Raw genomic sequence first — 461,373 nt, forward strand, 5'->3', positions numbered from 1 at the left:
CCTTACCATCGGTGGATTGCCCCTAGCACTGCATTATTTGGGAGAAGGGCATACCAAAGACAATATCGTGGTTTACGACTTCACAGACCGCGTTTTGTTCGGTGGTTGTTTGGTCAAATCGGTCGGGGCTTCCAAAGGGTATTTGGGCGATGCCAATGTAGCTGAATGGCCCGCTACCGTAAAGATTGTCAAAGAGACCTTTATTGAGGCCGAAATTATCGTTCCCGGTCATGGATCGACGGGGGGTATGGAATTGTTGGATTATACCATTGCTCTATTCGAAGAATAAAAAAAGGCACCTTCTTAGGTGCCTTTACTTGATTACCAGCCCAAGGCCAGTTTAAATTTCGGTTTCTTTTCTTTTTTCGTTTCGCTACGTTCGGGTTGCGGTGAACGCGCTTCCTTTTCGGCATGGGCATATAACTCCATGGAGAAGGGATAACTGACCCATACGTTCGGGTAATACTTTAACTTCTTCATACTACTGTTTTTTGAGAATTTTTTTGATGCATTCCTTACCCTCGTGCAAGACGGGGTTTTTGACGTGTCGGGCGGTTGATGAATTTGCCCCAAATCCTTTTGAGGTACTTTACCGCTGAGAAGGGTACCAAATCGAACCAAAACTTGATTTCAGGTTGGGTGTTTCCATCCAATTCCAATCCGTTTGCGATATCGAATTCCAAAACTTCCGGACAATCGATCCTTTCAAATCGGCCATCTTCGAAGGCAAACCCTTGCTTTTTCCCTTCCACATAAAATCGGAGCTTGTGGTATCGTCCTTCAGGTAGGTTGACCGTGTTCTTCGATTTCAGGAAATGCCCTGTGGCCCGCCCTTTGATCGGAAGCACGGCCGGTTTTGAAAATCGCATCAACGTTTGTTCTTTATCAGCGGCATCCATTAGGGAAACCTTATTGATGTGGAGATCCAGTTCCGAAATCCTTCCTTGGGTCAATTGATCGTTCTTGAGTACGATTTCCCGAATCGGGTTTCCACTCAAATCCCATTGTCCCGCTACACCCGATGGACTCACCATCGTTTGCCATACTGTTGGATAAAATCGTGTCTTTTCCATAATCGTATCGTTTAAAATACAATGCAAAATTCCGTCGGAATCGGGATATGGAAATCTATAGAATTATCCTATTTCTATGCTATTTTACCCCAATTGCCATAAATTAACATTGTCTTAAGGTAAAATGAAACAAATACGAAGAAACTATTGGAAATGATCGGTTTAGGATGCAGAGCATTGCCCCATCGTGCTCCAAGGGCACGTCTTGTAGCATTCAATCGTAGTTGGTGCCGATTTGATCTAGTACGGTCAAAAAGGTCTTAAAATCCCCTTCATCCAAATCCTTGACCGCCCGTTTGCGCAGCGCTACCGCATGGGGCAATACCCGGTCTACAATTTCGGCACCCGCGGTGGTCAAGGCTAGCTTGAATCGTTTTTGATCTCCTTCAAACCGCGACTTGGCCAACCATCCTTTTCGTTCCAACCCCGCGATCACCCGCGATATGGTCGCCCGATTGCGGAAATTGGATTGCACGATATCGCGTTGCGAAGCTGCATCACCCAATTCCAGTACTTGATGGAGGATCACCCATTGCTCAATGGTCATATCGATCCCCAAGGCCTCAAATTGCTTGAGGTAGGCCAACTGTACTTTTCGCAATACCGAATCAAGGTGAAGACCGATTCCTGAAATCTTATCGATTTGATGCAACATAATAACGGGTATAGGGCGATGAAAATATTTTAAAAAAATAGCATTCGCATTCCAAAATTACGTATTTTTGTTGCATCAACAACAATTTTAAGGAAAATCTAAAATATAATCCCTATGGAAACTACCACCTTACCTAAAATCCATGAAGGTGCCAAAGACTTCATGCCGATCAACGGCACCGACTATGTCGAACTCTATGTGGGCAATTCGAAACAGGCCGCCCACTTCTACAAAACCGCCTTCGGTTTCCAATCGTTTGCCTATGCAGGCTTACAGACCGGTTTGAAGGACCGTGAGAGTTATGTGGTCATTCAAGACAAGATCCGTTTGGTCTTGACCTCACCCTTGAAAAGCGGAACCGATATCGGGCGTCATATCGACCAACATGGTGATGGGGTCAAGGTCGTCGCCCTTTGGGTCGATGACGCCACCTATGCCTACGAAACGGCGATCGCCAAAGGTGCCAAATCCTATATGGAACCCGTTACCGAAAAAGACGCTGACGGAAAGGTCGTCCGCGCGGGTATTTATACCTATGGAGAAACAGTCCACATTTTTGTTGAGCGCAAAGATTATGAGGGAGTCTTTCTTCCTGGTTTCGTGGCTTGGGAAACCCCATTTTACAATCCAGAACCGGTCGGTTTGAAATTCGTTGACCATATGGTCGGTAATGTCGGGTGGAACAAAATGAACCATTGGGTCGATTTTTACGAAAACGTCATGGGCTTCCAAAACATCCTATCTTTCGATGACAACGACATTTCAACGGAATACACGGCCTTAATGAGCAAGGTGATGAGCAACGGCAATGGCCGCATCAAGTTTCCGATCAATGAACCGGCCGAAGGCAAGAAAAAATCACAGGTAGAAGAATATCTTGATTTTTACGAAGGTGAAGGGGTACAACATATCGCGGTGGCCACTGACGATATCATCAAGACCGTGAAAGCCTTGCGCAGCCGTGGTGTAGAGTTCCTACGTGTACCCGACACCTATTATGAGGTAGTTACCGATCGCGTCGGTAAAATCGATGAAGACATCGCACCTTTGCAAGAATTGGGCATTTTGGTCGATCGTGACGATGAAGGCTATCTGTTGCAGATTTTTACGAAACCGGTCGAGCCTAGGCCAACGATGTTTTTTGAAATCATCCAACGAAAAGGGGCACAATCGTTCGGAAAAGGTAACTTTAAGGCATTGTTCGAGGCTATAGAACGCGAACAAGAGCTTAGAGGTACCCTGCACTAAAACCAAGCATTATGCCGATTTATCACAAACTGGGCCAACTGCCACCGAAACGTCATACACAATTCGAGAAGCCCGACGGTGCACTTTACTATGAGCAATTGTTCGGCACCATTGGTTTCGACGGTATGTCTTCGTTGCTGTATCACGTGCATCGCCCCACACAGGTCAAAACGGTCGGCGAGGCATTGGACGTCAGTCCGAAAATCGCCGTAGCGAAGAACATCACGTCGCGAAAATTGATCGGTTTCGATGTTGCACCGAAAGATGATTTTTTGGAAGCTCGTGAACCGCTCTTGGTCAACAGTGATGTACATGTCGGTCTAGCGGCGCCCCGAAAGTCGTTGACCACTTATTTTTATAAAAATGCCGATGCCGATGAAATGTTGTTCATCCATCGGGGAAGTGGAACGTTGCGAACGTTTTTGGGGAACATTCCTTTCGAATACGGCGATTATTTGATCATTCCGAGGGGGATGATCTACCAAATCGATTTCGACACCGAAGACAATAGGATCTTATACGCCGAATCGTTCCATCCGATCTACACGCCCAAACGCTATCGCAATTGGTTCGGGCAACTATTGGAGCATTCCCCTTTTTGTGAACGTGACTACAAATTGCCCCAAGACCTGAAGGCCCACGATGAGATCGGTGAATTTACCATGAAAATCAAAAAGCAGGGCATGTTGCACGAATTGGTCTATGCCAGTCATCCATTCGATGTGGTCGGATGGGATGGGTATAACTACCCTTACGGCTTTTCGATACACAATTTCGAGCCCATTACAGGGCGCGTGCACCAGCCACCGCCGGTGCACCAGACCTTTGAGACCGGGGCGTTCGTGATCTGTTCCTTCTGTCCAAGACTTTACGATTATCATCCGAAGGCCATTCCGGCCCCCTATAACCATAGCAATATCGATTCTGATGAGGTATTGTACTATGTAGACGGTGATTTCATGAGCCGCACGGGAATCGGCCCTGGGTACATCTCCTTGCATCCGGCCGGTATTCCGCATGGGCCGCATCCGGGCACCTATGAGGCCAGTATCGGAAAAAAAGGAACCGAAGAACTCGCCGTGATGATCGACACCTTCAAACCGCTCATGGTGACCGAAAACGCAATGAAAATAGACGATGGAACGTATTACGGGTCTTGGGTCGATTGACCCTGGGCAGTACCCTTCCATCCGACCAAAAACAACAACGCATTACCGCATTCTATGATTATCGATATACCAACTGATTCCGATTTTTCAATCCACAATATCCCTTTCGGCATCTTCTCTACGGAAGACCGCAGTCCGCGTGCCGGAGTGGCCGTCGGCGAACACATCTTAGACTTGTCAGCCGTGGCCGAGTTGGACGTTTTTGATTTCAACACCGCAGTCTTTGAAAAAGATGTGCTGAACGATTTTATTTCCTTAGGCAAGGAAATCACCAACAAGGTACGACGAGACATCCAAACCTGGTTACAGGATGATGCCTCCGTCTTGGCCGGCAACCCAGGGTTATTCGTCAAACAAAGTGAGGCGCAAATGCACCTCCCGGTGTATGTCGGTGATTATACCGACTTCTATTCCAGTATTGAACACGCAACCAATGTCGGAGTGATGTTCCGAGGAAAGGAAAACGCCTTAATGCCGAACTGGAAGCACATTCCGGTGGGCTATCATGGCCGTGCCAGCTCCATTGTGGTCAGCGGAGAACCCATGCATCGCCCTAAAGGCCAAACCTTACCACAAGGGGCCGACAAACCGGTGTACGGACCTTCACAACGGCTTGATTTCGAATTGGAAATGGCTTTCGTGACAGGCAGGGAAACCGCTTTGGGTGACAGCATCGAAACGGCAAAAGCCGAAGACTACATTTTCGGTATGGTCTTGTTCAACGATTGGTCGGCACGAGACATCCAAAAATGGGAGTATGTTCCTTTAGGCCCCTTTCTTGGCAAGAACTTCGCATCGCACATTTCCCCATGGATCGTTACCCTGGAAGCCTTGGATGCCTTTCGGGTCGATGGCCCCGTGCAAGAACCCGAAGTCTTGGATTACCTCAAGTTCGAAGGAATGAAAAACTTCGATATCGCCTTGGAGGTGGGTATTACCCCGGAAGGTAGTGAAGAACAGGTGGTATCACGTTCGAATTTCAAGTATATGTATTGGAACATGGCCCAACAATTGGCCCATCACACCGTGAACGGTTGTAATATCAATATTGGCGATCTTTATGGCTCGGGAACCATCTCAGGAAAAAGCGAGGATGCGTATGGATCTATGCTCGAATTGGCCTGGATGGGCACCAAACCGATACCCATGAAAGACGGTACCGAAAGAAAGTTCATCAATGACGGCGACACGGTGACCCTAAGGGGCTATGCCCAACGCGATGGAAAACGTGTCGGTTTTGGCGAAGTCTCCACCAAAGTATTACCAGCGAAATGATCAAAACCTTAGACCCCAACCGGATTTCGCAGCCCGAGCTGCACGGCATTCTCTTAACCGCGGTCGCACCCCGGCCGATTTGCTTCGCGAGTACGGTCAATGCCCAAGGTCAAGTGAACCTGAGTCCCTTCAGTTATTTCAACGTGTTTAGTTCAAACCCGCCCGTCATGATCTTTTCACCGGCCCGTAGCGGACGTGATAATAGCCTGAAACACTCTCATGAAAACGTCAAGGAGGTGCCCGAAGTGGTCATCAACATCGTAAACCACGACATCGTTGAACAAATGTCATTGTCGAGTACGGCCTACGACAAAGGCGTTGATGAATTCGTCAAGGCAGGCCTGACCGCGGTGCCCAGTGAAAAAGTAAGGCCCCCAAGAGTCGGCGAAGCCCCGGTAGCCTTTGAATGTTCGGTGACCGAGGTGATCGAATTGGCCGATACACCGGGAGCCGGAAACCTCATCCTGGCCAAGGTCGAACTCATACACATCAACGAACGCTACTTGACCGAAGGCACGTTGGATACCGAAAAATTGGACCTGGTCGGCCGTATGGGAGGCAGCTGGTATATCAGGGCCAAGGAACAAGCCCTCTTTGAAATCCCGAAACCGATACGCACCAAAGGAATGGGTGTCGATGCCTTGCCTAAAGGCATTCGGGAAAGTACGGTCTTGACGGGGAACAATCTAGGTCGATTGGGCAATCTCGAAGCCCTACCAAGTCAAGAAGCCGTTGCTTTGGTCGGCACTAAAGACGAATTGCGCATGTTGGCCAAAAAGGTCGGGGCAGATCGCATAGCACATCAAAGACAATTGCATTGGATCGCCCAGCGCATCTTGGAGACCGGGGAGGCCGAACAGGCACTCGCCGTATTGTTGTATGCCGAAAACCTGCCGTAATGAGCGCTGATATCACCTCCATTTTCAAATCCTTTTTGAAACCCAAAGAAGTCTATAAGGGGGGAAAGAACATTCCGACTACCCACGGAAAGGTCTACAAACTGTCTTCAAACGAGAATCCGCTAGGGGCATCACCCAAAGCGGTCGAAGCCGCAAAAAAAGCGATGGACAAGGTCGACATCTACCCGGATCAGACCGACATCAGATTGCGGGAAGCCTTGGTCAAGGATGTTGAACCAAGCTTAAGCAGTGATCAATTTCTAACGGGCAATAGCGGTTCTGAAATCATCGATATGCTGTTACGCGCTTTCGTTTCTGAAGGAGATGAGGTTATTTTTTCGAATCCTTGCTTTTTGCCCTATGCCGTATTTTCAAGATGGTACGGTGCCCGACAGATCGATGTGCCGCTCATGGCCCCGGATTATGCTTTTGATGCGAAAGGGGTGCTCGATGCCATTAGCGATCGCACCAAGGTCATTTTCCTGACCAGCCCCAACAATCCGACAGGCACCTACATCCCCCAGGGGATGCTCGATGATTTTATGGCGAAGGTTCCGAAGCACATCTTGGTAGTCTTTGATGAGGTCTACCGCCATTTTGCCGATGCCCCTGATTATTGTACCGCCCTGCGTTATGTGAAACAGGGGTACGCCGTACTCGGATTGAACAGTTTTTCGAAAACCTATGGTTTGGCAGGGATGCGCATCGGCTATGCCTACACGACCAAGACAATTGCGAATTATGTGCGTTTGATCCATAAGCCTTTTTTACTTCCCCTTCCTTCTTTAGAAGCGGCCATTGGCGCCTTGAACGATGGGGCGTTCATCGAACGTACGGTAAAGACCGTTGCCTCGGGGCGAGTGTTTTTGGCCGAGGCATTCGATACCTTGGGTATTCGCTATTGGCCCAGTCAGGCCAATTTTTTCTTGATCGACCCTCCGCTTCCGGAATTCGAATTCACCGATGCCCTAATGGAACAGGGCATTATGGTCAGGCCTGTCTCACAATTCGGCGCGCCAGGAAAGGTACGCATCACCATTGGTGATCCCGAGGCCAATGAGGCTTTGGTCAAGGCCCTACAAAACATAAAAACCCGCGATTAGCGGGTTTTTACTTTTATCAAATGGGCAGGTCTTATTCCTCAACACGAATGAAGACCGCTTCTCCGCCATCATAGTTGTTTTCATCAACAGCGCTCCCGTCGATGATAAAGGTGTTTTCATCTTCGAAAACGATCGTCAGGGTTTCTTCTTCCTCCCCTTCATCGATAAAGGTCAGCTGATCTCCATCCAGGGACCATAGAGACGTGAACACGTCGCTTTCTTCGGGACAGGGAATATCAAGCCCTGTCGGTCCTGCATTGATTTCGAGGTAATTGCCCTTGCTTTCGGAAGTGACCATACCATTATCCATAAAATCAAAAGTGACCAAGTAACATTCCTGGGCGATCAAGAATTCGATGATCTCTTTCGCAAATTCGAGGTCATCATTATCCAAGGTTTCGTCGAAACGGATATCGGACAAGGTCCATAATCCGACCAAATCACCGGTCGTGCCCGAAGTATCGTCGGAAGTATCGTCCATACCATCTTCTGCAGTGGTATCATCATCCTGCATGGCAGTGTCTTCATCGGCGCCTTCATCCATGTTATCGGTCGAACAACCGATCATGAAAATGGCGACCAAGCCTAGTAGAAGCAGATTTCTTTTCATCTTTAGTTTTTTTGGTACACCAAGAAAAACGCAAAAAAGGACCGATTAGTACACTTTCTCGATGAGTAACCTATAAGACGAAGCGATAGGTCGCTTTGAGTAAAAAGATATTCTGGGGCTTTTGACCGAAGATATTATCCCCTAAGCTCGTGAACAGGCCTTCTGAGGGATCTCCTGATTGCGAAACGTCTTGCGACCATACCAAAAAGATCTCTGAACCGGGAATATACTCCCAACGGATGACCAGGTTCGAGCGAAATTGGACGAAAGAGAAATCAGGGTTTCCAAAACTGAAATCGGTATCCCCATCAAGGTCGTCGTCCACATTATAGGTGCCATCGACCAATGAAATCCGATCGTCACCATACTGCATGAACCGATCTTCGAAACGTCTGGCCAAAGGATCGGTAATACTTTTGAAATTGGAATAGCGACCCCGTGAGATAAAGGGTTGCCCCCAATATTGGATGGTCAGGTTGGGATTGATGGTATAATTCAAGCGAAACGACATGCTCAATGTACGTTGCTCGATCTCGCCGTTCAAATACACCGGATTCCCATTGGCCTCAAGATTGCTTACGTATTGCAGTTTGTCATTATTGATATTGAATGACGGAAAGGCCGAGACCCGAATGGCATTGACGGGTTGATAGGTCACCCCAGCCCGTATGAAGTATGAATTGAACGAATTGTCGAGGGCCCTTCTCCCGTTATGGAAAATGTTAAAACGCACTTTCTTTCTATTGTCGGTATTGATCCCGTTCCAGAAACTCATCCAGGGCGATTGACGCAGTCTTGGCCCGCCCCTTAGTGCAAAGTTCGAATACTGGATCGGGGCGATATTGACCCCTAGGTTGGTGAACCAGTTATTCGCCCAGTTCTGCCAGCTATTGGTATTGAATTGCAGGTAGTTGTGGTTGCCACCGAAGTCCCAAGCGCTCCAATGGTTGTAATTGATACCGACCCGGCGAAAGGTACTATCGGGTTTCAAGGTTTGGTAACCGACCCAGGTATAGTGCCGAATATCATCGGCCTGCCGCTGAAACCCAATATCATTCAATTCCAGTTCCGGTGATCGCCAGGTCGCGCCCGATTCGAAACGCCAATGCCCATTACCGATTTTCCCGATTTGAAGGTTGCCCCCGGTTCCGGTCAGTTCGGTGCGATCGGCATCAACATCGACATGGTCGGCATCGACGCGTTGGAACAGGTGGGTAATCGATTCTTGGGTGTTTTGAATGGCCGACTCACTCCCCTTGACATGGCTCATGATGATGTTACCCCCGAAATACCAATCGCGGTTGTTCCATTGGTGCTTGAAGTCAAGACCACCTGTAAAAGCCGACCGATGCAAAAAATCAAGGTTCTCGGTCAGGTTATCGCGATTCGTCGCGGTGAACACCCCTCCGATATACGAATTGCGATCGTTGAAATCCTTTTGCAATCGCCCTACGAAATAATTGGTCAAGGGTTCGACCATTTCACGTCTTCTTCCCCCCTCGGGGTCGACAATGGTCGCATACCGTTTGGCGGTGACACTTTCGAGCACCCCGATAGCCCATCCGTCTTGGGTCTTACCACTGAATTTCGCGGCCCCGATGATCGGGGTATTATCGGGTTGATCGACGAATTCACCGTCTGCCGTATTGGGAAAGCCTTGCGGACTGCGTCCGATCCGTCGTGAATAAAACACATTGTCTTGGCCGAAGGTATTGCCCGCTTCCGACTGCGAGACCCTAAAATCGAAGATGTTCTTGTTTTCTACGAAAAAGGGACGCTGTTCCCTGAAAAAGATTTGAAAACCATCCAACGCGATGGCGGATGGATCAGCCTCTACCTGTCCGAAATCAGGGTTCACCGTAAGATCCAAGGTCAGGTCGTTGGTAATGCCGATTTTCGCATCCAATCCGAAGGTAATATCGCTTTCATTGCCGTCACGAAAGGGGTTTCCGGCCTCGGCCTCATAGGTTTCGCCACTGGTGACCGTATAGGGTTGGATCTCCAATTGCTTTTGGGGTTCGATATTCTTCAAGCCGTGCAACTCACCGAATTCACTGACCCAACCGGGTTGATCGATCGGTTTCCGCTGCCAAAGGGAGCGCTCTTCGGCCCTGAAAAACCGACGGGTCGACTGCAGCCCCCAAACTTGGTTGTCAGAACCGGCGAACTTGAGCTGACTTAACGGAATACGGATTTCGGCGGTCCATCCCTCCCCATCGATATTGGTTTTGGTATACCAAATCGGGTTCCAACTTCCGTCCCAATTGTTGCCATTGTTCGAGATGAACTCGTCACCCTTGACCCCGGCCGCGGTGACCGTAAAGGAAAAGGCCGACCTTTTATCATGATAACTATCGATGTTGAATTCGACCCAATCGCCATCGAAACCGTCCCTGCGCGACAATCGTCTGACGATTTCATCGGGCTCCGCATCATAACAGCGCACTCCTATATATAGGTTCTTGCTGTCGTAAACGATCTTAAACTTGGTCTGATAACTTGGTGGGGTATTCTCATCGGGCTGGAATTCGATGTAGTCGCCGGTCCAGTCCACGATATTCCAAACCGCATCATCGAGCAAGCCGTCGATTGCCGGTGGTTTTTCCATGCCAATGGCCTTGGTCAAATAGATTCGTTTCGGAATGACCTCGGTCGTATCTTGCACCGCCGATTCGGATTCGGTTTCTTGGGCAAGGGTCATTAATGGCAAACAAAAGAGTAGGGCAAACAGGATGGTCGGCGTTCTCACTGGAGGTTGTTTTTGATTGATGTGACTTAAAGACTTGCCCTTTTTCGAACAGTTACACCAAAGCGGGGTTTTTATTGGTTTTTTAACATCTTTTAAGAAGACAAGGGGCCAAAGTGAAAAGCAATTAAAATTTCAAAAAATATTCGAGGCCAGTGATTTGTAATTCAATGTAATAATTGTACATTTGCACCCCGTTTATCGGGAATGGATTGAAAACTAAACAATTTCAAGAAGTGGACACATTAAGTTATAAAACGATTTCAGCCAATAAGGCCACTGTTGACAAACAATGGGTGTTGGTCGATGCAGAAGGACAGACATTGGGTAGATTGGCTTCCAAAGTAGCGAAGATCCTACGTGGAAAATACAAGCCTAGTTATACCCCCCATGTCGATTGTGGTGATAACGTCATCATAATCAATGCGGAAAAAATCGAGCTCAGCGGAAACAAGTGGAACGACAAAACCTATTTGCGTTACACCGGTTACCCTGGAGGACAGCGATCCACTTCGGCAACCGAGTTGTTGAACAAGCATCCGGAAAGGATCATTGAAAAGTCGGTCAAGGGTATGTTGCCAAAGAACCGATTGGGTGCCGATCTATTCCGAAACCTTAAGGTATACACTGGAAACGAACATGGCCATGAAGCCCAAAAACCAAAGGCCATTAACCTAAACGATTACAAATAATGGAGGTGGTTCACAAAATTGGACGTAGAAAGACCGCAGTAGCCCGAGTATATGTTACTGAAGGAAAAGGTTACATTACCGTCAACAAAAGAAAACTAGAAGAGTATTTCACTACGGCTACTTTGCAGTACAAGGTGAAGCAACCTTTTACATTGACAGAGACCGATGGTAATTACGATGTGAACATCAATGTATACGGTGGCGGAATCACCGGGCAGGCCGAGGCAGTCCGTTTGGCATTGTCACGAGCCATGTGTGAGATCAACGAGGAAAACCGCACGGTATTGAAACCTGAAGGCCTGTTGACCCGTGACCCCCGTATGGTGGAGCGTAAGAAATTCGGTCAGAAGAAAGCCCGTAAGAAGTTCCAGTTCTCGAAACGTTAAGGATTACCCGCGGTTTACCGCGATTATTCATACAAGTTCATTGAAAGGGCCCTTAAAAATATCAGGGCCCAAAATTTTAACCATGTTGTCGTTGTTCCGAAAAAAGGAAATCGACTTTTTTTGGAAACTAGTTTAGCATCTAAATGGACCGGGCGATGCCCAAAGCAGACCACCGCTCCATTGCTATACCAACGGAACGTAAACTAAGTACAAAAAATGGCAAACAACATTGAAGTAAAAAACTTATTGGACGCAGGTGTGCATTTCGGCCACCTCACTAGAAAGTGGAATCCGAACATGGCCCCATACATCTACATGGAGCGCAATGGGATCCACGTCATCAACCTTTACAAAACCGTAGCGAAATTGGAAGAGGCCAACGAGGCCCTTAAGAAAATCGCTGCTTCTGGACGAAAAATCCTTTTCGTTGCCACCAAGAAACAAGCCAAGGACATCGTTGCCGAAAAGGTAGCCAATGTCAATATGCCCTACATCACTGAAAGGTGGCCCGGTGGTATGTTGACCAATTTCGTGACCATCCGTAAAGCGGTCAAGAAAATGGCTTCCATCGATCGCATGAAAAAAGACGGAACGTTCAACACCCTTTCCAAAAAGGAGCGTTTGCAAGTGGACCGTCTACGTGCCAAATTGGAAAAGAACCTCGGTTCGATTTCCGACATGACCCGATTGCCAGGTGCGATCTTTATCGTCGATACGATGCGTGAGCATATCGCCGTCAAAGAAGCACAAAAATTGAACATCCCGATTTTCGCGATGGTCGATACCAATTCGGATCCAAGACCGATCGATTACGTAATCCCATCAAACGATGATGCCGGAAAATCAATCGATGCCATCATGACGTCGGTTACTGCTGCCGTTGCCGAAGGACTTGCCGATCGCAAAGCCGATAAGCAAGCTGATAAAGGCGAAGCTTCCAAAGAAGAGGCACCAAAAGCCGAGGCTCCTGCTAAAAAGGAAACCAAAGCCGAAGCCCCTGCACCAGCTGAAGCAGCCCCGGCCCCGGCCCCAGCTGCTCCTGAAAAGGCCGATGACTTGACCAAAATCGAAGGTGTCGGACCCAAAGCTTCAGAAGCCTTGGTTGCCGCCGGTATCGCAACGTTTGACGCGATGGCCAAAGCGGATGCCGATAAGGTCAAAGCCATCCTAACCGAAGCAAGCCCAAGATTGGCCCATTTGGATCCCACTAGTTGGGCCAAACAAGCCCAAATGGCCGCAGAAGGCAAATGGGATGAGTTGAAAGCTTGGCAAGATAGTGTCAAGGGGGGTATAGAAGACTCGGAAGAGTAATTGAACAACGATTCAAAACAAAACACGCATCGTGATTGGGTGTTTTACTTTATATAAATTTTAAATTTTATACAATGGCTAAGATTACTGCCGCAGAAGTAAACAAGTTGAGAAAGACCACCGGAGCTGGAATGATGGACTGCAAGAATGCTTTGGTTGAAGCTGATGGTGATTTTGACAAAGCAATTGAGATCTTAAGGAAAAAAGGTCAAAAAGTCGCTGCTAAAAGAGCGGACCGAGATTCATCGGAAGGTGCTGCTATCGCTAAGGTGAATGGTGAAAGCTCGGCCGGTGTGATCATTTCATTGAACTGTGAGACCGATTTCGTGGCCAAAAACGAATCTTTCGTGACTTTGGCCAATGAGTTGGCCGATTTGGCATTGGGCTTCGATTCGAAAGACGATTTTCTTTCCGCTGCTTTCAATGGCATGACGGTCGCTGAGAAGCTTACGGAACAAACCGGTGTCATCGGTGAAAAAATCGAAATCGGGAGTTTTGAAAAATTGAGTGCCCCTTTCGTAGGATCATACATCCACGCTGGAAATAAAATCGCGACTTTGGTCGGATTGTCTGCCAATGTCGATGGCGCGGCTACCGCAGCCAAAGATGTGGCCATGCAAGCTGCCGCCATGAACCCGGTCGCCTTGAACGAAGAAGGTGTCGATCAATCGGTCATCGATAAGGAAATCGAAATCGCCAAAGATCAACTCCGTCAAGAAGGAAAGCCAGAAGCCATGTTGGACAATATCGCCAAAGGAAAGCTAAAGCGTTTCTTCAAAGACAACACCTTGGTCAACCAGGCGTTTATCAAAGACAGCAAACAAAGTGTTTCCCAATATGTGAAATCAGTAGCTTCCGATTTGGAAGTGACTGGATTTTCAAGGGTTGCCTTGGGTTAATCATACCCCATACAATTAAAAAAGCCCCAACCTGCGTTGGGGCTTTTTTTTGGAAGGTACTTTCCTATCATTTCGATTTGATCAGGATATTGCCGTTCAAGGTCTTGAATAGGATTTCAGGGCCTCCCCCATTGATCTCTCCCAAGACCCACTTGTTCACCTTTACCTTATACACGCCTCTCGAATCCCTTTTTTGATCGACCTGGGCACTGGTACGTTGATCCATTTCAAAATCGGTAAAGATATCGCCGTTCTCCGTACGGGCCTTGATATTGGCCGCAAAGTCAGCCGGAAAGGTAATATCAAGGTCACCGTTCAAACTGGTAAAGGCCATGGGTGCATTCCGATCGACTTTTGAAAAAGTGACCACGACATCCCGGTTCAAAGCATCGGCGATGACTGATCCACTGACGTTCTCTAAGGTTATGGCGCCATTGGTATTGCTGATCTCCATATCACCATTGACCCCGTTCACGAAAATGTTCCCGTTGTTTACGGCATTCAACTTCAGTGAAAAGTTCTTGGGAACGGTGATAAAGAAGTCCATCTTTTTATTGGTCCCTCCTGACTTCACGGTGACTTGGTTGTTGTATTCCTCGACCGAGTAACCGCCGCCACCGCCGCCGATCTTGCGCAAGCCGTTCTTATTGACAGAAGCTTGTTTTTGTTTGCTTTTGGTCTCAATGATCACTTCGTTACCGGAATGGGTGTTCACCGTTATCGATCCATATAATACACCGACTTTTAGGTGACCTGGTTTTCCAGGTTCACTCAGGGGAACCTCCAATTTCTGCGTGTTCTGCCCACTTAGCGATACCGGAAGTACTGCCGTACAAAGGAGTAAGAATAACTGTACTGTAATTTTTTTCATCGTTCTATTTTTTTACGAATGCATCGCCGTTCAACAAATTAAAATCCAATTGCACGCCGCCTTTTCCGATTCGGAAAGACTCGTTCGAATCGACCTTGTATTTGACCCCTTTCCTTCTCCCGACTTCCTTTTGCGAGATTTTGGTCTGTGTCATAGAAACGTCATAGTTGGTATACAGGTCCCCGTTCATGCTTTTAAAGCTCACATCGGCATTGAGGTCATCTTTAAAGACGACATTGATATCGCCGTTCAAGGAGTGGTAGCTGCAATCTTCCGTTGGATTGCGATAATAACTGATATCGATATTCCTGTTCAGGGCATTCACATCGGTTTTTCCAGCGATATTCTCCAAAGTTATCGCGCCATTGAGATTATTGACACGCATTAAATGACCTTGAACGTCTTTGATATGGATGTCACCATCGTTCATCGTTCCTACCTGGAGGCCGACGTTTTTGGGCACCTTGATCGTGAAATCGAGATGGTAACGGTACTTGGGGCGATCGTTGTAATTGTAGTTCTCTCGATGTGAAAACCGACCCTTGTCTAGGTCGAAATAGGTCCAAGGGGAGTCGAGAAAGACGAAGAGTTCGCCCGCTTTACGTTCAATGGCCACTCCGATTTCCTCTTTACCAAGGGCGACCATGTCTCGACTGCGGGCCCAAATCTTCTTTTTGACCTCTACCTTTATGGTCGTACCATTGTATCCTTCGATATCGATGGATCCATTGACGTTTTGCACATGCAACAGGTTCTTGGCCGAATTGGAGTCGAACCGTAGTTCATGGGTGATCGTCTCTTCGGAATCTTGTGCGGCCCCTATTTGGAAGAAAGCACAAGCGACAAAGAGCACTGTGGGTTTTACAAATTTCATGACTGTTCGTTTTTTAGATTAATGAATTATATGATTTGATCGATCGATGCCCTGATTTTCTTGCTGACGGTCGAATCGAGATTCGGTTTGTCAAGCAATTGCTCCATAGACCGAATGGATTCCTTTTCTTGAAGGGTGACCATAAGGTCGGCCAGTGCGATTTGTACGATGGGTGAATCTTGATTGACGATGGAGGCAATGAGGCCCATACGTACTTCCGGATTCTCCACATAGCGCGATAAGGATTCGATGGCCGCTAAGCGGACGTTTACGTTGGAGTCATTGTTCAAGGTCAGAAAAAGGGCTTCGGTAACACTTTTCGTAGCCCGTTCCATTTTGGTCACCTCATTGACCCCTTGTAGGCGTTTGTTGGCCGAGTTCTGTTCTAAAAGGGTCAAGACCAACTTTTCCCTGACCGCTTCGGTTTCCGAAGTGGAAGCTACTTCTACTTGACCTATGTTCTCTTTGGCATCGGTTCGCAGCAAATAACCGATGGCCAAGCCCGCTGTCAATAGCAACAGGCCATATGCCAATTGTGGTCTCCACAAGGTTGCCATAAGGTCGCCGAAGGCGGTAAAGCCGGTTCGCTCTTTCCGCTGTTCTTTTTCGATGGTGGCACCAAGGGTTTGGAAGAACCGTTGGTCCATCCCTGCCGAGGGTTCCGGAAATGGCGTAGTATTCCATTCATCCCAAACCAATTTGAGTGCATCGAACTCGTTTTGATACCTCGGATTGTCGTTAAGAAAGATGCTGAATTCTTTCATTCCGTCCGCATCGAGCTCTCCTTTTAAAAAAGCCATTGCCTGTTCTTCAAATACCGTTTCCTTCATCACTATTGGATTTCCATTTGCATAAATACGTGCTTCAATTCCTTTAAAGCGCGATGCGCTTTTACTTTGGCCGCCCCTTCAGAGCAACCCAAGACCTCCCCGATTTCGCTGAACTTCATTTCCTTGAACTTGCTCAAGATCAAAATCTCACGCTTCTCTTTTGGAAGTTTTAGCAGCGCCCGGTTCAAAATCGAGATCGCATCCTTACGATCGTTCATCGATTCCTGATCATCCGTATCCTTCACCTTATACTCGACGGCCCCTATTTCGTAGGTCGATCGATGTTTGTTGTTCTTTTTGAAATGATCATGCTGAACGTTGCGTGCCGTGCTGAACATCCAGGCCAAAAATTGCCCTTGACCGGTAAACGTATGTCGGTATTTCATCATGCGCACAAATACGTTCTGTACCAAATCCTCACTTAGGGAGGCGTTCGAATTCATGTTATAAAAGAACCCGAACAACTTCTTTTTATGGCGTTCATACAACAAACCCATCTTTTCCAGATCTCCGGATTTTACTTTCAACATCAATGCGTTATCGGTTAGCTCAAACATTTCCGTGGTGTTGTCAAAGGGTATACTGCCCTTTCATCAAAAGGTTACAAAATGTACTGCTTTTTATTTCAAATGAATTCCAATTGGTCCATTTCAAAGCGGGTTGGTCAAAAATTATTTTGATTATTTTTGTCCGAAATCGACTCCACCTATGCAATACAAAAGAATCCTGCTCAAACTCAGTGGTGAAGCCTTAATGGGAGAACAACAATACGGCATCGATGCCAATCGACTCACTGAATATGCGGAAGATATCAAAGCTGTCACTGAAAAAGGGGTCGAATTGGCCATTGTAATCGGCGGTGGTAACATCTTTAGGGGACTTTCGGGCGCCAGCCAAGGCATGGATCGTGTTCAGGGCGACCATATGGGGATGTTGGCCACGGTCATCAACGGACTGGCCCTTCAAAGCGCCCTCGAATTACAACACGTGGAAACCCGATTGCAATCGGCGATCAAGATCAATGAAGTGGCCGAACCTTTCATCAGAAGAAGGGCCATTCGGCATCTGGAAAAAGGAAGGGTCGTTATTTTCGGTGGGGGTACCGGAAATCCCTACTTCACGACCGATTCGGCAGCCGTACTGCGTGCAATCGAAATCAAAGCCGACGTCATTTTGAAAGGCACCCGTGTGGATGGAATTTACTCCGCTGACCCGGAAAAAGATAAGAACGCGACCAAGTTCGACACTATTTCGTTCAAGGATGTCTTGCAGAAAGGCCTGAAAGTGATGGACAGCACGGCCTTTACCCTCAGTCAAGAAAACGAATTGCCCATTGTGGTCTTTGACATGAATACCCGTGGCAACCTGATGCGTATCGTTTCGGGCGAAAATATCGGAACCATTGTCAATATCTAACTTGGCATAGCTTTTGCCAAGCCTTTAAAAAAGGATACCATGAACGAAGAAATCACATTCATTCTAGAAACGACCAAAGAAAGCATGGACGGATCCATGGCCCACTTGGAAAAAGCATTGGTGAAAATCCGGGCCGGAAAAGCAAGTCCGGCAATGCTGGCTTCGGTAAAGGTCGATTATTATGGTTCCCAGACCCCGCTCTCGCAAGTAGCCAATATCAACACCCCTGACGCCCGTACCATTTCGGTACAACCTTGGGAAAAAACCATGATCCCCGAAATCGAAAAGGCCATCATCAATTCGAATCTTGGGTTCAACCCTATGAACAATGGTGAAAGTGTGATCATCAACGTACCGCCATTGACCGAGGAACGACGCCGTGACCTGGTCAAACAAGCCAAATCGGAGGCCGAAGAAGCCCGGGTGAGTGTTCGAAGTGCCCGTCAAGAAGCCAATAAGGAATTGAAGAAATTGGATATTTCGGAAGACTTGTTGTCCAATGCCGAAATCGACGTTCAGGAGTTGACCGACAACTACACCAAAAAAGTCGAAACCATCTTAGAGCTAAAAGAGGCCGAAATCATGAAGGTATAGGCATTGTAAGCCTGCTTTCTTTAGGTAGCCCGCCGATCATTTTCTACCTTTGCCACCAATTTTGAATACTGATGGTAAAAGCAATCGCACAAGGTTTTTGGCCCACGGTCGCCCGACTGATCCTAAGGAATAGGGTCCTTATCCTGCTGTTGATCGCAGCCACTACCGTTTTCTTTGGATTGCAATGGGACAAAATGCGCTTTTCAAATACGGAAGCGAACGTTTTGCCCGATGACCATCCTGAAACCCTGCAATACAACGCCTTCGTCAGTTTGTTCGGCCAAGAGGACAACGCCATCGTCTTGGCGGTTCGCGATACGGCCCTTTTCGCCCCCGATAAATTCAATCGTTGGAATAAGCTGAGCAAGCAGTTCGAAGCCGTTCCTGAAATCGACTTCGTCATTTCGACGGATAACCTTCAAGAATTGGTCAAGGATACCGTCAAGCAAGAATTTGTGTTGCGACAACTCGTTACGGGCGAATTGGAGACATCCGAAGAGGTCCAGGCCATCAAAACCCGTCTTTTCGAAGAGATGCCCTTCTACGAAAACCTGATCTTCAATAAAGGCAGTGGTTCGGTCAGGACCGTCATCTATCTCGACAAGGACATCCTCAACACCTCTGTACGAAGTGAATTCATATTGAACGACCTGGAAACACTGGTCGCCAATTTCGAAGAAGAAACCGAATTGGATGTCAGGGTGTCGGGCATGCCGTATATCAAAACCTGGAATTCGAAGATCATTATCGATGAAATCGGGAACTTCATTCTTGCCGCCCTATTGGTGACCTCGGTTATCTTTTTCTTTTTCTTTCGCAGTTTTCGGGCCACCTTTATTTCAATGTGTGTGGTCATCATCGGGGTGATGTGGGCTTTTGGCGTACTAGGCCTATTCGAATATGAAATCACCATATTGACCGCCTTGATCCCGCCTTTGATCATTGTCATAGGCATACCGAACTGCATCTTTTTGATCAACAAATACCAGCAAGAGGTCAAAAAACATGGCAACCAGGCACTTTCACTGCAACGGGTCATTTCAAAAGTCGGTAATGCGACCTTGATGACCAATGTGACCACCGCCTTGGGTTTCGCCACCTTTATCATTCTCGATAGTGATCTGCTCAAAGAATTCGGCATCGTAGCCAGTATCAATATCCTGAGCATTTTCTTGTTGTCGTTGCTCATCATCCCTATCGTATACAGTTTCATGGGCATTCCGAAATACAAGCATTTGAAGCACTTGAACAAGAAGTGGATCGATGTCTTTGTGAACTGGATGGAACGCGTGGTGCGAAACCATCGCATCGCGGTCTATTTGGTCTCGGTAACCGTATTGGTGCTGAGTATCATCGGTATTTATCAAATCAAGATTACCGGAAGCCGTATCGAAGATTTACCCAAAGACGCCAAATTCTTTAAGGATATCCGATTTTTCGAAGAGGAATTCGATGGGATCATGCCGGTTGAAGTCGTCGTAGATACCAAAAAAAAGAACGGCATCCTGAAATTAGCGACCCTTCGTCGCATGGATCGTCTCGCCGCCGAAATCGACGAAACCCCCGAACTTTCCAAATCGGTCTCGGTCGTTAATTTGGTCAAATACTCAAAGCAGGCTTTTTACAGCGGAATCCCGAAATACTATCAATTGCCCTCTTCCCAAGAGAACACCTTCATCATGGATGTGGCCCGAAAATCATCGGAAAACGGCAATCTACTGGAAAGCTTCGTCGACAGCACCGGGCAAACCGCCCGTATGACCACCTTCATGCGCGATGTCAAGACGGATCGCATGGAAGAAATCGAAAACGATTTGATCGCCTCGATCGAAAAAATCTTTCCGGCCGAACGGTATTCGGTGTATATGACCGGTAAGGCGCTGCTGTTTTTGAAAGGTACCAAATACTTGATCAAGAACCTGTTGCTATCATTGACTTTGGCCATTGTATTGATTTCGATTTTCATGGCGTACCTTTTCCGGTCCTTTCGAATGATCATGATCTCACTGGTGCCCAATTTATTGCCCTTGGTCATCACGGCCGGTTTAATGGGGTTTCTGGGCGTACCGATCAAACCAAGTACCATTTTGGTCTTTAGTATCGCTTTTGGTATTTCAGTCGATGACACCATCCACTTCCTGGCCAAATACCGGCAAGAACTGATCGCCAACAAATGGCAGATCAAGAAGTCGGTGTACAATGCCTTACGGGAGACCGGGGTGAGCATGTTCTACACCTCGATCGTGCTGTTCTTTGGCTTCTCGGTGTTCGTTATATCCAGTTTTGGGGGTACCCAGGCCTTGGGCGGACTAGTTTCGGCCACCCTGATGTTCGCCATGCTATCGAACCTGATCCTCCTACCCTCTTTGCTTTTGTCATTGGAACGTAGCATCGCCAACAAAACGGTTTTGAAAAAGCCGCAAATCGACATCTTGCCGAAAGGAGACGAAAAAGGCGGCACGAAATAGCGGTTTCATAGCCATCTTTTTTAGCAAAAACCTATCTTTGGGGCTTAATTTTACGCCATTTTACCATGAAAAAGACTTCGGTAAAAAAACTCTTGAAAACAAGCCCCACTTCCCAAAAAGTGGCAATCGATGGATGGGTAAAGACCTTTAGGAGCAATCGCTTTATCGCTTTGAACGATGGGTCGACCGTGAACAACATCCAATGCGTGGTCGATTTCGAGAATTTCGATGAAAACGTGATCAAATCCGTTTCATCAGGAGCTGCGGTCCATGTCGAAGGCCTACTGGTAGAAAGTCAGGGCCGAGGACAGGATGTAGAGATCCAAGTCACTGAATTGGCGATCCATGGAGAGGCAGACCCGGAAAGCTATCCGATACAGCCCAAGAAACATTCGTTGGAGTTTCTACGTGAAAAAGCGCATCTTCGGGTACGGACCAATACCTTTGCCGCCGTCATGCGGATGCGATCTGCCTTGGCGTTCGCCATTCACCGCTATTTTCAAGAAAACGGGTTTTACTATATGCACCCCCCGATCATTACCGGATCGGATGCGGAAGGTGCCGGGGAAATGTTCAGGGTCACGACTTTGGACCCAAAATCACCTCCACTCGACGACCAAGGTCAGGTAGATTATAAGCAGGACTTCTTTGCCAAAGAGACCAATTTAACGGTATCAGGGCAGTTGGAAGCCGAAGCATACGCCATGGGGCTTGGGAAAGTCTATACCTTCGGGCCGACTTTTCGAGCTGAAAACTCCAACACCTCAAGACATTTGGCCGAGTTTTGGATGATCGAACCCGAAATGGCCTTTTTCGATCTTAATGACAATATGGACCTCGCCGAGGATTTCATCAAATCGGTCTTGCGCTATGTGCTCGAACACTGTGCCGAAGACCTGCAATTTTTGGAGAAACGCTTGATCGACGAAGAAAAATCAAAACCCCAAGCCGAACGCAGTGACATGCCGCTGATCGAGAAATTGCGTTTTGTGACCGATAACGAATTCAAACGGGTTTCGTATACCGAAGCCATTGCTATCCTGAGGAATAGCAAACCGAACAAGAAAAAGAAATTCCAGTTTCCCATTGATGCCTGGGGTGCCGATCTTCAAAGCGAACACGAACGCTTTTTGGTCGAAAAACACTTTAAATGCCCGGTCATCCTTTTTGATTATCCGGCCGATATCAAAGCCTTTTATATGCGCTTGAACGAGGATGAAAAGACCGTTCGTGCCATGGATGTGCTTTTTCCCGGAATCGGTGAAATCGCCGGAGGTTCACAACGTGAGGAACGCTTGGAGGTTTTAAAGGAAAAAATGCGCGTCTTGGGTATCGAAGAAGAGGAACTTTGGTGGTATCTGGATCTTCGACGCTTCGGCACGGCCGTTCATAGTGGTTTCGGTCTGGGCTTCGAACGTCTGGTACAGTTCGCCACGGGAATGGGCAACATCCGAGATGTAATCCCTTTTCCAAGAACCCCCCAGAACGCCGCGTTTTAATAGGATTGCTTAAATTTAAAGGAAGGAAGCCTCCGCCACTATGCTCAAACAACACTTACAGTTCAAGCTTTCGCAAAAACTCTCTCCTCAGCAGATCCAGCTGATGAAGTTGATACAATTGCCTACCCAAGCTTTTGAACAACGTTTGAAGCAGGAACTGGAGGAAAATCCGGCCTTGGAAAGTGGTAAAGCCGAATCGGACAGCCTTGACGATGCTTATGGTGACGCTTTTGACGAAAGTGGGGATAGCGAGTCGATCGCCGCCGATGACATCAATATCGACGATTATCTCAGTGACGACGAAATTCCCGATTATCGTACGCGTACCAGCAACTATAGCAGCGATGACGATGAAAAGAGCATACCGTATGCGGCAGGCACCTCGTTCAACCAACATTTGATCAATCAATTAAGCACTGTCTCCTTAGATGATCAAGAGTGGGGTATTGCCGAGTTCTTGGTCGGTAGTGTCGATGAAAGTGGGTACATCCGTCGCCCCTTGGCCGATATTATGGACGACCTTGCTTTTACACAGAACATTTATACGGACGAAGCCACTATTGAACAAGTGCTGAAGACCGTTCAAACCTTGGACCCCCCAGGTGTTGGCGCGCGTTCACTTGATGAATGCCTGGTCATTCAACTAAAACGGAAAACACCAACTGCATCGATCGATTTGGCCATCGCCCTTTTGGAACGCTCGTTCGATCAGTTCACCAAAAAACATTATGACAAGCTCTTGTCAAAATACGATGTAACCGAAACGGAGCTTAAGGAGGCCATTGGTGAGATCGAAAAACTGAATCCGAAACCCGGGGGATCTTATGCCGGCAATAACCGGATCATCGAACATGTGGTACCCGATTTTTCGATACGTATCGTCGAAGGGGAATTGGAATTATCACTTAATGGTCGCAACGCCCCCGAATTGCATGTATCGAAGGAATATAGCAACATGCTTCAAGGCTATCGCGATACCAAGGAGAAATCCAAATCCCAAAAAGACACCATTCTTTTCATCAAGCAAAAGTTAGACGCGGCAAAATGGTTCATCGATGCCATCAAGCAGCGGCAACAGACCCTTTTCGTCACCATGAGTACCATCATGGAATACCAACGGGAATACTTTATGACTGGGGATGAGCGCAAACTGCGCCCGATGATCCTAAAAGATATCGCCGACAAGATCGATATGGACGTATCGACCGTTTCACGGGTCGCCAATAGCAAATATGTCGATACTCCCTACGGCACCAAATTGATCAAGGAATTCTTCTCTGAGGCCATGAAAAACGAGCAGGGAGAAGACGTTTCGACCCGTGAGATCAAGAAGATCTTGGAAACGGTCATCCGCGACGAGGAAAAGAAGAAACCGCTTACCGATGACAAATTGGCCAAATTGCTGAAGGAGAAAGGCTACCCTATTGCCAGGAGGACCGTGGCCAAATACCGGGAGCAATTGGGCATACCCGTAGCCCGTCTTAGAAAAAAGATCTGATGCGGTTTTTTCTAAAAAGCATCTCGTACATTTTCCATCCCTTGTTCATCCCGTTCGCGGGTACCGTTTCGTACTTTCTAATCTCACCCAAGGTCAGTTCACTTGAATTGCAAAGCGGCAATATCCTGCCCATTTTCATCCTTACGGTAATCATCCCGATCATCGCCTTTTTCATCTTGAAAAACCTCGGGCTTACCCATTCGGTTTTCGCCCCATCGATACCCGAACGAAAGTACCCTTTGGCCATAAGTATCTTGATCTATTTAATGATTTTGTACAAGGTCATCCCCCAAAATTACGTGCATGAACTCTACTTCTTTTTTGTTGGCTTATTGATCGCATCCTGCACCCTGTATATCCTTTTGTTCCTAAAGATAAAGGCGAGCATCCATCTGCTCGGAATGGGCAGTTTGTTGATGTTCCTCTCCGGATTGAGCATCCACTTCGAAATGAACATCACCTTCGCCATCGCTATGCTCACCCTATTGACCGGCATCGTGGCCAGTTCGCGACTTTATCTCCGGGCCCACTCGAAAGTCGAGTTGTTGATCGGTTTTTTGGTCGGCGTATTCGCCCAATTGTTTACTTTGAAATACTGGTTATAGGATGTAAAAGATGACCCCGATCCTTAAGGGGCGCATGTCAATAGCCTCGTCACCCAACAGGATACCGTCTTCGAAAAGACCGGCCAGGGCATAATAGATATGGACATTCCAGGTATTGTAACCGAAATTCATCATAACGCCGTACTGCCAGGCTCGAATGTCATCGTTTTGAAAACTCGAACGCGATTGATCCGAGACGATCTTTGAAGTTCGGGAAAATAGGTAACTCGCCTTGATCCCCCCGTACACCCTCCAGAATTTATAATCTGTTGCATTCGAGGTTCGCCATCGCAATTCGAAAGGAAATTCAACAGCATGGGTTTCGATCTTACTTCGATTGAAATCGACCTCAAGTCCTTCTGGAACCTGATAGGTGATGACCCCTTCGGTCTCGGTTGCCAAGAGGCTCGAATAATACGAGTTGGTAGCATAGCCGACGCCAAGGGCTAGCCCGAAATTCCGGGTTTTGTTGAGTGGAATGTCCTTCAGAAATCCGAGTTGGAGGTTGTAAGAGAGGTTCCGCTGTATGACACTGCCAGGACGATCGAGCAGAAAATTATACGAGAGCCCGGCATAAAATTGATCCTCGAGATATCGGGTATCGATTCTATCGTTCGCTACCCCGTCTTGAGCGACGACAGCCTGAACGAAGGCCAAAAACAGAACCACAACGAATCGATGACGCCTCATGCTGTACAAGATAAAAACAAAATACTTCCCGTCAGGAGTATGGGAAGTATTTTGATGTTCGTACGCTATCGGTATTCCAAGGGATCTCCTTCGTTGGTGATGTATACGATCTTTCGGATGTTCGCCTCTTGCAACTCTTTTTTCAAATCTTCAACAATACCCATTCCTACCGCCTTATCGACTTTTAGACAGACCAGCGCCCTACGCTTTGCAGCTTCTGACATCGTTGCTAGTTCTTCCAAAATAAAAGGCCTGACCTCATGCAGTCCGGCAAACTTTTTCCCAAGTTGGATGCGCGGTTCGTGTCCGTACCGCTCGCTATAGATAGGTCGCGGTTTACCAATGAATATTTCGATGGTATGCTCCTTTTTATCCAAGGATTCGATCTGATCAGCCAGTGGCGGGGTTTGGTCGACCAACAGGTTCTTGTCATCGATAATGGTCACCGACATGAAAAAGAACAGTAAAATGAACACGATGTCGGGTAAGGAAGCGGTAGATATCTGAGGCAGGTCTGAAGTGGTGGTTTTAAAATTTCTCATGACGTTTAGGATTTGGATAGTAATGCTTCTACGATTTTCTTGGGAAAGCGTTCTCTAAGTGTGGCCAGTTGCGCCTTGAAAATCCCTTTCTGCGCTTCTGGGGTACTGACATCCTTCAAGCCCAATACCATCGCTTTCAGCCCGCTATCGAACAAGCGCCTTGCTTCGCGATCGCGAAGGATTTCATATGCGGACAACACCTCGTTTTGAACGGCAATAAAATCACTGTAAGCCGTCTCCCTATGGGTGGTAATCGAGATGATGGCCTTTTGCGGATTGTCAGAAGCATCTTTAGACGCCATACCCTGACAATACCCACAATGACCTTCGACACCTTTGGGAATGCCTCCGTTGTCTAGAAAGGCTATGGCGTTGGCTTGCACTTCGGCAATAGGTGTTACGACTTCATCGATTAGGATATCGCCTTGGGCGTTCAGCTGTATCCGTAGCAGGTTTCGCTCTGCGATATCGACGATCTCATCGGAACTTCGAGGTACTTTTTTAAGGATTCCCGCATCGGAATCGATGCTCGTAGTGACCAAGAAAAAGATCAAAAGCAGGAAGGCAATGTCGGCCATGGATCCCGCATTTACGGTCGGAAGTGGTTTTCGTTGATTCATATCATTTTTGGTTATATGCCCAAAGGGCGGTTAGACCAGATATGATCCACAAGCATTATTCCATAAAACAGGGTGATAGACTGCAGGGAACATCATTTTGACGACTTCCCTAAATGAAAACGGCCCCTGACGAAGTCAAGGGCCGTTCTCACTAAATTAAAGTGGAATCTTTTGAACCTTATTGCAGGTTGTTGAAGGCGTTACCTTCATAGGTCGTGTAGTTGACCTTTAGGGCATTTACCTTGCGTAATTCTTGCTTGATATCCGCAATCAGACCCATATTCGCTTCTTTGTCGACTTTCAATGCGGTCGTCAATACATTTTGAAGCTCTTGGGGCTTTTTGGCCCGCTCTGCCAAAATATACGATCCGACTTCGTCAACACTGGCGAATTTGTCGTTCAATTGGATTTTAGGTTCGGTTCCGTATACACTTTGGTACTCCCTTGTGGGTTTCCCAACGTAGATATAAATAACACGATCTTTCTTTTCCAGCTTCTTGATCTCAGTTGCATTCGGTAAGGTATTCTGTACCAAAAGCGAGCTGTCTTTCATGGTTGTTACCGTCATAAAGAAGAACAGCAACATGAAAACGATATCTGGAAGCGAGGCGGTTGAAACCGCTGGCAAATCACCGTCTTTTTTCTTAGCAAATTTAGCCATCTGTCAGTTTTAGTTAGTTATTGGAGGTTTCTGCCTCAGATAGTTTTTGTGGGAACAGGTCTTGGATCGTTTTCACCTTGTCTTTTAGGTCATCCCTTAGACTGGAAGGTGTCTCCGGATTCAAGTACTCAGCTTCCATATCGGTAAAATCACGACCGTATAGACGCTGGGCCTCCCTATTCCTCAAATCGTTATAGGCACCTACCAGTTCGTTCTGAACCGTAATGTAGGTGGCATATTTGGTTTCCCTATCGTTCTTCAAGGAAATAATGGCCTTGCCCGGGTTGTCGGATGAACCGGCATCCCGTTTCCCTTTGCAGTAGTTGCAGTAATCAGGGCTACCCGAAGGCGCTCCCCCGTTATCCAAAAACGCGATAGCGGCATCCCGCAAATCCTCAAGATCCATTAATTGTTCCTCAACCAACAACTGACCGTTCTTGTTGATCCCAACAGTAAAAATATTCTTCTGTTTGATGACAACATCCGTGTCAGGCGGTTCAATTGGAGGTAACATTCGATCTAGACCGGCATCTGTTTCAATGGTGGTAGTCACCAAGAAAAAGATCAATAGCAAGAAAGCAATGTCAGCCATAGAACCGGCATTAACCTCAGGTGCTCCTTTTCTTCTAGGCATAACGTTCTGTTTTTATCTTCCTATTAGTTTCTTGATTCCAGGCCAGATCATCAATAGAACGGCCACTAACACCATACCAAAGAAAACGTTCAATAACATTCCGATGGTCTTTACGGTACTTGCCTCAGGCTGGATGTCCTTACCTGCGAAGGTATCGACAACTGCTTGGGCCTCATCCCCACTTGAAAGGGCATAACCGATGATGAACAATACGGCCAGACCACCCAGTGAAAAGAGGGCTTTTTTGAGACCCCCTGGGGTTGTCATCATCTTTTTCAAGCCGAAGAACAGTGCCAGTACGGTGGCAACGATCAAAAGCAACCACATCAATAAGAACATGATGCTTATTCCTGAACTATCGATCGCATTGGGGTCGTCCGCATCGGGCATCATGAAGAACGCAACCACAGCGGCGAGGACGCCAATCGCAATCAATACATATTTTATAATCTTTTGCATAATCCGATAGTTTATTGGGTTAAGATTTATTTTTTATGGGCCGACAACATATCGATCAAAGAGATCGAAGAGTCTTCCATATCGTTAACGATACTATCGATTTTAGCAATAATGTAGTTGTAGAAAATTTGAAGGATAATCGCTGTGATCAGACCGAATACCGTAGTCAATAACGCCACCTGGATGTCACCGGCTATCAACGAGGCACTCAAGTTACCTACTGCGGCGATTTTCTGGAAGGCCGCGATCATACCGATTACCGTACCCATGAACCCTAGCATGGGAGCGATCGCGATGAACAACGACAACCATGATACGTTTTTCTCCAATTGGCCCATTTGAACACCACCGTAGGCCACAACGGCTTTTTCAGCTGATTCAAGACCTTCGCCCATACGATCCAATCCTTGGTAGAAAATGGAAGCAACAGGTCCTTTGGTGTTTCGGCATACTTCTTTGGCAGCTTCAACGCCACCGGAAGCCAATGCATCCTCAACTTGTTGTTTCAACTTCGCGGAATTGGTACTTGCCATGTTCAAGTAAATGATACGCTCGATGGCAACGGCCAAACCTAAAATCAAACATAAAAGTACGATACCCATGAAAACCGGCCCACCTTGGATGAACTGCTCTTTCAATACTTGGGTAAACCCTTTGCTAGCCTCAGCCCCGTCTTGTAGCATTGCCGCAGAAGCCGTGGTAGTACCTAAAATAAACATTCCGGCGGTCGCCAGAGAAACGGATATTTTTTTCATCGTGTTCAAACTTAAATTTAGTTAGTTAATAATGTTAAAGATATAAAAATTTCGCAATTAAAAAATTCAATAAAACCTAGCAGAGAGGAAGGGATTCGAACCCTCGATACACTTTTGGTGTATACACACTTTCCAGGCGTGCGCCTTCGACCACTCGGCCACCTCTCTAATTTTAGAGTTAGGCCGACCAATAAACAAAAAAATAATTAGTTACAGAAATTTGGTGCGTTAATTTAACTCATTTCACCACGCAGCGAAGTTTCGAAATTTTTCTTGAAAGATGGGCCTTCGATTTGGCTTCCAATCAGATACATTGCCTTGGCTATCGCAGCCTCCGTAGTGATGTCTTTTCCGTCGATGATTTGCAGTGCTTCCAATTGCTTGCTGGTCTCGTAATGCCCCATGGTGACACTGCCCCCTGCACACTGGGTGACGTTGATGATGAAGCGCCCTTTCTTTATGGCATCAGCCAACAACTCAAGAAACCAGGTATCTGTAGGGGCATTACCTGCCCCATAGGTCTCAAGGATCAACACCTTTAAATCCGGGGAGTCGATGATCGCCTCGACCAAGGGTTTGCCGATGCCCGGAAACAACTTCAAGACGGCCACTCCTTCGGCCATCTTTCGGTGCACTATGAGCTCCCCTTGTTCAACTGCCCGATCGAGCAGATAGGGATGGTTCACTTTTAGATGTACCCCTGATTCGACCAAAGGCGGGTAATCGGGTGATTCAAAGGCTTCGAAATGCTCGGCATTGATTTTGGTGGTTCGATTGCCACGATACAATTTGTACTCAAAATACAAACCTACTTCACGGATCACGGGTCGCCCCTGTTCTTGTAAAGAAGCGATTTGAATGGAGGTGATCAGGTTCTCTTTGGCATCGGTTCGCAAATCACCAATGGGAAGTTGCGATCCGGTAAAGATCACCGGCTTGGCCAAGTTCTCCAACATAAAACTCAGCGCCGAGGCCGAATAGCTCATCGTATCGCTACCGTGTAACACCACGAACCCATCATAACGATCGTAGTGTGAAGCGATGATTTCGGCAAGCTGTTCCCAGTACGTGGGGTTCATATTGGACGAATCGATCGGATTCTTGAAAGACACCCCATAGATGCCGCAATCCAATTGGTTCAATTCAGGAATGTTTTTTAACAACTCCTCAAAATCAAAGGCCTTCAACGCACCGGTCTCATAGTCTTTGACCATTCCGATGGTACCCCCGGTGTAAATCAGCAAAATCTTAACCATGCCCTAAAGGTATCAAATACCGAAAATACGTTTTGAGTTTTCGGTGGTGCTATTGGCGATTTCAGTTTCGGGCAAACGATAAATCGTGGCCAACTTCTCCAAAACGTTCACGATATAAGCACTCTCATTCCGTTTGCCTCGATAAGGTACCGGGGCCAAATAAGGCGCATCGGTCTCCAATACGATATGCTTGAGGTCGATTTGGTCCAGAAAACGATCGATCTTCCCGTTCTTGAAGGTAGCCACCCCACCGATACCCAATGCCATATTACAGGCGATGGCCCGCTTGGCATCTTCATACGTACCGGTAAAACAGTGGAAGATTCCGTATAACGAATCGTCCTTTTCCTGCTCCAAGATCTCGAAAACCGCTTCAAAAGCCTCGCGGCAGTGAATGACGATCGGCAAGCCGTACCGTTTCGCCAGGTGGATCTGGTCAACAAAGGCTTTTTGCTGTAAGGCCAAGGTCGAAGTATCCCAATACAAATCGATTCCGATCTCTCCGACAGCATAGAATTTCCGCGCGGCGAGCTGTGTTTCCACATGCTGTAATTCTTCGGCAACATTGGCCTTGACATGGGTGGGGTGCAACCCCATCATGAGGAACACGTTTTCAGGATAGGCCGCCTCTAGGGCATACATGCCTTCGGTATAGGTCGAATCGATGGCCGGAACGAAGAAACGTCGCACCCCTACATCAAGGGCGCGTTGCATCATGGCATCACGATCCGCTTCAAAGGCCTCGCTGTACAAATGGGTATGGGTGTCGGTAATGATCATCACGCAAAAATAAATCTATCTTTAAGAAAATTTACGAATGAGGGCACTGAAAAAATTTCTGAAATCAAAGGGGTATGTCAGCGTCTCCTTGACCTTGACCGCTACCGATCATTTCGAAGTGATGGCAGAAATCAACGGCATTGAAGGACGCTTTATTTTGGATACCGGAGCATCGAACACTTGTATCGGCACCGAACGCATTGCTTTTTTCGAACTGCGGCCAGAACCCTCTGAAATCAAAGCTGCCGGAGCCGGAGCCACCGCCATGGAAACCTTTGTGGCAGCCAAGAACCGCATCACCATCGGAAATTGGGAACGCAAAAAACAGAAATTGGTGCTCTTCGATTTGGTTCATGTCAATGAGGCCCTGGTGAACCACAAGGCACAACCGGTCGATGGCATTATCGGGGCCGACATCCTTAAAAAAGGTAAGGCCGTGATCGATTACGACAAAAAGCGGCTCTTTCTTAAAATGCGATAAAAGTGAGCGGATCAGGTTTATGAAAAGGAACGTTGTTAAAATATTCGGGCGGGGTAAGCGTTTGTTTAGGAACAACCTTAACCCCATCAAACCTGATGAAGACCAACCGATTCCTTATCTATGGCTGCACCTTATGGTTCCTCTTTAGTTGCCAAAAAGACGATGGCGTTGAACCCAATGACACCACTTCGGCAGAAAACGAGCTTAGCGAGACCATCGTTTCGCTCTTTGGTTCTTTAGAAGCACTGACCTTACCGAATAGTTCGGACTATCTCGATATTCCGAGTGATGCGAACAACCCGATTACGGCTGAAAAAGTCGCCCTGGGCCAATTCCTTTTCCATGAAACCGAACTCGGGATCGTTCCTCGTTCGGACATTGGAACCACCACCTACGCTTGCGCCAGTTGTCATCATGCCAAAGCCGGATTTCAAAGCGGTATGCTACAGGGTATTGGAGAAGGTGGTGTCGGATTCGGAATTCTAGGGGAGGCGCGTACCGCCGATCCCGCTTATAACCAAGCCGACATCGATGTACAGCCCATACGATCACCGACCATACTGAACACCGCCTATCAAGATGTGATGCTTTGGAACGGACAGTTCGGAGCGACGGGAACCAACTCGGGTACGGAAGCCAATTGGACTCCGGGTACTCCCAAAGAGCGGAATAACCTTGGTTTTCAAGGTGTCGAAATCCAAGCGATCGCGGGCATGGGGGTCCATCGTTTGGATGTCAGCCCCGATTTGGTCGAAAATGGACCCTATCGTGAGCTTTTCGATGCGGCCTTCCCCAATGTTCCCGAAGCCAACCGCTATAGTTTGATCAATGCCGGTTTGGCGATTGCCGCATTCGAACGCACTGTATTGGCCAATGAAGCTCCGTTCCAATTGTTCCTAAAAGGACAATCGGGCCAATTGGATACCGATGAACTTGCAGGTGGCCTATTGTTTTTCGGTAAAGGCAAGTGTTTTGAGTGTCATTCCGGACCGGGTCTGAACGGCATGTCGTTCCATGCCTTGGGGATGGATGATTTTCCTGAAGGTTCGATTATAGGCACCGTAGATGACGCTACCCGTCGTGGACGCGGCGGATTTACCGACAATCCAGAAGACGACTATGCATTCAAGACCCCGACATTATATAATTTAAGGGAATTGGAATTCTTCGGACATGGGGGAAGCTTCAATGGGGTTCGTGAGGTCATTGCGTACAAGAATCTTGCAGAACGCCAAAACAACTCGGTACCGGTCGAACGACTTGCTGCACAATTCGTGCCTCTTGAACTCACGGATACCGAAATCGACCAACTCACAAAGTTTGTCGAAAATGCCCTTTTCGACCCCAATCTACAGCGGTATCAACCAACGGCAACACCCATGGGAACTAGCTGTTTTCCAAATGCGGACAGTCAGTCAATACTAGATCAAGATTGTGATTAAGACCCTTTGGTGCTATAACTCCAAGGCCTTGGTCACGTCACCGTCCATCAAATGTTCTTGAGGATTTTCAAGGGCTTCCTTAACGGCCACTAAAAAGCCGACGGATTCTTTACCGTCAATGATGCGGTGGTCGTACGAAAGCGCCACATACATGATCGGCGCGATCGCGACTTCCCCATTTTTGACCACAGGGCGTTCTACGATATTGTGCATCCCGAGGATCGCACTTTGCGGCGGATTGATAATCGGCGTCGACAACATGGAACCGAATACCCCTCCATTCGAAATGGTAAAGGTTCCCCCGGTCATTTCATCAACGGTGATCTCTCCGTCACGGGCCCGAATGGCCAAACGTTTTACTTCGGCCTCAACCCCCCTAAAGGTTAGGTTTTCAGCATTTCGGATAACAGGGACCATGAGGCCTTTGGGGCCGGATACGGCAATGCTGATATCGCAGAAATCGTAAGAGATCATCTCTTTTCCATCAATCATCGAGTTGACCGCCGGGTACATTTGAAGGGCTCGTATACAAGCTTTTGTGAAGAACGACATAAAGCCAAGGCTGACCCCATGCTTCTCTTTAAAAGCCTCTTTGTATTGCTTGCGCAATTCAAAAATCGGAGCCATATCGACCTCATTGAAAGTGGTCAACATGGCCGTTTCGTTTTTCGCTGAAACCAAGCGTTCGGCTACTTTTCGACGCAACATGGATAATTTCGAACGCGACTCGCCGCGATTACCACCGGTAGGTGAGCCCATGGAGGCTTTGGCATTCACCGCATCGTCTTTGGTGATGCGGCCATCACGGCCAGTACCTGAAACCTCAGCCGGGGCAATCCCTTTTTCATCCAAGATCTTTTTCGCGGCTGGCGAAGGCGTACCCGTGGCATAGGAGGTCTTTTCATCCTTGACCGGCTTTGCCGATTCTTTTGGAGCTTCCGCAGGGGCTTCCGCTGCTTTGGAATCGGCTGCTCCACCTTCAGGTTTTTCGGCGCTGGTATCGATGAGACAGACTACCTCACCCACGGCAACCGCGTCACCTTCTTCCGCTTTTAAGGTTATGGTCCCACTTTCTTCAGCGGGCAATTCCAAGGTCGCCTTGTCCGAATCCACCTCGGCAATGGCTTGGTCTTTTTCAACGTAATCCCCATCTTGTACCAACCACTCCGCAATTTCGACTTCGGTGATGGACTCTCCCGGAGATGGGACTTTCATTTCTAGAATCATCGTTTCTTTTTTATTTCGAGTTCTTTATTTTCTTACCATATTGTCTTTGGTCTTGTCAAAGACGTATTCAATGACCTGGGCATGGCGTCGTTGCGAACGGACCGCACTACCTGCCGCCGGGGCCCCATAAAATCTTCTTGAGGCGACCCTGAAGGTTTTGGCCTTGTCATAATGCATCAACATATGACCCCAAGCCCCCATGTTTCGTGGTTCTTCTTGGGCCCATACCAAATCATCGGCGTTTTTATATTTGGTAATGGTTTTTTCCATTTGTTCAATCGGTAGTGGGAATAATTGTTCTACCCTAACCAAGGCCACGTCATCACGTTTCAATTCTTCTTTCTTGGCCAAGAGGTCGTAATAGAATTTACCGGTACAAAAGACCAACGACTTTACTTTGGTTGCATTGGCATCGGGGTCATCGATCAGTTCTTGGAACTGCCCCTTCGCCATTTCTTCTTTGGTCGACACCACCTTAGGGTGTCGCAACAAGCTCTTTGGGGTAAAGACCACCAAAGGTTTCCTAAAAGAGGCCTTCATCTGTCTTCGCAACAGATGGAACATATTCGCCGGGGTGGTCACATCGGCCACGTACATATTGTCTTTGGCACATAGTTGCAAGTATCGCTCCATGCGAGCCGAAGAGTGTTCCGCACCTTGGCCTTCATACCCATGGGGCAATAACAAGACCAGACCGTTTTGCAATTTCCATTTGTCTTCAGCAGAGGATAGGTATTGATCGATAACGATCTGTGCCCCGTTGCTGAAATCACCGAACTGGGCTTCCCAAATGGTCAAGGTACCCGGACTCGCCATAGCATAACCATAATCAAAGCCCATGACCGCATACTCCGACAAAAGCGAGTTATAGATATAGAACCGGCCTTTCTGATCGGCCCCCATTTCGTTCAACAAAACCACTTCTTCTTCATGCATCTCGGTCTTGATAACGGCATGACGGTGCGAAAAGGTTCCACGTTCGACATCTTGACCAGTCATCCGAACGTCATAGCCTTCTGCGATCAACGAACCATAAGCCAACAATTCCCCCATGGCCCAGTCGAGTTTGTTGTCTTCGAAATACATTTTGCGTCGGCCATCGACCAAGCGCTCCAGCTTACGCAAGAATTTCTTGTCTTTCGGCAACTGGGTGATCGCCTTGGCAACTGCATCCAACCGATTGACCTCGTAAGTCGTTTCGATCCTTTTGAGCATGGCATCTTCGGTCACCTGACCAAAGCCGTCCCATTCGTCTTGCATGAATGGGGTAATCTTTGTTTTTTCCTGTTTTCGGGAATCCAAAAGATCCTCTTCCAAGCTTTCTTTATATTCTTTCTCAAGCCGTTTTACGTAGCCCTCGTCGATGATCCCCTCCGCCAGCAATTTAGCCGCGTAAATATCCCTTGGGTTCTGGTGTTTCGAAATGGACTTGTACAACAAAGGTTGGGTGAACTTCGGTTCGTCACCCTCGTTATGGCCATATTTCCGATATCCCAAGAGATCCAAGAATACATCGCGTTTGTATCGCATGCGGTACTCCAGGGCAAAGGTCGCCGCATGTACCACAGCTTCCGCATCATCGGCGTTGATATGCAGCACCGGGGATAAGGTGACCTTACCGACGTCGGTACAATAGGTCGATGATCGCCCGTCGAGATAATTCGTGGTGAATCCGATTTGGTTGTTGACCACGATATGGATCGTACCTCCGGTATGGTAACCGTCCAATTTGGCCATCTGAATGACCTCATAAACGACTCCCTGTCCGGCGAATGCGGCATCACCATGCACCAAAATAGGCAACACCTCTGAAATGTTGTCTTGGTGCGAACTGTCTTGTTTCGCCCTCGCGATCCCTTGTACGATCCCATTGACCGTTTCCAAATGCGATGGGTTCGGGGCGATGTTCATGTTCACCATCTTGCCTGAATCGGTCTCCCGCTTCGAGGTCCATCCCAAATGGTATTTGACATCCCCGTCAAAAATGGTTTCCTCATAGTCCTTGCCATCGAATTCGCTGAAAATATCTTTGGGTGATTTGCCGAAAATATTGGTCAAGACGTTTAGGCGACCCCGGTGGGCCATACCCATTACGAATTGCTTGACCCCGGCATCAGCGGCCTTTTCGATGATCGCGTCAAGAGCGGGAATCAATGACTCACCCCCTTCAAGGGAGAAACGCTTCTGCCCTACGTATTTGGTATGCAAAAAGCCTTCGAAGGAAACCGCTTCATTGAGTTTCCTGAGGATGTTTTTCTTTTGTTCTGGGGAAAACTTGGGATGGTTGTCATTGACGTTCAACCAATCCTGTATCCACTGGATGCGTTCCGGGGTACGGATGTACATGTACTCGACACCAATGGCATCGCAGTAGATCCGCTCTAGATGTTCGATGATCTTGGACAAGGTGCTCGGGCCGATCCCGATCACATTACCCGCATCGAAAACCACCGAAAGGTCTTCTTGGGCCAATCCGAAATTCTCAAGATCTAAAGAAGGATCGTATTTGCGTCGCTCTCGAACCGGATTGGTCTGGGTGAACAAGTGCCCCCTAGACCGGTAGCCATCGATCAATTTGACGACCTGGAATTCTTTTTGAAGTGATTGGGGCATGGCCACCGTTTGGCCATTAGCCTGGAGTTGGGTGCCGTTTTGTCCTTCGAACAACTCCAGCTCATCCAAAGAGCTCTCCAATCCGAAGTCGAAACCTTGAAAAAAGGCCCGCCAACTTGGTTCGATACTGTCGGGACTTTTGATATAGCGCTCGTACTGCTCCGCAAAGAAGGAGGTATGGGCCGCGTTTAAGAAGGAATATTTATCCATGGGACATTTCGTCGAAAAAATTCGCAAAATTTAACCAAAAATACAACAAATCGGCTATCTGGATTGTATCTCGCAAGGTTTTTCGCCCTAGGCCATCGATTCCCATAAATCGCCTTAATTTTTATTGGCATGTAGGTGTCTGATCCATACTTTTTGCCAAGTTCGTTTGAGCATGACCAAAACAGTCTGCCCGATCATCTCGGATCGGTTCGAACCCTTGATATCCTTCATCGTCTTTTCCGGGATATCAATAAGGTATACCAAATTCTGAAACGCAGAAAAACGGGTCTGCAAAATACCGTCGACTCTTGCGTTCAAACGAGCTACGAAAGCTTCGGGCCCAACATCTTCAGCGGTTTCAAAGGAGAGATTGGCCCGTTGGAAGTCCTTTGACAATTGATCTGTCAGGGAGGTGAACAGGCCTTCGTTTTGGGCGAATCGGACCAGTTCGATACTGTTTGCAAAATCGGTTACCACCCTTTATTTACGGATTTCCCGGGTCTTGGGATTACAATTGCTTGTGAATTTTGCCGTCTTTCATGACGAATACCACTTGTTCAAGGGTATGCACGTCTTCGTACGGATTGGCATCGACTGCGATGATATCGGCAATATAGCCGTTCTTGATTTGCCCCAATTGATCCTGCATGCCCAACAATTCCGCATTGACCATGGTCGCCTGACGCAACGAAGCCGTTACGGGTACGCCCGCTTCAAGCAGGTATCCGAACTCGATGGCATTCATCCCATGTGGGAAAACCCCGGCGTCGGTTCCAAAACCCATGGGCACCCCTTTTTTATAGGCTTTCGCGATGGTACTCTGATGCAAAGGTCCGATCTCAAGTGCCTTTTTAGCCACCACCTTGGGAAAGAATCCCGGAATTTTCGCTTTTTCGGCCACTTGCTTGCCCGCACTGATCGTTGGGATCAGGTAGCATTGCTTTTCGATCATCAATTGCATGGTGCGATCGCTCATCAAGGTACCGTGCTCGATGCTATTGACCCCACCTTTGACGGCGCGGTACATGCCTTCATCACCATGGGCATGGGCGGTGACCGAAAATCCATAATCTTTTGCCGCGGCACATATCGCTTCGACTTCTTCAACGGTAAATTGTGGGTTTTCACCGCTTTTGGCCACACTCAACACCCCACCGGTAGCGGTGATCTTAATGACATCGGCCCCATTTTTATAGCGTTGGCGAACCGCCTTCTTGGCATCCTCGATCGAATTGACCACGCCATCTTTCGGACCTGGGTCTTTCATCAGTTCCTTTTTGACCCCGTTGGTAGGGTCGGCGTGCCCTCCGGTGGTTGCCAGTGCCTTTTCAGCGGTAAAAATACGTGGCCCTTCGACCAGGCCGTTGTTGATGGCGTTTCGCAGGGCAACATTCACTCCGCTACCCCCTAGGTCACGTACCGTGGTAAAACCGGCCATCAATGTGCGTTTGGCATATACGGTAGATTCCAAGGCCACATCGGCCTCGTTGTCGGTGAAGCGTTTGATGTAGGTTCTTGGGCCGAATTCCCCTTCAATGTGCACGTGCATATCGATAAGTCCGGGTAGTACCACTTTGTCTTTTAAATCGATGGCATTGGGATCTGCCACATAGCCGGCTTCGACTGATTCGATCTTACCGTCAACCACTACGATCGTACGTTCGGTTAGGATTTTCCCCGTGGCCACATCGACCATTTGGCCGCAATGGAGATGGGTCTTTTGGGCAAGCAAGCAGGTGGTCATGAGCAAACTTACCAGAAAGGCGTACTTTTTCAACATGTCGTTTTTGGTTTGCCGAAAAGATACATAAAAAAAGGAGGGTGTCTAACCCTCCTATATTGTTATCGGAACCATTTGTGCTATCAAACGGATTCTTTTTCAGCGATATTCCGGATTTTGCGTTCCCAATCCCAGGCCGAGCGTATGGCATCATCAAGGGTCGAATTCGCTTTCCATCCCAAAACCTGATTGGCTTTGGTCGTATCGGCATAGGCTTGGATCACATCACCCGCCCTTCTTGGGGCGATACGGTAATTCAAGGTATCACCGGACACTTTCTCAAAGCTTTGGATGACCTCGAGCACGGAACTTCCCGTACCGGTACCTAAATTGAACACCTCATAATTGCCTTGATGTTTACCGTCTAACAACCGCTGTAAGGCAACCACATGGGCGCGGGCCACATCCACCACATGGATGTAATCACGGATGCAAGTACCGTCGTTGGTCGGATAATCATCCCCGAAAACCGAAAGTTGCTCACGCAAACCGGCAGCGGTCTGGGTGATGAACGGGACTAGGTTTTGTGGAACACCCAAAGGCAATTCCCCGATCTCTGCACTCGGGTGTGCTCCGATCGGATTAAAATACCGCAACGCGATGGCCGAAAGTTGTGGGTTGACCTTGCAAGTGTCTTGAATGATCTCTTCCCCGACCTGTTTGGTATTGCCATATGGCGATTCGGCAGGTTTTACCGGGGCGTCTTCTGTAATCGGCATTACATCGGCCTGACCGTAAACCGTACAGGAAGAACTGAAGATGAAATTGGCGTTGCCTTTTTTGGTCAGTTCCTGCAGGATATAGACCAATACGCCGAGGTTATTCTCATAATAAAGTAACGGATTGCCGACACTCTCGCCTACCGCTTTGGAAGCGGCAAAGTGGATGACCCCGTCCAAATCGCTATGGCGGGTAAAGAAATCCTGCACTGCGGGTTTATCGCGCAAGTCCAATTTTTCAAAAATCGGTCGAATTCCGGAAATCGCCTCGATGCCATCAAGGACATCTTCCGAAGAATTCGAAAGGTTATCGATAGCGACTACCTCGAAACCCTCTTTTTGTAATTCGACTACGGTATGGGATCCTATGAACCCCAAACCACCTGTTACCAATACTTTTTGCATGACTATCCATTTACAAAGTCTAAAACCAATTTGGTAATGAAGCCGATCTGCTCGTCATCAAGCTCAGTATGCATGGGCAATGAGATGACTTCCTCGACCAATTGGTTGGTCACCGGAAAGTCGGCTTCATCGTAGCGCTCATCCACATAAGCCTTCTGTTTATGAAGGGGAATAGGATAATACACTCCACATGGAACGCCGTTTTCATTCAAATGTTGCACTAATTTGTCTCTTTTTTCCTTCAAAATACGAAGTGTATATTGATGGAACACATGACAATCACAGCTTGCGCAGATCCCATCGCAGCCGTTTACGGTTTTGGGCACGGTGATGTTCGGCTGCCCCGCAAAGGCTTCGCTGTATTTTCGGGCCGCTTCTCGCCGTTTGGCATTATAGGCATCCAAATGGGGTAGTTTGGCCCGTAAGACCGCTGCTTGTAACGAATCCAACCGGGAGTTCACCCCGACCACATCGTGGTGATAGCGTTTATACATACCATGGTTGACCATACCCCGTATCGTATGCGCCAAATCATCATCATTCGTAAAGATGGCCCCACCATCACCATAGCATCCCAAGTTTTTCGAAGGGAAGAACGAAGTGGAGGCCACATGCCCTATGGTACCCGATTTCTGTTTTCGTCCATCGGCGAAGGTATGGGTCGCCCCAATGCCCTGGGCATTGTCCTCAATAACGTATAGCCCGTGTTTATCGGCCAAGGCCATAATCGCATCCATGTTCGCGCACTGCCCAAATAGATGCACCGGCACAATGGCTTTGGTCTTCGGGGTTATGGCCCGTTCAATAGCCTTGGGATCGATATTGAAGGTATCGGGTTCGACATCGACCAAAACCGGGGTCAATCGCAGCAGGCCGATAACCTCAACGGTGGCGGCAAAGGTGAAATCAGCGGTAATGACCTCATCCCCGGGTTCCAATCCTAGACCCATCATACAGATTTGAAGGGCATCGGTGCCATTGGCACAGGGAATCACATGTTTGACCCCCAAGTAGTCTTCCAACTCTTTTTGAAAGGCATGTACGACCGGCCCGTTGATAAAGGCCGAAGATTCCAATATTTCGGAAAACGATCGGTTAACCTCTTCTCGGATCCCTTCGTATTGACCTTTGAGGTCGACCATTTGTATTTTTCTCATACTCACGTCTTGTATGACAAAATTAACAATAAGCGGGCGTACGCTCCACAATACTTGAAAGAAATGTAATTTAGCGCCGATTCCGAAACATGCACACGATATATTCCATTTTGACCCGAATCGCATCCTTGGCCTTAAGGGTAAGTGCGTGGTTCAGTCCGAAAATGAAATTGTTTACCAAAGGCAGAAGGACGGTATGGTCTTATTTGGAACAAGAACGTGACCCCAATGCCCCGCTGCTCTGGATGCATGTTGCTTCCTTAGGCGAATACGAACAGGGCCTTCCCATACTGAAAGGATTGCGGGCGACATACCCGGAACACCAGATCCTCTTGACCTTCTTCTCGCCTTCCGGCTATGAGGTCAGAAAGAATTCCCCTTTTGCTGACCTGGTCTGCTACCTTCCCCTTGACACCTTGGGCAACGCAAAAAAATTCATCAAGCTGACCCGACCGAAACTGGCCCTTTTCGTCAAATATGAACTATGGCCCAATTATTTACGGTATCTGGAACAGCAGCAAGTACCGATATTGCTGGTCTCGGCGATCTTCTCGAAGCGCCAAGTATACTTTAAACCTTGGGGTCGGTTCATGCGAAATGCCCTTCGCCGCATTGACCATATTTTCGTCCAGGACGAAGGTTCGGCCCACTTACTCCAAGAGCTCGGCTTGAAAGAAGTCAGCATTAGCGGGGATACCCGCTTCGATCGGGTGGCTGAAATCGCAAAGGAAGCCCTTGAACTCGATTTCATGGCTTCATTTACAAACGGACATGCTTGTGTCGTTGCAGGAAGCACTTGGCCCGAAGACGAACAGTTGCTAGTGCCTTACATCAATAACAGTTCAAAAACGGTCAAATTCGTTATCGCCCCGCACAACATCAAAACTGCGCATATCGATACTTTGGTCACCGCTTTGGGGAAAAAGGTAGTGCGCTATTCCCAATTGGAAGACGAATCCATCGACGCTTATGAGGTACTCATAGTCGACACCATCGGGTTGCTCACACAGATTTACCGATATGCTGACATGGCCTATGTCGGTGGTGGATTCGCCACCGGACTGCACAATACCTTGGAACCTGCCGTTTTCGGAATTCCGGTGCTTATCGGTCCGCAATTCAAAGGATTTAAGGAAGCCGAAGACTTGGTCGCCAAAAAAGGGCTACTGGTCGTTACCGATGCCAAGGAATTCGAAACCACCTTGGATCACTGCCTTGATGACGCCCATTTTGCGCGAATGACCGGCAATATCAATGCCGAATACGTAGGGCAACGTCAGGGCGCTACCAAAAAGGTACTAGCGTATGTGAAAGGGCTTTTGTGATTTTTCGCTAGCTTTAGCCTCATACACCGACCTTATGGACAAACGCATTTTCAGAATTTCATTGACCGCCGCCTTGGCCGGCTTCTTATTCGGTTTCGATACCGTCGTCATCAGTGGGGCTAACCAACCGATAAAAGAACTTTGGGGTACGAATTGGTTTTTAGGGGATTCCCTGTTTACTTTCCATGGTATATTCATCATGTCAATGGCCTTATGGGGTACGGTGATCGGATCCTTGTTCGGCGGCATTCCCTGTGATCGTTTCGGGCGAAAAAAAACACTGTTCTGGATCGGGGTGTTGTATTTCTTATCTGCCGTGGGGTCGGCGGTCGCGGTCGAGCCCTATAGCTTTTCGTTCTTCCGATTTATCGGCGGGGTCGGGGTCGGGGCCTCATCAGTAGCTGCCCCCATTTATATTTCCGAAATTTCGAATCCGGATAACCGCGGACGATTAACGGCCATGTACCAGTTCAATATCGTCTTCGGGATCTTGATCGCCTTTATATCGAACTACCTGATAGGCCTCTTCTTTTCGGCCGATACGGCTTGGCGTTGGATGCTGGGCATCGAAGGGTTACCAGCATTGATCTATACGATCATGGTGTTGAAGATTCCGAACAGCCCACGTTGGTTATTGATGAAACAGCGTCCGGAGGCTTCTATTTTACAGGCCCTGGAGCAGCTGGGGTTAGCTCCGGAAGCGGCCAACGAAAAATTCAAGGAAATCAAGGAGGCGCTGGCAAAGAGTGCTGCCGATAAAAAAGAAAAACTCTTTTCGGGCAAGTACAACAAACCTATTGTGCTCGCCTTTTTATTGGCATTCTTCAATCAGTTATCCGGCATCAACTTCGTACTCTACTATGCCCCTGAAATTTTGGAACGCGCTGGTTTGGCTTCAGGCGAATCATTATTCAGTTCGATAGGGATCGGTGTGGTGAACTTGATTTTTACTTTCGTCGGCATTGCCTTGATCGATCGTTTGGGGAGAAAGCAACTCATGTATTTGGGATCTATAGGCTATATCGTAAGCCTTGCTATGGTGGGTTGGTGCTTTTATAGTGGGGCCAGTGCCATGTTGCTGTTGATTTTCGTATTGGTCTTCATTGCCTCGCATGCCGTGGGCCAAGGGGCGGTGATCTGGGTGTTCATTTCAGAAATCTTTCCGAACAAAGTACGGGCTTATGGACAATCGTGGGGTACGGGCACCCATTGGGTCTTCGCAGCCTTGATTACGCTGTTGACACCGACTTTTTTAGATAGTGAGATCGGTATTTTCAAAGACAATCCGTGGCCGATCTTCCTGTTCTTTTCAGGAATGATGGTCTTGCAGTTTTTATGGGTGTTGTTCAGCATGCCCGAAACCAAGGGAGTCTCTTTGGAAACCCTGGCGAAAAAAATGACCAAATCCAAGGAGTAGGTTTTGCCAATTCTTGCGAAACCCCTGAAAAAGAGCGCCATTCATCGAACAAATGCCCCGGTTTTATGGGAAATCTGCCCATAATTACCTACATTGAAAGAAATAATCCTAATCATGGCAAATGAATCTTCAATGGGAATGGGCATGTTGGAAGGCTTTTTACGCCTGATGATCTTTGCCCTTGTCGCGATTTTGATCGCGATTCCCGTATGTGTAGTTTTAGACCTTTTGGGTATATTTTAAAACACTATGATCACGTAAGACAAAACCTCCCCCACGGGAGGTTTTTTTTTGCAGTATTTCAAGCATCCCCATAGCTACATTATGGATCCCCAAACCCATGACCTGGGGTTGGGCGTCACCCAAGTTCAATCCACGTATACTTAATTAAATGGGAATCCCCTTTCCTTATCACGAGGGTTAAAAGCAAAATATCGTCCAGTATTTTTTTTTTGGACGGATGCAGCACCAAGGCAAGGCCAGTTGGTCGGAAATCTTTTTAGCATTGTATCAAAAACAAGGGGATTGGCCGTGGCGCGGGATACCGGACAAATCCGATGTTCCATCAAACCGACCAACTACCCATCAATCAAAAAATCCATATTCCAATGAAGTCCAACATCCTTTTGATCTGGCTTGCATTGCTTCTTAGTAGCTGCAACCCGGTTTTCGGTCAAGTCGAACGGCTGGCCCTACAATTTGAATACAATGACGTCACTTATAACGGAAGCGTTGAAATCCCTGCCGGCAAAACGAAGGGATTGATCGTTCTAATTCCGGGTCACGGGCCCACTGATTTCATAGCCGGTTCCGAGTATGGCGGTTTACGCGATTACTTTACCCAAATCGGGTATGCGGTAGCCTTTTGGGACAAGGCCGGTTGCGGAAAAAGCGGTGGCACGTACAACCATCAGCAATCCATCGATAGTAGTGCGGAAGAGGCCTTGGCGGCAATGGGAAAAATCAGGAGCATGCGGGTCAAGGGATCGGATCGCATCGGACTCTGGGGTATCAGTAGGGCAGGTTGGATCTGCCCGGTATTGCTCGCCAAAGACCCTTCACTCGCTTTTTGGATATCGGTCAGCGGTACCGATCAATTTGAAAATTCCCGATATATGTTGCAAGCCAACCTGAAAATTGAGGGAAGGACCGAACCGGAAGTCGCCCAACTGATGAAGGAATGGGACCACTATCAAAAAGTCTTGGTGAACGGAGGGGAGTCGTTGGATGTCTTTTTGGATGCGATTCCGAACCTGATGGAAGACCCCTACTTCAATGCGGACGGGTTTGCGTTTACCGAAGCATCGTTTAAGGCGGTCCAAGGGTTCTATCAAAACGGGGATACCCAATACCACCCCACGACCCATTTGGCGATCATGGTCGAGGATTTTGATTCCCTTTTGCGCAAAATCGATCTTCCTGTCTTGGCTATCTGTGGGGAAAAGGATTCCCAAATCGACTGGCGTAGCACCCTGGCATTGTATCGCCAAACCATCGGCATCAACCCAAAAGCCGATTTAAGCATTAAGACTTTTGCTAACGGAAACCACACTATGCAACAATGCGAAACCGGTGGCATCAATGAAGACCTTTCAAAGTTCGATTATGCCCAATGCAAAGGGTATTACCAAGCTATGGGCCAATGGTTGGAGGCACTCGTCGAATAGACGAAAACGGTGAGTGATGCTTCACTGATGCTGAAACGGAACATCCGTGTCTTGGTTCAATTGCAATCGGGAAGCTGGAGAAGCGTTGGAACAAAAAAGCCTGGCCGTTTGATTGACCAGGCTTTTCATTTGTGCGGGTGAAGGGAGTCGAACCCCCACGCCTTGCGGCACTAGATCCTAAGTCTAGCGTGTCTACCAATTCCACCACACCCGCGGATTTCGTTGAAATCGGGTTGCAAATATACTTGAATTTTTCAATTGTCACCCGGGCCCGTTCCAAAAACTTCTTTTTAGTACTTTTAGTCTTCCAGTTTATCACAACATGCAAGAAATCAACGACTACATCAACGCAAACAAAGATCGGTTCGTCAATGAATTGATCGATTTACTCAAATTACCCTCGATCAGTGCCGATACGGCCTATTCGCAAGACGTTATCAACACGGCCGAAGCCGTTAAACGCGCACTTGACGAAGCAGGCTGTGAGCATACCGAAATCTGTGAGACCAAAGGATATCCCGTGGTATACGGCGACAAAATCATCGATCCGGCATTACCGACCATTCTGGTCTATGGCCACTATGACGTGCAACCTCCCGATCCGATGGACCTTTGGGAATCACCGCCATTCGAACCGGTTATCAAAAAGACCGAATTGCACCCTGATGGGGCCATTTTCGCAAGAGGGGCCTGTGATGACAAAGGGCAAATGTACATGCACGTCAAGGCCGTCGAATACATGATCAAAAACGATCACCTTCCCTGCAACGTGAAATTCATGATCGAAGGGGAAGAAGAAGTTGGCAGTGATAGCCTTGCCGATTTTTTGGAGGACCATAAGGAGAAGTTGGCCAATGATATCATCTTGATTTCCGATACCGGGATGATCGCCAACGACATCCCGTCCATTACTACCGGACTTCGCGGACTAAGTTATGTGGAAGTCGAGGTTACGGGGCCCAATCGTGACCTGCACTCCGGAATCTATGGGGGTGCGGTACCGAACCCGATCAACATCCTTTCGAAAATGATCGCCTCCCTCCATGATGAAAACAACCACATCACTATACCCGGATTTTATGACAAGGTCGAAGAACTGACCGATGCAGACCGGGCCCATATGGCTGAAGCTCCCTTCAACTTAGAAAATTACAAGGCGGCTTTGGATATCGGCGATGTCTATGGTGAAGCGGGGTACTCGACCGCAGAGCGCTATTCGATACGTCCGACACTCGATGTGAACGGTATTTGGGGCGGGTATACGGGCGAAGGGGCCAAAACGGTCATCGCCAGTAAAGCCTATGCCAAGATTTCGATGCGCTTGGTACCGGATCAGGATCCCGATGAGATCACCAAGCTGTTCGCCGACCATTTCGAAGCCATTGCCCCAGCCGGGGTCAAAGTCAAGGTGACCCCGCACCATGGTGGTTTGCCGTATGTAACGCCGACCACCAGCGTGGGATATAAAGCGGCCGCCATGGCTTACGAAAAAACCTTCGGAAAAGTCCCGGTTCCTGAACGAACAGGAGGTAGTATCCCGATCGTTGCCCTTTTTGAGCAGGTCTTGAACAGCAAAACGATATTAATGGGCTTCGGCCTTGATAGCGATGCCATTCACTCGCCGAACGAACATTTCGGGGTATGGAACTTCTTGAAAGGGATCGAGACCATTCCGTATTTCTACCAGTATTATACGGAACTGAACCGCTAAAACCGTTTTTTCAAAAAATTTTCACTCTACACTTGTAGAGTTTAAATATTTATTCTATGTTTGTAGAGTTAATTCTAGAAATGTAGAATATGCAGTTGTCAAAATCAGAAGAAGAGTTGATGAATTTTTTATGGAGGCAGAAAAAAGCCTTTATGAAAGATCTATTGGAAGCTTATGACGACCCTAAACCGGCCACTACCACCGTTGCTACCCTGTTGAAACGGATGGCCGACAAAGGATTCGTCGCTTATACGAGCTACGGCCGTTCGCGGCAGTATTACCCGCTGGTCAAAAAGAAAGACTATTTCGCCAAGCACGTGAACGGGCTTATCAAGAACTTCTTTAACGACAGTGCCAGTCAGTTCGCATCGTTTTTCACCAAGGAAACCGACTTGAGCAAAGCTGAGCTGGAAGAGCTGAAACAACTGATCGACGAACAAATCAAAAACAAATAAGATGTTGGAGTACTTGCTGAAATCATCGGCCTGTATGGCCGCCTTTTTGATCTTTTACCAGTTCTTATTGGAAAAGGAAAACCTACATCATTTCAAACGCTTTTTCCTGCTTGGGGCTTTGGTGGCCTCTTTGACCATCCCTGCCATCGTGTTCACCGAATATGTCGAAGTGACGCCTACCGAAACGACCGTCTCAGAGACGGCACCGATACTTGAACCCGAGGTTTCGCAAGTCGGTGAGGTCGCCACTGATATGGATGTAATCGATTGGCCTCTTTTGCTGGGCACCTTATACGCTTTGGGATTGGTGGTCTTCGGTTTCCGGTTCGTCAAACACCTTTGGCAGATCCTTTCCCGGATACGAAACAACCCGAAAGCGAGACAGCATGCCATCATCAGGGTGCTTTTGCGTGAACAATTACCGCCCCACACCTTTTTCAAGTATATCTTTTTGAACCAGAAAGCCGTTGAAAAAAAGGAGATTCCCAAAGCGGTCATCATCCATGAAGAAACACACGCCAAACAGTTGCATAGTATCGACGTGTTGTTCATAGAAATCATACACTTGCTCTTTTGGTTCAACCCCTTGTTCTATCTCTTCAAAAAGAACATCAAACTCAACCATGAGTTCTTGGCCGACAATGCCGTGCTCAATCAGCGCATACCGACCAAAACCTATCAAAATACCTTGCTTTCCTTTTTATCGGAAACCAGCGAAAAAAAATATCAGTCAATTACAATGGCGAACGCCATTACTTATTCATCAATCAAAAAACGTTTAACAGTCATGAGAAAACAGACCTCTAAAAAATCGATGTACTTAAGGTGCCTGCTTGCGGTACCCTTTGTTTTGGCCCTACTTTACGGGTTCAGTGGTTCCAAAATCGAAACCCGGGTGACCTCCGATCCCGAACCGACATCAAGCCTTTCCGAAATGGATCGGACCCTCTTACCGACAGTTGGGGAACGGACCATGGAATTTGCAGGATTGATCTTGGATACGGAGACTTTCGAACCCTTGGAAAATGCCGGTATTTACGATCAAACCGGCGCCCTATTGGGTACCACGGATGCCCATGGGTATTTCAAGGCCGATATGCCTATTGCGAAAGAAGGGGATATCCGGTTCGAATTCGAGATAAGAAAGGAAGATTACCGATCCCTGGTACAACGTGAACACTGGGGTCCACTGCCGGGTACGTTACAGTCAACCTACTATTTCGGACTACGAAAAACGCAGTCGGAGCAAGCCCAGTTCAGCCATTTGCTCTCGACCAATCGCAACTTGGATTATGCCCTGCTCCTTGAAAGTTTTCAGCCGCTTAAGACCCGATTGGAATCGAACAGACGCCTAGAAGCGGCCAAAAAAGGCAATCTAGCCGTTTTTATTGAAATCGATGGCAGCCCTTACCTCGTGAACGAAGATGGGGCCCTCAAACTCAATAGCAGGGAGGATCTCGTTTCAATCAATGGTGCCATAACGATACCGGCCTTTAAAATCAATGGGCTACTGCAACGCCATGAAGTCACTGGAATGACCCCCGTAACCGGGCAAGCGGCTCGCTTCGAAGTTAAGACCAATGCCAAAGTGTTCAAAAAGCCGACCCAAGAAGGGGCTACCCGCGAACAAATGAAAACGTACAACGCCTTAGCCAAAAAATACAACAGCATGTCGCGCGACCATATGCGCATTTCGATGCAAGAGGTCAAAATGATGACTTCGATCTACGGGTTGATGACCGATAAGCAAAAGGCCGACGCGGAACCTTTTCCGGATTTACCCGAACCACCACCACCGCCACCGCCGACTCCCAATACCGGAACGGACTTGGATCCCCCTCCACCGCCGCCTACAAGCACCAAAGCCCCGGCTGACGGAAAAAGGGTACCTCCACCTCCACCACCACCTGCCCCCTTGGCCCCATTAGATCACATCGTGGCCATGGCTAAAAAAGGCGCTTCCTTTTACTACGGGGGAAAGGAAATCTCATCGGATCAGGCCATTGAGCTGCTTAAAAAGAACAAGAATTTGAATGTAGAAACGACGGGGGCCAGTTCGAAACGGCCGGTGGTCAAAATCACTAGCGAACCAATCCGGGTCAAATCATAGGTTGCTCCCTAGTCCCCTTAAAAAACCAATAAAGCCTTCATTTTGAAGGCTTTTTTGTAACAAATCCCAAAATACCGCGTTCTAATAGCGTTATCCTATCATCATCCCACGTATTGCTTAAGGCCAACACCAACCTTCCATGGCCTTTCCAATACCGATAGGCACGCATTGAATCAAAATCAAATCCTAAACGAACACTATTATGTTGCAACGCTTTTTTATTTTTTGTTCCGGGGCCGACACCCAGATTCTTGAATCCTGTTCCAACGGCGAACGAAATAAGTATGCCGGTATCGGGGCCACCGTATTCTTTACCGCGGTCATGGCCTTTATTGCAAGCGGGTATGCCCTGTACACCGTTTTCGACAATGTCTATACCGCAATTTTCTTCGGTTTTATATGGGGATTACTGATCTTTAATTTGGACCGGTATATCGTCTCGACCATCAAGAAAAAGGATTCGTTCAAAAGTGAACTCCTGCAGGCCGCCCCGCGTATCGTACTGGCGATCATCATTGCCATTGTCATTTCGAAACCATTGGAGATGAAGATATTCGAGAAGGAAATCAATCAAGTCCTATTGGAAGAAAAAAACGCGATGACCTTGGCCAATCAGAACCAATTGGCCCTGCAATACACCCCCAAAGTGGATGCCTTGAATGAGGAAATCGCTGGTCTCAAACGGGAGATCATCAGAAAGGAGGCCGAGACCAATGCCCTGTACGATGTGTACATCTCCGAAGCGGAAGGTACCGCTGGTACCGGGCTTTTGGGAAAAGGACCTGTCTATGCCGAAAAACGCGAAAAACACGATGCCTATTTGGCCGAATTACAATCACTGAAACAAACCAACGGGGACAAAATCGCCGCCAAGGAGGCGGAGATCGCCGCGCTCAACGCCGATTACGAAGCCGCAGTCAATGCCTCGCAACCGGTCATTGATGGCTTTGACGGACTCATGGCCCGAATCAATGCATTGGGGAAATTACCATGGTTTCCTTCGTTCTTTATCTTTTTGTTGTTCCTTGCTATCGAAACGGCACCGATCATCGCCAAACTCTTAGCCCCGAAAGGGGAATACGACTACCGCTTAGAAGAGGGCGAAAGTGTGGTTGCCACATGGGTTACTCAGAAAGTGGAACAACGTAAATTATTGCTATCGACCGATGCGGCCATCAACGAAGACATCTATGCCGATATCAAATCGGAAGAGGCCTTGTACCGGTATAAGAAGGAAAAAGCCGAAGAACTTTTACGGCTACAGGCAGACGCATTCCACGATGTTCAGGTCAAAGGGCTTTAGACCTGTAGTTTGGCATGTGCCTTTAAAGCCACGGCCAGACTATCTCGCCAATGCGGGATGTACAGATTGAAGGTGTTCTTGATTTTTTCCTTATCCAGAACACTGAACTTGGGACGTTCGGCTGGCGTTGGAAATGCCTCGGATCGTATAGGCTTCAAATCGACCTCGATGCCTTGACCATCAAAAATGGCTTTGGCGAAATCATACCAGCTGGCCACCCCTTCGTTACTGTAGTTGTAGACCCCATAGTCGATGCTATGCGCCTTGATAATGTACAGTAAAACGTTGGCTAGGTCATGGGCATAAGTCGGCGTGCCCACCTGATCATAGACCACGGAGAGCTCATCGCGTTCTTGGCCCAATCGGATCATGGTCTTCATGAAATTGTGTCCGTGTTCGGAATACAACCAAGATGTTCGAATGATGAAATGTTCTTCAAGGTTATTGATGATGGCTCGTTCGCCTTTATACTTCGTATCGCCATAAAAACCAATGGGCCTCGCGATATCTTCTTCTTTATACGGGACGTTCAAGTAACCGTCGAAAACGAAATCGGTAGAAATATGGATCAATACCGTGCTGGTCTCGTTACAGTTCATGGCCAGGTTACGTGCCCCGGTCACATTGACTTTTTGGGCAAGTTCCGTATCACTTTCGGCTTGATCGACACCGGTAAAGGCAGCACAATTGATGCAATACGCGTAATGCTTGGCCGTCAGGGCCTCATGTACCGCATCGAAATCGGTGATGTCGAGATCGGAAGATGACATAAAGACGAAATTCAACCCCTTATCGGCATCGGCCGCCAAGGTTTTGATCGTGCTTCCTAATTGGCCCGAAGACCCCGTAACAAGAATATTCATAGCTGGTATTTAAAAATTAGGAACGGCCTCCGCAAAGGTAGGCAGCACCTTATCCTTTGCCGAAATGATCAGTTCTTTGTCTTCCAAGATCCAATCAATGCCGAACGCCGGATCGTTATATATAATGCCCCCTTCCGCCATTTTATTATAGAAGTTGTCGCATTTATAGAAAAAAATGGCACTCTCACTCAAAGTCACGAAGCCATGTGCACAACCTCGTGGCACGAACATCTGATTTTTATTCTCTGATGAAAGGCGCGTACTTACTACGGCACCGTAACTTTTAGAATTTGGACGAACATCTATGGCCACATCCAATACTTCACCTTCAAGAACCCTGACCAATTTTGCTTGTGCGTGTTTCCCATGTTGGTAATGCAATCCCCGCAGTACTCCTCTTGATGATTTTGATTGGTTATCTTGAACGAAAAAGGGTTGCATACCCGTTTCTTTCTCAAACTGCTTTTGGTTGTAGCTTTCAAAAAAATAGCCTCGTTCGTCCTCAAAAACCGTGGGTTCCAAAATAAAACAACCTTGTATGTCGGTTTCCCTTATTTTCATATTTACAATACTTCAAGCAATCGCTTACTATACCCACTTTTAATAAAAGGTTCCGTGAGTTTCTTGAATTGGTTTTTCGTGATATACCCCATTTTATATGCCGATGATTCAATCGCCCCGATCTTGAGTCCCTGTCGTTCCTCAATGACCTGAACGAATTGCGCGGCCTGCATCAATGAGGCGAAAGTACCTGTATCCAACCAGGCCGTTCCTCGGTCCATGATACTGACTTTTAGCTTACCTCGTCTAAGGTATTCCCGATTGATATCGGTAATTTCAAGTTCGCCACGGGCACTGGGTTCAATATTCCTAGCTATATCGACGACTTCATTGTCGTAAAAATAAATACCAGGAACGGCGAAATTGGATTTCGGGTTTCGAGGCTTTTCCTCAATTGAAATCGCCTGGCCCTTTTCATCGAACTCAACTACCCCATAACGCTCGGGATCATGCACATGATAGGCATAGATAATTCCCCCGTCGGGGTCGTTGTTCGATTGCAATAGGTTCTCCAATCCGGTTCCATAGAAAATATTATCCCCCAAAATCAAAGCGACCTTATCCTTTCCGATAAAATCGGCACCGATGATAAACGCCTCTGCCAAGCCATTAGGTTCAGCTTGAACCGCATACTCAAAGCGACAACCGTATTTTCTACCGTCGCCCAATAACTTTTGAAAGAGTGGAAGATCATGTGGGGTAGAGATTATCAATATTTCCCAAATACCCGATTCCAACAACGTTGACAAGGGGTAATAAATCATCGGTTTGTCATAAACCGGCATCAATTGCTTGCTTACCGCCAAAGTCAACGGATGTAAACGCGTGCCGGAACCACCGGCCAATATTATTCCTTTCATATTTTTCTTGAAGTAATTCTTTTAAGCCTTAAGCTAATTCCGATCCGGAATCATTTACATAACGTAGTAAGTACCATTCAATGGTTTTTTCAATACCCGTTTCAAAATTCTCATCGGCCTTCCATCCCAATTCATCTTCTATTTTTGAGGCATCGATGGCATATCGAAAATCATGCCCTGCGCGATCCTTGACATAGGTGATCAATGCTTGGTAGGATTGGCCATCGGAACGCGGATTTTTCGCATCCAGCAAATCACAGACCTTCTTGGCAATATATAGGTTGTTCCTTTCATTTCTGCCACCGATATTGTAAGTCTCTCCAGACTTACCATTTTCATAAGCAAGTGCAATTCCTTTACAATGATCCAAAACGTAGAGCCAATCCCGAATGTTCGAACCATCGCCGTAAATAGGAATCGGTTCAAGGGCCAGGGCCTTTCGAATGATGGTCGGTATCAGCTTTTCGTCGTGTTGTTTCGGACCGTAGTTGTTTGAACAATTGGTCGTGACGACATTCATACCGTAAGTGTGGTGATAACTCCTGACGATGAAATCGGAAGAAGCTTTCGAAGCACTGTACGGACTGTTAGGTGCATATGGGGTCGTTTCCATAAACAAACCTTCATCTCCCAAGGTACCGTAAACCTCATCAGTAGAGACATGATGGAATCTTGAATTCCTGTAAGCCTCCTTGTAGATACCCGGGCCAACCATCCAATATTTTTTAGCTACATCGATCAGGTTGAACGTACCGAAGATATTCGTTTGCATAAATGCATCCGGGTTGGTTATCGAATTGTCAACATGCGATTCAGCCGCAAAATGGATTACCCCCTTTATGTCGTAGGTCTTGAAAATCTTTTCTACCAGTTCACGATCACATATGTCTCCTTCTATGAAGGTATATCTGCTATGACCATCAACCTCTTTTAGATTACCAAGATTTCCTGCATACGTCAGGGCATCGATATTAACTAAATGAGTATTTGAATTGGACTCTAAGAAATAGGGCACGAAGTTGCTGCCAATAAATCCTGCGCCCCCAGTAACCAAAATATGTGTCATTCCCCGAATTTAAATTTAGAAATTCATTTTTGTAAATATAATCCTACTTTTATAGCTGCATCAATTTATGTTGTGAAAGACTGGTTTTTGTTGGTAGATAACATAATATAAGCTATTACGATCAATTATGATAGCGTTACCATATTTTGCAACGATATAAAAGAATACCCTTATTCTCCTTGAAATGTTTTTCTTACTTTAGTATTGGACAAGCTTACCTAAATGACAAAAAAGAACAGTTCGGCTCCTTACATCCTTGCTGTCGATGATGAGCAACTCAATCTCGAACTAATTCGCTTTATCCTTGAACGTAATGAATTTGAATTCAAAGGTACGAGTGATGACGAAAAGTTTTTCAAATACTTGGAAGAAAAAAAACCCGATTTGATTCTTCTCGATGTGATTATGCCCCGAATCGAAGGTTTTGAGCTCTGTCAAAAGCTTAAATCGTATAAGGAATACGAAGATATACCCGTAATTTTCCTAACCGGAAAGGTCGGAGTGAAAGACAAGGTCAAGGGTTTCGAAGTCGGGGGCGTTGATTACGTTACCAAACCCTTCAATGAGCAAGAGTTGATCGCCCGCATCGAGGCCCATGTCGAGTTACGGCGGGCCAAATACAAAATCGAACGTCAGGCCGAGAACCTTCGGCAGTCGAATGCCTTGAAAGATCGTATGTTCTCGATCATCGGGCACGACCTTCGATCTCCCTTGAGTGCCGCGAAATTGAAAATGGATTTCATCATGCGAGGGATCATCGACCCTAAGGCCGATAACTTTGTGGATGAAACGGTCTACGAATTGCTCAAAACGATGGATGAGGCTCTGAACCTGCTGCAGAACCTATTGGGCTGGGCCAAAGCGGAAAGTGGCCAAATACAAGTCATTCCTGAAAACCTTGATTTGAACGATATCGTCGAACAGACTTTTCGCTTATTGAAATTGGGTAGTGAACACAAGAAAATCATTTTGATCAACGAGGTTCCCGAACATACCTTTGTCCATGCCGACCTGAATACGGTCAAGACGGTGCTTCGAAATTTGGTTTCCAACGCCATCAAATTCACGCCGGTCGACGGTAGAATATGCATCAAGGCATCGGAATCAAACGAGCGAATGGTGGTCGAAGTAGAGGACAATGGGGAAGGGATCCCGAAAGAAGACATACCGAAGATCTTGAATCCTAACGAACACTTCAGCAAATTGGGAACCGAAAAAGAACCGGGCACGGGTCTCGGACTCGTACTTTGCCAAAATTTCGTCAATAAGAACGGGGGGCAACTAAAAATCAAAAGCACGGTGGGAAAAGGAAGCACCTTCTATTTCGACCTTCCGGTGGGTGAAAAGGTTTCAGCCTAAACCACAGCCTCGGTCGGGGCTTCGCTACGTTTGGCCCGCTCCCAATTCACTGATTGGTTACCTTTCAAATACCGGCCGAATCCTAAAAATACCGAGAGGTTCATGATGAAAAAGTAATACGGAATGAACAAGACCTTCAGCCGTATCGATCGGTTTTCCAAAAACCAACCGGTCAAAGCCGCAGTGTAAAACAACACTTGGCCCCAGAACAACAGACTAAAAATCCCGAAAGAAAAAAGCCCTTCATCCAAAGCCAAAATCAAATTGGCCGGAATGATCAATAACAACAGTAAGGGGGTCAATGTCCACCGTAACACCCGATGCGAAACGTATTGAAACGATAGTGTACCATATTTGAACGGATTCAACAATGGCGCCAACCGTACCACCGATTGGATACCTCCAGCTGAAATTCGGATTTTTCGTTTTAGTTCTTCCTTCACGTTCGCCGAGGCGTTCTCGATGGCATAGGCATCTGGGTTATATTGGATGGTAAACCCTTGCATGGCAACCCGTAAGGATACCATGAAATCATCGAGTAAGGTATCTTTTTCGACTTCTTGCCACAAGTCGGTGCGAATGGCGAAGAGCTCACCGGCTGCCCCGACCACCGAATACAGTTCGGCATCCCATTTTTTCAATTGTGACTCATAGCGCCAATACATGCCTTCACCGGCACCGGCCGCACTATCGGCCTCTTTGGAATAGATCCTCTTTTCGCCTGAAACGCAACCTACTTTCGGGTTGCGGAAAAGTTTAACGATTTCTTGTATCGATTCGGCACCCAAATCCGTATTGCCATCAGAGAAAATGACGATGGGCGTCTTTACGAAGCGCATGCCCCGGTTCATGGCCGCGATCTTTCCGTTTCGAGCCGGCTCGTGCAATACCTCGACGTCTTCATAGGTCTTGAGGAGTTCAGGGGTGCCGTCATCGGAACCATCGGTGACCCAAAGTTGGGTTACCTTGTCTTTTGGATATCTTAGGCTGCGTGAGTTATCGATCTTCGCTTTCAAATAGTCTTTTTCGTTATAGGCGGCGACGAATAAAGTCACCTCGGGTTCATAATCCTCATTCCCTTCAAAGGGTTTACCCAAACCTAAGGCCCTTCTGATCTTGATGATCGCGAAAAGCAACAAGCCATATCCGAGATAGGAATAGAAAATTAGGAACAATGCTATCCAAAAAAATACCTGTAATGCCTTCATAATCCTTTCTTTAAACCGTTACCGCTTTTTTCGTAGCTACACGCTCCCACTCCCCGGTGTGATGGTTGAACTGTTTGATCACCCTAGCCGGATTACCCACTGCTATGGAGAAGGGCGGAATGTCTTTGGTGACCACACTACCCGCACCGATCTGACACCTTTTCCCGATGGTCACTCCGGCCAAAACCACGCAGTTGGCCCCGATATGGGCTTCTTCTTCAATCACGGTAGGCCGTATATCCAACGGTTGTTCACTCGAATTCTTGCTGCCGTCGGCATAGCCATGATTGAATCCGGAGACGAACACGTGTTGCCCCAGTCCGGATCCGTGCCCCATGGTCACCGGTCCGATGATTACACTACCGATACCGACCCTGACCCGGTCGCCGAGCAATACGTCACCGGACCCGTTATTGACCGTACAAAAACTCTCAATAGTGGTCAATGAGCCGATTTCAAACCGTTTCCACGGGAAAACATCGATCCTGCTTCGACGGCGTACGACCGCCCCTTTGCCTTTCTTGTGTTTCAATGGATTCAAAAACCAACGTACCCACAACCGTGGTCGGGGGTTCCGTTTAGGTGCAATGGCCAAAAGGGCCCATTGCTTCAATTTTGGATTCGATTTGATCTTAGCGACTATTCCCATAACCAATGTTTTAGGCCGAAGCGGGGGTTACCCGGTTGATGCAGTTATAGATTTCATTCACATTGTTCTCCCAACTGTGCGACAGTCCAAAGGCTTTTCGATGCTTTTGCAGTGTAGTTGAGTCCTCTTTTAAGGCCTTATCGATCAACAAGACATAATCTTCGGGGGTTCTACCGAGATAGGTATGGGCCTCGAAATATTCCATGGCCTTGGTCGCCGAAGCTACCGTAGGCTTTCCCATGGCCAAGTACTCGTCGATTTTTCTGGGGTAATTCCCCATCGTGGCATCGTTGATCAGTTGCGGATTGATCGCCACATCGAAGCCTTTGATATAATTCGGAAGTTCGGAAGCATCACGGCTTCCTAAAAAGTAAACGTTGTCGATTTCATGCAGCTCCGAAGTATTGAAGGCGTCGTCTTCAGGGCCGACTAGAACGATGCTCCAGTCAGCACGTGCTTTGGCGATATGGACCAAGATGTCAATACTCAAACGACGGCTGCTCAAAAAGCCGACATAACCAATAATCGGCCCTGGGATTTTTTCCAGATCGGCAGGAATCCCGATGTCACGTAGCTCATCATTGAACAAGGTCGTATCACAACCTTGACCGACCATGTACGAATGCTCGGTAAACTGTTTGCCATATTCCGTATACAAGGTTGAATTGTTCACCACACAGTCGGCATCTTGAATCAATCTAGGCTCTAACCGCACTCCGTTTTTTCGCCAATAGGGGTTCTTTGTCAAATAATCACGCATGTAATAAACGTAGCATGAAGGGCGGAGCAAATCGCGGATGTGTTGGCCTAGGAACATCGAACTGTCATTGAATACAATATAGTCCGTAAAGCCCAATCGTTCGATGGCCGAGCGAATATCCTTGGTGAAACGCTTAGCGTTGACATAATTAAAAAAATCGAATACCGCTTTGTTCTTGATGAAATTGATCGACTCGGTTATGGTTTTCGGATACAGGTTCCAAAACGTTTCACCCAATTCGACCAAATCATCCGACCGACCTTTTTTGATCGCCAATCGCCTCTTGATCTTTTCCGTATGCCGTTCTCTATACCTCGAAACCCGATCCATAGGTGGATTCACGTAGAGTACCCGATTGTGTTTCGCCATTTGGGTGGCGATGTTCTTACAATTGCTACCGATTTCGATATCCCAGGCTTGTATGCCCATTACAATGATGTCACGACCCTGTATCATGATGTTTCCAGAATTTCGTTATAGACCGATTCATAGAGTTCGAGAACATTGGTGGCCATCGCCTGCCAAGAAAATTCCTTGGCCCGCTCGATGCCCTTTTCGACCAGCAAATCGGCCAACATCTTGTCTTCGATCAAATCACACATGGCCTGGGTAATTGCCTTGGGGTCGAAAGGATCCACGATCAAAGCGGTCCCCTCGCCGGCTACTTCAGGCATTGAAGAAGTGTTCGATGTGATGACCGGCACCCCACACGCCATCCCTTCCAGAATCGGAATTCCAAAGCTCTCACGGAGTGATGGATAGAGGAATACCTCGGATTGGCTGATGATCGCCGGTAGTTTTTCGTTCGGCACATAACCGGTCAAATGGATCGAATCACGCAATTGCGGCGCACCGATCCCAGCGAGCAATTTGGCCAATTCCGATTCATCGTAATCCAACATCACCAATTGATACTTACCGGGATAGCGTGTATCGAAATCGGCAAAGGCTTGCAACACCCCTTTGGTATTCTTTTTAGGGTCGGTATTCCCCAAAAAGAAAAAGAAACGTTCGGGCAGGTTGAATTCTTTTTTTATCGCTGCCAAGGTCGCAGCATGGGTGACTTTCTCAAAATGAGCACCCACCCCATTGTAAATGGCAGTCAGACGGTCGTCTTGAAAACCGAAATACTTGTTGATCCGGTGTTTTTCATAGTTGGAGACCGTAATGACCTTTTTACTTTTCTTGATGACCGGGGGCACGAAATAGCGCCGGTACATATTACCCAGTTTCTGGTACCAGGTTCCGGCTTTTTTGAAAATACTGATGCTTTCAAGATAAATGATATCGTGCAGGGTGGTCACTAAAGGCACCTTACAAAAAAGCGGACCGGTATTACTCGTACAGTGCAACACATCACATTTTTCCCGATAGGCGGCTTTGGGAAGCTCGATCTGTTCCCAGCCGGGATACCCAAATTTGGAAGTCAGTTCGACCACCTTGAAATTCGGTGCTTCGGGGATGCAAGTATCGTCTTCATCAGGTTTGACGAAAACCACATATTCGTTATGATGGTCAATGCGTTGTAGATTCTTGATCAGCTCTAGGGCGACCATGTCCATACCATGCTTCTTTTTCCTAAAAAGCCGTTGTCCTTCGATTCCGATTCTCATGTTCGTTCAGGTGTTTACGGTTCCGTGTTGGGTGTGGATGAATTTTTTATTGGCCCCTTTCAATTTGAACAATGAAAAGAACATCAGGGCGAATGCTTTGGGAAGGCTTGCTACGGCATTCACGGTTTTAAGGCTGTAGAAAGAACGTGGAACGGCGAAGATAAACGCCAACACGACCAAGGCCCAAGTACCGTACCATAAGGATGCAGGAACGGCAGTAACCATACTGGGAAACAACAAGTCGAACATCGCGTATACCGCGGCAATCAGCGTTGTCAAACCAAGCAGGAGTACCCGTGGCGGTGAAACCATTTGATACACCTTGTCTGCAAAATCAACATTTCCCCGCAGGAGCAATTCGCGTAATCCGGAAGCAGCGAAACGCTTGAAATAAATGAATTGGGCAGACAGCCATCGTTTTCTTTGGTTGGCGAAAACTTCCGATTTCTGCACTTTTTCGTCCAATACCAAGGCATCATGTAAATACGCAATGGTATTGCCTTCACGAAGTAATTTCAATTCGAGTTCCTTATCGAAACCACCTACGGCATTGACCTTAGCCATGGTCGATTTGAAAAAATGGTAATCAAAGGCCATTCCAGACCCGATTAAGGCCGATGATAGCCCGAGCGCACGATGCCCTTTTCTAAAAATGTGGTTGTTGATCTCTTCACTGATGGCATCCAAAATCGCCATAGGGGTATTCAGGTTCTTGGCCATACGATGCCCTTGAACGACCTTATACCCTTGATTGAACGCGCCGTTGATACGCTCGATGAAATCAAACTCCATGACATTGTCAGCATCTAAAACAAGGGCTACATGGTATTCATCGCCGATGACTTCCATGGCCTTGTTCAATGCTTTTGATTTCGTACTTTTTTCAAAAGCTACCTCGACCAATCGAATGGGTAACTTCCGTAATTTGTGTAAAGTGAGTTCCTGAAACGAATCGGCGATAATGACCACTTCGAAGAGGTCTTCGGGATAGCTTTGTTCCAAAGCCCGTCGCGCTACTTCGACGATCACGTTGTCTTCTTTATATCCTGGAATCAACACCGCGAAACGGCGTTGCTTGTGTAAGATCTCCTTTTTCTTCTTCGGTTTGAAGATTCCGGCAAAGGAAAAAAGAAAGACGTAGATGGACGCAAAGCCAAAATACCCTATGATGATGTATTCGAAACTATTCAGCACAATCTGTAAAACGTCCATCCGAAGTCTTTTTTAAAAATGAAATTACACGTTGATCAATTCTTTTATTGACTGGTCTTTCAACATCCCATCGAAGTAGTTGATCGTTCTGGTCAACCCTTCACGAAGGTCTATTGAAGGCTCCCAATCTTTTAGTTTTTCTTTTGCCAAATCGATATTCGGCTGTCGTTGCATCGGATCGTCCGAGGGTAAGGGCAGGTGGATGATCTTGGATTTCGAACCGGTGATATCGATGATATTCTGGGCCAATTCAAGCATGGTGAACTCCCCTGGGTTCCCGATATTTATCGGTCCGATGAACTCGTCTTCGGTATCCATCATTTTGATCATGCCATCGACAAGGTCGCTCACGTACTGAAAACTACGGGTCTGTGTACCATCGCCGAAAATCGTGATGTCTTGTCCTTGAAGGGCCTGCATGATAAAATTCGAAACGACACGGCCATCGTCAGGTTCCATCCTCGGTCCATAGGTATTGAAGATCCTGATGATCTTGACCAAGACGTTGTTGAATTGGTGGTAATTCACGAACAAGGATTCGGCACAACGTTTGCCTTCATCGTAACAGGAACGTATCCCGATCGGATTGACATGGCCCCAATAATCCTCTGGTTGTGGATGCACCTCAGGGTCGCCATAGACCTCACTGGTAGAAGCCTGTAAGACTTTGGCGTTGATCCTTTTGGCCAAACCGAGCATGTTGATCGCCCCTAAAACGGAGGTCTTGATCGTTTTGATCGGATTGTATTGGTAATGTACAGGAGAGGCCGGACATGCCAAATTGTAAATCTCGTCTACCTCAATGAAGTAAGGTAACGTTACATCATGCCTTATTAATTCAAAATACGGGTTGTCCATCAAATGGACGATCTTGCTTTTCCGTCCCGTAAAATAATTATCCATACAAACCACCTCATTCCCCTCATTTAGAAGTCGTTCACACAAGTGCGATCCAACAAAGCCGGCACCGCCTGTAACCAATATTCGTTTCATCTATTTTTTGTTATGCGTTATGCACCTACCGATGCGTTTTGTTCGCTCTTGATGACCTCCCTACCGATACTGTAGTAGTTGAAGCCGTTTTCTTCCATATCGTCTGGATCATAAATGTTCCTTCCGTCGAAAATGGTCTTTTCGTTCATCAGTTTATCAAGGATCCTGAAGTTCGGCATCCTGAATTCAGACCACTCTGTTACTACGATCAAGGCATCTGCATCGATGATGGCATCGTATTCGTCTTTGGCATATTCGATACCATCACCTAAAATGCGTTCTGCCTCTTCCATGGCCACGGGATCATAGGCACGGACATTGGCGCCCATCGCCTTCAACTTTTCGATAATCACCAAAGAAGGTGCCTCACGCATATCATCGGTTTTCGGTTTGAAGGCCAAGCCCCATAGACCGAATTGTTTTCCTTTGAGATTTTCACCGAAATGGCTTTTGATCTTATCGACAAGGGTGGTTTTCTGTCTGTAGTTCACCGCTTCTACCGCTTTCAATACTTCCAAAGAATGACCGTATTCATCGGCAGTGCGCACTAGGGCCTGCACGTCTTTGGGGAAGCAGCTTCCTCCATAGCCGGTACCCGGGTAAATGAACTTGTTTCCGATCCTGGTATCGGAACCGATACCTTTACGGACCAAGTCGACATTGGCACCGACCAATTCACAGAGGTTGGCAATGTCGTTCATAAAACTGATTTTCGTGGCCAACATCGAATTGGCCGCATATTTCGTCATCTCCGAAGAGAAGATGTCCATGATCAACAAAGGGTGCCCATTCATCAAGAAAGGCTTGTACAAGCGGTTCATGACCTTTTCGGCACGTTTGCTTTCGATGCCTACCACGATCCGATCGGGTTTCAAGAAATCATCGACAGCGCTTCCTTCCTTCAAAAATTCAGGGTTAGAAGCCACGTCGAACGGAATCCTTACTTCACGCTTTTTCAATTCTTCCTCTACGGCACTCTTCACCTTATAGGAGGTACCGACGGGTACCGTACTTTTGGTGATAATGACCTTGTAGTCTTGCATGTGCTGGCCGATTTCACGGGCCACGCCCAATACGTATTTCAGATCTGCACTACCGTCTTCATCCGGTGGGGTACCCACGGCGATAAAGACCGCATCGGCATCCTTGATCCCTTTCTCAAGACTGGTCGTAAAGGAAATCCTTCCTTTATCGATGTTACGTTCGAGGAGAACGTCAAGTCCGGGTTCGTAAATCGGCACGCCCCCATTGCGCAACATTTCAACTTTCTTTTGGTCGATATCCACACAGACGACATTGACGCCCGCTTCTGCAAAACAAGTTCCGGTGACCAAACCGACATAACCTGTACCTACTACTGCAATATTCATTTTTAAAGTTTTTTCGTTATCTATTTGTAAATATTATCCTACTTTTTTAGTGCAAGAAACTATTGTTGTGAAATGGTCCCAATTCGTTGTCAATGAGCGATTCCACCTTGCTACCTACTGTTGGTACCAGTCCAAATCCTGGGTTCCTCCTGAATTTGCCCAGTTTACGAACCTGGGGTATTGCAGGGTAATCGGAATGCTCTCAGGTGGAGTTTGAAAGCCTTCGTATATGTTCAAAGCCCATGGTAAATTGGTATCGGTCTTGTAATACCTACCGGAAGCGGGATCGCTGAAATCATCAGCCGTGCCCAAATAATCGGCCTTGCTTGTTGGTGGCAAATCGGGAAGATGCACTTCCTTGGCCCGATCTTGATTGGCGATCAAAAATGTATTGAAGGGCACATCACCCAAAGCATTCGGGTCTATGGGGGTAGTAAAATCAATGGTCAGCGACAACGTTTGCCCTTCGAGGTCAAAACAATCGCCAGCGACGATAATGACGGTCTCATCAGTATTCGTGCCTGTTTCTGTCCCATTGGCCGCTACGGATTCGTAAGTGCCGTTTAAAACCTGCCCTTCGATGCCGTCGATCAAGCTGGGGTCAATGGGCAAGACGAAAGCGAAACCATTATGTAAGGACCCCCCGATGTTCTCAATGGTAAAAGTCGCATCCAAAGAGGTGACGAGATTATCCCCATTGGCTATGAGATTGAAGCTATAATCCAAGGCCAAATCATTGAAATCGTAATCCCCTTGGCTGGGCCAAAGATCCTCGTAAACCAGTTTTCCGGTTGAATTCACTGAGGGTTGAAAATTATTGAACGCCTTATTCGGGTCGAACGGAAAATCGTCCAACTCATCGTTGATTCCATCCCCATCCGCATCATTGGACACTTCGATTTCGGCAAAATTGCCAACTTGTATGGCATCCGGTGGGTTCGCCCGAGCATAAAATACCGCATCGTTGAAATCATCATCGGTAGCCACATCCCTTCGCAGATCCTCAAATCCCAAAATGGTGAGCTCACGTACCTCATCATACAACAACACCATATGGGTACGGGTCGATTCTGTGGATTCCGGATTGAAATCAGGATTGGAATAATACACCCCATTGCCATCACTGACACCACTTCCGAACCATCCATTGGCAGCCAGGAACCAGGAGATCACGGTATTGGCCGGAAAACGGCCCAAATACACGCGGTCGCCGGAAATCAAGCCCCCTCCGGATCCCAAGAAGGACACATTGGGGAAGATTACCCGATGTTCGGTGATATCATCTACGGTAGCCGGCTCATTGCCTAGGGTATAGGTATAGTACCCCAATACATTGCGGTAGCCCGCACCTTCGGAAACGAAGGTGACCCATACATCGGCTTCCTCGGTCGTGATCAAACTGGTCTCTTTACCGGCCAGGAAATCCGGGTTCGACACCGGTATCCCCCCTGGTACGTTCTCCGGTAAGGAGGCATTGATATCATCCAACAGGTTTTGTTGGATGACATCCGAGAATGCCAAATTATCAGGAACACCCAATCCATCAAAGGAATCAATAAACGTATAGTCTACATTGGCACTCTGTGAAAATGAAATACGTTTGGGTCTCTCGGAACCTTTGCCCGAACTGCCATCGCGCTCATAGAACTGGCCATAATCGAAGACCACCCCATCGTTGGTTATCGGTAACCTAACGTTGTCGATCAATCCGATATAATTGGTGTAGATCAAGACACTGTCCATACGGGCCGCAACGGTGAGTTTTTTCTCAAAATGCCCGTTTGAATCAAAGGTACCTTTACCGATCGAGAGACTGTCTTGGGTTCCGATCTTTCCATAAATCGAGAAGGTCGCCCCTTTTAAGAAATCGGGCGCATCCAAAATCAAATCGACGTTTTTACTGGTAGGATACCCAAAGCTTGCCGCTACATCCAATGCGGATAAGGGCCCTTCGACCCCACCATCATCGTCTGTGATGACGATTTCATCATCGCCTGCAGGGGGATCAAGATCTTTTTCACTCACACAGGCGGTAAAAGCAAATAGTGCGAATATTCCAGGTAATTTGATTGTCTTTTTCATGGGTTGTTTTTTAGGTATGAATGCTTTTGTGGTGGGACAAATTCCATAATATGGCGCGCCAAAAGGCACGCAAATGCTCGAATTGTCGCTTGACCAAAAATGTCAAGGTGTTCTTTGGGATTGATACGAAAGCCTGGAAAAGCAAGCTGACCATCAATTGAAAAGGTTTGAAATTGCGCCGGGCGAAAACGATTCGATTACGGGCAATGTAATAGGTCTTCAAGGGGCTGAACTTTCCAGTCGAAAGGGATTCTTTATGAAGGATATAAGAGGCTGGCTGGTAATAGACTTTGTACCCTGCCCTTTTGATCATTTCGGCCCAATCGTGCTCTTCGTAATACAAAAAGTAGATCTCGGTCATCATGCCGACCTCATCGACCACACGTTTTGGAACCATCATGGCCGCACCGTGTATGGATTCCGTCTCTCCAGCCTGATCATACCCCCCTTCGTCTTTTTGATGATACCCGATCGAGTTATTTCGAATGGTATATTGGTTCATCGGGGTATAACCCGCGTACTGTATCAAAGAAGCATCCCAATGGAATTTGATCTTGGGGCTGACCATTCCGATTCCCTGATCTTTCTCCAAGGTTTCCACCAAAGGCTCGATAAATCCCGGGGGTACGATGGTATCGTTGTTGATGAACAATAAATAGGCGCCCTTCGCGGCTTTGACCCCGAGGTTGTTGCCCCCGGCGAAACCCAAATTAATTTCGCTTTTGATCAAATTGACCTGTGGAAACTCCAGTTTGATCCGGTCGGGATCGTCATTCGGAGAGGCGTTGTCAACAACGATGACCTCTATATTTCGATAGGTCAGTTCTTCAAGAGACCGCAACATGTCCAAGGTGACCTCCGACTCGTTATAATTGATCGTGATGATCGATACCAATGCTTGTGTATTCATGGTGTAGCTGTTTCGTTTTCCAATAAAATTCCTTTCTTTTTCATTAGTTCCCGGTCCATCCGCGGAGCGATGAACATAAAGACCATGCCCGTGTACATCAGGATACAGGTCGGAAATTGGCCGAACACCCCATTGCCGTATGAAGCCCCCATTATGCCGAACATGCCGCATACCAAGGCGGCGATTTGACCGCGCAGCCAATCGTCACGTACTTTGAACATCACATTGTAAGCCCCCGTAATCAACACGAAGAAGAGGATGAACAGGTGTAAATAGAGTCCGACCACACCGGTATCGGCCCAAATGGCCACAAACCAACTATCGGTCGCGGTATTGGCCAAAAAGGTATGGGGCGAGAAACGCTGGCCCCAATTTCCGGTCGAACCGATACCCCCGCCGAAAGGGCGTGATGCCAAATAATTACTCAATTTCCGTTGGTTGGCGAGCCTTACTTGCAAGGAGGCGTCGTTAGGATCGAAGGCCGTTCGCATTCTTCGAATCTGGGCGTTGTTGTTCATGATCGTGGTATACTTGAAAAACACGAATACCCCGATACCCATGATCGCACCGGCCACCAAAATCGGAATGTTCTTCCTGAGGATCAAGAACATGATACCCCCAGCTGCAGGTACCGCAATGGCTCCACGGGTACCCGAGATCAACATCCCGTACAAGCCTGCCAAGGCCACCACGATACAGAAAATGCGGAACTTTTTGCTTTTGGTAAAAAGGGCCAAGACCCCGAATACCACCCCGGCATGACCTTGCGAGGCCCCGAATTGACCGGCGTCTGAATAGAACGAAAAGATGCGTAGCTTTCCGAAAAGTACATGGGTCAACGACCCCCCATTGTCCAACCATTTTTGTTCAAAGGGATCGACCCCGAAAAAGAGCTGTTGGCAGCCTTTGAGCGTACCCAGAAATGACATGAGCCCCCATATGATGAAGAACAACTTCAGGTCTTTGGGTTTATCGAATAGGATAAACAGCAACGGCACGATCATCCATTGGTAGAGTGCCAGGCCACGCATGGCGTAGAACCAAGCTGCAAAACTGACCGCTTCCGGATTGACCGCCTGAAACAGGGCATAGCCGAACCAAACGGAAACCAAGATCGTCAATTGTGATTTGGCCTTGCTCCAGGGTACTTTGATTTTGAAGGCCTTAAAGAAAAGGGCCAAGTACATCAAGAACATCAAGCCGTCGATCAACAAACCCCATGTCATGGGCACATAGCGACCAAGGCCCAAGATCAAAAAGTTCAAAACGAAAATGGTCAACAAACCCAATTTCGGCCGTTGGAACAATACCCCCATATAGACGATACCGATCGGCAAAATCACCATGCCGATTCCGGCTACAAGGCCTTTGGTTGCTGTGAGATGGGCGGTCAAAACCGCGACCGACAACAAAATGGCGACCGGCAAGGGTTGCTTTAGGTGATCCGTTCCATATGTGCGTTCGAACGGGTTCATGAGCCGATATAGGTTTTGATATTTTTAAAGAAGAACAGGCCTTCGGGTAAAATCTGCCTCGAACTGATCTGGATTTCCTTGCGTAAAAAATAGAAGCCCAAAACGATGCCCAACAAGGTGAAGAACACGGTGCCAACGGCCACGGCCACCAAACTTTCGAAGACAAAGACGGCAACGATGTCGATGACGATATTCGATAAGGTCATGAAAATGACCTTGTAGAGATTCAATTTGGGGCGGTTAATACTATCCAACAATACCCCGGTAAACCGATCGACCGGTAATAACAACGTATAAACCGTAAAGACCCTGAATACCAAAGTCAATAGTGGCAAGGATTCACGGTATTCATCGCCTCCTAAAAAGAGTATCAGGTATTCGGCGAAAACAAAACACCCAATGGCCACCGGAACGAATAGCAGGGTCACGGCCCCAGAGTAGGTATAGAATAGTTTTCGTACCCCTTCAAAATCGCCGGCCAAGCTTTTTCTTGACATCCGCGGATACGCGGTCATGGTAAAACTTCGCAGGGGAATTCCCAATAGGTCGGTCAATTTAAGCGGGATGGCGTACATGGCGATCCCAGCTGACCCCAAGACAGGGCTCAGTCCGATGATCAGGGTATCGGCGCTTTTTAGCAGGCTCGAACCGATCAGGGTGCCCATGGAGAATTTACCGAAGTTGATCAGTTCTTTTTCCGTGGCGCTTTCCGCAAACTTCAAATAGGAAAGTCCATCCCATTTCTTAAGTGAACACCAGCAACTGGAAATCAGGTTTACCCCCAAATTGACCCAAACGATTTCCAACAAACCCAATTTGAAGAACAAACCGTTCGCTATTAAGAAAACGACGAACAGGCCTACATTCGCCAAACGTACCAACATCATGCGATGGAAGTTCTGTTCGGCCTGGAACAAGGCGGAAGCGGTGTTCCATCCTAAATTGAACAAGGCCAAAACCGGATACCACCTAAAGAACAATAAGTATCCGTTGTTCATCTCGATACCCAAGCCGTATTGCATACCCGCCACCGACCAACAGACCAATACGATCAAAGCCAACAACAACAGGTTGATCTTATAACTCGACCCTAGAAAACGTTTGAACGACTCATCATCGGCACCTGCCAACAAGCGTACTACCGAAGTTCGGGTCAGCCCGAAGCGTAAGAGATCCACAAAAGTGGCCAAGGTGATGAACAGCACCCAATCACCGAATTGCTCTTTGGGCAATTGCCGTGTCAACAACATGAAACTGACCAATCCCAAAAAGGCAATGACCATATTCGTCAATAGGGAGGATACGTTTTTTTCCTTACCGATATTTTTGATTTTCTGCCACATTACGCCACGGTCTTTTTGGTGAAGAATCGGAATTGAACGACTTTCTTGACCCAACGACGGATCAGGGATCGTTTCTTCGGCAGGTCACCTAATACGGTTTCCATTTCCAACACCTTGACCCCATTGAGTATGATCGTCGGTTCAGGTCCGGTGGTGGCCTCATTGAAAAGTGCTAGGGCATTTTTATCGGCTTCGCTCCATGCCCGATTGGCCCGGGTGACCAAGAAGGTATAGTCCATGGTCGAAGCCAATTTTACCGGAAAGGGGTTCTTGATGATACTCGGAATCTCGAGGATGACGAAATCAAACCGGTTGAAATCATCGATTTCCTTCGCGACATCGAACTCCTGAACTGATGAAATCTTATAAAGTTGATCACTGACCGGATACAGGATCTTATGATAGCAATCGTTACTCAACCCGAAATCGAAGGCATCATAGGTGATATGCAAGACCTGGTAGTCAAGTTCACACAATTTGGCCACCAAATGGCTGCATACATAGGTCTTACCCTCTCCTTCTTGGGTAGAGAAGAACAGGTTGACGACAGGTTCATTTGCTTCTTCCTTCTTGAATTGGTTCAACAGGACGTTACGTGAGATCGCATTGACCGCCTTGTTCTGAAGATAAGCGTAATCTATTTTTTTCTTTTTGGAACTGATGACCGGAAAAATGGACGAAACCGTAAGTCCGATTTTGTCCTCGGCCCGGGGCGCGGTGTTCAAGTTGCCGTCCAAAAATTCCAAGACCAAGATGGTAAAGGCCACCAAGATGAATCCGGCCATACCGGCTACGATGACCAACATCATTCGTTTACTAGGTTTCGGACTGATCGGGAAAAACGGCACCTCGATCAGTTTCAAATTCGATTTGAGTTCGACATTCTGTTGCCTCAGTTTCGCCAATCCCAAACTGTGCAAGAGACTGAGGTATTCACGTTCCGCAATATCGATTTTCCGTTCGAGCCGTTTCATGGTCGCCCCCAGTGGGGAAAATACCTGATAGAGTTTTTCAAATTCCAACCGTTTTTGATCCATCACCCGCAATTGGGCCTTGGTGCCCTCAAAGTCTATGGTATTGGTCAACCAATCGGTTAGGATACTGGTTGTGGCCAAACTCTTTTCATCATAATCGGTAGTGTAGAGTTGGTTGACCTGACCTTGCAAATCTGACTTTAAGCCGATCGCTTTCTTGGTCAGAACGACCACCTCTTGGGCATTTTTCTCACGGGTAATCGAATCGGTCTCAACCCCAAGGGACTTCATAGCGATTTCGAAATTCACATCGGCCAGATCGTTGCGCAATTTCATGATCTGTTCGCTTGATAAGCGTTTCATCTCATGGGTCGCAAGTTTTGATTCAAGGGTCTGTAATACCGCCTTGGCCGCATGGTGTTTGATGTAAACTTTCTGGTATTCGAGCTCGAAATGCTCTTTCTCAGAAGCGATGTGTTTGGTCTGTTCGTAATAGTTGATGATGTTGTGGGTGCGGTTGAAGGCGAGCAATTCATCTTCGGCTCCCCTTAGGTCACCCGTAGACTCTTGTAATTGCCCTTCAAAATACTTGACCACCGCATCGGATTGGTTCACCTTGATATCGGCATTCAGTTTTACGAAGACCTCACAAAGGATCAATAGCGTATTTTGGCAAATGGCCGGGTCATCGGCCTCGAATTCGATATCGACGAAATCACTACTTAGAATTCGACGCACCCCAATGCGACCGACGATTTTCTCGATACTGTAATCCGGGTGTTTTAGATTGATCAACTCATAGATGAAATTCGTATGGTCTGATTCTTTGAGTTTCTTAAAGTTATCGAAGGTGGCCGCTACATCGCCTTTGACCACAAGGGCCTTGACGTCTTCGGGCACCATTTCCATCAAGGCATCATACTTGGCCTTTGAAATGACCTTGGTATCAGCGCTATCGAGCGACATATGTTGCGCGAACAATTTCAACGCGACCGTTTCGATGGTCGTTCGGGCTTTGATCAAGTTCAATAAATTATCATAGGCCGTATTCGTAGCCCTAAAGTCAAGTTTGGTATTGTCCAGCTCGATAGTCGAACCCGAAGCGATACCGGTGTAGACCCTAGCCTTTGAATTGAACACCTTGGGTTCGTTCTTGGTCAATTGAAAAACCAAAACCGCCAAGATGACGGGTACCAAAACCAAAAGCCCCACATGGCGGAGCAAAAGGCGGATGAAAAAAAGTAGGTTGAATTTCTTCATGCTATATTTCGATCTGGATACCGACCGTTCCTTCCAAGGATTTCAAGGCGATCAAGAACTCGGCTCGCTGTGATTCATACGAACTGATGGCCTGGTTCAACATTTGCTGCAACCGGGTATATTCGGTCACATTGATGATGCCGTTCGCGAAATCCTTTTCGGCTCGGATCGATTGTACTTTATAGGTTTCGACAATGGAGTTCGAAATGAAGAAGAGGCGGTGCGCCCGAATGAGGTCATTGTACTGCCTTACGATCAGCTGTTCCAACTCCCAAATGGCGAACTCTTTGTTGTATTTGGATTTATCGGCCTCGGCTTTGGCATTTTTGATTTCGCGGTTTCGATTGAAAATCGAAGACAAGGGTAATTTTATCGAAGCGCCCAGGGTATAGCGGCTCTGTTCGGTTGAAAACAAGGTTTGACTGCCTGGATCCCCAGCGATTTGTTGATTGCTCAAATTATCGAAAATACCGTAGCCATAAGCGGCTTCGAGATTGATGTTACGCAGCCAAGCCTTTTTGGTCAAGGTTACCTGACCGTCCCAATACTCGTAATCGGCGTCGAAGAACTTTAATCTCGGAGAGTTGTTTTTGGCAATGGTAATGAGGCTGTCCAGTGCCGGAAGCCGCTGCGAAATATCATTGGCTTCCAATCCTTTTTTTACAAAATCATTGATGGATTGACCATACGAAAGGTTCGCAATCAGTACAATTGCCCATAGTGCCCCAAATCTTTTCCCCATTACTACACATTTTCTTTTTGGAATACGGCTTTGAACGTTCGTAGAATGATCCACATATCGATCATGAAGGCATATTTGCTGTTCGCATATTTGACATACTTGACATCCAATTGCTTGCGCTCCTCAGGCGACATTTTAGAACTTCTACCACGAGCCTCGACTTGCCATAATCCGGTAATTCCGGCTGGTCCATTGAAGCGTTCGGTCCATTCGTCAGTGGTCAACATTTCAGCTTCGTACAAGGGTAATGGCCGGTTGCCAACGATCGACATATCGCCCTTCAACACATTGATCAATTGGGGCAATTCGTCGATACTCAACTTTCTGATGATCTTGCCGACCTTGGTGATCCTGGGGTCGTTGTCGAACTTGACGAAAGCACTGTCAGCACTTTGCTTTTTCTTTTGGTTGTGGAAATTTTCATCCACCTCGGTATCATCACCGATCAATACCGTGCCTTTCTCAAAAGGTTGCTGGGTTCCGGAACCCGATTCATCCGACCCTTCATCATCGTGTACATACTGATTCAAATGTTCGAATTCTTTCAAACGTTTATCGGCATCAGGATACATGGAACGCAACTTCAAGAAATTGAAAATGCGATAGCCGGTACCCACCCGTCTCGAGATGTAATAGACCTTGCCTTTTGATTCCAATCGAATGGCAAGGATGACCAACAACAAAAAGGGGGAAGCGAGCAATAACACCCCCCCGGAAAGGAAGATGTCGAAACTGCGTTTCCAGAAACCGATCTTATACTTTTTGGTCTGCGGAATCGAAGACGTGATTTCCTGTTTTCGCAGGTTGGATTTCAACTCCTTGAGAAACCCGATCCGCTCTAAAATGGTATCGAAGCTTATCGGATGGTTGAAGAAATCGTCGAAGCCGTTCTCAAGGGCCATGAGCTTGTCTTCACGACTGACTTGTGTACCCAACAAAACAAACGGGATTTTTTTTGAGGGATCGAAAGTCTTTTCGATGTAGGACTTCAACAACTTCAAATCCTCCTCACTATTCAGGTTTTCACAAAGGATCGCATCGACCACTTTGTGGACGTTGACCCATTTGTTGTTCTCAAAATCGGTATTGTTATGCAACCATTTCAAGGCACTGACCACGTTTTCGGCCACACTGACCGAAACGTTTTCGGCCAAGCGGTGAAACTCTTGGGCAAACCTTTGATTGGCACCGATATAGAGAATCGATGTTTGTTGTTGGGTAATTACTTCCATGGGGTTTAGTGTCGGATTAACAACTTGTCAACGCGGATCAATAGCTCTTCCGGATTAAAGGGTTTCACCATATAATCATCAGCGCCGAGGCGTAAGCATTCGATACGATCGCTGCTGCTATCACGGCAGCTCAAGACGATGATCGGGATGTCTGAGAACAGCCCGGTTTCCTTGACCCTTTTGATCAATTCGAAGCCATCCATTTCAGGCATTTCAAGATCGGTAATAACCAAGTCGGGCATGTTGCCCTCTTGCAGCCAAGAAAGTGCCGCCAAACCATTCTCGACTGTAGTCACATTATAGGACTGCCCTAAGAACTGGGCGACCAATTCGCTAAGGGACTGTTTGTCGTCAACAACCAATATTTTCATAATATTTCTTTTTTGTAGTACTTATTTAAACGAAATGTAGGATTATTAGTACGTTTATAGAATTCAATGTTGTAAAAGCAAGCCGAACTGTTGCCAGTTCCGCCATGCTGTATGTTAGCTCTTTTGGTAAGCCATCATCAAAAGGGCATTCCTAGATATCAAAAGAACGGGGGGTGTTGGAAGAATTTGGATCCTTTCGGTGTATCACCGGTTAGTAAAGACCAATGACAGGAAACCATCGGTGGGTATATCCAAAAAAAAAGCAGGCCAAGCCCGCTTTTTTTTAAAATGATCATATGGTATTGTATTATACCCGATCGGAACTAAGAATGTAATCGGTATTGGTCATATCCATAATTTGGGCGATGTCTCGGTTTTGTTTGCCCACAATCGAAACCACTTTGTTCCTTTGGGCGCCATTTTTATAAAGTTGCTCAAAAAACAAAGCCCCGCTCGCATCCATTTCCGTTACCCCTTCAAGGCTGACGACCATATGGTCGTTGGCCTCCAAGACCGTTTCGAAATAAATGTTCAATGCGCCAAGGTTTTGTGAGGATACATTGCCCAATACTTCGAACAAACCTCTACTTTCTCTAATTTCCAATGCCATTTTATCTATTTTAATTAATCTAATTTAAGGTCATAGCAGGTTCAAACGTTGCATCAAACCTGGTCGGTTCGACCTGCTGATCGGTATGACGTTTCGCTCGATCAGAACGCTATTGTCTTGTATATCTATGATTTTCGTAAAGTTGATGATGAAAGATCTGTGGATTTGGAGAAACAGCGATTCGGGTAATTTTTCCCTTATTTTTTTTAAGGTAGAATGCACCCTAAAAAACGAATCGGTCGTCTTGATCTCGATATAATCCCCTTTGGCCTCAATCATTAAGATCTCCCTGAATTTCAATTTGATCAACCGTCTATCGATGTTGATGTACAAATCTTCTTCGGCCAATGGTTCGATGGTCTGAGCCATCTGCTGTTGCGTTGTTTCAGCCAACATGGGTTGCTGCTGCGGTGCATTGCAAAGCTTATCGATCGTTTTCTGAAACCGGGAACAGCTGATAGGCTTCACGAGATAATCCACAATGAAATCATATTCGTATGCTTCGGTCGCAAAATTCTTGTCGGAAGTCGTCAAAACGATTTTCGGAGGTTGCTTCAAGGTCTGGATGAAATCAAATCCGGTCAACATCGGCATATGGATATCCAAAAAAATCACGTCAATGGGATTTTGATTGACATATTTCAAGGCTTCCACTGCATTGGGAAATTGCGCTACCACCTCCAGTTTGGGAGTCACTCGGCATAACTCCGCGACAATTTCACGAGCCATGACCTCATCATCTACAATGATACACTTCACTTTACTCGATTTTTAAAATAAACTCCTCGACCAGCTCCAATACCGACATGAACTCTTCTTTAAGCTTCACATCGCCGTACTTCAGATCTTCTTCATATTTGATGGCCAGTTTATAGCCATCGTTCAGGCCCAAAATGCCAAGCTTGTGCTTGATTTTATGGACCACCTTGGCACTCTCTTCCAGCTCTTCGTTCGCCAAGTTCTGCAGGTAGTCTTCTTTCTCTTTAGGGAACTCTGCCTGTATGATCGACAAGAATTTCTTCTCGAACTCTTCATTGCCCCCAGCGATTTCCTTGATATAATTCAGGTTGGGTACCTCTGTCATCATATTTTGGTTTTAATGGTAAAATAAAAGGTGGTTCCCTTGCCCTCGTCCGAGGTCAACCAAATGTCACCTTTGTAGTAATTGATTATTTTCTTGACCAAGGCCAAACCGATACCGGTGGCATTGGCATCGTTCTCCAACTTCTTGAACATGTCGAAGATCCCGGTCTGTAGGTGTTGTGGTATGCCCTTTCCATTATCACTAATGGCGAACAACCATTTGTCTTCCTTTTCTTTGGCCTGTACGATAACCCGGCCGTTCGGGTTCGCCTCCGTAGCCGAAACCGCATTGGTCAACAAGTTTTTGAACAGCTGTTCGATGCGGTACTTCCCGGTATGCAATACGGGCAAAGCTCCTTCGATTTCGACACTGACATTGTCAGGGACATATATGGTCCTTTCGATTTCATCGATCAACAGATTGATATCGACATCGGTCAACTTCTCTTCTAAGGAATCAATGGTGGCATGCCGAAGGATCCCGTCGATCAAGCTATCCATCTTGGCCAGGTTTTGGAAAATGAGTTCGAAACTTTGCTTGCTTTGATCTTTAAAATCATCGTGGCAGTCTTCGAAAACCCAACTGACCAATGAATGGATATTACGTATTGGGGATTTCAAATCATGCGAGACCATGTGGGCGTAATTGTTCAATGACTCGTTCTGTTGTTCGAGATTACGCATCAGATGGTCCTTCTCAGCAGTGATTTCAACGATTTTGGTGGTTTGGTTTTCGATGTTTTCAACCAATCGTTGCGGATCGAAACCGAGTTCCCCATTCTTCGAGATCTCGGTTTTGCTCTCCATTAATGCTACGGCCTTACTCAGCGCCTCAAGTACTTTTCGTTGACTTTCAGTCTCACGGTTCAATCGTCTATTGGCCTCATAAAGCTCCGTAGAACTCAAGGAGGTCGCACGTTGAATCATCGAAAGCTTTTCCTCATAATCGGAATAAGACTTCCCTATGGATTCAAAAAACTGATCCAGTCCCGAATCTTCCTTTAAGGCTTCGGGCAAGTACTTCTTTATTTGTCGCTTCAGCAGGCTGTGCATCTTACTCGCTCATTAAGGTTAGCGTCATGGTTTGGTTATGCAATTGGCATTCGTTCTTTCCGGCAAATGGCGCCATCTCCCCATAGGAATAAAAACCGGTGATTTTGGCGCTGCCTCCAATAACATCCATGACCTCTTCGATTTCTTCCTCGGTCCGTTGGGCCAGTACCAGTTTTCGACCGACACAACTGACCAAAATGGCCAATTCCGGTTCGCTTTTTCGGTTCTCCATGGCAAATTCAGCCGCATTTGAAGCCCCTTCGGCGATATCGTCCATGGTCGACATCATCAACTGCACTTTCGATCCTACGGGTACATCGCCTGCTAAAATCATCGAGTTGGCCTCTTCATCTATGTTCAAAATCGTTCGTACCAAAGGTTCCGCATCCTCATGCTGCTGCACGGTCAAAGGATAGAGCAAGGCTGCCTGTGGCAATTCCTTCGCTTTTTCACCCAAATAGGTTTTATAGAGATCCAAGGCAGGTTGCCCATCGATCTCATAGAGTATATTGTCGGTGGACTTGGTAATGGTACGTTCCGGACCGAAAGCCGTCCATCCCCCATAATTGGCATAGGATACTTCTAAGGATTCCCCATAAAATCCGATGGCCACCACTTCCCCCTGCTTGGGATCTTCGTTGTATGAGGTCAGGGTTTTCTCGAATCGGGCGCCATCGCCACAGAGGCCTCCGGTAATCGAAGCGGCAAAACCATCGGCCGACTCCAAGCCTTCGATCAACCCACTACCGTTGACAAAACTACCATCGGAGACGATGAACAAGTGCCTCAAATCCCCCTGGTCGAATTTTTCAGCGAGGGCCTTTCCCATTTTCTCGATATCGACGAAGTCTTTAACATTTGCACTAACGATTTGAAATCGGGTCTTTTCAAATTCAATGGCCGTCAAAGTGATGGTCTCTTCGAACACATTGGTCTCCATGATCTCGCCCGAGGTCGAACCGAAAACCAATTCCCCATCCGGGTAAAGATCGCGAAGCTCTTGATAAATCCCCTCCTGTTCAAGGATGAAACGATCCCCAAAGACCAATACCAAAGGTTGGTTCAATGGTTCGTTGTTATTGAATTCCCATTTTCCTGTTTTCGTTCTCCTGGCTTGATTGATTTTCATGACATTACTTTTTAGGATTGCTGTTTATTTTTTGATGGTAAAATAAAAGGTGGTTCCGACCCCGATTTCACTATCGAGCCATACCTTGCCTTCATATCGATCGATGATCTTCTTCACAATCGATAATCCGATACCCGTAGAGCGTTCGTTGTTACCAATCGATTGGAAAATCTTGAATATTTTCTCATGGTATTCTTTGGGGATGCCCACCCCATTGTCTTTGATACTGAATTGCCAGTGGGTCTTGGTCTCTTCACTAGCGATTTCAACCAAACCGACTTCCTTATCAATGTTGACCACCGCATTGCTCAAAAAGTTCTGGAACAGTTGATGGATCTTCGTCTGATCTGCTTGAATGATGGGCAGTTGATTCACCACCTTGATGCTCACATGATCCGGCATGTAGATGATCTCTTCGATTTCCTTGATGACTTGGTTCACATCGACATCGGTATCTTCCAAAGTATCGCTGTTGACCGTTGAATACTTCAAGATCCCGTCGATGAGCTTATCCATCCCCTCTACCTTTTCGAGCATCATTTGCAGGTTATATCGGCCGTTCTCATCCAATTTGTCTTTGTAATCATCGTACAACCAGCTTGCCAAAGCGCTAACGGAACGCAAAGGGGATTTCAAATCGTGCGATACCACATGGGCGTATTCTTGTAGCCCTTTGTTACTGGCCTCCAACTCGTTCAATAATTTTTGTTTTTGAAGTTCAAGCAGCTTTTGCGAGGTGATATCCAAATGCACTCCGATCGAGCCGATGACTTTACCACTATCATCATAACGTGGTGCGGCACTGATCAACCAATGCTTGGTCTTACCCGATCGTAGGGTAACCTCGACCTCATAAGAATCGGACTTGCCTTTTCTCCTTTTCTCGAATTGTGATTTGATGTGCTTGGTGTTGGTATCGTCCAAATTCATGACTTGAAGGACGTTCTTACCGATCAAACTGTCATCTGGCAACTCGATCATCTCGGCATAGCGGTTGTTCACCATTAAAATCTCTTCGTCGGCATTGATCTCGACCAAGCCCAAATTCATATTATTGATAATGCTGCTGTACTTTTCTTTTTGGATTTCCAGATTGCGACGATAGTTCTTTCTAAAGGTGACGTCGTTATAGCTCCATAAATGGCCTTTGTAGACATCGTCGACGAACAGGGGGATGTAGTCCCTTTCAAAGGTGCGGCCATCGGCAAGCTCCAACTCATCCGATAAGACCAATTCCTTTTTACGCAAAATGTGATCGATGCGCTTTATCAGATGATCTGGGTTTTCGAAATGGTCTTTGTATTTCAACAATTGCTTTTGACAATTGACCCCTTTTAGTTTTTGTGGTTGGATCGGAATATGGAAGAGGTCACAGAACTTTTGGTTGGTCAAGACCATTTTACGGTTCTCATCTTCCAGTAGGATTCCCGTCTGCAGGTTGCTGATCAAGGTGGCCAGTCGTTCTTCGGAAGCCCTAAGCCGCTCTTCCGATATCTTATCGCTGGTGATGTCTTCGATCATGGCGACCTTGTAATCGATTTCCCCTTTCTTGTTCCGTACCGTGCTGACCGAGGTCTTGCCGTACAGGGTTTCTTTACTTTTCTTTTGGAACTTTCGGACCAAGGCGAATTTATCGGCCTCCCCGCGTTCGTTCTCCTCGATCATATCTTGGTAAAGCGAGATGTCTTCAATGGTCGAAATATCATTGATCGAAAGTTTTTTCAGTTCGCTTTCCGAATACCCTAGCAGCTCGGTAAAGGTTTTGTTTGCCTTGACGATCTTGTCTTTAACGATCAAAAGAATCCCTAAAGACGAATTTTCAACAATGATGTCTTGTTGCTGTTTTTGATCTTCGAGCAGTTGCTTGATCTCGATTTCACGGGTCACGTCGCGAATCACGCCTTGCGCCGCTATGGGCGACCCACTCTCATTATAAATCAGACTAGCGTTGATATTGACATAGCGTTCCCCATGGTTTTTGGTCCTGATTTTGGCCAGGTAGTTTTTCAACACCCCAATCTGTAACAGGGTCTTAAAAGACTCTGCTGTGTATTCAAGATAATCTTCGTGGACCAGATTCGATAAAACGAGTTCTTCCTTGGTATTGTCATACCCCAAAAACTCTTTGGCGCTCGCATTCATATTGACCACTTTGGTGGTCATGTCCATCACCACATAAGGGTCGATGATATTGACGAATGCCCCATCGATACGAGAGCCCTCTTTGGTCAACAAGGACTCCAAACGCCCGTTGGCCTCTTTGAGGTGCAACGAAGCATCGTATAGCTCTTTCGACTTGCTTTCCAAAAGGCGTTCTGCAGCTTGGCGGGCCCGTTTCTCTCGAACAAGGGCCCGTTGCAACAGCTCGATCTCGGTTTTATCAGCCTTGGACAACGGTGAATTTGACTTCGGTTCCTTGCTCATTCAATAGTTCGTAAACGACTTCCACTTTTTCCTTAAAATGTTCAAATGTTTTTTCGATCAATCCATGCGCCAAGGCATAAAGACCCCTGGTCGAGGTGTAGATCATGACCAGGCGATCATTGGTTTTCTCCAAGATCTTAAATGTCGGTAATTCGGCGTCGGGATAGAGTTTCTTTACATGGATGTGGATGTGGTCTTCAATGGAATATAACAACCCAAGTGGGTTCGTATAGCTTTCGACCACTTCAGGATGCGATTTCAACAACCCACCAAAGAGATAGTTCCCAAAGGAGAACAACAAATCATTGGCTTCCAATTGGGTCTCCTTGCTCAAATTGGTGAGCAATTGCACCATTTCATTAAAGTCATAGGTTCCTACGGCCGTATAAGCACCTTCTGAAGGAAGGTCGGCTTTTTCAATTATGGTGTCTACCATTGCAAGTCCGAAGGTGGACTCGACCATATCCAGAAACTCAGTAAATACAATTCCTTTCATAATAAGAATATTACGATTTAAAAGTAGGAATTGTACTACTTTACTTAAAAAATATGTTGTGAAATCGCCTTTTTCGTTAGGCTCTGATGAGTTCGCTGATTTCCCAATATTCGAAAACACGTTTTAATTTGTTTTCGTAATCCTCATATTTTAAGGGCTTTATGATATACCCAGCGATTCCGATTTCAAAACATTTAAGTAAATCGGCACGATTTTCAGATGTGGTCAAAATAATCGTAGGCAGGTATTTCAATTTTGGATCCCCCTTTAATACGGTCAGAAATTCGATACCACTCATACGGGGCATGTTCAAATCCAAAAGGATAATATCGGGCAGCTTACCACCTTTCAAAATCGATAAGGCCTCTTCCCCATTTTTGGCTTCGATAATTTTGTGTTTTGATTGAAACTTCGAAATCGCACGTTGCAATTTCATTGATTCGATCATATCATCCTCTATAAACAATACATCCACGACTAGACATTTATTTCATTATACAAAAGTCCGTCAAAGTGACGACATAAAACCGTGCGGGGGGACGAATGGTCATTTACCTTCGGTGAACGGTAAAAAGATATCGATGAAATTAGCAATTTTTTTCTTACAATTGTAGCTTACCCTGGATTTTCCCCTTCGAGTTTCAAACGCTCTTTCTTTGGAAGTTTCGAAACCACCAACTCATAGGAATGATCGATCAGTTCGCAGATCATTCGTGGCTCGAGCTGTTCTAACATAATCGTATTCCAATGCTTTTTGCTCATGTGATAGCCTGGTATGACGGTTCCATCGTATTCCTCCCTTAATTCCAACGCCCGCTCGGGGTCACACTTCAAATTGGCTTGGGGGGGCATACGCTCAAGGGCTACCAAGGCGAACATCTTGTTCATGACTTTAAAGACCAAGGTATGCTCATCGAAAGGAAACGATTCGGTCACAGCCTGTTTCCGCAAACAATAGTCCCTGAATTCCTCAACGTTCATCGCTCGGTCCCGATAGCGTCATAAACGATGACCTTGGTCCAAAGATGCTGGCTCTCTTCAATGAACTTCAAATGGGCCGCCTCTTTTTGGTAGCCTTCTTGGTCGGCTGCCGAAGCAAAGGTGACGATCAGGTTGTAGGTAAAGGATCCGTCGACCACCTCACGCGTCGCTTTGGGCGGTGTGCCTATAAAATCGGTTTTCGCGAATTCCGAGTTATCAAGAAACGTTCGCAATGATTTTTCGAAAGCGGCTCGATCCGCTTTGCTATCGGGGTGCTTCAGCCAGAAATAGACCGAATGCACGAAAGAGGCATCGAATTCAGATGCCGGGTCGGTTTGGGCCATGGCACTCGTCATTAATAATAAGGTGAAAATTGAAGTACAAAGTAATCTCATGTTCATTGGTTTAAAAACTGTTGGTCCGTCTCAGAAATCTCGATGGCCGAATAATCCAATTGCCACCCGATGGTCTCTACGATCTTCTCGATCAAAAGTACGGCTTGTAAGGCTTCTTTCTTAGCCGTTTCCATCAATCCACTTTCCGGGATCATCTGCTTGATATGCTCGATCGAGTTTTGGTTCAATTGGGTGAGGTCATCAGGCGAAAACGAGTTGAACCAACCGTTCTTGATATCGTAGAATTGTAGGTCGGGCTCAATCGATAGGATCTCGGGATCCGGAAAATCGGTAAGTATGATCCGCTTGCCGGCTTCATCGGCTTGTAACTTCACTTTTTTAAGGTCATATCCGATTTGGGCCTTGGCCTTGATGACCACCAAGGCTTTTTTGGTACTGTTCCATAATTGTAAGAAGCCTTCCTTATTGTCTTCATACCGATAGATTTCGGCGAAATCACCCTCGACCGATACCAGTTTGCATACGCTTCGAATACGGTCTAGCAAGACTTGGGATTGGTGCTTGGTGCGCGCCTTGCCCCTTTTCTTCCGAAATAGGCCAATGGTCCAATACGTCACTATGGCCCCGAGTATAATTCCCAAAAATGCTTCGACCAAACTATCCATGTCCTTTGCCTATTTTCCCAAGGTGGGTGAAGGTAAACCCTTTTTCGTATTTGAGTCCGTATCCAAAGATACGATCCATAGCGGCATGTGAGAATAGGATAATACCGATAACCTCAAACACCTCAACCTGCAACAGATACTTCCCGACAATATAAAGGAGTATGGCAAGCCCCCTATGGTGGAACACATTGTAACAAAAGGCACCAGCTTTGTTGCCCGCTACATACCCCAGCATGCCGATATCAGGCGTTAAGAGCAACACCAAAAACCACCACCAGTCCAAATCGGTATCCAAAAACAGTACAAAGCCCAGCGCCAACAGCATGAGTTCTTCTAAACGGATCAAGGTTTTCATAAGTGCAGTGGTTTGTACAATATGGGGCGCGAGGGGGTCGCATCGTTCTCAAAAGGAGCCGTCTGTAAGTTCAATACATAGGTGCCGTCTTCGATGGCATTGTCGGCAAAGATGAATTCGGTGATGGTCGCGTTTGTTCGGGCGGTACCTTCCGTATTCCAGAACGCCTTATGGGCCAATAGGGCGCCACCGTCCTTTTCCTTGTCTACCGAAGGCAAATCGACCAATAAGTGTTCGACCCCTTTTTCACGCAACCAAACTGCGGCATCTTTTAAAAGGTAGGGCGGATTGCTATGTGCGTATTGCCTGGTTTTCTTATCGGGAAGATTGGGGATGGTACGGATAATGACCGCCTCCCTTTTCCTATTCCCTAAAGCATATTGTAGTTGTTTCTTCGAAATCACGAAATCAGATGCTTGTTTCTCAGGGGCCACCGTAATCAATTCGGCCAACCAGAAATAGCGCTGCAAGCCGGTATTGATCGAATGGAACCCTTCAGTGATATGACCCAAACACTCGGTATGGGTCACATGGGCATGTGGATTAAAGCGGATGTCGTTGAAATTGGTACTACTGCCCTGTGAAACGCTACCGATGAAATCCCCGTTGCGATGGGGTTCGATACTTGGGGCGTCGACGTACCAAGCGTTCACGTTTTCAGACCCGTGCCGCATCGGAATCGATATATCCAAAGGGTTATTCAGGTCGATGGTATACTTCTTCGAACGGTATGTGATGGAGGCCTGCAATAAAACGGTCTTATTCTTCGTGAAAATTTACTCAATATTATCGAAACTAATTCAACTTAAACAGGTCGCTTGCGAGACCATCGGCCAAGAACTTCCCTTTTTTGGTCACATGCAACACATCACCATCCCAAAAAAGGAGTCCTTCGGCAATATGACGTTTTGCGGTGACTTCGAGGTGTTGTGCGTAGCTCTGTCCGAAACGTGATATTACCATATCGCTTGAAACCCCCCATATGGTACGAAGACCGGTCATCACATATTCGTTGTAGCGGTCCGCTGTAGAGAGGGTTTCATAGGTCAATGGCAGTTCCCCTGCTTGAATTTTTTTGACGTATGTCGGATTATTGCGAAGGTTCCATGCCCTTCGTTGGCCGTCAAAAGAATGGGCCGAAGGACCAATACCCAAATACGGTTTGCCTTGCCAATAGGCCGAGTTGTTCTTTGAGAAAAAACCCGGTTTGCCAAAGTTCGACAACTCATAATGGACATAGCCTTCTTTTTCAAGACGGTCGACCATCAAATGGAACTGACGATGGGCCTGTTCATCATCGACATCGGGTACCACCCCTTTGTCAATGAATGTTTTGAGGGCGGTCTTGGGTTCAACGGTCAAGGCATAACTGGAGATATGGGGCATTCCGAAAGCCAGGGCCATTTCGATATTGTCAAGCCATTGGGCATCATCCGCCCCGGGAATCCCATAAATCAGATCGATCGAGTTGTTCTCGAAAAAGCGACTGACCTGCTCCAAACAGGTTTTGGCCTCATTGGCATTATGGGCGCGATGCATCAATTTCAGATCGGTATCGAAAAAAGACTGGATGCCGATACTCAACCGATTGATCGGACTATCGGCCAATTGCTCGATCTTTCCTAAGTCGAGATCATCAGGATTGGCCTCTAGGGTGATTTCAGCCCCAGGAGCAAGAGGGTGGTATTCGTTGACCTTGGCCAACAGGCGTTCGATCTCCTCTGTACTGAGTATGGAAGGGGTGCCCCCTCCAAAATACACCGTTTCGACTGCTGCTTGGTCGAGTTCGTCTCTTCGCATGGCGATTTCCTGCTCCATGGCCGTCAACAAGTCCTGCTTTTTCTTCAGGTTGGTCGAGAAATGAAAGTCACAGTAATGGCATGCCTGCTTGCAGAACGGGATGTGGAGGTAGATACCGGCCATCTTACCCGATCTTTTTTGGATTTTGTTTGACGAAAGCTTCCCAGCCCGAATAGCTGGTTCCGACATCGATCCTGCCCGCATTGTAGAAATGGCATACGGCAGCGGCCAAGCCATCGGTACTATCCAGGTTTTTGGGCAGCGTCTTTAAATTGAGTACTCCTTGTAGCATTTTGGCCACTTGTTCTTTGCTTGCATTACCGTTTCCGGTAATCGCCATTTTGATTTTTTTAGGGAGGTATTCGGTGATGGGCACTTGCCGCGAGAGGGCGGCGGCCATGGCCACGCCTTGGGCCCGCCCCAGCTTCAACATCGATTGCACGTTCTTACCGAAAAAGGGTGCTTCGATGGCCATTTCGTCCGGATGGAAGGTATCGATAAGTTCGACCGTACGATCGAAGATCAATTTCAATTTGGTATAAGGGTCTTCGTATTTCTTGAGGTGCAATTCGTTCATCTGCACGAAATGCATCTTTTTATTGACCACTTTGATCAATCCGAAACCCATGATGGTCGTTCCGGGGTCGACGCCGAGTATGATTTTTTCAGTAGCCAATTGCTTACTGGGTATTTAAAATTATTGGAAGGCTCAGGCGTATTTTCACATCCGTCCCACCCTTATGCGCGGGTATTACGGTAGAATCCCTGAACTTCGTCCTAACATCTTCCGAAAAGCCTGGAATCAATGCTTCAATGTGCTTGTTTTCACTGATCTGCTGGACGAAGATAAACCCATCTTCATCTACCATGATGCTTACAAGTAAAGTATCATTGATCGGGGCATCCACTTCGTAAACTTTTTTATGGATGATGGCCTGCAGTCTTTTATGAAGTTGTGTCGCAAAACATTCGCGCTGTTCGATTTTCGGGGCACTTGGTTCGCATTCTTCGAATAAGGGATAACCGTCGATATCATTCCAGTCCACCCCGTCTAATACGGCATTTACATTCTTTGCGATTTGATCTTCTTTAGATTGGAACAAGCCGCAAGACGCCAAGGATATCATTAGGAACAAGAGCATGATCTGCCGCATAACCACCCATTGTATGGGCTGAAATTACGACATTTTACCATTTCCATAGCGAGTTAGGGCGGCATTGTAACAAACCCTTAGTAATTTAGTCCTATTGGTAAATCACGATTATGGACATCGCCCTACTCTTTATCGGTTTTCTCCTTATGCTGATCGGCATGCTGGGAAGTTTCCTTCCCGTACTGCCAGGGCCACCCCTGAGCTGGGTGGGACTCCTCCTTCTTCATTTGACCGAGCCGGTGGCCGAAAACTGGTGGTTCTTGGGCATCACCTTGGTATTGGCATTGGCCGTTACCGTTTTGGACTATGTCATACCCGCGGCAGGCACCAAGAAATTCGGCGGCAGCAAAGCTGGGATGTGGGGCAGTATCATCGGTCTTTTGGTTGCAATTTTCTTTCCGATTCTAGGACCCTTCGGCATCATCATCTGGCCTTTTGTCGGGGCTTTGGTCGGCGAACTCTCGAACAACGCTACGGATCAGAAAAGGGCATGGAAAGCAGCCTTCGGGTCTTTTCTGGGCTTTTTGACCGGAACCTTCCTGAAGTTCTTGATCACCCTGATCTATGCCGGATTGTTTTTGTGGAAGGCGATTGAAAAGCTTCCTGAATTTTTCACCTTTTCTTAATCGAACCAAGCCACCTTATCGGCTATGGGGCGTCTTTCGGCTTCCGTCAGCGGACTGTCATAATACCCTAGGTACAGGAACCCTAGACAGCGTTCCCCATCAGCCATATCGAAGAATTCATCCATGTATTTCACGAGTCCCGGTGAACTCCAATAGCAGCCCAAGTCCATTTCAGCACAAGACAACCACATGTTTTGTACGGCCATTGCCGTTGCCGCGATTTCTTCCCATTCGGGGAGGCTTTCATTCGGGTCGCGTTGCATGCAGATCGCGATGATCGCCCCGGCCTTTCTTGGGTTCTCTTTGAGTTTGTTGACCTTGATTTGTTTGGGTTTCGGATCGTTGGATTCATATTTCGCCGATAGAAAATCGCCCAAACGCCCTTTGGCATCGCCAGTCAACACCTTGAAACGCCAAGGTTCCGTCTTTTTATGGTTGGGGGCCCAATTGGCCGCTTCCAATAGGGTTTCAATAGTAGTTTTTTCAATGGGGGTATCGTTGTATTGAACGGGAAAAACGGAGCGCCGTTTTTTGATCAAATCCGCAATCATATGGTGTTTTTTTTCAAAGTTACGCTTTCCGTCGCTTTGCTGCATCTTCCAAGGATCGTAAGGCGTGTTGCAATACCGGGTTGCGGTTGTCTTCCTTCCAGATCATCGATAAGACCGCGCGCTGCGGAATCGTATCCAGATCGATGAATTTGACGTCCATCTGAAAACCGAACTGCAAAGCGGAAGGAACGATGGCAATGCCCAATTTGTTCGCTACCAATTTGAAGATGGTCTGTGCATGCACCGATTGATGCGAAACCCTGGGTGCGAAGCCCGCATCTTGACAGATACTGATGACGGTATCGTAGTATAGGGGGCTGTAATCTTGGGAGAACAAAATGAAGTCTTCTTCGGCCACTTCCTGCATGCCCTTGAATCGGGATGCGGAACAGTGATGATCGGCAGGCAAGACCAAAGAAAAAGTATCCTCGAAAACGGGTTGGATCCGCAAGCCTTTGGGTACGGTGGTCAGGCGAACGAAACCCAAATCCAAACGGTCGTTGGCTATGCCATCGACCTGGGCCCGGTTCGACAGCTCGTCCAATGAGGTATGGATGCCCTGATGCCTGTTCTGCAGGTCCAACAACAATTCAGGAACCACTTGCTGCATGGCCGATCCCAAAAATCCGATACGGAGTTCGCCCTGATCGCCGGCCTCGATGAGTTTTAATTGCCGCATGGTCTGGTTGAGATGGTTGACCACGAATTCCGCTTCCTTTTTCAGGTGCTCCCCTGCTGGGGTCATTCGCACCTTCTTCTTGTCACGAACGAAGAGTCTCACACCGATGGTCTCTTCCAACTGGCGGATCTGTGTACTCAATCCGGGTTGGGAAATGAACAATTTTTCAGCCGCTTTTCGAAAGTGCAAAAGCTCGGCCACGGCCAAAAAATAGCGCAAGTGACGGAGTTCTATTTGATAATCCATTATTATTGATTCATACAAAAATAAGTATTGGTGATTATTAAATTGCTAAAGTACCTTTACGTATTCCCAAAAAAGAAAGACATGGAACAGCTATCGGACAGCTTTTGGTTCGGGGAAGGCCGTTTAACAGCTAGTATTGCGCTAGCCATTGCACGAGGGGGCATCACCGGAATACTATCGCCAGACACCCGGGATCGTATCAATCGGAGTGCGGCCATCGTCGAAAAGATCGTCGAAAAAGGGGATACGGTCTACGGTATCAACACCGGGTTCGGCCCTTTGTGCAATACGAAAATTTCGTCTGAAGAGACCGAAATCCTCCAATCGAACATCCTTCAAAGTCACAGTGTCGGGGTGGGTACACCCATTAGCACCGAATTGGCGAAAGTCATGTTGGTCTTGAAAATACATGCCTTGGCCAAAGGGCATTCAGGTATTCGCTTGGCCACTTTGGAGCGCATGCTATGGCATTTGGAACAAGATATCGTTCCTGTCGTACCCTCTCAAGGTTCGGTTGGGGCTTCCGGTGATCTCGCGCCTTTGTCACACCTCTTTTTACCCCTGTTGGGGATGGGTAAGGTCGCAATTGGCGACACGATCTCGCCGACCCAGGAAGTCTTGGAACGGCACGGTAAAAAAGCGGTGCAACTAGGACCAAAAGAAGGCTTGGCCTTGATTAACGGCACCCAGTTCATCGCGGCCCATGCCGTTCTGGTCGTCGAAAAATTGCAACACTGCCTGCGGCATGCCGACATCGTTGGGGCCATGATGCTCGAAGGGCTACAGGGCTCTATAAAACCCTTTTACACCGAACTACACGAACTCAGACCGTTTAAAGGCAACCAACATGTCGCATCCCGGATCCGCACCCTGCTACGGGAATCCGAAATTTTGGAAGACCATATCGATTGCGATCGGGTGCAGGATCCGTACAGCTTGCGCTGCATGCCGCAAGTACACGGCGCCTCGAGAAACGCTTGGCTCCATTTAAAGGAACTAGTGGAAATCGAGCTGAACTCGGTGACCGACAACCCCGTGATCATCGATGAGACCTTGACCATCAGTGGGGGTAGCTTTCATGGCCAACCCTTGGCCATGGCATTGGATTATGCCACCTTGGCGGCTTCCGAATTAGGAAGCATCTCAGACCGCCGCATCTATTTGGCCCTCGAAGGCAATAGCCCCGGGGTACCTAAACTGTTGATGGAAGATACCGGGATCAACTCCGGTTATATGATCCTGCAATACACCTCGGCGGCCCTGGCCAGTGAGAATAAAAGCCTCTGCTTTCCGGCAAGTGCCGATAGCATCCCGACCTCCTTAGGCCAAGAAGACCATGTCAGCATGGGATCGATCAGCGGTCGAAAGGCGCTTCAGGTCATCGACAATGTCGAAAAGATATTGGCCATTGAATTGCTAACTGCCGCCCAAGCCTTTGAATTCAGGAAACCATTGAAATCAGGGGTCTTACTGGATGAGATCCACAAGCATGTTCGCAGCAAGGTTGCCTTCGCCGAAAAAGATCGGATCTTCGCTACTGACATTGAGCAAAGTATCACCATGATCAAAAAGTGCGAGATCATTGATCTGGTCACCGAACAGATGGATCGTCGCAACATGGAATGGAACGCCCCATTTGAACAAGAATTTGAAACCTTTTGATATGCACGCACCGAAACTCATTGGCCCGTTTAGCCAATTACTCACTTTTCGGAACCTTCCGATAAAAGGGGCGCTCCAAGATGGACAACTGGAGATCATTCCCCAGGGAGGCATCTTGGTCGCCGAGGACAAGATCCTTGCCGTTGACACCTTCGAATCCTTGAAGTCGAAAGCAACTTCCTTAGAACATATCGAAGGCGATACCACCTGTATTCCAGGTTTCGTCGACGCCCACACCCATATTTGTTTTGCGGGATCACGTGCGCAAGACTATGCCATGCGCAATGCGGGTAAAACCTATTTGGAAATCGCGAAGGCCGGTGGCGGTATTTGGGACACGGTCACCAAGACCCGGGCCGCGAGCGAATCCGAATTGGTCAAGGATATGCTTGCCCGTTGCAATAGGCATCTGCAGCATGGAGTGACCACCCTAGAGGTGAAAAGCGGCTACGGATTGCAGCTTGAAGAGGAATTGAAAATGCTGCGTGCCATCGAAAAGGCGGCCACCAAAGCGGTCCAAGACATTGTACCGACCTGTCTGGCTGCCCACATGGTCCCACGCGACTGGCCGGATTCGCCGGCCGCATACCTCAGCCTAATGGCCGACCAACTATTTCCCCTTTTGAAAGACGGCGGTTTGACCAACCGTATCGATGCCTTTATCGAAGAAAGTGCCTTTTCCCCAGAACAGATCGCCCCGTATTTCGAGGCGGCCCAGCGGCAAGGATTCGACCTTACGGTACATGCCGATCAGTTCAGCAGCGGGGGTAGTGCGGTAGCCGTACGATACGGAGCCGTAAGTGCCGATCATTTGGAGGCCAGCAGCACCAAGGAAATCGAACTTTTGGCAAAAAGCGATGTCATCTCCGTGGCCTTGCCCGGGGCAAGCCTAGGGCTAGGTTGCGATTTCACACCAGCTCGTGCGATTCTCGATCAAGGAGGGGCCCTGGCAATTGCCAGTGACCATAATCCAGGGTCGGCGCCCATGGGGGATCTCTTGACCCAGGCCAGTCTTTTGGGCACCTTTCAAAAGCTATCGAATGCAGAGGTTTTAGCAGGGGTGACCTTTCGGGCGGCCGCAGCCTTGAAACTCGATGATCGTGGGGTACTCGATGTCGGCAAACAAGCCGACTTCGCCACCTTTCCGACCAATGACTATCGTGAGATTACCTACCACCAAGGACAAGTACAACCCCAATCCGTTTGGAAAAACGGCAACAAAGCAGTGTAACATGGACAGCAACGAATTCAAAGCGGCGATACGACAAGGGATACCCTCGACCCTACCCCCCGCTCCAGCAACTAGCAAAGGGGGCAACCCCGCTCCAAAGCGAAAAGCCATCTTATCGGAGGAAGAAAAAAAGCTGGCGGTTCGCAATGCGCTGCGCTATTTTCCTGAAGCCTGGCATGGCGAATTGGCCCCTGAATTCGCGCAAGAACTGAACGAGTTGGGTCGCATCTACATGCATCGATTCAAACCGCGATACGCCATGTACGCCCGGCCCATATCGGACTACCCGGCCCAAAGCCAACAGGCGGCGGCGATCATGTTGATGATCCAAAACAACTTGGATCCGGCCGTGGCCCAGCATCCGAACGAGTTGATCACCTATGGGGGCAATGGGGCGGTTTTCCAGAACTGGGCGCAATACCTACTGACCATGAAATATTTGGCCGAAATGACCGACACCCAGACCCTGCATGTCTATTCCGGACATCCTATGGGGCTTTTCCCGTCTTCCGAAAACGCACCAAGGGTGGTAGTGACCAATGGCATGATGATCCCGAACCACTCCAGACCCGACGACTGGGAACGCTACAATGCATTAGGGGTGACCCAATACGGACAGATGACGGCCGGTTCCTATATGTACATCGGCCCCCAAGGTATCGTACACGGAACGACAATCACCGTAATGAACGCTTTTCGAAAAGTTTTGAAGACCGGGGAGACCCCTCAAGGCAAAATTTTCTTGACTGCCGGTCTTGGCGGCATGAGCGGGGCCCAGCCCAAAGCAGGTACGATTGCCAAATGCATTACGATCTGTGCTGAAGTCAATCCCAATGCGGCCAAAAAACGCCATGAACAAGGATGGGTCGATGAGTTGATTACCGACATCGACACCCTGGTCGAGCGGACCCGCTTGGCGGTTGCGAACAAGGAAGTGGTTTCCTTGGCGTATATCGGCAACGTCATTGAAGTTTGGGAAGCCTTGTATGAAGGGGGTATCTACGTGCATCTTGGCTCAGACCAAACCTCGCTGCATAACCCATGGGCCGGGGGGTATTATCCTGCCGGTTTGACCTATGCCGAAGCCAACACCTTAATGGTAGAGGATCCCGATCGTTTTAAGGAAGCGGTACAACACTCCTTACGCCGTCAGGTTGCCATCATCAACAAACATGTGGCCAAAGGCACCTACTTTTTTGATTACGGCAATGCGTTTCTTTTGGAAGCGTCACGGGCCGGAGCTGAGATCATGGCTGAAAACGGAGCGGATTTCAGGTATCCTTCGTATGTACAGGATATTTTAGGGCCCATGTGCTTCGATTATGGTTTCGGCCCGTTTCGCTGGGTCTGCACCTCGGGCAAGGCTGATGACCTCAGCAAGACCGATCAGATCGCCCTGAAAACTATGGAAGCGATCAAAAAAGAAGCACCGGCAGAGATCGAACAGCAGATGCAAGACAACATCACCTGGATCGAAGATGCCGAGCAAAACAAATTGGTGGTCGGTTCACAAGCCCGAATCCTTTATGCCGATGCCGAAGGTCGGTGCAAGATCGCCTTGGCCTTCAATAAGGCCGTCGCAAGTGGTACGATCAGTGCCCCGATCGTGTTGGGGCGCGACCATCATGATGTCAGCGGAACCGATTCCCCCTACCGCGAAACCAGCAACATCTACGATGGCAGTCGGTTCACGGCCGATATGGCCATCCAAAATGTTATCGGCGACAGTTTCAGGGGAGCGACCTGGGTATCGATCCACAACGGCGGTGGCGTGGGCTGGGGCGAGGTCATCAATGGCGGGTTCGGTATGGTATTGGACGGTTCCAAAGCCGCCGAAGACAAACTCCGTAACATGTTGTTTTTCGATGTGAACAATGGTATTGCCCGACGTAGTTGGGCCAGAAACAGCGAGGCGCGCTTTGCGATAGCCCGCGAAATGGGCCGAACACCACAACTTCAGGTCACTTTACCACATTTAGTGGATGATGCCGTTTTGGATATGCTATTTTAGTCGCATGCCAAGTTATCGATCCCCCGCTAAGAAACATTGGTCAGGCCGACAATCGGATGCGCAGTTGTACCTGCACGAGAAAGTCGAAACCCTGGCTATAGACGAATTGAGACCTGCGACCCGTCAATTCGGGTTGTTGGGGTATGCCTGCGATGAAGGCGTTCATTTGAACCAAGGGCGTATCGGAGCGAACGAAGGTCCGGAGGCCATCCGGCGGATGTTGGGCAAAATGCCCAACCATCTGAGTGAAAACCAGCGATTGATCGATTTGGGTTCCGTGGTATGCGACGACCATGATTTGGACGGCACCCAAGAGCTCCTTGCTGAAAAAGTGGCCCTGATACTTGAAAACAATACCTTCCCCATCCTTTTGGGCGGAGGGCATGATCTGGCTTATGGCCATTACAATGGCATCAAGAACTATTTACTTGCCAAAAACAAGCGGCCCTCCATCGGCATTATCAATTTCGATGCCCACTTCGATTTGCGCAATGATAAAGACGGTCCGACCTCGGGCACACCTTTCTTTCAAATCGCCAACGAAAACGAACCTTTTGAATACCTATGCCTTGGTATCCGTAAAGATGCGAACGACCGAGACCTTTTTGAAACGGCCCACGACCTGAACGTGACCTATGTGCTAAAAAACACCTTTCGGATCGAATTCGTCAAAGAGATCAACACTTGGATTCGGGCTTTTATGGACAAGGTCGACCATGTGTACGTAACCATCGATCTTGACGGTTTCGCTTCGGCCTATGCCCCTGGGGTCAGTGCCCCCTCACCTATGGGGTTCTCGCCCGATGTGGTCCTTGAAAGTTTGGAAACGATAACCGCTTCCGGAAAATTGATCAGTCTCGATATCGCCGAGATGAATCCGAATTATGATGTAGATGGTATGACGGCCCGGCTTGCCGCCGCATTGATCCACCATATCGTGCATGCCGAATTCCCCTAACAAAAAAAGCCTCCCATAAGGAAAGCCTTTCATTGGTATCCATCTTTCGATGGGACAACCGGATCTCAACCCATCGGATTGAAATCCAACACAACGCCACAAAGATATAGCTTATTCGCGAAACGCAAACTTTTTGGCCAAATTCGATGTCCTTAACGAGCGACCACGACCCTTCCCGAATTGCAAATGACCCGTGTTCGCACAGGTACGGACCCCTTTCTACGAAAAATTTACGCAAACGTTTTCGAAAAACATTTCGAACAAGAGTAAAATAATTTCAACTTATTGTTTTTCAAATATTTATAGGAGTTTTTCAATGCAACGAACTACGCCCGGCAAGGTGAGCCCAAAATGAGCTTCCGTTGTTAAAAAATTCAAAATCCCATCTTTTCAAAAATACCTTTAGCTCCACGGCAGCGGGATTAACTGACCCCTGTCCAACTGAATAATTAACGACTAAACTTTTAACTATGACAAGCAACTTGATCAGAAGTATCGCTGTGCTTTTCTTTGTGTTGTACAGCACCGTATCGAGTGCACAGACCATCACGGGAAATGTCGCTGACAATACCGGCCCTTTGGCTGGTGCGACCGTCGTTGAGAAGGGGACTTCCAACGGCACACAGACCGATTTTGACGGCAATTTTTCCATTGACGTTTCCAATCCGAATGCCATTTTAGTGGTCAGCTATATCGGTTTTGCCTCTCAAGAAGTCGAAGCGAACGGTCAAAGCCCGCTTCGGGTAATCTTGGTCGAAGATGCCCAAGCATTGGAGGAAATCGTGGTCATCGGATACGGCCAGACCCAAAACAAACGAACGGTATCACAAGCCATAAACACCGTGTCTTCAGAGCGTATAGCGTCCCTTCCAGTGGCACGACCCGAAGCCGCATTACAAGGTACCGCTCCCGGAATCGTGGTGGTGCAGAATTCAGGTGCCCCTGGGGCGCCGTTGACCATAAGGCTTCGGGGTACGGCAACCCCGGGCAATTCACAACCTTTGTTTCTGGTGGACGGAATCCAAGTACCCAACATCGATTTCGTGAATCCCTATGACATCCAATCGATCTCAACCCTAAAAGACGCCGCCGCTTCGGCGATATACGGAGCCCGTGCCGCGAATGGCGTGCTCTTGGTGGAAACCAAAAAAGGCCGTCGCAATACGGATAAGATATCGATATCCATCGATGGATACACCGGCTTTCAAGATCGGGTCAATACACCGAACTTGATGAACACCGCACAGTACGTCGAGTATTACAACCAATATCAGACCCGCGTCGGTGGCAATACCATTGCCGCATCCGACATCCCAAACTTACCGAACACCGATTGGTATGACGTGCTGTACGATTCCAGTGCCCCGAAAAGCCTGTTGAGCGTCTCCCTTGCCGGAGGAGGTGAAAAATCGAACTTCTCCGTTTCGGGCAGTCTTTTCGATCAGCAAGGATTGATCGGCGGGGATGCCGGAAAATCAGGATTTGATCGCAAAACCTTGAACTTGAATTTCAGTACGGAGGTGGTGAAAAACGTCAATCTGAACATCGGCGCCAATCTCATTCAAAATACCAGGCAACGGTTGCCCGGTGAGAACGACGATACGGTGAGCGCCGGAAACCCGTTCAACCAATTGGCGTCATTACTCCCGTTGTTCCCGGTTTTCGATGAAGCGGGAAATCCGTTTGACGTTAGTGCCCAAAACGGCCCTTCGGAAGTCAACGGCATCTCCATCCCGAAAATCAACGGCCCATTCAATCCGATCATTCCGATCGAGTTTTCAACGATTGAAGATGTCGCCGATATAAAACTTTTCAACATCGGAGCTTCTTGGGACATCCAAAGTGATTTGACCTTCAACCTCGGTACCAGCTATTATGAAAATCGTACCCGAACCAAAAGTTTTCAAGAAGCTTATGATTTCAGGGGAGGCAGTGTACCCAATGGTTTGGCATCCTTAGGGACCGGAACCAACCAACTCGATGAGACCTTGGCCAACAGCAGATGGTCACAGATCGATGCCACCTTGAATTACGGTTTTGACGCGCTACCTGAAGACCACAATCTAGAAGTGATCGTCGGTACTTCATTTTACGAGCGAAAGTTCGAAACCTCATCGCGACAAGCCCAGGGCCTATTGGTGAACAATTTCGGGGATGCGAATTTCGCGCAGGTCGGAGATCAGACCAATATCATCACTCCTTTTCCCGATTTCAGCAATACCGAACGATTGATGGCATACTTTGGTAGGGCCTTGTACAACTACAAGGAGAAATACCTGTTCTCGGCATCGCTCAGAGCCGATGCCTCCAGCAAGTTCGGACCGGGTAACAGAACCGGATACTTCCCATCGTTCTCAGGAGGTTGGGTGCTATCGGAAGAAGATTGGTTCGGTGATTCCCCGTTTGACCTATTCAAAGTACGGGCCAGTTGGGGTATCAGTGGTGTCGATAACATTGCCGACGATCAATATCGAGCGACCTTCTCCGCGAATTCGGGGAGCATCATCAACAACCAGTTCATCGTGGGGCTCAATCAAAATGTATTGCCCAATCAAGATATCAAATGGGAAGAGACCACCCAGGCGAACATTGGGTTGGATGCCAATTTATTCGATAATACCTTGGGCATTACCCTCGATTATTACACCAACACGACCAACGACATCCTCTTGAATGTCGGAGGCTCGACGGCTATCGGAATTCCTTTGGCCGCCCAGAATGTCGGTGAAGTCAAGAACAGTGGTTTCGAAGCTTTGGTTTCCTATCGCAAGCGGTATGCCAACGGGTTCCGATGGAATGCGGATTTCAACATTGCCTTCAATGACAATGAGGTAAAGGATCTAGGTGGATTAAGCGCCTTGACTTCAGGAAACACCTTGGTCTTCGCCAGCCCGATTTCAGCGACATTCGAAGGGGAGTCGATTGGCGGCTTCTTTGGCTTCAAATCAACGGGTACTGATGCTGACGGTGAATTGATCTTTGAAGATCTAAACGGTGATGGTTCGATTACTACTGACGACCGACAGATCATTGGCAACCCGCTACCCGATTTCACATACGGATTCAATCTTGGGGCCAATTTCAAAGGGTTCGATTTCAGCACCTTCTTTTATGGCTCACAAGGCAATGATATCTACGATGCCACCGTTAGGAACGATTTCGCCTTTTCGAATAGACCGGCCTCTTATTTGGACAACGGGATCATCAACGTGCTCGGAAACGTGAATGAAAGCAGCACCCTGGGTGAGGTATCGAGTTTTTATGTCAAAGACGGTTCCTTTTTGAAAATGCGTACCATCACCTTAGGCTATAGCCTTCCCGAAAAGGTATTGCAACAAATCGGCCTGCAACGGGCACGATTCTACCTGACCGGTGAAAATTTGTTGGTCTTTACCGACTACGATGGCGCCGATCCTGAAATAGGGCAACAAAACGCCGCGAACACCTTGGACATTGGAATCGACCGAGGATTCTACCCCGCCCCGAAAAGCGTGTTGTTAGGATTTAACCTTCAATTTTAAAAAAACAAGCAATGAAAAATAATAGTTTCATCACATCGATAATATGCAGTGCCGCTTTAAGTCTATTCTTGGTTTCCTGCGATCAAGATGACCTTTTGGATGTTGGATCCGAAACGGTACTGCGTGAAGACGGCCTGACCGAAGAAGCTGCCGAAGCCTTCATCGCAGCGGCATATGACCCTATGCAATGGCAAAACCTTGGCATCAATGAAGGGAATGCAAAACACATCTTTCCCGTCATGTGGCAAGGCATCCGAGCCGATGATATGGTTTCGCAATGGGCGACTTTTTGGCAACCCGGATTGCTTCTCGATGACCTCAACCTCATGCAATCGAACAATACCAATGTGGCCGCACTTTGGCAAAAGTGGTTTACCGGGGTTTCAAGGGCCAACAACGTCATTCAAAGTTTGGAAACTTCCGAAGCCGGAAACAAAGATCTGATCATTGCCGAAGCGAAATTCCTGCGAGCGTTCTATTATTTCGAATTGGTCAGGAGTTTTGGTGGTGTTCCGTTGATCACGCAAAATCCGACCGATGTCAGTGAAGTAGAACTTACCGGACGGGCAACGGCAGCAGAAATCTATGCACAGGTCAAACAAGACCTTGGCGAGGCCATTTCTAATTTACCCGCACGTGCCGACACTCCAGAGGGTCGGGCCACCGCCGGTGCCGCTAGAACCTTGCTGGCCAAGGTGCATTTGATGCTAGGCGAATACGCCCAGGTTTTGGAACAGACCAACGCGGTGATCGCTTCTGGCGAATATGCTTTGGAAACTTCCTTTGCCAATAATTTTACGGTCGACAACGAATATGGCGTGGAATCGATTTTTGAAATCGGTTACCTATCCGGTGTCAACAACGGGTTTTTCGAAGCGGTAGGGACAGCGGCAGAAGGTTCATCTTCCTACCAAATGTTCGGCTACATCTTCAACAACAACGGTGCTTTCGGCAACAGTGTACCAAGGCCTGAATTGATCGCCCTTTATGAAGATGAAGACAGCCGAAAAGATGCCACCTTCATCACGCCTGAATCCATTCTTGAAAACGGTCCGCAAAGCTGTGGTTGTTTGGTTTTCAATCCTGACGGCACGGTCGTGTTCGGTGATGACGGCAATGAAAGTCAATGGATCGGCACGGACATTTACAACTTCTTTTGGCTGGTCAATGACAACTCATGGGTCTCTCGGGCCAGCATGCGTAAATACAATATCGGTCAAAACGTGAACATTCCGACCATTAGCCAAGATGACCTCAACGAAAAGGTCTTCCGCTATGCCGAAGTATTGCTCATGCATGCCGAAGCCAATCTTTTTGCATCAGGTGCTACCGCCATGACCGGTCAAGGGGCATTCGATATGGTTCGCAACAGGGCGTATAACGGGGCCGCACCTGCAGTAACGCTTACTTTGGAAAGTTTGAAACTCGAACGAAGAAAGGAATTGGCTACCGAAGGCTGGAACCGTTTCTCGGACCTAATCCGTTGGAATGACGCGGCCACGGCTTTGGCCTTTAAGAATTTTACCCCCGGCAGGGATGAGCTTTTACCGATTCCACTATCTGAAATCGAAGCCAACCCCCTGTTAGAACAAAATCCAGGGTACTAAATCCGTTACCCCATTTTTTGGATTAGTTGATTAAGTTTGAGTTTTTCGGTAAAAGGGGTGCCCTTCGCACCCCTTTTTTTCCGTTTTCTTTTTGGTTTGGAAAGTGGTTTCGAAAATTTTACGAAAAGCTTTTCGAAAACTTTTCGTAATCTTATTTTTAAGATTCAAATTATTGACTAACAAATACTTATATAAAAATAGGATTGAATTTATAACGGCCGCTTCTCACGGAATTCCGCGAATTCCAATGCCTGATTTCCTGCGAATGCCGGCTTAGCCCCTATATTTGGTAAAGACCTGATCCCAATAATGTACTATTTAGGAATTGACATAGGAAGTTCTTCGGTCAAACTGGCCCTGATCGATGCCGACACCGGAAAGAGTATCGGTGTCGTGCAAGAACCGGAAAAGGAAATGACCATTCGATCGCCCAAGAAAGGGTGGGCCGAACAAGCTCCGGAAGATTGGTGGTCGAACGTTTGTAAGGGCATCGAACGCTTGAAACACCAAACCGAAGTGCATGCCGATGCCATACGAGGAATCGGCATCGCCTATCAAATGCACGGCTTGGTCGTAGTTGACCAATCGGGAAATTCACTGCGAAACAGCATCATTTGGTGTGACAGTCGGGCCGTAAAAATCGGCAATGAGGCTTTCGAAGCCCTTGGCACGTCCCATTGCGAAAGCCATCTATTGAATTCCCCAGGGAATTTCACCGCTTCCAAACTGGCTTGGGTAAAAAGCAATGAGCCCGAGCTGTATGACCAGATCCATAAGTTCATGCTGCCCGGCGACTATGTGGCCTATCGTTTTTCCGATAGCATAAACACCACCATATCCGGTCTATCGGAAGGGATTTTTTGGGATTTTGAAAAAGACTCCCTATCCGAAGCGATATTGGCACATTTTGGTTTCTCCAAAGAGCTGGTCCCTGACCTCGTCCCTACATTTGGGATACAGGCAACCGTTTCGGCCAAAGGAAGCAAAGAAAGCGGGTTGAAGGAAGGGACTCCGATTTTATACCGGGCCGGGGACCAACCGAACAATGCCCTATCGCTCAATGTACTGCGACCCGGTGAGGTCGCCGCCACCGGGGGTACCTCAGGGGTAATGTATACGGTCACCGATTCGACCTCGGTGAGCGAATGCGCCAAAGTCAACAATTTCGCGCACGTAAATTATGCTATCGGACAGCAACGCCGTATTGGAAAGTTACTGTGCATCAATGGTGCAGGAATCCAATACCGCTGGTTATTGGATAACCTGGATATCGATTCCTACGACCAAATGAATGCGCTGGCTTCGACAATAGATGTCGGTTCGGACGGACTCATCCTCATCCCCTTTGGCAATGGGGCCGAACGCATGCTTTTGAACCAAGAGGTCGGCACCCGCTTGCTCAATCTCGACCTGAACAGGCACCAAAAGGGCCACGTCTGCAGGGCGGCCCTTGAAGGTATTGCTTTTGCCTTCGTTTACGGCTTCGAAATCATGCAGAAAGACGGGGTTGATCCCAAGGTGATCCGTGCCGGGAACGACAACCTCTTCCGGTCTGCGATTTTCGCCAACACCGTGGCCACCATGCTTGACAAAGAAATTGAAATCTACGACACCACAGGGGCCGTCGGGGCGGCTCGTGCCTGCATCCTTCAAAATGGGGACTACGATGCCTTTACCGCGGTCATGGGCAACGACCATGTGATGACCTTCATGCCCCTTGATGACAAGGAGCCCTATCGTGAAGCGTACCGGAAATGGAAAGAAGAATTGAAACTGATCTTAACATAAACACATAATAATGATACTTTTAGGAGACAACGAATACTTTAAGGGCATCGGAAAAATCGAGTTCGAAGGCAAAACATCCGACAACCCTTTTGCGTATAAATACTACAATCCCGATCAATTGGTCGCGGGCAAGACCATGCGGGAGCATTTTAAATTCGCCATGGCGTATTGGCATACGCTCTGCGGTACCGGGGGCGACCCTTTTGGTCCGGGTACGAAAGCGTTTCCTTGGAGTACGGATAGCGACCCGATAACGGCCGCGAAGCACAAAGCGGATGCCGCCTTTGAATTCATCACCAAAATGGGCTTTGACTATTTCTGTTTTCACGACTATGACTTGGTCGATGAAGGCCCAACATTGGCTGAATCGGAAAAAAGGATCCATGCCGTTACCGACTACCTCAAAGAAAAAATGGAAGCCGCTAACGTAAAACTGCTTTGGGGAACCGCCAACCTCTTCTCGCACCCACGGTATATGAACGGTGCGGCCTCCAATCCGAATTTCGACGTCGTCGCCCGAGCAGGGGCCCAATTAAAAATCGCCATAGATGCCACGGTGGCCTTGAATGGGGAAAACTATGTGTTCTGGGGTGGCCGCGAAGGGTACATGTCCTTATTGAACACCGACATGAAATTGGAGCAGGACAATATCGGACGCTTTATGCGAATGGCCAGGGATTATGCCCGAAAGCAAGGCTTTAAAGGTAATTTCTTCATCGAACCCAAACCGATGGAACCGACCAAACACCAATACGACTTCGATGCCGCCACCTCGATCAACTTTATCAGGGAACAAGGGTTGGCCGACGATTTCAAATTGAACATAGAAGTGAACCATGCGACCTTGGCACAGCATACCTTTCAACATGAGTTGCAGGTTTCGGCCAATGCAGGCATGCTCGGTAGTATCGATGCCAATCGTGGTGATTACCAAAACGGATGGGATACCGACCAATTCCCGAACAATATCCAAGAGACCGCCGAGGCCATGATGGTCTTTTTAAAGGCCGGTGGCCTGCAAGGAGGCGGGGTGAATTTCGATGCCAAAACACGCCGAAATTCCACCGACCTCGAAGATATTTTCTTGGCCCATATCGGAGGGGCTGACACCTTCGCCCGAGGCTTGTTGGTAGCCGATGCCGTACTCAATAACCCGCGATATGAAGGCCTTTTAAGTGGCCGCTACGACTCCTTCACCAAGGGGAAAGGCCTTGACTACGTCAACGGAAAACTCAAGTTGACCGACCTTTTCGACCTTGCGAAATCAGCTGGTGAACCCCAGCAATTAAGTGGCAAGCAGGAATTGTACGAGAACCTGTTGAACCAACACATCTAAACCTATGGAATCGCTATTGGAAACCGCGGATTGGTGGGTTTTGGCCCTCTACTTACTGGCACTTATCGGAGTGGCGGTGTGGGTGGTCTTACAAAAGAACAAAAACACCGAAGATTACTTTCTCGCAGGTCGCAATGTGGGCTGGTTCGTCATCGGTGCCTCCATCTTCGCTTCCAATATCGGTTCGGAACACGTGGTAGGCCTCGCTGGTACGGGTGCCGAATCCGGTATGCCCATGGCGCATTACGAACTGCACGCCTGGATCGTGCTCTTACTGGGTTGGTTGTTCCTTCCTTTTTATTTCAGGAGCAAGGCCTTTACTATGCCCGAATTCTTAGAGAAACGTTTCGATGCCCGTTCGCGCTGGTTCCTTTCCGTATTTTCCTTGGTCGGTTACGTCATCACCAAGGTTTCGGTGACCATTTATGCCGGAGGTATCGTGGTTTCAGAACTATTGGGCATTCCTTTTTGGTATGGGGCCATCGGCATCGTATTGTTTACCGGGGCCTATACGATCATAGGGGGAATGAAAGCGGTGATTTACACCGAAACGCTACAGACCGTTATTCTAATCGCCGGTTCCCTGATCATTACCGTACTCGGATTACAGGAAGTCGGAGGCTGGGAAGCCTTACGGGAGACCGCGGGCAGCGACCATTTCAACATGTGGCGCCCGATTTCGGACCCGGATTTTCCATGGACCGGTATGCTGATCGGCGGCACGATCGTCGGGATCTGGTATTGGTGTACCGATCAATACATCGTACAACGGACCTTGGCTGCCAACAATATCAAAATCGGACGACGCGGGGCCATATTCGGCGCCTATCTCAAATTGCTGCCGATTTTTATTTTCCTGATCCCAGGGATCATCGCCTTCGCCCTGGCCGAACAAGGGGTGCTTACCTATGAGCGCAGTGACCAGGTATTCCCGGTCTTGGTGAAGACGCTCTTACCGGCCGGAATCAAAGGGCTGGTCGCGGGTGGTTTGATGGCGGCCCTGATGAGTTCCTTGGCTTCGGTATTCAACTCCTGCTCTACGATATTCACCATAGACATTTATAAAAAGCTAAGACCGAAAACCGCCGAAAAACGGTTGTTGGGTATCGGCAAGCTGGCTACCACCATCGTGGTCGTACTGGGCATCATCTGGATTCCGATCATGGAAAAAATCGGAGGTGGGGTGTTGTATCAATACCTCCAGAGCGTGCAATCCTATATTGCCCCTCCTAGTGCGGCGGTCTTCCTATTGGGCATCCTTTGGAAACGGGTAAACGCTACCGCTGCGATCACCACCCTTACCTCCGGGCTCGTGGTTGCTGCGCTGCGCATCGCGGCCGAAATCTACCAAGAGAGCCTTAGTGGGGCCCTATTGGCTTTCGCAACGATCAACTTCGCCCACATGGCTATTTTTATGTTCCTGTTATCGGTGGTCATCTGTATTTCGGTGAGCCTGGCGACCGACCCGCCCAAGTATGCCGCCATCAGCGGCCTCGCCTTCGGCACCTTGAGCGCGGAAGACCGTAAGGCCTCAAAAGCCGACCTTTCGACCATCGATGTGGTCCTATCCATACTTCTTTTAGTTGTAGTAGTCTCCGTATTAACCTATTTTACAGGTTAAATCAAACAACTCGATATGGAAACTACAACAAGAAGAACCTGGTTCATTGCATTCGTCGTCTCTTTGGGCGGCTTTCTCTTCGGTTTTGATGCCGGCATCATCTCTGGTGTTATGGCCTATGCCGGCCCTGAATTCAACCTAAACGACATTCAAACCGGATGGGTGGTCAGCTCCCCTTCGTTTTCGGCCATGTTGGCGATGCTCATATCCGGGCGGTTGAGTGACTTTTTCGGAAGGAAAAAAATACTGATCGTGGTGGCATTCCTCTATGCCCTGTCAGCCTTGTTATCTGCTTACGCGACCAGCTATGACATGCTGTGGATCGCCCGAATGCTCGGAGGTATCGCGTTTGGGGCGGCGCTGATCTTGGCCCCGACCTACATTGCCGAAATATCCAGTGCCGAAAACAGGGGCAAACTGGTTTCCATGCAACAATTGAATATCGTTTTGGGTTTTTTCGCCGCCTTTTTATGCAACTACTACCTCAACGAAATGAATACCTCGGGCGAAAGCTTTTTGACCGATGAAACCGTTTGGCGATGGATGCTCGGGCTCGAAATGATCCCGGCCGTTTTGTATTTCGTCCTCATGTTCTTCGTTCCGCGCAGCCCCAGATGGCTCCTCCTAAAACAGCAAGCGAAAGAGGCATTGCACATCTTGAAACAATTGCATGGGTCGAAAAGGGCCGATGAAGAAGCCAAGACCATTACGGAAAGCATTGCCAAAAGCAGCAACAAAGAAAAAGTACAGCTCAACGAACTGGTCAAACCCGCCTTGCGCTTTATCTTTTTGGTTGGATTGACCATTGGGATCCTGCAACAAGTTACCGGCATCAACGCCATCTATTTTTATGCCACATCCATTTTCAAACAGACCGGAATCGGCACTAACGCGGCATTCGCCTCCGGGGTTTTATTGAGTATGACCACCGTGGTATTTACCATTGTGGCCATGTTGTTGATCGACCGTATGGGTCGTCGCCCCTTGTTGCTCATCGGTATTGCCGGAATCGCCTTGAGCATGATCCTTTGTGGATACGGTTTCAAACAGGCTACGTATCGGATATCAAGTGATGCCATCAGCAATCTAGATCAAGCCTTGGTAGACAAACTAGAAGTGTTCGACGGACGGACGTTCGACGACGACGTCGCCTTCAAAAACGAAATGAAAGCGGCCTTGGGATCCCAGACCTATGCAAAGAACGAAGGTGCTATTTTAGAAGTGGCCACCGAAATGAACAGCACCCTGATCTTGGTGGGCATTTTGGTATTCATTGCCTGTTTTGGGTTTTCCCTCGGACCGGTGATGTGGGTCATGCTGTCTGAAATGTATCCGAACAAATACCGCGGTCTGGCCATTGGGGTCATCGGATTCGTCAACTCCTTCGCGAGTTGGCTCGTACAACAAGTCTTCCCTTGGGAATTGTCGAACCTGGGCAATGCCACCACCTTTTTCATATTCGGTTTTATCGCTTTGGGCGGATTCTTCTTGTTTATGAGGATTTTGCCTGAAACCAAAGGGAAGTCATTGGAAGAACTGGAACAACAACTAACGGGCTAATGCAACTAGAGAACCCCATATTACGCGGATTCAATCCGGACCCATCCATCATAAGGGTCAACGACGATTACTATATCGCCACATCGACCTTCGAGTGGTTTCCTGGGGTTCAAATCTACCATTCGAAAGACCTGAAGCATTGGCAACTGATCGCCCGACCCTTGTCACGACCCTCACAGCTCGACATGCACGGGGTACCGGATTCCTGTGGGGTATGGGCGCCTTGCCTGAGTTATGACAATGGGGTTTTCTATTTGGTCTACAGCAACGTCAAATCGTTCGACGGGGTATGGAAAGACACCCCGAACTTTCTGGTGACCACTACCGATATCCATGGGGAATGGAGTGAACCGATCTACCTTTCTTCCCGAGGGTTCGATGGGTCCTTGTTCCACGCGTCCGATGGTAAGAAATGGTTCTTGAATATGCTGATCGACCACCGTGCCGGTAAATTTTTCGGGGGTATCGAAATGCAAGAATACGATCCAGACGGTAAAAAACTGGTCGGCCCAGTACACTACCTGACCGAAGGATCGGCATTGGGCATTTCAGAAGGACCCCATTTGCTCGAAAAAGACGGTTGGTGCTACCTCATCTTGGCCGAAGGGGGTACGGAATATGGGCATGCCCTCAGCGTGGCCCGAAGTAAATCCATTACCGGCCCTTATGTCTTCCACCCTGAAAACCCGATAATCAGCGCTGCCCAACATCCAGCGAATTACCTTCAAAAAACCGGGCATGGTGATTTCGTCAACACGCCTGATGGCGAATGGTATGCCGTCTTTCTGTGTGGCCGCCCCCTGACTCCCCTTGGCAAATGCCCCTTAGGCCGTGAGACCGCTATGGAAGAACTGGTATGGCAAGACGGGTGGCCAAAGCTGAAACACGGGCGTGTTGCCCGAAAAACGATCGAAGGACCCCAACTTGCGGAAGTTCCGATTCCCCAAAATCCGGCTCGAAGGAATTTTGAATCGACATCCTTACCCTTGGAGTTCCAATCGCTACGCGTCCCCATAACCGACGACTGGTGTTCGCTGCAAGAGCGCCCCGGGTATTTGCGGTTGTTCGGAAAAGAAAGCCTGAGTTCGACCCACCGACAAAGTCTGTTGGCCCGAAGGGTGCAAGCCTTCCATATCGAGGCGGCCACGGCCATTTCGTTCGAACCCCAACATTTACAACATATGGCTGGCCTGGTATTTTACTACAACACAGGGCACTACCATTACGCCTATATCACCGCCGACTATGAAGGAAAGCAAAGTTACTTGTCGGTGGCCACGGCCGATAATTTCGAAATGGGATTCCAAGACGAATTGATCCCGATACCGAAGGAAGCAACCGTGGTCCTTAAAGGGGTTATGGACCATGATCGATTGCAATTCAGCTATTCGATCGATGGAACGACCTTCCACCCCTTGGGCCAACCGCTCGATGCCAGTATTCTGTCTGATGACCATGTGCGCGAAGGGGGCCAAAAATACCGTGCGGCCTTTACAGGATGCTTTGTCGGCATCTGTTGCCAAGACCTGGCAATGAACAGCCATCATGCCGATTTCAAATGGTTTGAATACATCGAAAAATAAAACGAACTTGATTTATGAAACATACATTTTGTACTACCATCGCTATTTGCGTCATGCTATCCAACACTTGGGGCGTAGCCCAAGAACAACAAGGTGCTCCGGAAAAGGACTCCTCCAGAACTTTGGCCAAATTCGAACCTTCGGATGGTGTCTTGCTTTTCGTAGGACAGGAACTGGAAGCCGTAGGTGGACTCAAGGAATACAACGATGGGTATTTGGACCATTTCCCGAGACCGGCAGGATGGACCAGCTATACCAACATCAATCCTGGTGAGGGATCTTTCGGACGCATTCAGGAAGGTTTGGACGGACTATGGGAAACCGCCGATTGGGGGGATAATGACTACAATGCCCATTTACAGCACAAAGATCCCGATTACGGGCAAATGGCCTTGGCCATTGGACTCCAATTCGTCAACCACGAAGAGAAAGTCGCCGATGGCACCCATGACAAATACATCGATAGGCTTGCTAATTTTTTGTTGTCTTTAGATGACCGGCCTGTTTTCTTGCGGATCGCCTATGAGTTTGATGGCGACCCTTGGAACCATTACGATCGTGAAACGACCGTGAAGGCCTACCAACGGATCGTTGACAAACTGCGGGCCCGCGGCGTGACGAATACCGCCTATGTCTGGCAGTCGACCGGCTTTATCTCAGGCCAGGAACATTTGGAAGGCTGGTACCCTGGTGATGACTATGTCGATTGGTGCGGGGTTTCCTTTTTTAACCGATGGAAGGAAATCGAAATGTTCGAATTCGCCCGAAAAAAAGGCAAACCGGTATTTATAGCGGAAGCCACCCCGACCATTTCCGACTATGGTGGCAAATTGTACGGACTCACCAAAGAAACCCAGTTGAGTGACCCGGTACAGGCCGAAGAAGCCTGGGAAAAATGGTTCGTCCCGTTTTTCGATGCCATCGAAGCGAATGCCGATGTGGTCAAGGCCGTGCATTACATCAACTGCCATTGGGATGCACACCCGATGTGGAAAGACAACCCCACCTTCAAAGGAATCGATGCGCGTTTGCATTTGAGTGAATCGATCAGCGAACGGTGGCTTGAGAGGACCTCGAAGGCCCCATTTATACTGTCTTCACCCGATTTATATGACACCTTATACCAAAACCGATAACAGCATGGATCACGAAAAAATCGCATCGGAATTCTGGGAGAAAGGATACGTCATCTTTGAGGGCTTTTTTGAGGCCGGTCTCATGGACGATTACAACGACACCATCTTACATCACTATGGGCTAAACCCAGAGTGGGAACATACCAACGAGTTCATCTCGAAATCGGCCGTAGAGGTCATTCCTTGGTTTCCGTACCGTGAAGGCGAAGGTGGATTCGATGGAATCGACAAAGACCCCGAATTCAACAAGATTACCGATGCCATTCTCAAAGAAGGTTGGGACAACCTGTATTGTATGATGATGTTCTCGAAAGGGGGGAGCAAAGGACAGGCCTGGCACCAAGACTGCCCGCCCGATGACCCTAAAAAATACAATTTGAACAGGCTGGTGTACACCCATGATATCACCGAACGTACCGGAGGCGAGATCGTCATCATGCCCGAAGCCCACAAGGCCGGTATCTTACCGGTCGGTAAACCGCATGAGGATATTGAAGGCCAACTGGTCTTTCGGCCCAAAAAAGGGACGGTGATTTTTTTACACGGACATTGCTTCCACCGGGTAATGCCGGTGAAATCGGATCGTATTTCAACCAATTTCAGGGCCGTTCCCAAAGGAACCCCCGAAGATATTACCGATATCTGTGTCTATCGGAACATGATGTATAAATTCTCTACCTCCGAAGTCTTGGTAGAACGTAGCTGATCGCCTATGCCAGAACGTATCGACATCAAAAAATTCGGGATCGCCTATGGCACCGATATCCAATTGATCTCCTTGAAAAACGAACAGGGAACGGAATTCCAATGCCTTGATTTTGGGGCTACATGGCATGCCATGAAGATCAAGGGGAAAAAAAAGAAGGTCGATGTCGTCGTAGCCCCAAAGACTGCCGAAGGTTATCATGCACAGTTCGGGGGATCCCCCTACCACTTCGGTTCTTGTGTCGGCCGTTTTGCCGGAAGGATCGGCAAAGGTTCCTTTAGCGTGGCGGGTCAAAACTACCCCATCGCCCATACCAACGGTGTCCATCTCCACGGGGGCAACACGGGCATCAGCAAAAAAATATGGAATATCGACAAGCTTTCCGAAGGCCCTGACCCTAGCGTGACCCTAAGCTGTACCAGTCCCCATTTGGAAGATGGCTATCCGGGTAACCTTGACATCGAGGTCACTTATACCTTGACCGAAAACAATGCGGTCACCATAGCATTCAGTGCGGTTTCAGACGAAGACACCATCCTTAACTTGACCAACCACGTCTACCTCAATCTCGGTGGCGAGAGCATTTTGGAACATGAACTTCAGGTCGATGCACAAGAGATTTTACAAATCGACCGATCCCATCTTCCTACCGGCACCCTATTGCCCATTGCCAATACCGGTTATGACTTCAGTGCATTGTCGAACATGAGGAAAATCGGGGCGATAAACGGTTTGGACGACACCTATGTATTGAACGGTGCACTAGGGGATCACCAAGCGGTATTGCGTTCGAAGGAAAGCGGTTTGCAACTATGCGTGGCGACCGATCAACCTGCGATCGTCATCTTCGCCCCCCCGAAATTGGATTTCGTTAAAGCACCGAAAGAACCGCATTACGCTAGCTTGGACTATCCGGCGATCTGTTTCGAAGCCCAGAACTTTCCGGATGCACCGAACCACGACCACTTTCCTTCCGCCGTTTTGAAAAAGGAAGCACGATACCACAACACCACCACCTTTGCATTCAGTCTATGGAAATGAACTCGAAACACACCATCAAATGGGGCATCATCGGCCTGGGCAATATCGCCCGGCTTTTTGCCGAAGATCTAAAACTGGTCGAAGACGCCGAACTGGTAGCGGTCGCCTCGTCGAATTTGGAGCGGGCCACTGCCTTCGCCCAAGAATTCGATGCCAACAAGGCCTATGGTTCCTATGTTGAGCTATTTGCCGATCCCGAGGTCGATATCGTTTATATCGCCACCTACCACCACACCCATTGTACCTTTAGTGTGCAGGCCATGAACCATGGCAAACATGTGCTGTGTGAAAAACCGATCGCTATCGACAAGATGGAGGCCATGCAGATGATCGAAGCGGCCCAACGCAACAAGGTATTCTTTATGGAGGCTTTTTGGTCACGGTTCAACCCGAGTATCGCCAAAGTCAAGCAACTGGTCGATGCCGGTGAGATCGGGGCCTTGCGCTACCTCAATGCAGAGTTTACCTTTCATGTGCTCGACAGCGATCCCAAAAGCCGGATGCTCAATACCGAATTGGCCGGGGGCTCGCTCCTCGACATGGGAGTCTATCCGATCTTTTTGAGTTATCTGCTGTTTGGAAAACCCAAAGAAATACTGGCACGGTCGCAGTTCCATGACACCGGCGCCGAGATCCAGACCAGCATGTTGTTCCAATACGATCATGCCCAAGCGGTACTCTATTCGGGTTTTGCCAACAATACCGATATGCGGGCCAAGATCGGTGGCGAAGCAGGGGAAATCTTCATCGAACCGATATGGCATGAAGCCCAAGGGTTCACTGTCCGAAAGAATTGGGAAGACCAAGAATTCCCCATGCCCACCTTGGGTCGGGGGTATGCCCATGAGGTCATCGAATGCCACCAATGCGTCAGGGCCGGCAAGATCGAAAGTGCGAAATGGTCGCACAACGATTCCTTTGAATTGATTTCCATCGTCGATACGGTCCGGGAGCGGGCCGGAATCCGATTCCCATTTGAATCCGAAACATGAAAAAAATCACCCTAAAAGACATCGCCAGCACCTTTGGGGTATCCATTTCTACGGTTTCCAAAGCGATCAACGACAGCCATGAGATCAGCAGTGAGCTCAAGGCCAAGATCCAACAATTCGCCAAAGACCATCATTACCGCCCCAACCGGCTCGCACTCAATTTGTTGAAAAAAAGCACCAAGACCATAGGCGTCATCGTCCCTAATATCTTGAATTACTTTTTCACCCAGGTCTTTTACGGTATTGAGCAAATGGCGAATAAACGGGGGTACAACATCATCAGTTGCACTACCAATGAATCGTACTTGAAAGAAATCAAGACGGTCGAACTCTTCAGTGCGGGCACGGTCGACGGCATGATCCTCTCATTGGCCGAAGAGACCCAGGCCAGAGACGATGTCGAACACTTGAAGGAATTCATGGGTGCCCGGATCCCCATGGTGATGTTCGACAGGGTCTCCGACAAGATCGAATGCGATAAGGTCATCGTCGATGACTTCGAAGCCGCCTATAAAACCACGGGGCATTTGATCAAAACGGGCTGTAGGAAGATCGCGGTCGTTTCGACCATTTTCAATTCAAGTGTCGGAAAGCTCCGCATTGACGGGTATAAAAAAGCCCTTGAAGAACATGGTATTGCCTTTGAAGAACGTTTGAACGTACGGGTGGATAAAGACGACGATCTCGAATTGTTGCTGTCCTTTTTGTTGGATGATGATCCGGTCGATGCCATCATGGCCTTGGATGAAATGACGGCCGTCGATGTGTTGAATATCGTAAAGCTAAAAAACAAGGCGGTTCCTGAAGAAGTGTCGATCGTCGGTTTCACCAACGGAAGATTATCGAAATACGTCTCCCCTGCCCTGACCATGGTCAGCCAACACGGTAAGTACATCGGCGAAATGGCCGCGAACATGCTCATCGACCGTATTGAAAACGAAGGGGACGACCTGCCCTTTTCGACCAAATTGATCAAAACCAGCCTCATCGAGCGGGCATCGACAAAATCATGTTAATTAATTGGATTAATTCCTTTTTTTTGGAATTAATCCATATTTTTACTGTCCTTTTTTCGGATAGTGAGCAAGACCATTCTACATATGGACCTCGACACCTTTTACGTGTCGGTCGAACGCCTGATCAACCCTGAGCTGAAGCACAAGCCGTTATTGGTCGGGGGCACCAGTGATCGCGGGGTGGTCGCGGCATGCAGCTATGAGACCCGGGGCTATGGCATCCATTCGGGAATGCCCATGAAAATGGCCAAGGAGCTCTGCCCCGAGGCCAAGGTCATTCGGGGCAATGCCGGCACCTACAGCAAACACTCCGATACGGTTACCGAGATCATCAAGGAATGGGTACCGCTTTTCGAAAAATCGAGCATCGATGAGTTTTATGCCGACCTCTCCGGAATGGATCGTTTCTTCGGTTGCTACCGCTATGCTTCCGAATTGCGGCAAAAGATCATCAAAGAGACCGGGCTGCCGATTTCCTTTGGGCTTTCGGTCAACAAAGTAGTCTCGAAAGTCGCTACCAACGAGGCAAAGCCCAACAACCAACTGAAGATCGATCTCGGCCTTGAAAAGCCTTTCTTGGCCCCGTTGTCGATCAAGAAAATCCCCATGGTGGGCGATAAGACCTATCAGACCCTCAGGAATTTGGGGATCCGTCAGGTAAAGACCGTCCAAAAAATGCCTATGGACATCATGCAACGCGTCTTGGGCGCCAACGGCAGCTTGATCTGGAAACGGGCCAACGGTATCGACAATACCCCCGTCATCCCGTTCCATGACCGAAAGTCGATCTCAACCGAGCGTACCTTCGACAAAGACACCATCGATGTGATCAAGCTGAAGGGTATCTTGATGGCGATGACCGAAAACTTGGCCTATCAGCTGCGCAGGGGCAACAAATTGACGGCCTGCATCACGGTAAAGATCCGCTATTCCGATTTCAACACCTATTCGAAACAACTCCGTATTCCGTACACCAGTGCCGACCACATCCTGATTCCGAAGATCATGGCGCTGTTCAGTACCTTGTACAACAAACGGATGCTGGTGCGTCTGGTGGGCATCCGTTTCAGCCATCTGGTCTCGGGCAACTACCAGATCAACCTCTTCGACGACACCGAAGCGGCCCTGAACCTCTATAAGGCGATGGACCATGTACGCAACCGCTTTGGCGACCGCAGCGTATTCAGGGCTTCGGCCATGGGCGCCAAGACCATAGGAAGAATGCACAACCCCTTCAATGGGGAACCCCCGGTCGTCTTGGCCCATAGAAAACAGTAATGTACCTGAATTGCCACACCTATTACAGCCTGCGCTACGGCACCTTCTCTGAGCAAGCCTTACTCGAACTGGCCCAGCAGAACCAGGTGAAGCAAATCGTACTCACCGACATCAACAATACCTCGGCCTGCCTGAACTTCGTAAGGGAGGCCCCGAAGTATGGCATACGTCCGATATTGGGCATCGACTTCAGGAACGGGGCCGAACCCTGTTTTATCGGGATCGCCAAAAACAATGCGGGCTACCAAGAACTCAACCGCTTTCTATCGCAGCATCTGGGCCAGCAGCTTGCCATTCCCCAACGGGCCCCGTTGTTCGAAAATGCGGTGGTGGTCTATCCTTTTGAAAACGTTCTCTTGAACGAACAGCAGGAGTTCCTACCCCATGAGTACATCGGCATTTCGATACGCAACCTGCGCAAGCTCCCCTTTTCGAGAATCAAGCGGCATCGCGATCGCTTGGTGGTGCAACAGCCGGTGACCTTTCGCAACAAAAGGGATTTCAACGCCCACCGCCTGCTCAGGGCCATCGACAACAACGTCTTGCTCAGCCGCCTTGACGAAAGCGAGGTCGGCGATGAAGAAGAGAAAATGTACCCGATCGAAACCCTGGTCGAAGCCTTCGCCGAGCACCGGCATATTCTCGAAAACACCCAAGACTTATTGGATCGGTGCGGCATCCAATTCGATTTTTCAAACCAAAGAAAACCCCAAAACCTCAAGACCTATACCGCCAGTCAAGAAGAAGACGGTGCCTTGTTGGAGGCCCTATGCATGAAGGGGCTCCCCAAGCGCTATGAGCGCATTACCGAAACCATTACCGAACGCTTGGCGAAAGAACTCCGCATCATCAAGGAGATGGGCTTCGTTTCCTATTTCCTGATCAATTGGGACATCGTTTCGGAAGCCCGAAAACGGGGGTTTTTCTACGTTGGTCGTGGCAGTGGGGCCAATAGCATCGTCGCCTACCTCTTATACATTACCGATGTCGACCCCATAGACCTCGACCTCTACTTCGAACGCTTTATCAACCTGTATCGGGTCAACCCTCCCGATTTCGACATTGATTTCTCGTGGCGCGACCGTCAAGAAATGACCCAATACATCTTTGACCGCTTCGCCCATGTGGCCTTGGTGGGCACCTATGTGACCTTTAAGGACAAGGGGGTCATTCGCGAATTGGGCAAGGTGTTCGGCCTCCCCAAAGCCGAGATCGATCTGCTCAGCAGTGGGCAGATCCCAAATAAACTGGACCATATCTCGCGCCTCGTCATCAGTTATGGCAAGTTGATCCGCGGCATGCCCAATTACGTGAGCGTACACGCCAGTGGCATCTTGATCAGTGAGAAACCCCTTCACTGGTTTTCAAGCACCTTTTTACCCCCCAAAGGCTTTGAGACCGTTCACTTCGATATGGTCATCGCCGAGGATGTCGGACTATACAAATTCGATATCCTTGCCCAAAGGGGATTGGGAAAAATCAAAGACGCCATCGCCATCGTCGGGTACAACCAACCTGAAAAATCGGGTTTCGACATTCACGACGTCAAGCGCTTTTACCAAGATCCCATCATCAATAACCTGGTCAAGACGGCGCAGTGTATGGGGTGTTTTTATGTGGAATCGCCGGCCATGCGGATGCTGTTGCTGAAACTGCAGGTCGATAACTACCTGGGGCTGGTGGCGGCCAGTTCGATCATCCGTCCGGGGGTTTCGAAAAGTGGGATGATGCGCGAATACATCCTAAGGCACCGCCATCCGGGAAGGACGGAAGAAAAGGGCCATCCGGTCATGCTCGACATCATGCCCGAAACCTATGGCATTATGGTGTATCAAGAAGATGTGATCAAGGTCGCCCATCATTTCGCGGGTCTCGACCTGGGTGAGGCCGACGTCTTGCGACGGGGCATGAGCGGTAAGTTCCGTTCGCGGGCCGAATTCGAAAAGGTAAAGACGAAATTCCGGACCAACTGCCTCCAAAAAGGCTATCCCGAAAGTCTGGTCGACGAAGTATGGGAGCAGGTCGCCAGTTTTGCCGGTTACGCCTTTGCCAAGGGGCACTCGGCCTCCTATGCCGTCGAAAGCTATCAAAGCCTCTTCTTACGGGCCTATTTTCCGTTGGAATATATGGTGGCCGTACTCAACAATGGCGGCGGGTTCTATCGGGCCGAATTCTACGTACACGAGGCCCGCATGCTGGGGGCCAGCATACACCCGCCCTGCGTAAACCGAAGCGATGCCCTCAACGTCATCTACGGCACCCACCTCTACCTCGGGTTCATGTACCTGCGCGAGCTCGAAGAGCGGGTGATGAAGCGGATCGTCATCGAACGGCATGCCCACGGAAAATTCCATTCCCTGGAAGACTTCATCGACCGGGTCCCCATCGCCATGGAACAGTTGGCCATCTTGATCCGTATCGACGCTTTCCGCTTTACCGGGATCAATAAACACCGCCTCCTCTGGAAAGCGCACCTGACCAGCTCGGGAAACAAGCGGATGGAACACCCCAAACTCTTTCCGCCCAAGCACCGAAAATTCAAGATCCCCCAGCTCTCGACCACCGAGCTCGAGACCGCTTTCGAACAATGGGAACTATTGGGTTTCGCGCTCTGTAGCCCCTTCACCTTGTTGACCAAACCGCCCGAAAACAGCAACGGGCAGCGCGATCTGAAACGCTACCTCAACAAGCGGATCGATATTTACGGCTATCTGGTTACCGTCAAGAACACCAGTACCCATACCGGCAAGCGGATGTACTTCGCTACCCTGATCGATCAGCGGGGCGAGGTCTTCGACACCGTGCTGTTTCCACCCGTCGCGGCGGCCTATCCGTTTCGGGGCCGGGGCATTTACCGTTTTTATGGTAAAGTGGTGAGTGAATTCGGTTTCTTGAGCATCGAGACCATTAAAATGCAGAAGCAAGACTACATCCAAGACCCCAGATATGCCGAAGTGAAAGCCAGCACCAAGGTCTGGGATGCCAAAAAAGCCAAGGCCCGGAAAAAGGAACGCAACGAAGAGTCCGACCCCCCGATTCCCTAGGCAAGGGTTTGAAAAATTCGCTTACTTTTAAGTATGGCCAAAACCAAACGAAACGTGTCGGCGACCGGACCCGACGACTTGACCGACCTGCGCTTGAAAACACCGACCCCCTATGCCGCGGGCGGGCCGGGCATCCAACAGGCTTTGAAACACAGCTTTAAGGAAATGGGGGTGGTGCGCTCCATGCAGGGCCTACTCAAAATGAACCAAAAGGAGGGCTTCGACTGCCCCAGTTGTGCCTGGCCCGATCCGGAAACCCCTTCCCGTGTGGCCGAATATTGCGAAAACGGGGCCAAGGCCTTGGCCGATGAGGCCACCACCAAACGAATCGATGCCGAATTCTTTAAAACGCATTCGGTCGAAGCCCTGTCGCTCCTTACCGATTACGAGATCAACAGCTTCGGAAGGTTGACCGAACCCATGGTGTTGTTGCCCGAACATACCCACTACCAACCCATTTCGTGGTCCGATGCCTTTCAATGCATCGCCGATACCCTCCACGGACTGCAGCGACCCGACGAGGCCATTTTTTACACCTCGGGCCGATCGAGTAATGAGGCGGCCTTTCTGTACGGCATGTTCGCCCGGGCCTTGGGTACCAACAACCTCCCCGACTGTTCGAATATGTGCCATGAATCAAGTGGCGTCGCCCTGGGGAACACCTTGGGCATCGGCAAGGGGTCCGTCACCTTGGATGACCTCTATGGCGCCGAAGTGGTCATCGTGGCCGGACAAAACCCGGGCACCAACCACCCCCGCATGCTCAGCGCCCTTGAAAAGTGCAAGGAAAACGGGGGCAGCATCATCAGCATCAACCCCCTGCGCGAATCGGGCTTGGTCCATTTCAAGGACCCCAAATCGTTCAAAGGCCTGCTAGGGTCGGGGCAAAATCTGGCCGACATCCACCTTCCGGTCAAGATCAACCAAGACATTCCCTTGGTCAAACTCCTCCTCAAAAAACTACGGGCTCTGGATCTCGAGACCGGGGCCGTGTTCGACCACGCCTTTATCGAAACCTATACCCATGGCTACGATGCCCTCATGGCCGACCTTGACCGCTATTCGGAAGCCGACCTCATAGCACGTTGTGGAATATCCCAAGAAGCCATCGACCGTACCGTCGAACTCTTGGCCTCCAAGAGCAAGATCGTGGTTTGCTGGGCCATGGGCCTTACCCAACATGCCAACGGGGTGGCCAACATCCAAGAATTCGTCAACCTCCTCTTATTGAAAGGCGCCCTCGGCAAACCGCATGCCGGCACCTGCCCTGTTCGTGGGCACAGCAATGTGCAGGGCGATCGCAGTGTGGGTATTGTCCATACCGTAGACCCGACATTGAACGCACGCATTGAAAAACACTTGGGGTTCAGCCCGCCGACCGAAGACGGTTATGACACCGTGGCGGCGATTTCGGCCATGCACCAAAAAAAGGCCTCCTTCTTTATGGCCCTGGGGGGCAATTTCTTAATGGCGGCCCCAGACACCGAATACACCGCCGAGGCCCTACGCCAATGTCGCTTGACGGTACAGGTCAGTACCAAGTTGAACCGCAGCCATTTGGTCACCGGCCAGACCGCTTTGATCTTGCCCACCATCGGGCGTTCGGAAAAGGACCATAAAAAGGGGAAGGAACAATTCGTTACCGTTGAGAACAGCATGGGCAAGGTGCACCGATCCAAAGGCTTGTTCAAACCCGCCTCGGATGCCTTAAAGAGTGAGATCGACATCATCGCCTCCATCGCCGATGCCTATTTCAAAGACGGGCACCCCATGGATTGGTCGGCGATGCGCAACGATTACGAACGCATCCGAACCAAGATCGATGTCGTGGCCAAAGGCTTTGAAGACACCCAAAACCGATCGGTAGGGTCGGGTTATTACCTGCCCAATAACGTCCGCGAACGTGATTTTTCAAAGCTCCCGGGCGGAAGAGCGCAGTTCACCCTAAACGAACCGCCCGAACATGATTTGGCCGAAGACGGATTCCTACTGATGACGATTCGATCACACGACCAGTTCAATACCACGATTTACGGCCTTCATGATCGGTACCGCGGCGTTTTTAATGAGCGCAGGGTCTTGTTCATGCATGAAGCGGATATGGAACTTTTAGGGGTGCGCACCAAAGACAAGGTACATCTGATCAGCAACTACGACGGTGTCGAACGGGTGGCCAAAAACTTTTTGGTCATCCCATACGCCATCCCGAAGCGTAACTTGGCGGCTTATTTTCCAGAAACCAATGTGTTGGTACCCCACAACCGATTCGCGGCCAAAAGCAGGACCCCGATCAGCAAATCGATCCAGGTCAAGGTCGTTTCGGCTACTTAAAGGCCGGCATGCCCGTGATATCGGCACCGGTAATCAAAAGGTGGATGTCGTGGGTGCCTTCGTAGGTAATGACACTTTCCAAGTTCATCATGTGACGCATGATGCTGTACTCGCCGGTGATCCCCATGCCGCCCAATACTTGACGTGCTTCACGGGCGATCTTAATGGCCATATCGACATTGTTCCGTTTCGCCATCGAAATCTGAGCGGTAGTCGCCCGACCCTCGTTTTTGAGTTGCCCCAAACGGAAGGCCAACAATTGGGCCTTGGTGATCTCGGTGATCATTTCGGCCAATTTCTTTTGCTGCAATTGGGTGGCCGCGATGGGCTTCCCGAATTGGATGCGTTCTTTGGCGTAACGCAGGGCGGTATCGTAGCAATCCATGGCCGCCCCAATGGCGCCCCATGCGATGCCGTAGCGTGCTGAATCCAGACAACCCAGGGGTGCCCCAAGACCGGTTTTCCCGGTTAAGAGATTTTCTTTGGGTACCTTGACATTATCGAAAATGAGCTCTCCGGTAGCCGAAGCGCGCAACGACCATTTGTTGTGGGTCTCAGGGGTCGAAAACCCTTCCATTCCACGCTCCACGATCAAACCATGGATCCGGCCTTCCTCATTCTTGGCCCAAACGACCGCGATATCGGCGAAAGGCGAGTTCGAAATCCACAATTTGGCCCCGTTCAAGAGGTAGTGGTCACCCATATCCTTATACTTGGTTTCCATCCCACCCGGATTGGACCCGTGGTTGGGTTCGGTCAGTCCGAAACAGCCCATCCATTCGCCGGTAGCCAATTTGGGCAGGTATTTTTGGCGTTGTTCCTCATTGCCATAGGCATAGATCGGGTACATGACCAAAGACGATTGCACGGAAGCGGTAGACCGCACCCCGCTATCGCCGCGTTCGATTTCTTGCATGATCAATCCGTAGCTGATCTGATCTAGTCCCGCACCACCGTATTCCTCAGGAATATAAGGTCCGAAAGCACCGATTTCAGCCAAGCCCCCAAGGATCTCTTTGGGGAATTCGGCTTTTTGGGCGTAGTCTTCGATGATGGGTGAGACATCGCGTTTTACCCATTGTCGGGCCGCATCGCGCACCAATAGGTGTTCTTCAGACAAGAGGTCATCCAGGTTGTAATAATCGGGAGCTTCGAACAAATCCGGTTTCATGCCAAAAAATTTTCCCAAAGGTACTACGAAACCTAACAATTCACCCGCCGATTGTTACATTTTTAAATAAAAGTCGCGGGTCAATGTGGTATAGGCTTCGGTATAGCGATGCCGTTCGGTTTCGATGATCAATTCCGCCGGTTCCAAAGGCATTTTAGTACGGGAAAATTGAAGCAAACTTCGCTTGAAAGGCACATCCGGGTTTCCCTTGACATGGGTAACGCGATTCGGATAAAGTTTCACGGCTTCCGCAAGTGCGACGAAGTTTTCGTATTCCGAATAAGGTACCACCACCGCGAAGCTTCCCTGCGGAGCAAGCAATTGGGCAGCGCCGTTGATCAAGACGTCGAATGGGAGAAAGTCGTTTTGTCGTGCTTGATCCCGTTGGGTATCGCCACTCATCATCCCTTCCGAATAAAAAGGCGGATTCGATACGATCAAATCGAACGAATCATCGATTTCCCCCACGAATTCTTGTAGTGCCGCATGGTAACAGAAGAGGCGGTCACCCCATGTGGAGGCCTCGAAGTTTTCAACGCATTGCTCAAAAGCGTCGGCGTCGATTTCAAGGGCATCAATGGTCTCGGCCGTTGATCGCTGCGCCAGCATGAGCGCAATAAGACCGGTACCCGCACCGATGTCCAAAATGGAGTCGGCTTCACTGATATCCGTCCAGGCTCCGAGCAATACCCCATCGGTGCCCACCTTCATGGCGGTTCGATCTTGGGCGACCTGAAATTGTTTGAATCGGAACGGCCGGTGCATTCAGCTGAGATAGAGATCGACCAAACCTTCGGGGGTCTTGACATGCACCCTTTTGTTTTCACGATCGACGTTTTCGATGATATCGTCATTGACGGGAATGAGCAATTCCTTATCCCCTTTCTTGACCTCGAACAGTACCTGGGCGGCGCTGTCGTTGACCGATTCGATGCGTCCGATCGGTCCGTGAACGGCATCGATCATTTCAAAGCCGATGACCTCGTGGTAGTAAAACTTGTTGCCCGAAAGTTTGGGCAACAACGATAAGGGCAGGTACAACTTGGCCCCGATAAGCCCGTTGGCCGTGGCTTCATCGTCGATATCTTCAAATCGGATCCGTAGCAACTGGGATTTATGGAGCTGGCAGCGCTCCAAAAAAAATGGAACCAGGTTTTGCCCGATTTCGACAAACACTGATTCCATTCCGATGTAATCTTCGGGATCATCGGTATCGATTTTGACCAATACCTCTCCCTTAAAACTGTATTTCGAGACGACTTTACCGAGGTAGAAACACTCTTCCTGGGTCATCGTTCCGTCTTTTTACTCTTCTTCTTTCGAAGCAGCCTCTTCAGTGGCTTCGGCAGCAGGAGCTTCTTCAGCGGCTTCGGCAGCTGGGGCTTCCTCGGTAGCCTCGGCAGTGGCCTCAACGGCTTCTTCGGCAGCTTCGGCGGCAACTTCTTCGACAGCCTCTTCTACTTCTTCGACTTCAGGAAGGGCGGCAGCTGCACGTTTGTCACTGAATTCCTTTTCAGCTTCCAAAGCTTTAGCCTTGGCATCTTCCTTGGCTTTGTCCAAACCGTCTTTCTTCGATTGGATTCCTTTTTCTTTTTCTTCCAACCAAGCGTTGAATTTCTTTTCGGCTTCTTCAGCGGAGAACGCCCCTTTGGCAACACCACCTAGCAGGTGTTTTTTCAACATCACGCCTTTGTAGCTCAAAATCGCACGGGCGGTATCGGTCGGCTGGGCGCCGTTTTGCAACCACTTTACGGAATTGTCTACATTGAGGTTGATGGCAGCAGGGTTGGTATTGGGGTTATACGTACCCAATTTTTCCAAAAACTTTCCATCTCTTTTTGAACGGGAATCCGCGGCAACGATCCAATAGAATGGTTTTCCTTTTTTACCGTGGCGTTGCAATCTAATCTTTACTGGCATATCACATTAATTTGTAGGGTGCCCGACCCAGGTTATTAATTCTTTTTATTCGCTTTATCGTAAAAGCGGATGCAAAAATACACTAATTGTCATAATTACCAATGAATTGGCTAAAATTTTGAGGTTGATAAGTCTTTACAACTCCATTTTTCGGGCAGGGGTGTTTTCCCTAATTTTAGCCATTCACCCAATACTAGACGCAACGGTTCTATGTACCTGATTTTCGATACCGAAACCACAGGCTTGCCCAAACGATGGGATGCCCCGATCACCGACACCGACAACTGGCCACGATGCGTGCAGCTGGCTTGGCAGTTGCATGATGATATGGGCCGACTCATTGCCCATCACGATGCCTTGATCCGACCTGACGGATACAATATTCCCTATGAGTCGGAGCAGATCCACGGTATTTCCACGGCCCTGGCCGAGGCGGAAGGACGCGAATTGCAGGAGGTCTTACAGCAGTTCCAGGGCGACTTGGAGCGTGCGACCTTCGTGGTCGGCCAAAACGTCGATTTCGATATCAATATCATTGGTTGCGAATTCCACCGAATGGGCATGGCCAACCGCATGGCCGAAATGCCCGTGTTGGATACCTGTACGGAGGCCACGGCCGAATTGTGCCGCATTCCCGGTGGACGTGGTGGCAAGTTCAAACTGCCCACCCTGACCGAATTGCACGAATACTTGTTCGGTGAACCTTTTGCCGAAGCGCACAACGCCACTGCGGATGTCGAAGCCACCACCCGGTGTTTCTTGGAACTGGTGCGCAAGCGACATTACTCGCTTGACGAGCTACACGCCACCGTGGGTTATTTCGAAAATTTCGAGGAGCACAACCCTGAAACCATAGCCCTGGTCGGTCTCACCCATACCAATTTAAAGGCGGCCTCGAAAAAATTGGCCGATGCCCTTTGGGAGAACGCTACCGGCGATTCGGATGCGGACACGGATGGCGCGGAGGCGCAGGACCTGACGGAGCTCGATTTCGTGCACCTGCACAACCACACCCAGTTCTCGGTCTTGCAATCGACCATGAGTACCAAAGAATTGGTGAGCAAGGCCGCTGCCGCAAAGATGCCGGCCGTGGCGATTACCGACCACGCCAATATGATGGGCGCCTTTCACTTCGTTAAGGAAGTCAAAGCCCATAACAAGGCGGTTCGCGAACAACAAGAACAAGAAAACGAATCGGAAAACGGCGATGTCGAATTACAAGAACTCACCCCCATCATCGGTTGCGAGTTCTACGTTTGTGAAGACCACACCAATAAGAACGTCAAAGACTACGGCTACCAGATCGTGCTGTTGGCCAAGAACAAAAACGGCTACCACAACCTGGCCAAGATGTCGTCGATCGCCTATACCGATGGGTTCTATTACGTACCCCGAATCGATAAGGAGGTCATCAAAAAATACAAGGAGGATGTCATCGTACTGTCGGGCAACCTCTATGGGGAAATCCCCGCCAAGATCCTGAACGTTGGCGAACGCCAGGCCGAGGAGGCTTTGCTCTGGTGGAAGGAGGCCTTCGGGGCCGATTTCTATTTGGAAACCATGCGACATGGCCAAGAGGATGAAAACCGGGTCAACCAAGTATTGCGTGAATTCGCCAAGAAACACCAAGTCAAACTGGTGGCCACCAACAATACCTATTACGGGTCGAAAGACGATGCGGAGGCCCATGACATCCTGCTTTGTGTCAAGGACGGTGAGAAAGTCACCACGCCCATAGGTCGTGGTCGCGGCTACCGCTACGGCCTGCCGAACCAAGAATACTACTTCAAGTCGTCTGACGAAATGAAGGAGCTCTTCAAGGACCAGCCCGAAGCCATCGCCAACCTACAGGAAATCGTAGAGAAAATCGAACCCTACGACCTGGCGCGCGAGGTGTTGCTGCCGAAATTCGACATTCCCGAAAGCTTCAAGGTCGAAGCTGACGAGGCCGACGGCGGCAAACGGGGTGAAAACGCCTACCTCCGCCATATTTCGTATGAGGGGGCCAAAAAACGTTATGGCGAGATCACCGATGCCATCACCGAACGGATCGATTTCGAATTGGCGACCATTGAAAACTCGGGCTACCCAGGGTATTTCCTCATTGTCGAGGATTTTATCCGTGAGGCCCGCAATATGGGGGTTTCGGTCGGACCGGGCCGGGGATCTGCCGCAGGGTCGGTAGTGGCCTATTGTCTGGGCATCACCAACATTGATCCCCTGAAGTACGACCTGCTCTTCGAGCGGTTTTTGAATCCCGACCGGGTATCCATGCCCGATATCGATATTGATTTCGATGACGAGGGTCGTGGTAAGGTGATGGACTATGTGATCAACAAATACGGCGCCAACCAGGTGGCCCAGATCATCACCTACGGTACTATGGCGGCCAAGTCCTCCATCCGGGATACGGCACGGGTATTGGATCTGCCCTTGAACGATGCCGATCGCATCGCGAAGCTCATCCCGAATATGAGCAAGCTGGCCAAGATCTTTGGGGCCGAAGAGCAGAAATTGAAAAAAATGTTCCGGGCCGATGAGCTGGAAAAGGTCAACGAACTCCTTAATATATCGGAAAGTGAAGATCTTGAAGGACGCACGGTCAATATGGCCCGGGTACTCGAAGGCTCGTTGCGGAATACCGGCATCCATGCCTGTGGGGTGATCATCACCCCCGACGACATCACGAATTTCGTTCCGGTGGCCACCGCCAAAGACTCCGACCTCTACGTCACCCAATTCGATAACTCGGTGGTCGAAAGTGCCGGCTTGCTGAAGATGGACTTCTTGGGCTTGAAGACCTTGACCTTGATCAAGGATACGGTGAAAATCGTCAAGGCCCGAACCGGTACCGAACTGGTGCCCGACGACTTTCCGCTCGACGACGAAAAGACCTATGAGTTGTTCCAACGTGGGGATACGGTGGGGATATTCCAATACGAATCCCCTGGCATGCAAAAGCACCTCAAAAACCTCAAACCCACGGTTTTTGATGACCTCATCGCCATGAACGCGCTCTACCGCCCTGGACCTATGGAATACATCCCCAGCTTTATCGCCCGAAAACATGGGGAGGAAGAGATCACCTATGACCTTCCGGAGATGGAAGAATACCTGAAGGACACCTATGGGATCACCGTCTATCAAGAGCAGGTGATGCGCTTGTCACAGAAACTGGCGAACTTTTCGAAGGGTGATGCCGATGGACTGCGGAAAGCGATGGGGAAAAAAATCTTCGCCCTCTTGCAGAAGTACCGGCCCCAATTCTTGGAAGGCGGTGAAAAGAACGGCCATCCGAAAGAGGTACTTGAAAAAATCTGGAAAGACTGGGAAGCCTTCGCCTCCTACGCCTTCAACAAGAGCCACTCGACCTGTTATGCCTACATCGCCTATCAGACGGCCTACCTCAAGGCCCACTACCCTGCCGAATACATGGCCGCGGTGCTGTCGAACAATATGAACGACATCAAGCAGGTCACCTTCTTTATGGAAGAGTGTCGCCGCATGGGGCTCGAAGTGCTCGGTCCCGATGTCAATGAATCCTATTACAAATTCGCGGTCAATAAAGACAATGCGGTCCGCTTTGGCATGGGTGCCATCAAAGGGGTCGGTCGATCGGCCGTTCAGGCCATTGTCGAAGACCGTAAGGAAAACGGGGGCTTTCGCTCCGTTTTCGATATGGCGAAACGCGTCGATTTACGGGCGGCCAATAAAAAGGCCTTTGAAAACCTCGCCTTAGCCGGTGGTTTCGATTCCTTCGGAGGTACGCATCGCGCCCAATACTTCCATGATGAGGGCGATGGGGTGACCTTTTTGGAAAAGGTGATCAAATACGGCGCCAAGTACCAGGAAAACGAGAATTCAAGCCAGGTCAGCCTCTTTGGCGAGGCCAGTGAAGTACAGATCCCCGAGCCTACGGTACCGCCCTGTGAGACCTGGGGCACCATGGAAAAGTTGCGGCGTGAAAAGGAAGTCGTGGGCATTTACATTTCGGGCCACCCGCTCGATGATTTCAAAAAAGAGATTACCGCCTTTTGTAACGCCAACGTATCGATCTTCAATGACGAACTGCATCCGTATGTCAACCGGGAACTTTCTTTTGCCGGGGTGATCACCGATGTGCAGCACCGGATTTCAAAGAATGGCAAAGGTTGGGGCCTGTTTACCTTAGAAGACTATACCGATACCCATGAATTCCGGATTTTCGGGGAAGAATACCTCAAGTTCCGGCATTTCTTTATGATCAATTCCTTCGTCTATTGTAAGGTGTACGTCCGTGAAGGCTGGGTCAACCGTGATACCGGTAAGAAAGGGGACCCCCGTTTGCAGTACAACGACTTCAAACAACTTCAGGATGTCATGGACTCCTATGCCAAAAAACTGACCATCAAACTCGATATCGCGGCCCTGCAGGAAAAACGGATCAAGGCCTTGAAAGACACCTTGATCTCGCATAAAGGCAAGCACCCCTTGAACTTCGTGGTTTATGAAATGCAGGAAGAAATCAAACTGAACCTATCGAGCCGAAAACAGAAGGTGAACATCAGTAGCGAACTCTTGTCGACCTTGGAGGAACAGGAGGTACACTACAAACTGAATTAGTATAACGATTTCCAATAGGTTGATAATCAAAACGAATGCAGGTCGGGTAAGGAATCGTATCGATATTTGACTAACTTTGCGAAATATTAAACAAGATACAATGGCACTAGAAATAACAGATGCAACTTTTGACGATGTCGTATTGAAAAGTGATAAACCCGTAATGGTTGATTTTTGGGCAGCTTGGTGTGGTCCCTGTAGAATGGTGGGTCCGATCATCGAGGAAGTAAGCCAAGAATATGATGGTAAGGCCGTCGTCGGTAAGGTCGATGTTGATGCAAATCAGCAATTCGCCGCCAAGTACGGTGTTCGCAATATCCCAACGGTACTCGTTTTCCAAAACGGTGAGATCGTCAACCGCCAAGTAGGGGTTTCCCCGAAAAAGGTGTACACCGACGCTATCGACGCTTTGTTGTAAGCGTAATACCTACGAAAACTTTAAAAAAGGTTTGGCAGATGCCAAGCCTTTTTTCGTTTACTTTAGTGGCAATGGATATCAAGTCGGAATTACAGGAAGGCAAGTTGTTCCAAAACCTCGAGCTCATGGCGGGGCAAGTGGTGGAGGGATTCATGACCGGCATCCATAAGAGTCCCTTCCATGGGTTTTCGGCCGAGTTCGCCGAGCATAAAATCTACAACAGTGGGGAAAGTACCAAGTACATCGACTGGAAGCTTTTCGCCCGTACCGACAAGCTCTACACCAAAAGGTACGAAGAGGAGACCAACCTCCGCTGCCATATGATCTTGGACGACTCCGCCTCCATGTACTACCCCGAAGTCGGGGCCTTATCGATCCAAAACCTCAACAAGATCGGTTTTGGGGTCTTGGCCATCGCGGCGGTGATGCACCTTTTGAAAAAGCAACGTGATGCCGTGGGCTTGAGCATCTATTCAGACGCTTATAACTTCTATATCAACGAAAAAAGCAGCGAGCGCCACCACCAGATGCTGCTGAACAAATTAAACGGCCTGGTCGGTGCGAAGACCACGGGCAAAGGCACCCGCACCTACCGCTACCTGCACCAGATCGCCGAAAAGATCAAACGACGTAGCCTGGTCTTTTTGTTTTCCGATATGCTGCAGACCGAAGTCGATGAAGCCGAACTCTTCGAGGCGCTGCGCCATTTGAAATACAACAAACACGAAGTGGTGCTCTTCCATTTGATGGACCGCAGTACCGAATTGGACTTCGATTTCGGCAACGCCCCCAAGCGCTTTATCGACGTTGAGACCGGCGAGCATTTGGACCTCTATGCCGATAGCATCAAAGACGGCTATGCCGAAAAAGTGAAGGCCTATGTCGATGCCTTGAAATTGAAATGTGCCCAATACCAGATCAAATACGTACAGGCCGATGTCGGTGCTGATTTCTCGCAGGTATTGAACACCTTTATGGTCGAGCGTCAAAAGTTCGTTTAGACCTTAAAATAATTTTGTTGAAATCGAAAAGGGAATGTATATTTGCCCTCGCTTTACCACAAGCGCTGTTACAAGATTTGAATCCCGCTGTTGCAGGAGTCTTTATAAGATAAAATCCTTGGTCTGGTAGTTCAGTTGGTTAGAATACCTGCCTGTCACGCAGGGGGTCGCGGGTTCGAGTCCCGTCCAGACCGCAAGGTTCAAAACCCTTCACTTAGGTGAGGGGTTTTTTGGTTTTATGGCCCAGCAGCTTGATGTTGTGGTAGTAAAACCAAAAAATCCGACCAACGCAGTTGGTGGGGGTTTTGAACCTTGTAGGCCCAACCCCTTGGGCCGCCACCGAGATAAAACGAGGTGGCAATCCCTTTTGAATTTTGGAATAGGTTTTATGCCCCAAGCGCTTGATGTTGCGGTAGTAAAACCAAAAAATCCGACCAACGCAGTTGGTGGGGGTTTTGAACCTTGCAGGCCCACCCCTTGGGCCGCCACCGAGGAAGGCGAGGTGGCAATCCCGTTTAAAGGGATTTGCAAACAGTGAAGCAAAGTGATTACGGGATTCTGTAATTGTTCCGGGGTAATATGGTTACCTTGGGTTAGCCAAAAACACGAGTCCAAATGTCAAAAAGAAAAACGCTCGTTCTTCTCTTAGTGCTATGCAGTTCCATTATTTTTTCCCAAAAAAATGAAATCAGTTTGGTTTCATGGAATATCAAAGACTTTGGAAAAACAAAAAATGCAGAAGAACTAAATCGAATCGCTGAAATTGTCAAGGAGGCTGATATAATAGCCATTCAAGAGGTCGTAGCCGGATTTGGAGGAGCACAAGCCGTTGCCAAACTGAGTGATATTTTAAATCGGAAAGGTGCTCAATGGGATTATGCGATTAGCGATCCTACCATAAGCCCAAAATACACCACAGAACGCTACGCTTTTATATGGAAGACCCATCGCATAAAAATTAAAGACCGAGGTTGGCTGGTTACCGAATTGGATAGCGCTATTGACAGGGAACCCTTCTTGTTGAATTTTTACATTGGAAACGAAAAATTGACCATTCTCAATTTTCATTCACGGCCGTACAACAAGGACCCTGAGAATGAAATCAAAGCACTTTCAAACTTTATTATCGAATCCTTAAGCACCCGTTTTATCATTGCTGGTGATTTCAACATGGATGAAAAAGAACCCATTTTTGATCTGTTAAAAAGCAAAGGCTACCAAGCAACTATTACCAATCAAAAGACCACACTAAAAAGAACTTGTAAACGTGGGGAGTACCTGAATTATCCAATAGATAACATTTTTTATTCAATCGAGGTGAAGAAAATTGATGGCGGGGTTATTGATTTTGTAAAACTCTGTAATCGGATAGAACAGGCCAGAAAAATTTCGGATCATATACCAGTTTTCTTAAGATTCAAGATTGAATAATTCGTTTACTAAAAGTATACCAACCGATAACTCTCGTCCACAAGCATATCATTTTTAGGGGAAAGAATTGATGTATTCTCTTTATCGATTACCCCCAACAATGTTTTGTTCGTTTCTAAAAGGAGTAATTTAATCTCTTTAACAAGAATTGTTTGCGGAAGGTTAAGCTCGGAAAGTCTAGTACTCTTGACTCGAACCCCATCATCACCAAAAAGTTGATAAAACATTGGGGATATGTTGGGATTCCCAATACAGGTCGTGATTAATTTGGCATCGATCATTTCTTTGAATAGAATCTCATCGCCCTTTATCTTATCCTTAATTATTTCAGCATTCATTTCATCATTGATTTCAGCAATGGTATGGATATGAGGTGCCTCTTTTTCAATGTGGAAAATGGTCATTACGGTACGCAAATCCACATCGCGAACAGTATCCCTCTCATGAAACTCAGCGAAGACAATGGCGAACTTAGCATGTTTGATCTTTACCAATTTTAGTGTGTTGTAATCGGTATAATCTGCATTTACATAAATAAGACCATCTCTGTCTTGAACCGGTTTTTTGGTAACCAAAACAATTTTATTGCAGTGTTTCCTTTCCCTTAAAAGGTCTTCAATTACTTTTTCAGAGGATTTGGAATACCCACAAATGACAATATGGTTTTTAATGTTCAATCGAGTAATTTTTCCTGAAGTGATAGCGTCCATAACTTGAGTTATTTTATTGAGTATGATGGAAATGAAAAATCCAAAAATGGCCATATTGAATATCAGTAGTAGTACGGAGAGGAGCTTTCCAAAAATAGTTTTTGGGGTAGTATCGGCCAGTTCTATAAGTTCCAGGGAATACCAGAAAGAATTGGGAAAGGTGGAGAAATCTCCTTCGTTTACCTTGTGTTCCACACTATACAACCCAAAACTCAATACCAATAGAATAAAAAAGGTCGTGACAAAAAAGATGGAGAACAACCTATTGTGTTCTTTCATCCCCTGAAGAATGATGTTGAGTTTATCAATTTCACGGAATGTTTTAAATGCTTTTACCAACCGAATCAATCTCAAAAATCGAAGAAACCGTAATGTTCTAAACGCCCTGAAAAAGGTGAGGGAAGGCAAAATGGCCAATAAATCTATCATTGAGGATGGCTTGGCCATCCACACCAGTTTTTGCCTAACGGAAAAAGCCAATCCTTTTGTGCGGTAGTCTTTTCTAAAGTCAGAATAGATATAAAAGCGAATACAATATTCAACTATAAAAAAGAACAGTACTGCGGCATCTAGATATTCCAAGTTTTTTGTTAGATAGCCCTGTTCATTCTGAAAAAAGATGAGTACGATGGACAGGATGATCATCAAAGCGATAAAAACATCCAATAGATATCTCTTAGGGTTTTCCTCGTCCTGAAACCAATATTTTAGGAATTCTTTCAAACCCTCCGATTTTATTGGTTGAGATTGGCTGTTTTCATAAAAAATGAAACTATTACTCTGCAAGAGCATTTATAACATTCCAACGAAATTCTGCAACATCATCGGAAACATTAACCTCTTTTCTAATGATTCTAGATTGACCAGGTTGAATAAATTCGTAAACAGTAAATTCGATATCACCAATTTCTGATTTCGTCTTCGACAGAAATATAACTTTTACCTCAATGTCTTTTGCTTTAGCTAGCAATGAACTATTTCTAACTTCAGCGATGAAATACTGGACCTCTTTTCTATTAAAAATCCCCCCCTCCTTCTTTGTTTCAATTCTTGCTTTTCCTTTTAGCAAGGAAGAAATCAATTCCATTTCTTTTTCCTTTAAATCGGATTTAATGGATTCTATTCCTTTTAGATTTTGATATTTTTCGGCTTCATTGTATCCTGACTTCCAGCCAATGAAATAACCTATTGATCCCACAATTATACCGACAATTAATAGCTGTATAATATTTTTCATTTACTAGCTTTGAATAAAATCAAAAATTACTTTTTCCATATTCTTAGGGATGTCGGCGCTCTTTATTTTTATATTTGATTCCTGAATTCCCATCTCCAAAAACCATTTATGCCAATATGCTTCAATAACATCTTGGGCATAGGGGTTTTCATTTTCACTATCTATTCCAATGACCAAAACTTCTAACTGTTGTAAATCCGTTGCAGCAGGAATAAAGCCTAAGTTTTTCTTTTCTATTTCTTCCTTCCAACCTGGTTTGTGCAATCGTAATCCATCAAGGCGTTTGGGAGTTAAATAAGATGTTCTGCTTCCATCTTCCATAATAGTTTTATAATGGTACAAATAGCCATCGGTAAGAATGACCAAGATATTTCTATGGCAATCATCAATACAATAATCCCTTACATCATGCTCAAAAAAACGCCAGATGTCAGACCCAGGATACCCCCCATTAATTTCAGCATCCGCTTTGGCTAAATGGTACAACTCCGTAGGCAGTTCATTATAAAGTTTTTGGGTTGCTTCTATTAAGTCTTTGCTCGTATTCTTGGTAAATACTATGTTCAATTTTTCAGCAATTTCATTTATTTTCCGATTTGAAGGTTCTGGATTAAAGAATAGCTGAAGCCTATCTTCCAGTAACAACAGCTTTTTTGTTTTGACATGATTTAGAAATGCTTTTGTCAAGCTTGACAAATAGGCAGAATCCTTTTTCATTTGATTGCCTTTTTCAATTCGATTTGAAAGGTCCAATAAGATGCTTATGTTGAGATTTTGCTCCTTATTTTGAAGGATATATTTTGGACAAACACTGTTACTAGATTCAGGTAAGACCCCAGCTTCTTGTGTTTCGGTTTTCTTCGTTTCTTCGGCACAGCTACCCACAATCATCGAAAGAGCAATTAATACCGTTTTTTGTAAGGCTGTTTTCATGGCTATAATGTTTTTGTATATACCTTGTTTTGATAATCATCTGTATCCAATTCTAGATTTTTTATGTGCTTGTCATAAACACTTCTGCAAGTAAGTTGTAAGGCGTTCTTTTCATTTACACCCAATGGCAACTCTGCCGCGATATATTTTTGCCATCCTTTTAAGTATTGGGCTGATAGTAATTTGTAATTACGTATGGGAAGAATGAATCCATCAATGATATTCTGGAGCTCTGCTATTCGTTTGTCTAATTCGGAAATTTCTTTTTGAAGCACTTTGACGCCGCCTTTAAGTTTTAAGATATGCTGTTCCTTATTGACTATTTCTTCAAGACGGTCATTAATAAAACACTGTATTTTGTCTCGGTCGGAATGCTCTTTCATCACAAAATCAAAAACTAGCCCCCAGACCATATACGAGACAAATCCTGCAAAAATGATGAGCCAAAACCCCACACTCTGAAGAGCTATAGGAATATTGAATTTTGAGCTTTGAAAGGTTTTATTAAGATTATATAGCTTTTCATCAATCAGATAGGCCAAGATGGCATCGAATAAGAAAGTAATTATGAAAAGGGCCGCTATCTTCAATATATTCACAAAGCCCTTTTTTGTCTGGAACATGTGAATCAAATATCCCAAAGCAAAAAACACGAAGGGGATAAAGAGCACAAAGCCAAGCTCTAACAGCCCATCTTCATAGGCTTGGGACAGTGCTTTTGGATAAAACATTCCTTGAAATAGACCATCGCTAGGATTAAATGTTCTAAAGAAAGCAGAGTACGATGTAGAAAAGTAAAAAATGAGAATATACGCCGTCAATGGCAATATAAAACTAAGTCCTATCCAAAATTTGGCCGTTGACCTTTTATCTATATTTAACCCATAATCCATGGGATTTCTGCGTACGTTAATTGTGTCTTGTCGGAGTTTGGCAATCTCTTTTTCGTACTCCTTAATTTCATTTTCATGTTTTTCCTTTTCTTCATTTTTATTGAGCAATGCCGTAGTTTTCCCTTTTAACTCAGTAGTATAAGGTTGTTTTAACCGTTCTTGGTTTGCAATATCTATTTTGGAATCATTTTCAAACTTTTGATAGATTGTTTCTAAAGACGTTTTCAAAGTGTGCTCTCTTCCTTGACATGATTTTGAGGTTTCGTATCCTTCGTTAGTATAGTCCAAAGTTCTATTGGGCTCTATTTTTTTTAGAGGACTTTTTTCAGTTTCTCCATTGGGCCTCAACGCGGCCAATTTTTTTAAAATTCCCATGATTTTTTTTATTCGTTGAGTTCAGCAAGGATGTCTTGCTTTGTTTTTTCTTGTTGGGCACTCTCAAGAAGATAGTCGCAGAGTTCGTCAACATTTTCATCTAAAAAATCGAACTTTTGAATGTACTTTTTTAATGTGTTCATTTCGTCGGGCGTTATTTTTTTATCCGCCCAAATCATTAGAGCCAAATCGTAGAGATAGGCGATTCGTTTCTCAAGACTTTCAGGTATGGTAACTTCTCCAACAGAGTCGGTCAATATTTTGTCCAATTCCAATTTTGAAATTTCACGTTCCTCGGCAAACCTGTAGAGGAGTTGCATCTCTGCAGGACTAAAATCTTCATCGGAAAGTGCAATTTGATAAAGCCTTAAAAAGTGCCCCTTCAGCTCAGCAGTAATGAATATCCTCTCCATATTTTGTTTGATTTATTGCTAGTATATCTTATCACGTTCATATTTTTTGAGCCCTTTTTTGACTGGAGTCGGTTTTAACTTTTTAGGTCGATTCAAAATGATTTCAATCAAGAACAACAGTCCAGTTACAATATCTATGGGCATCCATAAAATCTTTTTGTAGAGATAAATAGGAAATATGGGATTGAACAACACCAGTATTACCCCAAATAGAACAATCCAATGAGGTTTACTGAAGTTTTGCAGTATTACCAATACAGCCCCCAAGGAGACCACAGTCCGTAACACCCAATAATAATCCCTTGGCGCTGGCAATACGGCTACAAATAAGAGTATGGCACAGCAAACAGAAATAATGCGAACAACGTTGGCGAATAATTTTTTGTTCATTTTGAAACAGGAATCTTAATGACTTGTCTAATTGTTGTGTTTGGATGTTTTTTAGCATATGCTGCTGTAACTATCTTACCAGTTATTGCACTACGATATAGTATTCTTGTCTTATACTTTTTCATATTTCAGATTGTTTGGTCTTTAATTTCTGCTTCAGGCGCATCTCTTTTTACAGCCGCAATGCCTTTTTTAAATGATAGTTTTGTGTAGTACGTCTCGCTGGTGGCAATGACTTCTCCATTGCCCATGGACCTTAGATTAAAATAGAATTTGTTGTTGCTACTTTTTTTGATTTCGAACCTTGGAAATGCCATGTTTTCTAGTTTCTATTTTGTTTATCCAAACCTAAAGGCATTCAAAAACAATTCCTTACAGATATCTGTAAAGAGGGGGGGGTACTTTTCTATTTTTTGTTGCTGAGGATAGGGTTTTAGATGAAACGGAGGAATTCAGGGGACTTTTATTTATCCCTTCCATCACGCCCCTTAGGAGGATGTCACCTTCACTTGATTACCGAAAGCTATCAGGAAGGAAGAAGTTTTTAAGTGTCGGTTTCGAGGTAAATTAATCTTCCCATCCACAAAGCGTACGGCCCATGGCTTGGGCTTTTTCCAACGTTACGGTATTTAGGGTTGTAGAACAACGTGACAACCCACGGCAGTCCATATCGTAATGGTAGCGTTTACTTCCTTTTCCCATACAGATATAGACTTTGGTTTCAATAGTCGGAGAAAAATTGAAACTACTAAAAAGGAAGAAAAGCAATGGTGGTAAAATAGTTTTAGTCCTCCTCATAATAACCAACGGTTTTAAGGAGTTCGGTTTCAAAACCATAAATGTCCTCTAAGGTTTCCAATACTTCACGTTGTTCATTTTTGCTTGCATCAATTAGCCCAATGTATTTGGTGTTCCCATTAAAATGAAGTCGGCAAAGGGGTTTTCGGTTGTTGTCATCGAGTAAAATGCCAAAATAGGATTGCGTATCACGGTGAACGATACGTTCTACAGCTACTTTTCGTCGTAAAATGGCCACTACAATCCGAAAACCTTCTAGTTCCTCTTCTGTGGTAATAACTTTACTGACTTCCTGGGGTTCTTTGGTTTCTTCTAGTTGTTTTTCTGATTCCTTGTTCAAGGCAGCATTTAGGCGGTCGTTCACTTTTTCGCTAATGGTTTGAGTGAAGGCCAGACCTACCAATTCGGTAAACTCCCCCATTACCTTTTCGGTAAGCCGACCCGAATACACTTCACTGGCAAAAAGCCGAACAAAATGATAGGAAGGTGATTGCAACTCCTCTATAATCAACTTTTTAATTTCCTTGGTATATTTTAAGGAGCTGGCATTGTCTACAATTTGTTCCACATCAAAATTGGACTTGTGGAACTTGGCTATCTCATTGATGTTATGCTCTTTTAGTTTGGTGATGTCAAACTCCAAAAAGGGTTTTTCATCCATTTTGTTCTTGGCATCCAAATCAGTGTAAAAGCGATATTGAATACCATTGGTCAAAAGGGCAAATCGGGTTTTTGAAGCATGAAAATATCGGAACAATTGCGAGTTATGGGCATCCAAGTTTTCGTTCCAATTTTTACATTCGACAATGATGATGGGTTCACCATTCTGAAAAATGGCATAGTCCACCTTTTCTCCCTTTTTCAACCCAATGTCCGCTGTAAATTCAGGGACAACCTCAGTTGGATTAAAGGTGTCGTAACCTAATAAATTGATAAACGGCAGTACAAAGGCATGTTTGGTGGATTCTTCGGTAGTTATCTGCTCTTTTAGCTTGCCGATTTTTTCAGCCAGTGCTTTAAGTTGGGATTGGAGTTGCATTGTAATATAATTTTTTCAGCTATTTCTTCTTCATCTATAATCTTGTTATTTGGCAAAATCATTTGAAGTTGATTTGTTATAGGGTTAGTGAAAATTTCAATATTCGACTTGTAGTTTCTAAATCGAAATAATAGTGCTTTTGCTCCCTGATAAAACCCTTCTTCACACGTAATCCTAAACACAAGATTTGAACATGATTCACGGAAGATGCATTTTTTCCTTTTTGATTTTGGAATAGTTTTCCAATAGATCAAAATCATTCCTAAGAGAAAAAAACGCATTTATCTTTTTTTAAAAACAACCATTTGTTTTGCAGAAATATAACCCGGTGTTGATCCGATACCGAAACAACCAGAATCACCAGACACATAAGTGGATATACTTTCAACCCTGACATATTCCCACCCCTGTTTCGAATAATGTTGGATAAATCGTTCTAAATAATCTGCCCCGTCGTTTGATGTTGATGTAGCTGTCTTAACGGTGAATGTTGGATCCAGAGGTACGACTTTATATTCCATTGCTTAACTCTTATACCCATGCCTTTTTGCATTATCAACACAGTCAGACTTATTTACATACCCCTGTGTTGATGCTCCTACTATCCTACCGTTTAGAGCCGTTCTTCTCCATCTCCACTCATTTGAGGCATCTTGATAAAACTCCCATTTGTCCATAGTTTTTATTTTAGTTTGCTCAAACCTAAACCCATTAAATAACAATCCCTTACGCTAATCTGTAAGGGATTGCTATTTATTTTTAGAAGACCTTTTTAGAGAAGTAGTCAGATTTAAATTTTTCCCAGCTTGATTAATTTGGCAATAAGATGGTTGGTGTTCTTGGCCTCAAATTCATCAAAAAGACGGCTTACTTTTTTGTCTATAGTACTTTCGCTATTGGGAGAAATGTTCTGCTTTTTGAGTTTTTCAGAGATTTCCTTTTTGGTAAGGCCGTTGGCCAAATCTTTGAGAATATCCAAATCAAAGGCATCCAATTCAAAGACATTTTCATTGGCATTCAAATTAATTTTTGGTGAGAAATAAGTGCGGTTATGAAACACTTCTTGAACCGCCTTTATCAATTCATTGAGGCTATGTCGTCCCTTGCACACATAGGCATTGATTTGTTGCTCTTTAAACAGGGTGTCTATGTTAACTGGATTGTCCTCAACTGAATATACAACGACCTTTAAATCGGGTTGCAACGCACGAGCTACAGCTATCAGTTCATAGCCTGAAGTGACATTACGGTCGGTATGGTCTGGCACAAAGTTAAGGTCGGTAATCAGGAGTTCGTAAGGCGCACCTTCTTTTAGGGCCACTTTTAGACGTGTATGGGCCTTGTCACAGTAGTATTCTTCCTGTAAAGCTCCTATCTTTAACTTATCACGAAGTTGTTCAACGATTCCGTGATTCTCCCCCTGAAAATCTTCGGCTAATAATACTTTTTTGAACATGGTGCATATTATTGGGGAATGCGGATGGTAGCCTTAAAACCATTTCCTTCTTCCGAATCAAAAGTAATGCTTCCACCAATGGCCTGAATACGCTTTTCTGTATTCCGAAGTCCGTTCTTTTTGGATAAGGCTTCTTTTGAAGCACCTTTTCCATCATCAATATACTCCACCACCAGGTTCTTTCTGGCTAAATTAAATTTCAAGACCACAGCAGTTGCCTCACTGTGCCTACCCATATTGATCATTAGTTCTTGCAGCACTTTAAAAAGTGTAGTTTTCGTCAAGGCTGGTATAGTGGACCAATTGAGTTTATCTAAACCGGTGGTAAAAAGTTTGACCTCTGATGTATTTCTGGAACCCAACATAGCCAACAATTCATCTTTGTAGTTTGCTTCTGTGTTCACATCGTTGATCACACGAGAAAAATCACGACTCTGTTCGTAAGCATCTTCCAATACATCCAGCACTTTAGAGGGATCATCTTTGCTTTGCAGCATTCCCATCGCGGTATTGAGTTTGCTTCCAAAATCATCATGCAGTTTTCTCGACAGTTCTTCCTCAGTTTTATAAGATGCTTCCAAGACGGCGGTTTCTTTTTCTTTAGACAGGCGTTTGTTGCGTTGAACCAATAGAACGATTCCAAAACAAGAAATTGCTAAAAACAAACCTCCCATAGCTATGGACATTAATTTCTGGTTTTCTTGCCGACTTGCTTCCAGATCTTTTTCAGCATTATCTTTTTCAAGTCTTAAAATATCTGCTTGTTTTTGCTCATCATCGTACTTCATTTTAGCAAATTGGGTTTTAACTTTTTGCTCTTGCTGGTCTAAGCTATCATCTAGAACAATAAAGCGGTTTCTTATGGCCACGTTCTTGGGCTCTATTTGCATTAAAAAACTTAGGGCATCACCCTCTGCTCTTGGAATCTTCAGTTTTTTTGAAAGTTGGATGACCGTATCAAGATATTGTTTGGCCTTTAATGGAGCACCTTTAGCATAAAATTCTCCAAGATGGGTAAAGCTGGCTATCTGACCCCGTAAATCATTATTTTCCTTTTTTTGTTTCAAAGGAACTAGGAAAAGAGTGGCATCAATATTTTCACCTGATATCCATCGGGCATAAGCCAAATTATCCAATGCCCTTGGTCTTTCTTTTACATTAATTGATAAGAGGGAATCTTCAAGAACTGATTCAAGAATTGAAATGGCACTCTTATATTTTTCAAAACCTATAAAACAGGCAGCCATATTGTTCTGAAAAATGAATTTGTCAATATTGGAGTCTGTGGTCTCCATCGCTTTTTTATAATATAAAATGGCATCTTCAAAGTTTCCTAATTTCCTGTGATTGGTGGCCAGGGTGGCATAGCAGGAGGAAATGTAGCGTAAATCCGATTGAGGTCGCAAAAATTGTAAAGCCTCCGTAATGGTTTCCTTACTTCCAAAGAAATCATTCCGGTCTTTTTGAATTATTCCCATATTCGACAAGTTGCGACCCGTCCAGCTGCTATCCCCAATCTTTTCGAAGTAGTTTTTTGATCTATTATAATTCGAAAAGGCCGAATCAAGATTTTTATCAACGGTATCGAAATAATATCCCATTAAATAGTACTGCTGTGCTAGGTAATATGGTTCAATTTGATCTAGGGAGTCAAGAAACAGCTTTTTATGATAGTATTCTAAACTATCATACTGACCCAGTGAGTAGTGTATCCAATTTTTATTATGTGATAATTGTCCGTAAATGTTATTGTACGGTGTTTTATCATAAATATTCAATGCTTGATTAATGGATAATAATCGATCAGACAATGAAGCATCCTGTTTTTGAGATTTTAGGAAGTAATAGTTTAAACTATCCTTGGCAACCTCTGATTCCATATTACCGTCTTTCTTATTATAACAAGAAGCGATTAGTAATATCGTGATATATGTAAATAGTTTTTTCAAAGGCATAAAAAAGCTGTGCCAAAAGTTTGACACAGCATAAATTAAAAAAATAATTAAACTTAATTAGATCCGCCGGGAGGTGGTGGAGGTGGTGGTGGAACATTGCCATCATCACCTTCGGTAGCATGATTGTCAAATAATCGATGAGTATCCGTTACGCTTTCCGTTTCACAAGAAAACAAGAACATATTAAAAACTAGGGCCAATATGGCCAAAAAAACCTTTTTCATTTTTAAAGTATTTATGATTAAACAATGGGGTGGCTGTCTAGGATTTTCCCAGATTTTTGTTGTTCACCAGCCACCCTTGAGTGTTGGAGTACTCCTTGTTTTTGTGGAAAGTGAAATCAGTAAGCAGTTGGTTGGGCTACTTTCCGATCGGGCAAACCAATCGCTTTACAGATTTCCGTATTAACCGGTTTTGTACATTTGTTATGTTCGCAAGGCATAACAAGAACCAGCTTGCGATTACAAACTTACCCCCGGTTTAGCGCAGCGTTTATACGGGATTCCAGTAATTCCGATAGTTCCTTAGAATTCCTAGAAAATTCCAGAAATACCATTCATATCATGGAACCCAAGACCAGCAAAAGTTATCAGGAAGCAGTTTTAGAAAAGTATAAAAGGGAGAAAGGTGGACAGATGCGCGGCTATCTAGCAGAACCCACCAGAAGTCAAATTCGAGATGCCTGTGTTTATCTATTCCATAAAAGAAATGAAAAAGGGGATGAATATATTTTGAATCGCTTTTTTGAATTTAAAAATGAGGATAATAAACTTTGGGAGGTTCAAAACTTTGGGGAAGGAAAGTTTAGGGCAATCGAGAATTTTTTAAAGGGGGAGGCAAAAAATACGAGTATAAAAAACATCAACTTAATAAGTTGGCTCATTGATTTTAAACCAAGACCTTATGAAGAATATCTAAAATCAGATGTGACTGTTTTAGAAGAACCAAAAGAGTCCGAACCAGACGATAGTGGGATTGCAAATGGTGGAAAAACTACCCAAAAAAAAAGGAAGCTTATCATAACTATTAGTATTGCTTTTGGTGCAGTATTGATGACAAGATTACTATTAGACCCATTAATTCCTGGAGACAACCACTCACAACCAAATCGAAATGATACAACGATTTCCGACAACCCTAGTGGTTCCACTTCTAAAGGTGAGGAACTCAACTGCATTACTTGGGCAGACACAGTATATGTCATGGTTTCTTGTAACTCCAGTATTTCAAAATATGGCAACCCTATAGAACCTATTGACAAAAAGAAATTGGAAAGCATGAAAAAGGTAAAAGTGACAGCAGCTTCCAATTTTTTTGCAGATAACGGTAAGCCCTTAATTTGGTACCATAAAAACAGTAACGGGGAAATTGAGTATTATACAGCACCGGGATTGCATCCGTTAAATGGTAGGACATTAAAAAAAATAACGCCGTACATTATTGAAAAATATGTGCCCTTGTATTCTGATTAGAGAAGGGGGTTTCTTAAATAGATATCTTTGTCAAAAAGGTGATTCGCACGATTCGCCTTAAAAACGAACCTTTGTTCACAGTACTAACCCTGCAGCCCACCCACTTTCAAAACCATCCCATCAAAATCCCCCCAAAATTCGTGTCAAATCGTCATTTGGAGCGTTTGCTAGGGCCTTTGCCCCTAGATTTGTCCAAAATCCGAAATGATGATTACACCGATGCGGTTCCTATGCTTTTGTTTGCTCTTCAGCAGCATCCTTTATTCCCAATCCCAAACAGAGTTTCCTAAAGCACGCCTTACCGAACTCTTGGCCTCCTATGTATCCGACGACGATCCCGGACTAGCCGTAGGCATCATCAAAGAAGGCGAGATCGTGTTTGCATATTGCGCCGGCCTGGCCAACCTTTCCCATCAGATCGCCGTGACCCCCGACACCCGCTTTAACATCGCCTCTACCGCCAAACAGTTCACCGCCCTCATGGTGTTGGACCTCGCCCTAAAGGGGAAGCTGGATCTGGAAGACGATATGCGCAAGTATCTGAAGGAGCTTTATCCAGAGGTCGAAGCGGCCATCAAGATCCGACACCTCATCAACCATACCAGTGGTATTCGAGATTATATCTTTTTATTGGAAATGCAAAACAAGCCGTTCTGGAAACAGCTCGGTTTTGACAACGACGACGTGCTCGATTTGGTACGGCAGCAAACCGAATTGACCTCCACGCCAGGAAGCACCTATACCTACAGCAATACAGGCTATGTGTTGCTTGCCATGATCATCGAGCAGGTCACGGGGGAAGCCTTCTATGACTATTCGAAACGCTTTTTCGAAACCCTCGGCATGGAATCCACGGCCTTTATCAAACGCTATATGGAGGTGGTGCCCCACCGGGCCGATCCCTATTCCGATTGGGGACGGGGGGCCTGGGAGCAATTCCCCACCGTCACCAAAACCCAAGGGGAAGGTTTTTTATACACCAGCTTGAACGACCAATTGGCGTTCGAAAAGCTGCTACAACGCAAAACCCTTGAAAACGACAGCCTGTTTGTTATGAGCCAATCCCCGATACCGAACAGCGATTGGACGGCCTATGGTTTCGGGTTGGAATTGGATGATCGTTTGGGACGCACCGCGGTACACCATTCCGGTTCCACGGTTTCCTACCACTCCCAGACACTCCGATTTCCTAACGAACGGCTGTCGATTTTCGTGATGAGCAACAACGGCTCCCTTTGGAGCGGCAGCATCGCCGATGCGCTAGCAAAGGCGCTTTTGCCCCAAGAACCAGCGGAGGAACAAATAAGCTATGATCCCCGTTGGACGGATACCCTGGAGGATAACCAACCCATAACTGTCTTGGGCCAATACGTCTCCCAAAAAGGGACCCTGACCCGTATCGAACAAGAGGCGGGCAAAACCTATTTGAAACAAGGGGCCAACCTCAAGATCGAACTTCGTGCCGAAGCCGCCACGCGCTATCAGCAAGGCAGCAATCCTAAGGTCAAGTTCCGGTTCTTTGAAGATGAAATGGTCCTTTTCCGGCCCGATGGCAGCACAAGTGCATTTCAACGAATCCACGTTCCCAAGGCGACTTTAGCCGATATCGATGCCTTTGTCGGCACCTATGAAAGTACGGAGCTCGACATGGGGTTTGAATTGCTAGCGACCGAAAACAACAGCCTCAAGATCCGATTTTCAAACCGCAACAGGGAACGGGAGGTCACCTTCTTGAACCGTAACGAACTGCTGGCTTCGAACTTCATCCTTCAAGTGGAGCGTGACTTTTTCGATCGCCCGGCCCATATTCGCATCACCCTGAATTCCCGTGCGAAGAACAACCGTTTCACCAAAACCACCGGATTGGACTTCCCAACCCAAATCGATCTAAAAGAAGGATCGATCCAAGTGACTACCATCGGTAGTCGGAACGGGGAGGCCACCGACATCCTCTTGACCAGAAACGATGAAGATGGCAATGAGGTCTGGTTCAAACGATTCGGCGGCAGCGGTTACGACCGGGCGAGTACGCTTTTGCAAACGGAAAAAGGATTTCTGATCGTCGGTTCGACCAGCTCGGCAGGTAACGGAAATTACGATATCTTGCTGATTGAGACCGACAGCTCGGGCAACACCCTTTGGGATGCCACTTACGGCGGTTTTTACAACGATTACGGCTATACGGCCGAAAGCACCGCCGACGGGTATGTGGTGAAGGGCACCACCCAGGACTGCAATTCGAATACCGACGTGCTGAACAGGGAGTGTAGCACACAAATCTGGCAAGTCCGCGTTTCGAAACGTGGCAAGGAAATTGCTACTGAGTTGATCGGCACACTTCCCGATTAAGGGAACCAAAAAAACACCACTAAATGACATCACCTAAGTTGCGAACAGCTCACTTTGCTTCCTTATTCCTGAGCCTTATCGCCTTACTGTTTTCCAACATGGGGCTTGCACAAACGAGCACCGAAACCGATACGGCCCCGGAAGCGCGCATCCGCCAGGTCGAAAATGGGCTGCGGCCCTTGGTGGTCGACGAAAACACGGTTTTTGGAAACATCGAATCCCAGATGCGGAAGTACAAGGTACAGGGTTTGAGCATGGCGGTCATCGATGGGTATCGCGTCGCTTGGGCCAAAGGCTACGGCAGCACCGGGAATCCGGAGGCCCCACAGGTCGACGCGTCCACCGTTTTCCAAGTGGGGTCGATCAGCAAATTCGTCAATGCCGTAGCGGTACTAAAGCTTGCGGAAGGCGGCACCATCGAACTGGACAAAGAGATCAATGCCCAACTTTCGTCTTGGAAGTTGCCCTATGACACCGAATTCGGCGCAACGGCCATCAGTCCGAGGTTGTTGTTGGCCCATGCGGCCGGATTGTCGACCCACGGTTTCGGAGGGTACCGAAATGCTACGAAGCTACCGAGCCTCGTTGAGATCCTCGATGGTCGAAAACCGGCCAACTCGACCAAAGTGCGACAAGTACAAACCGTAGGCAGCACCTTTCGTTATTCGGGCGGGGGTACGACGATTTTGCAATTGCTCGTTACGGACCAAGTGGAGCCGAGCTATGAACGCTTTGTTGCCGAAACGGTATTCGACACCTTGGGGATGAAGGCTTCCTTTTTTTCGGTGGAGTCTGAAAAGTATCCGAAGAACCGTTCTTTTGCCCATTTGCACAACGGGAAACCGCTGAAGAACGACTATCAATATTATCCCGAATCAGCGGCAGCAGGTTTGTGGACCACCCCAACGGATTTGGCGAAACTTATTATCGATCTTCAAAAAAGTCTGGAGCGTGATCAGGGGACGGTGCTATCGCAAAGCACCCTTACCCAAATGGTGAGCCCCCCTTTGGAAGACAGCAACGCCGGCCTTGGGCTCTTCGTTGAAAAGAAGGGCAGTGACACGTATTTACAGCATTCGGGAGCGAACCGCGGCTTTACCGGGCAGTTTTATTTCAGTGCCGAAAACGGAAAGGGCGTGGTCATCTTCCTCAATAGCCCCAATACCCAAATCATCGATGAGATCATCCGAAGTGTGGCCTCCGTCTATGCATGGCCGGGCTACGAACAACTCAAAGTATCGTCAAAACAGGAGCTGCAGGCCCTAGATTTCTCCCGATTCTTGGGCACCTATAGCTTCGGGAAACGAAGGGTGACCGTCAGTGAGAAAAAAGGAAGCTTGGTGTTGGCCGAGAAAGGCAAATGGCGCACCGTTTTGACTCCCTTGACCGACACGACCTTCGTCGCCAACGGCATACGCCCCGAAGCGACCATTGAATTCGTTGCCGGGGCCGATGGCCAAATCGCATCCTGCAAAATCATTCAAGGCCAACCCACCGAATGGACCAAACAACAAGAATAATACCATCAAAAACGAGCATCCATACATGAAAAGACTATCCTTCCTACTCTTGGGCATCCTGCTCATCGGCAGTTGTACCCCGAGTCAACCCACATCCGAAAATCAAAGCCCGCTACAACAACCCATGGATTCGCTGTTCGCGGCCTTTGACACCTTGGCATCCCCTGGCTACGCCATTGCCATAGAGAAAAAGGGTAAGACCGTATTCAAGAACGGATATGGCGCTGCCAACCTCGATTACAACATCCCCATCACCACCGAATCCACCTTTAGTTTGGCCTCGGTTTCCAAACAATTTACCGCCGCTTGTATCGCCTTGTTGATTTTGGACGACAAGCTCAGCTTGGAAAGCGACGTTTCCGAATACCTGCCCGAGCTCAAAAAATACCCCGATACCCTCCGACTGAAACACCTGATCTACAATACCAGTGGCATTAAGGATTACAACCGGATCGACAGGGAACGTGGTAGCTCATGGGTGACCTTCAACTATTTTGAAATCGACGAATGCATCCGTACTTCCCTATCGGAACCCGCCTTGCAATTCACTCCCGGCAGCCAGTGGGATTACAGCAATATGAACTTCATCTTGTTGACCAAGATCGTGGAGGCAGTGAGTGGGCTTCCGTTCGCAGAATTCGCCAAAACCCGCCTTTTCGAACCTTTGGGCATGCAGCATACCTTTATCCACGATGACATCACCACCATTGTCAAGAACCGGGTGACCCCATACAATCCTAGAAACGAACTGTATGTGCGGGAGTACGGCAAACAAGGGTTCCATCTGGGGGCAACTGGAGACTTTATCCAACACCACCGGAACGCACCGCACTATGGCGGCAGTGGGGTCATGTCGACCATCGATGATCTCTTACTTTGGACGGCCAATATGAGCACTCATGCATTCGGCGGTAGCCCGTTCTACGATTTGATGCACAAGACCCTTAGCTTTGAACATGGGAGGAACAACCAGGCCTTCGGACTGTATTTTAGCGAATACCAAGGTCGAAAAACCGTAGCTTGGGAAGGCAGTGATTATGGCATCAGCACCCAAATCCTGCGCTTTCCGGAACAAGGGGTGTCGATCATCGTATTATCGAACCTCGGTTCTGGGCAAGCCCCGCAACAGGCCAACGCCATCGCCGATGTCTTGATCGCAGAAGGGATTTTGGAATAGATTTTCCGAACCAGCACCGCTAATCGTCATACAGGATTTGAAGCTGCTCCAACACCGCTTTTTCAGGAAACCGTTCTTGTAGGGATGTTAACAAGGCGCGGCCTTCATAACATCCCTTTCGCTCGTATTCGCATTGATAGGCCAACGCCATGGCCAGCCGATGGTTGGCCGCAAATTCACTGGGGTACAATTCGCGGGCCAAGCGGTATTGGTAAACGGCATTATGGAACTTCCCCTGCGCTAACCAAGCATCACCGTCGTTGATAAAGAAGAGGTATCTTTTGGTGGTTTTTGCAATTGCCTTGGCATCTACCGCAGCTTGGTAGTCATCCAAACGGTTCCAAATAAGGAGGGTCAACACCACCGCTACGATAACGGCCGATACGATGACCACGACATTACGAATATCATCTTTGCGGTCGACCCGTTTGGCTTCACGCCCGATGGCTTGTAAGCGGGATTTGGAAATAGGGGTGATTTCGACCTCCCCCTTGGCATAGGTTCGATACCCTTGCCGCAGCCGTTCAAAGCCAACACCAGGACGAAAGGGGTTTCGCTTGCGCAACAACTTTTCGTTGTTGCGAAGGATCGTGATCATGCCCTGTATGCTCCCTTCCCCTGCCATAGCAATGCGTACGTTTCATAGTGTCTTGCAGTTCAAACGGTCCGTGATGGACCAACTTGCCTTTATGATGGGTAGTACAAAGCGTCAAATTGTTACGATCACCGGCCGTGCAAGGGCTACATGGAGGTCGCCCCGGGTAATTTTCGGGCGAATGGTCGATTTTTCGCATCCGAAGTCGAATTGTCCTGCTTTGCCGACAGAATTTTAGGGTGCTTTCTTATATTTACGTAATGAAGAAATTCCTACTACTCCTTCCCTTCCTGCTGTTTACCCTACTTTGTTCGGCCCAAGACAAAATCCCCCAAATCGACTTCGACACCATCATCAAAAAGGTTCGGGTCAAGGCCAATGCCGGAGCCTACGACGAAGCCGTACAGCTATTGGATCAAATCAACAAAAACGATTCGACCTATTGTTCGCTCTTGGTCTCCAAATCGTTCTACCTCCTAACCCAAAAAAAATTCGATGCCGCCATCGCGGCTACGGAAGAAGGGCTGCAGACCGACTGTTACGACCTGCACAGTTCGTTCTATATCAACCAGGTGGTGATCCACATCAGACAAGAAAATTACGAAGCGGCGATCCGCAGCTGCGATGTCGGTCTGGAACGCTTTCCGCAGAACAAAACCCTGTTGTATAACAAGGCGGTCGCTTACGAAGGCATGGGGAAGATCAAAGAAGCGGTCGCCCTGTACCAACATACCATGGCCATCGATCCTTGGTACCGGAAGCCGTATTTGCAACTGGGCAATATCGCCTACCGCCAAGAGCTTATGGCGCAAGCCTTGATGTGCTTCAACATGTACCTCTTGCTCGAACCCGATGCCGATGGGGCCTTCAACACCTTGAAGTCGTTGAACAATATCGTACAAAGCAAAAACGAACATACAAAAGACCCCAAGCTGGAGCTATCGCCCGATGATGGTGCCTTTGAGGATATCGACCTCATCTTGACGAACCGTTTGGCCTTGAACGAGGGGTACCAAACCGGGAACGAAATCGATGTGGCCCTGACCAAACAAAACCATGCGCTCATCGAATCGTTAGATGGGTTTTCGGCCAATGACGGCTTTTGGGATCGAAAGTTCGTTCCGTTCTACCAATGGGTGCGCGATCAAGGGCATTTCAACGACTTCACCTATACGCTTTGCTATTCGATCGAAAACGAAACCTATAAGAAAATCGTCAACAAGAAATTCGACGAGATTCAAAGCTTTTACGAATCCGCCAGACAACGTTGGAAGGCGATCATGGCCAATGACCTTGTCACGGAAGGCGGCACCCAAAAAACCCTGACCCATTATTTCGAAGACGGCTATCTGCAAGGCATCGGCGAGACCAAAGCGGAAACCCTGTACGGCCCCTGGCAACTCTTCAACCAATCGGGGCGGAAAACCGCTGATGGCAGTTTTAACGAAAACGGGAACCGCGATGGCGATTGGACCTTTTACAACGACAAAGGGGAACGCAGCGAAACGGTGGTGTATGAAGACGGGGTGTTGAACGGTCCGAACCTGGTCTATTTTCCCAACGGGCGGCTCAAAATCAGCGCGAATTATGCGAACGACCAACTCGATGGCGAGTATCGGTATTACAGCGACAAGGGGGCCCTGCTCCAACGCAAGTACTTTAAAAACGGTGCCTTGGACGGTCCCTACCGAGCCTACCATAAGGTGGGCGAACCGCTCTTGCAAACCGAGGCCGAATATGTCGCGGGTGATATCAAGGACACCTACAACGAATATTTCGCCACCGGTTCACCCCGCTCCGTCATCAATTTCAGCGATGGGCAAGCCCATGGACCCGAATTGAAATACTACAGCAATGGCGCGGTCGAACTGGATATGATGAGTGCAAACGGGGAGGCCGAAGGAAGCTACAAGATTTTCCACCCCAATGGGAACCCGAAAGAAGTCGGCCAAACCAGCAATGGCAACTATGCCGGAAGCTGGAAGACCTATTACAGCACCGGCGTCATCGAAAGTGAGTACAGCTACGGCGATAACGGTACCATCGACGGGGACTACCATTACTACGACACCGACGGGAAATTGAATTACACCTTCGTTTACCGCAAAGGGGAGCTTATCGCCTACACCTATTTTGACAAGGATGGGGGCATCATCGAGCAAAACCGAAAGAAAGGGGGCGAGTTTTATTACAAAGGCTATTCTCCCCAAGGGGCGCTGGTCACTGAAGGGCTGTACGACATCAAAGGTGGAAAGGTCGGCGAATGGAAGTATTACGCCAACGGCATCCTGACCGATAAAGGAACCTATAAAGACAACCTGTTGCAAGGGGCGTACACCTCTTACTTCCCCAACGGCGATATCCGGGCGATCTCGAATTATACCAACGATAGCCTGCAGGGGTATTCCGCCAGCTATTTCCCCAATGGAAAGATCAAAAGACAGGGTTGGAACAAAGACGGACGCGCTCATGGGGAGTGGATATCCCACTATCCGGATGGGGGTATCAGTGAGGTCAATTTCTTCCACAAAGATCAATTGCACGGAGTACAAAAACTCTTTTCCGGCAACGGGGTCCTATACAAAACCAGTACGTATGCCTATGGCGAGCCGGTAAAGGAAACCTATTACGATGCCCAGGGGCAAGAGCACTTTAGCTTTACCAACGACAATGAACAAACGAAGTACGAAGTGACCTATCGCCATTATAACGGCAAGCCTTCGGTCACCTTCAATTACGTCAACGGCATCAGGCATGGCGCATATGTCTCTTTCGATTTTTATGGAACGAAGATCTCAGAGGGCGAATACCTCAACGGCGAACTTCACGGGCCGTTGAAACTCTATCACGATAACGGCCAATTGAAGACGGAGGCCAACTTCTTGAACGGCGAATTGGACGGGCCGTTCAAAAGCTACCATGAAAACGGAAGTCGCCAAGAAGTGTACCAATATGCCAATGGCCAATTGGTCGGTGAGGTGTTCGACTACCATGAAAACGGGGTCTTGTTGGCCAAGAACGTCTATGTCGATGGCAAACGGCACGGTCGAAGGGAAGATTATGACCCCAACGGCAAATTGCAACTCACCCGCTATTACGACTATGGCCGCCTTATCGGGTATGGGTATTTGGGGACGGATGGTGAAGAGATCCCCATGGTACCGCTCACCAACGAGTCGGGCAGGGTGACCACCTACTACGACAATGGCAAGGTTTCAAGGGAGATGGAATACCAAAACGGCTATTTGATCAACGATTTCAAGGAATATTACTACTCAGGGCAATTGTATGAACAAGCGACTTTTGTCGAAGGCGATTACCATGGCAAGTACATCGAGTACCACGAAAATGGATCGCTCAAGACCGAACACACCTATGTCTATGACCTCCTGCACGGCGGTTCGAAAACCTATCATGAAAACGGGAAGCTGAAAAAGGAGCGCACCTTTAAAAACGATGTGCAAGAAGGCCCCAGCAAGGAATATGACGCAAACGGAACATTAATCAAAGAAGAAACCTACTTCAATGGCGAGATCGTTTCATCCCAATCCCATTAAGACCGCGTTGCGGTTGGTCTGTGGTGCCCTTTTGTTAGGGACCCTAGGCGCCAACGCCCAAGCCTCTTTAGACCTAGACGGTTACAAAACGCTATACCCCAATTCGCAATCGGTGCGCTTGAACCAAGAGATCCAATTGGATATCGCCATCGAAAAAGGGCGGTTCCAGATTTCAAAGGCCTCCGTTGAAGAAGACCTGTACCTGTATGAAAGTGCGAAGTTCGATGCCAAGCAATCGATCAACTATTCGACCTTTTACGAATTGGACGAAATCGAGGCCTCTTCCTTCGTTTACAAAGAAGCGGGGTATGAAGAATTGAAGGTATCGGAGTTCCAACAAAAAGACGAGCTCGATGGGTCGTTCTACGACGATATCAAATCGGTGAATTTTATTTTTCCAAGCCTTGGTGAGGGGGCCAAGACCAAGCTGAAATACACCCAATCGATCAAGGATCCCCGTTTTTTGAGCGCCTTTTACTTCGCCAATTTCTTTCCGATCGCCAACAACAAGATCACCATTACCGCCGATAAGGACATTACCCTGCGCTTTGAGGAAATCAATATGGAAGGGGTGGACTTCGAATTCAGTGAAACCAGCACCCGCAATCAAAAGACCTATACCTGGACGATCACCGATGTAAAGCCCTTCAAATACGAATCGAGTGCGCCCGATTACAAAAGCATCTTGCCCCATATCATCCCGATCATCGTATCCTACCAATCCAATGGCAAGACGGTGAAGGTATTGGACGACATCGCCGACCTCTACCACTGGTATTTCTCTTTGGTCAAAGACCTGAACGCCGATGAAGCCCCGGCCGAACTGGTGGCCTTGGTGAATGGTTTGGTATCTGACCAGCCCAATGAACTGGAAAAGGTCAGGGCCATCTATTATTGGGTGCAAGAGAACATCAAATACATCGCTTTTGAATACGCTTTAGGGGGATTCGTACCCCGCGAAGCCAATGAGGTCTTCCGCAAGAAGTATGGCGATTGTAAGGACAATTCAAGCCTTTTGCTCAAAATGCTCGAAATCGCCGGGATCAAGGGCAACCTGACCTGGATCGGCACCCGAAGCATCCCTTACAAATATGAAGACGTACCCACCCCTTCTGCCGACAACCACATGATCTTGCATTATGCCTACCAAGGCCGCTCGTATTATCTCGATGCCACCGGAAGGTTCAATCCTATCGAAGTGCCCTCTTCCTTCATTCAAGGCAAGGAAGCCTTGATATCAATGGGGCGTGATTCGTTCATGATCAAAGAAGTCCCCATCGTGCCGCCCACCGAAAACCGTTTTCAAGACCGGGCCACGATCGAACTGCAGGGCAACACCTTGGTGGGGCAAGGCTCCTCGACTTTGATCGGATACGGCAAGATGGACCTCTTCTATCGGTTGGAGGAGGCCCAAGACGAGACTGAGGTACGCGCCCTATACAACTCCGTTTTCCGCAAGGGAGCGAACAGTTTTTTGATCGATGGGTATGAAGAGACCAACAAATACGATTACGATAAGGAATTCACGGTGAGTTACGGGTTCAACATCCCCAATTACGCCAAAACCTTCGGTGATGAGGTGTATATCAACATGAACCTCAGCCGATCCATTGCTTCGAATTTGAAAACCGAAGATGACCGCAAGGCGGCCTACGAACACAGGTACCTCGACATGGCCAACTATACCTATACGTTGAAGATCCCGGAAGGATATACCGTTGATTACCTCCCGCCCAATATGGAACTGGAGAGTCCGTTCGTCGACTTTACGATCAGCTATGAATTGAAGGAGGACGAATTGATCTATACCCAATCCTTTACCTTAAAACAACTGGTCTTAGACCTCGAAGCCCAAAAGACCACCAATGCCTTGACCAAAAAAGTCGTAAAGAACCACCAAGAAGTGGTCGTCTTGAAAAAAAAGTAGCCCTATGAAAAACACCCTATCCGCCCTGTTGCTCTTTTGCTCGTTATGCCTGAATGCCCAAAACGAGCTGGTCACCACCGCCTATGATTGGGAAGCCGAACCCGCCTATAGCACCAGCATCGAAACAGGTGTCGCCATGAAGGCCTTGCAGGAAAAGTACACCATCGAATACGCCTATGATGACGAAGGTACCTTCACCCAACATTATTTGGAACACAAGACCCTCTTGCTCAACAGCAACGACAAGATCGAGGAATACAACAAGATCTATTTGCCCTATAACGCAAGTTCGGCCCTGTTGAAAAGCAAGGCACGGGTCATCACCGCTTCCGGGGAGGTCATTGAACTCGATGAGTCGAAGATCTTGACCGCCCAAGACAATGAGACCGGCCAGAATTACAAGTATTTCGCCTTTGAAGGTGTTGAAAAAGGGAGCATCATCGAATATTTCTATGTGGAGCGGAAAAATCCGAGTTACAGCGGTTCCACCTATAGGCTGCAATCCGATTTCCAGAAAACCAATGTGGCTTTCGAGCTCTATGCCCCTTCGAACCTGGTCTTCGAATTCAAATCATATAACGGCCTTCCTGCAGTGGTGCAAGACACCTTATCGGAAGGGCGTTCACGATGGGAATTGAAGCTCGACAAGATCGATGCCCTATTGGATGAATCGCAAGCCCCGTACACGGCTTCGAGGGCCGCATTGGTCTATAAACTGGATAAGAACCTGAATTCGAACAAATCGGACCTTTCCTCCTACGGCAATGTCGCCCAGAACATTTACAACTACTACTATCAAGAACCCGATAAGACCGCCCAACCCCTGTTGGACGAATTCTTGGAGGGGACCATCAAAGCGACCGATACCGACGATGCCAAGATCCGGAAACTCGACAACCAGATCAAGTCAGGCTTCATCTTGTCAGAAGCCGGGGGTGACAACCTCAACGACCTCACCTCCATCCTCAAAACCAAGATCGCGAACTCCGCCGGCCTCATCCGCTTGTACGTTGCCCTGATGCAACAATTGGAGATCAAGCATGAATTGGTAATCACCTCCGATCGTACCAAAATAAAATTCGATGACAAATTCGAGGCGCATAACTTTTTGACCGACTTCCTAATGTATTTTCCGAAACAGGATCGCTACCTCTCGCCCACCGAACTTGGCACACGCTATGGGTACCCGCCCCCCTACCTGACCGACAACCATGGGTTGTTCATCAAAGAGGTCAGTGTGGGGAGTTTCACCTCGGCGGTAGGCAAGATCAAATTCATCAAGGCCGTCAGCGCCGACGATACGGTCGATGAAATGAAGATCGATGTCAATTTCGATACCGATGACATCACCACCAACGAAATCAAGCTAAGCCGATCCTTCAGTGGTTACTACGCCCTACCCATCCACCCCTATATGGCCCAGGTCATCGGCGAAGACCGCACCAACATCTTAGAAGGCCTGGCCAAGACCATCAATGAAAACGTGACGGTCGAAAGCATGGAGGTCATCAACGAAGACCCCGAACTTTTCGGTGTGAAACCGATCATTTTCGAATTGGGGGTGCGTTCCAATGCATTGGTCGAAAAAGCGGGGCGCAAGTATTTGTTCAAAGTGGGCGACTTGATCGGTCCGCAGGTGCAGATGTACCAGGAGAAAAAACGGGTATTGCCCCTTGAAAACGAACATACCAGAAGCTATTTAAGGACGATCACCATAACCCTTCCCGAAGGGTATGATGTAGTCAATCTCGAGGATATCAATATCGACAACAAATACGCCGAAGGAGGTTCGGAACAGTTCTCCTTTACCTCTTCGTACGAATTGGCCGGCAATGTGCTCACGATACGGGCCGATGAATTTTACCGGACCAACATCGTGCCGCCATCGAATTTCAACGAATTCAGGAAGGTCATCAACTCCGCCGCCGATTTCAATAAAATCACCTTGATTTTGGAACCCAAGGGCTAAGCGGTTTCCCGTGTATGGCCGGGGCATGATCCTATAGCGCTTCCATATCAAGGACTTATAAGTATCTTTAAGCCTAGTTTCCGATCCCAATACGAGAAAACATGGCAAAAAAAGCACAGACCGCTTCCTTTATGGTGCGGTTTACCCAAAAGATCTATGATGAAAACGGCGAGTCGAAAGTACAATGGCGGGGCAATGTCTCGCATGTACAAGGCGGTGAGGATATCAACTTCACCGATTTCAACAAGGCCGTAGCCTTTATCCAAGAACACCTGGCCCAGCTCACCATGGATGCGACCGAAGACCGCTCTTCCGAAGAACAGGAAAACATCTTGAGCAAGAGTTTTTCCCTGTTCAAATCCGTGGCGGCCACCGGACCCAAGATCATCAAGGAGACGCTCAAAGACCCGCGTAAGCAGGTGGCCAGCATTCAAGACCAATTGACCGAGTACAGTGGTGAACTGCTAGAGAAAGTCCCCATCGATCAATGGCGAAACGCCTCGAAATCGGATTTCAAGTCCATCCAAGACACCTTGGACAAACTCACCCGTTCGGTGACCGATCTTTCGAAAAAAATGGATGCCTTTCAATCCGAAGCGGTCACCGATAAGGCCGGGATCAAAAAAACGACGGCCCGAGCCAAAACGAATCCTAAAAAAGCCTGATCCCCCTTGTCTGAAGCGAGCTTGACATCGGAACTAGCGGGCTATAGGAAATTTCAGCTCGAAGCACCCATAAGATTCCAAACCTTGGGGCAGTTCGCCCTATGGCGTAATGGGGAAAAAGTCAGCTCGAAAGAATGGGGAAGGGATAAGACCGTACAGCTCATCCAATACCTCATCTCCTACCGCAACCGCCACGCCCTGCACAAAGAACACATCATGGACCATCTCTGGGAAGAAGGGGACGACCGTGATTTCAAAGTGGCCCTTCACGGGGTGAATAAAGTGTTGGAGCCCCTTCGGCCGTCGCGGACCGAAGCCATCTACGTAGCCCGACAAGGAGCGACCTACCAGCTGAACCTCGAATTGGTATGGATCGATGTGGAAGCGATCGAAAACTACATCGTTTTGGGCAACAAGGCCCTGACCGAATTTCCGGAGGTGGCCGAAGAGGCTTATCAAGAAGCGGTCGCCCTTTATCAAGGTGCCTACCTCCCCAACCGTATTTTCGAGGATTGGTCTTCGGAAGAACGGGAGAAAATCCAGGTCTTGATCCTCGGCGCTTTCGTGAACCTGGCTGAACTGCTGATCGAGAGCAACCCGATGGAGAGCATCCGGCTCGCGCAAGAGGCCATTGCGTTGGACCGTACCTGGGAGGATGCCTATCGGATACAAATGGCGGCCTATGTCGCCAAAGGCAATCGCCCCCAAGCCCTGAAAACCTATCAAAAATGTGCCGATATCCTGGAAGAGGAATTCGGAATCGACCCCCTACCCGCTACCAGGGCCCTCTTAAAGGACATCGAAGCCATCGCCTGATGCCCTGAAAACCCTTTCCAGCAAAAGGGTTCCCGTTTTTTTTCCAAAAAAATCCTAGACGACGCATCGATTGCAACTCAATTGTAACTACCCCATAGTACGTTTGCACCAGAATCATCGGATAATCAGAAAAAAGACACCTATGGCTACTAAAAAAACAAAACAGACACTCGTAGAGAAAGCCACCTTCAAAGCATTGGGTTTGGCGACCAAAGCCAATGATTTCGCCCTTTTAAAAACGGAGCAGGCTTTTGACGCCTCACTTGGTTTCGCCCAAAAGTCAATGGGGTTCACCACCATGGTCGTAAAAAAAGGATTGGACATTTCAGCCACTCAGCAAGATTTGGTTTTCGACCTATTGCACGGCGTCAAAAAAAGAATCGTCAAAAACTAGAAGTTCCGACTGCAACCCAGTTGTAACCGACCGCACTTAGCTTTGCGGAAACAAAATGAAATAACAACATACAGATATAGTATCATGGCAACAAAAGCAGAAAAAAAAGCAACGAACAAAAAGAGTTTGAACAACGCCTTGATCAATGCCACTGTCGCAACGATCAACACCACCGTTGAGAATGGTGAAAAATGGCAAAAATTGACCAAAAAAATGGTCAAAAAATCAGAACCCGTCCGTAGAAAACAAATGGATATGGTTTTCGAAACCGCTACTGCGGTCAAAAACCAAATGACCAGCGGAAAAGAACGCATGTTGGACCTTGTCGGGTATGAAGAAGACATGATGGAAAGGGCGGTTGAATTCGCTTCGAACACCAAGGTCGGTAAGAAGGTCATCAACGTGACCGAGACCCTTAAAGAAAAGGTGGCCGAAAACCCTATGGTCAAAAAAGCAGAGAAGACCGCTGACGGGTTGAAAGCAAAAGGTACCGCCAAATTGAACGACTTGCGCGGTGATGTTTTGGAGCAAGCCAAAAAGATCTTGAACAAAGGAGAGGAATTGGTCGAAGAGGCCATGGTGCCTAAAAAAGCGGCCAAAAAGGTCAAGAAAAACGTGACCAAGGCCAAAAACAAGGTGCAAGAGACCGCTAAGGTAGCGACCAAAAAAGCCACTGCAACAGCCGGTAAGGTCGTCACCACTGCAACGGCCGTCGTAAAAGACGATTTGAAATTGATCAATGGTATCGGACCAAAATTGGAGAAAATGTTCAACGAAGGAGGTATTCAAACCTTCGCCCAATTGGCCAAAGCCAGTGAAGCGAAAATCAAAGGCATCCTTGAGAAGGCCGGTCCTATCTTTAAGAACGCCAATTTCTCAGAATGGGTGAAGCAAGCCGAAGAGTTGGCCAAGTCGGTCAGCAAAAAAGCCTAAGCATCCTTTTGGATAATAGCACAATTCGAAAGCAATGAAAAATAAAAGCACGAAAAAGAACAGCAAAGGGCGGGTCAGTGAAATGATGGCCAAGACGAAAAACTTCGCCGTAAAGACCAATGATAAGGCCCTAGAAAGAACGGAGGCTGCCGTAACCACTTCCTTGGAAGTGACCGCACAATGGCAGAAAGTTGCCGATAAAGCCCTAAAAGGAGGTTTGAAATTGGCAGCGAACCAACAAGATTTGGTATTCGACATTTTGAACGAAATCAAAGACCACGCATTAGCCGGAAAAGAGAAGTTCCGCAAACTGGTCGCATAAGGTAGTTTAGTTAATCGTTTTAGATGTATCAAAAACCAGTTTGTCCCCCTTGGGATGGACTGGTTTTTTTTATGCATGCATAACAAATGGGAAATCGTTATTTTTGATAGTCCACCGAAGTTGAACCGGAACGCGCCCGAAAGGAGCAAGATTTCCATCCGAAACCTGATATTGGCAAAGAAAAAGCACATGACCGTAGAGACCCTCATCGACAACTACATGGATGCCGTGGTCAAGTACCAGGGCAAACCGACGGATGTCGAACAACTCGCTTCAGACTATGGTTTCGATGCTGAGGATTTCGATGCGCTTTTCGAGAATTTTGAGGAACTGGACAAAACGATTTTCAAGACGCTGATCGACATTTCCATTGCCACCCTGATCGAAGCCCCTGAATTCAGCGAATTCAGTAAAAAAGACAAACTGCTCAGTTTGTATTACACCCTCTTTGAGAATTTTACCTTGAACCGTGAATTCGTGGTGTTGACCATCAAAGGGTACGGACTGAGCCTGAACACGATCTCCTTGTTCGGCGAATTGAAGGAAAGTTTTATGGCCTTCGTCGATTCTTTGGATCTCGAACCCTTCAATTTGACCGACAGTTTGGAATCGTTACAGAAGAAATCGATCAAAGAAGCATTTTGGGTGCAATTCTTATTGACGGTGAAATTTTGGATGGATGATACCTCGGATCAATGTCAAAAGACCGATATCTTCATAGAAAAGTCGGTGAACACCGGAGTCGAACTACTCAACACCCAATCGTTGTCCAACATTATTGATTTGGGCAAGTTCCTGTATTCCGAAAAAATCAAGTCATAGCCCCATTATGAAAACCTCGAAGAACATTCCGATATCAAAGCTGCAACGGACTTCAAAACTGATGAAGACCGGAGCGAAGGTCGGGGTGAACTACCTAAAATATTACGGCGACAAAATCGTGAATTCCGAAGCCGATGCCAAAGAAAGGCTCAACGAGAACAACGCCAACGACATTTATGATAGTTTGAAGACCTTGAAAGGCAGTGCCTTGAAAATGGCGCAGATGATGAGTATGGAAAAGAACATCATGCCCAAGGCTTTTGTCGATAAATTCTCCTTGTCACAGTTTTCGGTACCGCCCCTTTCGGCGCCATTGGTCTTAAAGACCTTCAAGAAGTCGTTCGGGAAGTTACCCCATGAACTTTTCGATCGTTTTGAGACCGAGGCGATCAATGCCGCGAGTATCGGACAGGTACACCGAGCCGAAAAAAACGGCAAGACCCTGGCCGTGAAAATCCAATACCCGGGGGTGGCCCAAAGCATACAATCCGATTTGGCCATTGTCAAACCCGTGGCCATGAAGATGTTCAACATCAAGGGGGAGCATTCTGAAAAATATTTCAAAGAGGTCGAGAACAAATTGTCTGAAGAGACCAACTATGTACTCGAATTGGCGCAGAGTCAAGAGGTGACCGCTTCTTGTGGGCATATTCCGAACCTGCGGTTTCCGACCTACTACCCTGAGTATTCCTCGACCGAGATCATCACCATGGATTGGATGCATGGGGTACACCTTTCCGAATTCATCCAACGCAATACCGATCAAGCCGCGGCCAATGCCGTAGGGCAGACGCTATGGGACTTTTACATGTATCAATTGCATGTGCTGCATAAAGTGCACGCCGATCCGCATCCGGGCAATTTCCTGGTCTCCGATAAGAACGAGGTCATCGCCCTTGATTTTGGCTGTATGAAGGAAATCCCCGAAGACTTCTATACCCCGTATTTCCAGCTGTTCAAATCCGACATCATCAATGACCCGGTCAGTTTTGAAAAGAACCTATTGGCGCTCGAAGTATTGAAAAAAGAAGATACCCCTGAAGAGCATGAGTTTTTTACCGGCATGTTCCATGAGGTGCTCGAGTGCTTTACCCAACCCTTTCAAAACGAGACCTTCGATTTTTCAGACATGACCCTGTTTGAAAAAATTTCAGAATTCGGGGAACAGTATGTGAAGCAGGCGGGACTCATGAAAATGAACGCCAATCGGGGATCTAAACATATCATTTATATCAACAGGACCTTTTTCGGACTTTTCAGTTTGATGTTCGATCTCAAGGCCGAGAATATCAAGATCAATAACTACACCCAGCTGATTCCTGCGGGAGTCGGACTCGGTGCGTAACACTACCCAGAACCATGGCATCAAAAATCGAAGACTTTAAAGACATCGCCCAAGAAGTATTGGATGGCAAGTTCAAACAGATCTCGGGCTATGATGCGGCCTTCCTCTACGCGGAATCACCCACCAGTCCGATGCATATCGCCACCTTGGTCATTGTCGAAGGTTCGTTGGAATTCAAGGATTTCAAGAACATCGTCGCTTCCAAACTGCATATGATGCCCAAGTTCAGGCAGCGGTTGTTACACGTACCCATGGATCTGGACTATCCCTACTGGGTCGATGATCCGAACTTCGAATTGGACCTGCACCTCCACCGGATGAAACTGGCCGATCCGTCGAACTGGGAATCGCTACGTCGCACCACCTCCCGGATCTTCAGCGCCCCCTTAGACCTGCGCAGACCGCTATGGTCGATCCACTTCATCGAGGGCATTGACGAGATCCCACAGATCCCGAAAGGATCCGTGGCCATTGTGAGCAAGGTGCACCACGTGATGATCGATGGCAATTCAGGGGTCGGACTAATGGGTATTTTGTTCGATACGGATAGCAAGGTGAAGCCCATCGACAAATCGAAAATCAAGAAATTCGAACCCGACCCGTTACCCGATGACCTTAGTTTGCTGATCAAAAGCGGCTATGGCTTTTTAAAGAACCCCTTTAAGTTGCCCAAGACCTTGGCCGAGACCGCCATGGCGTTCCTACGCACCCGGGCTTCGAAAACGCTGAGCATCCAAAAAGAATTCGCTACGGCCCGATACCCCGTACCGATCACCATATTCAACGGCAACGTATCGCCAAAAAGGACCTGGGGCACGGCCATCCTTTCTTTCGATCGCGTAAACGGACTTAGAAAACGAATGGGGGTCAGTATCAATGACCTCATCCTGGCCATTTGTGCCGGGGCAATCCGACGGTATTTGAAAGAGAAGGAAAAGCTGCCCTTACAGCCTTTGGTGGCCAACGTACCCATATCGATTCGCGCCAAAGACGATAAAACGCACAACAACCAGATTGCCAATATGATGATCCAATTGGCGACGCATATCGAAGACCCTTTGGAACGCCTTGAATACATTCAAGAGCAGACCATGTTAGGCAAGGCACGCCATAAGACCATGGGGGCCAAGACCCTTTCGAAGATGGCGAACGCCGTACCTTTCGGATTGGCCAATCTAGCGGCGGGGCTGTACAGCAAGTACAACATCAAAGACCTGCACCGCCCCCCTTTCAATGTGACCATCACCAACGTGCCCGGTCCTTCGAAATTGCTTTACCTCAATGGGCATAAGGTGGTTTCCATTTTCGGGCTCACCCCGGTGGTCGACGGTTTCGGGTTGATCATTGCGGCGTTCAGTTACAACGGTTTGATCAGCATCACCACGACTTCGGATGCGCGGACCATGCCCGATGCCTATTTGTTCTCAAGGTATATCAGGGAATCGGCCAACGAATTGGAGGCTTTGATCTTGAACGCCCATAAAAAGAATGGAGGCGAAAAGCCCGAGGTCAAGCAAAAAAGCGAAAGCACCGTGTTCTTCAATGCCTTAAAACGCTATCTGAAGAAACATCCGGAGTTAGCGAAAAAATACAAAGGGGTGTTCCACATCAATGTGGATATGGGCTCGAGCAGCGAATCTTGGGAAATCGACCTGACCAAAACAACCCCTTCGGTCAAAAAGGCGACCGTTCTGGAACCGAAAACCGTTTTGGAAATCGAGGATGAAAACCTCTACGCCCTTTACAAGAAAAAGTTGCTCTTCGACGAATTGAAGATCCAACAGCGCCTAAAATTGACCGGTACGGTAGCGAACAAACGTAAACTCAGCCAATTGGTCAAAACCTTTTTGGACCGATAATCGCTTAGGCATCAGTTATTGAAAACGCCCGAATGAGCTCAAAAACACAGTATAAGACCCATACCTTCACCGCAAAAGACGGCGAACCCATCTGTTACTACAAATGGGAAAGCCGAGCTACGGGAAAACAACGTGGGGTCATACAGATCGCCCATGGTATCGGCGAACATGCCGCCCGCTATGACAGCATCGCCCAACGCTTGCAGCGCGAGGGCTTTACGGTATATGCGAACGACCATCGCGCCCACGGAAGAACGGCAGAGATCAACCGACTCTACGGTTATTACAAGGGCAACGATTATTTCGAGGATGTGGTCGAAGACATGCACCAATTGACCCAATTGATGCGCAGCGAACATCCTGAAAGTCCGTTCGTGCTTTTCGGGCATAGCATGGGTTCGTTATTAAGTCGCAAATACGTGCTCCGATACGGCGATGGTATCGACGCCCTGATCCTTTCAGGTACGGCGAATTTCATCAAAGGACTGGGCCACTTCGGTTTGGCCAGTACCAAACTCGTCAGCATGTTCAGGGGCCGTGAACGAAGCAATGAGACCTTACGGGCCTTTTTCTTCGATGAATTCAATAAGAAATTCAAACCCAATAGAACCAAGTTGGACTGGATTAGCAGCGACGAAAAGGCCGTCGATACCTTTGAGGCCGACCCGTATCGCATCGAAAACTTCTCCATCGGAATCTTGGCCGACATCCTGACCAACTCCAAAGAGCTGAACAAGACCGCTGCTTTCGCGGATACTCCTGACACCCTGCCCATCCTGATTTTTTCGGGGGATGAAGATCCCGTTGGCGAAATGGGAAAAGGGGTGACCAAAGTGGCTGAAAATTATAAGAGGAACGGCAATACCGATCTTACCTTCAACCTATACGAAGGAGGACGGCATGAGATGCTGAACGAAACCAATAGCGAAGTGGTCGAAGAAGACATCGTGACCTGGTTGCATGCCCATATTCCATAATATCATGAAAGAGAAAGCGAATTTATACCAGGCCTTTATCAACCTCATGGCTTCCATTGGAAAACGGAAGGGCCTGACGAAAACGAGCATCAAAAAAGTCTTGGTCAAGAAATTGGAACCCCATCCTGAATACAAGGCGATCCGACCTTTGATCGATACGGTAGAGGTCGACCCCGAAGCCATGGATGGGCAATTGGAAGCCTGCATTCGACTTTGCGATGAACTAGGTCCGAGCCGCGAGTATTTCACCCTCATCACCCTCTTCGGGTCCATTGCCGGGGCCTACGCACAAAATGGGGATGCCACCGCCGATGAAAGTATTGCAGCCTACCTCGAAAAATTCAAGAACGAAATCGCCGCGATCAACCAAAAAATTCCACAACCGCCGCTATTCAATATGCTTTTGGAAGGGCGATCCCTGGTCGAATGGACTTCGATCTATGCCATTTACCCTTTCATTCCGAAAAGGATCAAAGGCGAGGGCAGGCCGGTCTTATTGATTCCACCTTATTTGGGCGACGACTATTCGACCTCCTTCGTGCGCCGCTATTTGGCTTCTTTAGGATACAAGACGTACAAGTGGGAACAGGGCTTCAACCTGGTAAAATCGCATTACATTCCGAGATTGGAGGAAAAATTGGATGACATTTATCGCATCCATGGGGAGAAGGTCAGCATCGTCGGTTGGAGCGGTGGCGGCATCTTTGCGAAGATCATGGCGAACCGCCATCCAAAACAAGTAGAACAGATCATTACGATCGGTTCACCGGTATGGGGGGTCATGGATATGAAGACCCCTGTAAACGGCATTCTGGAGTTCTTCAGGGGCAAGTCGCTCAAGGAACGCAACAAACGCTTCATCGAAGAGCTCGAACCCATTCCGAACGTACCGATTACCTGTATTTATACGAAAACGGATGGTCTGCTGCCTTGGAAGCATTGCATGGAGGCCGAAAGCTACCGGGATGACATCAAGAATATCGAAGTCTATGGGAGTCATTCCGGACTAGGGGCCAATGTGAGTGTCATTCTGATCACCGCCAACGCCTTGAACGCGAACATCAAGGGCAAGACCATTAAGGACAATACTTCGAACATCGAGCGCATCCTTTACCCTTTTTATTGGAACAAGAAAAAAAGAAGTTTGTTTTTCTTAAATTAGGAATCGCCCGGCACCATGGAAGAACTCATCAACAATGAAAAATTTCAGGAAGCGCTAAAGCAGACCGCTAAAGCGCATGATCTGGATTTGGCCGAAGTCCAAAAAGAAGCGGCCGAATACATCAAGGAGCTCTATGCCGAACAGCATCCCGTGGCCAAAATGGCCTCGGTCAGGGGTTTCGACTACATCCTCTCCCGGGCGTATAGCGAAAAGATAGACGTCGACCCTAGGGGCATCAAAAAGTTGATGAAATTGATGCGGCGGCATTCCGTGGCGTTCATCATGACCCATAAGACCTATTTGGATACCCTAGTGCTCATTTCGACCCTGGCCCGCTATGGCATGCCCGTTCCCTATTCCTTCGGGGGCATCAATCTGGCATTCCCCGGACTGAAACAACTGGGCAAGAACGCCGGCCTCATCTTCATCCGAAGAAGTTTTAAGGACAATCCGGTCTACAAGGTCGCTCTCAGACACTGCATCGCCACGATCATCGACAAGGGGGAACACTTGACCTGGAATATCGAAGGCACCCGCTCGCGCACTGGTAAGATCCTTCATCCGCAAATGGGCATCCTGAAATACATCATGGATGCCGAAAAAGAGAGTGCGCGCGACATCAAATACGTACCGGTTTCCATAGTGTACGACCTGATCCCCGATGTGAAGGAAATGACCGAACAGGCCAAAGGAGCCAAAAAGAAATCGGAAAACCTGGCCGAAGGGGTCAAATACATCCGCAGTCTCGGAAGTGACTATGGGCGCGCGGCCATTAGGTTCGGAGACCCGGTCGAAATCGACGAGACCCATAATGTGGTCGTTCCCGAGCTTGAAGAAGACACCTACAAGAACAGAAATTCACTTCCGTTCTTCGCCTTCGACCTGATCAATCAAATGTCAAGGATCACCCCGGTTTCGACCGTCTCCCTGATTTGTAACGTACTGCTGAACGATTTTGCCCAGACCAAAAAGGAAATCGAGTTCAAGGTCAAAAAGTTGATGGAGTATATCGGCAAGAAACAACAAGACACCCTGATGGACCGTGGCAATCCGATCGCTGTCAGTGTACAAAAGGGGTTGAACTTGCTGCAAGGGGCCAATATCATCCAGAAAAGCAGGGCGGGCCAAAAGGCGCAATACAGCATCGTTTCGTCCGAATACCTTCCTGCCACCTACTATGCCAATATGGTCGCCGGCCATTTATACCATTCGGCCTTTGTCGAGATGGCCTTGGTTAAAATCAAGGACGACACTTCTCCAAACCGCATCGTGCATTTTTGGGAAGAGATCATGGCCTTACGCAACCTCTTTAAGTTTGAATTCTTTTATACCAATAAGGCGAAGTTCAGTGCAGAGATCGAAGAAGAACTACATCGCTTCGACAAGAACTGGCGGGAGATCCTAGGAGATCCCAAAAAGGATGTCACCGACATCCTCAAAAAACAGAACCTGTTCATCTCGAGGGCCTTGTTGCTCTCTTACCTGGAGGCCGATAAAGTGGTCTGCCATACCTTGAACGCCTGGGATGAAGACGATGCGTTCAACAAAGATGAATTCTTGGAACTCTGTATGTTCAAAGGAAAGGAACTGCATTGGCAAAGTCGCATCACACGGCTTGATAGCGTTTCCCGTCCGTTTTTGAGCAACGCCTATCGCTTTGCGGAGAATGCCGGCCTCGGCATCGGCCAACAAAAGACCAACAGCAAAGGCTTGCAGGAATGGATGCAGCAACTGGACGACCTTACCGCAAGGTTGGCCTACCTCAAGGAAATCGAGGTGGCCCCTACCGCCTGGAGTTTGGAGTCGATCGCTGCGAAAAACCTATTGGTGCCCGAAGCGAAGGACCCAAAATCGAACCGAAAATCAACCCAAGAGGAAGAAGGGCCACATATCACGGCCTATTTCGATCTGGATCGCACCTTGATCAATGACTTTTCAGCCAAGCGCTTTATGCGTACCCGGCTTTTCAGTGGGGAGACCACCGCTAAGGAGTACCTGACCCAATTCATGACGGCCCTGGTCTTTTCGTTCGGCAACCGTGATTTCGAAGTGCTGACCAAATTAGCCGCCATGGGCGTTAAAGGAATCCCTGAAAAAATCTTTGTGAATTTGGGGCAAGAGGTGTTCGAAGAGTATTTGATGCCGACCATTTACCCAGAAGCCCGTGAACTGATCAAAAAACATGCTGAAAAAGGCCACCGTATCGTGATCATTTCGGCAGCTACCTCCTACCAAATCATGCCGATAGCCAAGGAATTGGGCGTTGAAGAGGTATATAGTACCCGTTTGGAAGTCCAAAATGGGAAATTCACCGGACGCATTTCCGAGATGTGTTGGGGGGAAGGAAAGGCCCGTGCGGCACGGACCTTTGCCAAAAAGAACGACATCGATTTGGCTAAGAGCTATTTCTATTCGGACAGTTTCGACGACTACCCGCTCTTCAAGATCGTCGGTAACCCCGTGGCCACCAATCCTGATAACGCCTTATCACAAGTCGCTTTTGAAAACGATTGGCCCATACTACGGTTCGAGGAACCACGGCAGAAACCCGTGGTCAACGGTCTCCGCACCAGTTTGGCCATTGCGAGCATCTATCCTTCAGCTTTCAGAGGGGCCGTAAAAGGACTGATGACACTATCACAGCGCGAAGCCGCCAATACGACCTTTAAAAGTATCGGTGACCTGGCCACCCGGGCGGCAGGATTACAAATTTCCGTGAAGGGCAAGCACAACCTGACCGATTTCAGACCGGCGGTTTTTTGCTTTAACCATCAAAGTGCGGCCGATTTCTTTATCATCATCAAACTGTTGCGCAATGATTTCACCGGCATTGCCAAGAAAGAACTGGAGAAGACCCCCATCGGTCCGATCTTTAAGGCCTTGGGCGCCATTTATATCGACCGCAGTAACAAGGCCAAGGCCATAGAGGCCATGAAACCGGCCGTAGAAGCACTGAAAGACGGCATTTCGGTCGCCATTGCCCCAGAGGGGACCCGAAGCGGCACCGCCCAATTGGGCCCGTTCAAAAAAGGGGCGTTCCATCTGGCCATGCAAGCCGGGGTGCCCATCATCCCCATCGTAATCAAAAATGCCTACCAAGCGGTAAAAAAAGGAACCGTCATGTTGCGACCGACCCATATCGAAGTCGTCGTACTCGACCCGGTCGACACCGGACTCTGGAAAAAGAAGCACATCGACCAGCATGTCGAAGAGGTTAGAAACCTGTTCGTCGCCGAACTGAATAACTGATCGGGGCAATTCGTAAAGAGCGGCCCTGACCAAAATACACGACCATGTCATTAAACGTAGGTTTATTGGGTGGTGGTTCTTGGGGAACCACCGTAGCCTCCCTCACGGCGCGCAACGCCAATACCATACTTTGGGCCCGAAACGAAACGACCGTCAAGGAGATCAACGACCATCGTACCAACTCAAAGTATCTGCCCGGAGCACTCTTGAACCGCAACCTAAAGGCATCACATTCCATTGCCGATACCGTAAAAAATGCCGACCTGCTCGTCATGGGCATTCCTTCCCAAAATTTCAGGAAGGTCTTGGAAATCGCCAAACCCCATATTCGACCCTGGATTCCTATAGTCAGCCTGTCAAAAGGCCTGGAAATGGGTACGAAGAAACGCATGACCGAAATCATTGAAGAAACGCTTCCGGGGCATCCGACAGGGGTTTTGACCGGACCGAATCTGGCTAAAGAAATCCACAATGGGCAAGCCGCCGCGGCCGTAATCGCCATGGTCGATGAGGTCATCGCAAAACGACTGCAAGGCGTGTTCAATTCGGGACTATTCAGGGTCTATACCAATAACGATGTCATTGGCTGTGAACTGGGTGGGGCATTAAAGAACATCATGGCCATCGCCACCGGCATGGGAGATGGTGCCAATGCAGGAGACAATACCCGCGCCGCTCTGATCACCAGGGGCTTGTCCGAATTGACGCGCTTGGGCACCGCCATGGGTGGCAAACGCCGTACTTTTGCCGGTTTGGCGGGTATGGGCGATCTGGTGGCGACCTGTAGCAGTACGAAAAGTAGAAACCGGCATGTCGGTTTTCAGCTGGGCCAAGGCAAAAAACTCGAAGAGATCATTGAAGAAATGTCGGAAGTCGCCGAAGGGGTAAAGACGGCGAAAGTGGTCATGGAGTTGGCCAAGGACTACGACGTTCATATGCCGATTTCGGAAGAGGTGTACAAGGTGTTGTACGAAGGCAATACAGTCGATGATGCCTTCAGGGGCTTGCTGAAGATCGAGAGTGGATCGGAGGCCGAACCAGGATAGACCCTAAGCTTTTTGGTCTTTCAGCCTTCGCAACTGAGGATTAAAAGGAACATCAACGGAAACGGCTTTAACCCCAAGCCAGTACAACAAATTTGGTTCAAAGCAATTTTTCCCCAAGGGCCAAGAATCGTTGCCTTGTTCCCGATTGACGTTCCATAACCGGTTTAAATCAAAGGGGCCCCTTTCAGGCGTTTTTCGATTTTGCGCTTTTTCCTGGTAATGCGCTTCATGGCATCCATCAACTTGGAATCCCTGCTTTTCTTATAAATCTCGTTGATGGCCAATACCAATTCCTTGGCTTCCCTACTGGCTTTGACGCGATCACTGGTCGACATATGGCTCATCGGTCTTTTCTCAAATTCCTCGGCTTTCAACAACAATTCCATTCTGTTTAATTTTATTATCTTTTCTATAAACAAAGATACAACATAGGACGGAAGGTTGCGTTAAGAACATAGCCCTATCTTTGTGGTTTTTCTATGGGATGCTAAGGGTAACCGCCCCTGTGTTTTTTGATAAGAAATAGCAATGGAATTGGTTGAAATAAAAGGAATCGTGGATTTTGGTTTGGTGATCTTGATCGTCATGGTACAAGTCATGATTTACCCAAGCTTTCGCTATTATAAGGCTTCCGACCTGCAAAGATGGCACACCGTTTACACCAAACGCATTTTCATGGTCGTATTCCCTTTGATGACCACCCAATTGGCCCTTTCCATCCTCCTGATCTTCCAGAAAATTTCGATATATACCGTGGGGAGCCTGGTAGGGATCGCAGTGCTCTTCTTGTTGACCGCTTTGGTCTTCGTTCCCATACACCAAAAAATTACCCGAGGGCATGCCGACATCGCACTCTTAAAAAAACTGGTCAACCAAAACTGGTGGCGTACCGTGATTTGGGGCATGCTTTTTGCAATAACACTAGTGGAATGGGTCCTAAATCACGGAAAACAAGCAATATAGCCACACCGAGAAAAGCCTCGAATGGCCGAATTCAGAAAGGTTTTACGTACTTTACGACCAATACCAGAGGCAGATGCCCTGTAGAGGATATCCTTCACTATTTCCAAAAGCAAAAGGATATTTAAATTTTGTTTAAACTTTAACTAATATTGTTAAACTAAATAGTAGCTTTACTGAATATAAACTCGTGGAAGACCTTTTAAGCTAGAAGTTGTTTCCACAAAAACCCAGCAATATGCGCAATCAAGAACCCCTAGTTGACCAAGTCGTTGACCCACAACACCTTTTGCAAAATCTGACCCATGAGGAGATTGGGGACGATCATTGGTATACTGGAATCGAAACCCCTTTAAAGCCTGATGCGTTCGCACTTTCGGACACTGAAAAGAAAGCGGCCATTGAAAAGCTTTTCGCCCAAATCATGGATGTTATGGGGCTTGACCTCACCAACGACTCGTTACGCGGTACCCCGAAACGGGTAGCCAAAATGTATATCGATGAGATCTATTCGGGATTGAACCCGAAAAACAAACCGAAAATCGCCCTCTTCGACAACGAATACCAGTACAACCAAATGCTGGTCGAAAAGAACATTACCTTTTATTCGAATTGTGAGCACCACTTCGTTCCCATCATCGGAAAGGCCCACGTGGCCTATATCTCTTCGGGCAAGGTCATCGGACTTTCGAAATTGAACCGTATCGTACAGTATTTTGCCAAGCGACCCCAGGTGCAAGAGCGACTGACCAATCAAATCGGTCGTGAGCTGCAAAGCATTTTAGGAACCGACGACGTGGCCGTCATCATCGATGCCAAGCACCTTTGTGTTTCTTCACGGGGCATCAAAGACGACACATCGGCAACGGTGACTTCATTCTATGGCGGTCAATTCAACGACACCGAGAAAGTACAAGAGCTCTACAATCACATTAATAACTAAGACGATACCCCTTGGGATTATTGCAATCGAAAGGTAAAATGCATGCAGAAAAGAAAGACCGTTCAATAAACACAACGAACGGTCTTTCCCTCTATGACATTGAACTGATCGGCTTGGATGGTACGGCGATCGACCTTTCCAAGTTCAAAGGCAAATACCTCCTTTTCGTCAATGTAGCATCTAAATGCGGGTTCACCAGTCAATATCGTGACCTGGAAGCCCTATCACAACAATATGCCGACCAACTCGTCGTCATCGGGTTGCCCTGCAACCAATTCGGCGCTCAAGAACCCGGGAATTCGGAAGCGATTCGATCGTTTTGTAGCTTGAACTATGGGGTAAGCTTTCCCTTATCCGAAAAGATCAAGGTCAAGGGTAGTGAGCAGCATCCCTTATATGCTTGGCTTACCCAAAAGAAATGGAACCAAAAGGCGAATAGCAAAGTGCGTTGGAACTTTCAAAAATACCTGGTTTCGCCAGAAGGAACATTGATCGACTATTTTTACAGTACCACATCCCCCCTAAGCGGTAAAATCACCAAAAAACTGCTTTAGATTGGGGTCAATAGCGAAGCCGATGGAAAAGAAGAAACCCGATCAGGTCGTGTACAATGAGGAAAAGCAACGCTACGATGCCTTTCTGAAACCCTACGCCACCGACCTCGGGGCACCGGTCATTGAAAAAGTCAATCTAGCCCCATGGAAAAACAAAGGCATTGGGATGGTCAATGCCGCGATGGCCGCCGAATACGATGAAATCAAAAAACAGTATCAAGCCCTTCAAGAGCGCTTCGAATACAACGAATTGGTCTACGCGGCCAAGTTCAGTTTTCAACCTTTGGTCGGCCACACCTACCATCTGTACAAAAACACAAAGGCCGAAGCCTTCCTTTCCATTTTGGCCCCACATGAATGTACGTTCGAACATTTGGGCAGTTTTCGTCTAGGATCCGACTACGTCTGGGAAAAAATCGAAACCGCATGAAATGGACACTGAAACTGGCCGCTTTGTACAATGTACTCTGGGGCCTATGGGCCGTCCTCTTTCCAAACCATTTCTTTGAATTGGTGGGGATGCAACCCTTGAACCACCCGATGGTCTGGCAAGGGATGGGCATGGTCATCGGTGTGTATGGACTCGGGTATTGGTGGGCCTCTTTCGACCCTTTGAAACATTGGCCTATCGTTGCGGTCGGATTTTTGGGTAAGCTTTTCGGCCCGCTCGGATTCCTCTTCAACTACCTCAATGAAACGGTCCCCTTGGCATTCGCTTATACCTTGATCACCAACGATTTGATTTGGTGGATCCCCTTCTTCCTGATTTTACGGAAAGTGCATTTGGAAAGGCAATGGAAGTTGTAAGCAATATGAATCTAAGACCGCCGATTTTGGCGTAGCGAAATAAAAAAAGCCCTTGAAAATCAAGGGCTTTTGTACCTCGGGTGGGAATCGAACCCACACTCCCGAAAGAACTGGATTTTGAATCCAGCGCGTCTACCAATTCCGCCACCGAGGCAAAACGGACTGCAAAGCTAAACAATTATTTGAATTCGAAAACCAAAATTCACACAATAATGCTTTAGCAACCCAGATTAATTTTTAAATTTGCACCGCTTTAAAAGTAAGGTGTCGCCCAGCGATCCGTTGAAAAACAGCATCATGCCATACCAAGTGCCCGAACCGAAAATTTTTGCCTGTACCCAGAGTACCATACTGGGCGAAAAAATCGCGGCGGCTTATGGCACTGATCTGGGCAAGGTGAAGTTCTCGCGCTACAGCGATGGGGAGTTCCAACCTTCTTTTGAAGAGTCGATCCGTGGCGCCCGGATTTTTATCATCGGATCCACGAATCCAAGTTCTGAGAATTTAATGGAGATGTTGTTGATGCTCGATGCCGCAAAGCGGGCCTCGGCACGACATATCACGGCCGTCATGCCTTACTTCGGTTGGGCACGGCAAGATCGAAAGGACAAACCCAGGGTTCCTATCGCCGCCAAGTTGGTAGCGAAGATGTTGGAAGCCGCAGGGGCGACCCGGATCATCACCATGGACCTCCATGCGGATCAGATTCAGGGCTTTTTCGAAAAACCGGTCGATCACCTGTTCGCTTCTACCCTATTCCTTCCGTATTTGAAAGGATTGGGCCTAGACAACCTGTGCATCGCCTCACCCGATATGGGCGGATCGAAAAGGGCATACGCCTACTCAAAAGCCTTGGAGTGTGATGTGGTCATCTGTTACAAGCAGCGGGCAAAAGCCAATGTCATTTCGCATATGGAGTTGATCGGTGACGTACAGGGCAAGAACGTGGTGTTGGTCGATGATTTGGTCGATACCGCTGGTACCCTGACCAAAGCGGCCGACTTGATGATGGAACGTGGCGCCTTGAGCGTACGTGCGATCACCACGCATGGTTTGCTTTCAGGTCAAGCCTATGAGCGGGTCGAAGAATCGCGTTTGGAGGAATTGATCATCACCGACTCGATCCCCTTGACCAAACAGAGTGATAGCATCAGGGTGTTGGGTTGTGCGGAGCTTTTCGCGGATGTCATGCATCGCGTACATCACAATACATCGATCGCATCGAAATTTTTAATGTAAACAATTACTAAATATAATGAAGTCAATTACAATCAAAGGATCCCAAAGAGAAAGCGTGGGCAAGGTTTCGACCAAAGCCCTACGTAATGCTGGAAAGGTCCCTTGCGTACTTTACGGAGGGGAAAAACCGATACACTTTTCAGCGGATGAGCTATCGTTCAAAAAGCTAGTGTATACCCCCAATGCGTATACGGTAGTAATTGAACTTGAAAACGGTGAAAAATTGGATGCCATCATGCAAGACATCCAATTCCACCCGGTAACCGATAAAATCCTACACGTCGATTTTTACCAATTGTTCCAAGACAAGGCAGTGACCTTGGATATTCCGGTACGATTGGAAGGAAATTCACCAGGGGTACGAAACGGTGGTCGTTTGTTGTTCAGAAAGCGGAAGCTTTCCGTCAAAGCCCTACCGAACTTGTTGCCGGATGAAATTACCGTAGACATCTCAAAATTGCGAATCGGAGGTAAAGTGGCCGTAGAGACACTTCGAACAGAAGAATTTACCATCATGCACCCCGATAACATTACCGTCGTCCAAGTGAAAGCTTCCCGTAACGCCGTTGAGGACGAAGAGGAAGAAGAGGAAGAAGGTGGAGAAGAAGGTGCTGCTGCAGAAGCCGCTCCTGCTGAAGGCGCAGCCGAGTAAGCCCACGCAAATTGAAATCAAAGCATCCCATGCGCGCTACGTGCATCGGGATGCTTTCGTATTTTTGGACAAAGCAGTTTGAATGTTATCATGGTTACGCTCCTTATTTTCCACTACACCGGATACCCTACTCCATGAATCGGACCCTATGAAGAAATACCTCATCATCGGACTTGGAAATATCGGTGCCGAATACGACAACACCCGACACAATATCGGCTTTAAGGTCGTCGATGCCTTGATCGAAAACGAGGAGACTTCCTTCGAACCGGCAAAACTAGGCGCGGTGGCCAATTTTAAATTCAAAGGGAGGAGTGTGTTGTGTATCAAACCATCGACCTATATGAACCTTAGCGGTAAAGCCGTGGCGTATTGGATGGCAAAAGAAAAAGTGCCTCTTGAAAACGTTCTTATCGTAACCGATGACATCAACCTCCCTTTTGGGACCCTACGCCTCAAGACCAAGGGCAGTGATGGCGGACACAACGGCTTGAAAAACATCCAAAATGTATTACAGACCGCGCAATACCCACGTTTACGGTTCGGGGTAGGTTCCGAATTCAGTAAAGGAAAACAAGTTGACTACGTACTTGGTCAATGGAACGAATCGGAAGAAGCCGCACTCAATGAACGTTTGGAACGGACCACGGCACTTATCCGCTCGTTCATTTTCGCCGGTGTCAAAAATACCATGAACGCCTTCAACGGCACCTAATTCAACGCTTGAACACTTTTTGGGTCACCTTACGGTCTTCGAATTGCAAGACCACATAATACAAGCCCGAGGCAAAAGTTGAAAAATCAAGGTTCATCGGATTGGGCGGTTCCGAGACCGATTGCCGCTGCACCAGCACCCCATCGGCCGCGAACACCGACCATGACCGAAGACGGTCGGCACTGTTGAGCAGTACGTTCAAATCGGATTCGACCGGATTTGGGTAAAGTATGGCATCGGTACCGACCAATAAGGTTTCCGCATACGCTTCTTGACAATCAGATCCCGATTCGACTTGCAAGGTATTCACCCCCTCGTTCAAGGGCAACGTAAGGGAATTTTCAACCGTTTGGGTCGAGACCCCGTTCAAAAGGATGTTGAAAGAGGTAGCACCACCCAAAGCGAGGGTTAGGTTCGCTCCTGCATCGATTACGGTCGTACTTACCTGCAATGGGCCTGGCTCCGCGATGACCACTTCGAAACACGCTTCCCGAAAGGTCGTTTCGTTTTGCATCCCGGTTACACATAAGGTGTACGTACCGGGGGGCAAGCCGATGAATTGGGTCGAATCGCTAAAGGAACGATCGATCTGAATGCCGTTTCCGCTCAAACTACCCTGATAGGATATCGCGGTATCCGCCACACTGATTTCAAAGGCCCCATCGGTATTCTGCGGGCAGGAAAGCGCCAGGATAGCGATGGCAAAATTGTTATCCGGAAAATCCAACAAAGGACAGCCAGTACTGTCGACCGGCGTGCCCAAAGGCGTGCCCAGGCAAAGATCGTCGCCATCATCAAAAACGCCATCTTGATCGGCATCTGGGCGAAACTGTCCCTCAACGCAAAATTCCAAGCGCACGACATCAATGCTCCCACCATCAGAGGCGGCGGTATCTTCGACTTCTAGCTGCCATTCCCCCGACAAGAGTTCCCCATTAAAGGAAGACAAAGCACCCAAAGGCCGTACCATCCCATTGATGGCGGGGTTGTTGCCACATCCGAAAACAGGGCCGTCATCGTCAAAGGTGGCATTGATATCATTACGGCTCCCGCAATTTTTTGAAACTAGGGTAACCCGGGTTCCGGATGGGGAAATGAGACGAATGATCAGATCTTCCACAAAGGTGTGCGAAACGGCCAATTCGATATTGACATCCGCAATGACCAAAGCTTCGGCAAAACCGATAGTGGCCGTAACGGTATTCGCGTCATCTGGGGAAATTTCCAGAGGAAGGCCTGAAATCGAAAAGGTGTTGCAATTGATCGCGGTCGTCGTAAAGACAAAAGGTGCGGAGAATTCGCCTTCATCACAACCGTTCTTAGGCCTAACGCGCCAGTAATAATCGGTTTCCGCTTGCAATGGCGGTACGGCAAACCCCGATTGGTCGGTCGTGGCCGAAACGATGATGTTCGAAAACGTGATATCGGTCGCCAGTTCGATATCGTAAGAAGAAGCATTTGCTTGGGGATCCCACTGCAAAGTCGGTTGAAGACGCACACCGGTTTCACTATCTTGGGGCTGGTTCAACTCCAAAGGATCAAAGACGGTATTGCGAACGGCCAATTCCAATTCGTAACCCATGTCTTGCCCGCTCGTACTTGCCGTGACGGTTATCGAATAATCGCCAACGGCCAATCCATCCAAATCACTAAGCGTCAAAAGTACCGGCACATTGGTACCATTTACCGTAGCGGGGTCGAATACCGCACTCGCTCCTGCAGGAACGGAAGCATTGAGATCAACCGTTTCGGCACCCCCAACCGAACGCGTGAATGTAAATGGGATGGACAAGGTGTTGGGAAGGCAGACTTCGTATTGCAATTGGTCGAAATCCAAAACGAAATCACTGGCCGATATGGCAAATTCGGAAGCATTGACGGCATAGAATACCTGATTCCTAGCCTTGACCATGATCCGTGCATTGGAGGTCGCCGAATTCGGTAATTGTACCTGGGCCATACCGGAATTCGGGTGGTCTTCGGCCAAAAGGATGGAAAAATCGTTCCCCCCATCAAGCGAAAGGAAGATATCAACTGCCGTGGCGTTGATGGGTGCCCGATCGGTCAGGGCCACATCCCAAGTCACCGTTTCGATGCTGCCCCCTGACAAGGTGCCGGCATCCGCTTGCGAAGTCACCACGAACGGACCTGCCGCGTTCACCACTTGAACGTTCATTTGTTCGGAAACCACTTGGCCACCGCCAACCGCATTATCACGAACGGTGAGCGCAAAATTCAATTCACGCTCGCTATCGCTTGCGGTTTCCCAGGCTTCGTTTACTTGGGGATCCACTTGGCTCAATTGCCCTTGAAGCACCCTCGATAAGCTCGGAAAATAGCGCAAGCCTGTGTTCACAGGGGGAAGCGAACGAAAATTGGCACCCACTACATTATCCGGCCCAAACGTATCCGTAGTAACGACACCGTCATCGATCTGCTCCCAGCAATAGGTCAATACCGTTCCGGGATCGGAATCGGTGGCGGATCCTTCCAATACAAAGGCCGTTCCCTTTGGGATCACCACATCTTCAAGCGGGGCGATAACCGGCGGGGTATTGACCAAGTATGTCGTTGCGGCACAGCCCGCACCCTGTAAAACAGTGCTTATCTGGAGAATGCTGCCATAATGGAAATAATCATCGCCATTTAAAGCGACATTATTGCCCGCGACAATACCCGCATAACCCATGATGGTCGTTCCGCTGGCGGGTTCGTATTGCACCCCGGTACCTTCCGATTCAAAAGACCAGCTATGGTTGGCCCCGAACTGGTGGCCAAGTTCATGGGCCACATAATCAAGATCAAAGAGGTCGCCCTCAGGGATCAAGGCCGAAGAAAAGGCGCTTCCCTTGCGGCCATCGACACAGACCGAACCGATAAATCCGGCATTGCCGTTATCGACATCACGATGGAACAAGTGACCCACATCGTAATTCGCTTCCCCGATCTCATCGGTCAGGGTATTCTGCACCTGTACGTTCAAAGCGGTGGTATAGGGATCGGTATCGGCATCGGTGAAAATGACATCGGTGGTATTGGCTATCAGCTCAAGCCGGACTCCCAAATCGGTTTCGAAGACCTCATTGACCCGGGTCAAGGTACTGTTGATGGCCGCGAGCGCACCTGCAATCGTACCGCCATGGTATTCGGTATACTCCCCAGTGGTAGAAACCGCAAAACGGAACGTTCTCAAGGTTTGATCATCGATCGGGGGGTTGGGCCTCAGCTGCAATCCGCTTTGGAGCGCTTCGGTATGGCATTCGAAGGTTTTTGATCGACCGCTCCCATTTTGATAATTGGCATAACCCAGGGGGTCGTCGGATAAGGGCTCGATAAAACTACGCTTTCCGTTTTCGAGATCGACCATCAATACACTCACTTGGTCGGCAGCGGTACTAAAGCGCACCTTTCGTGACCGTTCGGCATCCCATCCAACATAGGCCTTGATATCGGGGTAGCGGCTTTGGAGCTTGGGATGGAAATTCGAACGCTCTTGCACTTGAAAGGCGTGTAATCGGCCGTCCCCGTCCGGAAAATACAACAGTCCCGTTTCGGAACCTTCAACCGCACCCAATGCGGCAAAGAACCGAGGGGCATCCAAAGTAAGGTAACGGGTATGGGTCGAATCGACTTGTCGCGCTAGGGAATTGGAGGATCGGACCTTCCAATATCCGTTCTGCGCAAGGCCACAAAAGCAGTAGAAAAATATGGTAAATGGGAAAACAAAATGTAACTTAGCTTTCATGCTCATTAAGGGCCTACCTAACCAAATGTAAGCCTTTTATTTTTTTACTTAGTGGAAACAATCCAAGGGATTTCCCAATTCAATTCAACGCTGCCGACGGTCATGACCATCGGAACTTTCGATGGGGTACATATCGGCCATCAAAGCATATTAAAACGCCTCATAAACAGTGCCAAAACCATGGGATTGCGCTCCGCAGTGCTCACTTTTTTCCCCCATCCGAGAATGGTATTGCAAAAAGATGCCGATATCAAACTCTTGAACACCCTTGAGGAAAAAAAAGCCATTTTGGCCGATCTGGGCATTGATTATCTGATCGTACATCCTTTCACCAAAGAGTTTTCAAGACTATCGGCTATGGAATTCGTACGCGATAATCTCGTCAACCAACTCAAGGTCAAGAAGGTGATCATCGGATACGACCATCGTTTTGGTCGCAACCGAAATGCCAGCATCCATGAGCTTCGAAATTTCGGAACCACCTTCGATTTCGAAGTGGAGGAAATACCGGCCCAAGAAATCGACGAGGTTTCGATCAGTTCCACCAAAATCAGGAATGCCCTAATGGACGGCAGGGTCGACGTCGCCAACACCTATTTAGGATATACCTATATGCTCAATGGCACGATAACCCGTGGCAAAGGACTGGGCAAACAAATCGGTTTTCCAACTGCGAATCTATATATTGCCGAACAACATAAATTGATACCGCAAAACGGGGTCTATGTGGTGCGGAGCGAGATTGACGGACAAGTTGTCAACGGCATGATGAACATCGGACTAAACCCGACCGTAGCTGGTGATAAGCGGAGCATCGAAGTGCACTATTTCGATATCGACCAAGACCTTTACGACACCAAGGTACAGGTACGTTTGATCAAAAAAATACGCGATGAGCGAAAGTTCGATTCTTTGGAGGCCCTACGCGAACAACTCCGGAAAGACCAAGCGACCTCAATGAACCTCATAAGCGATGAACGGTATTAAAGCCTTTCTTTTCAAACCCATAGACAACGCCCAACTGGTGGTCTTTCGGGTTTTTTACGGCCTATTGGTCTGTGCTGAATGCTTCGGTGCGATAGGTACAGGCTGGGTACGCCGCACACTTATCGAACCTCAATTCACCTTTTCGTTCATCGGTTTTGAATGGTTGCAACCCTTGCCCGGCAATGGCATGTACGGCTATTTTGCGGTCATGGGGGTTTTGGGGATCATGATTACCATCGGCTATCGGTACCGTTTCGCCGCTTTCGGATTCGCCTTTATGTGGGCAGGCGCCTATTTGATGCAGAAGACCTCCTACAACAACCACTATTATTTGTTGATGCTTTTGGCTTTTATCATGGGGTTCATGCCGGCCCATCGTGATGTATCGGTCGATGCCAAGTTAAGGCCAGGGTTTCGTCGCACCCACATGTACAACTATTTTCGATGGATCATCATTTTGCAATTGTTCATCGTGTATACCTATGCTTCCATTGCGAAGTGGTATGGTGACTGGCTCGATTTCAGTATCATCGAAATACTGATGCGCAGCAAAAAGGACTATGCGGTTATCGGGGAATTCATCCAACAAAAATGGGTCCATAAAATCGTGGCCGTTTTTGGGATTCTATTCGACTTCCTTGTCGTTCCGGGTTTATTGTGGAAACCGACCCGCAAGCTATTCTTCATACTCTCCATCTTCTTCCATCTGTTCAACAGTTTTGTGTTCCGGATCGGCATATTTCCCTACCTCTCATTGGCATTTTGTGTGTTCTTTTTCGATCCACAGACCATTCGAAACCTATTTTTGAAAAGGAAAGATCCCGAAATCCCGGATGCTGGCGATCAACCAAAAAGGGCACCAATATTGCTCGGGGCACTTTCGCTCTATTTTTTGGTCCAGCTCTTCTTGCCCCTTAGGCACCACACCTTCAAGGATGATGTGCTGTGGACCGAAGAGGGCCACCGTTTGAGCTGGCGAATGATGTTGCGCAGCCGAACGGGAATCATCAAATATCGGGTCGTCAACAAGGCGACCAAAGAGGAGTCCTTCATCGATCTAGACGATTACCTGACCAAAAAACAACGGCGAAAAGTCGGTGCCTACCCTGACTTTGCTTGGCAATTCGCACAACGCTTGAAAAGCGAATACGCCGAAAAAGGAATCGAAGTCAGTGTCTATGTCACCTCAAGGGCCAAGGTGAACGGTAGCCCGTATTACACCTTTATCGATCCCGAGGTCGATCTCGCAGCGGTACCATGGAAGCATTTTTCACATAACGAGTGGATTTTGCCCAGAGAAACCGAAGAAGACTAGTCTACAATGGGGCAAAGGCTTAAATTTGCCCTGCAAAACCGAAGCCATGTTGCAACTCCATAAAATCCGCGAACATAAAGACGCTTACATCAAGGCCTTGGAAAAACGGAACCTTGATGCCGCGACCCTTTTCGATACCGTCCTCGATCTCGATGGACAACGTAGGGCGACCCAAACCGAATTGGACAATACCCTAGCGGAATCGAACAAGCTCTCGAAAGAGATCGGTATGCTTTTCAAAAGTGGAAAAGCGGAAGAAGCCAATGCAATGAAGGCGAAGACCGCTGATTTGAAAGAGCGTTCAAAGGTGCTTTCCGAACGATTGCAACAGGTATCGGCTGAGTTGACCGAAGCGCTGTACCAAATCCCCAACGTTCCTGACGAATCCGTTCCGGCAGGCAATTCGGACGAAGACAATGAAGAGGTTTTCAAAGAAGGTACTATTCCCGAACTCAGCGCAGCGGCCCTACCCCACTGGGAGTTGGCCAAGAAATACGACTTGATCGATTTTGAATTGGGCGTTAAGATCAGCGGAGCTGGATTTCCGGTATATAAGGGCAAAGGGGCCCGATTGCAGCGGGCATTGATCGCCTATTTTTTGGATAAGAATACCGAAGCGGGCTACACCGAGATCCAGGTGCCGCATTTGGTCAACGAAGCTTCCGGCTACGGAACCGGGCAATTGCCCGATAAGGAAGGGCAAATGTACCACGTACAGGACGATAACCTGTATCTGATCCCGACCGCCGAAGTACCGATAACGAACATCTTCAGGAACAGTATCGTTAAAAAAGAGGATTTTCCGATCAAATTGACCGGTTACACCCCGTGTTTTCGAAGGGAAGCCGGCAGCTATGGAGCACATGTTCGCGGGTTGAACCGACTGCATCAATTCGACAAGGTCGAGATCGTACGGGTCGAACGGCCTGAAAATTCCTATGAGGCCCTCAACGCCATGGTCGAACATGTCAAAGGGATCTTGCGTGAATTGAAACTTCCGTTCAGGATCCTAAGGCTTTGCGGGGGCGATTTAGGCTTCACCTCGGCCTTGACCTTTGATTTCGAGGTCTTTTCAACGGCCCAGGATCGTTGGTTGGAGATTAGTTCCGTTTCGAATTTCGAAACCTTTCAAGCCAACCGCCTGAAACTGCGTTTTAAAGATGACGAGGGTAAGACCCAATTGGCGCATACGTTGAACGGAAGTTCACTGGCCCTACCCAGGGTACTTGCCGGCATCCTTGAAAACTACCAAACCGAAACCGGGATAGCGATTCCGGATGTGCTGGTACCCTATTGCGGCTTCGATAAGATCGATTAAGGTGATTTTCAGAATCGGTTAACATAAAAGGAGGGCATTCTCCGTTATCTTTAGACCGTGCGCATTTTTTTGCTTTCCATTTTCATCGTATTGGGTATTGGCCGGGTTTCGGCCCAAGATGATTTTTTGGCGAAACAGTATTTCAGCGACGGGGCCTTCGAAAAAGCCGTCGTTTTCTATGAAAAGCTGGTGGAACAAAACCCGAGGCGAACGGACTATGCAGAAGCCCTGGTCGCCTGCTACCAACAATTGGAGCGCTATACCGATGCGGAGTCCTTTCTTTTGAAAAAAGTAGGCGAGTCTTATGCCTTTCCGACCTTCTTGATCGAGTTGGGGTATAACTACACCATACAAAACGAAGCGGAACGCGCCCAAGAATACTACGACAGGGCCATTGCCAAAATCGAGGAAAACCCGAACTTCGGGTATGCCGTGGGGTATCGCTTCCAAAAATACGCCCTGCTTGACGAAGCGGTTCGGGCCTATACCAAAGCGATGTTCCTAAAACCCGAATTGAATTACAATTTTCAGTTGGCCCGTATTTACGGGGAACAGGGTGAGATCGAAAAAATGTACGCCTCCTACCTGACCCTGATTTCGGAAGGCAAATCTTCACGATCCAACGTGTTGCGCAATATCGAGGATTTCATTACCGATCGACCCGATAATGCGAACAACATCAAACTGCGGAGAATCCTATTGCAAAATGCCCAGAAGAACCCCGACCTGTTGTGGAATGAACTTTTGAGTTGGCTTTTTATCCAACAAAAACAATATGGCAGTGCCTTTGCGCAGGAGAAAGCGATTTTCAAACGTACCGAAGGCAGTTCTTCAGGACGATTGGAAAACCTGGGGGATATCTGTCTTGAAAATAAAGCGAACGACACCGCCTCGAAAGTATTCGGATTTTTGGTCGCCAACGCCAAGGAGCCCGTGGCCCGATTGAACGCCGAACTGCGATTGATCGAAATCGACTTGGACGCAACCGATAAAAAAGGATACGATGCCATAGACAAGCGGTATGGCAAACTGATCGAAGCTTATGGGTACCAAAGCAATACCTTGCAATTACAGATCGCATATGCCAATTTCCTGACCTTTACCTTGGAAAACCCGGAGCCGGCCGTGGCCATGCTGAAACAAGGCCTTCAGTTACCCCTCAGTCGGTATGCCAAGGCTTATTTGAAACTGGCCTTGGGCGACATCCTGGTTTTCGACCGAAAGTTCAATGAAGCCCTGATTTATTTTACCCAGATCCAAAAAAGCCTCAAAAACGATGTGCTAGGACAGGATGCCCGGTTCAAAGTCGCCCAGACCAGTTTTTACAAGGGTGATTTCGATTGGTCGTTAACGCAGTTGAAAGTGCTTCGTGGGTCGACCTCGCAATTGATCGCCAACGATGCCATGCAATTGAGTTTGTTGATCTCGGACAACTCTTTGGAAGATTCGACCCAGACCGCGTTAAAAAAGTATGCCCGTGCCGATTTTTTGGCGTATCAGCAAAAAAACGACCAGGCCATCACCGCTTTCGAAGAAATATTGGAGCTGCACAAAGGGGAGACCATCGAAGATGAGACCCTACTTCGGCAAGGCACCCTTTTGGAAGACCAAGGAAACTACGAAAAGGCACGAGTGAACTACCAAAAAATCGTCGAGTTCTATCCAGACGGAATCCTGGCCGATGACGCCCATTTCGCCCTAGGCGAATTGTATAGGACCGTCTTTGATGAACCCGAAAAAGCGCAGGTGCATTACGAAAAGATCATCTATAATTACCAAGACAGCTATTATTTTCCTGAAGCCCGCAAAAATTTTCGGGCCCTGCGTGGCGATTTTGTCAATTAATTGGTAATATTGGGTAACGACCCTAGTGATTTCCCTCCCCCAGCATTAGCAGGTTAATGAATCGAAGTGTTCTTATTTTTGAAAGCTAAACCGACTTTCAATGATCATTTACAACGTAACCATTAACATCGACGACGCGGTTCACGATGAATGGCTGGAATGGATGCAGCACAAGCATATTCCCGATATGTTGGCGACCGGAAAATTCACCGAAGCCAAACTGACCAAAGTCCTTTCGGATGAGGAAGTGGGGGGGCTTACCTATTCCATCCAATACCGCGTGAAAGATCGCGCCACATTGGAACGCTACTATCAAGAAGATTCCGAGGCGATGCGCGCTGATGGAAACCGTCGATTCGCTAACCGATTCGTTGCCTTTCGAACCGAACTTGAACTAATTAGCGAACAGCGTATTTGAGAGCAAAATACACCCAATATCTTTTCACCTACGGTACCTTGCAAGACGAAGTCGTGCAGCTTCGTGTTTTCGGGAGGAAACCGAAAAGCAAGGAGGCCAAGCTCAAAGGGTACCGCATTGCGGAAGAAAAGGTCATGGATCAGTATCCGACCATCGAACCCAGCGGTAATGCCGAAGCTTTCGTTACCGGCTTACTCATGCGGGTATCGAACCTTGAACTGTTCAATGCCGACGTGTATGAGACCCAGGCCTATAAACGAATAATGGTATCGGTGAATCCGCGAACAAAGGCGTGGGTATATATCGCCACTTTCGGCCTTTCTGAGTAACTTGCATCCAAACTCCTGCCAATGCCAAAGAACGGTAGAAAAAAGGATGAGGCGCCACTCGAGCGCAACCACACCGTCAAGGCAAAAAAATACCTTGGCCAGCATTTCCTCACCGACGAGAATATTGCAAAGAAAATTGCGGACACCCTCACCTTGGAGGGGTATTCCAACGTGCTTGAAATCGGACCGGGAACCGGGGTATTGACCAAATACCTCTTACAGAAGGATATCGATTTGGTCGCCATGGATGTGGATGAGGAATCAATCGTTTACCTCAACCATTCCTTTCCCCTTGAACATCCAAAACTCGTAGGGTCACAGGATCGGTTCCGGGTCATTGAAGCCGATTTCCTGAAATTCGACAACTACCTCCTTTTTGGTGATGAACCCTTCGCGATTACCGGTAATTTCCCCTACAACATCTCCAGCCAAATCGTGTTCAAAATGCTTGAAATGCGCGATCGCGTTCCAGAGTTTACGGGTATGTTCCAAAAAGAGGTCGCACAACGCATTTGTGAAAAAGAAGGCAATAAGCGCTATGGGATCCTATCGGTTTTGGTACAAGCCTTTTACGAGGCCGAATATCTATTTACGGTGCACCCGCAGGTATTCAACCCCCCTCCCAAAGTACAATCAGGGGTGCTGCGCCTGATCCGCAAACCACAGCAACGATTGGCCTGTGATGAACGGCTATTCGTCAAAGTGGTCAAAGCGGTGTTCAACCAAAGGCGCAAAACCATACGCAACGGATTGAAGCCGTTCGGGCTTTCCGAAAATCTTAAAGAAGATGCTATATTTGACCGACGCGCGGAACAACTGTCCGTTGCCGAATTTATAAGCTTGACAAAGCGAATTGAAGATGACGCCATTTAAACTCACCGATGAACTGGTAGAAAACATCCAGCTTTTGATCACCGATCAAAAAGATGCCGAGTTGCGTCGCATGATGAAGGAATTCCATTATGCCGATGTGGCCGAGATCGCCAATGAATTGGAAGAGGAGGAGGCCACCTATATCATCAAACTGCTCGATAGCGAAAAGACATCCGATGTCCTTACCGAATTGGACGAGGATATGCGTGAAGCGGTATTGAACAACCTTTCGGCCAAAGAGATCGCAGGAGAGCTCGAAGAACTCGACAGTGACGATGCTGCCGATATCGTAGGGGAGCTGCCCGATGAGATCGTGCAAGAGGTCATCTCGGAAATCGAAGATCGCGAACATGCGAAAGACATCGTCGAACTGCTTCGTTATGATGAAGATTCGGCAGGGGGCCTCATGGCCAAAGAGTTGGTCAAGGTGAACGAGAACTGGAACGTCTTGACTTGCGTGAAGGAAATGCGTGCCCAGGCCGAAAACGTGACCCGGGTACATTCGATCTATGTCGTAGATGACGAAGACAAATTGAAGGGTCGGCTATCGCTCAAAGACCTGTTGACCACTTCGACCAAGACCCATATCAAAGACGTCTATATTGCAAAGGTCGATTATGTCAATGTCAACGAAGATCCCGAAGAAGTGGCCAAAATCATGTCGAAATACGATTTGGAGGCCATACCCGTCGTTGATGAGATCGGCAGGTTGGTCGGGCGGATCACCATTGACGATATCGTGGATGTGATTCGGGAAGAGGCCGATAAGGACTATCAGTTGGCGGCCGGTATTTCACAGGATGTCGAAGCCGATGACAGCATTTGGGAATTGACCCGAGCACGGTTACCATGGCTGATCCTAGGGCTGTTCGGTGGTCTTGGGGCCGCCCTCATCATGGGAAGCTTTGAGACCATTGTCGAAAAGGCCCCCGAAATCCTATTTTTTACTCCCTTGATTGCGGCCATGGCCGGTAACGTCGGGGTGCAATCGAGTGCGATCATCGTTCAAGGCCTCGCCAATGACGACCTCAAGGGCAGTATCGCCAACCGGCTTTGGAAAGAAATGTTGTTGGCCTTATTGAACGGTTTGATATTGGCGGCCATTCTCTTATTGTTCACTTGGATCTGGAAAAATGATTTTGCCATTGCCTTGGCCATTTCGGCTTCGTTGGTGGCTGTGATCATCATTGCCGGTATCATCGGCACCTTCATACCGCTCTTCCTCGATAAACGGGGCATCGACCCGGCCATAGCCACCGGACCGTTCATTACGACCAGCAACGATATTTTCGGAATACTCATTTACTTCTGGATCGCGAAACTGATTTTAGGCATTTAAAGACCATTCCATGAAAGCGATAAACATCAAAGCGAAACATGCCGAGTTCACCGAACAATGGCATCCACATCAAATCGCTGTAGTCGATGATATGCAAGTGTTGTTGGCCAAACTACAGGGCGAATTCGTCTGGCATGCCCATGAGCATGAAGACGAACTTTTTCAGGTAATCAAGGGCACCTTGTACATGCAGTTCAGGGAGCGCACCGAAATCGTCAATGAAGGCGAATTGATCGTCGTGCCCAAAGGCGTGGAGCACAACCCGAAAACCAAAGAAGGCGAAGAAGTTCACGTACTGCTGTTCGAAAAATTGAGTACGGCCCACACCGGCGGGGTTACCCATGAAAAAACCAAGACCCACTACCCTGCAATTTAAAACAGTCCGTTCGGTTTGTACGACCGAACCGCGCACCGTCCATTAGGTTCCAATACGATCTAAATCGTAAATTGCGACCATACGCCTTTTCAATGAAAGTACTCCACTTAGATACCAACCACCCCCTGTTGCTCGATGAATTCGAAAAGTTGGGGTACGAAAACCACGAAGACTATACCGCACCCAAATCGGTCATCGAAGAAAAGATCCAACATTACGACGGCATCATCATCCGGAGTCGGTTTACCATTGACGCCCCTTTTTTAGACCGGGCCACTAAGCTCAAATTTATTGGACGTGTCGGTGCCGGATTGGAAAATATAGATGTCAAGTACGCCCGTGAAAAGGGCATCTTTATGGCCTCGGCACCTGAGGGAAATCGGAACGCGGTGGCCGAACATAACCTGGGAATGTTGCTTTCCTTGCTGAACCAATTGCCCAAGGCCAATCGCGAAGTCAAAAAAGGCATCTGGGATCGTGAGGGTAATCGTGGCAGCGAATTGGACGGCAAAACCGTCGGGATTATCGGCTACGGCAATATGGGCAAGGCCTTCGCCAAAAAACTGCGCGGCTTTGATGTGGAGATCATTTGTTATGATATCGTTGGTGGTGTGGGTGATGAAAACGCCCGGCAGGTGGGTATCATGGAGTTCCAACAACGATCCGATGTGGTCAGTTTGCATGTACCGCAAACGCCATTGAGCGAAGGAATGATCAATTTGGAATTCATCAATGAATTCAAAAAACCGTTTTGGCTTTTGAATACGGCCCGCGGAAAATGCGTCAATACCAAAGCATTGGTCGCCGCCTTAAAATCAGGGAAAATACTTGGAGCCGGACTTGATGTACTCGAGTACGAGAAAAAGTCATTCGAAGACTGGTTTACCAACAAACCGAAACCCTTTAAGTACCTTAAGAAGGCAAAAAACGTGCTACTGTCGCCCCATGTGGCGGGCTGGACGGTCGAGAGTAAAGAAAAGCTGGCGCAGACCATCGTGGATAAGGTAAAAGGACATTTTACGGAATAGCAAAAGATGAAGAAAACGGTTTTCATCTTTTCTTCTTTGATCATTGCCATACTGGCCCTCTTCCAAGTCAGCAAATACACCTATGCATCAGGCGATATGGCCATGGAAACCATTATCGCGCTTATCGCCGTCACATTTTTGTTATTGGGGATGTACCTCAACAAGCGAAGTTTGCGGAAAAAGGATGGGGATGATACCATCGATGAAAATAAAATCGAGGCCCTCGGTTTGAGTAAACGGGAATACGAAGTACTACAGCATATGGCCAAAGGCCAATCGAACAAGGAAATCGCAGACAGCCTGTTCCTTTCCGAAAGTACGATCAAGACCCATGTGTCAAACGTTTTGGTCAAACTCGATTGTAAGCGAAGGACACAGGCCATCCAAAAGGCCAAGGAGCTAAAAATCTTATAATCAGCTATTTTAGCACTTAAGTACTAGGCATTTGGTACTTTCGTATGAGTCCGAAAATGGACTTCGGACCTAATTTTGACACCTAACGATAAATCAAACCTTATGAAAAAAACAGTATGGAGATTCGGAATTTACGGGGCGGTGACCATTTGCGCCTTGTTCTTGCTAAGTTGGTTCATACCCAACCTCGACTACAGCTCGCAGGAAATCATCGGCTATATCGGTATCGTGGTTTCACTCGGGTTTGTATTCTTTGGCATCAAACACTTTCGTGACAACGAAAACGATGGTGTCATCCCATTTCGAAAAGCATTGACCATCGGAATTTTGATTACCCTGATCGTTGCCTTGGCCTTTGGCATGTTGGATATCATTTATGTCAAGATCTTGAACCCCGATTTTACAACGGAATATTACGACCGGATGATCGAAGACCTTCGTCAGACCGTACCCCCTGCGGAGTTCGAGGCAAAAGCCGCAGAAATCGAAGGGCAACGCGAGGTATTTTCCAACCCGCTATTCTCATTTTTGTTAATGGCCTTTACCGTGTTCATTATCGGCTTCATCATTTCACTGATTTCCGCATTGATCTTACAACGTAAATAAGAAGCCCATGACCATAGATGCAAAAACCGTAGCGGAGTACATTTCAAAAGTGCCCGAAGAGCGAAAAGCGGCGATAACCAAATTAAAGGATACGGTGAAAGAAAACCTTCCCGAAGGATTTGAAGAAGGGATTGGCTACAAGATGATCGCCTTTTACGTGCCGCATTCGGCATATCCAGCCGGGTACCACTGCGACCCCAAACTACCCTTGCCCTTTATCAATATCGCTTCACAGAAGAACTTCATAGCGCTCTACCACTCGGGTGTTTATGCCGATAAGGCCCTATTGGATTGGTTCGTGGCAGCATACCCCAAGCACGTTAAGACCAAATTGGATATGGGCAAAAGTTGCATCCGGTTCAAGAATCTGGATACCATCCCGTATGGATTGATCGGGGAACTCTGCCAGAAAATGACCCCGGAACAATGGGTCGCACTGTATGAAAAAAACATAAAACGATAACAATGGATAAACGCGTAACCGGATTGGGAGGCTTTTTTTTCAAGACCAAAGACCCCGATCATATCAAAACTTGGTACAAACAACATTTGGGTATCCCTACCGATCAATACGGCTGGACCTTTTGGTGGAAAGATAAGGACGGCAACGATTGTTCGACCCAATGGAGCCCGTTCAAGGAAGACACCACCTATTTCAAGCCTAGTGAAAAACAGTTCATGATGAACTTCAGGGTCGAAAACCTCGAAGCGCTGCTTGAGGTCCTTAAAAAAGAAGGGGTCACCGTAGTCGGTGAAATGGAAACCTATGATTACGGTAAGTTCGGTTGGATCCTAGACCCCGAAGGCAACAAATTGGAACTTTGGGAACCTGTTGATAAAGCTTTTCTCTAGCTATCGAAATAATTAGTACATTGAAGGCTGTTCAACCAACAAATTAGAATAACCATGTCTGAAGAAAAAAAAGATTTAGGTGATAAGGCCGAAGAAGCCTTTGACAAAGCCAAGGATGCGGCCAAAGATGCAGCAGGAGACGCCAAAGAAGCGGCCAGCGAATTCGCCGAGGGTGCCAAAGAAACCGCCAAGGAATTCAGTGAAGGTGTCAAAGACACCCTGAATACGGACAACAAGAAAATTTTGGCCGGTATTTTGGCCATCGTTTTGGGTGGTTTCGGAATCCACAAGTTCATTCTTGGATACACCAAAGAAGGCATCATCATGCTCGTCGCCACCGTGATCTTAGGGGTCATTACCTGTGGTATCGCAGGATGGGTCGTTTGGGTCATCGGTTTGATCGAAGGCATCATTTATCTGACCAAGTCGGATGAGGAGTTCTACAATACATACCAAGTAGGCAAAAAACCTTGGTTCTAAACACAAAAAGACCACAAAAAAACACTGTGGTCTTTTTTATTTCAATATATCATCGTAATATTGCAATATAAAATAAGTTATGGGCGTCACCAAAACCCACATGTTCACAGATCGGCAAAACGAATTGGCCACCATCGCCAAAGTCATGGCGCACCCGGCACGTATCGCCATCCTAGAATATATCAGCAAACAAGACCGCTGTATCTGCACCGACCTGGTCGATGTGATCGGATTGGCCCAACCCACGATTTCGCAACACCTCAATGAAATCAAAAAACTAGGCCTGCTCGAAGGGAACTTCGAAGGCAAGAACCTCTGTTATTGTATAAACCGCGAAAAATGGCTGGAACTCCAAGAACGGTTCAACAGCTTTTTTTCGACCATTCACCAAAATTGTTGTTGATCATGCAAACACACGAATTTTTAAGTCTATTGAACGAGCATAAGAACAAGGCGTTGTTGTTCGAATACTTGCCCGGCCTATTCGTCGGGGCCAATTACCACATTACCGAAGTCAAAAACGTGACCATCGACTCCGTTGATTGCGGCGCGGGAACCGATTTTTGGAAAGAAACCGTCATCCAACTTTGGGAGAGTCCACAAGAACAAGACAAAACCGAGTTCATGAAGGCCTTTAAAGCCTTGGGCATCTTGAACAAAGTTGATCGGATCAAACCTTTGGTACAAGACACCGAAGTGAAATTCGAATACAGCAATGCCGGATTTCACACTGCGCAACTATTTGTTAACGATTACGTATACAACGATGACAAGATTATCATTAAACTTGTCGCGAAGAAAACCGACTGCAAGGCCAAGGAAACCTGTGGGGTTCCGGAACCCGCAGTCGTTGGTGCCGAGTCGAGCTGTGCCCCGGGAAGCGGATGTTGTTAAACCAGCACCGATGATCATCAGGGAAATGAAAGCGGCGGATTGGGACGAAGTGGCCGAAATCTATAAAGCGGGCATCGCCACCGGATGCGCCACCTTTGAAACCAAGGTTCCTTCCTTTGCGGATTGGGATGCCGCCCACATCGACAGCTGTCGTCTAGTTGCCGAACATAACGACGGCCTTTGGGGCTGGGCGGCCTTATCACCGGTCAGTAGTCGCTGTGTGTACGGAGGTGTGGCCGAAGTCAGTGTGTATATCACTCCCGAAGCCAGGGGCAAAGGCGTAGGTAAAACCTTGATGCATCAGCTGATCGCGGCGAGCGAAGCCCAAGGCTATTGGACGTTGCAATCGGGGATATTCCCCGAAAATGAGGCCAGTATCAAATTACATGAGAAGGTCGGTTTTCGGTTTTTAGGAAAAAGGGAACGGGTAGGCAAAACGCATGAAGGGATCTGGAAAGACAATCTGCTCTTCGAACGCCGCAGCCAAACCGTCGGAATTGATTAACCATAACCTATCAAAAGAATGAAAAACGTATTGGTACTTTGTACGGGCAATTCTTGCCGAAGTCAAATGGCCCATGGTTATTTGAACTATTATCAAGCAGAGCTTGCCCATATATACAGTGCAGGTATAGAAACCCACGGCCTAAACCCCGGAGCAGTCGCCATCATGAAAGAAGACGGCGTAGACATTTCGAACCATACATCGAATCACGTCGATGAGTATGAAGGTATTTCTTGGGATTACATCATTACCGTCTGTGACCACGCTAAGGAAAACTGTCCGTTCATTCCGGCTGAAAACGCGCAGCGGTTGCACCATAATTTTTTCGACCCTTCAAAAGTCCAGGGTACCGAAACGGTGAAACACGATGCCTTTTTGAAAACCCGCAACGAGATCAAGGAGTTTTGTGAGACCTTTGTAAAAGAAGAGTTGGTCAACTAGGCGCTTGATCGGACATTTTTCGTTCCAACTCGGCCTGGAATTCCTCCATGACGGGTTTCACCGTACTTTCAGGCAAATCGGCGATTTTGATGTACATCAACCCATCCACCGAGTTGTTGAATAAAGGGTCGACATTGAAAGCGACGACCTTGGCGTTCTGCTTGATGTATTTTTTGATCAATACCGGAAGCCTCAGACTGCCCGGTTCGACCTCATCGATCAACCTGTCGAACTTGTTCAAATCCGCTTGGGTCTCATCGAAAATGAATTCCTTATCGGCATCTTTGAGCTGTACCTTGAATTCTTTTTTGGGACGGATGTATTGGGCGACATAAGGATCCCAGTAGTTCGATTTCATAAACTCGATCATCAAGGACTTCGAGAAATTCGAGAATTGGTTGCTGATGCTGACCCCGCCGATCAAGTATTTATGTTGGGGAAAACGCAAAGTAGTATGTACGATTCCTTTCCACAATAGGAATAGCGGCATGGGTTTCTGTTGGTATTCACTGATGATATAAGCCCTCCCCATTTCGATGGATTGTTCCATCATGCCATACAGTTCAGGCTCGAAACGAAAGAGATCCTGAAGATAGAAACCATCGATTCCGAACGATTTAAATATGTCTTTGCCCAAGCCCATTCGGTAGGCACCGACCACCGACTTTTCCTTATTGTCCCACAAAAACAAATGGTGGTAGTACGAATCGAAAGCATCAAGGTCGATGGCATTGTTGGTACCTTCCCCAATGGCCCTAAAAGTGATCTCTCGCTGCCTGCCGATTTCCTTCAGCAAGAAAGGCATGTCTTTTTCCTGGGCCAAAAAGACCTCGTAGTCCTTACTCTGTAACAAGCGGGCTTCTTTTTCCCGTAAAATCTTGATTTCCCCTTCGAGCACCTCGGTGCGCACGGCCGATGCGATTTTTTTCGGCGCCTTGGGAATCTTGATACTGGTAGGCACCTTGTCAATTAGGCGTTCCTTTTCGAAGACATTCGCCAGCAAATAGGTCTTTCGTCGCAAGAGCGCGGCGAAATCCTCCAAACTTTCCTCTTGCTTTTGGGCGGCGACGCTGATGGGTTGCCCGATTCGGACCTTGATGGGGCGCCGGCTTTGTGTCGTCAATTCGGAAGGCAATTTGGCGGTACGGAATACATCGCTGATCTTCGAAAGCCGATAAAACAAGCGACTGTTTCGAGCATGGAAATAAATGGGCACTACCGGTACTTCGGATTTGCGGATCAATTTGAGCGCCGCTTCTTCCCAGGGTTTGTCGACCACTAATTTCCCTTCCTTGTAGGTAGAGACTTCCCCCGCCGGGAATACCCCTAACGGATGGCCATCTTTCAAATGTTGTAAGGCATTTTTGAAACCGCTGACACTGCTTTTCACATCCTTATGCCCTTCGAAAGGGTTCACCGGCATGATATACGGTTTCAAAGGGGCGATCCGATGAAGTAGAAAGTTCGCGATGATCTTAAAATCGTCACGTTGGCCCAACATCAACTTCAACAACAAAACACCGTCGATACCACCCAATGGATGGTTCGAAATCGTAATAAACGGACCGTCTTTGGGCAGTCTTTTCAATTCGGCCTCGACCATATCGAAGTCGATTTCATAATGATCCAGTATCGCTTCGCAGAATTCTGGGGCAGCAAGTTCTTTGTGCTTGCTGTAAAAATTGTTCATGGTCGAAATGCGGGTGATCTTCATCAACAGCCAGCCGACGAAGGTTCCAAAAATCCCGTATTTATCCAAGTGGATGACCTTGGCGACCTCTTTTGCAGAAACCAGCCCCATTTGATTGATTTAGTATCGGTAAATATAGAAAATTAGCCGTACTGAATTTGAAAAATCCTTATTTGACGACCAACTGCACGGTTTCTTTCCCGCGTTGTTCAACCAAAACGTCAAAACCGTTTAACACGGATGCCACAGAGGCGTCATCGAAATGTCGGATGGTATACAAGGCGACGTTTTCATGGCAGTTCACTTTGAACTTCTCCTCCAAGGCCGGCAACAGTGTTTTCAATCCGTCGAATTTGTTGTCAAGGCAGACCGAAAAACTAATCGCCGAGTTTTGAATGAGGTCGACCTTCAAACGGTGTTCATGGAAATGTTTGAAAAGCGCGCTGATATTGTCTTCGACGATGAAGGAAAAGTCCTTTGACGATAATTTCAACAGCACTTGGTCCTTCTTCACAATGAAGCAAGGCACTTCAGGTGAGATCTTGACCCCCTTACCGACCTGTGTACCCGCTTCGCCGGGCTCAAGAAACGATTTAACGTGCAGTGGAATTTCTTTTCGCTGCAGTGGTTGCAAGGTTTTCGGGTGGATGACCGATGCCCCGTAAAATGCCAATTCAATGGCTTCGCGGTAGCTGATATGTTCCAATTTCCGGGTTTCCTTGAAGTGTCTTGGATCGGCGTTGAGCACCCCCGGTACGTCTTTCCAAATCGTGACCGAGGAAGCGTTGAGACAATACCCCAAAATCGCTGCCGTATAGTCGGATCCTTCCCTGCCCAAGGTGGTGGTAAAGTTATTTTCATCACTCCCCAAAAATCCCTGGGTGATGTTCAGGGTCTTGGTATCGATTTTAGATCGCACCTGACGTTCGGTAGTCTCCCAATCCACTTTGGCATCACGATAGGCACTATCGGTCTTGATCAACCCCCTCACATCGACCCATTGGTTGGCGATCCCTACCTCGTTCAAATAACCGCTAACGATAGTCGTTGAGATCAGTTCCCCATAACCGACCACCTGATCGTAAACGAAGGCGTATTTTGGGGATTTGTTCCACAACAGAAATCCCCTGAACTCTTCGATCAACAAGTTCAACTTGTGGTGTATTTCATGGTTTCGGACCTCGAAGAGGGCATTGACGATCTCTTTATGGTAATCGGCCACCTCTTGGATCTTACTGTCCAATTGCTTTTTATCGTCGAAATAGGCTTTGACGACCGCCTCCATGGCATTGGTGGTCTTGCCCATGGCCGATACGACCATCAAGGTGTTTTCATGCCCTGTGGTCTTAAGTACGTTCACCACGTTTTTTACCCCTTCGGCATCCTTTACCGATGCCCCTCCAAACTTGAAAATCCTCATTGGTCCAAGAAGTTTTTTATCCCGTTGGCATCCAGCTGCACCACATCCCAGTCGCGCATGACTTTCGCCCCTTTCGATTCGTAAAATTTAATGGCGGGCTCGTTCCAATCCAACACCTCCCAACTCACCCGTTTGGCCTGTCTTTCATCAGCATATGACACCACGGCCTTCAATAAGGCGGTACCCAATCCGCTTCCGCGCATTTTCTCGGTGACGATCAGGTCTTCCAAATGCACCACGCGTCCCTTCCAGGTAGAATACCGTTCGAAAACCAAGGCGATACCGACCACCTCCTTTTCGGCCTCGGCCACGAAGCAGTGGAAGCGTTTTTCGGCCCCGAATCCATCGGCAATCAAATCGGTCGACGTGACCTCGACCTCATCCAGCTCGTTCTCATAAGAGGCCAGCTCTTTGATCAAGCCCAAAACATTGTCCATATCTTCAGCGACCGCGTCGCGAATACTGTAATCCATAGTTGTTACAAATAAAACACAAAGTTATAATATCAAACAACAATAGCCTTTCGAAAACGTTATCGTATCACAAAATGGACGATATTTGTCCCTAAATAAACAGCCTGATTTTAATGGATAAAAAAAACAAGACCCTTGGTGAATTCATCATTGAAAACCAATCCGATTTTCAATATTCGACCGGAGAACTCTCTAAACTGATCAATGCCATACGTTTGGCGGCCAAAGTGGTCAACCACGAGGTGAACAAGGCCGGTTTGGTCGATATTCTTGGGGATGCGGGCGATACGAATATCCAGGGGGAAGATCAGAAGAAGTTGGATGTCTTGGCCAATGAAAAATTTATCCAAACCTTGAGAAACCGCGAAATCGTATGTGGTATCGCTTCGGAAGAGGAAGACGATTACATCACCATCAACAGTATTGACGAGAACCATCAGAACAAATACGTGGTCTTGATCGATCCCTTGGATGGTTCAAGCAACATCGACGTCAACGTCTCGGTGGGGACCATTTTTTCTATTTATCGAAGGATCACCCCTGTCGGCACACCGGTTACCCTTGCCGACTTTCTACAGCCCGGAGACAATCAAGTTGCCGCGGGTTATGTGATTTACGGAACCTCGACCATGCTGGTCTATACCACCGGCAATGGGGTGAACGGGTTTACCCTCAATCCTGCCATTGGCACGTTCTACCTCTCACATCCGAACATGCGCTTTCCTGAAGACGGCAAGATCTATTCGGTCAACGAGGGCAACTACATCCATTTTCCCCAAGGGGTCAAGGATTATATCAAATACTGCCAAAAGGAAGAAGGCAATCGGCCGTATACTTCGCGTTACATCGGCTCTTTGGTTTCCGATTTCCACCGCAATATGATCAAAGGGGGTATTTATATGTACCCGAAAAGCAGCAAGGCATCGAACGGAAAGTTGCGGTTGCTCTACGAATGCAACCCCATAGCTTTGGTCGCGGAACAAGCTGGGGGTAAGGCCAGTGACGGTCAACGCAGGATCCTTGAAATCGAACCTTATGAACTACACCAAAGGGTACCCTTCTTTTGCGGGAGTAAGAATATGGTCGAAAAAGCCGAGGAATTTATGAATGGCTGACCTATTTGTCCAACAAGTATTGGTAATCTTCGAAAGCGATCTGACCGCAGAAAATAGCGAATGATTTTTTGATCAAGGCCTTGGCGGCATCGGGAGCGTATCCCAATCCGATGGCATACCTTTCGATAAGCCGTTCCTGATCTTCATCGATATGGTGATCGGCAAAGGCCATTTTAAAGAAATCGAACATTCGCTTCAAACGTTTCTCCCCACTATGCGGGGTTTCGATCGGATATTGGTTCTCTTTCTTCATTACCTCCTTGTACTCGGCTTCGGAAATGTTCAATTTGAAGGCGAACTTATCCAATATCGCTTTTTCTTCAGGGCTCACTTCCCCGTCTACCGCGGCCAAACTTGCCAAAGTGGCGAAGTGCGCCAAGTTCCGTCGTTGTTCGCTATGTTCGTAAAGATCTAAAATGGGCATGATTCAAAATTTCTAGGGCAAATATACTCCTTATGGTAAAAGCATGCCCCTTCATTCGCAAAAGAAATTCGTAATTTCAGCTAGCTATGGAAAAGCCGTTATTGCGATTTACGGAAAAAGGAATTTACTGCGAGGCAGCCGATGTCTATTTGGATCCTTGGCGCCCGGTTGACAAGGCGTTGATCACCCATGGGCACTCCGATCACAGCCGTTGGGGCCACCGGCGTTACATTACCCACCATCGCAATGTTCCCATCGTAAAGCATCGATTGGGTCAGGTAGCTATTTCGGGTATCGACTGGAACGAGACCTTGATGATCAATGGAGTGCGCTTTAGTTTCCATCCTGCCGGACATATCATAGGTTCTTCCCAGATCCGCGTCGAGCATCAAGGGGAAGTTTGGGTCTTTACCGGTGATTATAAAACCGAAACCGACGGCCTGACCACGCCCTACCAACCATTGAAGTGCCATACCTTCATTACCGAATGCACCTTCGGATTACCGGCCTTTCGTTGGCGACCACAATCGGAAGTGGCAACCGCCATCAATTCATGGTGGGCCGAGAACAAGGCGAATGGCCAGACTTCGGTACTGTTCGGGTACTCTTTGGGCAAAGCGCAACGGTTATTGCACCTACTCGACCCCTCGATCGGAAAGATATTCACCCATGGCGCGGTCGAGAACATGAATGCCGTTTTACGTGGGGTCGTCGACCTACCCCCTACCGAACTGATCACCAAATCGACGCCTAAAGAAGCCTTGACCGGAAACATGGTCATCGCCCCCCCTTCGGCCCATGGCAGCAGCTGGATCCGAAAAATGACGCCTTTCGTTACCGCCTCGGCCAGCGGTTGGATGGCCTTTAGGGGTGCGAGACGCCGCAGGGCACTCGACAAAGGTTTCGTTTTGAGTGATCATTGCGATTGGGGTGGACTTTTGGAAGCTATTTCGGCCACGGGAGCGACCAAGGTCATCTGCACCCACGGATACACCGATATCTTTTCACGCTTCCTACGGGAAAAAGGCTATGATGCACGTACTGAAAACACCCAGTTTGAGGGCGAAACACCCGATGTTGAAACTGAAAACCAAAACGTCGGATGAAGCGTTTTGCAGCTCTGATACAACAGTTGGACAACACGAATAAGACCTCTCAAAAAGTAGCGGCCTTGGCATCCTATTTTTCATCCGCACCCGATACCGACAAAGTTTGGACCATCGCGATACTCTCACACCGCAGACCACCAAGGCCGGTCAATACGACCTATCTCAGGGAATGGGCTTCCGAATTGGCGGGCATTCCGCTCTGGCTTTTTGAAGACAGCTACCACATCGTGGGGGATCTTGCCGAAACCATTGCCTTGGTGGTTCCGTCAAAAAAGAAACAGACGATGAAAAGCCTGACCGATTTTCTCGAGGAAATGCGGTGGTTGAAAGGACAAGACGACGCGATCAAAAAAACCTATCTCTTTGAGAATTGGGAAAACCTCGACTATTACGGGCGTTTCGTATTTACCAAATTGATTACCGGCGGCTTTCGCATCGGGGTCAGCCAAAAACTGATGACCAGGGCCTTGTCAAAGGCCACCGGTATCGAAGAGGATATCCTTGCCTACAAACTCATGGGCAACTGGAACCCTGCTGCCATCTCTTTCGAAGATCTGGTACTTCGTGAAAATGAAAGCGATTTTCTTTCGAAACCCTATCCGTTTTATCTTGCTTATGCCGTTGAAGACGAAGTAGCCTCGCTTGGTTCGGTCGACCAGTGGTCCGTCGAACATAAATGGGATGGAATCCGCGCCCAAGTGATCGTGCGCAAGGGCGAGTTGTTCGTTTGGAGCCGTGGTGAGGAATTGGTCACCGACAAATATCCCGAATTCCTGGAATTCCTTGAATACCTGCCCGACGGTACGGTTTTGGATGGGGAGCTGCTGCCTTTTCCTGAAGGTGAAATCGGTAGTTTCAATGCGCTACAGACTCGAATAGGAAGAAAAAACCTTTCGAAATCCCTTTTGGTAAAGACCCCGGTCATCTTGATGGCCTACGATCTTTTGGAATGGAAGGGTGAAGACATTCGGTCGAAACCCTTTTTCGAAAGACGGGTGTTGTTGGAGGAATGGATGGCATCCGAAACCATGGTTTCGAACCAAGGTCGCTTGCTGCTATCGGAACGCATGCAGTTTACTTCTTGGGGCGATGTAACGAAAGAACGGACGAGATCTCGGGAAAAACGCAGTGAAGGTTTGATGCTCAAACGCCTTGACTCCCCGTATCAAGTAGGGCGCAAAAAGGGGGATTGGTGGAAATGGAAAGTGGATCCTTTGACCATCGACGCGGTACTTACCTATGCCATGCGAGGTCACGGTCGCAGAAGCAACCTGTTTACCGACTATACCTTTGCCCTATGGACCGATAATCACGACACCGGTGAACGCGAATTGGTCACCTTCGCCAAGGCTTATTCGGGTTTGACCGATGCCGAGTTCAAAGAGGTCGATGCTTGGATCAAAAAAAACACTTTGGAACGCTTTGGGCCGGTTCGCAGTGTCACCCCCTACCATGTTTTTGAAATCGCCTTCGAAGGAATTGCCCTCTCGAAACGTCATAAAAGTGGGGTGGCCACCCGTTTTCCTAGAATCCTGCGTTGGCGTAAGGACAAAAAGATTGAGGAAGCCAATTCGTTGGAAGAACTAAAAGCGCTGTTACAATGAGCACAGAAAAGGACCATCATTTTGCCAAAGCCGAAGCATGGTTCGATGCCCAAGGATGGCGGCCTTTTGATTTTCAAAAGGAAACTTGGCAAGCCTTTCTCGACGGCAAGCACGGCCTCTTGAACGCCCCGACCGGAAGCGGAAAGACCTATGCCCTATGGTTTCCTATCGTTTTGGATTACCTCGCCAAAAACCCGCGGTATCGGAGCCAACATAAAAAAGGCCTGAAAGCGATATGGATCACCCCTCTTCGGGCCCTGGCACAAGAAATCAAACAATCGGCCGAGCGCATCACCCAAGACCTGGGCACCCAAATGCAAGTCGGTATCCGCACCGGCGATACCTCAACCAAAGAGCGGGCGAAGCAGCGTACGACCATGCCCGATTTACTGATCACCACCCCGGAAAGCCTGCAGTTGCTATTGGCATCAAAAGGTTATGCCAAGTTGTTCAAAGATTGCTCCGCAATAGTTGTCGATGAATGGCACGAGCTCTTAGGGACGAAACGTGGCGTACAGATGGAGCTGGGCCTATCGCGGCTGAGGGCTATCTGCCCCAACATGCGCATTTGGGGTATCTCAGCTACCATCGGCAATCTAGAGCAAGCCCGTGAAGTGCTATTGGGCCCGAATTCAAAAGCACTCTCGAATTCGGTCATGATCAAGGCCCATATCCCAAAAAAAATCAGTGTGCGCAGCATCATTCCGGAAACCATGGAACGGTTTCCATGGCGGGGGCATCTAGGATTGCATTTGTTGGAAGAGATCGTTCCGATCATCAACAATAGCAAAACGACCTTGTTGTTTACCAATACCCGGAGCCAATGCGAAATCTGGTTCCAGAAAATATTGGAAAAACATCCGGAATACGCCGGTGAGATCGCCATGCACCATGGAAGCATCAACAAAGAGACGCGCCTTTGGGTCGAGCAGGCCATTCGAAACGAGAGTTTAAAGGCCGTGGTATGCACCTCGAGTCTAGATCTGGGGGTCGATTTCGCACCGGTCGAGACGGTCATCCAAATCGGGGGACCTAAAGGGGTGGCCCGATTTTTACAACGGGCAGGGCGCAGTGGTCACCGTCCCGGAAAGGAAAGCGTGATCTATTTTCTGCCTACCCATGCCATGGAACTTATCGAAGCATCGGCCCTTCAGCGTGCCGTCAAAACGGAGGCCGTGGAAGATCGCTTACCCTATTTGAACAGTTTCGATGTACTGATCCAATACCTGACCACCTTGGCCGTTTCAGATGGGTTTTTCCCTGATCGGATTTACGAAGAAATCAAACAGACCTTTTGCTATCAGGTGTTGACCGAAGTGCAATGGCAATGGCTACTGAATTCATTGGTCATGGGGAGTCAGAGCTTAAAATCCTATGACGAATACAAAAAAGTGGAAGTCGAGGCAGACGGCCGTTTCAAGGTCAATGATCGGGGGGTAGCCATGCGACATCGTTTCCAAATCGGCACTATTGTCGGTGACGCTAGTATTGCCGTTCGCTATCAGAAAGGGGGGTACATCGGCACCGTCGAAGAGTATTTCATCTCCAAGTTGAACCGGGGTGATGTCTTCACTTTCGCGGGCCGCAATCTCGAGTTCATACGCATCAAAGGAATGCAGGCCCAAGTGCGCAATTCATCAAAGCGCACCAATAAGGTACCGGCGTGGGGTGGCGGGCGTCTCAGCTTTTCTTCGCAAATGTCGAGACTATTGCGGGAAGAAATGTACACGGCCGACCAACCCTTACACGAGCAATCGGTCGAGATCCAAGCTTTGGCGCCGATGCTTGAAAAACAACGGGAAGAAAGCCTAGTGCCCCGTGCCGACCAATTTTTGATTGAGACCTTTCACTCCCGTGACGGGTACCATCATATTTTTTATCCGTTCGAAGGTCGGGCCGTACACGAGGCCATGAGTAGTCTCTTATCGTACCGTATCGGCCTCTTACACCCAATTACCTGTTCGCTGGCTTATAACGACTACGGTTTTGAATTGCTTTCCGATAAGGCCATTGATATCCAATCGGTTCTTGACAATGACTTGTTTACTCCCCAAGATATGCGGAGCGATCTGCAAAAAAGTCTGAATTCCAACGAAATGGCCCGCCGCCGTTTTAGGGATATTGCCGTCATCAGCGGCATGGTCTTCACCGGTTACCCCAACAAAGGGGTCAAGATGAAACATTTGCAGGGCAATTCACAATTGCTGTTCGACGTGTTCAAAGATTATGAACCCGACAACATCCTCTTTCAACAGGCCTTTACGGAGACTTTCGAACACCAATTGGAAGAAGGGCGGCTTCGATTGGCCCTTGAACGCATCGCAGCGCAGGAAATCGTCTGGAAAGCCTGTGAAAAGGCCACTCCTTTTTCCTTTCCGATCATTACCGATAGGCTGCGTGAAAAACTATCGAACGAGAAATTGGCCGATCGTATCAAACGGATGACGAAAATCCTAACTCGGTCCAAAGACTGATCCGCTCGTTTGCCCTTGGGTTATAGTTTGATTTTCATAATGTAATACGGAGGTTTACCGGAATCTTCAGATCCCGTAAAAGCAGGGGTTTTGTGCAATTGGTTTACCGTAAAGTAAAGATTGCCCTCTCCGTCCAATGCGGTGTTATCGGCCCAATCGATCTTGGGGTCACGAACCAACGGTTTCAATTCGCCGGCAGGTGTCAAGACATCGATGCCATAGTGTTGGATGTTGGTGAAATAGTGATTTCCGTCGGCGGAAGTGGCCACCCCGTCGGAAATGGGCTTTGGTCCAGCGACTTTGATCGCCTTGGAAATCGTATAATCAGAGGCGCCGTTTCGAAATAGGGCCGCAGGCAACTGATACCAAGTAGTACCGTTCATGGCGCCATAGTACAAGGTCGATTTATCGGCACTTAAGGTAATGGGATTGATGGCGACACGCGCAGGGGCACCCCCAAAATGGATCACCTTACCGTCAATGACCATATCGATGTTCTCGGTCTGAACCGTGCGATCTTCGAATCGGCGTACTTCTTTCGTCTTGATATTCAAGGCCAAAATGCCGGGTTGGGCGATATCGGCCAAATAGATCCACCCATTGACCTCATCGACTGCCAGGTCTTGGACGAAACTTCCTTTGGGCGCCACGGATTCGGGAAACTCAAAACGGAAAACCTCGCTTTTGGTGGCGATATCGAAACCCCACACCCGGGTCTTGCCATAATTTTGACCCATGTCGACGATCCATAAAGTGTTGTTGCCATCGATCCGAATCCCCAAAGGGGTATCGATAACCGCAGCGGTAGCAGCGCCTTCACCACGCTGATGGGCCCTGTCAGGAAACGGCACAAAACTGTTTTTCCCGGTGATTTCGATCAATTGCAGCTTTCCGTTGCCCAAAGGGTGAACGGTGGTGAAAAGATGACCGTCTTGGGTCACTGCAACATTTCCGGGTCGAAATGGAAGTTCGGCGGCGATTTCGAGTTCTTGCGCTACACCGTTCGCATTGAAAAAGACCAAAGCGAGCAGCGAAAGGATTGTATATTTTTTCATCATTCGTTTATTTTGGAATCCGATAGTCTGAAAAGAACACTCGAACTTACTGTTTTTTAATCCGAATGACACATCAAATACAAATTGACGGGCAAGAATTCATTTTACACCCTCTTGGCGGGGTGTTTTGGGTCGATCGTTCCATCTTGCTGATCAGTGATGTGCATTTGGGCAAGGTGGGCCATTTTCGCAAGTTCGGGGCGGCGGTGCCCCGAAAAGCGGTGCATCGGAATTTCATGGATTTGGATACCATTACCGGGCATTTCAATCCGTTCCATATCTGTTTTCTTGGAGACCTGTTCCATTCAAGCATGAACAAAGAATGGGGGCTCTTCGAAAACTGGGTCGCCAAAACACCGGCCAAACTTAGTTTGGTCATTGGCAACCATGACATCATCGCCCGTGAAAAATTCGAATCGTTGCAGATCGAACTTTTCGAAAGCTTGGAACTTGATGGATTCTTGTTCACCCATCACCCCGAAACCCGCGATGGCTTCTTCAATTTCTGCGGGCACATCCATCCGGCGATCCGCCTTCAAGGACACGGTCGCCAACGCTTGAAACTATCCTGTTTCTTCAAAACCAAAGGGCAAATGATCCTTCCGGCTTTCGGTGAATTTACCGGCAACCATACGTTGACCCCTAAAGCAAGTGATGACATATTCGTCATCGCCGAAGGCGAAGTCGTTGCGATTTAAGAAAAAACCCCTGCGTGATACCTGTATGGGCCACTTTCCTTTTTTATCTTTGCCGACAAATAATTTGGATTGACCAAATCGTCCATTCTAGCTCGTTTTGAACAGTCTCCGAACCTTGGGAAACTGCGGCAGTCCATTGCCCAAAACCAACATCCGATAAAAACCAAAGGCCTAGTCGGTTCTTCACTTTCGCTGGCCGTTACCTCGCTGTTCCATAGCATGGATGCCCCCTTTTTGGTACTCTTATCGGATAAGGAAGAAGCCGCGTATTACTTGAACGATCTCGAACAGCTCGTTGGTGAAAACGAGGTGCTCTTTTACCCTGGCAGTTACCGTCGCCCCTATGAAATCGAAGCCACTGATAACGCCAATGTGTTGCTTCGCGCCGAGGTGCTGAATCGGATCAACTCGCGTAAGAAACCGGCGATCATCGTGAGTTATCCAGACGCGCTGTTCGAAAAAGTGGTCACGCGCAAGGAGCTGGATAAGAACACCTTGAAAATCAAATTGCAAGATACGCTGTCACTTGATTTTTTGAACGAAGTGCTTTTCGAGTACCAATTCGAACGCGTTGATTTCGTCACCGAACCGGGTGAGTTTTCCGTTCGAGGGGGAATCGTCGATGTTTTTTCCTTCTCACACGACCAACCTTATCGCATCGAGTTCTTTGGCGATGAAGTCGATAGCATACGAACCTTCGACGTCGAGACCCAGCTGTCAACCGACAAGGTCAATCGCATCACCATCATCCCCAACGTTGAGAACAAATTTCTGCAAGAGACCCGAGAAGGGTTTTTAAAGTACATTTCACCCAAAACGGTGATTTTCTCAAAGAACCTCGAGCTGTGTTATCATCGCATCGATACGAACTTTGAAAAGGCCAAAGCGAGTTTCGAATCCCTTAGTCAAGAAATCAAACATGCCCAACCTGAAGAACTTTTTGTCAATGCCGACGCCCTAAAGGAGCAATTCAGTCGGTTCAGCCTCATTGAACTCGATGGAAGTGACGGAATCACGATCGATTTCGGCAATAAACCCCAACCGGCCTTCAACAAGAAATTCGAATTATTGGTCGACGACTTGGTCGACAATGATGCCAAAGGATACCAGAACATCATCTGCTGTGCTACCGAACAGCAGGCCCAACGCCTCAATGATATTCTCGAAACACTTAAGGAAGGAACCGAACCATCTGGTCAAAAAGTATTCGGTTACCAAACTATGGTCTTGCCGCTTTACCAGGGGTTCATCGACCATGGCAGCAAATTGGTCTGCTACACGGATCACCAGATATTCGAACGTTACCATAAATTCTCGTTGCGGAACGGCTATGCGAAAAAACAGGCGATTACGCTGAATGAGCTCAACAAACTGGAACTGGGCGATTACGTCACCCATATCGACCACGGCATCGGCAAGTTCGGTGGCTTACAAAAAATCGAGGTAGAATCGAAACAGCAGGAAGCCATCAAATTGATCTATGGTGATCGTGACATCCTGTATGTCAGCATCCACTCGCTACATAAGATTTCAAAATACAACGGTAAGGACGGCGCCGTTCCCAAAATCTATAAGCTGGGTTCGGCGGCTTGGAAAAAGTTAAAGCAGAAAACCAAGAGCCGGGTCAAAAAAATCGCTTTCGACCTGATCAAAGTCTATGCGAAACGGCGCATGGAGAAGGGATATCAATACGATCCCGACAGTTATTTGCAGCATGAACTCGAAGCTTCGTTCATGTACGAAGACACGCCGGACCAAGCCAAGGCCACCAGTGACGTCAAGAAGGATATGGAGAGTGAACGTCCCATGGATCGCTTGGTCTGTGGTGATGTGGGCTTCGGAAAAACCGAAGTAGCCATTCGTGCAGCCTTCAAGGCCGTTGATAACGGCAAACAAGTCGCTGTTTTGGTGCCGACCACCATCTTGGCGTTTCAGCACAACAACACCTTTAAGAAGCGGTTCGGTGAATTACCGGTGACCGTCGATTACCTGAATCGGTTTCGTTCGGCCAAAGAGAAGCGGGAAATCCTCGAACGCCTTTCCCAGGGACGTATCGATATCATTATCGGAACCCACCAACTGGTCAACAAAAGCGTCCAGTTCAAGGATCTGGGGTTGCTTATCGTGGATGAAGAACAAAAATTCGGGGTAGCGGTTAAGGACAAATTAAAATCGATCAAACAAAATGTCGACGTCTTGACCTTGACGGCCACGCCCATTCCGCGAACTTTACAATTCAGTTTGATGGCCGCACGGGACCTATCGGTCATCAATACCCCGCCTCCTAACCGATATCCGATCGAAAGTCGGGTCATTCGCTTCAATGAGGAAATCATCCGCGATGCCGTTTCTTATGAAATCCAACGGGGCGGTCAAGTCTTTTTCATCCACAACCGCATAGAGAACATCAAAGAAGTCGCTGGCATGATACAACGACTGGTCCCCGATGCCAAGATCGGAATCGGACACGGTCAAATGGAAGGCAAGAAACTCGAACAATTGATGCTGGCCTTCATGAACGGCGAGTTCGACGTATTGGTTTCGACAACGATCGTCGAAAGTGGATTGGACGTGACCAATGCCAACACCATCTTCATACACAATGCCAATAATTTCGGTTTGAGTGACCTGCATCAAATGCGGGGTCGCGTTGGTCGTAGCAACAAAAAGGCCTTCTGCTTTTTCATCACCCCACCTTATGAAGTGATGACCCCTGATGCCCGAAAACGCATCCAAGCCCTGGAACAGTTCACCGAATTGGGCAGTGGTTTCAACATCGCCATGAAGGATTTGGAAATCCGGGGTGCCGGTGACCTCCTGGGAGGCGAGCAAAGCGGTTTCATCAACGAGATCGGTTTTGAGACCTACCAAAAAATATTGAGCGAAGCCATTGAAGAATTAAAGGAAAACGAATTCAAAGCGCTATACGAAGAAGTCGAGGGGCCACAAGACAAGGTATTCGTTAAGGATACCCAATTGGATACTGATTTCGAACTTCTGTTCCCCGATGGGTACATCAATAACATCACCGAACGATTGACCTTGTATACGGCCTTGAACAAGGTGACCGATGAGGATGGGTTGATTGCCTTCGAGCGGCAGCTGGTAGACCGTTTTGGTGAATTGCCACAACAAGCTATCGATCTCCTGAACAGTGTGCGTATCAAATGGAAGGCCACCGCCATCGGATTGGAACGCGTCATTTTGAAAAAAGGGAAGTTCTTGGGTTATTTCATCGCCGATCAAGAGTCGGCCTATTACCAAAGTGAATCGTTTACCAAGGTGCTGCATTACGTCCAACAGCATCCAAACCAATGCCAATTGAAAGAGAAACAGACCCGGAATGGACTGCGGTTGCTTTTGGTATTCGACGAAGTCACTTCGGTAGACGCGGTCTTGGAGGTTTTGAACCCACTGGTTACCATTCCGAAGCCAACCCCTTAATCCGTTCCCTTGACTAGGGTCGAAACTTTATAAAGCAAAACCACTTCAAGGATGACCGTCGGAAAAAACAAGAACAAGGCCAAGGGTGCTAACAACACCGAGATCATACAGAGGGCCATCGATATCTCGGCTATCCCAGCGGCGACGCCCGTGGCACCTAATACCTGTCTCGATTTCAGGATCGATATCCCGAATAGCAAACCCAGGGCCCCCAGGGTGACCCCTTCGGCCAAAAAGAGGGATTCACGCCCCCAAGCCGTGTTGAAGACCGAAACGATATCATAGGTATAAAAACACAATACGGCGATCATCATCAAGACCGTAGCGATCTTCATGAGGTAGTTGCGCAATATTTTACCGGAAACCAGAAAACCGTAAAGCAAGAGAAGGTTGCACAACAAAACAACGACCTTGCAAACGACATACCCCCACTGGCCATAGATGAACTCCCCATCTTCTATTTGAAAATAATCGGCAAATCCTTCGAAGAACGCACCGACGGCGAAGAGGATTCCGGCTATCCAGGAAATGGTCAACAAAGTGTGGACCGATTTCGTTTCGCCCGCATCGATCGTTAATAGCGGTTCCTGACCATAGTCGGTACCTTCAGCTTGTAAGCTTTCAAAGTCATAATCCAATGCGGAAAGAATGGTTTTTATGGTATAACTCCTTGGTGTCACCTCACCGTTCTCGATACGTTGTAAGGTGCGTACATTGATGTTGCACCGATCGACCAATTCGTCTTGGGTCAATCCTTTTTGTTTGCGAAGTTCGGTAATCCGTAATCCTAAATCTGGCTGTTTCATAATTGTCGCTTTCGGTTCATGGGGCAATGTTACACCCTAACCCCTGACCCACCAAGTATTCCTGGCGACGTTGACCCGACATTGAAACGACATTTGCCATGACGCCAATAAACAAAGGGTTCCGCCTAAAGTGTTTTGAGATCTTTAATGGTCTTAAAGGCGACATCGACCTGTTCATCATTGACCAAAATGGTGAATTCGTTGGTCGTCGAAATCACCTCATAAAGCAAGATCCCCTCCCAGGCCAACCTTTGGAAAATAAAGTAGTAGATCCCGGGCACCGAAACATTCTCAGCGGGTAGCTTGACCGTGACCGACGAAAGGTTGCCCTCTTTTTGGGTACAACGTTCATCGCGGAACAATTCCTCAACGACCTTATCAAGAGTGTTGCTGACCACGATGTTGATTTCATTGACACCCCGCGAAGAGGTATAGAAAATATCTTGGTTGTTGTGCACTTCTTCCAAGAGTTTTGCCTGCTGGGCCAAAATGGTTTCAGAAGAAAGAAAGGTGTAATCGGTCAAATTCGAACGTACCGTAATCTCCCCGATATTCTTCAAGACCTTGACGATTTTATGGGTTGCCCTGAATTCGAGATCGTCCGACAAACGTTTCAAGGCCATCACGATGGCCCCGTTGCGCACATCCTTACCCAGTTCCTCCTCGATTTCGGGTTTGACGATACGGGAAAGGGATGTCAAGTTGATGATTCCTTGTGCCAAGGCACTTTGCAAAAAAGGCTTCTTCTTGATATACTGCTCGACAACGGCGGATATGGTTTTCACGTTTGTTTGATTTGAGGCGAAAATAACAATTTGTTACAAATAACACAAATGGTTAAAAATAGTAGAATGCATGCTGTAGGTGTTCTATTTCGAATCGCGTTCCTTTTTGTAGCACGGTAATGATATCGAACCGGACTTCGAACGAAATATCATTCTCGGTCACATAAGCATCGGCAGCAGTCAATAGCAACCGTATCTTTTTTCGGTCGACCGCAAGGGCTATGGGCCGCAAGGAGTCATTTTTCCTCGACTTGACTTCGATGATACAGATAGTCTCATCGATCCGTGCGATGATATCGATTTCAGCGCGTTGAAACCGCCAGTTCCGTTCCAATACCTCGTATCCCCTCGCTTCTAAAAAAGTGACCGCTTTTGCCTCACCTATCCTTCCAAAATCATGGTGTTTCCCCATGATTTTTATGAAAATCGAAAATAATTGTGCATTTCATCGAAAAAATATGTATTTCATCGTTCCGCTGACGTTAAGATTGTAATTTACAACCTCAAATGAACCACACCTACCTTAAGCACATAGTAACCCCAAAGCTATGAACTTAAAAAACGCCAGACTTTGCTATGGAAGCATTCATTAATTGCAACACTGCAACATTGGCGCCCTATGCTACTCCATTGGATGAGTTGCGAGCGGCGCATTTGTACCGGAGATTAGGCTTTAGCGCTGACGTACAGACCATCGATCAAGCCGTTGGTCAAACGGCCGACACCTTGGTCGACACTTTGGTCAACCAAGCCTTGAACACCCCACCCATCGCCCCTCCTGCTTGGGCCGATTGGACCAATGCCGAATATCCTGCCGACGACGATTTAGCAAGACAAGTTAGACGTACACAACGTGAAGAGTTCGCCACCGCCTATGGTAATGGCATGCTTGATTTCAACCTACGTGACCGTCTAAGTTTCTTTTGGAGCAACCACTTCGTCACCGAAATCGACGTCTACGACTGTAACTCCTTTTTGTACTATTATATCAATTGTTTACAACGGAATGCCATTGGCAATTTCAAAACGTTTGTAAGCGAGATCGGATTGACCAGCGCTATGCTGTTTTATCTGGATGGTGCTTATAATAATGGAAACAACCCCAACGAAAACTACGCTCGTGAGCTATACGAACTGTTCTCTTTAGGGGAAGGAAACGGCTATACCGAGGAAGATATCATCGAAACCGCACGCGCGCTTTCAGGATACACGAACCGTGGGGAAGTCGGATGTACCCCTGTCACCTTCAATCCGGAACGCCACGATACCGGCACCAAGACCATTTTAGGCCAGACCGGAGCCTGGGGGTATGACGACGTGATGGATATCCTTTTCGATCAGCGACCCAATGAAATCGCCACTTTTATTTGTGGTAAACTGTATGAGTTCTTCGTGCATCCGGATTCATCGGATGATGCCGGAAACGCCCAGACGATCATCGCCGGAATGGCGAACACCTTTGTCGCGAATAACTTTGAGATCGCACCGGTATTATCGCAATTGTTCAAGAGTGAACACTTCTTTGACGAAACCGCTATAGGGGTCATCATCAAAAGTCCTTTCGATTTATATATGGGCTTGATCAAGGAGACCGGGTTCGCCTATGACGACGGAACCGTAATCAATGCCATCGATGCCGCCGAATTGATCGGACAAAGTCTTTTCGACCCCGTCGACGTGGCCGGATGGCAACGCGACCGTCAATGGATCAATACGAATTATATCATTGGGCGGTGGTTGACCATGGAAGTCTTTTTGGAACGCTTCTTTATGGCAAACCCCGAACAATTCAGGACCTTGGCCATGGATGCGGTCGGTGCGGCCGATAGCAATACCAGTAACCCCGAAACAGTGGTTCGGGCCTTGGTGAACAAGTTCACCCCTAAGGGCCTATTGACCGAGGCCGATTTTGAAATCGCCATGGACGCGTTCAAGATCGATGACGTTCCCGAGAACTACTATTCCCCCGATTATATCGATGGGGGATTGAGCTTATGGATGCTCGCCGTCAGTAGCGAAGTACCCTTACAAGTCTACACCTTGATGCGACACCTATCTAGGGAACCGGAATTTCAACTCAAATAAACACCTACTATACTATGTGCGATACCCATCACATTCACGATAACAGCCCTCACAAAGGCCTTCAGCACGAAGGCCACGATCAAGAACACAAAATTTGGAGCCGACGATCATTTCTTCAAGCCTTAGGCATCGCCGGTTCCGGTTCCATGATGCTGGGCAGTAACATTCTGACCGCTTCGGCCCCGTCACCTCTGACCATGGCCTTGGGCGATACCGAAACCGACAACATTTTGGTGTTGATCCGTTTGAGCGGAGGTAACGACGGACTGAGCACGGTCATTCCGATCCAACAGTACGACACCTATGCGAACGCTAGGCCGAACATTTACATTCCTGAAAGCAAGATCCTTAAACTCACCGACGATTTTGGGGTACCGACTTATATGAACGCCGTCGAACCCATGTGGGGCGAAGGCCAGTTTAAAGCGGTACATGGAGTTGGGTATGAAGGACAGAGTCTTTCGCATTTCACCGGTTCCGACATTTACGCGAACACGGATTTGACAACGACCGGTTTCGACGGACTCGATACCGGATGGCTCGGCAGGCATTTTGAGGATTGCTACCCGAACTATCTGATCAATCCGCCCGAAGCCCCGGCGGCCATTCAGATCGGTAATTTGTCGAACCTTATCTTTCAAGGGGAAGAGACCAATTACGCCTTCGTGACCAACAATATCGATCAGTTGGAAGAAATCGCTCAGACCGGCTTCTTCTATGACATTGAAAACGCCCCCTTCGACAGTTGTATGTATGGTGACCAATTGCGTTATCTGCGCGGGGTGGCCAACACGACTTACGAATATGCCGGCAAGATCCATGAAGCCTATGAGCGTGGCCAGAACCAAGTAGAATATCAAGACAATGGTTTCGCCAGGCAGTTGGCTTTGTTGGCCCGATTGATCAAAGGAAACCTAGGCACTAAGGTCTATATGATTTCCATGGGTGGTTTCGATACCCACGGCAACCAACCCTTGGCACACGAACGTTTGATGTCGAACCTTTCCATAGCGGTAAACAATTTCTATGAGGATTTGGCCTTCACCGAACAAGATGAACAGGTTTTGAGTATGACCTTTTCGGAATTCGGTAGACGTATTTTCGAAAACGGTTCGAACGGAACCGACCACGGAAAAGCGGCACCGACCCTATTCTTCGGATCTGGGCTTAACGGCAGTGCCTTCGTTGGGGAACACCCCTCGCTGGATGCCCCTAACGGTCGCGGAAACTTGGAATACACCATGGATTTCAGGGACCTTTACGCCACGGTACTTGCCGAATGGCTCTGTGTCCCGATCGCCAAGGTAGAACAACACCTTTTAGGCCACCCTTACAATCCGATCAATCTCGGTTTCAATTGTAGTGGGGTCGATTTCGATGACATCGTATATAGCGATGACCCACCGACCTTGCCCGACACCCCACCGAGTGACGGAGCGGACCCAATGGATCCTGAATTGCAGAACGCCGTAGTACACCGTCCGTATTACCCTTCGGAACGCAATCCGCATATTTATCTGGAAATGCCCTTCAGTGCCCACGTCGACATCCAATTGTACAACATCTTAGGGCAACGTGTCGGAACCGTTTTCAATGAGCTGATGCTTGAAGGATCCGCTGAGATCAATATCCGTGAACGCGTTCGCGATACACTTTCAACAGGAAAATATATCTATCAGATTACCGTAGCAGACCAAAAAATGAGCAAATCCGTAATGATATCGTAAGCGATACTTGCATTTTCCAGAACCCCTCGATAGTGCGCCCCCCCACCCCAATTTTGGGATGCATGATTCGAGGGTTTCCTTTTTCCACTCCGTTCCCGATTCAAGGCTAAATTGAGTACTTTTGCGGCTTAATCCAGAACGATGTCCCAAAAGCGATTTTCGAGATATACCATTACAGCCGCCCTTCCGTATACCAACGGACCTATACATATCGGGCATTTGGCGGGCGTATACGTACCCGCCGATATCTACGCCCGCTTCCAAAGAGGTTTGGGCCATGACGTCGCCTTCATCTGTGGTAGTGACGAACACGGGGTGGCCATCCCCATGAAAGCGAAAAAGGAAGGTGTTTCCCCCCAGGAGATCATCGACACCTATAACGCCATCATCAAAAAGTCGTTCGAGGATTTTGGGATTACCTTCGACAATTACTCGCGTACTTCGGCCGAAATACACCATACCACCGCTTCCGAATTCTTCAAAAAACTATACGATAACGGCGATTTCATCGAAGAGACCACAGCCCAATTGTACGATGAAAAGGCCGAACAGTTCCTCGCCGATCGCTTTGTGGTAGGCACCTGCCCGCGTTGTGGCCATGAAGAGGCCTACGGTGACCAATGCGAAAATTGCGGTTCTTCCTTGAACGCCACCGATCTGATCGAACCTAGATCGGTCATCACTGGTGAAAAACCTAGTTTGAAGGAAACCAAACATTGGTTTCTACCCCTAGACAAACACGAGCCCTTTTTAAAGGAATGGATTTTGGAGGGCCATAAAGACGACTGGAAACCGAACGTTTACGGACAGTGTAAATCATGGATAGATGACGGATTGAAACCCCGTGCGGTCACCCGTGACCTTGATTGGGGTATTCCCGTTCCAGTACCCGGTGCTGATGGAAAGGTACTCTATGTCTGGTTCGACGCCCCCATAGGTTATATCTCGTCGACCAAGGAATGGGCCGCTCGGGAAGGAAAAGATTGGGAACCGTATTGGAAGGACGATGGAACCAAGTTGCTCCACTTTATCGGAAAGGACAATATCGTATTCCATTGCATCATTTTTCCAAGCATGCTCAAAACGCATGGTGATTTTATCTTGCCCGATAACGTTCCGGCCAATGAATTCTTGAACTTGGAAGGCAACAAGCTTTCGACCTCTAAAAATTGGGCGGTTTGGTTGCATGAATACCTTGAAGAATTCAAGGATATGCAGGATGTATTGCGCTATGTATTGACCGCAAATGCCCCAGAATCAAAGGACAATGATTTTACGTGGAAGGATTTCCAGGCAAGGAACAACAACGAATTGGTAGCGATTTTCGGTAATTTCATCAACCGTGTAGTCGTCTTGACCCATAAGTACTACGAAGGAATCGTTCCAGAACCCAGTACCCTAACCGAAATCGACAAGAATACCTTGGGGGCTTTGGCGCGATTCCCGCATACCCTAGCGTCGTCAATCGAACGCTACCGCTTTCGGGAAGCCAGCCAGGAGCTGATGAACCTGGCCCGCTTAGGAAACAAATACCTAGCCGATGAAGAGCCTTGGAAACTGGTAAAAACGGACCCAGATCGTACCAAGACCGTCATGTTCGTTGCCTTGCAGATCGCCGCCGGATTGGCCGTATTGGCAGAGCCTTTTTTACCCTTCAGTGCTAAAAAACTAAAGGAAATGCTCGCTTTCGGTTCGGAGGGACCCCAGTGGGATTGGGAGGACATTGAAACCGTTCAGGACCTTTTGGCTTCCGGACATCGCATCAATAAAGCCGAACTGCTCTTCAGAAAAATCGAAGATTCGGAAATCGAAGCCCAATTGGAAAAACTTGAGGCCACGAAAAAATCAAACCTTGAAAAAGAACCCGTTATGTCCCCACAAAAAGACACTATAAGCTTTGATGATTTCACCAAAATGGATCTTCGCGTGGGTACGATCGTAGCAGCCGAAAAGATGCCGAAAGCCAATAAATTATTGGTACTTAAGGTAGATACCGGACTCGATGTCAGGACCATCGTTTCCGGAATCGCGGAAAGCTTCGCCCCCGAGGCCATCGTGGGTAAAAAAGTGACCGTTCTGGTCAATCTTGCCCCTAGAAAATTACGAGGGGTCGAAAGTCAGGGCATGATCCTAATGACCGAAAACCAAGACGGAAAATTGGTCTTCGTGAATCCGGATGAACCCGATGTTTCGGCCGGAACGACCATCAATTAGCACAAGAACGCCACCAATCTGCCCGGTTAGGGATTTTATCGTATCTTTAATTTCACCATTGAACTGAAGATTTATACGCTTCAATCCTTGAATACTACCAATGAAGGAGAAATTGGAGAATGGCATTCCTAATCCGGACGCAGAGAGAACCTACGATACCCCGACGGCTTCCCCTCCGGATATATCGCAGGATTTTGATTCCCTCGCGGCCCATATTTCACAAGGGCTGGCACGATGTGAGATTATTTGCAATGCAAACGGCGAACCCGTAGACTACCGCATCCTTTCCGCAAACAAGGCCTTTGAGCGACATACGGGTATTCATTTAGAAACGGTGATAGGGAAAACAATTTTGGAAGTCTATCCGGATATAGAACGTTCTTGGATCAGCACCTATGGCCGGGTCGCCTTGACCCAGAAAACCGAAGTCATCACCGGCTACAACCACAATACGAAGCGGCATTACCGTTCGACCGCCTATTCGGATAAGCCCGGGGAATTCATGATGCTTTTTGAGGATACCACCCAACAAAAGGAACTTGAAAAAGCCCATGACCTCGTTTCGAAGAGCACCAAATTCAGCGCCGATATCGTCGATAATATGAGTATCGGCTACAAGCGCGGACAGGTAATCGTCGATGCGGACAATAAGCCTTACGATTTCAGGATATTGCAAGTCAACGATGCCTATGCTTCCATTTTCGGAAAAGACCGACATGAGCTACAAGGACGCACCATGCTAGAGGTATTCCCAAAAGCCAACCCGAAGAAGGTTAAGGCTTTCGGTGAGGTGGCCCTTAGTGGCGAAGCGGTAAGTCTGATCGATATTTGCGATATGTCGGGGAAGATTTTCGATATCTCGATATTTTCACCTTTAAGGGGAGAATTCGTTATGTTCATCAAAGACATCACCGAGCGCGAACAATCACGCATCGAATTGGCAAAGGCCAATGCCTTGGCCCATAAATCGACCAAGCTCAGTAGTGATCTTCTTCAGAATATGCCCGAAGGGTTCAAGCATGCCGAGATCATCTGCGACAAAAACGGCAACCCGATCGATTTCAAAATCCTTGAAGTCAATGCGTCCTATTCGGCCCAAACGGGTATCGATACCACCGATTATGTGGGTAAGACCATGTTGGAGGTCTTTCCGGATGTTGAAAAATCATGGATCAATGTATTGGGTGAAGTGGCCTTGACCGGTGTTGCCAAACACATCGTTGACTATAACCACAATACGGGCAAGTACTTTCAAATTACCGCCTTTTGCCCCAAACGGGGTGAATTCGCGCTGTTCATCCGTGATGTGACGGAACGCGAGCAGGCGCGCATGGAATTGGAGGCCGCCTATAAAAAGGTCGAGGAAAGCGAACGTTTGAAAACGACCTTTCTCGCCAATATGTCGCATGAAATCAGAACACCCTTGAACGCCATCTTGGGATTCGCCGAACTGTTGGAAGATCGCAACCTTGAAGAAGAAGATGAATCGAAATGTCTCGAAAACATCAAAAGCTCTGGCAACCGACTGCTGAATATCGTTTCGGACATCCTGGAAATCTCGAAACTCGAAGCCAACCAACAACAGTTGAAGTATGCGACCCATAATCTGAATTCGATCGTCGAACAATTGTACGAACAGTTCAAGGTCATCAATATCGATCCAAAGCTAGCCATCGGTCGATACAAAGACCTGCCCGATGCGGAAGCGTATATCGAGACCGACGCCACCCGGTTGGAACAAATCCTTTCGAACCTGCTTGAAAATGCGTTGAAACATACCAAAAAAGGGGAAATCGAATTTGGGTACCACCTCAAAAAAGGGTTTTTGGAGTTTTTCGTCAAGGATACGGGTAAGGGCATTAAAAAAGCCGATCAACCCACCATCTTCAAACGGTTCGGCCAAATCAACAACAAACCGGACATCAATCAAGGTACCGGTCTGGGCATTCCGATCGCTTCGGCCTATACCGAGCTGTTCGGCGGCAAGATGTGGCTGGAATCAAAGATAAACAAGGGCAGCACCTTCTTCTTTTCAATACCGCATCGCCCAGTGGTAAAGCAGGGTCCGAAAACCGGAAAACCGACCATCTTGATCGCCGAAGATGAAGAAGCCAACTTCTTGTTGCTCGAGTTGTGGCTCAAAAAGCACTGCCAATTGATTCGGGCACATGACGGCCACGAAACCGTTCGGCTTGCCAAAACCGACCCGAATATCGACCTCGTTTTGATGGATATCAAAATGCCTTATCTCAATGGGATCGAGGCCACCAAGGAAATCAGGAAAACGAACAAAGAATTGCCGATTATCGCCCAAACCGCTTTTATCATGGACAATGAACGCAGCGAAATTTTAGAAGCCGGCAGCAATGAGATCGTTTCCAAGCCGATCAAGCGCGAAGTCTTCAAAAAACTCTTGACTCAATACATTCCCCGCCTTAAGTTTGCCTAAACTTTGGGAAGCCTTCGATGCTAAAAATCGCCTACCACCCCATTTACAAACACCCTTTACCCGAAGGCCATCGTTTTCCGATGATCAAATACGATCTGTTACCCGAACAGCTCCTGCATGAAGGAACGTGTACCGATGCGAATTTCCATTCACCAAACATCGTGGAAACCGCCTACGTCCTCGGTGCGCATGATGTTGGCTATTTTGAGCGCCTGACCCAACTTGAATTGAAACCCAGTGAGGTCCGAAAAATCGGATTTCCCCTTTCGGAAGTTTTGGTCGAACGTGAACTGATCATCGCCGACGGCACCATTACCGCTTGCCTACAGGCCCTCGAAAACGGTATCGCCATGAATATCGCGGGAGGGACCCACCACGCCTATTCAAACCGGGGTGAAGCCTTTTGCATGCTGAATGACCAGGCCATAGCCGCCCGTTATCTGCTCAGCAAAGGTCTGGCAACCAACATCCTGATCGTCGATCTTGATGTGCACCAGGGGAACGGAACGGCCGAGATCTTCCAAAATGACAGTCGGGTCTTCACCTTTTCCATGCACGGCAGAGGCAATTATCCGTTCAAGAAAGAACAGTCGGATCTTGACATCCCTCTAGAAAAAGGGACCGATGACCCCACCTACCTAAAACTCTTAAAAAATACGCTCCCCCGACTGCTCGACGAAACAAGGCCCGACTTCGTTTTTTACCTCTCCGGCGTCGACATATTACATACCGACAAGTTGGGTACCTTGGGCATGACCCTTGAAGGCTGCCGAGAGCGCGATCGCTACGTATTGCAGAGCTGCAAGGACCTGGGCATCCCGGTCGAAGTCAGTATGGGAGGGGGCTATTCGCCCGATATCCGCACGATCATCGAAGCCCATGCCAATACTTTTAGAACAGCGCAAGAGCTGTTCTTTTGAATCGGTTCACGTATCTTTAAACGAATTAAAGCGCATTATGAAATTTGGATGTACCGTTTTCCTGCTTTGTATGTTAGGGGTCTCACAAGCCCAAACCACCACTGCCACTGCCCCGAAAGAAGGCTTATGGAATGAGTTTACGTATGACCTGGGGTCGATTTTCGGCGGGGTCGGCCATGCCTACAGCCGCCCTTTCCATTGGAAAGGAGATCAGTGGAAGGACTTCGGATATTTGACGGCCGGTACCTTGGGATTGTTCCTTGTCGATGATGAGATCGATCATTGGGCCGATGGTTTCCGTGATGACGTACCTTCCTTCATCGTAGATTATGGCAACGAATATGGCAGTCCTGAAAACAACTATATGCTGACGGGTGCGGTATATCTAACCGGACTATTCACGAAAAACGAGAAACTAAGACGAACCGGGGTCTTGCTGATTTCTTCGGCAACCGCGGGTGGTTTTTTCCAACAAGTCGCGAAACGGATCGTCGGAAGGGCAAGGCCCAAAAGCGGTGAAGATTCGAATACCTTCGATCCGCTCAACGTCGACCGGGTCTTCAATTTCGACTCTTTCCCTTCGGGACATGCCATGTTGGCCTTTACGAATGCCTACGCCATAGGAAAGCAATTCAAGAACCCTTGGGTCAAAGCAGGAATTTATACGGTGGGCATGGTACCTGGTCTGGTCAGGGTCATCGACCGTTTCCATTGGATCTCGGATGTGGCCTTCAGCACCGTCCTCAGTATTTTCATCGTAGAATCGATCGATCGCTATCTTGACCGTCGCTATGACAAAAAATACAACCAACAGGCTTCTAAAGTCGATTGGAACCTTCATTTCGGACTGAACACCGTGGGGGTTGCCGTGAGGTTTTAAGGCTTTTACGGTGGGGTTCTTGCGGCTCTTTCGTATTTTTGTAAAAAATAGAAGAGGATGTTATCAAAGAAACTCGAAGCGGCGCTCAACGCCCAAATACGCATAGAAGCCGAATCATCACAAGTGTATCTTTCCATGGCTTCATGGGCCGAAGTGAAAGGATTGGAAGGTGTGGCCGGATTTATGTACGGTCATTCCGATGAAGAGCGTATGCACATGCTCAAGCTGGTCAAGTATGTCAACGAGCGTGGTGGCCACGCCCAAATTTCAGACCTGAAGGCTCCTGAGACCGAGTTTGGAAGTTTACAGAAGATGTTGCAAAAACTATACGAGCATGAATTGTTCGTATCGCAGAGCATCAACGAACTGGTCCATATCACCCTTGAAGAAAAAGACTATGCCACCCATAATTTTCTGCAGTGGTACGTCGCCGAACAGTTAGAGGAAGAGGCTTTGGCCAGAACCGTTTTGGACAAGATCAACCTTATTGGCGACGACAAAGGAGGCTTGTATCTGTTCGATCGTGACATCCAACAATTGACGGTCGAAAGCGCGGCATCGGAAACGATGGAAGAGTGATCGTGAACAACTTTTTATTTAGATTTATTTAAAATAAGTAGATTCTCCCCTATATTTGCCCCCACATGGGCAAGAAAAAAGGAAAATCCGATAAAGCTGTTCGTTCACGTTTGCGGGATCTGAATCCTGGAAAATGCAAGACCAAATGCTGTAAAAAGTATAAGAAAGGCGAACAGAAGCGTTGCAAAAAATGCCCGTGTTTCGATTTGCTTAAAAAGGTAGCTTAGCCTATTCCGGGCGTTTAACCCCACCGTCCCTAACAACAATTCCTTCGATATCCGATTGCCCTTCAACCAGGTAATAGGCAATTTTACGAACCAAAAGATCGCTATGGCCACAACCTTCATCACATAAAAGGCGATGTTGGCGATAGATGAGGTGCTTTCCGTTCAAATAGGCACGATAGGCCTTGGGGTCGTTCACTTGCAGTGCGAGTTCAAAAGCTTCCTGATCCGTCCAAAAATCCCGTTCGTCCTCATCGGATTTGTGGGTGATTTCCAATTCGAATTTGGCATCCTTGACACCGAGGTTCCGGTAGAACCCGTCTTCCTCCAACACCCTTTGCGCCGATCCGATCAGGGGAAGGACGAATAGAAGACTGATGATATGTCGTTGCAAGGAGTTCATATAATACGTACGTCATAAAGACGATTTTCGACGCCGATGGTTGCACATCGCTTCATTAAGTTATCGTTAATACCTGATTCTAAAAAAGAAAAGGGGCGAAACGCCCCTTTTTATCGTGCTGTGACTTCGATTACTTGCCCAACATCAACAATTCATTGCAATGCACTTCGGTGATGTACCGTTTTTCACCGGTCTTTGCCTCGTAGGATCTTGAAGTCAACTTGCCTTCGACCACCACTTCCTTACCTTTGACCAAATAGGTCTCCACGATGTCTGCGGTCTTCCCCCAGGCCACCACATTATGCCACTGGGTCTCGGTGACCTTTTCACCTGCTTTGTTCTTGTAGGTTTCATTGGTAGCCAAAGAAAACTTGGCCAATTTACCGCCATTCTCCAAAGCGATCACTTCGGGATCCTGCCCGAGATTACCGATTAATTGTACGCGATTCCTGATTCCATTCATTGTTTACTGTTTTAAAGGTTCCTATCGAACACCATCGTTCGACGAGGCAAACCTAGGGCCGTCCGCATCGGGTACTCGGTAACCAATCGCTTAATTTCGTTTGTAAACGTTTGTTGTCGTTTAAAAATGAAACTCTTCATCGAGTTCTATCCAACGATTTGATACAAAAAGGCTTCATATCGGCCATTTTGGTATCTTTAAGTAATGGAAAGCCATTTTCAAAGTGAAACTTTAGCATTGTTGACCAGCGGGCTACTCCTCCTGCTTAGCTTCGCGTGCATTGTAGCTTACCGGATTTTGCAATCGAAACGCAACCAAAAGTGACATCAGCCCGGCAAGCGAACATTCCGTATCTTTAAGAAGCAAAGCATGACTATGGGGTATCGCATCAAAGACAATGTGGAGAAAAAACGTTACGAATTCGAATTGCCCGTTCATACGCCTATCATTGAATACATCAGGGCGCAAGATAAGATCTACCTGACGCATACCGAGGTTCCCCCCGCTCTTGAAGGGCAGGGTATCGGTAGTGAATTGGTCAAACAGGCTTTGACGGATATCAAGGCGAAAGATTTGACCTTGGTACCCTTATGCCCATTCGTTGCTGCATACATTAAAGAACATCCTGAATGGAAGGCCCTGGTCTTAAAAGGAATCAATATCGGATAATATGGAAAAGGAAATCGTAAAGGAATATACTACCGACGGATTGACCGTCATCTGGAAACCCAAAAAGTGCATTCATGCCGAAATTTGTGTGAAGACCCTTCCGGAGGTCTATGACCCCAATGGCAAGCCATGGATACAGCCAGAGCATGCTTCGGTCGATGCCCTGAAAGCGCAGATCGATAAATGCCCCTCAGGGGCCTTGACCTATCGCGTTGATGGGGAAACCGCAACTGTAGACACCCATGAAACTTCATGTACGGTAGTGGCAAATGGTCCCTTATTGGTTAGCGGTACCCTTCAGGTCACCTTGGCCGATGGCAGCACGGAGACGAAAAAAAGAAGTACGGCTTTTTGTCGCTGTGGCGCTTCTGAAAACAAACCCTATTGCGACGGCACCCATAACAAGATCGGCTTCGTCGGCTAATCTGGCCTGCCTTTTGCTTTGTAATCGAAAAACACCCAATGAAACACTACGTACCCTTATTGATTCTTATGTTGCTGGGCACCTTTGGTTGGACCCAAACCAAAAGCTTTTTGGACCTACCTTATTTAGAAACTTCGGCCAAGGTCGATACCTTGGTAACCCCAGACGAGATCTACCTCAGCATCACGATTCGGGAAAAAGACTCCAAAGGGCGTAAGTCCGTTGAGGAGCAAGAGCAGCGCATGGCCGGAAAATTAAAGGAATTGGGTATCGATGTGAAGCAAGACCTTAAGATCAAAAACCTGACCAGCTACTATAAATCCTATTTTCTGCGGAGCAAAGACGTATTGAAGAGCAAGCAGTTTTCCCTAAAGGTCGCTGATGGACTGACTGCAGGTAAAGTCATGGCCGCCCTTGAGGAAATCGGCATCGCCAACACTTACCTCGAACGCACCGCCTATTCGGATATGGACGGCTTGGAGCTCCTATTGAAATCGCGGGCCGTTGCGAAAGCAAAGGCCAAAGCCATCGCATTGACCAAGCCCTTGGGCCAAAAAATTGGGAGGGCCATCCATATCGTCGATAATTCCCAACCCTATTATCCGAATTATGGGCAACCCCGTATGGCCATGATGTCGAAAATGGAAATGGATGCCGAAGCTGCACCGCTCGACATTGGTTTCGAAAAAATCAAAATAGAGGCCACGGTGAATATCAAGTTCAGCTTGTACAATGAATAAGCCCCTGTTCGTCATTAGGGAAACCACCATCGTATGAGAACCCTGATCCTTTTCTTTATTGTGGGATGTTCGCTTGCAAGCGCCCAAAAGACACTACAGTTGACAGAAGGTCAAGCTTCACCCGAAGCCGACCTGACCCAAATTCACTGGCTCATGGGCCATTGGAAGGGCGAGGCCTTCGGCGGTACCGCCGAAGAATTCTGGAGCCCTCCGGCCGGGGGCAGTATGATGTTCGTCTTTCGTTTGATCCATGAAGATCAGATAAGCTTCTATGAAATCGGGCATATCAAAGTGCAAGACGGTACGCTTTTGATGCAATTGAAACATTTTGACGGCGCGCTTAACGGTTGGGAGGAAAAGGCCGAAACCGTCGATTTCAAATTGGTGAAGCTAACGTCGGATGCGATTTATTTCGAAGGGCTTACCATTGAAAAAATTGCTGAAGACCGGGTCAATTTCCATGTATTGGTCGAAGAAAAAGGCGTGCAAGAAGAAGTGGTTTTTGCCTACCAACGTGTTTAAGACCCATTAATCCAAGATCGAAAGGGCAGCATCGACCGCCTTTTCAAGTTTGGGTCTAGCGGTATCGACCTTGGTGGTCACCCGAAGCCCATTGTAAAAGGTATACAGTAGCAAACCGATCTCTTGGGCGTCACGGTCTGAAGCGATTTCGCCTGCATCAATACCTCGTTGAACATAATCCATGAACAGGCGTTCGATTTGTTCCTTATGTTGTTGCAGGCCATCAAGCAAATCGCCCTTACCCGGCACCAATTCGGTAGTGGTATTCACGACGAAACAGCCTTTTCGGCAAGCATCGTTCGTCGCTTCGTCAATCGCCGTGGAAAACAAAGCCCTGAATCCGTCCATTACCGAGGAATGTCGTTCAAAAAGCCTTTCCAACCATAACGAGGTTTCTTGTCTGTAACGGGAAAAAGCACGATCAAAGAGCTGTTCCTTGCCTCCATAGGTATCGTACAGGCTAGCCCTGTTGATTCCCAAATGCGAAACAAGATCTTGCATCGAAGTAGCATGGAACCCTTTTTCCCAAAAGAGTTCCATCGCTTTCTTCAATACGTCTTCTTGACAAAATTGTTTCGTTCTAGGCATATGCGATACCTCAAAAATAGCACAAAACTACACTTGGGCGAAGCCGCCATCGACCGGAATCTCAGCACCGGTGATATAACTGCTATCCGAAGAAGCCAAAAACAGAGCCGTTGTCGCTACTTCGTCCGAATTTCCGAATCGACCCAGGCTCACCAAGGATGGGAAACTCGAAGCCATGGCATCGATATTCTCTTGCGGCACGTTGTGTTTGCCATAGATCGGGGTATCTATGGGGCCAGGGGCGATGGCGTTTACCCGAATGCCCTTAGGTCCGAATTCCGCGGCCAAGGTCCGTGTCAAAGAACGCAGCGCTGCTTTGCTCGAGGCGTAAGCCGACATGCCGGCGAATCCTTTGATGTTCACCACCGATGTATTGAAAATGATACTGGCCCCTTCATTCAAGTAATCGTGGGCCGCCTTTACGGTAAAAATCGGGCCTCGTACATTGATGTTGTGCACCTCATCGAAAATTTCTTCACTGAGTCCATCAATGGTCTCCAATCGAAAGATCCCGGCATTCAAGAACAACACATCGATTTTGCCAAAGGCATCGACCGTGGTTTTGATCAGGGCCGCGCTATCGGCTACACTGGCCGCTTCGGCCTTGACCAATTTATAATCGCCCGTCAATTGCCCTTCAAGGGCATCCAGTTTTTCCTGACTGCGGCCGGTCAAGACCACTTTCGCTCCTTCCGCTAGGAAGAGTTTGGCCGTATGAAGGCCCATTCCGCTCGTTGCTCCGGTAATGATGGCAACTTTGTTTTCTAGTTTTTTCATTTGATACGATTTGATTTTAATTTTATTTTGGAACGTTCATTCCGATACAAACATATACATAACAGAACGTTCGTTCCAAATAAAAAATACACTTTAACTTCCCTTTAAGGTTTTGAAGGTGGTTTCGTATCTTACTGCAACTAAAATCAACCCTATGGATTTCTTTCGACTCTTTTTGGTGTTATTGCTATGCCTTCCGATGACCGTATCATCGCAACGCAAAAAGAAACAGCGACAAGCCGCACCGGTACAGCTACAAGATTCTATGTACTCCGGTTTGAAATGGCGTAATATCGGTCCCTTTCGTGGTGGGCGAAGCGTGGCTTCGACCGGTGTCGTTTCGCAGCCCATGACCTATTATATGGGAACCACCGGGGGTGGGATTTGGAAAACCACCGATGATGGCATCACCTGGAAAAACATCTCAGACGGTCAATTACAGACCGGGACGGTCGGGGCCATCGCCGTTTCAGAAAGCAATCCGAATATCGTGGTAGCCGGTATGGGCGAACATGCGGCAAGAGGGGTCATGACCTCTATGGGCGATGGGGTATACAAATCAACGGATGCCGGCAAGACCTGGAACCATATCGGTCTGGAGGCATCACGTCATATTTCGGATGTCATCATCCATCCCACCGATCCCGATATCATTTTCGTTGCAGTACAAGGGGCCCAGTATGGTGATGCCACAGAACGTGGCATATACCGAACGACCAATGGCGGTACAAGCTGGGAGCGTGTTTTATACGTAGCTCCGGATAGCGGTGCTTCTTCCCTATCTATGGACATGAACAACCCCATGATCTTATATGCGGCACTTTGGCAACACCGCCGACACCCATGGACCATGGTTTCAGGCGGACCCAAGTCAGGGCTTTACAAATCAACTGATGGCGGATCCACATGGGATCCCATGACAAAAGGCATCCCTAAGGAAATCGGAAAAGCGGGTATTTCCGTTTCGCGGGCGAACTCCGAAATCGTCTTCGCGGTGTTGGAGGCCGAGGGGCAAAAAGGAGGGGTCTACAAAAGTATGGATGCGGGCAAAACCTGGAAACAGGTCAATAAGGACCGGATCAACATCGCACGATCCTGGTACTATATGGAGATCTTCGCCGATCCACAAGATGAGAACATCGTATACGTGCTCAATGCTCCCGTAACCAAATCGATAGATGGGGGCCGTAGTTTCACCCCCTTACCCACCCCACACGGCGACAACCACCATCTCTGGATCCATCCGGATAACAACAAGAAAATGATCAACTCAAATGATGGTGGGGCCAATGTGTCGAACAACGGCGGCAAAAGTTGGAGTAGCCAGCAAAACCAGGCCACCTCCCAGTTCTATCGGGTCATTACCGACAACCTGGTGCCCTACAACGTCTACGGAGGGCAGCAAGACAATTCGGCCATTGCCATAGCGAGCCGCACCAATGATGGAGGTATCGATTGGAAAGACTGGTACTCGGTGGCAGGCTGCGAAAGTGCTTATTTGGCCTTCGACCCTGACAACCCCCAAGTGGTCTATGGCGGATGTTACCAAGGCATCATCGAAAAATGGGTAAAGGCATCCCGAGAAGGCAAACCTATCAAAGCCTACCCCGAATTGGGTCTGGGCAAGGTTCCCAAAGACTTCAAATACCGATACAATTGGAACGCGCCGATCATCAGCTCGCCCCACGATCGCAATACCATTTACCACGCTGGCAATGTCGTTTTCAAAACTACGGATGGTGGCCAAAGTTGGGAAGTAGTCAGTCCGGACCTCACCAGGAACGAAATCGAAAAACAAGGCCCAGGGGGCAAACCCTTCACCAATGAGGCTGCCGGAGGGGAAAACTACAACACCTTGATGTACTTGGTCGAATCACCCCACGAACAAGGGGTACTATACGCCGGTAGCGATGATGGCCTTGTGCACTTGACCAAAGACGGTGGGGCCAATTGGACCAACATCACCCCACCCGGAATCGGATCGGGGATCATCAATAGTATCGAGGTATCACCACATGATGCTGCGACGGCTTATATTGCCGTCATGCGTTACAAATCAATGGACCTTTCGCCTTATGTTTTTAAAACCTCCGACTATGGTGCCACTTGGTCGAAAATCACCAATGGCATTACCGACCCACACACCTTCGTTCGGGTCGTGCGTGAAGATCCCATAACCAAAGGGCTACTCTATGCAGGCACTGAAACAGGTCTATACATCTCACTCGACGACGGGGCCAATTGGCAGCAGCTCCAATTGAACCTACCCGTGGTTCCGATCAACGACCTGACCATTCAAGATAACGATTTGGTGGCGGCAACGGCAGGACGGTCGTTTTGGATCCTCGATGACCTTGGGGCACTCCAGAATAGCCGTGGTATCCAATCCGATATGATGCTGGTACGACCCAAGCCCAGCTACCGCATATTTGGTGGTAGTCCGCACAGGCCCGTACCCGGTTTGGGCCAAAACCCGAAATCGGGGGTAACGATCGACTATTATTTGCCGAACAAACTCGATACGACCGAATTGAAATTGGAAGTCCTAGACCAGGGTGAGGTCATCCGCACCTTCACCAACCAAAAACCGAAAGGGTTCAAAAGTTGGCCCGGAGGCCCACCCAAACCGGAGGTACTGCCGAGCAAAGCGGGCTTCAACCGGTTCACTTGGGATTTTAGGAAAGAGGCCATACCGGCAATCGACAAAGTCTTCGTCTTCGGCAATTACCAAGGGCAACGTGTAGGACCGGGCACCTATACCCTTCGCTTGACCATGGCAGGAAGAGCGACGGAGACTACCGCCCAAGTACTGGCCGACCCCAAAGTCGAAGCCAGTGCGGCAGACTATAGCCAACAGCAACAGCTTCTCGATCGGATCGTAGGGGTACTCAACGATATGCATGGAGCCGTAAACAGCATGCGCTCGGCCAAAAGCCAATTAAAGGCCTATAAAAAGCTCTTGAAAAACAAGACCGAAGCCGAAGCCCTATTGCAAAAGGGCGACAGCCTCTTAAAACGGATCACCCTCTGGGAAGAACACCTCATCCAACCCAAGCAAAAGACCTTTCAAGACGTCATCAACTTCCACAACCAGTTGAATGCCGATTTTATGCATTTGAAAGGATTTGTCGATGTGGCCGAACCCAAGGTGACCCAAGGGGCCCAAGAACGCTTCAACGATCTTTTGGCAGCGTGGCGCATCTATGAAGCCGAAAAGAACGATTTGATCGAAACCGAAATGGCCGAATACAACAGTCTATTCAAAAGTTTGGGGCTTCCGGCCCTTATTATGGACGAATAACCGCTTGGATGGGGGAAGGCAGGCGTTGTTTGGTTTGTGGGGATGGATTCCGTGGGAGGTCTGACAAGAAATTCTGCTCAGACCATTGTCGTAATGCCTACAATAACGAACGGAACAAAGATCATTCGAATTTGCTGCGGAATATCAACAATCGACTGCGAAAAAACTACCGCATACTCGGAAGCTTTACCTTGAATGGCGGCAAAACCCGAACCACCAAGCAACAGTTGATCGACAAAGGCTTCGATTTCGCCTATATGACCAACCACTACGTGACGAAGAAAGGGACGGTCTATTACTTCGTGTATGACCTGGGCTATTTGCCCTTGGATAATGGCATGTACATGATCGTCAAACGGGAATAAAAAAGGCCCCTTGCGGGGCCTCTCACGTATTTCGGTCGGTAGTTATTTCCAATTCTGACCGCTCAATTTCAAAGCGGCGACCACAATGTCCTTTCGACTGATCTGGCCCACCAGAATGCCATCTTTCATGACGGGCAAACGGCGACGATTATGTCGATCGAAAACACCGGCGGCATCGAAGATGCTCATATCATGCGGAATGGTCTCCACATTCTTGGTCATATAGCGTTCCACACTTTTATCCAATATCGGTTGGTTGAAGTAGCGACTCTCCGAAATCTGCTTCATACAATCGGCTTCCGAAATGATACCGACTAAAAAGCCATTGTCATCCATTACCGGCCCACCGGAAATTTTGTATTTCGCGAAAGCCTCCATGACTTCCAAAATGGATTGCTGTGGTGAAAAGGTCACCAACTTCTTGGTCATGTAGTCCGAAACCAATATCGGGGCATCGTATTCCTTTTTCGAATCGGGCTTTGCCCGGGCCCCTTGAAAACTCTTTATTGCCATGTTGGTTACATTGAAGGTTGATTAATAAAGTTAGTGAATTTTAACGAATTTTTTAAATTTTTGGCCGCTAACATGCGAAGCTTGTAATATTTTATACATTTATGAAACAACTGACAGCCCTATGAATTTCTCCCGATCGGTCTCCTTTTTCCTAATTATACTCGCGGTTATTTGGAGCTACACCTCCCTCAGTCCTGGGTACGAACCGGATGGATCCGCTGCTGAAAATGAATTTTCGGTAGACCGGGCATTGGCCCATGTCAAGAGCATTTCGGTCGAAACACACGGGGTGGGCTTTGCGGGCCACCAACAGGTTCGCTCGTATATCATCTCCCAATTGAATCAAATGGGTCTCGAAACGACCACCCAAACGGGATATACCACCGGTGGTTGGGGCAACCTTAGCAAGGCCATTAACATCTTAGCCCGTATCAAAGGAAGCAGCGATGGAAAAGCCCTGATGCTGTTGACCCACTATGACAGCAGTCCCCACTCGTCTTTTGGTGCCAGTGATGCCGGAAGTGGAGTGGCTACCATTCTTGAGGGTATCCGGGCCTTTTTGGCCGAAAACGGCCAACCCCGAAACGATATCATTATCTTGATTTCGGATGCGGAAGAATTGGGCTTGAACGGTGCCGACCTTTTTGTCAACCAGCACCCCTGGGCCAAAGAAGTGGGTCTTGTTTTGAATTTCGAAGCACGCGGAAGCGGTGGGCCGAGTTACATGCTTATCGAAACAAATCGGGGCAACGGCAAGATGATCCAAGAATTCGTGGCCGCCAGTCCAGAATATCCGGTGGCCAACTCCTTGGCTTATAGCATTTACAAAATGTTACCCAACGATACCGACTTGACCGTGTTCAGGGAAGATGGCGACATTGAAGGTTACAATTTCGCCTTTATCGACGATCATTTCGATTACCATACGGCCAAGGATACCTATGAAAGGTTGGATCGTGAATCGCTTGCCCATCAAGGCAGTTACCTCATGCCCTTACTGGCGTATTTCAGCAAGGCCGACATCAATGACATGAAAAGTCTCGATAATTACGTGTACTTCAATATTCCGGTGTTCAAATTGGTGTTTTATCCGTTTGAATGGATTTGGCCTATGCTCGGGCTGGCCCTATTGCTCTTTGTGGCCTTACTGATTGCCGGATTCAGAAAGAAGGCCTTGAGTGTAAAAGGGGTTTTCACCGGGTTCGTTCCCCTATTGACGGCGCTGGTCATAGCGGGCATCGCAGGATACATCAGTTGGCCTGCGCTGAAATGGTGGTATCCCGGATTTCAAGATATCTTGCACGGTTTCCCATATAACGGGCACATGTATATCGTATCCATGTCTTTTTTAGCCCTGACTGCCTGCTTTTGGGTGTATTCCTTGTTCAAGAAAATCGAACTGCCCGATCTTTTGGTCGCCCCGATCACCCTATGGTTGATCATATGCATACTGGTTGCGCTGTATCTAAAAGGGGCGAGCTTTTTCGTGGTCCCTTTACTCGGGTTATTGGGTGCGTTGTTGGTGACCATCAATCAGAAAAAACCGAATCCGATGTTGCTGTTGGTTTTGGCTTTGCCTGCTGTTCTCATCTATGCCCCATTTATAAAAATGTTCCCAGTGGGCCTTGGATTGGGCATGCTGACCGCGGCAACCGTTTTTGTCGTGTTGCTCTTCGTTTTCATACTGCCTTTAATCGGACAATCAAAGGCAAAACACCGATTTACCGTAGCCAGCCTGGCCGTGTTTTTGTTTTTTAGCGTTAAAGCCCATTTGAACACGAAGTTTACCGAAGATCGGCCAAAACCGAGCAGTTTGCTCTACGTATACGATGCGGATGAGCGAACGGCCCAATGGGCCACCTATGACCAAGACCCTATTCCGTGGAATGCCCAATTCTTAGGGGTCGAAAAAGAACCGTCAGGTGATGCCCCGAAAGTATTCAGCAGCAAATACAATACGCGGTTCACCTTTACGGCTACCGCGCCTGACAAAAAAGTGGCCGCTCCTGATGTTACGGTCATACTTGATACCCTGATCGGAGAAGAACGGAAGCTTTCGGTGTGCATTACCCCCGAACGACCGGTCAACCGTTTGGAAATTTTCACCAACGATGTGCCCATCAAGAAAGCATGGGTCAATGGCTTGGCCCTTGACGAATATTACCTGGCGAATAGAACGGGCAATCGATTGATAACGCATTATGTCAGCGACAACGACTATACCGAACTCGAAGTCGTAATCGACGCAGCTGAACCCCTTGAATTGCGTTTGTTCGAGGCATCGAACGATTTGTTGAGGAATCCCTTATTTTCGGTCCCTGAACGTCCTGAAAACAGCATCCCCATGCCTTTTGTCTTGAATGATGCGATTTTGGTGACCAAAAAAGTAAAATTTGACTGAAACCATAGGGATCATCGGATGCGGATGGCTGGGCACCCCCTTAGCCAGACACTTCTTGGCAAAAGGGTATCAGGTCAAAGGCACGACCACCTCCAAAGATAAACTGCCGGGGTTGGAGGCCCTGGGCATTTCGGCCTATCATGTGGTACTGGATGCGGATGGTGCCAGCGGGGATCTGGATCGGTTCTTGGAAGGGATTGACTATCTGGTGATCAACGTTCCCCCCCGGATGCGAAAAAAGGATGCGGAACCCTTCCTCCCCAAAATCGAGTTCTTGTTACAAGCCTTGGAAGGTACCGGCATTGAGCGCATCGTTTTCATCAGCAGCACTTCGGTATATGGAACGGCCTCTGGCAACATCACTGAAAAAACACCGCCAGAACCTAAAACGGTATCGGCGCAACAACTCTTGGCCTCAGAAGACGTATTGCGTTCGCATTCCGATTTGACCACAATTATTCGATTCGGTGGGTTGATCGGTCCTGACCGACACCCCATCACCATGCTTTCCGGAAGATCATTGCACAACGGAAACGATTTGGTCAACCTCATCCATCTCGATGATTGTATCATGATGATAGCGTCGGTTATCGAGAAAACACTTTGGGGCGAATTGTTCAATGGGGTATTCCCGTATCATCCCACCAAACAAGACTACTACACCCAAATGGCCCAAAAAAGGCAGCTCGCCCCACCGCGGTACACCGAACCTGAGCGACCGCAAGCTGTAAAAAAGATCATTTCAGAGCGATTTTCTGTTAAAGTCGGTCCGTTGGAGACATCCATTGTCGATTAACTGACCACGGAAAAGGATCCCTTGACAACAATTAAGATTTATTTATGTTAATTAAAGTATTGATTTCAAGTGCTTTAACGACAAATCCCATAACTTTAATAATGCAAATACAAAATCGTTATGGAAAATTCAGTTTTAGGGACGAAAATTTTAATGGAAATGGAAAAACTGATCGGTCAGACTGTGATCAAAGGTAAAATGACCAAAAAAGTGCAGCACTTTCATGAGGCCATTATACAAAAACATTACAATGCCACCGATGTGGTCATCGACTATCACCGCCATCGTGTGAAGATGCATGTGGTGGTCGACGAGCAGCCTTATGACCCTTCAAAGGTCAATCTGAACCTGTCACTTCTGCCGACCAATCTTTTTTTCAAAAACCTCCAGCTCTTTTTGAAGTCTTGTTTGGAACGCGATGCCAAAAGTCTGGCATTCTATTCGGGCTTGATCAAGAATTTGACCAATAGGGAGACGATCGCGCTTCAATACTAAAGCCGACGGCTCAAAAAACCCATGAAATAGCTAGCCCTATGCGCCAAATGGCGCATAGGGCTTTCTTTAACAGCTTACTACGTAATATTTTTTTAGTTTTGCCGCACTGAAACCAAAAGGAAATGAAAAAAATAGTATTGCTTCTAGCATGTATGGGTACTTTAGGTCTAACCGCCCAGAACAACGCGGCTCTCATAGACCACTATGAAGCCTATTACAAAGAAATGCGCCTTCAAGGCGATATCAACGGGGTCATCGGTGCCTTGACGCACTTGAACATTCTATCTCCCTCCCAACAACGTCGGGATACTTTGGCGTTCGTTTACATGAACAACAACCAGCACTTGCAAGCGCTAAACACCATCGGCATCGAAAAGAACGACAATGATTCGGATCTTGCCGTTCGTGTCAAAGCGGTTTCGCTGAAGGCTTTGAACCAACCCAAGCGGGCGGTCGAACATTTCGAAACCCTATTCACTCGCACTCCAAATGCCTACATCGCCTATGAATTGGCCGATCTCAAGATCCAAGTGGGTGACAATGCCGGGGCGGCGTCGAATATCGAATACGGGATAACCAACGCCAAAGAAGATCAGAAATATGCCTTTTTCGAAAGACAACAGCCTTACGAGGTACCACTAAAAGCGGCCTTTTACCATATCAAAGGCTTGATGGAGTATAACGTTGATAAAAACAATATCGATGCGGCCATAGCCCTAATGGACGAAGCGCTGAAGCTTGATCCGAATTTCAATTTGGCAAGTTTGAGCAAGCAGGCACTCGAATCTAGGAAAGCGAATCCGGAAGGGACACAGAACTAGTATCCGGTTTTCCGGTATTTTTCTTTAAGCGCTATAAGCAGAAGGCTATCCTTCTGCTTTTTTATTTCAACCAATTCACCGACATTGTCGTTGGGTACGGCAATGGAAAGCACGTAATGGGCGATTTTCCATCCCGAAGCGGTTTTTTTCAGAACCCCCGAACCACGGCACAATTTCATTTGGGTATCTAGCAATTCATCAAACCAGGCGAAACCGGCCCCTTCCCCTACATAAATATTGCGTTCAACGGCCGTAAAACTCCAAGCCCTGCCCTGATCGAAATAGGGTTTTGAAAAATCCTTGAATTCTTGGAGCTGCCAATTCTCGGTAGCATCGGTACCCAAAAAAACCCCGTCGGTCGTCATCAATGAGAAATACGCTTCAAAATCAGCATTGGAAGCGGCCTGATGCCACGCATCCAAAACGGAAGCAATGGCCTTTTTTTCAGGGTCTTGGGCGAACGCTCCAGTGAAGGATAGTAGCGCTGTTAGAAAGAAGATCTTAGTTTTCATCGAGGTACTGGTTGATATCCAAGCTATTATTGACCTGAACGTTGAATTGCGAACGTAATGCATTGTAGGCCGTAACTAAGGCCTTCATGGGGTCTTCTATTTCGGCTCGATCGTTGAGCCCCCCCTTTAGACGGAGCATTTGGGTCAATAACACCCGTTGTCTACTCCGAATTTGTGCCTTATCGAACTCGGGAGGATAGGTTCCTTGGGCCCAAGTCTTTTGCTTCTCCAAAAGATCGTCAACAGCCAATTGCAGCTCTTCGCGGTTCGAAGCGCGCATCATGATCCCATAGCTATTCTCGAATTCTTTGTAATCCGACCACGCATCCAACAGCTGGGTCGCCCTTTCGTTGGTCGCCACCAAGTTCGGAAGGGCCTGCAACGAAAAGAAAGACGTATTATCGTCTTGTGTGTCCTTTGTGTCGGCGCCTTCACCACAAGAAAAGACCAAGAAACAAACCAAGGTCAACATCAAGATTTTTTGCATGAAACGAAAGTACAAATTTTAAGATAAGCTATCTTTAGTGCCGCATACGTTAAACCCGTTTTCCATGCAAAAATCCATATTGATCTTGGGTGCCTGTGGGCAGATCGGCACAGAGCTCACCCTGGCCTTACGACAGAAATTCGGCGAAGACAATGTCGTTGCCAGTGACATTCGTGAAGGGGGCGGTGAGCTCATGCGAACCGGACCCTTTGAATTGTTGGATGCCACCAATTACGAGGCCATCGAAGATGTGGTCATGCATTATGAAATAGAGGAAGTGTATTTAATGGCGGCCATGTTGAGTGCTACGGGTGAGAAGTTCCCGATGCGGGCATGGAACCTCAATATGAACTCCTTGTTCAATGTATTGAATTTGGGAAAGGAGCAGAAAATCGATAAGATATTTTGGCCTTCGAGTATCGCTGTTTTCGGTACCAATACCCCAAAGGAACTGACCCCCCAAGATACGTTGATGCAACCCAGCACGGTCTATGGGATCAGCAAACAGGCCGGTGAACGCTGGTGTGAGTATTACTTCAATAAGTACCAGGTCGACGTGCGCAGTGTGCGTTATCCTGGCCTGATCAGTTGGAAGACACTCCCGGGTGGTGGGACCACCGATTATGCCGTGGAAATTTTTCACAAAGCACTTGCCGATGGAAGCTATTCGTGTTTTCTCGATCAAGACACTTCGTTACCCATGATGTATATGGACGATGCCATACGCGCGACCATCGGATTGATGGATGCCGACCCGGGCACCCTAAAAGTGCGATCGTCTTATAACTTGTCGGCGATGAGCTTTTCACCCAAAGAAATCGCTGAAAGCATCAAGACCCATCTACCGCATTTCGAAATGGGGTATGCGCCTGATTTCAGACAGCAAATAGCCGATTCATGGCCGAGTAGTATCGATGATGGTGCAGCGCGGAAAGATTGGGGTTGGAAACCCGAATACGACCTCGAGGCGACCACCTCTGTCATGCTCCAAAACCTAAAGGCCGCGGCGCGGTAATCGTATTTTCATGATTTCGATTATGGGTTGTGGATGTCGGACTTACCCCCTGTCTTTTTGACCAAGCCGATCGATTCGATGGTAATTCGCTTGTCTATGGGCTTCAACATGTCGTACATGTTCAAGGCCACCACACTGGCACCATGCATGGCTTCCACTTCGACCCCTGTCTTGTAAAAGGTCTTCACGGTAACGGTAACCGTTATTGCCAAATCGGAAATCGCATAGTCGATCTTTGCGAATTCTATGGGTAATGGATGGCAATCGGGAAGGAGGTCAGGGGTTTTCTTTATGCCTAAAAAACCTGCGGCCCGGCTCATCGCGAATACATCGCCTTTGGGCACCTCACCGGCTTCTATCGCAGTTATCGTATCGATGCTGCCGACCCTGACGATAGCTTCGGCTATGGCCATTCGATGGGTGTTCTGTTTTGTTGTAATATCGACCATGGCTATGAATTGACTTTCCATTGGTAGGAGTTGTCTGCAAAGTGCTCCTTACCAAAAACCGGGACTTCCTTTTTTATCGCCTCGACCACGAAATGCAGGCCGTCGAAAACCGCCTTTCGATGCGCTGAGGAAACCATCACGAAAAGACAGACTTCCCCAACGGCGACCGAACCCAAGCTGTGACGGATGCATAGCCCGCTCAGATCGTATTTCGCACGTGCCGACTCCATGATCTCGTGGAATTTTTGATTTGCCATCTGTTCGTAAGCAGTATATTCAATGGCCGCAACGGTCTTGTTATCGATAACATCGGCGCGAACCTGGCCCAAAAAAATATCATGGGCACCCGTGCCGGTGGCAGCCTGTTGCCTGGCTATGGTATCGGCGATGAATTGTGGCGGGATCGCACCTTGTATAAAAAGGTCGGTGATTTCAGCATTCATTCCCCTAAAGTACAGAAGAAATAGGAATCGGTAGTTTTCGAAAGTGCTAAAAAACACTATTTTTGCCCTCCACATTGGGCCCCGTAGTTCAATGGATAGAATAGAAGTTTCCTAAACTTTAGATGCAAGTTCGATTCTTGCCGGGGCTACTTTTTCCTTTTCGATTCAAAGTCTACTCTAGACCATTTTCCTTTTGTCCGTTTTATTCGACCAGGTTCAAAGTCACTTCTTGAAAGTTCGATTTTGGAGCCTCACAAACTGGACAACAGTAGGTTTCGGAAAGACCTTTGAATGGAGTACCAGCTGGGATATTGGCCTGTGCATCTCCTTGGGATGCATCATAGACCGTAAGACAGGAGGTACATTGAAAAACGGTTCGGAGGGCAATCTCATCATCTTTTTTTAGGCCTTTGCCCCGTTCTTGGGGCTTGCTCAATTCCTTAAAATATTTTTTGCTCAACTCCATGAGCAACTGTCCCAACTGTTTTTGATCTACCGCTTGGGCATAACCCACGTATTCATCCGTATTGGGGTCGAAATTTTTGAAATGGAGGACATTGAACGTCGGTTTCCCTTTGAACTGCTTTATGGCTTCCGGTATCGGGTTCTTTTCAACGATGATCGAAGCGAAATGGGAACGTTTACCCACATCATTGCTGATGCCGAAGGTCAAGCCATAGGTGCTGATATCGTTTTCATCAAAATGCTTCACCAAATCCTTTTTTAGTTCTAAGGCAGCGGGATCATCAACCGGTAAATGCCAGTTCATTTCCAGCTGTGAGTGACGTACGTTTATCCCCCGTTGCCCTAAGAAGCGTTCCAATTCTGGACGGCTTTCTTTTGGTATTCCCTTGACGATGAACGATTTCCATGGGGTAATACTGATCTTACCAATACTGTTATCCAAACAAAATCCGCAAAAATCACGAAGAAAGCCCAAGTCATACTGGTTGTTGCGCCAATACAGACCAAGCCAATATTTATCGAGGCCCATTCGGTTCATCCCCTCGTAGTAAGGAAAGGTCAAAAAAGGGATTTCCAAAGGCTTGGTCAGGCTTCGGTTATTGGTCAATAAACTTTGGTTCAATATCGAAAACAGTTGATCCACATTATCGATAGTGGCGTAAATGGCATCAATGGCCTTGGTCACTTTCACGATATCCCAACTGTAGACCAAAACCGGGTAATACGCACGTTTCTTCCAATGCGGCAGTAGCATGTTCAGGTACCAGTAGTCTTCTTCTTCGGATGCAATAAAATTTAAATTGCCGTTGAAAATCGGTACCAAGCGCTGTTTGGGGTCGGTGATGTTGACTTTCAATTTGGGACTGAAATCGAACTCTTCCAAAATATAGAGATATGTCGATCCTTTCAACCAATAGGTCATATCGAAAATATCCGCTGAAACGTAAGACGAAACAATATTCTGGTAACTTCTATCAGTAACGATCTGGGTGCTATACCCCGCACGCTGTTCCAATTCGGATTTCTTGGTCGTAGGAAGGGAAAACAACAAGTCTTGGCGCGAACCAAAGGAAACCGTTTCCAAACCGGCAAGTTCAAGCAAAGCGATGCCGTCTTTGAGTTCACCTGGAGAGGTGACACCTCCTTTTAGCAAAATCCGGCTCAAATCATCATTCTTCAAGCTCATGCCATCGCGGTTTTTAAAGAGTCGTTCAAGATCCCTTTTACTTCGGGTTTGCAGCTTCCGCAACCCAATCCGGCACCGGTTTGGGTGCAAAGGGAGCTCAAGTCGGAACACCCTCCGGAAATGGCATCTTGCAGGTTGCCAAGACCGACTTGTGAACAGGAACAAACCAGTTTTCCTTTTAGTGGTGCACTGTTCGAACTTCCACGTAACAACTCTTCGCGTTTATCCGAAAGTTCGATTTCTTCCTCAATAAGCCGTTTGAACTCAGCGAACTCACTCTTATCACCCATAAGCACGGTCCCTTTCAAGGTATCGTCTTTAACGATACACTTCTTATAGAAACGCTTACTGACATCCATTAAAATAATCTCTTCATAGCTCGGGTCATCCTTGGGGGTATTCACCATTCCGATACTGCATAGATCGAGATCATCGAATTTGAGAATATTCATCAAAACCGACCCGGTGTAAATGCTACCCAAATCCCCTAGAAGATAGTTTGCCGCGACATCGGCTTGCTGTTCCGCGGCAGAGGTTATCCCAAAAAGCGCATTTTCGAATTCGGCGATCTCTCCCAATGCAAAGATGTCAGGGTCACTGGTCTTCAGATACGGATCGACCTTTACCCCGCGGCCGGTCGATAGGCCCGCGGCTTTTAAAATATCGATATTGGGCCTTGTACCGATAGCATATACAATGGCATTGCAGCTGAGTATCCTTCCGGTCTTCAAACCGACGTTCAATAGGTGCTTGCCTTCTTTTTCCTCAAAAACGGTATTCACCTCGTTATCGAAATAAATCTGTATGCCGCGGTCTCGAACATCTTCGGCAAGCAGGCGACTGGAAACCAAATCCAATTGCCGTTCCATAAGTCTGGGCGCTCGCTGTATGATACTGATATTCACCGATTTTTTATTCAAGGCGGCGGCTAATTCGAGACCCAGCAATCCGCCACCCACAATGACCACATGCTGTTGTTCATTTGAAAGACCGGTGTCTTTCAAGTACGCTTTCAACCTATCCGCATCACTACGTTGGCGCATGGTAAACCGACCAGGAAGATCCAATCGAACATCACTAGGGATGAAAGCCCTACTTCCTGTGGCGACGATCAGTTTATCGTACGAATGTTCAACGCCCCTTTCATCGGTTACCGTTTTTTTGTCAGGATGAATGCTACTGATACCGTTTTCGCTATGAAGCAAAACATCTAGTTTTTCAAGCTCCCCTTTTTTCAATTTCTGTAATGCCTCCCAAGGGAGATCTTCATTTACGTATTCGGGGAGCAATACGCGATTGTAAAAGGGGTACTTCTCCTTCGAAAAAACCTCGATCGTATCGACTTCGTTCTTCTCGCGAAACGATTGGATGAACCGATAGCCCGCCGCACCGGCACCGACCACTACGATCTTTTCTGCAGGTTTGCGATATTTTTCGACTTGTACCGCCGAATACTTGAAATCAGGTTCTTTGGAAATGGGATCGATCAGTTCACCGGTCAGGTTATTGGCCCTACCAAAATCGCTTTGAAGTGTTTTACCCCAGTGCATCGGTAAAAAAACCACCCGTTCGCGAATATCGAAATCGATCTTTACCTTGACCCGAACCGAGCCACGACGGCTGGTGACGACGGCCACATCACCTTCATTCAGTCCCCTTAAATAAGCATCGACCCGGTTCATTTGTAGATAAGGGGAAGGAGTATGGGTCAATAGTCGCTTCACCTTCCCGGTTTTGGTACGGGTATGCCATTGATCACGTACCCTACCGGTGTTCAAAATCAAGGGATACTCGGTGTCGGTCCGTTCCGATACGTTTTCGAGTCGTTTCGGGGCATTGAAATGGGCTTTCCGATCGGCGGTGAAATAGTGTTGATCTTCGAAAAGGCGTGGGGTACCCGGATGTTTTTGATGGGGTACCGGCCATTGAAAGCTACCTTCGTTTCGGAGTCGTTCGTGCGAAAGCCCTGAAATATCGATGTTCGTTCCTTTGGTAATCAAGCAGTATTCGTCATAGACCTCGCTGACCGAATCATAATCAAAGCCTTGAAACCCCATGCTTTGGGCGAACCTCCATAGGATTTCGGCATCAGGAAGGGCCTCCCCCGGCGGTTCGATCACTTTGGGCAAATAGCTGATGCGTCGTTCCGAATTGGTCATGGTGCCTTCTTTTTCAAGCCATCCGGCGGCAGGTAGTAACAAGTCGGCATAGCGGGTGGTTTCCGAAGAATGGGAAATATCCTGTACGACCACAAAACTTGCTTTTTCCAGGGCTTTCTCGACTTTTCTCGCATTGGGAAGACTGACCACCGGATTGGTACAAATGATCCAAACCGCTTTCATTTTTCCTGAGGCCAAAGCATCGAACATTTCGGTAGCGGTCAGTCCGGGTTCCCCTTTGATTTCCTTACCGCCCCAGAATTCTTGGACTTCCTTGCGATGTGCCGGATCGCCTAAATCGCGATGGGCAGCCAAAAGGCTTGCCATGCCCCCTACTTCCCGTCCGCCCATGGCGTTGGGCTGTCCGGTCAACGAGAAAGGTCCTGAACCGGGTTTGCCTATTTGGCCGGTCAGCAAGGATAGGTTCAACAGGGATATGTTCTTGTCGACACCGATGACGCTTTGGTTTAGACCCATGGTCCACATACTGATGAACCCTTTGGCTTCGGCGATCATTTTTGCTGCCTTCTTGATATCGTTTACGGCAATACCGCATTTTTCAGAGGCTTGTCGCAGGGTGAGTTCAAACGCTTTGAGCCTACATGCTTCGTAATTTGCAGTGTATCGTTTGATAAAGGCCTTGTCTATTTTCTTTTTCTCGATGAGCCATCTCGCCATAGCATTGAACAAGATCACATCCGTGCCCGGTAGGATCTGGAGGTGCAAATCGGCCATTTCACAGGTTTGGGTCTTACGTGGGTCGACCACGATCATCTTGACCTTTGGGTTTGCTTCCTTATGTTTTTCAATTCGTCGGAACAGAATGGGATGGCACCACGCCGGGTTGGCCCCGGCGATTAAAAAACAATCCGCCAATTCGATATCGGCATACGCGATCGGTACGGCATCATTACCGACAGTTTTCTTGTAACCGACCACGGCCGAACTCATACAAAGCCGTGAATTGGTATCGATATTGTTGGTCCCTAAAAACCCTTTGGTCAATTTGTTCGCGAGGTAATATTCTTCGGTCAAGCATTGTCCGGAAACATATAGACCGACACTATCAGGGCCATAACGGTCAATGATACTTTTGAAAACGGCCGCGGCACGGGTAAAGGCCACATCCCACGTAATGCGCTGTTTTTTGTGGCTACGGCTCCATCGCATTTCCGGATATAAAATCCGATCGCTGGTATCTTGCGCCACATAGTTCAGGGTCTTCCCTTTGGTACATAGCATGCCTTGATTGACCGGATAATCGGTATTACCGCTAACCCCAAGTACCCCTTTGGCATCCTTTTCAACGGTAACGCCGCAGCCTACCCCACAATAGGAACAAATGGTATTGAATCGTTCTTTTTTCGGCATATGAATCCCAGCTTATGGCCCTTTGTTTCAATAAAGAAAATTAGATAATTACGTAGTAATACGTAGTGAAGAAATGATAAAAAGAAGCCTTAAAATTATCGGATTGATAATTTTTCGGGGGTCGTATGAACAAACCCTAACCGACCAAATCGTGTTCTTGGGCCTTTCGGGCCAAATCCATAAGGTTTTTGACCTGCATTTTCTTCATCAAATTAAACCGATGGGTCTCAATGGTCCGTTTGCTGTTCTGAAGTTTTTCCGAAATTTCTTTGTTGGTAAGTCCCGACAAGACCAGTTCCAATACCTGCAGTTCTTTATTGGTGAGATCAAAGGGGTTGGGTTTGGTCGATCCTTTCGAGGAAGCATTACCGGCTCCAGATCCGAAGAGATTGTTGACCAATACGTTCGATATGTCACCACTGAAGAATTTGCCCCCTCCATTGACGGTATGGATGGCCTTAATGAACTCGTTTTTATCGGTATCCTTCAAAAGGTAACCGTTCGCCCCGGCTTGTACGGATTTAAGAATGTACTCCTCGGAATCGTGCATGGATAGGATGATACTCTTGGTTGTAGTGGCGCCTTGCTTGTTCAGTCTTTCGACCGCTTCGATGCCTCCCAATCGAGGCATCCGAATATCGATAATGAGCACATCGGGGGTCAATTGTTCGACCATTTCCAATGCTTCCAACCCATTTGAGACCTCACCGATTACGTCAAGGTTATCCTCTTCTTCCAATAGGGCCCGAATGCCGTCACGAACCAAAGCATGGTCATCGGCTAAAACGATACGTACATTTTTTGAAGCATCCGTCATATGACAAAAATAACAGAATTCTTGAGGTGGCCTTATATCGAAAAGGGCCATCCCAACGATGTTGAAGATGACCCCTTTGAAGCAAAGTCCGTTTAGTAAATCCTAGTTGTCCTTTTTCGCTGTGGTGAACAGCGTTGGTTTGATGATCAGCATGGCCCATGCCCAATTCTGTGACCCCTTGAATTCGGTAGCGCCTGAACGAAGGGTTTCGAGCTCTTCAAGACCATCGGAGGCGAACAATTGGGAGTATCCGACCTTTAAGGCAAAGCCATTGAATTTCTGCGTGAGCACCAGGTCGATTTCGTTCCCCAAATTGCGCTCTCCATTGGGGGTATCTTCCATACCGGTGAAGTTCAGGAATTTGGTGAATAAGGTTGTTTTCGGCCCCAGGTTGAATACCGCACTTGCATGCAAGTCCAATAATCCAACGCGATTGACCCAGTTGCCTACATAAAAATGGTCCATAAAACCATTGAATTTATGATTGGTGCCAAAATGTGGTAAGAATGCTTCGGTACCATCGGTCGAGGTATCGTCTCCGCTGATAGCTTCGATCCCTAGACCAAGTGTCGTCTTGGCACCAGCCTTATAAGTAGCTTCCAACCCCAATAGAAAGGCGCCATCGATATCGATTCCGTTCACGAACTTACCGGTCTGTAAAAAGGCGTTTCCTGCCAATCCGAATTTGCCCTTCTTATAGGTCAAATGGGTGCCCGCGGTGAAGGTATTCCTAATGTCGCTAACATCCCCGGTCGTGGCATCGACCTGCTGAAACCCAAGATTGGCCAAGACCAAACTGGCCCCAAAGGCTCCAAATGATTTTTTGGCATATAGGTGTTGCATCGTCTTGTATTGGAACGGGTTGCCCGAGTTGAATTCGGTTCCTGAATTCTTGAATCCGAATAACGGACCGCCCTGACCGTCCAAATCTTGGTTGAAGGCCAGACCGAAATCCAACATAAAACCATTGGATCGGTATTTGATCATGGCGAGGTCATGGTAGCGTCCTTGCTGGGCCCAATCGAGCCCACCGAAATACCGTTGGTCGTCGTAAGACAGGACTTGCCTACCCAATTTGGTCGTCCAACCTTTGCCTAATTTCAATTCGGCCCAGGCTTCGAAAAGGGCAAAAGAGTTGTTGGCATCCACCGGTAGTATCTGTGGGTTTTCGCCCCAAATCTGAACATCTTGGATATTGATATAAATCGTGTATGCGGGTGCTTGGTATTTGGCCCCAAGCCTCGCCCTGGTGTTGGTGACAAAACCGGCATCTACCCCTTCAGCCTGTAAAAACTGGAATCCATTTCGGAATTCGGTACGGGGCCTGAACTGGGCATCAAGGGTAAATTGTGACCGCATCGATTGGATCGATAGGCATGCCAATATGAGTAAGGATAGTGATTTTTTCATGAGTGTTGTGTTAGCTGTTAAACAATGAAGTGCTTGTTAGTGTTCTAAAAAATCAATGAGGTGTTTTCTGTATTTGTAATAATCGTCATGGTCAAGGACGGCTTTTCTAGATCTCGGCCGTTCGAATCCGATGTTGAGTACATCGCCGATCTTTGCCCTAGGACCACTGGTCATCATGACCACCCGATCGGCCAAAAAGATGGCCTCATCAACATCGTGGGTAATCATTACGGCTGTAATTTTTTCTTTGTTCCAGATTTCGATCAGGATATCTTGCAATTCCCCCCTGGTCAAGGAGTCAAGCATTCCGAAGGGTTCATCCAACAAGAGCACCTTAGGCTTAATGGCAAAAGCCCTGGCGATGCCTACCCGCTGTTGTTCCCCTTGTGAAAGTGCTGTCGCCTTTTTATCAAAAGCCGTTTCCAAGCCTACTTTCTGGAGGTAGTATTTGGCAATATCCTTCCGCTGCGCTTTGGTGGCATGCGGAAAAACACGGTTCACGCCAAGAAGTACGTTTTGAAGCGCAGTCATCCAAGGCATCAAACTCGGAGCTTGGAAAATGACCCCTCTATCGGGACCGGGACCCTTGATGGGATTTCCCAATATGGAAATATGGCCCCCGCTGATTTCATTGAGTCCGGCGATCATCGAAAGCATGGTGGTCTTCCCACATCCCGAATGCCCGATAATGGTAACGAACTCCTCTTTCAGGATTTGAAGGTCCAAATGTTCCAAGACCACATAATCGCCTTTGGGTGTGGGGTACACTTTTTTCAAATCCCTTAGGTCCAACATCACCTTGTCCTGTGGAAAGACGATTCCATTTTCATGGGCCTGTTTGGCGGTTTCGACTGCTATTGTTGTTTCCATCTGTTGCATATTTGATTAGGCGACATAACTCTTCGGGCGCAAATCGGGCAATTCATAGACCAGTTTTGAAGCTGATTTTCGCTCTTCCCCGATTCCCATTAAATATTCAATAATGGCATTTCGGGTCTTCTTATACTCCGGATTATCGTTTAGTTCCGTTTTGTCACGGGGCCGTTCAATATCGATTTTGAACTCAGGCCCTAAGGTCGCATTCGGTCCTGGTCGAAGCGGAATGATCCTATCGGCCATGTAAATGCCCTCGTCGACATCATTGGTAATCAAAAGGGCGGTGCGCTTGTCTTTGCTCCAGATCTTCAAGATCTCATCTTGCAGATTACCCCGGGTCAAGGCATCAAGAGCACCGAGGGGTTCGTCCATAATGATCATTTCCGGGTCCATGGCAAGTGCACGGGCCACGGCCACCCGCTGGCGCATACCTCCAGAAAGTTCTTTCGGTCGCTTATTGATGGCAGGATATAGGTTGACCATTTTTACATAGTCATCGACCCGTTGCTTGACTTCCTTTCTGCTGTATTTCGGAAAGGCCTCCCGTACGGCCATGGCCACGTTTTGCCCGACGCTCAACCACGGCAGCAAGGAATAATTTTGAAATATGACCCCTCTTTCGTGACTGGTGTCGACCACGGGTTTTCCTTTAAAAAGAACAGATCCGCTTGTCGGTTTCAACAGACCGTTGATCAGGTTGACCAAAGTGGTCTTTCCACTTCCGGTGAAACCGACAATCGCTACGAATTCCCCTTCTTCAATCTTCAAATTGATATCGGTAAGTACCTCAGTGCGATGGACCCCTTCGCCATAAGTCTTGTGAATGTTCTGTAATTCCAGATATGCCATTGCTAAAGGTTTTAGGCCATTGCATTTTTATTGAACGATACCGCATTTTGGATAATGAGCATGACACGATCCAAAAGGAAACCGATAATCCCGATAACGAACATGGCCACAATGATCTTCGAATTCGAATCATTGGCCCCGTTCTGGAACTCTTCCCAAACAAACGATCCCAAACCCGGGCTTTGCGCCAAAAGTTCAATGGCAATCAACACCATCCACGCTACCGATAGGGTAATTCGCAAGCCTGTAAAGATCAAGGGTAAGGAAGAAGGTAGGATCACCTTGAACACCTTTTGCAAGGGACCCAACTTCAATACTTTGGCGACATTGATGTAATCTTTATCAACCGTTGAAACCCCCATGGCCGTATTGACCAAGGTGGCCCACATGGCACAAAGACCTACACTGATGAACGAAATGATAAAGGCACTGTCTTGATTGGAATCCTTGGTCATCGTCTTGACGATCATAAACACCAAGAGCAGCCAAACCACCGGTGATACAGGTTTGAAGATCTGGATCAACCAATTGAACGAATTCCGTAAGGTCTTGCTCAAACCGATGATGATCCCGATCGGCACGGCAATCATAAAAGCCAAAACGAAACCAGCGAAAACCGTCTTTAAACTGGTAAAAATCTGATCTACGAAAGAAGGTCGCCCCGTATAGGTTATCGGGGTTTTGCCCTCCGCTTTTCTTTTGGCGTTCAAAGCGGCCGTCTTTTCCTTAAAGGCCAACTTATCGGCACTGATGACCTTGTGATCGGCAATCAAGGTGTTGAACGAAGCCCAAACTTGGCCTGGAGAGGGCAGGGTGTTCGGTTGACAGCTCACATCACCCGATGCGATACAGGCTTTCATTTGATCAGCGGCGTCTTGACCCTGCTCGGTCAAGGCCTTGTCGATTTTATAATCAGCTTCCACATTGAAGAGCGCCTGGGCCCCGAAGTGCCACAGAACGATGAACAGTATGATGGATGCCATGGGCACCAATACTTTTCGTATCAGTCCTTTTCCGTTGAATTTGGGGATTTTCAATTCAAGTCTGGAAGACAGGATCTTGAATAGTCCGGTCAGCTTGAATGCTTCCGATTTGTTGACACTTACACTTTGCTTCATGATCGTAAGGTTTGGAAGGTTTTAAAGCGATGAATCGTCTTTGTTCCCGATCTGGAAACTGTTGATGTAGCCTATAGGGTCTTTTGCGTCATAGGTCTTCCCATCGATGAAGTCTGCCGTTGCGGGCTTATATCCATCGGTTTGTGGAATATCACTTGCAGGGATATGGCCCTCTTCTACCAAGAGATTCGCAGCTTTTTTCCATATGTCAGGGCGATAGATATCCTTTATGGTAGCCTCGTACCAAGATGCCGGTTTCGCTTCAGGTATCTGCCCCCAGCGACGCATTTGGGTCAAAAACCAAATGCCATCGGAATAAAAAGGATAGGTCGCGTTGTATTTATAAAAGACATTGAAATCAGGCATCGAACGCTTGTCCCCTTTTTCGAATTCGAAGGTGCCGGTCATGGAGTTGGCCAAAACCACTTCATCAGCTCCTACGTATTGGGGCATTGACAGGATTTTGACGGCCTCATCGCGATTGCCGGGCTCATCAAGCCATTTGCCGGCACGGATCAGTGCCTTGGTGACCGCAATGGCGGTATTCGGATTTTCGTCAACGAATTTTTTGGTCATGACGAAAACCTTTTCAGGATTGTTCTTCCAGATATCATAGTTGGTCGTGACAGGAACACCGATTCCTTTGAAAACGGCTTGCTGGTTCCACGGTTCCCCGACGCAATAGCCATAAATGGTACCGGCCTCCAAGGTGGCGGGCATTTGGGGGGGTGGAGTGACCGATAGCAATACTTCCGCATCGATCTGACCTTGAACGTTATCGGCCGTATACATTCCCGGGTGGATCCCTGCTGCCGCCAACCAATAACGGATTTCATAATTGTGCGTTGATACTGGGAACACCATGCCCATTTTAAAAGGCTTTCCGTTGTTCTTATAATCGTCGATTACCGGTTTCATGGCATCGGCTTTGATGGGGTGTAAGGGTTTCCCGTCGGGGCCTTTTGGTACATTGGGTTTCATTTTCGACCACACATCATTGGAGACCGTGATACCGTTTCCGTTTAAATCCATAGAGAAAGGTGTGACCAATTCAGCTTGGCGACCGAATCCGGCACCGGCCGCTATGGGCTGACCGGATAGCATATGTGAACCATCCAATTGACCATCGATGACCCGATCGAGTACGTTCTTCCAGTTGGATTGCGCCTCGACGGAAACGAAAAGCCCTTCATCTTCAAAGAACCCTTTTTCCTTGGCTATGGCCAAAGGGGCCATATCGGTAAGCTTGATAAAACCAAAGGTCAGTTGGGGTTTTTCAATCTCCAAGGTGGAAGTCTGAACTTCCGTTTGGGCCAATTCGTCGCCTTTCTTGGTCTGCTTTCCGCCGCAGGCTACCAATAGGAGCGCGACATAAAGGCTTAAACTTTTTGTGAGCATTGCTTTCATTGTTCTATCTTTTGTTTGTTGATTACTGAATCGAAACAAACCTACGTAATTAAAATACGTATTTATACTTATTTAAAATATTTGTTACGTATTTCACGTAGATTTCAAGGAAGTGAAATGCCGGTGGGTAAATTTTGATCATTCGCAAATCGAATACCCTTGGCATTGTCGATTCGATAAATTTTTAAGAAACGGTTTTCGTTCGGTAAACGGGGCCTGGGTGTAGTTTCAATGAAGCACCTTATATATAGGAATAAAGGACCCGTTGGAATTCCTCATCATAAAATGCCGCATGTTCCGCAACGACTTCGCCAATTACGATAATACCGGGTTTATTGACATCGATAGCCTTAAAGGCCCTTTCGGCCATTCCCAAAGTAGTTGATACACATTGCTCGCTCTGAAGCGTCCCGTTTTGTATCAAGGCGATCGGCGTAGAACCAGAGCGGTAAAGGGCTACTTGCTTTGCGATTTCGCTGATTTTACGCACCCCCATCATAACGACCATAGTTGCCGAAGACTGGGCCGCCAATAGTAAATCGTTCGAAAAACCACCTGATTTGGTCGTAGCGGTCACCACCCAAAAGCTCGTACTTACCCCGCGTTTGGTCAAGGGTATGCCCTGCATCGCAGGCACTGATATCGCACTGCTTACACCAGGTATGACCTCTACCGCGATACCGAACGTTTCGAGGTATTCGATTTCTTCCGATGCCCTTCCGAAAACAAAGGGATCTCCCCCTTTTAATCGTACCACCCGGTCGTTGGTCAGGGCACTTTCCAACAACAGCGCATTGATCTCAGTTTGGGTCAAACTGTGCTTTCCACTACGTTTTCCTACGTATAAAAGCCTTGCGTCTTTTTTGGCATGCCGCAATAGCCTGGTATTGACCAAAGCGTCATACAAAATCACATCGGCTCTTTCAATTTCACGCAAACCTCCAATAGTAATAAGGTCTTCACGGCCAGGCCCGGCTCCAACCAAGCATACGGTCTTAAAACTTTTTGGTGGCGTTTTCATATTTCCAGGCTAGGTGAATTACTAAAATCTCAACAAGAATACGTAATTATTTTCATATTATTAGATATAAAATAAGTATTTATACGTAACATTGTTCCTAATTATTGTAACAATGCAAAGAATCATAGTTATCGGCAACGGCATGGTAGGATATAAGTTCTGTGAGAAACTGGTAGCCCTTGCAGCACCGGGCAGTTTTGATATTACCGTGTTCGGTGAAGAACCCAGGCCCGCATATGACAGGGTCCATCTCAGTGAATTTTTCGATAACCAAGACGCCCAATCGTTGGAATTGGCTCCACCCCAATGGTATAGTGACCATAACATCACTTTGATTACCGGTGAATACATTACGGATATCGACAAGGAAGCCAAAACCGTCTTTACACGTTCTGGACAACCCCATGGGTACGACCAATTGGTTTTGGCTACCGGTTCGGTACCCTTCGTGCCTCCGATCCAAGGTGTTGAAAAAGAAGGGGTCTTTGTTTACCGAACCATTGAGGATCTTGAAGGGATGCTTGCCTATGCCCAAGACATACATGCCAAAAAAACCAATGGCAGGGCCGCGATTTTAGGAGGGGGCTTGTTGGGACTTGAAGCAGGAAAAGCCGTTCTTGATATGGGATTGGAACCCCATGTCGTCGAATTCGCTACCAAATTGATGCCGCGTCAATTGGATGCCCGTAGCAGCAAAGTATTGCAGTTGACCTTGGAAGGATTGGGCATCAACATCCATTTGGGAAAGGCCACCAACCGGATTCTGGGAAATGGATGCATTACCGGTATGGAGTTCGGCGAAGATGATGCTCTTAAAGTCGATATGTTGATCATATCAGCAGGAATCAGACCTCGTGATGAGCTGGCCAAGACCTGTGACCTTAAAACGGGTACTCGTGGAGGTATTGTTGTCGATTCGAGCATGAGAACCTCCGATCCATCAATTTATGCCATAGGTGAAGTCGCACTCTATAATCAAATGATCTACGGTCTAGTGGCCCCGGGCTACGATATGGCCCATGTAGCTGCTAATCAAATCGTCGGTAATTCCGAAATCCGAATGGCGGAGGCTATCGATATGTCGACCAAATTAAAATTGATCGGGGTCGATGTGGCCAGTTTCGGCACCCCCTTTATGCCCGCTGACCAAGGGCACTCCATCATTTTTGAAAATAAGACCAAACAACTATACAAACGTATCAATCTCAGCCATGATGGTAAGACCCTCCTTGGGGGCATCCTTGTCGGTGATGCCGAAGATTACAACATCTTGCATCAAATGTATCTCAACGGCATGGCGGTACCAGAAGATCCTGCCCAACTTATCTTGCCGGTTTCGGATGGGGCCACACCTCTAGGCAATGTCATGGATTTACCCGATACGGCCCAAATCTGCTCTTGCGAAAGCGTGACCAAGGGCCATATCTGTGGCACCATTGCTGACGGAAAAGCTACCGATCTTGCCGGCGTGGTAAGTCAAACCAAGGCAGGTACCGGATGCGGAGGCTGTAAACCCATGGTGAAAAACTTGACCGAAGCCACCCTGAAATCCATGGGTATTGCCGTGAATGATCATATCTGCGAACATTTCGGATACAACCGTCAAGAATTGTATGATATCATCAAAGTCAAAGGGTACCGCAATTTCAATGAAGTCCTCGACCATCATGGAAGCGGGCACGGTTGTGAAATATGCAAACCCGTCATTGCTTCGCTGATGGCCACGATCCATGCCGATACGGCGAATAAGGAATACGCCATCCAAGATTCGAATGATCGGTTCTTGGCGAACATCCAACGCAACGGCACTTATTCCATCGTACCCCGTGTACCCGGAGGTGAAATCACGCCCGATAAACTGATCGCTTTGGGTGAAATCGCAAAGAAATATGACTTGTACACCAAAATCACCGGAGGGGTGCGCATCGATCTATTCGGTGCTACCTTGAAGCAATTGCCCTTGATTTGGAAAGAACTGATCCATTATGGCTTTGAAAGCGGACATGCATACGGCAAATCGCTCCGTACGGTAAAAACCTGTGTCGGTTCTACTTGGTGCCGTTATGGGATGGATGAAAGTGTAAGCTTTGGTATCGAACTTGAAAACCGTTATCGTGGAATCCGCGCGCCACACAAGATCAAAGGGGGCGTTTCAGGTTGCATTCGAGAATGTGCCGAAGCTCGCGGCAAGGATTTCGGACTCATCGCGGTTGAAGGGGGATGGAACCTCTATGTCGGTGGAAACGGTGGTGCCAACCCGAGACATGCCGAGCTATTGGCCGAGCAAATCGACAATGAAACCGTCATCAAGTATATCGATCGGTATCTGATGTTCTACATGCGAACCGCCAAACCCTTGCAACGTACAGCAGCATGGCTCGATAACCTCGAAGGCGGGCTTGGGTACCTCAAACAGGTAGTCATCGAAGATTCGATAGGAGTCGCCCAAGACCTCGAAGATGAAATGCAGACTTTGGTCAACAAGTACGAGTGCGAATGGACCCAAGCGGTGAATGACCCCGAAATGATGAAACGTTTCAATCACTTCGTCAATAGCGAAGAAGACGATGACACCTTGGTATTCGTACCGATGCGTGATCAAAAAATGCCGAAACAGTGGCAGAAAGTCCCCTTGGCAAGCCCAAGTATTTCTTAATCAAACCGTGAACCATGGATACTGTCCTAGCCAATAGCCAGCCCTTGAAAGAAAAAGATGTGCATGTCTGGTTCAAAGCCGCCAGAGTCGATGCTTTTCCAGAAGACGGGGGTGCCTGTGTAAAATATAAAGACCTACAAATCGCCGTATTTAATTTTACCCGCCAAGGCAAGTGGTACGCATGCCAAAACCTTTGCCCACATAAAATGGAAATGGTCTTATCCCGAGGGATGATCGGTGATGCGAACGGAATGGCAAAAGTCGCCTGCCCACTCCATAAAAAAACCTTTTCCTTAGAGAACGGTGAGAACCTGAACGGAAGCCTTCCGGCCCTTACGACCTATCCGGTGAAGATTAAAGACGGTTTTGTGTATCTTGGTTTTTCCGAATGAAGAAAAAACCCAATGATGGTGGCCTCCGAAAAACTGAGCAATGCGTTCGAGCGGTTCGATGCGGCGAATGCCGAAGACCCCAACCATGAGGTCTTCGAAGGCCGGGAATTGCCCAAAGAATTGCTTTACGCCCAGCGGATGAGTGCGGTACTGAAGGCTTTTGATCCAGATGCTTCAGAAGCTTTACAGCTGACGGCCCGCTGCCAACACATCCGCAGGTGGGAAATCCCACGTGACCGCTATGAAATGAACCGTGTGGGTTACTTACAATGGCGGAGGGCCCTTAAAACCTACCATGCCGACATTGCTGCGGAAATTTTAACCGATGTGGGCTATGGCCCCGACCTGATCGAGCGGGTACGTTTCCTTTTATTGAAAAAGAAGCTTAAAATAGACGAGGAGACCCAAACCCTTGAAGATGTTATCTGCTTAGTGTTCTTACAATATTACTACGAACCGTTCTTGGTCAAACACGATGATGCCAAAATCGTTTCGATCCTTCAAAAAACTTGGAAAAAGATGTCCGATAAAGGGCAAAAAGCTGCCTTGCGATTGGATTTTTCAAATCGGGGAACTGAATTGATAACGAAAGCATTGGGCCAATGATCGAACGAGCAAGTGGCGCCCCAAATGGTGGATCTCGCGGGTTGGATACCGAAACCTTCCAGCGGGTACAACAGTGGTATCTGCTGGCCTTGGCCGCTATTGCCCTTACCGTGATCGTTGCCCAGATTTTGATCCAACAGCATTTGGATGGCCAATTGGATGATTCACGGGTCATCAATGTGGCCGGTCGTCAACGGGCGTATAGCCAAAAGCTGGTCAAAGAAGCCTTACAATTGAACGCCATTCGTGACCTTGCCGAACGTGAAGCCGTGACTAAAGCCCTGAAGCAAACCCTTTATGTATGGACGGTCTCACATCGAGGCTTGCAAACCGGAAATGATAGTATCGGACTGCCAAAGGAGGAAAACCCAGAAATCTTGGCACTGTTCCAAGAGGTATCCCCCCACCATGCCGCCATGGTGGCTTCGGCACATGAAATTCTGGAAACAGCAGAGGTCCATTCCGATTCAACCGCGTTGGCTATTGAAACGCAGTTGGCGAACATACTCTCGAACGAACAGCAATTCCTCCGGAAAATGGATGCCATCGTGAATGCCTATGATGTCATTAGCAAACAACAACTAGAGCAATTGAAATTGAAGGAGTTCCTCTTGTTAGGGGTTTCATTGCTGATCCTTCTGCTCGAATTGGTGTTTATTTTCAGACCTATGTCATTCCAAATCAGGGAGACAATCGCCGATCTTTTGCGGGGCAGGCAGCAATCTGAAGAAGACAACGAACAAATCAAAAAAATCTTTAAGGAAAAGGAGGAATCGCTTCGCGAACTCCAAGAACTCGGATTTGCAATCGACAATGCAGCCTTGTTCGCCGACCTATCTATGGACGGATCCCCCTCCTTCATCAGTAAAAAGTTCCTCAACCTTTTGGGAGAGACCGAAAAACCGGCAAAAAACCATCTTTCCGAAATCTTGACCCAAGATGAAGGACAGCAACAATACCTTAGGGAAGTCCTATCCTCTAAGAACAAAAATATCAGGACGGAAGAAATCGAAATCACCACCAAATCGAAAGAACGTATCTGGCTTGAAATGTCGATCATTCCTATTTACCAATCCCGCGAAAAACAAAGTTTGTTGATTTTATGCTCCGATATCACAGAGCGCAAGAAGACCCAACATATGGTTGAGCAGCTCACCAAACAGAACTATGAAGAGCGGATCAAACAGAAGCAACTGCAAGCCAGTCAGGTAGTTGCAGGGCAAGAGGAAGAGCGCAAGCGTATCGCCAAAGACATTCATGACGGTATCGGGCAAATGCTGACCGCCCTGAAATTCAATATCGAATCGATCAATCCGAAACAACGGGAAAAGACCGAAGAAAAAATCGCCTATCTCAAAGAATTGACCTCCGAATTGATCAAAGGGGTTCGCACCGCGACCTTCAACCTTACCCCCCCGGAATTGGGGGATCATGGTATTTTTCCGGCCTTGCAGAAAATGACCCAGGAGTTGAGCAAACTCACGGGTAAAAAGATCTTGTTCGAAACAAGGGCCGAGAACCCCATCCGATTCGAACCCTTGGCGGAGACGAACATCTACAGGGTCACCCAAGAAGCGGTCAATAATGCCATAAAATATGCCGATGCCAATTATATTTTGGTCAGTTTGAATGTCACGGAAGACTTATTGAGCGTGGTCATCGATGATGATGGCAAAGGCTTCGACACCACTATTCTTGACAAGGCCCCTAAAAACAACAGTGAAGGCGGCATGGGTGTGTTCTTTATGAAAGAACGTATGGGATATATCAATGGTCGGTTGTTTTTCAGCTCAACGCCAGGTGAAGGCACCCGAGTGACCTTAAACTATACGTTGAACCAAGACAAAGCAATGCTTCATGGAACGGAATGAACTCTACCCCGTATTCTTGAAGGTCAACAACCTCCAGGTATTGATCGTTGGAGGAGGCCATGTGGCCGAAGAAAAATTGACCTTTCTGCTGAAATCGAGTCCGAATGCGATAGTCGATATGGTGGCACCCATGTATCGTAAAGGTACGCTCGAAATTGCAAAGAAACACCAGGTTCGCATGCACCATGGCCCTTATCGAAGGCGTTTTTTGAAAAACAAGCACATCGTAGTGGCCACTACCGATAGCCCGAAGGTTAACGAACAGGTTTATGCCGATTGCAGAAAACGTTCGATATTGGTTAACGTAGCCGACAACCCTCCCTATTGCGATTTTTATATGGGGGGAATCGTCACCAAAGGGAACGTCAAAGTGGCCATTTCGACCAACGGCAAATCGCCGACAACGGCCAAACGCTTGCGGCAATTTTTTGAAGATGTGATTCCTGAAAATATCGATGATCTTGTACAAAACCTAAACGAATACCGAAAAACCATTAAAGGTGATTTTGAGGAAAAAGTGGAAACATTGAACGAATTCACCAAAGGTCTGGTGAACAAAAAATGAGCTTATGAAAATTAGGATCAAAGGCAACTCCGTACGGTTTCGATTGACCAAGAGCGAGGTGGAAGCCTTCAGCAGGGATGGGAAATACATCGAAGAGACCCAATTTAAATCCAAAACCTTGACCTATCGATTGGTCGCAAAGGCAGGGATAAAAGAACTTGAAGCGGACTTTGTCAATAACGGCATTACCCTATATCTTCCAAAATCGGAGCAAGCCTCTTGGGCGGGCAGTGATCGGGTAGGGTTCAGCAATTCGGTCGATTGGAACGACCCCAACGCCCTGTCCCTTTTGGTCGAAAAAGACTTTACATGTTTAGACAATACCATCGAAGACCAGTCAGACAATTACCCCAATCCCCTAGCGTCCAAAGAATAAACAAGGATACTAAGCCTTTCCTACATTGCGTTTTTCAAACACCTTTTCAAGGCTACTTTTAGTCAAAGGTTTATCGAAAAAACCGGAGATCAATTGATGGCTTTTGGCAATACCACGGTCTTTGGCGTTGGCAAAAGCCGATAGCACATAAATTTGGGGCTGGTTCGTTCCGACCCAGATTTTTTCAAGGGCTTCGATAAAGGCCCATCCATCCATATCGCCCATGATCAAATCCAAGAAGATGTATTCGGGCAATTTGGCCCCATCACTGATCAAATCCCTGAAAAAGTCCAAAGCCTCTTCAGCACTTCCATGCGTAGTGATATCAAAATCATCCCCAAACTGGCCGATACAATACCGGGTAGCGAACTGGGATACCAAATCATCATCAATAATGCAAATACCTATCAAATGCTTGATTTTCCCACAAAACTATCCGCTTTTCAGCAAATACGGAACCTTTCTCGTTATCCATGACCAAAAAAGGGTTCAAAAGCTCTATTTTTCAATCAATGCGGAAGTTTATCTTTGAGCAGACCATAGAGAAACGTACCCAATAGCGCGCCGAGCAAAACGATACCGATGGTCCAAAACCCAGCTCCCAATAGTACGTACATCGGCCCAGGGCAAGCCCCTGCAAGCGCCCATCCTAGCCCAAAGACCGTGCCCCCGATGGCATAACGGGCAAACGACCTTTCCTTATCTTGTATCGCAATGGTTTCACCGAACCATGATTTTCGTTCCTTACGCTTCACCCATTGCGTAAAGAATATGCCCAACACCAAGGCCGAACCGATGATCCCGTACATGTGAAAGGACTCGAACCGGAACATTTCATAAATCCGGAACCAAGAAGCGGCTTCCGACTTGAACAGGACGATTCCGAAAAAAGTGCCGATGAGGAGGTAACTGATAGTGCGCATATCAAAAAAGGATTGGGAAAATAAGATGGACCATGATCAACCCGCCAGCGAAGAATCCCAAAACGGCGATCAAGGATGGAAGTTGAAGATTACTTAAGCCTGAAATGGCGTGGCCTGAAGTACAACCTCCGGCATAGCGTGCCCCGAAGCCTACCAACAAGCCCCCGATCAACAATAGGGACAGCGTTCCGAGATCGGAGAAAGCCGACATACCGAATAGGGCTTCTGGCAAATAGCTACTGCCAGCATCGGCAAACCCAAGTGCTTCGAGTCGGGCGATGGTGTGCTCGTTTAATTCGACCGTTGCCCCATTACTCAAAAACCGGTCAGCGATGAACCCGCCGAAGACCACCCCTAAGGCGACCAAAAGGTTCCATGATTGTCGCTTCCAATCAAATCGGAAAAAGCCGGCCCATTTTCCACCACCCAAGGCGGCGCAGACCGTTCGGAGGTTCGAAGACATGCCGAACCGTTTTCCAACGCCGATCAAAAGGGCCATGGTCAGGGCGATCAATGGGCCTGAGACATACCAGGGCCATGGTGCTGATAAGACTTCCATAAAACGTTTTTTACAAGGTACGAAACCCTAGGCTTTCGTTTTACAGGTATTCAGGCCCACCAGCGCGTACAGCGGACAGAAACTGACCAAAGAGGTCAAGAAAAAAATTCCAGATAAGGCCAATAAGACATAGGCCAAGGTTCCGGTAACGACTTCAAAATAATACAATACGGCTATCGCCACTACGATGATCAGTCTGACTATGCGGTCTAAGCCGCCCATATTCTTTTTCATGGGATTCAATTTAATAATTGTACAATCAAAACCACCGAGGTCACCATTGCAACACAGATAAGGCATACCAAGAGCAGTTTTTGCCATTTTTTCATGAATTCAAAAATACGCCCATCAAGCTTGCAAGGCTGTAACTTTGGTTACATTCGGAGGAACAGTGAACAATTATCTTTAACTTTCAGTTCAAGCAAGTCTTTACATGCAACGAAGAACCTTTTCGAAAAAACTGACCCTGACCGGTCTCACGGCGCTTGTTGGATCTCCTTTGGTTTTCGGCGATCGAATACCAGACGGGTATATCCCGCTGGCCTTGACGGACAGCGACCCTTTTAAAGCGTTCGATAAAGACCCCGAAATGACGGTTTTGAACGATCGCCCTTGGAACATCGAAGCAAAAGCGCACCTTTTGAATGACAAGGTTACTCCCAACCGGTATATGTTCATCCGCAATAACGGTATCATTCCAAAACAAATTGATCCGGCTCAGTGGGGTTTGGTCATTGATGGGGAATCGGTCAAGGCGACCAAACGCTTTTCACTTCAAGAATTGAAGACCCGTTTTCAAAACCACACCTATCAACTCACCCTGGAGTGCGGCGGTAACGGGCGAAGCGAATTCGACCCCCCGGCAAAAGGGAACCAATGGACCGTTGGGGCCGTTTCTTGCGCCGAATGGACGGGAGTTCGCTTAAGGGATGTACTCGACGACGTAGGGCTTACCGACGATGCCGTGTATATCGGATATCATGCCGCGGACACCCATCTTAGTGGCGATTTGAAGAAAGAACCGATTTCAAGAGGAGTTCCCCTGGCCAAAGCCCTACAAGCTGAAACCTTACTGGCCTTTCAAATGAACGGAAAAGACATTCCCATGGCCCATGGCTATCCATTGCGGTTGGTCTGCGGTGGCTGGCCGGCCTCGGCTTCGGGCAAATGGATCGAACGCATTAGCGTGCGCAATCGAGAACATGACGGGGCCAAAATGGGAGGATCTTCCTATCGGGTACCTTGTGAGACCGTCGCCCCAGGAAGCGAGGTCGACGAAGCGAAGATGTGCATCATCGAATCGATGCCCGTCAAATCATTGATCACTTATCCGAAAACCGGAGCCTTACTAAAGCGGGCCAAAAGTTTGCGGATCAATGGCCATGCCTGGGCTGGGGAGTTGGAGGTTGCGCACGTGCACTACTCCATTGATTTTGGAAGCACTTGGCACGAGTGCGCATTGGAACCGCCGGCCAACCGTTTGGCATGGCAACACTTCCAAGCCACCATCGAGTTTCCCAAGAAAGGCTACTATGAAATTTGGGCGAAGGCCACCGATACGAACGGAAAGAGCCAACCCATGTTGTTACCGGGCTGGAACCCGAAAGGTTATTTGAACAATGCCTGTCATAGAATCGCCATAAAAGTGATTTGATGAAAACGGACCTTGAAAAACACATCCCTCATTTAATTCGAGCGTTGGCCCTGTTCTCCGTCATGGTCTTGGTGGTCTTTGGAGGGCTATTGTACCTCAAAAATACGCCCCCGGCAACAAAAGATATCACCCTGGATGTCATTGAGCCTGACACCACCATCGTTCTTGACGAATCGACCATCGCATCCAGTGGGCTGGTCAATGACCAGCATGTGAGCTTGGTGATACAACATTGTACGGCCTGTCATTCAGCAAAATTAGTGACCCAAAACCGTTTGAACGCTGCCGGTTGGGATGCTACCATCAGCTGGATGCAGCAAACCCAGAACCTATGGGAGTTGGGCACCGCACGTGAAAAAATCGTGGCTTATTTATCGAAAAACTATAGTCCAACAGCCAAGGGGCGCCGAGCAAACCTCAGCACTCCCGAATGGTATGAATTGAATTGATATGGAAATTTGGGAAGCCTTTTTCAATGGCCTGAACGGAACCATGCGCTATACCCTCCGCTCGATCTTATTCGAAGTGCCCTGGTATGCCAACTATTTTTGGGGATTGATCTTTATTTCCTTTGGGGTTTGGTCGCTCGAGATCGCCTTTCCATGGCGAAAGCAGCAAGCCTTGTTCAGAAAGGATTTTTGGTTGGATGGATTTTATATGTTCTTCAATTTTTTCGTCTTCGCCATCATCATCCAAGGGTGTTACAACGTACTCGAGTTACTATTCGGTCGCGCCGGAATCGATATGGGCAGTTTAACCTTGTTCGATTGGTCGAATTGGCCCCACATCCTTCAGCTGGTCGTCTTTTTCGTCCTACTCGATTTCGTACAATGGTTTACGCATATCTGCCTGCACCGAATCCCCCTCTTTTGGCGCTTTCATCAGGTGCACCATAGTGTGAAGGAAATGGGATTTGCCGCCCATTTGCGATACCATTGGATGGAGAACGTTTTGTACAAACCCCTTAAAACCTTTGGCGTGATGCTTCTTGGTGGGTTTGAGCCCGAACAAGCCTATATCGTCCATTTCGTTGCCATTGCCATTGGGCATCTGAACCATGCGAATATCAAGTTGACCTACGGCCCGTTGAAGTACGTCTTCAACAACCCCGTGATGCATCTGTACCATCATGCCTACACCTTGCCCAAAGGTAGGTTCGGCGTGAATTTCGGAATCAGCCTTAGCCTGTGGGATTATCTCTTCAAGACTGATTACATCCCTGAAGATAGTGGCACCATTCCGTTAGGGTATCACGGTGATACGACCATGCCCAAATCCTTCTTCGGGCAACTGCTACATGGCTTCAGTAAACACAGGAATCGACCTTAGTGGCTCCAATCTTGGTACCCTCCTGAATAATCGAAGATATTGGTAAATCCTTCCTTTTTTAGGATTTGTGCGGCTTTTCCACTGCGGCCGCCCAGTTTGCAATACAGGTAGACCGGTTTGTTTTTGTCTAAAGTGGCCAGTTGTTCCAAAAATGTAGCGGCATCGGCTATGTTGAAATTAACGGCCCCTTCGATATGTCCTGCATCGAACTCTTTTGGGGTTCTTACATCGATCAGTTGTACCTCTTTTCCGATGACCTCGGATTTGATATGCGTTTTATCAACGATTTGAATGCTGGAATCTTTTTGTCCTTGGCAAGACATCACCATTGCTCCCCATAAAAAGAGCCACATTGTTTTTCTCAACATCACTTATGATTTGGAAGGACAGACGAAATCCGTAGTTTCGATCCCCGCTTGTTTAATAGCCGCGAAACCCCCTGCAACGTCGACCAGGTTATGGATGCCGCGACTCTTTAAGATCGAAGCGGCGATCACACTGCGATAGCCTCCGGCGCAATGCACGTAAAAGGTCGCTTCTGAAGGAAACTCGGCCAAATGTCGGTTGAGAAAATCCAAGGGGGTCAACTGGGCATCCGCCACATGTTCCGCCTCGAATTCGGATGCTTTGCGGACATCGAATACCGGAACCCCTTCGGCTACTTTCTGCTTAAAGGTTATGGCATCGATACTCAACACGCTATCGGTCTCAAATCCGGCCGATATCCAAGCTTCGACCCCACCTTTCAAATAACCGATGGTACCATCGAAGCCGACGCGGGATAAGCGTGTAATGGCTTCTTCTTCCTTACCCTTAGGGGCAATGAGTAGAATGGGCTGTTTCACATCGGCGATCAAAGCGCCTACCCAAGGGGCGAAACTGCCGTTCAAACCGATGAAAATAGATCGGGGCACGTGCGCCTTCACGAAGTCCTGCTGATGCCGCACATCCAAAACCACGGCTCCCGTTTCGTTTGCAGCGGCCTCGAAGGCAGTAGGCTCCATGGCCACCGCGCCGCGTTTCAACACTTCGGTGATATCGTCATACCCTTCTTTGTTCATTTTCACGTTCAAAGGAAAGTACTGGGGTGGGGGTAATAGACCGTCGGTGACTTCATCGATGAATTCGTCACGTGTCATCCCGGCCCGAAGGGCGTAGTTCATCTGTTTTTGGTTCCCCAGGGTATCGACCGTTTCCTTCATCATATTCTTGCCGCAGGCAGAACCCGCACCATGGGCAGGGTAAACGATGACCTCATCGGCGAGGGGCATGATCTTGTTGCGAAGGCTATCGAACAAAATCCCCGCCAAGTCCTTAGATGTCATATCAGCTGCTTTTTGGGCTAGGTCCGGCCGTCCGACATCCCCAAGGAACAAGGTGTCGCCACTGAAAATGGCATGATCTTTTCCATGGGCATCACGAAGCAAATAGGTCGTGCTCTCCATGGTATGCCCGGGGGTATGTAAAGCAATGATGGTCAGTTGGCCCAATGGGAACTCCTGGCCATCTTTTGCAATGATCGCCTCAAAACTAGGATTGGCATTCGGCCCATAGATAATCGGTGCCCCGCTTGCCTTTGACAAGGTCACATGCCCACTGACGAAATCGGCATGGAAATGGGTTTCGAAAATGTATTTGATCTTCGCTTCGTCCCTTTCGGCCCGTGCGATGTAAGGGTCGATTTCCCTGAGGGGATCAATAATGGCGACCTCTCCGTCACTTTCAATATAATAAGCTCCTTGGGCAAGACATCCCGTATAGATTTGTTCAATATTCATCCTTCGTATTTTCAGTTCAAAAGTAGGGGTTCGTCCTTAAATAATCGGTAACCTTGGTCACATTCCACGCTATTGTCGGTGTTGCAAGGAAACTTTCTCTTGAATTTCAGAGCGTTCGATGCCCTGTACACAATCAGCATAAGCCTCTGCGGTCCGCACATACATATTTTGTTGACCGATCACTTCGGTCAATCCATTTTTCTTGAGTTGATCTCGAATCGGACCTATCGCCCCGGCCAACTTAAACGTAATGCCCGATTGCCCCAGTTGCTTGACCAAGTCCTCCAGCTGCTTGGCCGCGGTGTCATCCAAATAATTCACGGGTTCGGCATTTAAAATGACGTATTTGAGTCGCGGCCCTTTATTGGCCACCTCCTTTAACAAGGACTTCCGGAAATAGGGCACATTGGCAAAGAACAGTTGGGCATCGAAACGAAACATCAAGATCTCTTCACGCACCTCGACTTCTTCAGCGAACCTGTCGACATTCTTGAAATATTCCATGCCATGGATCTTCCCCAATATGGCGATATGGGGTTTCGAAGTACGGTACACCAACAAGAACAATGAAAACAAAACGCCTAATATGATGCCTTGCGAAATACCGATGAATAGGGTCGTCAAAAAAGTCACCAACAACAATACAAACTCATCCTTCTGTTTTCGGAACAGTTGCCGCGGATAGTTCAGATTGATCAAGCCGAAGACCGCTACCAAAATGATCGCCCCCAAAACCGCCTTGGGCAAGAAATAAAAGTAGCGTGTCAAAAACAACAAGGTCAGGGCCACGATAGAAGCACTGATAACCGAAGCCAAACCCGTTTTGGCCCCTTCGGCCACGTTGACGGCCGTTCTTGACAAGCCGGCATTCGTAGGAAACGATTGGAAAAAGGAACCCAGGATATTCGATACGCCGAGCGCACGCAATTCTTGGTTGGGTCGGGTATATTGTTCATTCGATTGCTCTTCAACCGCCTTTGCGATGGTCATCGCTTCGGCAAATGAAATAAAAGCTAGGGCCAAAGCCGTTGGGAACGCCAATACCAAATTGGAGGCGTTCACCTGCGGAAAGCCAAAAACCGGAAGTCCCTGGGGTACCTCGCCCAAAATATGGACGTCGGTCTCGTTGACCATGAACAATGAGATACCAATGATCGACAAGATCACCACGACCATGGCCGCAGGTAGTTTTCGATTCAATTTTTTCAATCCGACGATGACCAAAATCGCCCCTGATCCGATAGCGAGATCGTAAAAATTGGTTTGGCCCAGGTTTTTCAACACGGCCACCAAGGTATTTAGGCTACCCACGGCCTCGATTTCCAAACCGAACAAATATTTTAATTGACTTATCCCGATGACCAAAGCCGCCGCTGTAGTAAAACCGCTGACAACCGGCCTTGAGAGGAAATTCGCCAAAAAACCCATTCTAAACATGCCCATGGTCAATTGCAACAAACCGACCAAAAAGGCCAAGAACAGGGCCATGCCGATATAGGCTTCCATCGACTCGAGTTTCATCGCTGCGAGGCTTGAGGCTACGATCAGCGAATCCAAAGCAACAGGGCCGACAGCCAATTTGCGGCTTGAGCCTGTAAAAGCATATAATAAATTGGGTACAAGGGCCGCATACAGTCCATACACCGGGGGCAGGCCAGCAATCAAAGCATAGGCCATACCTTGGGGGATCAGCATGATCCCAACGGTAATCCCTGCGGAAACGTCCCCGGCCAAAAACGATTTCTTATAGGTCGGTAGCCACTGTACGATCGGAAAGTAGCGCTTTAACATGGGCACAAAGGTAGCCAGCTTTTGCCTGACAACGGGTAACTTAGGTCACACAACTATAGTTCGAGCAGTTCAATGGCGTTGCGATGCAATCGGATTTTCCCCAAATGTTCCAACTTTTTCAACAGTCTGGAAACCACCACGCGGGCGCTGTGAAGGTCATAAGCGATTTCTTGATGGGTACTATGGATGATGGTGGTCTTATTGATTCGCGACTTCTCCTTAAGATATTCGATAAGTCGTTCGTCCATATTCATGAACGCGATGCTGTCGACGGTCGCCAGCAATTCATTCAACCGATTGTGATAGCTTTCGAAAACGAAATTTTGCCACGACTTGAACTTTTTCATCCATTCGTCCATATGGCGTACCGGGATCATCAACAAGGAAATATCGGTCTCGGCCACGGCGCGGATCTCACTTTTCGTATCGCCGAGACAACAGGCCATGGTCATGCTACAGGTATCACCGCGCTCGAGATAATAGAGAAGCAGCTCATCACCATCGCTATCTTCACGGAGGATTTTGATGACTCCTGACAACAACAAAGGCATGCCTTTGATGAAGGATCCGATTTCCATGATCCGTTCGCCTTCCTGAAACGACAGAGGGATCGCGACCGCCTCGATTTCGCTCAGTAGTGCCGCTTCGAAAACGGTCCCAAAACCTGAATGTAAATCCATTTCCATTACCTAAAAATATCGCAATTAAACCTATATTTAACCAAAAGCAATCAAATAGTTTCCCATCTATGTCGTCTTCAACAATCACATCATACGACGCACAGCGCAGGTTTTTTTCAACAGAATCGACCAGGGATGTCGGGTACAGGATCAAGGCACTGAAAACGCTGAAAAAGAACCTCATCGAACAAGAAGATGCCATTTGCGAAGCCTTGTATGCCGATTTCAAAAAACCGAAGTTCGAAAGCTTGGTCACGGAAACCCAGTTCGTTCTTGCGGAATTGGAACACATCATCAAAAACCTGGGGTTCTGGGTACGGCCCAAACGTGTGGGGGGCAGTTTGAGCAGTTTTCCCAGTCGTGATTGGATCCAATACGAACCCTTTGGCCAGGTCTTGGTCATCTCACCGTGGAACTACCCGTTTATGTTGGCGCTATCACCGGTTATCGGTGCCATAGCCGCTGGCAATACGGTGGTTTTGAAGCCTTCGGAACTCAGTCCGGCCACTTCAAAAGTCTTAGCCAAGCTCGTTACCGATAGCTTTGCCCCTGAACATGTCATGGTGATCGAAGGAGGGGTTGCCGTATCACAGGAGTTGCTTTCGCTTCGATGGGACTATATCTTTTTCACCGGAAGCACCCAAGTAGGTAAGATCGTTTATAAATGTGCCGCCGAACATCTGACCCCGGTTACGCTGGAACTCGGTGGTAAGAACCCCTGTATCGTCGATCAAAGTGCTTCGATAAAAATCGCGGCCAAACGGATCGGATGGGGTAAATTCTTGAACGCCGGCCAGACATGCCTTGCCCCTGACTATCTTTTGGTGCACCAATCGAAAAAGGAAGAACTAGTGCGGGAGTTGATCAAGAACATCACCAAATCCTATGGTAGCGAGGTGGAAACCTCGAAGGACTTCGCACGAATCGCCACACCGAAACAATACGAACGTTTAAAAGCGATGCTGGCCGAAGGATCGGTACTTTATGGTGGCACCCACAACGATGCGGAACGATACATTTCCCCCACGTTAATTGAAAATCCGAGTATGGACTCATTGACGATGCAAGATGAGATTTTCGGTCCTATCCTGCCCATATTCACCTATGAAAATGAAGATGAAATCGATGCCTTCGTGTCGCGTTATGACAAACCTTTGGGCTTTTATATATTTTCGAACCGCAAGCGCTTCCAGAAAAAACTCGTGGCACGATACGGTTTCGGCGGCGGGGTCATCAACGATACCGTATTACAGATCGTCAATAAGAACCTTCCCTTCGGAGGTGTCGGCAATTCGGGGTTCGGTGGCTATCATGCCAAACATTCCTTTGAGCTCTTTTCACATAAAAAAGCCATGGTCAAAAAACCCTTGTGGTTCGAACTTCCGGTACGCTATCCGCCCTATCGGTTTCCCGAGCGGTTGACCAAGCTGATCCGAAAAGTGATTTAACTTATTTGTAATGGATTATCACAAAAAGGTCACCTTTCAAAATTGGGAAGGTGACCTTTCGAACACACACTAATCGATAACCGATTAATCTTTGCAATAATCTATGGCGATACTCCCCGGATCGGTACTAGCCGGTACATCGGCTACGGTATTTCCGTTCGGCGTGATGATCTGAAATGACATTTCACCCCAGAAATCGCCCCTGAAGTTGAAATCGGCCGCTTCGGTCAACCCTGCCGGAACGGTGAAGGTTGCAGAACCTTCACTGGTACCTGCAGCACAATCGTAGCCTGGATCTTCGTAAGGCGTACAGAGTCCGATTTCGAAAACGGTGCCGTCACTGAGGGTCACGACCAATCCTGGTCCGCCTCCATTGCTGGTGGTAGGTTGCCATCCATCCCCGTAGGAATCCTGCATGTTCACGGTCCAAACCCCTGGTGTCGGGGGCTTCGGTGGGCAGACCACCGTAGCGGTATACAAGAAGGGTGAGCTGAAGAACGAACCGGTCAAGGTGCCCGAGTTGTCAGCGAACGAAAAACGACGGCCATCGTCCAATACCAATTCAAAACGAATGGTGAACTGGTCGGAGCCGTCAACGGTCGCATCCGAAATCGGAAGTGCCGCAACCAATTGCGGTAAGGTAATCATGTACATGAACCTCGGCAATCCGAACTCCCCAGTGGTGAAGGTCGACGCATCCAAGGTCTCGGCCAATACCTCCTCCGTACTAAAATCGGTGCCACCGTCGGCTACCGAGTTGTCACGGAAACCCAGCCAGACCTCAACGGACTGGACCAAGGTACCCTCCTCTTGGTCTTGGACCTCGAGTTCAACGGCGAAATTGGAATCTGCACTACCGATCGGAATTTCATTGGATATCACACTAACGGTTCTTAGAATGGCCCCTCGGGTCTCGGCATCGACGATACTATCGAAGACCGTATCGCCATCCCCACAACTTATGACAAAAGCTGTCAGGAAAGCAAATAAGCCTCCTATGAATCTTATTTTCTTCATGATTTTCAAATTAAACTGGTTACGAAGGCATTAACCTTCAATCGCAAATGGCCACCCTTAGGATGGCCATTGCTTCATGATCTTACAACTTTGTCAGTACTATCGTCGCTTCATAAGTATTACCGGTACAACCCCCATCAGGATTGAAGTCCTCGAATACCAACGTAAACGACGAGTCATCATCGAGGTCATAGGGAAATACCCCCACACCGGTCTGACCGATGCTTCCGTTACCACAACCCAAGGAACCTGAATTGATCGATCCAGTAAGTCCTTGGATTTCATCACACACCAAATCCAAAGAAAAGGTGTAGTTGATATCAAATCCATCAGGATCATAGATGAAAGCGATACTACGATTGGTTCCATTGGCCGTTACTTCAACCATCGGTTGGGTAAATCCGTCCGCAATGCCAAAAGGCGCCGATCCACTGGTTTGGGTCATCGCATATTGCCCAGTGAAATAGGCTTCAGGAACAGGGCAAATAACCAAAGGGGTATACAAGAACGGCGAGCTAAAGAACGATCCGGTCAAGGTACCGGAGTTATCGGCGAAGGAGAACCTACGCCCATCGGTCAATACCAATTCAAAGCGAACGGTGAACTGGTCACCCCCGGTGATATCGGCATCGTTTCGTCCGACGAAGGACAACATGGCCGGTAGGGTCACACTATAGGTGAACCTCGGGAGCCCGAATTCGCCGACGGCGAAGGTCGAACTGTCGACCGTTTCAAATAGGGCTTCGGCAACATCGGTTCCAGGACCGACATTTTCCGTGTTGTCCCTAAATCCGACATACACCTCTACACTGCTTACGTTGTTTCCATTGGCTTGGTCTTGAACTTCCAACTCAACCGTAAAATTACCGCTGGCGTCACCTATGGGTAATTCATTGGAAACCAAATTGACGGTTCTTAAAATCGCACCACGTTGCTCTGCATCGATGATGGTGTCGAAAACGGTATCACCGTCCTCACAAGCCGTGAATATCAATAGGGAGGCCAAGGAAGCGACACCAAGAATATTCTTAATGATTCTTTTCATATCACATTATTTTAGTTTGCAGGTGGGAAGGTCGGACTGGCCGGATTGTTATCCCAGAACACCTGCGTAGTCAAATCTGTTCGTTGTTCCAAGTTCGCATTGTTGATCACCTCGTTCTGTGGCAATAGGAACGTTCTTGGGAACGGACCAGGATTCAGTTCCCAACTTGGCAATAGCGTTGTCGGGAAGCCGGTCTGACGGTAATAATTATACGCATCCGTAGCACCTCCGTAGAGTGTAGTGAAGTACTGCTCCGCATAGATGTTCTCCTTGTCATCACCTGTAGCGGCATCGAAAGCAGCTACGATGCCATCGATGTACGCGGTCACGGCCGCAGCATCAGGGGCGAACGAGGTATCGGCGCTTGCATCAAGGGAGGCGAAGGTCTGCACTTTGGCGATGGACTTGGTAAGACCATCACGTAGGAAACCTGATCGGGCCGCATCACTTGCAGCCATCTGGCCCCTCCAGAAATCAACATAGGAGGCCAAGATGATCGGCTCGATACCGGCTCCACCGCCACCAAGACCCAAACCGACCGTACCGAAACTGTTGTCGTCAAACAAACCTCCTGCAGGGTATACCCCAACAGCAGCTCTTAAGAAGTTGTCGGGCGGCGTACCTTCATCGTTGCCGTGGGATCGCCCCCAGTACCCGTTGGGGACACTGCAGTACGTAAATCCACCATCTTGATAATGCTGTGGTGGAACCACCAACGAACAGGCCAAAGTTTCTTCACTCGGCGGAGCATCAGCACCCGGAGTGGAACTTTGCTGCCGGTAGAAGTAATAACGGATACGTGGATCGTTGTTGTCCAACATCAATTCCATCAACCAGTTCGACTGGTAAATTCCGGCTCCTGAAGGGGTGTAATCGGCTGCAAAATCAGGATGTCTGTCATCGGGTTGCAATTCACTGGTTCCGTATTGGAATTGGAAATCATCAGCGGAATCAGCGATAAAATTCCCGCCTGAAATAACCCCGTTGAACGAGGCAACATCACCGGTGTTTTTATAGGCGTATAATCGCAAGGTATTGATCAAGCGAACCCATTTGGCCGAATCACCACCGTAAAAAAGGTCGTTCGCCCCTTGGGTAGCCGGCCCACTTGCCAGTAAGCCTTCCGCCTCTGTCAACAAGCCCAAGGCCGCGGTATAGACCGCTTGCCCATCGTCCAAAGTTGGAGCTGGGAATTCCGCGGGATTACCCGCTTGGCTGAAAGCCGCTTGACCGATAAAATCAACCAATTGGATCAAGGCATGGGCATATAGGGCCTTACCGACCCCCACATGGAACGAATAATCGATATCGCTATCCGCATCGATCTGTTCCAAGGTCTGTAAGTTGGTCAAGATTCCCAAGGAAACCACGTTCGAACCGATGAATAGGTTTCCTGAACTATAGGTCCGAGACCATACACCGTTTAATGTACTTCCGGGGAAATTGTTAAAATAATCACGCCCGAACATGTAGTCGATTCGCGTCAAATCAGCGGCCCGATCACTAAAAGTGGGTTGGTTAAAGGCATAGGACAACTGTATCGAATTGAGCAACAAGTTGGGATCCCCTTGATCTTCTGCCAAGTTATTCGGACTTACCCTTAAGTCCAGCTCGGTCGTCTCACATGCGGTAAACAGGCCACCAACTAGGAAGACGATCGAAATGTATTTTACAATAGTTCTCATAATTTCTTTATCGTTAACAATTTTTATTAGAAAGTGGCTTTGATACTGACACCATATCTTCTAGAGCTAGGGCCGTTCAAGAAATCGAAGCCCCTACCGTTACCGATACCGACACCCTGTACGTTGGGGTCGAAGTTCGCCCCGTCAGGAGTGTTGTAGGCATCGTACCAAAGGTTGAAGCCCTGCGCGGTCAAGGTCAAGGAACCGAATGGGGTCTTGTCCAAGAACTTTGAAGGGAAGGAATATCCCAAAGAAACCTCCTGTAAACGAACCACGGATGCATCGTAGATACGGGTCTCCGTCGGGCCGAACAGTAAGTTGCTGAAGAAATAGGTTGAGTTGTTCAGCTGGATGTTGTTCACCTCACCAGTGCTCTGGCGGACCCCCGGAAGGATGTACGTATCCAAACGGTTTTGGGTCTCTACGATCAAGCCCCTACCCAACAAGGATGCGACGGTACTGGATAGGATGTCGCCCCCTTTGATGTGGTTGATCTGGAAGTTCAGGTTCCAGTTCTTCCAACGCAGGTTGTTGATGAAGTTCATGGTGTAATCAGGAATCGCATCACCGATGATCGGCACGTTACCGTCGTTGTCTTGACTTACCGAAACATAGCTTCCCGCATCATTGATCAAGAAATTGCCTTCTTCGTCGCGACCGATCGCCGTTCCGACGATGGTCCCCAAAGATTCCCCTTTGATGGCGGCGTTCGAACCTCTGAACAAGGCTCCTCCAACTGCCAATGATCCAGCGTAAGCGATGAAATCCTCTTCTTGCTCGGTCACGGTCTCGTCATTCGCGAAGAAATTGACCCGAGAGTTCCAGGTGAAGTTCTCCCCTCTGAAAATGTCGATCCCAAAATCAACCTCGAAGCCTTCGTTCTGGATTTCCCCGATGTTATTTTGTGTAAAGCTGAATCCCGTTGCTGGTGGCAAGGGTTGGGTCACGATCAAATCATTGGTGATCCGATTGAAATAAGTGAAATCTATCGAGATTCGATTTTGCCACAATTTCGATTCGAAACCGACCTCGAATTCTTCCAATAGCTCCGGTTTCAAATCCGGATTGGCTCGAAAGTTATTAACCTGATTGGTCGTCAATGGTCCGGTAAACACCTGGGTATTTTGTTGGATGGTGTTGACCGTAGGATAACCGATCGGGAAGGTCGCCGACGTACCGTACCCTGCCCTGACTTTCAAGAAATTCAATCCATTCTCCGATTTCAAGCCGCTGAAGGCATTGGTCGGTAAGAAGGACACACTGGCACCAGGATAGGTCTTGCTGTTGTTTTCAGAGGTCAAATTCGATACCCAATCGGTTCGTGCCGATAGGTTCAAGAAAAGGTAATCGTCGTAATCCAAACTGGCCTGGCCCAAAACACCGACGATGTTCCTTTTCCGTGAGAATTGGATCGGTGTCTGGTTTTGGTAATTAAAATGCCTTTTGACCCCGAATACGATCTGACCGGTACTTGAAACCCCTGATTGATCGAAGAAATCCTGACGTGAAGTAGCTCCGGCCGTAAAGGTCAAGCCCATTTTTTCAGATAGGTCATAGTTCCCGTTCAAGGATAAGAAGTGATCCCATATCGTGTTGTTGTTATCGAAGGTTTGTAGGAACCCGAATATTACCGAGTTAAAAGCGATACCTCCCTTGTTCGATCCATTGTCATTGCGTTCATTGTAGAAATCAAGACCTGATCTCCAGTTCAAGGTCATGTTGTCGTTCAACTCGTAAGCCAATGATACGTTCCAGTTGAAACGATTGGTCAACTGACGGTTGGTGACGTTCTTGGCCGTCCAACGCGGGTTGATGATGTCGTTACCGTTACGGTAGTATACACTAGATCCATCAATAGGATTCTCAAACGGCAACCCGATCAAATCGACACTACGTGGTGTGAAGAAAACGTTACCATAAACTGATAGACCATCGGTACCGTTACCCCTACTCGATGCGATCGGAGGTGTGCGGTAGTCGGTACGGGCGTAGTTCATGGTACCGGTTACGGTGAACTTGTTCGATAGTTTCGAACGACCACCTATCGATACGTTGGTCCTGTTCAAGGAGTTGCCCGGGGTAAACCCGATATCGTTCAAGTAACCGACGTTGACGTTATAGGTGGTATTGCCATCGGTAGAGCTGCCCGCGATGTTCACGGAAGTATTGGTCACATACCCTGGACGGAAGAACTCCTCTACGGAATCATAAGGCCTCCAATCATAGCGAGCGCCTTGAAGCTCTGGGAAGGCGGCCCTGGTCGAAGCTACCGAAGTAGTCGAATAAGGATGCTCCAAAGTACCGGCATCATCGATGGCCGATTGGTTGCCCCATCCGGCTACACCACCACGGTCGAAGCTTGGCCCCCAGTTACTGAAGAACCATCCGAACGACTGGTCGAAACCGTTACCGTACTGGTCTTGGTAATCTGGCAATGAAGCGAATTCGTTGGTGAAGAACGACTGGCTGACCGTAATCTCGGTCTTCTTGGCGCCGCCTGCTTGTGCCCCGGCCTTGGTGGTAATCAAGATCACCCCGTTCTTACCCTGCGTACCGTAAAGAGTCGCGGCGGCAAGACCTTTCAATACTTCCACACTGGCGATGTTGTTCGGGTCAAGATCCAAGAAACGCGAACCTGAAGTCGCCCCATTCACGAAGTTCCCTGCAGCACCATTCTGACTGGTGTTGGTGTCGTTACTGAAAGGGATACCATCAACGATGAACAGCGCCTGGTTACTTCCACTAAAGGAACTAAGACCCCGAACCGTTACGTTGGTCGCGGAACCTGAGGCACCACCTGCAGAGGTGATCTGAACACCCGCTGCCTTACCGGAAAGCACCCTGGCGACGTCACCCTCGGTCCTGTTCTCCAATTGTTCCGAACCGACGGAGGTCACGGCGTACCCTAGGGCCTTCTTTTCCCTTTTGATACCCTGGGCGGTCACAACCACTTCTTCAAGTGCCTGTGCATCCTCCTCCATCTGCACGTTGACGGTAGTTCCGGCACCGACCGTCCTTCTGACATCCTTTTGACCGATGTAAGAGAACAATAGGCTTTGGCCCGCACTGGCATTGATCGCGTAGTTGCCATCAAAATCGGTTTGGGTTCCGTTGGACGTACCCTCAACGACGATGTTGACACCCGGCAGGGGAAGCCCCTGGTCGTCGGTGACCACACCGGTGATCGTTTTTTCCTGTCCCATAAGATGCCCACTTAGCATTAGGGCAAATAGGAAAGACAGAAATCGAAGTTTCTGTTTCATAAATTTTGAGTTTTAGTTAGAAATCTTTTTACAATTGAGAAAGGAGGACGGGAGAAAGCGGAAGTGCTAATTCAAATCAAACTTAAAATGAGAACAAAACCTAAATGGATCGTTTTGTCTTCGTAAGTAAGGCCTCTCACCGCCCTACCTTTACAATTGCAGCACAATGGTACCCCCAAAGCAGGGTGTCAATCGACCAAATGTGTACAGCAATACCTTTTTGAAGCCCTACGTATGTTAAAAAATCGGAGGTTGGAATCCGCTTTCCCATCAAGGTGGTGCGGCCTAGTGTAACACCGTCATTTTACCGGCAATCCATCCAATTCCCCCAAAGCCTGGAAGCATGATCATAACCAAGAAGGAATACGTGTCAAATCTTGGCGTAACCATATCCAACCCTAATGTCCAGTGGCAAATGGAATAGACAAAAAAGCCCCAAGCAAACTACTTGGGGCTTTCACGAAACAAGATGATCTAATCTAAAAAACCAACATTGTACTGAAATTTAATTTTGAATACCGTTTAAATACATGCTATCGCAAATCAATATATCGAAGTGGGGCCGCCTTGCCGTTTCCATTTTGTGAAATATACAAGCGTCCTTTTGCCGCGTCGATGGCGATTCCATTTGGCGTGATGAATCCGGCTTCCGACAAAGGGCCGTCTTTATGACCCAATTCACCGGAGCCGGCGAATTCATGTACCCCACCATGTTCATCGATCCGGTAGATTTTGTTCGATCCATACCCGGTCGCATAGAATTGCCCTTCAAAGAATTCCAAATACCCTACCACATAGCCGGGATAGGTAATCGGGATCGAAGCGAATTCAGAAAGTTGCCACTCGTTATCTATCCTAAGGATCTTACCAGTGCTGAAGTTACTCAGGAAAATATCGCCTTCGAGGCCGTAGGTGATGCCGGTGCACCCTTTCAATCGATCGTCTTGAACGATATCTTCAACACTACCGTCAAAAGTGACCTTCCGCAAGGCGGCGTGGGTATAACTAGGAATCAAGAAATAGGTGCTGCTACGATCCAATAGGACATCCCCGGAAAAACCATCAAGATCCGCGATTTTTTGCAATGCCCCGTTTTTGTATTGCATAAATTCACTACGGGTATAGGAATTTTTTTGGTTGAAAAAGTAAGTGCCTTTCGCGTCGAAGGTGCCGCCGACCGGGCCACGGACTTCATTCTCGAACAACACTTCGATTTCGCCGTTTTGATGAAGTGCGAACACCTTGGTACCACTCCCCATAATATCGGCGGTTGCGGTTCCGTATTGATTGACGTATACGGTGCCATCATGGGCCACCGCTACGGATCCGTTGCCGTAGAACTCGGTACCGATGGAATGGACTTCAAATTCTTGCGCATTCAAGGGAGTCGTGACGACTGACCCCATAAGAACAAGACTCATTACAAGATTGCAGTATTTCATAATCTGGATTTTTGGCAAGTACGTGCATAGCGATGTGCCGCTCGCCCTATTGTGAACAGTCACACGTGTTCCTTATGCTATGCTACGTTTTTGGATTTTAAATATTGGGAAGGCGTCACTCCAAGACGCGATTTGAAGACGCGATTGAAGGTCGATTTCGAATTGAACCCAGCTTCCATCGCCAAGGCCAATAAGGTATGACTGGCGTGACGGTTATTTTTGATTTTTTCTAAAAAAGCATCGATGCGGAACGCATTGATGTAATCGTAGAAGGTCGACTGATGGATTTGGTTCAACAACCATGACAAATTGTTCGAGCTCGTATTCATCTTGCTCGCCAATTCTTGCAAGGTCAAATCGGGTTTCAAATACACTTTTTCGGTTTCCATGAAATAATGCAACCGTTTTTGCAGCTGCTGGATCTCATCCGGTTTCAAACGATCGCTCTCGGATTTGGTTTTGGGACTCTGCCGAATGCGAAATATGGCCGGCTGTTTCAGACTGAAATACCCGATGACATAAATAAAAATCGGGGTCGATACCCACATGGTCGTATAGTTGAGCACCCCTATTTGGGTTCTGAAGAAATAAAGCGAGATAAAACTGATCAACCATAACAGGATGAATACCCCCAAGGTCGCCAAGAACATCCATAAGTACCTCCGTATCGTCTGACGGAACGACATGGCTTTTTCTTCGAGCTTCTTGAACCGATTCAACAGTCGCATTGAAAATAGCGTGTACAAAATGAACGAAATCAGGCCACCGGCTTCAACGATAAAGAACATCAGATTGAACTGTCCTGAGAAATACCGCTCATTGAACTCGGCCAACGAAAAGCCCAACCCCCAAAAATAGTACCCCAGATGGGCCAATGCGGGGAGGTAATGAAGCCATGGTAACCGAAACGTCGGTTGTTCAGCGAACAACATCCTTCGAACATAGGTATAGACCAAAGGGCCGAATAAGAAAATGGTGGTATCCGCCAAAATACCAAACCGCCATACCCATGCCAGTGGAATGCGAAGTACCGCCATCCGACCCAACAACATGAATACGGATATCAACAAGAGCACCGACAAGATGCCGTTCGCCTCTTTGTTCCGATTGGGTAGCAGTCGTAAGGATAAGGCTAAAAAAATGCCCTGGCTGACCCCAAGTATCAAAATGATATCAAGTAAATCGAATTGCACTTCCGAAAGAATTTGCTTCCAATTTAGAAATTCCATGTCAGGATAACGGAGCATTGGTTACAATGAGACCGAATTTTGTGCGATTTATCATGGATTTCGAGCACATCCATTCAAAAAGACGAAACACTGTACGCATCTTTATATCTATGAATATCAAATGTTTACGCCGATTTTTGATATGCTGGCAAACGAGAACTTCCCCTAAGTTTCCCAAAAACGGTGTAACAAAACGGAATACTGCGATATCTCTGTAGTGTATTGTTAATTGATCGGCACGACTCAGGTTAGCCGTTCCAAACCAAAATCCGACCCACCATGAAAAACTACCTGCCCTTTTTGATGTGCATTATCACCATTACCCTTTGGGCCCAAAACAACTTGGAAGACATCAACTTGGAATACGGGAAACACGAAGTAGGTTTTCTACACTACCAGGCCATAGATAGTTCAAGATCCTACCGCATTCGAAACGCGTACAACAACGCGAACGTCCACCGACCCATTCCGATAAGTATCTGGTACCCTGGGAAAGCGGTCGACAACGGTCAAGAAACAGTGCAGGTGATCGATTACTTGAACATCCTGAAAGAAGAAGAGGAATGGGAACACCTCCCTAATGAATTTCTGATGGATTGGTTCAGTCACCTCTGGAATACCGAACACAATAAGGCCCAATTGTATAAAAAGGCCTATGCCCAACAAGGTTTGGAAGCCCTGAAAGGAAAGTTTCCCGTGATCGTCTATGCCCCGAGTTACCAAGCATCTTCAATAGAGAACTTTGCGCTATGTGAATATTTGGCCAGTCACGGGTTTATCGTTGTTTCGAGTCCGTCGCGAGGAACCGATACCCGATGGTTGGATGGGGCAACGACTCGGGACATGGAAACCCAATCGGGCGACATCGCCTTTTTGATTAAAGCGGCCCAAAACCTGAAGCATGCCGATACCAACAAGATCGCTTTGATGGGATTTAGTTTCGGGGGCTTGTCGAACCTAATCACCGCAATCAAAAACGCAAACGTCAAGGCGGTGGTGAGCCTCGACGGGAGCGAGCGTTACAATTATCCAGTTCTGGAAGGATCCCCTTTCTTTTTCCCGGATCGATTCGATATCCCATACGTCCATTTCGCCCAAAAAGAGATTCCGGTCGAAGTGCTTCAAAGCGACGGTCTTCCAGCGGACATCAACGACCGATTCCAACTCCTGGATGCTTTGTTGTACAGTGACGTTCAAAGCTACCGTTTCCATGACCTCACCCATGCGTATTTCAGCACGCTCGGTGTCTTATTCACGAATCGCGATAAACGTCAAGACAAAGCCGATGATAAAATCGCCGCTTCTTACAGCCTGTTGTGCCAGCATGCACTACAGTTCTTCAATGCCACCTTGCTGCAAGATGAAAAGGCCCTAAAGTTCATCCAAAACAGCCCTGCTGAAAATGGCTATCCGGAAAATCTGTTGTCGAAACGCATTAAAAAAGCCAACCAACAACCATTCGATTATCTCGATTTCAATGACCTCGCGATTGCCAACCGATTTGAAAACCTCATCCCCTTATATCAAAATACCAAGGTCGAGCATCCGGAATTGGAACTCCAAGAGGGGATGTTGAATACATGGGGGTTGTGGTTATCATTCGATCCCGAAAGAGGCCGGCAAGGCATCAAAGTATTCGAATTGGCCTTGCATATCTATCCGGATTCCGCCAACCTTTACGACAGCATGGCCGAAGGATATCGCAGTATCGGCGATACGGAAAAAGCCTTGGCCAGTTTTAGGAAATCGTTGGAATTGGACCCTCAAAACGACAATGCCAAACGAAAGATAGCACTGTTGAAAAAGGAGTAAGCCTATATTACCTAAGCCAACTGTAGTGGCAAATCGGTCAACCTTTTACCAGTCAAGCGTCGTACTGCATTGGCTACGGCCGCAGCAATCGGTCCCATAGGGGGTTCACCGACAGGTAAAGGGATATCGGTTCCTTGTATTAAATGAACCTCGATTTCTCTTGGACTATGTTTCATCAATGCCATATCATACGGACCATAAATGGTCGGATAAAGTTCGCCATCTTTCAGGCCCATTTTTTCATGTAGTGATGCGCTCATCCCCATGATGATGGACCCTTCGCATTGCGCTTTTACTTGATCCGGATTTACGGCAATCCCACAATCAAAAGCACAGGTCACCTTGAGCACCTTGATGACACCTTCTTCAATGGAGACTTCGGCCACATGCGCGGCAGGTGAATTTGCATCGGTGGACGCTGCTAGGCCCATGGCCCGGCCATTTCGTACTTCATTGACATAACCTGCCATTTCCGCTGCCTTGGAAATGACCGCCTTGATCCGTTTGGGCGTTCCTTCATCGCTTAGTCTTGAATTCCTGAAATCCACTGGATCAGCCCCGGCCTTCAAGGCCATTTCATCTATAAAGCTCTCGATAGCGAAGGTATTGGCCAAGAGACCCAAACTACGCCACCAACTCGTTGCGAATGGGAGTGTGCTGTGCCATTGCACCGCCCTTCTGTTCGGTATGGCATCATACATGATGTTTCCGCCTCGCATGGCCCCGACATCAGTGCCAAGAATGCTGTTTACGATTCCTGGTAAGATGATGGATCCGATCGCTACATCACCACTTGCATAATGATGTTCCAAGGTATCCAAATACCCGTCGACACCTACTTTACCCTTCACGATATGGTGGGTGGGTGGGCGAAAAAGATCGTTTTGAAATTCCTCCTTTCGGGTGAAGATATACTTTACGGGTCGACCCACCGCTTTTGATAATTCTACCGCTTGAATGGCGTGATTCGTATTCAAACGTCGCCCGAATCCTCCACCCAAATAAGTAGGGATCACGTTCACGTCGGCTTCATCGACCCCAAGGGCCTCAGCAACGAACTGTTGGGTTTTGCCAGGTACTTGGGTCGAAAGAACCAGGGTTATTTTCCCATTGTCATAGTGCGCCACGGCCCCGTTGGGCTCTAGCTGTGCGTGTGCCCCGATCGGGCTTGAAAATGCCATCGTAACCGCCCCTTCTTCATTTTCTTCGATCGCACTACCTTCCTTTTGGGTAATCATTTCATTCCCTTTTCCAACCTGGAGCATATCACGTATATCTTTTTCAGACCAGCGTTTTTCAATTCGCCATGACACCTTCAATTTCATTTTCGCGGCCAAAGCTTCTGGATAGCTTTCCGCTACGATCCCGACCCAGTCTTCCATTTGCACCACTTTGATGACCCCTGGCATAGTCGCTGCCTCCTCCGTATTCGCACTGTCGAATTTGGCGCCGATAACAGAAGGTCTCACTATAGCGGCATGGACCATATCGGGGAGCTCGGCGTCCAATCCGAAAATGGGATCTCCGAATACCTTCGCCCCCAGATCAATTCGTTTTACCGGTTTGCCGATATATTCGTAGGCATCGATCGATTTCAATGCAGGAGTATCGGGGAGTTCCCATTCCGTTACACCTTGGGCTATCTCCGCGTAGGACATTCGCTTGTCATTACCATAGACCATTCCATCCTTAGTGCTTAAATCAGGGACCGCAACATCAAGATGTTTTGATGCCTCGGTTTTCAACATCTCGCGCATGGTCGCGGCCATTTCACGTAAGGGTTGCCATAATCCTCCTACGGACAGGCTTCCACCGGTACTCAGTGCATCGACTATGCCCGTTTCCGTTGCAGCGGCCACCACGGTGATTTGGTCAAGGGCCACATCCAGTTCATCAGCGATCATTTGGGCAAAACTCGTAAACGAACCTTGGCCCATTTCAACTTTGGGTGAGTGGAAGATGATGGTATTGTCAGCACCTAATTCAAACCAAAGATTGGGTTCGGTACCACTGCCCATGTAAGAAGGCGGCAAGGTCTCTGCCATTTCGAGGGCGGCACGTCGCAAAGGATTCCGAAATACATAAGTACCGACGGCCAATACCCCTATTGCACCCAAACCTCCTCGAACGAAGAACTTTCTACGGGAAATTTTTTGCTTCTTTTCTGCACTCATTGTGTTATGGGTTTTTGGGTTCGGTGGTTGGATCGTTCATTAATTCAGCGGCGCGATGAATGGCCTTACGCATGCGATAGTAGGTACCACAGCGGCAAATATTGATGATGTTCTTGTCGATATCTTCATCTGATGGATTTGGGTTTTTTGCCAACAATGCCGCCGTCGCCATCATGAATCCAGGCTGACAATACCCGCATTGGGGTACGACTTCTTCCATCCAAGCTTGTTGTATGGGATGGGGGTTTTCAGCCGTTCCGAGACCTTCTATGGTAAGCACCTCCTTGCCTTCAGCGAATTTAACGGCATAGGAACAGGAACGGATCTCGTTACCATCGACCAAGATGGTACAGGCTCCACATGCTGCCTTTCCACAACCGAATTTGGTTCCCTTTACATCGAGCATATCCCGGATTACCCATAACAGTGGGGTATTTCCATCCCTGATTTCTATGGATCGTCCGGTTCCGTTAAGCGTGAAATTTATCGTCATCATTCCATTGGATTTTGTTGCTATTCTATCGGTTGTGATTGTGTTCATTCATCGGTGGGGATGACCGCCCCAGCCTCGAACCAGGCCTTTACGGCTTCGATGTATTCCTCTTTCGGCACCGGTGGCTTCTCCCTGGGCACCCCGTTGGCATCCACGCCCGGTTCCCAAGCCCAGAGCACCAAGGCATGTTCGGTCAAATGATGCATGGTCTCTTCAGGGGTCCTTCCTCCATTTCTTTCGGGGTCCATCATTGAGGCTGCGATCTCTTTTCGGCTGAGCCCTTCCCAATACATTTGGGCAGGCGCCAAACTCCATTCCGGTGCCCCGGGAACCCCTGAATAGTCATTGTTCTCGTTCTGATGGCAGGTGGTGCATTTGGTCGCCTCAAAGCCTAAATTGTCTTCACCCCTACTCATTCCAAAATAGTGAGGATGGCTATCTTCGCCTTGTTTTGGAATATTGTCATTCGGGTGGCAGTTCACGCAGCGTTTATGTGAAAGTACATCCATCATTTTATCAAAATTAGTATCGGAGGTAACCCCTTCTTCAGGAAGTTCCATACTTGTCATCCTGGGCTTTGCATAGTGGACCGAAACGAAACTAACCAGCATGATGATCAGAAAACCTTTGAAATACAGTTTGGAATCCATTGAAAATAAATTAAGTGAGTACTTACTTTTTTTTAAACCAAAAAATTACTAAGTTGCACTTCAAGGTAGGAAAAAAGACGAGACCTCTAGAACATCGGATATTAATTCAAAATAATTCTAAATAAAAATGACCGCGAAGAAAGAAAGGATCGTTGCCGCCGCTCTCGAGCTTTTTGCAGAGTATGGATTCAACGGGACCTCAACCATGAAGATCGCAAAAAAGGCACAGGTTTCGGAGGGGTTGATTTTTAAACACTTCAAGAACAAGCAAGGGCTTTTGGCGCATTTGATCACGGAATTGGAGGCTAAGATCGAATCGAATTTCGGATCCATATTGAATGAAACGGATCCAAAGACCGTTTTAAGGAAATCGATCGAATCGATTTTCAACGTCCCGAAGTCCGAGTATGACAGTTGGAGATTACAGTATCTCTTGAAAATGGACAAACGCTATTTTGTTCCCGATCAAAACAGACCGTATGTCGAACATGCCGAAGTCGCATTTAAGGCGCTAGGGTATGCGCATCCTGAACAAGAGGCCATTTTGTTTTATGAGATCCTTGATGGCCTGTTCTTAAGCTTGATACGAAATACGATTTCGAACCGGAAACACTTTCGTACTTTTCTACTTGGGAAGTATCAGCTGTAAAAAACGAGAATCGAATAGAGGTCTGATCAACTTTTACAATAAAGTGCTTCTTTGATGCCAAAACAGCATTCTTTTTCTATCCTATCTAGTGCGATTCGTTCGATTCTCCCAAAAGCTGGAGCAGTTCATCGATTTCCGCCGCTTTAAAAGCCAGACCTTCTTTTCTATTGCTTTCCAAAAGAGCCTTAGCTTTGGGGATGTTGTCTTTTTTGAGGTATAGTAAGGCTAAATACCATCGTGCTTCAGCTGTAAATTCAAAGTCATTGGCCGTATTCAAAAGCAACTCAAGTCGCTCCTTAGCTTGGTCCGATTCGTTTAGATGCATCAATGCGACGGCACTGTAGAGCATCACGGTTCGGTCTTCGTTGCCTTCCAAATAAGTGTCAAACGCTTTTGTGGCTTCCTCAAACTGGGCTTGGTCATAATGGAAAAATGCCTTTTCGAGGATATCACCGCTTCCTTGATCTCCTCTGGTAGTCGGTAATACAACATTGGGATAGGTATCGAAATAGGTATCGTATACATTCCCTTTTCCACTTACATAAAGAAAAGCGGCAACCCCTAGAAGCACGGCAAAAGAGGCTGCCATGGGCAACCACGAACCAAAGGTCCTCTTCTTTGGCCCCACCAGGTGTTCCAATTGCTTTTTAAGTTCCTTGTTTTCAGCAACGATAACCGTTTCGAACACCTCCTTATAGGCATGGAATTCCTCTTGAAAATCCGGATTTTCCGAAAATTGGTTATCAAAAAGAGCTTCCTCTTCCTTAGAAAGAAGATCCAGTATTTTTTTTCGAAAAAGGGAATCGTTACTATTTGCTTCCATGAATGAACCCTTTTAGTTTTTTCAAACATCGAGAACGGTAGCTCTTGATGGTATTTTCGTCTTTATATCCTGTATGTTCCACTATTTCCTTGTCCGTAAGTCCACGGTAGTAATACAATCGCAACATCTCCTTACACTTTTCGCCCAGTTTCGGATACTCCATGATCAGCAACTCCTGTTCCCGACTCAGTTGGGCACCATCCAACTCAAAAAATGTTTCCGTAAACTCCTGCTCCTCTTTTAAGGGAAGGGATCGATGCTTCACCCTTGCCGCCATCTTGTTCTTACCGATAGCGAACAAATATGTTTGCAAGCTACCAGTTTTCAATTGGAGCTTTTTGAGGACAAAATTTTGATACATGGCGATAACACTGTCCTGATACAAGTCTTCCAAATCGACATTGCTATCACTTCTTGATGCGAAAAACAAGAGAAAAGCCTTTTTATGCCTCAGATATACCTCTTCAAGGGCTTGCTTATCCCCTTTTCGCAATCGATTCTGCAATTGTTCGGTTTCCTTGGTCATTAGTGCAGTGAAAACTACGAAGGTTAACATCGAATTCAAAAAAATACTGCCATGCTTGTTAACCTTTTCCTTTTTTTCAAAACAAACAGGCAACATTAACAATCCAAAATATATGAAAACAATACAGAAAGTAATCTTCTTTGTTCTGGTTTTCGGTGCCTTTCAGGGTACCCAGGCCCAGTTTTTCAAAAAACTAAAGGACAAAGTAAAAAGAGCTGCGGAAGAGACCGTTGAACGCAAAGTCGAGGATAAGGCGATAGAGACCACCGAAAAAGCCATCGATAGTGTTTTTACGATAGGTAACGGAAAGGGAAGAAAAGAAGAAAAAGGAAAATCGGAAGATGTTGACCAAACCGATACCGAAAATGTAGCAAGCTACGGAACCGCAACCGTTTCAGGCCCTAACCATGGCCCAATTGAAATTATTGAAATAGCGCAACCTACGGTAAGCTTTGACCAGGATGCCGGCCAAACACGTATTTCAGCTTGGTGGGTTACCCATGGGACCGATACCGATGACCGATTTGCGATTACCCTCAACCAACTGATCGATGAGGCGACCAGCTTGCCGATAACCGTAAACCTTCCCCAAGATGGAACCCTCAGCATTTATTATGATGGCCTCTTGGGCGCCTATTTACCTGCCGATGAGTGGCAACGCACCGAAGATCCAGAGTTTGAATTGGTGCATAACAATCCCCAAATCAACGGTACGCTGACCCTTTCCGCTTTAGATAAAAATAAGATAGCGTTCAGTTTTGAAGGAAGCGGATTTAGCGGTCAAGTCCAGGCAAAAAACCCTAAGATCCAAAAAATCGCCCGTAGTAATAACACTATGGATTCCAATAAAGCAACGAGCACGTCTCCAGCCTTTAGCTTCAAAGAAGGCGAACCGGGAATCTATGACTTTGATTTTGAAATTGAAACACAGGTGACCGCGGATGATGGGGAGCGCTATCCCATTTCCTATTTGATCAATTCCAACACCGATTATTTCGGGATGAAGGTCGATATGAGCGCCTATGGGGAGGGAGATGTAGAAGGCAACTCCGTCATGGTGATGGACCAAGAACAAGTGCGTGTTTTTGTGGATACCCCCATGATGAAAATGCAATTGAACCAGGATATGGCAGGGGCCCAAGGACAACAAATGCCGGAAATGGGCAACTATGACTTTACGAAACCCCAAAAGACCGGAAAAACCAAAACCATCATCGGATATCGCTGCGAGGAATACGTGGTTACCCATGAGGAAGGCACCATACACTTTTGGGCCGCCCCAGAACTGACCATACCCAATTGGATGTTCGGCAGTCAACAAGCTGTAGCACAAACGGGGGTTTTGGGCTTTGTCATGGAGTTTTCGGCCACATCGAAGCAGGGCACCACCAAAAGCACTGTAACGGCTATCAACGATGATCTATCGCTCCGTATCAATGCCAAAGACTATAAAAAAATGTTCTAACAAACCCCTCCGAACAATGAAAACCAAGTTTGTTAAAACCCTTTTAAGTATATCCGTATCGTTCATGATCGCGTCATGCATCGGCGACAGGAAACAAGTAGACCTCAAGGAATTGGAAGACAGCTCCTTTATCAACAAAAAATTCAAAGGAAATCTGATCGATTACCAAGAAGGTATGAGCGCCTGTAGTGGGCTTAATGCATCTGAAATCGCCCAACTCTATGGTGTGTCGACCGAGATGGTCATCATTGACGACCCACATACCAATCCGCAAAGGCAAGTGACATCGACACCGCTATGCGCTTTTTTCATAAAGTCAGGTGATTCCGATTTTCTTTGGCTACGTGGATCCATGCAGATCGAACGGGAAATAGGCAAAGATGAATTCATGGGCGATGTGGCCGAAGCAACCGGGACCGGTAAAAAATGGGAAGAAGCGTGGCGTTTGAAAAAATCAATTTCGAAATCGTCAGTATGGATTCCCAATACCGGTCAAGCCGCCCTTTGGAATGAGAACCAAACCACTTTGGAAATCAAACTGGACGGGTATACCCTCAAAGTCCATCCGCCAAAAAATATCGGGAATGAAGAAGAAACGGCCCTGGACCGCGATTACAAAAAAATGGCAATTGGCATCGCCAAAGCCGCCGGTTACATTAATTGAATATCAACTTTAAAATGAGAAACATGTTTAAACATCATATCATCAAGCTAGTCCTCCTATTGACGGCACTTCATATCGGTTGTAAAGGGGAAAGCAAGGCAAATCAAGATATGGATTTCGAAACAGCGGTAGCCGCCTTGGAAGAACGAAAAAACAAGGCAGCCGAATTGGAAGCCAAACTCTGTTCGGAATTTCCCAAACAGCTTGTTCTGAAACACCATCCAGACGGCAAGCGGATCGATATCGAACCCACGCAACTGTCATGCAAGATAAAATTGTTCTATGGTGACCAAGATCATGAATTCTGGGAAGGCCAGGTAGCAGTCTATCCCAATCAACAAGAAGATCCCTTTTGGCATTATCACGCCAAGGAAGGTCGATTGAACCATCCTGTAAAGGAATTTGGGGACCGGGCAGTGTATGTTGGCCTTACGTACCAACTCCTTATTATAAAAGACGGACTTATCTACGATATCGCCCCACCCAACAACGGATCCATAACGAGTACCGGAAAGGCGACCAAAGAAATCGTTTTTGAGATCGCAAGACATTATAAACTCTAAACCATTGAAGATGAAAAAGTATCTACTCGTATGCTTATTGATAAGCTGCATTTCAGCACAAGCACAATATGTTGAAGGAAAATTGACCCTCAACGGAAAATCAAAGACCAGTCTTGAATTGGATAGTAATTCGGCAGTACGACTGTTCAAGGATTTCAATAGCGGTAAGTACCGACTTCAATTGTCTTTTGACGGAAAGGATTTGGTAAAAAATCTAAATAAAGAAGCCATTATCTTTTTCAATTTTAGAACCGTTGTCAAAAAAGATGGGAAACTCGTTAAAAATGTCATTCGGAAGCACCCCATACCCTATTTCCCTGGGGAGTATTCGATTCCTGCGGAGGCATTTGATTTTGTGGGCCTTTTGGCTAGCGACCCCCAAGAGGAAGAAGTACTCCAAATGATGAAAGAGGGGACCCTCGGCCTCATGCCAGCCGGGGAGTATTCCATCGAGCTAACGGTCTTACCGATCGGCATAAAGGGAAAAATAGCCCCTGTAGCATTCAATTTTTACGGTAGAAAAAGACCGGGTAAGGTAAAGTGATAATCCCAAGAATTTACGACATGCAAAAAGTTATCCGGTCTATCACCATTGCGATATTCGGTCTATTAACCACCAATCTACAGGCCCAAGTGTTCGAAAAAGTCGGGGGCCAAGCCACGGACATTGCCATGAATCCGAAAACCGGAAAGGTATTCGTAGTCAGCGGCAGGAACATTTTTACGGACTATGATAGCCGTACAAAACGTTGGAAACTATTTAGTTCCCGACCCAACAATGCCGAATCCATTTCAATCACGAAGCAAGGGGTCGTCTATATCACCTCGACCAGTGATGAGGTTTTTATCGAAGTGAACGGAAAATGGATCAAAGTGCCGGGCATCAAAACCAAGGAGGTGATCTGTGAGCGGTATGGACTACACATTTATGCCATCGATGAATATAAAAAACTGCGGTATTTAAGGTCGGGCAAATGGACCTATGACAGGCATAGGAACAAAGGGGTCACGGGTCTCAAGCAGTTGGTTACCATGAGTACGGCCGAATTTTTCGCTACCAATAACAACAACGAGTTTATGGAATGGGTCGCGGGCAAATGGCGGATTAGAAACGGCAAACCCAATCAAATCGCCCTGGATCATAAAACAGGTGCTATTTATGCGATCGGCCAAAATCGGGGCATTTACAAATGGAATAAAAATACCGATCGCTGGAGCATCATCCCGAATACCCGAAAAGACTTCGTTCGATTGGCGGTCCATGATGGGGTTGTCTGGGCGGTTACGGTGAACAATGCGATCTATTACGCCGATACCACTAAAAAAGCCAAAGACTTTTCAGGAACTTATGAAGTCATCGTAGATCGACTGGGTGCCCCGAAAAAACGAAATAAATATTATGGGACCATTGGAATTTACCTCAGCGCGGATACCAAATCGGGAAGGGCCATGATCTCCCCTACGAACGGTCAGAAAAACCGCCTCTGGGATATCCCAAAGCAAGGTCCCTCGGTCGCTCATGAAAATGGGTTTTCCTGGACGGATTCGTTCACGGCGAAGGCGAGGCGAAAACAGGCTGCGGGATCACTTGAAATCGGCAGGAGTCGAAAATTCAAACTGGTCGGGGAGGCCGCCAAAGGATATCCGGAATTTGATTTTCAGTTCAACGTAAAGGAACATCAGGGCGATTTACCCGGTATCAGAGGTGTGGGCTTGTGGGAAAGGGAAAAAATAAAGATGGAAGATCTGGTTTTGGGGAAGACCTATTACCGACACCTCTTATCATCGGATACGGTCATCTCCTTTAGGGTCGAGAAATTATAATGGACGAACCATTGGTAGTCCCTTCAAAAAAAACTTGGGGTCGACCCAAGCCAATGGATTTTAAAAGATTTTACCTGAGGGTAAACGAGAAGATGACAGCTCTGGAATTCAAGGTTTCCAGTAGAAAAAGACCAGCTTAGGTCAACTAATCAATTAAAGCATTTAAGAAATGAAAAATATACGTCGTGCAATCGCAATTGCGGTATTCGGTCTTTTGACCATCAATCTACAAGCCCAAGGGTTCGTAAACGCGGGGGGGCAAGCTACCGATATTGCCATCAGTCCTAAAGATGGTAGTGTTTATGTGGTCAATGCCTCCCGTAATATCAAAAAGTACAACAAAAACACCAAAAAATTCCATGCCTATAGCGCCCAATCCAAAAACGCGAAATCCGTTTCGGTCACCAAAGACGGTGTGGTTTATATGGTTTCCACCAGTGGTGAGGTACATGTAGATGTGAAGGGCAAATGGATAAAAGTACCTGGAATCAAAACTAACGAATTGATTGCCTCTAAAGATGGTAGGATCTACGCCATAGATACCAATAAAAAGCTACGGCAATTGTATAACGGCAGATGGAATCTACTGAAAGGTCAAAATAGGATCGGCAGTGGGTTGAACCAAGTCTTAGGCATCGGACCGAAAGAACTGTATGCACGGGCAGGTGACAATGCGTTCAGCAGATTCTCTGGTGGCAAATGGACGACCCTTGCCGGACGACCCAATCAAATCGCTTTGGACCATAAAACAGGCGTTATGTATGCGGTGGGCCGTAATAAGGGCATCTATAGATGGGATGTCCGCTCCAGAAAGTGGGTGGTGTTGCCAGGTACGCGAAAGGATTTTACGGCCGTAGCGGTACATCACGGAAAGATCTGGGCGGTGGCGACCAATAAGGCGATTTACTACTATGACGCTGACAAGGACACGACAACTCCTAAAACGGATTATGCGGGTACTTACCGAGTTACTTTTACCAATATCTTGAGACTTGAAAACGCCTTTTCTTTGCCAAAACATGATATTTATGGCACAATCGGTATTCGCCTAAAAGGGAAGCTCAATAATCGATCGATAATCATAGATGCAGAAAACGGTGGCCCAAGGGTTTTGGACATCCCTAAAAATAATCCTCGAAAATTCAGAAAAGCAAATACCCTAATAAATCCAAGTACGTATATCGGTGAAAACGGTGATACTTGGGCAGTAACAATAGGAAGTTACCCATACAATTGTACCATTGATACGATGCGGGAATTCGTATTGGAAGGAGGAACTGCCAATGACAACGCAGTATTCAATTTTCAGTTCAATTTGAAAGGAATCAATGAACTTTTACAGCATGAGGGGAAATGGCAACAACTAAACCTACCCATCAAGGACGTACTCTTAGGGAAGGAATATTATTTTAGTGGTGGATATGATCCTGACAACCCAACCTACAATGGCGGTATCTGCTTTAAAATTGAAAAAATCAAGTAATGCTGCGGACTATAACCATCATCGTTTTGGGTGTGATGGTTTGTGCTATCGGTGGTTGTAAAGAAAGGCAGTCTGCCGAAGCCGAGAAGACCACCTCTTTGGGGGGCGATACGCTAATGGACAGGACAATCGAAGTGATAAGCCCTGAATTGAAACAAGACAGCCTTAGCTATCGCGATCGGAATTGGCAGCCTGAGCGAGGACAATATTACTTTTCCGAGAGTTACCACTTTAAGTATTATAACGAAGCCATTCCATCTGAAGGTGGCACTACGAGCAAGGAATTCGGTTTTTATGTGGACCCCGAAAGTGGCACCCTACTTTTGGAGAAGTACTTGACCAACTATTTTGATGAGATGACCGATTATGTCATTGTCCAACCGGATGGAACCTATATTCTAGGGTATACCGACGAGTTTGGAACCAAAAAAGCCATTCGAAAGAACCTTAAGGAGGTCGAAGGCTTATCCGAAAAAATAGAGTATGGTACCGAAGATTTTAAGACCTATTTTCAAATGACGGACGAATCAAAAACCTTTGGAGCGAATCCCTATTATCCCAAAAAGCTGAACGGCGACCGGTACTTGAGAAGGTTCCCATTTGCCCAAGACAGTGCCACCCTTTTCTTAAGCGACACCCATTTACCTACCAAGGCACTGTACCTTGTAGGGGAAATATTTTCAGAATTGGGTATGCCCTTACGCCAAGATTATGGATTTGTACTTCCGGAAGGCACCCTAGTAACGCAAGAGCGGTATCAGACGCCCGATGGCAAACGTATCGGGTTTCAATTGACCTCGATCATGGCCACCGAATACCATTTGAAAGTCCCGGATTGATCCATGGTTTTTACTTTTTTGCAGCCTTCCGTCTCCTGAGAACATAGGTGATGATCAGCACGATGACAATACCCAAAACTACCCAGGTCCAGGGCTTGGCATACCACGGTTTCGCGAAAGAGAGCGGGGCATCGCTGCCGTATAGCACAAAGCCTGACCAGTAGTAGGGGTGCTTTAAGCGGGTGTTCGAAGTCCTTTCCAAGTAAGCGACTTTTGCTTTTTGCAAGGCCACCGATTTGGTTGCCCCTTTGTTTAGGTGCTCATAAAAGGAAATCATGATTTCTTTGGTGCTTTGATCGGGGGCACTCCAAAGGCTGGAGACCGTTGAAGGAACTCCCGAGTACATAAAAGCCTGAGACAAAGAGGTCACGCTTTCTCCGGATCCATACCCGCCGACACCCGTATTACAGGCACTTAGTACGACCAGATCGGCATTACTTTTCATCCCATAAATCTCAGAGATATAAAGTCGGTTGTCTTCTTTATCATCTGAAAACACCAAATTACTGAGTTGCGCATCTTGTTCGTTTAGAAAGGCGTGTCCGGCCATATGCAAAACGGAATAGTCTTTGGGCAGGTTCAAGAAGGTTTGGCGAGAAGCATCTTTTCCTTTATAAATGGTCCCTTTGATGAAGGTGTTGATTTCTTTAATTTCATCTTGGGCTCCTTTTAAATCATACGGCTCCCCCCGAACCGCCAACTCCTGCGATGAAGGTTGAAAAGCACTATAGGAGGGGGCGAAGAATACGGTACGGCTGGCTTTTTCCGTTGGTTCCTCTTTCAAATTCAGGTGTGCAAGGCCATAGATATAGGCAGTTGCCGTTTGCTGTACGAGATACTTGCCATTGTTGTCTACCAACAGTTCAAAAGGAAGGTAACGCAACACCCCATCCGAACTAATGATCGTGGATGCTGTTAAAACCTCATCCCCGATGAGTTTTTGATAAAGTGATTGGGACGCCTTTTGAAGGTCATCGATCTCTTTTCTGGATTTTAAGCCATCCAGGAATTCGGTTACTTCATTTGCGATGGAATCGTACCCAAGCAGATTGCTTACGTCAATAGCATTTTTAGAGATAACGATCTTGAAAAGTTCATCACCGGCTTTTGCGAACTTGAATATTCTTTCATTTTCATGCAAATCGAGTGTCTCAAACGAGAATGGCGTCTTTATGATGTTGTGTACTTCCGGATTTTCGTTTCGAATCCGCTCATTGATATTGTCGAGCTGCAGTTCCAGTTCGAAAATCTCCGGGTTCTCGGAAGCTTTTTCTTCTTGAAGTGTTTTTCGAATATCCGTAATCTGTTTCCGCAATTCCAATTCAAGGGTAAAAAGCGAATCCAGGGTCCCTTTGTTTTCCGCCAAAATCCGATTTGAAGTCAAGGTGTTAAATGAACTCTGGTTCTCGACTTGTTCGATCCCGGTTAGGATTTCCTTCTTTTTTTCATAGGAACTTTTATTCTTGATCAGGTAACGAAGTGTGCTATTTTTGATGTTGTCATAAGCAGCTTTTCTTGTGCCTGAAAGTCCGACGGTAATCCGGTCCGCAAATTGCCTTAGGCCCAAAATGTTGATTTCATCGGCTGATTTTTTTAACCGTTCTATTCCGGTTTCTTCCAAAAAAAGGGCGAACTGGTTCAACAGTATGGGATAGGTATATTCTTTAATGGGCGCGAAGTCTTCGGGTTTAAAATTTTCGACATCCATCGGAACTTGCTTTTCATTCAATAGGGTCAACCCCTTATTGGTGTGATAGACCAGCTTTTCCATATTCCCTGTTTCCGAATAGGTTCTAGCAGCAATTTCGTGTATGTTCAACTCTTGGAGTGGTGTAACCCATTCAAAACTCTCCAATTTTGAAACCACCGCCGGAACGCGGTCAAACGCCTTCGCATTCAAAAAGGAGAACCCCTTGCAAACCAGAGCATATAATATCACGTTTTGGTCTTGACTGACTGCTGCGGCTTTGTCAAAATATGCAATGGCTTTTAGCGGGTTGGATCGTTGGTAATACCTGCCTATGTAAAAATTCCCAAGGCCGTACTCGTCTTTGATGATGTCTAAATTTCGATGGGCGTTGTAGAAGTTTGAAAACTCATCGTAACTACGGTGGATCCCTTCTTCGTTTCTGACCAGTAAATTGCTTCGCACCAGCCAATGCCTTACATTGGATTCCAGCAGTAATGCTTTATCCGTTTCTAATTCAGTAAAAATTTGACTTCTTTTTTGGTCAAAATGTTCTTTGGCCTTTTTCGAAAAGCCTAGTACATCTTTTTGTTCACCATAATACCAGTCGAGATAGGCGTTTTGTACGTAGTAGGTGACTACGGTAGCTGGCTGGTTTTCGGGATTATCAAGGTGTTTTTTGGCACTGTCCAAAAATAAAGCCCATTGTTCTTGATCATTTAAATAATCGGCTGAATAGCAAGTGGAAATTGCCGTTTGGATACCAAACAAAATGGAAGTGTCATCACAGGGGTTTTCGCTGTACAATGCTATGGCGCTCTTGTATTTTTCCAGTGCATCTTCGACCTTTCCTGCGTCGAATAGTCGTTCCCCTTCCATTTTTAAGGTCTGGATTTGTTCTAATTCGGGGCAAGGTTCAAGAACAAGGGCTTCCCCGGCAACGACCCCATGGGCATACAAACAAACCAGGGCACCAACAAGAAGGTTTTTCAACATATCGGATATCACGTAGGGCGGTTTTTTTGGATCAAGCCGTAAAATATAAATTTAATTCCAATGAAAAACGGCCGAGCCGCTTAGGGCGCCCCGATTTACCTCTTTTGAAAGGGTAGAAGTGTGATTGGAAGTCCTATTTGAATTGGAAAAGGTTCCGGATCGTTTCCTTGGCAAGGCTGGCGTGAGTTTCACAACAAAAAAATCCAACACTTGTTGAAGTATTGGATTTTCACTTTCGCTCCCCCTCTTGGACTCGAACCAAGGACCCTCTGATTAACAGTCAGATGCTCTAACCAACTGAGCTAAGGAGGACTATTACGCTTTTAGCGGCTGCAAATATAGCCGATTCTTTAAAAGACTACAAACAAAAACGGACGATTTTTATTTAAATACCGCCTTGTAGATGTCGTTTCCATTGGCGAACAGCAACAAGGCGACCAAGATGAAAAAGCCTACCATTTGTGCGTATTCCAAGAACTTATCGCTAGGCTTGCGCCCAGAGACCATTTCGTATAACAAGAACATGACATGCCCCCCGTCCAAAGCCGGGATCGGCAAGACGTTCATAAAGGCCAGGATGATCGAAATCAAAGCAGTGGTCGACCAGAATGCGGCCCAGTCCCATGTATCGGGGAACATGCTACCGATTGCAGCAAAACCCCCAACGCCTTTGTAAGCCCCGGTCGACGGATTGAAGATCTTCTTCAATTGTTTCGCATAACTCCCCAAGGTTTCAATGCCTTTATTGATACCGGCCGGAATAGCCTCTAAAAACGAGTATTCTTCGGTCGCGATAGTAAAGTAGCCATTATCCGCATACTCCTCAACGGTCAAGTTCAATAAGCCCAATCCGAGTTTTCCCTCTTCATTGACTTGGGCCTGTACCTCCATCATCGTTCCGTTTCTGTTGATACTGGCGGTCACTTCCTCCCCTTTGTAATTTGCTAGCAGCGGACTGACCTGATCATAATATTCGGCCGCTTGGCCATTGATGGCGACAAAAGCGTCCCCTTTGATGAAATCGGCGCCGGTATTGTGCGAGCCTTCCGAAATCTCGGATACGATAAAGGGTTGGCGGAAACTTAAGAAACGGACCTTATCCTCGTCTTCGAGCAAGGTAGCGATGAAATCGACGGGAATGTCCTTTTCGATCCGTTGCCCATCGCGCTCGATGGTGACACGGTTTCCGTTGATGAGTTCCAAATAAACGCTTCGAAACGATTTGACCGGGTTGCCATCGACTTCCAATATCTTATCGCCGGTCTCGATACCCGCCTTGGCACCGATGGTCTCTTCGACCACCCAAACCCCGTCCTTAAGGCTCTCCATAGGAATGTACTCTTCCCCATATTTATAGGCCATCCCGATATAGATGATGACGGCCAGAATAAAATTCACGGTGACCCCACCCAGCATAATGATCAGCCGTTGCCAAGCCGGTTTGCTTCGAAACTCCCATGGTTTGGGTTCCTCTTTCATGGCTTCGGTATCCATGCTCTCATCGATCATACCGCTGATCTTCACATAGCCGCCCAAGGGCAACCATCCGATACCGTAAACGGTCTCACCGATTTTCTTTTTGAAGAGGGAATATTTGATATCGAAAAACAGGTAGAATTTCTCGACACGGGTCTTGAATAATTTAGCCGGTATAAAATGGCCCAACTCATGGAGCACGATCAAAATTGAAAGGCTCAAAAAGAATTGGATGACCTGTATGACTATGGGGTTCATTTCAACATTATTTCACTAAGCTGACAAAAGTAAGTTTTTAACACCGCTTATAAAAACCCGTTCGACGAACCGCCAATCGATTTAAGAAACAATTAGCATGAAAAGGCCTGCTTGATTTGACCCCCTATGAATTGGGCCTTACCTTTGTATCCATGCGAAAATTCTTGGCCCAGTTCAAATTATTCGGCACCGTTTTGCTGATTTTATCGGCCGTCATCATTTACTTCATGTATGATGCCTTACGCCCTCAACGCCGACTGCCGATCTACCAACCGAATATGGTGAACCAAGAATTGGTCGATAGCAGTCTTTTCGACCGCAAAAAATACCATACCATAGCGGATTTCGCCTTGACCAATCAAAACGGCCGCACCATTACCCAGGCTGACTATGCCGGTAAAATCTACATTGCCGATTTTTTCTTTACGACCTGCCCGAGTATCTGCCCGATCATGACCAAGAACATGACGCGGATACAAGGGTCGATCCTGGATGATGACGAAGTGTTGTTGCTCTCGCATTCGGTGACCCCTGACATCGATTCGGTGGCGCAGTTGAAGCGGTACGCCCTGGAAAAAGGGGTGCTTGATCATAAATGGAACTTGGTGACCGGCGACAAGAAACAGATCTATGAACTGGCCCGCAAATCATACTTAGCGGTGAAAACCGATGGTGACGGCGGCCCCTACGACATGATCCATACCGAAAACTTCATTTTGGTGGATAAGGAAAAACGCATTCGCGGATTTTACGACGGTACCCGGCCCGAGGATATCGAAAAATTGATGGATGACCTGCAGGTCTTAAAGCAATCTTATGGGGAAGAATAGGTTGGTATATGGATTTTAGCGTATTTTTGTTTACTTAAAATCAATCTAAATAAGATTCGCTTTTGACGATCGCCGATTTGAAACAGGGCCAAAAGGGTATTATCAAGGAGTTTGACGACGAACTGCCCCCGATTAAGTTATTGGAATTGGGGTGTTTGCCCGGCAATGAAGTCGAATTGGTGCAAATCGCCCCCTTGAACGACCCCATCTATATCAATGTCAACGGTTCGCATATTGCCATACGCAAGCAAATGGCCGAACGAATCGCCCTCGAGGGCGTCGAAGAAGCCCCCGAACCATGAGCAAAAGCATCAATGTCGCCCTTATCGGAAACCCGAATACCGGTAAAACCTCGGTCTTCAACCAGCTTACCGGCCTGAATCAAAAAGTCGGGAATTACCCGGGAATTACCGTTGAGAAAAAAGAAGGCGTCTGTAAACTCCCCCGAGGGGTCAAGGCCCATATTCTCGACCTGCCGGGCACTTACAGTCTCAATACCACTTCATTGGACGAAAGCATCGTGGTCGAGTTGCTTTTGAACAAGGCCGATAAGGACTACCCCGATGTCGCCGTGGTCATTACCGATGTTGAAAACCTCAAACGCAATCTGTTGTTGTTCACCCAGATCAAAGATTTGGGCATCCCGACCCTTTTGGTCATCAACATGACCGATCAAATGGCAAAGAAGGGGATTTCAATCGATGTGGAAACCCTGGAAAAAGCGTTGGACACGCAAATCGCCCTGGTCAGTACACGAAAAGGGGAAGGTATCGAACGCGTCAAAGAACTCATCCAAAACTACCGCTCCCTATCCACCCTTCCGAATCTGGATACCCGTCGTATCGAACCCAAATATTTCGAAAGGCTGCAACAAGCCTTCCCCAAAGAATCGGTCTATAAGCTATGGCTGGTCATTACACAGGATGTGAACTTCATGCCCATCGAGAAAAAGCGGATTCAAGATGCCACTTCGTTCACGACCAAGTCGAAAGACGAATTAAAAAAATTACAGCACCGTGAAACGGTACTTCGGTACCAGTTCATCAACAACGCCTTGAAGAAAGCGTATTCGGTAAATCCCGAAAAAGCAAAAGGGTTGGGGGCTGCCCTTGACCGGATCTTGACCCATAAGGTGTTCGGCTACCTCATCTTTTTTGCCATCTTATTGTTGATTTTCCAAGCGATTTTCGATTGGAGCGGTTATCCTTCCGACTTCATCGATGCCCAATTCGCCCAGTTGTCCGATTGGTTGAAAACCACTTTGCCTTCGGGCATATTCACCGATTTGTTGGCCGAAGGGGTCTTGGCCGGTATCGGGGGGATTTTGGTCTTCGTACCCCAAATCGCCTTTTTGTTCCTACTCATCGCACTCTTGGAAGAATCGGGCTATATGAGCCGTGTCGTTTTCTTGATGGACCGGCTAATGCGACCGTTCGGATTGAGTGGCAAAAGTGTGGTGCCTTTGATTTCAGGTACCGCTTGTGCCATTCCTGCCGTAATGGCCACACGAACTATAGAAAATTGGAAAGAACGGTTGATCACCATTCTTGTGGTACCCTTCACGACCTGTTCGGCCCGACTGCCGGTGTATTTGATATTGATTGCCTTGGTCATCCCAGAAGGAACGTTCTTGGGCATCAGTTATCAAGCATTGACCTTAATGGTACTCTACCTATTAGGCTTTGCCATGGCCATCGGTTCAGCCATGGTCTTACATAAGATCCTAAAGATCCGTTCCCGTTCCATCTTTATGATCGAAATGCCCAATTACCGGATGCCCCTGGCCAAGAACGTGTTGATCACCGTAGTCGAGAAGACCAAGAGCTTTGTCTTCGGTGCCGGTAAAATCATTTTGGCCATTTCCATCATTCTCTGGTTTCTGGGGTCGAATGGCCATTCTGACGACTTTAAAAATGCCGAATCGATCGTTAATGAACGTATCGAGACCGAAGGTTTAAACCAATACAGCCGCAATAATATCGACACCAACATCGAGCACCTTCAAGAGGCGAACCCAAATCAATCCATAGAAACGGCTATGGCGGCTTTGGAAGAAAGCGCCCGCCAACAGGAAATTTCAAGCTACCGTTTAGAGCATTCGTATATCGGCCAACTGGGCAAGTTCATCGAACCCGTGGTACGACCCTTGGGCTATGATTGGAAAATCGGTATCGCGGTCTTGACCTCGTTCGCGGCACGCGAAGTGTTCGTCGGTACTTTGGCCACCATATACAGTGTGGGTAATGATGAAGAAGAGACCATAAAAAATCGCATGGAGGCCGAACTGGATCAAGCAGGACAACCGCTCTTCAATTTGGCTACAGGGGTTTCTTTGATGCTTTTCTATGCTTTTGCCATGCAATGCATGAGCACCCTGGCCATTGTAAAACGCGAGACCAACTCTTGGAAATGGCCGATGCTGCAGCTCGCCTTTATGAGTGTATTTGCGTATCTTGTGGCCTTCTCGGCCTACCAATTGATCAGTTAAATGGAAACCCTACAGTACATATTGGCCTATTCGACCCTAGCGATCGCTCTGGGGTACCTCATCAAAAAATACCTCCTTCCGAAAACCCTTTTAGCCACGAAAAAGAAGGACACCAAGTCCTGCGGCAGCGACGACTGCGGGTGCCATTGATTTTTTTTCGACCCTAACTTATTGTATTTCAGGTATATCCTATTTTTTTCCCTGCCCGCTGTAACCTTTTGTATTTTGTTGACTATATAAGTCAAACACCAACTATTAGACATGCTGTTGGAGCAACAGACCGATGAAGCGATCATGGCCGAAGTGGCACAAGGAAATTTGGAGAAGCTACGCCTTTTATTCGATAGGCACCACGTACACCTTTTCAATTTCCTTTACAAAATGAGCGGTGACCGCATGCTGAGCGAAGATCTGACGCAAGATGTCTTTTACAAGGTGATGAAATACCGAAGTTCATACAACAATGGCAATTTCCTTTCGTGGATGTTCACCATCGCGAGAAACAGCTTAAAGACCCATTTTACCCGAAATAAAGAACGGCATGGTGATTTGGAAAGCGTTGCACATCGGTTGGAAAACGAAACACGGCAAGAAGAATATACCCATCTGCACCAAGCCCTACAGCAATTGGAACCTTCTGATCGGGAAGTAGTGATCATGAACCGCTTTCAAGGTATCAAGTACCAAGAATTGGCAGAGATCATGGACAGTACCCCAGGAGCCGTCAAAACCAAAGTCAGTCGGGCACTGAAAAAGTTGAAAACGATTTACATGCAAACCATTTGATCATGGACAAAGCAGCATTCATAAACCACATTCCGGACTTTTTGGAAGGCAGTTTGACGACAGCCCAGCAGCAGGAATTCGAAAAAGCCTTGAAGCAAAATCCAGAATGGCAAGAAGAAGTCGATGCCTATACCCGGCTGTTCAAGGCTTTCTCGGAAGAACCCCAGGTCATGCCCTCACTGCAGCTGCGCCAAGGTTTTGAAAAGATGTTGGAAGAAGCCCAACAACAGCAAGTTGCCGTGGTCTCCCTGCCTGCATCCTCTAGAAAAGGGTTCGGTGGTTTTTACCGTATCGCGGCCAGTATCGCGGTCCTCATCGGAACCTTTGTTTTCGGTCGCTATTTAGGGGCGAAACAATCGGATTTGACGATTGCCCAAGTACAACAAGAACAACAAGCCCTGATCCAGACTACGATGATTTCCTTAATGGAAAACGAATCGGCCAGTAAGCGGATCCAAGGGGTCCAATATATAGAGGAATTCAAGGAACCTGACGCGGCGATCGTCGATGCCTTGACCGATAGGATGCTGAACGACGAGAATACCAACGTACGTCTCACCGCAATGGAAGCCTTGTCGCGGTTCAAAACCTCAGGAAAGGTCAAGACGGCCTTTATTACCGCCCTCGAAACCGAACAAGACCCGAGCATGCAAATAGCCATCATCCAACTATTGGTCGAGATCCAAGAGAAAAAGGCAATCGGCCCTATGCAACGCTTGCTTGAAAACGAGGCGACACAACCTTTTATCAAAGACGAAATAACCACCTTATTACCAAAAATCATATAAATCAAAAAGCGAATAATTATGAAACGTTTGACTACACTTTTATTAGTATGTGCCGTAGCTACGATTGGCTATGCTCAAAATGATTACAGCAAATCATTGAACGGGATCGATTGGGTGAAAATCGAATCCAAAGCCGATGTGACCGTCAAGACCCACGACAAAAATGAGATCCTGATCAAATCGGGCAAGGCGAAAGGCACCCCTGATCGTGCCAAGGGCTTGAAACTTGTCGGTCAAAACGGCGGCACCGATAACACCGATGTCGGTTTTTACGTAGTGCAGGATGGCAACAACCTGATCGTCAAAAACCTGCGCAAATCGGACCGGGCCGAGATCTATTTACCGAAAACCCAAAAGGTCTCGGTAAAGACCACCTGGCATGGCAACATGAAAATCAGTGGATTCTCCTCTGAAATCGAGGCCAATGCACAATTGAACGGCAGTGTGTACATCGAAAACGTAAACGGGCCGGTTACCGCCAATGCCTTGAACGGAACCGTTGAGGTCATCTTCGATGCGATCAACCAAGCTTCACCCATTTCGATTTTTACCACTAACGGCACTGTCGATGTCAGCCTTCCGCAGAACACCCCGGCCAACCTTTCCATGAGCAGCTGGAACGGCGATGTGTATTCGAACTTTGACATTTCAAAACCTTCAAAAGAAGGCATGCGCTCCGTGGCCGGCCGCAAAGTAACGGGGGTCATCAACAATGGTGGCGTCGACATCAAGTTGCGTTCTACCAATGGCAACATCTACTTGAGAAAAAAGTAACCCATCACGAACATCAAAAAACGAACAGTCATGAAAAAACAAATCGTCACCTTGGCCCTTGCACTGATATGCTTTGCAGGCCATGCACAGAAAACCATCGAGAGGAATTTCGACCACAACGACCGTTATATCGAGCTCAAAGTACCATTCGCCAACGACATCCAGATCAAGACCTGGGACAAGCAAACGGTCTACTTCAAAGCCGAACTCAGTACCGAAGACAACCAATTTCTGGAACTGTACGAGCTCGACGTATTTGAAACTAGCGGCGCCTTGACCATAACTGCGAAACCTGAAGACATCTTTGAGGCTATGTACGACGCATGGAAAAGCGAGAACAAAGGCAAAAAGAAGCGGTCTTATTACCATACCCAGAAAGACTACGAATTCAATTATACCTTGTATGTGCCCAAAGATGCCCAGTTTCGGGTAAGCAGTATCAATGGGGACATGAAGGCCGAAGTCGTCGATGGCAACCTTACCGCCGATTTGATCAACGGAAACATCGAGATCGACCGTTTTTCAGGGAATCTTGATCTCAGTACCATCAACGGGGAAATCGATCTTAAAGTAGCAGGGGTCAGCATGGTGGCCGAGACCATACATGGTGACATCTATGCCGACGAAGGCCTCCAATTGTCTTCCTCAGATCGACATGTTGGACAAAAAGTCTCCCAAAAAATCAGCAATGCTACCACCCAACTGCGTTTGAACACTATCAACGGCAACATGTACTTGCGCAAATAACCATCCATAGCCTAACGGTATGAAACGGCCTTCTGTTGAAGGCCGTTTTCGTTTTCCTACCTTAAGCGACGGCTTTTACCGTATTTTTCGTAAATTAAGTCCACACAAATACAGCATCATGAAAAAACTGAATATCGCCTTTGCTATGGTCTGCGTACTTGTTCTTTGCGCATGCTCAGCGACCAAAAACCAAGATACGGCCTCTGCCGATGTAAAAGAGCAACTTGAAGAACGCAATCGCGGCAACGTCCCCTTGCTGACCAAGATCCGACAGCTCCCTGGGGTCACGCTACGAAACGGCACCCCTATAGTGACCAAAGCCACCAATTCGGTCAGTAATCAAGGTTCGTTCGAACCCCTGTATGTCTTGAACAACTATATCGTCGGTAACTCCTTTGCCTCAATCAACGAACTCGTTGACAATTTCAATGTGAAAAAAGTCGAAGTGCTTTCAGATCAAGAGGCGGCCTTTTACGGTTCGCGCGCGGCGACCGGGGTCATCAAGATCACCACCTTCAAATAGGTTTTTAATCTAATTCAAAGACTATGCGTAAAAACGCTGCCCTTTCCAGGTTCCGCTATGGAACCTTTCTCTGTTTGTCCTTCTTATTGGTATTTGCCTGTTCAAGCAGTGGAAACGACGATTCAGATGACCAATCGAACCTACCCATTGACCCGCCCGATGAGGAGACCTTGGATCCCAATCGGGAATGGAACCTCGTCTTTGAGGAAGAATTCGAAACGGATTTGGCGCAGTGGAACGTTTGGGAAAGCGGGGCCTTCAACAATGAAATCCAATTTTACAGACCCGAGCAGCTGGTGGTTGAAAATGGCATATTGACCATCAACGTACAACGTGAAAATATCGTTGGCCCCAACAATCCCTTTGATCCGACACCTAAACAGTTCGAATATGTGTCGGGCCGAATTGAATCAAAGACCACCTTCGGCCCCTCCAACGGAAGTGGGGAAACCGAATACCGATTTATGGCCCGTATCAAAATGCCTCCAGGCAATGGCATGTGGCCGGCATTTTGGTCGTATGGGGATCCATGGCCCACCAAAGGAGAAATCGATATTATCGAAGCCCGGGGTAACCTTCCGATGGAATTTTCCAGCAACATCTTTTATGGTACCGAACCCGGTATTCCGATTACCGACAACAATAATACCGTACACGAACATGAGGTAGACGTCGATATTACGGCCGATTTCCATACCTATGAATTGATCTGGACAGCGACCAATCTTGAAATCTATTTCGACGGGGAACTGTTGCACCGGTATAACGCCAGTCCTTTGAATTTTATCGCTAGCCTCTTCGGTCAAAAACAACAATTAGTGCTCAACACGGCCGTTGGTGGGTTCTTTTTCCCGAATTCCTCTCCGACCACCTTTGTCGACACCTCCGAAATGCAAGTCGATTGGGTTCGGGTGTATAAACGATAGCGGAACTTACAGGGAAATACTGATTTCGGTATCGGAATAGACCTTAAAACAGCAGTCTTTGAATTTTGGCGGCCCGAAGGCCCGCATTTTAGCTTTGGAAAATGCGACTTTCTCTTTAGGGATGCCCAACCAATTGGTATCCAATTCATCATTACCATTGGCGTCGTAAAAAACGGCCACGGCATACTCACCTTGAGGAACTTCGACCATAACCTCGGTCGCCCCTTTTTGGGCTTCTGACGAGCCGGACACGAATACTTTGTCGAATTTCAGAAACTCCTTGGCATTTTTATAAACCGCCACGCTGATCTTTCCCTCAGAAGCCGGTACTTCAAGAACGTTGACTGTAATCGTATGTTGGGCAAGGGTAGTTAGGGGTAACAAAAGCAGCAGGGCAAGTAGGTGTTTCATCGCTCGTATTTCTTTGCAAAGATGAACAAAAACGTTGCCAAAAAAGTATAACGACAGCGCTAAAAAGTTCTTAAATCTCAATCTTTCGGTCTGATTTGGTCGTAGAAGCCTTGGGTAGCACTGCTATCGGCATAATTGAAATATAGGGTGAGCGAGTCGGCATAAGTCAGACGGAGTTTGCGCTGCCGAAGATCATCGACGAACACATAGACTTTCGCTTGGGTGATCGAATCCTTAAAGATCCCTTTTTCACGGGCTTTCCATGAAAATCCACTTTGACGTTCCATTTGGGGCAGTTTTTCCACGAATCGCAGGTCTTGGATAGAATCCAAGGGAATTTTTTGGTGGTAAATACCTGAAAGGACCGTGAGCTGCCCTTGTTCGATCCGGGTCCAATTTTTGGAATGGGCGATAAAAGCCAATAGGCAACCTATGACCGTTAGGCCCAATATGAGATTCAATAACGCATGCCGTTTTTTTCTTGCCATTTAGTCCGTTTTGGATCGGTACTTATCGAACCAAGCTACCGTATGGGCGATCTTGGTGATCAAATTGCTGGGGCGATTGGCGATACCATGGCTTGCCCCTGGTATCTCGACCAAAACCGTGGGTACCTTGCGTAACTTAAGCGCATGGTAGAGCTGTTTTGCCTCACTTGGAGGGGTCCGCAAATCGTTCATTCCTACCATGACCATGGTCGGGGTTTCGATTTCGCCCACCAGGGATATCGGTGAAAACTTCCAGTAGCCTTCGAAATTCTCCCAAGGTTGGCCCTCGTAACGGGTATTCGCATACCCGAAATAATTATCGGCGACCAGGGTCTTGCTGATCCAATTCATCACCGGCTTGGCCACAACGGCCGACTCGAAACGGTTGTTCTTACCGATCATCCAAGCCGTCATGATCCCTCCTGCAGAGCCCCCGGTCACGAACAACTGGTCTTCATGGGCAATGCCCATTGCGATGCAATGATCGACGCCGTCCATCACGTCATTGTAATCCTCACCGGGATAATTGCGGTACAACAGGTTACCGAATGCTTCCCCATAGCTTGTACTCCCTCGTGCATTGGGATAAAAAACGATATATCCTGCCGAGGCGTACAACTGCATTTCAATAGAAAAACGATCGCCGTAATTGAGAATCGGACCCCCATGGTTTTCGACCATAAAGGGATATTTCTTGGTTGCATCGTACTGGGGTGGATAGACGATCCATCCTTGTAAATCACGTCCGTCGACGCTTGAGGTATACCAAACCTCCGACACCTTACCCAATTCACGATAATTCAACAATGCGCTATTCAAGTCGGTGATTTGATCTAGGTCGTCACGTTTACCTCCAAGAACGGCTAATTCCGCTGGGTGATCCGGTCGTGAGCGTGTATAGGCCAAAGTACCATTGGTCGACACACTGAAGGACCCACTGCCATAGGGCCTCCCTAGCGTGGTACCCCCACGATCATCGGCCAATTTGCTTACTTTTCCATTTACTGTAATGAATCCGATTTTTCCATTGCCTTTGTCGTCATAATTAAAATACAGGCCGTCACCCTTGGCATTCCATTGGATTCCCGAGACACTACGATCCAAGTCCTTCGATATCGATCGTTTGCCGCTGCCATCGGCATTCATAAGATGCAACTGGCGTACTTGATAGGCCTGCTTGGCATCGCCGTATCCGATATAGGCGATTTGTTTACCATCGGGTGAAACCTGTGGATTGTAATCGGGGCCGTCTCGATCGGTCAAAGGGGTAATCGTCCCTGATTCCGTGTCGACGGCATAGATTTCACTATTTCGAAAGCGGTATTCCCAATCGGCAACACGATTGGCAGAAAAATAAAGGGTCTTTCCATTTGGGGCCCATGACAGCCTGCCCCTATGGTGCCAATTGCCGGAAGTCACTTGCCGTGGTGCTCCCCCATCACTGGGTATGGTGAAGATATGATGGAAACCGGGTTTGATGTATCCCCTTCCGTCGGCTTCATGGTACACCCGATCGGTGATGCGCGGACTATCGGCCCATTTCGCCCCTTTGGGTTTTTTGGGCATTTTGGCCAACACCGGGGCTGCCTCGGGCACATTCATGGAAAAGGCCAATTGCGACCCGTCGGGTGACCACTGCATACCACTAGGTGAAAAAGGCAACTGGCTGATTTTGGCCAATGCCCCGCTATCGATCCAAAACACAAAGAGTTCGGCACCTTCGTCGGTACTGCTGGTAAACGCGATGCGATCCCCGTTCGGAGACCACCGGGCATTGCTTTCACTGACTTCGCGAGCCGTGAGTTTTTGATGCTGGGATCCATCGCTTTTAACACGCCATAAATTGCCCCAAGCCCGGTCTTTCATCACGTCAAAACCCATACGGCGGTATACGATCCATTGGCCGTCAGGCGAAATTTGGGGATCGGTCACGTATTGCAGGTCGAAGATGTCGAGATAGGAAAAACGTTGGTGTTGGGCCCCTAGTTGCGAAATACTCGAAACCAAAAGAGCCGCTAGAATCAGATAGCGCTTCATGCCGGTCATTTTTGTGGTTCTTAAAGGTAACGCTTCGGCTTCTTTTGGCAAAGCCTGTTCATTTTAAGATTATCCCTTATCTTTAAGACAACAACCCTGCTTTCAACCGCTTATGTCAAAAAAAATCAATACCGACAGGCTTCTGGGTATTTCAGCCATGGTCATCAGCATCCTTACCTTGGTAATCTTTATCTACCAAACCAATATCATGCGGGTACAAAGCAAGCTCTCGGTCAAGCCCCGTCTCGACTTTACCACCAATCAAGGCGGTAATGATAGCATCATTACCTTTCAACAAGTGGTCGAGAACAAAGGCCTAGGGCCGGCGATTATCGATTCGATCAGTTTCCTGTACAACGGCAAGGCTTATCCGATCGAAATCGAAAAATTATTGGAAGTAGAGGCCCCTAAGCTATTGGAGTATGGCTACCTACCCCAACATGCCACCCTCGGTCGGGGCAGCACCTTATCACCTGGCGAAGAAAAACTCATCTTTACATACCAACTTCCGGCACGGAACCTAGACAGCGTACTGCAGTATCTGGATGTCACCCTGGAAGGCGATTCCCCCTTTCCGATTGAAGTCATTTACACCTCGATCTATGAAGATGAACGATGGCAATTATCGAGCAATGCCAGTGATCCGATAAAAGTGGATTAACGAACCAAGGGAATCTTATACCACATGAAACCAACCACATTTGAAAACCCCTACAACCGATTGGCCACTATGATCGTGCTATTAGGTTTGCTTCTTTTCAGTTCATGCGGCGAACGCCAAACGGACACCTCGGAAGAAGCGAAAGAAAAGACGCCTTCGGAATACGAAGATTTGGTCGTGCTTTTTGAGGATTGGCGGAATTTTGAACAGCCCCCGGATTGGGAAGGGGCCCCCGATTACCGAAAAGCGACGTTCGAAAAACGATGGCCTGATTTCAAGAAGCTACACGAACAGTTAATCGAAATCGATACCACAGGCTGGGCGATCCCCCATCAAGTCGATTGGATGATCGTCTGGGCCGAAATGAACGGCTATGAATTCAACCACAATATCTTAAAACCCTGGCAACGCGATCCCGCTTTTTACAAATCGGTTTGGACCTATCGCAGTGATGTGCCAGCCCATGAAGGACCGACCCACCATGGTACCACGGAATTGTGGACCTATAACTTTCCGCTCTCCGATTCGGAAGCTGAACGGCTGACCATCGACCTGCGGAAAATACCGCCCTTGAACGAACAGGCTAAAACGAACCTCACCGGAAATGCCAAAGATCTTTGGGTGACCGGCATCCGGGATATCAAGACCCAAGCGGAAACCTTGGAGTCCCTCTTGGAACGACCAAGTGTCAACGAGCATGGCGATTTGGTGGTTGCCGTTCAAGAGGCCCGAAAAGCGTCACTCGATCTCATGGATTGGCTAGAGGCCGAATCCGTCAACAAAACAGGACCTTCGGGTATCGGAAAAGCCCATTATACCTGGTACCTTCAGAACGTGCATCTGGTACCCCTCACCTGGGAAGACGAGGTAATGCTCCTCAAACGCGAACTCGCCCGAGCGTGGTCTGCCCTAAAATTGGAAGAACACCGCAACCGGGACCTGCCCGAACTGACCGCCGCCGACTCACCGGAAGCCTATGACCTCATGGCCGATAGGGCCGCCGAAAGTCTGATGGACTTTCTCGACACCCAAGACATCGTGACGGTCAAACCCTATTTCGAACCCGCCCTCCGCGAACATCTGGGCAGCTTCGTGCCAGAAGACAAACGCAACTTCTTTTTGATCGGCGAGCATTACGACCCTCGCCCGCTGTATTCCCATTTTTACCATTGGTTCGAATTGGCACGGATGGACAATGAACCCCATCAAAGTAAAATCCGCCGAGGGCCCTTGTTGTATAATATTTTCGATTCGCGCAATGAAGGGATGGCCACCGCTGTAGAGGAAATGTTCTTGGATGCCGGCCTTTACGACGATTCGCCTAGAACCCGTGAAATCGTATATATCATGATCGCCCAACGCGCGGCGCGCGGATTGGGTTCCCTATATGCCCACGCCAACGAAATGACCATGGAGGAAGCCGGTGGAATCCATTCGGAATACACCCCTAGGGGATGGATGAAAACGGAAAAGGAACTCCTGATTTTCGAGCAACACCTGTATTTGCGACAACCCGGATACGGCACCAGCTATATCACCGGAAAATACTTGGTCGAACATGCCATGGCCGATTTCGCCCGCATCCAAGAAGGACAGGGCACACCGTTCGAAACCAAAACCTTTTTCGACACCTTGAACCGTATCGGTAACATCCCTATCGCTTTGGGACATTGGGAAATGACCGGAGAAAAAGACCATTTAGGACCGCTTTGGAATGATTAAGTTCTTTCGCCATATCCGTCAAAGGCTCCTTGGGCAAAACCAGTTCAGCAAATACCTGTTCTACGCCCTTGGTGAAATCGTTTTGGTGGTCATCGGCATCCTTCTGGCACTACAGATCAACAATTGGAACGAAAAACAAAAAATCGACGCGACCAAACAAAAGACCATGGGGTTGATCGCCAAAGAATTGGCTGCCAACCAAGCGATTATCGAATCGGCTTTTGCTTACCATGTCATGGTGAAAGATACCTTACAGACGCTTGAAACCCCGACTACGGAAGAAGAAGCCGTGAAAAGCCTATCTTTTTGGCGCGGGCTGCGCATCGTCCGGATGAGGAACGCCGCTTTCCAGACTGCCGTTCAAGCAGGCAGCACCAAGGATTTCGATGTGGATTTGGCCGAAGCGTTGAATGCCCTGTATACGCTACAGGACGCCTATAACGACTTTGGGGCGGCCGCCTCCAGCTCGCTCTACCAGCACGACTTTTCGGAATTGCGTAATTTCAGGCAGATCGCCACTTTTTTGAACATGGTCATGGTCGATGCCTATTATTTCGAAACGGAGTTGCAAAAAGGGTTTGCCGATTGTCTTGAGAAACTGGAAAACCATAGCTCACCTTAATATATTTCCTGACCGTATGATCAAATTTTTTCGACGCATTCGACAACAACTCCTCGCAGACAACAGACTGGGCAAGTATGTGCTTTATGCCGTCGGGGAAATCGTTTTGGTGGTCATCGGGATTTTGATCGCCCTACAATTGAACCGCATGCGCGAAGAGCAACAGGATCGGGCCAAAGAACTATCGTACTTAAAGGAAATCAACCTTGATTTCAAATACAACAAACAACAACTCGATTCGATCTTGGATTTCAATGCGGGTTCGCTAAAGGCCGGATTGAAATTGGATTCACTGATGACCATCATGAAACGCGACGTTGCGGTGAAAGACCATCCGAACTATCCGATGAACGATAGCATGTTCAGCTACCAGTCGCGCCTTTTCACCAACTTGTCGTTCAATCCGAAAAACGGATCGGTCAGGGCGTTGATCAACAGCTCATCCTTCGATTTGATCCAAAACGATAGCCTGCGACGCATGTTGATCTCGTGGAACGACGTATTGGGGGATTATTTGGAAGAAGAAGGCTTCAACATGAAGTTCCTTTTCGATGAATACTATCCTTGGCAACGCGATGTCTATGAATTCGAAAAGCCCTATAGCCCCGAGAACATGGCCGTTTGGTTGGGTCCGAAAGAATACAATTTCAGATGGCATCGTATTGGAAGCCTCGATTATCTGCTACAGGTCGTTGAAGACGAAGGGGTAGTGCAGATGATCGACGGTATCATTCGCTTGACCGAAAAAGAAATGGACGATGATCACGATCTTTAGAAGCATTCGCAAGGCCTTGTTGGCCGATTCCAAATTCAGCAAATACCTGGTCTATGCCTTGGGGGAAATCCTCTTGGTGGTCATCGGGATCTTGCTCGCCTTGCAGATCAATACCTGGAGCGCCGAGAAAAACGCACGCGCTAAAGAACAACTGTACCTCAAAAGCTTTCAAAACGATATCGAGAATAACATCTCCCAATTGGATCGGGTCATCAACAAGTCAAGTGAAACCTTGGGTGCTACCGACTCCTTGCTGCGGTATGCACAAGGGCAATTGAAGTTGCCCACCATTGAAGCCTTTGAAGCCTTGATCATGGGTGCGACCAATTACACCATTTTTATGAGTCAAGAAGGAACGATCAATGACATCTTCGGTTCCGGAGATCTCGCTTTGATCCAAAATGACAGCATCCGAAAGGCCATGGTGAACTGGGCGGCGGATCTCAAATATTTGAAAGAATTCGAAACCTTGGGCAAGGACAATCAATTGCGGTATATCGGTCACCTCTTGGAAAACGCGCCCATGTACCGAAAAACGCGCCAACAAAATTTCATCGACCAAGAGGTAGCCGAACAGCTTTTAAAAGACACCCAATTCCTGAACCTTGTGAGTGAACAGAAACATATGGCCCAAGAACTGAATTGGCTCTATCAAAACCAACGTGCTAAGATGGAAGCGATTTTGGAACAAGTCCATCAAAACATCGACACGCCATGAGCTCAAAGCAAGCCGACGATCAAACTAATTTCCACAGCCCAATGGCAAGCCCTTTTAATGCGCTTGTTTTCTGGGTCCCGACCCTGGTATTAATGTTAGTTTTCGCCTTGGGGCATGGGCAAAACTGCGATTGCCAAAAGGACTTTGCCGAACTCGATCGCTTGCTTCGCAAGACCCCGGCCTACAAAGACCACAAATCCTTTTACGATACCTCATGGGAACGCCTTCGTGATGCTTTACCAACCGTTGGCTCGGATTTGGAATGTATGGTACTTTTGAACCGTCTGACCTTAGGGGTGAAAGACCTCCACATCCGGGTGCAGACTCAAGAACAAGTCCAAATCGCAACTGAAAAACTCTCCTTAGACCTCGATAGTTTGAAAACCGTCCTTAAGAAACGCCCACTTTCGGATGTCGAAGGGATATACCGACTCCCCGGTTATTTTGACATCGGACTCTTTAAATCAGATCGAACCTACAAGGGAGTGGTCTTGGCGTCGGAATTGGAAAACTGGGAAGCCGGCGAAGTACTGTGTACTATGATAGGAATCGATGACAACAATTACCTTTCCGTATTCGCGCGTCCGAAGACCAAAGTACAGATCGCCTATCTCGAACGGATCAAAGACGGGAATTTTTTACAGTTCGGACTGAAAAAAGACCCCTCGATCAAATTGTACCATCGAGTGGCCTATCGCGATTCGCTATACGTTCGCAAGCAACTCAATGCCAAAACTACCTATATCAAAGTAGGGAGTTTTCGATCCTTCTACCCCACCCTGGCCGAGGCGGAAGCTTTTTATGCCACACTAAAGAACACCCTCACCTCGGAAAACCTGGTGGTAGACCTGCGCAACAACGGTGGCGGAGGATCGCGCAATTCCGATATTCTGCACGATATCTTATGGGAATACAACCAGACAGGAAAGCTCTTTATATTGATCAACAATGCCACGGGCAGCAATGCCGAACAATTCGCCGTTCGTCTCAAAAAATTAAGGAATGCCCTGTTTTTGGGAGACCATAGCTTGGGTATGATCGCTTACGAAAAGAAACGGAAGGTGAACAACCCCCTGCCTTGCGGTGCATTCAATGCCGTTATGACTTCAAAACGGCATAAGGAATACCTTCCCTATGAAGTCAAAGGTGTGCCTCCTGAACGTTTCTTGGACTACACAAAAGATTGGATCGAACAGACGCTTGAAATAATAGAACAAGAGAACCCATGATCAACTTTTTCCGTCGTATCCGTCAAGCCCTACTCGCCGAGAACAAACTCAACCGCTATTTGCTCTATGCCGTTGGGGAAATCGTTCTGGTCATGATCGGGATCTTGTTGGCCTTGCAGGTGAACACCTGGAACGAAGGGCGTAAAGCGAAAAAAGAAGAAATCCGTTTGCTTCGGGAATTCCGAAAGGATGTGGCCTTTTCAGTAAACGAACTCGACACCATCGCCAAATACAATGCGCGATCGGTCGCCCACTTGAAAACCATCCAACAGCATTTGATCGAGGACCTCCCGTATTCGAAAGTCTTGGATACCGCTTTTGGGGGATTGGATGTATGGCACATGCCCTACCTGCCGATGACTTCTTATGAAACCATCAAAGTCAAAGGCATCGATCAAATCAGTAACGATCGTCTAAAAACGGAAATCACCAAGGTCTACGAATTCGCCTTGAAATACCTTTTGGAAGACAACGGAAGATGGGAATGGTCGTTCAACCAGAACACCACCCAACGAATGATGATCGGCCATATCCGGAGAGATTCCGACCTCGATTCTGAAATCGCCCGCCCCAATGATTATGAAGCACTGAAGCAAAACACTGAATTCGGTAATTTCATCAGTGTCTTGGTCGTGTTGCGATTGAGCCATACCACGGCTTTGAACGAGGTAAAGGAAGACATGCAAGAACTATTGCATCTTTTAGATCAAGAACTCAAACCCTTTTCCGATGATTAAGTTTTTCCGCCGTATTCGAAAGCGCTTGCTCAACGACAACAAATTCAGCAAATATTTACTGTATGCGGTCGGTGAGATCATCTTGGTCGTTATCGGGATCTTGATTGCCCTTCAGGTCAACAACTGGAACGACGCCCGCCTTGAGCGGAACAAAGAGCAGGAATATTTGATCGAAATCAAGCAGAACCTCGAAAAAGATACCACGAACATCAACCAGGCCATCGCCTTCTACCAAAGAAAAGCGATCCTGGTGAACGAAACCTTCGGGCTTTTCGGATTGGGATCGGAAGGAAAGCCCTATATCGACCAACTGTTGCCCAAGATGGATACGCTAACTTCCTTTGAGGTCTATATCCCGGTTCGTACCGCTTTCGATAATATGGTGGCCGCTGAAACCGTCGATTTGATCCAAAACAAAGCCTTGCGCACTGCCCTTTCGACCTATTACAGTCAACTCGACTACAAATCCGGAACCCAAGAACGCGCCAAAGAAGCCTCCCGACAATTTACCGATGAGATCAGTCCGAAAATGATGAGTAGGGAGTTGATCCAATTGTATTTGGGTCAAAATGTGGCCTACCCCGCCCTTAAGGATATTAGCATCCATTCTGATCCAATGGTCGCCTCCAAACTCTTTACGCTATACATGAACGCCACGATATTGATCAAAGAACTTGAGCAGCAAAAAGCCGAAATCGAAACCATATTGAACCAGATCGACCCCATGGTATCGGATCCTTGAAGTGACCAAAACAGCATTGTAGCATATGATCAAATTCTTCCGCCGCATCCGCCAGAAGCTCTTGACTGAAAATAAGTTCAGCAAATACCTCCTATACGCCATTGGGGAAATCATCCTTGTTGTGATCGGGATTTTGATCGCCCTGCAGATCAACAACTGGAATGAAGACCGAAAGGCCAAAAACGAAGAGCAGCGGCTTATCGCCGACCTACATACCGAATTCCAGAACAACTACGAGGCGCTTCGTATCGACATCGAACGGTTACAGCGCGTCGTTGACTCCTCGCGCGAACTTCTGGACTTGTTGCAAGAAGCCGAACCACGCATCGAGGTGTTGAAATTGGACAGTTTGATCAGTGAAACGCTGACCACCCCCACCTGGAATCCCAGTTTTTTCGTCATGGAAGAACTTAAAAAATCAGGAGGCTTCGCCCAATTGCAAAATGCCGAATTGAAAACGGCCTTACTCGAATGGGAACGCTACTATACCAACTTAATTGAATTCGAAGCGGGCTTTAGAAGATCTTTCCATTCCCTGGTCGACTATTTGACCGAACAGGGGTCAATACGAAATGTCGATGACAAGCATCCCGGTTTCAATGTGGGGCTTTCGCGAATGTCGAAAGGAAACATCCCGCTCCTCACCGATTATCGATTTGAAAACCACATCGATAACATGCATGTCACCAGTTTTGATGAATTATATCAATACCAATTGGCACAGACAAAAATCGAAACCATATTGAACCTTAGTAAACCCGACTGACCCAAATGATCAAATTCTTCCGCCGCATACGCCAGACGCTTTTGACTGAAAATAAGTTCAGCAAATACCTCCTATACGCCATTGGGGAAATCATTCTAGTGGTCATCGGGATTATGATCGCCTTGCAGATCAACAACTGGAATGAGGAGCAGCAGACAGCGGGGGTCCTAAATCAATTCGTTAGCGAATTCAAGAAAGAACTGGAATACAACATTCAAGATCTAGAACGTAGTATATCCCTCATGGAGTTCCATATGGAAGAGAAAAAGAAGCTCCTGACCCTTACTACCCTTGAAACCGTATCACTTGATTCGCTAGAGGCACAAATCGAGTCGAAATATATCAATGTGAGTTACAATCCGACCATTCTTAGACGCTTTGAAAACGCCCAAATCAGTGAATATGGCACATACGATTCGGTATTGGTCAAAATACAGGAATTTTATGGCTATCTCTGGCCTGAATTTGAAAAGGCAACCCAATGGCACAACAAGCAAGTGGATATCGAAGACGAATGGTGGCGGTATGCCCAGGATCGTTATGAACTGAATCTGGCTAACGAAGACCAATTGCTGGTTCAGGATTCGGTACTTCGCAAAAAAGAACTTCTAAAACTATTACGCTCCACCAAAGTGCGAAATATGTTAAAATCGGATTATGCAAGAAAAAAACGACTCCGACCCTATTTCGATTATCAAATGGAGATGGCCCAAGAACGATTGGATGCCGTTAATACCCTATTGGAATGATACAGTTTTTTCGCAAAATCCGACGGTCCCTGCTTTCAGAAAACAAAGTTTCGAAATACCTGCTCTATGCCATTGGGGAAATCATATTGGTCGTGATAGGGATCCTCATCGCGTTACAGATCAACAACTGGAACGAAGACCGCAAAACCAGAAAAGAAGAACGGACCCTGCTTATTTCCTTGCAAAATGAAATGGCCTACAACATCAAGGAATTGGCACGGGCACGAAAGGTCAACAATGCCAATATCAAAGGCACCGGGCGCTTGATCGCGCATATGTCACCAAGGCCGAACGACCAATTGAGCGAAAAAGAGTTGGCCCTGTTGCTTGCCGCATCCTTACAAGAAAAAACCGAGTTCGAACCCCGCCTGAGTGTGATCAATTCGGGTCAATTGACCATCATCACCAACGAAACGCTTAAAAACGCCCTACTTTCGATCGATGCCAAAGTCGAGCATTTTAGAGAGAACGAAAAAACAGTGACCGATATCCGATGGGATTGTACCCAACAGACCTTAAAGGAAGGCAATTTTCGAAAGGCTGCTGATTATGTCATCGACTTCTCAAACTGGTACGGCAACACTGAAAGTCCTTTTGAAAACACCAACTTCGAATTGTTGCGTTCCCGCCCTTTCGAGAACAAGTTGACCCTGTACCTGGCCACCTCCCTGACCTCAGAGGTCGAGCATTTGAAACCCATGGCCCTAGACTTTGAGATCATACAAAAAACGCTGGAAGAAGAATTGGAACAATTTGACGAATAGCCCTAAAAACGGGAATGCTTATGGATTTCAAGAAGAAGAACATATTAGTCACCGGATCCTCACGAGGGATCGGCAAAGCGACTGCGATGGCCTTTGCCCAAAAGGGTGGCCGGGTCGGAATCAATTTCAGGACCAAACTAGACGAAGCCGAAAAGACCCTAGAGGAATTGCCCGGGCAAGGGCATGCCCTTTTTCAAGGAGATGTGTCGGATAAGACCGACTGCCAGCGCATCATCGACGATTTCGTTGCTGCCTTTGGCCAGATCGATATCTTGGTCAACAATGCCGGGATCTCGATCTTCCATGAAATCGATCAGGTCGAATTTGACCACTGGACCCATGCCTGGGAAACCACCTTCAAGACCAACCTCTTCGCGGCCGCGAACATGACCTATTGGGCCGCCCAAGCCATGATGAAAACCGGTGGGGGCCGTATCGTAAACGTGTCGTCTCGAGGTTCGTTTCGGGGGGAGCCTACCAAACCCGCCTATGGGGCCAGCAAGGCGGCCTTGAATGCGATGACCCAATCGTTGGCTAAAAAATTGGCGCCCCATCACATTTACTTAGGGGTCGTAGCCCCTGGCTTCACCGAAACCGAAATGGCCGCTGTCACCTTAACCCCAGCGGAACGGGAAAACCTCTTACGCGAATCACCTTTTCAACGTATGGCCCAACCAAAGGAAGTGGCCCATGCCATCTTGTTCTTGGCTTCCGATGGGGCGGAATACAGCTCAGGAACGATCATCGACGTCAACGGGGCCAGTTATTTAAGGAGTTAGTTGTCCTTTTCAAGGTAAAAGCAATTTCGTTTCGAGCGCATCCGATTTAAAAACAGCGCGGTTTTTGAGTCGAACGCTTTGGTATTTCGTATTATTAAGGATAATTCAAAAGCATGAACAGAAAGGAATTTGTCAAGATGTGTGGTTTGTTCGGGATATCGCTCCCCTTTCAAACCGTGTTGGAATCCTGTAATGAAGGTTCGGAGGCTCCTATTGTTGCCGGTGATTTTGAAGGGACGGTGCTGATTATCGGGGCCGGTGCCGCGGGCATGGCAACCGCATATTTGTTAGCACAGCAGGGCATTTCCTTTCGGATCTTGGAAGCCGACAGCTCCTATGGCGGGCGCTTCCGTACCAACAACACCTTTACCGATTTTCCGATACCCTTAGGGGCCGAATGGCTTCATGTAGCCGAATCGGAACTCCCAGCGATCGTCAATGATCCCAAGGTGACCATCGAAACCGTCACCTTGCCGTATTCGGCATCAGACACCTCCGGGTTTTTCAGCAATGGTGAGTTAACCGTAGAAACCGTCGGCAATGCCGTCAACGATGATCAAGACAAAAAGTTCATCGGTTCTTCCTGGTTCGATTTCTTCGAAACCTATATCGTACCCGGTATTCGAGATCGTATGCAGTTCAATACCCAGGTAACCTCCATTGATTATTCGGGCAATCAGGTCATCGCAACGGCTGCCGATGGCAGCACCTATGAGGCTGACAAGTTAGTGGTGACCGTACCTTTGAAATTACTGCAATTGGGCCAGCTAGGCTTCACCCCTGAATTGCCGAATAACAAGCTAAACGCCATTGCCAATGCCAACATTTGGAGCGGCATGAAGATATTCCTCAAGTTTTCGGAAGCGTTCTATCCGACCTTTCTCTATTTTGACGATAGCCAGACCAACGAGGGCCAGCGTTTGTATTATGACGCGGCCTACGGCCAAAATAGTTCAGACCATGTATTGGGTCTCTTCGCCGTAGGCCGGCAAGCCGAAGTCTATCAAAACTATAGTGGTGAGGCCCTGAAAAACTACGTGCTTGAAGAGCTCGATAGGGTGTTCGATGGAAAAGCTTCGGAAACCTATATCGACATCCTCGCCCAAAACTGGAACGAACAACCTTTCGCCCGGGCGGCTTACCTCGAAGATGAAGCCGCCACCTCGATCGCACGCAACATGTCCGAAACCGTAAATGGCAAGTTGTATTTTGCCGGTTGTTCGTACATCGACCAAGCCGATTGGAGTTCGGTACATACCGCGGCACGCTCGGCCCGTGATACGGTCCGTGAATTGCTCCAATAGCGATTTGCTTCCCTTAGGGTACGGTTTTCAGCTATCTTTGCCGCATGAAAGCAGCAACGGTCACCCAACTAAAAAAAGAGCTTCAATTCAAAGACCAAGAGGAGTTGGTGCAGCTGTGCCTGCGCCTTTCGAAATTCAAGAAAGAGAACAAAGAACTGATGACCTATCTCTTGTTCGAAGCTCAGGATGAAGAAGGATATATCGAAGTCGTGAAAGCGGAAGTCGATCTGTTGTTCGAGGACATCAACACCAGCAGCTATTATTTTATCAAGAAAAGCATGCGCAAAATACTGCGCATCTTGAAAAAGTATGCGCGCTACTCGGGCAAGAAAGAAACCGAGGTCGAACTCTTGTTGTATTTCTGTGAACGCCTGAATGCGTTCAGGCCATCGATCCGAAACAATACCACCCTGACCAATCTGTATGTGCGACAACTCGATTTCATTGAAAAGCGTATCGCCTTATTACACGAAGATTTGCAATACGATTACGGACAACTCTTGGAAGCACTGCGCTAAGGTTTTCACCGAAAAACGAACCCTCGGCCTGATGACTAGCTAATCAAAAAACTAGGGGACCCACTAAATTTTTGGTTATCTTCTTTTCATGGAACACTACCATACTTTGGAAGCCTACTGCGACGCCATTGGAATCAGCAAACCCCAATGGCCCGAATTCGATATCCGCAGTTTTGCCGATAACATGAAAACGGTCAAACACCACATGCCCCCGTTCAAACATGAGTTCTATGCGATCGCCTTGAAATTGGATGGTAGCGGCTATGCGAAAGCCGGTGGGTATTCGACCCAAGATCTTAAGGCCACGGTCTTTTTCAACTCTCCTTATCAAATCATACAATGGGATATCGCTCCCGACTGGAACGGTCATTATGTGATTTTTTCGGAAGATTTCTGCCGGAACTTGCATCCTAACGAACGGATTACCGAGCGCTTTTCTTACCTACTTTCCGATCAAACCATTCCATTAAAGGTCGATACCGATGAAATCCCTTTACTGGAAAAACTCTTTCAGGAAATCGCTATGGAACATGGAAACGCACGAACGCATAGCAAGGCGATTATCCAACACTATATTGAGGTCTTGTTATTGAAAGTGGATCGACTGTTTGCTGACCAAAGTGAAGGAAAGCGAATACAGCGCCATGAACGGAACAACGACATCAACACAGTAAGCCGTTTTATGACCGCTTTGGAACTGGCTTTTCAGCCCGGTCAGACCTATCAAGGTTCCGAGCCACACCAAGTACGGTACTATGCCGAAAAGGTCAACCTGCATCCGAACCACTTTAATGCGGTAGTCAAACGCATTACCGACAAGTCGGCTTCTGAGCATATCTATGCCCACCTGATCACCCTCGCCAAATCGAAATTAGCGAACACCGAATTGTCGATCAAAGAAATCGCCTTTGAGTTATATTATGAGTATCCGAACCATTTCGGCAATTTCTTCAAATCGCAAACGGGCATGACCCCGACCTCCTTTCGAAAAACCGCGGGTTAGGTCTAAGATCCCCGTAAAACTTTGAATTCCGTAGTCCTTGCTTTGATTTCCGTAGCGAGCACGCCCTAATCGCTGTCTAGCTTTGCCCCAAGAACGAAAATCATCATGCAATGAAACAGCTCCTCTTATTCAGCCTTCTGTCTTTGACCTTGTCGAATTGTATTTCAAATCCCGATAAAAAAGAAACCACTATGAAAGCAACTTTAAACACCAATTCCGAAGATCGCCAAGCCATTGGCGGTCTCATAGAACAATTGTTCTCAGCGACCGATGCCCGGGATTGGGCAGCCGTGAAAGCGACAATGCACGATTCGGTCTATACCGACTATACCGCTCTAGGGGGCGATGCCGGCTTCAAATCGCCTGATGAGATCGTCAAGGGCTGGCAACAGCTCTTACCAGGTTTCGAACGCACTGTTCATCAACCACACAACCTAGCGTTTTGGGTGGCCGATGACCGGGCAACGGCCACGCTTGATGCCTTGGCTACCCATTACCTGAACCATGACTATTGGTCGGTATTCGTCGGTTACGACACCGAATTCATCAAACGGGACGGAAACTGGTACTTGGCCCGCATCGATTTGAGCAACTACGCCCAAGTTGGCGCTCCCGAATTGATCGAAAAAGCGATTGACAATGTCTCCCAAAACCGGATTCCACCTTTAACACCAGCCCAGGACACCGCAACCATCGATGCCTTCTTTTCCGCTTTGGAGGCACAAGACCTCGAAGCGGTTTTGGCTACCCTTGATGCCCAAGTCGTACAAGAAATGCCCTTTGCTCCGGAAGGATTTCCGACCCGGGTAGAGGGAATCGAAGCCATGCGGAAACAATACAGTGGGGTCATGGGGTATACCCAGTCCTACGAGCGTGAATACTTCGGTACCGCAGATCCCAATGTGATCCTGGTCAAATTCGAAGGTACCATTACCACTTCCGAAGGCAAACCCTATAACAACAGTTATATCGGAAGCTATACCCTAGGTCAGGATGGAAAGATCATCAAGTTCATCGAGCAGTTCAATCCGAACACCCTTCTTAACGGCTGGCCCGGCTTACAACCGTTAACCTTTTCGGTGCACCAAGCCGGAGCACCCACCAACAGCGGGGTCCAGCAACAGGAAGTCTTCTTCCCTTCGAACGGGGTGCAGCTCAAAGGTCACTTGTTCACCCCACCCCACTTTGAAGCCGACAACAAATATCCGGTCGCCATCGTTACCGGCAGTTGGACGAGCGTTAAAGAGCAAATGCCCGACGAATACGCAAGCTTATTGGCCCAACAAGGCATCATGGCCTTGACCTTCGATTTTACCGGGTTCGGTGAAAGTGAAGGCCAACCCCGATATGTGGAAGATTCGAAACTCAAAATCGCCGATATCAAAGCCGCCATCGACTTTATCGTCAAGCATCCGAATACCGACCCTGAGGCGATAACCGGGTTGGGAGTGTGCGCCAGTTCAGGCTATATGGCCCATGCCACAGCTGAAGATCCACGCATCAAAAAACTGGTCTTGGTAGCCCCATGGTTACACAATCCCGAAATCGCGAAAATGATCTATGATATGCGCCCCGGGGGCACCGAAGGCCTTTTGCAAGCCGCCAAACAGGCCAAACAACGCTATGCCGACACCGGACGGATGCCCTACGTACTCGCTGCAAGTGAGCTCGACCCACTTAGTGCGATGTACGTACCCGAAAACGCATTCGATTACTATCTGAATCCGGCAAAAGCCGCAGGCCCGCACTACGCCAATCTTTTTGCGGTGAGCAGCTGGGAACCCTGGTTGACCTTCGATGGTATTTCCGTTGCCAAAAACATCGATCAACCGGTGTTCATCGTGCATAGCGAAAGCGGTGCGGTACCTCAGGGAGCTCAACGCTTTTATGACCTGCTCAATGGGGAGAAAACCATCAAATGGTTGAACGCCTACGACCAACAGCAGCTATACTTCGAATCCGAGGCCGTGAATGCGGCCATTGGGGAAGTGGTCGATTACCTCAAGTAATAAAGAACATGCGAACCGTAATGGGAGTCCACTGAAAAAGAGTACCTTTTTGGTGGACTTTCACTATTGCGGCTTATGGATTTTGGACAGGTCGAATTCACACCACCCGAAGACCCCCGATTGATCCCTTGGATCAAAGGGTACTACATCCATGCCGATACCGATCCGGAATTCCATACCAAGGTGACCTTTTATCAGAATATTACGACCACCTTGAGCATCTACAAGGATTCGATAACCCGATCCGCAGGACGCTACCGGCAACAACACTACAGCAAAGGAGCCGGGTTTACGACCCTATTGGTCGGTCTGGTCGACAAATACCAAGAAGTCGAGTTTTTCGGTCCGCTCGACCGCATTGCCGTGGTGTTCCATCCTGGAGGGATCAACCATTTCCTAGACCCCCCTTTGGGAAATCTACTAGAACGGCATTATTCCATGTTCACGGCCTATGGTGACGAATTCGATACTTTTTTATCAAGGGTTTTCGAAGCCAAGGGCCTCCTGCGCAAAAGGCAATTGCTCGATGCTTTTTTAGTAACCAAGTTCAAGGCTTTTGAAGAAGTCGCCCTACTAAACGCCATCGATTACCTTACCCAAGATCCAATGGGTTTGAAAGTGGAGGCCTTGGCAGGGCGATTGGGCCTTAGCCGACGTACCTTGTTGCGAAAATTCAAAAAGCATCTTGGATATTCCGTTGAGGAATACAAACAGGTCATTAAATTTCGCAAAGCCCTTTTGACTTTTCAAAAAAACCGAAACGAAGAAAACCTGGCCCAAATCGCCTTGGATAGTAGCTATTACGACCAACCCGATTTCAACCATCACATCAAGACCCAAAGTGACCTGACCCCAAAGGCCTTGTTCAAACAACTGCGTATCGTCGACGACACCCTTTTCTGGAAACCTTAGGGCATTTGTCCCAATTCTACAAGACTCCGTGGCCGCCGCATGCTAATTTGGCGGCATGAAAAAATCCATACTTTGCTTATCCATCCTGATCGGGTTGGGTTGCAATCGGCAAGAAGACCGACTTCCCGAAGTCATTTCCCAACCGGTCGTCATCGAAGATGATACCTGGTCGTTCAAGGGCACGCAGAACCTGCTGTTCGTTCCTGAAAACCGAAACGATCCCGAAAGTCGTTTGCTCGCCTTGCATTATTTCCACTTTCCCGCAAAACATAAAAGCAGCTTACCTCCGGTAGTTTTCTTAGGAGCAGGGCCCGGAGAGCCTTACGATATCGCCGCTTTTTACAATGGTGGCAGGGCGGAAGCATGGCGTTATGAACTGAATTTCGTCAATAAAAACCGCGATGTGATCTTGATCAACCAAAGGGGCAATTCCGATGCGCCCGGGCTACAGATCAACAACTTTCGCTACCGTTGGAAGAATGGGGGAACCTTAGACCAGCCGCTCGATCTGGGCCTTCGCGACAAGAATCGACGGGAGAGCTACGCCCGCCATGTCGCTTCGTACACCGAGCAAGGTATCGATCTCAAAGGGTACGATGTATTGCATTTCGTCGACGACATCGAAGCGGTACGCCAACACTTGGGCACTGATAAAATCGCCTTGGTCGGCAATAGTTTCGCTTCACAATGGGCCTTGGGGTACATCCAACGCTATCCAGACCATGTCGATCGAGCCTTGTTCTCAGGTGTAGAGCCCCTGGATCATAATTATGATGACCCGGATGGGATATGGAAGGTCTTGGAACAGATCGATCATTACGCCCAACAAGATCCAAACATTGCCATGGCATTACCTGAAGGTGGATTGATCGCTGCCTTTACCCAAGTTATGGAACGATTGGAGGCCCAACCTGTCAAGGTTACCGTCGCGGATGAAGATGGCGAAGTTTTCGACATTGTCGTGGGGGCCGATGACCTTCGGTTCAATTTGACCTACCCCAGGGTACGATCCTATGCCGCCGAAATCGAATCTTGGCCCAAATACATTATGGAAATGTACCATGGTGATTTTCGCATGCTGGCGCTCTTGTCTCGAGGGCGTGTCTATAACTCTTCGGCTTTTATGACGAACCCCCTATTCAACAATAGTTTGGGAGTTTCAAAAGAACGGGAAGCCTTACTCTTAAAACGGGAGTCGAGAAAATGGTTGGGTGATTTGGCCAACCATTACACGGCCACTCGAGACGTTTGCCCTGCCCCAGTGGTACCACATAGTTTTCGACAGCATGTGGCACATGATATTCCGATGGTATTGATCCAGGGGGATATGGACATGAGCACCCCTTACGACAATGCCGTATTTTTAATGGATTATCTTCAAAACGGGCATTTATTGACGGTCAAAAGGGGGTTCCATAACGCTAAGAGAGCGCTGATCTTTGCCGATTCGTTACTTATCGATCAGGTTTATGGCTTTATGGATCTTGAAGACCCCAAAAAAGGGTTCAAGGCATACAGCGCCTCGATCCCGAAACAGTATGAACTGCCATCTTTCGAATTTTGGCCATTACACGGTCCATCGCTCTATGATCGTTATCATTCCAAAACGGATTAAAAGCGACGTGCCGGTCGCTTTTCGAAATCGGTAGCCCCGATAGGTACCCCATTGATTGTATCGGTATCCCAATCTTGGGTGATTTTCCATTGACCGTCGATCTTGCGAAGTACGATGTGGAATTGCCCATACGCGTACTCCGTTGATCCCTCGGTATCGGTAAACCCGATCCGATAAAAACCGACTTCATAAGAAGTGGTCGCATTCGTTCTTCGGCTATCGAACCAAAAATCCAAGGTTATGCGAAGGCTTTGTTCTTTGTTCTTCGCGAAACGTTCGAGGTTTTTGGGTTTGAAGGCATTCTCGGTATCGATGCCCGAGGGGGTGGCGCGAAGCACCTCCTCTGCATAGGTAGCGTTCAAGGCGTGGCCGTCTAATCGTTCAAAGGCCTTTTGAAAAGGTTTCCAGACCGTCCGGTCTATCTCAGTTTGGATCTCGTCTACCGATTGGGCGACCATCATGTGGGCCACTAAAAAGAGGAAGCATCGAATAATGAACTTCATTGGTATAGCAAAAGTCATTTTATGTTTTTTTTGGATAGACATATTTGGTCGATTCCTTATTGGACAGCTGAAGCGAGGACACCGATCCGGTTCCTTCGAAATGTACCGATACCCCTTTTATGCCCTTCTTTTCGGTGTTTTCGAATTCGTAAGCCATATGTCCGTCGACATAAAGGAACAGTTTCCCCCCTTCGGAAATGACGTTTACCGGAATATCATCCTCAAAGTCAACGCCAAAGGCGGATAGATCGTTTTTCTTACCATCCACATAATCACCAAAGGCAAAAAGATCCAGGTTTGAAATACAGCCTTTCTTGGCCAGGCCCATGCCTATGGCACCGCCGTCATACAGAATCACGATTTCAACTTCTTGGCATTTGCCAGGAATGAAATCATAGGTGTTCCGTACTTGCATATTCAGTTCGAAATCATCTGCGTACAAGCCTTCGAAATCAGCGACATGATAAAGACTGGTGGTCAATCGTGTAGCATTTGGTGAAACTCCCATTGCTTGAAGCGCCTTGGGATCAAGCCCCAACAAGCTGCCATTGTCGACCTGTTCGTTGTTCATATAGCGGGGTACGGAATCCGATTGCAGCACCCCCAACCAGCCTTCGGTAGTGATGAATACGTCCTTTTCCTTCACAATAGTACCATCGACCACCAACTTCGATTTAAAATACCCAGGACGATAATAAATACAGGTAGCCACCGTATCGTGCTGACTGACTTCAATGCGCTTGCGCTGATCCCAATCTTGTTGGATCTCGATTTTGGATCCTTGTATCGCTTGAGTGGCATCATAGTGGAATACCACGGAGTTGGGCATGCCCGAACTTACGACCCGACCATCGAAAGAAAACGCATCCGGATTTGGTGCCGGGCTTTCTTTTGTATGTTCTTCCTGATTTTTCCAAAACCCGGAGGTGTATACCAAAATCGAGGCAATGACGACCACGACTCCCGCAGTCCATTTCAGGGCCATCGGGAACACGGGCTTGAAAGATGGTCGGGATTGGGCCGCTGAAGTACTCACGAATTCACGCCAGTTGGCGAATCCTACGAATTCAGAAAGGATGTCAAGGGTAGCCGAACTGGGTTGGGCCACCATTTCAGCGCGGCCCCAAATGCGCTTCAGGGTCGTAACACTTAACCTCTTTTTGGTGGCATCGAAGATCAGCTCGCTTAGCTCCTCAAAATCCTTGTTGCTCCAATCCTTGCCCTTCCCCCAGTTGAGTTGGTCTTCAATGCGGGTCACCAAAGCGTGTATCATTGCCTGTTTTGCTTTTTCCATAAAACTAAAAATAGTAAGGTCGCTTACCGCATTTGAATTGAATTGAACAAGATTGAACAGCTTTTGAACGGCCCGCCAAGCAGGTCGCCATTACCTTGGTGCTATCAAATTTAGTTTTTAATATCAAAATCAATCCGAAATGAACACAATCATGAAAAGAATCGCGACCTTCATTTGCTGCCTTGCCTTTGTAGGAATTCTACAAGCCCAAAAGAAAAACGGTCGCACCAAAACCTATCCGCTAACGGCCTCGAATTGGAGCGCCAAATCCGATAATGTCGAATTCGTCACCTACAAAGGGGTGGCCGCAGTCAAAAGTTCGAACGACTCGGGCTTTAACGTGGTATTAAAGGAGGTGGAATTCGGTACCGGCACCATCGAATTCGATGTAGAATTGAAAGGAAGGGGATTTCCTGGGATCAATTTTAGACTGGATGAAGCGAATTCGAATTCGGAGTTCTTCTACCTGCGCTATTTTGGCCAGCTCGACCCCTTATCGAGAAACCGGATGCAATACGCTGCCATCATGGACGGCATCAATCTCTGGGACTTGACCGACCCCTACCAAGCGGCCGCCGAGGTATTCGAAAACCGATGGAACCATATCAAATTAGTGGTCTCGGAACAGCAGATGAAAGTCTACGTCAATGATATGGAACGAGCTGCGCTGTTGGTTCCGAAGTTGGAAGGGCTCAATAAAACGGGAAAGATCAGCTTGACCGGCAACGTAATCTATGCCAACCTGACCGTTACCCCCAATGCCATCGAAGACCTCCCCAATAGGCCAGGTTTCGACCTTACGTACAACGATCCGAACTACCTTAGGAATTGGCAGGTGTTGGCCCCGATCGATTTTCCAACCGGCAAGGATGTCATGCGGCAGGTTAATGGAAGTCCGGGCGTGGTGATCGACTCGACGTATTTGGATGGGTCAAAAGGATGGAAAACGATAAAGACCGGGCCAAGGGCCATGCTGAACTTGACCAAGGAATTCGGGGCTACCCCGACCGACGCGCGGCGATTGGTATGGTTGAAGACCACGGTCACCGCCAAGGAAAACTTACGCAAACGACTTAAGATGGGGTTCAGTGATGAAGTTTGGGTCTTCGTCAACGGAGCCCCCTTGCACCAAAACAAAAACTACTATGGATCGCCGGGCATGAAAGAACCCAAGGGGCGATGTACCCTAGACAATACCGCTTTCGAGGTGCCTATGCAAAAAGGTGAAAACGAAATCTTGATCGCAGTTTCGAACTATTTCTTCGGTTGGGGACTGATCGCAAGATGGGACAATACCGATGGCTTAAGCTATTGATCCAAATGCAACGGAAAAGAAAGCTAGCGGTTTCGCTAGCTTTTCTTTTTTAGGAAGAAGGTGTATAGAAAACCAACGAACACCATGAAGGCGCAGGCCATCATGATCTGGGGGATGGCTTCATAACGATCTTGGTACCACCAACCCGAACCCAAGGCCCCTAGACCGATACCTGCCTCTAGGGCGATGAATCGGGTCGCCACGGCTTTGCCCCTTCGCGCTTCGAAACTTAAATCAATGGTCCATGCACTCAAGGTCGGCGAGAGAATGCCCATGGCTAGACCATATAGCGAAGCCGTGATCATCAAACCTATTGCTGAGGCGTACAACCCCATGAATACTAAAGCCAGTGTCAAGATCAAAAGCCCGACAAGGGCCATTTTCCGACGTCCAAGGGTATCGGACAGTTTTCCGGCAAGAATACGGATCAAGATGGAAGAGACCGTGTACGACAAGAAAAAACTCCCCCTATTCCGAATGCCCAGATGGTCGCTCCAATCAGGAATCAAAGTCAGGGCCATTCCAAAGGCCAAATAGGCCAAAAAGGTCAACAAAGCCGGAGTGAAGACTTCCTTGGCCAGAATATCACGTAACGAAATACGGAGCATTTTCCAAACGAATCGTTCTTTTTGGACGAGGGTTTCACGAAGGCTGCCGACCAGAAGGACCGACAACAAGGCCATCACCGAAGAACTGTAAAAGAGGATGTCATAGGAAAAGGCCAGTTTGATGGTACTGCCAATGGCCGGGCCCAAGGCCAGCCCACTGGTAAAGAACAGGCCCTGCACTCCGAAAGCCTCACCCCACCGGGTCTTGGGTACGATATCGGCGACATAGGTAACCACTGCAGTCGGGGTAAACCCTGTCGAAAACCCGTGGAACAACCGCAGGAACAAAAAGCCGGCCACCGTACCCAAAATAGGATATAATAAGCCACAAACGATGCAAACCAAGGCGCCGAAGATCATGACCGGTTTTCGCCCTACCTTGTCGGTGAGGATGCCACTAAACGGCCTTGAAAGACCTGCGGTCAAGGTAAACAACGCAATGATCAATCCGATATATCGAGATCCCCCCATAGTTGCCAAATATGCTGGTAGTTCGGGAATCAGCATATTGTAGCTGGCAGAAAACAACAACGAGCTCAAACACAGTTTCGCGAACGTCAGGGTATAAATCGATTGGGTTTCTTTTTTCAAAGCGAACATCTTAACTTGCCTTTGTGCTTTAGAAGGATAAAGAAATCGCTACTTTTTGAACTGAAAAAGGACATTTGTCCCAATCCCAGAAATAATGATCCGTGTCAACCGTGAATTACTGGATTACGTCATCAAATTGAAAGACACCCCTGTGGGGGATCGGATTACGGAACTCGAAGCCGTGAAAGGGGAAAAGATCTTACTTCAAAAAACCCATGTGCATGCGGTCTATCTGATCAAGGAAGGTTTGACGAAGTGTTACCAGACCATCGATACGGGCAACGATTTCATCCAGGAGTTTTTTGGGGCGGGCGAAGTTTTTGGCGAAATCGAGGTCTTGACCGATGCCATCAGCTTCTGCACCATAGAAGCCTTGGGGCCCTTGCGCTATTTCAAAATCCCGAAAACCGCGTTCTTGGAGTTGATCGAGCAAGATCCCAAATTCAATAGCTTGCTATTGCGATTATTGGCGTCGAATGTGCGCTATGCAGCACTGCGGCATTCATACAACCAGACCCATACCTTGGAAGACAACATCAAACGGTTGCTTTCGGAATTCCCACAGCTTTTTGAAAAAATAGCCAAGCACGATATCGCGAATTATCTCGGCATTTCGATCCGGAGTTTGAACCGGGTCATCCAAACGCTCGAATCCTAACCCAGGCCTACATCCAACATCATCATAATGATAAACCCACCGATGAAACCCATAGTGGCGATATCGGTATACCGGTCTTGCTGGGTTTCCGGGATCACCTCCTCAACGACCACGAAAATCATCGCACCGGCCGCAAACGCGAGTGCGTAAGGCAGAATGGGTTCGAAGGTCAAAACCGCCCAAGCCCCGAGAACCCCGGCGATCGGTTCCACTAGTGCTGAAGCCTGTCCGTACATCCAGCTTTTCCTTCGGCTCAACCCATGACGACGCATGGGCACGGCCACCGCAAATCCTTCAGGGAAATTTTGAAGCCCGATACCCAAGGCAAGGGCTACGGCACCCCCTATGGTCGCTCCTTCGAAGCCAGAAGCCACCCCACCGAACAGTACGCCTACCGCCAAACCTTCAGGAATGTTATGCAGTGTTATCGCCAAAACCAATAGGGTGGTACGATGCCAAGGGGTCTTGACACCCTCGGCCTTGTCCATTTTGAAGTTGATATGCAAGTGGGGCATCACCTTGTCGAGTCCGAAAATAAAAAGGGCCCCCAACAAAAAGCCTACCGCTGCCGGTATGACCTTGACGAATCCTTCCCCATCGCTCATCTCGATCCCCGGGGCCAAGAGGCTCCAAAAACTGGCCGCTACCATCACCCCACCGGTAAAACCCAACATGCCATCCATCAGCGCCCGTTTTGGACTTTTGAACAAAAAAACCAATCCGGCACCGGCCGCCGTCAACGCCCAAGTAAAAAGTGTAGCGTACAAGGCCGCCAAAATGGGGTCAATGCTTTCCAAATAGCTAATGATCTGTTCCATTCCTATTGTTTTTTAACGTAAAGGTTGCTGGCAATGCGAAACGAAATATGCAGTCGACGGCCATCAATGGCCACTTCCATCGACTGGTCGAAATCCTCTCGCTCTTCGATGGTGATGACTTGCCCCAGCGCGATCTGATTTTTATCCAAAAACTTTAAGAAGGCCGAAGATGTATCCTTGACCCCGACACAGACGCCTTGTTCACCTAATGCCATGTCGCTTAACAGCTGCTTGTCTCGAACCTCAAAATCCCCATTCTTGCTGGGGATGGGGTCTCCATGGGGGTCGTACTTCGGAAAATCGAGCAAGGCGTCGATCTTATCGATCAACTTCTCACTTTTGATGTGTTCCAATTGTTCGGCCACTTCGTGCACCTCGTCCCAGGTAAAATCCAATTTTTTAACCAAGAAAACTTCCCAAAGGCGATGCTTCCTAACGATGGACAAGGCGGTACGCCTACCGGATGCAGTAAGGTTGACCCCTTGATACTTCTTGTAGTTCACCAGCCCTTTCTCGGCCAATCGCTTAGCCATATCCGTGACCGAAGAGGGTTTGGTCTCCATTTGTTCGGCAATGGCGTTGGTCGCTATCAATTGGGATGAACTGCCGCCCAAATGAAAAATGGTCTTGAGGTAATTCTCCTCCGATCGGGTCATCATCGAAATTTTTCCAAAAATACATTTTTATTTATCAAAACCTATTTTTAGATTTGTCTAAAATTAAATTTTTAATGATAAAAAGACTTTGGTCTATCGGTATAATGCTCTGTTCGTTCTTACTTCATGCCCAAGAAAGTGAGCTTCGAGGAACGGTCAAAACCCAGAACGAAGAGATCGTACCCTTTGCGAATGTGTTCCTTAAAGACGTGGGTATCGGAACCACCGCCGACGAGACGGGTAAATTTCTACTAAACGTTCCGGCAGGAACCTTGACCGTTACCGCCACCTCTCAGGGTTTTCGGACCCAATCCAAGACGGTGGCCATTCAGCCGGGAGCCCGCCAGCAGCTTGATTTTATTTTAATCAAAGATGTTCTCGGTCTTGATGAGGTCGTGGTCAGTGCGACCCGCAACCAGATTCAAAAACGAAGTGCCCCCGTGGTGGTATCATCCTTACGACCGAGTCTGTTGACCGCAACACAATCGATCTCGGTTGCTGAAGGACTCAATTTCGCACCGGGCGTTCGGGTAGAAACGAATTGCCAGAACTGCGGGTTCACCCAAGTACGGTTGAACGGTCTTGATGGTGCGTATACGCAGATATTGTTGAACAGCAGGCCCATTTTCAGTTCCTTATTGGGGGTTTACGGTCTAGAACAGATCCCTTCGAATACCATCGAACGTGTCGAAGTGGTTCGCAGTGGGGGTTCGGCACTCTATGGGTCGAATGCCATTGCAGGAACGGTCAACATCATCACCAAAGACCCTGTGTTGAATTCTTGGGAAGTAGGAAGTGTGTTTTCTTTGATCGATGGTGACGCCTTGGATCGCGTCGTAAATTTCAACGGGTCGATCGTAGCCGATGACCTCAATAGTGGCATCACTTTTTTCGGGGCCTACCGAAACCGCGATTCGTATGATGCCAATAGCGATGGGTTCACGGAAATCGTTGAACTCCGAAACACCACGGTAGGTGCCAAGGCCTTTTTAAGACCCACTGATCGTAGTAGGATTTCGGTCAATTTGAATGCGATACAAGAGTATCGCCGTGGAGGTGACCGTCTCGATTTGGCCCCACAATTCACCGATATCACTGAAGAATTGGATCATGACACCTTCATCGGCGGTTTGGATTATGAGCTCAATAGCCGTGATGACAGCCAAAAGACCCAAATTTACACCTCAGCTTCCTACACCAATCGCGATAGCTTTTACGGTGGTCTCGGAGGGGGGCGCACAAGCCAAGACAGCATTTTGGCCAACAACGCCTTCGGCACGACCAAAGACTTGGCATGGGTGAACGGGGCCCAGTTTACCAAATCGTTTCCCAACAATGATGTGCTGACCACCGGGGTCGAATACAACCATTCCAGTACCGAAGACATCATTCGCGGTTATGACCGATTGATCGATCAAAACGTCAATACCCTGGGTGGTTATGCCCAATACGAATGGAAACCCAACGAACGTTTCACGGCCTTGCTGGGTTCCCGTTTGGATCATGTCAAGGTCGACGGGGCCTATACGATCGGAGGCATAGCTAGGAATGTCGATCTCACCCAGACTACCTTGTCTCCTAGATTGACCCTATCGTATCGAATAACCGATGAACTTCGATTCAGGGGTGGCTATGCGAGGGGGTTTCGGGCACCACAAGCCTTTAATGAGGACCTCCATATTTCAAGTGTGGGCGGTGAACCCCAGTTCGTGATTTTGTCTGATGATTTGGAAACCGAATTTTCGAATGCGTTCACTGGCTCGTTGAACTATTCAAGGTCAGTTGCGCTATGGCAACTCGATTTTTTAGTGGAAGGCTTTTTTACCGACTTGAAAGACCCCTTTACCTTGGTCAGTACAGGTGCCGTATTGGAGAATGGCTCCATTTTGGAAGAAGTGCGTAATGGATCAGGGGCCCAGGTTTATGGTGCCAACTTTGAATTCGGGGTTTCCCCTTCACCCGAATGGCGATTTCAATTGGGGGGAACCTTACAAAACACCCGATATGATGAAGCCCAACTGCTTTTTGAAAGCGATGGCAGCCCCGGGGAATCGGATATCGCGGTCGATGAATTCGTCAGGGTTCCGGATTTGTATGGGTACCTCAACACGACTTGGATACCGAACAAACGTTTTAACCTGGACCTCACTAGCACCTTTACCGGTAGAATGACCGTACCCAGGGTCATCAGCGACACCGGCTTTTTGGAATTGAACGAAAGCCCTTCCTTCTTTGACCTCAACATCAAACTGGAGACCCATTTCGATTTTAACGATGATTTCATGGTCACCTTATCGGGTGGGGTGACCAACCTGTTCAATAGCTATCAAAACGATTTCGAAGTCGGGCCGACAAGGGATTCGGACTATGTGTATGGCCCTGATGCACCTCGAGCCGTCTTTGTAGGTTTGAAATTCGGTAAGTTGCACTAAGAAGCGTATCCATGGTTGAAAAGCGATCTTTATTTTTGATTCTCCTTGGGTGCCTGGTCACCTTACATTTGGGAATGGCCCAAGAAGCCGCCATCCGTTGGATGGACTTCGAACAATTGGAAGATTCCTTACGGATCAGACCCAAAAAAGTGTTCGTTGCTTTCTATGCCGATTGGTGCGCCTATTGTAAAAAAATGGATAAGGCCGCCTTTTCAGATCCATCGGTAATCACCATCTTGAATGAGGAATACTATGCGGTCAAAATGGATGCGGAAAGCCAAGATACCATCGTTTTCGCGGGGCAAACCTATCGCAATGTAGAGGTGGGCAAGAAAAGGAACCCTACCCATGAAATTCCTCTGCTCTTAGCCACTCGGAAATCCCGTCCTTTTTCACTTCCGGCACTGATATTCCTCAATGCCGAGTTCAAAATCACCGATCGCTATTTCGAATACCTATCCCCTAAAAAACTACGGGCGATTTTAGGGCGGTAAAACGACCGTTCGTACGATCATCGTTCCGATCCATAGCAATTTAGCGTCAACGCTGGGAGGATTTCGCTATCTTACTCATGACAAACCGACCATTCTTTCCCCCGGAATGCACTTAATTTCAATCTATGAGAACCCTGATCCTGGTGTTCACCATCGCGATGTGCTATTTACCGATACATGGCCAAAGTATGGGCAGTATCGAGACCGTACCCTGTTTTTTGGAGGATTGTGGCTTTTTGGAAAACCAATCGAATGTGGAATTCGGACGGCTAACGGTGCCAGAGGATTACGACCTGCCCAATGGAAAACAGATCAAAATCGCTTATGCGATCATCAAAGCCATCGAACAACCCGTATCGAAAGACCCCATCATCGTTTTTCAAGGGGGTTGGGGCTCCCCACTACTGAAATACACACAAGGTTACGCCCGGAATTTTCCGGTAAAAAACCGGGATGTCATCCTATTCGATTACCGAGGTAGTGGGTATTCGGAACCCAAACTCTGCGATTGGCTTGGAGAGTCGATTTGGGACGAACTGGCGAAAAACAGCTCCGATGCCACCTTTGATCGAAGTCAATCAGCGCTGTTCGGCCAATGCCTGGATTCCTTAACCTTGAAAAATATCGATTTTAACCAGTACGGAAGTACTACCAAAACCAAGGATGCCGTGGTACTGGCTGAACAATTGGGTTATGGATCCTACAACCTTATGGGGATTTCCTATGGGACCCGGGCCATTACCAGTTTCATCCGAAATGCCGAAAGTTCGTCTATCGAAGTCCGTTCCGCAATTCTCGATTCCAACCATCCCATGGGGAACGAAGTGGTCCAAATCGGGACCAATACGGAAAATTATGTACGGGTCTTGGATCTGGTTTTAAAGGACTGTTCCGACGATGCCGACTGCAAGGCCACCTTTCCGGACCTTAAAAACCGCTTTGCTTCCTTTTTAAAGGGATTGGATTCCGATCCGTGGGAAATCGAGTTGGGTGACGGAACGATCTTTGTTCCCAATAAGGAGGAAATCAATGCCATGCTTTTCCAAATGCTGTACCTGCGGAGCTATTATCGGAACATCCCCTTGATCCTGGAACAGATGATCCGGCGGAACGGGACGGCTTTCGCCTCGATCATCCAAAACATCAAACCACGGGTAAAGGACAATTTCAATGGGTTAGGGTTGATCAACTTCGTCTACGACCATAAAGGCCATCGGGATTCGATACGGCAATTCGTCGAGAATACAAAGGGGCGATATTCCCCTTTCGAGAACATGGATCCCTACCTCGACTTTTTTCTTGACGATCAACGGATCACTTTTGACAGTCTCGATAACCGACCCTTGGTTTCAAAAGTCCCCGCGCTTTTTTTGGCCGGTGAATATGACCCGACCACCCCTCCTAAATGGACCCAGTTGGTCGCCAAAGGATTTGAAAACCATAGCTATGTGGAATTCAAAAGGGAAGGTCATGGCGTGGCCCCTACGGCCTGCGGTACTCCATTGATGCGCTCCTTTTTTGATGCTCCAAATCAAAAACCGGATACCTCTTGTGTAACAGCCTTGGGCGCCCACGACATTGAATTCGTTACGGCCTTCTACCAAAACCCGAAGATCTCAGATTTCGCCAGTGGCTTGTTGCAATTCGAAAACATTCCCTTATTGTTAACCGTGGCATTCGTGCTGTTAATCGCCTTGATATGTAGTGTGATGGGATTGAAAAAGTGGCTGGTGAAAAAAGACAACCGTACCGCTTTTGCCACCTTGGCTTCCATAGCCATCGTGGTATTCTTCGTGATGCTTTTTATCGGTATTAACCAGACCGCGACGAACAACCCGTTTTTATTGGCTTTCGGTCTTTCCGATTCCGCGAAGACGGCTTTTTACCTCGTCCCGCTTATCACTGGGTTCGGCATTTTGGCTTTGATCCGTTTTTTCAAGAGCGAAAAATCGATCTTGAACGTGCTATCCTTCCTTTCGATTGCCCTGTTCTTCGTATTGGTGTTCAACTACGGCTTATTCCCCAACTTTTAAAACCGGTTATTCGGGTACCGGAATGCGCTGTACATTATGGAAACTGATATTGAACACCGAGTTAGGAGGGAAAACAGTCGCCTCGAAAAGCACCGACTTGGTATTGTAATCAACCTCGATTACCTTACCCGCTGCAACCCCCGAACTGACCGCAGATCCCGGAGTGAATAAGACGGCGTTTTTATCGGCCAAATAGCTTACTTTCGATACGATTCGCGCATAGGCGGCCTCTCCCCTTTCCTTACCATAAGACCAAACTTGCTTGATGGTCTTGTTCACTTCATCGATTTCATATTCGACCGCCCTACTGTACGGGCCGGCATTGGTATAGTTGCGGTTATCACCGTTGTCGAAGACCATCAAATTCCCGTTGGGCATCAAAATCGGAGAATGCTGGTACCACGACCATTCAAAGTCGGGGTGGTTCGTACTGCCGTCGAGTACCGAAACATCGGTAATTGGCTCGTCGTTGGCATCCAAGGGGGTCAATAAAAATTGGGTGAGGTCGGTACCGTTACCCGAGGTATTCCAATCGCGGTGCGGCGCCAAGATGTACCCCACCTCATTTTGGGCATTGAGTTTAACGATGCCCTGGGTGCGTCCTGAAATGATGACGGCATCATCATCGGCACTATATTCAACGGCATTGGCATGAAACCAATCAATGTTCAAATCGGCCAAATCAGTAGGCCAGGCTCGTCGTGTATTGTCCAACGAGACATTTAGATCCCAAGAATTCGCGAACAAACCCGAGCTACGATCGATTTCGACCACAACATCCTCGACCGTGGTTTTACTAACGTCATTGATGGTCACCAAAAAGTTGCCGTCCGGCTTTTCAATGACATGGTGGTGAAAACCGTTCCCTCGAAGACTCCAAAAATTGATGATCCTACCCATCATATCGATTTCGAAGATGCTTTGCGAAGTACCGTCACCGAATACCAGGTTGCCGTTTTGCATCAGGTTCATCCCATTGTCATAGAACAGGCTATTCAAGGTCGGATGTGTAATGAAATCAAGATACCACCGGATATCACCGAACTGATCGAAGATAAAGGCGCGTTGGGGCCTGAAACTCAAACTGAATCCGAAGTAGTTCACGAAGTTGAACTCCAATTCCGACGCGTTTGAAGGAGTATCAATGACGATTTGGGGCATATCATCGATCAGGGCCGCCGTCTGTACATTGACGGTTTGGGTCTCGACCAATGTCCCCGAGCCATCATAAAAACGAAGGACCAACTCATTGTCATAGTCGGCATACAACCCGATGATGTCAAGCTCAAAACTGGTTGCCGTACCGGGAAACGAACGGGTCAAGGTCGAGGCGTTACCCCGTCTACCGACCACATCGACTTCGACCGACACCGAACTGGTGGTTTCAATTTGCAGGCTTGCCGTTAGGGGAGCGTAGCCCGTAGGGTTCAGTTCGACCTGGAGGGAAGACACCACCTCGGAATCGACTTCGATATCCGGATCTGGGTTGGCATCGGGATTATCCGGTGCATTATCATCCGAACAAGCATGTAAAAAAATGACCAAAACCGCCCAAAGGGTCGACCGCAACTGTTTCATAGCATCTATTTTGCCTTAAAATAGCACTAATTTGCCTAATCCCTTTTGATTTTAACACCTGGTGTATCAATCGGTCATTCGAAGGAACGAAATGCTGACGTTGCCGATTTCACCAAATCCGGACGTATTCGAAAGGGCAACACTGGCCGCTTTGTGTTCGGGAGCGATGAACAAAAAGGACGAACACCCCAATTGCCCGCCACTATGACCGATGATCGGACCGTAGTTGGGATTATCCCCATATAGGAACCAACCCATACCATAGGCGTTCCCTTCTTTTTTCAAACCACTATTGGTGACCATCAGTTCGAAACTCCCTTTACTGACCAAAGTATGGTCGATAACGGCCTTTGCGAAATTCAAAAGGTCGCGAACCGTTGATTGCACCCCCCCGGCCGGAATACGATCGCTAATGTTATGGTCGGTGATTTCCTTGATCTTACCCGGTTTCGACTGGTGGTAAATCAACGCTTTTTCGGCAGGGTTTTGCCCTTGGCGTTCTATGGAAGTATGGGTCATTCCGGAAGGTTCGAATATATGCTTCCGTAAATAATCGGCATAGGATAGACCGGAAACCTTTTCAATGATGATCCCTAAGACGACATACCCATAGGAAGTGTAGAAAAAACCACTTCCGGGTTCGAACAAGAGCTCCCGCTCAACGAAAATCGCCAAGGCATCTTCAAGGGTGGGGTATTCGATTTGGTTCCGTACTTCCTTTTTCCCTTTGTATTGCGATATGCCGGAACTGTGTTGCAGCAATTGTTGCACGGTAACCGTGGCCAATGGGGCTACGTCAAATCCATCGACATAGGCGCTAGCCCGATCTTGCAATCGCAATTTACCGGCCTCTACCAATTGAAAGATCGCTATTGCGGTCATGGGCTTGGTGATCGATGCTGTTCGTGTTATGGTGTTTTCGGTAAAGGGAACCGCTTTGGCCGCATTCGAATAGCCACTTGAAGCGGTCATTACGATGCTGTCGTTGTGCAGTACCCCCGCTGAAAGTCCGATGACCTTTTCGTCCTGAACGGCCTTTTCGACCAAATCCCTTAATTTTCCTTCAGTAGCCGTATTTTGTCCTAATAAGGACCCCGTGGTAAAGATGCCGATAAGCACCCATAGTATTCGTTTTTTCATGATGTTCATTTTGATTTGATTTTTTGTAAAAGTCGTATGGCTTCACTATGCCCTTCATCAAGGGAGAGTGCCTTTTCAAGGAAGGCTACCGCCTTTTCATTTTCCTTTTCGTAATAATAGCTGCGGCCAACGATAAAGTTCATGTTTGAGGTATCCATCGCGGGCTCCGAAAGCAGCTGCTCTCCTTTGGCTATGATCTCGTTTTCGCGGCCGAACAAACTCAAAAACTGGAATGCGGCTTCCCAGTCTTTAGGGGTAAAGGTATCCGGTTTGATGAGGGTTCGTAGCGACGGGTGTTCCCTCAAGAGGTAAAATGAAGGAAGGTACTCCGTCCATGCAGGGTTCTCTTCCAATCCCCGTTGTATCCATGCCACGGCATTTTCGGGATGTCCCAGCGCCAGATGGGCCCGGGCCAAACGGGCGTACATTCCGTCCCAACCCTCCAATAGGATTTCGGCCTCGGCCAATTTTCGTTTGGCCCGTTCTTCATTTCCCGAACGTTGCGCGTAGAGTGCTTGGTTCACCCGGATCCTTCCATAATGGTACCCCAACAAACGTTGCAGGTCTTGGATCGGTGCTTCCGCATTGTCGACCCTCAGGTCGATCTGGTTGTACCATTCGTGATGTTCCCCTTTGACCTGCAACGCGGCAGAGCGTTTTCCGGTCAATTGCCCCCCTGCTTCCTGCCCAGCCAACAGGGCGGTCATCAATCGTTGGGCCAGTGCTCCGGACCCATTCGTAAAGGCATCGGCCATTCGTTCGAGAACCCGTGGCGCGAGTTGATTGCCCAAGACCACAAAACCAGGGCCCTCGATAAAGGATGCCATACCTTTCCAAAACCTTAACCCACTACCGGTAAAGGCATAGGTATTTCCTTGTGCATCGAGGCCTGCAACCTGTCGCAGATGGGCTTGTGGATCTTTAGAGCGATACGCCGATACCGCGTTCTCGATCTGGGCTCCTTGAGCCAACTGTTCAAACCCCATTTTGGCATAACGCGGTTCGGTTTCGGCAATGACCGCGAACGCCCCTAGACCCGGTTCGATATAAACCGTAGAACTCCCCACGTATATGTTGTTGGTAGCCACAGCGACCCCGTACTCCTCTTGCTCGGCATCATAAGCGACGATGGCAAAGGTGGTATTCAGGTCCTTATCATGGATCAAGCTCGGTAGATTCTGGGCAAACAATACGGGAACACCCATCAATAGAAACAATTTCTCGGCTATGGTTCGAAAGTTCATTTGGATCAGTTTTTCGCTTTTGATGAATAATCCCAAACTTAAAAACCGGATTCCAAAAACATCAGGTTTTTAGGGGCTTAGGGACGAAAGCAAGGGATTTGGGGATGAAAATCAGAGGGAGTCCGTAAAACCTTCCTTGTATTTTTTTGAAACCGGTATTTCCAAATGATGGAACAACGCGGTCTTGGGATCCTTCCATTTGATGAAATGGTCCGGATTGACATAGTGCGATCGGTGCACCTGTATCAACCCTAAATCGGTTTCCATCAATTTGCTCAGCGGAACACGAAGTAACTTCTTCCGTGGGGTAGTACCGACCAGAAAATGGACTTCGACGTAATTCTGGGCACTCGATATGCCAATGATCTGGTTCGGTATCAGCTTCAACACATCGGATTTGTTCTCGCCTTTTAAAACGACCTGTCCTTTTTTTGCCTGCAATTTGTTGAGGTATTTTCGACCGAAAACCAAGAATGGGGTCAAAATCAAACTCGTAGGGACGAATTGTAGCAACAGAAAATCAGCAAGCCCATATTCGCCGTTGATCCAACCTGAGATATAGTACGGATAGACCATAAAGGGCACCGAAAGCAAAATGACCATAACGACGGCCACCTCCTTTCGAACATCCCACGAGTTGCTGGCCCTATACCACCCTTGTTGGACCCCAAAGCCGATCATATAACATATAAAGAACAGAAAGCCATAGGGCGGTAAAAGGATAAGACGAACCTTCAAACTTAGGTCTTCGGCATCGAAAGGGGCGATGAAGACCAAAAAAACCACCAGCCATAACCCTAAAACAGCAGCGAGAAGCATATGGGCTTTAATGGATGTGTTCAAATCGATCTGTTTCATAGGGGAGCTTACCTGGATTCTTAAAAATACATAGATTCTTTAATTTGTACATTTGGGCAATGCCCAAATTCGACTACATCATCATCGGCGCTGGGGCATCAGGTTTGATGCTGGCACACCGCATGGTACAAGATGACCATTTCAGGGACCGTTCGATACTCTTGCTCGATAAATCCGATAAATCGATCAACGATAGAACTTGGTGTTTTTGGGAAAAAGGGGAAGGTCGATTCGACCATTTGATCCACAAGACCTGGCCCTTGATCCATTTCGCGGGGCGTCACTTGCACAAGACGACCGACATCGCCCCCTACCAGTATAAAATGATCCGTGGCTTGGATTTCTATGAATACCATTTGGAGCAACTCAAGGCCTATCCGAACATTTCCTTTGAAATCGACGAAGTGGATTCCCTAGTCGAAACGGAGGATCGGGTCGAGGTCAAAGGAGCAATGGGCACCTACGAAGGGCAGGCGGTATTCACCAGCATCTTAGATCGCAAGGTGATGTTCGCCCAAAAGCGCTTCCCTGTATTACAACAACATTTCATCGGTTGGTTCATCAAGACCGAAAAACCGATCTTTGATGTGAAGGCGGCACGCTTTATGGATTTTTCCATCCCCCAAAAAGGAAATACCCGGTTTATGTACGTGCTCCCTTTTTCAGAGACCCATGCCTTGATCGAGTATACCTTGTTTTCGGCCGATCTCTTGGAAACCCACGAATACGAATCGGCGATTACCGACTATATCGAAACGCATTTCGGTCCGATTACCTATGAGATCGTAGAAAAGGAGCGGGGCAACATCCCCATGACCTGCTATGAATTCGAAAAGCACAATAGCAAGCGCATTGCGCATTTGGGAATCGCCGGAGGTTGGGCGAAACCGAGCACGGGGTATACCTTTCATCGCAGCATGTCGAGAGTCGACAAATTGGTCGCCTTTACCAAAACCGGAAAACCCTTCACCGCCTTTTCGAATAAAAACAAGTTTTGGTATTATGATCTCCTTTTGTTGGACGTGTTGTACCAAGACAACGCCTTGGGTCGCCAAGTGTTCGAAGCCATGTTCGAAAAAAGGAGTCCGCAATCCATTTTCAAGTTTTTGGATGATGAAACCAGTTTACGTGAAGATTTTTTGATGATCAACTCCTGCCCGAAATGGCCCTTTACCAAAGCCTTGATCAAACGGTTGTTCTAAACCTTGCGGGTCATGAGCGAAGCGGCGAAACCGCGCAGCACATCTTTTGAGGAATCGGGTATTGAAACTTCCTCCAACACCGCATAAGCGGCATCCGTATACGCTTGAATGGCCGATTGGGTCGCCGAAACCGATCCGCTGGTTTCAAAAAGGGATTTCGCGAATTCGATTTTCGCCTCGACCTCGGTCGGAGTGGTCGAAAAGAGACGCTCGAGCTCTTCCCGATCCTCGGCCGTCGCCAATTCAACGGCCTTGAGATAGAGGTAGGTCTTTTTGTTCTCAATGATATCGCCCCCTACTTGTTTCCCGAAGGTTTCAGGATTTCCGAAAGCATCGAGATAATCGTCTTGCAGCTGGAAGGCCACACCCAGATTGATCCCAAAACGGTAGATCAACTCTTGATCTTTTTCGGCTGCACCTGCGATCATCGCCCCCATCTTCAAGGCAGCCGCGACCAATACCGCGGTTTTGAATTCGATCATTTTAAGGTATTCGGGTATGGTGACGTCGTTTCTGGTTTCGAAATCGACATCGTATTGCTGTCCTTCACAGACTTCCATAGCCGTCTTACTGAACAGGATCACTAAGGGTTTCAGCAATTCAGGAGGGTAGTCTTCAAAATACCCGTAGGCCTGGATCAACATGGCGTCACCCGAAAGGATGCCGGTATTGACATCCCACTTTTCATGAACGGTCTGGTGGCCCCTACGTAAGGGGGCGTCATCCATGATATCATCGTGGATCAAAGAGAAGTTATGGAATACCTCGATTGCTGTAGCAGCCCCCAAGGCTTTATTGAAGTCACCTCCGAAAAGATCTGCGGCCATTAGGGTCAGCACGGGGCGCAATCGCTTGCCACCAAGACCCAAGATATATTGGATGGGCTCGTAAAGCCCCGCTGGTTCTTTAACCGTACTGTGCGAAGCAAGGTGGTCTAGAAAGGCGGCCCGGTAAGAATCAATGGATGGCATGGGAACAAATTTGCCTAAAAATACACTCTATTTGATTAATCGATTTGGTAAAAACCAAAAGCGATGAAAAAAAAATGCAAAAAAAATGCAATAGCTTTAAAAGTCTTCGTCTTTAAGTATGAAGAAGGGTAAATCAGATCACCTTGACCAACGAGAACAAAACAAATCTGGGTTATTTCTTTCAGGATGAATACCAATCACTGAAAGGATACGTGCGCTCAAAAATCGATGATACGACCGACGGTGATGCCGAGGATATCATCCAAGATGTCGCCGTCCGGATTTTCTCTAGGCCCGATGATGCCCTTCCGATCACGAACATCACGGGTTTCGTTTACCATGCCGTACGCAATAAGATCATCGATGTCATGCGTACCAAAAAAAGGCGCGAAGACGATGAAGAAGAATTGGAGCAGCTTTGGACGGAGTTCAGTGAGCGCTTTCACGACGGGCAGATCGAACAGTATCCGAAAGCCTTGCGCAACCAGCTGAAATCGGCCCTGGCACAACTCAAACCGGAATATCGTGACATCATATTGGCGATCGACTTCGAAGGCTATACCTATCGTGAGATCGCTGAAGAATCCGGAATTTCACCGGGCACCCTGATGTCAAGAAGACACCGGGCCCTGTCAATATTGGCAAAACAATTGAACGCATATAACATTGAATGATATGGAACATAAAAGACATCTAGAAGAACGTATGGAGCGAAAAGTAAAACACTATGTGACCAAAGGGGTCAAGGTCTTCGTATTCGCGATTTTCATCATCGGGCTATTCTTTCTCGCCTGTTATGTACTCATGCGGCTTTGGAATTGGTTGATGCCCGACATCTTCGATTTGGGCACCATCTCCTACTGGCAAGCCGTCGGGGTTATGGTACTCGCGAAACTGCTGTTCGGTTTCGGTGGTGGAGGATCCTCATCGAACAAAGGATCGAAATCGAAAAAATGGGAAAAGCGGACCAAGGAACGTTGCAATTCTTGGAAAAAGGACCAAGAAGAATGGAAACTTTACGACCGCTTTTGGAAAGAAGAAGGGGAAACCGCTTTTAAAAAATTCGTTGAAGACCATGAAGCCGATGAAAAAACTGACTGAGCGGCTGCATTTGTTCGGTAACTTTCCACGGTTCAGGGGATTTTACCACAATTCAGCACCAAAAACACCCAATCGGTCCAAATCAATTCGATTCGTTCGTCATGGACAATGATATTTGACAGGATCTAAGGATGCGTTAAATAAATGTAAAACTCAGGAAACTTTTTTTGTTTTAAAAGTTTCCTGTTTAATTTTGGCGGCTCAAATGAGGGATAAAATCTTACATAAGGCCACCGAACTGTTCTTGACCTTGGGGTTCAAAAGTGTGACCATGGACGATTTGGCGAATGAGATGGGTATTTCAAAAAAGACCATCTATTCCCACTTCGAAAACAAGACCAAATTGGTCGAAGAAAGCACCTTGAACCTGTTTTGGTTCATTTCCGATGGGATCAACCAAATCGTTGCCCTGCGCAAAAATCCGATCGAAGAGCTTTATGAGATCAAAAAATTCGTGATGCTGCATTTGAAGGACGAGAAGTCCTCACCGCAATACCAATTGCAAAAATATTATCCGCAGTTGTACGAATCCTTGAAAAGCAAGCAATTCGAAGTCATGCAAGACTGCGTAAAAGACAATGTCTTACGCGGGATCGATTTGGGCATCTACCGGGCCAACCTCAATGTGGAATTCGTTTCACGGATTTATTTTTCAGGAGTGACCAGTATCAAGGACAACACCTTTTTTCCGCAGCGCATATTCACCATGACACAGCTCATGGACAATTACCTAGAATACCACCTACGGGGTATCGTAACCCCAGAGGGCAGGAAAATATTAAACGAAATCATCAATTCAAACCAAGAATAAATGCGAACAATCATCTTAATCGTAACCCTGGCATTTACCTGCTTTACCAACGCACAGGTCGAAGGCAATCGATACAGTCTCGACGAGGCCATCGCCTACGCCCTTGAGCATAATTATCAGGCGATCAACGCCGGCCGTGACCTGGTCGATGCCCAAAAACAGAAATGGGAGACCATTGCCACCGGGCTACCCCAGATCAGTGGGGCCATCAGTTATCAAAACCAATTAAAGCAGCCCGTGACCCAGATCCCAGCCGAATTTTTCGGTGGCGAGCCCGGCACTTTTACCGAAGTGGTCTTTGGCCAGGCGCAAACGGCGAATGCCACGGCGACCCTGACACAGCAGATCTTTGATGGCTCGTACATTGTCGGGGTACAGGCCACCCGGGCATTTTTGAGTTACAGTCAGAACAACAAAGAGAAGACCGACTTGGACGTGCGCAAAGCCGTCGTCGAAGCGTATGGCAACGTGCTGTTGGCTCAAGAGAGTGTATTGATTTTGGAAAAAAACAAGGCCACCTTGGCCAAAAACCTATATGAGACCAAACGCATCTACGAAAACGGATTGGGCGACGAAGAAAGTGTGGATCAATTGCAAATCACCTTATCCTCCATCGAAAGCCAGTTGAAGAATTCGAAACGCTTGGAGAAAATCACCTTGCAGATGTTGAACCTCATGATGGGTGTTCCGATCGAGACCCAAACGATCTTGACCGAAAACCTCGATGCCCTGACCCAAAAAAAGATCGACCTTGGTATTTTGGACGAAGGGTTCTCTATGGAGAACAACGTTGATTATAAATTGGTATACAACCTCAACGAGCAGCGCTATTTTGAATTGAAATTGGCGAAAAGCCGGGCTCTGCCTACGCTGAATGCCTTTGTTAATTACGGGGGCAACTCGTTCAGTGATGATTTCAATTTCTTGAGCAGCGGCCAGCAATGGTTCGGTTTTTCGAATTTCGGGGTCGACCTGAACATTCCGATTTTCAGTTCCTTAGGACGCAGTGCGAGCACCCAACGCGCCAAAATCGCCTATGAAAAAGCCAAAACGCAGTTGACCGAAGCCGAAGAACAGATCCGCTTGCAGCTGGAAAGCGCCAAAAGCGATTATATTTTGGCCATCGAAGAATACGAGACCTCCAAAGACAATCTGAATTTGGCAGAACGTATCGAAAACAAGAACCAAATCAAGTATTCGGAAGGTCTGGCCACCAGTTTCGAACTGCGTCAAGCCCAGACGCAATTGTATGCGACGCAACAAGAATATTTACAATCAATGGTCGATGTCATCAATGCCAAGACGACCCTCGAAACCGTATTGAACAACTAAAAAACAAATCAATCATACACACAAAACGATAAAACAATGAAACAACTAGTGAGCAGTATCCTTTTCGCCTTATTGATCGCCTCTTGCGGTGGTGGTGGGGAAGGAACCGTCGAATCGGTCATCGCGACCCAAGACTTGGAATCGATCCGTGCCAAAAGAACGGAACTCGAAGCGACCCAAAAGACCCTTGAAGAAGAAGTCGCCCTGTTGGATTCAGCGATTGCGTCAATGGACAAAAACGCCAACCTTCCGCTGGTCACTACCTTGGATGTGGCACTTCAAAATTTTGAGCATTATCTCGAATTGCAAGGTGATGTGATGACCAAGCAAAATGTATTGGTCTACCCTGAAATGGCTGGCACTTTGTACAAGGTTTATGTCAAAGAAGGGCAAAAAGTCGCCAAAGGACAATTGTTGGCCGCTATTGACGACGGCGGTCTATCTAGCCAATTGGCCCAATTGAAAACGCAAGCGGCCCTGGCAAAGACCACATACGAACGTCAAAAACGACTTTGGGAGCAGAATATCGGATCCGAAATCCAGTACCTCCAGTCCAAGACCCAATACGAGACCCAAGAAAGCGCGGTCAAGCAATTTGAAAGCCAACTTGCGAAATCGACCATTCGCGCCCCGTTCAGCGGAATCATCGACGACGTGATCAAAGATCAGGGTACGGTGGTTAGTCCGGGGCCGGGATCGGAAGTCTTTCGAATCGTGAATTTGGGTGATATGTATGTTGAAGTCGAAGTTCCTGAATCCCATTTACCGAACGTAACCCCCGGAAAATCGGTTGAGGTGTTCTTCCCGGTCTTGGGTGAGACCGTGGCCACCAAGGTCCGGCAAACGGGCAACTTCATCAATCCTGGGAACCGATCGTTCACGGTCGAGATTCCCGTACCGAATAAAGACGGCCGGGTAAAGCCTAATTTGACGGCCGTTGCCAAAATCAATGACTACACCAATCCGGAGGCGGTATTGATCCCACAAAGTGTGGTTTCTGAAAATGCGGCGGGTGAGCAATATGTCTATTTGGCAACCAGTGAGAAAGAAGAAGAGATCATTGTCAAAAGGGTAATCGTCGAAACCGGAAAAACCCAAGGAGACTTCGTTGAAATCCTAAACGGTCTCGAAGCAGGCAACCAAATTATCGTTGAAGGGGCTCGAAGTGTTCGTGACAACCAACAGGTCAAGATACTTGACAAGGTAGAAACCGCAAATAACTAGACTATGGAAAAAGCCAAAAAGAACGCAAATAAGGAATTTCGATTGTCTTCATGGGCCATTGACAACCCATCGGTAATCTACGTGATGATCGCCATTTTCCTGTTCATCGGAATCTCCTCCTACTTTTCAATGCCAAGGGAAGAGTTTCCTGAAGCGGTTGAGACCAAGATCTATGTGAGTACCATTTATCCGGGCAATACGGCCGAGGATATGGAGCGTTTGATCACCGACCCCCTAGAAGATCGCTTGAAAAATGTCAGCAATTTCGTTGAGATGACCTCGACTTCGCAAGAGGATTACTCCATGGTGGTCATTGAATTCGACGAAAGCATTTCGGTCGAAGCGGCCAAACAGGAAGTTAAAGACGAGGTCGATGGCGAAAAAGCCAGCGAAGACTGGCCCATTTTTAACGGGGCCAAGGTAGAACCGAATGTGTTCGACCTCAACCTTGCCGAGTCCTTCCCGATCCTCAATGTCAATATCAAGGGTGACTATCCGGTTGAAAAGCTAAAGGAATACGCTGAATTGCTCGAAGACGAAATTGAGAACCTTGAAGAAATCAAACAGGTCGATATCAGAGGGGCCCAAGACAAAGAGGTGGCCGTAGCGGTAGACATCAATAAGATGATGGCGGCCAAGGTAAACTTCGATGATATCATCCAAGCCATCGGCAACGGCAACATGACCATGTCGGCAGGTAACCTGATCACCAGTGGGCAACGTCGCACCATTCGGATCACGGGGGAAATCGAAGATCCTTCGGAACTCGATGATTTCGTCGTCAAATCGGAAAACGGGGCCATCTATTTGAGGGATATCGCCGAAGTCAGCTTCACCGAAGAAGACAAGACGACCTATGCCCGCGAAATGGGTGAGAACGTCGTGATGCTCGATATCAAGAAACGTTCAGGAAAAAACGATGTCGAAGGCGTTAAAAAAATCCGCGAAATCGTAGCCGAAGCCCAAACCGATTACCTACCGGAAGACCTCAACATCAGTTTTGCCAATGATAGCAGTAGCAGTACACTGAGCCAGGTCGATGACTTGGTGAACAACATCATCTTTGGGATCATCTTGGTGGTTACGGTATTGATGTTCTTCCTAGGATTCCGAAACGCCCTATTCGTTGGGTTTGCGATTCCTATGTCGATGTTCATGTCGTTCATGATCCTTTCAGCACTGGGGTATACCTTGAATACCATGATCCTGTTCGGGTTGATCATGGGTCTGGGTATGCTGGTCGATAACGGGGTGGTCGTTGTTGAAAACGTCTACCGCCTTATGGAACAAGAAGGCATGTCACGCAAGGAAGCCGCTAAAAAAGGAATCGGCGAAATCGCTATACCGATCATTATATCAACGGCGACTACTGTGGCCGCTTTCGTACCGTTAGGCATGTGGCCTGGTATTATGGGTGAGTTTATGATTTACTTCCCCATCACCTTGTCGGTGGTCCTTGGCTCCTCCTTGTTCGTTGCCATCTTCATGAACTCCATGTTGGTATCGCGTTTTATGGAATTGGGTGAAAAGACCTTGACCGTGAAACAATTGATACGCATTACCTTGATCCTTGGCGGATTCGGACTATTCATTTTCATCGTCGGCGGACCGGTTCGCGGTCTGGGGACCTTGATGATCGTGGTCGCTAGCCAGTTTTGGGTGTACAAATACTTTTTGAAACCCTGGGCGACCCGTTTTCAAAAACACAGTTTGGTGCGTCTTGAAAACTGGTACGAACGCCGACTGAAGCACGCTTTGCGCGGACGCAATGTGTATTGGTATTTCGGTTGTACCATCTTGTTGTTGATAGCCGCCTTTATGGCTTTCGGTGTCTCGGTGGGTAGTCAGCGTACCAAGTTGGAGTTCTTCCCTGACAATACCCCCAAAGAAATCTATGTATACATCGAATACCCCCAGGGTACCGATATCGATAAAACGAATCTCTTGACGGCAGCTATTGAAGAACAGGTGTACGAGATCATCAAAGACGAACAGTACATCAAACAAGATGGGGAAAACTTTTTGGTCGATACTGGGGTTTCACAGGTAGGTAAAGGTGCTGAGAACCCGTTTACCGAAGCCGGTTCAGCCGCTGAGATGCCCCACCGTGGTAAGATTACCTTGTCGATGCAGGAATTCAAGTTCCGAGAAGGTTTGGATACCGAGAAGCTGCGTTTGCGTATCCAGACCGCACTGGCCAATATCTATCCTGGAGTTATCATTTCAGTGGAAAAAGACGCGGTCGGCCCGCCGGCCGGGTATCCAGTCAATATCGAATTGGTCGGAAAGAACTACGATACGCTCATTAGCGTCGCCGAGCGGATGAAAAACTATATCAATACCAAGAGTATCGATGGTATGGAAGGTCTCAAGGTCGATGTCAATAAAGGCAGCCCTGGTATGCAGGTCACCGTCGACCGCCAAAAAGCTGGGGAACTAGGGGTCTCCGTAGGTCAGGTTGGCCAGCAATTGCGTCGCTCCTTGTTCGGTGATAAGGCCGGTGTCTATAAAAAGGACGGTGAAGATTATGACATCAATGTCAGGTTTAATGAAGATCTGAGGTACAATACGAGTGCCCTCTTTAACCAAAACATGATCTTTCGGGATCAGGCTACGGGCCAGATCAAGGAGATACCGATTTCGGCAGTAGCTACCCGCAAGAACACTTCGTCTTTCAATGCGATCAAACACATTAATGGAAATCGGGTGGTGACCGTTTATTCTGGGCTAAAACCAGGAGGTAATGCCACGATTATCGTGGATCAGATCAAAAAGGAAATGGAGAACTTCAAGGACTTGCCAGCTGGTGTCAAGATCGATTATACCGGTGAGCTTGAAGAACAGGCTAAACAACAAGCCTTTTTAATGGGTGCCTTTTTCTCAGGTTTGGGATTGATCATGCTGATCTTGATCTTCCAGTTCGGTGGTATTTCGAAACCAGCCATCATTATGATGGCCATCTTCTTGAGTTTTATTGGGGTCTTCGGGGGCTTGGTCGCCACTGGTTGGCCGTTCGTGATCATGATGACCATGATGGGCATCATCTCATTGGCCGGGATCGTGGTCAACAATGGGGTGGTACTGCTCGATTATACCCAAATACTGATCGATCGTAAGAAAGTCACCCTGGGTATTTCAGACGAAGAGCTATTGACCCGTGAACAAGTGACCGAAAGCATTATCAAAAGTGGTAAAGCCCGTTTGCGCCCTGTTATCTTGACCGCGATAACCACGGTACTCGGATTGATCCCTTTGGCCACTGGCCTGAACATCAATTTCGTGACCCTCTTTGGTCGCTTCGATCCGCAAATCTATGTCGGAGGTGACAATGTCATTTTCTGGGGACCATTGGCTTGGACGGTTATTTTCGGATTGATCGTGGCTACCTTCCTCACCTTGATCATCGTACCGGTATTGTTCAATATCGTCTACCGGATCAAAATACGGTTGCGGGTTTCTGGCAGTAAAGCCAATCAGGCCGAACCGACCATGGATATCGCTGCATAAACGCCATTATTTTCAAATAAAAAAAGCCCCGCCAATTGGCGGGGCTTTTGTTTACATCCAAAATACTACGATCGATCAGTTGATCGCGACCGATTCGGAAGTATTCCAATTCTTGACGCTTACCATACGGTTATCTTTGAAATCGACCTCTTTCAAGACCTCACCTTCCCAAAAAAACCATTTGCCCGAACGTTTTCCTTCGACATACTTGCCCGAAGCGATTTTCGTTCCGACCACATCGTACATCAACCATTGTCCGTGTAACTTTCCGTTCAGCACATAACCGGTCTGTGCGATTTGACCATTGTCGTGAAAATAGGTAGCCTTTACCATGTCCCCGACTTTTTCAAATGTCGGTTCGATTTCTTGCGCCTGGGCAAACATTGAAACCATCACTGCTACTACTAGTATTGCCTTCTTCATTGTATATGGGTTTAAAGTTTCTATTCTATAACATTAACGTTACAAAGTTATGTTTTATTTTACTTTTAAAAAACATTTACATAACATTAAATTTACATTAGAATTATTACTCACTGTTTTTCAATGCTTTACAAAATTTAAAATTGATGGAAAGCGACAGGTAAAATGTATGAACGGTATCGAATATCCCGTGAACGGTAATTCGTGTTTGACCAAAAATCATTTGAAGTAGCCCGTTTTAACTCATTACCTTTGCACATCTAATTTGTTGCCATGTACAGAAGTCATAGCTGCGGAGAGCTGCGCTCAGCACATATTTCGGAAAGCGTACAACTGAGTGGGTGGGTCCACAAGATCAGGGACAAAGGATTTGTCGTCTGGGTCGATCTTCGCGATCGATACGGTCTGACCCAATTGGTATTCGATCAAGATCGAACGGCTTCCGAACTGATGGAAAAGGCTCGCGGGCTAGGTCGTGAAACCGTTGTCAAGGTCGAAGGCACCGTCATCGAACGGGCCTCGAAAAACCCTAATCTGCCTACGGGCAGCATCGAGTTGTTGGTCACCCGATTGGAGGTCCTCAACGAATCGCTCTTACCTCCATTTACCATCGAAGATGAAACGGATGGGGGCGATGACCTTCGAATGAAATACCGCTACCTTGATATTCGTCGGAATCCCGTAAAGGACAACCTTATTTTTCGCCATAAAGTATCGATGGAGGTCCGTAATTATTTGACCGACCAAGGATTTGTCGACGTTGAAACCCCCTATTTAATCAAATCGACCCCAGAAGGGGCCCGTGACTTCTTGGTGCCCAGTAGGATGAACGAAGGACAATTCTATGCCCTTCCCCAATCACCACAGACGTTCAAACAACTCTTGATGGTCGGTGGCCTCGACAAGTATTTCCAGATCGTTAAGTGCTTTCGCGATGAAGACCTCAGGGCCGACCGGCAACCCGAATTCACCCAGATCGATTGTGAAATGGCTTTTGTGACCCAAGAAGATGTTTTGAACACTTTCGAAGGTTTGACCAAACATTTGCTTAAGGAAATCAAAGGGGTCAATGTCGAAGCATTTCCTCGCATGACCTATGATGAGGCCATGCAGCGTTATGGCAATGACAAGCCCGATATCCGATTCGGAATGGAATTCGGTGAGCTGAACCCCGTTGCCCAACACAAAGATTTTAATGTATTCAATAGTGCCGAACTGGTGGTCGGCATCGCCGTTCCGGGCGGAGCCACCTATACCCGAAAGGAAATCGACAAATTGATCGATTGGGTAAAACGCCCTCAGGTCGGGGCCAAAGGAATGGTCTACGTCAAATGCAACGAGGACGGAAGCTATAAGTCTTCGGTCGATAAGTTCTATGATCAAGAAGACCTTGCCCAATGGGCCAAGGCCACAGGCGCCGGGTCGGGCGATTTGATATTGGTGCTTTCAGGGCCAGCCAACAGCACCCGAAGCCAACTGAGTGCACTGCGCATGGAGTTGGCCGAACGCATGGGCCTTCGCAAACCGGACGAATTCGCCCCCCTATGGGTCATCGATTTTCCATTGCTTGAATTGGACGAGGAAACCGGCACCTATCACGCCATGCACCACCCCTTTACCTCTCCCAAACCCGGACAGTTGGAGTTGTTGGAAACCGCACCCGGCCAAGTGAAGGCAAACGCCTACGATTTGGTTTTGAACGGCAACGAGATCGGTGGCGGATCGATTCGTATCCACGATAAGGAAACCCAAGCGATCATGTTCAAGCATTTAGGGTTTACCCCTGAAGAAGCCAAGGCGCAATTCGGATTCTTGATGGACGCCTTCCAATATGGGGCGCCACCACACGGAGGTATCGCCTTCGGTCTGGATCGCTTGGTCGCGATCTTGGGTGGGCAGGAGACCATTCGCGATTTTATTGCCTTTCCGAAGAACAATAGTGGTCGTGATGTCATGATCGATGCCCCTGCGGATATCGACGATGCACAGCTTAAAGAGCTTCATCTTAAATTTAATCGCTAAGGGGGTAACGTTCGGATTTTTAATACTTTTATTAAGAATCAGACCTGAATGGGCAAATCGAACAATTGGCTGACCCGGTTTTTGAAATGGCGCTACAAGCATATTTCGAACAAGACCTTCGTACAACTAATGAGTCTTTTGGTCGGTTTCTTGGCCGGATTGGTCGCCGTTACCCTAAAAAACGTCACCTATTTCATTCAGGCCCTGCTCAAAGCGGGAATCGTTTTTTCTGAAAACCAATTGTATTTCGGACTACCTGTCATCGGTCTTACCCTAGTATACCTTTATGTGAAATTCGTTCATAAACAACCCCTGGGCCATGCGGTATCATCGATCCTTTTTTCCCTTTCGAAAAACAAGGGGGTATTGGCATTGAAGAAAATCTACGCCCCCTTGATCACGGCGCCATTAACCGTCGGTTTTGGAGGTTCGGTCGGTCTATTGGGGCCCGCTGTCGAATCGGGATCCGCCCTGAGTTCGAATTTGGGGCGGTTGTTCCATATTGACGCCAAAACCCGATCCTTACTCATGGCCTGCGCTTCGGCCGGCGCCATCGCCTCCATCTTCCAATCACCGATCGCCGCCATCATTTTTGCTGTCGAGGTATTCAGTTTGGACCTTACCATGCTTTCGGTCTTACCCTTGTTGTTGGCTTCCATCGCAGGGGTGCTTACCTCCTACTTCTTTTTGGGTAATGAAATTTTATTCAGCTTTTCGCTTAACGAAGGTTTTCAACTCAACGACACGCTCTTCTATGTATTGCTCGGTGGGGGTACCGCCTTGGCCTCCATATACTTTACCAAAATGTATTTCGGCATCCTTTCCATATTCAAGCGATGGCGCAGTCCGAAATACAAACTGCTGTTCGGGGGGATCGCCATTGGAATCATGTTGTATTTGATCCCACCACTGTATGGTGAAGGTTTCGCCTTTATCAACAACTTGCTTGATGGCGACCATATCAAGGCGCTAGGCCGAACCCCGTTCGACGCCTATTTGGAAAACATCTGGGTGGTCATTCTCTTGTTGTTCGGCATCACCATTTTCAAGGCGATCGCCATGACCACGACCTTCGCCGCAGGGGGTGCGGGAGGGATTTTCATCCCTACCATGGTGATGGGTAGTGCCTTGGGCAATGTGGTTGCCAAGGTCATCAACAACCTTGGTCTGGGTTTTGAGGTTTCGGAAAGCAACTTCACTTTGATCGGTATGGCGGGACTTATCGCCGGGGTGATCCACGCGCCCTTGACCGCGATTTTCCTCATTGCCGAAATCACAGGTGGCTACGAATTGTTCGTTCCATTGATGATCACCGCGTCCATATCGTACCTCGTGACCAAAAACACCTTGGACTATAACATCTATACCAAAGAACTGGCCCAACAAGGGGCCCTGTTGACCCATAACAAAGACCAAACGGTATTGACCTTGATGGAATTGGACGAGGTCATCGAAACCAATTTCAAAACGGTACGCCCAGAAATGGCATTGGGTGAAATGCTCAAGGGATCCGTGTCAAAATCGACCCGCAACCTTTTCCCCGTTTTGGATGGTGAGGGTAAGTTGATGGGGATCATCTTGCTTGATGATATCCGTGAATTCATGTTCGATGCCACCTTATACGAAACCATATTCGTCAAAGATTTGATGCATGCACCTCCCGAACATATCTTTTATGGTAAGGATGCGATGAAACAGGTCATGCAGAAATTCCAGGATAGCGGTGCTTGGAACCTTCCGGTCATCAAGGAGGGCAAATATGCCGGTTTCGTTTCCAAATCCAAATTACTCACCGCGTACCGAAGAAAACTGATCAATTATACCAGATGATGAAATTGAAATACCTAATCGTACTTATTGTCTTAGCTTCTTTTGGCGCTATCATCTACGGGTTCAATCTTGATGAGTCAGAGGTCGAAACGGCGAATAAATGCATCGGTTTCGGTACCATTGGGCTTTTTTTCGTGGCCATGCCCCTTTTTTTGTTCAAGGAAAGCAAAGGGAAAAAAATGAAAGATTACATGCTTACGAAGGAAAATATTGAAAAAATGCAAATGAAAAACGGCGAAAAAACTGATAATCAATAATTTTCAAGAGAATTCATAGCATATTCGAACCAGTGAAAGTTAAAAAACCTACCTTCGCACTTTAACATTTATCACATTTTAATGACTGGCACAGTAAAATTTTTTAATGATTCCAAAGGATATGGTTTCATTACCAACGATGACACCGGTAAAGACATCTTCGTTCATGTCACCGCATTGAACGGGGTCGAACTGAACGAAGGCGACAAAGTAGAATACCAAGAAGAAGAAGGAAGAAAAGGAGTGGTTGCTGCACAAGTGCAGGTAATCAGCTAAATATATAGTATTCTTTACGATTGTGAACCCTGACCTATTGGTCGGGGTTTTTTATGCGCTAAGGTTTCCGCTCAATTTAAATTCCTGCGTTGGATGAAAAAGCGCTTCAAGAGCTCGGATGCTTCGGCTTCCATCACCCCGCTCACGACTTCGGTCTTTGGGTGTAGACTTGTGCCCATAACGTTGTACCCACGTTCAAGGTCGGAAGCAGCATAGACGATTTTTGAAATTTGAGTCCAGTACAAGGCTCCCGCACACATTTGACAGGGCTCAAGGGTAACATATAGCGTACAACCCTTGAGGTACTTGCCCCCCAAAAAATTGGAGGCCGCCGTAATGGCTTGCATTTCGGCATGGGCAGTGACATCGTGCAGTTGCTCGGTCAAGTTATGGGCCTTACCGATGATCCGGTTTTTGACCACCACTACGGCCCCCACCGGAACTTCGCCCAATGCAAAAGCGGTCTCGGCCTCTTGCAAGGCCTTTTTCATAAAATAGGTATCGTCGAACGGATTCACCATAAGCAAAACAAAGTGCAAAACTACGAATCAGAATCCAATGGCGATTCGGTATTTTTGAAGAATGAAACCGTTGTTGGATGTCATAGATTCGCCGGCCGATCTTAAGAAGTTGCATTTAGGGCAATTGCCCCAACTTGCCGAAGAACTGCGCAAGGCCATTATCACCGTCGTTGCCACCAAAGAAGGACATTTAGGCGCCAGCTTAGGGGTCATTGAACTGACCATAGCCTTGCATTATGTTTTTGACACCCCCAATGATAAGTTGATTTGGGACGTCGGCCACCAAGCCTATGGGCACAAATTATTGACCGGCCGACGGGAACGTTTTGCCACCAATCGGCAAATGGGCGGTATCAGCGGATTTCCTAAACGCAGCGAAAGCCCCTATGACGATTTTGGAACCGGGCATAGCTCTACGTCGATATCGGCCCTTTTGGGAATGGCCATGGCCTCCAAAATTCAAGGGGAAACGGAACGTGAACATATCGCCGTTATTGGCGATGCGTCCATCGCTAGCGGTATGGCATTCGAAGGATTGAACCACCTTGGGGTCACCGATACCAACGTACTCATCATACTGAACGACAATGCCATTGGTATCGACCCAAGCGTCGGGGCGCTTAAGAACTACCTGACCAATGTCAAAAAGGGCACTGCCAAAGATGAAAATCTTTTTGAATGTCTTAATCTACATTACTCAGGGCCCCTAGACGGGCATGATTTGGATGGATTGATCACAGAGTTACAGCGCCTGAAAAGACAAAAAGGTCCGCGCTTGCTGCACATCATCACCACCAAAGGCAAAGGCCTACAACAGGCCGAAGAAAATCAAGTGGTGTACCATGCCCCTGGCAAATTCGATGTCGCCACCGGAGAACGGATTCCAAAAACTACTACGGCCCTTCCCCCGAAATTCCAAGATGTATTTGGACATACACTCGTCGAACTCGCGAAAAACAACCCGCGAATCGTAGGGATAACCCCCGCCATGCCTACCGGCAGTTCAATGAAGTTCTTGATGGAAGCATTTCCGGAACGGGCGTTCGATGTGGGAATCGCGGAACAACATGCCGTGACTTTAGCCGCCGGTATGGCCACCCAAGGTTTGGTTCCGTATTGCAATATCTATTCTACTTTTTTACAACGGGCCTATGACCAACTCATCCATGATGTGGCCCTACAAAAGCTGCCGGTCATTTTTTGTTTGGACCGCGCCGGACTTGTCGGACAAGATGGCCCGACCCACCATGGGGTCTTTGATCTGGCCTACCTGCGTTGCATTCCGAACATGAGTCTATGTGCCCCTATGGATGAGATCGAATTGCGTCAAATGCTCTACACGGTGCAATTGGGAATCGATGGACCCATCGCAATACGATATCCCAGGGGGAGGGGTGTTACTTTGGATTGGCGCCAGAAATTCGAACCCCTACCAATCGGCAAAGGGCGTTGTTTGAAAAAAGGAAATGCCATCGCTTTTCTGACCATCGGCCCGATCGGGAACCAAATTACCGAGCTGATCCAGCAACGAGACGACCAAGAACGGTTCGGGCATTACGATATGCGATTCGCCAAACCGTTGGACACGGAACTTTTAGAAGAGGTGCTGCAGCGCTACGATCATATCATCACCCTGGAAGATGGTTGTGAAATAGGAGGTTTCGGTAGTGCAGTCGTCGACTACGTGAATGAACACGGGCATGGCAATCACATCAAGGTTTTCGGTATCCCTGACGAATTCATGACCCATGGCACTCCAGATGAATTGTGGCAAATCGCCGGTATCGAAAACCAATCGGTAACCGCCTACCTAAACTCCTTAGCATGATAACGGACACCCGCTTACGTCAGATTGGTGTAGACTACCTTCAAAAGTATGCCGATAAGGACCTCGATGGGGTTGGAGCTTTATTCGCCGATGATATCAGCTTAAGGGATTGGAAAATCCATGTCAGGGGTAAAGCCCTTGCTTTGGCGGAAACCAAAAAAAACTTCGCAGCGGCAAAAACCATTGAAATCAGCATATTGGACATGTTCACCCATGAACGGACTTTGGCCGCGGAACTGAAGATTACCGTTGACGGTTCCGAAGAACTTTTCGTTGTCGATGTCATCAGCGTGAACGAAGCGCATAAGATCAATTCGATACGGGCCTATTTGGGTAGGGCTGATGCTCCCTAAACGACTCCGCCCAATATGCGCTGGTGCAACTGAACCGCCGCGCTATCGGACAGGCTGGCAATATAGCTACAGGTATTCAACAAAATCGCATAAGCAGATCCCTCAACCGATTGAAGGTGTTCGGGCAAGGTGTGTAAGAGCAAGTTGTGGTACGCGCTCGACCTGCCTTCTTTTTTGGCCAGAAGTGCTGAAGTATACACCTCCAACAACTCCCCGATAATGGCATAGCCGGCCAATTCCTTTTCGATTACTTCAGGCGATTGGTAGATCCGTTCGATGCTGAGCTTGATGATATCATCGATCTGGGCCGTATAGGCGCATTTATCCAATAAGGCCGTTTCAAAATTCCCGGAACGGATCGCTTCTTCGTTGGCAATGAAAATTTCAGTGGCCTCTCTGATCAGTGTATTGATCGCCAAGGCCCTTAAGTAGGCCAATCGGTCTTTGGTCGCCTTGATCTTGTGGTACTTCGAGCTATTGATATTGTCTTTGACCAGTTTGATCAGGTATTCCAAGGCGAATTCCTCCGGAATGAAGCCGCGGTTGATCCCATCTTCGAAATCGATGATCGTATAGCATATGTCATCGGCGGCCTCGACCAAATAGGTCAACGGATGCCGATGAAAACCAGACCCCTTGGCTTTCGGTGCTAAACCCAATTCCAAGGCAACGTCTTTAAAGGACGTTTCCTCTGTTTGGAAATAGCCGAACTTCTTATCTGAAATATGTGGGGTAGGTCTTTTTGGCAACGACGCTTTCGGATACTTCGTAAACGCCCCTAAAGTGGCATAGCTCAATCGCAAGCCACCAGGCACCCCTTCCTTGGATTCGGTCAACAGTTTAAACCCATTGGCATTGCCTTCGAAATCGATCAGGTCTTGGTATTGCGTTTCAGTGAGCAACTGTCGGTATTGTTTCCCCGGGCCGGTTTCGAAAAAAACACCGATAGCCTTTTCCCCACTATGGCCAAAAGGCGGGTTGCCGATATCATGGGCCAGGGCTGCAGCGGCGACGATGGCCCCAAAATCATTAAAATGGTACCCTTTTGCAACCAATTCGGGATATTTTGCCAAGACCGCCTTCCCTGCGATCCGCCCTAAACTTCTACCCACGACCGAGACCTCCAAACTATGGGTCAATCGGGTATGGACAAAATCCTTATGGGTTCCCATATGGATAGGTAGGGGTACCACCTGGGTTTTATCTTGTAAACTGCGAAATGCAGAGGAGAAAATAATACGGTCATAATCCACTTCAAAACCCAAACGGGTATCGTCTTGTTCAATGCGCAACCTTTCGCTACGGTCACCGTGGCGTTTCAATGATAGGAGCCGTTCCCAATCCATTCCCTGTTCGATTTTGATGCAAGATACAGCTTCGTGTTAGAAAGAAATCCTATTTTCAGCACTATGTTAACCTAGCCCTAACCATAACTTAACCTAACTGCATTTTCTTTGCCGCTTGTAAACAAGCGTGATTTGAAACGAACGATAACCCTTTTAGCGATACTGTTCTCATTGACGGCCACAGCCCAATTCGACGGGCAGATTTCAGGCAAGGTCCTGGATCTTGAAATGAACGGAGAACCTTTGCTATTCGCAACGGTCAGTTTGGCAAATACTACGTACCGGACACAAACCAACCTTCACGGCAACTTCGAGTTCACCGATTTAAAGCCGGGCAGCTATGTGTTGCAACTTTCTTTTTTGGGATATGAATCGCAAGAAATGGAAATCGAGGTCAAGGCGGGTGGGCAGACCGAAGTCCTTTCCGAAATGCATGCATTGCGTCGGAGTTCTCCAGGTTTGTCGTTAACGGCTGTTGAAGCGATTCCTGCCGATGCCAAGGCCGAGAACCAGAAGTAATAACTTCCCTAAAAAATAAAAAAGGGGCCTGATGGGCCCCTTTGATTTTTATATCGTTCCTGGATCAATCTTTAATGACCAAGCCGGAATTGGAGTCTTTATTGACCACACTCACGATCCCGTTTTCATCGAAACGTACTTCTTTGACCACATCGGCATTCCAAAACAACCAAGTGCCCGTTCGTTTGCCCCTAAGGTAGGCTCCCTCACTCAATTTTTCACCGGTTTCGCTAAAGCTCGTCCACTTTCCATGCAATTTCCCTTTAGTATCAAAGGTGCCTATTTGACTGATCTGCCCATTATCATGAAAATATGTAGCCTCGACCAGATTCGTGGCCTCGTTATGTTTCATGACCTCTTTCTTTTGGGCAAAGGTGGTGGCGGATACTAGAATGGCTAAAGTGAACAGCAGTGTTTTTTTCATCACGCGAAGATTTTTGGATTGGGGTGGTTACAAAGTTACAAAAAATAAACTATTAATTTACATTTAATTAACATTGATTCTTTTTCCTTCATTCCGGCTTATTCCCGTAGTGTCCAAAAGGCAATGCCGTTGCATGTAGCCGATGCCGGTCAAAAGCAGGGCGAGAAAGGGCTTTCATAACCTTATTTTAACCTCTTTCATCGATAATAATGGCATTTTTGCGTACTTTCAAAAAGCACTATGGGCGAGAATATCTACATTTTCATGGTGGTCGCATTAGCGGTACTGGCCATTACCGATTTGGTTGTTGGGGTCAGTAACGATGCAGTGAATTTCCTGAATTCAGCGATCGGTTCAAAGGCGATTTCCTTTAAGACCATTATGATCGTTGCGAGCTTGGGCATCGCGTTCGGGGCTATGTCTTCTAGTGGAATGATGGAAGTCGCCCGTAAAGGGATATTCAATCCGACCGAGTTCGTATTCGCCGAGATCATGATCATATTTATGGCGGTCATGATAACCGATATCCTGCTTTTGGATTTTTTCAACACTTTGGGGATGCCCACATCGACCACCGTATCGATTGTATTCGAACTATTGGGGGCGGCCGTGGCCATCTCGTTGGTCAAGATCATCGCCCAAGACGGCAGTTTCTCCGATTTGGGCAGTTACATCAACACCGAAAAAGCCACTGAGATCATTTTCGGGATTTTGCTCTCTGTTTTCATAGCCTTTACCATAGGCGCTATTGTACAATACCTTTCAAGGGTCCTGATCTCTTTTAAATTCGAGGATAAACCAAAATGGGTCGAATCCCTTTTCGGGGGTGTGGCGATTACGGCCATCATCTACTTCATCTTGGTAAAAGGCTTGAAAAGTGCCAACCTTTTCGACGAATCCATAGTCGAATTCGTGTACAATTCCACCGAGTTGTTCCTTTTGGGTAATCTTATCGTTTGGACGCTCATCTCATGGGTCTGTTCCACTTTTTTAAACTGGAGCATCTATCGGGTCGTCATCGTATTGGGAACCTTTGCCTTGGCCATGGCCTTTGCCGGAAATGACCTGGTCAATTTCATCGGGGTCCCGATTGCTGCCTTGCAATCGTTTCAAGATTGGCAAGGTTCTGGAATCGCAGCTGCCGATTTCAATATGCAGGGGCTGACCGCCGCGGTACGGACCCCTACCCTTTTGCTCTTATTATCGGGCGGCATCATGGTCGTCACCCTATGGTTTTCATCAAAGGCGAAGAGCGTCGTGAAGACCAGTGTGGACCTTTCCCGACAAGACGAAGGTGAAGAACGTTTCCAACCGAATTTCTTATCGCGACAAATCGTAAAGTTCAGTGTCGCGGCAACCGAAAGTGTTTCGAGCATCATACCCCCTTCGTTGGCAAAGCGTATCGATGAACAATTTGAAACGCCCTATACCTATGTCCCGAAAAGCAAGGTTCAGGATATGCCTGCTTTTGATATGGTAAGGGCTGCGGTCAATCTCATGGTCGCCAGTGTTTTGATATCGATCGCAACCTCAATGAAACTTCCGCTGTCGACCACCTACGTGACCTTTATGGTCGCCATGGGGACTTCGCTGGCCGATAGGGCCTGGGGGGCCGAAAGCGCCGTGTATCGGGTAGCAGGTGTCTTAAACGTGATCGGAGGCTGGTTCTTTACGGCCATTTCTGCATTTACGGCAGCAGCTATTATTGCGTATATCTTACATCTTGGAGGCTTCGTAGCAGTGATTTTATTGCTGTTGGCAGCTGCGGCCCTGTTGCTCCGCAACTATATGGCCCATAATAAAAAAACCAAGGTGATCAAGGCCGAAGATAGCTTGAGAAGGGCCGAAAGCAGTTCGATCCAAGGGGTCATTGAAGAAAGTGCCGACAACATCGGCAAAATGATCAAACGCACGAACAAGATCTATACGGGAGCCATTAACGGCTTGGCCCGACACGATCTTGAAGCCTTGAAGAAAAACAACAAGGGGGTATCGAAGATGTCAAAAGAGATCGAAGGCCTCCAGAACAACATTTTCTACTTTATCAAGAATCTTGATGAATCAAGTGTGGGTGGGGCCAGTAATTTTTATATCGCCTTACTGGGCCATTTGGAAGATCTGGGGCAATCACTCGAATTCGTTTCGAAAATCGGGTACACCCACGTCAACAACAACCACAAAAAATTAAAGTACAACCAGATCAAGGAATTGAAAGATTTGGATATCAAACTGGAGAAATTCTTCGAAGAAACCGCCGAGACCTTCAGCAACCGTTCCTTCGAAAAAATCGGTAGCATGTTGGCCAGTAGGGAATCGTACACCAAATTGATCGATCAAAAGATCGAAAAACAGGTGGCCCGAACCCGAACCGAGGAATCCAGTCCGAAAAACACCCGCTTGTACTTCTCCTTATTGACGGAAAGCAAGGACTTGATCAATGTCGTCATGAACCTCATGGAGTTGTTTTTCGTTGAACATGATAGTTCGGTAGAGCCCGCCCGAATCAAAACCAGACCCGAAGCATGATACGTTACCTTATCGTCCTTGGGGCTTTCCTTTGCACAGGCGTGGTCAAGGCCCAACTTTCTGCTTCGGAATTGCTCGAAAAGGCCATTGCCTTTCACGATCCCCAACAAAACTGGCAGGAATTCAAAGGAGAATTCAACGTTCGAATGGAAACTCCCAAATCTTCGGATAGGAAGAGTACCATCGCCATCGACTTTTCACGTCGATTCTTTGAACTACAAGTCTCGAAAGATACCGACACCTATGTCTACCGTTTCAAAGGGAACGATTGTGAAACTTCATTCAATGGATCGACGGAAGTCACCGATGGGGATCGGGAACGGTTGCGCTTGCATTGCGATCGTGGTCGAATGATGCGGGATTATTACACCTATTTGTACGGACTTCCTATGAAACTTAAAGATCCGGGAACTCGACTTGCTGAGAAAGTCGAACGTAAAACCTTCAAGGGCAAGACCTACTTGACCCTAAAAGTCACCTATGATGCCGAAGTAGGTGATGACACCTGGTATTTTTACTTTGATCCCGAGACTTATGCCATGGAGGTGTACCAATTCTTCCATGATGAGAGCAAGAATGACGGGGAATACATTCTTCTTGACGGTCTGAAGGAAGTCTCCGGCATTAAAATGCCGCGAACCCGGGCTTGGTATTACAACAGCGACGACACTTACTTGGGCACCGACATCCTCGACTAGCCCGTACAAACCCTTCCATTCCGGATCACATTTCAAGGCGATTGTCAAATACCCTTGCCGCACGAAATAAAAAAGGCCGACCGTAAGAACGGCCGACCTGATGTTATTCGGTTTCAAAGGGCGTACTATCCCTTGATAGGAACCTGCATTTCTTTGTCTTTCAAATGTTTGGCGAAAAAGCCCATCATCGCCCGATAGAGCTCAATGCGATTCTCTTCCTTACCAAAGCCATGGCCTTCATCATACTTCACCATGTAGGGAACGTCTTGACCCTTTTTTCGGAGGGCTTCAACGATTTGGTCCGATTCATTGATATTGACCCTTGGATCATTGGCACCTTGAACTACGAACAAGGGTTTGTTGACCTTATCGATCTGAAAAACAGGCGAAACTTCTTCCATGATCTTCTTTTCTTCAGGTATGGTCTCATCATACCAAATTTCCCGAACGATCTCTAAATAAGGTTTCCAATATTCCGGAAAAGAATCCATAAAGGTGAACAGGTTACTTACCCCAACGTAATCGACACCGCAGGCATAAAGATCCGGAGTCTTTGTCAAGCCCCTAAGAACGGCATACCCACCATGGCTTCCTCCATAAATGGCTGCCTTATCCTTGTCAACCCAACCTTGGTCCACTACATATTTTAGCCCATCTTCCACATCATCCATGGCTTTTCGGCCGATTTGTTTGAATCCGGATTCCAAAAATTCACGTCCGTATCCACCGGATATCCTGAAATTGACCTGAAGCGTGGCATAGCCCCTACTGGCAAACAATTGGGCCTCAGGGTTGAAGCCCCAAGAATCGCGGATCCCTTGAGGGCCGCCATGCGGGTTTACGATAACGGGGACCTTCTCACCGCTAAGCGCCGCTTTAGGCAAGGTGATGTACCCGTGGATGGTCAATCCATCCCTACTGGTAAATTTAATGGGGCGCATCTCGGCCATATCCTCCTCCTTGAGTTGGGGCATCAGATTGTACAAGAAAGTGAATTCATCCTTGTTGACATCATATGAATGGTACTCGCCATACAATTTATCACTCTGTAAAAAAACCAAAACTTTATCTTCCGCTTCGGTCACGTCGGCGACGGAATACTGTTTTCCAGGAAAAGTTGAGGTCACCCGTTCGTGGAATCTTTTATAGGTCTCACTGACCGGTACCACGACCTGTTTGTCGCCTTCATAGCTTACGTAATCCAGTTCATAACCCCGCTTTCTTGACAAGCCCATATCGGAAACGTCGAAATCGTCATTGGCGAACACCTCACCCAACATCTTGTTTTCCTTTAAATCATAGCGAATGATCTTCGCCTTGTCACTTTCCAAGTTGGAAACCACATAGGCATCGTGTTCGTATTCGGTGGCATAATCAAAATTTTGGACGCCGAAGGTGTCTTTCCAGTTCAGGCTTTTCAATACGGTAAAGCCTCCGTTACCATCTTCATAATAATACTCCTGATCGACACCGTTCTTGAGTTTGGCGTACCCTTTGAGCTTACCGTTTTTATCGAAATCATATCCGATGATCGGATTGGCTGGATCATCATTGGTAAATAGTTGTGTCAGCTCACCGGTGATCACGTTCACCTTGTATGGTTCGAAAACCTGAGGATTGTTTTTGTTCAAATTCACGATGATATGTTCCTTGTCTTCCCGCAACAGATTCGAGAACTGGGCCTGTACGCCATCGAAGGGCGTAAGGTCCTTTGCATTGGAACCATCCAGATCAACGGCGAAAACATGGTAGTTTTCATCACCCCCTTTATCCGATATATAAGCCAAGCGATCGTTGTTCAACCACGCGTAGCCGCGCACCAACTCCTCACCTTCTTCAATGGCCTTGGTAATTTCGCCCGTAGCGATATTCCTAACATAGATGTGCCGTTTCGCATTGTCATCCTTCTCACGATAGCTCATATATTTTCCATCCGGGGAAAACTGAAAGGAAGAGGCCTTGGGTCTGGCAAAATAATCTTCGACGGTATACCTATAATCCCCTTTGGCCAGTTCGCCCAGAAGATCAAGATCTTTATCCGAGCTTACCAAGGTCGGATTGCCGGGAATGGTCTTTTCGGTTTTTTCAAGAACCAGGGGCAATTCCATTCCTCCTTGATAAAACGTGCCATCGATTTTATCGGCATCCATGGTCCCGACATATTTGATGCCCGCTTGTTTGAAGACAATGGTTAATGTATTGTCAGCGAAGCTGGTTTCGTCCATCGGTATATCGGTGGCTCCTTGAGAAGGGCTGTCCATAGTCGCACTTAATGTACCTGCCTCTTCACTGATGTTGAAGAGCAAGGGCATTTCAGTGCCTTGTACCGAAAGGGATCCTTTCCAAGTTCCTGTAATTTCCTGGGCAAAAGCGCCAAGCCCTATTAAAAAGGCTACCAGGGTTACAAATGATCGTTTTTTGATTGTTTTCATGCTTTAGTGTTTTAATTACTATTTAAGTGTCTCGGTTCCTCCTGATTTGTTACGAAACCGATCCCTCAAAACTAGAAAATGCCCTTTGGGAAGCAAACTCAATTATGGGCGGCGGTAAATTGCCCTTGCTGAACGGAAGTTTGCTTGACCATGAGCGGAAATTACCGGTTCCCTTTTTCGGTCGCTATCTTAGCTGTTAAGGGTCACCAATTCTAGAGTGACCTCATACAAAGGCCGTTTGAGCATCTTAGATTTCAACCAGGCATAGAAGCTCATTACGAAAATATCTTCCTGTTCCCTGCCGACCCATTCGAACGAACGTTCGACCATGGCTTCGAATGCTTCGGTAGTCACCGAATCTGGGTCGGCATAATACTTCTTGACGAAATCCATGAATACCAAAACTCGGCCTTCACCGAACTCGTTCAAACGTGCACTGAAGTTGCGGGTAAACCGTTCAAGGCGATTCAAGACCAATTCCAACCGATCAAGTTCGATCAACAACAAAATTTCGATGATGTTCTTTTTCAAAACCCAGGCCCAGCCTTGTTTCTTTTCATACCAATCATCGGTTCGCGCGAAAGTCTTGAATAACTGGTAGGCCCCATCGTAGTCCCTTTTTTGAAAACGACACATCAACAGGGCAAGGTCGGTGTTCGGTGAGTTTCCTTTGATCAATTCCAATTCATGTTCCGCCTTTTCAATATCGCCCGAATACAAATGGTTCATCGCGGTCAAAGTCCGTACTTTTCTATCGAAAACAGTTCCGGTTTTGTTGGTTTGCTCCTGTGCTTCGTGCAATTCAGCGATTCGGGACAAGGATATTCCGAAACGTTTGTTCCTAAAATCGGTCAGCGCCATCAAATACAACATGTTCAAATAATAATAGCGGTATTTTCTGGGCACGGGTCCTTTAGAGCGCATTGCCATAAAGAGCGCGACCATGTCGTCCGAAACCAAATGGTAATCGTTCTGGAGTTTGGCCGCCGTTGCGGTTAAGACCATCAGTTGGTAAAGCGATTTATAGGTAAGGTCTTCAGATAGCTCCAAGGAAAACATCCGAAAAGCCCGACTGATGACCGGGCCGATTTCGGCCTGTCCTTTCGACTTCATTTCATCACGTATGATCGCGTAGGCTAAATTCAGGCTAATGTCCCTTTGGTGCAAGTCCCGGTTACGCTCATAGGCCGTAATGATATCTTTTAGGTTCCAACTGGGTATGAGATGGGCATATTGGATCTTGGTTTGGAATATCTCGTTCAAAATGGAATGGTCATCGATGAACTCGGCTTTCTTCTCTGCACGTAGCAGGGTTTGGGCAGCTACTTTATGGACCCCGTTTTCGAAAAGGATCCTACTGGCCAGCAATAATTTCAAAAGGTCCATTTCTTCCGATGATTCCCGGGCAAAGGCCTTACTGGCCAAAAAATCGATGAGGTTGTCTTTTACCCGTTTTCGTAACATATTATAGGGGATCTTCGATCCACCAGGGTACAGCCGTTCATCAAGGCCTTTGAGTTCGCCATTCGCCAAACAGCGCAATAATTCAAGGTTCTTGGTATCATGACGTCGGTTGCGCTGTTTGGTCAACGCCACGAATTCACGTTGTTCCTTGGGCGAAAGGACCTGAAAAAGCTGTGAAATTTCTTCCATTTTATCGTTATAAACATAATATGTAAAATACTTATTATTAAATATTTACATACTTTTTTATAATTTTTTTATCATTATAATTAGTCAAATAACGTCTTTTATCGCCCAAGGATTGCCCCCAACTTTGTCCCATTCAATTTTAAATTTTTGAATTATGGAACATGAAACCTTAACTAAGAAAGAAAGATTGATTGACAAAAAGCACGATCAATTCGATCTACGTCCGACCCCGGCATTTATCTCTGCCGCATGGACCGCCCTGTTTATCGGGATGATCTCCTACTGTGTCGGGCTATGGAACGCCAATATGTGGCTCAATGAAAAAGGGTATTATTTCACCTTGCTCCTCTTCGGACTGTTCTCAGTGGTCTCGGTCCAAAAAAGTGTGCGCGACCGCCAAGAAGGCCTGCCGGTCACCGAAGCCTATTATGGAATCAGCTGGTTCACCACCATTGCGGCCATATTGCTCTTGATCATCGGTCTATGGAATGCCGATATGGAACTCAGCGAAAAAGGGTTCTACGGCATGTCGTTTACCTTGAGCCTGTTCGCCGCCGTGGCCGTTCAGAAAAATACCCGTGATATTAAATTTTTGGAAGATAACGATCCCAAAGTGTAAGTAGGGTCGGGTCGGTCTCTTCGGGGGCCGGCCCTACCTATAAAAGTTCATTTCATCCATATAACGCCATACGGCATCGGGCAGCATGGGTCGGATGTCCTTTCCTTCCTTATGAGATCTTCGTATAAAGGTAGAGGACAACTCCATGATAGGTGCCGAAACGCGATGGATCCGAGGATGGTCTTTCAACACCTCGGGGAGCTCGCCCTCACTAATTCTCGGGTACACAAAGAGCTCATGGTTTTCAAGGATCACCTCATAATTCTTCCATTTCGGAAAGCTCTTCAGATTATCTTCCCCCATGATCAAAGCGAAGCGATACGTCGGATGCTTTTCACTGATATAGGCCAAGGTATGCACCGTGTAATTCGGTTGGGGCAACTTGAACTCTACCCGGCTGGCCTTTAGTTTCGGATATTCCTTAATCGCTTCAAAGACCATTTGATAGCGATGGTTGTTGTCTAGGAGCGTCTTCTTTACCTTGAACGGACTTTGGGGAGTGATTACGAACCAAACTTCATCAAGATCCGAGAATTCGGCCATGTGGTTCGCTATGACCAAATGCCCCACATGAATGGGATTGAAGGTGCCGAAATACAGTCCGATCCGCTTCATGCTCCTTCTTGGGTTCCATCGATGTTCACACCAACGAATTGCGCCACAAGGGCATGGGCATCGGCCAAGGCCACATCGAGATCGTAATTTTTGATGATGTGATCGAACTGCGGGGCGGTAGCCAACTCTACGGATGCCTTGGCGATCCGCATATTGATCTTATCGTCACTTTCAGTGCTCCTTTTTTTCAATCGGATCTTCAACTCATCCACACTAGGCGGTTTGACGAAAACGGCCAGGGTCTCTTTTGGAAATTTCTTTTTGATTCGCAATCCGCCAGCCACATCGATGTCAAAGATGACGTTCTTGCCTTCCTTCCACAAGCGCTCGACCTCACTTTGCAAAGTGCCGTAAAAGTTGTCGCGGTATACTTCTTCCCATTCTAGGAAATCGCCTTCCTTGATATGCTTTTTAAAAGCCGATATCGACATGAAATAATAGTGCTCCCCTTCTTTTTCTTTCCCGCGTCTAGGTCTGGAGGTCGCTGAGACCGAAAAGGCCAGATTGAGTTCGGGTTGTTGTAAAAGGTGCCTGACTATGGTGGTCTTGCCGCTGCCCGAAGGTGCTGAAAAGATGATCAGTTTTCCGCCTTGGCTCATAATACGTTCAGCATTTGTTCTTTGATCTTCTCCAATTCGTCTTTCATTTGTACCACGAGTTGTTGCATGGGAGCATAATTGGCTTTTGATCCTATGGTGTTGATCTCACGACCTATTTCTTGACTGATAAAGCCCAACTTCTTGCCATTTGAATCGTTCGACTCCAGGTTCTCCTTGAAATAGGACAAATGGTTCGCCAAGCGGACTTTCTCTTCGGTAATGTCGTATTTCTCCAAATAATAGATGAGCTCTTGTTCGAAGCGGTTCTTATCCACCTCGACCTGCAACTCGGCCACCGCTTTTTGCAGGCGTTCGCGGATGGTGTCAAGACGTTGCGGGTCCATTTCCTTGACCGATTCCAATAAGGCGTTGAGTGCCGCAAGGCGTTGTTGGAAGTCTTTCTCCAATACCTGCCCCTCTTCAGTCCTGAAATTGGCAATGGCTTTTAAGGCCATTTTCAAGGCACCCCGAATCTGCTCGTACTCTTCTGGATCGATATCCTCCTTGTCGGTCTTTAAGGTGTCGGGCATGCGCAGGGCCAATTCCAAAAGTTTGACCTCGTCACCTGTTGCGATTTGCCGTAAGGAGTCCATATATTTTGTTACCGCCCCTTGATTGATCTCTGCCGTGGTCACTTCACCGGTGATTTCAACAAATAGTGAAAAATCGACCTTACCACGCACCAAAACATCGGCGATCTCTTTACGCAAGGCCACTTCCTTTTCGCGATACCCTTGGGGGATCCGCGCATTGATATCAAGGTTTTTGCTGTTCAGCGATTTTAATTCTACCGTGATCTTTTTGGTAGGCAGTTGCACACTGTGCTTTCCGTAGCCGGTCATGGATTGGATCATAGTATGGTGCTAAAATTTTGGCAAAGGTAGGTAAAACCGAGCCTAGGTCAGGGGCCTAGTCGAGTTCACGCACCCAAATATTGCGGTAACTGACCCGACTGTTGTCCCGATGGTCTTGAAGTTTTATCGGGGCTTTACCGTGGGCGTCGTTCTTTGGCCATCCGATGTACTCCGTCGTTCCCAATAGCGTAATATGGTCTTGGATCAATACTCCGTTATGGAGTACCGTCAAGGTGCCCGGTTCCGTTTTTTGACCATCGCCATCGAAAATCGGGGCGTGAAAAATGATGTCATAGCTATTCCATTCGCCTGAAGGCACGGAAGCCATGGCCAAGGGGACATGCTGTTTGTAAACGGACCCCACTTGCCCGTTGACATAGGTCGGGTTATCATTGTTGTCCAATACCTGTACTTCATAGCGCCCTTGCAGGAATACCCCACTGTTCGCGCGGCTTTGGTTCGCTCCTTGAACTGCTGCAGGCGACCGCCACTCGAGATGTAACTGAACACTTCCGAAATTCCTTTTCGTTTGGATATCACCGGTCTTATCGGCCACGGTCATGCTTCCGTCACCATTCAACTTCCAGGCTACGGCGCTGCTGTCGACAGCACTTACCCATTCACTGAAATCGCTGCCATCGAACAAGACAATGGCATCACTGGGCACTCCTGAATCGCTTTGACCGACCTTGGGCGGCACGGGCTCGTACACTTCCGTTTCTTCAGGGGTGGTCGGTTCTTGCTTTTCTTGTAGTTCTACTGCTTCCGCTGTCTCGGCCACTTCGGCCTTGGGAGTTTGTTGGCAGGAAACCACCATCGCCACTCCCATCAAAAATAGTATCCGTTTCATCTACAAGGCTTTGATCTTTATGTTGCGATAAGCCACGATATCCCCGTGGTCTTGAAGCCCGATTTTTCCGGTACGGTAGGCACCGAACCCTTCCCAATCGGCGAATTTCGATTTGGCGACCATGGCATCCCACGCTTCCCCATGAACGGGGAACTCGACGATTTTGACCCCATTGAGCAACACCTGTCCTTGGTTATTCCTATGATCGACGGTCAGCTCAACGGTATTCCATTCGCCAGCGGGTTTGACCGCTTTTTCAGCTGGGGCGACCATATCATATAAGGCGCCTGCTTGGTGGGTGGTCCCGTTCTTGGCATCAGGATGGCGCTCATCGTCCAAGACCTGTATCTCCGGTCCGGTCTCATAAGGCTGCCCGAATTTCGCATCCTCAAAAACCCCCCAGAAAATTCCGCTATTGCCCCCTTCAGAAACCTTCCATTCCAAATGCAACACAAAGTCGGTGTATTCGGTGTCGGTTACGATATTATAGCTTTCCCCGTTCGGACGTTCGGCCGGTGGGTAAAACACCATGGCCCCATCTTCAATTTTCCATGGGTCGGTGAGGGCCCCGGCATTGTAAAAGTGCCAGCCATCAAATGAGGTGCCGTCAAAAAGGACCTTCCAATCGGTATCGCTTGTTGCTTCCATCGGTTCTGCTGTAGTTTCGACCTTGCTATTAGCGGCTTTTTTCTCTTTGCAGGAAAATGCCACAAGTACACAGACGATCAGTATCGTTTTTTTCATAATCCCAAAATTCGTTTTAATTGTGCCTTATCGATTTCGGCCCCGGCAAAATCATCAAAGGTCTTTTGCGTGGCTTCGATGATATGATCGGCAATGAACTTCGCCCCTTCACGAGCGCCTTGTTCCGGGCTTTTGATGACGCATTCCCATTCCATGACCGCCCAAACATCGCAACCGTATTGGGTCAACTTCGAAAAGATGGTCTTGAAATCGATTTGGCCATCTCCTAACGAACGATACCGCCCGGCCCTATCGGACCAATCGTTATATCCTCCGAAGGCCCCTTTTTTACCTGTGGGGTTGAATTCCGAATCCTTCACATGAAACGATTTGATGAATTCGTGGTAATGATCGATATAGGCAATGTAATCCAATTGCTGCAGCACAAAGTGACTGGGGTCGTAGAGGATGTTCACCCTTTTGTGGTTTCCTGTGGCCGCTAAAAAGCGTTCAAAAGTATCGCCGTCATGAAGGTCTTCACCAGGATGGATCTCATAACAGACATCGACCCCTTCTTCGTCAAAGTGGTTCAAAATCGGCATCCATCGGTTGGCCAGTTCTTCAAAACCCATTTCCACTAACCCCGGTGGGCGTTGTGGCCATGGGTGGGCGGTGTGCCAAAGCAAGGCCCCAGAAAAAGTAGCATGTGCCGAAATACCCAATCGACGGCTGGCTGTAGCGGCCTTTTTAACGGTCTCTACGGCCCATTCCGTTCGCTCTTTGGGTTTGCCCTTAAGATGATCCGGCGCAAAATTATCGAACATGATATCATAGGCCGGATGAACCGCGACCAATTGCCCTTGAAGGTGGGTCGACAGCTCGGTGATCTCGAGGCCGTAGCCATTGATTTTCCCTTTCAATTCATCACAGTAGTCCTGTGATTCGGCGGCTAGATCCAAATCGATCAAGAATTTTTCCCAAGTTGGTATCTGGATGCCCTTATACCCTAAATCGGCCGCCCATTTACATAGGCCATCAAGGGAGTTGAAAGGTGGTTTGCTATCTACGAACTGCGCCAAAAAAACCGCAGGTCCTTTTATTGTTTTCATTTATTCTGGTTTAGGTGGAATGAACTATTCGGGATTATCGATGATGATCTGCTATATTTAGAAAAAACAGTATGATTCGTTATTTTTGAAAGTACTAAAAATTGTATTACGAATCCCATTAGCTCAATAAATATTTGATGGAAAACGCATCGGCACGCAACCTCTGGGGAGATTTTTTAGACGCCAATTTGGAATTCGCCAACGAACCGGCCCCAGGCGTCGGATATTTCGGCGATAATGAAAAAGATGCCAACCAGCTCGCCGACTTAGTGGCCAAAGACATCAAGCGTGCGACGTCGCATTCGCTATTGGGCATGCAGAACCGCGAAGAAACCTTACCCAAGATCGGTGACTTTTTCGTCGTTACCGACTGGAAAGGCGATGCCAAATGCATCGTTCGCACGACTTCAGTGAAATTAGTACCCTATTTTGCCATACATGCCGAACATGCCCGTTTGGAGGGTGAAGGCGATAAAAGCCTGGCCCATTGGCAAAAAGTGCATTGGGAGTATTATACCCGCGAACTGGCCGCCTTTGGCCGTACCCCACTTGAAAGCATGATCGTGGTCTTCGAGCGCTTTGAATTGGTCTTTAAAAAATAATGGCCGCAAAAGCGGCCATTACGGTATTTGAGGCAAGTGGATGCGCTAATCCAAATCGATCCAGACCGAACCTTCCTTATGTGACCTTACCGTACTTTCGATAAAGTTCATTCCGCGAACGCCATCTTCCATGGTCGGGTATTCGCCATCATCATGGGCTTCACCACGAATGGCCTTGGCGGCTCCGAGGTAGATGTTCGCCATGGAATCAAAGATGCCCTCGGGATGTCCGGGGGGTAACTTCGTCCCGTCCAATGATAGTTTCGAATTATAAGGATGTCCGGGTTTATAAACTTGCAATGGGTTTCCTTCGGTATGGAAATAGAGATAGTTCGGGTTTTCCTGTTCCCAGACCAAGCCCCCTTTTTCACCATAGATACGAATGGCCAAGCCGTTTTCCTCACCGGTGGCTACCTGGCTGGCACGAACGACCCCTTTGACATGGTCTCCCATGCGCACAAGCACCGTTCCGTCAACATCCATGACATTGTCTTCGTATAAATAGTTGAAATCACATAAAAGCGACTTTACCTGAAGTCCAGTGGTATACTCCAAAAGGTTGAATGCGTGTACCCCGATATCGCCCATGCATGAACTGATGCCGGCCTTGGTCGGGTCTAACCGCCAAACCGAAGAACGTTTTTCCTTATCGTGAATGATCGGGTTGATCCAGCCTTGGTAGTACCGGGCATCGACTTTATGGATCTTGCCCAATTCCCCGTTTTTGATCATTTGACGCATTTGCCGCACCATCGGATACCCGGTATAGGTGTGGGTCAAGGCAAAAACCTTGCCCGATTTTCGATGTGCTTCCTGTAGCGTTTTCGCTTCGGCATAATCCATGGTCATCGGTTTTTCACAAATGACATGAAAACCATTGTCCAACAGTTTTTTGGCCATGGGGAAATGCAGGAAATTCGGGGTTTGTACCGAACATACCTGGATGCGCTGGTCTTCGGGTAATTTCAACTCTTCTTCGATCAAGGTGTCGAAATCGGCATAGATCCGATCCGTTGGAATATCGATTTCCTTGGCGAAGCCGATATTCTTTTCAAAATCGGGATTGAATACCGCCCCCACGATTTCATAGTTGTCGTTGATGAAGGAAGCGACCCGGTGCAACACCCCGATCAGGGAGTCACCACCGCCACCTAATATTCCTAATCTTATTTTCTTTGGCATTTCTTGGTTCTGTTATGAATTGGATAAAACAAATTACTGATTAATGGGCTTGAACAATCCGATGCTGCTCGATTTTCTTTCTCAAAACAAATAAAATCCCGAATAGTAGCACTAGTGCCAAGGGAAAATATACCATAAAGCCCAAAACCGCCTTACCTGCAGCAACGTCCGCAACTGGTCCTTGCAGCCCAGAAGCTAAGGCCGAAGCTTTTTCGTCATCCAATCTAGAACCTATGATCGGGTTCCAGATGGAAGTGGCGAACATTCCCGCACCTCCCATCAATGACATGCCCAAAGCCCCTGTTTTTGAGGTGTACTCTGAAGCAAAACCAATCATCGTGGGCCAGAAATAACAAACTCCGAAGGCAAATAATGCAGCGGCGACATAAATCATGCCCCCTTCGGCAACGCTCATAAAATAGATAGCCGTCGCGGTTATTATCGCTGACATCAAGAGAACGCCGATGGGATTCAAGCGATGAACCACCGGGCCTGCGAAAAACCTACCCAAAGCCATTATTCCGGTGACCAATGCCAGCACCAACATAGGGCTTGCCCCCGAACTTCCCAAAATGGTTTCGACCCATTGTTGTGGTATGAACTCCGAAGTCGCGGTAAGGGTCATACATATCATCATAAACCAAAACAATGGATTGGCCAGGGCCTTGATATTCGCCGAGGTATCGGATTCGATATTCTCGCTTTCAGGAAATTTCTGGGTGAAAGCCAAATAACCATAAATCAGGGTCGGTATGAACATGGTGCCGATTTGCAACTGCCAACCCATGCCCGCATCCGTCATGAATTTGGAAACCAATGCGCCGATGACCAAACCACCTGGGAACCAGACATGGAATTTATTCAACATCGCCGTACGGTTATCCGTATACATATCCGCGATCATGGGGTTGCAAGCCGCCTCTACGGAGCCATTCGCGAACCCAATGAAAAAAGTGGATATGATCAGGGTCCAAAAGCCGCCTGCGGCAATAGTGAGAATAAGGCCCAACATATGACAAACGAAAGCGATTATCAATATTTTCTTAGCTCCCAAAGTATTGTACAATAAACCCCCGATCAGCATGGCCACCGGAAAACCGAGGAATGCCATACTATTGATATAACCCAACTGTTCGTTGTTTATCTCAAAATCCATGCCTAATTGGGTCAATATCCCGGCACGTATGGCAAAAGTCATTGAAGTCACCACAAGCGAAATACAAGCCGCCCAAAAAAGTTTGTTCTTATTAATGTTGTCCATTCAAATTGGTTTTAGGTATTGTTATTCTTTATATTCTATTTTTTCATTCCTGAACAACAGGGCGAACAAAACGAACACCACTGCCGCGAAGAGGGCCGGATACACCCATATGGTCTCCCAGGCATGTCCGGCGTCGGTTACATAGGCATCAGTGATCCGCCCGGCGATCCAAAAACCGATCAACATCCCCAGGCCATAGGTGGCCAAGGTAATCAATCCTTGAGCGGCGCTCTTATATTTTTCACCGGCCTTGGTGTCGGTATAGATCTGTCCTGACACAAAAAAGAAATCGTAGCAAATGCCGTGCAAGGCGATACCGATTATCAGCATAAAAGCCAGTTCGCCCGCATTGCCATAGGCGAATAGTAGGTAACGGACCGTCCAAGCGAGCATCCCCACCAAGATGGTTTTTTTAAATCCGAATTTGTTGAAAAAGAAAGGGAGCAAAAGCATGAACAGTACTTCCGACAATTGTCCTATGGACATTTTGGCCGCAGGATTGGCCACACCGACTTCCCCTAGGAACTGGCCGGCATGTTGGTAGTAAAACCCAAGCGGGATGCAGATTAGGATGGAGGCGACGAAAAAAATCAAAAAATTCTTGTTCTTCAACAGTTTCAAAGCATCCAGACCAATGATATCGGCGATCGATACTTTTTCGTTCTTCCCGACACGAGGTGGGGTCTTTGGCAAGAGAAAACTGAACACGCCCAAAAGTGCCGATGCTCCGGCTACCATTAAAAAGGTATTGCGCAGCAGCCCTTCTTGAACACCTTGTTCACTATCCCACCCGAAATAGCTGATGGCAAGACCTGCGATGATCCATCCAATAGTTCCGAATACCCTGATAAAAGCAAACTCTTTTGACGGGTCTTTCATTTGATTGAACGACACCGAATTCACCAAGGCCAAGGTGGGCATGTACGCGATCATGTAGCCAAAGACATAGGGCACAAAGGTCCCGATCTGGTCGGCATTCGCCATTTGGTACATCAATACGGCGCCGATCAAATGCAAGATGCCCAGTACTTTCTCCGCATTAAAATAGCGGTCGGCGATCAAACCGATGATGAACGGGGCGATGATGGCGCCCCACGATTGGCTTGAATAGGCCAAGGCGGTATCGGCCCCACTGGCCCCGAGGGAATTGGGCAAATAAATCCCCAAGGTAACGAACCAGCCTCCCCAAATAAAAAATTCAAGGAACATCATCAACGACAACTGGAATTTAATGACGGGCTTCATAGTTATCTTTTGTAATAAATATAATCCAAGGGCGATAGCTCGATCTTGTTCTTTCGAAAGTCCATGACCAATTGCCCCCGGTGATGGGTCGAATGGTTGACGATATGAAAGAGGATGTCTTTCAGTTCATTCGCGAAAACCCGCCCTTCGGTGGTCTTATAGTCTACCCGTTTAGAAAAATCATCGGTATTGGTGATGATCTCGAAAGTGGTGCGTTGGTTCTCGTAATGGATGTCTTCCCATGCCGATGGTTCATGCACCTGCCAAACCTCATACTGCCAATGTTCATCAAGCAACCGTTTGTTCCATATATGGTGGGCGTTCAAGATATGGCTGAACAATTCCTTACTTTTTTCCGGAACCTTCTCAAGGGCTTGCATTTGGGCAATAAGGGTCTTATTGCAGTAAAAATTGTAATCAAATAGTTGATTGAACAATGATTGCATCGGTGTCGGTGCTAAGTTAAACTAGGCAAGCTTGGTGCCTTCCCTGATGAGAAGGTCTTTCGTGGCCATGATACCGGCTTCCTCTCCTAAATTCTCCCCTTCGTATTCGACCCCGATATATCCGGTATATCCCGCTTGCTTGACCAACCCCAAAATACGGGCGAAGTCGATTTTGGTCTCATTGCCGTTGTCATCGAAATCATAGGATTTGGCGCTGACGGCCTTGGCATAGGGCATGAGCTCCTCGATCCCTTGGTATTTGTCGTATTCTTCGATGCACTTCGATTCATAATAGGAACCGTCTTCACGTTTGATGCAAAAATTACCGAAGTCGGGCAAGGTGCCGCAATTTTCCATATTCACCTGTTGCATGATCCCGGCGAGCAGGGCGCCGTTCGAAGACAGGCCGCCATGGTTCTCTACGATGATGTTGATGTTCTTGTCTTTGGCGTAGGTGGCCAATTGGGTCAGGCCATCGACCGATGCGGTCGTCCAGGCTTCCGCTTCCTGCACCCCGTTCAGGTTCACACGAATCGAATGGCATCCTAAAGCCGCGGCGGCGTCGACCCATTTGTGATGGCGCTCAACGGCTGCTTTACGTTCTTCGGCATCACTAGCAGCCAGATCGCCTTCCCGATCCACCATGATCAATACATTGCGAAGGCCATGTTTTTCACTTTCGGCATTGCATTTGTTGACAAAGTTGGCCATGGCTTCTTCCGAATAGTCGGCAGCCTCCAGTTCCTTGCTGTAGAGTTGACTCACATATTCCAATCCTTCAAAGCCCCAGGCTTTTGCTTTCTCGGCAAAAGTGTAGGGATCGACCCCTTCGAATCGAATCATTTTATTGATCGACCATTGGGCCAAGGACAGTTTAAAAAATGGCCCCGTTGCCGCTACCACTTCTTCCGTCATTTCGGTTTCTTTTTTTTGCTGTTTACAAGCGTAACTTCCCAATGCGGTAATCGCAATACCCGCTTTGGCAGTATCGGCCATGAATTTTCGTCGTTTCATGTTGGTTTTATTGAGGTTCTGATAATTAACAGATTAAGATTTACTACAACGTTGTAGTGCTAAATTCACAATAAACAAGGGGATTAAATGTAGAAAATTAATTTAATATTTAATACTTTTAGAGAATAAACAATCGAGAAATAAATGGGTAAATTCTATTACAACGAGGAACAAGAATCGTATGATGCAATTGTTGTAGGAACGGGCATTAGCGGTGGTTGGGCCGCCAAGGAACTTTGTGAGAACGGATTGAAGACCTTGGTCCTCGAAAGGGGCCGGATGGTCAAGCACCGTGAAGACTATCCGACGGCGAATATGGACCCTTGGGATTTTCCGAACAACGGACAGCCCACCCGGGAAGATCTATTAAAGCAGGAAAAGCAAAACCGAACGGGTTATACCACCCAAGCGGCTTCCAAAGATTGGTTCGTCAATGACCTTGACCATCCGTATAACGAGACCAAACGTTTTGATTGGATGCGTGGTTATCACGTCGGAGGGCGCTCGATCATGTGGGGGCGACACAGTTACCGCTGGAGCGACCTTGACTTCGAGGCCAACAAAAAAGATGGTCATGCGGTCGATTGGCCGGTGCGCTATAAAGACATTGCCCCATGGTATGACAAAGTCGAATCGTACATTGGGGTTTCCGGTGAACTTCTCGGCTTGCCGCAATTACCCGATGGGCAATTCGAACCCATGATGGAACTGAACTGTGTCGAGCAGCACGTTCGCGAAAAAGTCGCAGAGCATTTCGATGGCAGGGTCATGACCGCCGGTCGTGTAGCCCATATCAATAGTGACAAACGTTTCGAAGGTGACGGCAGGGTCCGATGCCAATTTAGGAACCGCTGTATCAGAGGCTGTCCTTTCGGGGCCTACTTCAGTAGTGTATCCTCTACATTACCCGCCGCCGAACGTACGGGTAACATGACCCTAAGACCCGATTCGATCGTGCACCAGGTCATTTACGACCCGAATACCAAAAAAGCTACCGGGGTGAAGGTCATCGACCGCGTCACCAAGGAAGAATTCGAATTCAAGGCCAAGGTCATTTTCCTTTGTGCCTCGGCCATCGCTTCGACCGCCATATTAATGCAGTCGAAATCGGACCGATTCCCGAACGGTCTGGGTAATGATTCCGATCAATTGGGCCGTAACATCATGGACCACCATCTTGGGGTCGGTGCCAGCGGAAAATTCGACGGTTTCGAAGACAAATATTATAAAGGTCGTAAGCCCGGGGGTATTTACTTACCGCGTTTCCGCAATATCGGAGGGGCTACGAACACCGATAAGTTCCTTAGGGGTTACGGCTACCAAGGTGGTGCCAGTCGAGGCAATTGGGACGATGCCGTCTCAGAACTCTCACACGGTGCCGCTTTAAAGGACGCCATCCTAAAACCTGGAGGCTGGACCTTCGGAATGGGAGGATTCGGAGAGGTCTTACCCTACGAAGACAACCGCATGACTTTGGATTATGAGAAGTTGGACCAATGGGGATTGCCCACCGTAACCTTCGATGCCGAGTTCAAGGAAAACGAATGGAAAATGAGGGAGGATATGAAAGAACAGGCAGTTGATATGTTGGAAAAGTCAGGGCTACGTGATGTGGAGCCTTTTGACAACCCCGGTGCCCTAGGGTTGGGTATTCATGAAATGGGAACGGCCCGGATGGGACGCGATCGTAAAACCTCGGTCGTCAACGCGTACAACCAGGTACACGACTGTAAAAACGTGTATGTAACCGACGGGGCCTTTATGACCTCTGCCGCTTGCGTGAACCCCTCATTGACCTATATGGCATTTACCGCCAGGGCAGCGAACCATGCCGCCCAGGAACTCAAAAAAGGAACATTATAATGGAAAGAAGAACCGCATTGAAGAATATGGGGATGGTTTTTGGCTATGCCGTAGCCACCCCGACCGTATTGGGAATCGTTCAAAGCTGTAAGGGCAAGGAAGTCGTCGATTGGACCCCAAGCTTTTTCAGTAAGGAACAAGGGGCGGTATTGCACTCCTTGTTGGATATCCTTTTACCGAAAACGGATACCCCTTCAGCTACCGAAGTCAATGTACATCTATTCATCGACCAGTTTGCGAATGAAGTTTTGCCCGTAGAACAAGGGGAGATGATGAAAATGATGTTTGAAAAGTTCGGTAACGCACTGCTAGCCGATGCCGGTAAGGAAAGTCTTTCGGACCTCGACGCGGAGGAAATCAGTCCCGTTTTCGCCAAGTACCTCACCAAGCGCACCCAAGAGCAGGAAGAAGCCCATGAAGAGGCGATGAACCAATTCGTTGAGTCGACTATGTCCGGAGAATCGGCGACACTCGATGATGAAGTGGCCTGCTATCTTTTTGCGAACAACCTCAGGGATATTACGATTTGGGGCTATCGCTCTTCTGAATACGTAGGCGAAGAAGTATTGGCCTATCTGCCCATACCGGGTGAATACGTGGCCTGTGGCGACGTGAACGAGCTCACCGGTGGAAAAGCCTGGTCGTTATAATTTATTTGATATAGCGCATATAAAAAGGCCCTTCTCAGGAAGGGCCTTTTTTCATTTCATCGAAAACCGGTCGTTTGCCACACGAAATCGATGAGAAGAACCGTTTGCATATCCCAATCTTACACAAATGGTATGGATTTTAATCGCTAGGTTCCTTTACCTCAGTCTCAAGAAAAAACCCGACCGTATTCCGGTAGAATAGGCCCAAACGGCCCGGTAGCAAACAAAAACACCTCGGTACTTATCCGAACGTGGGGTGGATGTTCCCGAGGTATTTGATCAAATAAACACTATCACACTATGATCCGCACATGAGGCAGTCATCGTCTGCCTGACCTTCTTTGGCCCGCGCGATCAATTCTTTCATCTCCGCTTCCGACATTGGTTGGATGTCGACTTCCTGCTGCGAGACCGGTGTAGCCTCGACCTTTAAGCTCGAAGCGGTCTTCGGGGTCGCTGCCTCGACTTCGGCTTCGGCTGCAACACTGACCGGAACTTCTTTCTTCTTGGTATTGTCCAAGGTGAATTTAATGGCATCAACGGCCGCTTTCGTCCTCAAGTAATACATGCCCGTTTTCAAGCCGCTTTTCCATGCATAGAAATGCATTGAAGTCAGCTTGGCATAATTGGCATTCTCCATAAAGAGGTTCAACGACTGGCTCTGATCGATAAAGTAGCCCCTATGACGGCTCATGTCGATGATATCTTTCATACTCAACTCCCAAACGGTCTTATACAACTCTTTGATGTCTTCCGGAATGATATCGATGTGTTGGATCGATCCGTTGGCACGCATCAATTCCTGCTTCAAATTCTCGTTCCACAAGCCCAATCGTACCAAGTCTTCCAAAAGGTGTTTGTTGACTACGATGAACTCACCAGACAATACCCTTCGGGTGTAGATATTCGAGGTGTAGGGTTCGAAGCATTCGTTGTTCCCCAAGATCTGTGAAGTAGATGCCGTTGGCATCGGTGCGACCAATAAGGAATTGCGCACCCCGTGTTTCTTGACGTCTTTTCTTAGTTTGTCCCAATCCCATCGGCCGGATAGTTCTTCGTCCTTCACACCCCAAAGATTGTGTTGGAAATCCCCTTTTGAAATCGGTGAGCCTTTGTAAGACGAATACGCTCCTTCTACCTTAGCTTCTTCCATAGAAGCGGTTACCGCGGCAAAGTAGAGCGTCTCGAAAATTTCTTGGTTCAGTTGCTTGGCCTCGTCACTGGTGAACGGCAGGCGCAGCATGATAAAGGCATCGGCAAGTCCTTGAACGCCCAAACCGATAGGGCGATGGCGCATGTTCGAATTTTTCGCTTCTTCGACCGGATAGTAATTGCGATCAATGACACGGTTCAGGTTTTTCGTGACACGTTTGGTGACCTTGAACAGTTCTTTGTGGTCGAAAGCACCGTTCTTGACGAACATCGGCAGGGCGATCGAAGCTAGGTTACATACCGCCACTTCATCAGGTGAGGTATACTCCAAAATCTCGGTACAGAGGTTTGAGGAGCGAATGGTCCCCAAGTTCTTTTGGTTGCTCTTGCGGTTAGCGGCATCCTTGTAAAGCATGTAAGGAGTACCGGTCTCGATTTGTGATTCCAAGATCTTTTCCCATAGATCCCTGGCCTTAATGGTCTTGCGGCCCTTTCCTTCGGCTTCGTATTTGAGATAGAGTTCCTCGAAGGCCTCACTATGGTTACTGAACAAGCCTGGGCACTCGTTCGGGCACATCAAGGTCCATTCGGCATCGGCCTCGACGCGTTTCATGAACAAATCGGGGATCCACATGGCGTAGAACAGATCTCGCGCCCGCATTTCCTCTTTTCCGTGGTTCTTTTTTAAATCAAGGAAATCGTAAATATCGGCATGCCATGGTTCGACATAAATAGCGAAGCTCCCTTTTCGTTTTCCTCCGCCTTGATCGACATAACGTGCCGTATCGTTGAATACACGCAACATGGGTACGATACCGTTCGATGTCCCGTTGGTGCCTGCGATGTAGGATCCCGTCGCGCGGATGTTGTGTATCGATAGACCGATCCCCCCTGCGGATTGCGAAATCTTCGCGGTCTGCTTCAAGGTGTCGTAGATACCGTCGATACTATCGTCTTTCATCGCCAATAAGAAACATGACGACATCTGTGGTTTTGGTGTGCCCGAGTTGAAAAGTGTTGGCGTCGCGTGGGTAAAATACTTCTTCGACATCAACTCATAGGTCTCGATGGCCGAATCAAGATCATCCAAATGGATGCCGACCGCGACCCGCATCAACATATGTTGTGGGCGTTCGGCGATCTTTCCGTTGAGTTTTAAGAGGTACGATCGTTCCAAGGTTTTGAAGCCAAAGTAATCATAGCCGAAATCACGGTTATAGATGATGGTCGAATCCAATTTTTCGGCATTCTTGGCAATGACCTCATAGACCTCATCGGAAACCAAGGGGGCGTCTTTACCGGTACGTGGGTTGACGTACTCGTAAAGGTCCTTCATGGTTTCGGAAAAGGACTTCTTGGTATTCTTGTGTAGGTTGGAAACGGAAATGCGTGCCGCCAATCGAGCATAGTCAGGGTGGGTCGTCGTCATGGTCGCAGCGATTTCAGCGGCCAAATTGTCGAGTTCCGAAGTAGTTACCCCATCATATAAGCCTTCGATGACCCTCATGGCCACCTTGACCGGATCTACCAGGTCGTTCAAGCCATAGCATAGTTTTCTTACCCTGGCCGTGATCTTGTCGAACATCATCGGCTCTTTTCTTCCGTCTCGTTTTACTACATACATTTTTTACAGTTTAGTTAGTGGCACATCATTTTACTAATAGCCGATAGGTATTCAGTTCATCTTTGGTTTGGGGCCAATGACCTTACAATAGGGCAGCTGGGGTGTTCGGTTCGTTAAAAATCGGCGTCGAAACTGATTTTCTGTGAATCGGTATCCTTTTCTTTGTTCAATACCCCGGCTTTCTGGTATTCGGAAACCCGCTTCTCAAAGAAATTGGTCTTTCCTTGTAGCGAGATCATATCCATGAAATCAAAGGGGTTCGTAGCATTATAGACTTTTTCGCACTCCAACTCGACCAACAATCGATCGGTCACGAATTCGAGGTACTGGGTCATCAACTTAGCGTTCATTCCGATCAAGCTCACCGGCAAGGATTCGGTAATGAACTCGCGTTCGATGTTCAAGGCGTCTACGATGATGTCGGTAATGCGTTCTTTAGGCACCTTGTTGATCAGGTGTTTGTTGTGTAGGTGTACGGCATAATCGCAGTGCATGCCCTCATCCCTAGAGATCAACTCGTTCGAAAAAGTCAATCCTGGCATCAACCCTCTTTTCTTCAACCAGAAAATAGAACAGAACGCGCCAGAGAAGAAGATGCCCTCAACGGCCGCAAAAGCGATCAATCGCTCGGCGAAACTCGGTGATTCAATCCATTTCAATGCCCAATCGGCCTTCTTCTTGATCGCCGGGAAATTCTCAATGGCCTTGAACAAGACGTTCTTCTCCTTTTCGTCTTTCACATAGGTATCGATCAGCAAGGAATAGGTTTCCGAATGGATGTTCTCCATCATGATCTGGAAACCATAAAAGAACTTGGCCTCCGAATACTGTACCTCGTTCACGAAATTCTCCGCCAGGTTTTCATTGACGATCCCATCGGATGCAGCGAAAAACGCAAGGATATGCTTGATGAAATACTGCTCGTCCTCGCTCAGTTTATCGTTCCAATCGGTAAGGTCTTGGTGCAGATCGATTTCTTCCGCCGTCCAAAAACAAGCCTCGCATTTTTTATACCACTCCCATAAATCGTGATGTTGGATCGGAAAAATGACGAATCGGTCTTCGTTCTCTTCTAGAATAGGCTCAATGGCAGCGGACATAGTGTTCTGTATTTTGAAAAAATTAAAACTTGGATGAGGTACCTTTCGGTAGGAGCAAACAAAGATTCAAAAATGTTACCTAAATGTAAAGTTTGTTTATTGAAAACCCGTCCAAAGTTTTTAACACGGACTGTTGAAATGTAGCTTCGCACCAGATGTATACTGAACTGGATCAACCGACATCGGTTTTGGCTGATTTTCAACAAAAAAGAAGGATAAAAAAAAGACCAAAAAGTATTTTTCAAGATACTCAATGGTCTTTCGACACTATAACTATTTCAACCAAAGCGTACGGCCATGCCGCTTTACGATGTAGGCACTAAAAAGGTAGTTCCCCCGAAACCCAATTAGCATTCCACCATCGACAGCGACATCATTTATTTCGTAAATTCACACGCATAGGCATGTTGGTTGGCCGTACGATCGTTGGTATTTCTTATTCATGCGCCCCTATCAAAGGTGTTTGTCCTTCCATGGTCGCTTCGACATCACTGGCCGCAGCGAACACCAAGGCGATTAGCAGCAGCACAAAAAATATCAAACACTTTTTCATAATATTGGTCGTGGTCGTTCGTCGTTTAATTGATATTCCGAAGATACTTGGCGAATCGGTTGCTACTTTGAGCGGTTGTATGGATGGTAGCAAATCCTGTACGGATGGATTCTCGGCACTCGGCCCCATCAAAATGTAGTAAAAATCGTATAATGCAAGCCTTAAGCCAATACCGACCAGTTATACGTCCAGTTCATCCATAAACACAAATTATCAAGGGCCACTCCGATAATAGTGGTACTTTTAAATTCTTATACAAATCCTAACCCATGCTTGAAGCCGTATTGGTAGACGATGAATCCAAAGCTTTGGAGAGCCTCAGTTGGGAGCTCACCAACCTCAGTGACGAGGTGACCGTGATCGCTTCCTTTACCGATGCCCATGAAGCCTTGGATTATTTGGAAAAAAATACGCCAGACTGTCTGTTTCTTGACATCGAAATGCCGATTATGGACGGTTTCCAGTTCATCCAGAACCTGAAAAACAAGAATTTTCCGGTCATCATCACCACGGCTTACAACCAATACGCCTTGAAGGCATTGAAAAACGAGGCGCTTGATTACCTGCTGAAACCCATCGACACCGATGACTTGAACGATACCATCCTTAAAATCAAGAAATACAACAGCAAGAACTACACCGCCGAACGCCTTGAACAGATCCTGGTCAATTTCAACGCGAAATCGATAGACAGGAAAATCACCATCAATACCGACGGAAAATTGTTGTTCTTGGAAAGTGAAGAGATCCTCTATGTCGAAAGCGATGGCAACTATAGTACCCTTTACCTTGAAGACGGTCAAAAATTGCTCTTGACCAAGAAATTAAAGGAAGTCAACCAACTGTTGCCTTCGGAGGCGTTCTTTAGGATCCACAATTCCTATGTGGTGAATCTTGGCAAGATCAAGGAATTTTTGAAGACCGATGGTTATGTGGTGTTGAAATCAGGACATAAAATCCCCGTTTCCAGGCAGAAGAAGTCCGATTTTTTGGATCTTTTATAACTTTCGTGAATGCCAGATAGCCTTTTCGCTACCCATACCGCTGTTTCTTTCAAATCCTATCCGTTATGCGTGCTCGTCTTTTTGATGTTGGCCTTACCGGTCAATGCACAGCAGGATTTCGAATCGGTCATGCACGGACTTTTGGCAAAGCGGCCTACGACCTACAAATCGCTTGATAGCACCCTTCGCCGATTTAAACGTGATACCGTCAAACTGAACACCTTTATTGCCGAAGCCGAAACCAACGAATACCCCGAAGGCCGCTCCTATGCCCTGAACCAATTGGGAACGGTTTTTCGTAACCGATCTGAGTTCAAAAGGGCCATCGCCCTACACCAAGAGGCGCTGTTGCTCTCCGAATCGATCGAAAACGCCGAACTGCAGGTCTTCAGTTTGAACATGCTCGGGGTGGCCTATCGCCGTAGTGATGCCATACGTACCGCTTTGGACTATAACCAACGTGCCCTTGAAATAGCCGATACGGTGCAACGGCCTTCGTTGCACATCAAACGGAACATCAATGTGGCCCTGAACAGCATTGGCAACTTATATTCGACCTTGGGGCAGTATGACTTGGCCATCTCCCAATTTCAACGTGCCCTACAACTTGAAGAAGAACTCAACAACACCTTGGGCCTAGCGATCAACAACCAAAACATTGGGGAGTGCCTGATGTTCAAAGGAGACCTCGAGGGCGCCCTTGACCGGTACCGCCGATCATTGGCCTTGAACGATGATATCAACAATGATTTCGGTAGGGTCATTTGCCAAAACAGCATCGCACAAATCCATCTAAAACAAGGGGAAGCTGAGAAGGCCCTTGAACTTTTGGAACGTATCAAGGCTCCCGCCACCGAGCTAGGTGACAAGTTCCTTCTTTCGTCGGTCCTTATCAATACCGGCTGGGCCCTTTTGGAAGCGAACCGTCTCAATGAAGCAGAGGGTTATATGAAACAAGGCTTGGATATGGCCGTGGAAAGCAATCTGCCCAGCATGATCATTTTCGGCAACCAACACCTTTCGGACCTTGAACATGCAAAAGGCAACGATCGAAAAGCCTTGGAATACTATAAGGAAGCCGACCGGATGGACAAGGCGATCATCAATGAGCGCAACGTACGCTACATGAACGATATCATCTTGAAGTACCAAACCGAAAAGAAGAACAACCAGATATCGGACTTGGCCAAGGAGAATGAGCTGGTGCGGCTGCGGCTGCGTAAAAACCAAACCACAATTTTGGTCAGTGCCCTACTCATCGGACTGATCGGCACCATCCTTTTCATCATGTACCGGCAGTACCAATCCAATCAAGAGAAACGCGTGATCGGTCTTGAACAGCATATGTTACGCAGCCAGATGAACCCGCATTTCCTGTTCAACTCCCTGAACTCGATCAAGCTCTACATCATCAACAATGACAAGAAAAACGCGGTGCATTACCTCAACAAGTTCTCAAAATTGGTGCGGCGTATCCTGGAGGGGTCTTCAATGAAGGAAATCGCCTTGGCCGAGGAGTTGGAGACCGTTGAGCTCTATCTGAATATCGAAAAGATCCGTTTCTCCGATGAGATCAATTACGACATCAATATCGCCGACGGATTGAATCCTGAATTGATCAAAATACCCTCAATGGTACTACAACCGTTCTTGGAAAATGCCATCTGGCACGGCCTTTCTGCCAAAGAAGGTGAAAAGAACATTTGGCTTAACATTACAAACAAAGACGACATGCACCTGCTCATCAGCGTCATTGACAATGGCGTCGGTCGCAAGGCTTCCGAACGCTTGAAGGAAAGTCGTGTATTGAAACGGAAATCGGTCGGCATCGATATCACCAAAGAACGCTTGGCCAACTTTGCCAAGGACTTTCAAAATGATTTCAACGTTGAAATCCTTGACCTTTTCGATGACCAAGGCATGCCCAAAGGCACCAAGGTGGTCCTTGAAATCCCTATGGTTTAGAAATCGCGTCCGCCACGGCTTCCAGTTCGGTATACCAGGCTTCGCCGAACTTACGGATCAGGGCCTCCTTGACGAACTTATAAATCGGGACTTTCAATTCGTCCCCTAAACTACAAGCTGGGTCACAAATGGCCCATTTGTGGTAATTGACGGCGGTGAAGGTCGAATATTCTTTGGTACGCACTGGATACAGGTGGCATGATATCGGTTTCTTCCATGAAGTGGCACCCTGATTGTAGGCCTCCTCCAACCCACATTTGGCAATCCCATCCGAAAAAATCACGTAGGCACATTCCTCCTTATCGACCAAGGGTGTTTCCCATTCCCCATCGCTACCTTTGACGAAGGTTCCTTGGGCTTCGATCGCCGCGATTCCTTCCTTCCTTAAAAAAGGTTTGGCCTGTTCGAACACCGATTCGAGTATGGCCGTTTCCGATTCGGCAACAGGCGCCCCTGAAGCCCCATCGACGCAACAGGCCCCCTTGCAGGCATTCAAGTTGCAGACAAAATCATTTTCGACAATCGCTTCGGAGACCAGGGTCTTTCCAATTTGGAACATATAGCGGTGGAATTTTGCAGTAATCCATCCCAAAAATAAACAAAGTAGGACATCCGGGGCCAACCCATTACCCTACCTTTGCATTCAAAATTTCGGGAAGATGAATTTCAACATCAAGGAAATCGCCACAGCGACCATGGTCTTGTTCGCGGTCATCGACATTTTAGGGAGTATTCCGATCATCATCTCATTGCGGACCAAGGTCGGACATATCCAATCGGAAAAGGCCTCTATCGTCGCGGCTAGCATCATGGTGGCTTTTTTATTCGTTGGGGAACGCATTTTGGAACTGATCGGCATCGACATCAATTCGTTTGCCGTTGCGGGGGCTTTCGTCATTTTTTTCCTGGCGATTGAAATGGTCTTGGGCATCAGTTTGTACAAGGATGAGGAACCCGAGAGTGCCTCGGTGGTCCCCATTGCATTTCCGATCATCGCAGGGGCAGGCACACTGACTTCCCTATTGGCCCTTCGTGCCGAATATCATGTTGAAAACATCATCGTGGCCATCATCCTAAATATCATCTTCGTGTTCTTGGTCTTGAAATTTTCGGCCCGAATCGAAAAGTTATTGGGCAAGGCCGGTTTAAACGTTTTCAGAAAAGTTTTTGGCGTAATTTTGTTGGCAATAGCGGTAAAGTTGTTCGCGACCAACATCAACGCGCTGTTTTAACACCTTAAAGAAGCATCATGGGTAGGACCTTGATCATCATCCTTATTATTCTAGCTTTGGCCTTGGCGGCCTACAACAGCACTTTACTTGATTTTGACAACCTTTTTCAGGGTGATAGTCTGATCGCTTGTATCGGTATCGTAGCCTCCTTATGTGCCATCGTGCTCTTGCTCATCTTCAATACGGCCAAGAAAATCGAGGAACGCTTGAAGTAGCGCCCTTAGTCTTTCGAGCGGATTTCGGCTTCTTCCATACGCTGCATCACCTCATTATCGATTTCAAGTACCCGATCCAACATGATGTCATGTTCGGTTTTGATCCTTGCGGCTAAATTGGGGGAATACAGCTGTTCGGCGATATTCGCCTTGATATACGTCTTGATTTTTCGCTCTTGCCCGTAAAAATCCAGTTTAATGCCCCGGTCCAACAAGTAATCGATAAACCGTTCGAAGAGAATGTCATCGACCTGGTAGTCTTCGATGAATTCCATTCGGGGGTAATTTTGGAAACGGCTGCGGTCACGTTCCAAGAATCGAAAAACGAAGTCGGAGAAAAAGCCTGAAGAATCCAAGCTTTCGACCCGTTCCTGGTTGATGGAACCGATCGGCACGAAGACATCGGGTATGATGCCCCCACCACCATAGACCACCTTGCCTTTCGGAGTGACGAATCGCAACGAATCGGCCACTTTGATGCTATCTACAGTCACCAGTTCACCACTGTTGTAACGTTCCATGAATTTTTGATAATAATCGTCGTGTCCCTTTTCATACGATCGTTGAATCGATCGTCCGGTAGGTGTATAATAGCGTGAAACCGTTAGCCGTACTGCCGAACCGTCACCTAGATCCATTTCGCGCTGCACTAGACCTTTGCCGAATGAACGTCGCCCGACAATGGTTCCGACATCATTGTCTTGCAAAGCCCCGGCGATGATCTCACTGGCAGAGGCCGAACGTTCGTTGATCAAGACATAGACCGGTCGGTCTTCAAACGTACCGCGATCGGTAGCGTACGCCTTTTTTATCGTGCCGCTCTTATTTTTAGTGAAAAGGATCAGTTTTCCCTTTTTTAGGAATTCATCCGCCATTTTCTCAGCGATACCCAAATACCCACCCGGATTGTCACGAAGGTCCAAAATCAACTTTTTCGCGCCTTTTTGCTCCAAGTCGAACAAGGCTTTCTTGAACTCCTTGAAAGTTGATTCCGCAAAGCGGTTGAGTTTGATATAACCCAAATCGTTGGTCAACATGAACTCAGCGACCACGCTCTTTATCGGTACCACGTCGCGTTTGACATCGACATCGAAATACCGGTTTTCAGACTTGCGATAAACACCAAGCTTAACACGGGTCCCCTCGAGTCCTTTCAGTCTTTCGACCAATAGCGAGTTCGCTATTCGCTTGCCGAAGAGGGTATCGCCATCAGCGGTCAATATCTTGTCACCGGCTTGAAGGCCCATGCGATCACTCGGGCCGTCTTTGATGGTTCGCACTACGGTCAGGGTGTCACCGAACATATTGAACCGGATTCCGATCCCCACGAAATCACCTTTCATGTTTTCGGATACGGCTTCCATATCCTCCTTGGGAATGTAAACGGAATGCGGGTCGAGTTTACCGAGAATGTTGTTCACGGTCACATCGACGATACTATCGGTGTCGATATCATCAACGTATTCATAGTCGATGTAATCGATCAATCGATTCAATTTGTCTTTTTTGGAATTCGTCGAGAAGAGCCTCTCCGGCGAATCATTGAAGTGTAATTTTCCTCCAATGAAAATGCCAATGGCCACGGCCAAGGCCAACAAAGTAGGTATGAGGTAATTGTACTTCTTCATAGGTATTTGGGTCTAGACCATCTCTTCCAAAATGGGCATATGCACGATTTCAACACCGGCCCGTGCCAAAAATCGCAATCCACTATCGTCTTTGTACGCCGTCTGGTACACCACCCGTTTGATTCCGGATTGGTGGATCAGCTTGCTGCACTCCCGACAGGGAGACAACGTGATGTATAAGGTCGCCCCTTCACACGACTGTGTCGATGCGGCCACTTTGAGGATAGCATTGGCTTCGGCATGTAAAACATACCATTTGGTATATCCTTCTTCGTCTTCGCAGAAATTCTCAAATCCGGTCGGGGTTCCGTTATACCCGTCTGAAATGATCATCCGGTCTTTGACGATGATCGCGCCCACCTGCTTGCGTTTGCAATACGAGAGCTTGCCCCATTCTTTGGCCATTCTTAGGTAAGCCTTATCATATTTTTCCTGCTTGCGTGCGTTCATGCGTTATTTAGGGATGTTTTTTAAATATAGGGGCTTTGATTGCAGGTGCAATGGAATTCGCTTAAAATTAACGATCGTTCAATTAGGAAACGTATCGATCATCATCGGTATTGTCACCAAAAGCACTAAGATCGATGTAACGCCTATGTACCACTTTCGATCCAGTTTCAAGATTCCTACCAAAAGGTAGGCGACCACCAAGGCCAACAAGATCACGGTCACCTGAGAAAGTTCGATTCCGGCGGCAAAACCGAGCAACGGTCCGATCTTATGGGTTTCCTCTGCCATCAACATGTTGAAGTAATTCGAAAAACCAAAGCCGTGGATCAGCCCGAAGAAAGCGGTAGCCAAGCCATGGAAATAGATTCCGGTCGAACGTTCTTCCTTAGCGAGACGAAAGAGGTTGAAGCCTGCTGTCAACGCAATGGTCACGGGAATAAGGAATTCGATCAACCCAACATCGACCTTCACGATATCATACACTGAAAAAGCCAATGACAGACAGTGGGCAATGGTAAATATTGTGGCCAGAATGACTACTTGCTTCCATTGTTTAAAGCTGAAAGGGATGGCAAGCGTCGCCAAAAAAAGAATATGGTCATAGGCATTGATATCCAAAACGTGTTTCAGACCCAATTCGATGTAAAACCAAAAATCCTGCATTGCTTAAGTGTTTTTAGGTTATGCGATACCGCGTTCTTTTTGAATGGTCTCGTAGGCCTTTTGGACTTCCTTGAACTTTTCTTCGGCCCCTTTTTTAATCGCTTCGTTCTCGGTGACCACGCGATCTGGATGGTATTTTTTGGCCATTTTCCGATAGGCCTGTTTAACCTCATCGTCAGACGCCGATTTAGGGATTTCCAGAATCTTATAAGCATTGTCGGCCGCCTCGACGAACATGGCCATGATGCTTTCGAAGTCGTGCACACTAACCCTGAAATATCTGGCCAGTTCCCTAAGTTTGTCCACTTCGGCCTTGCTAACCTGGCCATCGGCTTGGGCGATCCCAAAAAGAAAATGGAGCAGTTGTAGGCGCACCGCATAGCGGGTGCGTTGGGTCAGGTAGGTACATATCTTTTGCGCGGAGACTTCCCTTTTCTTGATGACGTCATTGAAAGTCCGGAATATCGAATTGGCCCGCTCTTTGCCGTAAGTACTGATGAAATATTGCCGAACATAATCAAGTTCCCGTTGGCTGACCTGCCCATCGGCCTTGATCACAATGGAACATAACGACAGCAGGTTCAATTCAAAATCCGCCGGTGAAACGGATTGTCGACTAAAATCACGAATGACGTTCCGGCCTCCCCCGCCGTTGACATTGTCGAAAAAGCTGCCTAGCAAAAAGCCCAAAATGGCCCCTGGAAACCGGAATACGAAATACCCCAGGAGTGCCGCAACGTACTTGATCATCCCTTATTCGTTCTTTGATTCCCAAAGATAGGGTTTTGACCGTGAACGTGGCGCTCTATGGGCTGTAAGGTCAAGTGGAATAAGCGACAAAATTTGGTATCTTTGTCTTTTGAAAAAAGTAGCTTATGTATCCTGAAGAATTAGTAAAACCAATGAGAGCCGACTTGGCGGATGCCGGGTTCGAAGAATTATATACCAGCGAAGCCGTTGAAGGCGCCCTTAAAAAGGAAGGTACGACCTTGGTCGTGGTGAATTCCGTTTGTGGTTGTGCTGCGGCGAATGCCCGACCTGCGGCCAAATTGAGCCTGCAAAATGGCAAAACACCCAATCACTTGGTCACCGTTTTCGCCGGGGTAGATATGGAAGCCGTTGAAACCGCGCGTAACCATATGGTGCCATTTCCACCTTCATCCCCTAGTATGGCCTTGTTCAAGGATGGGGAGTTGGTCCATATGATCGAACGCCACCATATCGAAGGCCGACCAGCTGAGATGATCGCCGAAAACCTCACCGGGGCTTACGACGAATTTTGCTGAATACCGGCTTAAAGGAATGTTGAAACCGCCATTACGGCGGTTTTTTATTGCATATCATGAAAAAAGCGATCATCATCGGTGCCAGTTCAGGAATCGGAAGGGCCCTGGCCATGGAATTGGTTTCTGAAGGATACCATATCGGTATCGTCGGTCGGCGGGCATCACTGCTCGAAAGTTCGAAAAGCGAGCACCCTGACCACCTGACCATCGGCAACTTCGACGTGCTCGAACCCGATATTCCCAATCGGCTCGATGCACTCGTCGCATCGCTTGGGGGTCTCGATGTTTTGGTCATTTCGGCCGGCACCGGAGAACTCAACCCCACCCTAGCCCCTGAACATATCGAGAAGACCAATGCCCTGAACGTCGATGCCTTTAGCAGATTGGCCGTCTGGGGCTATCGCCTCTTCCAAGCGCAGGGTCATGGCCATTTGGTCACGATATCATCGCTTGCCGGTTTACGTGGTGGTGGTATCGCCCCCTCTTACAACGCCACCAAAGCCTATCAGCTGAATTTTTTGGAAGGTTTGCGACAAAAAAACCAGAAAGAACGAACCGGTTTGATCCTTACCGATGTGAGACCGGGATTCGTTGATACGGCAATGGCCAAAGGGGAAGGCCGGTTTTGGGTCGCCCCGGTCGAAAAGGCCGCGCGACAGATCGCCAAGGCCATCCGTAATGAAAAAGAAGTTGTCTACATCACAAAAAGATGGCGGTTGATTGCCTTGCTACTAAAAATTTTACCAACTTGGCTTTACAAACGATTTTGAAATGGTCCGGTTGCTTTCCTATCCTTTGACGATCATCTATTTCTTCTTTTTCGGGTTGACCCTTGTGGTATTCCACCCGATCCAGTGGGTGGCCTTGAACCTGTTCGGATATCGTGCCCACAAGGCTAGCGTCAGCCTATTGAATTGGTTTTTGATGCGTTGTACGAACCTTATCGGAACCCGTTACCGTTTCGACAATGCCTACAACATCCCCACCGATCGTCCATTGATCATCGTGACCAATCATCAAAGCATGTACGACATCCCCCCCATCATTTGGTATATGCGAAAACATCACCCCAAATTCGTGAGCAAAAAAGAACTGGGTAAGGGTATCCCAAGCGTATCCTTCAACCTGCGTCATGGGGGTTCGGCATTGATCGATCGCAAAGATCCGAATCAAGCCCTCCATGCCATCGCCGAATTGGGTCGCTATATCGAGACGCACCATCGCAGTGCGGTGATTTTTCCGGAAGGTACCCGAAGTAGGGACGGCAGGCCCAAAACCTTCAAGCCTTCGGGACTGAAAGCCCTCATCAAGAATGCGCCTTCGGCCTTGATCGTTCCGATCACCATCAACAATTCATGGAAATTGCTGCGCTTTGGCCAATTTCCGATGGGGCTTGGCAGCTATTTGAAATTCAAGGTCCAAGAACCTATTCCCATTGAAGGGGATATCGAAACGTTGGTCAAAAAAGTGGAACAGGCCGTCATCAAAGACCTCGTCTATTGATATGGAAGAAAGGGATATCATAGCGCGGACCAAAGCCTTTGTGAAACTCCAATTGAAAGATGCTGAAGGGGGGCATGATTGGTTTCACATCGAACGGGTCTATAACAACGCAGTCCGCATTTCCGAAGAAGAACCCGTCGACGGCTTGGTCGTTCGCCTTGCGGCCTTGTTGCATGATATCGCTGACCCAAAATTCCATGGGGGCGATGAAAAGCTCGGACCGAAAATCGCCGGTGATTTCCTGCGCAGCTTAGCCGTCGAAACAGAGCTGATCGACCATATCGTGGCCATAATCGCCAACATGTCGTTTAAAAACAGTTTAGATCCCGGAACCACCTTCAGTTCCAAAGAAATGGAAGTCGTTCAAGATGCCGACCGGCTCGATGCTATCGGAGCGATCGGGATCGCGCGGGCTTTCAATTATGGCGGATTCAAAAACAGGGCCCTGTACGATCCCGATATTGCACCGGTCTTGAACATGACCAAAGCGGAGTACAAGAAATCAACAGCGCCTACCATCAACCATTTTTATGAAAAGTTGCTGTTGTTGAAAGAGCGCATGCACACCGCAACGGCCCGAAAACTCGCCGATGCCCGACATCAATACATGTTGCGTTACCTCGAACAATTCTATGCCGAATGGAAGGGCGATCGGTAACCGCACCCCAATTTACCCGCTGAAAATTAGTTGCATTTTGAACCGCTGCCCACGACCGCTTCGTTCTTAGTTTTTTGTATCTTCAAACCATTCCTTAATCCAATTGAAATGCAACGAAGAAAATTCATCAAAAGTGCTGCGGCCACCTCTGCCGCATTTTCCATTGTGCCGAGTTATGTACTGGGCAAAAACCATGTTCCACCCAGTGATACCCTTTATGTTGCCGCTTTCGGAGTAGGGGGTCGTGGTAGCGGGGTCATCAGGGGGCTCCAGCAGACCGGTAAGGTGAAATTCGTTGCGCTTTGTGATGTTGATGACCGTCGTGCCAAAGAAACCTATGATCTCTATCCCGACGTTAACAAATACAAGGATTACAGAAAAGTTTATGACAAGCACCTCAGCGAGATCGACGCGATTATGGTCGCCACACCAGACCATACGCATGCCTGCATCTCCTTACCCTTTATGCGGGCCAAAAAACATGCCTATGTCGAAAAACCGCTGACACACAATATCAAGGAAGCCCGATTGATGACCCAGGTCGCCAAAGAAAATGGCATCGTGACCCAAATGGGGAATCAAGGAGCTTCGAGCGATGACAGCCGTATAGCCCGTGAGTGGGTCGAAAGTGGTATTATCGGCAAAGTACATACCATCGAATGTTGGACGAATAGGCCGGTATGGCCCCAAGGCGTTCCCGTGCCCAGCAAAAAACAACGGGTACCCCGTGAACTGGATTGGGACCTATGGTTAGGCCCTGCTGCCATGCGCGATTATAATGCCGCTTACCTGCCCTTTAAATGGCGTGGCTGGTGGGATTTCGGCACCGGAGCTTTGGGCGATATGGGATGCCACATTATGGAAACGCCCTTCAGTGTTTTGGATCTTGGGTACCCGACCGAAGCGGAAGCCAGTTGTACCACCGTTTGGGTGGGCGATTTCGTCGAAGCGGATTACAGTCCTTCTTGTCCGCCATCCTCGAAAATCCATTTGAAATTCCAACACGAATACCATGGTGACATTCAGTTGAATTGGTATGATGGTGGACTTAAACCCGACCTACCCGACGACCTAAAAGACAATGAAATGGTTGGCGACGGTGGTGGTGGAACCATCATGTATGGTGAACGCGGCACCTTGGTCTTCGATACCTACTCGCGAAATGCACGCTTCTTACCTTCAGAACTCAAGGAGCTGTTCAATGCGCCCAAACCAAAATATCCCCGTGTGCCCGAAGGCATGAACGGCCACATTGCCAATTTTGTGGATGGATGTTTGAACGGGGCGGCGACCTCTTCCGATTTCGCCAAGGCCGGTCCTTTGACCGAAACCGTACTCATGGGCAACCTTGCCGTGAAGGCCTATCAATTCAAGCAATTGAAGCCCGGCAAAAAAATCGGCGATTGGGCGCCCTATGACTACCCCGGACGCCGGAAGTTATTGTGGGATGGCGAAAACATGAAAATCACGAATTACGAGAAAGCCAATGAATGGGTCAGTCGTGAGTACCGACAAGGGTGGGACCTTGGTTAAATCGACCATTGGCCGTTTTAAGGAAGTATTCTGGTTGGCAGGAACGTTTCTAGCCACCTTTTTGGTCACCCTACGAGTGTTCGGAAGCGATTTATCGTTTTGGAATACTCCTATTGATATCAATATCCACGACACCTATTTCGTGTTTGATGGTACCGTGTTTAGCTTGGTACTGTTCGTTTTTATGTTATTCGGGCTGTATTTGCTACGATCGGTGGCCACGGGTTTCGCTAAGGCAGACGTGACCCTGGTCTTTATCATCAGCACCTTACTCTTGATGGTTTTACTTGGGTTCTTCCTTTATGGCGTGTATGACATTTATACATTTTCTCCCCATTCGGTGACGACCTGGGGTACGGTGTTTTACGCGCTCCTCATGTTATGGATCGGTTTGGCTTGCCTGCTGGTCCTTAGTGTTATCTATTATAGAAAATCAAAATCCGATTGAATGAAACGATTGCTCCCTTTCATGGCCCTGATGCTCCTTCTTCCAGTCCAGGCCCAAACCAATAACGACAACCTCAACACCCAATTGGCTGAAATGAAAACCTACTTTTTAGCGAAGGATTATGACAATTTCGCCAATTTCACTTACCCCAAGGTCATTGAAATGATCGGGGGCAAATCGACCATGGTCAAAGCGACCCGTCAAGCCATGACCCGCATGGAAAATGAGGGGTTTTCATTTTTGGACCTGAATTTCAAAGAGGCCTCCACCTTCGTCAAAAACGAGGGCGAACTGCAGTGTACCCTAACCCAGGTCATGCTTATGCAGACCCCGCAAGGCAAAGTACGCTCCGAATCGACCTTAATCGGCATTTCGAAAGACAACGGCACCAACTGGACCTTTATCGATGCCTCCGGAAAAGACAAGTCCGTCATGCTCAAGTATTTCCCGAACCTGCATCGGGATCTGGTCATCAAACCAAAATCACAACAATTGGTCGACTGAGGATGGAAACAGCAATTCGCGACAAAACGAAATTGCACTTCGGGTCCAATATCTGGGAATCTTAAATACATGAATCGCAGGCAAACGTTAGGTATCAAAACAATGAAACACCACTTTTTGGTGATGTTGCTCCTGCTTTCCGCAACATTCCTACACGCACAGAGCATCCATCGAACGGCCTGTCAAGGAAATCTCGTTCGCCTCGACAATCTGCTCCAAAATACCACAATCGATAGTGAAGATAGCCGTGGACGAAGCTTGTTGCATTGGGCTGTGGCTTGTGACAGAACCGAGGTTTTCGACCATTTGGTGCAAAAGGGCATTGCGATCAACGCCCAAGACCATGAAGGGGCTACCCCAATGCATATGGCCATACGCTTTGAGCGGATGGGGTTTTTTGAAAAACTAGTAGCCTTACAACCCGATGCTAGCTGGCTCACCACTTTTGGACCTTCTTTGATAACGAAGGCCGTAATGACCGAGCAAGCCGATTTTCTAAAAAAGCTGGTCACCCTTGGAGTCGATGTCAATGGGCTCAACGAACGTGGAAGCACACCGCTTGAAATCGCCCTACGTATCGAAGCAAATGAAATCGCGACGGTTTTAAGCGAATTAGGGGCCAAACCCGAACTTGTTCGTAGGTTCTCCCCACAAGGGGCGTACCTCGGACAAGATCCCCCGGGTACTATCTCGAAACTTTTTGCGCCCAATGTCATCTCAACCGAAGCATCGGAATTCGGTTCGGTTTTCAACAAGGCCAGTGACGAATTGTACTATGCGGTCGATGTGAACGGAAAAAACGAGATCCGGTTCACGAAAAAACGGTTTGATGGTACGTGGTCGCCACCGGTCGTCTTGCTAGCGCATGACCGTTACGGCTATAACGATCCTTTTTTATCCCCAGATGAACAACGCCTGTATTTTATTTCGAAGCGGGCGTTTGACGGTGAAGGTGATTTGAAGGACCAAGACATCTGGTATATCGAACGGACAAAGAAAGGATGGTCGTCTCCCATCAATGTGGGGCCCAATATCAACTCGGATCGCAACGAATATTACATCTCCTTTGCCCAAGACGGAAGCCTATATTTTTCATCGAATAGCAATGCCCCAGAAGATCGGGTCCGTTCGGACTACGACCTCTACAAGGCCGAATTCGTGGATGGTGGTTTTAAAAAGGCGGAACCATTGCCGGGTTGGGTCAACACCGAAGCCTATGAAGCCGATGTATTCGTCGATCCCCAAGAACGGTACCTTATTTTTTGCGGTATGTTAGCGGATGGCTATGGACGCGGCGACCTCTATATCAGTTTTAAGACCGAACAAGGCCAATGGACCAAAGCCTTGAATATGGGGGCAAGTATCAATTCCCTACATCACGAACTCTGTCCTTTCGTGACCCATGACGGCAACTACCTCTTTTACACCAGCAAGCAAGACATTTATTGGGTGGGCACCGAAATTATCGAAGAGCTCCGAAAAAAGGCCTTGGGCAAACAGTGAGCACCGATAGGGTTATTCGGGTTCCTTGGGGTGCAACTTTTTGGCCAAGTGCTTTTTGACCAACTCGTTTTCGCTGAGGGCAATGGCTTTTTCAATAGACACAGCAAACGTTTTTTGGCCCAATTCGAGAAGCAATTCACCCTGGATCGCAAAATATAGGGCGGTTTTCGAATAATCGTTTTTGGAAGCGACCTCATCCAAAACCTTCAAAGCTTTCGCGGCACCGTGTACGCGCTGGTAAGCAACGATCCTGTTGAGGGCCACTATGGGTGAGAAATTTCGTTGCAGGTGCAAATCGTACAGCTGAAGAATGCGGCCCCAGTCGGTTTCGGCATAGGTTTCGGCCGTTGAATGGTAGTACGATACCGCCGCCTCGAGATGGTAGCGCGAAGTCAGTCCTTTACCCGCACCCGCCTTTTCCAAATGAAAGGTTCCGATTTCAATCAGTTCGGTATTGTATAAAGACCGATCATGTTCGGCCAAGGTCACCAAGCTCCCCGCTGGGTCGATGCGGGCATCGAATCGTGCGGCGTGAAAGCACATTAATGCGATCAAAGCATCCAATTGTTCATGCTGGCAATAAGTATTCTTGCGCAACAACAAGGCAAGGCGCAAAGCCTCGTAGCAAATGTCCCGTTTGATGGCCAGGGTACCCGAAGTCACGGCATAACCTTCGGAGAAAAGCAGGTAAATAACCCGCAAAACGACGAACAAACGGGATTGTAGCCCCAATTCGACCGGAAATTTCGGTAAGCGTACCTGCTCCCTGAATTTCTTTTTAGCACGGGTATATGACTTCGCAACGGTCTCCTCTTTTTTGAGCAAGGCTTCGGCCAGCTCGCGATTACTGAACCCTCCCATGATCTTAAGGCTCAACACCAACTGGTATTCTTCGGAAAGCGAAGGGTCGCAGCATGCAAAGATCAACTTGAGTTGGCTATCGGTCAGTTCACTATCGGTAGCGATGTCGGAAGTCTGGGTCACCGCTTCACTATTCTTGGATTCCGTTACCAAGTCGAACTTCTTGGCACGGCGCAAACCGTCGATCATCGCATTGTTAGCGACCCGATAGAGCCAGGCGGTCGGATTGTCGGGTACCTCTTGATACCCCCACACCTGCATCGCTTTTATAAAGGTGTCTTGCACCACATCTTCAATGGCTTCGAAATGGGAGGCCCCATACTTGTTCGCAAGCAAGGCCACCACCTTTCCGTGTTCGTTTCGAAACAGATGATCGACGGTTTGTTGTATGTTGTGCTGCTGTGCCATAAAAAAAGCCTGAACGGATCCAGGCTTTATCAAATTGGTATGGTTTAATGGTTGTCTTCCATAGACAGGATCTCACGGACCTCTACATTACTGCCCTCATAATCGAATATCGGACAGCCTTTGGAAATGGTCACCGCCTCATCGATATCCTTGGCCGAAACGATGAGATACCCACCGACCAATTCGGTTCCTTCGGCATAAGGGCCATTGGTGACCAATTCGCCTCGGTTATGTACCACGCGACCATCCTCGGCCAAGGGGAGCCCATCCAATAAATGGCCTTCTTCTCTTAGGTTTCCCATCCATTCGTGCCATACTTGCATATGGGCCTGCTTTTCTTCTTGTGACAATTTTTGATAGGCTTCGTCGCCTCCTCTGAACAAATACAAAAAATTACTCATTGGTTCTTTTTTTAGGTCCGGTCGATGTGATGCATCGCTCCGAACGGGTTTTACATTGTTTTCATAAGGATGACGGTTCGACATCGCTCTATTGGACCGTTATCATAAAAATATTCAAAATAACTTCATTTGTCCAGCCTTATAAGGTTCATGGAGGTCCGTTCGCAGCTTTGGGAATTCACGTCCTTGAAAATATTTCTTTTTGGCCAATCGGGCCATCTGATGGATCTGTTCGGCTACTTTTCCTTCACCGCGATTGCGGAGACCGAAGCGGCTGTCGTTGAGACTACCGCCATGGCAATCTTGGATGAGGTGCAAGACCTTTTGGGCCCGATCCGGCATGGTCTTGTTGATCCACTCGGTGAACAACTGCCCAATGGCCCCATTCAGTCGAACGATCGTAAATCCGAAGGACAAGGCCCCATGATCGGCCACTGCTTTGGCCAAAGGCAGCAGTTCATGGCTATTGATCCCAGGAATCATTGGAGCCAGCATGGCATTGACCGGTACATTCGCTTCGGAAAGCCTCCTAATCGTATCCAACCTTCGCTTCAGAGTGGCCGTTCGGGGTTCCAACAAACGCCTGGTCTTTTCGGAAAGCGAAGTGATCGAAATGTTAACGGCTATCAATCCATGGGTGTTCAACTCCTTGATGATATCCAAATCGCGTAAAACGAGGGCGTTCTTGGTAATGATCCCCACAGGATGCCGGTACTTCAAAAACACCTCCAGGCATTGCCGGGTCAACTTGAAGCGTTGTTCGGCAGGTTGGTAACAGTCGGTGTTTCCTGAAAGTACAATGGTTTCGGCCTTCCACTGTTTTTTCTTCAGCTGTTCTTCCAACAACCGCGGAGCCTCTTTCTTGATCAAGATCTTCCGCTCGAAATCCAATCCGGCACTATAGCCCCAGTATTCATGGGCATTTCTAGCATAGCAATAAATACAACCGTGCTCACAACCTTGATAGGGATTCATACTATAGGACATGCCCACATCCGGACTGGACACTTTGTTGACTACCGTTTTCGGAAAAACGGGAAGGTATTCGGTCTTGTTCGATTCGGGCAGTTCGCCCTCTAAGCGGCAGTACTCCAAAAAGTCTTCACGCCGTTCGTAAACCTGCTTTAAAAATCGATTGTGGGCGTTGCTTTGCGCCCCTCGACCCTGAAGGTATGTTTTTGATTTCAATGTAGGATTTATTCCAAATTTATGGAATTTTTCCTTATGGCTTTTGTTAAATTATTGGGGCTCCAACGTCATGCTTCCCGAATTGCCGAATACCATGATCAAGTCTTGGTTGTCGAATGAAAATCCGAATTGCGCAAAGGTTTGATCCGGCACTTGGGCCTCGGCGATCGCATTGTAAAAAGCGGTGGCGAATTGGGTATCGGCTACCTCTGTGGTCGTGAATTCGAGCATGGTCAAGGTGGTTCCGTTGAGTTCGTACCGCCCACTGAACTGGTTGACCGAGGTTTGCCCATTGAAAGTGCCGCCACTTTCGAAGGTAATCAAGATGTTTTCGTTGGACGGTGCGATTTGGGCCAGCTGTTGTTGTGATACTTGGATCTGTGTGATACGCCAAGTTCCTGATAGCGGATCAGCAGTCGTTCCGTCATCGGAATCGCTGCATGCTGTTGCCGTTGCCAAAAGCACGGCACTCATAAAAAATAATCGTAGTGTTCTCATATTTGGGGTGTTAGAATTTCAATTGAAGGCGACCTTCACCAGTTGCTTCTTGCTGCCGCGTTTCGCATAGAAAAGCATGTTTTCATCTTCGGGTAGTTTTAAAGGTTTGGAGACCATTAAAGGCAAGCGCGCATCTTTATCATCAATGATCTTTTCGAAGGCCATCTTTCCATTTTCATCCAAGGAAATGACGAATACATTTCGATTCCTGCTTAAGCCTTGCTTGAAGATCAAGCGTTCGTTGTTGATCAGTTGCGGGTTCTCGGCGGCGGTGCAAATGAAGAAATAGGTCTTGCCTTCTTTGCAATAGGCGCTATAGGAGGCATAGGCCCCATCACCTTGGGTCACTTCCGCCTTGTTGATGTTCCGGGCCCAGACCATTTGGCCTTGCGCATCGAGTTTGGCACTTACGATATCATTATAGTGAAAACGTTCGATCTTGATGCGTTGCCCTGCCCCGGAATCTTGCATACTATGGGTCACGAAATACTCTTCGGCATTGAACAAGATGTCGTTATTCGGGGTAACATGTACCTCTTTAAAGACCAGGTTTTTGATTTCCTTGTCTTCTTCACGACCGAATTTATCTTGCATGAACTGTTCTGAAAACGCATTGTATTTCTTGGTGCGGATGGAAAGCGAATTGGGATCCAATTCGAAAAACGAGAGTCCGTTATAGCGATGATCTTTTCGATTCGCATAAAACCCAACGCAGACTAACCGGTCATTTTGTACGATGGGATAAAGGCTTTCGGAATACTTCCCGGGATCATCGACATTTTGATTGGCGATACCGGTATCCGACAACCGTACGATTTCATATTGGAACTTTCGTTCATCGACCTTGAACCGTTTCTTTTTGAAGTAGGCCTTTCCGACCAGATAGACAATACCGCTTTTTGAAAACGCCAAGTTTTCGAACGCATAGTTCTTTTCTTCCGCTTCTTGCGAAAAATCATATTCGCCCAGTTTGTTCAGGCGGGCATCGAAATGATGGATTCGATGCTCACTGATCTTGTTTTTCTTCAAATGGGTACTGATGACGAAGCCCGACTTGTTTTGGTCGAAAAGCACGGTGGTGGTAAAGCCCTTTGAAAAATTCCTATTGTAATAGTTCTTGCCCAGGGCACCGGGTACGGCCTTGGTTTTCACACTCAACAGCTTTTGGGCCTTGAAGTCATAGTTGATGGTGTTGCTCTGATGCACCCAATACTCGTATTGCTCGCGATCGAAGTCATAATTCAAGAACAACAGGTTCAGTTGGCCGTCTTTTAAAAATCCATCAACGAATTGTAATCCCCGTAATTTATAGTTGTATTCAGAGACCAGGTTCAGGTCTTTGTCGTAGTGTTCGATAAAGTAGCCCTTGGGCTTTAAGATCAGCCCTTGAAAATAGGAACGCACTAAGATGTAGCCCCCTGCCCCGTCTTCTTGGATGAGTTGCAGGTTCGAATATTTGTACCGATCGCTGAATTTCTCACCGAAATCATAAGAAATGGGCATTTCCTGTGCAGTCAATTGCCAAAGCATGGCACTGCAAAGTAGCAGTAGTAGTCGTTTCATAAAGCCGTTGGTTTAACCAAGGCTATGAACCGGAAAAATCAGCTTTTCTCTTTTCCAAAAAGGCCGATGTTCCTTCGGCGAAATCGTCGGTGCCGAAGCAGTGGCCAAAAGCTTCGATTTCAGCGGCATAGCCATTCGTATCATGACTATAACCTGCATTTACCGCTTTTATTGCCTGTGAAATGGCCGCAGGCGAGTTGTTCGCGATCTTTGAGGCAAGTTTTCGACAAACGACATCCAATTCGTCTTGGGCGACGACATAATTCACCAAGCCGAAGCGTTCGGCCTTGGCGGCATCGATCATGCCGGCACTCATGATCAGCTCCATAGCCCTTCCTTTTCCGATCAGTTTCGGAAGCCGTTGGGTACCCCCATAACCCGGAATGACCCCAAGGGACACTTCGGGCAATCCCATTCTGGCATTGTCACTGGCGACACGAAAATGGGCCGACATGGCCAACTCGAGTCCACCACCTAGAGCGAACCCATTCACGGCGGCAATGACCGGGGTACCTAGGTTTTCAACAAAATCGAAAAGCAGCTCTTGCCCTTTTTGCGCCAAGGCGCCCCCCTGTTCGACCGAAAAATCAGCGAATTCCGAAATATCGGCCCCGGCCACAAAGGCCTTGTCGCCACTTCCGGTAATAATGATCACCCGTATCGCAGGATCTTCGTCCAATTCCTTGAAGGCCTGGTGCAATTCGGCGATAGTCGCTTGATTGAGGGCATTCAATTTCTTCGGACGGTCGATGGTAACGGTCGCAATGGGCGCTTCTTCTTCAATATAAATGTTGTGGTATTCCATAGCTGCGGTTTCGAGATGATAAAGGTAGCCAATAGGGTCGAGTCGACAAGGTGGAAATACAAGGTCAATGTTCTTTAGGGAAGCGGACCGTAAAAACGGTACCCTTGCCTTCTTGGGAGGTAAAATCGATCGTGCCGTTGTAATTTTCGACGATGTTCTTGACCATCCCCAGACCGAGGCCCATACCACTTGATTTGGTAGTGAACTTGGGCTCGAACACCTTGTCTTTGAAATCATCGGCGATCCCAACCCCGTTATCGGCAACGGAAATCTTGACTTGATCGGCCTCAGGGGTCACCGTAACCAAAATGCGCGGTGACTCAACATCCGGTACGGCCTGAATGGCGTTTTTGACCAAATTGGTCACCACCCGTATCAGTTGGGTGCGATCGAGTCTGGCACGAATGGAAGCCTCATCCGAAATAAAATGGATGTACGGTTCTTGAAAGATATCCAAGGCCAGTTTGGTCACTTCGACCACGTTAAGATCTTCGTTTTGCTGTGCCGGCATATCGGCGAAATTCGAAAATGCCGAAGCGATATTGCTCATCGTATCGATTTGCTGTACCAGGGTTTTTGAAAACTCCTTGATCTTACTTTCCGCCTTGGCATCGGTCGGGTCGAATTTGCGTTCGAAACTCTGAACACTCAACCGCATCGGCGTCAAGGGATTCTTGATCTCGTGGGCCACCTGTTTTGCCATTTCACGCCAGGCCTGTTCCCGTTCACTGCGCGCCAATTTCGCCGCACTGGCCTCCAATTCATCGATCATATGATTGTAGGAATACACCAGCTTGCCTATTTCCTCACTGGGATCATCGATGTGGATTTTCTCATTCCGTTTGGTCAAGTTCGTTTGGTCCAATTTATCAGTAATGGTCTGGAGGGAGCGGGTAATGTATTTCGAAATGAAATAGGCAAAAACAATGGCCGAAAGCAACATCAACAGATAAACGCCCCCCAACCGCATCAAGAATTCGCGCAACTCCATATCGTTGAAAGAATTGTCCTCGAAATAAGGAAGATTCATTATACCGATCGGTTTAAAATTTCGGTCGTTGATGTAGGTGTAAGAGGCCTTGTACTTGCCTTCACTTCCACTTCGCTCTTCAACAAAGCGTTTTTCCTGGGTTTGCAAAAGATTGTTCAACACCTCGGCATCAAGGCAATTGGAAATGCTATCGGCCTCAAAGGCCGGTTTCGAACTTTTAACCAATCCGCCGTCGAGATCATAGATGTTGAAAGAGACATTCTGAACATCGGCTATCTTATAGATTTCATCCCTGAAAATATACTCTAGGTTTTCGGTCAAGGGTTCGTAGGTGGTCTCGCGCAGCACGTAATCGATGCTTTGAAGGATCTGTTCCTCTTTACGCTCCAAGCGGTTTTCATGATAATCCTTCGATTGCTCGCGATACTGGTAAATGGTCACCCCGGCAATCAGTACGGAAGCGATGACCACCAAAAGGATCATGGTGAAAAAAATACGGGAACGAAGCGAAAGTTTCCTCACTTGACGGTTTTGAGTTGCTTAAAGGTAACAAGAATCGCACCAAAGCGATCTTACGCGTTCGGGTTCTTGTCCCTGATCCGTTTGTACAGCCGAATACCGAACATCAACGCGAGTGATAATGCGAAAATGCCGATTACCCCGTAAATCCAGTTGAAGGCGTTTTTAAGGATGACCAAAAAGACGATGGCGAAGAGCACCAAGGTGGCCACTTCGTTCCATATTCTCATATACCGAGAGGTATATTTAACGATGTCACGCTGCAATTGTTTGAACATCAAGTGGCATCGAATGTGGTAAACGAACAACAAACCCACAAAACCCAACTTCACATGCATCCAGGGCTGCTGCAACCATTCGGGCATCAAGACCAGCAACCAGATCGCGAAAATCGTGCAAAGTATGGCCGAAGGCCAAGTGATGATGAACCAAAGCCGTTTGGCCATCAATTTGAACTGTGTGCTTAGGATTTCACGTTCGGGCGAAGGTTTCGCATCGGCCTCGATATGATTGATGAACAATCGCGGAATGTAAAACAGGCCGGCGAACCAGGTCACCACGAAAATCAAGTGCAGGGCTTTGATGTAATTGTAATACGCCACGTTTCGATCGGTTTGGAATCGAGGTCAAAGGTAACGCGCAACGATTGAAAACACGCAGCCTTTGACCAAATTCCAGTTAATTGGTTACATCCGGATCGCGCCGATACCCGCATCCCATAATTTCTTATTGAACTCGGGGATCTCCGTTTTCATCAAGGTATTCGCCCTTGCCTTCAAACCGGACCATTGGGCGTCCAACTCCTGCTTTCGGTCTTTTGAAGGTTGGTTGACACGCGGAATCGTACTATTGGTCGCGTCGATCAGGAACAGGTACTCGGCCGTGAACTTGTTCGGGAAGTTCTCCACATCATCATACGCTTTCGACTTGCGTTGTATCATGTCTTTGTCCCAAGCATCCATACGCTCCAGCAATTCCTTCCCAGCAGCCTTGACATCGGCATCGGTAACGTCTTTTAAGACCGCTTTCAATTGGCCTTGGGCTTTGTACAAGGTATTGACCATTTGGTGCATCTCGGTCAATCGTTGTTCCATATCGCTCATAAACGCATGGTATTCCGCGTACTGTTCCGGCGTGGTTCGGTAGGTGGGCATCGCAACGATTTCACCTGAAACCGATTTGGCAGTCTGCCCCGCTTTCAAGCGAACGGTATACGTTCCTGGAGGGACGACATGGCCACTGAATCGCGATTCGATATACGCTCCCGGTATGCCGGGCAGGATCGGGGTCCGCATGTCCCAAACAAAACGGTTCAACCCTTCTTTTTTCGAAAGTGTAGGGGCCCGTCGCGGACCTCCTCCGTTGTGCGGCACATAATCTTTATCCTTCTCCGAAGAAAAGCTACGCACTACCTTTCCTGAAGCATCCAAAATGTCCATGGTCAAAACGATGGAATCGTTCAATTTCGGTAATTCATAATATAAGACCAAACCATTGGCAGGGTTCACCCCATACAAGGTGCGCATGCCGTTGAAGTTGGTGATGTCTCCGCTCATAGGTCCATACCAAGCGCCGTTCTTCGCCGCCTTGGGTTCGTATAGTTTCATACCCTTCTGCGATGGGTCATACGACGAAAGCAATGCAAGGTCATCCAAAATCCAAAAGGCCCTACCCGAGGTGGCAACGATCAAATCGCCCTGATGGATCTTCAAATCGGTAATCGGTGTTTTGGGCAGGTTCAGTTGAAAGGATTTCCAGCTCTTTCCTCCGTTCCAAGAAAGGTATAAGCCTTTTTCGGTACCCGCGTATAGCAAGTCTTTTCGCAAGGGATCTTCGCGTACCACCCGGGTGAAGGCTCCTTGTGGGATGCCGGAGTTGATGCGTGTCCAAGAAGCACCGTAATCGGTACTTTTATAGAGGGCAGGGGTATGGTCATTGAACTTATACTTGGTCGTAGCGATATAAACGGTAGCCTTATCATGGGGTGAGACCTCAATGGCATTCACCAAAGATTCCCCTAGGTTTTTTGGGGTGATGTTTTGCCAACTTTCCCCATTGTCTTTGGTAATATGGACATAGCCATCATCACTGCCGGTATAAAAGACCCCTGCCTCGTGTGGTGATTCGATGACATAGGCCAAGGTGCCATAGTTTTCAGCCCCAACGGCTTCGTTCGTATATGGCCCCCCTCCATTACCTTGTTTTGCATCGATATCGCGTGTAAGGTCAGGCGATATTTCTTCCCAGGTCACTCCCATATCCCTTGTGCGCAACAACAGTTGGGCCCCATGGTAAAAGGTGTTCTCCTCGTGCTGTGAACGCAAGGTCGGGGCGTTCCAATTGTAGAGGTACTTCATATTTCGGGCCTCGCGACCTAAGTATTGGATCGGGGCGGCCATGACCTGGGTCGAGGCCTTTGAATCCATATCCAATACATCGATCGTGCCCAGATAACTGCCTCCCATCACATACCTAGGATCGTCGGGGTCAAAGGCCAAAAAGGCGCTTTCACCCCCGGCCGAGGGACTGAAATCGGACATGGTGATCCCCCCACGACCGACCGACATGCTAGCGATCATGGCCGAAGAATAATCCTGCTGCCCGGCATAGATGTTATAGGGAAATAGGTTGTCGGTGTTGATTCGATAAAACTGGCCCGTGGGCATGTTCACTTGCGAAGACCAGGTCTTTCCAAAATCAAAGGTCACCGCTGCACCCCCATCATTGGCAATGACCATGTTCAAGGAGTTCTTCGGATTGATCCACAGGTCATGGTAATCGCCGTGGGTACCCGATAGACGTTCCCAAGTTGCGCCACCATCAAGGGAGCGCAGCGCTGGGGCACTTAAAACATAAACGATGTCTTCATCTTGTGGGTCGGCAAACACCTCGATGTAATACCAGGCACGCTGTACCAAGCGGTTGTCACCGCTGACCATTCGCCACGATTTACCGGCATTGTTCGAAACGAAGAGGCCCCCTTTATCTTGGTTGCTATCGCTTTCGATCAAGGCATACACTTTGCTGGAATTCGCCGGACTTACCGAAATGGCCATTTTCCCTTTTTCTTTTGGCAGGCCTTCGGTCATCTCCGTCCAGGTTTCCCCGGCATCGGTGGATTTATACAATCCGCTACCCGCACCACCACTGACCACCATATTGGGCTTGCGCTGGTGTTCCCACATGGCCGCATACATGATCTCAGGATAGTTCGAATCCATAGACAGTTCAGACGCGCCGGTCAGTTCATTGACGAACAAGGTGTTTTTCCAGGTCTTGCCCCCATCGGTTGATTTGTAAATGCCCCGCTCTTTATTTGGGCCATATAACTGCCCTTGGGCGGCAACGTAGACGATATCGGGATTGGTCGGGTGGATGACGATACGCGAGATATGGTGCGTTTGGGTCAAGCCCATATGCTTCCAGGTTTTTCCGGCATCGGTGGATTTGTAAACCCCATCTCCATAAGACGTCATCACGCCCCTTGGGGCATGTTCACCCATCCCTACATAAATCACATTGGAATTGTAAGTCGAAACCGCTATGGCACCGACCGACCCCATTTCGAAAAAGCCGTCTGAAATATTGTTCCAACGTTGCCCGGCATCGGTGGTTTTCCATAAGCCACCACCCGTGGTTCCCATATAATAGGTCATCGGATCCCCAATAACTCCAGAGGCACAGACGGAACGCCCGCCCCTGAACGGGCCGATATTCCGGAATTTCAAGGGTTTGAAATAGCTTTCAGCAGTTTGCGCCAACCCTGAAAATGTAAAACAGAGGGTCGCTATTGCAAGTAATTTTCTCATAATCGGTTATTCTTCTATGGATAGGTAATCCAATCCCAAACTATTGAAACTGTCATTAAAGGCCTTCATTTCCTCATCGACCAAACGATCAAAGTTCGCCAATTGGGTATTGATCTTCTGGGTCATTTCGTTCTTGACCGCCACGTCTTGTTCCGTCGGCGGAAAATCATCGATACTGACCAAACTGTTCAAATGGGCCAATTTATTGGTCAAGCGGATCGGGAAATTCAAAGGGTCTTGATTGCTTCGGTTCTTGGTTTGGTACAAGGCTTTTTCAACTTCGCCAAAACCTTCCTTCATCTTCTTCGCTTTCTCGACCAAATCCTTGACCGCTTCATCGTCTTTATACTGTTTGGTAAAGGCATCCAGTTTCGCATTGATCTTCCTGATTTTCTTGATCGATTGGTGTGCCTTATCGACGGTTTCATTGATGCTGGTGATAAAATCGTATTGTCTCTGCATATCGGCCACTGACACTTCAGCACGCGGGTCGGGTAAAATCTTGAAGTTCTCGGTAGCCATCGAGCCATTCACATTCAATGAAACCTGGTAATCACCCGGTACTGCTTTGGCGCCGTTGAGATTGGCCCACCATAGGATCATTCCCTTGAGGCGCTCAGCACCTTTACCGCGGGTATCCCAGTTGTGGGTATTGCCCCCTTGGTCGACCTTCAAGAGCTTTTTCTTATCCTTGGCCTTGGTACTGAAAGTCGCCAGGGTATCTCCTGAGCGACTCAAATAGGTCAGTTGTACCGTATCGTTTTTCTTATCATAGGCTTTGAGATAGAAATGGGTCAATACCCCCGAGGCATGGTTTTGACCCTCGGTCAAACTAGGCCGATCCTTGGATCGCGCACGCCCTTTGGTTCGATAGGAATCCTTTGGGGCGAACAGCTTCATCGCCGTACCCTTATCGGAAGCGGCCAATTGGTGTAAGACCGTTAGGTCATCAATGACCCAAACACTACGGCCTTGGGTGGCCACCACCAAATTGTTTTGCTTTAGGGCGAGATCCGTAATCGGAACGATCGGCAAGTTCAACTGGAATTTTTCCCAAAGGGCTCCATCGTTGAACGAAATGTACATCCCGGTTTCCGTTCCTGCATACAACAGGCCTTTTCGCTTCGGGTCTTCGCGCAAAACCCGGGTAAAATGCTCCCCTTCGATGCCGTTGGTAATCTTCGACCAAGTCTTTCCGTAATCGGTGGTCTTATAGAGATAAGGTTTGAAATCACCCAATTTATAGCGTGTTCCGGCAACATAACAGGTTCCTTCATCAAAGGCCGATGGTTCGATGCTGTTGATCATCATCCATTCCGGCATGCCTGTCGGGGTGACGTTCTCCCAAGTCTGCCCTCCGTTTTGGGTCACGTGTACGAGACCATCGTCACTTCCTACCCAAAGCAATCCTTCTTTTAAGGGACTTTCTTGGGCCGCGAAAATCGTACAATAGTATTCGACCCCCGTATTGTCTTGGGTGATCGGGCCACCACTACTGACCAATTTATCCGGGTCGTTACGGGTTAGATCATCACTCAACAACTCCCAACTTTGGCCTTCATTGGTACTGCGGTGTACATGGTTGCTAAAGGTGTATAGTTTTTTAGGATCATGCTTGCTGAAGATGATCGGGAAATTCCACTGAAAGCGGTACTTCATGCCTTCGGCACCATAGCCCATCGGATTGTCGGGCCAAACATTGATGCCACGCACCGTGCCCTTATCGTGGTTGACCCGGGTCAGGAATCCGCCGTAGCTTCCTCCATAAACAATGTCGTTATTCGTTGGATCGATCGCGATATGCGCCGATTCACCCCCTGCAGTCGGTTCCCAATCGTCTTCCCCGATTCCGAACCCATCGGAGCGGTGATTGATACGAACCGTACTATTGTCTTGTTGCGCCACATAGATGCGGTATGGAAAAGCGTTGTCGGTAGTCACCCGATAAAACTGGGCCGTAGGTTGGTTGTAATAGGTACTCCAGGTTTCCCCACCATCGTAACTGACTTGGGCCCCACCATCATCCCCGATGATCATCCGCTGGCTGTTCTCGGGGGCGATCCACAGGTCATGGTGGTCGCCATGGGGGGCATTGAAGGTGTTGAAACTTTTACCGCCATCGGTTGATTTATGATAGCGTACATTCAACACATACACGACATCCTCATCTTCGGTGTCGGCATAAACTCGGGTGTAGTACCAAGCCCGTTGTCTCAATTTCCGCTCGCTATTGACCTGGGTCCATTTTTTGCCCCCATCGTCAGAGCGGTATAACCCGCCTTTTTCCTTGTTCTCGACAATGGCAAAAACGCGTTCAGAATTGACCGGTGATACCGAGACCCCGATAATCCCTAAGGTGTCTTTCGGAAAACCTTCGTTTTTTGAAATCTCAGACCAGGTTTCCCCACTATCGGTACTCTTCCAAAGCGCGGACCCATCACCTCCACTACTCAAAGAATACGGGGTACGCTGGGCACGCCATGTTGAAGCGTACAAAATACGGGGGTTGTTCGGATCGAAGGTCAGGTCGACGGCCCCCGATTGATCGTTGACGAACAAGACCTGTTTCCAGCTCTTACCTCCATCGGTACTTTTATAAACCCCACGTTCCTTGGTGGGCTTGTAGATATTGCCCAAAACCGCGGCATACACCGTATTGTAATCGGTAGGGTGCACCCGAATTCGGGGCACGTGGCGGCTTTTTGCCAATCCGGCTTGGTTCCAGGTCTTCCCGCCATCTTCGGTTTTCCAAATCCCATACCCGCTAGAGACATTACCGCGAAGTGTTTTTTCCCCGCCCCCGACATAAATGACGTTGGGGTCGCTTTTGGCTACCTCAACGGCACCGATACTACCCCCGAAATAGCCATCCGAAATGTTCTTCCAGGTCCGCCCCCCATCCAAGGTCTTCCAAACCCCTCCTCCGGTGGCCCCGAAATAGAAAAGGTTGGGCTGCCCGGGTACCCCGGTAACCGCCGCAGAGCGACCACCGCGAAAAGGGCCGACCAAACGGTATTCCAAACTCGAATACAGTTCAGAGGGAACGGTCGGACTTGCTTGTGTTTTTCTTCGTTGTGCGTTTCCGGAAATCGCAAAAAAGGAAGTGGCCAGTAGCAGCATACCGACCCTAGCGAATAGCATTTTCATCTTTAGGTGTTCTTTGAATTAGTCGTTCTCTAAAAGTAGTGAAAATGCAAGACATTGGATCCCTTATTATTTTGTACTTTAAACACTGCAAAATCCTTAAACTGTATGAAAAACACGATCGTCAGTTTGCTTGTTTTGGGCCTTATCATTGGCTGTAAAGAATCCCCTAAGCCCAAGGCGGAAGAAGCAGCTGTAACGGACCCCGAATGGATCAGTTTGTTCGATGGCAGCTCATTGGATGGTTGGCGGGGCTACGGCATGGATAGCTTACCCCCAGGTTGGACCATCAAAGACAGCACCTTGACCTTCGATACCGAACTAGGTCTTGAGCAGGACTATTCCGGAGGAAAGGATATCCTCTACGGTGCTGAGGAATTCGACAATTTCGAACTGTATTTGGAATGGAAGTTGCCAAAAGGTGGCAACAGCGGCATTTTTTATCATGTCAAGGAAGGCTATGAAGGACCGCCTGTAGTGTCACCCGAATACCAACTCATCGATGACGCCAACTATGCCGATATCCATGATTTGACCGCCTACAACAGCCAGTTTGGTGCCGAGCATCCGGAGCAACTCCAAGATTGGCAAAAAACCGGGGCCGATTATGCCATGCACGTGGCCGATGAATCACGAAAGATGTTGCACCCTGTCGGGGAATGGAATTCCACTAAAATCGTCTTTACACCCACTAAAGTCGAACATTGGCTCAATGGGAAAAAGCTCTTGGAATTCGAACCGTGGACCGATGCTTGGTATGCCAAAAAGAATTCCGGGAAATGGGACAACGCCCCCGATTACGGAAAACACAAAACAGGCTTTATCGCCCTTCAAGACCATGCGAGCCCGATTTGGTTCCGCACTATCAAAATCAAGAAATTATAACTGACTGTAATGAACAAAAGAGACTTTCTTAAAAAAAGCGGCATCGGCGTTCTCGGCGCCATGGCCGCACCTTCCTTATTACATGCCACGACCAAAAGCACCAATGGCCGTTTGCGTACCGCCCATATTGGGGTCGGCAACATGGGGGCCGAAGACCTTCGTGATATTTCATCGCACCCAATGGTCGATGTGGTCGCCCTCTGCGATGTCGATGCACTCAATTTATCGGCTGCACGAAAAAAACACCCAACCGCAAGGGTCTTTTTCGATTACAGGGTCATGTTGAATGAAATGAAAGATGATATCGATGCGGTCATCGTTTCAACCCCCGATCATACCCATGCCCCGGCCTCTTTGATGGCCATGGAGCTCGATAAGCATGTGTATTGTCAAAAGCCCTTGACCCATTATGTTTCCGAATCACGGGCCATGAAAAAAATGGCTGCCGAGAAAGGGCTGACCACACAAATGGGCATCCAAGTACATTCGTTCTATGATTATAAATTGGCCACCATGTTGATTCAAGACGGCATCATCGGAAAGGTGCATACCGTACATGCTTGGAGCCCGAAATCGTGGGGTTATAATGGGGCCGTCCCTGAAGGCGAAGACCCGGTTCCCGCACAGTTGGACTGGAACCTTTGGTTGGGCACCTCGGCTCAAAGACCTTTTAAGGAAGGTTATTACCATCCGGGCAATTGGCGTAAGTTGATGGATTATGGCTGCGGCACTTTAGGTGATATGGGGGTACATATTTTCGACACCCCATATAATGCGTTGAACCTCGACGTTCCGATGACCATCAAAAACGAATGTCGCGAGCCCAACGGATTCGGATATCCTGAAAACAATACGGTCACTTACGAGTTTCCAGGAACCGACTTTACCGGTAAGACCCTGAAATGGATCTGGTATGATGGCCCAGGGATGCCCCCTGCCCATGAAGATCTCGTACTGCCTGGAGCCAAGCCGATGGCAACCAAGAAAGCGACCTCCAAAACCGATATTTCGTTGGATGCCAAAGTAGCCGGTGAGGGGCAATTGCCCGAACAAGGAGCCATGTTCGTCGGTACCAAAGGACGTTTACTACTCCCCCATTTCATGCAGTTGCCCAAAAAAATAGTTCGCGGCAAGTACGTCGATATCTCCAAAGAAATCGCAAAGCAACAATTGGGGGAGCCCATTCGCAACTATGCCAGCGAAGGCCCCAAGCATTACCATCAATTCGTAGATGCCTGTTTAGGGAAGGACAAGTGTACGGCGCCTTTTGAGTACGCAGCGCGTTTGACCGAAACCATTTTGTTGGGCGTCATTGCCGGAAGGTTCCCGAACCAAACGTTGCATTGGGATGCACAAACGGCTCGGTTCGCTGAAGAGGAAGCGAATGCGTTTTTAAGTGGTACCTATAGAAATTTCTAAACCATGAGGTATCTCGTTTTTTTAATCTGTATCGGCATGTATTCCTGCCAAATCAAAACGGCCGACCTGGAACCCCGAACGGCAACCGTGAACAAAACTTATATCGATCCTGGTCCGGGCTACTCACAGGCTGTGGTGGTCGAGGCCAACGGGATAAAGACCATCCATATTTCCGGACAAGTAGGTACGGGGGGCAATTTTGAGACGCAGTTCAAAAACGCTTTGGACGGACTTTTCAAAACCCTGGAAAACTCCGGCGCTACTTTTGACGATGTAGTCAAATACAATACTTATATCGTCGATTACCAACCGGCTTATTTGGATACCTTTCGAACGGTGCGAAAAGCGCTATTGGGCGATTCCGATATGCCGGCCAGCACCTTGGTAGGAGTTCAAGCACTAGGACTGCCTGAGTGGAAGGTCGAGATCGAAGCGATCGCGGTACTGCCCGTGGAAGAATAAACACTTCAATCAACTCGTTTGATGCTTCCAAAGATTTTCCAGAAATAAGGGAAGTGCGAGCGGAAGTGCGTTCCGCAGGGAGGAACAAAGCATGGAGCGCCGGCAGGGACCTGGTTTCGGTGCCACCGAAAAATTCCCGGAAAATCGCCCAAGCCTTTTTGGTCCTTTTTTCGGTGCTGGAAAAAAGGGCAAAAGAAACAACTTTTCATTTCTTTTGTTCACGCAACCCTTCGACCTCACTCAGGACATGCATCACGAAACATGGAAAAGGGGAATACATTGTCCCCAAAGACTTTCCAGAAATAAGGGAAGTGCGAGCGGAAGTGCGTTCCGCAGGGAGGAACAATGCATGGAGCGTTGGCAGGGACCTGGTTTCGGTGCCACCGAAAATTTCCCGGAAAATCGCCCAAGCCTTTTTTGGTCCTTTTTTCGGTGCTGGAAAAAAGGGCAAAAGAAACAACTTTTCATTTCTTTTGTTCACGCAACCCTTCGACCTCACTCAGGACATGCATCACGAAACATGGAAAAGGGGAATACTTTGTCCCCAAAGATTTTCCAGAAATAAAGGGCCTGCGAGCGGAAGTGCGTTCCGCAGGGAGGAACAAAGCATGGAGCGCCGGCAGGGACCTGGTTTCGGTGCCACCGAAAAATTCCCGGAAAATCCCCCCAACCATTTTTGGTCCTTTTTTGGGCGTTGAAAAAAAGGACAAAAGAACCAGTATCCTTTCATTTCTTTTGTTCGCGCAAAAGAAACGAAACAAAGAAAAGCGCGCCTTCTCCAAATGAATTTTTTGGCTCCACCAAAAACCGACCTCACTCCCTAAATTTTTTCCAAGGCTTCAAAAATTCTTTACGGAAGCTCGGTCATATTCCGTGGAGAAGGAAACTCCTCAACACTACAATCAACCAGGTTGATTTCGCAAAAGGTTTTCCAGAAATAAGGGAACTGCGAGAGGAAGTGCGTTCCGCAGGGCGGAACAATGCATGGAGCGTCGGCAGGGACCTGGTTTCGGTGCCACCGAAAATTTCCCGGAAAATCGCCCAAGCCTTTTTTGGGCGTTGCACAAAAGGACAAGAAAACGAATTAGATCGAAACGAATTTATACTCCAACAACTGTTCAAACCCCACAAAATCCAAAGCCTTTTGGTGTGTAGACTCCAAAATCACCTGCGGTGCCACACCCGCATCATAGGCCTGTTTCCAACGCGAGACGCAAAGACACCACCGATCCCCAGGCCGCAATCCGGGAAACTGATAGAAGGGTACCGGACTGATCAAATCGTTGCCCTTGGATTTTGAGAATCGCAAAAACTCCTCGGTCATGATCGCACATACCACATGGGTGCCTACGTCATCCGCGCCCGTTTTACAAAATCCATCCCGATAGAAGCCGGTCTTTGGTTCAAAACAACAAGATTGCAATTCGGTTCCCAAAACATTTTTCTCCAAAACGAACTTTTTTACAAATGTATGGGGAATGCGATGTACCTTACCGTTCGATCAAGCAAAATAGCATGGGGAGCTTCTCGAAAAATTCGAAAAAAATACCTGACTGGTTGATACAGGCCCGTGAGAAGTGGGCTTTTAATGGCCAAGAACGGCCTGATTTCGCCACCATTCCAGAAAAAGGACAGGTTTCGGTTTGGGATTTTCCACGCCCTCCGGCTTTGGTCAAGGAATCGCGTACCTTGAAGGTGGCCCATAACGACACGATGATCGCGATGTCGAATCAAGCCTTGGCCGTTCAAGAAACGGCAAGCCCGCCCACCTATTATGTTCCTCCTGAAGATGTCGCCTTGACGAAATTGGTTCAAATGGCAGGTAAAAGTTCGCTCTGCGAGTGGAAGGGTTTGACCGTATACTGGGCCTTACGATCGGAACCCGAAAAAGCTATCGCTTGGTCGTATCCCGATCCGTTTCCTCCCTTTGAGCCCTTGGCGGATCATTTGGCGTTTTACCCGCAATACCTCGCTTGTTATTTGAACGAAGAACCGGTCACTTCACAACCCGGTGGCTTCTATGCGGGTTGGATCACCAAAGAACTGGTCGGACCATTCAAAGGGGAACCGGGTACCGGACATTGGTAAGAACCTCAAACGAGAACAACGATGATGAAACACTTACTTTACTGCTTTCTCGGTCTAATGACCATGGCCAACGCCCAAGATCGTTTGCGAGACCATGGCATCGAAATCGGCGTGCTACACCCTGGCGAATGGAATGCCATAACCGATGTTCCTGGGGTCGAAGTAGGGCAGCTCACCTTAATCGAAGGTGACAGCATCCGTACCGGGGTGACCGCCATCCTGCCACACCGGGGGAACCTCTTTCAAGAAAAAGTTCCGGCAGCCATCCACATCGGTAATGGTTTCGGCAAATTGGCCGGATATACCCAGGTGAAGGAACTAGGGAATTTGGAAACCCCGATCTTATTGACCAATACCTTGAACGTACCCACTGCGGTCAATGCCCTTATAGGATATTGTTTGGCACAAAACGGCAATGAAAACGTCCGTTCCGTGAATGCGGTGGTGGGCGAAACCAATGATGGGTATCTGAATGATATTCGCGGGCAACATCTTACCGAATCCCATATGCTACAGGCAATTCAAAATGCCAAAGGGGGCGTTGTCACCGAAGGGAATGTGGGCGCCGGTACCGGAACCGTCTGCTTTGGATACAAAGGGGGCATCGGCACCGCGTCAAGGGTCTTGCCCAAAACCTCAGGAGGCTATACCGTCGGAGTGTTGGTACAAAGCAACTTCGGTGGAGTGTTGCGCATAGCCGGTGTCGATATCGGCAAACAACTTGGGCAGTATTCCGATAGTTTTCGGTATACCCCGGATGGATCTTGCATGATCGTCGTCATGACCGATGCCCCGTTAGGATCGCGAAATTTGGAACGCCTCGCAAAACGGGCGATGTTGGGGTTGGGCAAAACCGGGGGTATCGCCAGCAATGGCAGTGGTGATTATGTCATCGCGGTGTCAACGGCCGAAGCCTGCCGCATCCCCTATCAAAGCACGAATTCGTTACAGACACGCCAGAACTTACGGAACGGTGCCATGACGCCCTTGTTCTTGGCGGTTATCGAGGCAACGGAAGAAGCCATTTTGAATTCCATGTTTGCCGGAGAGACCATGACAGGGCGCAATGGGCATACCATCAAGGCACTGCCTAAACAAGAAGTGCTTGCCTTACTCAAAAAAGCCGGAAAGCGTTAAGTCTACTGTTGGTCTAAAGCATAAATGGCGAAGGATCCCAACCAATGGCCGCCTTCATAACTATCCCCGACCAAGTTGGGAAAGGAATAGGCCACATGCTCATGGGCCAATGCCCTTAGGTGGCCAAATGTTTCAGGATATTGGCCGGCCAGTCCGAACAGCACCCATGCCCGGCTGAAGTTCAAACCATCAAGATGCACCAATTGACCATCTTCACGATCCCCTACCAAGGCCACCTCCAAATTGAAATCGGTCTGGCCCAGTTGGGGCATAAAACGATTTATCCAATCCAAAAAAACTTGCTCTGGTAAAATTCGTCGCATCAAATCGATTTCTTCAAAACAAGGCGAGAGAAAATCAGCACCGCTGGGTTCCCAATCCAAAGGACAACCCTCATCTTCCCCGTAAAAAACCATGGCCCGTTGTCGAATGACGTCTAACAAGGCGGTATCGTTCAAAGCCACGGCATAATCCCACGCGAATGACAGTCCAAAAGCCGTATTGGTATGGGTGCCGACACGAACCGGATAGACGAGCTTGGGAAGGTAATCGGTCATTTTTTTGGCGATCAATTCGGTCAATGGCTTCAGGTTTTGTTCCAATTCTCGGGCAACGGGATTCTGCCAATGATGTAATTCTTCAGCCAATTTCAGTAGCCATCCCCAGCCGTAGGTCCGTTCGTAATTGCGATTGTGTTTGTTGTCGAAATAGGCGACCTCCCGTTCGATATTTTCTTTGGACAGGTTTTCGGTCAATATCCGTTTGATCCGTTCCGCGCCGTCAAGATCAGGATAACGTTGCAACAATTTCACCATCGACCAATGCCCATGAACCGCTGAATGCCAATCGAAGCAGCCGTAAAAAGATGGGTGCAAGCTTTTTGGGGTGGCCAGGTCCTCATCACTGCCCAAGACCTGCCCCAATTTGTTGGGGAATTCTTGTTGTACGCAATCCAAAGGAAGGGTCGCCAGGTTCTGGGCCTCGGCCTGGGTCAAAACGATAGCAGCGACCTCGGTCGCTACAGGCCCTTGGGATTCGGCAACATTTGAATCTTTAGTCGTTGTCGGCTGACACGCTAGAAAGAGCCCGATTAGGGTTCCAAACACAAGGAAACGGATTGCTTTCATATGAACAGGGTTGATCAAGGATAGGCAATGTAACAAAACCTTCCTATTTTGCACTAACCTAATACAGGCTTCTTTAAATTACTTAGCTTTAAAACACGAACATCAAAAACACTACTCATGGATATTTTTAGCAGGATCAAAGAGAAACTCAGTCATGAATTCATCGATATCGTTGAATGGCTTGATTATACGGATGATACCATAGCCCATCGTTTCGAACGGTATCAAAACGAAATCAAGAACGGGGCGAAGTTGATCGTACGGGAAGGGCAGACCGCCGTGTTCGTCAACGAGGGGCAATTGGCCGACGTTTTCACCCCCGGCACATATGAACTGATTACGAAGAACCTTCCGATCTTGGCCACCTTAAAGGGATGGAAATACGGATTCAACTCCCCTTTCAAAGCAGAGGTCTACTTTGTCAATACCCATCTGTTTACTGATGAAAAATGGGGGACAAAGAACCCGATTACCTTAAGCGATGAACGCTTCGGTTTGGTCGAGATCCGGGCTTTCGGTACCTATGCATTCAAAATTTCGGATGCCGGAAAGTTCATCATCGACATCGTGGGCACCGACAATAATTTTACCAACTTCGAGATCAACGAGCATCTCAAGAGTTTGATCGCTACCCGGTTTACGGATACTGTCGGTGAGGCCAATCTCCCTATAGAACTCTATGCGGCGAATACCACCGAACTGTCCGATACCTGTCAAGAGGTCATGGCCCCTGAATTCGAATCGGTCGGTATATCGTTGGAAAAATTCTATATCGAAAATGTCTCCATGCCCGAAGACCTTAAAAAGGAAATCTTCGAATACAGCCGTATCGATAAGTTGGATCTGGATAAATTGACCAAGTTCAAAACCGCGAAAGCCGTTGAGGCTGCCGCGAAAAACGAGGGCGGAACCGCCGGAGCGGGCATGGGCATGGGCATGGGCTTCGTATTGGCACAGCAAATGGGAGGCCTGATGAACCCACAAGCGGCCCAGGCCGTACCACAGCCCACTGCAGCCGTACCCCCGCCGATGCCGACCCAAGTGCTGTATTATTACGCGGTGAACGGCACCCAGCAAGGACCTGTGGGAATGGACCAGTTGAAGGCCCTTTTTGCCAATCGCACCATCAACAAAGAAAGCTTGGTCTGGAAACAAGGTATGGCGAATTGGAGCGCACTTCAAGAAGTACCCGAACTGCAGTCGTTCTTAGGTGGAAGTACCCCGCCACCCCTACCACAAGCCTAATCGAAATTTTGTGGATCAGAAGTGGTGATGGTTTCCATTGCCCCAATGACCCCTTGCCATGGAGGAACGTAAAACCCAACATACTGAGCTTAAAAAGGCCTGTAGCAACTGTGGTGCGGAGCTGAAATACCGCCCCGGAACGACCAATATCAGCTGTGACTATTGCGGTCATGAAGAGGTCATCGATGTAGACGGGAATGGTTTTCAAGAACTGGAGCTCTACCCCTATCTCAAGGAAATGGGAGGGCAAAAGCACAGTGAGGAAATCAGTATGCTTCAGTGCAAAAACTGTGGTGCGGTGCAACATGTCGAAGAAAATTACAAATCGCTCCATTGCGTGTATTGTAGTACGCCTTTGATTTTACAAGATCAATATACCGAAGACTGGATTTTGCCCGGTGCCGTGCTCCCCTTCCAGATCGATCAAAAAGAATCGTTCCGCATCTTCCAACGTTGGGTCAAAAGCCTCTGGTTCGCTCCGAATAACCTGAAAAAGGCCGCCTTGGACCCGCAATTCACCAAAGGATTGTATTTGCCCTATTGGACCTTCGACGCACAATTGTACGCTCAATATTCAGGACAGCGAGGGGATTATTACTACGTGACCAAGACCTACCGCGATAGCCAAGGGCGCACCCAGACCAAACAAGTTCGGAAAACGCGTTGGACCCCTGCCTCGGGCCAAGTTTCGGGTTTCGTTGACGACACTTTGGTCAAGGCCTCACAACAGAAAGCGGGCAAGATCCCTTCGAAGATCGCCTATTGGAACCTGAAACTCTTACAACCTTTCCACAGCAGTTTCTTATCGGGTTTCGTTACCGAGAAATATACCATTCCTTTAAAACAAGGGCATTTGGCCGCCAAACAAGAAGCCGACCAAATTGCCGATCGCTGGTGCCGCCGTGACATCGGTGGCGATACCCAACGGATCAACCGATTGCAGGTATCGCTAAGCGAAGAGACGTTCAAACATATATTGTTACCGGTCTATCTCAGCGCCTATCGATTCAATGGAAAGGAATACAATTTTTTCATCAACGGGGAAAGTGGTACGATTTCAGGAACCCGACCCTATAGTTTTTGGAAGATCTTCTTCACGGTCTTGCTGGTTTTGGCCGTAGTGGGAGCTATTGTGGTGTTCGCCCAGAAATAACACCTCTGGATTGCAACCCGATGACGATCAAAAAGACGGTTATTGCAGGGAGCACCCAACCCATATGGAATTCAGACAAAGGCATCCATCCAGCCAAGGATTTTGAAATGTCGGGAAAGCCGATGGTACCCAAAAAATCGGGAATGGAGAAAACCAGGGTGGTGGCCACCACGGAGCGGAAAAGCAATGGGGTCGCCCAAGAATCCGGGAGGATGTTCAAGAGGATCAACACAATGGTCACGGGATAGATGAACATCAAGGCAGGAAGTGCCACCGCGATGATGTATCCCACATTGAACTGCCCCATGAGTACCCCCAAAAAACAGCCGATAAGGGCCGTGGCGATATACGCTTTTTGAGAACCTCCGAAACGCCCTTTGACAAAATCGGCGGTTCCGGTAACGATACCCACTGCGGTCGTAAAACAAGCCAATGCGACCAAGATACTGAGCAATAGGGTAGCCGTTGTGCCCAAGGTCTTTAAGCTAAGACCGTTCAATAAAGCCGTTCTGGCAATCGCGGCATCGAATTCTTTCTGCATCAAGGCTCCGGTCAAGACCAAACCAGCATATACTAGGAGAAGCCCTAACCCTGCCAACAATCCGGCCCTTGCGATAATGCGTTTCTTATGCTCGAAAGAGGCTTGTCCATCTTTGAGGTTCAATGAAATGATAATTACCCCACCGACTACCACAGCACCTATAGCATCGAAGGTCTGGTATCCTTCCAATATTCCATGAGTCAATGGATTCGCGAAGGCATTCGAACCGAACGATAGTTCAAAACCGAATAGCGCTTTAAGAATGATGGCCAACAGGATGAGGATGATCGCCGGGGTCAAGATCTTGCCGACCACATCGAGGATCCGCGATCTGTTGATCACAAAAAGGAACACCAAAACGAAATAGATACTACTGGTTACCCATGAAGTGATTTCAAAGGAAGGGGCTATGGCCATCTCATGGGTTACCGAAGCGGTTCTAGGGGCCGGTAGCGTTATGGAAATGGCATAGACCAAATAACAATAGACCAAACTGAAAAGGGGCGAGACCTTTTTCCCGAAATCGAACATGGTGCCCTGTAATCGCGAATGCGCTACGATCCCTAAAATCGGGATGAGCACGGCCGAAATCCCGAAACCGGCCAATACCAGCCACCAGGCGGAACCTGCTTTAAAGCCCAACTGCGGGGGAAGAATCAGGTTTCCTGCACCGAAAAAAAGCGAGAAAAGTGCGAATGCAACTACAAGGATGCCCTTTTTATTGGCCATTGTCACGAATTTGTTTGGTAAGATAGGTCAAATTTGTATATTGAAATCGCCGAAAGCGTTGCTAGGGAGGGTTTTAGGACCACTGTGCATTTCATCGAAAAAATACCAAAAAAGCGGTGACGATGAAAATAAAACGAATCGACCATTCGTTGCCCTATTGTCGACGATCGGTAAACCGATTGTGAATTAACCAACTAACTGTTCAATCTTGCATTACTCAGTCCCCAAATTGAAACATGCAACTTAAAAACTGAACCAAGCTTATGAGTAAGACCATTACCCCCGATGGCAACAAACTTTCCGGTATTTACTGTAACATGTTCGGGCATCACTATGTGGTTACCAAAAAAGTTACGGAGCATATCAAAGAATACCGATGTGTCCACTGCCAAAAACGAGTGACTACCAATGCACAGGGTACCTTATCGCCTTTAACCCCGGAAATGCAGGAAATCAATAAGGTTCTTGAAGAGATCCACACCAAGCGCACGAGAAGGTTCGTTTCCAAAAAGCAAGAAGCCAAACGCGTCGCTTAGTCTCCATCAAAAGCATTCCAGCCCTGGGCCGTTAGCGGAATCTTCGTGTCGGCGCGGGTAATGAGATGCGCCCCTTCCTTTTTATCGGTCATATGCCCAATGACCGTCAGGTTCGGATTCGCCTTTATTTTCGGATAATCGGATTGATCAATGGTAAACAGCAATTCGTAATCCTCCCCACCGCCCAAAGTAATCATCGTACTATCCATGTTGAATTCCTCCGCCGCCGCGATCACCGTTGGATCCAATGGAATTTTATCTTCGAACAAATTACATCCCGTACCGCTTTGCTTGCATAAATGCAGGATTTCGGATGAAAGCCCATCGCTGATATCGATCATTGCGGTCGGTCGTACCTCCAAAGCCGCCAACAAAGGCACTATATCTTTCCTAGCCTCCGGTTTCAATTGCCTTTCGATGATATAGGAATAGCCATCAAGGTCAGGTTGGTTATTCGGGTTTACCTTGAACACCTCGTTCTCGCGCTCGAGCACTTGCAGCCCCAAATACGCGCCGCCAAGATCCCCTGAAACAACCAAAAGATCATTGGGTTTAGCTCCATTGCGATACACCAAATCCTTGGCTTTCGCCGATCCCAATGCAGTGATACTGATCAACATCCCTTTATTCGAAGAGGTGGTATCGCCCCCGACCAAATCGACCTTATAGGTTTCACAGGCCAGTCGCACCCCTTCATAAAAAGCCTCAAGGGCCTCTAAAGGAAAACGGTTCGATACCGCGATGGCAACCGTGATTTGGGTGGCCATTGCATTCATCGCATAAATATCGGAAAGGTTGACCATGACTGCTTTGTACCCTAGATGTTGCAAGGGCATATAGGCCAAATCAAAGTGTACCCCTTCGACCAAGAGGTCGGTAGAGACCACTACTTGGTCGCCGGCGTAATCCAAAACCGCGGCATCATCGCCGATGCCTTTTAGCGTCGTATCATGTTGCAATTTGAACTGCTTGGTCAAATGCGTGATCAACCCAAATTCCCCTAAGCTTTCAAGCGCTGTCTTTTCTTGATCTTTGTCTTCGAACATGGGGCAAATGTAAATGCATTTATTTAAATTGTATCTTTACTTAGCTATGAAAAATCTGTACAAAACCCTTGCCTTTTCCTTTTTGTTGTTCGCCTGTGGATCCGATGATGGCGGTCCTGATGAAACCAATGATGCCGAGGTGGTCGTCCAATTCGCTTTGGCGAGTAGTTTCGACACTGAAAACATCGGGGGCAATTTGCCGACCTTGTTTTTGAGCGGCAATGTTGTGAATCCTTCTACCGTCACCGTATCCTTGGTTTCCAGCGGTTCAGCGACCGATGGCGGGGTCGATTTTGATTTTAGCGGCCCTGTTGTAGTGACGATACCGGTAGGTTCTTACGATGGAACGGCAAATTCAGCGATTGCGGTCAGCGGGATTTCCATTGTCGATGACATAGACGAAGAAGAAATCGAGACCATAGAATTCGCTTTGGGAAACCCTACTGGGGATGCCGTTTTGGGGAATCGAAGCACAACGGTTTATAGTATTATCGATAATGATGGCCTGACGGTTTCCTTCATCCGTTCCATTGCCTCCAGCACGGAGAGTCAAGCTTCCGATTTGCCGAAAATCGCGGTCATTGGAACTGTGTCCTCTCCTTTTTCGGTCACGGTGACTGATTTACGGGACGGCACCGCTATAGAAGGACAAGACTACAGTTTTGATTCTCCAGCAGTGGTCAATATCAATGTAGGGACCTACGACGGTTCGGAAAATACCGCATTTGATATTCCTGGTTTGGAAATAATCGATGACGATGAGGTAGAGGAGACCGAGTTTTTTGAATTGAATCTTACTACTGATGAGAGCGGTGTAATAGGCGTCGATAGAACGCGATACGAAATCGAGGGATTGGTACCTTGTGAAGGAGGTTCGGCCGGCACGTACCCCTGCAACGGCTATGACCTATTGGGCATGGTCAGCCTGAGCGACTTTAACTCTGGTGGGGGCAACGATATTTGGGGTTGGGTCGATAGCGCCAATGGCAAGGAATATGCCTTGGTCGGTTTGGTCGACGGCACTGCCTTTGTGGATGTTTCGGGCGATGAACCGATCTATTTGGGCAAACTCCCTACGGCAACCACATCAAGCACTTGGCGCGATGTCAAAATCTACCAAGACTTTGCCTTTATCGTTTCCGAAGCGGATAACCATGGCATGCAGGTTTTTGATTTGACCCGACTGCGCAATGTGGTAAGCCCACCAACGACCTTCTCTGAGAATACGCGCTACACCGGTTTCGGAAACGCACATAATATCGTAATCAATGAACAGCAAGGTTTCGCCTACCCGGTTGGTACGGCTCGAAACGATTCGTTCAACGGAGGCGTTCATTTCATTGATATCAGCAACCCACTTTCGCCAAGTTTGGCCGGTGGTTACGGAGTCGATGGCTATACCCATGATGCGCAGGTGGTCACCTACACCGGCCCAGACGGGGATTATTCAGGGCGTGAGATTTTCATTGGAGCCAATGAAAGCCAAATCGCCATTGTCGATATCACCAATAAATCGAATCCGAGTGGCATCTCGACACTCACCTATGGGAATCTAGGGTATACCCATCAAGGTTGGTTTACCGAAGACCAGCGTTATTACATCTTGGGCGATGAACTGGACGAGGTGGATTTCGGGTTTAATTCGCGCACCCTGGTATTCGATGTCACCGATTTGGACAATCCGGTTTTGCATACCACCTATCTGGGGCCGACCACGGCAATCGACCACAACGGATACGTGCTCGGAAATGAGTATTATTTGGCCAATTATACCGCCGGAGTGCGCGTCATCGATATTTCCGATATCGACAATCGTACTATGACCGAAATTGGGTTCTTCGACACCTTCCCAGGTAATAATTCGCCAAGTTTCGATGGGGTTTGGAGTGTCTATCCTTATCTCCCCAGTGGAAAGATTTTGGTGAACGACTCCAATTCAGGACTCTTCATTATCAGAAAATCCAACCCCTAAATCTTTCATCCATGCGGTTTTCGGTATACATTGTTTTAGGACTACTCTTGTGTGCATGCACAGCGGATGACAGCTTTACCATCAAAGGCAACGACGAAGTGCCCGATACTTTTACGGCTTTGGTTTGGACACGGAGTTTCGGGGGATCTGGAGATGAATCACCACGATCGATCATCAACACCAACGATGGGGGGTACGCTATACTTGGCCTTACCAACAGCACCGATGGTGATTTGAACGGTAAGGCGCTGGCGGTGAATGATTATTGGTTGTTGAAACTCGATGCCGAGGGCAACCTACAATGGCAACGTACCTACGGTGGTAGCAAAGACGATCAGGGGCAGCAGCTGATCCAAACCTTTGACGGCGGGTACGCCCTGACCGGTTATGCAATGAGTGATGATGGTGACGCCAGCAATAATGAAGGGTTCCATGATAATTGGGTCTTGCGCCTCAATGCCAATGGTGATGTGCTGTGGGAAAAGAGTTTCGGTTTTTCGGGCCATGATCATTCCTACGACATTATCGAAACCGCCGATGGGGGATTTTTCTTTTCAGGATTCCTCGATGTCACCTCTTCCAATGGGGAAGGCAGCACCGGAAGGTCGCGAAGTGCGACCGCCCATGGAGTCGGCGAGTTCTGGGGTACGAAAATCGATGCCGACGGTAACATACAATGGCGCAAGTTCTTCGGGGGCACGAATAACGATCGTTCGTTCGGGGTCATTGCCGCCAATGATGGGGGGCTGCTTTTGACCGGAGCATCGGAAAGTGATGATTTTGATATCAGTGACCCCAAAGGCAGTTATGATTATTGGGTGGTCAAAGTCGATAAAAACGGAGGTTTTGAATGGGAGCGTTCCTTCGGGGGCAGCGGCATCGAACAATCGCATGATATCGCAAAGACCGCTGATGGCCATTATGTCATTGTCGGAAACACCTTCAGCTCCGATTTACAGGTGGGCGACAACCATGGCGAATCGGATATTTGGATGGTCAAATTCGACGACCAAGGCCAAATGCTATGGCAGCAAAACTACGGTGGTTCGGCCTTCGATGCCGCCCATGGTGTGGCTTTGGCCCAAGACGGCGGCTTTCTGATCTCTGGAAATTCAAAGAGCTTCGATCAAGATGCCAGCACCAATTTCGGTGAAAACGATATTTGGGTCATCAAGACCCATGCCGATGGGAGCCTGGATTGGCAAATGGCGTTCGGCGGCTTGGGATTGGACTTCGGCTATGATATCGTACAAGCCCTTGACGGCTCGATCGTGGTGGTCGGCGATACCGCAAGTACTGATTTTCCTGGTGTTTCGCACAAAGGAGGTACCGATATCGTCGTTTTGAAACTCGACTGAAATCAGCTGCGAAACCCCCGGTTTACCAAACTACTTCACAACGCAATACGCTACACTAAGATTTGTTTAAGGTTTCCATAAAGAAAGTTTATCAAAACATTCGTTATAATAATGTTAGGAAATAGGTTGTAATCCTACTTATGACCTATATTTGTAAGCTATTTAGAATAAATCCAAGTAGGTATGATCAAAGTATCCGAAACGGCTAAACGGAAAGTGATTTCACTCATGTCGGAAGAAGGTTTCGATGCTGCCAAAGACTTTGTCCGTGTCGGGGTAAAGAGCGGAGGTTGCAGTGGACTATCGTATGAGTTGAATTTCGATAATGTTACCAATGATTCCGACAAGGTATTCGAAGACAATGCCATCAGGATCATCGTAGACAAAAAGAGCTTTTTATATCTGGTGGGCACCACTTTGGAATACTCCGGCGGATTGAACGGAAAAGGCTTCGTATTCAACAACCCCAATGCCCAGCGCACTTGCGGTTGCGGAGAGAGTTTTTCCTTATAACCAATTAAATGCGATGCCCCATGGCATCATCAATGATATGGCTTACACTGAAGAAGAATTAAAAAAAGAACTCGAGACCAAAGAGTACGAGTACGGCTTTTATACCGACATCGAGTCGGAAACCTTCCCGAAAGGTTTGAGTGAGGACATTGTCATCGCGATATCCCAAAAAAAGAATGAACCCGAATGGATGACCGATTGGCGGTTGGAGGCGTTCCGGGTTTGGCGGGAAATGGAAGAACCCGAATGGCCCAATGTCACCTATAAAAAACCTGACTTTCAAGATATCTCCTATTACTCGGCTCCCAATAAAAAGCCGAAATACAATAGTCTTGACGAAGTAGATCCGGAACTTCTGGAAACGTTCGAGAAACTGGGAATCTCTTTGGAAGAACAAAAAAAATTGGCCGGTGTGGCGGTCGATATCGTTATGGATTCCGTTTCCGTTGCCACCACCTTCAAAAAGACCTTGGCCGAAAAAGGCATCATCTTTTGTTCCATTTCGGAGGCGATCCAAGAGCATCCCGAACTGGTAAAAAAATACATCGGCTCGGTCGTTCCGCAAAAAGACAATTTCTATGCGGCCCTGAATTCGGCGGTTTTTTCCGATGGTAGTTTCTGTTACATTCCAAAAGGGGTGCGCTGCCCCATGGAACTATCGACCTATTTCAGGATCAACCAAGCAGGAACGGGCCAATTCGAGCGCACCTTGGTCATCGCAGACGAAGGAAGCTACGTAAGTTATCTTGAAGGATGCACAGCCCCTTCTCGTGATGAAAACCAATTGCACGCGGCCGTTGTCGAATTGATCGCCCTAGATAATGCGGAGATCAAATACTCTACGGTCCAGAATTGGTTCCCCGGTGATAAGGATGGCAAAGGCGGTGTCTATAATTTCGTTACGAAACGCGGGCTTTGTGAGGCCAATGCCAAAATCTCATGGACCCAGGTCGAAACCGGTTCAGCCATTACGTGGAAATACCCTTCCTGCGTGTTGAAAGGGAACAATTCGATCGGTGAATTCTATTCGATTGCCGTAACCAATAACTATCAACAAGCCGATACCGGTACCAAGATGATCCACCTTGGCAAGAACACCAAGAGTACCATCATCTCAAAAGGGATATCCGCAGGACATTCCCAAAACAGTTACCGCGGTCTGGTCCAAGTCAACAGTAGGGCCACCAATGCAAGGAATTTTTCACAATGTGACTCCCTACTCATGGGTAACAAATGTGGGGCCCATACCTTCCCGTACATCGAGGCGAAAAACAAAACCGCGCAAATCGAACACGAGGCTACGACCAGCAAGATCGGGGAAGACCAGATTTTTTATTGCAACCAGCGCGGAATCGATACCGAAAAAGCCATTGCGCTGATCGTCAATGGGTTTAGCAAGGAAGTATTGAACAAATTACCTATGGAATTTGCCGTTGAGGCGCAAAAATTATTGGAGATAAGTTTGGAAGGATCCGTAGGGTAAACCCGCGGCAATCCCGATAACCGTATAAAACAAGAACACGAAGCATCATGTTAGAGATAAAAAATTTACACGCCAGCGTAGAAGACAAAGACATTCTCAAAGGGATCAATCTAGCCGTTAATCCTGGTGAGGTACACGCCATTATGGGTCCTAATGGCTCAGGCAAGAGTACCCTCGCCTCGGTCATTGCAGGAAAGGAAGACTTTGAAGTTGAAAAAGGAAGCATCGCTCTAGAAGGTGAAGATCTTGAGGACCTGGCGCCGGAAGAACGCGCGCACAAAGGCATTTTCCTTTCATTTCAATACCCCGTCGAGATTCCCGGGGTCACGGTGACCAACTTCATGAAAACGGCCATCAACGAATCGCGAAAAGCCCGTGGCTTGGATGATATGCCCGCCAACGAGATGTTGAAACTGATCCGTGAAAAATCGGAAATGTTGGAAATCGATCGGAAATTCCTCTCCCGTTCCTTGAACGAAGGGTTCTCAGGGGGTGAAAAGAAACGGAACGAAATTTTTCAAATGGCCATGATGGAACCGAAACTCGCGATTTTGGATGAGACCGATTCCGGATTGGATATCGATGCCCTCCGCATCGTTGCCAATGGGGTGAACAAATTGCGTGGCCCTGAAAACGCGATCATCGTCATCACCCACTACCAACGTCTGCTCGAATATATCGTCCCCGATTACGTTCACGTACTTCACGATGGAAAGATCGTAAAGTCAGGCGGTAAGGAATTGGCCTTGGAGTTGGAAGAAAAAGGATACGATTGGATCAAACAAGAAGCCGTAGTCTAAAGCGACCGTAATGGATTTAAAAGATAAAATACTTTCTTCGTTTTTGGCCTTCGAAAACCAAGTCGACCTTGATAGTCCGGTTCATGAAATCCGGTCCGAAGCGCTGAAGAACTTTGAATTGAAGGGGTTCCCGACCAAAAAAGAGGAAGCTTGGAAATACACTTCCTTGAATGCACTGCAAAAGACCGATTTCAGCATTTTTCCGAAAGAGCTGAACACCTTGGAATACAAGGAAGTCAAAAAGTACTTTCTACATGAGGTCGATACCTACAAAATCGTCTTCATCGATGGGGTATACAGTTCGTACTTGTCTGAGACCACGCATGATGGGGTCGATGTCTGTTTGCTGAGCGCCGCTTTTTCAAAGCCGGTATATCGCGAGACCATTGAAAAGCATTTCAATTCAGTGGCTTCCAAAGACGAGTCGTTGACTACCCTGAATACGGCCTTCAGTAAAGAAGGGGCGTACATCTATATCCCAAAAGGAAAGGCCCCTAAAAAACCCGTGCAGATCCTACATTTCGCGACCGGTAATGAAGCCGCTTTGATGTTGCAGCCTAGAAACCTGGTCATCGTCGAGGAAAACGCTGAGGTACAGATCATCGAAAGGCACCAAAGCCTGACGAAACACGAGGTCTTCACCAATTCGGTCACCGAGATCATTGCAGCGAAAAGCGCCCGGGTCGACTATTACAAAGTGCAAAACGATAGGGAAACCGCCACCTTGGTCGACAATACCTATATTGCCCAGAAAGACCATAGCAATGTAAGTGTACACACCTTTTCCTTCGGGGGAAAGCTGACACGGAACAACTTGAATTACTACCAAAATGGGGAACGCATCGATTCGACCTTGAAAGGGGTGACGATTTTAGGGGAAAAACAACATGTAGACCACCACACCCTGGTACATCATGCACAACCCAATTGCGAAAGCCATCAAGATTACAAAGGGATTTTCGGCGAGCGTTCGACCGGGGTCTTCAACGGGAAGATCATCGTTGACAAAATCGCCCAAAAAACAAATGCGTTTCAGCAAAACAATAATATCCTGATCAGTGATCGTGCTACGATCAATACCAAACCACAATTGGAGATCTTTGCCGATGACGTTAAGTGTTCGCATGGTTGTACCATAGGGCAATTGGATGAAGATGCACTGTTCTATTTGCAATCGAGGGGCATTCCGAAGAAAGAGGCGACCGCTTTATTGATGTATGCCTTCGCCAATAATGTTTTGGAAAGCGTTCGGATACCTGCTTTAAAGAACCGAATCAACACCTTGATTGCCAATAAATTGGGTGTTCGGGTCGGATTTGAACTCTAACGAAGAATCGCATGGTCGGATATGATTTTGATGTCGAACGGATTCGCAAGGACTTTCCCATTTTACAACGGAAAGTCAATGGCCAAGACTTGGTCTATCTCGATAATGCGGCAACCTCGCAGACGCCACAACAAGTCATCGACACTATTGTAACCTATTATCAGAAGTACAACGCGAACATCCATCGCGGGGTACACGCGCTTTCGCAAGAAGCCACGGATGCCTATGAGGAAGCACGTGAGAAAATCAGAGGCCATTTCAATATCGCCAAGCCCTATGAAGTGATTTTCACTTCCGGCACTACGCACGCCATTAATTTGGTCGCCAATGGTTTTGATGCCTTTTTAGAAAAAGGGGATGAAATCCTGGTGTCGGCCATGGAACACCATTCCAACATCGTGCCTTGGCAAATGCTTTGTGAACGCACCGGTGCGACCTTAAAGGTCATCCCGATGAACACCCGTGGCGAATTGGTCATGACAACCTATCACGAGCTGTTGAACGAACGCACCAAATTGGTCTTCTGCAACCACATTTCGAATGCCTTGGGCACCATTAATCCGATTAAGGAAATTATTGAGGCGGCCCATGAAAAAGGTGCTGCGGTCTTAATCGACGGTGCCCAGGCCGCACCACACATCAAGGCCGATATGCAGGCCCTCGATGTGGATTTTTATACGATTTCGGCCCACAAAGTCTGTGGTCCTACCGGTGTAGGCATGCTATATGGTAAAGAAGCCTGGTTGAATAAGCTACCGCCCTACCAAGGTGGGGGCGAAATGATCGCCGAGGTGACCTTTGAAAAAACCACCTATGCCGATCTGCCCCATAAATTCGAAGCGGGTACGCCCAATATTTGTGGGGGTATCGCCTTTGGTGCGGCACTTGATTATATGAACGCCATCGGATTCGATTCCATCGCACGATACGAAAAGGAACTGCTCGATTACGCTACCGAAAAGCTAATGGCCATAGACGACATGGTCATCTACGGTACCGCTACCAATAAAACCTCAGTGATCTCTTTCAATATCAAGGGCATCCACCCCTATGATATCGGAACCATTTTGGACAAATTAGGGATTGCGGTCCGTACCGGGCACCACTGCGCCCAACCCATCATGGATTTTTATAGGATTCCGGGTACGGTTCGTGCCAGTTTCAGCTTTTACAATACCAAAGACGAAATCGCTCGTTTCGCAGCTGCGGTTGAACGGGCGAAAAATATGCTCGCCTAGGGCCGCGTATTCGATTAACCTTATTTTTGCATAAAACGAACCCATGTCGATAGCAGCCATTCAAGAAGAAATCGTAGCCGAATTTTCAATGTTCGATGATTGGATGCAGCGCTATGAATACATGATTGAACTTGGCAAATCCTTGCCTTTGATCGAAGAACGCTACAAAACCGACGCCAACATCATCAAAGGATGCCAAAGCAAAGTCTGGGTCCATGCCGAGTTACAGGGTGACAAACTCGTTTTCACGGCCGATAGCGATGCCATCATCACCAAAGGGATCATCGCTATATTGATCCGGGCCTTCAGCGATCAGCACCCCAAGGATATTATCGATGCGGAAACCGGTTTCATCGATGAGATCGGATTGAAAGACCACCTTTCACCGACCCGTGCCAATGGCTTGGTGAGTATGATGAAACAGTTGAAATTGTACGCTATCGCGTACCAAACCCAATTGAATTGAAATGAGTGAGGAATTGACCATAGATACCCAAGAACTCGGTGAGAAAATCGTAGTGGTTTTAAAAACGATCTATGATCCCGAAATCCCGGTCGACATTTACGAACTGGGGCTGATATACGATGTCTTCGTCAATGAGGCCTATGAAGTGAAGATCTTAATGACCTTGACATCCCCGAATTGCCCGGTTGCCGAAACGCTCCCGGTCGAAGTGGAAGAGAAAGTCAAATCACTCGACATCATTTCGGATGTCGAAGTTGAAATCACCTTCGACCCCCCTTGGACCCAAGACCTGATGAGCGAAGAGGCCAAACTGGAATTGGGCCTGCTGTAAGCACCGACCCTTAAACCCACCCGCATGGAAGAAATACGAAATAGGGTCGCTGAAAGCAAACTCCTCACCTTCGATTTGGAAACCTTTTATCCAGAAGGGAAACGTACCGTATTCGACATCAAAGATTGGTTATACGAAGGCTTGTTGCTGCGTGAAAAGGACTTTCGTGCCTCAGTGGCCGATCATGATTGGCAACAATATCAAGAGCATTACATCGCTTTGACTTGTTCGACCGATGCCATAATACCCGGTTGGGCCTTCATGTTGGTAGCTTCGAAATTGGCCCCGTTCGCCAAAAAAACCGTTATCGGTGATTTGGATCAGCTTGAATCGGCGATCTTTCAAGAGGTCTTAATGCAGCTTGATACAGCGCCTTATGCCGACAAGCCAGTGATTATCAAGGGGTGTGCCAACAAACCCATCCCACAGAATGCCTACATCACGGCCATTGCGAAAATCCAGGAAGTCGCTAAATCGGTAATGTACGGTGAAGCCTGTTCTTCGGTACCGCTTTACAAAAGAAAGTAGGTTTTTTCCACCCTTTTTGTGACTTTGGCTAACTTTGTGTTTCTCAATGCAAACCCTTTATAACTATGAAAAAACTAGCTATCGTCATGCTGCTGTTGACCACGATCGGTACAATGGCCCAGACCAAAGAGGAATTGGAGGCTGAAATGGCCCCTAAAAAAGACTCTATTGCCGCCATCCAAGGACGGGTCGATGCCATACAGGCAAAAATCGATGCCCTCCCCGGATGGAAATTGGGTGCCTTTGGTACCATCGGAGGAAGTCTATCGAATTTCAACAACTGGTACGCCCAGGGATTTCCCAATAACTCATCTGGAAATATTGGATTTACCGTAAACGCCTTCGCCAACTTGCAACAGGAAAAATTCTTTTGGAGAAACGCCTTGACCACCAATTTGACCTGGGTCAAATTGGATGACGAAGATGATCCCACTGATGAAGACGGATTTCGAGAAGCCACCGATGTATTCAACCTATCCTCACTGTACGGCAGGAAACTCAGCGACAAATTCGCCGTTTCGGGCCTATTGGAATACCGAACGACGATCTTGAGCAATTTCAACGATCCAGGGTATCTAGACCTTGGGGTCGGGGCCACATGGACGCCCGTTGCCAATTTGGTCGTGGTCATCCATCCGTTGAACTATAATTTCGTATTTGCCGATGACGACACCATCTTCAACTCCTCCTTGGGGGCAAAGATCTTGGCCGATTATACCCGACAGATCGGGGCGGTTTCCTTCAAGTCGAACCTATCGCTTTTCCAAAGCTACGAAGACGGTGATTTGAGCAATTGGACATGGACCAATTCGTTCGCCTACACCTTGTGGAAGGCCATCGGGGTCGGTTTCGATTTCGGACTTCGTAACAACAAGCAAGAAGCCTTGAATTACGAAATCAATACCCTTGGCAATACTACGGCCACTTTCGACAATATCGATAACGACTTGCAGACCTACTGGACCCTTGGTCTCAGTTATTCCTTCTAAGGAAGCCTTACCAAAAAGATAAAAGCCCGGGAATTCCCGGGCTTTTTTATTGGGCGGCGTATTTTTGTGATCGCAACCAAAAATCACGTTCATGAAATCGTTTTTGATCAGCTGCTTGGTAGGTTTGTTGCCCCTCTCGGTTATGGCCCAAGAAAAAGCGGACATAGAGGCCGAAATCGCAAGCAATAAGGATACTATCAAGGTTTTCCAAAAGCGGGTCGATAGCCTTCAGGCCAAACTCAATGCACTTCCGGGATGGCGTTTCGGTGCTTTCGGTACCATCGGGGGCAATATCTCTGAATTCACCAATTGGTACGCCCAGGGCTTTCCTAACAACTCATCGGGTAATATCGGTTTCACGCTGAATGCTTTTGCTAATCTAAAGCAACCCACGTTCTATTGGCGCAATGCGATCAATACCAACCTCTCTTGGGTACGCATCGATGATCGTGACGATCCCGATGACGATACGGGGTTTCGTGCAGCCACCGACGTTTTCAACCTCACTTCACTGTTCGGTTTGAAACTGGATGAAAAATGGGCCATTTCAACCTTGCTCGAATACCGTACCACCTTGATCAATAATTTTCATAACCCAGGGTACATCGACCTAGGCTTCGGGGCGACCTGGACCCCGGTGACGGACCTTGTGGTGGTGATCCAACCCTTGAACTACAACATCGTTTTAAGCGATGAGGACGAATTGTTCGAATCATCAGGTGGAGCTAAGATCGTTGCGGATTATACGCGAAAGCTGGGGGCGGTCTCTTTCAAGACCAACCTTTCCGTTTTTCAAAGTTACCGCGATACGAACCTCAGTAATTGGACCTGGACGAATTCATTGGCGTATACCCTATGGAAGGTCATCGGATTGGGATTTGATTTCGGGCTTCGCAACAACAGACAGGAAACCTTGAACTTCGTTCGCAACAATGCCCCCACCCCTGATCCAGACGCGACGTTCGACAGCATCGACAATGAATTGCAATCGTATTGGACCCTTGGGCTTAGTTATTCCTTTTAAGTACGAAACGAGACCAAAAGACAAAAGCCCCGGACAGGTCCAGGGCTTTCAATGCAATCAAGAATTTCTTGATGTTTCAATTTTAGCAAGTAGTAAAGTACAAGTGTATTTGGGGTGAACACTATAACTATGACGTAAAGATATGGCATCGCCTTTGGGAGACCATATTTTTGTTGTCAACCCCTTTTATTTTGTTGTGGAAAAGACGAACGTCCAAAATCATCGATGAACTGCCTACTATTGGCCATCCAGATGTTCCGGATACAAAAAGTTGTTGTACGGGAAACGTGTCACATGAATATCACGGACCTCATCATACACCCTTTTCCTGAACTCGTCGAGGTTCTCCTTATTTAAAGCCGATATGAACAAAGCACGATCTCCGATTTTATTGAACCAGGTCTTTTTCCACTCCTCAAGGGTGAAGTGGGCCGAAGTCCGAACCGTGGTCAGGTCATCTTCCGCGATGTTCTCAGGAACATAGCGATCGATTTTGTTGAAGACCATGATCGTTTTTTTATCCGCGCTATGGATCTCATCCAAGATTTGATTGACCGAGGCGATATGTTCTTCAAAATTCGGGTGCGAAATATCGACTACATGGAGCAAGAGGTCGGCTTCGCGAACCTCATCCAAGGTGCTTTTAAAACTCTCAACCAATTGGGTCGGTAGTTTGCGGATGAACCCAACGGTATCACTCAGCAGAAAAGGCAGGTTGCCGATGACCACTTTACGCACCGTGGTATCAAGGGTCGCGAACAGTTTGTTCTCGGCAAAGACCTCACTTTTACTGACCACGTTCATCAAGGTCGACTTTCCGACATTGGTATACCCGACCAAGGCGACACGGACCAATGCCCCGCGGTTCCCCCTTTGGGTTTCCATCTGACGGTCGATCTTGATCAATTTCTTCTTGAGTAAGGCGATGCGGTCGCGAACGATACGTCTATCCGTTTCGATTTCCGTCTCCCCTGGGCCCCGCATTCCGATACCCCCTCGTTGTCTTTCCAAGTGGGTCCATAGTCCGGTCAATCGGGGCAATAGGTATTCGTATTGGGCAAGCTCGACTTGGGTACGCGCATAGCTGGTCTGCGCCCGTTGGGCGAAAATATCAAGGATCAAGCTCGTACGATCCAAAATCTTACAACGCAACAACTTCTCGATGTTGTTTTGTTGCGCCGGTGAAAGCTCGTCATCGAATATCACCGAACCGATGTCGTTGGCTATGACGTACTGCTGCACTTCTTCCATTTTACCACTTCCGATATAAGTCTTCGGGTTCGGTACCTCGACCCGCTGCACGAAGCGCTTGCTGACCTCGCCACCGGCGGTAAAGGTCAAGAACTCGAGCTCGTCAAGGTACTCGCGCACCTTGGTCTCGTCTTGCGATTTATTGATGACCCCTATCAAAATGGCCTTCTCATGACCTATGGTCCTTTTCTCTAGCATAACCGATCTAAAGTGCAAAACTACGTAATGTTTGCAGTTGATTTTTGTACATTTCGATAGGAAATCGCCCAAAAAAGCTGATTTTTCATGAAAAAAAGACTGATCGACACCACGAAAAAAGTTTCCCCAGAAGGGTTCCGGTACCGTGGGCTGCAAACCACACGACTTGAAAACCTATCCGATGCCGTTTTTGGTTTTGCGATTACCTTGTTGGTCATATCAAGCCAAGTGCCCAAAAACTATTTGGAACTACAAGTTTCCATGTACGGCTTTTTAGGGTTCATCTTTTGTACCATGTTGCTATTGGGCCTATGGAACAACCATAGCAATTTCTTTTTGCACTATGGCCTAGTCGACACCACCACGAAAATGTTGAATGCCCTCTTTCTGTTCGTTTTGCTATTCTATGTGTATCCTTTGAAATACCTCTTCTCCTATTTGGGAACGGCAATTTACGTGCTGATCAAAAAAGCGATCGGTGACGATTCGGCGGCCATGCGTCAGACCCTTGACGGGCTGTATGCCGAAGAACTCAACCCGACCCAATGGAAAGACCTCATGATCCGTTTCGGATTGGGACTCTTCTTTATCTACCTCATGATCATGTTCATGCATGTCAATGCCCTAAAAAAAGCGAATGAATTGGAGCTGGACAACAAGGAACGCTTCATTACCAAAACCTTTATCTATGACTACCTCTTGTTGATGATGGTCACCGTTATTTCGATGGGCATCGTCCTTATTTTCGGAGGCACGGCAGCTTCCTATTCCGGAATGGCGTATTTATTGACCCCGATGATACTGCCCCTATTCAAACGATACCGAAAAAAGAAAGCCCGTAAACTAGGTTTTTGACCCGTGTCGATGATGCCATTTGAACGCCTATTATGAAAGAAAAATACACCGTAGCATTCTACAATCTCGAAAACCTCTTTGACGCCAAGGACGACCCTTATACCCTAGACGACGACTTTACCCCATCGGGTTTCAAGAAGTGGAACGAGAAAAAACTAACGAAAAAACTGGGCAAACTCGCCAAGGCGATTTCTGAAATCGGTAAAGAGGAAATAGGCAGCGCACCGACTTTGGTCGGAATCGCCGAAGTGGAGAACAATGCCATTATCGAACGCCTATTACAAACCGAACCTTTGAATGGGCTACCTTACGATTATGTCCACTTTGATTCGCCTGATGAGCGAGGCATCGATACGGCCTTGTTGTACCATCGCGAACATTTCAAGGTGCTCGACAAAGAAACCTTGCCCTTGCTGGTAACCAACGAAGAAGGGGTACGCGATTATACCCGAGACATTTTGTATGTGTACGGGGAGTTGAACGGTGAACCGGTACACCTGTTCGTAAACCACTGGCCCTCGCGGAGGGATGGGGCCGATGAAACGGAGCACAAACGGGTATTGGCCGCCCAGACCGTTTTGGAACGTATCGATCGCATCGAAGAATACGCGGCCAACCTCATGGTCATGGGTGATTTTAATGACGATCCCAACTCGAAGAGCATCAAGACCCTTATGGAATCCGGATTGTTCATCAACCCCATGCAACAGCTCCTCTCACCCAATAGCGGAAGTGCCAATTACAAAGGGAAATGGAACCTTTTCGATCAAGTGCTGGTATCGCATAGTTTCCTTAACTACGAGAAGGGCACCCATAGTTTTAAAAAAGCCGCCATCTTTTCACCTCGTTTTTTGCAGGAATGGAAGGGAAAATACAAGGGCAACCCTTTTCGCACCTTCGTCGGAAGGAAGCATATCGGTGGATATAGCGACCATTTTCCAGTTTATGTGGTCTTGAAATACAATGATTGATTGAAAGAAAAATATTACAAACCACAGGTTTTTCCACTTTCACAACAACTAAAGCACGATGAGCTTGTAGTTCATCGAAATAAAGGGACATTTTATCGATAAGAACTTCCTGTAAAAATATATTTGTAGTCCAAATCTTACTTAACCATGAAATTGGATTGCAAAAAACAGACCTGGGGCCCTGGCTTTTTTTATCCCTTCATCGTTTTCCTTTTTTACGTCATAGGTAGTCAGGCCCAAACGGAATCGCAGACCGCTGACATTACCCAAAACTACGATCGGCAACGCTTGAGCCGTTTGATCGCCGAATTCGAAAAAGAAGTTTCCCAAAAGAAAATACAGCTTGGCCAAGCTACAAGACTAGCACAATGGCAGTCGAACGAAAAAGATTTGGACGGAACCATTGTGGCCCTCAATGATATCGGAGACGATGGCACCTTACTTTATTACACCACACTCCTTGATCCGACCAGTAAAGTTTCACGTGCCAATGCCCTGCATACGAATGGTATCTTGGATCTTGACCTTGACGGCACCGGAATGAAGGTTGGTGTTTGGGATGCTGGCCTGGCGCTGACCACCCATCAAGAATTCGACGGCCGCGTCACCTTTGGCGATGCCTCCGAGGAAATCGATTCACATGCTACCATGGTAACCGGTACCCTTGTTTCAGCCGGGGTCAAAGAAAAAGCGAAAGGGGTCGCTTTTGGTGCCTCTGCGCTTTCGCACGATTGGAGTCGTGATAAAATCGAAGTGACCGAAGCGGCCGCTAATGGCCTTTTGTTGTCGAACCATTCGTACGGTATCAAGACCGATAGGGTGCCTGACTGGTATTTCGGCAGTTACATCAGGGTTTCGCAAGATTGGGACAGAATCATGTACAATGCCCCATATTACTTGATGGTCACCGCTGCGGGAAATGCCCAGAACTCCTTTGACAATAATGAACCCAATTTTGGTAAAACAGCTGACGGATTTGATTTACTATTGGGATTCACCACTGCAAAAAATGGGTTGGTCGTTGCTGGAGCTGCCGCAACTTTCAATGACCAAGGGAAGTTGAAAAACGCCCATGTGGCGAATTACAGCAGTTTTGGACCCATCGACGACAGCAGGATCAAACCCGACCTTGCCGGAGACGGAACGGCAATTTTCTCGACTAGCTCAAACAGCGATACCAGTTACCAATCGCTTATGGGTACCTCTATGGCCACCCCTGGAGTCACGGGATCCTTACTCTTGCTACAGCAATTCCATGAAGACCTTTACGGCAACTTCATGAAGGCGGCCACCCTTAAAGGTTTGGCGTTGCATACAGCCGATGATGTGGCTGAAAGCGGCCCCGATTACAAAATGGGATGGGGCATCATCAATACCCAAAAAGCAGCCGAGGTACTTTTGCAAAAAGACTATGGTTCGCTTGTTGAGGAACTCAAGATCGAAGCGGGCCAAAGCTATTCCTTCGAGGTCAATGCGGAAGAGCTTGAACCCTTAAGCGCCTCCATTTCCTGGACCGACCCCGAAGGAGTGTATGTGAATCGCGGTGATTTGAATGCGACCACCAAGGCCTTGATCAATGACTTGGATCTGCGCATCACCCAAAACGGAACAACCTATTACCCCTGGAAGTTGAACGCAGGCCAAGCTGACAAAAAAGCCGTGCAGGGTGACAACCAGGTCGATCCTTTCGAACGCATCGACATCCCAAATCCTTCAGGTACTTACACTGTGACCATCAGCCATAAAGGGGAGTTGAAAAACGGGGCGCAAGACGTCAGTCTCGTGGTTTCAGGGGTTCGTTTGAGCAAGTGTCGGTTGGAAGCGCCGAAAGCTATCGGTTTGCAAGAAGCAACGGAACATTCAGCACGTTTTACATGGGCTGCTGCCGAAGAAACCCTTTTCGAAGTCCAATTCAAAAACAAGAATAGCAGCAAATGGTCGATGCGATCGACTTGGGAAAACTCCATGGCTTTCGACGATCTTGAAAAAGGAACCACCTATGAATTCCAGGTTCGACAAGTATGCACCCAAAACCTGGCCTCCGAATTTACGGAACCCATAAGCTTCGAATTCGAAGGCACCGATACGGAAATCACTACGGACGAACCGATCGGGTATATCGAAACGGCGCACTTAAAAGTGTTTCCAAACCCAACCGTCAATGAGCTCTTTGTCGATATGGAAACTTCAAAAGATGCCCAGTACACCATTCTGTCCGTTGCCGGAACCGTTGTCCGATCCGGGATTTTGGACGGAAAAGTGGATGTCACGGACCTGCCCGACGGCATGTACATCTTGAACATCATGGATTATTCCGGAAAACACAGCACTAAATTCCTGAAAAGATGAAGACTGATATAACCCCTTGCATCGCTGCCGAAAATCAACGGAGACCGCGTCAAATTTGGTCGCGTCTATTCGGCATCCTGTACTATGAAAATAGCATTGCCATTTAGGTCATAAAATCCGAATTCATGGGTCCCCCAAGGAGTGTTCCTCCGCAGTTTATTTGCTGCAACCGTACCCCTTCCCATGAATTCTTCAAAAATCGGTTCGATGTCATCGACAAAGATCTTGATGACCGAACCACCAAGTAAGGGATCTGCTTCGGTATCGGCATGCCATTGCAAATGAAGACCCAGACCGTTGCGTTTCAAACCCGCATACATGGCATCCCCGAATTCGGGCTCGAAACCCGTAAATTTTCGATGCCATTCCACATCCCTGGCGATATCTTGCGAGGGCAAGACCGGTATCATAGCCTTCCATTCCATACCACTCATAGTTTTTCGATTTCATGATCCGACAATAAGGTTTCTCCCCGCAATCGCAATAAGACTTGTGCCGTCGTAATGACGTCCAATTCGCAATAGCTTACAATGCGATCGATGGCCCCATCTTGGTAGTAAACATCGCGCACCATGCTCCCGTCCATATCTTCTTTTGGGGAGGGCACGCCCAATACGGCCGCCAACAACTTCAAAGAAGTATAGTGCTTATAATCCCCGAATTTCCAGAGTTCCATCGTATCCAAATGGGGTACTTCCCAGGGTTTCTTTCCGAAGAGATCAAGCTTGTTCGGCAACCGAATCCCATGGATCAACATGCGGCGGGCGATATATGGAAAATCGAATTCCTTGCCATTGTGCGCACATAAGAGCACCCTTGGGTGCGCATAGCCCTCTTCCAAAAACCGTTGGAAGTTTTGTAGGATCTTGGTTTCGGGTCCTTGAAAGGAACGTACTTGAAACCGCCGCCCTCCTTCATCGACGATGAACTTGCCGATCGAAATACAAACGATCTTCCCGAATTCGGCCCAAATCCCGGCACGGCCGTAAAACTCGGCCGGTGTGAGTTGATCTTTGCGCTGATACTGGGATTTATGTTCCCACAGCTGCTGTTTTTCCAAGCTCAATTCTTCGAACCTGGTATGCTCGGGCACCGTTTCTATATCGAGGAAAAGGATGTTCGAAAGATTGAGTTTATACAGCATCAGGGGAATGTACTAAATAGAAACCGAATTATTTGATGTCGCATGAATTATGTATCTTGAAGTGCTATGAAAAAATTCCCTTGGTCAATTGTGGTCCTGCTCGGGCTTTTGTTGGGCTGTTCATCGGATACCGAGCCTGTGGAAACCGGTGGCGATACCACCAATGATAGGTTCAGTTTTACGGTCATCGGGGAAGATAACGAAAACCTATACCAGTTCGATTTCGATTCCGAAATCACGGACCGGACCCCGGTCAACCTTAGTACGGAACTGAACATCGATGGAGTTTTCTTGACCTTGAGACAGGTTGACGAGGTGCTCTCGTTCTTCAGTTTTTCAAGGGGGAACTTTTCTTTCGCGCTCAAGAACCTCAATAGCGAAGCGGTAACCCTATTTCCGGATTTTTATACCAACACCCCAGAACGGTCAATCGTTTGGGGAACCAACAGTCTTGAGACCATCCATTTTGGGTTTTATGCCCCAAGTGGTTCTTCGAACCTTGCCTTGAGAAGCATCGATATCCCTTCCTTCGAAGGCGATGACCTTGCCTTGGAGTTCAACGTTACGAACTTGTACCAACCTTTACTGGTTAACGATAAGCTGTTCATTACCTATCGCACGGCAGGTGGACAATTCAAAGTGGCTACCTATGATATTGCTACCAAGAACTTGATAGGTACGCTCGATTTCGCCGATTTTTCACCCAGTTTGTTCATAGACGATTCGCAAAATCTGGCTGTTATCAAGAGCAATGTCGGTACCGAAGCCCAGTTGGAGTTGTATGATTTCGATTCCTTGGAGCTTCTTGACAGTCGACCATTGGGTTTTACCCAATTCTTCGATCCTGGAGAACTCGATGCCGAACTTATCGATGGAAAGTTATACTACAGTGCCGCATACGCCCAACCATCGCCAGTGACCTTCGGACCTGCTATTTTCGATACCGAAACCGGAACGAATGATTTGCTTGGATTTATCGATAGCTATTCTTCAGTACAGACGAATTTACAGACCAACCTCACCTTGACCGCCCAAGGGTACAGTGCTGCCCAAAACCTCTTTTTCATCGGGTTCGTCGACAGTAATAGTGCGACTTTCGACGCTGGCGGGGTTATGGTCATCGCTGCCGACGGCACCTTGCTCGATACGATCGAGGTACCCTTTGCCCCGATTTACTTTGTGAAGGATTAAAAAAGGGATTGCTGTTTTACCGGACTTTCATGCTCTAAAAGCCACTTTTTGCGATGGAGCCCTCCGGCATACCCGGTCAGCTCGCCATTGCTGCCGATCACCCGATGGCAAGGAACCACGATCCATAACGGGTTTTTTCCATTGGCAGCTGCCACGGCACGAATCGCCTTGACATCGCCCAAACGTTTTGAAAGTTCCAAATACGAGACACTTTTGCCGAAAGGAATTTCAAGCAAGGCTTCCCAAACGCGCTTTTGGAATTCGGTCCCGCTTGGATTGAGTTTCAAATCGAATTGCTGTCGTTTTCCCTCAAAATACTCTGAAAATTGGTAAGCGGCGTCTTCCAAGATCGGAGGAATTATACCTATCGGTTTTTCAACGTCGAAAACCGTTACCTCAGCCAGGCCTTCTTCGTCTCCTTTAAGCTCAGCGTAACCTATAGGTGTCTGTATATAAGCTGTTTCCACTAGTTTAATTCACTTGTATCTTCAATAATTCCGAGGCGCTTAGCCCGATGCTCCCAGTTCTTTCTTGCCAAGACTTGAAGGTCTTCCACATTATCACTTTCATCCATGATCTCAAGTCCGAGCAAGGTTTCTATCACATCTTCCATAGTTACAAGGCCACTGACCGATCCATATTCATCGACGACCAAGGAAATGTGTTCGCGTTGGTTGACGAATTTCTCGAACAATTCCGGAATGGGTTTGTTCCTATTGGTGACCAACATCTCACGCTTGATGGTCGAAAGGGCTTCTTTTCCATTTTTATTGATGATCGCCTCCAACAGTTCATCCTTTAAGATAAACCCAGTGATGTTGTCCATCCGATCTTTGTAAACCGGGATGCGCGAAAACCGTAAGGGGCGGTTGGCCTCGAAAAACGCCTGTATGGTAGTATCTTCAGAAGCGATCTTCATGACCGTTCTTGGGGTCATCACATCTTTGGCCTCGATTTCATCGAAACTCAATAGATTTTTGATCACTTTGGATTCCGATTCTTGAAAGACCCCTTCTTCTTCGGCGATGTCGGTCATTGCGGTAAAGTCTTCGCGGCTCAACACGCTGCCATGTCCACCTTTGCTTCCGATCAATTTGGTAAACAGCTGCAACAACCATAAAAGTCCAGTGTATTTTAGAACGAATACCATGATTTTCAACGATTTGGCCGTGAAATTGGCCAACTCCTTCCAATACGTGGCCCCAATGGTCTTCGGTATGATTTCGGAAGCGACCAAAATCAAAATGGTCATTATGGTCGAAACCACGCCTACCATCAAGTCTTCGGTAAACTCCACTCCTAAAAAGGTCTGGGTTTGGCTGCCGTAAAGATCGGAATAGGCCACTTTGGCCTGTACCCCGACCAAGATAGCCCCCACGGTGTGGGCAATGGTATTCAAGGTCAAAATGGCGATCAGCGGTTTGTCAACATCCTTTTTTAAGGATTCCAATTCGTTTGCATAGGCCTTCCCTTCCTGTTTCTTGACGTTCAGAAAGGTCGGTGTGATACTGAGGAGTACCGCTTCTAAAATAGAACACAGAAAGGAAAAAAAGATGGAGATAACGGCAAAGAAAATAAGGAGACCCATAGGTTAGATTGCTTGTCATAAAAATAGCAAAATAAGTTCGTCTGGGACGTGATCAATCAACGAAGTAGTCATAACACAACTGATGGAGCCTAGGCCGGATAGCGAGTTCGTACAAATTGCGATTGGCCCGTGTAGGATAAACCCGGTTCGATAGAAAAATAAAAGTAAGCTGATGTTCTGGGTCGGCCCAAGCGAAGGTTCCTGTGAAACCGGCATGACCGAAACTCATGGCGCTTGCCTTCGGGGCCGGATAGGCCTGTGCCACATTCAGGGTATCATTCCCTATAAGGGGTTTGTCAAAACCAAGGCCCCTGCGGTTCTCGTTTTCGGGGAACTGTATCGTAATAAACGACCTTACCGTTGCTTCTTCAAACAAGCGCTGCCCGTTGAATTCCCCTAGGTTCTGATAGCATTGCATCATACGGTAGACGTCATTGGCCGTGCCGAAAAGCCCGGCATTACCCGATACCCCACCCAAGAGCGCGGCATTTTCATCATGGACCCAGCCTTTGACCAAGGCCTTTCGGAAGAGGGTATCTTGCTCCGTCGGGATGATAGGATTGGGCAAATCCCGTTCGTTCGGTAGGTACCCCAAGGTCGTGGCCCCAATGGGGTCATAAAAACCTTGTCTTAAGTACGCCTCATACGGCATGCCCGTCAAATCTTCGATCAACTTTGGGAAAACCAGGAAAGTCAGTCCGGAATACCGATAGGTTTTTTCGCCCACCGGTGATGCGTTGATCTTGCGATACATGTGCCGATCGAAACGATTGGCAATAAAACGATCGGCATATGCCTTCTTTCCGAAACGCTTACTCGATCGAGTGCGGACAAACCTTCTTTTAGGGTGTTCGCCACGAAGTACATCGTTCAGAAATACGATATATGGCTGGAGTCCCGCTTGGTGGGCCAGAATTTCCCTTAAGGTCAGCGATCGTTTGTCCTCACGTTTTCGCCATGGGGTCCAGTAGGTCGAAAAGGGGGCATCCAAATCCAATTTCCCTTCCTCGACCAGCTTCATCAAGGCCGGTAAAGGCCCAAGGATTTTGGTGACCGATGCCAAATCGTACAGATGGTCCGCTGCGACCGGTACAATACTATCATAGGTGTGAAAACCGTAGGTTTTGTGTAATACCACCTTGCCTTTATGGGCCACTAAGACCTGCGCTCCAGGAAATGCCTGCTTTCGGATGCCGTCTTCGACAATGGCATCGACTTTTGCCGTGAATTCATCTTGGGGGTCAGCTTCCTTTTGGCCAAAAGCCGAAGGCATCAGCAAACCCATGGCACACAGTAAGAAGAGGTACTGCTTCATTTATAGGATAAGTCTTTTTTGTTGTTTGTCCAGTAATAGAGCAAGCCGTTCTTTAAGCGATTCAGGTTCGATCACAGTGGCATAATCCCCGAACATCAAATACCAGCGCGCAAAATGATTGTCGATATCATCGATCATGAAGGTCATTTCCACGGCATCGGGCAATTGCCTTTCCGCGATAAAACCATACCCTTTCCGGCTTCCTTTCAGGAATTTGGCCACTTTCTTGTCGACCGAAATCTTGACTTTATGCTTCTGGCTCGGTCTAGGCCGTCGCAACTCCTCTAAGCTACCGTGTTGCAATAAAAATCGCTCCGAAGTCCTATTTATACGATGTATGCGGTCGGTTCTAAATTGCCGATATGCCTGCCTAAGATGGCAAAAACCCATAACATACCAAAAGTTGTTCTCATTGAATATACCGACTGGTTCAATTTTTCTATCGACCGGTGCGTCGGCATCAATGGCCTCATAACTAAGAAATACCTGGGTTTTTTCGGCGATACTTTCGAACAAAAGTTCCAAGGCGTTCGGCACTTTCTCATTGAAGATATCTTGCGACGGAAAAATGCGCACCTGCGCTTCCAAGGCCTCCACCCAGTCTTTTTCGGATCCCCGCAAGACCGATTTCAATTTCAACATGGCCGATTCATGATGGGCACCTAACGATCGATCGGTAAAGTGCTGCATCAATTTTTCGGCGGCTACGAAACTCCCCGCCTCTTCTTTGGTGAACATCACCGGGGGCAACCGATATCCTTCCATGATGGAATAGCCGACACCCGCCTCGCTGGCGATGGGCACTCCAGCGGCTTCCAATGTTCGAATATCGCGATAGATCGTTCGGAGACTCACTTCGAACCGGTCTGAAAGTTCTTGGGCCTTCACGATGCGTTTCGACTGCAGTTGGATCAAAATGGCGACGATTCGATCAAAACGTTTAACGGTATCCATTCCCATAAGTAATCGGCCTATATTCCAAAGATAGGATTTCAATGCAAGCGCTGTCAACCACCCTTTCATCATTTTCAGTTAAACTCCCGTTCGTTCGTTCTTGCCATAGCCATGATAATCTAAGGCCCATGCTTTGCGCAAAGTACACCGAGAAGGTGACAGCCCTATGTCAGCATGATTTTCAACGCTCCATTTTTTACTACTGACAAAGGGCTGTCACTCCCCCCATTTACCTTTGGTTCCAGAAGCAATAATCCTAAAAAAACAACTCATGGAAAAAACAATCGAACAAGGTCATGTCGTGCTCTCACCAGCACATCTTTTGGAACACTGGCAAGGTCATCGAAGCTTGACACGGAGGGTCATCGAAGCCTTTCCGGAAAAAGAGCTGTTCGAATTCAGCATCGGGGGCATGCGCCCTTTCGCAGAACTAATCAAAGAAATGCTGGCCATTGCAGAACCTGGACTACGGGAATTGGTTACTGGCGAAAAGCAGGAACTGGATGAACATGGCGATTTCGGCACCACCAAAGCCGCCCTCTTAGAACATTGGGATGCAGCAACCGAAGGCATCAATGACCTTTGGCCCCAATTGACATTAGAACACTATTCGCAATCAAGGATCTTGTTCGGGCAGTATGAATTTCCGGTCCGTTGGCACCTGTTTTACTTCATCGACAATGAAATCCATCATCGAGGTCAGGCATATGTGTACTTAAGGGCCCTTGGCATTGAACCTCCATTTTTTTGGGAGCGCTAGTATGAAAACGGTTTTGGTTTTTAAGACATCGGTATCGAACCACGGGAAGGTGTCGCATCTTGGCCCGTTCCTCGATCGATTGATCAATGGTAGCGGACGATGGAATTTTGACTTGGAGGATTGTGACAATATCCTCCGGGTCGAAACCGAACGCCCCAATGCCTTGGCGATTTCCCGGTTGTTACACGACAAGGGGTTTTTATGTGAAGAGCTCGATTAACACGGATCAATTCAACAACAGATGAGAAACTGGATTTGGCAAAAAGCGACCCCCGATGTCGATTGGGAGCGGAAATTCGCCCGTCGAAAGACCCAATTTTCCTTTTCCGCCACCCGAGCGGTACCCCAGCTCATGGCAAAGAAAAAGGAAGCTCCGGATCAATGACGCCAACCGTGCTTACATCTGTACGTGGAAATTCTCTGGGAACTGGTCGGGTATGGTTTGGGCCTGTTCGCCCAACTGTTGTCTCAAATCGATTTCAATACCCCTTGCAATGGTCGATATCGGTACATCGTTTGCGGTGCCTTCAAAAGGATTCTCCCCGGCCCTGGCGATACGTTCCATGACATAAAACACCCATGACACCGCGCCGCAGAAAGGTACGGCCAACCAAATAAAGTGGTCGGCGATCTTCGGGAAGTTTTCAGCGATCGAAGCACCGATTTCGGCAAATTCAGGAATGATACCAAAAGGGAGTAAAATCAGAAAGACCCGAACGAAGTAAAATGCCAAACTCGCATATTGCCTCGGGTACGGAAAGTTCTTGATGCGTTCCGATTTACCTTGTAGCGTAAAGAGTTCTTCAAGCACATCCTCCAAATTCAGAAAGGCGAATTGCCACAATAAACCTTGCTGTTTCAATTCGCGCAAATGTTTGGATTGTAAATACAACAAGCTCGTCGCTTTGTTCCCTTTCGACATGACGTAGTCCAACTCCTCCTTGGAAAGGTATTCCAACAGGTCGTCTTCAAGGGACGTCACTTTTTCTGGAATATGGATGATGCGGAGCCATTCGCGGTTGGTATGTTCTTTTTCGAATACTTCCCACTTGCGTTTTTGGCGCATACCATGCCGCAAGGCGGTCAACCAGGCAATATGGCGGTACACCAATTTTTTGTGATGATGGTGCAGTTCCTCTGAAGTGATCGATCCCCCGTCGTGATCTCCATTGACCATGTCTTTGGTCTTCATGCCCCAGGTGCGCGAAGTGTTGACGATACCGCCCCAAATCTTACGGGCTTCCCAAATTCGCCCATAGGCCGAATTGTTTTGAAAACCGACAATGAAGGCTACCGCGGTACCGATCAAAGCTACGGGTGTCCAAGGTACTTCGAGAAAGGTGAGTTCGAATACATGGTATAAGACGGTGACTATGGATGCGAAAATCAGGAAAAGCAAGGTCTCCCAACGAGACCAAAGGGCCATATCCTTGGTCGAATATCTTTTTTTGGTAAGCATAGTGATAGGATTGGATTCCTATCAAATATAACCAAGAATCCGCAAGTTCCTTTGCTTAGAGCAATCGGACGACCTCTTTCGCAAAATAGGATGCGATCAGGTTGGCACCGGCCCTTTTAAAAGCGATCAACTGTTCGAGCATAACCGCATCATGTTCCAACCAACCATTGGCAGCAGCGGCCTTTAACATGGCATATTCTCCAGAAACCTGATAGACGGCGACGGGCACCTCAACCTCGTTCCGGATCTCCCTAACGATATCCAAATAGGCCAGCCCCGGTTTGACCATGACGATATCGGCGCCTTCATCAATATCTTGTTGTACTTCCTTGACGGCCTCAAAGCGGTTGGCGGGATCCATTTGATAGGTCGATTTGTCTTTGGGAACATCGGCCTGATCGGAGGGAGCGGAATCCAACGCATCCCTGAACGGGCCATAAAAGGCGCTGGCGTACTTGGCTGCATAGCTCATGATTCCCGTTTGCTGATATCCTTCGTCTTCCAAAGCTTCCCTGATGGTCAGGATGCGCCCGTCCATCATATCGCTAGGGGCAACGAAATCGGCTCCGGCCTCGGCATGGGAGACGGCCATTTGTGCCAAGACCTCACCGGTCTCATCATTCAATATCTGTCCGTCGGCGACGATGCCATCATGCCCAAACGAAGAATAGGGATCTAAGGCTACATCGGTCATAACCAACATTTCTGGGCAGGTATTCTTGACGGTTTTGACCGCACGTTGCATCAATCCCTCCGGGTTCAAAGCTTCGGCACCCTCATTATCCTTCAGATCATCGGGCACTTTAACGAAAAGCAAGACACCGCAAAGTCCCATGTCCCATAAGGCCTTCACTTCCTTCGTAAGATGGTCCAAACTCATCCTGTAGTAGTTCGGCATGGAAGGGATTTCCTCTTTGATCCCTTTACCTTCGACCACGAACAAGGGCACCAAAAAATCATTGGGTGTCAACACGGTTTCACGTACCAGGTTCCTAATGGCCTTCGAGCCACGCAAACGGCGGTTTCTAATCAATGGATACATACTTATAGCGTTATTTCCCCTACCATATAGGGTACGGCTTTTCCTGAAATCTTTATGCGTTCACCGGCGTCTTCGCAAATCAATTGCCCGCCACGTTTTGAAAGTTGGCTTGCCGTCAACTTCGATTTTCCCAAGGCTTTTGACCAATACGGCGTCATCGAGGTATGGGCAGAACCGGTAACCGGGTCTTCCGGGATCCCGCATTTGGGGGCGAAGAAACGGGAAACGAAATCGACTTCATCACCTGGTGCGGTTACGATAACCCCACGGCAATCCAAAGCATCGAGCAAATGGAAATTGGGTTGGATCGATTCGATTTCTTGCTGTGAATTGTACACGAGCATATAATCGGTCTTTCCTTTAAAGGTGCGCATCGGGGTCAATCCTATGGCCCTTTCGATTTGCAACACCCCTTGGATGCCAATGATATCATCGGCCGGAAAATCAAGCGTCATGAACCCGTTGGCCTTTTTTTCAACGAACAGCTCACCGCTTCGAGGCGAAATGAACCGAATGGTATTTTCTTGGTGGCCATGGTTGTTGAATAAGACATAAGCCGTAGCCAAAGTCGCATGACCACAAAGATCCACTTCGATTTCAGGAGTGAACCATCGCAGTTCATAAGAACTGTTCCGCTGCACGACGAAGGCGGTCTCGGCCAAATTGTTCTCTTCGGCAATGCGTTGCATGATCGCTGTGTCAAGCCACTCATCCAGTATGCAGACGGCGGCCGGGTTGCCCCCAAAGACCTTATCGGTAAATGCGTCGATTTGGTAGAGGTTCAGTTTCATTGTTCTTATTGGTTTAAGATATCCAGTTTTTGGGTGATTTCAACACGCCCAACAACCGGGCTTCTTCACTATCCGCAGCCGGGGTATGGTCATAACGCCATTGCACCACAGGTGGCAGACTCATCAGAATACTTTCAATTCGGCCGTTGGTTTTTAAACCGAAAAGGGTGCCCTTATCGTGTACCAGGTTGAATTCGACATAACGCCCTCTTCTGATCTCTTGCCAATGGCGTTGGTCTTCAGTGTAAGGCATATCCTTTCGACGTTCAACGATCGGAAGGTAGGCTTGGATAAAACTATCGCCCACTTCGGTAACAAAATCATACCAAGCGTCCATGCTTTTCGATTCGGAGGCCTTACAATAATCAAAGAACAAACCGCCCACCCCACGGGCTTCCTGCCGATGGGTGTTCCAAAAGTACGAATCGCATCGCGCTTTGAATTTTGCATAGAACTCCGCGTCATGTGCATCACAAGCCTGTTTGCAAATGCTGTGGAAATGTTCGGCATCGGCATCGAAAAGATAATACGGAGTAAGGTCTTGGCCCCCACCGAACCATTGATCGACGATACTACCGGATTTGTCATACATTTCAAAATAGCGCCAATTGGCATGTACTGTTGGAACCATGGGATTTTTGGGATGCAGCACCAAGCTAAGGCCGCAGGCGAAGAAATCGGCTTCTTCGACCCCGAAATAGGCTTGCATGCTTTCAGGAAGTGCGCCATGGACCGCCGAAATATTGACGCCCCCCTTTTCGAAAACGGCACCATTTTCAATGACGCGGGTCCGGCCCCCACCACCCTCAGAACGGGTCCAAAGGTCTTGGTGAAAGTGCGCTTCCCCATCAACCGTTTCCAAAGCCCCGGTGATGCGGTCTTGAAGGGATTCTATATATCCGTAAAATCGATCTTTAAGTTTCATCATGTATATGTACCATTTGGTATTTTAATGGTTCGAGATCCGTATCCGTATCGATCAAGACCGATTGTACGGCCATCTCCATGAAATGGGCCGCCGCTTGGTCTTCATCGTTCAACTCGAGTTTCTTTGCCCAAAGCCTTCCGATCTCATTGTTGTGTTCATCCATCATCCGGGCCAAATCCGTACTGAAAAACGCATCTTCATGCCAATCGGTAATCGCCTTGACCCAACGCAGCGCCCGATCCTTGTTCGGTCGCCAACGCCAACAGCGGAAAGCGATCAGAAAATTCCAATAGGCATGTCGAAACGCATTGGCCGGTCCATTTCGGTAATGGGCAAATCCATACTGTTCCGTTGCGACCGCCATACAGTTTTTCGTGGCCAAAAAAGTCGGTATCAAGTAAAGCGGATGCCACAGCGCCAGACCGACCAAGCGGATAAACGATTTGGGCCGAACCCTACGCAAGGTCTTAAACCATTTCACCCGAATACGATTTTACCGCTTCGATAAAGGCTCCTGCATGATCAACCGGGATGTTCGGTAAAATACCATGACCCAAATTGACGATATAGCGATCCTTCCCGAACTCATCGATCATTTGATGTACCATCTTCTTGATCTCCTTTGGTGGCGACAACAATCGCGATGGATCGAAATTACCTTGTAGGGTAATCTTACCTCCCGATAGATAGCGCGCATTTCGTGGTGAACAAGTCCAATCCACACCCAAGGCCGAAGCTCCTGAACGGGCCATCTGATCCAGGGCGAACCAACACCCTTTCCCGAACAAAATGACCGGGGCATGCTCTTTCAACGCGGCCACGATCTGTTCCATATACTGTAAGGAGAACTCTTGATAATCGGTCGGCGACAACATGCCTCCCCAGGAGTCGAACACTTGTACCACGTTGCAACCCGCTTTGACCTTCGCCTTCAAATAAGCAATGGTGGTGTCGGTGATCTTTTGCAATAAAGCGTGTGCCGCCGCCGGTTGGGTAAAACAAAACCCTTTGGCCAAATCGAAGTTCTTACTGCCTTGACCTTGCACACAATAGCACAAGATGGTCCATGGCGAACCCGCAAACCCGATCAAGGGTACTTCATCATCCAACTTCTCTTTGGTCATGGCAATCGCTTTCATGACATAATCCAAGCGATCATATACATCGGGCACGACAATGTCCTCGACTTGTTTTGGGGTTCTAATCGGTTCTGGAAGAAACGGCCCGAAATTCGGTTTCATTTCGACAGTAATCCCCATGGCTTGCGGAATGACAAGGATATCACTGAACAATATGGCCGCATCCATCCCAAACCTTCGTATCGGCTGTACCGTGATTTCGGAGGCGAGTTCAGGGGTTTCGCAACGGGTGAAGAAATCATACTTCGCACGCAGTTCCATGAATTCGGGGAGATACCTTCCTGCTTGCCGCATCATCCAAACCGGTGGTCGTTCTACCGTTTCCCCTCGAAGGGCACGTAAAAACAAATCGTTCTTTAGCATTTATGTATAGTATTTTATGGCCTGTACCAAAACATTCTCAATGGTGGGCCGATTTGCAATAATGGTATGATCCGTATGTACTTTGGCAGCTTCAGCCGTGGTTTCACCGATACAAAAAGCAACGCTTTCCGCAATGGAATTTGCACTGCAATGACTGGTCACCGCACTCGGACTGAAGAACAACACCCCGTCAAAACTTCGTTGATACGTTTTCGGGGTCAGCTCGGTCCGATAGGCCTGAATAATATCATACCGTACGTTATTTTTTTTTAAGATTCGGCCTAGTTCAGGTCGCGCCATATTCCCTTGAACCAGAGTGAACCGCAGGTCAGCATGGGTGTTAACAAGCTGGTTCGCAAGGGCCTCGGCCTTGTCAGCCACCAGCTTGACCCTGATGCCATGCGATTCGAGCATTGCCCGGGTCTTTTCACCAACGCAATAGCCCACTACTTTTCCAAGCGTTTCGGAATCGGTCTGTATTACGAAAGACCGTACTCCGTTTTGGCTTGTGAAAACCACATGTTCTGAACTGAAAGGGGTCTGCCATGGCTCTAATTCGATAGCGATGGCATTATAGCCTACCAATCCGAGATCAGCATTTAAGATACGCTGTTGTTGAGGGTAGGTCAATACCTTAGTTGACAGTATCGTTGAGTTCATCTTTGATCGCTTTCATCAATTGCGTCCCGCCTGATTCCAACGCCTCATAAGCGCAGCTTTTGCCGAAACCTTCACTTTTGCCGAGCGGTCGCTGTTTCTCTATGATGACCGCTGTACTCCCATCAAGGGCGAACAACCCTCCTTTTAAATAAACCATTTGGTCTTTTATGGTGGCGATGGCGCCGATAGGAGCCGTACACCCCCCTTCAAGGGTGCGCAAAAACTCCCTTTCGATTTGGGTACACACTTCACTTTCCTCATGGTTCAATTGTTTCGAAATCGAAATCGCGCGTTCATTCGTGCCGTGAGCCATGATGACCATAGCGCCTTGGGCCGGTGCGGGAATCATCCAATTCAGTTCGATGGCGTCTTTAGGCAGGAGTTTGATGCGTTCCAATCCAGCTTTGGCAAAAATCGCCCCTTGCCAATCATTTTCTATCAGCTTGATCAACCGGGTATTGACGTTACCGCGTAAATCGACGATGCTATGCCGAGGGTATCGATACAACCATTGTGCCCGTCTTCGCAAACTGCCCGTGGCCAACGTGCCTTCACCATCCAAAAAATCCAAACCCTTATGCACCAAAATGTCTTGGTTCGATGCCCGTTCCAAGACCGCGGTCTGCACCAGTCCTTTCGGTAATTGTGTAGGTACATCCTTCATCGAATGTACGGCCAGATCGATTTCGCCCTTGAGTAAGGCGACATCCAAGGTCTTGGTAAAAATACCGGTTACCCCGAGTTCGTATAAGGGTTTGTCCAACTCGAGATCCCCCTTTGATTTCACCGGTATCAAGGTGCTGTCTTGGCCCATGGCTTCCAAGAGTCGTTGTACTTGGGTGGCCTGCCAAAGGGCGAGCTCACTATCTCGGGTTCCGATTCTTAGGATTTGTTGCTTCATTTACGGTCGATTTCCAATTGAAAAACCTTTTGGATCAACTCGAGACTGTCATCGGTATCGACGTCTTGTTTTTTAAGGTGGTTGGCGAACTGTTTGGTGATCTTGTGAATGATGCGCTCCGAAACCATTTCGGCTTGTTCGTGGTTGAAGTCCCCCAATTTTTTTGAATGGAAGTCCAATTCCTCTTCTTTCATCACCATGAGCTTTTTCTTTAATGCGCTAATGACCGGAGCGAATTTTCGGCTCTCCAACCATTTCAAAAAGTCGGTCTTGACCTCGCTGATGATCGCTTCAGCCTTGGGAATATGCCCTTTTCGACGCTCAAGGGTCTCATCGGTGATTTGGGATAGACGATCCAAATGGACCAGGCTCACATTGGGTAACTCCATCACATCATCGGCCACGTTCTTCGGTACGGAAAGATCCAAAATCAATAAGGGTTTTTTCGTGTGAACCAGCGCTTTGGAAATGGTCGGGAGTTGGGCCCCTGTGGCCACCACCAAGATGTCAGACTTCCGTATCTCGGTTTGAAGATCCCCGTAATCCTTCACTTCCAGCTGAAACTTTCCGGCAATATGCTCGGCTTTCTCGCGGGTTCGATTGATGAGGGTGATCTTCGGGTTTTTGGCATGTTTGATCAAGTTCTCGCAGGTATTCCGGCCGATCTTTCCGGTACCGAACAACAAGATTTTCGGTGCCTCCTGGTGGGCTGCATGTTGCAGGATATACTTGACCGAAGCAAAAGCGACCGAGGTAGCCCCGGTCGAGAGTTCGGTTTCGTTCTTGATCCGCTTACTGGCTTGGATCACCGAATTGCATAGGCGTTCCAAAAACGGATTGGTCATGCCGTTCTTTTTCGAACGGTAAAAGCCCTGTTTGATCTGGCTGATGATCTCGAAATCGCCCAATATCTGACTATCCAAACCCGTGCCGACCCGAAACAAATGGTCGAAGGCCTCATGGTTCTTCAAGACATAGGCCACTTCTTGGAACTCCTCAACGGTTCCTTCCGTCTGGGCACAGAGTAATTTGATCAGTTGGTAGGGGTGCTGGGCAAAACCGAAAAGCTCGGTACGGTTGCAAGTCGACATCGCCAAAAGGCCTTCAATACCTTCCTGTTTAGCAGCTGCCATGATCGCATCGATTTTCGGAACATCAAGACTGAACTTGCCCCGAATCACGGCGTCGGCCTTCTTGTAGCTCAAACCGATGGCATAGAACGAACTGTGACGTGAAAGGTTGTAATGTTCCATAAGCTGCGACACCTGCAAAAATAACAGCAAGGAAAAATAAAAAATAACGCTGGCGGGTCAATTAATATCAGAATTGCGTAAATTGAGGGCACTTTGTGCAAAAAATCCGTTTAGCCACTATTTTCCAGGGGGGAAGCACAAACTTTAAAGTAATTTAGAATAGCTCTAAATAACAGGATGCCGCAATGGACGCAACAAAAAATATCGCTATCGGTTCAGCAACCGAGGTTTTTATCGAAGAAGGCTTCTATGTCCTTAAGATCCAAAATGATACCGGCGCCGATCAGGTCTTTGAACGGCCTATCGACCGCACCCATATCCAATTCCATTTTTCGCTAAAGGGAAACGCGAAATTCTCTTTTAATGAAGGAGCATATCATCTTCCCGTTTCCGAAGAGAATTCGTTATTGCTATTCAATACGCAAAAAGACCTGCCCTTACACGCCGAACTCAGTCCTGATGCATGGTTACTTTCGATCATCATGAGCATCCGAAAGTTCCATTCGCTTTTCTCGGATCAGGCCGACTACATTCCCTTCCTTAACGAATCGTTCAGTGAGAAAAAGTACTATTCGCAAGAGCGATTGACCCCGGGTATCGCCGTGGTCTTAAGTCAATTGATGAGCTACAACCTGCATCCCTCCATTAAAAAACTCTATGTGAAGGGCAAAGTCTATGAATTGATATCGCTTTACTTTAACCGCACCCCGGATGCCGACCTCGAACAATGTCCTTTCTTGGTCGACGAAGAAAACGTACGCAAGATCAAACAAGCCAAGGAAATCATGATCCAACGGATGGCCGAACCTCCGACCTTAGCAGAACTTTCTGAAGAAATCGGCCTTTCTTTGAAGAAACTCAAAGAAGGGTTCAAACAGATCTATGGAGATTCGGTCTATGGGTTTCTTTTCGACTACAAAATGGAAGTCGCTCGAAAAATGCTCGAAACCGGAAAACACAATGTGAACGAGGTCGGTTTAAAAGTCGGGTATAGCACCGCCAGTCACTTCATCACTTCCTTCAAAAAGAAGTATGGCACCACTCCGAAAAAATACCTAACTTCAATAGCCTAAAAACCCGCTATGGACTTCTTGAAACAACTACTGCTTTTCTGTTGTTGCCTGCCGTTTATATGCTGCGCGCAAGGAGAAGCGACGGCCCCTTCAGCCCCGATACCCGAATTGGTATTGGTCTACAGTAAGACCCTCGGCTACCGGCACCAATCCATTGAAAAAGGGGTGGCCACCTTAAGGCAAATCGGCCGCAACAATGGGTTCATCGTACTCCAGACCGAAACCCCCGAAGACTTTAATGCCCAGAATCTCAAAAACTACAAACTGGTCATCTTTCTGAGCACTACCATGGACGTGCTCAACGACGAACAGCAGGCCGCGTTCGAAAATTATATTCGCAGTGGGGGCAGCTTTATGGGCATACACGCTGCGGCGGATACCGAATACGATTGGCCATGGTACGGCCGGTTGGTCGGGGGCTATTTTGAGAGCCACCCCAATAACCCCAACGTACGCCAAGCCCGAATCGAAGTGGTTGACCGAACCCATCGTTCTACCGCCCACCTTAGCGAAAGTTGGTCGCGAAATGACGAATGGTACAACTACAAAAACCTAAACCCCGATGTTTCCATCGTGATGAACCTTGACGAAATGAGTTATGAAGGGGGCACCAACGGGGCGAACCATCCTATCGCCTGGTACCATGAATTCGAAGGCGGACGGGCGTATTACACCGGCGGGGGGCATACGGAAGCTTCTTTTGACGAACCCGATTTTCAAGAACATCTTTTGGGCGCCATCTTATGGTGTGTCGGCCGAAAGGAAATCATAGAATAAGAAATGGATAGACGAAAATTCAACCAAACCCTGGGCATGGGCACCCTTGCCGCAGGCACCTTGGTTTCCTGTCAAAATACAAGCAACCCGAGCGGTCACATGGAAAAACAAGACCAAGGATTTACCGTAAGCCCTGAACTGAGTGAACGCATGTATGCCAAGGCATTGGCCATCACCAAACGAAAAGTAAGGGGTGGTGACAGTGAGCCTTTTTTCAAAAAACCATTTGTCGATGCCGCTTTTTCGGACAATATCTTTTTGTGGGACAGTTGTTTTATCGTCTGTTTCGCCAAATACCATTTGGATGAATTGCCGGTATACCAGGCCTTGGACAATTTCTATGATCGAATGGATGCCGACGGATATATCTGTCGCGAATACCGAAAAAATGGAGAACCCTTGTGGTCAAAAGACCATCCGGTTTCGATCAACCCGCCCCTTTTGGCCCTGGCCGAAACCGAGATCTTTGCGGTCAAAAAGGATAAGGACCGGTTACGATATGCCTATCCGATCCTAAAAAAGAACTTTGAATTCCACATCGCCCGCTACCAGGGGGAAGACCGACTTTTCTGGGGCGATACCCTAGGCATGGGTATGGACAACATTCCCCGTTCACCTCGAGGATGGACTACCGATGAAGGCAATGGCATGACCCATCACGAGTTGGGCGAAAAATTGGGCAAGATGGGCGGTTCGACCGCTGAAGAGCGACTCAATATGTTCATTACCGACTATGTAGACACCCTTCAAGGCGTCTGGAACAAACAAGGCAGATTGGTTGATTTTACTGCGCAAATGGCCATGTTCGCCTTACAACTCAAGTTCATCGCTCAGGAAATCGGGGCCAGTGATGACATCGCTGCCTACGACGCTTTTCATACCGAAGTCAAAGAGGCCTTGAATCGATTGTGTTGGAACGAAACCGATGCTTTTTATTATGATCTTGGGTTCGGTGAACAAGTGCCCCGTAAACATATCGGGATGTATTGGACGCTTTTGGGGGAGCTTGTTCCCGAAGAAAAGATGGAAGCCTTTTTGGCCCATTTGACCAACCCAGACGAATTTTATCGCAAAACCCCCTTGCCCGCGCTTTCAGCTGCCGACCCTGATTACAAAGGCTGGGGCGACTATTGGTTGGGCGGTGTTTGGGCGCCGACTTCCTATATGGTCATCAAAGGATTGACAGCGGTTGGCAAACACGATTTGGCCCAAGACCTGGCCGAAAAAACCTATGCGGCCGTTGCCGAAGTATTCGAAGCCACGGACACCTTTTGGGAAAATTATGCCCCAGATCTGATCTCGTATGGCATGCCCGCCAAGCTTGATTTTTGTGGGTGGACCGGATTGGTCCCCATCGCGATTTATAACGAGTATATTAAAACATAGGTCGGGCCACCATAATCCCGATATTACCCTTGACTTTTTTCAAATACGTTACCAACGGGGTTTCGGTAATCACGACCGCACCTGAACTGCTCGCATGCAACAAATGGATGCGGCCGTCGGCTTGCCGTATGGCGATTCCGGTATGGGTGACATCGAGCCCATTGATCGAGGTAGTTAAGGCGATAATATCGCCTGAACGCAGCAGGTTTTCTTGGGCTGCAATGGCATCTTGGGGCAGGTAACAAAGTGGTTCTTTGGCCAATTCTTTTTCCATAGCCAAAATTCCTTGGTAATTGGTCTCATCGGCAAGAAAAGGATAGAGCTCACGATGCGATCCCATGAAATCAATGGGTTTCTCCAAGATCACTCCGCCGAGTTCGGCAGTGATATCACGTACGAGGCCCTTTTGGGCATTGGTCCGGATCCAATCCGTAAAGTAATGTAGGCGAGAGGCATAACCATTGAGGTTGCCATTTTTATACCGAATGGTTTCCAAAGTTTTGGCAAAGGAATCAAAGTCCTGTTCCTCTTGGCCCAAAAGCTGCGCGAAGGCCAAAGTGTTCTCTACAAAAGTGGTGCAATCAAAGCCTCTCAGGTTCACGACGACGGTTTCCGTTGTTCCGATTTCAAGGGTTTTTTCCACATACGGCGTTCCGAGAAAATGCTTCCCGATCTCTGAAAGATCCTTGGGGTTATCGAGTTGGGCCAATTGTGTCAAATTCGCTTCGAACAACATCCGATCTTCAGGAAGAAATGTCGTCTGACCCCATCCCCAAACCATAACGGTCATGGCAAATCCTAAAAGTCCCTCTTTTTTCATCACCTAAAAATACAATCAAATCGCCAATTGACATTCTCTATGAATCAATAAGAAAAGTTGTGTTGAAAATAAATTCGCAACTCATTGTCAAGTTGTATTTTAGCGGCAAAATTTCCAACGCTGTGCAAAAAGGAGTGTTATTGGTGAATCTGGGCTCTCCCGACAGCCCCA

Annotated in this window: 432 protein-coding genes and 6 tRNA genes (2 of these 438 cut by a window edge); 238 read left to right on the top strand and 200 right to left on the bottom strand. The window is 47.8% G+C overall.

All coding sequences use genetic code 11. The features are described 5' to 3' along the window. Window positions 1-289: the final stretch of a subclass B1 metallo-beta-lactamase gene (gene bla / locus ABV409_RS01600; RefSeq protein WP_353875790.1), read on the top strand. The gene continues 446 nt to the left of window position 1, outside the view; 289 of the gene's 735 nt are visible here — the last part of the coding sequence; its start codon lies beyond the left edge, outside the window; the stop codon is at window positions 287-289. Window positions 290-321: 32 nt separating this feature from the next. On the opposite strand, the gene ABV409_RS01605 is transcribed toward bla, so the two are convergent. The 3 genes from ABV409_RS01605 to ABV409_RS01615 all read right to left on the bottom strand — a co-directional run bounded on the left by ABV409_RS01605 (window position 322) and on the right by ABV409_RS01615 (window position 1,728). Further along, a complete protein-coding gene (locus ABV409_RS01605; protein WP_353875791.1) occupies window positions 322-480 on the bottom strand; it encodes a hypothetical protein in 159 nt (52 codons plus the stop codon). 35 nt (window positions 481-515) lie between these two features. Further along, the gene (locus ABV409_RS01610) at window positions 516-1,073 is read right to left on the bottom strand and encodes a hypothetical protein (protein WP_353875792.1); all 558 of its coding nucleotides are present in this window, start codon (window positions 1,071-1,073) and stop codon (window positions 516-518) included. 214 nt (window positions 1,074-1,287) lie between these two features. Continuing rightward, the gene (locus tag ABV409_RS01615) at window positions 1,288-1,728 is read right to left on the bottom strand and encodes a MarR family winged helix-turn-helix transcriptional regulator (RefSeq protein ID WP_353875793.1); all 441 of its coding nucleotides are present in this window, start codon (window positions 1,726-1,728) and stop codon (window positions 1,288-1,290) included. 114 nt (window positions 1,729-1,842) lie between these two features. Here ABV409_RS01615 and hppD point away from each other — a divergent pair, with 114 nt between their 5' ends. From hppD to ABV409_RS01640, 5 genes are read left to right on the top strand one after another with little or no spacing between them, the layout of a single operon-like run. Further along, complete coding sequence (gene hppD / locus ABV409_RS01620) at window positions 1,843-2,976, top strand: 4-hydroxyphenylpyruvate dioxygenase (RefSeq protein WP_353875794.1); 1,134 nt, start codon at window positions 1,843-1,845, stop codon at window positions 2,974-2,976. 11 nt (window positions 2,977-2,987) lie between these two features. After that, the gene (locus ABV409_RS01625; protein WP_353875795.1) at window positions 2,988-4,145 is read left to right on the top strand and encodes a homogentisate 1,2-dioxygenase; all 1,158 of its coding nucleotides are present in this window, start codon (window positions 2,988-2,990) and stop codon (window positions 4,143-4,145) included. A gap of 54 nt (window positions 4,146-4,199) precedes the next feature. Continuing rightward, the gene (fahA, locus tag ABV409_RS01630) at window positions 4,200-5,420 is read left to right on the top strand and encodes a fumarylacetoacetase (protein ID WP_353875796.1); all 1,221 of its coding nucleotides are present in this window, start codon (window positions 4,200-4,202) and stop codon (window positions 5,418-5,420) included. Further along, on the top strand, window positions 5,417-6,319 hold the full coding sequence (locus tag ABV409_RS01635; protein WP_353875797.1) for a flavin reductase family protein: 903 nt from the start codon (window positions 5,417-5,419) through the stop codon (window positions 6,317-6,319). Before fahA ends, ABV409_RS01635 begins: the two co-directional genes overlap by 4 nt. Then, a complete protein-coding gene (locus ABV409_RS01640; RefSeq protein WP_353875798.1) occupies window positions 6,319-7,422 on the top strand; it encodes a pyridoxal phosphate-dependent aminotransferase in 1,104 nt (367 codons plus the stop codon). The genes ABV409_RS01635 and ABV409_RS01640 overlap by 1 nt, the downstream gene beginning before the upstream one ends. A gap of 31 nt (window positions 7,423-7,453) precedes the next feature. Here ABV409_RS01640 and ABV409_RS01645 read toward each other — a convergent pair whose 3' ends face one another. Next, window positions 7,454-8,032 carry a hypothetical protein gene (locus ABV409_RS01645; protein ID WP_353875799.1) on the bottom strand — a complete coding sequence of 193 codons (579 nt, stop codon included), beginning with the start codon at window positions 8,030-8,032 and terminating at the stop codon, window positions 7,454-7,456. A 70-nt stretch (window positions 8,033-8,102) separates the two neighbouring features. Then, the gene (locus tag ABV409_RS01650) at window positions 8,103-10,733 is read right to left on the bottom strand and encodes a DUF5916 domain-containing protein (protein WP_353876873.1); all 2,631 of its coding nucleotides are present in this window, start codon (window positions 10,731-10,733) and stop codon (window positions 8,103-8,105) included. A gap of 281 nt (window positions 10,734-11,014) precedes the next feature. Here ABV409_RS01650 and rplM point away from each other — a divergent pair, with 281 nt between their 5' ends. The 4 genes from rplM to tsf all read left to right on the top strand — a co-directional run bounded on the left by rplM (window position 11,015) and on the right by tsf (window position 14,066). Further along, the gene (rplM, locus tag ABV409_RS01655; RefSeq protein ID WP_353875800.1) at window positions 11,015-11,470 is read left to right on the top strand and encodes a 50S ribosomal protein L13; all 456 of its coding nucleotides are present in this window, start codon (window positions 11,015-11,017) and stop codon (window positions 11,468-11,470) included. Beyond that, on the top strand, window positions 11,470-11,856 hold the full coding sequence (gene rpsI / locus ABV409_RS01660; protein ID WP_353875801.1) for a 30S ribosomal protein S9: 387 nt from the start codon (window positions 11,470-11,472) through the stop codon (window positions 11,854-11,856). The genes rplM and rpsI overlap by 1 nt, the downstream gene beginning before the upstream one ends. A 216-nt stretch (window positions 11,857-12,072) precedes the next feature. Further along, the gene (rpsB, locus tag ABV409_RS01665; RefSeq protein WP_353875802.1) at window positions 12,073-13,167 is read left to right on the top strand and encodes a 30S ribosomal protein S2; all 1,095 of its coding nucleotides are present in this window, start codon (window positions 12,073-12,075) and stop codon (window positions 13,165-13,167) included. A 74-nt stretch (window positions 13,168-13,241) separates the two neighbouring features. Further along, window positions 13,242-14,066 carry a translation elongation factor Ts gene (gene tsf, locus ABV409_RS01670; protein ID WP_353875803.1) on the top strand — a complete coding sequence of 275 codons (825 nt, stop codon included), beginning with the start codon at window positions 13,242-13,244 and terminating at the stop codon, window positions 14,064-14,066. Between the two features lie 67 nt (window positions 14,067-14,133). Here tsf and ABV409_RS01675 read toward each other — a convergent pair whose 3' ends face one another. From ABV409_RS01675 to ABV409_RS01690, 4 genes are read right to left on the bottom strand one after another with little or no spacing between them, the layout of a single operon-like run. Then, window positions 14,134-14,937 carry a DUF4097 family beta strand repeat-containing protein gene (locus tag ABV409_RS01675; protein WP_353875804.1) on the bottom strand — a complete coding sequence of 268 codons (804 nt, stop codon included), beginning with the start codon at window positions 14,935-14,937 and terminating at the stop codon, window positions 14,134-14,136. A 4-nt stretch (window positions 14,938-14,941) separates the two neighbouring features. Continuing rightward, entirely contained in the window at window positions 14,942-15,811 is an 870-nt protein-coding gene (locus tag ABV409_RS01680; protein ID WP_353875805.1) for a DUF4097 family beta strand repeat-containing protein, read from the bottom strand. Window positions 15,812-15,837: 26 nt separating this feature from the next. Further along, window positions 15,838-16,641, bottom strand: a complete 804-nt coding sequence (locus tag ABV409_RS01685; RefSeq protein WP_353875806.1) for a HEAT repeat domain-containing protein — start codon at window positions 16,639-16,641, stop codon at window positions 15,838-15,840. Window positions 16,642-16,643: 2 nt separating this feature from the next. Then, complete coding sequence (locus ABV409_RS01690) at window positions 16,644-17,198, bottom strand: RNA polymerase sigma factor (protein WP_353875807.1); 555 nt, start codon at window positions 17,196-17,198, stop codon at window positions 16,644-16,646. Window positions 17,199-17,349: 151 nt separating this feature from the next. On the opposite strand from ABV409_RS01690, the gene pyrH reads away from it, so the two are divergent. The 6 genes from pyrH to ABV409_RS01720 all read left to right on the top strand — a co-directional run bounded on the left by pyrH (window position 17,350) and on the right by ABV409_RS01720 (window position 24,721). After that, complete coding sequence (gene pyrH, locus ABV409_RS01695; RefSeq protein ID WP_353875808.1) at window positions 17,350-18,057, top strand: UMP kinase; 708 nt, start codon at window positions 17,350-17,352, stop codon at window positions 18,055-18,057. Between the two features lie 39 nt (window positions 18,058-18,096). Next, complete coding sequence (gene frr / locus ABV409_RS01700) at window positions 18,097-18,651, top strand: ribosome recycling factor (protein ID WP_353875809.1); 555 nt, start codon at window positions 18,097-18,099, stop codon at window positions 18,649-18,651. Between the two features lie 71 nt (window positions 18,652-18,722). Then, the gene (locus tag ABV409_RS01705; RefSeq protein ID WP_353875810.1) at window positions 18,723-21,119 is read left to right on the top strand and encodes an efflux RND transporter permease subunit; all 2,397 of its coding nucleotides are present in this window, start codon (window positions 18,723-18,725) and stop codon (window positions 21,117-21,119) included. 65 nt (window positions 21,120-21,184) lie between these two features. Continuing rightward, a complete protein-coding gene (asnS, locus tag ABV409_RS01710) occupies window positions 21,185-22,618 on the top strand; it encodes an asparagine--tRNA ligase (protein WP_353875811.1) in 1,434 nt (477 codons plus the stop codon). A gap of 40 nt (window positions 22,619-22,658) precedes the next feature. Then, window positions 22,659-24,116 carry an RNA polymerase factor sigma-54 gene (rpoN, locus tag ABV409_RS01715; protein ID WP_353875812.1) on the top strand — a complete coding sequence of 486 codons (1,458 nt, stop codon included), beginning with the start codon at window positions 22,659-22,661 and terminating at the stop codon, window positions 24,114-24,116. Then, window positions 24,116-24,721 (top strand): hypothetical protein, encoded by a 606-nt coding sequence (locus tag ABV409_RS01720; protein WP_353875813.1) that lies wholly within the window; start codon window positions 24,116-24,118, stop codon window positions 24,719-24,721. The genes rpoN and ABV409_RS01720 overlap by 1 nt, the downstream gene beginning before the upstream one ends. Here ABV409_RS01720 and ABV409_RS01725 read toward each other — a convergent pair. The 10 genes from ABV409_RS01725 to ABV409_RS01770 form a co-directional block, all read right to left on the bottom strand. Beyond that, on the bottom strand, window positions 24,716-25,411 hold the full coding sequence (locus tag ABV409_RS01725; RefSeq protein ID WP_353875814.1) for a porin family protein: 696 nt from the start codon (window positions 25,409-25,411) through the stop codon (window positions 24,716-24,718). The genes ABV409_RS01720 and ABV409_RS01725 overlap by 6 nt on opposite strands. A 65-nt stretch (window positions 25,412-25,476) precedes the next feature. Then, the gene (locus ABV409_RS01730; RefSeq protein WP_353875815.1) at window positions 25,477-25,953 is read right to left on the bottom strand and encodes an ExbD/TolR family protein; all 477 of its coding nucleotides are present in this window, start codon (window positions 25,951-25,953) and stop codon (window positions 25,477-25,479) included. Between the two features lie 5 nt (window positions 25,954-25,958). Continuing rightward, on the bottom strand, window positions 25,959-26,573 hold the full coding sequence (locus ABV409_RS01735) for an ExbD/TolR family protein (RefSeq protein WP_353875816.1): 615 nt from the start codon (window positions 26,571-26,573) through the stop codon (window positions 25,959-25,961). A gap of 178 nt (window positions 26,574-26,751) precedes the next feature. After that, window positions 26,752-27,234 (bottom strand): ExbD/TolR family protein, encoded by a 483-nt coding sequence (locus ABV409_RS01740; protein WP_353875817.1) that lies wholly within the window; start codon window positions 27,232-27,234, stop codon window positions 26,752-26,754. A gap of 13 nt (window positions 27,235-27,247) precedes the next feature. Continuing rightward, complete coding sequence (locus ABV409_RS01745; protein ID WP_353875818.1) at window positions 27,248-27,868, bottom strand: ExbD/TolR family protein; 621 nt, start codon at window positions 27,866-27,868, stop codon at window positions 27,248-27,250. Between the two features lie 12 nt (window positions 27,869-27,880). Further along, on the bottom strand, window positions 27,881-28,327 hold the full coding sequence (locus ABV409_RS01750; RefSeq protein ID WP_353875819.1) for a hypothetical protein: 447 nt from the start codon (window positions 28,325-28,327) through the stop codon (window positions 27,881-27,883). Between the two features lie 26 nt (window positions 28,328-28,353). Next, window positions 28,354-29,082, bottom strand: coding sequence for a MotA/TolQ/ExbB proton channel family protein (locus ABV409_RS01755; protein WP_353875820.1), 729 nt, complete (start codon window positions 29,080-29,082; stop codon window positions 28,354-28,356). A gap of 80 nt (window positions 29,083-29,162) precedes the next feature. Further along, window positions 29,163-29,250 (bottom strand) — tRNA-Ser (locus tag ABV409_RS01760). Window positions 29,251-29,315: 65 nt separating this feature from the next. Continuing rightward, on the bottom strand, window positions 29,316-30,338 hold the full coding sequence (locus ABV409_RS01765) for an asparaginase (RefSeq protein WP_353875821.1): 1,023 nt from the start codon (window positions 30,336-30,338) through the stop codon (window positions 29,316-29,318). A gap of 12 nt (window positions 30,339-30,350) precedes the next feature. Continuing rightward, a complete protein-coding gene (locus ABV409_RS01770) occupies window positions 30,351-31,118 on the bottom strand; it encodes a TatD family hydrolase (protein WP_353875822.1) in 768 nt (255 codons plus the stop codon). Between the two features lie 37 nt (window positions 31,119-31,155). Here ABV409_RS01770 and ABV409_RS01775 point away from each other — a divergent pair, with 37 nt between their 5' ends. Both ABV409_RS01775 and ABV409_RS01780 read left to right on the top strand, forming a co-directional pair. After that, window positions 31,156-31,599 carry a retropepsin-like aspartic protease family protein gene (locus tag ABV409_RS01775; RefSeq protein WP_353875823.1) on the top strand — a complete coding sequence of 148 codons (444 nt, stop codon included), beginning with the start codon at window positions 31,156-31,158 and terminating at the stop codon, window positions 31,597-31,599. Between the two features lie 95 nt (window positions 31,600-31,694). Then, complete coding sequence (locus ABV409_RS01780; RefSeq protein WP_353875824.1) at window positions 31,695-33,041, top strand: cytochrome-c peroxidase; 1,347 nt, start codon at window positions 31,695-31,697, stop codon at window positions 33,039-33,041. A 12-nt stretch (window positions 33,042-33,053) separates the two neighbouring features. Here the strand turns inward: ABV409_RS01780 and odhB are convergent, their stop codons facing one another. From odhB to ABV409_RS01810, 6 genes are all read right to left on the bottom strand, one after another. Then, window positions 33,054-34,268, bottom strand: coding sequence for a 2-oxoglutarate dehydrogenase complex dihydrolipoyllysine-residue succinyltransferase (odhB, locus tag ABV409_RS01785; protein WP_353875825.1), 1,215 nt, complete (start codon window positions 34,266-34,268; stop codon window positions 33,054-33,056). A gap of 24 nt (window positions 34,269-34,292) precedes the next feature. After that, complete coding sequence (locus tag ABV409_RS01790; protein ID WP_353875826.1) at window positions 34,293-37,091, bottom strand: 2-oxoglutarate dehydrogenase E1 component; 2,799 nt, start codon at window positions 37,089-37,091, stop codon at window positions 34,293-34,295. Window positions 37,092-37,205: 114 nt separating this feature from the next. Further along, window positions 37,206-37,568 carry a hypothetical protein gene (locus ABV409_RS01795; protein WP_353875827.1) on the bottom strand — a complete coding sequence of 121 codons (363 nt, stop codon included), beginning with the start codon at window positions 37,566-37,568 and terminating at the stop codon, window positions 37,206-37,208. Window positions 37,569-37,599: 31 nt separating this feature from the next. Then, window positions 37,600-38,871, bottom strand: coding sequence for a metal-dependent hydrolase family protein (locus ABV409_RS01800; protein WP_353875828.1), 1,272 nt, complete (start codon window positions 38,869-38,871; stop codon window positions 37,600-37,602). An 83-nt stretch (window positions 38,872-38,954) separates the two neighbouring features. Beyond that, window positions 38,955-39,995 (bottom strand): UDP-glucose 4-epimerase GalE, encoded by a 1,041-nt coding sequence (gene galE / locus ABV409_RS01805; protein WP_353875829.1) that lies wholly within the window; start codon window positions 39,993-39,995, stop codon window positions 38,955-38,957. Between the two features lie 2 nt (window positions 39,996-39,997). Then, window positions 39,998-41,152 carry a DegT/DnrJ/EryC1/StrS family aminotransferase gene (locus tag ABV409_RS01810; RefSeq protein ID WP_353875830.1) on the bottom strand — a complete coding sequence of 385 codons (1,155 nt, stop codon included), beginning with the start codon at window positions 41,150-41,152 and terminating at the stop codon, window positions 39,998-40,000. A gap of 89 nt (window positions 41,153-41,241) precedes the next feature. Between ABV409_RS01810 and ABV409_RS01815 the strand changes: the two genes are divergently transcribed. The 4 genes from ABV409_RS01815 (at window position 41,242) to ABV409_RS01830 (ending at window position 45,561) form a co-directional block, all read left to right on the top strand. Next, window positions 41,242-42,477, top strand: coding sequence for a 3-deoxy-D-manno-octulosonic acid transferase (locus ABV409_RS01815; RefSeq protein WP_353875831.1), 1,236 nt, complete (start codon window positions 41,242-41,244; stop codon window positions 42,475-42,477). A gap of 34 nt (window positions 42,478-42,511) precedes the next feature. After that, on the top strand, window positions 42,512-43,894 hold the full coding sequence (locus ABV409_RS01820; protein ID WP_353875832.1) for a sugar porter family MFS transporter: 1,383 nt from the start codon (window positions 42,512-42,514) through the stop codon (window positions 43,892-43,894). Between the two features lie 114 nt (window positions 43,895-44,008). Then, a complete protein-coding gene (locus tag ABV409_RS01825) occupies window positions 44,009-44,137 on the top strand; it encodes a hypothetical protein (protein WP_353875833.1) in 129 nt (42 codons plus the stop codon). 365 nt (window positions 44,138-44,502) lie between these two features. After that, window positions 44,503-45,561, top strand: coding sequence for an alpha/beta hydrolase (locus tag ABV409_RS01830; RefSeq protein ID WP_353875834.1), 1,059 nt, complete (start codon window positions 44,503-44,505; stop codon window positions 45,559-45,561). 132 nt (window positions 45,562-45,693) lie between these two features. Here the strand turns inward: ABV409_RS01830 and ABV409_RS01835 are convergent. Further along, window positions 45,694-45,775 (bottom strand) — tRNA-Leu (locus ABV409_RS01835). Between the two features lie 108 nt (window positions 45,776-45,883). Here ABV409_RS01835 and ABV409_RS01840 point away from each other — a divergent pair. From ABV409_RS01840 to ABV409_RS01855, 4 genes are all read left to right on the top strand, one after another. Next, window positions 45,884-47,272: a dipeptidase gene (locus ABV409_RS01840; protein ID WP_353875835.1), complete on the top strand. Its 1,389-nt coding sequence runs from the start codon at window positions 45,884-45,886 to the stop codon at window positions 47,270-47,272. Window positions 47,273-47,361: 89 nt separating this feature from the next. Further along, a complete protein-coding gene (locus tag ABV409_RS01845; protein ID WP_353875836.1) occupies window positions 47,362-47,727 on the top strand; it encodes a BlaI/MecI/CopY family transcriptional regulator in 366 nt (121 codons plus the stop codon). A gap of 1 nt (window position 47,728) precedes the next feature. Continuing rightward, on the top strand, window positions 47,729-49,837 hold the full coding sequence (locus ABV409_RS01850; protein ID WP_353875837.1) for a M56 family metallopeptidase: 2,109 nt from the start codon (window positions 47,729-47,731) through the stop codon (window positions 49,835-49,837). A 202-nt stretch (window positions 49,838-50,039) separates the two neighbouring features. Further along, window positions 50,040-51,140, top strand: a complete 1,101-nt coding sequence (locus ABV409_RS01855; protein WP_353875838.1) for a DUF4407 domain-containing protein — start codon at window positions 50,040-50,042, stop codon at window positions 51,138-51,140. Here the strand turns inward: ABV409_RS01855 and rfbD are convergent. The 4 genes from rfbD to rfbB are packed head-to-tail and all read right to left on the bottom strand — an operon-like array spanning window position 51,137 to window position 54,490. Beyond that, window positions 51,137-52,003 (bottom strand): dTDP-4-dehydrorhamnose reductase, encoded by an 867-nt coding sequence (gene rfbD / locus ABV409_RS01860; RefSeq protein ID WP_353875839.1) that lies wholly within the window; start codon window positions 52,001-52,003, stop codon window positions 51,137-51,139. The two genes, ABV409_RS01855 and rfbD, sit on opposite strands and share 4 nt — an antisense overlap. A 9-nt stretch (window positions 52,004-52,012) precedes the next feature. Further along, the gene (gene rfbC / locus ABV409_RS01865; RefSeq protein WP_353875840.1) at window positions 52,013-52,564 is read right to left on the bottom strand and encodes a dTDP-4-dehydrorhamnose 3,5-epimerase; all 552 of its coding nucleotides are present in this window, start codon (window positions 52,562-52,564) and stop codon (window positions 52,013-52,015) included. 2 nt (window positions 52,565-52,566) lie between these two features. Then, entirely contained in the window at window positions 52,567-53,424 is an 858-nt protein-coding gene (gene rfbA / locus ABV409_RS01870; protein ID WP_353875841.1) for a glucose-1-phosphate thymidylyltransferase RfbA, read from the bottom strand. A gap of 28 nt (window positions 53,425-53,452) precedes the next feature. Further along, window positions 53,453-54,490, bottom strand: coding sequence for a dTDP-glucose 4,6-dehydratase (rfbB, locus tag ABV409_RS01875; RefSeq protein WP_353875842.1), 1,038 nt, complete (start codon window positions 54,488-54,490; stop codon window positions 53,453-53,455). Between the two features lie 222 nt (window positions 54,491-54,712). Between rfbB and ABV409_RS01880 the strand changes: the two genes are divergently transcribed. Beyond that, a complete protein-coding gene (locus ABV409_RS01880) occupies window positions 54,713-55,849 on the top strand; it encodes a hybrid sensor histidine kinase/response regulator (RefSeq protein WP_353875843.1) in 1,137 nt (378 codons plus the stop codon). Here ABV409_RS01880 and ABV409_RS01885 read toward each other — a convergent pair. The 31 genes from ABV409_RS01885 to ABV409_RS02035 form a co-directional block, all read right to left on the bottom strand. Further along, window positions 55,846-57,057 carry a glycosyltransferase family 2 protein gene (locus ABV409_RS01885; protein WP_353875844.1) on the bottom strand — a complete coding sequence of 404 codons (1,212 nt, stop codon included), beginning with the start codon at window positions 57,055-57,057 and terminating at the stop codon, window positions 55,846-55,848. The two genes, ABV409_RS01880 and ABV409_RS01885, sit on opposite strands and share 4 nt — an antisense overlap. Before the next feature lie 10 nt (window positions 57,058-57,067). Further along, a complete protein-coding gene (locus tag ABV409_RS01890; protein WP_353875845.1) occupies window positions 57,068-57,706 on the bottom strand; it encodes an acyltransferase in 639 nt (212 codons plus the stop codon). 10 nt (window positions 57,707-57,716) lie between these two features. Next, window positions 57,717-58,922 (bottom strand): glycosyltransferase, encoded by a 1,206-nt coding sequence (locus tag ABV409_RS01895; protein WP_353875846.1) that lies wholly within the window; start codon window positions 58,920-58,922, stop codon window positions 57,717-57,719. Continuing rightward, the gene (locus ABV409_RS01900) at window positions 58,919-60,079 is read right to left on the bottom strand and encodes a glycosyltransferase family 4 protein (RefSeq protein WP_353875847.1); all 1,161 of its coding nucleotides are present in this window, start codon (window positions 60,077-60,079) and stop codon (window positions 58,919-58,921) included. The genes ABV409_RS01895 and ABV409_RS01900 overlap by 4 nt, the downstream gene beginning before the upstream one ends. Window positions 60,080-60,085: 6 nt before the next feature. Further along, on the bottom strand, window positions 60,086-61,291 hold the full coding sequence (locus ABV409_RS01905) for a glycosyltransferase family 2 protein (protein WP_353875848.1): 1,206 nt from the start codon (window positions 61,289-61,291) through the stop codon (window positions 60,086-60,088). 24 nt (window positions 61,292-61,315) lie between these two features. Beyond that, window positions 61,316-62,284, bottom strand: coding sequence for a UDP-glucuronic acid decarboxylase family protein (locus tag ABV409_RS01910; protein WP_353875849.1), 969 nt, complete (start codon window positions 62,282-62,284; stop codon window positions 61,316-61,318). Between the two features lie 17 nt (window positions 62,285-62,301). Continuing rightward, the gene (locus tag ABV409_RS01915) at window positions 62,302-63,654 is read right to left on the bottom strand and encodes a UDP-glucose dehydrogenase family protein (RefSeq protein WP_353875850.1); all 1,353 of its coding nucleotides are present in this window, start codon (window positions 63,652-63,654) and stop codon (window positions 62,302-62,304) included. Between the two features lie 114 nt (window positions 63,655-63,768). Next, a complete protein-coding gene (locus ABV409_RS01920; RefSeq protein ID WP_353875851.1) occupies window positions 63,769-65,736 on the bottom strand; it encodes an LruC domain-containing protein in 1,968 nt (655 codons plus the stop codon). A gap of 10 nt (window positions 65,737-65,746) precedes the next feature. After that, on the bottom strand, window positions 65,747-66,646 hold the full coding sequence (locus ABV409_RS01925) for a glycosyltransferase family 2 protein (RefSeq protein ID WP_353875852.1): 900 nt from the start codon (window positions 66,644-66,646) through the stop codon (window positions 65,747-65,749). Continuing rightward, on the bottom strand, window positions 66,643-68,121 hold the full coding sequence (locus ABV409_RS01930) for an O-antigen ligase family protein (protein WP_353875853.1): 1,479 nt from the start codon (window positions 68,119-68,121) through the stop codon (window positions 66,643-66,645). The genes ABV409_RS01925 and ABV409_RS01930 overlap by 4 nt, the downstream gene beginning before the upstream one ends. Further along, window positions 68,118-69,464, bottom strand: coding sequence for an oligosaccharide flippase family protein (locus tag ABV409_RS01935; protein WP_353875854.1), 1,347 nt, complete (start codon window positions 69,462-69,464; stop codon window positions 68,118-68,120). The genes ABV409_RS01930 and ABV409_RS01935 overlap by 4 nt, the downstream gene beginning before the upstream one ends. Beyond that, the gene (locus tag ABV409_RS01940; protein WP_353875855.1) at window positions 69,464-71,698 is read right to left on the bottom strand and encodes a GumC family protein; all 2,235 of its coding nucleotides are present in this window, start codon (window positions 71,696-71,698) and stop codon (window positions 69,464-69,466) included. The genes ABV409_RS01935 and ABV409_RS01940 overlap by 1 nt, the downstream gene beginning before the upstream one ends. 1 nt (window position 71,699) lies before the next feature. Beyond that, window positions 71,700-72,440 (bottom strand): TolC family protein, encoded by a 741-nt coding sequence (locus ABV409_RS01945; protein ID WP_353875856.1) that lies wholly within the window; start codon window positions 72,438-72,440, stop codon window positions 71,700-71,702. A gap of 2 nt (window positions 72,441-72,442) precedes the next feature. After that, the gene (locus ABV409_RS01950; RefSeq protein WP_353875857.1) at window positions 72,443-73,672 is read right to left on the bottom strand and encodes a sugar transferase; all 1,230 of its coding nucleotides are present in this window, start codon (window positions 73,670-73,672) and stop codon (window positions 72,443-72,445) included. A gap of 5 nt (window positions 73,673-73,677) precedes the next feature. Further along, window positions 73,678-74,043 carry a response regulator transcription factor gene (locus tag ABV409_RS01955; RefSeq protein WP_353875858.1) on the bottom strand — a complete coding sequence of 122 codons (366 nt, stop codon included), beginning with the start codon at window positions 74,041-74,043 and terminating at the stop codon, window positions 73,678-73,680. A 307-nt stretch (window positions 74,044-74,350) separates the two neighbouring features. After that, window positions 74,351-74,653, bottom strand: a complete 303-nt coding sequence (locus tag ABV409_RS01960; RefSeq protein ID WP_353875859.1) for an STAS domain-containing protein — start codon at window positions 74,651-74,653, stop codon at window positions 74,351-74,353. A 30-nt stretch (window positions 74,654-74,683) separates the two neighbouring features. After that, the gene (locus ABV409_RS01965; protein ID WP_353875860.1) at window positions 74,684-75,412 is read right to left on the bottom strand and encodes a LytR/AlgR family response regulator transcription factor; all 729 of its coding nucleotides are present in this window, start codon (window positions 75,410-75,412) and stop codon (window positions 74,684-74,686) included. A 1-nt stretch (window position 75,413) separates the two neighbouring features. Beyond that, window positions 75,414-75,740 (bottom strand): Hpt domain-containing protein, encoded by a 327-nt coding sequence (locus tag ABV409_RS01970; RefSeq protein WP_353875861.1) that lies wholly within the window; start codon window positions 75,738-75,740, stop codon window positions 75,414-75,416. Further along, on the bottom strand, window positions 75,737-76,789 hold the full coding sequence (locus ABV409_RS01975; RefSeq protein ID WP_353875862.1) for a sensor histidine kinase: 1,053 nt from the start codon (window positions 76,787-76,789) through the stop codon (window positions 75,737-75,739). The genes ABV409_RS01970 and ABV409_RS01975 overlap by 4 nt, the downstream gene beginning before the upstream one ends. A 1-nt stretch (window position 76,790) precedes the next feature. Beyond that, a complete protein-coding gene (locus ABV409_RS01980) occupies window positions 76,791-77,918 on the bottom strand; it encodes an FIST signal transduction protein (RefSeq protein WP_353875863.1) in 1,128 nt (375 codons plus the stop codon). A gap of 24 nt (window positions 77,919-77,942) precedes the next feature. Continuing rightward, window positions 77,943-80,342 (bottom strand): PAS domain-containing sensor histidine kinase, encoded by a 2,400-nt coding sequence (locus tag ABV409_RS01985; protein ID WP_353875864.1) that lies wholly within the window; start codon window positions 80,340-80,342, stop codon window positions 77,943-77,945. Then, window positions 80,299-80,838 carry a heme NO-binding domain-containing protein gene (locus tag ABV409_RS01990; RefSeq protein ID WP_353875865.1) on the bottom strand — a complete coding sequence of 180 codons (540 nt, stop codon included), beginning with the start codon at window positions 80,836-80,838 and terminating at the stop codon, window positions 80,299-80,301. Before ABV409_RS01990 ends, ABV409_RS01985 begins: the two co-directional genes overlap by 44 nt. A 76-nt stretch (window positions 80,839-80,914) precedes the next feature. Beyond that, window positions 80,915-81,313 carry a response regulator gene (locus ABV409_RS01995; protein WP_353875866.1) on the bottom strand — a complete coding sequence of 133 codons (399 nt, stop codon included), beginning with the start codon at window positions 81,311-81,313 and terminating at the stop codon, window positions 80,915-80,917. 140 nt (window positions 81,314-81,453) lie between these two features. Beyond that, window positions 81,454-81,819 (bottom strand): MmcQ/YjbR family DNA-binding protein, encoded by a 366-nt coding sequence (locus ABV409_RS02000; RefSeq protein WP_353875867.1) that lies wholly within the window; start codon window positions 81,817-81,819, stop codon window positions 81,454-81,456. Next, a complete protein-coding gene (locus ABV409_RS02005) occupies window positions 81,816-82,214 on the bottom strand; it encodes a Dabb family protein (RefSeq protein ID WP_353875868.1) in 399 nt (132 codons plus the stop codon). The genes ABV409_RS02000 and ABV409_RS02005 overlap by 4 nt, the downstream gene beginning before the upstream one ends. A 2-nt stretch (window positions 82,215-82,216) precedes the next feature. After that, window positions 82,217-82,840 (bottom strand): DUF4230 domain-containing protein, encoded by a 624-nt coding sequence (locus ABV409_RS02010; RefSeq protein ID WP_353875869.1) that lies wholly within the window; start codon window positions 82,838-82,840, stop codon window positions 82,217-82,219. Continuing rightward, window positions 82,833-83,195, bottom strand: a complete 363-nt coding sequence (locus ABV409_RS02015; protein WP_353875870.1) for a DUF4260 domain-containing protein — start codon at window positions 83,193-83,195, stop codon at window positions 82,833-82,835. The genes ABV409_RS02010 and ABV409_RS02015 overlap by 8 nt, the downstream gene beginning before the upstream one ends. Continuing rightward, entirely contained in the window at window positions 83,192-83,944 is a 753-nt protein-coding gene (locus tag ABV409_RS02020; RefSeq protein ID WP_353875871.1) for a cyclase family protein, read from the bottom strand. The genes ABV409_RS02015 and ABV409_RS02020 overlap by 4 nt, the downstream gene beginning before the upstream one ends. A 46-nt stretch (window positions 83,945-83,990) precedes the next feature. Continuing rightward, entirely contained in the window at window positions 83,991-85,118 is a 1,128-nt protein-coding gene (gene hemW, locus ABV409_RS02025) for a radical SAM family heme chaperone HemW (RefSeq protein WP_353875872.1), read from the bottom strand. Between the two features lies 1 nt (window position 85,119). Next, on the bottom strand, window positions 85,120-85,671 hold the full coding sequence (gene ruvC, locus ABV409_RS02030; protein ID WP_353875873.1) for a crossover junction endodeoxyribonuclease RuvC: 552 nt from the start codon (window positions 85,669-85,671) through the stop codon (window positions 85,120-85,122). Window positions 85,672-85,675: 4 nt separating this feature from the next. Further along, complete coding sequence (locus ABV409_RS02035) at window positions 85,676-86,149, bottom strand: hypothetical protein (protein WP_353875874.1); 474 nt, start codon at window positions 86,147-86,149, stop codon at window positions 85,676-85,678. A 110-nt stretch (window positions 86,150-86,259) separates the two neighbouring features. On the opposite strand from ABV409_RS02035, the gene ABV409_RS02040 reads away from it, so the two are divergent. Further along, entirely contained in the window at window positions 86,260-86,775 is a 516-nt protein-coding gene (locus ABV409_RS02040; RefSeq protein ID WP_353875875.1) for a DUF456 domain-containing protein, read from the top strand. On the opposite strand, the gene ABV409_RS02045 is transcribed toward ABV409_RS02040, so the two are convergent. After that, window positions 86,772-87,326 carry a nitroreductase family protein gene (locus tag ABV409_RS02045; protein WP_353875876.1) on the bottom strand — a complete coding sequence of 185 codons (555 nt, stop codon included), beginning with the start codon at window positions 87,324-87,326 and terminating at the stop codon, window positions 86,772-86,774. The two genes, ABV409_RS02040 and ABV409_RS02045, sit on opposite strands and share 4 nt — an antisense overlap. Before the next feature lie 19 nt (window positions 87,327-87,345). Continuing rightward, window positions 87,346-88,251, bottom strand: a complete 906-nt coding sequence (locus tag ABV409_RS02050; RefSeq protein WP_353875877.1) for a LysR family transcriptional regulator — start codon at window positions 88,249-88,251, stop codon at window positions 87,346-87,348. An 81-nt stretch (window positions 88,252-88,332) separates the two neighbouring features. Here ABV409_RS02050 and hutH point away from each other — a divergent pair, with 81 nt between their 5' ends. From hutH to ABV409_RS02145, 19 genes are all read left to right on the top strand, one after another. Beyond that, on the top strand, window positions 88,333-89,913 hold the full coding sequence (gene hutH, locus ABV409_RS02055; protein WP_353875878.1) for a histidine ammonia-lyase: 1,581 nt from the start codon (window positions 88,333-88,335) through the stop codon (window positions 89,911-89,913). A gap of 1 nt (window position 89,914) precedes the next feature. Continuing rightward, a complete protein-coding gene (gene hutI, locus ABV409_RS02060; RefSeq protein WP_353875879.1) occupies window positions 89,915-91,144 on the top strand; it encodes an imidazolonepropionase in 1,230 nt (409 codons plus the stop codon). Window position 91,145: 1 nt separating this feature from the next. Beyond that, window positions 91,146-93,155, top strand: a complete 2,010-nt coding sequence (gene hutU / locus ABV409_RS02065) for a urocanate hydratase (RefSeq protein WP_353875880.1) — start codon at window positions 91,146-91,148, stop codon at window positions 93,153-93,155. 4 nt (window positions 93,156-93,159) lie between these two features. Further along, complete coding sequence (hutG, locus tag ABV409_RS02070; RefSeq protein WP_353875881.1) at window positions 93,160-94,113, top strand: formimidoylglutamase; 954 nt, start codon at window positions 93,160-93,162, stop codon at window positions 94,111-94,113. Between the two features lie 470 nt (window positions 94,114-94,583). Next, window positions 94,584-97,634: a SusC/RagA family TonB-linked outer membrane protein gene (locus ABV409_RS02075; protein WP_353875882.1), complete on the top strand. Its 3,051-nt coding sequence runs from the start codon at window positions 94,584-94,586 to the stop codon at window positions 97,632-97,634. Between the two features lie 11 nt (window positions 97,635-97,645). Beyond that, complete coding sequence (locus ABV409_RS02080) at window positions 97,646-99,241, top strand: RagB/SusD family nutrient uptake outer membrane protein (protein WP_353875883.1); 1,596 nt, start codon at window positions 97,646-97,648, stop codon at window positions 99,239-99,241. A gap of 309 nt (window positions 99,242-99,550) precedes the next feature. Next, window positions 99,551-101,029: a xylulokinase gene (locus ABV409_RS02085; RefSeq protein WP_353875884.1), complete on the top strand. Its 1,479-nt coding sequence runs from the start codon at window positions 99,551-99,553 to the stop codon at window positions 101,027-101,029. A gap of 10 nt (window positions 101,030-101,039) precedes the next feature. Continuing rightward, complete coding sequence (gene xylA / locus ABV409_RS02090) at window positions 101,040-102,365, top strand: xylose isomerase (protein ID WP_353875885.1); 1,326 nt, start codon at window positions 101,040-101,042, stop codon at window positions 102,363-102,365. Between the two features lie 4 nt (window positions 102,366-102,369). Beyond that, complete coding sequence (locus tag ABV409_RS02095; RefSeq protein ID WP_353875886.1) at window positions 102,370-103,986, top strand: sodium:solute symporter; 1,617 nt, start codon at window positions 102,370-102,372, stop codon at window positions 103,984-103,986. Window positions 103,987-104,001: 15 nt separating this feature from the next. Continuing rightward, complete coding sequence (locus ABV409_RS02100; protein WP_353875887.1) at window positions 104,002-105,546, top strand: sugar porter family MFS transporter; 1,545 nt, start codon at window positions 104,002-104,004, stop codon at window positions 105,544-105,546. After that, on the top strand, window positions 105,546-107,129 hold the full coding sequence (locus ABV409_RS02105; RefSeq protein ID WP_353875888.1) for a glycoside hydrolase family 43 protein: 1,584 nt from the start codon (window positions 105,546-105,548) through the stop codon (window positions 107,127-107,129). Before ABV409_RS02100 ends, ABV409_RS02105 begins: the two co-directional genes overlap by 1 nt. Window positions 107,130-107,143: 14 nt before the next feature. After that, complete coding sequence (locus ABV409_RS02110) at window positions 107,144-108,265, top strand: glycoside hydrolase family 26 protein (RefSeq protein WP_353875889.1); 1,122 nt, start codon at window positions 107,144-107,146, stop codon at window positions 108,263-108,265. 4 nt (window positions 108,266-108,269) lie between these two features. Beyond that, window positions 108,270-108,971, top strand: coding sequence for a phytanoyl-CoA dioxygenase family protein (locus ABV409_RS02115; RefSeq protein WP_353875890.1), 702 nt, complete (start codon window positions 108,270-108,272; stop codon window positions 108,969-108,971). Between the two features lie 6 nt (window positions 108,972-108,977). Then, entirely contained in the window at window positions 108,978-110,012 is a 1,035-nt protein-coding gene (locus ABV409_RS02120) for an aldose epimerase family protein (RefSeq protein WP_353875891.1), read from the top strand. Continuing rightward, window positions 110,009-111,004 carry a Gfo/Idh/MocA family protein gene (locus ABV409_RS02125; protein WP_353875892.1) on the top strand — a complete coding sequence of 332 codons (996 nt, stop codon included), beginning with the start codon at window positions 110,009-110,011 and terminating at the stop codon, window positions 111,002-111,004. Before ABV409_RS02120 ends, ABV409_RS02125 begins: the two co-directional genes overlap by 4 nt. Next, window positions 111,001-112,020 (top strand): LacI family DNA-binding transcriptional regulator, encoded by a 1,020-nt coding sequence (locus ABV409_RS02130; RefSeq protein ID WP_353875893.1) that lies wholly within the window; start codon window positions 111,001-111,003, stop codon window positions 112,018-112,020. The genes ABV409_RS02125 and ABV409_RS02130 overlap by 4 nt, the downstream gene beginning before the upstream one ends. 63 nt (window positions 112,021-112,083) lie before the next feature. Next, on the top strand, window positions 112,084-113,298 hold the full coding sequence (gene dinB / locus ABV409_RS02135; protein ID WP_353875894.1) for a DNA polymerase IV: 1,215 nt from the start codon (window positions 112,084-112,086) through the stop codon (window positions 113,296-113,298). Further along, window positions 113,298-116,342 carry a DNA polymerase III subunit alpha gene (locus ABV409_RS02140; RefSeq protein ID WP_353875895.1) on the top strand — a complete coding sequence of 1,015 codons (3,045 nt, stop codon included), beginning with the start codon at window positions 113,298-113,300 and terminating at the stop codon, window positions 116,340-116,342. Before dinB ends, ABV409_RS02140 begins: the two co-directional genes overlap by 1 nt. 33 nt (window positions 116,343-116,375) lie before the next feature. Then, window positions 116,376-118,673: an FdhF/YdeP family oxidoreductase gene (locus ABV409_RS02145; RefSeq protein WP_353875896.1), complete on the top strand. Its 2,298-nt coding sequence runs from the start codon at window positions 116,376-116,378 to the stop codon at window positions 118,671-118,673. Here the strand turns inward: ABV409_RS02145 and ABV409_RS02150 are convergent. The 4 genes from ABV409_RS02150 to ABV409_RS02165 are packed head-to-tail and all read right to left on the bottom strand — an operon-like array spanning window position 118,666 to window position 121,764. Then, window positions 118,666-119,844 (bottom strand): acyl-CoA dehydrogenase family protein, encoded by a 1,179-nt coding sequence (locus ABV409_RS02150; RefSeq protein ID WP_353875897.1) that lies wholly within the window; start codon window positions 119,842-119,844, stop codon window positions 118,666-118,668. The two genes, ABV409_RS02145 and ABV409_RS02150, sit on opposite strands and share 8 nt — an antisense overlap. A 54-nt stretch (window positions 119,845-119,898) precedes the next feature. Continuing rightward, a complete protein-coding gene (locus tag ABV409_RS02155; protein WP_353875898.1) occupies window positions 119,899-120,609 on the bottom strand; it encodes a tRNA1(Val) (adenine(37)-N6)-methyltransferase in 711 nt (236 codons plus the stop codon). Next, the gene (gene rimM / locus ABV409_RS02160; protein ID WP_353875899.1) at window positions 120,610-121,137 is read right to left on the bottom strand and encodes a ribosome maturation factor RimM; all 528 of its coding nucleotides are present in this window, start codon (window positions 121,135-121,137) and stop codon (window positions 120,610-120,612) included. It abuts the gene before it with no gap. 12 nt (window positions 121,138-121,149) lie between these two features. Next, window positions 121,150-121,764 carry a 30S ribosomal protein S16 gene (locus ABV409_RS02165; RefSeq protein WP_353875900.1) on the bottom strand — a complete coding sequence of 205 codons (615 nt, stop codon included), beginning with the start codon at window positions 121,762-121,764 and terminating at the stop codon, window positions 121,150-121,152. A 210-nt stretch (window positions 121,765-121,974) separates the two neighbouring features. On the opposite strand from ABV409_RS02165, the gene dnaE reads away from it, so the two are divergent. From dnaE to ABV409_RS02190, 5 genes are all read left to right on the top strand, one after another. Continuing rightward, a complete protein-coding gene (gene dnaE / locus ABV409_RS02170; RefSeq protein WP_353875901.1) occupies window positions 121,975-126,366 on the top strand; it encodes a DNA polymerase III subunit alpha in 4,392 nt (1,463 codons plus the stop codon). 100 nt (window positions 126,367-126,466) lie between these two features. Next, window positions 126,467-126,784: a thioredoxin gene (gene trxA / locus ABV409_RS02175; protein ID WP_353875902.1), complete on the top strand. Its 318-nt coding sequence runs from the start codon at window positions 126,467-126,469 to the stop codon at window positions 126,782-126,784. Window positions 126,785-126,855: 71 nt separating this feature from the next. Then, window positions 126,856-127,785: a DUF58 domain-containing protein gene (locus tag ABV409_RS02180; protein ID WP_353875903.1), complete on the top strand. Its 930-nt coding sequence runs from the start codon at window positions 126,856-126,858 to the stop codon at window positions 127,783-127,785. Between the two features lie 120 nt (window positions 127,786-127,905). Next, window positions 127,906-127,979, top strand: a tRNA-Asp gene (locus ABV409_RS02185). Between the two features lie 421 nt (window positions 127,980-128,400). Further along, complete coding sequence (locus ABV409_RS02190) at window positions 128,401-129,216, top strand: endonuclease/exonuclease/phosphatase family protein (protein ID WP_353875904.1); 816 nt, start codon at window positions 128,401-128,403, stop codon at window positions 129,214-129,216. An 8-nt stretch (window positions 129,217-129,224) separates the two neighbouring features. Here the strand turns inward: ABV409_RS02190 and ABV409_RS02195 are convergent, their stop codons facing one another. From ABV409_RS02195 to ABV409_RS02255, 13 genes are all read right to left on the bottom strand, one after another. Beyond that, window positions 129,225-130,649 (bottom strand): ion transporter, encoded by a 1,425-nt coding sequence (locus ABV409_RS02195; RefSeq protein WP_353875905.1) that lies wholly within the window; start codon window positions 130,647-130,649, stop codon window positions 129,225-129,227. A gap of 52 nt (window positions 130,650-130,701) precedes the next feature. Then, complete coding sequence (locus tag ABV409_RS02200; RefSeq protein ID WP_353875906.1) at window positions 130,702-131,163, bottom strand: hypothetical protein; 462 nt, start codon at window positions 131,161-131,163, stop codon at window positions 130,702-130,704. Between the two features lie 3 nt (window positions 131,164-131,166). After that, window positions 131,167-132,096 (bottom strand): hypothetical protein, encoded by a 930-nt coding sequence (locus ABV409_RS02205; protein ID WP_353875907.1) that lies wholly within the window; start codon window positions 132,094-132,096, stop codon window positions 131,167-131,169. Window positions 132,097-132,098: 2 nt separating this feature from the next. Then, the gene (locus ABV409_RS02210; protein WP_353875908.1) at window positions 132,099-133,364 is read right to left on the bottom strand and encodes an MFS transporter; all 1,266 of its coding nucleotides are present in this window, start codon (window positions 133,362-133,364) and stop codon (window positions 132,099-132,101) included. A gap of 8 nt (window positions 133,365-133,372) precedes the next feature. Next, the gene (locus ABV409_RS02215) at window positions 133,373-133,777 is read right to left on the bottom strand and encodes a hypothetical protein (protein WP_353875909.1); all 405 of its coding nucleotides are present in this window, start codon (window positions 133,775-133,777) and stop codon (window positions 133,373-133,375) included. An 18-nt stretch (window positions 133,778-133,795) separates the two neighbouring features. Continuing rightward, window positions 133,796-134,167, bottom strand: a complete 372-nt coding sequence (locus ABV409_RS02220; RefSeq protein ID WP_353875910.1) for a DUF6804 family protein — start codon at window positions 134,165-134,167, stop codon at window positions 133,796-133,798. A 128-nt stretch (window positions 134,168-134,295) separates the two neighbouring features. Further along, window positions 134,296-134,484, bottom strand: a complete 189-nt coding sequence (locus ABV409_RS02225) for a YegP family protein (RefSeq protein WP_353875911.1) — start codon at window positions 134,482-134,484, stop codon at window positions 134,296-134,298. Between the two features lie 467 nt (window positions 134,485-134,951). Then, window positions 134,952-136,004, bottom strand: coding sequence for a type I restriction endonuclease (locus tag ABV409_RS02230; RefSeq protein ID WP_353875912.1), 1,053 nt, complete (start codon window positions 136,002-136,004; stop codon window positions 134,952-134,954). Further along, on the bottom strand, window positions 135,953-136,285 hold the full coding sequence (yidD, locus tag ABV409_RS02235) for a membrane protein insertion efficiency factor YidD (RefSeq protein WP_353875913.1): 333 nt from the start codon (window positions 136,283-136,285) through the stop codon (window positions 135,953-135,955). Before yidD ends, ABV409_RS02230 begins: the two co-directional genes overlap by 52 nt. After that, window positions 136,286-136,525, bottom strand: coding sequence for a hypothetical protein (locus ABV409_RS02240; RefSeq protein WP_353875914.1), 240 nt, complete (start codon window positions 136,523-136,525; stop codon window positions 136,286-136,288). Window positions 136,526-136,528: 3 nt separating this feature from the next. Next, a complete protein-coding gene (locus tag ABV409_RS02245; RefSeq protein WP_353875915.1) occupies window positions 136,529-136,681 on the bottom strand; it encodes a YegP family protein in 153 nt (50 codons plus the stop codon). Between the two features lie 113 nt (window positions 136,682-136,794). After that, window positions 136,795-137,460, bottom strand: a complete 666-nt coding sequence (locus tag ABV409_RS02250; protein WP_353875916.1) for a DNA-binding response regulator — start codon at window positions 137,458-137,460, stop codon at window positions 136,795-136,797. An 8-nt stretch (window positions 137,461-137,468) separates the two neighbouring features. Next, window positions 137,469-139,340, bottom strand: a complete 1,872-nt coding sequence (locus ABV409_RS02255) for a tetratricopeptide repeat-containing sensor histidine kinase (protein WP_353875917.1) — start codon at window positions 139,338-139,340, stop codon at window positions 137,469-137,471. Between the two features lie 638 nt (window positions 139,341-139,978). Between ABV409_RS02255 and ABV409_RS02260 the strand changes: the two genes are divergently transcribed. The 4 genes from ABV409_RS02260 to ABV409_RS02275 all read left to right on the top strand — a co-directional run bounded on the left by ABV409_RS02260 (window position 139,979) and on the right by ABV409_RS02275 (window position 145,933). Continuing rightward, a complete protein-coding gene (locus tag ABV409_RS02260; RefSeq protein ID WP_353875918.1) occupies window positions 139,979-140,887 on the top strand; it encodes a hypothetical protein in 909 nt (302 codons plus the stop codon). A gap of 204 nt (window positions 140,888-141,091) precedes the next feature. After that, a complete protein-coding gene (locus ABV409_RS02265) occupies window positions 141,092-143,236 on the top strand; it encodes a serine hydrolase domain-containing protein (protein WP_353875919.1) in 2,145 nt (714 codons plus the stop codon). Between the two features lie 23 nt (window positions 143,237-143,259). Next, the gene (locus ABV409_RS02270) at window positions 143,260-144,756 is read left to right on the top strand and encodes a serine hydrolase domain-containing protein (protein ID WP_353875920.1); all 1,497 of its coding nucleotides are present in this window, start codon (window positions 143,260-143,262) and stop codon (window positions 144,754-144,756) included. 25 nt (window positions 144,757-144,781) lie between these two features. Then, a complete protein-coding gene (locus tag ABV409_RS02275; protein WP_353875921.1) occupies window positions 144,782-145,933 on the top strand; it encodes a serine hydrolase domain-containing protein in 1,152 nt (383 codons plus the stop codon). A 19-nt stretch (window positions 145,934-145,952) separates the two neighbouring features. Here ABV409_RS02275 and ABV409_RS02280 read toward each other — a convergent pair whose 3' ends face one another. After that, the gene (locus ABV409_RS02280) at window positions 145,953-146,558 is read right to left on the bottom strand and encodes a hypothetical protein (RefSeq protein WP_353875922.1); all 606 of its coding nucleotides are present in this window, start codon (window positions 146,556-146,558) and stop codon (window positions 145,953-145,955) included. A 230-nt stretch (window positions 146,559-146,788) separates the two neighbouring features. Between ABV409_RS02280 and ABV409_RS02285 the strand changes: the two genes are divergently transcribed. From ABV409_RS02285 to ABV409_RS02355, 15 genes are all read left to right on the top strand, one after another. Further along, a complete protein-coding gene (locus ABV409_RS02285; protein WP_353875923.1) occupies window positions 146,789-150,085 on the top strand; it encodes a hypothetical protein in 3,297 nt (1,098 codons plus the stop codon). Beyond that, the gene (locus tag ABV409_RS02290) at window positions 150,054-152,012 is read left to right on the top strand and encodes a DUF3858 domain-containing protein (protein WP_353875924.1); all 1,959 of its coding nucleotides are present in this window, start codon (window positions 150,054-150,056) and stop codon (window positions 152,010-152,012) included. Before ABV409_RS02285 ends, ABV409_RS02290 begins: the two co-directional genes overlap by 32 nt. 4 nt (window positions 152,013-152,016) lie before the next feature. Next, window positions 152,017-153,981, top strand: a complete 1,965-nt coding sequence (locus ABV409_RS02295) for a DUF3857 domain-containing protein (protein WP_353875925.1) — start codon at window positions 152,017-152,019, stop codon at window positions 153,979-153,981. Between the two features lie 101 nt (window positions 153,982-154,082). Beyond that, on the top strand, window positions 154,083-154,646 hold the full coding sequence (locus tag ABV409_RS02300) for a hypothetical protein (RefSeq protein WP_353875926.1): 564 nt from the start codon (window positions 154,083-154,085) through the stop codon (window positions 154,644-154,646). Between the two features lie 6 nt (window positions 154,647-154,652). After that, window positions 154,653-155,462 (top strand): AfsR/SARP family transcriptional regulator, encoded by an 810-nt coding sequence (locus ABV409_RS02305; RefSeq protein WP_353875927.1) that lies wholly within the window; start codon window positions 154,653-154,655, stop codon window positions 155,460-155,462. A gap of 142 nt (window positions 155,463-155,604) precedes the next feature. Further along, entirely contained in the window at window positions 155,605-155,856 is a 252-nt protein-coding gene (locus tag ABV409_RS02310) for a hypothetical protein (protein WP_353875928.1), read from the top strand. An 84-nt stretch (window positions 155,857-155,940) separates the two neighbouring features. After that, window positions 155,941-156,789: a hypothetical protein gene (locus ABV409_RS02315; protein ID WP_353875929.1), complete on the top strand. Its 849-nt coding sequence runs from the start codon at window positions 155,941-155,943 to the stop codon at window positions 156,787-156,789. A gap of 34 nt (window positions 156,790-156,823) precedes the next feature. Beyond that, entirely contained in the window at window positions 156,824-157,111 is a 288-nt protein-coding gene (locus ABV409_RS02320; RefSeq protein WP_353875930.1) for a hypothetical protein, read from the top strand. A 189-nt stretch (window positions 157,112-157,300) separates the two neighbouring features. Beyond that, window positions 157,301-157,933, top strand: a complete 633-nt coding sequence (locus ABV409_RS02325; protein ID WP_353875931.1) for a TetR family transcriptional regulator C-terminal domain-containing protein — start codon at window positions 157,301-157,303, stop codon at window positions 157,931-157,933. A 7-nt stretch (window positions 157,934-157,940) separates the two neighbouring features. After that, window positions 157,941-159,278, top strand: coding sequence for an ABC1 kinase family protein (locus ABV409_RS02330; protein ID WP_353875932.1), 1,338 nt, complete (start codon window positions 157,941-157,943; stop codon window positions 159,276-159,278). A 14-nt stretch (window positions 159,279-159,292) separates the two neighbouring features. Further along, window positions 159,293-161,137, top strand: a complete 1,845-nt coding sequence (locus tag ABV409_RS02335) for a WS/DGAT/MGAT family O-acyltransferase (RefSeq protein ID WP_353875933.1) — start codon at window positions 159,293-159,295, stop codon at window positions 161,135-161,137. Between the two features lie 32 nt (window positions 161,138-161,169). After that, window positions 161,170-162,114, top strand: a complete 945-nt coding sequence (locus tag ABV409_RS02340; RefSeq protein WP_353875934.1) for an alpha/beta hydrolase — start codon at window positions 161,170-161,172, stop codon at window positions 162,112-162,114. Between the two features lie 4 nt (window positions 162,115-162,118). After that, window positions 162,119-163,276, top strand: coding sequence for an esterase/lipase family protein (locus ABV409_RS02345; RefSeq protein WP_353875935.1), 1,158 nt, complete (start codon window positions 162,119-162,121; stop codon window positions 163,274-163,276). 15 nt (window positions 163,277-163,291) lie between these two features. Beyond that, entirely contained in the window at window positions 163,292-166,525 is a 3,234-nt protein-coding gene (locus tag ABV409_RS02350) for an HAD-IB family hydrolase (RefSeq protein ID WP_353875936.1), read from the top strand. A 44-nt stretch (window positions 166,526-166,569) separates the two neighbouring features. Then, window positions 166,570-167,571: an NAD(P)H-dependent glycerol-3-phosphate dehydrogenase gene (locus ABV409_RS02355; protein WP_353875937.1), complete on the top strand. Its 1,002-nt coding sequence runs from the start codon at window positions 166,570-166,572 to the stop codon at window positions 167,569-167,571. Window positions 167,572-167,735: 164 nt separating this feature from the next. Here the strand turns inward: ABV409_RS02355 and ABV409_RS02360 are convergent, their stop codons facing one another. Beyond that, a complete protein-coding gene (locus tag ABV409_RS02360; protein ID WP_353875938.1) occupies window positions 167,736-167,957 on the bottom strand; it encodes a hypothetical protein in 222 nt (73 codons plus the stop codon). A 142-nt stretch (window positions 167,958-168,099) separates the two neighbouring features. On the opposite strand from ABV409_RS02360, the gene ABV409_RS02365 reads away from it, so the two are divergent. The 5 genes from ABV409_RS02365 to ABV409_RS02385 all read left to right on the top strand — a co-directional run bounded on the left by ABV409_RS02365 (window position 168,100) and on the right by ABV409_RS02385 (window position 170,835). Continuing rightward, window positions 168,100-168,534 (top strand): hypothetical protein, encoded by a 435-nt coding sequence (locus ABV409_RS02365; protein ID WP_353875939.1) that lies wholly within the window; start codon window positions 168,100-168,102, stop codon window positions 168,532-168,534. A gap of 235 nt (window positions 168,535-168,769) precedes the next feature. Then, entirely contained in the window at window positions 168,770-169,474 is a 705-nt protein-coding gene (folE, locus tag ABV409_RS02370) for a GTP cyclohydrolase I FolE (protein WP_353875940.1), read from the top strand. Between the two features lie 38 nt (window positions 169,475-169,512). After that, complete coding sequence (locus ABV409_RS02375; protein WP_353875941.1) at window positions 169,513-170,028, top strand: glutathione peroxidase; 516 nt, start codon at window positions 169,513-169,515, stop codon at window positions 170,026-170,028. 22 nt (window positions 170,029-170,050) lie between these two features. Continuing rightward, entirely contained in the window at window positions 170,051-170,458 is a 408-nt protein-coding gene (locus ABV409_RS02380) for a DUF2452 domain-containing protein (protein ID WP_353875942.1), read from the top strand. Next, on the top strand, window positions 170,455-170,835 hold the full coding sequence (locus tag ABV409_RS02385) for an alkyl hydroperoxide reductase (RefSeq protein ID WP_353875943.1): 381 nt from the start codon (window positions 170,455-170,457) through the stop codon (window positions 170,833-170,835). Before ABV409_RS02380 ends, ABV409_RS02385 begins: the two co-directional genes overlap by 4 nt. Before the next feature lie 72 nt (window positions 170,836-170,907). Here ABV409_RS02385 and ABV409_RS02390 read toward each other — a convergent pair. Next, window positions 170,908-170,989, bottom strand: a tRNA-Leu gene (locus ABV409_RS02390). 143 nt (window positions 170,990-171,132) lie between these two features. Between ABV409_RS02390 and ABV409_RS02395 the strand changes: the two genes are divergently transcribed. The 3 genes from ABV409_RS02395 (at window position 171,133) to pth (ending at window position 173,441) form a co-directional block, all read left to right on the top strand. Beyond that, window positions 171,133-172,074, top strand: a complete 942-nt coding sequence (locus tag ABV409_RS02395) for a ribose-phosphate pyrophosphokinase (protein ID WP_353875944.1) — start codon at window positions 171,133-171,135, stop codon at window positions 172,072-172,074. Between the two features lie 16 nt (window positions 172,075-172,090). Then, window positions 172,091-172,726: a 50S ribosomal protein L25/general stress protein Ctc gene (locus tag ABV409_RS02400; protein WP_353875945.1), complete on the top strand. Its 636-nt coding sequence runs from the start codon at window positions 172,091-172,093 to the stop codon at window positions 172,724-172,726. An 82-nt stretch (window positions 172,727-172,808) separates the two neighbouring features. Beyond that, the gene (pth, locus tag ABV409_RS02405; RefSeq protein WP_353875946.1) at window positions 172,809-173,441 is read left to right on the top strand and encodes an aminoacyl-tRNA hydrolase; all 633 of its coding nucleotides are present in this window, start codon (window positions 172,809-172,811) and stop codon (window positions 173,439-173,441) included. A gap of 1 nt (window position 173,442) precedes the next feature. Here the strand turns inward: pth and ABV409_RS02410 are convergent, their stop codons facing one another. Further along, window positions 173,443-177,186 (bottom strand): reprolysin-like metallopeptidase, encoded by a 3,744-nt coding sequence (locus tag ABV409_RS02410; RefSeq protein WP_353875947.1) that lies wholly within the window; start codon window positions 177,184-177,186, stop codon window positions 173,443-173,445. A 51-nt stretch (window positions 177,187-177,237) separates the two neighbouring features. On the opposite strand from ABV409_RS02410, the gene ABV409_RS02415 reads away from it, so the two are divergent. The 19 genes from ABV409_RS02415 to ABV409_RS02505 all read left to right on the top strand — a co-directional run bounded on the left by ABV409_RS02415 (window position 177,238) and on the right by ABV409_RS02505 (window position 191,206). Next, the gene (locus ABV409_RS02415) at window positions 177,238-178,173 is read left to right on the top strand and encodes a bifunctional riboflavin kinase/FAD synthetase (protein ID WP_353875948.1); all 936 of its coding nucleotides are present in this window, start codon (window positions 177,238-177,240) and stop codon (window positions 178,171-178,173) included. Continuing rightward, entirely contained in the window at window positions 178,160-179,488 is a 1,329-nt protein-coding gene (locus tag ABV409_RS02420) for an HTTM domain-containing protein (RefSeq protein WP_353875949.1), read from the top strand. The genes ABV409_RS02415 and ABV409_RS02420 overlap by 14 nt, the downstream gene beginning before the upstream one ends. Before the next feature lie 46 nt (window positions 179,489-179,534). Further along, window positions 179,535-180,806 (top strand): serine--tRNA ligase, encoded by a 1,272-nt coding sequence (serS, locus tag ABV409_RS02425; RefSeq protein ID WP_353875950.1) that lies wholly within the window; start codon window positions 179,535-179,537, stop codon window positions 180,804-180,806. A 57-nt stretch (window positions 180,807-180,863) separates the two neighbouring features. Further along, window positions 180,864-182,651: a tetratricopeptide repeat protein gene (locus tag ABV409_RS02430; RefSeq protein ID WP_353875951.1), complete on the top strand. Its 1,788-nt coding sequence runs from the start codon at window positions 180,864-180,866 to the stop codon at window positions 182,649-182,651. Between the two features lie 100 nt (window positions 182,652-182,751). Beyond that, window positions 182,752-183,069 carry a DUF4286 family protein gene (locus ABV409_RS02435; RefSeq protein ID WP_353875952.1) on the top strand — a complete coding sequence of 106 codons (318 nt, stop codon included), beginning with the start codon at window positions 182,752-182,754 and terminating at the stop codon, window positions 183,067-183,069. Next, window positions 183,066-183,398: a gamma-glutamylcyclotransferase family protein gene (locus ABV409_RS02440; RefSeq protein ID WP_353875953.1), complete on the top strand. Its 333-nt coding sequence runs from the start codon at window positions 183,066-183,068 to the stop codon at window positions 183,396-183,398. The genes ABV409_RS02435 and ABV409_RS02440 overlap by 4 nt, the downstream gene beginning before the upstream one ends. Before the next feature lie 21 nt (window positions 183,399-183,419). Then, entirely contained in the window at window positions 183,420-184,271 is an 852-nt protein-coding gene (rsmA, locus tag ABV409_RS02445; RefSeq protein WP_353875954.1) for a 16S rRNA (adenine(1518)-N(6)/adenine(1519)-N(6))-dimethyltransferase RsmA, read from the top strand. Next, window positions 184,258-185,610 (top strand): magnesium transporter, encoded by a 1,353-nt coding sequence (mgtE, locus tag ABV409_RS02450; protein ID WP_353875955.1) that lies wholly within the window; start codon window positions 184,258-184,260, stop codon window positions 185,608-185,610. The genes rsmA and mgtE overlap by 14 nt, the downstream gene beginning before the upstream one ends. 10 nt (window positions 185,611-185,620) lie before the next feature. Further along, window positions 185,621-185,986, top strand: a complete 366-nt coding sequence (locus ABV409_RS02455; protein WP_353875956.1) for a cupin domain-containing protein — start codon at window positions 185,621-185,623, stop codon at window positions 185,984-185,986. A gap of 92 nt (window positions 185,987-186,078) precedes the next feature. Continuing rightward, window positions 186,079-187,014, top strand: coding sequence for a 2-hydroxyacid dehydrogenase (locus tag ABV409_RS02460; protein ID WP_353875957.1), 936 nt, complete (start codon window positions 186,079-186,081; stop codon window positions 187,012-187,014). Between the two features lie 6 nt (window positions 187,015-187,020). Further along, window positions 187,021-187,428, top strand: a complete 408-nt coding sequence (locus ABV409_RS02465) for a response regulator transcription factor (protein ID WP_353875958.1) — start codon at window positions 187,021-187,023, stop codon at window positions 187,426-187,428. 102 nt (window positions 187,429-187,530) lie between these two features. Further along, entirely contained in the window at window positions 187,531-188,034 is a 504-nt protein-coding gene (locus tag ABV409_RS02470) for a DUF4199 domain-containing protein (protein ID WP_353875959.1), read from the top strand. 7 nt (window positions 188,035-188,041) lie between these two features. Continuing rightward, a complete protein-coding gene (locus ABV409_RS02475; protein ID WP_353875960.1) occupies window positions 188,042-188,497 on the top strand; it encodes a DUF1801 domain-containing protein in 456 nt (151 codons plus the stop codon). Between the two features lie 2 nt (window positions 188,498-188,499). Continuing rightward, window positions 188,500-188,886 carry a VOC family protein gene (locus ABV409_RS02480; protein WP_353875961.1) on the top strand — a complete coding sequence of 129 codons (387 nt, stop codon included), beginning with the start codon at window positions 188,500-188,502 and terminating at the stop codon, window positions 188,884-188,886. Window positions 188,887-188,940: 54 nt separating this feature from the next. Next, a complete protein-coding gene (locus ABV409_RS02485) occupies window positions 188,941-189,366 on the top strand; it encodes a TM2 domain-containing protein (protein WP_353875962.1) in 426 nt (141 codons plus the stop codon). A 79-nt stretch (window positions 189,367-189,445) separates the two neighbouring features. Next, window positions 189,446-189,769: an ArsR/SmtB family transcription factor gene (locus ABV409_RS02490; protein ID WP_353875963.1), complete on the top strand. Its 324-nt coding sequence runs from the start codon at window positions 189,446-189,448 to the stop codon at window positions 189,767-189,769. A gap of 2 nt (window positions 189,770-189,771) precedes the next feature. Next, window positions 189,772-190,260 (top strand): DUF6428 family protein, encoded by a 489-nt coding sequence (locus ABV409_RS02495; protein WP_353875964.1) that lies wholly within the window; start codon window positions 189,772-189,774, stop codon window positions 190,258-190,260. 10 nt (window positions 190,261-190,270) lie between these two features. After that, window positions 190,271-190,765, top strand: a complete 495-nt coding sequence (locus ABV409_RS02500; protein ID WP_353875965.1) for a GNAT family N-acetyltransferase — start codon at window positions 190,271-190,273, stop codon at window positions 190,763-190,765. An 18-nt stretch (window positions 190,766-190,783) separates the two neighbouring features. Next, window positions 190,784-191,206 (top strand): arsenate reductase ArsC, encoded by a 423-nt coding sequence (locus tag ABV409_RS02505; protein WP_353875966.1) that lies wholly within the window; start codon window positions 190,784-190,786, stop codon window positions 191,204-191,206. Here the strand turns inward: ABV409_RS02505 and ABV409_RS02510 are convergent. Genes ABV409_RS02510 through ABV409_RS02520 form a run of 3 tightly spaced genes read right to left on the bottom strand, consistent with a single transcriptional unit; the run spans window position 191,199 to window position 194,789 of the window. Beyond that, a complete protein-coding gene (locus ABV409_RS02510; RefSeq protein ID WP_353875967.1) occupies window positions 191,199-193,007 on the bottom strand; it encodes a GNAT family N-acyltransferase in 1,809 nt (602 codons plus the stop codon). The two genes, ABV409_RS02505 and ABV409_RS02510, sit on opposite strands and share 8 nt — an antisense overlap. 58 nt (window positions 193,008-193,065) lie before the next feature. Then, window positions 193,066-194,316: an aspartate kinase gene (locus ABV409_RS02515; protein WP_353875968.1), complete on the bottom strand. Its 1,251-nt coding sequence runs from the start codon at window positions 194,314-194,316 to the stop codon at window positions 193,066-193,068. Then, the gene (locus tag ABV409_RS02520; RefSeq protein ID WP_353875969.1) at window positions 194,313-194,789 is read right to left on the bottom strand and encodes a GNAT family N-acetyltransferase; all 477 of its coding nucleotides are present in this window, start codon (window positions 194,787-194,789) and stop codon (window positions 194,313-194,315) included. Before ABV409_RS02520 ends, ABV409_RS02515 begins: the two co-directional genes overlap by 4 nt. Window positions 194,790-194,902: 113 nt before the next feature. On the opposite strand from ABV409_RS02520, the gene fbp reads away from it, so the two are divergent. Further along, window positions 194,903-195,904, top strand: a complete 1,002-nt coding sequence (fbp, locus tag ABV409_RS02525; RefSeq protein WP_353875970.1) for a class 1 fructose-bisphosphatase — start codon at window positions 194,903-194,905, stop codon at window positions 195,902-195,904. 1 nt (window position 195,905) lies between these two features. Here the strand turns inward: fbp and ABV409_RS02530 are convergent, their stop codons facing one another. Beyond that, window positions 195,906-196,328: a TerB family tellurite resistance protein gene (locus tag ABV409_RS02530; protein ID WP_353875971.1), complete on the bottom strand. Its 423-nt coding sequence runs from the start codon at window positions 196,326-196,328 to the stop codon at window positions 195,906-195,908. An 86-nt stretch (window positions 196,329-196,414) separates the two neighbouring features. On the opposite strand from ABV409_RS02530, the gene ABV409_RS02535 reads away from it, so the two are divergent. From ABV409_RS02535 to ABV409_RS02545, 3 genes are read left to right on the top strand one after another with little or no spacing between them, the layout of a single operon-like run. Beyond that, window positions 196,415-197,434, top strand: coding sequence for a ligase-associated DNA damage response exonuclease (locus tag ABV409_RS02535; RefSeq protein ID WP_353875972.1), 1,020 nt, complete (start codon window positions 196,415-196,417; stop codon window positions 197,432-197,434). Next, window positions 197,431-199,041, top strand: a complete 1,611-nt coding sequence (locus ABV409_RS02540; RefSeq protein ID WP_353875973.1) for an ATP-dependent DNA ligase — start codon at window positions 197,431-197,433, stop codon at window positions 199,039-199,041. The genes ABV409_RS02535 and ABV409_RS02540 overlap by 4 nt, the downstream gene beginning before the upstream one ends. Further along, a complete protein-coding gene (locus ABV409_RS02545) occupies window positions 199,038-201,515 on the top strand; it encodes a ligase-associated DNA damage response DEXH box helicase (protein WP_353875974.1) in 2,478 nt (825 codons plus the stop codon). The genes ABV409_RS02540 and ABV409_RS02545 overlap by 4 nt, the downstream gene beginning before the upstream one ends. Window positions 201,516-201,535: 20 nt before the next feature. Here ABV409_RS02545 and ABV409_RS02550 read toward each other — a convergent pair whose 3' ends face one another. Then, complete coding sequence (locus ABV409_RS02550) at window positions 201,536-202,570, bottom strand: L-dopachrome tautomerase-related protein (RefSeq protein WP_353875975.1); 1,035 nt, start codon at window positions 202,568-202,570, stop codon at window positions 201,536-201,538. Window positions 202,571-202,635: 65 nt separating this feature from the next. Here ABV409_RS02550 and pdeM point away from each other — a divergent pair, with 65 nt between their 5' ends. Continuing rightward, complete coding sequence (gene pdeM, locus ABV409_RS02555; RefSeq protein WP_353875976.1) at window positions 202,636-203,268, top strand: ligase-associated DNA damage response endonuclease PdeM; 633 nt, start codon at window positions 202,636-202,638, stop codon at window positions 203,266-203,268. Window positions 203,269-203,337: 69 nt separating this feature from the next. Next, a complete protein-coding gene (mfd, locus tag ABV409_RS02560) occupies window positions 203,338-206,712 on the top strand; it encodes a transcription-repair coupling factor (protein WP_353875977.1) in 3,375 nt (1,124 codons plus the stop codon). Here the strand turns inward: mfd and ABV409_RS02565 are convergent. From ABV409_RS02565 to ABV409_RS02575, 3 genes are all read right to left on the bottom strand, one after another. Then, window positions 206,709-207,518: a helix-turn-helix domain-containing protein gene (locus ABV409_RS02565; protein WP_353875978.1), complete on the bottom strand. Its 810-nt coding sequence runs from the start codon at window positions 207,516-207,518 to the stop codon at window positions 206,709-206,711. The two genes, mfd and ABV409_RS02565, sit on opposite strands and share 4 nt — an antisense overlap. A gap of 125 nt (window positions 207,519-207,643) precedes the next feature. Further along, on the bottom strand, window positions 207,644-208,303 hold the full coding sequence (locus ABV409_RS02570; protein ID WP_353875979.1) for an aspartate kinase: 660 nt from the start codon (window positions 208,301-208,303) through the stop codon (window positions 207,644-207,646). A gap of 52 nt (window positions 208,304-208,355) precedes the next feature. Beyond that, window positions 208,356-208,715 carry a YraN family protein gene (locus ABV409_RS02575; RefSeq protein WP_353875980.1) on the bottom strand — a complete coding sequence of 120 codons (360 nt, stop codon included), beginning with the start codon at window positions 208,713-208,715 and terminating at the stop codon, window positions 208,356-208,358. Between the two features lie 164 nt (window positions 208,716-208,879). Between ABV409_RS02575 and ABV409_RS02580 the strand changes: the two genes are divergently transcribed. The 7 genes from ABV409_RS02580 (at window position 208,880) to ABV409_RS02610 (ending at window position 219,157) form a co-directional block, all read left to right on the top strand. Then, window positions 208,880-210,388, top strand: a complete 1,509-nt coding sequence (locus ABV409_RS02580; protein ID WP_353875981.1) for a DUF1800 domain-containing protein — start codon at window positions 208,880-208,882, stop codon at window positions 210,386-210,388. 14 nt (window positions 210,389-210,402) lie between these two features. Continuing rightward, window positions 210,403-212,115 (top strand): DUF1501 domain-containing protein, encoded by a 1,713-nt coding sequence (locus tag ABV409_RS02585; protein ID WP_353875982.1) that lies wholly within the window; start codon window positions 210,403-210,405, stop codon window positions 212,113-212,115. Between the two features lie 141 nt (window positions 212,116-212,256). Continuing rightward, window positions 212,257-214,329, top strand: coding sequence for a methionine--tRNA ligase (gene metG / locus ABV409_RS02590; RefSeq protein ID WP_353875983.1), 2,073 nt, complete (start codon window positions 212,257-212,259; stop codon window positions 214,327-214,329). Between the two features lie 100 nt (window positions 214,330-214,429). Then, window positions 214,430-216,778: an ATP-binding protein gene (locus ABV409_RS02595; protein ID WP_353875984.1), complete on the top strand. Its 2,349-nt coding sequence runs from the start codon at window positions 214,430-214,432 to the stop codon at window positions 216,776-216,778. 17 nt (window positions 216,779-216,795) lie between these two features. After that, on the top strand, window positions 216,796-217,698 hold the full coding sequence (locus ABV409_RS02600; protein ID WP_353875985.1) for a histone deacetylase family protein: 903 nt from the start codon (window positions 216,796-216,798) through the stop codon (window positions 217,696-217,698). A 37-nt stretch (window positions 217,699-217,735) separates the two neighbouring features. Further along, window positions 217,736-218,578: a phosphatase PAP2 family protein gene (locus tag ABV409_RS02605; protein WP_353875986.1), complete on the top strand. Its 843-nt coding sequence runs from the start codon at window positions 217,736-217,738 to the stop codon at window positions 218,576-218,578. Between the two features lie 57 nt (window positions 218,579-218,635). After that, window positions 218,636-219,157 (top strand): ferritin, encoded by a 522-nt coding sequence (locus tag ABV409_RS02610; RefSeq protein WP_353875987.1) that lies wholly within the window; start codon window positions 218,636-218,638, stop codon window positions 219,155-219,157. A gap of 228 nt (window positions 219,158-219,385) precedes the next feature. Here ABV409_RS02610 and ABV409_RS02615 read toward each other — a convergent pair whose 3' ends face one another. Further along, window positions 219,386-219,775 carry a hypothetical protein gene (locus ABV409_RS02615; RefSeq protein ID WP_353875988.1) on the bottom strand — a complete coding sequence of 130 codons (390 nt, stop codon included), beginning with the start codon at window positions 219,773-219,775 and terminating at the stop codon, window positions 219,386-219,388. Window positions 219,776-219,914: 139 nt separating this feature from the next. Beyond that, window positions 219,915-220,247 (bottom strand): single-stranded DNA-binding protein, encoded by a 333-nt coding sequence (locus ABV409_RS02620; protein ID WP_353875989.1) that lies wholly within the window; start codon window positions 220,245-220,247, stop codon window positions 219,915-219,917. 375 nt (window positions 220,248-220,622) lie between these two features. Between ABV409_RS02620 and ABV409_RS02625 the strand changes: the two genes are divergently transcribed. The 4 genes from ABV409_RS02625 to ABV409_RS02640 are packed head-to-tail and all read left to right on the top strand — an operon-like array spanning window position 220,623 to window position 222,602. Beyond that, window positions 220,623-220,916 carry a GNAT family N-acetyltransferase gene (locus ABV409_RS02625; protein WP_353875990.1) on the top strand — a complete coding sequence of 98 codons (294 nt, stop codon included), beginning with the start codon at window positions 220,623-220,625 and terminating at the stop codon, window positions 220,914-220,916. Window position 220,917: 1 nt separating this feature from the next. Further along, entirely contained in the window at window positions 220,918-221,340 is a 423-nt protein-coding gene (locus tag ABV409_RS02630; RefSeq protein WP_353875991.1) for a (4Fe-4S)-binding protein, read from the top strand. Window positions 221,341-221,378: 38 nt separating this feature from the next. Then, window positions 221,379-222,080: an SIMPL domain-containing protein gene (locus ABV409_RS02635; RefSeq protein ID WP_353875992.1), complete on the top strand. Its 702-nt coding sequence runs from the start codon at window positions 221,379-221,381 to the stop codon at window positions 222,078-222,080. A 33-nt stretch (window positions 222,081-222,113) separates the two neighbouring features. Beyond that, a complete protein-coding gene (locus ABV409_RS02640; protein WP_353875993.1) occupies window positions 222,114-222,602 on the top strand; it encodes a DUF6265 family protein in 489 nt (162 codons plus the stop codon). A gap of 6 nt (window positions 222,603-222,608) precedes the next feature. Here the strand turns inward: ABV409_RS02640 and ABV409_RS02645 are convergent, their stop codons facing one another. Both ABV409_RS02645 and ABV409_RS02650 read right to left on the bottom strand, forming a co-directional pair. After that, complete coding sequence (locus tag ABV409_RS02645; protein ID WP_353875994.1) at window positions 222,609-223,190, bottom strand: TetR/AcrR family transcriptional regulator; 582 nt, start codon at window positions 223,188-223,190, stop codon at window positions 222,609-222,611. A gap of 27 nt (window positions 223,191-223,217) precedes the next feature. After that, entirely contained in the window at window positions 223,218-223,967 is a 750-nt protein-coding gene (locus tag ABV409_RS02650; protein ID WP_353875995.1) for an SDR family NAD(P)-dependent oxidoreductase, read from the bottom strand. 154 nt (window positions 223,968-224,121) lie between these two features. Between ABV409_RS02650 and ABV409_RS02655 the strand changes: the two genes are divergently transcribed. Next, window positions 224,122-227,268: a VPS10 domain-containing protein gene (locus ABV409_RS02655; RefSeq protein ID WP_353875996.1), complete on the top strand. Its 3,147-nt coding sequence runs from the start codon at window positions 224,122-224,124 to the stop codon at window positions 227,266-227,268. Between the two features lie 8 nt (window positions 227,269-227,276). Continuing rightward, window positions 227,277-227,633 carry a DUF2116 family Zn-ribbon domain-containing protein gene (locus tag ABV409_RS02660; protein WP_353875997.1) on the top strand — a complete coding sequence of 119 codons (357 nt, stop codon included), beginning with the start codon at window positions 227,277-227,279 and terminating at the stop codon, window positions 227,631-227,633. A 42-nt stretch (window positions 227,634-227,675) separates the two neighbouring features. Here the strand turns inward: ABV409_RS02660 and ABV409_RS02665 are convergent, their stop codons facing one another. Next, the gene (locus tag ABV409_RS02665; RefSeq protein WP_353875998.1) at window positions 227,676-228,146 is read right to left on the bottom strand and encodes a CBS domain-containing protein; all 471 of its coding nucleotides are present in this window, start codon (window positions 228,144-228,146) and stop codon (window positions 227,676-227,678) included. A 121-nt stretch (window positions 228,147-228,267) separates the two neighbouring features. On the opposite strand from ABV409_RS02665, the gene ABV409_RS02670 reads away from it, so the two are divergent. From ABV409_RS02670 to ABV409_RS02685, 4 genes are all read left to right on the top strand, one after another. After that, on the top strand, window positions 228,268-230,547 hold the full coding sequence (locus ABV409_RS02670) for a M28 family peptidase (RefSeq protein WP_353875999.1): 2,280 nt from the start codon (window positions 228,268-228,270) through the stop codon (window positions 230,545-230,547). Further along, a complete protein-coding gene (locus tag ABV409_RS02675; protein WP_353876000.1) occupies window positions 230,540-231,343 on the top strand; it encodes an SDR family oxidoreductase in 804 nt (267 codons plus the stop codon). The genes ABV409_RS02670 and ABV409_RS02675 overlap by 8 nt, the downstream gene beginning before the upstream one ends. A 159-nt stretch (window positions 231,344-231,502) precedes the next feature. Next, the gene (locus ABV409_RS02680) at window positions 231,503-231,838 is read left to right on the top strand and encodes a hypothetical protein (protein WP_353876001.1); all 336 of its coding nucleotides are present in this window, start codon (window positions 231,503-231,505) and stop codon (window positions 231,836-231,838) included. Between the two features lie 122 nt (window positions 231,839-231,960). Further along, on the top strand, window positions 231,961-232,659 hold the full coding sequence (locus ABV409_RS02685) for a tetratricopeptide repeat protein (RefSeq protein WP_353876002.1): 699 nt from the start codon (window positions 231,961-231,963) through the stop codon (window positions 232,657-232,659). On the opposite strand, the gene ABV409_RS02690 is transcribed toward ABV409_RS02685, so the two are convergent. Together ABV409_RS02690 and ABV409_RS02695 are read right to left on the bottom strand one after the other, a co-directional pair. Beyond that, the gene (locus ABV409_RS02690) at window positions 232,656-233,171 is read right to left on the bottom strand and encodes a nuclear transport factor 2 family protein (RefSeq protein ID WP_353876003.1); all 516 of its coding nucleotides are present in this window, start codon (window positions 233,169-233,171) and stop codon (window positions 232,656-232,658) included. The genes ABV409_RS02685 and ABV409_RS02690 overlap by 4 nt on opposite strands. Then, window positions 233,161-233,658, bottom strand: coding sequence for a hypothetical protein (locus ABV409_RS02695; RefSeq protein WP_353876004.1), 498 nt, complete (start codon window positions 233,656-233,658; stop codon window positions 233,161-233,163). The genes ABV409_RS02690 and ABV409_RS02695 overlap by 11 nt, the downstream gene beginning before the upstream one ends. Window positions 233,659-233,722: 64 nt before the next feature. On the opposite strand from ABV409_RS02695, the gene ABV409_RS02700 reads away from it, so the two are divergent. Then, window positions 233,723-234,673, top strand: a complete 951-nt coding sequence (locus ABV409_RS02700; RefSeq protein WP_353876005.1) for an NAD-dependent epimerase/dehydratase family protein — start codon at window positions 233,723-233,725, stop codon at window positions 234,671-234,673. A 20-nt stretch (window positions 234,674-234,693) separates the two neighbouring features. On the opposite strand, the gene moaC is transcribed toward ABV409_RS02700, so the two are convergent. Then, on the bottom strand, window positions 234,694-235,143 hold the full coding sequence (gene moaC / locus ABV409_RS02705; protein ID WP_353876006.1) for a cyclic pyranopterin monophosphate synthase MoaC: 450 nt from the start codon (window positions 235,141-235,143) through the stop codon (window positions 234,694-234,696). Then, on the bottom strand, window positions 235,125-235,565 hold the full coding sequence (locus tag ABV409_RS02710; protein WP_353876007.1) for a molybdenum cofactor biosynthesis protein MoaE: 441 nt from the start codon (window positions 235,563-235,565) through the stop codon (window positions 235,125-235,127). The genes moaC and ABV409_RS02710 overlap by 19 nt, the downstream gene beginning before the upstream one ends. Before the next feature lie 77 nt (window positions 235,566-235,642). Here ABV409_RS02710 and ABV409_RS02715 point away from each other — a divergent pair. Continuing rightward, a tRNA-Arg gene (locus tag ABV409_RS02715) sits at window positions 235,643-235,714 on the top strand. Between the two features lie 53 nt (window positions 235,715-235,767). On the opposite strand, the gene ABV409_RS02720 is transcribed toward ABV409_RS02715, so the two are convergent. The 9 genes from ABV409_RS02720 to cobA all read right to left on the bottom strand — a co-directional run bounded on the left by ABV409_RS02720 (window position 235,768) and on the right by cobA (window position 248,244). Further along, window positions 235,768-237,216, bottom strand: coding sequence for a rubredoxin (locus ABV409_RS02720; RefSeq protein ID WP_353876008.1), 1,449 nt, complete (start codon window positions 237,214-237,216; stop codon window positions 235,768-235,770). Next, on the bottom strand, window positions 237,213-240,746 hold the full coding sequence (locus ABV409_RS02725; protein ID WP_353876009.1) for a molybdopterin-dependent oxidoreductase: 3,534 nt from the start codon (window positions 240,744-240,746) through the stop codon (window positions 237,213-237,215). The genes ABV409_RS02720 and ABV409_RS02725 overlap by 4 nt, the downstream gene beginning before the upstream one ends. Window positions 240,747-240,882: 136 nt before the next feature. Then, window positions 240,883-241,563 (bottom strand): response regulator transcription factor, encoded by a 681-nt coding sequence (locus tag ABV409_RS02730; RefSeq protein WP_353876010.1) that lies wholly within the window; start codon window positions 241,561-241,563, stop codon window positions 240,883-240,885. 102 nt (window positions 241,564-241,665) lie between these two features. After that, window positions 241,666-242,973 (bottom strand): alginate export family protein, encoded by a 1,308-nt coding sequence (locus ABV409_RS02735; RefSeq protein WP_353876011.1) that lies wholly within the window; start codon window positions 242,971-242,973, stop codon window positions 241,666-241,668. 36 nt (window positions 242,974-243,009) lie between these two features. Continuing rightward, window positions 243,010-243,843 (bottom strand): ABC transporter ATP-binding protein, encoded by an 834-nt coding sequence (locus ABV409_RS02740; protein ID WP_353876012.1) that lies wholly within the window; start codon window positions 243,841-243,843, stop codon window positions 243,010-243,012. Window positions 243,844-243,858: 15 nt separating this feature from the next. Then, window positions 243,859-244,698: an ABC transporter ATP-binding protein gene (locus ABV409_RS02745; RefSeq protein ID WP_353876013.1), complete on the bottom strand. Its 840-nt coding sequence runs from the start codon at window positions 244,696-244,698 to the stop codon at window positions 243,859-243,861. Between the two features lie 11 nt (window positions 244,699-244,709). Continuing rightward, on the bottom strand, window positions 244,710-245,816 hold the full coding sequence (locus ABV409_RS02750) for an ABC transporter permease (protein WP_353876014.1): 1,107 nt from the start codon (window positions 245,814-245,816) through the stop codon (window positions 244,710-244,712). Window positions 245,817-245,837: 21 nt separating this feature from the next. Further along, complete coding sequence (locus ABV409_RS02755) at window positions 245,838-247,223, bottom strand: CmpA/NrtA family ABC transporter substrate-binding protein (RefSeq protein ID WP_353876015.1); 1,386 nt, start codon at window positions 247,221-247,223, stop codon at window positions 245,838-245,840. A gap of 241 nt (window positions 247,224-247,464) precedes the next feature. After that, window positions 247,465-248,244: a uroporphyrinogen-III C-methyltransferase gene (cobA, locus tag ABV409_RS02760; RefSeq protein WP_353876016.1), complete on the bottom strand. Its 780-nt coding sequence runs from the start codon at window positions 248,242-248,244 to the stop codon at window positions 247,465-247,467. Window positions 248,245-248,356: 112 nt separating this feature from the next. Between cobA and nirB the strand changes: the two genes are divergently transcribed. Genes nirB through ABV409_RS02790 form a run of 6 tightly spaced genes read left to right on the top strand, consistent with a single transcriptional unit; the run spans window position 248,357 to window position 254,710 of the window. Then, a complete protein-coding gene (gene nirB / locus ABV409_RS02765) occupies window positions 248,357-250,900 on the top strand; it encodes a nitrite reductase large subunit NirB (RefSeq protein WP_353876017.1) in 2,544 nt (847 codons plus the stop codon). A gap of 14 nt (window positions 250,901-250,914) precedes the next feature. Beyond that, on the top strand, window positions 250,915-251,292 hold the full coding sequence (nirD, locus tag ABV409_RS02770) for a nitrite reductase small subunit NirD (RefSeq protein WP_353876018.1): 378 nt from the start codon (window positions 250,915-250,917) through the stop codon (window positions 251,290-251,292). Window positions 251,293-251,304: 12 nt separating this feature from the next. Beyond that, entirely contained in the window at window positions 251,305-251,898 is a 594-nt protein-coding gene (locus ABV409_RS02775) for a DUF4202 domain-containing protein (protein ID WP_425589989.1), read from the top strand. Next, window positions 251,895-253,769: a sensor histidine kinase gene (locus tag ABV409_RS02780; RefSeq protein WP_353876019.1), complete on the top strand. Its 1,875-nt coding sequence runs from the start codon at window positions 251,895-251,897 to the stop codon at window positions 253,767-253,769. Before ABV409_RS02775 ends, ABV409_RS02780 begins: the two co-directional genes overlap by 4 nt. Further along, window positions 253,756-254,334, top strand: a complete 579-nt coding sequence (locus ABV409_RS02785; RefSeq protein WP_353876020.1) for a precorrin-2 dehydrogenase/sirohydrochlorin ferrochelatase family protein — start codon at window positions 253,756-253,758, stop codon at window positions 254,332-254,334. The genes ABV409_RS02780 and ABV409_RS02785 overlap by 14 nt, the downstream gene beginning before the upstream one ends. 4 nt (window positions 254,335-254,338) lie before the next feature. Further along, window positions 254,339-254,710 (top strand): DUF7009 family protein, encoded by a 372-nt coding sequence (locus tag ABV409_RS02790; RefSeq protein ID WP_353876021.1) that lies wholly within the window; start codon window positions 254,339-254,341, stop codon window positions 254,708-254,710. A 9-nt stretch (window positions 254,711-254,719) separates the two neighbouring features. Here the strand turns inward: ABV409_RS02790 and ABV409_RS02795 are convergent, their stop codons facing one another. From ABV409_RS02795 to ABV409_RS02810, 4 genes are all read right to left on the bottom strand, one after another. Beyond that, the gene (locus tag ABV409_RS02795) at window positions 254,720-255,121 is read right to left on the bottom strand and encodes a response regulator (protein ID WP_353876022.1); all 402 of its coding nucleotides are present in this window, start codon (window positions 255,119-255,121) and stop codon (window positions 254,720-254,722) included. Window positions 255,122-255,219: 98 nt separating this feature from the next. After that, the gene (locus ABV409_RS02800; protein ID WP_353876023.1) at window positions 255,220-255,633 is read right to left on the bottom strand and encodes a DUF6691 family protein; all 414 of its coding nucleotides are present in this window, start codon (window positions 255,631-255,633) and stop codon (window positions 255,220-255,222) included. A 1-nt stretch (window position 255,634) separates the two neighbouring features. After that, window positions 255,635-256,192 (bottom strand): YeeE/YedE family protein, encoded by a 558-nt coding sequence (locus ABV409_RS02805; protein WP_353876024.1) that lies wholly within the window; start codon window positions 256,190-256,192, stop codon window positions 255,635-255,637. Window positions 256,193-256,219: 27 nt separating this feature from the next. After that, entirely contained in the window at window positions 256,220-256,426 is a 207-nt protein-coding gene (locus tag ABV409_RS02810; protein ID WP_353876025.1) for a YgaP family membrane protein, read from the bottom strand. Window positions 256,427-256,625: 199 nt separating this feature from the next. Between ABV409_RS02810 and ABV409_RS02815 the strand changes: the two genes are divergently transcribed. Genes ABV409_RS02815 through ABV409_RS02825 form a run of 3 tightly spaced genes read left to right on the top strand, consistent with a single transcriptional unit; the run spans window position 256,626 to window position 259,175 of the window. After that, complete coding sequence (locus tag ABV409_RS02815) at window positions 256,626-257,846, top strand: sulfite oxidase (RefSeq protein WP_353876026.1); 1,221 nt, start codon at window positions 256,626-256,628, stop codon at window positions 257,844-257,846. Continuing rightward, window positions 257,846-258,295 carry a monoheme cytochrome C gene (locus ABV409_RS02820; protein WP_353876027.1) on the top strand — a complete coding sequence of 150 codons (450 nt, stop codon included), beginning with the start codon at window positions 257,846-257,848 and terminating at the stop codon, window positions 258,293-258,295. The genes ABV409_RS02815 and ABV409_RS02820 overlap by 1 nt, the downstream gene beginning before the upstream one ends. A 1-nt stretch (window position 258,296) precedes the next feature. Then, window positions 258,297-259,175 (top strand): sterol desaturase family protein, encoded by an 879-nt coding sequence (locus tag ABV409_RS02825; protein WP_353876028.1) that lies wholly within the window; start codon window positions 258,297-258,299, stop codon window positions 259,173-259,175. Here ABV409_RS02825 and ABV409_RS02830 read toward each other — a convergent pair. The 4 genes from ABV409_RS02830 to ABV409_RS02845 all read right to left on the bottom strand — a co-directional run bounded on the left by ABV409_RS02830 (window position 259,172) and on the right by ABV409_RS02845 (window position 263,430). Next, on the bottom strand, window positions 259,172-259,543 hold the full coding sequence (locus ABV409_RS02830; protein ID WP_353876029.1) for a rhodanese-like domain-containing protein: 372 nt from the start codon (window positions 259,541-259,543) through the stop codon (window positions 259,172-259,174). The two genes, ABV409_RS02825 and ABV409_RS02830, sit on opposite strands and share 4 nt — an antisense overlap. A 3-nt stretch (window positions 259,544-259,546) precedes the next feature. Next, a complete protein-coding gene (locus ABV409_RS02835; RefSeq protein WP_353876030.1) occupies window positions 259,547-260,953 on the bottom strand; it encodes an MBL fold metallo-hydrolase in 1,407 nt (468 codons plus the stop codon). A gap of 69 nt (window positions 260,954-261,022) precedes the next feature. After that, window positions 261,023-262,744, bottom strand: a complete 1,722-nt coding sequence (locus tag ABV409_RS02840; protein WP_353876031.1) for a SulP family inorganic anion transporter — start codon at window positions 262,742-262,744, stop codon at window positions 261,023-261,025. 53 nt (window positions 262,745-262,797) lie between these two features. Continuing rightward, window positions 262,798-263,430, bottom strand: coding sequence for a Crp/Fnr family transcriptional regulator (locus ABV409_RS02845; RefSeq protein WP_353876032.1), 633 nt, complete (start codon window positions 263,428-263,430; stop codon window positions 262,798-262,800). Window positions 263,431-263,492: 62 nt separating this feature from the next. Here ABV409_RS02845 and ABV409_RS02850 point away from each other — a divergent pair, with 62 nt between their 5' ends. Continuing rightward, entirely contained in the window at window positions 263,493-264,872 is a 1,380-nt protein-coding gene (locus ABV409_RS02850; RefSeq protein ID WP_353876033.1) for an aldehyde dehydrogenase, read from the top strand. Window positions 264,873-264,956: 84 nt separating this feature from the next. On the opposite strand, the gene ABV409_RS02855 is transcribed toward ABV409_RS02850, so the two are convergent. From ABV409_RS02855 to ABV409_RS02880, 6 genes are all read right to left on the bottom strand, one after another. After that, a complete protein-coding gene (locus ABV409_RS02855) occupies window positions 264,957-265,889 on the bottom strand; it encodes a hypothetical protein (protein ID WP_353876034.1) in 933 nt (310 codons plus the stop codon). An 82-nt stretch (window positions 265,890-265,971) separates the two neighbouring features. Beyond that, the gene (locus ABV409_RS02860; RefSeq protein ID WP_353876035.1) at window positions 265,972-266,934 is read right to left on the bottom strand and encodes a hypothetical protein; all 963 of its coding nucleotides are present in this window, start codon (window positions 266,932-266,934) and stop codon (window positions 265,972-265,974) included. An 11-nt stretch (window positions 266,935-266,945) separates the two neighbouring features. Further along, complete coding sequence (locus tag ABV409_RS02865; protein WP_353876036.1) at window positions 266,946-268,619, bottom strand: SusD/RagB family nutrient-binding outer membrane lipoprotein; 1,674 nt, start codon at window positions 268,617-268,619, stop codon at window positions 266,946-266,948. Between the two features lie 26 nt (window positions 268,620-268,645). Further along, entirely contained in the window at window positions 268,646-271,882 is a 3,237-nt protein-coding gene (locus ABV409_RS02870; protein WP_353876037.1) for a SusC/RagA family TonB-linked outer membrane protein, read from the bottom strand. A 533-nt stretch (window positions 271,883-272,415) separates the two neighbouring features. Next, window positions 272,416-273,288 (bottom strand): NHL repeat-containing protein, encoded by an 873-nt coding sequence (locus ABV409_RS02875; RefSeq protein WP_353876038.1) that lies wholly within the window; start codon window positions 273,286-273,288, stop codon window positions 272,416-272,418. A 113-nt stretch (window positions 273,289-273,401) separates the two neighbouring features. Then, complete coding sequence (locus ABV409_RS02880; RefSeq protein WP_353876039.1) at window positions 273,402-274,517, bottom strand: helix-turn-helix domain-containing protein; 1,116 nt, start codon at window positions 274,515-274,517, stop codon at window positions 273,402-273,404. Between the two features lie 315 nt (window positions 274,518-274,832). On the opposite strand from ABV409_RS02880, the gene ABV409_RS02885 reads away from it, so the two are divergent. Beyond that, window positions 274,833-276,365, top strand: a complete 1,533-nt coding sequence (locus ABV409_RS02885) for a poly(ethylene terephthalate) hydrolase family protein (protein ID WP_353876040.1) — start codon at window positions 274,833-274,835, stop codon at window positions 276,363-276,365. 11 nt (window positions 276,366-276,376) lie between these two features. Here ABV409_RS02885 and ABV409_RS02890 read toward each other — a convergent pair whose 3' ends face one another. Genes ABV409_RS02890 through ABV409_RS02900 form a run of 3 tightly spaced genes read right to left on the bottom strand, consistent with a single transcriptional unit; the run spans window position 276,377 to window position 279,682 of the window. After that, the gene (locus tag ABV409_RS02890) at window positions 276,377-278,539 is read right to left on the bottom strand and encodes a xanthine dehydrogenase family protein molybdopterin-binding subunit (RefSeq protein WP_353876041.1); all 2,163 of its coding nucleotides are present in this window, start codon (window positions 278,537-278,539) and stop codon (window positions 276,377-276,379) included. A gap of 4 nt (window positions 278,540-278,543) precedes the next feature. Then, complete coding sequence (locus tag ABV409_RS02895; RefSeq protein WP_353876042.1) at window positions 278,544-279,035, bottom strand: (2Fe-2S)-binding protein; 492 nt, start codon at window positions 279,033-279,035, stop codon at window positions 278,544-278,546. Window positions 279,036-279,076: 41 nt separating this feature from the next. Further along, the gene (locus tag ABV409_RS02900; protein ID WP_353876043.1) at window positions 279,077-279,682 is read right to left on the bottom strand and encodes a hypothetical protein; all 606 of its coding nucleotides are present in this window, start codon (window positions 279,680-279,682) and stop codon (window positions 279,077-279,079) included. 127 nt (window positions 279,683-279,809) lie between these two features. On the opposite strand from ABV409_RS02900, the gene ABV409_RS02905 reads away from it, so the two are divergent. Further along, window positions 279,810-280,331, top strand: coding sequence for a TetR/AcrR family transcriptional regulator (locus tag ABV409_RS02905; RefSeq protein WP_353876044.1), 522 nt, complete (start codon window positions 279,810-279,812; stop codon window positions 280,329-280,331). Window positions 280,332-280,416: 85 nt separating this feature from the next. On the opposite strand, the gene ABV409_RS02910 is transcribed toward ABV409_RS02905, so the two are convergent. Both ABV409_RS02910 and ABV409_RS02915 read right to left on the bottom strand, forming a co-directional pair. Next, the gene (locus ABV409_RS02910) at window positions 280,417-281,154 is read right to left on the bottom strand and encodes a tetratricopeptide repeat protein (protein WP_353876045.1); all 738 of its coding nucleotides are present in this window, start codon (window positions 281,152-281,154) and stop codon (window positions 280,417-280,419) included. Then, window positions 281,141-281,680: an RNA polymerase sigma factor gene (locus tag ABV409_RS02915; RefSeq protein ID WP_353876046.1), complete on the bottom strand. Its 540-nt coding sequence runs from the start codon at window positions 281,678-281,680 to the stop codon at window positions 281,141-281,143. Before ABV409_RS02915 ends, ABV409_RS02910 begins: the two co-directional genes overlap by 14 nt. Before the next feature lie 112 nt (window positions 281,681-281,792). On the opposite strand from ABV409_RS02915, the gene ABV409_RS02920 reads away from it, so the two are divergent. The 7 genes from ABV409_RS02920 (at window position 281,793) to ABV409_RS02950 (ending at window position 288,518) form a co-directional block, all read left to right on the top strand. Then, window positions 281,793-283,145 carry a DUF4412 domain-containing protein gene (locus ABV409_RS02920; protein WP_353876047.1) on the top strand — a complete coding sequence of 451 codons (1,353 nt, stop codon included), beginning with the start codon at window positions 281,793-281,795 and terminating at the stop codon, window positions 283,143-283,145. A gap of 16 nt (window positions 283,146-283,161) precedes the next feature. Then, window positions 283,162-283,809 (top strand): hypothetical protein, encoded by a 648-nt coding sequence (locus ABV409_RS02925; protein ID WP_353876048.1) that lies wholly within the window; start codon window positions 283,162-283,164, stop codon window positions 283,807-283,809. A 23-nt stretch (window positions 283,810-283,832) separates the two neighbouring features. Next, window positions 283,833-284,372 carry a hypothetical protein gene (locus ABV409_RS02930; RefSeq protein ID WP_353876049.1) on the top strand — a complete coding sequence of 180 codons (540 nt, stop codon included), beginning with the start codon at window positions 283,833-283,835 and terminating at the stop codon, window positions 284,370-284,372. 10 nt (window positions 284,373-284,382) lie between these two features. Then, window positions 284,383-284,916, top strand: coding sequence for a hypothetical protein (locus ABV409_RS02935; protein WP_353876050.1), 534 nt, complete (start codon window positions 284,383-284,385; stop codon window positions 284,914-284,916). 20 nt (window positions 284,917-284,936) lie between these two features. After that, complete coding sequence (locus ABV409_RS02940; RefSeq protein WP_353876051.1) at window positions 284,937-286,196, top strand: hypothetical protein; 1,260 nt, start codon at window positions 284,937-284,939, stop codon at window positions 286,194-286,196. 169 nt (window positions 286,197-286,365) lie between these two features. After that, the gene (locus ABV409_RS02945) at window positions 286,366-287,679 is read left to right on the top strand and encodes a tectonin domain-containing protein (protein ID WP_353876052.1); all 1,314 of its coding nucleotides are present in this window, start codon (window positions 286,366-286,368) and stop codon (window positions 287,677-287,679) included. After that, window positions 287,679-288,518 (top strand): hypothetical protein, encoded by an 840-nt coding sequence (locus tag ABV409_RS02950; RefSeq protein WP_353876053.1) that lies wholly within the window; start codon window positions 287,679-287,681, stop codon window positions 288,516-288,518. Before ABV409_RS02945 ends, ABV409_RS02950 begins: the two co-directional genes overlap by 1 nt. Window positions 288,519-288,528: 10 nt before the next feature. Here ABV409_RS02950 and ABV409_RS02955 read toward each other — a convergent pair whose 3' ends face one another. The 3 genes from ABV409_RS02955 to rseP all read right to left on the bottom strand — a co-directional run bounded on the left by ABV409_RS02955 (window position 288,529) and on the right by rseP (window position 292,935). Continuing rightward, window positions 288,529-291,213 carry a CHAT domain-containing protein gene (locus ABV409_RS02955; RefSeq protein ID WP_353876054.1) on the bottom strand — a complete coding sequence of 895 codons (2,685 nt, stop codon included), beginning with the start codon at window positions 291,211-291,213 and terminating at the stop codon, window positions 288,529-288,531. 226 nt (window positions 291,214-291,439) lie between these two features. After that, window positions 291,440-291,513 (bottom strand) — tRNA-Asn (locus ABV409_RS02960). Between the two features lie 69 nt (window positions 291,514-291,582). Continuing rightward, window positions 291,583-292,935 carry an RIP metalloprotease RseP gene (gene rseP, locus ABV409_RS02965; RefSeq protein WP_353876055.1) on the bottom strand — a complete coding sequence of 451 codons (1,353 nt, stop codon included), beginning with the start codon at window positions 292,933-292,935 and terminating at the stop codon, window positions 291,583-291,585. A 152-nt stretch (window positions 292,936-293,087) separates the two neighbouring features. Between rseP and ABV409_RS02970 the strand changes: the two genes are divergently transcribed. The 10 genes from ABV409_RS02970 to ABV409_RS03015 all read left to right on the top strand — a co-directional run bounded on the left by ABV409_RS02970 (window position 293,088) and on the right by ABV409_RS03015 (window position 300,797). Then, window positions 293,088-293,765, top strand: coding sequence for an SCO family protein (locus ABV409_RS02970; protein WP_353876056.1), 678 nt, complete (start codon window positions 293,088-293,090; stop codon window positions 293,763-293,765). Window positions 293,766-293,827: 62 nt separating this feature from the next. Further along, window positions 293,828-294,067 carry a FeoA family protein gene (locus tag ABV409_RS02975; RefSeq protein ID WP_353876057.1) on the top strand — a complete coding sequence of 80 codons (240 nt, stop codon included), beginning with the start codon at window positions 293,828-293,830 and terminating at the stop codon, window positions 294,065-294,067. After that, window positions 294,064-296,253, top strand: a complete 2,190-nt coding sequence (feoB, locus tag ABV409_RS02980) for a ferrous iron transport protein B (RefSeq protein WP_353876058.1) — start codon at window positions 294,064-294,066, stop codon at window positions 296,251-296,253. The genes ABV409_RS02975 and feoB overlap by 4 nt, the downstream gene beginning before the upstream one ends. Next, on the top strand, window positions 296,254-296,403 hold the full coding sequence (locus ABV409_RS02985) for a hypothetical protein (protein WP_353876059.1): 150 nt from the start codon (window positions 296,254-296,256) through the stop codon (window positions 296,401-296,403). 111 nt (window positions 296,404-296,514) lie between these two features. Continuing rightward, window positions 296,515-297,039, top strand: a complete 525-nt coding sequence (locus ABV409_RS02990) for an RNA polymerase sigma factor (RefSeq protein WP_353876060.1) — start codon at window positions 296,515-296,517, stop codon at window positions 297,037-297,039. Between the two features lie 2 nt (window positions 297,040-297,041). After that, a complete protein-coding gene (locus tag ABV409_RS02995) occupies window positions 297,042-297,827 on the top strand; it encodes a HEAT repeat domain-containing protein (RefSeq protein ID WP_353876061.1) in 786 nt (261 codons plus the stop codon). Between the two features lie 18 nt (window positions 297,828-297,845). Continuing rightward, window positions 297,846-298,601, top strand: a complete 756-nt coding sequence (locus ABV409_RS03000; protein ID WP_353876062.1) for a DUF4097 family beta strand repeat-containing protein — start codon at window positions 297,846-297,848, stop codon at window positions 298,599-298,601. A 30-nt stretch (window positions 298,602-298,631) separates the two neighbouring features. Continuing rightward, complete coding sequence (locus ABV409_RS03005) at window positions 298,632-299,348, top strand: DUF4097 family beta strand repeat-containing protein (RefSeq protein ID WP_353876063.1); 717 nt, start codon at window positions 298,632-298,634, stop codon at window positions 299,346-299,348. Window positions 299,349-299,466: 118 nt separating this feature from the next. Further along, a complete protein-coding gene (locus ABV409_RS03010; RefSeq protein ID WP_353876064.1) occupies window positions 299,467-299,871 on the top strand; it encodes a TonB-dependent receptor in 405 nt (134 codons plus the stop codon). A gap of 23 nt (window positions 299,872-299,894) precedes the next feature. Continuing rightward, window positions 299,895-300,797: a glycoside hydrolase family 16 protein gene (locus tag ABV409_RS03015; protein ID WP_353876065.1), complete on the top strand. Its 903-nt coding sequence runs from the start codon at window positions 299,895-299,897 to the stop codon at window positions 300,795-300,797. A 6-nt stretch (window positions 300,798-300,803) separates the two neighbouring features. Here the strand turns inward: ABV409_RS03015 and ABV409_RS03020 are convergent, their stop codons facing one another. The 3 genes from ABV409_RS03020 to ABV409_RS03030 all read right to left on the bottom strand — a co-directional run bounded on the left by ABV409_RS03020 (window position 300,804) and on the right by ABV409_RS03030 (window position 303,733). After that, window positions 300,804-301,208 carry a DUF2141 domain-containing protein gene (locus tag ABV409_RS03020; protein ID WP_353876066.1) on the bottom strand — a complete coding sequence of 135 codons (405 nt, stop codon included), beginning with the start codon at window positions 301,206-301,208 and terminating at the stop codon, window positions 300,804-300,806. Window positions 301,209-301,285: 77 nt separating this feature from the next. Continuing rightward, complete coding sequence (locus ABV409_RS03025) at window positions 301,286-301,696, bottom strand: PH domain-containing protein (protein ID WP_353876067.1); 411 nt, start codon at window positions 301,694-301,696, stop codon at window positions 301,286-301,288. Further along, window positions 301,697-303,733, bottom strand: a complete 2,037-nt coding sequence (locus ABV409_RS03030; protein WP_353876068.1) for a S9 family peptidase — start codon at window positions 303,731-303,733, stop codon at window positions 301,697-301,699. Window positions 303,734-303,845: 112 nt separating this feature from the next. Here ABV409_RS03030 and ABV409_RS03035 point away from each other — a divergent pair, with 112 nt between their 5' ends. The 18 genes from ABV409_RS03035 (at window position 303,846) to ABV409_RS03120 (ending at window position 321,358) form a co-directional block, all read left to right on the top strand. Further along, a complete protein-coding gene (locus ABV409_RS03035) occupies window positions 303,846-304,394 on the top strand; it encodes a hypothetical protein (RefSeq protein WP_353876069.1) in 549 nt (182 codons plus the stop codon). A gap of 24 nt (window positions 304,395-304,418) precedes the next feature. Next, entirely contained in the window at window positions 304,419-306,116 is a 1,698-nt protein-coding gene (locus ABV409_RS03040; protein ID WP_353876070.1) for a hypothetical protein, read from the top strand. Continuing rightward, entirely contained in the window at window positions 306,109-306,738 is a 630-nt protein-coding gene (locus tag ABV409_RS03045) for a DUF6090 family protein (RefSeq protein WP_353876071.1), read from the top strand. The genes ABV409_RS03040 and ABV409_RS03045 overlap by 8 nt, the downstream gene beginning before the upstream one ends. Window positions 306,739-306,754: 16 nt before the next feature. Then, window positions 306,755-307,513, top strand: a complete 759-nt coding sequence (locus ABV409_RS03050; RefSeq protein ID WP_353876072.1) for a DUF6090 family protein — start codon at window positions 306,755-306,757, stop codon at window positions 307,511-307,513. Continuing rightward, entirely contained in the window at window positions 307,497-308,231 is a 735-nt protein-coding gene (locus tag ABV409_RS03055; protein WP_353876073.1) for a DUF6090 family protein, read from the top strand. Before ABV409_RS03050 ends, ABV409_RS03055 begins: the two co-directional genes overlap by 17 nt. A gap of 92 nt (window positions 308,232-308,323) precedes the next feature. Then, window positions 308,324-309,460: a S41 family peptidase gene (locus ABV409_RS03060; protein WP_353876074.1), complete on the top strand. Its 1,137-nt coding sequence runs from the start codon at window positions 308,324-308,326 to the stop codon at window positions 309,458-309,460. Continuing rightward, window positions 309,457-310,197 carry a DUF6090 family protein gene (locus ABV409_RS03065; RefSeq protein ID WP_353876075.1) on the top strand — a complete coding sequence of 247 codons (741 nt, stop codon included), beginning with the start codon at window positions 309,457-309,459 and terminating at the stop codon, window positions 310,195-310,197. Before ABV409_RS03060 ends, ABV409_RS03065 begins: the two co-directional genes overlap by 4 nt. Further along, window positions 310,190-310,939 carry a DUF6090 family protein gene (locus tag ABV409_RS03070; RefSeq protein ID WP_353876076.1) on the top strand — a complete coding sequence of 250 codons (750 nt, stop codon included), beginning with the start codon at window positions 310,190-310,192 and terminating at the stop codon, window positions 310,937-310,939. Before ABV409_RS03065 ends, ABV409_RS03070 begins: the two co-directional genes overlap by 8 nt. Window positions 310,940-310,964: 25 nt before the next feature. Then, window positions 310,965-311,705, top strand: a complete 741-nt coding sequence (locus ABV409_RS03075) for a DUF6090 family protein (protein ID WP_353876077.1) — start codon at window positions 310,965-310,967, stop codon at window positions 311,703-311,705. 5 nt (window positions 311,706-311,710) lie between these two features. After that, window positions 311,711-312,454 carry a DUF6090 family protein gene (locus ABV409_RS03080; protein ID WP_353876078.1) on the top strand — a complete coding sequence of 248 codons (744 nt, stop codon included), beginning with the start codon at window positions 311,711-311,713 and terminating at the stop codon, window positions 312,452-312,454. Beyond that, complete coding sequence (locus tag ABV409_RS03085) at window positions 312,451-313,218, top strand: DUF6090 family protein (RefSeq protein ID WP_353876079.1); 768 nt, start codon at window positions 312,451-312,453, stop codon at window positions 313,216-313,218. Before ABV409_RS03080 ends, ABV409_RS03085 begins: the two co-directional genes overlap by 4 nt. A 20-nt stretch (window positions 313,219-313,238) precedes the next feature. Further along, window positions 313,239-313,997, top strand: coding sequence for an SDR family NAD(P)-dependent oxidoreductase (locus tag ABV409_RS03090; RefSeq protein ID WP_353876080.1), 759 nt, complete (start codon window positions 313,239-313,241; stop codon window positions 313,995-313,997). A 113-nt stretch (window positions 313,998-314,110) separates the two neighbouring features. Then, entirely contained in the window at window positions 314,111-315,301 is a 1,191-nt protein-coding gene (locus ABV409_RS03095) for a flavin monoamine oxidase family protein (RefSeq protein WP_353876081.1), read from the top strand. 44 nt (window positions 315,302-315,345) lie between these two features. Further along, a complete protein-coding gene (locus ABV409_RS03100; protein WP_353876082.1) occupies window positions 315,346-315,819 on the top strand; it encodes a hypothetical protein in 474 nt (157 codons plus the stop codon). A gap of 88 nt (window positions 315,820-315,907) precedes the next feature. Continuing rightward, the gene (locus ABV409_RS03105) at window positions 315,908-316,822 is read left to right on the top strand and encodes an AraC family transcriptional regulator (protein ID WP_353876083.1); all 915 of its coding nucleotides are present in this window, start codon (window positions 315,908-315,910) and stop codon (window positions 316,820-316,822) included. 191 nt (window positions 316,823-317,013) lie between these two features. Continuing rightward, window positions 317,014-318,831, top strand: a complete 1,818-nt coding sequence (locus ABV409_RS03110; RefSeq protein WP_353876084.1) for a nuclear transport factor 2 family protein — start codon at window positions 317,014-317,016, stop codon at window positions 318,829-318,831. 75 nt (window positions 318,832-318,906) lie between these two features. Then, window positions 318,907-319,743, top strand: a complete 837-nt coding sequence (locus ABV409_RS03115) for a helix-turn-helix domain-containing protein (RefSeq protein ID WP_353876085.1) — start codon at window positions 318,907-318,909, stop codon at window positions 319,741-319,743. A 55-nt stretch (window positions 319,744-319,798) separates the two neighbouring features. Next, window positions 319,799-321,358 carry an alpha/beta hydrolase gene (locus ABV409_RS03120; RefSeq protein ID WP_353876086.1) on the top strand — a complete coding sequence of 520 codons (1,560 nt, stop codon included), beginning with the start codon at window positions 319,799-319,801 and terminating at the stop codon, window positions 321,356-321,358. Here ABV409_RS03120 and ABV409_RS03125 read toward each other — a convergent pair. Both ABV409_RS03125 and ABV409_RS03130 read right to left on the bottom strand, forming a co-directional pair. After that, the gene (locus ABV409_RS03125; protein WP_353876087.1) at window positions 321,355-321,861 is read right to left on the bottom strand and encodes a Cif family virulence factor; all 507 of its coding nucleotides are present in this window, start codon (window positions 321,859-321,861) and stop codon (window positions 321,355-321,357) included. The two genes, ABV409_RS03120 and ABV409_RS03125, sit on opposite strands and share 4 nt — an antisense overlap. 19 nt (window positions 321,862-321,880) lie before the next feature. Continuing rightward, window positions 321,881-323,155 (bottom strand): hypothetical protein, encoded by a 1,275-nt coding sequence (locus ABV409_RS03130; protein WP_353876088.1) that lies wholly within the window; start codon window positions 323,153-323,155, stop codon window positions 321,881-321,883. A 151-nt stretch (window positions 323,156-323,306) separates the two neighbouring features. On the opposite strand from ABV409_RS03130, the gene ABV409_RS03135 reads away from it, so the two are divergent. Further along, window positions 323,307-324,470 carry a 3-keto-alpha-glucoside-1,2-lyase-like domain-containing protein gene (locus ABV409_RS03135; RefSeq protein ID WP_353876089.1) on the top strand — a complete coding sequence of 388 codons (1,164 nt, stop codon included), beginning with the start codon at window positions 323,307-323,309 and terminating at the stop codon, window positions 324,468-324,470. A gap of 35 nt (window positions 324,471-324,505) precedes the next feature. On the opposite strand, the gene ABV409_RS03140 is transcribed toward ABV409_RS03135, so the two are convergent. Then, complete coding sequence (locus tag ABV409_RS03140; protein WP_353876090.1) at window positions 324,506-325,678, bottom strand: MFS transporter; 1,173 nt, start codon at window positions 325,676-325,678, stop codon at window positions 324,506-324,508. 85 nt (window positions 325,679-325,763) lie between these two features. Between ABV409_RS03140 and ABV409_RS03145 the strand changes: the two genes are divergently transcribed. Next, entirely contained in the window at window positions 325,764-326,327 is a 564-nt protein-coding gene (locus ABV409_RS03145) for a Crp/Fnr family transcriptional regulator (protein ID WP_353876091.1), read from the top strand. Here ABV409_RS03145 and ABV409_RS03150 read toward each other — a convergent pair. Together ABV409_RS03150 and ABV409_RS03155 are read right to left on the bottom strand one after the other, a co-directional pair. Then, entirely contained in the window at window positions 326,324-327,145 is an 822-nt protein-coding gene (locus ABV409_RS03150; protein ID WP_353876092.1) for a ZIP family metal transporter, read from the bottom strand. The genes ABV409_RS03145 and ABV409_RS03150 overlap by 4 nt on opposite strands. A gap of 2 nt (window positions 327,146-327,147) precedes the next feature. Further along, a complete protein-coding gene (locus ABV409_RS03155; protein WP_353876093.1) occupies window positions 327,148-327,801 on the bottom strand; it encodes a metal-dependent transcriptional regulator in 654 nt (217 codons plus the stop codon). Window positions 327,802-327,875: 74 nt separating this feature from the next. On the opposite strand from ABV409_RS03155, the gene ABV409_RS03160 reads away from it, so the two are divergent. The 3 genes from ABV409_RS03160 (at window position 327,876) to ABV409_RS03170 (ending at window position 332,760) form a co-directional block, all read left to right on the top strand. Beyond that, a complete protein-coding gene (locus ABV409_RS03160; RefSeq protein ID WP_353876094.1) occupies window positions 327,876-330,233 on the top strand; it encodes a TonB-dependent receptor in 2,358 nt (785 codons plus the stop codon). 74 nt (window positions 330,234-330,307) lie between these two features. Then, on the top strand, window positions 330,308-330,727 hold the full coding sequence (locus ABV409_RS03165) for a thioredoxin family protein (RefSeq protein WP_353876095.1): 420 nt from the start codon (window positions 330,308-330,310) through the stop codon (window positions 330,725-330,727). A gap of 125 nt (window positions 330,728-330,852) precedes the next feature. Then, entirely contained in the window at window positions 330,853-332,760 is a 1,908-nt protein-coding gene (locus tag ABV409_RS03170; RefSeq protein WP_353876096.1) for an alpha/beta fold hydrolase, read from the top strand. 6 nt (window positions 332,761-332,766) lie between these two features. Here the strand turns inward: ABV409_RS03170 and ABV409_RS03175 are convergent, their stop codons facing one another. From ABV409_RS03175 to ABV409_RS03190, 4 genes are all read right to left on the bottom strand, one after another. Further along, window positions 332,767-334,338, bottom strand: coding sequence for an aryl-sulfate sulfotransferase (locus ABV409_RS03175; protein WP_353876097.1), 1,572 nt, complete (start codon window positions 334,336-334,338; stop codon window positions 332,767-332,769). 66 nt (window positions 334,339-334,404) lie between these two features. Further along, on the bottom strand, window positions 334,405-335,478 hold the full coding sequence (locus tag ABV409_RS03180) for a serine hydrolase domain-containing protein (protein WP_353876098.1): 1,074 nt from the start codon (window positions 335,476-335,478) through the stop codon (window positions 334,405-334,407). 5 nt (window positions 335,479-335,483) lie between these two features. Then, complete coding sequence (locus tag ABV409_RS03185; RefSeq protein ID WP_353876099.1) at window positions 335,484-336,722, bottom strand: DUF1028 domain-containing protein; 1,239 nt, start codon at window positions 336,720-336,722, stop codon at window positions 335,484-335,486. A 111-nt stretch (window positions 336,723-336,833) separates the two neighbouring features. Next, window positions 336,834-337,580 (bottom strand): LytTR family DNA-binding domain-containing protein, encoded by a 747-nt coding sequence (locus ABV409_RS03190; protein WP_353876100.1) that lies wholly within the window; start codon window positions 337,578-337,580, stop codon window positions 336,834-336,836. Between the two features lie 59 nt (window positions 337,581-337,639). Here ABV409_RS03190 and ABV409_RS03195 point away from each other — a divergent pair, with 59 nt between their 5' ends. Beyond that, a complete protein-coding gene (locus ABV409_RS03195) occupies window positions 337,640-338,782 on the top strand; it encodes a lycopene cyclase family protein (RefSeq protein ID WP_353876101.1) in 1,143 nt (380 codons plus the stop codon). Here ABV409_RS03195 and ABV409_RS03200 read toward each other — a convergent pair. Then, window positions 338,779-339,753: a polyprenyl synthetase family protein gene (locus ABV409_RS03200; protein ID WP_353876102.1), complete on the bottom strand. Its 975-nt coding sequence runs from the start codon at window positions 339,751-339,753 to the stop codon at window positions 338,779-338,781. The two genes, ABV409_RS03195 and ABV409_RS03200, sit on opposite strands and share 4 nt — an antisense overlap. Window positions 339,754-339,896: 143 nt before the next feature. Here ABV409_RS03200 and ABV409_RS03205 point away from each other — a divergent pair, with 143 nt between their 5' ends. From ABV409_RS03205 to ABV409_RS03230, 6 genes are all read left to right on the top strand, one after another. Beyond that, the gene (locus ABV409_RS03205; RefSeq protein WP_353876103.1) at window positions 339,897-340,427 is read left to right on the top strand and encodes an RNA polymerase sigma factor; all 531 of its coding nucleotides are present in this window, start codon (window positions 339,897-339,899) and stop codon (window positions 340,425-340,427) included. Between the two features lies 1 nt (window position 340,428). Then, window positions 340,429-340,854, top strand: coding sequence for a hypothetical protein (locus ABV409_RS03210; protein ID WP_353876104.1), 426 nt, complete (start codon window positions 340,429-340,431; stop codon window positions 340,852-340,854). Between the two features lie 205 nt (window positions 340,855-341,059). Beyond that, window positions 341,060-341,665 carry a TetR/AcrR family transcriptional regulator gene (locus ABV409_RS03215; RefSeq protein WP_353876105.1) on the top strand — a complete coding sequence of 202 codons (606 nt, stop codon included), beginning with the start codon at window positions 341,060-341,062 and terminating at the stop codon, window positions 341,663-341,665. Continuing rightward, on the top strand, window positions 341,666-342,997 hold the full coding sequence (locus ABV409_RS03220; RefSeq protein WP_353876106.1) for a TolC family protein: 1,332 nt from the start codon (window positions 341,666-341,668) through the stop codon (window positions 342,995-342,997). It begins immediately after the preceding gene. A 36-nt stretch (window positions 342,998-343,033) separates the two neighbouring features. Then, window positions 343,034-344,221, top strand: coding sequence for an efflux RND transporter periplasmic adaptor subunit (locus ABV409_RS03225; protein WP_353876107.1), 1,188 nt, complete (start codon window positions 343,034-343,036; stop codon window positions 344,219-344,221). A 3-nt stretch (window positions 344,222-344,224) separates the two neighbouring features. After that, the gene (locus ABV409_RS03230) at window positions 344,225-347,728 is read left to right on the top strand and encodes an efflux RND transporter permease subunit (RefSeq protein WP_353876108.1); all 3,504 of its coding nucleotides are present in this window, start codon (window positions 344,225-344,227) and stop codon (window positions 347,726-347,728) included. Between the two features lie 75 nt (window positions 347,729-347,803). Here the strand turns inward: ABV409_RS03230 and ABV409_RS03235 are convergent, their stop codons facing one another. Continuing rightward, window positions 347,804-348,151, bottom strand: coding sequence for a toxin-antitoxin system YwqK family antitoxin (locus tag ABV409_RS03235; RefSeq protein WP_353876109.1), 348 nt, complete (start codon window positions 348,149-348,151; stop codon window positions 347,804-347,806). A gap of 273 nt (window positions 348,152-348,424) precedes the next feature. Between ABV409_RS03235 and aspS the strand changes: the two genes are divergently transcribed. The 3 genes from aspS to ABV409_RS03250 all read left to right on the top strand — a co-directional run bounded on the left by aspS (window position 348,425) and on the right by ABV409_RS03250 (window position 352,536). Then, window positions 348,425-350,173, top strand: a complete 1,749-nt coding sequence (gene aspS / locus ABV409_RS03240; RefSeq protein ID WP_353876110.1) for an aspartate--tRNA ligase — start codon at window positions 348,425-348,427, stop codon at window positions 350,171-350,173. 48 nt (window positions 350,174-350,221) lie between these two features. Beyond that, entirely contained in the window at window positions 350,222-352,003 is a 1,782-nt protein-coding gene (locus ABV409_RS03245) for a chloride channel protein (RefSeq protein ID WP_353876111.1), read from the top strand. A gap of 338 nt (window positions 352,004-352,341) precedes the next feature. Next, on the top strand, window positions 352,342-352,536 hold the full coding sequence (locus tag ABV409_RS03250; protein ID WP_353876112.1) for a cold-shock protein: 195 nt from the start codon (window positions 352,342-352,344) through the stop codon (window positions 352,534-352,536). A 71-nt stretch (window positions 352,537-352,607) separates the two neighbouring features. Here ABV409_RS03250 and ABV409_RS03255 read toward each other — a convergent pair whose 3' ends face one another. Then, window positions 352,608-353,057, bottom strand: coding sequence for a nucleoside deaminase (locus tag ABV409_RS03255; protein ID WP_353876113.1), 450 nt, complete (start codon window positions 353,055-353,057; stop codon window positions 352,608-352,610). A gap of 61 nt (window positions 353,058-353,118) precedes the next feature. On the opposite strand from ABV409_RS03255, the gene ABV409_RS03260 reads away from it, so the two are divergent. After that, window positions 353,119-354,885: a 1-deoxy-D-xylulose-5-phosphate synthase gene (locus ABV409_RS03260; protein WP_353876114.1), complete on the top strand. Its 1,767-nt coding sequence runs from the start codon at window positions 353,119-353,121 to the stop codon at window positions 354,883-354,885. Beyond that, window positions 354,882-355,238: a nuclear transport factor 2 family protein gene (locus ABV409_RS03265; protein WP_353876115.1), complete on the top strand. Its 357-nt coding sequence runs from the start codon at window positions 354,882-354,884 to the stop codon at window positions 355,236-355,238. The genes ABV409_RS03260 and ABV409_RS03265 overlap by 4 nt, the downstream gene beginning before the upstream one ends. Here the strand turns inward: ABV409_RS03265 and dgt are convergent. Beyond that, the gene (gene dgt, locus ABV409_RS03270) at window positions 355,235-356,584 is read right to left on the bottom strand and encodes a dGTP triphosphohydrolase (protein WP_353876116.1); all 1,350 of its coding nucleotides are present in this window, start codon (window positions 356,582-356,584) and stop codon (window positions 355,235-355,237) included. The genes ABV409_RS03265 and dgt overlap by 4 nt on opposite strands. 132 nt (window positions 356,585-356,716) lie before the next feature. Between dgt and ABV409_RS03275 the strand changes: the two genes are divergently transcribed. Then, window positions 356,717-357,103 carry a carboxypeptidase-like regulatory domain-containing protein gene (locus ABV409_RS03275; protein ID WP_353876117.1) on the top strand — a complete coding sequence of 129 codons (387 nt, stop codon included), beginning with the start codon at window positions 356,717-356,719 and terminating at the stop codon, window positions 357,101-357,103. Between the two features lie 64 nt (window positions 357,104-357,167). Here the strand turns inward: ABV409_RS03275 and ABV409_RS03280 are convergent, their stop codons facing one another. Next, window positions 357,168-357,527, bottom strand: coding sequence for a toxin-antitoxin system YwqK family antitoxin (locus ABV409_RS03280; protein ID WP_353876118.1), 360 nt, complete (start codon window positions 357,525-357,527; stop codon window positions 357,168-357,170). 240 nt (window positions 357,528-357,767) lie between these two features. Between ABV409_RS03280 and ABV409_RS03285 the strand changes: the two genes are divergently transcribed. Further along, a complete protein-coding gene (locus ABV409_RS03285; RefSeq protein ID WP_353876119.1) occupies window positions 357,768-360,053 on the top strand; it encodes an inorganic phosphate transporter in 2,286 nt (761 codons plus the stop codon). After that, complete coding sequence (locus ABV409_RS03290) at window positions 360,050-360,751, top strand: DUF6503 family protein (RefSeq protein ID WP_353876120.1); 702 nt, start codon at window positions 360,050-360,052, stop codon at window positions 360,749-360,751. The genes ABV409_RS03285 and ABV409_RS03290 overlap by 4 nt, the downstream gene beginning before the upstream one ends. Before the next feature lie 125 nt (window positions 360,752-360,876). Here the strand turns inward: ABV409_RS03290 and ABV409_RS03295 are convergent, their stop codons facing one another. Together ABV409_RS03295 and ABV409_RS03300 are read right to left on the bottom strand one after the other, a co-directional pair. Further along, window positions 360,877-363,183, bottom strand: a complete 2,307-nt coding sequence (locus ABV409_RS03295) for a S9 family peptidase (RefSeq protein ID WP_353876121.1) — start codon at window positions 363,181-363,183, stop codon at window positions 360,877-360,879. Window positions 363,184-363,372: 189 nt separating this feature from the next. Further along, the gene (locus ABV409_RS03300; RefSeq protein ID WP_353876122.1) at window positions 363,373-364,836 is read right to left on the bottom strand and encodes a hypothetical protein; all 1,464 of its coding nucleotides are present in this window, start codon (window positions 364,834-364,836) and stop codon (window positions 363,373-363,375) included. A gap of 154 nt (window positions 364,837-364,990) precedes the next feature. On the opposite strand from ABV409_RS03300, the gene yiaA reads away from it, so the two are divergent. After that, the gene (gene yiaA, locus ABV409_RS03305) at window positions 364,991-365,455 is read left to right on the top strand and encodes an inner membrane protein YiaA (protein WP_353876123.1); all 465 of its coding nucleotides are present in this window, start codon (window positions 364,991-364,993) and stop codon (window positions 365,453-365,455) included. A gap of 33 nt (window positions 365,456-365,488) precedes the next feature. Here yiaA and nadD read toward each other — a convergent pair whose 3' ends face one another. The 6 genes from nadD to ABV409_RS03335 are packed head-to-tail and all read right to left on the bottom strand — an operon-like array spanning window position 365,489 to window position 370,166. Next, window positions 365,489-366,070, bottom strand: coding sequence for a nicotinate (nicotinamide) nucleotide adenylyltransferase (gene nadD / locus ABV409_RS03310; protein ID WP_353876124.1), 582 nt, complete (start codon window positions 366,068-366,070; stop codon window positions 365,489-365,491). Further along, complete coding sequence (gene gmk / locus ABV409_RS03315; protein WP_353876125.1) at window positions 366,067-366,669, bottom strand: guanylate kinase; 603 nt, start codon at window positions 366,667-366,669, stop codon at window positions 366,067-366,069. Before gmk ends, nadD begins: the two co-directional genes overlap by 4 nt. Beyond that, complete coding sequence (locus tag ABV409_RS03320) at window positions 366,666-367,523, bottom strand: YicC/YloC family endoribonuclease (RefSeq protein WP_353876126.1); 858 nt, start codon at window positions 367,521-367,523, stop codon at window positions 366,666-366,668. Before ABV409_RS03320 ends, gmk begins: the two co-directional genes overlap by 4 nt. A 55-nt stretch (window positions 367,524-367,578) precedes the next feature. Beyond that, window positions 367,579-368,373, bottom strand: a complete 795-nt coding sequence (locus tag ABV409_RS03325; protein WP_353876127.1) for a 3-keto-disaccharide hydrolase — start codon at window positions 368,371-368,373, stop codon at window positions 367,579-367,581. Next, window positions 368,374-369,117 carry a 3-keto-disaccharide hydrolase gene (locus ABV409_RS03330; RefSeq protein WP_353876128.1) on the bottom strand — a complete coding sequence of 248 codons (744 nt, stop codon included), beginning with the start codon at window positions 369,115-369,117 and terminating at the stop codon, window positions 368,374-368,376. Next, a complete protein-coding gene (locus ABV409_RS03335) occupies window positions 369,114-370,166 on the bottom strand; it encodes a sugar phosphate isomerase/epimerase family protein (protein WP_353876129.1) in 1,053 nt (350 codons plus the stop codon). Before ABV409_RS03335 ends, ABV409_RS03330 begins: the two co-directional genes overlap by 4 nt. A gap of 137 nt (window positions 370,167-370,303) precedes the next feature. On the opposite strand from ABV409_RS03335, the gene ABV409_RS03340 reads away from it, so the two are divergent. Next, window positions 370,304-370,768 carry an ASCH domain-containing protein gene (locus ABV409_RS03340; RefSeq protein ID WP_353876130.1) on the top strand — a complete coding sequence of 155 codons (465 nt, stop codon included), beginning with the start codon at window positions 370,304-370,306 and terminating at the stop codon, window positions 370,766-370,768. Between the two features lie 45 nt (window positions 370,769-370,813). Here ABV409_RS03340 and ABV409_RS03345 read toward each other — a convergent pair whose 3' ends face one another. Genes ABV409_RS03345 through ABV409_RS03365 form a run of 5 tightly spaced genes read right to left on the bottom strand, consistent with a single transcriptional unit; the run spans window position 370,814 to window position 375,916 of the window. Beyond that, a complete protein-coding gene (locus ABV409_RS03345) occupies window positions 370,814-371,950 on the bottom strand; it encodes a Gfo/Idh/MocA family protein (protein WP_353876131.1) in 1,137 nt (378 codons plus the stop codon). Window positions 371,951-371,990: 40 nt separating this feature from the next. Further along, window positions 371,991-373,211 (bottom strand): MFS transporter, encoded by a 1,221-nt coding sequence (locus tag ABV409_RS03350; RefSeq protein WP_353876132.1) that lies wholly within the window; start codon window positions 373,209-373,211, stop codon window positions 371,991-371,993. A 21-nt stretch (window positions 373,212-373,232) separates the two neighbouring features. Further along, window positions 373,233-374,456, bottom strand: a complete 1,224-nt coding sequence (locus ABV409_RS03355; RefSeq protein WP_353876133.1) for an MFS transporter — start codon at window positions 374,454-374,456, stop codon at window positions 373,233-373,235. 2 nt (window positions 374,457-374,458) lie between these two features. Next, a complete protein-coding gene (locus ABV409_RS03360) occupies window positions 374,459-374,902 on the bottom strand; it encodes a DinB family protein (RefSeq protein ID WP_353876134.1) in 444 nt (147 codons plus the stop codon). 21 nt (window positions 374,903-374,923) lie between these two features. Further along, window positions 374,924-375,916: a sugar phosphate isomerase/epimerase family protein gene (locus ABV409_RS03365; protein WP_353876135.1), complete on the bottom strand. Its 993-nt coding sequence runs from the start codon at window positions 375,914-375,916 to the stop codon at window positions 374,924-374,926. Between the two features lie 144 nt (window positions 375,917-376,060). Between ABV409_RS03365 and ABV409_RS03370 the strand changes: the two genes are divergently transcribed. Together ABV409_RS03370 and ABV409_RS03375 are read left to right on the top strand one after the other, a co-directional pair. Beyond that, window positions 376,061-377,779 (top strand): GMC oxidoreductase, encoded by a 1,719-nt coding sequence (locus ABV409_RS03370; RefSeq protein WP_353876136.1) that lies wholly within the window; start codon window positions 376,061-376,063, stop codon window positions 377,777-377,779. After that, window positions 377,779-378,429 (top strand): gluconate 2-dehydrogenase subunit 3 family protein, encoded by a 651-nt coding sequence (locus ABV409_RS03375; protein ID WP_353876137.1) that lies wholly within the window; start codon window positions 377,779-377,781, stop codon window positions 378,427-378,429. Before ABV409_RS03370 ends, ABV409_RS03375 begins: the two co-directional genes overlap by 1 nt. A 298-nt stretch (window positions 378,430-378,727) precedes the next feature. Here the strand turns inward: ABV409_RS03375 and ABV409_RS03380 are convergent, their stop codons facing one another. Further along, complete coding sequence (locus ABV409_RS03380) at window positions 378,728-381,205, bottom strand: ribonucleoside-diphosphate reductase subunit alpha (RefSeq protein WP_353876138.1); 2,478 nt, start codon at window positions 381,203-381,205, stop codon at window positions 378,728-378,730. 113 nt (window positions 381,206-381,318) lie between these two features. Then, a complete protein-coding gene (locus tag ABV409_RS03385; protein WP_353876139.1) occupies window positions 381,319-382,305 on the bottom strand; it encodes a ribonucleotide-diphosphate reductase subunit beta in 987 nt (328 codons plus the stop codon). 822 nt (window positions 382,306-383,127) lie between these two features. Between ABV409_RS03385 and ABV409_RS03390 the strand changes: the two genes are divergently transcribed. Further along, window positions 383,128-383,862, top strand: coding sequence for a LytR/AlgR family response regulator transcription factor (locus tag ABV409_RS03390; protein WP_353876140.1), 735 nt, complete (start codon window positions 383,128-383,130; stop codon window positions 383,860-383,862). 9 nt (window positions 383,863-383,871) lie between these two features. Beyond that, window positions 383,872-385,827 carry a tetratricopeptide repeat-containing sensor histidine kinase gene (locus ABV409_RS03395; RefSeq protein WP_353876141.1) on the top strand — a complete coding sequence of 652 codons (1,956 nt, stop codon included), beginning with the start codon at window positions 383,872-383,874 and terminating at the stop codon, window positions 385,825-385,827. Here the strand turns inward: ABV409_RS03395 and ABV409_RS03400 are convergent. Next, the gene (locus ABV409_RS03400) at window positions 385,817-386,386 is read right to left on the bottom strand and encodes a DUF3109 family protein (protein WP_353876142.1); all 570 of its coding nucleotides are present in this window, start codon (window positions 386,384-386,386) and stop codon (window positions 385,817-385,819) included. The two genes, ABV409_RS03395 and ABV409_RS03400, sit on opposite strands and share 11 nt — an antisense overlap. A 100-nt stretch (window positions 386,387-386,486) precedes the next feature. Here ABV409_RS03400 and ABV409_RS03405 point away from each other — a divergent pair, with 100 nt between their 5' ends. Both ABV409_RS03405 and ABV409_RS03410 read left to right on the top strand, forming a co-directional pair. After that, complete coding sequence (locus ABV409_RS03405) at window positions 386,487-387,059, top strand: MarC family protein (protein WP_353876143.1); 573 nt, start codon at window positions 386,487-386,489, stop codon at window positions 387,057-387,059. A 17-nt stretch (window positions 387,060-387,076) separates the two neighbouring features. Beyond that, on the top strand, window positions 387,077-387,274 hold the full coding sequence (locus ABV409_RS03410; protein WP_353876144.1) for a hypothetical protein: 198 nt from the start codon (window positions 387,077-387,079) through the stop codon (window positions 387,272-387,274). Window positions 387,275-387,279: 5 nt separating this feature from the next. Here ABV409_RS03410 and ABV409_RS03415 read toward each other — a convergent pair whose 3' ends face one another. The 4 genes from ABV409_RS03415 to ABV409_RS03430 all read right to left on the bottom strand — a co-directional run bounded on the left by ABV409_RS03415 (window position 387,280) and on the right by ABV409_RS03430 (window position 390,765). Further along, window positions 387,280-388,902, bottom strand: a complete 1,623-nt coding sequence (locus tag ABV409_RS03415; protein ID WP_353876145.1) for a S41 family peptidase — start codon at window positions 388,900-388,902, stop codon at window positions 387,280-387,282. A gap of 12 nt (window positions 388,903-388,914) precedes the next feature. After that, window positions 388,915-389,352 (bottom strand): deoxycytidylate deaminase, encoded by a 438-nt coding sequence (locus tag ABV409_RS03420; protein ID WP_353876146.1) that lies wholly within the window; start codon window positions 389,350-389,352, stop codon window positions 388,915-388,917. Window positions 389,353-389,430: 78 nt separating this feature from the next. After that, entirely contained in the window at window positions 389,431-390,015 is a 585-nt protein-coding gene (locus ABV409_RS03425) for a HupE/UreJ family protein (RefSeq protein ID WP_353876147.1), read from the bottom strand. A gap of 18 nt (window positions 390,016-390,033) precedes the next feature. Then, complete coding sequence (locus ABV409_RS03430) at window positions 390,034-390,765, bottom strand: tellurite resistance TerB family protein (protein WP_353876148.1); 732 nt, start codon at window positions 390,763-390,765, stop codon at window positions 390,034-390,036. Between the two features lie 125 nt (window positions 390,766-390,890). On the opposite strand from ABV409_RS03430, the gene ABV409_RS03435 reads away from it, so the two are divergent. The 8 genes from ABV409_RS03435 (at window position 390,891) to ABV409_RS03470 (ending at window position 397,450) form a co-directional block, all read left to right on the top strand. Beyond that, window positions 390,891-391,301 (top strand): BrxA/BrxB family bacilliredoxin, encoded by a 411-nt coding sequence (locus tag ABV409_RS03435; protein WP_353876149.1) that lies wholly within the window; start codon window positions 390,891-390,893, stop codon window positions 391,299-391,301. Window positions 391,302-391,357: 56 nt separating this feature from the next. Beyond that, window positions 391,358-392,071, top strand: coding sequence for an SDR family NAD(P)-dependent oxidoreductase (locus ABV409_RS03440; RefSeq protein ID WP_353876150.1), 714 nt, complete (start codon window positions 391,358-391,360; stop codon window positions 392,069-392,071). 1 nt (window position 392,072) lies between these two features. After that, a complete protein-coding gene (locus ABV409_RS03445; protein WP_353876151.1) occupies window positions 392,073-392,804 on the top strand; it encodes a lysophospholipid acyltransferase family protein in 732 nt (243 codons plus the stop codon). Window position 392,805: 1 nt separating this feature from the next. After that, window positions 392,806-393,462: an HD domain-containing protein gene (locus ABV409_RS03450; RefSeq protein ID WP_353876152.1), complete on the top strand. Its 657-nt coding sequence runs from the start codon at window positions 392,806-392,808 to the stop codon at window positions 393,460-393,462. Between the two features lie 108 nt (window positions 393,463-393,570). Beyond that, window positions 393,571-394,995: a Gfo/Idh/MocA family protein gene (locus tag ABV409_RS03455; RefSeq protein WP_353876153.1), complete on the top strand. Its 1,425-nt coding sequence runs from the start codon at window positions 393,571-393,573 to the stop codon at window positions 394,993-394,995. Beyond that, window positions 394,964-395,443, top strand: coding sequence for a hypothetical protein (locus tag ABV409_RS03460; RefSeq protein ID WP_353876154.1), 480 nt, complete (start codon window positions 394,964-394,966; stop codon window positions 395,441-395,443). The genes ABV409_RS03455 and ABV409_RS03460 overlap by 32 nt, the downstream gene beginning before the upstream one ends. After that, complete coding sequence (locus tag ABV409_RS03465) at window positions 395,444-395,947, top strand: hypothetical protein (protein ID WP_353876155.1); 504 nt, start codon at window positions 395,444-395,446, stop codon at window positions 395,945-395,947. It begins immediately after the preceding gene. A 102-nt stretch (window positions 395,948-396,049) separates the two neighbouring features. Then, window positions 396,050-397,450: an ankyrin repeat domain-containing protein gene (locus ABV409_RS03470; RefSeq protein WP_353876156.1), complete on the top strand. Its 1,401-nt coding sequence runs from the start codon at window positions 396,050-396,052 to the stop codon at window positions 397,448-397,450. 12 nt (window positions 397,451-397,462) lie between these two features. On the opposite strand, the gene ABV409_RS03475 is transcribed toward ABV409_RS03470, so the two are convergent. The 10 genes from ABV409_RS03475 to ABV409_RS03520 form a co-directional block, all read right to left on the bottom strand. Beyond that, the gene (locus ABV409_RS03475) at window positions 397,463-398,752 is read right to left on the bottom strand and encodes an RNA polymerase sigma factor (RefSeq protein ID WP_353876157.1); all 1,290 of its coding nucleotides are present in this window, start codon (window positions 398,750-398,752) and stop codon (window positions 397,463-397,465) included. An 11-nt stretch (window positions 398,753-398,763) separates the two neighbouring features. Further along, window positions 398,764-399,120: a YciI family protein gene (locus ABV409_RS03480; RefSeq protein WP_353876158.1), complete on the bottom strand. Its 357-nt coding sequence runs from the start codon at window positions 399,118-399,120 to the stop codon at window positions 398,764-398,766. A 114-nt stretch (window positions 399,121-399,234) separates the two neighbouring features. Next, window positions 399,235-400,308, bottom strand: coding sequence for a PA0069 family radical SAM protein (locus tag ABV409_RS03485; protein WP_353876159.1), 1,074 nt, complete (start codon window positions 400,306-400,308; stop codon window positions 399,235-399,237). Between the two features lie 51 nt (window positions 400,309-400,359). After that, window positions 400,360-400,806, bottom strand: a complete 447-nt coding sequence (locus tag ABV409_RS03490) for an META domain-containing protein (RefSeq protein ID WP_353876160.1) — start codon at window positions 400,804-400,806, stop codon at window positions 400,360-400,362. Window positions 400,807-400,824: 18 nt separating this feature from the next. After that, window positions 400,825-402,369, bottom strand: coding sequence for a hypothetical protein (locus ABV409_RS03495; protein ID WP_353876161.1), 1,545 nt, complete (start codon window positions 402,367-402,369; stop codon window positions 400,825-400,827). Window positions 402,370-402,391: 22 nt separating this feature from the next. Next, a complete protein-coding gene (locus ABV409_RS03500) occupies window positions 402,392-403,174 on the bottom strand; it encodes an enoyl-CoA hydratase/isomerase family protein (RefSeq protein WP_353876162.1) in 783 nt (260 codons plus the stop codon). 64 nt (window positions 403,175-403,238) lie between these two features. Continuing rightward, entirely contained in the window at window positions 403,239-404,648 is a 1,410-nt protein-coding gene (locus ABV409_RS03505) for a sensor histidine kinase (protein ID WP_353876875.1), read from the bottom strand. A gap of 89 nt (window positions 404,649-404,737) precedes the next feature. After that, window positions 404,738-405,286, bottom strand: a complete 549-nt coding sequence (locus tag ABV409_RS03510) for a CopD family protein (RefSeq protein WP_353876163.1) — start codon at window positions 405,284-405,286, stop codon at window positions 404,738-404,740. Window positions 405,287-405,370: 84 nt separating this feature from the next. After that, window positions 405,371-408,493 (bottom strand): VPS10 domain-containing protein, encoded by a 3,123-nt coding sequence (locus tag ABV409_RS03515; protein ID WP_353876164.1) that lies wholly within the window; start codon window positions 408,491-408,493, stop codon window positions 405,371-405,373. A gap of 6 nt (window positions 408,494-408,499) precedes the next feature. Beyond that, window positions 408,500-411,634 carry a WD40/YVTN/BNR-like repeat-containing protein gene (locus ABV409_RS03520; protein WP_425589995.1) on the bottom strand — a complete coding sequence of 1,045 codons (3,135 nt, stop codon included), beginning with the start codon at window positions 411,632-411,634 and terminating at the stop codon, window positions 408,500-408,502. Window positions 411,635-411,745: 111 nt separating this feature from the next. Here ABV409_RS03520 and ABV409_RS03525 point away from each other — a divergent pair, with 111 nt between their 5' ends. From ABV409_RS03525 to ABV409_RS03540, 4 genes are read left to right on the top strand one after another with little or no spacing between them, the layout of a single operon-like run. Continuing rightward, window positions 411,746-412,522 carry a 3-keto-disaccharide hydrolase gene (locus ABV409_RS03525; RefSeq protein WP_353876166.1) on the top strand — a complete coding sequence of 259 codons (777 nt, stop codon included), beginning with the start codon at window positions 411,746-411,748 and terminating at the stop codon, window positions 412,520-412,522. A 9-nt stretch (window positions 412,523-412,531) separates the two neighbouring features. Then, window positions 412,532-413,941, top strand: a complete 1,410-nt coding sequence (locus ABV409_RS03530) for a Gfo/Idh/MocA family protein (RefSeq protein WP_353876167.1) — start codon at window positions 412,532-412,534, stop codon at window positions 413,939-413,941. Between the two features lie 3 nt (window positions 413,942-413,944). After that, window positions 413,945-414,403, top strand: a complete 459-nt coding sequence (locus tag ABV409_RS03535; RefSeq protein ID WP_353876168.1) for a RidA family protein — start codon at window positions 413,945-413,947, stop codon at window positions 414,401-414,403. Window positions 414,404-414,456: 53 nt separating this feature from the next. Further along, entirely contained in the window at window positions 414,457-415,101 is a 645-nt protein-coding gene (locus ABV409_RS03540) for a hypothetical protein (RefSeq protein ID WP_353876169.1), read from the top strand. Between the two features lie 386 nt (window positions 415,102-415,487). Here the strand turns inward: ABV409_RS03540 and ABV409_RS03545 are convergent, their stop codons facing one another. Continuing rightward, the gene (locus ABV409_RS03545) at window positions 415,488-415,853 is read right to left on the bottom strand and encodes a DUF2237 family protein (RefSeq protein WP_353876170.1); all 366 of its coding nucleotides are present in this window, start codon (window positions 415,851-415,853) and stop codon (window positions 415,488-415,490) included. A 65-nt stretch (window positions 415,854-415,918) separates the two neighbouring features. Here ABV409_RS03545 and ABV409_RS03550 point away from each other — a divergent pair, with 65 nt between their 5' ends. Both ABV409_RS03550 and ABV409_RS03555 read left to right on the top strand, forming a co-directional pair. After that, window positions 415,919-416,491, top strand: coding sequence for a DUF427 domain-containing protein (locus ABV409_RS03550; RefSeq protein ID WP_353876171.1), 573 nt, complete (start codon window positions 415,919-415,921; stop codon window positions 416,489-416,491). 21 nt (window positions 416,492-416,512) lie between these two features. Continuing rightward, window positions 416,513-417,628 (top strand): DmpA family aminopeptidase, encoded by a 1,116-nt coding sequence (locus tag ABV409_RS03555; protein ID WP_353876172.1) that lies wholly within the window; start codon window positions 416,513-416,515, stop codon window positions 417,626-417,628. A gap of 2 nt (window positions 417,629-417,630) precedes the next feature. Here the strand turns inward: ABV409_RS03555 and ABV409_RS03560 are convergent, their stop codons facing one another. Beyond that, window positions 417,631-418,755, bottom strand: coding sequence for a DUF2891 domain-containing protein (locus ABV409_RS03560; RefSeq protein ID WP_353876173.1), 1,125 nt, complete (start codon window positions 418,753-418,755; stop codon window positions 417,631-417,633). Window positions 418,756-418,872: 117 nt separating this feature from the next. Between ABV409_RS03560 and ABV409_RS03565 the strand changes: the two genes are divergently transcribed. Further along, a complete protein-coding gene (locus ABV409_RS03565; RefSeq protein ID WP_353876174.1) occupies window positions 418,873-420,000 on the top strand; it encodes an SPFH domain-containing protein in 1,128 nt (375 codons plus the stop codon). A gap of 58 nt (window positions 420,001-420,058) precedes the next feature. Further along, window positions 420,059-421,153 carry a TFIIB-type zinc ribbon-containing protein gene (locus tag ABV409_RS03570; RefSeq protein WP_353876175.1) on the top strand — a complete coding sequence of 365 codons (1,095 nt, stop codon included), beginning with the start codon at window positions 420,059-420,061 and terminating at the stop codon, window positions 421,151-421,153. Here the strand turns inward: ABV409_RS03570 and brnQ are convergent. Beyond that, a complete protein-coding gene (gene brnQ, locus ABV409_RS03575) occupies window positions 421,128-422,423 on the bottom strand; it encodes a branched-chain amino acid transport system II carrier protein (RefSeq protein WP_353876176.1) in 1,296 nt (431 codons plus the stop codon). The genes ABV409_RS03570 and brnQ overlap by 26 nt on opposite strands. Window positions 422,424-422,686: 263 nt before the next feature. Here brnQ and ABV409_RS03580 point away from each other — a divergent pair, with 263 nt between their 5' ends. Further along, on the top strand, window positions 422,687-422,959 hold the full coding sequence (locus ABV409_RS03580; protein ID WP_353876177.1) for a DUF1660 family phage protein: 273 nt from the start codon (window positions 422,687-422,689) through the stop codon (window positions 422,957-422,959). On the opposite strand, the gene thiL is transcribed toward ABV409_RS03580, so the two are convergent. Further along, window positions 422,956-424,005, bottom strand: coding sequence for a thiamine-phosphate kinase (gene thiL / locus ABV409_RS03585; RefSeq protein WP_353876178.1), 1,050 nt, complete (start codon window positions 424,003-424,005; stop codon window positions 422,956-422,958). The genes ABV409_RS03580 and thiL overlap by 4 nt on opposite strands. A 46-nt stretch (window positions 424,006-424,051) precedes the next feature. Between thiL and ABV409_RS16705 the strand changes: the two genes are divergently transcribed. From ABV409_RS16705 to ABV409_RS03645, 12 genes are all read left to right on the top strand, one after another. Beyond that, entirely contained in the window at window positions 424,052-425,977 is a 1,926-nt protein-coding gene (locus ABV409_RS16705) for a choice-of-anchor B family protein (protein ID WP_425589990.1), read from the top strand. An 11-nt stretch (window positions 425,978-425,988) separates the two neighbouring features. Then, on the top strand, window positions 425,989-427,335 hold the full coding sequence (locus ABV409_RS03595) for a hypothetical protein (RefSeq protein ID WP_353876179.1): 1,347 nt from the start codon (window positions 425,989-425,991) through the stop codon (window positions 427,333-427,335). 183 nt (window positions 427,336-427,518) lie between these two features. Then, a complete protein-coding gene (locus tag ABV409_RS03600; protein ID WP_353876180.1) occupies window positions 427,519-427,848 on the top strand; it encodes a HesB/IscA family protein in 330 nt (109 codons plus the stop codon). Window positions 427,849-427,885: 37 nt separating this feature from the next. Then, window positions 427,886-429,331 (top strand): Fe-S cluster assembly protein SufB, encoded by a 1,446-nt coding sequence (gene sufB / locus ABV409_RS03605; protein WP_353876877.1) that lies wholly within the window; start codon window positions 427,886-427,888, stop codon window positions 429,329-429,331. 47 nt (window positions 429,332-429,378) lie between these two features. Then, window positions 429,379-430,131, top strand: a complete 753-nt coding sequence (gene sufC / locus ABV409_RS03610) for a Fe-S cluster assembly ATPase SufC (RefSeq protein WP_353876181.1) — start codon at window positions 429,379-429,381, stop codon at window positions 430,129-430,131. Window positions 430,132-430,141: 10 nt separating this feature from the next. Beyond that, window positions 430,142-431,458: a Fe-S cluster assembly protein SufD gene (sufD, locus tag ABV409_RS03615; RefSeq protein ID WP_353876182.1), complete on the top strand. Its 1,317-nt coding sequence runs from the start codon at window positions 430,142-430,144 to the stop codon at window positions 431,456-431,458. An 11-nt stretch (window positions 431,459-431,469) separates the two neighbouring features. Then, window positions 431,470-432,696: an aminotransferase class V-fold PLP-dependent enzyme gene (locus ABV409_RS03620; protein WP_353876183.1), complete on the top strand. Its 1,227-nt coding sequence runs from the start codon at window positions 431,470-431,472 to the stop codon at window positions 432,694-432,696. Window positions 432,697-432,739: 43 nt separating this feature from the next. After that, a complete protein-coding gene (locus tag ABV409_RS03625) occupies window positions 432,740-433,162 on the top strand; it encodes a SufE family protein (protein WP_353876184.1) in 423 nt (140 codons plus the stop codon). 1 nt (window position 433,163) lies between these two features. Next, on the top strand, window positions 433,164-433,493 hold the full coding sequence (locus ABV409_RS03630; protein ID WP_353876185.1) for an iron-sulfur cluster assembly protein: 330 nt from the start codon (window positions 433,164-433,166) through the stop codon (window positions 433,491-433,493). Window positions 433,494-433,517: 24 nt separating this feature from the next. Next, window positions 433,518-434,021, top strand: a complete 504-nt coding sequence (locus ABV409_RS03635; protein WP_353876186.1) for a DUF2480 family protein — start codon at window positions 433,518-433,520, stop codon at window positions 434,019-434,021. A 65-nt stretch (window positions 434,022-434,086) separates the two neighbouring features. Further along, window positions 434,087-435,010, top strand: coding sequence for a DUF3078 domain-containing protein (locus tag ABV409_RS03640; RefSeq protein ID WP_353876187.1), 924 nt, complete (start codon window positions 434,087-434,089; stop codon window positions 435,008-435,010). 91 nt (window positions 435,011-435,101) lie between these two features. Then, a complete protein-coding gene (locus tag ABV409_RS03645; RefSeq protein ID WP_353876188.1) occupies window positions 435,102-436,034 on the top strand; it encodes a DUF3078 domain-containing protein in 933 nt (310 codons plus the stop codon). Window positions 436,035-436,271: 237 nt separating this feature from the next. On the opposite strand, the gene hflX is transcribed toward ABV409_RS03645, so the two are convergent. Further along, complete coding sequence (gene hflX / locus ABV409_RS03650; RefSeq protein ID WP_353876189.1) at window positions 436,272-437,483, bottom strand: GTPase HflX; 1,212 nt, start codon at window positions 437,481-437,483, stop codon at window positions 436,272-436,274. Window positions 437,484-437,570: 87 nt separating this feature from the next. Here hflX and ABV409_RS03655 point away from each other — a divergent pair, with 87 nt between their 5' ends. The 3 genes from ABV409_RS03655 (at window position 437,571) to ABV409_RS03665 (ending at window position 441,658) form a co-directional block, all read left to right on the top strand. Beyond that, complete coding sequence (locus tag ABV409_RS03655) at window positions 437,571-438,338, top strand: TMEM175 family protein (RefSeq protein ID WP_353876190.1); 768 nt, start codon at window positions 437,571-437,573, stop codon at window positions 438,336-438,338. Between the two features lie 32 nt (window positions 438,339-438,370). Next, the gene (locus ABV409_RS03660) at window positions 438,371-439,309 is read left to right on the top strand and encodes an endonuclease/exonuclease/phosphatase family protein (RefSeq protein WP_353876191.1); all 939 of its coding nucleotides are present in this window, start codon (window positions 438,371-438,373) and stop codon (window positions 439,307-439,309) included. A gap of 147 nt (window positions 439,310-439,456) precedes the next feature. Then, window positions 439,457-441,658, top strand: coding sequence for a S8 family serine peptidase (locus ABV409_RS03665; RefSeq protein WP_353876192.1), 2,202 nt, complete (start codon window positions 439,457-439,459; stop codon window positions 441,656-441,658). Window positions 441,659-441,723: 65 nt separating this feature from the next. Here ABV409_RS03665 and ABV409_RS03670 read toward each other — a convergent pair whose 3' ends face one another. Beyond that, entirely contained in the window at window positions 441,724-442,092 is a 369-nt protein-coding gene (locus ABV409_RS03670) for a VOC family protein (protein WP_353876193.1), read from the bottom strand. Next, window positions 442,089-442,802 (bottom strand): 3'-5' exonuclease, encoded by a 714-nt coding sequence (locus ABV409_RS03675; protein WP_353876194.1) that lies wholly within the window; start codon window positions 442,800-442,802, stop codon window positions 442,089-442,091. The genes ABV409_RS03670 and ABV409_RS03675 overlap by 4 nt, the downstream gene beginning before the upstream one ends. Window positions 442,803-442,868: 66 nt before the next feature. Here ABV409_RS03675 and ABV409_RS03680 point away from each other — a divergent pair, with 66 nt between their 5' ends. Further along, window positions 442,869-443,993, top strand: coding sequence for a hypothetical protein (locus ABV409_RS03680; RefSeq protein ID WP_353876195.1), 1,125 nt, complete (start codon window positions 442,869-442,871; stop codon window positions 443,991-443,993). On the opposite strand, the gene ABV409_RS03685 is transcribed toward ABV409_RS03680, so the two are convergent. The 4 genes from ABV409_RS03685 to ABV409_RS03700 are packed head-to-tail and all read right to left on the bottom strand — an operon-like array spanning window position 443,990 to window position 447,856. After that, window positions 443,990-444,460, bottom strand: a complete 471-nt coding sequence (locus ABV409_RS03685) for a methylated-DNA--[protein]-cysteine S-methyltransferase (protein WP_353876196.1) — start codon at window positions 444,458-444,460, stop codon at window positions 443,990-443,992. The two genes, ABV409_RS03680 and ABV409_RS03685, sit on opposite strands and share 4 nt — an antisense overlap. Then, window positions 444,460-445,581 carry a CNNM domain-containing protein gene (locus ABV409_RS03690; protein ID WP_353876197.1) on the bottom strand — a complete coding sequence of 374 codons (1,122 nt, stop codon included), beginning with the start codon at window positions 445,579-445,581 and terminating at the stop codon, window positions 444,460-444,462. The genes ABV409_RS03685 and ABV409_RS03690 overlap by 1 nt, the downstream gene beginning before the upstream one ends. A 52-nt stretch (window positions 445,582-445,633) precedes the next feature. Next, window positions 445,634-446,896, bottom strand: coding sequence for a serine hydrolase domain-containing protein (locus ABV409_RS03695; protein ID WP_353876198.1), 1,263 nt, complete (start codon window positions 446,894-446,896; stop codon window positions 445,634-445,636). Next, entirely contained in the window at window positions 446,897-447,856 is a 960-nt protein-coding gene (locus tag ABV409_RS03700) for a helix-turn-helix transcriptional regulator (protein WP_353876878.1), read from the bottom strand. 265 nt (window positions 447,857-448,121) lie between these two features. Here ABV409_RS03700 and ABV409_RS03705 point away from each other — a divergent pair, with 265 nt between their 5' ends. From ABV409_RS03705 to ABV409_RS03715, 3 genes are read left to right on the top strand one after another with little or no spacing between them, the layout of a single operon-like run. Continuing rightward, window positions 448,122-448,610 (top strand): DinB family protein, encoded by a 489-nt coding sequence (locus tag ABV409_RS03705; RefSeq protein ID WP_353876199.1) that lies wholly within the window; start codon window positions 448,122-448,124, stop codon window positions 448,608-448,610. A 49-nt stretch (window positions 448,611-448,659) separates the two neighbouring features. After that, entirely contained in the window at window positions 448,660-448,830 is a 171-nt protein-coding gene (locus ABV409_RS03710) for a hypothetical protein (RefSeq protein ID WP_353876200.1), read from the top strand. Window positions 448,831-448,851: 21 nt separating this feature from the next. Further along, window positions 448,852-448,995 carry a hypothetical protein gene (locus tag ABV409_RS03715; RefSeq protein WP_353876201.1) on the top strand — a complete coding sequence of 48 codons (144 nt, stop codon included), beginning with the start codon at window positions 448,852-448,854 and terminating at the stop codon, window positions 448,993-448,995. A gap of 12 nt (window positions 448,996-449,007) precedes the next feature. Here the strand turns inward: ABV409_RS03715 and ABV409_RS03720 are convergent, their stop codons facing one another. The 9 genes from ABV409_RS03720 to hemA are packed head-to-tail and all read right to left on the bottom strand — an operon-like array spanning window position 449,008 to window position 457,146. Then, on the bottom strand, window positions 449,008-450,069 hold the full coding sequence (locus ABV409_RS03720; RefSeq protein ID WP_353876202.1) for a bestrophin family protein: 1,062 nt from the start codon (window positions 450,067-450,069) through the stop codon (window positions 449,008-449,010). 55 nt (window positions 450,070-450,124) lie between these two features. After that, on the bottom strand, window positions 450,125-451,111 hold the full coding sequence (gene hemB, locus ABV409_RS03725; RefSeq protein WP_353876203.1) for a porphobilinogen synthase: 987 nt from the start codon (window positions 451,109-451,111) through the stop codon (window positions 450,125-450,127). Window positions 451,112-451,113: 2 nt separating this feature from the next. After that, entirely contained in the window at window positions 451,114-451,902 is a 789-nt protein-coding gene (locus ABV409_RS03730; protein ID WP_353876204.1) for a PhzF family phenazine biosynthesis protein, read from the bottom strand. A gap of 13 nt (window positions 451,903-451,915) precedes the next feature. Beyond that, entirely contained in the window at window positions 451,916-452,827 is a 912-nt protein-coding gene (hemF, locus tag ABV409_RS03735; RefSeq protein WP_353876879.1) for an oxygen-dependent coproporphyrinogen oxidase, read from the bottom strand. Next, a complete protein-coding gene (locus ABV409_RS03740) occupies window positions 452,817-453,311 on the bottom strand; it encodes a DUF6973 domain-containing protein (protein WP_353876205.1) in 495 nt (164 codons plus the stop codon). The genes hemF and ABV409_RS03740 overlap by 11 nt, the downstream gene beginning before the upstream one ends. Next, window positions 453,298-454,332, bottom strand: coding sequence for a uroporphyrinogen decarboxylase (hemE, locus tag ABV409_RS03745; RefSeq protein ID WP_353876206.1), 1,035 nt, complete (start codon window positions 454,330-454,332; stop codon window positions 453,298-453,300). The genes ABV409_RS03740 and hemE overlap by 14 nt, the downstream gene beginning before the upstream one ends. Further along, window positions 454,333-454,992 carry a uroporphyrinogen-III synthase gene (locus ABV409_RS03750; protein ID WP_353876207.1) on the bottom strand — a complete coding sequence of 220 codons (660 nt, stop codon included), beginning with the start codon at window positions 454,990-454,992 and terminating at the stop codon, window positions 454,333-454,335. After that, window positions 454,967-455,893, bottom strand: a complete 927-nt coding sequence (hemC, locus tag ABV409_RS03755; RefSeq protein WP_353876208.1) for a hydroxymethylbilane synthase — start codon at window positions 455,891-455,893, stop codon at window positions 454,967-454,969. Before hemC ends, ABV409_RS03750 begins: the two co-directional genes overlap by 26 nt. Next, window positions 455,890-457,146: a glutamyl-tRNA reductase gene (gene hemA / locus ABV409_RS03760; protein ID WP_353876209.1), complete on the bottom strand. Its 1,257-nt coding sequence runs from the start codon at window positions 457,144-457,146 to the stop codon at window positions 455,890-455,892. The genes hemC and hemA overlap by 4 nt, the downstream gene beginning before the upstream one ends. A 185-nt stretch (window positions 457,147-457,331) precedes the next feature. On the opposite strand from hemA, the gene ABV409_RS03765 reads away from it, so the two are divergent. Genes ABV409_RS03765 through ABV409_RS03775 form a run of 3 tightly spaced genes read left to right on the top strand, consistent with a single transcriptional unit; the run spans window position 457,332 to window position 460,382 of the window. Then, entirely contained in the window at window positions 457,332-458,219 is an 888-nt protein-coding gene (locus tag ABV409_RS03765; RefSeq protein WP_353876210.1) for an AraC family transcriptional regulator, read from the top strand. 9 nt (window positions 458,220-458,228) lie between these two features. Continuing rightward, on the top strand, window positions 458,229-458,996 hold the full coding sequence (locus ABV409_RS03770; protein WP_353876211.1) for a ThuA domain-containing protein: 768 nt from the start codon (window positions 458,229-458,231) through the stop codon (window positions 458,994-458,996). Between the two features lie 3 nt (window positions 458,997-458,999). Further along, complete coding sequence (locus ABV409_RS03775) at window positions 459,000-460,382, top strand: MGH1-like glycoside hydrolase domain-containing protein (protein WP_353876212.1); 1,383 nt, start codon at window positions 459,000-459,002, stop codon at window positions 460,380-460,382. On the opposite strand, the gene ABV409_RS03780 is transcribed toward ABV409_RS03775, so the two are convergent. Continuing rightward, window positions 460,372-461,202 (bottom strand): N-acetylmuramoyl-L-alanine amidase-like domain-containing protein, encoded by an 831-nt coding sequence (locus ABV409_RS03780; protein WP_353876213.1) that lies wholly within the window; start codon window positions 461,200-461,202, stop codon window positions 460,372-460,374. The two genes, ABV409_RS03775 and ABV409_RS03780, sit on opposite strands and share 11 nt — an antisense overlap. A gap of 122 nt (window positions 461,203-461,324) precedes the next feature. On the opposite strand from ABV409_RS03780, the gene hemH reads away from it, so the two are divergent. Continuing rightward, on the top strand, window positions 461,325-461,373 hold the start of the coding sequence (hemH, locus tag ABV409_RS03785; protein WP_353876214.1) for a ferrochelatase. 986 nt of this gene lie beyond the right edge of the window; 49 of the gene's 1,035 nt are visible here — the first part of the coding sequence; it begins with the start codon at window positions 461,325-461,327; its stop codon lies beyond the right edge, outside the window.

Source organism: Flagellimonas algarum (assembly GCF_040513375.1).
GTDB lineage: Bacteria > Bacteroidota > Bacteroidia > Flavobacteriales > Flavobacteriaceae > Flagellimonas_B > Flagellimonas_B algarum.

Excerpts from the sequence above, each read along its gene's own strand:
- ABV409_RS02515 (WP_353875968.1), bottom strand. The coding sequence starts at position 194,316 with ATGAGGATTTTCAAGTTTGGAGGGGCATCGGTAAAGGATGCCGAAGGG.
- ABV409_RS03245 (WP_353876111.1), top strand. The coding sequence starts at position 350,222 with ATGGGCAAATCGAACAATTGGCTGACCCGGTTTTTGAAATGGCGCTAC.
- ABV409_RS03375 (WP_353876137.1), top strand. The coding sequence starts at position 377,779 with ATGGAAAGAAGAACCGCATTGAAGAATATGGGGATGGTTTTTGGCTAT.
- ABV409_RS01690 (WP_353875807.1), bottom strand. The coding sequence starts at position 17,198 with ATGTTTGAGCTAACCGATAACGCATTGATGTTGAAAGTAAAATCCGGA.
- ABV409_RS02245 (WP_353875915.1), bottom strand. The coding sequence starts at position 136,681 with ATGGACAAATGGGAGTTTTATCAAGATGCCTCAAATGAGTGGAGATGG.
- ABV409_RS03680 (WP_353876195.1), top strand. The coding sequence starts at position 442,869 with ATGAAAAAATTCCCTTGGTCAATTGTGGTCCTGCTCGGGCTTTTGTTG.
- ABV409_RS03395 (WP_353876141.1), top strand. The coding sequence starts at position 383,872 with ATGCCAGATAGCCTTTTCGCTACCCATACCGCTGTTTCTTTCAAATCC.
- ABV409_RS01610 (WP_353875792.1), bottom strand. The coding sequence starts at position 1,073 with ATGGAAAAGACACGATTTTATCCAACAGTATGGCAAACGATGGTGAGT.
- ABV409_RS01635 (WP_353875797.1), top strand. The coding sequence starts at position 5,417 with ATGATCAAAACCTTAGACCCCAACCGGATTTCGCAGCCCGAGCTGCAC.
- brnQ (WP_353876176.1), bottom strand. The coding sequence starts at position 422,423 with ATGGCCAATAAAAAGGGCATCCTTGTAGTTGCATTCGCACTTTTCTCG.
- ABV409_RS02465 (WP_353875958.1), top strand. The coding sequence starts at position 187,021 with ATGAAGAAAACGGTTTTCATCTTTTCTTCTTTGATCATTGCCATACTG.
- tsf (WP_353875803.1), top strand. The coding sequence starts at position 13,242 with ATGGCTAAGATTACTGCCGCAGAAGTAAACAAGTTGAGAAAGACCACC.
- ABV409_RS02780 (WP_353876019.1), top strand. The coding sequence starts at position 251,895 with ATGATCGAACGAGCAAGTGGCGCCCCAAATGGTGGATCTCGCGGGTTG.
- pdeM (WP_353875976.1), top strand. The coding sequence starts at position 202,636 with ATGACACATCAAATACAAATTGACGGGCAAGAATTCATTTTACACCCT.
- ABV409_RS02825 (WP_353876028.1), top strand. The coding sequence starts at position 258,297 with ATGGAAATTTGGGAAGCCTTTTTCAATGGCCTGAACGGAACCATGCGC.
- ABV409_RS03210 (WP_353876104.1), top strand. The coding sequence starts at position 340,429 with ATGGAACATAAAAGACATCTAGAAGAACGTATGGAGCGAAAAGTAAAA.
- aspS (WP_353876110.1), top strand. The coding sequence starts at position 348,425 with ATGTACAGAAGTCATAGCTGCGGAGAGCTGCGCTCAGCACATATTTCG.
- ABV409_RS02285 (WP_353875923.1), top strand. The coding sequence starts at position 146,789 with ATGAAGAAATTCCTACTACTCCTTCCCTTCCTGCTGTTTACCCTACTT.
- ABV409_RS03170 (WP_353876096.1), top strand. The coding sequence starts at position 330,853 with ATGAGAACCCTGATCCTGGTGTTCACCATCGCGATGTGCTATTTACCG.
- ABV409_RS02295 (WP_353875925.1), top strand. The coding sequence starts at position 152,017 with ATGAAAAACACCCTATCCGCCCTGTTGCTCTTTTGCTCGTTATGCCTG.
- ABV409_RS01640 (WP_353875798.1), top strand. The coding sequence starts at position 6,319 with ATGAGCGCTGATATCACCTCCATTTTCAAATCCTTTTTGAAACCCAAA.
- ABV409_RS03065 (WP_353876075.1), top strand. The coding sequence starts at position 309,457 with ATGATCAACTTTTTCCGTCGTATCCGTCAAGCCCTACTCGCCGAGAAC.
- ABV409_RS02145 (WP_353875896.1), top strand. The coding sequence starts at position 116,376 with ATGGCCAAAACCAAACGAAACGTGTCGGCGACCGGACCCGACGACTTG.
- ABV409_RS03250 (WP_353876112.1), top strand. The coding sequence starts at position 352,342 with ATGACTGGCACAGTAAAATTTTTTAATGATTCCAAAGGATATGGTTTC.
- ABV409_RS03105 (WP_353876083.1), top strand. The coding sequence starts at position 315,908 with ATGGAACACTACCATACTTTGGAAGCCTACTGCGACGCCATTGGAATC.
- ABV409_RS03200 (WP_353876102.1), bottom strand. The coding sequence starts at position 339,753 with ATGCCATCCATTGATTCTTACCGGGCCGCCTTTCTAGACCACCTTGCT.
- ABV409_RS03340 (WP_353876130.1), top strand. The coding sequence starts at position 370,304 with ATGGAAAACGCATCGGCACGCAACCTCTGGGGAGATTTTTTAGACGCC.
- ABV409_RS02520 (WP_353875969.1), bottom strand. The coding sequence starts at position 194,789 with ATGGATTACAGTATTCGCGACGCGGTCGCTGAAGATATGGACAATGTT.
- feoB (WP_353876058.1), top strand. The coding sequence starts at position 294,064 with ATGAGCAAAAGCATCAATGTCGCCCTTATCGGAAACCCGAATACCGGT.
- ABV409_RS03565 (WP_353876174.1), top strand. The coding sequence starts at position 418,873 with ATGGATATTTTTAGCAGGATCAAAGAGAAACTCAGTCATGAATTCATC.
- ABV409_RS02095 (WP_353875886.1), top strand. The coding sequence starts at position 102,370 with ATGGAATCGCTATTGGAAACCGCGGATTGGTGGGTTTTGGCCCTCTAC.
- ABV409_RS02120 (WP_353875891.1), top strand. The coding sequence starts at position 108,978 with ATGCCAGAACGTATCGACATCAAAAAATTCGGGATCGCCTATGGCACC.
- ABV409_RS03425 (WP_353876147.1), bottom strand. The coding sequence starts at position 390,015 with ATGCAGGATTTTTGGTTTTACATCGAATTGGGTCTGAAACACGTTTTG.
- ABV409_RS03530 (WP_353876167.1), top strand. The coding sequence starts at position 412,532 with ATGAACAAAAGAGACTTTCTTAAAAAAAGCGGCATCGGCGTTCTCGGC.
- ABV409_RS02810 (WP_353876025.1), bottom strand. The coding sequence starts at position 256,426 with ATGAAAAAGAATATGGGCGGCTTAGACCGCATAGTCAGACTGATCATC.
- ABV409_RS02250 (WP_353875916.1), bottom strand. The coding sequence starts at position 137,460 with ATGTTCAAAAAAGTATTATTAGCCGAAGATTTTCAGGGGGAGAATCAC.
- ABV409_RS01985 (WP_353875864.1), bottom strand. The coding sequence starts at position 80,342 with ATGAGCAAGGAACCGAAGTCAAATTCACCGTTGTCCAAGGCTGATAAA.
- ABV409_RS03055 (WP_353876073.1), top strand. The coding sequence starts at position 307,497 with ATGATCACGATCTTTAGAAGCATTCGCAAGGCCTTGTTGGCCGATTCC.
- ABV409_RS02620 (WP_353875989.1), bottom strand. The coding sequence starts at position 220,247 with ATGAATGGAATCAGGAATCGCGTACAATTAATCGGTAATCTCGGGCAG.
- ABV409_RS01920 (WP_353875851.1), bottom strand. The coding sequence starts at position 65,736 with ATGAAAAAGACAATCAAATTACCTGGAATATTCGCACTATTTGCTTTT.
- ABV409_RS02420 (WP_353875949.1), top strand. The coding sequence starts at position 178,160 with ATGAACGGTATTAAAGCCTTTCTTTTCAAACCCATAGACAACGCCCAA.
- ABV409_RS02730 (WP_353876010.1), bottom strand. The coding sequence starts at position 241,563 with ATGACGGATGCTTCAAAAAATGTACGTATCGTTTTAGCCGATGACCAT.
- ABV409_RS03085 (WP_353876079.1), top strand. The coding sequence starts at position 312,451 with ATGATACAGTTTTTTCGCAAAATCCGACGGTCCCTGCTTTCAGAAAAC.
- ABV409_RS03235 (WP_353876109.1), bottom strand. The coding sequence starts at position 348,151 with ATGAAGAAGGCAATACTAGTAGTAGCAGTGATGGTTTCAATGTTTGCC.
- ABV409_RS02400 (WP_353875945.1), top strand. The coding sequence starts at position 172,091 with ATGAAGTCAATTACAATCAAAGGATCCCAAAGAGAAAGCGTGGGCAAG.
- ABV409_RS02395 (WP_353875944.1), top strand. The coding sequence starts at position 171,133 with ATGCCATACCAAGTGCCCGAACCGAAAATTTTTGCCTGTACCCAGAGT.
- ABV409_RS02690 (WP_353876003.1), bottom strand. The coding sequence starts at position 233,171 with ATGAAAACTAAGATCTTCTTTCTAACAGCGCTACTATCCTTCACTGGA.
- ABV409_RS16705 (WP_425589990.1), top strand. The coding sequence starts at position 424,052 with ATGAAAAATCTGTACAAAACCCTTGCCTTTTCCTTTTTGTTGTTCGCC.
- ABV409_RS03720 (WP_353876202.1), bottom strand. The coding sequence starts at position 450,069 with ATGCTTACCAAAAAAAGATATTCGACCAAGGATATGGCCCTTTGGTCT.
- ABV409_RS02075 (WP_353875882.1), top strand. The coding sequence starts at position 94,584 with ATGACAAGCAACTTGATCAGAAGTATCGCTGTGCTTTTCTTTGTGTTG.
- ABV409_RS01960 (WP_353875859.1), bottom strand. The coding sequence starts at position 74,653 with ATGGCATTGGAAATTAGAGAAAGTAGAGGTTTGTTCGAAGTATTGGGC.
- ABV409_RS02510 (WP_353875967.1), bottom strand. The coding sequence starts at position 193,007 with ATGGGGCTGGTTTCTGCAAAAGAGGTCGCCAAGGTCATCCACTTGGAT.
- ABV409_RS02885 (WP_353876040.1), top strand. The coding sequence starts at position 274,833 with ATGAAAAACTACCTGCCCTTTTTGATGTGCATTATCACCATTACCCTT.
- ABV409_RS02565 (WP_353875978.1), bottom strand. The coding sequence starts at position 207,518 with ATGAAACAGCCAGATTTAGGATTACGGATTACCGAACTTCGCAAACAA.
- ABV409_RS01950 (WP_353875857.1), bottom strand. The coding sequence starts at position 73,672 with ATGGAAGTAATTACCCAACAACAAACATCGATTCTCTATATCGGTGCC.
- ABV409_RS02830 (WP_353876029.1), bottom strand. The coding sequence starts at position 259,543 with ATGTTGAGAAAAACAATGTGGCTCTTTTTATGGGGAGCAATGGTGATG.
- hemW (WP_353875872.1), bottom strand. The coding sequence starts at position 85,118 with ATGGCCGGTATCTACCTCCACATCCCGTTCTGCAAGCAGGCATGCCAT.
- cobA (WP_353876016.1), bottom strand. The coding sequence starts at position 248,244 with ATGAAAACGCCACCAAAAAGTTTTAAGACCGTATGCTTGGTTGGAGCC.
- ABV409_RS03300 (WP_353876122.1), bottom strand. The coding sequence starts at position 364,836 with ATGGAAGAAATTTCACAGCTTTTTCAGGTCCTTTCGCCCAAGGAACAA.
- ABV409_RS03265 (WP_353876115.1), top strand. The coding sequence starts at position 354,882 with ATGATAACGGACACCCGCTTACGTCAGATTGGTGTAGACTACCTTCAA.
- ABV409_RS02785 (WP_353876020.1), top strand. The coding sequence starts at position 253,756 with ATGGAACGGAATGAACTCTACCCCGTATTCTTGAAGGTCAACAACCTC.
- ABV409_RS02610 (WP_353875987.1), top strand. The coding sequence starts at position 218,636 with ATGTTATCAAAGAAACTCGAAGCGGCGCTCAACGCCCAAATACGCATA.
- ABV409_RS02600 (WP_353875985.1), top strand. The coding sequence starts at position 216,796 with ATGCTAAAAATCGCCTACCACCCCATTTACAAACACCCTTTACCCGAA.
- ABV409_RS02890 (WP_353876041.1), bottom strand. The coding sequence starts at position 278,539 with ATGAGTGCAGAAAAGAAGCAAAAAATTTCCCGTAGAAAGTTCTTCGTT.
- ABV409_RS02580 (WP_353875981.1), top strand. The coding sequence starts at position 208,880 with ATGGAAGCATTCATTAATTGCAACACTGCAACATTGGCGCCCTATGCT.
- ABV409_RS02460 (WP_353875957.1), top strand. The coding sequence starts at position 186,079 with ATGAAAGTACTCCACTTAGATACCAACCACCCCCTGTTGCTCGATGAA.
- ABV409_RS02995 (WP_353876061.1), top strand. The coding sequence starts at position 297,042 with ATGGACAAAGCAGCATTCATAAACCACATTCCGGACTTTTTGGAAGGC.
- ABV409_RS03390 (WP_353876140.1), top strand. The coding sequence starts at position 383,128 with ATGCTTGAAGCCGTATTGGTAGACGATGAATCCAAAGCTTTGGAGAGC.
- ABV409_RS01775 (WP_353875823.1), top strand. The coding sequence starts at position 31,156 with ATGAGGGCACTGAAAAAATTTCTGAAATCAAAGGGGTATGTCAGCGTC.
- hflX (WP_353876189.1), bottom strand. The coding sequence starts at position 437,483 with ATGCTAGAGAAAAGGACCATAGGTCATGAGAAGGCCATTTTGATAGGG.
- ABV409_RS03185 (WP_353876099.1), bottom strand. The coding sequence starts at position 336,722 with ATGAACTTTCGAACCATAGCCGAGAAATTGTTTCTATTGATGGGTGTT.
- ABV409_RS03470 (WP_353876156.1), top strand. The coding sequence starts at position 396,050 with ATGAAACACCACTTTTTGGTGATGTTGCTCCTGCTTTCCGCAACATTC.
- mgtE (WP_353875955.1), top strand. The coding sequence starts at position 184,258 with ATGACGCCATTTAAACTCACCGATGAACTGGTAGAAAACATCCAGCTT.
- ABV409_RS01750 (WP_353875819.1), bottom strand. The coding sequence starts at position 28,327 with ATGCAAAAGATTATAAAATATGTATTGATTGCGATTGGCGTCCTCGCC.
- ABV409_RS01930 (WP_353875853.1), bottom strand. The coding sequence starts at position 68,121 with ATGAACCCGTTCGAACGCACATATGGAACGGATCACCTAAAGCAACCC.
- ABV409_RS01895 (WP_353875846.1), bottom strand. The coding sequence starts at position 58,922 with ATGATACAGGGTCGTGACATCATTGTAATGGGCATACAAGCCTGGGAT.
- ABV409_RS02930 (WP_353876049.1), top strand. The coding sequence starts at position 283,833 with ATGTTTAAACATCATATCATCAAGCTAGTCCTCCTATTGACGGCACTT.
- ABV409_RS01885 (WP_353875844.1), bottom strand. The coding sequence starts at position 57,057 with ATGAAGGCATTACAGGTATTTTTTTGGATAGCATTGTTCCTAATTTTC.
- ABV409_RS03775 (WP_353876212.1), top strand. The coding sequence starts at position 459,000 with ATGGATAGACGAAAATTCAACCAAACCCTGGGCATGGGCACCCTTGCC.
- ABV409_RS03190 (WP_353876100.1), bottom strand. The coding sequence starts at position 337,580 with ATGAAACAGATCGATTTGAACACATCCATTAAAGCCCATATGCTTCTC.
- ABV409_RS02210 (WP_353875908.1), bottom strand. The coding sequence starts at position 133,364 with ATGGGAATTTTAAAAAAATTGGCCGCGTTGAGGCCCAATGGAGAAACT.
- ABV409_RS02625 (WP_353875990.1), top strand. The coding sequence starts at position 220,623 with ATGGGGTATCGCATCAAAGACAATGTGGAGAAAAAACGTTACGAATTC.
- ABV409_RS02255 (WP_353875917.1), bottom strand. The coding sequence starts at position 139,340 with ATGGAATCAGAGGTTGCCAAGGATAGTTTAAACTATTACTTCCTAAAA.
- ABV409_RS01650 (WP_353876873.1), bottom strand. The coding sequence starts at position 10,733 with ATGACCCTTGCCCAAGAAACCGAATCCGAATCGGCGGTGCAAGATACG.
- ABV409_RS01680 (WP_353875805.1), bottom strand. The coding sequence starts at position 15,811 with ATGAAATTTGTAAAACCCACAGTGCTCTTTGTCGCTTGTGCTTTCTTC.
- ABV409_RS03495 (WP_353876161.1), bottom strand. The coding sequence starts at position 402,369 with ATGAAACGACTACTACTGCTACTTTGCAGTGCCATGCTTTGGCAATTG.
- ABV409_RS03365 (WP_353876135.1), bottom strand. The coding sequence starts at position 375,916 with ATGAAACGACGAAAATTCATGGCCGATACTGCCAAAGCGGGTATTGCG.
- ABV409_RS03630 (WP_353876185.1), top strand. The coding sequence starts at position 433,164 with ATGAGTGAGGAATTGACCATAGATACCCAAGAACTCGGTGAGAAAATC.
- ABV409_RS02925 (WP_353876048.1), top strand. The coding sequence starts at position 283,162 with ATGAAAACCAAGTTTGTTAAAACCCTTTTAAGTATATCCGTATCGTTC.
- ABV409_RS02300 (WP_353875926.1), top strand. The coding sequence starts at position 154,083 with ATGGCAAAAAAAGCACAGACCGCTTCCTTTATGGTGCGGTTTACCCAA.
- ABV409_RS01940 (WP_353875855.1), bottom strand. The coding sequence starts at position 71,698 with ATGAAGAAATTCAACCTACTTTTTTTCATCCGCCTTTTGCTCCGCCAT.
- ABV409_RS03455 (WP_353876153.1), top strand. The coding sequence starts at position 393,571 with ATGCAACGAAGAAAATTCATCAAAAGTGCTGCGGCCACCTCTGCCGCA.
- ABV409_RS02310 (WP_353875928.1), top strand. The coding sequence starts at position 155,605 with ATGGCTACTAAAAAAACAAAACAGACACTCGTAGAGAAAGCCACCTTC.
- ABV409_RS03110 (WP_353876084.1), top strand. The coding sequence starts at position 317,014 with ATGAAAGCAACTTTAAACACCAATTCCGAAGATCGCCAAGCCATTGGC.
- ABV409_RS02280 (WP_353875922.1), bottom strand. The coding sequence starts at position 146,558 with ATGGCAGGGGAAGGGAGCATACAGGGCATGATCACGATCCTTCGCAAC.
- ABV409_RS02125 (WP_353875892.1), top strand. The coding sequence starts at position 110,009 with ATGAACTCGAAACACACCATCAAATGGGGCATCATCGGCCTGGGCAAT.
- ABV409_RS02575 (WP_353875980.1), bottom strand. The coding sequence starts at position 208,715 with ATGGGGAAACACCATGATTTTGGAAGGATAGGTGAGGCAAAAGCGGTC.
- ABV409_RS03645 (WP_353876188.1), top strand. The coding sequence starts at position 435,102 with ATGAAATCGTTTTTGATCAGCTGCTTGGTAGGTTTGTTGCCCCTCTCG.
- rfbA (WP_353875841.1), bottom strand. The coding sequence starts at position 53,424 with ATGAAAGGAATAATATTGGCCGGTGGTTCCGGCACGCGTTTACATCCG.
- ABV409_RS02820 (WP_353876027.1), top strand. The coding sequence starts at position 257,846 with ATGAAAACGGACCTTGAAAAACACATCCCTCATTTAATTCGAGCGTTG.
- ABV409_RS02940 (WP_353876051.1), top strand. The coding sequence starts at position 284,937 with ATGCAAAAAGTTATCCGGTCTATCACCATTGCGATATTCGGTCTATTA.
- ABV409_RS01790 (WP_353875826.1), bottom strand. The coding sequence starts at position 37,091 with ATGGATAAATATTCCTTCTTAAACGCGGCCCATACCTCCTTCTTTGCG.
- ABV409_RS03215 (WP_353876105.1), top strand. The coding sequence starts at position 341,060 with ATGAGGGATAAAATCTTACATAAGGCCACCGAACTGTTCTTGACCTTG.
- ABV409_RS02630 (WP_353875991.1), top strand. The coding sequence starts at position 220,918 with ATGGAAAAGGAAATCGTAAAGGAATATACTACCGACGGATTGACCGTC.
- hutG (WP_353875881.1), top strand. The coding sequence starts at position 93,160 with ATGCCAAGTTATCGATCCCCCGCTAAGAAACATTGGTCAGGCCGACAA.
- ABV409_RS02045 (WP_353875876.1), bottom strand. The coding sequence starts at position 87,326 with ATGATTGCGGATTTGATCAAAAAACGGCGCTCCGTTTTTCCCGTTCAA.
- ABV409_RS01740 (WP_353875817.1), bottom strand. The coding sequence starts at position 27,234 with ATGGCTAAATTTGCTAAGAAAAAAGACGGTGATTTGCCAGCGGTTTCA.
- ABV409_RS03705 (WP_353876199.1), top strand. The coding sequence starts at position 448,122 with ATGGAAAAAACAATCGAACAAGGTCATGTCGTGCTCTCACCAGCACAT.
- ABV409_RS02345 (WP_353875935.1), top strand. The coding sequence starts at position 162,119 with ATGAAAGAGAAAGCGAATTTATACCAGGCCTTTATCAACCTCATGGCT.
- rpsI (WP_353875801.1), top strand. The coding sequence starts at position 11,470 with ATGGAGGTGGTTCACAAAATTGGACGTAGAAAGACCGCAGTAGCCCGA.
- ABV409_RS02845 (WP_353876032.1), bottom strand. The coding sequence starts at position 263,430 with ATGGAAATGGATTTACATTCAGGTTTTGGGACCGTTTTCGAAGCGGCA.
- ABV409_RS02815 (WP_353876026.1), top strand. The coding sequence starts at position 256,626 with ATGCAACGAAGAACCTTTTCGAAAAAACTGACCCTGACCGGTCTCACG.
- ABV409_RS03285 (WP_353876119.1), top strand. The coding sequence starts at position 357,768 with ATGGGCGAGAATATCTACATTTTCATGGTGGTCGCATTAGCGGTACTG.
- ABV409_RS02275 (WP_353875921.1), top strand. The coding sequence starts at position 144,782 with ATGAAAAGACTATCCTTCCTACTCTTGGGCATCCTGCTCATCGGCAGT.
- ABV409_RS02490 (WP_353875963.1), top strand. The coding sequence starts at position 189,446 with ATGGGCGTCACCAAAACCCACATGTTCACAGATCGGCAAAACGAATTG.
- rpoN (WP_353875812.1), top strand. The coding sequence starts at position 22,659 with ATGCTCAAACAACACTTACAGTTCAAGCTTTCGCAAAAACTCTCTCCT.
- ABV409_RS02200 (WP_353875906.1), bottom strand. The coding sequence starts at position 131,163 with ATGAAAAATATTATACAGCTATTAATTGTCGGTATAATTGTGGGATCA.
- ABV409_RS02740 (WP_353876012.1), bottom strand. The coding sequence starts at position 243,843 with ATGGAAACAACAATAGCAGTCGAAACCGCCAAACAGGCCCATGAAAAT.
- ABV409_RS02350 (WP_353875936.1), top strand. The coding sequence starts at position 163,292 with ATGGAAGAACTCATCAACAATGAAAAATTTCAGGAAGCGCTAAAGCAG.
- ABV409_RS01945 (WP_353875856.1), bottom strand. The coding sequence starts at position 72,440 with ATGGGGAAAAGATTTGGGGCACTATGGGCAATTGTACTGATTGCGAAC.
- ABV409_RS03600 (WP_353876180.1), top strand. The coding sequence starts at position 427,519 with ATGATCAAAGTATCCGAAACGGCTAAACGGAAAGTGATTTCACTCATG.
- ABV409_RS02990 (WP_353876060.1), top strand. The coding sequence starts at position 296,515 with ATGCTGTTGGAGCAACAGACCGATGAAGCGATCATGGCCGAAGTGGCA.
- ABV409_RS02410 (WP_353875947.1), bottom strand. The coding sequence starts at position 177,186 with ATGAAAGCTAAGTTACATTTTGTTTTCCCATTTACCATATTTTTCTAC.
- ABV409_RS01755 (WP_353875820.1), bottom strand. The coding sequence starts at position 29,082 with ATGAAAAAAATATCCGTTTCTCTGGCGACCGCCGGAATGTTTATTTTA.
- ABV409_RS03075 (WP_353876077.1), top strand. The coding sequence starts at position 310,965 with ATGATCAAATTCTTCCGCCGCATCCGCCAGAAGCTCTTGACTGAAAAT.
- hemA (WP_353876209.1), bottom strand. The coding sequence starts at position 457,146 with ATGGAACATTACAACCTTTCACGTCACAGTTCGTTCTATGCCATCGGT.
- ABV409_RS02540 (WP_353875973.1), top strand. The coding sequence starts at position 197,431 with ATGAAGCGTTTTGCAGCTCTGATACAACAGTTGGACAACACGAATAAG.
- ABV409_RS03010 (WP_353876064.1), top strand. The coding sequence starts at position 299,467 with ATGAAAAAACTGAATATCGCCTTTGCTATGGTCTGCGTACTTGTTCTT.
- ABV409_RS03060 (WP_353876074.1), top strand. The coding sequence starts at position 308,324 with ATGTTAGTTTTCGCCTTGGGGCATGGGCAAAACTGCGATTGCCAAAAG.
- hutH (WP_353875878.1), top strand. The coding sequence starts at position 88,333 with ATGGAACAGCTATCGGACAGCTTTTGGTTCGGGGAAGGCCGTTTAACA.
- ABV409_RS01645 (WP_353875799.1), bottom strand. The coding sequence starts at position 8,032 with ATGAAAAGAAATCTGCTTCTACTAGGCTTGGTCGCCATTTTCATGATC.
- ABV409_RS02790 (WP_353876021.1), top strand. The coding sequence starts at position 254,339 with ATGAAAATTAGGATCAAAGGCAACTCCGTACGGTTTCGATTGACCAAG.
- ABV409_RS02595 (WP_353875984.1), top strand. The coding sequence starts at position 214,430 with ATGAAGGAGAAATTGGAGAATGGCATTCCTAATCCGGACGCAGAGAGA.
- ABV409_RS02000 (WP_353875867.1), bottom strand. The coding sequence starts at position 81,819 with ATGAACGTTGAGGAATTCAGGGACTATTGTTTGCGGAAACAGGCTGTG.
- ABV409_RS02875 (WP_353876038.1), bottom strand. The coding sequence starts at position 273,288 with ATGGGGTCAGTCGTCACGACTCCCTTGAATGCGCAAGAATTTGAAGTC.
- ABV409_RS02220 (WP_353875910.1), bottom strand. The coding sequence starts at position 134,167 with ATGAACAAAAAATTATTCGCCAACGTTGTTCGCATTATTTCTGTTTGC.
- ABV409_RS03700 (WP_353876878.1), bottom strand. The coding sequence starts at position 447,856 with ATGGGAATGGATACCGTTAAACGTTTTGATCGAATCGTCGCCATTTTG.
- nirB (WP_353876017.1), top strand. The coding sequence starts at position 248,357 with ATGCAAAGAATCATAGTTATCGGCAACGGCATGGTAGGATATAAGTTC.
- ABV409_RS01910 (WP_353875849.1), bottom strand. The coding sequence starts at position 62,284 with ATGAAACGAATATTGGTTACAGGCGGTGCCGGCTTTGTTGGATCGCAC.
- ABV409_RS01625 (WP_353875795.1), top strand. The coding sequence starts at position 2,988 with ATGCCGATTTATCACAAACTGGGCCAACTGCCACCGAAACGTCATACA.
- ABV409_RS01800 (WP_353875828.1), bottom strand. The coding sequence starts at position 38,871 with ATGTTGAAAAAGTACGCCTTTCTGGTAAGTTTGCTCATGACCACCTGC.
- ABV409_RS02155 (WP_353875898.1), bottom strand. The coding sequence starts at position 120,609 with ATGCACCGGCCGTTCCGATTCAAACAATTTCAGGTCGCCCAAGATCGA.
- ABV409_RS03505 (WP_353876875.1), bottom strand. The coding sequence starts at position 404,648 with ATGATCCTTTTGGTGGTCATCGCTTCCGTACTGATTGCCGGGGTGACC.
- galE (WP_353875829.1), bottom strand. The coding sequence starts at position 39,995 with ATGCAAAAAGTATTGGTAACAGGTGGTTTGGGGTTCATAGGATCCCAT.
- ABV409_RS03385 (WP_353876139.1), bottom strand. The coding sequence starts at position 382,305 with ATGTCCGCTGCCATTGAGCCTATTCTAGAAGAGAACGAAGACCGATTC.
- ABV409_RS02260 (WP_353875918.1), top strand. The coding sequence starts at position 139,979 with ATGGAACCCAAGACCAGCAAAAGTTATCAGGAAGCAGTTTTAGAAAAG.
- metG (WP_353875983.1), top strand. The coding sequence starts at position 212,257 with ATGTCCCAAAAGCGATTTTCGAGATATACCATTACAGCCGCCCTTCCG.
- ABV409_RS03355 (WP_353876133.1), bottom strand. The coding sequence starts at position 374,456 with ATGAAGCCCGTCATTAAATTCCAGTTGTCGTTGATGATGTTCCTTGAA.
- ABV409_RS03195 (WP_353876101.1), top strand. The coding sequence starts at position 337,640 with ATGCCCAAATTCGACTACATCATCATCGGCGCTGGGGCATCAGGTTTG.
- ABV409_RS03160 (WP_353876094.1), top strand. The coding sequence starts at position 327,876 with ATGATAAAAAGACTTTGGTCTATCGGTATAATGCTCTGTTCGTTCTTA.
- ABV409_RS03070 (WP_353876076.1), top strand. The coding sequence starts at position 310,190 with ATGATTAAGTTTTTCCGCCGTATTCGAAAGCGCTTGCTCAACGACAAC.
- ABV409_RS01830 (WP_353875834.1), top strand. The coding sequence starts at position 44,503 with ATGAAGTCCAACATCCTTTTGATCTGGCTTGCATTGCTTCTTAGTAGC.
- dgt (WP_353876116.1), bottom strand. The coding sequence starts at position 356,584 with ATGGATTGGGAACGGCTCCTATCATTGAAACGCCACGGTGACCGTAGC.
- fahA (WP_353875796.1), top strand. The coding sequence starts at position 4,200 with ATGATTATCGATATACCAACTGATTCCGATTTTTCAATCCACAATATC.
- ABV409_RS02100 (WP_353875887.1), top strand. The coding sequence starts at position 104,002 with ATGGAAACTACAACAAGAAGAACCTGGTTCATTGCATTCGTCGTCTCT.
- ABV409_RS01880 (WP_353875843.1), top strand. The coding sequence starts at position 54,713 with ATGACAAAAAAGAACAGTTCGGCTCCTTACATCCTTGCTGTCGATGAT.
- ABV409_RS02320 (WP_353875930.1), top strand. The coding sequence starts at position 156,824 with ATGAAAAATAAAAGCACGAAAAAGAACAGCAAAGGGCGGGTCAGTGAA.
- serS (WP_353875950.1), top strand. The coding sequence starts at position 179,535 with ATGTTGCAACTCCATAAAATCCGCGAACATAAAGACGCTTACATCAAG.
- ABV409_RS03330 (WP_353876128.1), bottom strand. The coding sequence starts at position 369,117 with ATGAAAAAAACGATACTGATCGTCTGTGTACTTGTGGCATTTTCCTGC.
- ABV409_RS03290 (WP_353876120.1), top strand. The coding sequence starts at position 360,050 with ATGATACGTTACCTTATCGTCCTTGGGGCTTTCCTTTGCACAGGCGTG.
- yidD (WP_353875913.1), bottom strand. The coding sequence starts at position 136,285 with ATGCGTTTTTTTCTCTTAGGAATGATTTTGATCTATTGGAAAACTATT.
- ABV409_RS01935 (WP_353875854.1), bottom strand. The coding sequence starts at position 69,464 with ATGTGGCAGAAAATCAAAAATATCGGTAAGGAAAAAAACGTATCCTCC.
- ABV409_RS03730 (WP_353876204.1), bottom strand. The coding sequence starts at position 451,902 with ATGAAACTGAACCTCTACCAAATCGACGCATTTACCGATAAGGTCTTT.
- ABV409_RS01605 (WP_353875791.1), bottom strand. The coding sequence starts at position 480 with ATGAAGAAGTTAAAGTATTACCCGAACGTATGGGTCAGTTATCCCTTC.
- ABV409_RS02860 (WP_353876035.1), bottom strand. The coding sequence starts at position 266,934 with ATGAAAAGAATCATTAAGAATATTCTTGGTGTCGCTTCCTTGGCCTCC.
- thiL (WP_353876178.1), bottom strand. The coding sequence starts at position 424,005 with ATGTTCGAAGACAAAGATCAAGAAAAGACAGCGCTTGAAAGCTTAGGG.
- ABV409_RS02670 (WP_353875999.1), top strand. The coding sequence starts at position 228,268 with ATGAATTTCTCCCGATCGGTCTCCTTTTTCCTAATTATACTCGCGGTT.
- ABV409_RS03130 (WP_353876088.1), bottom strand. The coding sequence starts at position 323,155 with ATGGAAAAAGCAAAACAGGCAATGATACACGCTTTGGTGACCCGCATT.
- ABV409_RS02855 (WP_353876034.1), bottom strand. The coding sequence starts at position 265,889 with ATGAAGAAAATAAGATTCATAGGAGGCTTATTTGCTTTCCTGACAGCT.
- ABV409_RS03515 (WP_353876164.1), bottom strand. The coding sequence starts at position 408,493 with ATGAGAAAATTACTTGCAATAGCGACCCTCTGTTTTACATTTTCAGGG.
- ABV409_RS02085 (WP_353875884.1), top strand. The coding sequence starts at position 99,551 with ATGTACTATTTAGGAATTGACATAGGAAGTTCTTCGGTCAAACTGGCC.
- ABV409_RS02985 (WP_353876059.1), top strand. The coding sequence starts at position 296,254 with ATGGAAACCCTACAGTACATATTGGCCTATTCGACCCTAGCGATCGCT.
- ABV409_RS01980 (WP_353875863.1), bottom strand. The coding sequence starts at position 77,918 with ATGAAAATCAATCAAGCCAGGAGAACGAAAACAGGAAAATGGGAATTC.
- ABV409_RS03165 (WP_353876095.1), top strand. The coding sequence starts at position 330,308 with ATGGCCCAAGAAGCCGCCATCCGTTGGATGGACTTCGAACAATTGGAA.
- ABV409_RS03115 (WP_353876085.1), top strand. The coding sequence starts at position 318,907 with ATGGATTTTGGACAGGTCGAATTCACACCACCCGAAGACCCCCGATTG.
- ABV409_RS03140 (WP_353876090.1), bottom strand. The coding sequence starts at position 325,678 with ATGTTCGCTTTGAAAAAAGAAACCCAATCGATTTATACCCTGACGTTC.
- hutU (WP_353875880.1), top strand. The coding sequence starts at position 91,146 with ATGGACAGCAACGAATTCAAAGCGGCGATACGACAAGGGATACCCTCG.
- ABV409_RS02315 (WP_353875929.1), top strand. The coding sequence starts at position 155,941 with ATGGCAACAAAAGCAGAAAAAAAAGCAACGAACAAAAAGAGTTTGAAC.
- ABV409_RS03595 (WP_353876179.1), top strand. The coding sequence starts at position 425,989 with ATGCGGTTTTCGGTATACATTGTTTTAGGACTACTCTTGTGTGCATGC.
- ABV409_RS03295 (WP_353876121.1), bottom strand. The coding sequence starts at position 363,183 with ATGAAAACAATCAAAAAACGATCATTTGTAACCCTGGTAGCCTTTTTA.
- rfbC (WP_353875840.1), bottom strand. The coding sequence starts at position 52,564 with ATGAAAATAAGGGAAACCGACATACAAGGTTGTTTTATTTTGGAACCC.
- hutI (WP_353875879.1), top strand. The coding sequence starts at position 89,915 with ATGCACGCACCGAAACTCATTGGCCCGTTTAGCCAATTACTCACTTTT.
- ABV409_RS02640 (WP_353875993.1), top strand. The coding sequence starts at position 222,114 with ATGAGAACCCTGATCCTTTTCTTTATTGTGGGATGTTCGCTTGCAAGC.
- ABV409_RS02035 (WP_353875874.1), bottom strand. The coding sequence starts at position 86,149 with ATGCGGCAGATCATGCTCTTGTTCCTAATGATATCCTTGGCGTCTTGC.
- nirD (WP_353876018.1), top strand. The coding sequence starts at position 250,915 with ATGGATACTGTCCTAGCCAATAGCCAGCCCTTGAAAGAAAAAGATGTG.
- sufC (WP_353876181.1), top strand. The coding sequence starts at position 429,379 with ATGTTAGAGATAAAAAATTTACACGCCAGCGTAGAAGACAAAGACATT.
- ABV409_RS03120 (WP_353876086.1), top strand. The coding sequence starts at position 319,799 with ATGAAAAAATCCATACTTTGCTTATCCATCCTGATCGGGTTGGGTTGC.
- hemC (WP_353876208.1), bottom strand. The coding sequence starts at position 455,893 with ATGAAGCAACAAATCCTAAGAATCGGAACCCGAGATAGTGAGCTCGCC.
- ABV409_RS02005 (WP_353875868.1), bottom strand. The coding sequence starts at position 82,214 with ATGAGATTACTTTGTACTTCAATTTTCACCTTATTATTAATGACGAGT.
- ABV409_RS02745 (WP_353876013.1), bottom strand. The coding sequence starts at position 244,698 with ATGGCATATCTGGAATTACAGAACATTCACAAGACTTATGGCGAAGGG.
- ABV409_RS02695 (WP_353876004.1), bottom strand. The coding sequence starts at position 233,658 with ATGCAAAAAATCTTGATGTTGACCTTGGTTTGTTTCTTGGTCTTTTCT.
- ABV409_RS03015 (WP_353876065.1), top strand. The coding sequence starts at position 299,895 with ATGCGTAAAAACGCTGCCCTTTCCAGGTTCCGCTATGGAACCTTTCTC.
- ABV409_RS03770 (WP_353876211.1), top strand. The coding sequence starts at position 458,229 with ATGGACTTCTTGAAACAACTACTGCTTTTCTGTTGTTGCCTGCCGTTT.
- ABV409_RS03370 (WP_353876136.1), top strand. The coding sequence starts at position 376,061 with ATGGGTAAATTCTATTACAACGAGGAACAAGAATCGTATGATGCAATT.
- ABV409_RS01925 (WP_353875852.1), bottom strand. The coding sequence starts at position 66,646 with ATGAATACACAAGCATTGGTATCGATCATCACGATCAATTATAACGAG.
- ABV409_RS01815 (WP_353875831.1), top strand. The coding sequence starts at position 41,242 with ATGCACACGATATATTCCATTTTGACCCGAATCGCATCCTTGGCCTTA.
- ABV409_RS02360 (WP_353875938.1), bottom strand. The coding sequence starts at position 167,957 with ATGGAATTGTTGTTGAAAGCCGAGGAATTTGAGAAAAGACCGATGAGC.
- ABV409_RS02700 (WP_353876005.1), top strand. The coding sequence starts at position 233,723 with ATGCAAAAATCCATATTGATCTTGGGTGCCTGTGGGCAGATCGGCACA.
- ABV409_RS02050 (WP_353875877.1), bottom strand. The coding sequence starts at position 88,251 with ATGGATTATCAAATAGAACTCCGTCACTTGCGCTATTTTTTGGCCGTG.
- ABV409_RS02685 (WP_353876002.1), top strand. The coding sequence starts at position 231,961 with ATGAAAAAAATAGTATTGCTTCTAGCATGTATGGGTACTTTAGGTCTA.
- ABV409_RS02680 (WP_353876001.1), top strand. The coding sequence starts at position 231,503 with ATGGAAAAACTGATCGGTCAGACTGTGATCAAAGGTAAAATGACCAAA.
- ABV409_RS03405 (WP_353876143.1), top strand. The coding sequence starts at position 386,487 with ATGAATTTCAACATCAAGGAAATCGCCACAGCGACCATGGTCTTGTTC.
- ABV409_RS02470 (WP_353875959.1), top strand. The coding sequence starts at position 187,531 with ATGAAAAAAACAGTATGGAGATTCGGAATTTACGGGGCGGTGACCATT.
- ABV409_RS02105 (WP_353875888.1), top strand. The coding sequence starts at position 105,546 with ATGCAACTAGAGAACCCCATATTACGCGGATTCAATCCGGACCCATCC.
- ABV409_RS03030 (WP_353876068.1), bottom strand. The coding sequence starts at position 303,733 with ATGAAGCGCTATCTGATTCTAGCGGCTCTTTTGGTTTCGAGTATTTCG.
- ABV409_RS02805 (WP_353876024.1), bottom strand. The coding sequence starts at position 256,192 with ATGGAAGTCTTATCAGCACCATGGCCCTGGTATGTCTCAGGCCCATTG.
- rpsB (WP_353875802.1), top strand. The coding sequence starts at position 12,073 with ATGGCAAACAACATTGAAGTAAAAAACTTATTGGACGCAGGTGTGCAT.
- ABV409_RS01765 (WP_353875821.1), bottom strand. The coding sequence starts at position 30,338 with ATGGTTAAGATTTTGCTGATTTACACCGGGGGTACCATCGGAATGGTC.
- ABV409_RS03345 (WP_353876131.1), bottom strand. The coding sequence starts at position 371,950 with ATGCCAAAGAAAATAAGATTAGGAATATTAGGTGGCGGTGGTGACTCC.
- ABV409_RS02330 (WP_353875932.1), top strand. The coding sequence starts at position 157,941 with ATGAAAACCTCGAAGAACATTCCGATATCAAAGCTGCAACGGACTTCA.
- ABV409_RS01735 (WP_353875816.1), bottom strand. The coding sequence starts at position 26,573 with ATGAATCAACGAAAACCACTTCCGACCGTAAATGCGGGATCCATGGCC.
- ABV409_RS01915 (WP_353875850.1), bottom strand. The coding sequence starts at position 63,654 with ATGAATATTGCAGTAGTAGGTACAGGTTATGTCGGTTTGGTCACCGGA.
- ABV409_RS02455 (WP_353875956.1), top strand. The coding sequence starts at position 185,621 with ATGAAAGCGATAAACATCAAAGCGAAACATGCCGAGTTCACCGAACAA.
- ABV409_RS01675 (WP_353875804.1), bottom strand. The coding sequence starts at position 14,937 with ATGAAAAAAATTACAGTACAGTTATTCTTACTCCTTTGTACGGCAGTA.
- ABV409_RS03380 (WP_353876138.1), bottom strand. The coding sequence starts at position 381,205 with ATGTATGTAGTAAAACGAGACGGAAGAAAAGAGCCGATGATGTTCGAC.
- ABV409_RS01825 (WP_353875833.1), top strand. The coding sequence starts at position 44,009 with ATGGCAAATGAATCTTCAATGGGAATGGGCATGTTGGAAGGCTTTTTA.
- ABV409_RS03225 (WP_353876107.1), top strand. The coding sequence starts at position 343,034 with ATGAAACAACTAGTGAGCAGTATCCTTTTCGCCTTATTGATCGCCTCT.
- ABV409_RS02530 (WP_353875971.1), bottom strand. The coding sequence starts at position 196,328 with ATGCCCATTTTAGATCTTTACGAACATAGCGAACAACGACGGAACTTG.
- ABV409_RS03020 (WP_353876066.1), bottom strand. The coding sequence starts at position 301,208 with ATGAAACACCTACTTGCCCTGCTGCTTTTGTTACCCCTAACTACCCTT.
- ABV409_RS02800 (WP_353876023.1), bottom strand. The coding sequence starts at position 255,633 with ATGCGCACTATCAGTTACCTCCTCATCGGCACTTTTTTCGGAATCGTC.
- ABV409_RS03665 (WP_353876192.1), top strand. The coding sequence starts at position 439,457 with ATGAAATTGGATTGCAAAAAACAGACCTGGGGCCCTGGCTTTTTTTAT.
- ABV409_RS02870 (WP_353876037.1), bottom strand. The coding sequence starts at position 271,882 with ATGAAACAGAAACTTCGATTTCTGTCTTTCCTATTTGCCCTAATGCTA.
- ABV409_RS02215 (WP_353875909.1), bottom strand. The coding sequence starts at position 133,777 with ATGGAGAGGATATTCATTACTGCTGAGCTGAAGGGGCACTTTTTAAGG.
- moaC (WP_353876006.1), bottom strand. The coding sequence starts at position 235,143 with ATGGAAAGTCAATTCATAGCCATGGTCGATATTACAACAAAACAGAAC.
- ABV409_RS03695 (WP_353876198.1), bottom strand. The coding sequence starts at position 446,896 with ATGAAGCAGTACCTCTTCTTACTGTGTGCCATGGGTTTGCTGATGCCT.
- ABV409_RS01685 (WP_353875806.1), bottom strand. The coding sequence starts at position 16,641 with ATGAAGGAAACGGTATTTGAAGAACAGGCAATGGCTTTTTTAAAAGGA.
- ABV409_RS01745 (WP_353875818.1), bottom strand. The coding sequence starts at position 27,868 with ATGCCTAGAAGAAAAGGAGCACCTGAGGTTAATGCCGGTTCTATGGCT.
- ABV409_RS03145 (WP_353876091.1), top strand. The coding sequence starts at position 325,764 with ATGATCCGTGTCAACCGTGAATTACTGGATTACGTCATCAAATTGAAA.
- ABV409_RS03570 (WP_353876175.1), top strand. The coding sequence starts at position 420,059 with ATGGAGGAACGTAAAACCCAACATACTGAGCTTAAAAAGGCCTGTAGC.
- trxA (WP_353875902.1), top strand. The coding sequence starts at position 126,467 with ATGGCACTAGAAATAACAGATGCAACTTTTGACGATGTCGTATTGAAA.
- rimM (WP_353875899.1), bottom strand. The coding sequence starts at position 121,137 with ATGACCCAGGAAGAGTGTTTCTACCTCGGTAAAGTCGTCTCGAAATAC.
- ABV409_RS03180 (WP_353876098.1), bottom strand. The coding sequence starts at position 335,478 with ATGAAAAAACGAATACTATGGGTGCTTATCGGCATCTTTACCACGGGG.
- ABV409_RS02905 (WP_353876044.1), top strand. The coding sequence starts at position 279,810 with ATGACCGCGAAGAAAGAAAGGATCGTTGCCGCCGCTCTCGAGCTTTTT.
- ABV409_RS03535 (WP_353876168.1), top strand. The coding sequence starts at position 413,945 with ATGAGGTATCTCGTTTTTTTAATCTGTATCGGCATGTATTCCTGCCAA.
- ABV409_RS03045 (WP_353876071.1), top strand. The coding sequence starts at position 306,109 with ATGATTAAGTTCTTTCGCCATATCCGTCAAAGGCTCCTTGGGCAAAAC.
- ABV409_RS01890 (WP_353875845.1), bottom strand. The coding sequence starts at position 57,706 with ATGGGAATAGTCGCTAAGATCAAATCGAATCCAAAATTGAAGCAATGG.
- ABV409_RS03005 (WP_353876063.1), top strand. The coding sequence starts at position 298,632 with ATGAAAAAACAAATCGTCACCTTGGCCCTTGCACTGATATGCTTTGCA.
- ABV409_RS03715 (WP_353876201.1), top strand. The coding sequence starts at position 448,852 with ATGAGAAACTGGATTTGGCAAAAAGCGACCCCCGATGTCGATTGGGAG.
- ABV409_RS02355 (WP_353875937.1), top strand. The coding sequence starts at position 166,570 with ATGTCATTAAACGTAGGTTTATTGGGTGGTGGTTCTTGGGGAACCACC.
- pth (WP_353875946.1), top strand. The coding sequence starts at position 172,809 with ATGTTATCATGGTTACGCTCCTTATTTTCCACTACACCGGATACCCTA.
- ABV409_RS02505 (WP_353875966.1), top strand. The coding sequence starts at position 190,784 with ATGAAAAACGTATTGGTACTTTGTACGGGCAATTCTTGCCGAAGTCAA.
- ABV409_RS02240 (WP_353875914.1), bottom strand. The coding sequence starts at position 136,525 with ATGGAATATAAAGTCGTACCTCTGGATCCAACATTCACCGTTAAGACA.
- ABV409_RS02140 (WP_353875895.1), top strand. The coding sequence starts at position 113,298 with ATGTACCTGAATTGCCACACCTATTACAGCCTGCGCTACGGCACCTTC.
- ABV409_RS03050 (WP_353876072.1), top strand. The coding sequence starts at position 306,755 with ATGATCAAATTTTTTCGACGCATTCGACAACAACTCCTCGCAGACAAC.
- ABV409_RS02385 (WP_353875943.1), top strand. The coding sequence starts at position 170,455 with ATGAAATGGACACTGAAACTGGCCGCTTTGTACAATGTACTCTGGGGC.
- gmk (WP_353876125.1), bottom strand. The coding sequence starts at position 366,669 with ATGAGCCAAGGCGGAAAACTGATCATCTTTTCAGCACCTTCGGGCAGC.
- nadD (WP_353876124.1), bottom strand. The coding sequence starts at position 366,070 with ATGAAGCGGATCGGACTGTATTTCGGCACCTTCAATCCCATTCATGTG.
- yiaA (WP_353876123.1), top strand. The coding sequence starts at position 364,991 with ATGGAACATGAAACCTTAACTAAGAAAGAAAGATTGATTGACAAAAAG.
- ABV409_RS02340 (WP_353875934.1), top strand. The coding sequence starts at position 161,170 with ATGAGCTCAAAAACACAGTATAAGACCCATACCTTCACCGCAAAAGAC.
- ABV409_RS01705 (WP_353875810.1), top strand. The coding sequence starts at position 18,723 with ATGGTAAAAGCAATCGCACAAGGTTTTTGGCCCACGGTCGCCCGACTG.
- pyrH (WP_353875808.1), top strand. The coding sequence starts at position 17,350 with ATGCAATACAAAAGAATCCTGCTCAAACTCAGTGGTGAAGCCTTAATG.
- ABV409_RS03520 (WP_425589995.1), bottom strand. The coding sequence starts at position 411,634 with ATGCTATTCGCTAGGGTCGGTATGCTGCTACTGGCCACTTCCTTTTTT.
- ABV409_RS02080 (WP_353875883.1), top strand. The coding sequence starts at position 97,646 with ATGAAAAATAATAGTTTCATCACATCGATAATATGCAGTGCCGCTTTA.
- ABV409_RS02935 (WP_353876050.1), top strand. The coding sequence starts at position 284,383 with ATGAAAAAGTATCTACTCGTATGCTTATTGATAAGCTGCATTTCAGCA.
- ABV409_RS03435 (WP_353876149.1), top strand. The coding sequence starts at position 390,891 with ATGTATCCTGAAGAATTAGTAAAACCAATGAGAGCCGACTTGGCGGAT.
- hemF (WP_353876879.1), bottom strand. The coding sequence starts at position 452,827 with ATGAAACTTAAAGATCGATTTTACGGATATATAGAATCCCTTCAAGAC.
- ABV409_RS01975 (WP_353875862.1), bottom strand. The coding sequence starts at position 76,789 with ATGCACAGCCTGCTGAAGCGACAAATAAAGAAGTACTTGCCCGAAGCC.
- ABV409_RS02645 (WP_353875994.1), bottom strand. The coding sequence starts at position 223,190 with ATGCCTAGAACGAAACAATTTTGTCAAGAAGACGTATTGAAGAAAGCG.
- ABV409_RS02480 (WP_353875961.1), top strand. The coding sequence starts at position 188,500 with ATGGATAAACGCGTAACCGGATTGGGAGGCTTTTTTTTCAAGACCAAA.
- ABV409_RS03670 (WP_353876193.1), bottom strand. The coding sequence starts at position 442,092 with ATGAGTGGTATGGAATGGAAGGCTATGATACCGGTCTTGCCCTCGCAA.
- ABV409_RS03465 (WP_353876155.1), top strand. The coding sequence starts at position 395,444 with ATGAAACGATTGCTCCCTTTCATGGCCCTGATGCTCCTTCTTCCAGTC.
- ABV409_RS02165 (WP_353875900.1), bottom strand. The coding sequence starts at position 121,764 with ATGCCAGTAAAGATTAGATTGCAACGCCACGGTAAAAAAGGAAAACCA.
- ABV409_RS03490 (WP_353876160.1), bottom strand. The coding sequence starts at position 400,806 with ATGAGAACACTACGATTATTTTTTATGAGTGCCGTGCTTTTGGCAACG.
- ABV409_RS02180 (WP_353875903.1), top strand. The coding sequence starts at position 126,856 with ATGGATATCAAGTCGGAATTACAGGAAGGCAAGTTGTTCCAAAACCTC.
- ABV409_RS02605 (WP_353875986.1), top strand. The coding sequence starts at position 217,736 with ATGAAATTTGGATGTACCGTTTTCCTGCTTTGTATGTTAGGGGTCTCA.
- ABV409_RS03415 (WP_353876145.1), bottom strand. The coding sequence starts at position 388,902 with ATGAAGAAGTACAATTACCTCATACCTACTTTGTTGGCCTTGGCCGTG.
- hppD (WP_353875794.1), top strand. The coding sequence starts at position 1,843 with ATGGAAACTACCACCTTACCTAAAATCCATGAAGGTGCCAAAGACTTC.
- rfbB (WP_353875842.1), bottom strand. The coding sequence starts at position 54,490 with ATGACACATATTTTGGTTACTGGGGGCGCAGGATTTATTGGCAGCAAC.
- odhB (WP_353875825.1), bottom strand. The coding sequence starts at position 34,268 with ATGATTCTAGAAATGAAAGTCCCATCTCCGGGAGAGTCCATCACCGAA.
- ABV409_RS03655 (WP_353876190.1), top strand. The coding sequence starts at position 437,571 with ATGAAAAAAAGACTGATCGACACCACGAAAAAAGTTTCCCCAGAAGGG.
- ABV409_RS02970 (WP_353876056.1), top strand. The coding sequence starts at position 293,088 with ATGCGAAAATTCTTGGCCCAGTTCAAATTATTCGGCACCGTTTTGCTG.
- ABV409_RS02710 (WP_353876007.1), bottom strand. The coding sequence starts at position 235,565 with ATGAATGCTGAAATCACCGACCTTTTTATACAAGGTGCGATCCCGCCA.
- ABV409_RS03765 (WP_353876210.1), top strand. The coding sequence starts at position 457,332 with ATGGACGCAACAAAAAATATCGCTATCGGTTCAGCAACCGAGGTTTTT.
- fbp (WP_353875970.1), top strand. The coding sequence starts at position 194,903 with ATGGATAAAAAAAACAAGACCCTTGGTGAATTCATCATTGAAAACCAA.
- ABV409_RS02585 (WP_353875982.1), top strand. The coding sequence starts at position 210,403 with ATGTGCGATACCCATCACATTCACGATAACAGCCCTCACAAAGGCCTT.
- ABV409_RS01720 (WP_353875813.1), top strand. The coding sequence starts at position 24,116 with ATGCGGTTTTTTCTAAAAAGCATCTCGTACATTTTCCATCCCTTGTTC.
- ABV409_RS01780 (WP_353875824.1), top strand. The coding sequence starts at position 31,695 with ATGAAGACCAACCGATTCCTTATCTATGGCTGCACCTTATGGTTCCTC.
- ABV409_RS01990 (WP_353875865.1), bottom strand. The coding sequence starts at position 80,838 with ATGAAAGGAATTGTATTTACTGAGTTTCTGGATATGGTCGAGTCCACC.
- ABV409_RS02010 (WP_353875869.1), bottom strand. The coding sequence starts at position 82,840 with ATGGATAGTTTGGTCGAAGCATTTTTGGGAATTATACTCGGGGCCATA.
- ABV409_RS02910 (WP_353876045.1), bottom strand. The coding sequence starts at position 281,154 with ATGGAAGCAAATAGTAACGATTCCCTTTTTCGAAAAAAAATACTGGAT.
- ABV409_RS01855 (WP_353875838.1), top strand. The coding sequence starts at position 50,040 with ATGTTGCAACGCTTTTTTATTTTTTGTTCCGGGGCCGACACCCAGATT.
- ABV409_RS02915 (WP_353876046.1), bottom strand. The coding sequence starts at position 281,680 with ATGACCAAGGAAACCGAACAATTGCAGAATCGATTGCGAAAAGGGGAT.
- ABV409_RS02945 (WP_353876052.1), top strand. The coding sequence starts at position 286,366 with ATGAAAAATATACGTCGTGCAATCGCAATTGCGGTATTCGGTCTTTTG.
- ABV409_RS02950 (WP_353876053.1), top strand. The coding sequence starts at position 287,679 with ATGCTGCGGACTATAACCATCATCGTTTTGGGTGTGATGGTTTGTGCT.
- ABV409_RS03640 (WP_353876187.1), top strand. The coding sequence starts at position 434,087 with ATGAAAAAACTAGCTATCGTCATGCTGCTGTTGACCACGATCGGTACA.
- ABV409_RS03560 (WP_353876173.1), bottom strand. The coding sequence starts at position 418,755 with ATGAAAGCAATCCGTTTCCTTGTGTTTGGAACCCTAATCGGGCTCTTT.
- ABV409_RS02920 (WP_353876047.1), top strand. The coding sequence starts at position 281,793 with ATGAAAACAATACAGAAAGTAATCTTCTTTGTTCTGGTTTTCGGTGCC.
- ABV409_RS02365 (WP_353875939.1), top strand. The coding sequence starts at position 168,100 with ATGGAATTGGTTGAAATAAAAGGAATCGTGGATTTTGGTTTGGTGATC.
- ABV409_RS02535 (WP_353875972.1), top strand. The coding sequence starts at position 196,415 with ATGGAAAAGCCGTTATTGCGATTTACGGAAAAAGGAATTTACTGCGAG.
- ABV409_RS02550 (WP_353875975.1), bottom strand. The coding sequence starts at position 202,570 with ATGAAAAAATATACAATCCTTTCGCTGCTCGCTTTGGTCTTTTTCAAT.
- ABV409_RS03230 (WP_353876108.1), top strand. The coding sequence starts at position 344,225 with ATGGAAAAAGCCAAAAAGAACGCAAATAAGGAATTTCGATTGTCTTCA.
- ABV409_RS03580 (WP_353876177.1), top strand. The coding sequence starts at position 422,687 with ATGAGTAAGACCATTACCCCCGATGGCAACAAACTTTCCGGTATTTAC.
- ABV409_RS03125 (WP_353876087.1), bottom strand. The coding sequence starts at position 321,861 with ATGAAGTTCATTATTCGATGCTTCCTCTTTTTAGTGGCCCACATGATG.
- ABV409_RS03525 (WP_353876166.1), top strand. The coding sequence starts at position 411,746 with ATGAAAAACACGATCGTCAGTTTGCTTGTTTTGGGCCTTATCATTGGC.
- ABV409_RS03035 (WP_353876069.1), top strand. The coding sequence starts at position 303,846 with ATGTCAAAAAAAATCAATACCGACAGGCTTCTGGGTATTTCAGCCATG.
- ABV409_RS02110 (WP_353875889.1), top strand. The coding sequence starts at position 107,144 with ATGAAACATACATTTTGTACTACCATCGCTATTTGCGTCATGCTATCC.
- ABV409_RS03400 (WP_353876142.1), bottom strand. The coding sequence starts at position 386,386 with ATGTTCCAAATTGGAAAGACCCTGGTCTCCGAAGCGATTGTCGAAAAT.
- ABV409_RS02545 (WP_353875974.1), top strand. The coding sequence starts at position 199,038 with ATGAGCACAGAAAAGGACCATCATTTTGCCAAAGCCGAAGCATGGTTC.
- ABV409_RS02325 (WP_353875931.1), top strand. The coding sequence starts at position 157,301 with ATGACCGTAGAGACCCTCATCGACAACTACATGGATGCCGTGGTCAAG.
- ABV409_RS03000 (WP_353876062.1), top strand. The coding sequence starts at position 297,846 with ATGAAACGTTTGACTACACTTTTATTAGTATGTGCCGTAGCTACGATT.
- ABV409_RS01900 (WP_353875847.1), bottom strand. The coding sequence starts at position 60,079 with ATGAGAATCGGAATCGAAGGACAACGGCTTTTTAGGAAAAAGAAGCAT.
- ABV409_RS02040 (WP_353875875.1), top strand. The coding sequence starts at position 86,260 with ATGGACATCGCCCTACTCTTTATCGGTTTTCTCCTTATGCTGATCGGC.
- ABV409_RS03445 (WP_353876151.1), top strand. The coding sequence starts at position 392,073 with ATGGTCCGGTTGCTTTCCTATCCTTTGACGATCATCTATTTCTTCTTT.
- ABV409_RS02205 (WP_353875907.1), bottom strand. The coding sequence starts at position 132,096 with ATGAAAACAGCCTTACAAAAAACGGTATTAATTGCTCTTTCGATGATT.
- rfbD (WP_353875839.1), bottom strand. The coding sequence starts at position 52,003 with ATGAATATTCTTGTTACGGGGTCTTCGGGCCAATTAGGAAGCACGATC.
- ABV409_RS03280 (WP_353876118.1), bottom strand. The coding sequence starts at position 357,527 with ATGAAAAAAACACTGCTGTTCACTTTAGCCATTCTAGTATCCGCCACC.
- ABV409_RS02265 (WP_353875919.1), top strand. The coding sequence starts at position 141,092 with ATGATGATTACACCGATGCGGTTCCTATGCTTTTGTTTGCTCTTCAGC.
- ABV409_RS03625 (WP_353876184.1), top strand. The coding sequence starts at position 432,740 with ATGTCGATAGCAGCCATTCAAGAAGAAATCGTAGCCGAATTTTCAATG.
- ABV409_RS02840 (WP_353876031.1), bottom strand. The coding sequence starts at position 262,744 with ATGTTAAAGCGCTACTTTCCGATCGTACAGTGGCTACCGACCTATAAG.
- ABV409_RS02500 (WP_353875965.1), top strand. The coding sequence starts at position 190,271 with ATGATCATCAGGGAAATGAAAGCGGCGGATTGGGACGAAGTGGCCGAA.
- ABV409_RS03220 (WP_353876106.1), top strand. The coding sequence starts at position 341,666 with ATGCGAACAATCATCTTAATCGTAACCCTGGCATTTACCTGCTTTACC.
- asnS (WP_353875811.1), top strand. The coding sequence starts at position 21,185 with ATGAAAAAGACTTCGGTAAAAAAACTCTTGAAAACAAGCCCCACTTCC.
- ABV409_RS03150 (WP_353876092.1), bottom strand. The coding sequence starts at position 327,145 with ATGGAACAGATCATTAGCTATTTGGAAAGCATTGACCCCATTTTGGCG.
- ABV409_RS03750 (WP_353876207.1), bottom strand. The coding sequence starts at position 454,992 with ATGAACTCAACGATACTGTCAACTAAGGTATTGACCTACCCTCAACAA.
- ABV409_RS03420 (WP_353876146.1), bottom strand. The coding sequence starts at position 389,352 with ATGAACGCACGCAAGCAGGAAAAATATGATAAGGCTTACCTAAGAATG.
- hemB (WP_353876203.1), bottom strand. The coding sequence starts at position 451,111 with ATGTATCCATTGATTAGAAACCGCCGTTTGCGTGGCTCGAAGGCCATT.
- ABV409_RS03175 (WP_353876097.1), bottom strand. The coding sequence starts at position 334,338 with ATGAAACAGTTGCGGTCGACCCTTTGGGCGGTTTTGGTCATTTTTTTA.
- ABV409_RS02130 (WP_353875893.1), top strand. The coding sequence starts at position 111,001 with ATGAAAAAAATCACCCTAAAAGACATCGCCAGCACCTTTGGGGTATCC.
- ABV409_RS01955 (WP_353875858.1), bottom strand. The coding sequence starts at position 74,043 with ATGAAAATATTGGTTGTTGACGACAAACAGTCCCTTAGCGAATTGGTC.
- ABV409_RS02335 (WP_353875933.1), top strand. The coding sequence starts at position 159,293 with ATGGCATCAAAAATCGAAGACTTTAAAGACATCGCCCAAGAAGTATTG.
- ABV409_RS02435 (WP_353875952.1), top strand. The coding sequence starts at position 182,752 with ATGATCATTTACAACGTAACCATTAACATCGACGACGCGGTTCACGAT.
- ABV409_RS01820 (WP_353875832.1), top strand. The coding sequence starts at position 42,512 with ATGGACAAACGCATTTTCAGAATTTCATTGACCGCCGCCTTGGCCGGC.
- ABV409_RS03480 (WP_353876158.1), bottom strand. The coding sequence starts at position 399,120 with ATGAGTAATTTTTTGTATTTGTTCAGAGGAGGCGACGAAGCCTATCAA.
- ABV409_RS01770 (WP_353875822.1), bottom strand. The coding sequence starts at position 31,118 with ATGATCATTACCGACACCCATACCCATTTGTACAGCGAGGCCTTTGAA.
- ABV409_RS02735 (WP_353876011.1), bottom strand. The coding sequence starts at position 242,973 with ATGAAAAAATCACTATCCTTACTCATATTGGCATGCCTATCGATCCAA.
- ABV409_RS03360 (WP_353876134.1), bottom strand. The coding sequence starts at position 374,902 with ATGCAATCATTGTTCAATCAACTATTTGATTACAATTTTTACTGCAAT.
- ABV409_RS02755 (WP_353876015.1), bottom strand. The coding sequence starts at position 247,223 with ATGAAAGCAATGCTCACAAAAAGTTTAAGCCTTTATGTCGCGCTCCTA.
- ABV409_RS01810 (WP_353875830.1), bottom strand. The coding sequence starts at position 41,152 with ATGAGAAAAATACAAATGGTCGACCTCAAAGGTCAATACGAAGGGATC.
- ABV409_RS02665 (WP_353875998.1), bottom strand. The coding sequence starts at position 228,146 with ATGGCAATAAAGAGTTTTCAAGGGGCCCGGGCAAAGCCCGATTCGAAA.
- ABV409_RS03095 (WP_353876081.1), top strand. The coding sequence starts at position 314,111 with ATGAACAGAAAGGAATTTGTCAAGATGTGTGGTTTGTTCGGGATATCG.
- ABV409_RS03430 (WP_353876148.1), bottom strand. The coding sequence starts at position 390,765 with ATGATCAAGTACGTTGCGGCACTCCTGGGGTATTTCGTATTCCGGTTT.
- ABV409_RS03780 (WP_353876213.1), bottom strand. The coding sequence starts at position 461,202 with ATGAAAAAAGAGGGACTTTTAGGATTTGCCATGACCGTTATGGTTTGG.
- ABV409_RS02635 (WP_353875992.1), top strand. The coding sequence starts at position 221,379 with ATGAAACACTACGTACCCTTATTGATTCTTATGTTGCTGGGCACCTTT.
- ABV409_RS02485 (WP_353875962.1), top strand. The coding sequence starts at position 188,941 with ATGTCTGAAGAAAAAAAAGATTTAGGTGATAAGGCCGAAGAAGCCTTT.
- ABV409_RS03155 (WP_353876093.1), bottom strand. The coding sequence starts at position 327,801 with ATGACCCGATCGGAGGAGAATTACCTCAAGACCATTTTTCATTTGGGC.
- ABV409_RS02475 (WP_353875960.1), top strand. The coding sequence starts at position 188,042 with ATGACCATAGATGCAAAAACCGTAGCGGAGTACATTTCAAAAGTGCCC.
- folE (WP_353875940.1), top strand. The coding sequence starts at position 168,770 with ATGCGCAATCAAGAACCCCTAGTTGACCAAGTCGTTGACCCACAACAC.
- sufB (WP_353876877.1), top strand. The coding sequence starts at position 427,886 with ATGGCTTACACTGAAGAAGAATTAAAAAAAGAACTCGAGACCAAAGAG.
- ABV409_RS01840 (WP_353875835.1), top strand. The coding sequence starts at position 45,884 with ATGCAAGAAATCAACGACTACATCAACGCAAACAAAGATCGGTTCGTC.
- ABV409_RS03080 (WP_353876078.1), top strand. The coding sequence starts at position 311,711 with ATGATCAAATTCTTCCGCCGCATACGCCAGACGCTTTTGACTGAAAAT.
- ABV409_RS02015 (WP_353875870.1), bottom strand. The coding sequence starts at position 83,195 with ATGAAAACCTTGATCCGTTTAGAAGAACTCATGCTGTTGGCGCTGGGC.
- ABV409_RS01845 (WP_353875836.1), top strand. The coding sequence starts at position 47,362 with ATGCAGTTGTCAAAATCAGAAGAAGAGTTGATGAATTTTTTATGGAGG.
- ABV409_RS03620 (WP_353876183.1), top strand. The coding sequence starts at position 431,470 with ATGGTCGGATATGATTTTGATGTCGAACGGATTCGCAAGGACTTTCCC.
- ABV409_RS01970 (WP_353875861.1), bottom strand. The coding sequence starts at position 75,740 with ATGATGACAGAGGTACCCAACCTGAATTATATCAAGGAAATCGCTGGG.
- rsmA (WP_353875954.1), top strand. The coding sequence starts at position 183,420 with ATGCCAAAGAACGGTAGAAAAAAGGATGAGGCGCCACTCGAGCGCAAC.
- ABV409_RS02495 (WP_353875964.1), top strand. The coding sequence starts at position 189,772 with ATGCAAACACACGAATTTTTAAGTCTATTGAACGAGCATAAGAACAAG.
- ABV409_RS02150 (WP_353875897.1), bottom strand. The coding sequence starts at position 119,844 with ATGAAACCGGATTTGTTCGAAGCTCCCGATTATTACAACCTGGATGAC.
- ABV409_RS03025 (WP_353876067.1), bottom strand. The coding sequence starts at position 301,696 with ATGGCAAGAAAAAAACGGCATGCGTTATTGAATCTCATATTGGGCCTA.
- ABV409_RS03635 (WP_353876186.1), top strand. The coding sequence starts at position 433,518 with ATGGAAGAAATACGAAATAGGGTCGCTGAAAGCAAACTCCTCACCTTC.
- ABV409_RS03555 (WP_353876172.1), top strand. The coding sequence starts at position 416,513 with ATGATGAAACACTTACTTTACTGCTTTCTCGGTCTAATGACCATGGCC.
- xylA (WP_353875885.1), top strand. The coding sequence starts at position 101,040 with ATGATACTTTTAGGAGACAACGAATACTTTAAGGGCATCGGAAAAATC.
- ABV409_RS03100 (WP_353876082.1), top strand. The coding sequence starts at position 315,346 with ATGAAAGCAGCAACGGTCACCCAACTAAAAAAAGAGCTTCAATTCAAA.
- ABV409_RS02660 (WP_353875997.1), top strand. The coding sequence starts at position 227,277 with ATGGGGGAAGGCAGGCGTTGTTTGGTTTGTGGGGATGGATTCCGTGGG.
- ABV409_RS02225 (WP_353875911.1), bottom strand. The coding sequence starts at position 134,484 with ATGGCATTTCCAAGGTTCGAAATCAAAAAAAGTAGCAACAACAAATTC.
- ABV409_RS03450 (WP_353876152.1), top strand. The coding sequence starts at position 392,806 with ATGGAAGAAAGGGATATCATAGCGCGGACCAAAGCCTTTGTGAAACTC.
- ABV409_RS02380 (WP_353875942.1), top strand. The coding sequence starts at position 170,051 with ATGGAAAAGAAGAAACCCGATCAGGTCGTGTACAATGAGGAAAAGCAA.
- rseP (WP_353876055.1), bottom strand. The coding sequence starts at position 292,935 with ATGAACCCCATAGTCATACAGGTCATCCAATTCTTTTTGAGCCTTTCA.
- ABV409_RS02865 (WP_353876036.1), bottom strand. The coding sequence starts at position 268,619 with ATGAGAACTATTGTAAAATACATTTCGATCGTCTTCCTAGTTGGTGGC.
- ABV409_RS03090 (WP_353876080.1), top strand. The coding sequence starts at position 313,239 with ATGGATTTCAAGAAGAAGAACATATTAGTCACCGGATCCTCACGAGGG.
- ABV409_RS01725 (WP_353875814.1), bottom strand. The coding sequence starts at position 25,411 with ATGAGGCGTCATCGATTCGTTGTGGTTCTGTTTTTGGCCTTCGTTCAG.
- ABV409_RS02835 (WP_353876030.1), bottom strand. The coding sequence starts at position 260,953 with ATGAATATTGAACAAATCTATACGGGATGTCTTGCCCAAGGAGCTTAT.
- ABV409_RS02650 (WP_353875995.1), bottom strand. The coding sequence starts at position 223,967 with ATGAAAAAACTAGAAAACAAAGTTGCCATCATTACCGGAGCAACGAGC.
- ABV409_RS03550 (WP_353876171.1), top strand. The coding sequence starts at position 415,919 with ATGGGGAGCTTCTCGAAAAATTCGAAAAAAATACCTGACTGGTTGATA.
- ABV409_RS02720 (WP_353876008.1), bottom strand. The coding sequence starts at position 237,216 with ATGAGCTTGAAGAATGATGATTTGAGCCGGATTTTGCTAAAAGGAGGT.
- ABV409_RS02655 (WP_353875996.1), top strand. The coding sequence starts at position 224,122 with ATGGATTTCTTTCGACTCTTTTTGGTGTTATTGCTATGCCTTCCGATG.
- frr (WP_353875809.1), top strand. The coding sequence starts at position 18,097 with ATGAACGAAGAAATCACATTCATTCTAGAAACGACCAAAGAAAGCATG.
- ABV409_RS02750 (WP_353876014.1), bottom strand. The coding sequence starts at position 245,816 with ATGAAGCAAAGTGTAAGTGTCAACAAATCGGAAGCATTCAAGCTGACC.
- ABV409_RS02290 (WP_353875924.1), top strand. The coding sequence starts at position 150,054 with ATGGCGAGATCGTTTCATCCCAATCCCATTAAGACCGCGTTGCGGTTG.
- ABV409_RS03440 (WP_353876150.1), top strand. The coding sequence starts at position 391,358 with ATGAAAAAAGCGATCATCATCGGTGCCAGTTCAGGAATCGGAAGGGCC.
- ABV409_RS02270 (WP_353875920.1), top strand. The coding sequence starts at position 143,260 with ATGACATCACCTAAGTTGCGAACAGCTCACTTTGCTTCCTTATTCCTG.
- ABV409_RS03325 (WP_353876127.1), bottom strand. The coding sequence starts at position 368,373 with ATGAAACGGATACTATTTTTGATGGGAGTGGCGATGGTGGTTTCCTGC.
- ABV409_RS02900 (WP_353876043.1), bottom strand. The coding sequence starts at position 279,682 with ATGGATTCCAAACTGTATTTCAAAGGTTTTCTGATCATCATGCTGGTT.
- ABV409_RS03260 (WP_353876114.1), top strand. The coding sequence starts at position 353,119 with ATGAAACCGTTGTTGGATGTCATAGATTCGCCGGCCGATCTTAAGAAG.
- ABV409_RS02775 (WP_425589989.1), top strand. The coding sequence starts at position 251,305 with ATGATGGTGGCCTCCGAAAAACTGAGCAATGCGTTCGAGCGGTTCGAT.
- ABV409_RS03500 (WP_353876162.1), bottom strand. The coding sequence starts at position 403,174 with ATGGAATACCACAACATTTATATTGAAGAAGAAGCGCCCATTGCGACC.
- ABV409_RS03320 (WP_353876126.1), bottom strand. The coding sequence starts at position 367,523 with ATGATCCAATCCATGACCGGCTACGGAAAGCACAGTGTGCAACTGCCT.
- ABV409_RS03335 (WP_353876129.1), bottom strand. The coding sequence starts at position 370,166 with ATGAAAACAATAAAAGGACCTGCGGTTTTTTTGGCGCAGTTCGTAGAT.
- sufD (WP_353876182.1), top strand. The coding sequence starts at position 430,142 with ATGGATTTAAAAGATAAAATACTTTCTTCGTTTTTGGCCTTCGAAAAC.
- ABV409_RS02725 (WP_353876009.1), bottom strand. The coding sequence starts at position 240,746 with ATGCCGAAAAAAGAACGATTCAATACCATTTGTTCCTATTGTGGGGTA.
- ABV409_RS01730 (WP_353875815.1), bottom strand. The coding sequence starts at position 25,953 with ATGAGAAATTTTAAAACCACCACTTCAGACCTGCCTCAGATATCTACC.
- ABV409_RS03255 (WP_353876113.1), bottom strand. The coding sequence starts at position 353,057 with ATGGTGAATCCGTTCGACGATACCTATTTTATGAAAAAGGCCTTGCAA.
- ABV409_RS03410 (WP_353876144.1), top strand. The coding sequence starts at position 387,077 with ATGGGTAGGACCTTGATCATCATCCTTATTATTCTAGCTTTGGCCTTG.
- ABV409_RS01615 (WP_353875793.1), bottom strand. The coding sequence starts at position 1,728 with ATGTTGCATCAAATCGATAAGATTTCAGGAATCGGTCTTCACCTTGAT.
- ABV409_RS02895 (WP_353876042.1), bottom strand. The coding sequence starts at position 279,035 with ATGATGACGATAAATTTCACGCTTAACGGAACCGGACGATCCATAGAA.
- ABV409_RS03350 (WP_353876132.1), bottom strand. The coding sequence starts at position 373,211 with ATGGACAACATTAATAAGAACAAACTTTTTTGGGCGGCTTGTATTTCG.
- ABV409_RS03135 (WP_353876089.1), top strand. The coding sequence starts at position 323,307 with ATGAAAAGAATCGCGACCTTCATTTGCTGCCTTGCCTTTGTAGGAATT.
- ABV409_RS03675 (WP_353876194.1), bottom strand. The coding sequence starts at position 442,802 with ATGCTGTATAAACTCAATCTTTCGAACATCCTTTTCCTCGATATAGAA.
- ABV409_RS01905 (WP_353875848.1), bottom strand. The coding sequence starts at position 61,291 with ATGGACGTTTTACAGATTGTGCTGAATAGTTTCGAATACATCATCATA.
- ABV409_RS03690 (WP_353876197.1), bottom strand. The coding sequence starts at position 445,581 with ATGGGTCTCCTTATTTTCTTTGCCGTTATCTCCATCTTTTTTTCCTTT.
- ABV409_RS02375 (WP_353875941.1), top strand. The coding sequence starts at position 169,513 with ATGCATGCAGAAAAGAAAGACCGTTCAATAAACACAACGAACGGTCTT.
- hemE (WP_353876206.1), bottom strand. The coding sequence starts at position 454,332 with ATGCTAAAGAACGATTTGTTTTTACGTGCCCTTCGAGGGGAAACGGTA.
- dnaE (WP_353875901.1), top strand. The coding sequence starts at position 121,975 with ATGTACCTGATTTTCGATACCGAAACCACAGGCTTGCCCAAACGATGG.
- ABV409_RS02230 (WP_353875912.1), bottom strand. The coding sequence starts at position 136,004 with ATGCAACTCCAATCCCAACTTAAAGCACTGGCTGAAAAAATCGGCAAG.
- ABV409_RS01850 (WP_353875837.1), top strand. The coding sequence starts at position 47,729 with ATGTTGGAGTACTTGCTGAAATCATCGGCCTGTATGGCCGCCTTTTTG.
- ABV409_RS03040 (WP_353876070.1), top strand. The coding sequence starts at position 304,419 with ATGAAACCAACCACATTTGAAAACCCCTACAACCGATTGGCCACTATG.
- ABV409_RS03660 (WP_353876191.1), top strand. The coding sequence starts at position 438,371 with ATGAAAGAAAAATACACCGTAGCATTCTACAATCTCGAAAACCTCTTT.
- ABV409_RS02190 (WP_353875904.1), top strand. The coding sequence starts at position 128,401 with ATGTCAAAAAGAAAAACGCTCGTTCTTCTCTTAGTGCTATGCAGTTCC.
- ABV409_RS02850 (WP_353876033.1), top strand. The coding sequence starts at position 263,493 with ATGTCGTCTTCAACAATCACATCATACGACGCACAGCGCAGGTTTTTT.
- ABV409_RS02115 (WP_353875890.1), top strand. The coding sequence starts at position 108,270 with ATGGATCACGAAAAAATCGCATCGGAATTCTGGGAGAAAGGATACGTC.